This is a genomic window from Afipia dichlorophenoxyacetatis, from assembly GCF_055386385.1.
On sequence record NZ_AP029250.1, the window covers coordinates 2,095,697 to 2,553,805 of the forward strand.

The 458,109-nt window shown below is 59.7% G+C and carries 404 protein-coding genes and 7 pseudogenes (2 of these 411 only partly in view); 246 read left to right on the plus strand and 165 right to left on the minus strand.

The window, feature by feature from the left end; genetic code table 11:
• A protein-coding gene (locus ACZ5C3_RS09795) for an RlpA-like double-psi beta-barrel domain-containing protein (RefSeq protein WP_464037255.1) crosses the window boundary here: on the plus strand, positions 1-266 show its 3' portion. It extends 226 nt beyond the left edge of the window; the window shows 266 of its 492 coding nt (coding positions 227-492); its start codon lies beyond the left edge, outside the window; its stop codon occupies positions 264-266.
• 29 nt (positions 267-295) lie between these two features.
• On the opposite strand, the gene ACZ5C3_RS09800 is transcribed toward ACZ5C3_RS09795, so the two are convergent.
• Positions 296-1,006 carry an SDR family NAD(P)-dependent oxidoreductase gene (locus tag ACZ5C3_RS09800; protein WP_464037257.1) on the minus strand — a complete coding sequence of 237 codons (711 nt, stop codon included), beginning with the start codon at positions 1,004-1,006 and terminating at the stop codon, positions 296-298.
• A 281-nt stretch (positions 1,007-1,287) separates the two neighbouring features.
• Here ACZ5C3_RS09800 and ACZ5C3_RS09805 point away from each other — a divergent pair, with 281 nt between their 5' ends.
• On the plus strand, positions 1,288-1,872 hold the full coding sequence (locus ACZ5C3_RS09805) for a L,D-transpeptidase (RefSeq protein WP_464037259.1): 585 nt from the start codon (positions 1,288-1,290) through the stop codon (positions 1,870-1,872).
• 542 nt (positions 1,873-2,414) lie between these two features.
• Here the strand turns inward: ACZ5C3_RS09805 and ACZ5C3_RS09810 are convergent.
• Both ACZ5C3_RS09810 and ACZ5C3_RS09815 read right to left on the minus strand, forming a co-directional pair.
• The gene (locus ACZ5C3_RS09810) at positions 2,415-2,780 is read right to left on the minus strand and encodes a hypothetical protein (RefSeq protein ID WP_464037261.1); all 366 of its coding nucleotides are present in this window, start codon (positions 2,778-2,780) and stop codon (positions 2,415-2,417) included.
• 163 nt (positions 2,781-2,943) lie between these two features.
• A pseudogene (locus tag ACZ5C3_RS09815) lies at positions 2,944-3,051 on the minus strand (translation initiation factor 2); the annotation flags it as partial.
• 122 nt (positions 3,052-3,173) lie between these two features.
• On the opposite strand from ACZ5C3_RS09815, the gene ACZ5C3_RS09820 reads away from it, so the two are divergent.
• Together ACZ5C3_RS09820 and ACZ5C3_RS09825 are read left to right on the plus strand one after the other, a co-directional pair.
• A complete protein-coding gene (locus ACZ5C3_RS09820; RefSeq protein ID WP_464044683.1) occupies positions 3,174-3,833 on the plus strand; it encodes a hypothetical protein in 660 nt (219 codons plus the stop codon).
• Positions 3,834-3,939: 106 nt separating this feature from the next.
• Positions 3,940-4,149 (plus strand): hypothetical protein, encoded by a 210-nt coding sequence (locus tag ACZ5C3_RS09825; RefSeq protein WP_464037265.1) that lies wholly within the window; start codon positions 3,940-3,942, stop codon positions 4,147-4,149.
• Between the two features lie 224 nt (positions 4,150-4,373).
• Here the strand turns inward: ACZ5C3_RS09825 and ACZ5C3_RS09830 are convergent, their stop codons facing one another.
• Positions 4,374-4,886 (minus strand): cupin domain-containing protein, encoded by a 513-nt coding sequence (locus ACZ5C3_RS09830; protein WP_464037267.1) that lies wholly within the window; start codon positions 4,884-4,886, stop codon positions 4,374-4,376.
• Between the two features lie 246 nt (positions 4,887-5,132).
• Here ACZ5C3_RS09830 and ACZ5C3_RS09835 point away from each other — a divergent pair, with 246 nt between their 5' ends.
• The 7 genes from ACZ5C3_RS09835 (at position 5,133) to ACZ5C3_RS09865 (ending at position 10,663) form a co-directional block, all read left to right on the plus strand.
• The gene (locus ACZ5C3_RS09835; RefSeq protein ID WP_464037268.1) at positions 5,133-5,840 is read left to right on the plus strand and encodes an HXXEE domain-containing protein; all 708 of its coding nucleotides are present in this window, start codon (positions 5,133-5,135) and stop codon (positions 5,838-5,840) included.
• Positions 5,841-6,014: 174 nt separating this feature from the next.
• A complete protein-coding gene (locus ACZ5C3_RS09840; protein ID WP_464037269.1) occupies positions 6,015-6,371 on the plus strand; it encodes an ArsR/SmtB family transcription factor in 357 nt (118 codons plus the stop codon).
• Positions 6,368-6,892 carry an SRPBCC family protein gene (locus ACZ5C3_RS09845; protein ID WP_464037271.1) on the plus strand — a complete coding sequence of 175 codons (525 nt, stop codon included), beginning with the start codon at positions 6,368-6,370 and terminating at the stop codon, positions 6,890-6,892. Before ACZ5C3_RS09840 ends, ACZ5C3_RS09845 begins: the two co-directional genes overlap by 4 nt.
• Positions 6,893-7,223: 331 nt before the next feature.
• On the plus strand, positions 7,224-7,625 hold the full coding sequence (locus ACZ5C3_RS09850; protein WP_464037273.1) for a cupin domain-containing protein: 402 nt from the start codon (positions 7,224-7,226) through the stop codon (positions 7,623-7,625).
• 814 nt (positions 7,626-8,439) lie between these two features.
• Positions 8,440-9,153, plus strand: a complete 714-nt coding sequence (locus ACZ5C3_RS09855; protein ID WP_464037275.1) for a potassium channel family protein — start codon at positions 8,440-8,442, stop codon at positions 9,151-9,153.
• Positions 9,154-9,237: 84 nt separating this feature from the next.
• Positions 9,238-10,218, plus strand: a complete 981-nt coding sequence (locus tag ACZ5C3_RS09860) for a DUF808 domain-containing protein (protein ID WP_464037277.1) — start codon at positions 9,238-9,240, stop codon at positions 10,216-10,218.
• A gap of 178 nt (positions 10,219-10,396) precedes the next feature.
• A complete protein-coding gene (locus ACZ5C3_RS09865) occupies positions 10,397-10,663 on the plus strand; it encodes a GlsB/YeaQ/YmgE family stress response membrane protein (protein WP_464037278.1) in 267 nt (88 codons plus the stop codon).
• Between the two features lie 84 nt (positions 10,664-10,747).
• Here the strand turns inward: ACZ5C3_RS09865 and ACZ5C3_RS09870 are convergent, their stop codons facing one another.
• On the minus strand, positions 10,748-10,984 hold the full coding sequence (locus tag ACZ5C3_RS09870) for a hypothetical protein (RefSeq protein ID WP_464037279.1): 237 nt from the start codon (positions 10,982-10,984) through the stop codon (positions 10,748-10,750).
• 433 nt (positions 10,985-11,417) lie between these two features.
• Between ACZ5C3_RS09870 and ACZ5C3_RS09875 the strand changes: the two genes are divergently transcribed.
• Complete coding sequence (locus ACZ5C3_RS09875) at positions 11,418-12,479, plus strand: class I SAM-dependent methyltransferase (RefSeq protein WP_464037281.1); 1,062 nt, start codon at positions 11,418-11,420, stop codon at positions 12,477-12,479.
• Between the two features lie 33 nt (positions 12,480-12,512).
• On the opposite strand, the gene ACZ5C3_RS09880 is transcribed toward ACZ5C3_RS09875, so the two are convergent.
• Positions 12,513-13,265 (minus strand): alpha/beta fold hydrolase, encoded by a 753-nt coding sequence (locus ACZ5C3_RS09880; protein WP_464037283.1) that lies wholly within the window; start codon positions 13,263-13,265, stop codon positions 12,513-12,515.
• A 24-nt stretch (positions 13,266-13,289) separates the two neighbouring features.
• Positions 13,290-13,529 (minus strand): putative quinol monooxygenase, encoded by a 240-nt coding sequence (locus ACZ5C3_RS09885; RefSeq protein WP_464037285.1) that lies wholly within the window; start codon positions 13,527-13,529, stop codon positions 13,290-13,292.
• Between the two features lie 243 nt (positions 13,530-13,772).
• Here ACZ5C3_RS09885 and ACZ5C3_RS09890 point away from each other — a divergent pair, with 243 nt between their 5' ends.
• Positions 13,773-14,921: a DUF2652 domain-containing protein gene (locus ACZ5C3_RS09890; protein WP_464037287.1), complete on the plus strand. Its 1,149-nt coding sequence runs from the start codon at positions 13,773-13,775 to the stop codon at positions 14,919-14,921.
• 102 nt (positions 14,922-15,023) lie between these two features.
• Here the strand turns inward: ACZ5C3_RS09890 and ACZ5C3_RS09895 are convergent, their stop codons facing one another.
• A complete protein-coding gene (locus ACZ5C3_RS09895; RefSeq protein WP_464037289.1) occupies positions 15,024-16,172 on the minus strand; it encodes a hypothetical protein in 1,149 nt (382 codons plus the stop codon).
• A gap of 206 nt (positions 16,173-16,378) precedes the next feature.
• Here ACZ5C3_RS09895 and ACZ5C3_RS09900 point away from each other — a divergent pair, with 206 nt between their 5' ends.
• Together ACZ5C3_RS09900 and ftsZ are read left to right on the plus strand one after the other, a co-directional pair.
• Positions 16,379-16,837 carry a hypothetical protein gene (locus tag ACZ5C3_RS09900; RefSeq protein ID WP_464037291.1) on the plus strand — a complete coding sequence of 153 codons (459 nt, stop codon included), beginning with the start codon at positions 16,379-16,381 and terminating at the stop codon, positions 16,835-16,837.
• Between the two features lie 18 nt (positions 16,838-16,855).
• Positions 16,856-18,163 carry a cell division protein FtsZ gene (gene ftsZ, locus ACZ5C3_RS09905; protein ID WP_464044684.1) on the plus strand — a complete coding sequence of 436 codons (1,308 nt, stop codon included), beginning with the start codon at positions 16,856-16,858 and terminating at the stop codon, positions 18,161-18,163.
• A 524-nt stretch (positions 18,164-18,687) separates the two neighbouring features.
• Here the strand turns inward: ftsZ and ACZ5C3_RS09910 are convergent.
• From ACZ5C3_RS09910 to ACZ5C3_RS09920, 3 genes are all read right to left on the minus strand, one after another.
• A complete protein-coding gene (locus ACZ5C3_RS09910) occupies positions 18,688-19,080 on the minus strand; it encodes a type II toxin-antitoxin system HicB family antitoxin (protein ID WP_464037293.1) in 393 nt (130 codons plus the stop codon).
• 53 nt (positions 19,081-19,133) lie between these two features.
• Positions 19,134-19,322, minus strand: coding sequence for a type II toxin-antitoxin system HicA family toxin (locus ACZ5C3_RS09915; protein ID WP_464037295.1), 189 nt, complete (start codon positions 19,320-19,322; stop codon positions 19,134-19,136).
• A 74-nt stretch (positions 19,323-19,396) separates the two neighbouring features.
• Entirely contained in the window at positions 19,397-20,053 is a 657-nt protein-coding gene (locus ACZ5C3_RS09920) for a S24 family peptidase (protein ID WP_464037296.1), read from the minus strand.
• A gap of 95 nt (positions 20,054-20,148) precedes the next feature.
• On the opposite strand from ACZ5C3_RS09920, the gene ACZ5C3_RS09925 reads away from it, so the two are divergent.
• The 16 genes from ACZ5C3_RS09925 to ACZ5C3_RS10000 all read left to right on the plus strand — a co-directional run bounded on the left by ACZ5C3_RS09925 (position 20,149) and on the right by ACZ5C3_RS10000 (position 32,547).
• Positions 20,149-20,430 (plus strand): hypothetical protein, encoded by a 282-nt coding sequence (locus ACZ5C3_RS09925; RefSeq protein ID WP_464037297.1) that lies wholly within the window; start codon positions 20,149-20,151, stop codon positions 20,428-20,430.
• Entirely contained in the window at positions 20,427-20,735 is a 309-nt protein-coding gene (locus ACZ5C3_RS09930; protein WP_464037299.1) for a hypothetical protein, read from the plus strand. Before ACZ5C3_RS09925 ends, ACZ5C3_RS09930 begins: the two co-directional genes overlap by 4 nt.
• Positions 20,736-20,794: 59 nt before the next feature.
• Entirely contained in the window at positions 20,795-21,412 is a 618-nt protein-coding gene (locus ACZ5C3_RS09935) for a helix-turn-helix domain-containing protein (RefSeq protein WP_464037301.1), read from the plus strand.
• Positions 21,409-22,314, plus strand: coding sequence for a hypothetical protein (locus ACZ5C3_RS09940; RefSeq protein WP_464037303.1), 906 nt, complete (start codon positions 21,409-21,411; stop codon positions 22,312-22,314). The genes ACZ5C3_RS09935 and ACZ5C3_RS09940 overlap by 4 nt, the downstream gene beginning before the upstream one ends.
• Positions 22,298-22,534: a hypothetical protein gene (locus ACZ5C3_RS09945; protein WP_464037305.1), complete on the plus strand. Its 237-nt coding sequence runs from the start codon at positions 22,298-22,300 to the stop codon at positions 22,532-22,534. Before ACZ5C3_RS09940 ends, ACZ5C3_RS09945 begins: the two co-directional genes overlap by 17 nt.
• Positions 22,535-22,694: 160 nt before the next feature.
• A complete protein-coding gene (locus ACZ5C3_RS09950; protein WP_464037307.1) occupies positions 22,695-23,288 on the plus strand; it encodes a hypothetical protein in 594 nt (197 codons plus the stop codon).
• A gap of 155 nt (positions 23,289-23,443) precedes the next feature.
• Entirely contained in the window at positions 23,444-24,505 is a 1,062-nt protein-coding gene (locus tag ACZ5C3_RS09955) for a DNA cytosine methyltransferase (RefSeq protein ID WP_464037308.1), read from the plus strand.
• Positions 24,506-24,544: 39 nt separating this feature from the next.
• Positions 24,545-27,484 carry an ATP-binding protein gene (locus tag ACZ5C3_RS09960; RefSeq protein ID WP_464037310.1) on the plus strand — a complete coding sequence of 980 codons (2,940 nt, stop codon included), beginning with the start codon at positions 24,545-24,547 and terminating at the stop codon, positions 27,482-27,484.
• 15 nt (positions 27,485-27,499) lie between these two features.
• On the plus strand, positions 27,500-29,146 hold the full coding sequence (locus ACZ5C3_RS09965; RefSeq protein WP_464037312.1) for a response regulator receiver domain: 1,647 nt from the start codon (positions 27,500-27,502) through the stop codon (positions 29,144-29,146).
• Positions 29,121-29,555: a very short patch repair endonuclease gene (locus tag ACZ5C3_RS09970; RefSeq protein WP_464037313.1), complete on the plus strand. Its 435-nt coding sequence runs from the start codon at positions 29,121-29,123 to the stop codon at positions 29,553-29,555. Before ACZ5C3_RS09965 ends, ACZ5C3_RS09970 begins: the two co-directional genes overlap by 26 nt.
• A gap of 178 nt (positions 29,556-29,733) precedes the next feature.
• On the plus strand, positions 29,734-30,003 hold the full coding sequence (locus ACZ5C3_RS09975; protein WP_464037315.1) for a DUF3551 domain-containing protein: 270 nt from the start codon (positions 29,734-29,736) through the stop codon (positions 30,001-30,003).
• 360 nt (positions 30,004-30,363) lie between these two features.
• On the plus strand, positions 30,364-30,624 hold the full coding sequence (locus ACZ5C3_RS09980; protein WP_464037317.1) for a DUF3551 domain-containing protein: 261 nt from the start codon (positions 30,364-30,366) through the stop codon (positions 30,622-30,624).
• Positions 30,625-30,769: 145 nt separating this feature from the next.
• Entirely contained in the window at positions 30,770-31,030 is a 261-nt protein-coding gene (locus ACZ5C3_RS09985) for a DUF3551 domain-containing protein (RefSeq protein ID WP_464037318.1), read from the plus strand.
• A 125-nt stretch (positions 31,031-31,155) separates the two neighbouring features.
• Positions 31,156-31,407 (plus strand): DUF3551 domain-containing protein, encoded by a 252-nt coding sequence (locus tag ACZ5C3_RS09990; RefSeq protein ID WP_464037320.1) that lies wholly within the window; start codon positions 31,156-31,158, stop codon positions 31,405-31,407.
• Between the two features lie 181 nt (positions 31,408-31,588).
• Positions 31,589-32,062: a nucleoside 2-deoxyribosyltransferase gene (locus ACZ5C3_RS09995; RefSeq protein ID WP_464037322.1), complete on the plus strand. Its 474-nt coding sequence runs from the start codon at positions 31,589-31,591 to the stop codon at positions 32,060-32,062.
• Positions 32,063-32,142: 80 nt separating this feature from the next.
• Entirely contained in the window at positions 32,143-32,547 is a 405-nt protein-coding gene (locus ACZ5C3_RS10000; RefSeq protein ID WP_464037324.1) for an LIC_13387 family protein, read from the plus strand.
• On the opposite strand, the gene ACZ5C3_RS10005 is transcribed toward ACZ5C3_RS10000, so the two are convergent.
• The 3 genes from ACZ5C3_RS10005 to ACZ5C3_RS10015 all read right to left on the minus strand — a co-directional run bounded on the left by ACZ5C3_RS10005 (position 32,544) and on the right by ACZ5C3_RS10015 (position 34,749).
• Positions 32,544-33,032, minus strand: a complete 489-nt coding sequence (locus ACZ5C3_RS10005) for a hypothetical protein (protein ID WP_464037326.1) — start codon at positions 33,030-33,032, stop codon at positions 32,544-32,546. The two genes, ACZ5C3_RS10000 and ACZ5C3_RS10005, sit on opposite strands and share 4 nt — an antisense overlap.
• A gap of 149 nt (positions 33,033-33,181) precedes the next feature.
• Positions 33,182-33,769, minus strand: a complete 588-nt coding sequence (locus ACZ5C3_RS10010; protein WP_464044685.1) for a hypothetical protein — start codon at positions 33,767-33,769, stop codon at positions 33,182-33,184.
• A 197-nt stretch (positions 33,770-33,966) separates the two neighbouring features.
• Positions 33,967-34,749 carry a hypothetical protein gene (locus ACZ5C3_RS10015; protein WP_464044686.1) on the minus strand — a complete coding sequence of 261 codons (783 nt, stop codon included), beginning with the start codon at positions 34,747-34,749 and terminating at the stop codon, positions 33,967-33,969.
• 214 nt (positions 34,750-34,963) lie between these two features.
• Between ACZ5C3_RS10015 and ACZ5C3_RS10020 the strand changes: the two genes are divergently transcribed.
• Positions 34,964-35,461 carry a hypothetical protein gene (locus tag ACZ5C3_RS10020; protein WP_464037332.1) on the plus strand — a complete coding sequence of 166 codons (498 nt, stop codon included), beginning with the start codon at positions 34,964-34,966 and terminating at the stop codon, positions 35,459-35,461.
• 24 nt (positions 35,462-35,485) lie between these two features.
• Here ACZ5C3_RS10020 and ACZ5C3_RS10025 read toward each other — a convergent pair whose 3' ends face one another.
• On the minus strand, positions 35,486-36,421 hold the full coding sequence (locus ACZ5C3_RS10025) for an antibiotic biosynthesis monooxygenase family protein (protein WP_464037334.1): 936 nt from the start codon (positions 36,419-36,421) through the stop codon (positions 35,486-35,488).
• 276 nt (positions 36,422-36,697) lie between these two features.
• Positions 36,698-37,306 (minus strand): TetR/AcrR family transcriptional regulator, encoded by a 609-nt coding sequence (locus ACZ5C3_RS10030; protein WP_464037335.1) that lies wholly within the window; start codon positions 37,304-37,306, stop codon positions 36,698-36,700.
• A gap of 174 nt (positions 37,307-37,480) precedes the next feature.
• Between ACZ5C3_RS10030 and ACZ5C3_RS10035 the strand changes: the two genes are divergently transcribed.
• Together ACZ5C3_RS10035 and ACZ5C3_RS10040 are read left to right on the plus strand one after the other, a co-directional pair.
• Positions 37,481-38,218, plus strand: a complete 738-nt coding sequence (locus ACZ5C3_RS10035; protein ID WP_464037337.1) for a hypothetical protein — start codon at positions 37,481-37,483, stop codon at positions 38,216-38,218.
• Positions 38,219-38,302: 84 nt separating this feature from the next.
• A complete protein-coding gene (locus tag ACZ5C3_RS10040; RefSeq protein WP_464037339.1) occupies positions 38,303-39,316 on the plus strand; it encodes an alpha/beta fold hydrolase in 1,014 nt (337 codons plus the stop codon).
• 267 nt (positions 39,317-39,583) lie between these two features.
• Here ACZ5C3_RS10040 and ACZ5C3_RS10045 read toward each other — a convergent pair whose 3' ends face one another.
• The 6 genes from ACZ5C3_RS10045 to ACZ5C3_RS10070 all read right to left on the minus strand — a co-directional run bounded on the left by ACZ5C3_RS10045 (position 39,584) and on the right by ACZ5C3_RS10070 (position 45,596).
• Entirely contained in the window at positions 39,584-39,976 is a 393-nt protein-coding gene (locus tag ACZ5C3_RS10045) for a RidA family protein (protein ID WP_464037341.1), read from the minus strand.
• Between the two features lie 110 nt (positions 39,977-40,086).
• A complete protein-coding gene (poxB, locus tag ACZ5C3_RS10050; RefSeq protein ID WP_464037343.1) occupies positions 40,087-41,823 on the minus strand; it encodes a ubiquinone-dependent pyruvate dehydrogenase in 1,737 nt (578 codons plus the stop codon).
• Positions 41,824-41,932: 109 nt separating this feature from the next.
• Positions 41,933-42,844 carry an efflux RND transporter periplasmic adaptor subunit gene (locus tag ACZ5C3_RS10055; protein ID WP_464037345.1) on the minus strand — a complete coding sequence of 304 codons (912 nt, stop codon included), beginning with the start codon at positions 42,842-42,844 and terminating at the stop codon, positions 41,933-41,935.
• Complete coding sequence (locus ACZ5C3_RS10060; RefSeq protein WP_464037347.1) at positions 42,841-43,050, minus strand: DUF1656 domain-containing protein; 210 nt, start codon at positions 43,048-43,050, stop codon at positions 42,841-42,843. The genes ACZ5C3_RS10055 and ACZ5C3_RS10060 overlap by 4 nt, the downstream gene beginning before the upstream one ends.
• A complete protein-coding gene (locus tag ACZ5C3_RS10065; protein ID WP_464037349.1) occupies positions 43,047-45,089 on the minus strand; it encodes an FUSC family protein in 2,043 nt (680 codons plus the stop codon). Before ACZ5C3_RS10065 ends, ACZ5C3_RS10060 begins: the two co-directional genes overlap by 4 nt.
• A gap of 39 nt (positions 45,090-45,128) precedes the next feature.
• The gene (locus tag ACZ5C3_RS10070; protein WP_464037351.1) at positions 45,129-45,596 is read right to left on the minus strand and encodes a hypothetical protein; all 468 of its coding nucleotides are present in this window, start codon (positions 45,594-45,596) and stop codon (positions 45,129-45,131) included.
• Positions 45,597-45,803: 207 nt separating this feature from the next.
• Between ACZ5C3_RS10070 and ACZ5C3_RS10075 the strand changes: the two genes are divergently transcribed.
• Entirely contained in the window at positions 45,804-46,736 is a 933-nt protein-coding gene (locus tag ACZ5C3_RS10075) for a LysR family transcriptional regulator (protein ID WP_464037353.1), read from the plus strand.
• A gap of 25 nt (positions 46,737-46,761) precedes the next feature.
• On the opposite strand, the gene ACZ5C3_RS10080 is transcribed toward ACZ5C3_RS10075, so the two are convergent.
• Positions 46,762-47,520, minus strand: a complete 759-nt coding sequence (locus ACZ5C3_RS10080) for a sulfite exporter TauE/SafE family protein (RefSeq protein WP_464037355.1) — start codon at positions 47,518-47,520, stop codon at positions 46,762-46,764.
• Between the two features lie 200 nt (positions 47,521-47,720).
• Here ACZ5C3_RS10080 and ACZ5C3_RS10085 point away from each other — a divergent pair, with 200 nt between their 5' ends.
• From ACZ5C3_RS10085 to ACZ5C3_RS10105, 5 genes are all read left to right on the plus strand, one after another.
• The gene (locus ACZ5C3_RS10085) at positions 47,721-49,061 is read left to right on the plus strand and encodes an aminotransferase-like domain-containing protein (RefSeq protein ID WP_464037357.1); all 1,341 of its coding nucleotides are present in this window, start codon (positions 47,721-47,723) and stop codon (positions 49,059-49,061) included.
• A 420-nt stretch (positions 49,062-49,481) separates the two neighbouring features.
• Entirely contained in the window at positions 49,482-51,116 is a 1,635-nt protein-coding gene (locus tag ACZ5C3_RS10090) for an OprO/OprP family phosphate-selective porin (RefSeq protein ID WP_464037359.1), read from the plus strand.
• Between the two features lie 420 nt (positions 51,117-51,536).
• Positions 51,537-53,849 (plus strand): arylsulfatase, encoded by a 2,313-nt coding sequence (locus ACZ5C3_RS10095; RefSeq protein WP_464037361.1) that lies wholly within the window; start codon positions 51,537-51,539, stop codon positions 53,847-53,849.
• 158 nt (positions 53,850-54,007) lie between these two features.
• Positions 54,008-54,562, plus strand: a complete 555-nt coding sequence (locus tag ACZ5C3_RS10100) for a hypothetical protein (RefSeq protein ID WP_464037362.1) — start codon at positions 54,008-54,010, stop codon at positions 54,560-54,562.
• Positions 54,559-55,266: a hypothetical protein gene (locus ACZ5C3_RS10105; protein WP_464037364.1), complete on the plus strand. Its 708-nt coding sequence runs from the start codon at positions 54,559-54,561 to the stop codon at positions 55,264-55,266. Before ACZ5C3_RS10100 ends, ACZ5C3_RS10105 begins: the two co-directional genes overlap by 4 nt.
• A 105-nt stretch (positions 55,267-55,371) precedes the next feature.
• On the opposite strand, the gene ACZ5C3_RS10110 is transcribed toward ACZ5C3_RS10105, so the two are convergent.
• Positions 55,372-56,295, minus strand: a complete 924-nt coding sequence (locus ACZ5C3_RS10110) for a dienelactone hydrolase family protein (RefSeq protein WP_464037366.1) — start codon at positions 56,293-56,295, stop codon at positions 55,372-55,374.
• A 128-nt stretch (positions 56,296-56,423) separates the two neighbouring features.
• Between ACZ5C3_RS10110 and ACZ5C3_RS10115 the strand changes: the two genes are divergently transcribed.
• The 9 genes from ACZ5C3_RS10115 (at position 56,424) to ACZ5C3_RS10155 (ending at position 64,731) form a co-directional block, all read left to right on the plus strand.
• On the plus strand, positions 56,424-59,828 hold the full coding sequence (locus tag ACZ5C3_RS10115; protein WP_464037368.1) for a CHAT domain-containing protein: 3,405 nt from the start codon (positions 56,424-56,426) through the stop codon (positions 59,826-59,828).
• A 33-nt stretch (positions 59,829-59,861) separates the two neighbouring features.
• On the plus strand, positions 59,862-60,317 hold the full coding sequence (locus ACZ5C3_RS10120) for a hypothetical protein (protein WP_464037369.1): 456 nt from the start codon (positions 59,862-59,864) through the stop codon (positions 60,315-60,317).
• Between the two features lie 175 nt (positions 60,318-60,492).
• A complete protein-coding gene (locus ACZ5C3_RS10125; protein ID WP_464037371.1) occupies positions 60,493-60,696 on the plus strand; it encodes a hypothetical protein in 204 nt (67 codons plus the stop codon).
• 11 nt (positions 60,697-60,707) lie between these two features.
• Complete coding sequence (locus ACZ5C3_RS10130) at positions 60,708-61,472, plus strand: hypothetical protein (protein WP_464037373.1); 765 nt, start codon at positions 60,708-60,710, stop codon at positions 61,470-61,472.
• A gap of 275 nt (positions 61,473-61,747) precedes the next feature.
• Positions 61,748-62,479: an HXXEE domain-containing protein gene (locus ACZ5C3_RS10135; RefSeq protein WP_464037375.1), complete on the plus strand. Its 732-nt coding sequence runs from the start codon at positions 61,748-61,750 to the stop codon at positions 62,477-62,479.
• A 390-nt stretch (positions 62,480-62,869) separates the two neighbouring features.
• Complete coding sequence (locus ACZ5C3_RS10140; protein ID WP_464037377.1) at positions 62,870-62,995, plus strand: hypothetical protein; 126 nt, start codon at positions 62,870-62,872, stop codon at positions 62,993-62,995.
• Between the two features lie 59 nt (positions 62,996-63,054).
• Positions 63,055-63,264 carry a hypothetical protein gene (locus ACZ5C3_RS10145; RefSeq protein WP_464037379.1) on the plus strand — a complete coding sequence of 70 codons (210 nt, stop codon included), beginning with the start codon at positions 63,055-63,057 and terminating at the stop codon, positions 63,262-63,264.
• A 499-nt stretch (positions 63,265-63,763) separates the two neighbouring features.
• Positions 63,764-64,162 carry a hypothetical protein gene (locus ACZ5C3_RS10150; RefSeq protein ID WP_464037381.1) on the plus strand — a complete coding sequence of 133 codons (399 nt, stop codon included), beginning with the start codon at positions 63,764-63,766 and terminating at the stop codon, positions 64,160-64,162.
• A gap of 236 nt (positions 64,163-64,398) precedes the next feature.
• On the plus strand, positions 64,399-64,731 hold the full coding sequence (locus tag ACZ5C3_RS10155) for a hypothetical protein (RefSeq protein ID WP_464037382.1): 333 nt from the start codon (positions 64,399-64,401) through the stop codon (positions 64,729-64,731).
• A 3-nt stretch (positions 64,732-64,734) separates the two neighbouring features.
• Here ACZ5C3_RS10155 and ACZ5C3_RS10160 read toward each other — a convergent pair whose 3' ends face one another.
• The gene (locus tag ACZ5C3_RS10160; RefSeq protein ID WP_464037384.1) at positions 64,735-64,908 is read right to left on the minus strand and encodes a hypothetical protein; all 174 of its coding nucleotides are present in this window, start codon (positions 64,906-64,908) and stop codon (positions 64,735-64,737) included.
• Positions 64,909-65,716: 808 nt separating this feature from the next.
• Between ACZ5C3_RS10160 and ACZ5C3_RS10165 the strand changes: the two genes are divergently transcribed.
• Both ACZ5C3_RS10165 and ACZ5C3_RS10170 read left to right on the plus strand, forming a co-directional pair.
• Positions 65,717-66,190, plus strand: coding sequence for a helix-turn-helix domain-containing protein (locus tag ACZ5C3_RS10165; protein ID WP_464037385.1), 474 nt, complete (start codon positions 65,717-65,719; stop codon positions 66,188-66,190).
• A 387-nt stretch (positions 66,191-66,577) separates the two neighbouring features.
• Entirely contained in the window at positions 66,578-67,324 is a 747-nt protein-coding gene (locus tag ACZ5C3_RS10170) for an outer membrane protein (RefSeq protein WP_464037387.1), read from the plus strand.
• A 97-nt stretch (positions 67,325-67,421) separates the two neighbouring features.
• On the opposite strand, the gene ACZ5C3_RS10175 is transcribed toward ACZ5C3_RS10170, so the two are convergent.
• The 9 genes from ACZ5C3_RS10175 to ACZ5C3_RS10215 form a co-directional block, all read right to left on the minus strand.
• On the minus strand, positions 67,422-68,768 hold the full coding sequence (locus ACZ5C3_RS10175) for a c-type cytochrome (protein ID WP_464037388.1): 1,347 nt from the start codon (positions 68,766-68,768) through the stop codon (positions 67,422-67,424).
• A gap of 12 nt (positions 68,769-68,780) precedes the next feature.
• Positions 68,781-70,559, minus strand: a complete 1,779-nt coding sequence (locus tag ACZ5C3_RS10180) for a GMC family oxidoreductase (protein WP_464037389.1) — start codon at positions 70,557-70,559, stop codon at positions 68,781-68,783.
• 2 nt (positions 70,560-70,561) lie between these two features.
• Positions 70,562-71,266 carry a gluconate 2-dehydrogenase subunit 3 family protein gene (locus tag ACZ5C3_RS10185; RefSeq protein WP_464037390.1) on the minus strand — a complete coding sequence of 235 codons (705 nt, stop codon included), beginning with the start codon at positions 71,264-71,266 and terminating at the stop codon, positions 70,562-70,564.
• 2,280 nt (positions 71,267-73,546) lie between these two features.
• Entirely contained in the window at positions 73,547-74,794 is a 1,248-nt protein-coding gene (locus ACZ5C3_RS10190; RefSeq protein ID WP_464037391.1) for an MFS transporter, read from the minus strand.
• 213 nt (positions 74,795-75,007) lie between these two features.
• A complete protein-coding gene (locus ACZ5C3_RS10195) occupies positions 75,008-76,066 on the minus strand; it encodes an HAD family hydrolase (RefSeq protein WP_464044687.1) in 1,059 nt (352 codons plus the stop codon).
• 68 nt (positions 76,067-76,134) lie between these two features.
• Positions 76,135-76,995 (minus strand): SDR family oxidoreductase, encoded by an 861-nt coding sequence (locus ACZ5C3_RS10200; RefSeq protein WP_464037394.1) that lies wholly within the window; start codon positions 76,993-76,995, stop codon positions 76,135-76,137.
• A 150-nt stretch (positions 76,996-77,145) separates the two neighbouring features.
• Positions 77,146-77,619 carry a PaaI family thioesterase gene (locus ACZ5C3_RS10205; protein ID WP_464037395.1) on the minus strand — a complete coding sequence of 158 codons (474 nt, stop codon included), beginning with the start codon at positions 77,617-77,619 and terminating at the stop codon, positions 77,146-77,148.
• Positions 77,620-77,815: 196 nt separating this feature from the next.
• Positions 77,816-78,142, minus strand: a complete 327-nt coding sequence (locus ACZ5C3_RS10210) for a hypothetical protein (protein WP_464037396.1) — start codon at positions 78,140-78,142, stop codon at positions 77,816-77,818.
• A gap of 66 nt (positions 78,143-78,208) precedes the next feature.
• Positions 78,209-78,946 carry a 3-oxoacyl-ACP reductase family protein gene (locus tag ACZ5C3_RS10215; RefSeq protein ID WP_464037397.1) on the minus strand — a complete coding sequence of 246 codons (738 nt, stop codon included), beginning with the start codon at positions 78,944-78,946 and terminating at the stop codon, positions 78,209-78,211.
• Positions 78,947-79,370: 424 nt separating this feature from the next.
• Between ACZ5C3_RS10215 and ACZ5C3_RS10220 the strand changes: the two genes are divergently transcribed.
• Positions 79,371-80,411: a helix-turn-helix domain-containing protein gene (locus tag ACZ5C3_RS10220; RefSeq protein ID WP_464044688.1), complete on the plus strand. Its 1,041-nt coding sequence runs from the start codon at positions 79,371-79,373 to the stop codon at positions 80,409-80,411.
• A gap of 42 nt (positions 80,412-80,453) precedes the next feature.
• On the opposite strand, the gene ACZ5C3_RS10225 is transcribed toward ACZ5C3_RS10220, so the two are convergent.
• The gene (locus tag ACZ5C3_RS10225) at positions 80,454-80,876 is read right to left on the minus strand and encodes a tautomerase family protein (RefSeq protein WP_464037399.1); all 423 of its coding nucleotides are present in this window, start codon (positions 80,874-80,876) and stop codon (positions 80,454-80,456) included.
• Positions 80,877-81,457: 581 nt separating this feature from the next.
• Between ACZ5C3_RS10225 and ACZ5C3_RS10230 the strand changes: the two genes are divergently transcribed.
• The 3 genes from ACZ5C3_RS10230 to ACZ5C3_RS10240 all read left to right on the plus strand — a co-directional run bounded on the left by ACZ5C3_RS10230 (position 81,458) and on the right by ACZ5C3_RS10240 (position 85,563).
• Positions 81,458-81,604, plus strand: a complete 147-nt coding sequence (locus tag ACZ5C3_RS10230; RefSeq protein WP_464037400.1) for a hypothetical protein — start codon at positions 81,458-81,460, stop codon at positions 81,602-81,604.
• Between the two features lie 335 nt (positions 81,605-81,939).
• On the plus strand, positions 81,940-83,331 hold the full coding sequence (locus ACZ5C3_RS10235; protein ID WP_464037401.1) for a cytochrome c peroxidase: 1,392 nt from the start codon (positions 81,940-81,942) through the stop codon (positions 83,329-83,331).
• 543 nt (positions 83,332-83,874) lie between these two features.
• Entirely contained in the window at positions 83,875-85,563 is a 1,689-nt protein-coding gene (locus ACZ5C3_RS10240; RefSeq protein WP_464037403.1) for an alkaline phosphatase family protein, read from the plus strand.
• Between the two features lie 184 nt (positions 85,564-85,747).
• On the opposite strand, the gene ACZ5C3_RS10245 is transcribed toward ACZ5C3_RS10240, so the two are convergent.
• Positions 85,748-87,124 (minus strand): tetratricopeptide repeat protein, encoded by a 1,377-nt coding sequence (locus ACZ5C3_RS10245; RefSeq protein ID WP_464037404.1) that lies wholly within the window; start codon positions 87,122-87,124, stop codon positions 85,748-85,750.
• Positions 87,125-87,142: 18 nt separating this feature from the next.
• Here ACZ5C3_RS10245 and ACZ5C3_RS10250 point away from each other — a divergent pair, with 18 nt between their 5' ends.
• The 5 genes from ACZ5C3_RS10250 to ACZ5C3_RS10270 all read left to right on the plus strand — a co-directional run bounded on the left by ACZ5C3_RS10250 (position 87,143) and on the right by ACZ5C3_RS10270 (position 91,337).
• Positions 87,143-87,433 carry a hypothetical protein gene (locus ACZ5C3_RS10250; RefSeq protein WP_464037405.1) on the plus strand — a complete coding sequence of 97 codons (291 nt, stop codon included), beginning with the start codon at positions 87,143-87,145 and terminating at the stop codon, positions 87,431-87,433.
• 469 nt (positions 87,434-87,902) lie between these two features.
• Positions 87,903-88,790 (plus strand): haloalkane dehalogenase, encoded by an 888-nt coding sequence (locus ACZ5C3_RS10255; RefSeq protein WP_464037406.1) that lies wholly within the window; start codon positions 87,903-87,905, stop codon positions 88,788-88,790.
• A gap of 254 nt (positions 88,791-89,044) precedes the next feature.
• Positions 89,045-89,743: an alpha/beta fold hydrolase gene (locus tag ACZ5C3_RS10260; RefSeq protein ID WP_464037407.1), complete on the plus strand. Its 699-nt coding sequence runs from the start codon at positions 89,045-89,047 to the stop codon at positions 89,741-89,743.
• A gap of 59 nt (positions 89,744-89,802) precedes the next feature.
• Positions 89,803-90,675: a DUF427 domain-containing protein gene (locus ACZ5C3_RS10265; RefSeq protein WP_464037409.1), complete on the plus strand. Its 873-nt coding sequence runs from the start codon at positions 89,803-89,805 to the stop codon at positions 90,673-90,675.
• Between the two features lie 206 nt (positions 90,676-90,881).
• Positions 90,882-91,337: a VOC family protein gene (locus tag ACZ5C3_RS10270; protein WP_464037410.1), complete on the plus strand. Its 456-nt coding sequence runs from the start codon at positions 90,882-90,884 to the stop codon at positions 91,335-91,337.
• A 115-nt stretch (positions 91,338-91,452) separates the two neighbouring features.
• Here the strand turns inward: ACZ5C3_RS10270 and ACZ5C3_RS10275 are convergent, their stop codons facing one another.
• Positions 91,453-92,352, minus strand: coding sequence for a LysR family transcriptional regulator (locus ACZ5C3_RS10275; RefSeq protein WP_464037411.1), 900 nt, complete (start codon positions 92,350-92,352; stop codon positions 91,453-91,455).
• 87 nt (positions 92,353-92,439) lie between these two features.
• On the opposite strand from ACZ5C3_RS10275, the gene ACZ5C3_RS10280 reads away from it, so the two are divergent.
• Genes ACZ5C3_RS10280 through ACZ5C3_RS10290 form a run of 3 tightly spaced genes read left to right on the plus strand, consistent with a single transcriptional unit; the run spans position 92,440 to position 97,353 of the window.
• A complete protein-coding gene (locus tag ACZ5C3_RS10280; protein ID WP_464037413.1) occupies positions 92,440-93,045 on the plus strand; it encodes a hypothetical protein in 606 nt (201 codons plus the stop codon).
• The gene (locus tag ACZ5C3_RS10285) at positions 93,038-94,246 is read left to right on the plus strand and encodes an efflux RND transporter periplasmic adaptor subunit (RefSeq protein WP_464037414.1); all 1,209 of its coding nucleotides are present in this window, start codon (positions 93,038-93,040) and stop codon (positions 94,244-94,246) included. Before ACZ5C3_RS10280 ends, ACZ5C3_RS10285 begins: the two co-directional genes overlap by 8 nt.
• Entirely contained in the window at positions 94,243-97,353 is a 3,111-nt protein-coding gene (locus tag ACZ5C3_RS10290) for a multidrug efflux RND transporter permease subunit (RefSeq protein ID WP_464037415.1), read from the plus strand. Before ACZ5C3_RS10285 ends, ACZ5C3_RS10290 begins: the two co-directional genes overlap by 4 nt.
• A 50-nt stretch (positions 97,354-97,403) precedes the next feature.
• Here the strand turns inward: ACZ5C3_RS10290 and ACZ5C3_RS10295 are convergent, their stop codons facing one another.
• On the minus strand, positions 97,404-98,177 hold the full coding sequence (locus ACZ5C3_RS10295; RefSeq protein ID WP_464038310.1) for a COG4705 family protein: 774 nt from the start codon (positions 98,175-98,177) through the stop codon (positions 97,404-97,406).
• A gap of 701 nt (positions 98,178-98,878) precedes the next feature.
• Here ACZ5C3_RS10295 and ACZ5C3_RS10300 point away from each other — a divergent pair.
• A complete protein-coding gene (locus tag ACZ5C3_RS10300; protein ID WP_464037416.1) occupies positions 98,879-99,715 on the plus strand; it encodes an outer membrane protein in 837 nt (278 codons plus the stop codon).
• Between the two features lie 101 nt (positions 99,716-99,816).
• On the opposite strand, the gene ACZ5C3_RS10305 is transcribed toward ACZ5C3_RS10300, so the two are convergent.
• Positions 99,817-99,978, minus strand: coding sequence for a hypothetical protein (locus tag ACZ5C3_RS10305; RefSeq protein ID WP_464037417.1), 162 nt, complete (start codon positions 99,976-99,978; stop codon positions 99,817-99,819).
• A 14-nt stretch (positions 99,979-99,992) separates the two neighbouring features.
• Positions 99,993-100,139 carry a hypothetical protein gene (locus ACZ5C3_RS10310; RefSeq protein ID WP_464037418.1) on the minus strand — a complete coding sequence of 49 codons (147 nt, stop codon included), beginning with the start codon at positions 100,137-100,139 and terminating at the stop codon, positions 99,993-99,995.
• Between the two features lie 570 nt (positions 100,140-100,709).
• On the opposite strand from ACZ5C3_RS10310, the gene ACZ5C3_RS10315 reads away from it, so the two are divergent.
• Positions 100,710-100,940, plus strand: a complete 231-nt coding sequence (locus ACZ5C3_RS10315; RefSeq protein ID WP_464037419.1) for a hypothetical protein — start codon at positions 100,710-100,712, stop codon at positions 100,938-100,940.
• A 780-nt stretch (positions 100,941-101,720) separates the two neighbouring features.
• Here the strand turns inward: ACZ5C3_RS10315 and ACZ5C3_RS10320 are convergent.
• Positions 101,721-102,821 (minus strand): HPP family protein, encoded by a 1,101-nt coding sequence (locus ACZ5C3_RS10320; RefSeq protein WP_464037420.1) that lies wholly within the window; start codon positions 102,819-102,821, stop codon positions 101,721-101,723.
• A 322-nt stretch (positions 102,822-103,143) separates the two neighbouring features.
• Between ACZ5C3_RS10320 and ACZ5C3_RS10325 the strand changes: the two genes are divergently transcribed.
• Positions 103,144-103,392, plus strand: coding sequence for a hypothetical protein (locus tag ACZ5C3_RS10325; protein ID WP_464037421.1), 249 nt, complete (start codon positions 103,144-103,146; stop codon positions 103,390-103,392).
• 296 nt (positions 103,393-103,688) lie between these two features.
• Complete coding sequence (locus ACZ5C3_RS10330; RefSeq protein WP_464037422.1) at positions 103,689-105,017, plus strand: MFS transporter; 1,329 nt, start codon at positions 103,689-103,691, stop codon at positions 105,015-105,017.
• Positions 105,018-105,131: 114 nt separating this feature from the next.
• Here ACZ5C3_RS10330 and ACZ5C3_RS10335 read toward each other — a convergent pair whose 3' ends face one another.
• The 3 genes from ACZ5C3_RS10335 to ACZ5C3_RS10345 form a co-directional block, all read right to left on the minus strand.
• Complete coding sequence (locus tag ACZ5C3_RS10335; RefSeq protein WP_464037423.1) at positions 105,132-105,680, minus strand: GAD-like domain-containing protein; 549 nt, start codon at positions 105,678-105,680, stop codon at positions 105,132-105,134.
• A 98-nt stretch (positions 105,681-105,778) separates the two neighbouring features.
• A complete protein-coding gene (locus tag ACZ5C3_RS10340) occupies positions 105,779-107,035 on the minus strand; it encodes an ABC transporter substrate-binding protein (protein WP_464037424.1) in 1,257 nt (418 codons plus the stop codon).
• A gap of 206 nt (positions 107,036-107,241) precedes the next feature.
• Positions 107,242-108,123: an AraC family transcriptional regulator gene (locus ACZ5C3_RS10345; protein ID WP_464037425.1), complete on the minus strand. Its 882-nt coding sequence runs from the start codon at positions 108,121-108,123 to the stop codon at positions 107,242-107,244.
• A 407-nt stretch (positions 108,124-108,530) separates the two neighbouring features.
• Between ACZ5C3_RS10345 and ACZ5C3_RS10350 the strand changes: the two genes are divergently transcribed.
• Positions 108,531-111,356 (plus strand): ATP-binding protein, encoded by a 2,826-nt coding sequence (locus tag ACZ5C3_RS10350; RefSeq protein ID WP_464037426.1) that lies wholly within the window; start codon positions 108,531-108,533, stop codon positions 111,354-111,356.
• Here ACZ5C3_RS10350 and ACZ5C3_RS10355 read toward each other — a convergent pair.
• Positions 111,322-112,335, minus strand: a complete 1,014-nt coding sequence (locus ACZ5C3_RS10355) for an aldo/keto reductase (RefSeq protein ID WP_464037427.1) — start codon at positions 112,333-112,335, stop codon at positions 111,322-111,324. The genes ACZ5C3_RS10350 and ACZ5C3_RS10355 overlap by 35 nt on opposite strands.
• Positions 112,336-112,917: 582 nt before the next feature.
• On the opposite strand from ACZ5C3_RS10355, the gene ACZ5C3_RS10360 reads away from it, so the two are divergent.
• Genes ACZ5C3_RS10360 through ACZ5C3_RS10370 form a run of 3 tightly spaced genes read left to right on the plus strand, consistent with a single transcriptional unit; the run spans position 112,918 to position 116,278 of the window.
• Positions 112,918-113,379 (plus strand): (2Fe-2S)-binding protein, encoded by a 462-nt coding sequence (locus ACZ5C3_RS10360; RefSeq protein WP_464037428.1) that lies wholly within the window; start codon positions 112,918-112,920, stop codon positions 113,377-113,379.
• 1 nt (position 113,380) lies between these two features.
• A complete protein-coding gene (locus tag ACZ5C3_RS10365; RefSeq protein ID WP_464037429.1) occupies positions 113,381-115,636 on the plus strand; it encodes a xanthine dehydrogenase family protein molybdopterin-binding subunit in 2,256 nt (751 codons plus the stop codon).
• Positions 115,637-115,645: 9 nt separating this feature from the next.
• Positions 115,646-116,278 carry a hypothetical protein gene (locus ACZ5C3_RS10370; RefSeq protein ID WP_464037430.1) on the plus strand — a complete coding sequence of 211 codons (633 nt, stop codon included), beginning with the start codon at positions 115,646-115,648 and terminating at the stop codon, positions 116,276-116,278.
• Between the two features lie 53 nt (positions 116,279-116,331).
• On the opposite strand, the gene ACZ5C3_RS10375 is transcribed toward ACZ5C3_RS10370, so the two are convergent.
• Entirely contained in the window at positions 116,332-117,126 is a 795-nt protein-coding gene (locus ACZ5C3_RS10375; RefSeq protein ID WP_464037431.1) for a hypothetical protein, read from the minus strand.
• A 351-nt stretch (positions 117,127-117,477) separates the two neighbouring features.
• Entirely contained in the window at positions 117,478-117,711 is a 234-nt protein-coding gene (locus tag ACZ5C3_RS10380; protein WP_464037432.1) for a hypothetical protein, read from the minus strand.
• Between ACZ5C3_RS10380 and kaiC the strand changes: the two genes are divergently transcribed.
• From kaiC to ACZ5C3_RS10405, 5 genes are all read left to right on the plus strand, one after another.
• Entirely contained in the window at positions 117,711-119,426 is a 1,716-nt protein-coding gene (gene kaiC, locus ACZ5C3_RS10385) for a circadian clock protein KaiC (RefSeq protein WP_464037433.1), read from the plus strand. The two genes, ACZ5C3_RS10380 and kaiC, sit on opposite strands and share 1 nt — an antisense overlap.
• Positions 119,416-119,736, plus strand: a complete 321-nt coding sequence (locus ACZ5C3_RS10390) for a circadian clock KaiB family protein (RefSeq protein WP_464037434.1) — start codon at positions 119,416-119,418, stop codon at positions 119,734-119,736. The genes kaiC and ACZ5C3_RS10390 overlap by 11 nt, the downstream gene beginning before the upstream one ends.
• Positions 119,733-120,047 (plus strand): circadian clock KaiB family protein, encoded by a 315-nt coding sequence (locus tag ACZ5C3_RS10395; protein WP_464037435.1) that lies wholly within the window; start codon positions 119,733-119,735, stop codon positions 120,045-120,047. Before ACZ5C3_RS10390 ends, ACZ5C3_RS10395 begins: the two co-directional genes overlap by 4 nt.
• A gap of 7 nt (positions 120,048-120,054) precedes the next feature.
• Entirely contained in the window at positions 120,055-122,172 is a 2,118-nt protein-coding gene (locus ACZ5C3_RS10400; RefSeq protein ID WP_464037436.1) for an ATP-binding protein, read from the plus strand.
• Between the two features lie 275 nt (positions 122,173-122,447).
• Positions 122,448-124,232: a Spy/CpxP family protein refolding chaperone gene (locus ACZ5C3_RS10405; RefSeq protein WP_464044689.1), complete on the plus strand. Its 1,785-nt coding sequence runs from the start codon at positions 122,448-122,450 to the stop codon at positions 124,230-124,232.
• 195 nt (positions 124,233-124,427) lie between these two features.
• Here the strand turns inward: ACZ5C3_RS10405 and ACZ5C3_RS10410 are convergent, their stop codons facing one another.
• Entirely contained in the window at positions 124,428-126,041 is a 1,614-nt protein-coding gene (locus tag ACZ5C3_RS10410; RefSeq protein ID WP_464037440.1) for a winged helix-turn-helix domain-containing protein, read from the minus strand.
• Between the two features lie 226 nt (positions 126,042-126,267).
• Between ACZ5C3_RS10410 and ACZ5C3_RS10415 the strand changes: the two genes are divergently transcribed.
• From ACZ5C3_RS10415 to ACZ5C3_RS10435, 5 genes and pseudogenes are all read left to right on the plus strand, one after another.
• Positions 126,268-127,014, plus strand: coding sequence for an SDR family NAD(P)-dependent oxidoreductase (locus ACZ5C3_RS10415; RefSeq protein WP_464037441.1), 747 nt, complete (start codon positions 126,268-126,270; stop codon positions 127,012-127,014).
• Between the two features lie 29 nt (positions 127,015-127,043).
• The gene (locus ACZ5C3_RS10420; RefSeq protein WP_464037442.1) at positions 127,044-127,787 is read left to right on the plus strand and encodes an SDR family NAD(P)-dependent oxidoreductase; all 744 of its coding nucleotides are present in this window, start codon (positions 127,044-127,046) and stop codon (positions 127,785-127,787) included.
• A 240-nt stretch (positions 127,788-128,027) separates the two neighbouring features.
• Entirely contained in the window at positions 128,028-128,387 is a 360-nt protein-coding gene (locus ACZ5C3_RS10425) for a hypothetical protein (RefSeq protein WP_464038311.1), read from the plus strand.
• A gap of 406 nt (positions 128,388-128,793) precedes the next feature.
• A complete protein-coding gene (locus ACZ5C3_RS10430) occupies positions 128,794-129,390 on the plus strand; it encodes a hypothetical protein (protein WP_464044690.1) in 597 nt (198 codons plus the stop codon).
• A 117-nt stretch (positions 129,391-129,507) separates the two neighbouring features.
• Positions 129,508-129,648, plus strand: a pseudogene (locus ACZ5C3_RS10435) (F0F1 ATP synthase subunit A); the annotation flags it as partial.
• A gap of 50 nt (positions 129,649-129,698) precedes the next feature.
• On the opposite strand, the gene ACZ5C3_RS10440 reads toward ACZ5C3_RS10435, so the two are convergent.
• The 5 genes from ACZ5C3_RS10440 to ACZ5C3_RS10460 all read right to left on the minus strand — a co-directional run bounded on the left by ACZ5C3_RS10440 (position 129,699) and on the right by ACZ5C3_RS10460 (position 133,688).
• Complete coding sequence (locus ACZ5C3_RS10440; protein WP_464037446.1) at positions 129,699-130,454, minus strand: outer membrane protein; 756 nt, start codon at positions 130,452-130,454, stop codon at positions 129,699-129,701.
• 692 nt (positions 130,455-131,146) lie between these two features.
• Entirely contained in the window at positions 131,147-131,485 is a 339-nt protein-coding gene (locus ACZ5C3_RS10445; RefSeq protein ID WP_464037448.1) for a hypothetical protein, read from the minus strand.
• Positions 131,486-131,729: 244 nt separating this feature from the next.
• Positions 131,730-131,876 (minus strand): ion channel, encoded by a 147-nt coding sequence (locus ACZ5C3_RS10450; RefSeq protein WP_464038312.1) that lies wholly within the window; start codon positions 131,874-131,876, stop codon positions 131,730-131,732.
• Positions 131,873-132,145 (minus strand): hypothetical protein, encoded by a 273-nt coding sequence (locus ACZ5C3_RS10455; protein ID WP_464038482.1) that lies wholly within the window; start codon positions 132,143-132,145, stop codon positions 131,873-131,875. The genes ACZ5C3_RS10450 and ACZ5C3_RS10455 overlap by 4 nt, the downstream gene beginning before the upstream one ends.
• 580 nt (positions 132,146-132,725) lie before the next feature.
• On the minus strand, positions 132,726-133,688 hold the full coding sequence (locus ACZ5C3_RS10460; protein ID WP_464037450.1) for a cupin domain-containing protein: 963 nt from the start codon (positions 133,686-133,688) through the stop codon (positions 132,726-132,728).
• Positions 133,689-133,903: 215 nt separating this feature from the next.
• Here ACZ5C3_RS10460 and ACZ5C3_RS10465 point away from each other — a divergent pair, with 215 nt between their 5' ends.
• The 5 genes from ACZ5C3_RS10465 to ACZ5C3_RS10485 all read left to right on the plus strand — a co-directional run bounded on the left by ACZ5C3_RS10465 (position 133,904) and on the right by ACZ5C3_RS10485 (position 137,676).
• The gene (locus ACZ5C3_RS10465; protein WP_464037452.1) at positions 133,904-134,674 is read left to right on the plus strand and encodes an alpha/beta hydrolase; all 771 of its coding nucleotides are present in this window, start codon (positions 133,904-133,906) and stop codon (positions 134,672-134,674) included.
• A 191-nt stretch (positions 134,675-134,865) separates the two neighbouring features.
• Positions 134,866-135,738 (plus strand): alpha/beta fold hydrolase, encoded by an 873-nt coding sequence (locus ACZ5C3_RS10470; RefSeq protein ID WP_464037454.1) that lies wholly within the window; start codon positions 134,866-134,868, stop codon positions 135,736-135,738.
• Between the two features lie 61 nt (positions 135,739-135,799).
• The gene (locus ACZ5C3_RS10475) at positions 135,800-136,294 is read left to right on the plus strand and encodes a DUF302 domain-containing protein (RefSeq protein ID WP_464037456.1); all 495 of its coding nucleotides are present in this window, start codon (positions 135,800-135,802) and stop codon (positions 136,292-136,294) included.
• Positions 136,295-136,420: 126 nt separating this feature from the next.
• Entirely contained in the window at positions 136,421-136,963 is a 543-nt protein-coding gene (locus ACZ5C3_RS10480; RefSeq protein ID WP_464037458.1) for a hypothetical protein, read from the plus strand.
• A 149-nt stretch (positions 136,964-137,112) separates the two neighbouring features.
• On the plus strand, positions 137,113-137,676 hold the full coding sequence (locus tag ACZ5C3_RS10485) for a CAP domain-containing protein (RefSeq protein ID WP_464037460.1): 564 nt from the start codon (positions 137,113-137,115) through the stop codon (positions 137,674-137,676).
• A gap of 126 nt (positions 137,677-137,802) precedes the next feature.
• On the opposite strand, the gene ACZ5C3_RS10490 is transcribed toward ACZ5C3_RS10485, so the two are convergent.
• From ACZ5C3_RS10490 to ACZ5C3_RS10515, 6 genes are all read right to left on the minus strand, one after another.
• A complete protein-coding gene (locus ACZ5C3_RS10490) occupies positions 137,803-138,531 on the minus strand; it encodes an ABC transporter ATP-binding protein (protein WP_464037462.1) in 729 nt (242 codons plus the stop codon).
• Positions 138,528-139,334 (minus strand): ABC transporter ATP-binding protein, encoded by an 807-nt coding sequence (locus tag ACZ5C3_RS10495; protein ID WP_464037464.1) that lies wholly within the window; start codon positions 139,332-139,334, stop codon positions 138,528-138,530. Before ACZ5C3_RS10495 ends, ACZ5C3_RS10490 begins: the two co-directional genes overlap by 4 nt.
• Positions 139,331-140,494, minus strand: coding sequence for a branched-chain amino acid ABC transporter permease (locus ACZ5C3_RS10500; protein WP_464037465.1), 1,164 nt, complete (start codon positions 140,492-140,494; stop codon positions 139,331-139,333). The genes ACZ5C3_RS10495 and ACZ5C3_RS10500 overlap by 4 nt, the downstream gene beginning before the upstream one ends.
• A 44-nt stretch (positions 140,495-140,538) precedes the next feature.
• The gene (locus ACZ5C3_RS10505) at positions 140,539-141,462 is read right to left on the minus strand and encodes a branched-chain amino acid ABC transporter permease (RefSeq protein WP_464037467.1); all 924 of its coding nucleotides are present in this window, start codon (positions 141,460-141,462) and stop codon (positions 140,539-140,541) included.
• Between the two features lie 96 nt (positions 141,463-141,558).
• A complete protein-coding gene (locus ACZ5C3_RS10510) occupies positions 141,559-142,743 on the minus strand; it encodes a branched-chain amino acid ABC transporter substrate-binding protein (RefSeq protein WP_464037468.1) in 1,185 nt (394 codons plus the stop codon).
• A 58-nt stretch (positions 142,744-142,801) separates the two neighbouring features.
• Positions 142,802-143,491, minus strand: a complete 690-nt coding sequence (locus ACZ5C3_RS10515; protein ID WP_464037469.1) for a GntR family transcriptional regulator — start codon at positions 143,489-143,491, stop codon at positions 142,802-142,804.
• 471 nt (positions 143,492-143,962) lie between these two features.
• On the opposite strand from ACZ5C3_RS10515, the gene ACZ5C3_RS10520 reads away from it, so the two are divergent.
• Positions 143,963-145,144, plus strand: a complete 1,182-nt coding sequence (locus ACZ5C3_RS10520) for a serine hydrolase domain-containing protein (protein ID WP_464044783.1) — start codon at positions 143,963-143,965, stop codon at positions 145,142-145,144.
• A 28-nt stretch (positions 145,145-145,172) separates the two neighbouring features.
• On the opposite strand, the gene ACZ5C3_RS10525 is transcribed toward ACZ5C3_RS10520, so the two are convergent.
• From ACZ5C3_RS10525 to ACZ5C3_RS10550, 6 genes are all read right to left on the minus strand, one after another.
• Positions 145,173-145,949, minus strand: a complete 777-nt coding sequence (locus ACZ5C3_RS10525) for a bestrophin-like domain (RefSeq protein WP_464037470.1) — start codon at positions 145,947-145,949, stop codon at positions 145,173-145,175.
• A 330-nt stretch (positions 145,950-146,279) separates the two neighbouring features.
• Positions 146,280-147,275, minus strand: a complete 996-nt coding sequence (locus ACZ5C3_RS10530) for a Bug family tripartite tricarboxylate transporter substrate binding protein (RefSeq protein ID WP_464037471.1) — start codon at positions 147,273-147,275, stop codon at positions 146,280-146,282.
• A 198-nt stretch (positions 147,276-147,473) separates the two neighbouring features.
• Positions 147,474-148,097 (minus strand): hypothetical protein, encoded by a 624-nt coding sequence (locus ACZ5C3_RS10535; RefSeq protein ID WP_464037472.1) that lies wholly within the window; start codon positions 148,095-148,097, stop codon positions 147,474-147,476.
• A 315-nt stretch (positions 148,098-148,412) separates the two neighbouring features.
• A complete protein-coding gene (locus ACZ5C3_RS10540; RefSeq protein ID WP_464037473.1) occupies positions 148,413-151,637 on the minus strand; it encodes a beta strand repeat-containing protein in 3,225 nt (1,074 codons plus the stop codon).
• A 362-nt stretch (positions 151,638-151,999) separates the two neighbouring features.
• A complete protein-coding gene (locus tag ACZ5C3_RS10545) occupies positions 152,000-152,794 on the minus strand; it encodes a class II aldolase/adducin family protein (RefSeq protein WP_464037474.1) in 795 nt (264 codons plus the stop codon).
• 81 nt (positions 152,795-152,875) lie between these two features.
• Positions 152,876-153,871: a Bug family tripartite tricarboxylate transporter substrate binding protein gene (locus tag ACZ5C3_RS10550; RefSeq protein WP_464037475.1), complete on the minus strand. Its 996-nt coding sequence runs from the start codon at positions 153,869-153,871 to the stop codon at positions 152,876-152,878.
• Between the two features lie 308 nt (positions 153,872-154,179).
• On the opposite strand from ACZ5C3_RS10550, the gene ACZ5C3_RS10555 reads away from it, so the two are divergent.
• Positions 154,180-154,863, plus strand: coding sequence for an alpha/beta fold hydrolase (locus ACZ5C3_RS10555; protein ID WP_464037476.1), 684 nt, complete (start codon positions 154,180-154,182; stop codon positions 154,861-154,863).
• Between the two features lie 333 nt (positions 154,864-155,196).
• Positions 155,197-155,982, plus strand: coding sequence for a methanethiol S-methyltransferase (gene mddA, locus ACZ5C3_RS10560; protein WP_464037477.1), 786 nt, complete (start codon positions 155,197-155,199; stop codon positions 155,980-155,982).
• 102 nt (positions 155,983-156,084) lie between these two features.
• Here the strand turns inward: mddA and ACZ5C3_RS10565 are convergent, their stop codons facing one another.
• From ACZ5C3_RS10565 to ACZ5C3_RS10590, 6 genes are all read right to left on the minus strand, one after another.
• Positions 156,085-156,585 carry an ion channel gene (locus ACZ5C3_RS10565; protein ID WP_464037478.1) on the minus strand — a complete coding sequence of 167 codons (501 nt, stop codon included), beginning with the start codon at positions 156,583-156,585 and terminating at the stop codon, positions 156,085-156,087.
• A 46-nt stretch (positions 156,586-156,631) separates the two neighbouring features.
• Positions 156,632-157,441 (minus strand): MIP/aquaporin family protein, encoded by an 810-nt coding sequence (locus tag ACZ5C3_RS10570; RefSeq protein ID WP_464037479.1) that lies wholly within the window; start codon positions 157,439-157,441, stop codon positions 156,632-156,634.
• A gap of 112 nt (positions 157,442-157,553) precedes the next feature.
• Positions 157,554-158,177 (minus strand): ParB-like protein, encoded by a 624-nt coding sequence (locus tag ACZ5C3_RS10575; protein WP_464037480.1) that lies wholly within the window; start codon positions 158,175-158,177, stop codon positions 157,554-157,556.
• Positions 158,178-158,421: 244 nt separating this feature from the next.
• The gene (locus ACZ5C3_RS10580; protein ID WP_464038313.1) at positions 158,422-159,795 is read right to left on the minus strand and encodes a SagB/ThcOx family dehydrogenase; all 1,374 of its coding nucleotides are present in this window, start codon (positions 159,793-159,795) and stop codon (positions 158,422-158,424) included.
• 124 nt (positions 159,796-159,919) lie between these two features.
• A complete protein-coding gene (locus tag ACZ5C3_RS10585; protein ID WP_464037482.1) occupies positions 159,920-162,193 on the minus strand; it encodes a TOMM precursor leader peptide-binding protein in 2,274 nt (757 codons plus the stop codon).
• Between the two features lie 443 nt (positions 162,194-162,636).
• The gene (locus tag ACZ5C3_RS10590) at positions 162,637-162,780 is read right to left on the minus strand and encodes a hypothetical protein (RefSeq protein ID WP_464037484.1); all 144 of its coding nucleotides are present in this window, start codon (positions 162,778-162,780) and stop codon (positions 162,637-162,639) included.
• Between the two features lie 527 nt (positions 162,781-163,307).
• Here ACZ5C3_RS10590 and ACZ5C3_RS10595 point away from each other — a divergent pair.
• The 3 genes from ACZ5C3_RS10595 (at position 163,308) to ACZ5C3_RS10605 (ending at position 166,155) form a co-directional block, all read left to right on the plus strand.
• The gene (locus ACZ5C3_RS10595) at positions 163,308-164,174 is read left to right on the plus strand and encodes a VOC family protein (protein WP_464037486.1); all 867 of its coding nucleotides are present in this window, start codon (positions 163,308-163,310) and stop codon (positions 164,172-164,174) included.
• Positions 164,175-164,428: 254 nt separating this feature from the next.
• Positions 164,429-164,974, plus strand: coding sequence for a hypothetical protein (locus tag ACZ5C3_RS10600; RefSeq protein WP_464037488.1), 546 nt, complete (start codon positions 164,429-164,431; stop codon positions 164,972-164,974).
• Positions 164,975-165,171: 197 nt separating this feature from the next.
• Positions 165,172-166,155 carry a phosphotransferase enzyme family protein gene (locus tag ACZ5C3_RS10605; protein ID WP_464037490.1) on the plus strand — a complete coding sequence of 328 codons (984 nt, stop codon included), beginning with the start codon at positions 165,172-165,174 and terminating at the stop codon, positions 166,153-166,155.
• A 133-nt stretch (positions 166,156-166,288) separates the two neighbouring features.
• Here ACZ5C3_RS10605 and ACZ5C3_RS10610 read toward each other — a convergent pair whose 3' ends face one another.
• The gene (locus ACZ5C3_RS10610) at positions 166,289-166,576 is read right to left on the minus strand and encodes a DUF1330 domain-containing protein (RefSeq protein WP_464037491.1); all 288 of its coding nucleotides are present in this window, start codon (positions 166,574-166,576) and stop codon (positions 166,289-166,291) included.
• Positions 166,577-166,747: 171 nt separating this feature from the next.
• Positions 166,748-167,497 (minus strand): SDR family NAD(P)-dependent oxidoreductase, encoded by a 750-nt coding sequence (locus ACZ5C3_RS10615; protein ID WP_464044691.1) that lies wholly within the window; start codon positions 167,495-167,497, stop codon positions 166,748-166,750.
• A gap of 164 nt (positions 167,498-167,661) precedes the next feature.
• Here ACZ5C3_RS10615 and ACZ5C3_RS10620 point away from each other — a divergent pair, with 164 nt between their 5' ends.
• Positions 167,662-168,555, plus strand: coding sequence for a LysR family transcriptional regulator (locus ACZ5C3_RS10620; protein WP_464037493.1), 894 nt, complete (start codon positions 167,662-167,664; stop codon positions 168,553-168,555).
• 216 nt (positions 168,556-168,771) lie between these two features.
• Positions 168,772-169,638 carry an outer membrane protein gene (locus tag ACZ5C3_RS10625; protein ID WP_464037495.1) on the plus strand — a complete coding sequence of 289 codons (867 nt, stop codon included), beginning with the start codon at positions 168,772-168,774 and terminating at the stop codon, positions 169,636-169,638.
• 8 nt (positions 169,639-169,646) lie between these two features.
• Here the strand turns inward: ACZ5C3_RS10625 and ACZ5C3_RS10630 are convergent, their stop codons facing one another.
• The 5 genes from ACZ5C3_RS10630 to ACZ5C3_RS10650 all read right to left on the minus strand — a co-directional run bounded on the left by ACZ5C3_RS10630 (position 169,647) and on the right by ACZ5C3_RS10650 (position 176,736).
• Positions 169,647-171,614 carry a hypothetical protein gene (locus ACZ5C3_RS10630; protein ID WP_464037497.1) on the minus strand — a complete coding sequence of 656 codons (1,968 nt, stop codon included), beginning with the start codon at positions 171,612-171,614 and terminating at the stop codon, positions 169,647-169,649.
• Positions 171,615-171,882: 268 nt separating this feature from the next.
• Complete coding sequence (locus tag ACZ5C3_RS10635; RefSeq protein ID WP_464037499.1) at positions 171,883-173,466, minus strand: L,D-transpeptidase family protein; 1,584 nt, start codon at positions 173,464-173,466, stop codon at positions 171,883-171,885.
• Between the two features lie 225 nt (positions 173,467-173,691).
• Positions 173,692-174,624, minus strand: a complete 933-nt coding sequence (locus tag ACZ5C3_RS10640; protein ID WP_464037501.1) for a phage major tropism determinant — start codon at positions 174,622-174,624, stop codon at positions 173,692-173,694.
• A gap of 159 nt (positions 174,625-174,783) precedes the next feature.
• Positions 174,784-175,134: a hypothetical protein gene (locus tag ACZ5C3_RS10645; RefSeq protein ID WP_464037503.1), complete on the minus strand. Its 351-nt coding sequence runs from the start codon at positions 175,132-175,134 to the stop codon at positions 174,784-174,786.
• Between the two features lie 228 nt (positions 175,135-175,362).
• Positions 175,363-176,736, minus strand: a complete 1,374-nt coding sequence (locus ACZ5C3_RS10650; protein WP_464037505.1) for an outer membrane protein — start codon at positions 176,734-176,736, stop codon at positions 175,363-175,365.
• Between the two features lie 750 nt (positions 176,737-177,486).
• Between ACZ5C3_RS10650 and ACZ5C3_RS10655 the strand changes: the two genes are divergently transcribed.
• Together ACZ5C3_RS10655 and ACZ5C3_RS10660 are read left to right on the plus strand one after the other, a co-directional pair.
• Positions 177,487-178,956, plus strand: a complete 1,470-nt coding sequence (locus ACZ5C3_RS10655; protein ID WP_464044692.1) for a peptidase M15 — start codon at positions 177,487-177,489, stop codon at positions 178,954-178,956.
• 258 nt (positions 178,957-179,214) lie between these two features.
• Complete coding sequence (locus ACZ5C3_RS10660; RefSeq protein ID WP_464037508.1) at positions 179,215-179,511, plus strand: HU family DNA-binding protein; 297 nt, start codon at positions 179,215-179,217, stop codon at positions 179,509-179,511.
• Positions 179,512-179,698: 187 nt separating this feature from the next.
• On the opposite strand, the gene ACZ5C3_RS10665 is transcribed toward ACZ5C3_RS10660, so the two are convergent.
• From ACZ5C3_RS10665 to ACZ5C3_RS10680, 4 genes are all read right to left on the minus strand, one after another.
• The gene (locus tag ACZ5C3_RS10665) at positions 179,699-180,073 is read right to left on the minus strand and encodes a hypothetical protein (RefSeq protein ID WP_464037510.1); all 375 of its coding nucleotides are present in this window, start codon (positions 180,071-180,073) and stop codon (positions 179,699-179,701) included.
• Between the two features lie 132 nt (positions 180,074-180,205).
• Positions 180,206-180,625 (minus strand): arsenate reductase (glutaredoxin), encoded by a 420-nt coding sequence (gene arsC / locus ACZ5C3_RS10670; protein WP_464037511.1) that lies wholly within the window; start codon positions 180,623-180,625, stop codon positions 180,206-180,208.
• Complete coding sequence (locus ACZ5C3_RS10675; protein WP_464037512.1) at positions 180,622-181,302, minus strand: aquaporin; 681 nt, start codon at positions 181,300-181,302, stop codon at positions 180,622-180,624. The genes arsC and ACZ5C3_RS10675 overlap by 4 nt, the downstream gene beginning before the upstream one ends.
• Positions 181,299-181,655, minus strand: coding sequence for an ArsR/SmtB family transcription factor (locus tag ACZ5C3_RS10680; RefSeq protein WP_464037514.1), 357 nt, complete (start codon positions 181,653-181,655; stop codon positions 181,299-181,301). The genes ACZ5C3_RS10675 and ACZ5C3_RS10680 overlap by 4 nt, the downstream gene beginning before the upstream one ends.
• A 42-nt stretch (positions 181,656-181,697) precedes the next feature.
• Between ACZ5C3_RS10680 and ACZ5C3_RS10685 the strand changes: the two genes are divergently transcribed.
• From ACZ5C3_RS10685 to ACZ5C3_RS10695, 3 genes are all read left to right on the plus strand, one after another.
• Complete coding sequence (locus ACZ5C3_RS10685) at positions 181,698-182,222, plus strand: DUF6428 family protein (RefSeq protein ID WP_464037516.1); 525 nt, start codon at positions 181,698-181,700, stop codon at positions 182,220-182,222.
• A complete protein-coding gene (locus tag ACZ5C3_RS10690) occupies positions 182,183-183,397 on the plus strand; it encodes an MFS transporter (RefSeq protein ID WP_464044693.1) in 1,215 nt (404 codons plus the stop codon). Before ACZ5C3_RS10685 ends, ACZ5C3_RS10690 begins: the two co-directional genes overlap by 40 nt.
• Positions 183,398-183,489: 92 nt before the next feature.
• A complete protein-coding gene (locus ACZ5C3_RS10695; protein WP_464037518.1) occupies positions 183,490-183,915 on the plus strand; it encodes a hypothetical protein in 426 nt (141 codons plus the stop codon).
• 52 nt (positions 183,916-183,967) lie between these two features.
• Here ACZ5C3_RS10695 and ACZ5C3_RS10700 read toward each other — a convergent pair whose 3' ends face one another.
• Positions 183,968-184,375: a hypothetical protein gene (locus ACZ5C3_RS10700; protein WP_464037520.1), complete on the minus strand. Its 408-nt coding sequence runs from the start codon at positions 184,373-184,375 to the stop codon at positions 183,968-183,970.
• Positions 184,376-184,930: 555 nt separating this feature from the next.
• On the opposite strand from ACZ5C3_RS10700, the gene ACZ5C3_RS10705 reads away from it, so the two are divergent.
• From ACZ5C3_RS10705 to ACZ5C3_RS10730, 6 genes are all read left to right on the plus strand, one after another.
• Complete coding sequence (locus ACZ5C3_RS10705; protein ID WP_464037522.1) at positions 184,931-185,755, plus strand: outer membrane protein; 825 nt, start codon at positions 184,931-184,933, stop codon at positions 185,753-185,755.
• A 279-nt stretch (positions 185,756-186,034) separates the two neighbouring features.
• On the plus strand, positions 186,035-188,152 hold the full coding sequence (locus ACZ5C3_RS10710) for a PA5441 family protein (RefSeq protein ID WP_464037523.1): 2,118 nt from the start codon (positions 186,035-186,037) through the stop codon (positions 188,150-188,152).
• Positions 188,153-188,457: 305 nt separating this feature from the next.
• Positions 188,458-190,563, plus strand: coding sequence for a PA5441 family protein (locus ACZ5C3_RS10715; RefSeq protein WP_464044694.1), 2,106 nt, complete (start codon positions 188,458-188,460; stop codon positions 190,561-190,563).
• A complete protein-coding gene (locus ACZ5C3_RS10720) occupies positions 190,557-191,318 on the plus strand; it encodes a DUF3142 domain-containing protein (RefSeq protein ID WP_464044695.1) in 762 nt (253 codons plus the stop codon). Before ACZ5C3_RS10715 ends, ACZ5C3_RS10720 begins: the two co-directional genes overlap by 7 nt.
• Positions 191,319-191,454: 136 nt before the next feature.
• A complete protein-coding gene (locus ACZ5C3_RS10725) occupies positions 191,455-191,955 on the plus strand; it encodes a sugar O-acetyltransferase (RefSeq protein WP_464037526.1) in 501 nt (166 codons plus the stop codon).
• A 215-nt stretch (positions 191,956-192,170) separates the two neighbouring features.
• The gene (locus tag ACZ5C3_RS10730; RefSeq protein WP_464037528.1) at positions 192,171-192,665 is read left to right on the plus strand and encodes a GDSL-type esterase/lipase family protein; all 495 of its coding nucleotides are present in this window, start codon (positions 192,171-192,173) and stop codon (positions 192,663-192,665) included.
• A 133-nt stretch (positions 192,666-192,798) separates the two neighbouring features.
• Here ACZ5C3_RS10730 and ACZ5C3_RS10735 read toward each other — a convergent pair whose 3' ends face one another.
• Both ACZ5C3_RS10735 and ACZ5C3_RS10740 read right to left on the minus strand, forming a co-directional pair.
• Positions 192,799-194,088, minus strand: coding sequence for a hypothetical protein (locus ACZ5C3_RS10735; RefSeq protein WP_464037530.1), 1,290 nt, complete (start codon positions 194,086-194,088; stop codon positions 192,799-192,801).
• A 110-nt stretch (positions 194,089-194,198) separates the two neighbouring features.
• A complete protein-coding gene (locus ACZ5C3_RS10740) occupies positions 194,199-195,128 on the minus strand; it encodes a LysR family transcriptional regulator (protein WP_464037532.1) in 930 nt (309 codons plus the stop codon).
• Positions 195,129-195,259: 131 nt separating this feature from the next.
• On the opposite strand from ACZ5C3_RS10740, the gene ACZ5C3_RS10745 reads away from it, so the two are divergent.
• The 3 genes from ACZ5C3_RS10745 (at position 195,260) to ACZ5C3_RS10755 (ending at position 200,375) form a co-directional block, all read left to right on the plus strand.
• The gene (locus tag ACZ5C3_RS10745) at positions 195,260-196,564 is read left to right on the plus strand and encodes a CitMHS family transporter (RefSeq protein WP_464037534.1); all 1,305 of its coding nucleotides are present in this window, start codon (positions 195,260-195,262) and stop codon (positions 196,562-196,564) included.
• 85 nt (positions 196,565-196,649) lie between these two features.
• Entirely contained in the window at positions 196,650-198,302 is a 1,653-nt protein-coding gene (locus ACZ5C3_RS10750) for a tannase/feruloyl esterase family alpha/beta hydrolase (protein ID WP_464044696.1), read from the plus strand.
• Between the two features lie 69 nt (positions 198,303-198,371).
• Complete coding sequence (locus tag ACZ5C3_RS10755) at positions 198,372-200,375, plus strand: 3-hydroxybutyrate oligomer hydrolase family protein (protein ID WP_464044697.1); 2,004 nt, start codon at positions 198,372-198,374, stop codon at positions 200,373-200,375.
• Positions 200,376-200,406: 31 nt separating this feature from the next.
• On the opposite strand, the gene ACZ5C3_RS10760 is transcribed toward ACZ5C3_RS10755, so the two are convergent.
• Both ACZ5C3_RS10760 and ACZ5C3_RS10765 read right to left on the minus strand, forming a co-directional pair.
• Positions 200,407-200,775, minus strand: coding sequence for a hypothetical protein (locus tag ACZ5C3_RS10760; RefSeq protein ID WP_464037539.1), 369 nt, complete (start codon positions 200,773-200,775; stop codon positions 200,407-200,409).
• A gap of 77 nt (positions 200,776-200,852) precedes the next feature.
• Positions 200,853-202,598: a tetratricopeptide repeat protein gene (locus ACZ5C3_RS10765; protein ID WP_464037541.1), complete on the minus strand. Its 1,746-nt coding sequence runs from the start codon at positions 202,596-202,598 to the stop codon at positions 200,853-200,855.
• A gap of 296 nt (positions 202,599-202,894) precedes the next feature.
• Here ACZ5C3_RS10765 and ACZ5C3_RS10770 point away from each other — a divergent pair, with 296 nt between their 5' ends.
• The 3 genes from ACZ5C3_RS10770 (at position 202,895) to ACZ5C3_RS10780 (ending at position 205,409) form a co-directional block, all read left to right on the plus strand.
• Complete coding sequence (locus ACZ5C3_RS10770) at positions 202,895-203,698, plus strand: hypothetical protein (RefSeq protein ID WP_464037543.1); 804 nt, start codon at positions 202,895-202,897, stop codon at positions 203,696-203,698.
• Positions 203,699-203,728: 30 nt separating this feature from the next.
• Complete coding sequence (gene lepB, locus ACZ5C3_RS10775; protein ID WP_464037545.1) at positions 203,729-204,904, plus strand: signal peptidase I; 1,176 nt, start codon at positions 203,729-203,731, stop codon at positions 204,902-204,904.
• A 166-nt stretch (positions 204,905-205,070) separates the two neighbouring features.
• Complete coding sequence (locus tag ACZ5C3_RS10780) at positions 205,071-205,409, plus strand: hypothetical protein (protein ID WP_464037547.1); 339 nt, start codon at positions 205,071-205,073, stop codon at positions 205,407-205,409.
• A gap of 80 nt (positions 205,410-205,489) precedes the next feature.
• On the opposite strand, the gene ACZ5C3_RS10785 is transcribed toward ACZ5C3_RS10780, so the two are convergent.
• The 4 genes from ACZ5C3_RS10785 to ACZ5C3_RS10800 form a co-directional block, all read right to left on the minus strand.
• Positions 205,490-205,882: a hypothetical protein gene (locus tag ACZ5C3_RS10785; RefSeq protein ID WP_464044698.1), complete on the minus strand. Its 393-nt coding sequence runs from the start codon at positions 205,880-205,882 to the stop codon at positions 205,490-205,492.
• Positions 205,883-205,999: 117 nt separating this feature from the next.
• Complete coding sequence (locus tag ACZ5C3_RS10790) at positions 206,000-206,257, minus strand: hypothetical protein (protein WP_464037550.1); 258 nt, start codon at positions 206,255-206,257, stop codon at positions 206,000-206,002.
• A 106-nt stretch (positions 206,258-206,363) separates the two neighbouring features.
• Positions 206,364-207,014, minus strand: coding sequence for a hypothetical protein (locus ACZ5C3_RS10795; protein ID WP_464037552.1), 651 nt, complete (start codon positions 207,012-207,014; stop codon positions 206,364-206,366).
• Between the two features lie 325 nt (positions 207,015-207,339).
• Positions 207,340-208,518 (minus strand): alkene reductase, encoded by a 1,179-nt coding sequence (locus ACZ5C3_RS10800; protein WP_464037554.1) that lies wholly within the window; start codon positions 208,516-208,518, stop codon positions 207,340-207,342.
• A gap of 84 nt (positions 208,519-208,602) precedes the next feature.
• Between ACZ5C3_RS10800 and ACZ5C3_RS10805 the strand changes: the two genes are divergently transcribed.
• The 7 genes from ACZ5C3_RS10805 (at position 208,603) to ACZ5C3_RS10835 (ending at position 214,134) form a co-directional block, all read left to right on the plus strand.
• Positions 208,603-209,049 (plus strand): winged helix-turn-helix transcriptional regulator, encoded by a 447-nt coding sequence (locus ACZ5C3_RS10805; RefSeq protein ID WP_464037556.1) that lies wholly within the window; start codon positions 208,603-208,605, stop codon positions 209,047-209,049.
• 128 nt (positions 209,050-209,177) lie between these two features.
• Positions 209,178-210,311, plus strand: a complete 1,134-nt coding sequence (locus ACZ5C3_RS10810) for a helix-turn-helix transcriptional regulator (RefSeq protein WP_464037558.1) — start codon at positions 209,178-209,180, stop codon at positions 210,309-210,311.
• A 601-nt stretch (positions 210,312-210,912) separates the two neighbouring features.
• Positions 210,913-211,071 (plus strand): hypothetical protein, encoded by a 159-nt coding sequence (locus ACZ5C3_RS10815; protein WP_464044699.1) that lies wholly within the window; start codon positions 210,913-210,915, stop codon positions 211,069-211,071.
• 13 nt (positions 211,072-211,084) lie between these two features.
• The gene (locus ACZ5C3_RS10820; RefSeq protein WP_464037560.1) at positions 211,085-211,381 is read left to right on the plus strand and encodes a hypothetical protein; all 297 of its coding nucleotides are present in this window, start codon (positions 211,085-211,087) and stop codon (positions 211,379-211,381) included.
• 886 nt (positions 211,382-212,267) lie between these two features.
• Entirely contained in the window at positions 212,268-212,555 is a 288-nt protein-coding gene (locus tag ACZ5C3_RS10825; RefSeq protein WP_464037562.1) for a hypothetical protein, read from the plus strand.
• 89 nt (positions 212,556-212,644) lie between these two features.
• Positions 212,645-213,190, plus strand: a complete 546-nt coding sequence (locus tag ACZ5C3_RS10830; RefSeq protein WP_464044700.1) for a peptidylprolyl isomerase — start codon at positions 212,645-212,647, stop codon at positions 213,188-213,190.
• Positions 213,191-213,306: 116 nt separating this feature from the next.
• Positions 213,307-214,134, plus strand: a complete 828-nt coding sequence (locus ACZ5C3_RS10835; protein ID WP_464037566.1) for a tetratricopeptide repeat protein — start codon at positions 213,307-213,309, stop codon at positions 214,132-214,134.
• An 11-nt stretch (positions 214,135-214,145) separates the two neighbouring features.
• Here the strand turns inward: ACZ5C3_RS10835 and ACZ5C3_RS10840 are convergent, their stop codons facing one another.
• Positions 214,146-214,985, minus strand: coding sequence for a transglutaminase-like domain-containing protein (locus ACZ5C3_RS10840; RefSeq protein ID WP_464037568.1), 840 nt, complete (start codon positions 214,983-214,985; stop codon positions 214,146-214,148).
• Between the two features lie 213 nt (positions 214,986-215,198).
• Here ACZ5C3_RS10840 and ACZ5C3_RS10845 point away from each other — a divergent pair, with 213 nt between their 5' ends.
• A complete protein-coding gene (locus ACZ5C3_RS10845) occupies positions 215,199-215,639 on the plus strand; it encodes a GNAT family N-acetyltransferase (RefSeq protein ID WP_464037570.1) in 441 nt (146 codons plus the stop codon).
• A 5-nt stretch (positions 215,640-215,644) separates the two neighbouring features.
• Here the strand turns inward: ACZ5C3_RS10845 and ACZ5C3_RS10850 are convergent, their stop codons facing one another.
• Together ACZ5C3_RS10850 and ACZ5C3_RS10855 are read right to left on the minus strand one after the other, a co-directional pair.
• Positions 215,645-217,516, minus strand: coding sequence for an acyltransferase family protein (locus ACZ5C3_RS10850; RefSeq protein ID WP_464037572.1), 1,872 nt, complete (start codon positions 217,514-217,516; stop codon positions 215,645-215,647).
• An 80-nt stretch (positions 217,517-217,596) separates the two neighbouring features.
• Complete coding sequence (locus ACZ5C3_RS10855; protein ID WP_464037574.1) at positions 217,597-217,908, minus strand: hypothetical protein; 312 nt, start codon at positions 217,906-217,908, stop codon at positions 217,597-217,599.
• Positions 217,909-218,280: 372 nt separating this feature from the next.
• Between ACZ5C3_RS10855 and ACZ5C3_RS10860 the strand changes: the two genes are divergently transcribed.
• From ACZ5C3_RS10860 to ACZ5C3_RS10875, 4 genes are all read left to right on the plus strand, one after another.
• On the plus strand, positions 218,281-222,273 hold the full coding sequence (locus ACZ5C3_RS10860; protein WP_464044701.1) for an autotransporter outer membrane beta-barrel domain-containing protein: 3,993 nt from the start codon (positions 218,281-218,283) through the stop codon (positions 222,271-222,273).
• Positions 222,274-222,282: 9 nt separating this feature from the next.
• Positions 222,283-225,855, plus strand: coding sequence for an autotransporter domain-containing protein (locus ACZ5C3_RS10865; RefSeq protein WP_464037578.1), 3,573 nt, complete (start codon positions 222,283-222,285; stop codon positions 225,853-225,855).
• Positions 225,856-226,106: 251 nt separating this feature from the next.
• Positions 226,107-229,646, plus strand: a complete 3,540-nt coding sequence (locus tag ACZ5C3_RS10870; RefSeq protein WP_464044702.1) for an autotransporter domain-containing protein — start codon at positions 226,107-226,109, stop codon at positions 229,644-229,646.
• A gap of 221 nt (positions 229,647-229,867) precedes the next feature.
• Positions 229,868-234,358, plus strand: a complete 4,491-nt coding sequence (locus ACZ5C3_RS10875; RefSeq protein ID WP_464037584.1) for an autotransporter domain-containing protein — start codon at positions 229,868-229,870, stop codon at positions 234,356-234,358.
• A gap of 46 nt (positions 234,359-234,404) precedes the next feature.
• Here the strand turns inward: ACZ5C3_RS10875 and ACZ5C3_RS10880 are convergent, their stop codons facing one another.
• Entirely contained in the window at positions 234,405-235,070 is a 666-nt protein-coding gene (locus ACZ5C3_RS10880; protein ID WP_464037586.1) for a TVP38/TMEM64 family protein, read from the minus strand.
• A gap of 453 nt (positions 235,071-235,523) precedes the next feature.
• Here ACZ5C3_RS10880 and ACZ5C3_RS10885 point away from each other — a divergent pair, with 453 nt between their 5' ends.
• On the plus strand, positions 235,524-236,084 hold the full coding sequence (locus tag ACZ5C3_RS10885) for a hypothetical protein (RefSeq protein ID WP_464044703.1): 561 nt from the start codon (positions 235,524-235,526) through the stop codon (positions 236,082-236,084).
• A gap of 1,036 nt (positions 236,085-237,120) precedes the next feature.
• Here the strand turns inward: ACZ5C3_RS10885 and ACZ5C3_RS10890 are convergent.
• Positions 237,121-237,354 (minus strand): hypothetical protein, encoded by a 234-nt coding sequence (locus ACZ5C3_RS10890; RefSeq protein WP_464037590.1) that lies wholly within the window; start codon positions 237,352-237,354, stop codon positions 237,121-237,123.
• Positions 237,355-238,189: 835 nt separating this feature from the next.
• On the opposite strand from ACZ5C3_RS10890, the gene ACZ5C3_RS10895 reads away from it, so the two are divergent.
• Positions 238,190-239,833, plus strand: coding sequence for a phospholipase C (locus tag ACZ5C3_RS10895; RefSeq protein WP_464037592.1), 1,644 nt, complete (start codon positions 238,190-238,192; stop codon positions 239,831-239,833).
• Between the two features lie 24 nt (positions 239,834-239,857).
• A complete protein-coding gene (locus ACZ5C3_RS10900) occupies positions 239,858-241,207 on the plus strand; it encodes a cytochrome-c peroxidase (protein WP_464037593.1) in 1,350 nt (449 codons plus the stop codon).
• Between the two features lie 140 nt (positions 241,208-241,347).
• On the opposite strand, the gene ACZ5C3_RS10905 is transcribed toward ACZ5C3_RS10900, so the two are convergent.
• Entirely contained in the window at positions 241,348-241,869 is a 522-nt protein-coding gene (locus ACZ5C3_RS10905) for a hypothetical protein (protein ID WP_464037594.1), read from the minus strand.
• A 146-nt stretch (positions 241,870-242,015) separates the two neighbouring features.
• Entirely contained in the window at positions 242,016-242,861 is an 846-nt protein-coding gene (locus tag ACZ5C3_RS10910; protein ID WP_464037596.1) for a universal stress protein, read from the minus strand.
• Between the two features lie 205 nt (positions 242,862-243,066).
• On the opposite strand from ACZ5C3_RS10910, the gene ACZ5C3_RS10915 reads away from it, so the two are divergent.
• The 5 genes from ACZ5C3_RS10915 (at position 243,067) to ACZ5C3_RS10935 (ending at position 245,998) form a co-directional block, all read left to right on the plus strand.
• Complete coding sequence (locus tag ACZ5C3_RS10915; RefSeq protein ID WP_464044704.1) at positions 243,067-243,909, plus strand: universal stress protein; 843 nt, start codon at positions 243,067-243,069, stop codon at positions 243,907-243,909.
• Between the two features lie 155 nt (positions 243,910-244,064).
• Positions 244,065-244,889 (plus strand): universal stress protein, encoded by an 825-nt coding sequence (locus tag ACZ5C3_RS10920; protein ID WP_464037600.1) that lies wholly within the window; start codon positions 244,065-244,067, stop codon positions 244,887-244,889.
• An 88-nt stretch (positions 244,890-244,977) separates the two neighbouring features.
• On the plus strand, positions 244,978-245,409 hold the full coding sequence (locus ACZ5C3_RS10925) for a CBS domain-containing protein (RefSeq protein WP_464037602.1): 432 nt from the start codon (positions 244,978-244,980) through the stop codon (positions 245,407-245,409).
• 20 nt (positions 245,410-245,429) lie between these two features.
• Positions 245,430-245,660 (plus strand): hypothetical protein, encoded by a 231-nt coding sequence (locus tag ACZ5C3_RS10930; RefSeq protein WP_464037604.1) that lies wholly within the window; start codon positions 245,430-245,432, stop codon positions 245,658-245,660.
• Positions 245,661-245,680: 20 nt separating this feature from the next.
• Complete coding sequence (locus ACZ5C3_RS10935; RefSeq protein ID WP_464037606.1) at positions 245,681-245,998, plus strand: c-type cytochrome; 318 nt, start codon at positions 245,681-245,683, stop codon at positions 245,996-245,998.
• 14 nt (positions 245,999-246,012) lie between these two features.
• Here ACZ5C3_RS10935 and ACZ5C3_RS10940 read toward each other — a convergent pair whose 3' ends face one another.
• The 6 genes from ACZ5C3_RS10940 to ACZ5C3_RS10965 form a co-directional block, all read right to left on the minus strand.
• Positions 246,013-246,231 (minus strand): hypothetical protein, encoded by a 219-nt coding sequence (locus ACZ5C3_RS10940; RefSeq protein WP_464044705.1) that lies wholly within the window; start codon positions 246,229-246,231, stop codon positions 246,013-246,015.
• A 333-nt stretch (positions 246,232-246,564) separates the two neighbouring features.
• Positions 246,565-247,461: an MBL fold metallo-hydrolase gene (locus ACZ5C3_RS10945; protein WP_464038316.1), complete on the minus strand. Its 897-nt coding sequence runs from the start codon at positions 247,459-247,461 to the stop codon at positions 246,565-246,567.
• A 103-nt stretch (positions 247,462-247,564) separates the two neighbouring features.
• Positions 247,565-247,954, minus strand: a complete 390-nt coding sequence (locus ACZ5C3_RS10950) for a cupin domain-containing protein (protein WP_464037609.1) — start codon at positions 247,952-247,954, stop codon at positions 247,565-247,567.
• A gap of 46 nt (positions 247,955-248,000) precedes the next feature.
• Complete coding sequence (locus ACZ5C3_RS10955) at positions 248,001-248,753, minus strand: SDR family oxidoreductase (RefSeq protein ID WP_464037611.1); 753 nt, start codon at positions 248,751-248,753, stop codon at positions 248,001-248,003.
• A gap of 408 nt (positions 248,754-249,161) precedes the next feature.
• Positions 249,162-249,335, minus strand: a complete 174-nt coding sequence (locus ACZ5C3_RS10960) for a hypothetical protein (RefSeq protein WP_464037613.1) — start codon at positions 249,333-249,335, stop codon at positions 249,162-249,164.
• Between the two features lie 181 nt (positions 249,336-249,516).
• On the minus strand, positions 249,517-250,473 hold the full coding sequence (locus tag ACZ5C3_RS10965) for a helix-turn-helix domain-containing protein (RefSeq protein WP_464037614.1): 957 nt from the start codon (positions 250,471-250,473) through the stop codon (positions 249,517-249,519).
• 287 nt (positions 250,474-250,760) lie between these two features.
• Here ACZ5C3_RS10965 and ACZ5C3_RS10970 point away from each other — a divergent pair, with 287 nt between their 5' ends.
• Together ACZ5C3_RS10970 and ACZ5C3_RS10975 are read left to right on the plus strand one after the other, a co-directional pair.
• Entirely contained in the window at positions 250,761-251,363 is a 603-nt protein-coding gene (locus ACZ5C3_RS10970) for a cupin domain-containing protein (RefSeq protein ID WP_464037616.1), read from the plus strand.
• 269 nt (positions 251,364-251,632) lie between these two features.
• Complete coding sequence (locus ACZ5C3_RS10975) at positions 251,633-252,151, plus strand: class I SAM-dependent methyltransferase (protein WP_464037618.1); 519 nt, start codon at positions 251,633-251,635, stop codon at positions 252,149-252,151.
• 41 nt (positions 252,152-252,192) lie between these two features.
• Here the strand turns inward: ACZ5C3_RS10975 and ACZ5C3_RS10980 are convergent, their stop codons facing one another.
• Positions 252,193-252,396, minus strand: a complete 204-nt coding sequence (locus ACZ5C3_RS10980) for a hypothetical protein (protein WP_464037620.1) — start codon at positions 252,394-252,396, stop codon at positions 252,193-252,195.
• A 509-nt stretch (positions 252,397-252,905) separates the two neighbouring features.
• Between ACZ5C3_RS10980 and ACZ5C3_RS10985 the strand changes: the two genes are divergently transcribed.
• Positions 252,906-254,000 (plus strand): DNA topoisomerase IB, encoded by a 1,095-nt coding sequence (locus ACZ5C3_RS10985; RefSeq protein ID WP_464037622.1) that lies wholly within the window; start codon positions 252,906-252,908, stop codon positions 253,998-254,000.
• Between the two features lie 94 nt (positions 254,001-254,094).
• Here the strand turns inward: ACZ5C3_RS10985 and ACZ5C3_RS10990 are convergent, their stop codons facing one another.
• Together ACZ5C3_RS10990 and ACZ5C3_RS10995 are read right to left on the minus strand one after the other, a co-directional pair.
• Positions 254,095-255,060 (minus strand): helix-turn-helix transcriptional regulator, encoded by a 966-nt coding sequence (locus ACZ5C3_RS10990; RefSeq protein WP_464044706.1) that lies wholly within the window; start codon positions 255,058-255,060, stop codon positions 254,095-254,097.
• 53 nt (positions 255,061-255,113) lie between these two features.
• Entirely contained in the window at positions 255,114-256,151 is a 1,038-nt protein-coding gene (locus ACZ5C3_RS10995) for a helix-turn-helix domain-containing protein (RefSeq protein ID WP_464037626.1), read from the minus strand.
• Positions 256,152-256,409: 258 nt separating this feature from the next.
• Between ACZ5C3_RS10995 and ACZ5C3_RS11000 the strand changes: the two genes are divergently transcribed.
• The 9 genes and pseudogenes from ACZ5C3_RS11000 to ACZ5C3_RS11040 all read left to right on the plus strand — a co-directional run bounded on the left by ACZ5C3_RS11000 (position 256,410) and on the right by ACZ5C3_RS11040 (position 273,234).
• Complete coding sequence (locus ACZ5C3_RS11000) at positions 256,410-257,711, plus strand: YadA family autotransporter adhesin (RefSeq protein ID WP_464044707.1); 1,302 nt, start codon at positions 256,410-256,412, stop codon at positions 257,709-257,711.
• A 347-nt stretch (positions 257,712-258,058) separates the two neighbouring features.
• The gene (locus ACZ5C3_RS11005) at positions 258,059-258,694 is read left to right on the plus strand and encodes a hypothetical protein (protein ID WP_464037630.1); all 636 of its coding nucleotides are present in this window, start codon (positions 258,059-258,061) and stop codon (positions 258,692-258,694) included.
• A gap of 140 nt (positions 258,695-258,834) precedes the next feature.
• On the plus strand, positions 258,835-259,332 hold the full coding sequence (locus ACZ5C3_RS11010) for a YciE/YciF ferroxidase family protein (RefSeq protein WP_464037632.1): 498 nt from the start codon (positions 258,835-258,837) through the stop codon (positions 259,330-259,332).
• 207 nt (positions 259,333-259,539) lie between these two features.
• On the plus strand, positions 259,540-261,585 hold the full coding sequence (locus ACZ5C3_RS11015; protein ID WP_464037634.1) for an HWE histidine kinase domain-containing protein: 2,046 nt from the start codon (positions 259,540-259,542) through the stop codon (positions 261,583-261,585).
• 20 nt (positions 261,586-261,605) lie between these two features.
• On the plus strand, positions 261,606-261,980 hold the full coding sequence (locus ACZ5C3_RS11020) for a response regulator (protein ID WP_464037635.1): 375 nt from the start codon (positions 261,606-261,608) through the stop codon (positions 261,978-261,980).
• Positions 261,981-261,990: 10 nt separating this feature from the next.
• Positions 261,991-262,140, plus strand: a pseudogene (locus tag ACZ5C3_RS11025) (autotransporter outer membrane beta-barrel domain-containing protein); the annotation flags it as partial.
• A gap of 245 nt (positions 262,141-262,385) precedes the next feature.
• Entirely contained in the window at positions 262,386-266,126 is a 3,741-nt protein-coding gene (locus ACZ5C3_RS11030) for an autotransporter domain-containing protein (RefSeq protein ID WP_464037637.1), read from the plus strand.
• Positions 266,127-266,632: 506 nt separating this feature from the next.
• On the plus strand, positions 266,633-270,061 hold the full coding sequence (locus tag ACZ5C3_RS11035) for an autotransporter outer membrane beta-barrel domain-containing protein (protein ID WP_464044708.1): 3,429 nt from the start codon (positions 266,633-266,635) through the stop codon (positions 270,059-270,061).
• A gap of 8 nt (positions 270,062-270,069) precedes the next feature.
• Positions 270,070-273,234, plus strand: a complete 3,165-nt coding sequence (locus ACZ5C3_RS11040; RefSeq protein WP_464037641.1) for an autotransporter outer membrane beta-barrel domain-containing protein — start codon at positions 270,070-270,072, stop codon at positions 273,232-273,234.
• A 56-nt stretch (positions 273,235-273,290) separates the two neighbouring features.
• Here ACZ5C3_RS11040 and ACZ5C3_RS11045 read toward each other — a convergent pair whose 3' ends face one another.
• Entirely contained in the window at positions 273,291-273,812 is a 522-nt protein-coding gene (locus ACZ5C3_RS11045; protein ID WP_464037643.1) for a MarR family winged helix-turn-helix transcriptional regulator, read from the minus strand.
• Between the two features lie 108 nt (positions 273,813-273,920).
• Between ACZ5C3_RS11045 and ACZ5C3_RS11050 the strand changes: the two genes are divergently transcribed.
• Positions 273,921-274,718, plus strand: a complete 798-nt coding sequence (locus ACZ5C3_RS11050) for an SDR family NAD(P)-dependent oxidoreductase (protein ID WP_464044709.1) — start codon at positions 273,921-273,923, stop codon at positions 274,716-274,718.
• 297 nt (positions 274,719-275,015) lie between these two features.
• Complete coding sequence (locus ACZ5C3_RS11055) at positions 275,016-276,122, plus strand: helix-turn-helix transcriptional regulator (RefSeq protein WP_464044710.1); 1,107 nt, start codon at positions 275,016-275,018, stop codon at positions 276,120-276,122.
• Between the two features lie 7 nt (positions 276,123-276,129).
• Here ACZ5C3_RS11055 and ACZ5C3_RS11060 read toward each other — a convergent pair whose 3' ends face one another.
• Positions 276,130-277,278, minus strand: coding sequence for a YihY/virulence factor BrkB family protein (locus tag ACZ5C3_RS11060; protein WP_464037649.1), 1,149 nt, complete (start codon positions 277,276-277,278; stop codon positions 276,130-276,132).
• Positions 277,278-277,793, minus strand: coding sequence for a hypothetical protein (locus ACZ5C3_RS11065; protein WP_464037651.1), 516 nt, complete (start codon positions 277,791-277,793; stop codon positions 277,278-277,280). Before ACZ5C3_RS11065 ends, ACZ5C3_RS11060 begins: the two co-directional genes overlap by 1 nt.
• Positions 277,794-277,940: 147 nt before the next feature.
• Here ACZ5C3_RS11065 and ACZ5C3_RS11070 point away from each other — a divergent pair, with 147 nt between their 5' ends.
• Complete coding sequence (locus ACZ5C3_RS11070) at positions 277,941-278,222, plus strand: DUF3606 domain-containing protein (protein ID WP_464044711.1); 282 nt, start codon at positions 277,941-277,943, stop codon at positions 278,220-278,222.
• 182 nt (positions 278,223-278,404) lie between these two features.
• Here ACZ5C3_RS11070 and ACZ5C3_RS11075 read toward each other — a convergent pair whose 3' ends face one another.
• Complete coding sequence (locus ACZ5C3_RS11075) at positions 278,405-279,508, minus strand: NADH:flavin oxidoreductase (RefSeq protein ID WP_464037655.1); 1,104 nt, start codon at positions 279,506-279,508, stop codon at positions 278,405-278,407.
• A gap of 142 nt (positions 279,509-279,650) precedes the next feature.
• Here ACZ5C3_RS11075 and ACZ5C3_RS11080 point away from each other — a divergent pair, with 142 nt between their 5' ends.
• From ACZ5C3_RS11080 to ACZ5C3_RS11100, 5 genes are all read left to right on the plus strand, one after another.
• Positions 279,651-280,547: a LysR family transcriptional regulator gene (locus tag ACZ5C3_RS11080; protein ID WP_464044712.1), complete on the plus strand. Its 897-nt coding sequence runs from the start codon at positions 279,651-279,653 to the stop codon at positions 280,545-280,547.
• Positions 280,548-280,638: 91 nt separating this feature from the next.
• Positions 280,639-280,899, plus strand: a complete 261-nt coding sequence (locus tag ACZ5C3_RS11085; protein ID WP_464038317.1) for a hypothetical protein — start codon at positions 280,639-280,641, stop codon at positions 280,897-280,899.
• A 19-nt stretch (positions 280,900-280,918) separates the two neighbouring features.
• Positions 280,919-281,377, plus strand: a complete 459-nt coding sequence (locus ACZ5C3_RS11090; RefSeq protein ID WP_464037659.1) for an ion channel — start codon at positions 280,919-280,921, stop codon at positions 281,375-281,377.
• 114 nt (positions 281,378-281,491) lie between these two features.
• On the plus strand, positions 281,492-281,896 hold the full coding sequence (locus ACZ5C3_RS11095) for an EF-hand domain-containing protein (RefSeq protein WP_464037660.1): 405 nt from the start codon (positions 281,492-281,494) through the stop codon (positions 281,894-281,896).
• Positions 281,897-281,975: 79 nt separating this feature from the next.
• Positions 281,976-282,284 (plus strand): hypothetical protein, encoded by a 309-nt coding sequence (locus ACZ5C3_RS11100; RefSeq protein WP_464037662.1) that lies wholly within the window; start codon positions 281,976-281,978, stop codon positions 282,282-282,284.
• A 60-nt stretch (positions 282,285-282,344) separates the two neighbouring features.
• On the opposite strand, the gene ACZ5C3_RS11105 is transcribed toward ACZ5C3_RS11100, so the two are convergent.
• The 7 genes and pseudogenes from ACZ5C3_RS11105 to ACZ5C3_RS11135 all read right to left on the minus strand — a co-directional run bounded on the left by ACZ5C3_RS11105 (position 282,345) and on the right by ACZ5C3_RS11135 (position 290,545).
• Entirely contained in the window at positions 282,345-282,614 is a 270-nt protein-coding gene (locus ACZ5C3_RS11105; protein WP_464037663.1) for a hypothetical protein, read from the minus strand.
• Between the two features lie 529 nt (positions 282,615-283,143).
• Positions 283,144-284,400, minus strand: coding sequence for a low temperature requirement protein A (locus tag ACZ5C3_RS11110; RefSeq protein ID WP_464037665.1), 1,257 nt, complete (start codon positions 284,398-284,400; stop codon positions 283,144-283,146).
• 36 nt (positions 284,401-284,436) lie between these two features.
• A pseudogene (locus ACZ5C3_RS11115) lies at positions 284,437-285,915 on the minus strand (autotransporter family protein); the annotation flags it as partial.
• Between the two features lie 366 nt (positions 285,916-286,281).
• Positions 286,282-287,454: pseudogene (locus ACZ5C3_RS11120) on the minus strand (hypothetical protein); the annotation flags it as partial.
• A 241-nt stretch (positions 287,455-287,695) separates the two neighbouring features.
• Entirely contained in the window at positions 287,696-288,079 is a 384-nt protein-coding gene (locus ACZ5C3_RS11125) for a cupin domain-containing protein (RefSeq protein ID WP_464037667.1), read from the minus strand.
• A 237-nt stretch (positions 288,080-288,316) separates the two neighbouring features.
• Positions 288,317-289,546 carry an acyl-CoA dehydrogenase family protein gene (locus ACZ5C3_RS11130; protein ID WP_464044713.1) on the minus strand — a complete coding sequence of 410 codons (1,230 nt, stop codon included), beginning with the start codon at positions 289,544-289,546 and terminating at the stop codon, positions 288,317-288,319.
• Between the two features lie 339 nt (positions 289,547-289,885).
• The gene (locus ACZ5C3_RS11135) at positions 289,886-290,545 is read right to left on the minus strand and encodes a VOC family protein (protein WP_464037670.1); all 660 of its coding nucleotides are present in this window, start codon (positions 290,543-290,545) and stop codon (positions 289,886-289,888) included.
• A gap of 489 nt (positions 290,546-291,034) precedes the next feature.
• Here ACZ5C3_RS11135 and ACZ5C3_RS11140 point away from each other — a divergent pair, with 489 nt between their 5' ends.
• On the plus strand, positions 291,035-291,463 hold the full coding sequence (locus ACZ5C3_RS11140; RefSeq protein ID WP_464037671.1) for a CBS domain-containing protein: 429 nt from the start codon (positions 291,035-291,037) through the stop codon (positions 291,461-291,463).
• 35 nt (positions 291,464-291,498) lie between these two features.
• On the plus strand, positions 291,499-291,993 hold the full coding sequence (locus ACZ5C3_RS11145) for a YciE/YciF ferroxidase family protein (RefSeq protein WP_464044714.1): 495 nt from the start codon (positions 291,499-291,501) through the stop codon (positions 291,991-291,993).
• A gap of 63 nt (positions 291,994-292,056) precedes the next feature.
• Here ACZ5C3_RS11145 and ACZ5C3_RS11150 read toward each other — a convergent pair whose 3' ends face one another.
• Positions 292,057-293,154 (minus strand): hypothetical protein, encoded by a 1,098-nt coding sequence (locus ACZ5C3_RS11150; RefSeq protein WP_464037675.1) that lies wholly within the window; start codon positions 293,152-293,154, stop codon positions 292,057-292,059.
• Positions 293,155-293,306: 152 nt separating this feature from the next.
• Between ACZ5C3_RS11150 and ACZ5C3_RS11155 the strand changes: the two genes are divergently transcribed.
• Entirely contained in the window at positions 293,307-294,407 is a 1,101-nt protein-coding gene (locus ACZ5C3_RS11155; protein WP_464037677.1) for a helix-turn-helix transcriptional regulator, read from the plus strand.
• A gap of 80 nt (positions 294,408-294,487) precedes the next feature.
• Complete coding sequence (locus ACZ5C3_RS11160; protein ID WP_464037679.1) at positions 294,488-296,260, plus strand: trypsin-like serine protease; 1,773 nt, start codon at positions 294,488-294,490, stop codon at positions 296,258-296,260.
• Between the two features lie 413 nt (positions 296,261-296,673).
• Here the strand turns inward: ACZ5C3_RS11160 and ACZ5C3_RS11165 are convergent, their stop codons facing one another.
• Positions 296,674-297,771: a hypothetical protein gene (locus tag ACZ5C3_RS11165; protein WP_464044715.1), complete on the minus strand. Its 1,098-nt coding sequence runs from the start codon at positions 297,769-297,771 to the stop codon at positions 296,674-296,676.
• Positions 297,772-297,972: 201 nt separating this feature from the next.
• On the opposite strand from ACZ5C3_RS11165, the gene ACZ5C3_RS11170 reads away from it, so the two are divergent.
• A complete protein-coding gene (locus ACZ5C3_RS11170) occupies positions 297,973-298,512 on the plus strand; it encodes a hypothetical protein (RefSeq protein ID WP_464037684.1) in 540 nt (179 codons plus the stop codon).
• A 738-nt stretch (positions 298,513-299,250) separates the two neighbouring features.
• Positions 299,251-300,630 carry an FAD-dependent oxidoreductase gene (locus tag ACZ5C3_RS11175; protein WP_464037686.1) on the plus strand — a complete coding sequence of 460 codons (1,380 nt, stop codon included), beginning with the start codon at positions 299,251-299,253 and terminating at the stop codon, positions 300,628-300,630.
• A gap of 7 nt (positions 300,631-300,637) precedes the next feature.
• Here the strand turns inward: ACZ5C3_RS11175 and ACZ5C3_RS11180 are convergent, their stop codons facing one another.
• The gene (locus ACZ5C3_RS11180) at positions 300,638-301,420 is read right to left on the minus strand and encodes an IclR family transcriptional regulator (protein ID WP_464037688.1); all 783 of its coding nucleotides are present in this window, start codon (positions 301,418-301,420) and stop codon (positions 300,638-300,640) included.
• A gap of 173 nt (positions 301,421-301,593) precedes the next feature.
• Between ACZ5C3_RS11180 and ACZ5C3_RS11185 the strand changes: the two genes are divergently transcribed.
• Positions 301,594-302,733: an alpha/beta hydrolase gene (locus ACZ5C3_RS11185; protein WP_464037690.1), complete on the plus strand. Its 1,140-nt coding sequence runs from the start codon at positions 301,594-301,596 to the stop codon at positions 302,731-302,733.
• Between the two features lie 87 nt (positions 302,734-302,820).
• A complete protein-coding gene (locus ACZ5C3_RS11190) occupies positions 302,821-304,236 on the plus strand; it encodes a sodium:solute symporter family protein (protein ID WP_464037692.1) in 1,416 nt (471 codons plus the stop codon).
• A 70-nt stretch (positions 304,237-304,306) separates the two neighbouring features.
• Here the strand turns inward: ACZ5C3_RS11190 and ACZ5C3_RS11195 are convergent, their stop codons facing one another.
• The gene (locus ACZ5C3_RS11195; protein ID WP_464044716.1) at positions 304,307-305,500 is read right to left on the minus strand and encodes a serine hydrolase domain-containing protein; all 1,194 of its coding nucleotides are present in this window, start codon (positions 305,498-305,500) and stop codon (positions 304,307-304,309) included.
• 296 nt (positions 305,501-305,796) lie between these two features.
• Positions 305,797-306,444, minus strand: a complete 648-nt coding sequence (locus ACZ5C3_RS11200) for a TetR/AcrR family transcriptional regulator C-terminal domain-containing protein (RefSeq protein WP_464037696.1) — start codon at positions 306,442-306,444, stop codon at positions 305,797-305,799.
• A gap of 67 nt (positions 306,445-306,511) precedes the next feature.
• Between ACZ5C3_RS11200 and ACZ5C3_RS11205 the strand changes: the two genes are divergently transcribed.
• Positions 306,512-307,984, plus strand: coding sequence for an FAD-dependent oxidoreductase (locus ACZ5C3_RS11205; protein ID WP_464044717.1), 1,473 nt, complete (start codon positions 306,512-306,514; stop codon positions 307,982-307,984).
• Between the two features lie 106 nt (positions 307,985-308,090).
• Here ACZ5C3_RS11205 and ACZ5C3_RS11210 read toward each other — a convergent pair whose 3' ends face one another.
• Positions 308,091-309,515, minus strand: coding sequence for an NAD-dependent succinate-semialdehyde dehydrogenase (locus ACZ5C3_RS11210; protein ID WP_464037702.1), 1,425 nt, complete (start codon positions 309,513-309,515; stop codon positions 308,091-308,093).
• 177 nt (positions 309,516-309,692) lie between these two features.
• Between ACZ5C3_RS11210 and ACZ5C3_RS11215 the strand changes: the two genes are divergently transcribed.
• The 9 genes from ACZ5C3_RS11215 (at position 309,693) to ACZ5C3_RS11255 (ending at position 318,871) form a co-directional block, all read left to right on the plus strand.
• Entirely contained in the window at positions 309,693-310,670 is a 978-nt protein-coding gene (locus ACZ5C3_RS11215) for a Bug family tripartite tricarboxylate transporter substrate binding protein (RefSeq protein WP_464037704.1), read from the plus strand.
• Positions 310,667-311,065, plus strand: a complete 399-nt coding sequence (locus ACZ5C3_RS11220) for a hypothetical protein (protein WP_464037705.1) — start codon at positions 310,667-310,669, stop codon at positions 311,063-311,065. The genes ACZ5C3_RS11215 and ACZ5C3_RS11220 overlap by 4 nt, the downstream gene beginning before the upstream one ends.
• Complete coding sequence (locus tag ACZ5C3_RS11225) at positions 311,062-311,913, plus strand: alpha/beta fold hydrolase (protein ID WP_464037707.1); 852 nt, start codon at positions 311,062-311,064, stop codon at positions 311,911-311,913. Before ACZ5C3_RS11220 ends, ACZ5C3_RS11225 begins: the two co-directional genes overlap by 4 nt.
• A gap of 17 nt (positions 311,914-311,930) precedes the next feature.
• Complete coding sequence (locus ACZ5C3_RS11230) at positions 311,931-313,142, plus strand: ABC transporter substrate-binding protein (protein ID WP_464037708.1); 1,212 nt, start codon at positions 311,931-311,933, stop codon at positions 313,140-313,142.
• A 95-nt stretch (positions 313,143-313,237) separates the two neighbouring features.
• Entirely contained in the window at positions 313,238-314,125 is an 888-nt protein-coding gene (locus tag ACZ5C3_RS11235) for an NAD(P)-dependent oxidoreductase (protein ID WP_464037710.1), read from the plus strand.
• 21 nt (positions 314,126-314,146) lie between these two features.
• On the plus strand, positions 314,147-314,926 hold the full coding sequence (locus ACZ5C3_RS11240) for an IclR family transcriptional regulator (RefSeq protein WP_464037712.1): 780 nt from the start codon (positions 314,147-314,149) through the stop codon (positions 314,924-314,926).
• Between the two features lie 30 nt (positions 314,927-314,956).
• Positions 314,957-316,387 carry an FAD-dependent tricarballylate dehydrogenase TcuA gene (gene tcuA / locus ACZ5C3_RS11245; protein WP_464037714.1) on the plus strand — a complete coding sequence of 477 codons (1,431 nt, stop codon included), beginning with the start codon at positions 314,957-314,959 and terminating at the stop codon, positions 316,385-316,387.
• Positions 316,371-317,567, plus strand: a complete 1,197-nt coding sequence (tcuB, locus tag ACZ5C3_RS11250) for a tricarballylate utilization 4Fe-4S protein TcuB (protein WP_464037715.1) — start codon at positions 316,371-316,373, stop codon at positions 317,565-317,567. The genes tcuA and tcuB overlap by 17 nt, the downstream gene beginning before the upstream one ends.
• A gap of 86 nt (positions 317,568-317,653) precedes the next feature.
• Positions 317,654-318,871 (plus strand): winged helix-turn-helix domain-containing protein, encoded by a 1,218-nt coding sequence (locus ACZ5C3_RS11255; RefSeq protein ID WP_464044718.1) that lies wholly within the window; start codon positions 317,654-317,656, stop codon positions 318,869-318,871.
• A 40-nt stretch (positions 318,872-318,911) separates the two neighbouring features.
• On the opposite strand, the pseudogene ACZ5C3_RS11260 reads toward ACZ5C3_RS11255, so the two are convergent.
• Positions 318,912-319,433, minus strand: a pseudogene (locus ACZ5C3_RS11260) (LabA-like NYN domain-containing protein); the annotation flags it as partial.
• A gap of 212 nt (positions 319,434-319,645) precedes the next feature.
• On the opposite strand from ACZ5C3_RS11260, the gene ACZ5C3_RS11265 reads away from it, so the two are divergent.
• The 3 genes from ACZ5C3_RS11265 (at position 319,646) to ACZ5C3_RS11275 (ending at position 322,480) form a co-directional block, all read left to right on the plus strand.
• On the plus strand, positions 319,646-320,629 hold the full coding sequence (locus ACZ5C3_RS11265; protein ID WP_464044719.1) for an AraC family transcriptional regulator: 984 nt from the start codon (positions 319,646-319,648) through the stop codon (positions 320,627-320,629).
• Between the two features lie 99 nt (positions 320,630-320,728).
• Positions 320,729-321,754, plus strand: a complete 1,026-nt coding sequence (locus tag ACZ5C3_RS11270; RefSeq protein WP_464037719.1) for a c-type cytochrome — start codon at positions 320,729-320,731, stop codon at positions 321,752-321,754.
• 129 nt (positions 321,755-321,883) lie between these two features.
• On the plus strand, positions 321,884-322,480 hold the full coding sequence (locus tag ACZ5C3_RS11275) for a peptide deformylase (RefSeq protein ID WP_464037720.1): 597 nt from the start codon (positions 321,884-321,886) through the stop codon (positions 322,478-322,480).
• On the opposite strand, the gene ACZ5C3_RS11280 is transcribed toward ACZ5C3_RS11275, so the two are convergent.
• The gene (locus ACZ5C3_RS11280; RefSeq protein ID WP_464037721.1) at positions 322,477-323,232 is read right to left on the minus strand and encodes a F0F1 ATP synthase subunit A; all 756 of its coding nucleotides are present in this window, start codon (positions 323,230-323,232) and stop codon (positions 322,477-322,479) included. The two genes, ACZ5C3_RS11275 and ACZ5C3_RS11280, sit on opposite strands and share 4 nt — an antisense overlap.
• 388 nt (positions 323,233-323,620) lie before the next feature.
• On the opposite strand from ACZ5C3_RS11280, the gene ACZ5C3_RS11285 reads away from it, so the two are divergent.
• Complete coding sequence (locus ACZ5C3_RS11285; protein WP_464037722.1) at positions 323,621-325,135, plus strand: flavin monoamine oxidase family protein; 1,515 nt, start codon at positions 323,621-323,623, stop codon at positions 325,133-325,135.
• A 127-nt stretch (positions 325,136-325,262) separates the two neighbouring features.
• Positions 325,263-325,520 carry a hypothetical protein gene (locus tag ACZ5C3_RS11290; RefSeq protein WP_464037723.1) on the plus strand — a complete coding sequence of 86 codons (258 nt, stop codon included), beginning with the start codon at positions 325,263-325,265 and terminating at the stop codon, positions 325,518-325,520.
• Positions 325,521-326,268: 748 nt separating this feature from the next.
• Here the strand turns inward: ACZ5C3_RS11290 and ACZ5C3_RS11295 are convergent.
• Positions 326,269-328,113, minus strand: a complete 1,845-nt coding sequence (locus tag ACZ5C3_RS11295; protein WP_464037725.1) for a CHASE3 domain-containing protein — start codon at positions 328,111-328,113, stop codon at positions 326,269-326,271.
• A 246-nt stretch (positions 328,114-328,359) separates the two neighbouring features.
• Here ACZ5C3_RS11295 and ACZ5C3_RS11300 point away from each other — a divergent pair, with 246 nt between their 5' ends.
• Positions 328,360-329,097 carry an MBL fold metallo-hydrolase gene (locus ACZ5C3_RS11300; protein ID WP_464037727.1) on the plus strand — a complete coding sequence of 246 codons (738 nt, stop codon included), beginning with the start codon at positions 328,360-328,362 and terminating at the stop codon, positions 329,095-329,097.
• A 15-nt stretch (positions 329,098-329,112) separates the two neighbouring features.
• On the opposite strand, the gene ACZ5C3_RS11305 is transcribed toward ACZ5C3_RS11300, so the two are convergent.
• From ACZ5C3_RS11305 to ACZ5C3_RS11315, 3 genes are read right to left on the minus strand one after another with little or no spacing between them, the layout of a single operon-like run.
• The gene (locus ACZ5C3_RS11305; protein WP_464038318.1) at positions 329,113-329,655 is read right to left on the minus strand and encodes an NADPH-dependent FMN reductase; all 543 of its coding nucleotides are present in this window, start codon (positions 329,653-329,655) and stop codon (positions 329,113-329,115) included.
• Between the two features lie 2 nt (positions 329,656-329,657).
• Positions 329,658-330,095 carry a DUF1330 domain-containing protein gene (locus tag ACZ5C3_RS11310; protein WP_464037729.1) on the minus strand — a complete coding sequence of 146 codons (438 nt, stop codon included), beginning with the start codon at positions 330,093-330,095 and terminating at the stop codon, positions 329,658-329,660.
• Positions 330,096-330,148: 53 nt separating this feature from the next.
• On the minus strand, positions 330,149-330,766 hold the full coding sequence (locus ACZ5C3_RS11315; protein ID WP_464037730.1) for a DUF2239 family protein: 618 nt from the start codon (positions 330,764-330,766) through the stop codon (positions 330,149-330,151).
• Between the two features lie 126 nt (positions 330,767-330,892).
• Between ACZ5C3_RS11315 and ACZ5C3_RS11320 the strand changes: the two genes are divergently transcribed.
• Positions 330,893-331,228 (plus strand): GIY-YIG nuclease family protein, encoded by a 336-nt coding sequence (locus tag ACZ5C3_RS11320; RefSeq protein WP_464037732.1) that lies wholly within the window; start codon positions 330,893-330,895, stop codon positions 331,226-331,228.
• A 410-nt stretch (positions 331,229-331,638) separates the two neighbouring features.
• Positions 331,639-332,613 (plus strand): acyl-CoA desaturase, encoded by a 975-nt coding sequence (locus tag ACZ5C3_RS11325; protein WP_464037734.1) that lies wholly within the window; start codon positions 331,639-331,641, stop codon positions 332,611-332,613.
• A gap of 473 nt (positions 332,614-333,086) precedes the next feature.
• Here ACZ5C3_RS11325 and ACZ5C3_RS11330 read toward each other — a convergent pair whose 3' ends face one another.
• Together ACZ5C3_RS11330 and ACZ5C3_RS11335 are read right to left on the minus strand one after the other, a co-directional pair.
• On the minus strand, positions 333,087-334,145 hold the full coding sequence (locus tag ACZ5C3_RS11330) for a ketopantoate reductase family protein (RefSeq protein ID WP_464037736.1): 1,059 nt from the start codon (positions 334,143-334,145) through the stop codon (positions 333,087-333,089).
• A gap of 361 nt (positions 334,146-334,506) precedes the next feature.
• Entirely contained in the window at positions 334,507-336,108 is a 1,602-nt protein-coding gene (locus ACZ5C3_RS11335) for a hypothetical protein (protein WP_464037738.1), read from the minus strand.
• Positions 336,109-337,275: 1,167 nt separating this feature from the next.
• Here ACZ5C3_RS11335 and ACZ5C3_RS11340 point away from each other — a divergent pair.
• The 3 genes from ACZ5C3_RS11340 to ACZ5C3_RS11350 all read left to right on the plus strand — a co-directional run bounded on the left by ACZ5C3_RS11340 (position 337,276) and on the right by ACZ5C3_RS11350 (position 339,124).
• Complete coding sequence (locus ACZ5C3_RS11340) at positions 337,276-337,758, plus strand: DUF992 domain-containing protein (protein ID WP_464037739.1); 483 nt, start codon at positions 337,276-337,278, stop codon at positions 337,756-337,758.
• A gap of 104 nt (positions 337,759-337,862) precedes the next feature.
• Positions 337,863-338,465 carry a DUF1269 domain-containing protein gene (locus ACZ5C3_RS11345; RefSeq protein ID WP_464037741.1) on the plus strand — a complete coding sequence of 201 codons (603 nt, stop codon included), beginning with the start codon at positions 337,863-337,865 and terminating at the stop codon, positions 338,463-338,465.
• Between the two features lie 134 nt (positions 338,466-338,599).
• On the plus strand, positions 338,600-339,124 hold the full coding sequence (locus ACZ5C3_RS11350; protein ID WP_464037743.1) for a hypothetical protein: 525 nt from the start codon (positions 338,600-338,602) through the stop codon (positions 339,122-339,124).
• A gap of 39 nt (positions 339,125-339,163) precedes the next feature.
• Here the strand turns inward: ACZ5C3_RS11350 and ACZ5C3_RS11355 are convergent, their stop codons facing one another.
• Positions 339,164-340,813 (minus strand): MFS transporter, encoded by a 1,650-nt coding sequence (locus tag ACZ5C3_RS11355; RefSeq protein WP_464044720.1) that lies wholly within the window; start codon positions 340,811-340,813, stop codon positions 339,164-339,166.
• Between the two features lie 81 nt (positions 340,814-340,894).
• Positions 340,895-341,887, minus strand: coding sequence for a glutaminase A (gene glsA / locus ACZ5C3_RS11360; protein ID WP_464037748.1), 993 nt, complete (start codon positions 341,885-341,887; stop codon positions 340,895-340,897).
• 385 nt (positions 341,888-342,272) lie between these two features.
• Between glsA and ACZ5C3_RS11365 the strand changes: the two genes are divergently transcribed.
• Positions 342,273-344,063: a metallophosphoesterase family protein gene (locus tag ACZ5C3_RS11365; RefSeq protein ID WP_464037749.1), complete on the plus strand. Its 1,791-nt coding sequence runs from the start codon at positions 342,273-342,275 to the stop codon at positions 344,061-344,063.
• 8 nt (positions 344,064-344,071) lie between these two features.
• Here ACZ5C3_RS11365 and ACZ5C3_RS11370 read toward each other — a convergent pair whose 3' ends face one another.
• Entirely contained in the window at positions 344,072-345,169 is a 1,098-nt protein-coding gene (locus ACZ5C3_RS11370; RefSeq protein ID WP_464037750.1) for an AI-2E family transporter, read from the minus strand.
• Between the two features lie 342 nt (positions 345,170-345,511).
• Between ACZ5C3_RS11370 and ACZ5C3_RS11375 the strand changes: the two genes are divergently transcribed.
• Positions 345,512-345,760 carry a hypothetical protein gene (locus ACZ5C3_RS11375; RefSeq protein WP_464037751.1) on the plus strand — a complete coding sequence of 83 codons (249 nt, stop codon included), beginning with the start codon at positions 345,512-345,514 and terminating at the stop codon, positions 345,758-345,760.
• A gap of 470 nt (positions 345,761-346,230) precedes the next feature.
• Positions 346,231-348,534 carry a BACON domain-containing protein gene (locus ACZ5C3_RS11380; protein WP_464037752.1) on the plus strand — a complete coding sequence of 768 codons (2,304 nt, stop codon included), beginning with the start codon at positions 346,231-346,233 and terminating at the stop codon, positions 348,532-348,534.
• 10 nt (positions 348,535-348,544) lie between these two features.
• Here ACZ5C3_RS11380 and ACZ5C3_RS11385 read toward each other — a convergent pair whose 3' ends face one another.
• A complete protein-coding gene (locus ACZ5C3_RS11385) occupies positions 348,545-349,513 on the minus strand; it encodes an aliphatic sulfonate ABC transporter substrate-binding protein (protein WP_464037754.1) in 969 nt (322 codons plus the stop codon).
• A gap of 400 nt (positions 349,514-349,913) precedes the next feature.
• On the opposite strand from ACZ5C3_RS11385, the gene ACZ5C3_RS11390 reads away from it, so the two are divergent.
• The 6 genes from ACZ5C3_RS11390 to ACZ5C3_RS11415 are packed head-to-tail and all read left to right on the plus strand — an operon-like array spanning position 349,914 to position 355,303.
• Entirely contained in the window at positions 349,914-350,864 is a 951-nt protein-coding gene (locus ACZ5C3_RS11390; protein WP_464037756.1) for a sulfonate ABC transporter substrate-binding protein, read from the plus strand.
• 37 nt (positions 350,865-350,901) lie between these two features.
• The gene (locus tag ACZ5C3_RS11395; RefSeq protein ID WP_464037758.1) at positions 350,902-351,852 is read left to right on the plus strand and encodes a sulfonate ABC transporter substrate-binding protein; all 951 of its coding nucleotides are present in this window, start codon (positions 350,902-350,904) and stop codon (positions 351,850-351,852) included.
• Between the two features lie 3 nt (positions 351,853-351,855).
• A complete protein-coding gene (gene ssuD, locus ACZ5C3_RS11400; RefSeq protein WP_464037760.1) occupies positions 351,856-353,028 on the plus strand; it encodes an FMNH2-dependent alkanesulfonate monooxygenase in 1,173 nt (390 codons plus the stop codon).
• Positions 353,025-353,840 carry an aliphatic sulfonate ABC transporter permease SsuC gene (gene ssuC, locus ACZ5C3_RS11405; RefSeq protein WP_464037762.1) on the plus strand — a complete coding sequence of 272 codons (816 nt, stop codon included), beginning with the start codon at positions 353,025-353,027 and terminating at the stop codon, positions 353,838-353,840. Before ssuD ends, ssuC begins: the two co-directional genes overlap by 4 nt.
• Before the next feature lie 8 nt (positions 353,841-353,848).
• Positions 353,849-354,697 (plus strand): ATP-binding cassette domain-containing protein, encoded by an 849-nt coding sequence (locus ACZ5C3_RS11410; protein ID WP_464037763.1) that lies wholly within the window; start codon positions 353,849-353,851, stop codon positions 354,695-354,697.
• A 21-nt stretch (positions 354,698-354,718) separates the two neighbouring features.
• Positions 354,719-355,303, plus strand: a complete 585-nt coding sequence (locus ACZ5C3_RS11415) for a flavin reductase family protein (RefSeq protein ID WP_464037765.1) — start codon at positions 354,719-354,721, stop codon at positions 355,301-355,303.
• Positions 355,304-355,305: 2 nt separating this feature from the next.
• On the opposite strand, the gene ACZ5C3_RS11420 is transcribed toward ACZ5C3_RS11415, so the two are convergent.
• Positions 355,306-356,235, minus strand: a complete 930-nt coding sequence (locus ACZ5C3_RS11420) for a LysR substrate-binding domain-containing protein (RefSeq protein WP_464037767.1) — start codon at positions 356,233-356,235, stop codon at positions 355,306-355,308.
• Between the two features lie 340 nt (positions 356,236-356,575).
• On the opposite strand from ACZ5C3_RS11420, the gene ACZ5C3_RS11425 reads away from it, so the two are divergent.
• The 9 genes from ACZ5C3_RS11425 (at position 356,576) to ACZ5C3_RS11465 (ending at position 367,358) form a co-directional block, all read left to right on the plus strand.
• Positions 356,576-357,397 carry a class II aldolase/adducin family protein gene (locus ACZ5C3_RS11425; RefSeq protein WP_464044721.1) on the plus strand — a complete coding sequence of 274 codons (822 nt, stop codon included), beginning with the start codon at positions 356,576-356,578 and terminating at the stop codon, positions 357,395-357,397.
• A 77-nt stretch (positions 357,398-357,474) separates the two neighbouring features.
• Complete coding sequence (locus tag ACZ5C3_RS11430) at positions 357,475-358,263, plus strand: class II aldolase/adducin family protein (RefSeq protein ID WP_464037773.1); 789 nt, start codon at positions 357,475-357,477, stop codon at positions 358,261-358,263.
• A gap of 164 nt (positions 358,264-358,427) precedes the next feature.
• Positions 358,428-359,762 carry an MFS transporter gene (locus ACZ5C3_RS11435; protein ID WP_464037775.1) on the plus strand — a complete coding sequence of 445 codons (1,335 nt, stop codon included), beginning with the start codon at positions 358,428-358,430 and terminating at the stop codon, positions 359,760-359,762.
• A gap of 129 nt (positions 359,763-359,891) precedes the next feature.
• Entirely contained in the window at positions 359,892-360,371 is a 480-nt protein-coding gene (locus ACZ5C3_RS11440; RefSeq protein ID WP_464037777.1) for a VOC family protein, read from the plus strand.
• A 69-nt stretch (positions 360,372-360,440) separates the two neighbouring features.
• Complete coding sequence (locus ACZ5C3_RS11445; protein ID WP_464037778.1) at positions 360,441-360,812, plus strand: hypothetical protein; 372 nt, start codon at positions 360,441-360,443, stop codon at positions 360,810-360,812.
• Positions 360,813-360,826: 14 nt separating this feature from the next.
• On the plus strand, positions 360,827-361,231 hold the full coding sequence (locus ACZ5C3_RS11450; protein WP_464037779.1) for a VOC family protein: 405 nt from the start codon (positions 360,827-360,829) through the stop codon (positions 361,229-361,231).
• Positions 361,232-361,458: 227 nt separating this feature from the next.
• Positions 361,459-361,893, plus strand: a complete 435-nt coding sequence (locus tag ACZ5C3_RS11455; protein WP_464037780.1) for a hypothetical protein — start codon at positions 361,459-361,461, stop codon at positions 361,891-361,893.
• A 35-nt stretch (positions 361,894-361,928) separates the two neighbouring features.
• On the plus strand, positions 361,929-362,291 hold the full coding sequence (locus ACZ5C3_RS11460) for an HdeA/HdeB family chaperone (protein WP_464037781.1): 363 nt from the start codon (positions 361,929-361,931) through the stop codon (positions 362,289-362,291).
• Between the two features lie 486 nt (positions 362,292-362,777).
• On the plus strand, positions 362,778-367,358 hold the full coding sequence (locus tag ACZ5C3_RS11465; RefSeq protein ID WP_464037782.1) for an autotransporter domain-containing protein: 4,581 nt from the start codon (positions 362,778-362,780) through the stop codon (positions 367,356-367,358).
• Positions 367,359-367,394: 36 nt separating this feature from the next.
• On the opposite strand, the gene ACZ5C3_RS11470 is transcribed toward ACZ5C3_RS11465, so the two are convergent.
• Complete coding sequence (locus ACZ5C3_RS11470; RefSeq protein WP_464037783.1) at positions 367,395-368,198, minus strand: IclR family transcriptional regulator domain-containing protein; 804 nt, start codon at positions 368,196-368,198, stop codon at positions 367,395-367,397.
• Positions 368,199-368,284: 86 nt separating this feature from the next.
• Between ACZ5C3_RS11470 and ACZ5C3_RS11475 the strand changes: the two genes are divergently transcribed.
• The 5 genes from ACZ5C3_RS11475 (at position 368,285) to ACZ5C3_RS11495 (ending at position 373,478) form a co-directional block, all read left to right on the plus strand.
• The gene (locus tag ACZ5C3_RS11475) at positions 368,285-369,541 is read left to right on the plus strand and encodes a Rieske 2Fe-2S domain-containing protein (RefSeq protein ID WP_464044722.1); all 1,257 of its coding nucleotides are present in this window, start codon (positions 368,285-368,287) and stop codon (positions 369,539-369,541) included.
• Positions 369,542-369,550: 9 nt separating this feature from the next.
• On the plus strand, positions 369,551-370,021 hold the full coding sequence (locus tag ACZ5C3_RS11480) for an aromatic-ring-hydroxylating dioxygenase subunit beta (RefSeq protein ID WP_464037786.1): 471 nt from the start codon (positions 369,551-369,553) through the stop codon (positions 370,019-370,021).
• Positions 370,018-371,007: a PdxA family dehydrogenase gene (locus ACZ5C3_RS11485; protein ID WP_464037787.1), complete on the plus strand. Its 990-nt coding sequence runs from the start codon at positions 370,018-370,020 to the stop codon at positions 371,005-371,007. Before ACZ5C3_RS11480 ends, ACZ5C3_RS11485 begins: the two co-directional genes overlap by 4 nt.
• Entirely contained in the window at positions 371,004-372,038 is a 1,035-nt protein-coding gene (locus tag ACZ5C3_RS11490) for a 2Fe-2S iron-sulfur cluster-binding protein (protein WP_464037788.1), read from the plus strand. Before ACZ5C3_RS11485 ends, ACZ5C3_RS11490 begins: the two co-directional genes overlap by 4 nt.
• A 105-nt stretch (positions 372,039-372,143) precedes the next feature.
• Positions 372,144-373,478 carry an MFS transporter gene (locus ACZ5C3_RS11495; RefSeq protein ID WP_464037789.1) on the plus strand — a complete coding sequence of 445 codons (1,335 nt, stop codon included), beginning with the start codon at positions 372,144-372,146 and terminating at the stop codon, positions 373,476-373,478.
• 363 nt (positions 373,479-373,841) lie between these two features.
• On the opposite strand, the gene ACZ5C3_RS11500 is transcribed toward ACZ5C3_RS11495, so the two are convergent.
• The gene (locus ACZ5C3_RS11500) at positions 373,842-375,074 is read right to left on the minus strand and encodes an ArsB/NhaD family transporter (protein WP_464037790.1); all 1,233 of its coding nucleotides are present in this window, start codon (positions 375,072-375,074) and stop codon (positions 373,842-373,844) included.
• Positions 375,075-375,628: 554 nt separating this feature from the next.
• On the opposite strand from ACZ5C3_RS11500, the gene ACZ5C3_RS11505 reads away from it, so the two are divergent.
• On the plus strand, positions 375,629-376,111 hold the full coding sequence (locus tag ACZ5C3_RS11505; protein WP_464037791.1) for a phasin: 483 nt from the start codon (positions 375,629-375,631) through the stop codon (positions 376,109-376,111).
• 370 nt (positions 376,112-376,481) lie between these two features.
• Here ACZ5C3_RS11505 and ACZ5C3_RS11510 read toward each other — a convergent pair whose 3' ends face one another.
• Positions 376,482-377,321, minus strand: coding sequence for a Crp/Fnr family transcriptional regulator (locus ACZ5C3_RS11510; RefSeq protein WP_464037792.1), 840 nt, complete (start codon positions 377,319-377,321; stop codon positions 376,482-376,484).
• A gap of 412 nt (positions 377,322-377,733) precedes the next feature.
• Here ACZ5C3_RS11510 and ACZ5C3_RS11515 point away from each other — a divergent pair, with 412 nt between their 5' ends.
• The 3 genes from ACZ5C3_RS11515 (at position 377,734) to ACZ5C3_RS11525 (ending at position 378,832) form a co-directional block, all read left to right on the plus strand.
• Positions 377,734-378,018 (plus strand): hypothetical protein, encoded by a 285-nt coding sequence (locus ACZ5C3_RS11515; RefSeq protein ID WP_464037793.1) that lies wholly within the window; start codon positions 377,734-377,736, stop codon positions 378,016-378,018.
• 12 nt (positions 378,019-378,030) lie between these two features.
• Complete coding sequence (locus ACZ5C3_RS11520) at positions 378,031-378,360, plus strand: GCG_CRPN prefix-to-repeats domain-containing protein (RefSeq protein ID WP_464037794.1); 330 nt, start codon at positions 378,031-378,033, stop codon at positions 378,358-378,360.
• A 127-nt stretch (positions 378,361-378,487) separates the two neighbouring features.
• On the plus strand, positions 378,488-378,832 hold the full coding sequence (locus ACZ5C3_RS11525; RefSeq protein ID WP_464037795.1) for an MliC family protein: 345 nt from the start codon (positions 378,488-378,490) through the stop codon (positions 378,830-378,832).
• A 23-nt stretch (positions 378,833-378,855) separates the two neighbouring features.
• Here ACZ5C3_RS11525 and ACZ5C3_RS11530 read toward each other — a convergent pair whose 3' ends face one another.
• Entirely contained in the window at positions 378,856-379,044 is a 189-nt protein-coding gene (locus ACZ5C3_RS11530; protein ID WP_464037796.1) for a hypothetical protein, read from the minus strand.
• A 258-nt stretch (positions 379,045-379,302) separates the two neighbouring features.
• On the opposite strand from ACZ5C3_RS11530, the gene ACZ5C3_RS11535 reads away from it, so the two are divergent.
• Together ACZ5C3_RS11535 and ACZ5C3_RS11540 are read left to right on the plus strand one after the other, a co-directional pair.
• Entirely contained in the window at positions 379,303-380,124 is an 822-nt protein-coding gene (locus ACZ5C3_RS11535; RefSeq protein ID WP_464037797.1) for a sugar phosphate isomerase/epimerase family protein, read from the plus strand.
• Positions 380,125-380,206: 82 nt separating this feature from the next.
• Positions 380,207-380,398 carry a hypothetical protein gene (locus ACZ5C3_RS11540; protein WP_464037798.1) on the plus strand — a complete coding sequence of 64 codons (192 nt, stop codon included), beginning with the start codon at positions 380,207-380,209 and terminating at the stop codon, positions 380,396-380,398.
• Between the two features lie 64 nt (positions 380,399-380,462).
• Here the strand turns inward: ACZ5C3_RS11540 and ACZ5C3_RS11545 are convergent, their stop codons facing one another.
• The gene (locus tag ACZ5C3_RS11545) at positions 380,463-381,182 is read right to left on the minus strand and encodes an SDR family oxidoreductase (RefSeq protein ID WP_464037799.1); all 720 of its coding nucleotides are present in this window, start codon (positions 381,180-381,182) and stop codon (positions 380,463-380,465) included.
• A gap of 165 nt (positions 381,183-381,347) precedes the next feature.
• Between ACZ5C3_RS11545 and ACZ5C3_RS11550 the strand changes: the two genes are divergently transcribed.
• Together ACZ5C3_RS11550 and ACZ5C3_RS11555 are read left to right on the plus strand one after the other, a co-directional pair.
• Positions 381,348-381,965, plus strand: coding sequence for a TetR/AcrR family transcriptional regulator (locus ACZ5C3_RS11550; RefSeq protein ID WP_464037800.1), 618 nt, complete (start codon positions 381,348-381,350; stop codon positions 381,963-381,965).
• Positions 381,966-382,044: 79 nt separating this feature from the next.
• Entirely contained in the window at positions 382,045-382,929 is an 885-nt protein-coding gene (locus ACZ5C3_RS11555) for a haloalkane dehalogenase (RefSeq protein WP_464037801.1), read from the plus strand.
• Between the two features lie 39 nt (positions 382,930-382,968).
• On the opposite strand, the gene ACZ5C3_RS11560 is transcribed toward ACZ5C3_RS11555, so the two are convergent.
• Complete coding sequence (locus ACZ5C3_RS11560) at positions 382,969-384,714, minus strand: winged helix-turn-helix domain-containing protein (protein ID WP_464037802.1); 1,746 nt, start codon at positions 384,712-384,714, stop codon at positions 382,969-382,971.
• Positions 384,715-385,122: 408 nt separating this feature from the next.
• On the opposite strand from ACZ5C3_RS11560, the gene ACZ5C3_RS11565 reads away from it, so the two are divergent.
• From ACZ5C3_RS11565 to ACZ5C3_RS11585, 5 genes are all read left to right on the plus strand, one after another.
• Positions 385,123-390,180 carry an autotransporter domain-containing protein gene (locus ACZ5C3_RS11565; protein ID WP_464037803.1) on the plus strand — a complete coding sequence of 1,686 codons (5,058 nt, stop codon included), beginning with the start codon at positions 385,123-385,125 and terminating at the stop codon, positions 390,178-390,180.
• A gap of 513 nt (positions 390,181-390,693) precedes the next feature.
• Positions 390,694-391,407: a response regulator gene (locus ACZ5C3_RS11570; RefSeq protein WP_464037804.1), complete on the plus strand. Its 714-nt coding sequence runs from the start codon at positions 390,694-390,696 to the stop codon at positions 391,405-391,407.
• A gap of 148 nt (positions 391,408-391,555) precedes the next feature.
• The gene (locus tag ACZ5C3_RS11575) at positions 391,556-391,981 is read left to right on the plus strand and encodes a hypothetical protein (protein ID WP_464037805.1); all 426 of its coding nucleotides are present in this window, start codon (positions 391,556-391,558) and stop codon (positions 391,979-391,981) included.
• 284 nt (positions 391,982-392,265) lie between these two features.
• Positions 392,266-393,294, plus strand: coding sequence for a putative zinc-binding metallopeptidase (locus ACZ5C3_RS11580; RefSeq protein ID WP_464037806.1), 1,029 nt, complete (start codon positions 392,266-392,268; stop codon positions 393,292-393,294).
• Positions 393,291-394,319 carry a D-alanine--D-alanine ligase family protein gene (locus ACZ5C3_RS11585; protein ID WP_464037807.1) on the plus strand — a complete coding sequence of 343 codons (1,029 nt, stop codon included), beginning with the start codon at positions 393,291-393,293 and terminating at the stop codon, positions 394,317-394,319. Before ACZ5C3_RS11580 ends, ACZ5C3_RS11585 begins: the two co-directional genes overlap by 4 nt.
• Positions 394,320-394,725: 406 nt before the next feature.
• Here the strand turns inward: ACZ5C3_RS11585 and ACZ5C3_RS11590 are convergent, their stop codons facing one another.
• Positions 394,726-395,097, minus strand: a complete 372-nt coding sequence (locus ACZ5C3_RS11590; protein WP_464037808.1) for a hypothetical protein — start codon at positions 395,095-395,097, stop codon at positions 394,726-394,728.
• Between the two features lie 208 nt (positions 395,098-395,305).
• A complete protein-coding gene (locus ACZ5C3_RS11595; protein ID WP_464044723.1) occupies positions 395,306-396,607 on the minus strand; it encodes a PQQ-dependent sugar dehydrogenase in 1,302 nt (433 codons plus the stop codon).
• Between the two features lie 267 nt (positions 396,608-396,874).
• Between ACZ5C3_RS11595 and ACZ5C3_RS11600 the strand changes: the two genes are divergently transcribed.
• Together ACZ5C3_RS11600 and ACZ5C3_RS11605 are read left to right on the plus strand one after the other, a co-directional pair.
• Positions 396,875-398,089, plus strand: a complete 1,215-nt coding sequence (locus tag ACZ5C3_RS11600; protein ID WP_464037809.1) for an ABC transporter substrate-binding protein — start codon at positions 396,875-396,877, stop codon at positions 398,087-398,089.
• A 107-nt stretch (positions 398,090-398,196) separates the two neighbouring features.
• Positions 398,197-399,204 carry a Bug family tripartite tricarboxylate transporter substrate binding protein gene (locus ACZ5C3_RS11605; protein ID WP_464037810.1) on the plus strand — a complete coding sequence of 336 codons (1,008 nt, stop codon included), beginning with the start codon at positions 398,197-398,199 and terminating at the stop codon, positions 399,202-399,204.
• Positions 399,205-399,287: 83 nt separating this feature from the next.
• Here ACZ5C3_RS11605 and ACZ5C3_RS11610 read toward each other — a convergent pair whose 3' ends face one another.
• The 4 genes from ACZ5C3_RS11610 to ACZ5C3_RS11625 all read right to left on the minus strand — a co-directional run bounded on the left by ACZ5C3_RS11610 (position 399,288) and on the right by ACZ5C3_RS11625 (position 405,385).
• Positions 399,288-399,929 (minus strand): glutathione S-transferase family protein, encoded by a 642-nt coding sequence (locus tag ACZ5C3_RS11610; RefSeq protein WP_464037811.1) that lies wholly within the window; start codon positions 399,927-399,929, stop codon positions 399,288-399,290.
• Between the two features lie 204 nt (positions 399,930-400,133).
• Complete coding sequence (locus ACZ5C3_RS11615; RefSeq protein ID WP_464037812.1) at positions 400,134-403,313, minus strand: efflux RND transporter permease subunit; 3,180 nt, start codon at positions 403,311-403,313, stop codon at positions 400,134-400,136.
• Entirely contained in the window at positions 403,310-404,527 is a 1,218-nt protein-coding gene (locus ACZ5C3_RS11620) for an efflux RND transporter periplasmic adaptor subunit (protein WP_464037813.1), read from the minus strand. Before ACZ5C3_RS11620 ends, ACZ5C3_RS11615 begins: the two co-directional genes overlap by 4 nt.
• A 108-nt stretch (positions 404,528-404,635) precedes the next feature.
• On the minus strand, positions 404,636-405,385 hold the full coding sequence (locus tag ACZ5C3_RS11625) for a gamma-glutamylcyclotransferase (protein ID WP_464037814.1): 750 nt from the start codon (positions 405,383-405,385) through the stop codon (positions 404,636-404,638).
• Between the two features lie 247 nt (positions 405,386-405,632).
• Between ACZ5C3_RS11625 and ACZ5C3_RS11630 the strand changes: the two genes are divergently transcribed.
• Positions 405,633-406,532 (plus strand): LysR family transcriptional regulator, encoded by a 900-nt coding sequence (locus ACZ5C3_RS11630; protein ID WP_464037815.1) that lies wholly within the window; start codon positions 405,633-405,635, stop codon positions 406,530-406,532.
• 24 nt (positions 406,533-406,556) lie between these two features.
• Entirely contained in the window at positions 406,557-407,366 is an 810-nt protein-coding gene (locus ACZ5C3_RS11635; RefSeq protein ID WP_464037816.1) for a class I SAM-dependent methyltransferase, read from the plus strand.
• 68 nt (positions 407,367-407,434) lie between these two features.
• Here ACZ5C3_RS11635 and ACZ5C3_RS11640 read toward each other — a convergent pair whose 3' ends face one another.
• Entirely contained in the window at positions 407,435-408,271 is an 837-nt protein-coding gene (locus ACZ5C3_RS11640) for an outer membrane protein (protein ID WP_464044724.1), read from the minus strand.
• Positions 408,272-408,506: 235 nt separating this feature from the next.
• Entirely contained in the window at positions 408,507-409,346 is an 840-nt protein-coding gene (locus ACZ5C3_RS11645; protein WP_464037818.1) for a DeoR/GlpR family DNA-binding transcription regulator, read from the minus strand.
• 936 nt (positions 409,347-410,282) lie between these two features.
• Between ACZ5C3_RS11645 and ACZ5C3_RS11650 the strand changes: the two genes are divergently transcribed.
• From ACZ5C3_RS11650 to ACZ5C3_RS11665, 4 genes are all read left to right on the plus strand, one after another.
• On the plus strand, positions 410,283-417,755 hold the full coding sequence (locus ACZ5C3_RS11650) for an Ig-like domain-containing protein (RefSeq protein ID WP_464037819.1): 7,473 nt from the start codon (positions 410,283-410,285) through the stop codon (positions 417,753-417,755).
• A gap of 252 nt (positions 417,756-418,007) precedes the next feature.
• Positions 418,008-418,559, plus strand: coding sequence for a flavin reductase family protein (locus ACZ5C3_RS11655; protein ID WP_464037820.1), 552 nt, complete (start codon positions 418,008-418,010; stop codon positions 418,557-418,559).
• A 168-nt stretch (positions 418,560-418,727) separates the two neighbouring features.
• Positions 418,728-419,819 (plus strand): mandelate racemase/muconate lactonizing enzyme family protein, encoded by a 1,092-nt coding sequence (locus tag ACZ5C3_RS11660; protein WP_464037821.1) that lies wholly within the window; start codon positions 418,728-418,730, stop codon positions 419,817-419,819.
• Between the two features lie 18 nt (positions 419,820-419,837).
• Positions 419,838-420,650, plus strand: a complete 813-nt coding sequence (locus ACZ5C3_RS11665; RefSeq protein ID WP_464037822.1) for an IclR family transcriptional regulator — start codon at positions 419,838-419,840, stop codon at positions 420,648-420,650.
• 162 nt (positions 420,651-420,812) lie between these two features.
• Here the strand turns inward: ACZ5C3_RS11665 and ACZ5C3_RS11670 are convergent, their stop codons facing one another.
• Positions 420,813-422,213 (minus strand): MFS transporter, encoded by a 1,401-nt coding sequence (locus tag ACZ5C3_RS11670; protein ID WP_464044725.1) that lies wholly within the window; start codon positions 422,211-422,213, stop codon positions 420,813-420,815.
• Positions 422,214-422,461: 248 nt separating this feature from the next.
• Positions 422,462-423,106 carry a Crp/Fnr family transcriptional regulator gene (locus ACZ5C3_RS11675; protein ID WP_464037823.1) on the minus strand — a complete coding sequence of 215 codons (645 nt, stop codon included), beginning with the start codon at positions 423,104-423,106 and terminating at the stop codon, positions 422,462-422,464.
• 308 nt (positions 423,107-423,414) lie between these two features.
• Here ACZ5C3_RS11675 and ACZ5C3_RS11680 point away from each other — a divergent pair, with 308 nt between their 5' ends.
• From ACZ5C3_RS11680 to ACZ5C3_RS11705, 6 genes are all read left to right on the plus strand, one after another.
• On the plus strand, positions 423,415-424,374 hold the full coding sequence (locus ACZ5C3_RS11680; protein WP_464037824.1) for an LLM class flavin-dependent oxidoreductase: 960 nt from the start codon (positions 423,415-423,417) through the stop codon (positions 424,372-424,374).
• 128 nt (positions 424,375-424,502) lie between these two features.
• Entirely contained in the window at positions 424,503-425,825 is a 1,323-nt protein-coding gene (locus tag ACZ5C3_RS11685) for an MFS transporter (RefSeq protein WP_464037825.1), read from the plus strand.
• A gap of 164 nt (positions 425,826-425,989) precedes the next feature.
• On the plus strand, positions 425,990-426,310 hold the full coding sequence (locus ACZ5C3_RS11690) for a hypothetical protein (protein ID WP_464037826.1): 321 nt from the start codon (positions 425,990-425,992) through the stop codon (positions 426,308-426,310).
• A gap of 461 nt (positions 426,311-426,771) precedes the next feature.
• The gene (locus ACZ5C3_RS11695) at positions 426,772-427,269 is read left to right on the plus strand and encodes a (2Fe-2S)-binding protein (protein WP_464037827.1); all 498 of its coding nucleotides are present in this window, start codon (positions 426,772-426,774) and stop codon (positions 427,267-427,269) included.
• A complete protein-coding gene (locus ACZ5C3_RS11700; protein ID WP_464037828.1) occupies positions 427,266-428,324 on the plus strand; it encodes an FAD binding domain-containing protein in 1,059 nt (352 codons plus the stop codon). Before ACZ5C3_RS11695 ends, ACZ5C3_RS11700 begins: the two co-directional genes overlap by 4 nt.
• Positions 428,314-430,575, plus strand: a complete 2,262-nt coding sequence (locus tag ACZ5C3_RS11705) for a xanthine dehydrogenase family protein molybdopterin-binding subunit (RefSeq protein WP_464037829.1) — start codon at positions 428,314-428,316, stop codon at positions 430,573-430,575. Before ACZ5C3_RS11700 ends, ACZ5C3_RS11705 begins: the two co-directional genes overlap by 11 nt.
• A gap of 116 nt (positions 430,576-430,691) precedes the next feature.
• Here ACZ5C3_RS11705 and ACZ5C3_RS11710 read toward each other — a convergent pair whose 3' ends face one another.
• Both ACZ5C3_RS11710 and ACZ5C3_RS11715 read right to left on the minus strand, forming a co-directional pair.
• Positions 430,692-431,558 (minus strand): outer membrane protein, encoded by an 867-nt coding sequence (locus tag ACZ5C3_RS11710; RefSeq protein WP_464037830.1) that lies wholly within the window; start codon positions 431,556-431,558, stop codon positions 430,692-430,694.
• A gap of 363 nt (positions 431,559-431,921) precedes the next feature.
• Positions 431,922-433,373, minus strand: coding sequence for an outer membrane protein (locus tag ACZ5C3_RS11715; RefSeq protein ID WP_464037831.1), 1,452 nt, complete (start codon positions 433,371-433,373; stop codon positions 431,922-431,924).
• A 377-nt stretch (positions 433,374-433,750) separates the two neighbouring features.
• On the opposite strand from ACZ5C3_RS11715, the gene ACZ5C3_RS11720 reads away from it, so the two are divergent.
• Positions 433,751-434,632, plus strand: coding sequence for an AraC family transcriptional regulator (locus ACZ5C3_RS11720; protein WP_464037832.1), 882 nt, complete (start codon positions 433,751-433,753; stop codon positions 434,630-434,632).
• A gap of 17 nt (positions 434,633-434,649) precedes the next feature.
• Here the strand turns inward: ACZ5C3_RS11720 and ACZ5C3_RS11725 are convergent, their stop codons facing one another.
• Positions 434,650-435,549 (minus strand): DMT family transporter, encoded by a 900-nt coding sequence (locus tag ACZ5C3_RS11725; protein ID WP_464037833.1) that lies wholly within the window; start codon positions 435,547-435,549, stop codon positions 434,650-434,652.
• Positions 435,550-435,645: 96 nt separating this feature from the next.
• Here ACZ5C3_RS11725 and ACZ5C3_RS11730 point away from each other — a divergent pair, with 96 nt between their 5' ends.
• Complete coding sequence (locus ACZ5C3_RS11730) at positions 435,646-436,425, plus strand: AraC family transcriptional regulator (protein ID WP_464037834.1); 780 nt, start codon at positions 435,646-435,648, stop codon at positions 436,423-436,425.
• Between the two features lie 243 nt (positions 436,426-436,668).
• The gene (locus tag ACZ5C3_RS11735) at positions 436,669-437,112 is read left to right on the plus strand and encodes a c-type cytochrome (RefSeq protein ID WP_464038320.1); all 444 of its coding nucleotides are present in this window, start codon (positions 436,669-436,671) and stop codon (positions 437,110-437,112) included.
• A 66-nt stretch (positions 437,113-437,178) separates the two neighbouring features.
• Here ACZ5C3_RS11735 and ACZ5C3_RS11740 read toward each other — a convergent pair whose 3' ends face one another.
• The 7 genes and pseudogenes from ACZ5C3_RS11740 to exaC form a co-directional block, all read right to left on the minus strand.
• Entirely contained in the window at positions 437,179-437,556 is a 378-nt protein-coding gene (locus ACZ5C3_RS11740; RefSeq protein ID WP_464037835.1) for an antibiotic biosynthesis monooxygenase family protein, read from the minus strand.
• Positions 437,557-437,597: 41 nt separating this feature from the next.
• Positions 437,598-438,386, minus strand: a complete 789-nt coding sequence (locus tag ACZ5C3_RS11745) for a crotonase/enoyl-CoA hydratase family protein (protein WP_464037836.1) — start codon at positions 438,384-438,386, stop codon at positions 437,598-437,600.
• Between the two features lie 224 nt (positions 438,387-438,610).
• Positions 438,611-439,603, minus strand: a complete 993-nt coding sequence (locus ACZ5C3_RS11750; protein WP_464037837.1) for a Bug family tripartite tricarboxylate transporter substrate binding protein — start codon at positions 439,601-439,603, stop codon at positions 438,611-438,613.
• A gap of 481 nt (positions 439,604-440,084) precedes the next feature.
• A complete protein-coding gene (locus tag ACZ5C3_RS11755; RefSeq protein ID WP_464044726.1) occupies positions 440,085-441,773 on the minus strand; it encodes a hypothetical protein in 1,689 nt (562 codons plus the stop codon).
• Positions 441,774-442,307: 534 nt separating this feature from the next.
• Positions 442,308-442,676 carry a hypothetical protein gene (locus ACZ5C3_RS11760; RefSeq protein ID WP_464044727.1) on the minus strand — a complete coding sequence of 123 codons (369 nt, stop codon included), beginning with the start codon at positions 442,674-442,676 and terminating at the stop codon, positions 442,308-442,310.
• Between the two features lie 107 nt (positions 442,677-442,783).
• A pseudogene (locus ACZ5C3_RS11765) lies at positions 442,784-443,069 on the minus strand (hypothetical protein); the annotation flags it as partial.
• 62 nt (positions 443,070-443,131) lie between these two features.
• Positions 443,132-444,652 (minus strand): acetaldehyde dehydrogenase ExaC, encoded by a 1,521-nt coding sequence (gene exaC / locus ACZ5C3_RS11770; RefSeq protein WP_464037840.1) that lies wholly within the window; start codon positions 444,650-444,652, stop codon positions 443,132-443,134.
• Between the two features lie 430 nt (positions 444,653-445,082).
• Between exaC and ACZ5C3_RS11775 the strand changes: the two genes are divergently transcribed.
• The 3 genes from ACZ5C3_RS11775 (at position 445,083) to ACZ5C3_RS11785 (ending at position 447,640) form a co-directional block, all read left to right on the plus strand.
• Positions 445,083-445,862, plus strand: a complete 780-nt coding sequence (locus ACZ5C3_RS11775; protein WP_464037841.1) for a transporter substrate-binding domain-containing protein — start codon at positions 445,083-445,085, stop codon at positions 445,860-445,862.
• A 102-nt stretch (positions 445,863-445,964) separates the two neighbouring features.
• Positions 445,965-446,780, plus strand: a complete 816-nt coding sequence (locus ACZ5C3_RS11780) for an NAD-dependent protein deacetylase (protein ID WP_464037842.1) — start codon at positions 445,965-445,967, stop codon at positions 446,778-446,780.
• A gap of 647 nt (positions 446,781-447,427) precedes the next feature.
• The gene (locus ACZ5C3_RS11785; RefSeq protein ID WP_464038321.1) at positions 447,428-447,640 is read left to right on the plus strand and encodes a DUF1488 family protein; all 213 of its coding nucleotides are present in this window, start codon (positions 447,428-447,430) and stop codon (positions 447,638-447,640) included.
• 65 nt (positions 447,641-447,705) lie between these two features.
• Here ACZ5C3_RS11785 and ACZ5C3_RS11790 read toward each other — a convergent pair whose 3' ends face one another.
• Positions 447,706-448,557, minus strand: coding sequence for a LysR family transcriptional regulator (locus ACZ5C3_RS11790; RefSeq protein WP_464037843.1), 852 nt, complete (start codon positions 448,555-448,557; stop codon positions 447,706-447,708).
• A 95-nt stretch (positions 448,558-448,652) separates the two neighbouring features.
• On the opposite strand from ACZ5C3_RS11790, the gene ACZ5C3_RS11795 reads away from it, so the two are divergent.
• A complete protein-coding gene (locus tag ACZ5C3_RS11795) occupies positions 448,653-449,291 on the plus strand; it encodes a DUF4865 family protein (protein WP_464044728.1) in 639 nt (212 codons plus the stop codon).
• Positions 449,288-449,467, plus strand: a complete 180-nt coding sequence (locus tag ACZ5C3_RS11800) for a hypothetical protein (RefSeq protein ID WP_464037844.1) — start codon at positions 449,288-449,290, stop codon at positions 449,465-449,467. The genes ACZ5C3_RS11795 and ACZ5C3_RS11800 overlap by 4 nt, the downstream gene beginning before the upstream one ends.
• An 11-nt stretch (positions 449,468-449,478) precedes the next feature.
• On the opposite strand, the gene ACZ5C3_RS11805 is transcribed toward ACZ5C3_RS11800, so the two are convergent.
• Positions 449,479-450,459 carry an AraC family transcriptional regulator gene (locus tag ACZ5C3_RS11805; protein WP_464037845.1) on the minus strand — a complete coding sequence of 327 codons (981 nt, stop codon included), beginning with the start codon at positions 450,457-450,459 and terminating at the stop codon, positions 449,479-449,481.
• 138 nt (positions 450,460-450,597) lie between these two features.
• Here ACZ5C3_RS11805 and ACZ5C3_RS11810 point away from each other — a divergent pair, with 138 nt between their 5' ends.
• The 8 genes from ACZ5C3_RS11810 to ACZ5C3_RS11845 all read left to right on the plus strand — a co-directional run.
• Positions 450,598-451,563: an MBL fold metallo-hydrolase gene (locus ACZ5C3_RS11810; protein ID WP_464037846.1), complete on the plus strand. Its 966-nt coding sequence runs from the start codon at positions 450,598-450,600 to the stop codon at positions 451,561-451,563.
• Between the two features lie 43 nt (positions 451,564-451,606).
• Positions 451,607-452,884 (plus strand): sulfite dehydrogenase, encoded by a 1,278-nt coding sequence (soxC, locus tag ACZ5C3_RS11815; RefSeq protein WP_464044729.1) that lies wholly within the window; start codon positions 451,607-451,609, stop codon positions 452,882-452,884.
• Positions 452,871-453,416, plus strand: coding sequence for a c-type cytochrome (locus ACZ5C3_RS11820; RefSeq protein WP_464037847.1), 546 nt, complete (start codon positions 452,871-452,873; stop codon positions 453,414-453,416). The genes soxC and ACZ5C3_RS11820 overlap by 14 nt, the downstream gene beginning before the upstream one ends.
• A 1-nt stretch (position 453,417) precedes the next feature.
• On the plus strand, positions 453,418-453,885 hold the full coding sequence (locus ACZ5C3_RS11825) for a DUF302 domain-containing protein (protein ID WP_464037848.1): 468 nt from the start codon (positions 453,418-453,420) through the stop codon (positions 453,883-453,885).
• A gap of 289 nt (positions 453,886-454,174) precedes the next feature.
• The gene (locus ACZ5C3_RS11830; RefSeq protein WP_464037849.1) at positions 454,175-454,780 is read left to right on the plus strand and encodes a sulfite oxidase-like oxidoreductase; all 606 of its coding nucleotides are present in this window, start codon (positions 454,175-454,177) and stop codon (positions 454,778-454,780) included.
• A gap of 8 nt (positions 454,781-454,788) precedes the next feature.
• Positions 454,789-455,535 carry an FAD-binding oxidoreductase gene (locus ACZ5C3_RS11835; protein WP_464037850.1) on the plus strand — a complete coding sequence of 249 codons (747 nt, stop codon included), beginning with the start codon at positions 454,789-454,791 and terminating at the stop codon, positions 455,533-455,535.
• Between the two features lie 27 nt (positions 455,536-455,562).
• Complete coding sequence (locus ACZ5C3_RS11840) at positions 455,563-456,873, plus strand: MFS transporter (RefSeq protein WP_464037851.1); 1,311 nt, start codon at positions 455,563-455,565, stop codon at positions 456,871-456,873.
• 288 nt (positions 456,874-457,161) lie between these two features.
• On the plus strand, positions 457,162-458,109 hold the 5' portion of the coding sequence (locus tag ACZ5C3_RS11845) for a zinc-binding alcohol dehydrogenase family protein (RefSeq protein ID WP_464037852.1). It continues 27 nt past the right edge of the window; the window shows 948 of its 975 coding nt (coding positions 1-948); its start codon is at positions 457,162-457,164; its stop codon lies off the right edge, out of view.

A 458,109-nucleotide genomic window follows, 5' to 3' on the forward strand; every position in this document is an offset into this window, starting at 1 on the left:
GGGCGGCTGCCATCAAGACGAGTCTGCGCCGGAAATTTGGTGGCGTGCTATTTGGCGCGCGGCCGAAATATGCGCTCGTTGAAGCCGCAGGCAAGAAGGCCATCGTCAAGATCAATGACGTGGGGCCACTCACGCCCGGCCGCATCATTGATCTGAATGAGCGGGCGATGCGCTATTTCGATCCAAGCCTGCAGCTCGGCGTCATTGGTGACGTCATCGTCAGGCCGCTGTTAGGGGACTATTGGATTCCCGGACCGGTTGGCTGATCATCGCGCGAAAGAGGGGAGCATGATCCTCACCATTTTTCGCGCGACGTCCGAACGTCGAGTTCAAACGACCAACCCCGGGGTGGCTGGCTATAGAGAAACGCGAAGGCGCTGACGATCGCCTCGATCTGGACCAGGCTTTCTTCCCGGCTGGCCGCGTCGGGAAATTTTTTGAAGATCTTGTCTCCAGCGATCGCGCCGTCGACGACAACGTGTCCAACATGAATTCCGTCCTCGGCGTATTCCTTCGCCATCGCCTGCGCCAGCGCGCGAAGTCCCGCCTTCGCCGAATTGAATGCGCCATAGTTCGGTCTGCCTCGCAGCGAAGCACTGGCGCCTGTGAACAGAAGCGTACCTGTCTTCTTCGGCAGCATCCGGCGCACGGCCTCCCGGCCGAACAAAAAGCCGCCGAAGCAGGCGACCCGCCAGCTCTGCTCGAAATAATCCGCCTCCATATCGACGATCTTTCCCGGCGTGTTGTTGCCCGCGTTGTAGATCGCGAGGTCCAGATCGGGACCAGCGGCATCGAACAGCTTTGCGATATCGCTTTCACTGGTCGCATCGGCGACCAGTGGGATGGCCTGACCACCCGCGCGCACAATGCGCTCAGTAACAGCTTCGAGCTTTGCCTGCGTCCGGCCAGCGATGACAACCCTCAATCCATCGTCCGCAAACCTTTGACAGAGTTGCGCTCCAAGCCCGCGCTCGGGCCCCACTCCAATCACGATCGCTGTTTTCATCGTCGCCTCTGCTGACCATTGGTGGCCTGTCAAAGTCTAACAGGCGCCCGATCGCAATCCAGCCTGATGCACGTCTCAGAACAAGTCGTTGAGACGTCCATATCCATGCCCGGCCCAGAATATTGCGGAGCTGCCTTGATTTGCGCACACTTCGAGCCGCAGATTGTACCGTCAAACGCATTTGGGGGCCGACAATGCACAGGTCCGGGGTGGCGTGGTTGCGCTTGGGCGCACGCTCTATAGCGTTCTTGGGGTTATTCAGCCTCATACTTGGCGGTTGCATGCAGTCGACGCTCGCGCCGTCGTCGAGCGCCAATTTGACACCGAGGGACCGGCAGTTGCTGGCGCATCCACCTTATGCGCAGGCGACCATTCCCGAGACCTACCGCCGCCACATCGTCGACTATACGCGCCGGGAAGCGCCGGGCACGATCCTGGTCGATACCGATGCGCGCTATCTCTATTACGTGCTGCCGGAACGCAAGGCGATCCGCTACGGCGTGACGGTGGGCGAAGAGGCGATGGCCTGGTCCGGCGTTGCGGCCGTTGGCAAAATGGCGGAGTGGCCGGATTGGGTTCCGACGCGGGAGATTCAGGAGCGGCTCGGCCCTTATCCGGCGCGCGTGAAAGGAGGTCCGGCGAATCCGCTGGGCGCACGCGCGCTCTACCTTTACGAAGGCAACAAGGACACCCTGTACCGAATCCACGGCACCAATCAGCCGGAATACATCGGCCAGGCCATATCGTCCGGCTGCATCCGGATGACCAACGAGGACGTCATCGATCTCTCCACGCGAGTGAGTCTAGGCGCGCCCGTCGTCGTGCTGCCGCCGAGCCAAGGTGCATTGACGCGTCTTCGCAGCTGATCTCGGTCGCTGATCTTTTGCATTTCACTGATGCATGAACCGCGCTCCGAACCGCGCTGAAGAAGAGGTGAGTGACAAAGTCTCGGACATGGAAGATACCATCGAGCTGATCGATTCTTGAGATCGATGCCGATCAAGTATCTTGGGCAAAGCTGATGAGTTTAAATGGGGCGGCCTGGATATGGTTAGCCGGGAATGTCATTCTGTTTGTCTGCGAGGGATGCCTGGTCTGGCAGATGCACAATAACCTCGCTCCAGGGATAAACCTTGGCTCCTCTCAGGGTTTGCAATTCTCGCTCCAGCGATATCCCAGCTCGTACACGGAACGCGGTCAGAGTTTTTGGCGTAAGTCCGTTCTCGTTGAATTGCTTTTGCTCATCTGGGGTCTCGGCGGTGCGATCCTGCTGGGCCTTGTTTTCGGGTAGTCCAAATAGGTCCGCGGTGAGCCATGTGAGGGCACGCCCACGCAAGTGTTCAGTTTTCAAATTGAAGCGGCGTGAGGAAAGTGAACGTGACCGGCAAGCAGTCGGTCCGGTCCAAATCTAATCGCATTCATGCCAGCGCGACCTGTCGTAATGGATGCTATCGAGGCAAGCGTCGTAGACCACGACGCTGTACAGAGCCCACGCCACAAAGGCGATCATTAAACAGATCGCGAGTGTTATCCGTGTCCAACCGCGGCGTGTGATCGATCGTCCCGACGAGGTCGCATCACGCGCGGCCGCGTTGTGCGGGTCCATCCTCCGTTGGCGGATCGCCAGGCCGATGACCACCATCAAGACAACAAGGAGGAGCAGTCCTTCCCACGTGTGACTTTCTCCGATCATGACGCGGGTGGAGGCGAAGCACATCAGCGCGAGGATCGCGCTGATGGCAAACACGGCTATCACCCACCTCACGGCGCGCATGGCTTGCTCCCTTGAAGGCCGCTTCAAGAGCGTCCTCGTTGTCAGGGTTCATCATCCGCTGACGGATGATGCCGAACCGCAAACGCGAAAACCGTTGGCTCACTGTTCACCCGGCTCACGTTTGAGGCGGCGCGGAAAGCCGGAGGGGGTTGCGCGGCTTCACGGCGCGCGGCGGCGTGGATGCGCCGCCGATGGTTTCAGTGGTGCCGCGCGATACAGACGCGCAGCCGCCCAGTGCGACGCTCAACGCCGCAACGCCCAAAATTTGCATTGGAAGTCTCCCCAGACTCGCACGTATACAAGCGCAGCTTAAGCGCGAGCGCAAGCCTTGCTTTAGCCTAGGGTTGTGGGGTAGGTCGGGCCGCTGTCTCTTGTTTTGCTTGGATTTCGAAAATGCAAAAATTTGACCCGGGGTTTGGCGCGGCGGGAGTACTTGTTCTTTCGACCGTACTTGCGGTCCTCCTCGCCATAGGAATTCCTATTGGTCTTGCGCCAGACCCAATCAAAATTTCAGATTGGCTGGGTTTCGCTGGAAACGTACTTACTGGAGGTATCGCCGCAATTGCAATTTACTTTGCTTGGCGCGGCATCACGCATCAACAGCGGATACTCCTTCTAAGCAGAGAGGAAGACAGGATCGAAGAAGAGCTTCCAGGTCTCAATGATGCTGAAATGCTTTTGGATTTTATGCATACGTCCTTACTTCTGCGTCTCAAGAAACCTGATTTTGTTGAGCAGGTATTCGAATCTTTGGAAAACGTGGGATTTCGCAGCGTGCTCAGCGACGGAATCCAGGAAATCCAGACGGCCTTGCCGTACACGGATATCAGGACGCGAGGACTGTGTAGAAATGCAGTGGGTCTTATCCTTGCGACAGCCGAGCTCGCGCGAAGGAAAGTCGAATCTAGAGGAGACGTCGAAGCAGAGCGAAGAACGTTAGAGAGGGCGGTTGCCAAGTTAAAGCCGCTCATTCTGCGAATTCAGCGGAGAATCGCCACTTTGGAAAAGCGATTACCGTCTCTCAGGTCTGAAATAGAAATGCATCTTTCATGAATGCGCAATTCTGCGATCACTTCCCACCGCCTTCTTGATCTCCATCCGCACCGCTGCTTTCCTCTCCCTGCACAACGTTCACGACGCGAAGTCAGGGAGAGGTCACATGTCCACATCAGCCATCGCAGAGCGTCATTTCAAAGCGGCCATCGCTGAAGCGGGCGAGGGTGTGGCTGACGCCATGTGCCGCGCACTCATGGGGCTCATCGTCGCGCAATATCTGCAGACGCGCAGCGTTGAAGACGTGCAGTCGGAGCTGCGTTTCGCGGCGGACAACTGCGATCCCGACGCCGACTTCGCGTTTATGCGCCCTTAAAGATTTGCATGCGCCTGTAAGGCTCGATGCGCCATAGGTGAAGGCGGAGAGGGACGAGACGCGCGAGCGATGTCGGCCCAGAGCAGACATCGCGCGTGATTGCTGTGTCGGTGATGCGCAGGCTGTCATCGCGCAAGGCGTGACGGATTTTGCCTCCGGCGTGTCGGTGGTGAACCGTTACGCGGTCAGATAGAGAGGCATTTCGGCGCCGATCTGGTCAGGCGTTAGAAATTGTACGCCGATCTCCGCAATAGCTTGATCGTTTCCGTGAGGTCGATCTCCGCATAGGTCTCATCGGAATCGTTTGCCACATCCATCCGCTTGGCTGGCGCGTTCATCTTATTGACGATTTCATTGAAGCCACCGGGCGTAATGAAGACGAGGCAATGGACTTCCTCAGACGCGACCCGAAATGCATGGGGCTTGAGCCGGGGAAGAAACATGAATTCTCCGGCGGTCACCAGAAAGACCTCGCCGTCGACATAAAACTTCATGTCACCCGAGAGCACGTAGAAGAACTCATCCTCTCGCGCGTGAACGTGAGGCGGCGGCTCGGTACCCCGCGTCAGCTTGCCAATCGTGACATCAAACGCTCCGTTATTATCGGCAGTTCCCGCCATCTCGCTCATAAGAATGCCTTTATACGACCGCGAGTTACTCAACGCGGGCGATCTCTTGTAAGCCCGCACTGCGCTTGACTGTTGTCGTCCGACTGCATCTTTTACGACGGTACTCATTTCAATCTCCGGTTAGCAGACGACAGCGATAGGGGGCAGGCTGTTACAGAGGCATTTCAGGCGCCCGAGACTGTGTTACGTCGGTAATGTGACAGTTTACCTGGACGGTTTGAGTGGTTGAACGCGACTTCGCGTTCATGCGCCCTTAAAGATTTGCATGCGCCTGTTAAGCGCTTTCATCGTAAAACGATGGAGGAACGCGCGGGCTTGTGCGGGCATGGCAGCGACAGGGGCAAAGTGCAGCCGATGACGTTCGGATGGTTCGATATCAACTGGCCATGGATTGGTTTGGCTATCTCGGCGTTGCTGATGTTGCTCCTGACGACGGACATATTCCGCGGCGACCGCAGCGTGTCGCGCTGGCGCGATCCGGTCTGGCTCGCGTGGCTGGCGCCTGCGGCCTATATGCTTCATCAGACCGAGGAATACGGCATCACCCTGTTCGGCCAGTCGTTCGCATTTCCGGATGTGCTCTGTACGACGCTGGGGCAGCCGCCTTATCCCGGCTGTATCATCCCGCCGCCGCTTTTCGTGGCGGTGAATGTGCCGCTGATCTGGATCGCGGGCGCAATCTGCGCGCTGCTCAGCCGGCGTCATCCTCTCATCGGGCTCGGGCTCTACGGCGTCTTTCCCGCGAACGCGATCTCTCATATCGGCTCGTTTGTGAAGACGGGCCACTACAATCCGGGCCTGCTCACGGCTTTTCTCATTCAGGTGCCGTTTGCGATCTGGGTCGCTTACGCCATGGCCGGTGATCGCCGCGTCGGCAAGTCAGGCATCGCGGTGCTGTTCGCTGCGGGGATCGGCCTGCACGCCGTGCTGCTTGGATCGCTGCTTGCGTTTACGCGCGGCCTGATCCGAGCGGGCACCGTGGTCGCGATCCAGGTGGTCAATCCGCTCTGGTGCTTCGTTCTTCCGTATCTCAAGGAACGATACAACGCTCAGAGAAAATGACGCGAACGTCTGAAGCGCCACACGAGGCCCAGGGCTCATAACATTCGGCTCATAACATTCGGATCGTCCACGCCGCGCGCGGGCAGGGGACCCCGCAAGAAGTTCGCCCCTTAAAAGTTTGCCATCTGGAAAACTAATCTTGACTCCAAGCCGCGTCTCATATTAGTTCGCCGTATGGAAAACTATTCAAGTCGCCTGGACCTTGCGTTCGCGGCCCTGGCCGATCCGACCCGGCGCGCGATCGTCGCGCGCTTGTGCAGCGGAGACGCCACCGTCGGCGAACTCGCCGAGCCTTTTGAGATCGGGCTGCCGACCCTCCTGAAGCACATTCGCGTGCTCGAACGCGGCGGGCTCGTCAGTTCAGAAAAATCCGGGCGCGTCCGAACATGTTCTCTCACCCCGGGCGCACTTCGGGGCACCGACGATTGGCTTCGCACCCACATTGCGACATGGGAAAGCCGGCTCGATCGGCTGGAAGCTCACTTAGCGCGCAAAAAGCAGGCCCGCGAAAAGAAGGACACGACGAAATGACTGACTCATCCCCGAAGACAACCTCCACACAGACGGACTCGGCTTGGGCCGCGTGGCCGCTCGATCGTGAAGTCGTCATTTCCCGCGTGATCGATGCGCCCCGTGAGGACGTCTTCGACGCGTGGACCGACCCCGAGCAAATCGTCGAGTGGTTCGGCCCCAAAGGCCTGACCATCGAGACGCACGAGATCGACATTCGCGTGGGCGGTGTGTGGCGGTTCGACATGGTCGGTCCAGACGTTCGCTACGGCAATCGCATGACGTTTCAGCGCATCGAGCGGCCGCGTCTGATCGAGGTCGATCACGGCTCCGACAAGGATGATGACCAGGGCAAGTTTCGCATGCTGGTCACGTTCGATGAGCAAACCGACGGAAAGACGGTTCTCACCTTGCGTCAGATGCATCCAACGCGCGCGCAACGCGATCACGTGATCGGCTTCGGCGCTGTCGAATACGGCGGCCAGACGCTCGACAAGCTCGCTGCGCACGTGGCTGCCCGCTTGGCTGCGCGCAAATCGTAAGGCGGCGATTGCTCTGGAGAGCCTGAGACATCGTCCATACGATCATGAACTGGTGTAGCCAGTGATTGGCTGCTGCCGCTGATCCATTCTTTCTCCCGGGAGAGCGGCGGCAATTGCGCCTGCAAGACCGGGCAGGGGATCATATCTTCCTATTACAAATTCTCGCCGCCCTGAAACAATTCCGTAGCTTGGCTCCGGGATTGTTGCGGGTTCGAAGCAGTTGTCGAGACAGCGAGTGCAGGGGTCGTTTGCTGCGCGAACTGCTGGCAAGTGTGGCAGTTCGAGAGGATTGACGCTGCCTGGTTCGAGAGCGTGTCAGGAGGAGATTAACTTGAGCAACTTTACGACCAAAACGCTTGGCTCGAAGCACGACGCTATAGCGCCTGATGGATCGGAAGTCCGGCTGCTGTCGGAGATGACACGAGGCAGCATGGCGCACTTCGCGCTAGGCCCTCGTCATGTCTCGAAAGCGGTTGCACATAAGACGATCGAGGAGATTTGGTACTTCGTACGCGGAAGAGGTCAGATGTGGCGTCGCCTCGGCAGCAGCGAAGGTCCAGCGGAGACTGTGGATGTCTTCCCCGGAGTGTCGATCACGATTCCGTCGGGCACACAATTTCAGTTCAGAAACGACGGGGATGAACCCCTCGAAGCCATCGGCGTCACCATGCCGCCTTGGCCCGGCCCAGACGAAGCGTTTCTGGTCAAAGGAATTTGGGAGCCCACCGTATGAACCCGCTCTGTGCGATCGACGGATAGGGACACGCACGCTCTGACCCGAAGGGGTGCTTCTTGTCCTTCGCCGACATGGCGATCTTGGCCGCCCACCTGGGGGACAATGCGCCGGGGGGCCACGTCAGGCGTTCGTCGCTATTGCTCTGCGGCGCGCAGCACCGTGTCGAGTGGGCTGCCCTCGAAAGCGCATACGCACTCGGCGTCTTGAGTGATCGCGCGTGCTTGATCGACATCAACGGCGATTGCTCGCGGAGCCCAACGAGGGTTTCCGCGAGCAAAGCGGCTTGCGCTGTCCTGACTTCAGCTTCGCCACATCGCGTTCAGTTTCCTTGGCTCACGTCTGCTTGCGACCCTTAACGGATCTTGACCGTCGCCTTTGCCATGTCGCCATGGCCCAACGCTGGGAGACGACGATCACAACGCGATGAACGTTGCTTCATTGATTCACGTCAAGGACCGCCCCTGTCAAAGGCCCACTAGAGTCGATCGGATCGATCCTGCCGAAGTTTCAGATCACTCCGACCAGGATATACAACCTCTAAAGCGTGTCACAGGAGGCGAAAATGAGCCGTGGTATGACTGCGCTCCTTGGAATGCTCGCCCTTGCGGGATACCAGAGCCGGGCGGGGTGCCTCGTCCAAGACCGGCGGCGGACAGGCACAAGCCAACAAGCGTCGAGCTGTTTGATCTGATCGGTCATGGCGCTTCCTCACCACCCGGATAAACATGGGTTGCTTGACGCAGTCGCCAGCCCATTTGACTCCCTGAAGGGTGAAATTCGACAACTATATAAGGGTGAATCTCCGGGCGGCGTGCGGTTCAGGTACGCCTTGCTCACGCTCGATTTCGTTACGGTCCTGTTTATCATCGTGACTTCGTTCCTGCCGCGCAGCAGGGCCGTCGAATCGCTCGACCTGGTGTTCGGTGTTCTGATCCTCGCGGATTTCTCCGCGCGGTTGATCATAAGTCGAAAGCCACTGCGGGAATTCACCCGTCTGTCGACGTGGGCGGACATCGTCGTGATCATTTCATTTCTTGCGCCGTTCGCTGGAGAAGCCGGCGGTTTCCTGCGTACCATGCGAACCTTACGGCTGCTGCGCGACGTTCAAATGGCAGCGCGGCTTCGCACTGATGTCTCTTTCTTTCGGAAAAACGAGGAAGTCATCTTTGCTGTCGCAAACCTCGCCGTGTTCATTTTCGTGATGACCGGAGTTGTCTACGAGACTCAGAAATCCCACAACAATCAGATCGCCAATTATGCTGATGCGCTCTACTTCACAGTCACGGCGCTGACCACGACCGGTTTCGGTGACATCACCTTGCCCGGGACGATTGGTCGCCTGATAACCGTTGTTATCATGATCTTCGGAGTGACACTTTTCCTGAATCTCGCCAAAACCTTGTTGGCACCGGCCAAGGTTCGCTTCCCATGTCCAATCTGTGGCCTGCAGCGGCATGATACCGACGCGGTGCATTGCAAGGCGTGTGGCACAGTGCTCAACATTCCTGACGAAGGGGCGAACTAGTCACATGCCGGCGTTGACACAGTCGGCTTACCTGCAGTGCGGGCTCCGGGTCGCTCCCCTCCCGCGAGCCGCGGATGGACTGCGATGAGTATCGGGCTTCTCGGACTGCTCGACGACATTGCGGCGATCGCAAAGGTGGCAGCTGCGTCTCTGGACGATGTTGCGGCTCAAGCTACCAAAGCGGGGGCCAAAGCTGCCGCTGTCGTGATCGATGATACAGCTGTTACGCCGCGATATGTGTTCGGATTCTCGGCCAAACGGGAATTGCCGATCGTAGCCAGGATTGCGGCCGGCTCGCTTCGCAACAAGCTTTTCGTCCTGCTTCCTGCGACCCTGGCCATCAGCCATTTCCTTCCGCAGATGCTCACACCGCTTCTCATGCTGGGTGGTGTCTATCTCTGCTACGAAGGAACCGAAAAGGTTTTGGAAGCCATCGCTCCTCACAAGGCGCACGATCATGAATCTCGTGTGGGGACGGTTGCGATGAGCACACGGTCACTCGAGGACGAGAAGGTCGCTAGTGCTGTCAAGACCGATTTCATCCTCTCGGCGGAGATCATGGCAATTACGTTGGCGGCCGTTTCCGATGCAAGTTTCTGGATGCAGGCCATGGTGTTGGCGGTTGTCGGAATTGGTATCACCATCGCAGTCTACGGCGTCGTCGCCTTGATCGTGAAAGCCGATGACGTGGGCGTGGCTCTTGCAAGACACGATGGAAGTTCAATTGCTGGTGTCATGAGCCGCGCATTCGGACGCGCACTCGTCCTCGGTATGCCGGGGTTTCTGAAATTTCTCGGTGCGGTCGGCACTGCGGCCATGGTCTGGGTTGGCGGTAGTATTATTATCCATGGCCTCGAGGCCTACGACGTACATTTCCTCGGTCACGCCATCGGTCGCGCTGCCCAAGGTGCAGCTGACGCGCTGCCGCCTGTTGCCGAGGTCGTGAAATGGACTGTTGAAACATTCCTTTCGGGGATCACCGGGCTGTTGGTTGGTGGCATATCGATTCCGGCTGTCGGGTTTACTGTCGCGCCCGCGTGGAAATTGTTGAAACGTACTTGGTAGACGTTGCCGGGCATGCGCAATCGCATCAAGCGCGCGCGTCACGGATATGAATTGGACTCGCCGTTTTTGCCCGGCGCTTTTGCGTGATCGCGCGTGCTTGATCTACATCAACGGCGGTTGTGCGAGCCGTTGCAGGGTGATGACGGGAAATGTGCCTGTTCGGGACGGGAGCCCTGAGATGAGCATCATCTGGACAATTATCATTGGCTTTATCGTTGGCGTCGTCGCCAAGTTCATTATGCCCGGCGACAAAACGGAGCCGCAGGGCTTCATCCTGACGGCCATTTTGGGGATCGTCGGCGCGTTCGTCGCGACTTACCTGGGTCAGGCCGTCGGGTGGTACAAGGCCGGTGAGACTGCCGGTTTCCTTGGGGGCGTGGTGGGCGCAGTCATCTTGCTCTTTATCTATGGCCTGATCGCTGGCCGCCAAAGCCGCGTGACTTGAAATCAAAAAAGCCCCGCGTGTTAAAGCGGGGCTTTGTTGTCACTGCAGCTCTGCAAACCGCAGCGCTGCAAAAGCGCGGCTTGCTCAGCTCGCCATGCACTTCTTGACGGAGCTGGTCTTGGCTGCACCGGAGAGCGGCTTGCCCTCGGCGCTCTTGGCGTTGTCTTCACAGCACTTCTTCATATAGCTCTTCTTGGCCGCGCCGGAGAGCGGCTTTCCATCATTGCTCACGGCTTTGCAGGCGCTTTGCGCCATGACTGGCGTGATGGTCGGCGCGGCGGCGAAAAGGCTTAACGTGAGGACGACAAAAAGGCGTTTCATGGTGTGCTCCCAATGGGTGGACGCTCAGCGTACCTGAACACCTCATTCTGGCAACGGCTCGATGAACGGAAGATGACTGGACTCGGGGTCCGGACTTGTTGTCCAGACTTGTCGACCAGATTTGGCGGCCAGACTGGCGCGATGCCGGCCATGGCTGTCGACGGTCTTCTCCGGGCATCGTCGCGTCAGCATGCCTGCCCAAATCGGGTGCAGCCGATCAACAGGCAACGCCCTGGCCGTGCCGCTAATGCTCTGAATTGACGTCCGCTTTCGTCCCGCCCGGTCGCGAATGCCCAGATCCGGCATCGCGTAGTACGTCGTCGAAACGTGAACGCGTTCACAGTTACGTTCCGCACACTTGCGTTCGGCTGGTGGTCCGCCACTTATTTCAGCCAGCGATGGGGCAGTTCTCTCAAGCGTGGAGGAAGCCGCAATGCGTGAACCAAACCCTGAAAAGTTGAACGCGCTGGTCGGAAAGCTGGTCGGCGACCTTGGCATCTCGCTTGGCGGCGCCAGCATCCTGCTCGGCGATCGCCTCGGGCTCTACAAGGCGATGGCGGATGGTGCGGTGGTTACGCCATCCGAGCTTGCGAAAAAGACCGGGCTGCACGAGCGTTATGTGCGCGAATGGCTGTCCGCCCAGGCGGCCTCAGGATACATCGACTACCACCCCGAAAAAAATGCGTTCTCGCTCTCGCCGGAGCAAGCCATGGCGTTTGCGGAGGAGGGATCACCGGCGTTCTTTGCCGGTGCATTCGATGTGGTGCAGTCCACCTATCTCGATGAACCGAAAATCGAGGACGCGTTTCGCACCGGCAAAGGCGTTGGCTGGCACGAGCATTCGAAGTGTCTTTTCTCCGGCACCGAACGCTTCTTCAGGCCGGGCTATAACGCCAATCTCGTTGCGAACTGGATTCCCACGTTAGAGGGCGTCGAAGCGAAACTGAAAGCCGGCGCTAAAGTGGCCGATGTCGGATGCGGCCACGGCGCATCGACCATTGTGATGGCGCAGGCCTATCCCAAGTCCGAGTTCTTCGGGTTCGATTATCACAAGCCGTCGCTCGAACGCGCGAAGGCCGCGGCGAAAGAAGCGGGCGTTGGAGACCGCATCACGTTCGCGCAGGCCAGCGCCAAGGATTTTCCGGCGAAGGACTATGATCTGGTGGCGTTCTTCGATTGCCTGCATGACATGGGCGACCCCGTGGGCGCAGGCAAGCATGTGAAGGAAACGCTGGCCAAGGATGGGTCGTGGATGATCGTGGAGCCGTTCGCGCACGATAATCTCAAGGACAATCTCAATCCGATTGGAAGCATCTTCTATCACGCCTCGACATTCATCTGCACGCCGGCGTCACTGTCTCAGGAAGTCGGCCTGGGGCTTGGTGCGCAGGCGGGTGAAGGCAGATTGCGTCAGGTGGCGACGGAAGCGGGTTTCAAGCACTTCCGCCGCGCGACGGAGACGCCGTTCAACATGATCTTCGATGTGCGTGCGTGACCGATTGGAGCAACGGCGCGCGTCAGACCACACCTAATCCGATGCGGCGGATTTAATGAAGGATGCAACCTCCGTCGGGTGCGAGAGCATGACAGCATGGCTGCTGTCGATCGTCTGGGTTTTCGCGCGAGATCGCTCCGCGAAGTGTTTTTGGAACGAGGGAGGTATCATCCGGTCTTTGGTCGTCATCAGGTAATAAGTCGGTTTGACCTTCCATGCGACCTTCGTGATCTTGGTCTGTCTGGCTTCTCCGCCCCACGGCACTTGTGATGCCGCCATGAATCGCGTCACGGAGGTATCGACATCGGCCGCAAACGATGCCGGAAATGTTTCCGGATCGACCCTCAGATAGCCGTCCTGAGGTGGAAGCAGCGACGCTCTCGTCTCACCTGGAGCCGTCGGTTGCTGGCCGATCAACGCGACCGACTCTCCGGCGTCCGGCGCGTAAGCTGCGAGATAGACCAAACGCTGCACCTTGGGATTGTCACCAGCCTGTGTGATGACCATTCCCCCGTAGGAATGACCAACAAGGATGACCGGGTTCTTCGCCGTCGCGATTACCCGTTCGGTCGCAGCCACATCTCCATCCAGTGTGATTGTTGGATTTTGTACGACCAGAACTTCATACCCATCGTTCGACAGGATGTTAAAGACGGCCTGCCATCCTGATGCGTCGACGAAAGCGCCATGAACCAGCACGATAGAGAAGGGCTTTTGGGCGGGCTGCGCCGAAGCGATTGGAGCAGCGATTGCAGCTAATAAAAGTGATAAAGCAATTCGGATCATCGGTTTGGCCCCATTGTCATTCAGTCAGCTGACGTCCACTCCCTCCAGCACCCAAGCCGTTCGATCAGCTAACTCGGGCACACGGGCAAGGTAATTCTGGTCGTGCGTCGTCTTGTGATGCGCGTCGACGGCCGCTGCGTCCCGATACAACTCATCGAGCACATAGCGCCGCTCGGCGGTTAATCCACGCCAGCGTCTTCCGGCCGACGACATGAGAACGCCGCCGCCGCTGTACCGTTCGGAGTCGTGGCGTGACACCCGCATAGAAAGCATTCCCGCGGCCAGCGAACCGCAGTGGGCTCAACTCCGACACAAAATGGCGTACGGAACCGTAGTCGCATTTGTCTCGGCTGACCAAGCCACACGTGTTCCCGGTGCGCGCGTCAATACGTCGCATCCTTGTATATGACGGGCAGTTGACGGCCGATAACTCATTCGCAATCGCGGAAGCCGATCTATGATCAGCCGCACGGGGCGCGCCTTCTCTGAACGAGGAAGGAACAGCCGATGCTTGCGAAACCCGAACCCGCCTGTTTCGTGATCGCGGATATCTCCGGCTACACCGGCTTTCTCGCCGGGGTCGAGCTGGAGCACGCGCAGGACATCATTGCGGACGTGATGGACACCATGGTGAGGCGGCTGCGGCCGCCGTTCCGGCTGGCCAAGTTCGAAGGCGACGCGGCTTTCTTCTACGCGTGCGGCGACAAGGCTGATGGCTCGGTGCTGCAGGACGCAGTGGAGGCGGCGTATATCGCGTTCCGCAAGCGCCTGCGCAACATCAGCCAGGCGACGTCGTGTGCGTGCAACGCCTGCAGCCGCATGAAGGATCTCGATCTCAAATTCGTCTGTCACCATGGCGAGTTCATCAAGCAGAAAATGTCCGGCCGCGACGAGCTCGCCGGGCGCGATGTGATACTGGTGCATCGCCTGCTGAAGAACGGCGTCAATGAACGCCTCGGCGGCAACGCCTATGCGCTGTATTCCGACGGCTGCATCCAGGCGATGGGCATCGACCCGGTTGCGCAGGGCCTGATCGAGCACCGCGAGGACATCGACATCATCGGCGAGGTGACGTGCTGGGTGCGCGATCTCGAGGCGGCATGGCAGCAGGACAACAACAACTGCGTGAATCTGGTGACGCGCGAGAACGCGGCCGCTGTGATCGCGTTCGACATCGCAGCGCCACGCCCGGTGGTGTGGGAGCATTTCACCCAGCCGGGGTTGCGGCCGAAATGGCGCGCGGCGACCGAGGTGCGTGAGACATCGCAGAGCGGGCGGCGCGGCGTCGGCACCGTCAATCACTGCATGCACGGTCCCCACGCTATCATCGAGGAGGTGCTGGACTGGCGGCCGTTCGATTATTTGACGATTTCAACGCTGCTGCCGATGCCCGATGCGCCCAAGGTGATCATGTCCTACGCCTTCATCGAGGACACGCGCGACACGACGCATATTGAAATCCGGCTGGCGAAACCGAAGCCGAAGGACCAGGCGTTTCTCGATCACGTCGGCGGCGAATTCAAAAAGACCATCACCGCGGAAATTGAGGTGCTGCGGCAGATGCTGGAAGGGCAGGGCGCGCCGCCCGCGGTGGAAGAGCCGCTGCTGCCGATGCCGGCCGAGCGCTTCCGCACCGAGGCGGTGCAGATGCGGTGATGTGAGCAGTGCTGGTGGACTTTTTGCGGCGATCTATTTGCGCAGGAATGGCGTTGCAGACGCAGCTGCTTCGTCTTCCGCTATCGGCTGAAGCAAGCTTTGCTATTCGCGTTGAGCTGCGAAAAATTTTCGGTAGCGCGCGAATTGCGGAAATCTGAGGATAAGCACCGGCCAAGACAGCGTAACGCTGCCGTCTATCCAACCCGGTTGATAGGGCGTCGCCGACACGATGAAATCGTTCACAAGAGCGCGGTATGTCAGTTTCAGACCGGATGACACGATCTCGAAGGACATCGTGACTTCCAGGATGGTTTGGTTGGGATGTGGCTCGTGGTCCCCATAGAAAGTGTAATGCTGCTGTAAATCGCCGAACTGACCGTTGCTAAAGGTCAATGTCGCAGGGGACTTTGCGCGCATTGCAGATGCAGCAAGATCGAGGTCAATTCCACGGAGCCGGATGCCCGGCCAAAGGTAGAAATTTCTGAAATTCTCCGAAAATCCGAGCGTCGACCGTTTCAATGAATTTATTGGGGTGAGGGAAAGCGCGTGAGGGCTCGTATAGAGTTCAACCCACTCTCCGGCGTTGTCGATGCCGAATTGGTGGCGTGTTCCAACGGGGGCCTGCTCAAGGACTAAAAAATTGACCGATGTCGATTGTACCTCCGCGGTCGTTGCGATCTTCTCGTCGGGCAGCGACTTGATGTAGGCGCCATAACAAGCAACCCGTGTGATAGGATCAACATGAAAGGCGATCTCCACGCGACAGGGCGGCCCTTCGGCGGACCAATAGTTATTTCGCGACGTCCTCGAAGCCTCACTCGGAAATGTCGATCGCAGGGCTGCCGACAATCTGATGTGTATGGTCCCGTCAATGTCTTGAATGTCCAAGCGCCAATCCGAAAGTGGTTGGTCCCATGTTTCTCCTGCAGGAGCGGAACGGAATATTCCATCCTGGGCTTGAAGAGACATTTCGATCCGGCTCTCGGTGCCGGACTGCAGAGCGCGCGTTATGACGAGTTTCAGGGCTTCTGGAATGCTCAATTGCGGCCCGAAGGCTTTGCTATCGAGAAACCCGGAAGCTGTATCTCTCTCTGCATGGCAGGGCGACACCGCGTAGCCACGGGTGCGCATGATGCAGAGTTTATCGGTGTGCAAGATCGGAAAGTGGCCGAGCTCATCTTGGGGGTAAACCATGGAGCCGGGCACAATTATGTTGCCGTCTAAATCCACCGAAGCATCTCGTAAATGCATCAAGATCCTCACTTGCCACGCGGGTTAGTCTACGGTCGCACCACGGTGCGCGGGAAGACGCCGGGGCCGCATCGCGCCGAGCTGGCGCGCGCGTTCTTAATAATCCATTCACCATTAACCTCCCATTAACCATCACGGCCTAGCGTCCTGTCATCGCCCGGTCATTTCAGCCGATTCCCGCCCGGTTCGTTCGAGGAGAACAGCCGATGTCCGTTGAAGCGCTGACATATGCCGCTTTAGGTGCCCGCCTGAACATCTCGCCCATGGCTGCGCGTTCGCTGGCCAGGCGGCTGCAGTTGCCGCGCGCGCGCTCAGACGGTGGCAAGGCGTTGGTGAGCATCGATCTCGCCGACATTCGATACACGCCGCGGTCAACAGCTGGCCGCGGGGCAGGCAGCATCGCCGCGTTCGCAGCCAGCATCGCGACTATGCAGGCGGAGATCGCGCGGCTCGAGGCAATCGCCGCCGAGCATCAGGCCGATGTCGCGCGCGAGCGCGAGCGCGCGGATCGGCTGAATGCTGAACTGCTGCAGGCGGCTGCCGAGCTGCGTGCAGCCCATGAAGTGACCGCACGTCTTGAAGGCGACAGCCGCGGACACGTTGCGCGACGGTTAGGACATCTGGCTGCGACCATTGTGGAAGCAGACCGCAAAGCTTGTAAGTAACAAAAGGCGTAAAGCACCATGACGAAGCTCAGCGACATCCGCGAAATGAAGGCGCGCATCACCGTGTTCGGGGTCGGTGGCGCCGGCGGCAATGCCGTCAACAACATGATCGCGGCCGGGCTGGAGGGGGTCGACTTCGTCGTCGCCAACACCGATGCACAGGCGCTCACCATGTCGAACGCCAAGTCCGTCATCCACATGGGCGCGAAGGTGACCAAAGGTCTTGGCGCCGGTTCGCAGCCGGAAGTGGGGCGCGCCGCAGCCGAAGAGACCATCGATGCGATCCGCGATCATCTGGCCGGCACGCACATGGTGTTCGTCACCGCCGGCATGGGCGGTGGCACCGGCACCGGCGCCGCGCCGGTGATCGCGCAAGCTGCGCGCGAGCTTGGCATTCTCACCATCGCTGTCGTCACCAAGCCGTTCCACTTCGAGGGCCAGCGCCGCATGCGCTCTGCCGAAGCCGGCATCGCGGAATTGCTGAAGGTGGTGGACACGGCGCTGATCATCCCGAACCAGAACCTGTTCCGCGTGGCCAATGAGAAGACTACGTTCGCCGATGCCTTCGCGCTGGCCGATCAGGTGCTTTATTCCGGCGTGGCCTGCATCAGCGACCTCATCGTCAAGGAAGGCCTGATCAATCTCGACTTCGCCGACGTTCTCGCCGTCATGCGCGAGAAGGGCAAGGCCATGATGGGCAGGGCCGAGGCGTCCGGCGAGGGGCGCGTGCTGACCGCTGCAGTCGCCGCGATGTCCAATCCGTTGATCGAGGATCCTTCGATCAAGCGCGCCAGCGGCCTCATCATCTCCATCACCGGCGGCAAAGACATGAGCCTGTACGAGGTGGACGAAGCCGTCACGCGCATTCGCGAGGAGGCCGATCCGGACGCCAACATCATCGTCGGTGCGTCGTTCGACGACACCATGGAAGGAATGGTTCGCGTCGCAGTGGTGGCCACCGGCATTGATAACGTCAACGCCGCGCGCACGGCGCAAATGGGCGAGACGCTGACGGCGCTCGCCAGCAGGCTTCATCACGACGCGCCCCGCCATGACGAACTCGCCGACGACAGATTCGGTTACGCACCTCAGGCCGCACAGCGTGCACCGTTGCCGCGGGTCGATAGTCCGCCGCTGCGGCCGGCTCCTCGCGCACACGAAGGGCGGCCGGCAAGACCCATCGCGGACAATGCGCGCCATGCGACGCCACAGGGGCTTGAGGCCTATCGCCCACGCGCGAACATGCGCAGTGCGACGCACGTGCCCAGCGCGATCGAGGACGACGTTCTCGAAACGCCGGCCTTTCTGCGCCGCCCGGCCAGCTGAGTCAGATCAGCTCTGACGTTTTTACTGGATTGGCGTGATCCTTGCCGCGCGGTTCGGCACGAGCACGATGCGGTACCGCGCGTCGCTGCATGTTAGCACCCAGTCGGCGTGGTCGCGCCGCTAGTGTTCCGATTCCGAAGTTCGCATGATCCCGCTGCACCGTTGTTTGCGAACTTCGGAATCGAAGGACACTAGCAAGTTATTATTCCAGTGTGGCTTTGGTTCAGAAGTCCGCATTCCGGACTCGCGGCACAAGTGGTGCGGACTTCTGAACCGCCACACTGGCGGTGCCGGTCTTTCCTTGCGATCAGCGGCGTTTCGCAGGCGTGACCTCGCGCGCGGACCTGCGCCGCCAGCGATTGCTTCGGCGTCAGGCGCGCGCCGCGCTGCGCGTGCGCCAGCGGGGAGAAGAGGGCAACAACGAAAGCCAACGACAATGACAGGCATAAGAGCTTGAGTGTCTTGTGCATGGCTTTTGTCGTATGCATCGCTTCACCGCTTCACATGCTGATCTGACCGATGCTTTACGCCGCCATCACTTTCTTCGCGGCTTGAACAAGAAAGCCCGAGCGTGTGAAGCCTTCGCGCTCGGCATATTTGTCGATCTCGCTCAGCACATCGGCAGGCAAGGTGACGTTGACGCGAACGGTCTTCACGTCGGGCGAGGGCGCTGCGATCAAGACCGCGACGCCGTCTCTGTTCTCGGCATCGGACATAATGTCTTCGAGCGATGAAGGCTCCGGCACGGCTTCACCGTCCTCGACGAGACCTTCGAGGTGCAAGGCGAGCGCTTCCACCGCCATATCGCGCGCTTCGTCCAACGTGCTTCCGGCGGTGATCACACCGGGAAGGTCGGGAAACGAAACGCCGTAATCGCTGTTGGCATCTTTATGGATCAGGGCGATGTACTGTCTCATCTCATAGTCTCCTCTTCAGCAGAGGTTGGGGCGCATTGCCCCGATTTCGAATTTCATCTCAGCTTGAGACCGGCCTGCTTTTCGATGCTTCTGAGTGTCCCAAGTGGAATGTCTTTCTTCGGATGCGGGACGGTCACGCGGCCTGGCTTCGTCGGATGTTTGAACTGAACATGGCTGCCCTTTTGGGCGACCTGTTCCCAGCCGTCTGATTTCAGGGCAGATATAATGTCCTGCGATTTCATGTGTATTTATACACACCAATATGGTTTTGCAAGATGTATAAACACACACTCTGGGAGGGTGTTCAAACCGCCTCTCACCTCCGCCCCTTATACATCCCCACCACCTGATGGCAGATGGGCCAGTCGGCGCGGTGTTCGGAGAACGTCTTCGCGGGGTTGTATTGTTCGAGCTTCCATGAGCGATCGTTGAAGCCGACGAGGCGCTTGATCATCGATTTCGCTTCGCCCGTGCGGTGGTCCTGATCGTAGAGCACCACATCGGTGTCGCGCTCGGGCGGGCGGCGCGGATGGATCAGCGCGATGTCGCCCTCGCGATAGGCCGGCACCATGCTCTCGCCGACGATGAGAATGCCGTAGCTTTCGGGCACGCCCTCCAGCACCACCGGCCGCTTCGCATACTCCATCACGTCGGTGTGCATGATCATGTGGCCGTTGCCGCCTTGGGCCGCCGCATAGATCGGGAAGTCGCGCGCGCCGACCAGCAAATTGCCCGCAACGATCGACGGCGGGGAGGCGGCGGACGCGCCTTCGTTCATCAGCTCATCGACGCTCCAGTCCAGCGCCTGCGCCACCAGCGCGCGCTTGTCGAGGCGGATGGAATCCTTCCGCCCGTTGACGAAGTCGCGAATATACGTGCGCTCCAGCCCAACGCCGACCGCCGCCGTGATCGGCGAACGCCCAAGCTCGCTGAGCCGGTTCTGGATGCGGGTGCGTAAGTCGTTGTCGCTCATGTGGAATATTTTCCACGATGTGCCTGTGGAAATCCAATGGAAAATCTTCCACTATCCTATTGCGTAGTGGGAAAATTTCTATCATGGTTACCCACATGGAGCACGACCTGAAACAACATCTGATGAGCTGCGCCACGGCCTTTGCGGAACGGCGCAACATGAAACTCACCACTTTGGGCAGAAAGGCGGCGAACTTCTCGCCGTTCTTCACGCGGCTGATGGAGAGCCGCACGTCGTTCACCGCGCGCAAATATGACGAGATCATCCAGTGGTTTTCGGACCACTGGCCGGCGGATCTGGAATGGCCGCAGGCGGTGGTGCGGCCGGTCCGCGAAAAGATGCGGCGGGCGGTCTCGCGGAAGGCGGCCACGCCATGAGCGCCAGGGACAAAGCGAGGGAGCGGGATGCTGGCGGGGACGCGCGGCGCGGAGAAGTGTCAGCGCGCGTTTTCCCTTCAAACCAAGCGATTTCCGAGCATCAGCGTGTTTATCCGCTGCTGATGATCGGCGGGGTCTATCGCATGTCGTTTGCGATGGGCTTGGCGGTCTACGCGCTGCCGCAGCTTCCACCATCCACCTCCCGCCACCGGGCGCGCGTGAAAGTTCGCCGAGCCCGGCGCGCGTTCGCGAAGACTTTCATCGAACACGGCGCGGACGTTGGCCCGCGCGAGCAAGAACCATGAGCCAAGAACCATGCATCGCCGGCATCCGGCAGCACCGGCAAGAGACGAGGGAGGCCAGAATGACACCCGAACAGCAGCGGCTGCACGCGCAGCACAAGGCGCGGCTTGCGCGCATTCAGAACAGCGCCTACCAGCCACCGGAGCCGCCGAAACCGGCCTCAACCCAGAGGGATAAATTCCACCCTCTGAGTGCCGGATTCCCCAAAGTAGGAAACATCCGGGCCGGAGTAGGACGCGGAATCGCGTCGCTCAACAGCGTGACCGCGCCTCTTGAGGCCAACCACACGCCTCCCGAAGTCGGCAGCGAACACGCGTCGCCAACTCCACGCACCTCTAAAAGGCTGTCACAAGCGAGCTTGTCGGGCGCGCATCTCACTGTGCGCGACATTCAGGACGCGGTGATTGCGTATTTCCGCATGCCGCGGGTGGAGCTGTTCGCCAAGCGCCGCTCGAAGGCCACGGTGCGCCGCCGCCACATCGCGATCTATTTGAGCAAGATCCTCACCGTGCAGTCGCTGCCGGAAATCGGCATGCGCTTCGGCGGGCTGGACCACACCACCATTCTCTATGCCTCGCGCAAGGTCGAACGCGAGCTGCCGCTGGATGCGGAGCTGGCGCGCGATGTGGCGGAGATCGAGCGCACGCTCGCAGCGCTGAACGAGGCGCGCGCATCATGAGCCGCTGGTTTCGCCTGTATGATGATGCGATCAACGATCCGAAGGTGCTGCGCCTGCCCGAAGTGGCGCGCTGGCAGTGGGTGGCCATGCTGTGCGTGGCCTCAAAACACGACGGCGTGCTGCCGCAGTTGGCCGACATCGCGCTGCTGCTGCGCATGCCGATGCGCAAGGCCGCTGCCACACTGGCGCGGCTGCGCGAGGCCGGCCTTGTGGATGAAACGGACGCCGGCCTCGTGCCGCATAACTGGGACGGGCGGCAATATAAATCCGACACCTCCACCGAGCGGGTGCGGAAGCATCGGGCCGCGCGACGCAACGTTTCGCCCGACACGCGGGAAACGATTCAAACGAACAGCGCGCCCCATGCCGCAACGGCCCCAGAGTCAGACACAGAGTCAGAACCAGATTCATTTTCGCTGACGCGCAAGGAAACACGCGAGTATGGCGATGCTGACGATTGCGACGACGTTGTGTGCGATCCGTCCATCGCCGAGCGGGATTATTTCACGCGCGGGAAATCGCTGTTGGGCAAGACCGCGGGCGGCCTGCTCGCGAAGCTGAAGGCGGCGAAGGGCGGCAATGTCGCGCTGGCGCGTGCGGCGCTGGAGACCGCGAGCACCAAGGAAAATCCGCACGAATATATCGGCGCCATCGTGCGCGGGCCGCGCGAGGCGCAAGGAGCGGCACAAGTCAGCAAACCTCTCACCGAATTCCAGCGCAAACAGGCGGAAACCAACGATGTCCGAGCCAACCTCAAGAGCCTTGCAGACGGCTGCGGCGGCAGCGGAGCGGCTGATCGGCTTTTATCCGGCGATCCAGGCGAGCGATCCGAAGGTCTATGCGGCGGGCCTGGTGAAGATGTTTGCGAGCTACCCGGAGGCGCTGGTGAGCGCGGCGGTTGATCCCGTGCACGGCCTGCCGGCGCAATGCGAATTCCTGCCCACGCTGGCGAAGGTGAAGGCGTTTCTCGAGCCGCGCTTTCGCGAGCATCAGGCGCATCTGGAGCGCGTGGCGCGCAGCAAGCGCAAACGTTTAGCCCCGCCGGAGCGCGATGACGCCGCTAAGGCGCGGGTGATCGAAGGCTTTCAACAATTGCGGATGCGGCTCAAAGCCGGCGCGTGAGCACGCGGCGCGTCGCGCGGAGAAGCAAGCGCGTCGATCCGCAGAGCTGTGAACGAGAGGGCTGTGAACAGCGGTGTTTCACGTGAATCACGCGATGCGCAACAGAAAATCACGACAGCAAGCCGCGTCGACTATTTTTCAAACAACAAGGAGAACCATCATGGTGCAGGTCATCATCAACAAGCGCACGGGCCGCAAGCGCAAGACCAATGTGGTGCGCGATGCATCGGGCAAATCGCGCGGCGAGATCGTGGATCTCAGCGTCATTTACAATCAGCCGCATCGGCGTGGGCAGAAGAACCCGAAGTCGGAATTGCTGGGCTATCCGCTCGGCCGGCTGCGGCAGGAAGGGCTGATCGACGAGGCGCAGCTCAACGCCGGCAACGCGTGGGCGTCGATGGTGCGCGCCTATAGCCGGATGATCGGCCTGCGCATCGGCTCGCCGAAATCAGGCAGCCTGACGGAGGCTGTCGCCACCGGCTTTTATGTGTGGGAGGGCGATGGTGCAGGAGACGGTGGAAGCGTCGAGCCGGAAGAGCAGGAGCGGCGACGCAAGCGGCTGCGCGCGAAATATGATCTCTGCCACGACCGCGTGAACGAAGTGGGCCGCACGCTCGGCGCGGGGATAGGTCAAAGCACCGCGCTGCTCAAAGCGCTGCGCAAAGTGTGCATCGAAGAGCGCTACCCGGAGGACGCGGAGCTGGGCAACTTACGCGTGGCGCTGAACACGGTGGGTCGGGTGTTGAGGGGGTAGGGGGTGGACCTTAGCAGGGGAATATGTATCCATCGGGGAGTTAGACGTTGAAATTATTGAACTTTTTGTGCGGCCGGTATCTAGTCAGATGTTCCTGCATTTCTGGACAGTTAACATGTCTAGCTTAATATTCCCCGACGGGGGACAGTTGAGACATGAAGCTTGAGTTCTACGATTTTTTTAGTGGGTGCGGCGGTACCAGCTTGGGAATGCAGAAGGCCGGTCTGAACGTCCGATTGGGCATCGACGTTGATGATCAAGCTGAGGCAACCTACAAGGCGAACTTTAAGGGCGCAGATTTTATCAGGACTGACATCAGAGAATTGCAGGTTGATGCTCTGCAAGGTTTTGTAAGGAAGCGGAAGCGGAAGATTCCGGTGGTTTTCGGTGCATGTGCGCCATGCCAACCGTTTTCGAAACAAAATAGAGCTGACAAGCAGGCAGACAATCGTCGGGATCTTCTCCGCGAGTTTCATCGATTTGTTAGAGCGTATAAGCCGGAGTATTTGTTTATCGAAAACGTGCCCGGTTTGCAGTCAGTGAAAGAATCCGATGCGCCGTTCTCGGAATTTCTGGCATTGCTGAAAGAGTTGAAATATTGGCACTCGCATAAAGTTGTAATGGCATACCAGTATGGAGTGCCGCAGCGTCGTCAACGGCTGGTTCTTATCGCTAGCCGACTAAGTCCTATTAACTTTCCCGCGCCAACGCACGGTCCGGGAACAAGAAGTCCGAAGCTACCGACAGTGTGGGAAAGAATTTCTCACCTTCCACCCATAGCGGCCGGAGAAGCGCACCCCGAAATCGCAAACCATCAAGCGGCAAATCTTTCGCCAAAAAATTTGCAGCGTATTGCCGCAACGCCTCCAGGAGGGGGACGCGCTGATTGGCCTAAGTCACTTTGGTTGGATTGCCATCGAGATTTCTCGGGACACACTGATGTATACGGAAGGCTACCGAAGGATCAACCTGCGGCTGCCCTCACCACGAAGTGCCATAGCCTCTCTAATGGTCGTTTTGGCCATCCGACGCAAAATCGCGCAATTAGCATTCGTGAGGCTGCTTGTATTCAGACTTTTCCGATGAGCTTTAAATTTCTGGGTACGCTGAGCGCTATGGCCGGACAAATCGGTAATGCTGTTCCGGTGGAAATGGCGCAGGTGTTTGGCAAAGCGATAATGAATCATCACAAGCGATACCTCGCGACGAGTTCTTAAATAATGGCGAGATTTAGAGTCCGCGCAAGAACGGTTGATATGTTGGGCCGCCAGCAGATTGCCGGCATCCCAACAGCGATTAGTGAGCTGTTTAAGAATGCTCACGATGCATATGCAAGGAATGTGGAAGTTGACTATTTCCGAGACGAAAATTTATTCGTTCTAAGAGACGATGGCCTTGGGATGACCAAGGAGGATTTCGAACGTCGATGGCTTACACTCGGTACGGAGAGTAAGATTGGGTCGGCGCAATTAGACCTTCCGCCGCGCGATCCAGATCAAAAGATTAGACCAACGCTCGGCGAAAAAGGAATTGGGCGACTCGCTATCGCTATCATTGGTCCACAGGTTCTTATTCTGTCGCGGGCGCGACGAGAAAAAATACCGAGTGACAAACTAATTGCCGCCTATCTCCATTGGGGGATATTCGAATTGCCTGGCGTAGATCTGGATGACGTCGTGATTCCGGTCCGGGAATTTAAGGGCGGAACGTTGCCAACTAATCACGATGTTCAGGCAATGATCGAAGAAGCAATCGAAGGACTGAAACTCGTTTCGGATAAGAAAAATGCCAAGTTGGCACAGTTTCTTGCCAAGCAAATGAAAGAATTTAGTGTGGACCCGCGCCAGTGGTCCGAAGTGCTCGGGCACCCTACATTGCGCGGAGATGGCACCGGTACACATTTTTTCATTCAGCCGACCGATCCTATCATTCAAGACGACATAGATGCTCGTCAGGCCGACAATAAAGCTACGCGCTTTGAACGCAGCTTAATCGGCTTCACAAACACAATGACGCCGGAACACGAATCTCCGCAAATTATCGCGCGCTTCCGAGATCACCGACATGAAGGAGAACCGGAAGAGCTTATAGGCGACCGCGCTTTTTTTACGCCGGGCGAATTCAAAGAGGTGGATCACCACTTCATTGGACGCTTTGACAAGTTTGGCCAGTTCCGGGGGCAGGTGGGCATCTACCAGATGAAGCCCGAGAACTATGTTCTTTCTTGGAATGAAGCCGATGGCAAGGAAACCGAATGCGGACCGTTCAGCCTTGCATTCGCTTACATGCAAGGTGTAGCGAAAGACTCCCTTGTTACTCCAGAGGAGCATGCTCGGCTCAGGAAAAAGCTGGATCGTCACGGCGGACTTTATATTTACCGAGACGGAATTCGCATTCAGCCCTACGGCGACTCTGACTATGACTGGCTCGACATTGAGCGAAACAGAACTTTGGGTGCGTCTTATTATTTTTACTCGTATCGCCGTATGTTCGGAGTAATAAACCTAACGCAGGAAGAAAACGGGAGCTTAACCGAGAAGGCCGGGCGCGAAGGTTTTCGCGAAAATCGCGCTTATCGGCAGATGCGCTCGATTCTCATGAATTTTTTCTTGCAGACGGCAGGAGACTTTTTTCGAGAGGACGGAAGGTATGCAGATGTCCATGCAGAAAAAAGAGCCGAACTAAATCGAAATGAGGAAATTCGCCGGCAGCAGGCGAGTAAAGTTCGCAAGAAACGTTCTGATTTCCAAGGAGCTCTCACGCAAGTTTTCAGTGCGATAGACGATCGCAGGCCTGAGCAACTGGTTACTGAAAGTATTGCGGAGACGAAGCGGAAAGCGGAATCCGTAATGGCTCAGCGAATTCCTACTCAGCAGAAGGCCATTGCCCTTATGCGGGTAGAGAAAGAGGGGCGCGATATTCTGCGTCAGCTGGAGAAATCGTGGACAGTAATTAAACCTCGCGGTGTCGGATTGTCACGTGAACTGTCGAATGAATGGCAGACGTATGTTTCTCAAAGCGAAAGACTGAGTTCTCAGCTCGTCGAGCCAGCTGAAACTGAAATAGAGCAGTTCGTCTCAAATCTGGCTAAACGGTCAAAAATTCCCTTGGATGATGCTGCGAGATTGACGGCGTCGATCTCAGAATACGGAAACGATGCAAATCGTGCCATAAGGCAACTCAGGGCTGACATTATCGCTTTGCTTGGCGACGTTGCGAATAATGTTCGAGAAACCACACGGGAGAGTTTTTCAAGAGTCACGCATACCATCGATGAGGTAATGGTTCAGCTTCAAGGTCTCCAGAGATCCTCAGTGGATATTGGATCGCTCGCCACCGTTCGAGAGAATCTCGTTGCACAAATTACTTCCGTTCATGAAGAAGAGCGTAGTCGCCTTGAACGGTTGCGGGATCAATTGTCGGAGGTTAAGCGGCTTTGGGAGGAGGGGGCCTACGACACTGCAGAGCTGACGGAAGCTCTTGAAGAAGAAATCGACGAACTTCGTGCTCGACGCGATGCCGATCTTGAGCTTGCGCAGGTCGGTCTTGCGTTGAATACGGTCAGCCACGAGTTTGAGAAGACGGTGGGGATGCTGCGGGATGGGTTGCGGCGGCTGAAGGCGTGGGCTGACACAAATCCTGACTTGCGTAGATTGTATCGAGATATCCGAGACAGCTTCGATCATCTTGATGAGTATCTCACGCTGTTTACGCCGCTAGATCGGCGAGTTCACCGATCAAAAATTGACATTTCTGGTAAGCAAATTTTCGAATTCTTGGAAAAACTTTTCGGCCCTCGACTTGCCAGGCACGGCGTTAAGCTAGCTAGCACAAATAGGTTTTTGCAGTCGTCGGTCCACAGTTATCCATCGTCAATTTTACCGGCCTTTGTAAATCTCGTTGATAATTCAATTTTCTGGCTTCAGCGAAAGGGCGGCAGCCGCGAGATCAAGCTTGATGCAGTTGGAAAAGATCTATTAGTGAAGGACAATGGCCCGGGTGTGAATACGCGGGATCGGGAAAATATATTCTTGCTAAATTTCTCAAGAAAGCCTGGGGGGCGCGGAATGGGGTTGCATATATCGCGGGGGAGCCTGGAGAAAGTTGGCTTGCGTCTCACCTTAGATGAAAAGGAAGACGCTAGCGATGGCGCTACATTTCGCATTTCAGCTGTCAATGCTGCCGCGAGTAAGTAAATGCGCGGGAGTGAGATGACGTTTCCTGACTATAGGCTTTTAGCGGCACGCTCTTTTGCCCAAACAATGATCGTCATTGACGACGAGGCGAGCCAGTATGCCGAAACGCAAGTCGCGGAGCCAAAAACTACGCGTCTTACCAAGCCGAGCCGTTTTCAGCGTCCTTCTTCGTTGGTCGAATTGAACGAGGAGCGTTCCGATTTAGGTAAGCATGCTTTGAACGCTAAACTTCTTATCGAAAACGCAATGGATCTTGGTCTGATTTGTTCGGTCCTTCGCCCTCGGAAAGGGGAGCTCATTAAAGATCGAGTTAAAAAGGCTGCGGAGCGAGCGGATATCGTATGTCTGGATTGGGAGATTCACGGGGACGCAGGTCGGTCCGCCGTAGGCATTATTAAAGAGATAGCCGAATCAGACGCTAGAAAAAATGGGCGTCTTAGGTTGATCGCTATCTATACCGGCGATACTACGAATAATCGCATTTTGGAAAAAGTGTTTGATGCGTTCTCGACACGATTCAAGCGAAAGCACAATCTTAAGCGAGAGTCCCTTCTTATCCAGAGTAATGGAGGGCTTAAAATTGTGTGCCTATTTAAGGCTCACGGGATTCAGTTGGCAGATGCAAGAAGCACCAACCAAGTAACTGAGGATCTCCTACCAAAGCGCCTCCAAGTCGAGTTTTCGGCCTTGGCTGATGGGTTGCTTTCCAGTGTAGCCATAGCAACCATCGCGTCCATTCGAGATGCGACGCACCATGTTTTGGCTAAGATAACTGGCTCCATGGACGGCCCCTATTTTCATCACCGTGCAATCATTGCCAATGTCAGTGACGCTGAAGAGTATGCTATCAATGTTATATTGAGCGAATTGAAGAATGCCATCGATAAGCAGAACGTCGGAGAGGTGTTTGCTGGTCCGAAGGCGATTGCGGCTCGCATACGTGAAATAGCGAACGGTTCTGGAACCTTGCCGCTTAGGTATGATCAGAACGGCCCCAAGCAATTCGATGTCCCTGTTGAAGATGCAATTAAGATTGTAAATTTGGGCATAGCATCGGCACAAAGTTCGTTGGCAAATGCACCGAACAAGAAGATTATTCAAAAAGAGATTTCAACGCTTTTCAGTAAGGATCGTCAAACAGCGCATTCTGAAATGCGTCAGTTTGCGGCGGTTACCGGAACGCGCGCTCACCCTGGGAGCCATCTCTTTCGCGATGGGGAGCGTCACCCGCACTTAGGTCTAGGTACAATCGTGCAGAGTGTGAGTGGCGAATATCTGCTCTGTCTGCAGGCTAGTTGCGACTCGGTTCGGGTAAGAAAGCCGTCTAATTTCCTATTCGCCCGGCTAGAAGAGAGGGCTGACGATCCAGATCATGTGATACAGATCTTGCGTAAAGGAAAGCCAGATTGGATCGGCCTTGGAATGAAGAGAAGTTCCTACGCGGAAACGGTCTCGATTTTGTTTAACCCGACCGAAAATAAAGATGTAGTGACCGCAGGAACTTTGCCGCGCCGACGTGGATTGTTTTTTTCTGATGCTGATGGTGCGATTTATCGCTGGATAGCTGATCTAAAACACCGAAGAGCCTTACGCACTGTGCAGAAACTAGGGCAAGAAATGAGTCGACTTGGGTTTGATGAATTCGAGCCTTTCAGAAAGTAGAAGTGGCGACGTGAGTTGTGAAAAACGCAGCGCAAATATGCGAGCGGTTCGAGGGAAAAACACCGGGCCCGAACTAATCGCGCGACGAGCTGCTCACAGCCTAGGTCTGCGGTTTCGGCTTTTTCGAAATGATTTGCCAGGTAAGCCAGATCTAACGTTTCCTCGATTTCAGACTGTCTTGTTTGTAAATGGCTGCTTTTGGCATCAGCACGCCAATTGTCCTAAAAGCCGATTGCCAAAAAGCAATTCGTTCTTCTGGGCGAAAAAGCTCTCGCGTAATGTTGAACGAGATGAAGAAAATTACGATTTGTTGCGAAGGTCGGGGTGGCGGGTTCTCACGGTGTGGGAGTGTGAGATTCCAAATGTCCAAGCGGCCAAGGACAAGATTTCTACCTGCTTTTTTGAGTGATGCTTCTGCGATTTGCTTGAGCTCAGAGTACTCTGCGTCCGCCGATCACAGGTAAGCCCTCAAGCCACCCCCATCCCCCTTATTCCCCCATCACTCCTTCTTGTTTGGGCTTCCTTAAACACCCGCCCCACATATATCTCCCAGCGGAACCGAAGTCTGATTGCATTTGGAGATTGCCATGCGAACCATACTTTTCATCCTTGCGACGCTGGCTGTGGCCACGGCGTTCCACATTGGCAGTGCGCGCGCCCAGGGTTATCCATTCTGCCTGATCAGCGGCCCCGGGCCGGGCGACTGCAAATACGTCAGCTATGATCAGTGCATGGCGACCGCGTCCGGCACCGGAAAATACTGCCAGCCGAACTACTGGCTGCCGGAGTTTCGCGGCGCGCCGGGCGCCGGCTACGGCTACTCGCCGCGGCCCCGCGGTTACGGGCCGCAGTACTGAGGCGGCGCTCAAGCGCGATGAGATCGGGATCAATCGTCATCGCGCTTACATCTTGTTAGCGCATGATCTTATCGGAAAACCGCTTCACACTTTTCCGGATCATGCTGTTATTCGCGCATGATCTTGTCGGACAAACGCTGCACATTTTTCCGGATCATGCTGTTATTCGCGTATCATCTTTTCGAACAACCGCTGCACGCTTTTCCGCCTCATGCGTGAGGGCGAACTGAGCGCTTCACGCTTCTCTGACCGCACGCCGCGCGACACATCTGCGGCACTTCTACTCACGGCCTTCTCTAAATCCATCAACGCGTCCATATCCTCCAACAGAACCAAAGCTTATTGCCTCTGGAAATTGTGATGCGAACTCTTCTTTTCACTGTCGCGGCGGTGGCGGCGAGCGTGACGTTCAATGCCGGCGCGGCGGAGGCCGAGACTTACCCGTTCTGCCTGAACAACGGCGGCGCAGGGCCGGGAGACTGCAAGTACGTGAGTTATGACCAGTGTCTGATGGCCATATCGGGCACCGGCGGTTTCTGCCAGCCGAACTATTCGATTCAGCGACCCAACGCGCCACATGTTGGGCATTTGTTGCGGAACGGCCGTCTTTACGGTTCGTAATCCTGACGCGATCGCGATCGGTCAACGCGACCCTCGCATCGGCCTCCGTCCCCCCACCACGATCGCTCGCCCCGGCCTTCCTCCCGGCAACTCGCCACCTATATCCAAAGGGTGGGATCGACGCCTGTACCTTCAGGAGGTTGCCATGCAAACCATTCTTTTCGCGACTGCGGCGGTGGCCGCGACCTTGGTGTTGAACGCCGGCCCGACGCACGCTCAGCAATATCCATTCTGCCTGATCAGCGGCCCCGGGCCGGGCGATTGCAAATACACCAGCTATGCGCAGTGTATGGCGACCGCATCCGGCACCATTAGATACTGCCAGCCGAATTACGCGATGCTGCCGGCAGGCTATGGTCCGGCATCTCCCGCGCCGCGGGGATACCGCTATTACCCGCAATACTAATGCGGTCGCGATCGGTCAACGATGCGGACGCATCGTCCGCGGCCGTGTAACACTTTCGCGGATCTTCTCTGAGGAACAGGCTTGCCTATATCCCGTTGATGTATCCGTTGCATCAGGAGATGGCCATGCGAACCATTCTTTTCGCCGCCGCAGCCGTGGCGGCCGCATCCGTTCTCGACGTCGGCGCGGCGCAAGCCCAGAATTATCCCTACTGCCTGAAGATGGGCCCCGGGCCGGGCAACTGCGCGTACTCAACCTATCGGCAGTGTCAGGCGAGTGCGTCAGGCACCGGATATTACTGCCAGCGGAACTACGCGCTTCGCGGCGCTTATGCGCGCTACGGGCGTCCGCGATACAATCGCAATTACGCATACTGACGTCCGCAAGTTTGACTTTCGCAAGATTGAATTGGCGCGTGAGCGGCGTTGGCCGCGCCAGCCGCGTCGCGCCCTGATGTGCCGCGCCTATTCATAAAGGCTCACACGTCCAGCGATTTGATCTCGACGGCGTGCGCCGCGCGCGTGTATCGTGCCGCCTGCACGGGGCAGGTGATCTTCCATGAAAATCTATACAGCAGGGCCGCTCGGCTTCTCGGAAGCGGGGCGCGCGTTTCACGCAATGATGGTTTCGCAGCTGAAGGAGCTGCAGCACGAGGTGCTCGACCCGTGGACCTATTCGCCGAAGGCCGTCATGAAAGTGTTGGCGATGCCTTACGGCGAAGCGCGGCGCAAGGCATGGGCGAAGCTCAATCCGAAAATCGGCGCATCGAACCAGGCGATGATCGACAAGGCCGATGCCATCGTCGCCGTGCTCGACGGTGTGGACGTGGATAGCGGCACCGCCGCCGAGATCGGCTATGGCTTCGCGAAGGGCAAAACAATCATCGGCTATCGCGGCGACTTCCGCATCGCCGCCGAGAACGAAGGCTGCACTGTGAACCTGCAGGTGGAATATTTCATCCGCGCCAGCGGCGGCACCATCATTGCGGCCATCGCCGATTTGCCGAAGGCGCTGAAGAAGGTGAAAAAGTAGCAAGGGCCCGATGACGCTCGATGCGCGGAGCTTGCTGAACATCATCGCCGATTACCGGGGAATATTGGGGGAGGGAATTCATGAGCGCGTCGTTGCTTTACAGAATATCGTCGGTGCTGATCGTGCTGTTCGCGGCCGGCCATACGCTCGGATTCCGCAAAAACGATCCGGCATGGAAGGTGGACGCGCTGTTGTCCTCCATGAAGTCGCTTTCGTTCGAAACCCAGGGCTTCACCCGGACCTATTGGGATTTCTACACCGGCTTCGGCCTGTTCGTGACCGTGTTCCTGCTGCTGGCGGCGCTGCTCGCCTGGCAATTGGGAAATCCGGAGGTGGCGAAGCTCGCGCCGCTGCGTCTCCTGGGCTGGGGGCTCGTGCTGGCCTTCGCGGTGACGACGGTCCTGAGCTGGCAATATTTCTTCACCGCGCCGCTGGTGTTCTCGTCGGTCATCACGGTGGTGCTGATCGCGGCGGCGGTGGTCTAGGGCGCTGACCGCGCCGCATCGTCCGCGTCTTCGCCGCTGCGATCAGGCCGCGCGATCATCCAGAAGCACCAGGCGGCGAACATGCCGCAAATGATCGCGAGCAAGAGAAGGGGCGCGTTCTCAATGATGTTGTTAAGCGCGGCCGGAAAGCTCGCTCCGTTGAAGAGAACGAACTCTTTCAGAAACAGGAGGCTGCCGAGCAGGGCGCCGGCACCGAGGTAAGCCAGCCATCCATTGAAGCCGCGCCGTTGCAGCAACAGATACAGCGGCACGCCGCCGAACAGCGCCACGGGATAACCGAAATACGCCGCGACCTTCACGGCAAGTCCGCCGCCACCGTTGAGATGCCCGCCGAGCAGCATCAACACGCCGCCGATCACCACGCCCGGCATGATCGGGGCGATGAAGAAGCCGAGGATCGGCCGCAGCAGCGGCCCAAGCCGGGACCAGAGGCGCGTTGGAAAGATGGTTCGCAGCGATGGCACGGTGATGTTCCGCAAGCAGCCGATGGGAAAGGGGTGGCGGCGCGCCTGTCTTGGAATAGCACGCGCGTGTGACACTTGCCGCTGAAAATGATCGTCACCCGCTATCCTTCGTCGCGCGCGGGGGCCGATGCGTTCATGGCGCGCTTGTCTTATGCGGAAGGCGCGAGCTCGGAGTGTTTGACGCTGCGGTCCGGCCGGGCGATCATCCAGAAGCACCAGGCAGCGAACATGCTGCAAACGATCGAGAGCAAGAGAAGTGGCACGTTCTCAATGAATTTGCCGGGCGGCGCCAAGAAGCCCGCCTCGCGGAACATAACGGCCCCTTTCAGAAACAGAAGGCTGCCGAGCAGGGCGCCGCCACCGACGTAAGCCAGCCATCCATTGAAGCCGCGCCAGCGCAGCAGCAGATACAACGGCACGCCGCCGAGCAGAGCCACGGGATAACCAAAATACGCAGAGAGCGTTAAGGCAAGTGCGCCGCTGCCGGTGACAGGCCCGCTGAACAGCTCCGCCACGCCGCCGATCACCACGCCCGGCATGATCGGGGCGATGAGGAAGCCGAGGATGAGCCGAAGCAGCGGGCGGAGCTTCGTCGGAAAGAGTGTTCGCAGCGATGGCACGGTGATGTCCCGCAAGCAGCCGATGGGAAAGGGTTGGCGGCGCGCCTGTCTTGAAAGTGCGCGCGCGTGAGACACTGCCGCTGAGATGATCGTCACCCGGCGTGTGTCACCCGCCATGTTTCGTCGCGCGCGGGAGCCGATGCGTTCATTCGTGGATTTTCTGGATTTCAAGGCCCGCGCTGAGTGCGGTGTATCGTATTTTTACGATGGAAACTGATGATGGCGAAGCTGCCCCAGAAGCAGATAGTCCTGGGTGGGTCGTCGATAGCAGCTATGGGCCATGAGCGGGCTCGATCCTCGAAGGGGCAAAGCTGCTAACCTCGTTGCCGCTGCTGGTTGTCAATTCCCGCCTTCGTTATGCAAACGTCGCGAAGTTTAGGAATTTCTCGGGTAAGGCTTTGGCGATCCCGCAGACCGAGCCGGCGGCCTTCGTAGAGAACGCAAACATCGATGAGCGTTTCGGCGTTGATGTCCGAACCAGTGATTCCGAATGAATTGAGCAGTGCGCCGACAAGGCAACCCTCGAACTTCTCCGACAGCAAAACGACCGTACCAACAATGTCATTATTTCCATCCGTGTTAGTCATCGTGAGACACTTGGGAGTATCGGACGTCACCTGCTTTTCCAACGTCTCTATTCCGTAATCCGAAAAGCCCAAAGACTTGAAAGCAGACTTGTCACTCTTTAGCCGCGCGAAAACCTGCGTGTCATGAACGATCGCAACGGTAGAATACTTCGCAGGCGTGTGGTCTATTGTCAGGCCGGCTGCAGCGGCGAGGCGGCGAAGATCCTGCTCGACCAAATACTGGCTGTAGTAAGAGAGATCGCCGACATCAAAAAAATTAAAGGAGGTGTCACTTCGAGAAGCGGCAAGCTCGTTCCCGGTAGACACGTCCTTCTTCCATGCGAAGTCGTTAAGGGTACGCTCAACCTGAGCGTTCGGACCTTGTGTGCCCCCGTCCTGCGCACGCGATGGGACGAAACAGCACAGCACCAAAGTCAGCGCCGTAAAGGCGAAAACAGGCTTGCGAGGCAGTCGCTCTGGCTTAAGCGCAGCGATCAAGAGCGCTGCAAAAACGATCGATAGGGGGGGCATATGAGAAAGGCCGCCGAACAGGGGGAAGTCGACTCGTGCGAACGAGCTTTACCATACGGTGGTGACAAATGGACCTCGAGTCCCGGCCACGCGGCTTCGATTGTTGATTCTCAAACCCGCCCGGCTCGCGCCCTCACGCCCACGCGTTCGCCGCTGGTGGCGCTTCCCTAAATCTCGAAGCGATGTCAGGATCTCTTTCGGCCGCCAATATCCAATGCCCACAGGTCTCATGGTCAGGTTCTTCAGCTCCCGTGCCGTCGCACCAGCAATCGCGGTCATCATCCTGATCGCTACGGCCTGCTTGCTCGCCTATGACATCGCGCTATGGAATAAAGCGTGCGGCGCCGAAATACGCACCTACGACCTTTGGAAGGAATTGCGCGGCTTTGAGGGATTGTCCTATCTGCTGGGTGCGTTCCTGGCCTTGGTTCTCCCAGCTTTGCTCGCGCGGTCGCGCTTGGCGCGCATAGCAACGACGACTCTGCTGTTGGCTCTGTTGGCATGGGTTGTCTATCACCTGCCTGAGGCCATGCGATTGAACTACGTCGACAATTGCACCACCGCCGGCCAAGACAACGAACCCGGCAAAGCCGTAACTTTCTTATTGGTGTATCCCGGTGTGCTCGTCGTGATTCTCAACATCGTTATTTTCGCGATCGACCGGATCGTTTGGATTTTTCAGCAAGTGATCGATCGGCGAGAGGCCCCATAAATATCGGTGCAGGGCGGGGGGCGCTCACACCCGCCCGGTTCTTGTTGTCACGCCCACGCGTTCACCGCTTTCGGTGCTTTCGTGAATCTCAAGGCCCTGATTGAGCACGCAGCGCGGGTCGGCGTCTTCGCGGTCGATCTCCTCGGCGCAAAAGCCGTGGATCTTGGCAAAATCCCATAGCTTGTCTTCACTGTCGAAGATATCGCTGACACGGCACTTGTCCTCGATCGAGTAGAGATAGCAGTACAGTGGCTCGGTGACCGTTGGCTTCGTGGTGTCCGTCATCGGCTTCCCCCTCGCGACATCGGGATAATACTGTGGCGCCTCGCGCCGGTCGAACTGGCCGTAATCGCGCACGATGCGGACGCGCCGCCGCCGTGCGCCGTCAGGCAACGCGATGCGCGCCTCGAAGGCTTCGGCATCTTCCTTGGTGCGCCAGGACATCAGGAGAATGACATCCCCCGGCGTCAGCACCGCCTCGAACACATCCCAGGCCACGAGACCATCAACGTTGATCTCAAGCCCGAGTGCGGTGGCGATCTCGATGGCGCTCGTTTGCTTCACCCATTCGGGTGAACGTGCGGCGTCGATCAGCGTCACGGTGGTGGCGTCGCCCACCTGTGTCTCATCAAGGCGCTGCTCCTGCACGGTGTAACCTTGAGGAGGGCGGGTGTCGGCGGTGATCTCGCCGATGCGCAGATGGTAATCGCTGAACACATCGGTGCGGCCCTTGTCTTGCACCGCGTGGTGGCGCGCATGCACGCGCCAGCGCACCATGGCCTTCTCGTCGCGCCAGCCGGACATTGCCAGCAGCCAACCGTCGCGCGTGAGACTGCGATAGCGCACATTGTCGATGAAGCCGTCGAGCGTCTCCAGCTCCGGCCGCAGCACCTTGGCATAGTGGAGATAGGTGTCCGTTTTGCCGGGCTTCGGTTGCACCTCGAACAGCACTGCGAACATGCGTTTTCTCCGGGGTCTTTCGCTTCGGGCGGTTAGATGGCAGCTTATGTCCTTGCACCTGAATTGAAAACGACGAAGGGTGCCATTGGTTCACACCGGATGTTTCAGGCTGTGGGCATCATTTAGACGCGGAGGGTGGCCGTGGCAATTTCCACGAAAATATGAAATCAGAGAACAGTAACGAGAAGCGCGACGCGATTACGGCACGGATGAGTGCCATCTTTCAAGATCAGAGGCATTAAGCCTCAGTTGTAACGACGCGTTCGCCACGGCCTCTTAGTGCCTGGAACGCGCCGTCGGCTTGCGGCGCGTTGCCTGGCTGGCCTTCTCCAAAATCCCGGCAGCGACGGTCTTCGCGGACAGAAAGGGTGATGTATCGCCCAGGACGTTCGAGAGAACCAAAGCACCCTGAAACACAACGTTCAGTTCTTTTGCCACGCGTGTCGCCTCCGGAAATTCCGCGCGCCTGCAAAGCTCGGTGAATTTCACTTGCGCCTGTGACGCGGCGATTTTCCCAAGCTCGACAATTCCGTCATGCTTCCCGGCGAATTCCTGTGCCGCCTTCATCCCCAGACAGCCGCGTGTGAGCATCCGGCCGGGTGTCTTGCGCACATCGAAGAAGGCGAGGATCTGTTCGCGCGGATCGTGAATGTTTTCGACCGGACCGAACAGCTCTTGCGTGACGTGCTCGCTGTACAGCCGCAACACGGCTTCGATCAGATCCTCCTTCGACGGAAAATATTTGTAGATCGTCCGTTTGGATATGCCGCTGCCGGCCAGTGCCGCTTCCATGCCCGTCGCGTGGAATCCGCCTTTGTAGAACTGATCGAAGGCATATTTCACGATTTCAAGTTTTTTACCTTCCATTTCAACGTCTTCGCCCATCGCATCATCCTCACGCGTGCCATTTGAAAATTTATAGCAAAGCCTGTTGACCAAGTAAACGATTCCGTTTACTTGTACACCAAAGGTAAACGATATCGTTTACTTACGTGGTGCGCGCACCGGGGATGCCCGGTCGCGATGGCTTTTCCGTCAACTTCGAGGATTGAGCACTCAATGACTGATCTTCTGGACAAAGTCCTCGACGTCCATGGCGGACTTGACAACTGGCGCCGCGTGACCGCGGTCGATTTCCGCCTAACGTTTCGCGGCAGCGCCCTTGCGATCAAACAGCAGCCCCATGGTCTGCGGGATGTCCTCGTCAAGATCGACACACGCCGCCGGCGGACATTGATCACGCCTTTTCCGGCCCCTGGTCATCGCGGCATCTTCGGCGACGGCCGCGTCACCATCGAGACCGACGCAGGAGTGACAACCTCGGAGCTCAATGCGCCGCGCAAGTCCTTTGAAGGCCACACGCGTCAATCGCCGTGGACAGAACAGCAGTTTCTCTACTTCGTCGGTTACGCACTTCAAAACTACATGACCATGCCGTTCCTGCTCACGGAGGAGGGCGTGCGTTGCGAGGAGATCGCGCCGCACGAAGAACACGGCGAAAGCTGGAGGGTGCTTCAAGTGACCTTCCCATCGCGCATTCATGTGCACTGCCCGGAACAGAAGTTCTATTTCAATGATGCGGGCTATCTCGTCCGCAACGATTACGCCCCCGAGGTCACCCGCGGCACGGCGGCGCACTACACCTTCGATCACAGGAATTTCGACGGCTTCATCTTCCCGACCCATCGGCGCGTGGTCTTCCGCGATGCGGACAATCGCACGCTTCTGACTGCTCCCTCGATCTTCAGGCTCGATCTCGAGTCCGTGGTTCTCTCTCGCGACCAGGTCGCCGAATGATGTTTCGTAGCAAGTCAACAGACACTCAGCAGCGAACACGACCCACAACTAACTACCATCCAACCTTTGCAGGATCATCCCGTCATGCTCACGCGTCGTTTCTTGACAACCAGCTTTCTCGCCGGCTCTGCAGTCTTGGCCGTATCCCAAGTAACGTCGGCCAAAGCCAAGAGCGAAACCAGGACCGAAACCAAGACCGCGCCACCGGCTAAAAAAACATCGCTCAACAGGAATTCGGTTGTCCCGACCCACTACCGAACTGTCGATATCGACGGAGTCTCTATCGCGTACCGTGAAGCCGGCGCACCGGGTGCACCGGTCGTGCTTCTGCTGCACGGCTGGCCGTCGTCATCCGCGATGTTTCGTGATCTCATCCGCGAACTGTCCGGCCGTTACCATGTTTTCGCGCCGGATTATCCCGGCTTCGGCAACAGCGATGCGCCCGATCACGCGCACTTCCACTATACGTTCGACGCCCTCGGCGAGGTCGTTGGCAAGTTCGTCGACAAGGTCGGCATCAAGAACTTCGCTTTATACGCGACGGATTTCGGAGGCCTTGTCGGATATCGCGTGATGCTGAAAGCGCCCGGCCGAATGAAAGCGCTGGTCGCGCAGAACAATCCGCTGTTCCTGAGCGCAAGCCCATGGTTCGGGCCGCTTGTGCCATATTGGAAGGATGGTTCGGCCGAGAGCCGCGAGAAGGCGAGAGATCACTATCTCACCCGCGACGTCGTTCGCGATCTCTACGTCACTGGTGCGCGCGATTCATCCCTGATCGATCCGGAGCAGTGGCAGGCAGAGTATGCCTTGTTGCAACGTCCGGGCGCGGGCGACATCTCGCTCGATCTGCTCTACGATATCCGCACCAACGGTCCCACACTCAAGAATGCTCAGGACTATCTGCTCGCACAAAAACCGCCGGCGCTGGTTGTCAGCGGGAAGAACGATATTTTGTTCAACGGTGAAAATCAGGCGAAGTATCGGGAGGTTTTGCCGAACGCCGAGATCCATTTGACGGACAGCGGGCATTGCGCCTTGGCCGACAAGGGAGAAGAGATCGCCAGCCGGGTGCACGATTTCCTCGGGCGTGTCCTGTAGCTAGGACCGTCGATTTGAAGTCCCTGTATCAGTTGCGGCGATCTCGTCCAGGGACTTCAAATCGAACGCGGTACTAGAATTATAGGGTTACTAATACCCTTTGCTTTCCGAAATTCGCAAAGCGGGTGCTGCGACGTGTTCCGAACTTCGGAAAGCGGGTACCAGACGACGTTCGTGGCGGTGCAAGTTTTCCCAGCGCTTGCCGGGCTTCGGCTGCACCTCGAACAGCACTGCGAACATGCATCTCCTCCGGAGTCTTTATTTTATCTAGATGGCCGCAACGCAGTCGATCTCAATATCGAAATGCCCGGGCCAGGCGGGCACGCAGACGAAGATACGCGCCGGCGGATTGTTGGGGAAGTAGCGCGCGTAGACGGCGTTCACGGCGGCGAACTTTTCGACCGAAGTGCAGTAGATATTGCACTTCAGCACGTTGTCGAGCGACGAGCCCGCCGTCTCCACGCACAGCTTGAGTTGCTCCAGCACCAGTTCGGTCTGCCGCTCGATGGGCGCATCCACCACTTCGCCGGTCTCGGGATCGAACGGCGGAAAGCCAGATACATAAATGGTGTCACCGTGGCGGGTGACGGCGGAGGTCGGTGCTTTCCAACGCTCGAGCCAAGTGGACAGCGGCTCGACGCGAATGACTTCCCGTTTCATCAGATTGTCCTCTCAAGCGGGCAGTGGGCTTCTTTTCGACGTGGCACCATAACAAAAACGAGGAACGGTGCGGATGGTTCACACCGTTCCTCGTTTTGATTTATCGCCTTTCAGCGCCAGAGATTGGTCTTCGCGAGGTCGATGACCTCGTCGACGCGGCCGTTCATGATCGCCTTCACCATATAGAGCGAAAACCCCTTGGCCATCTCGACCGTGATGGACGGCGGCATCGCGAGCTCGGTGCGGTTGACCACAGCATCGATCAACACCGGTCCGTTATGCGCGAGCGCCTCGGTAATCCCTTCGTCGACTTTCGACGGATCTTCCAGGCGGATTCCGCGCACGCCAGCGGCCTCTGCCATGGCTGCGAAGTTCGGATTCTTCAACTCGGTGCCGAAGTTGATGAAGCCTGTCGACTTCTGCTCCAGCTCGATGAAGCCGAGCGCGCCATTGTTGAAGACCACAACCTTCACCGGTAATCCAAGCTGCGCGAGGCTCAGGAAATCACCCATCAGCATGGTGAAACCGCCGTCGCCCGACAGCGAGATCACTTGCCTTCCGGGATATGCGGCCTGTGCACCGATGCCCTGAGCCATGGCGTTGGCCATCGAGCCGTGCCAGAACGAACCAAGGAGCCGGCGTTTGCCGTTCATGGCGAGGTAGCGCGCGGCCCACACCGTTGGCAAACCGACGTCGCAGGTGAAAATGGCATCCTGCGCAGCATGATCGTTGAGCGATTTGGCGATCTGTTGAGGGTGGATGAGCTTGCTGCCGGCCTTGGTCTCAGCGAGCTCATCGAGCTGCCGGCGCGATTTGGCGTAGTGGTCCTGGGCCTGCTTGAGATGGCCGTCTGACGACTTCTGATCGAGACGCGGCAGCAACGCCTGCAGGGTTGCGCGGACATCGCCGACGATTCCGAGATCGACCGCGGCCCGGCGGCCGATATTCTCAGGCCGTAGATCCACCTGTGCGATCCTGACCTCTTTTCCTTTCGGGTAAAACTGTTGGTAGGGAAAATCCGTGCCGAGCATCAGCAGAACATCGCAATCGAGCATCGCGTAGTAACCGGACGAGAAGCCGATCAGGCCGGTCATGCCGACATCGTAGGGATTGTCCCACTCGATATGCTCCTTACCGCGCATGGCGTGAACGATGGGCGCCTTCAACCGCTCGGCGACAGCCAGCAATTCATCATGCGCCCCGGCGCACCCGGAGCCGCCTAAGATCGTGACGCGGGCGTCACCGTTCAGAAGGGCTGCCAGATGGTCGAGATCGGAATCCGCCGGCACGGTCAGCGGACGCGGCGGAAGCAGCCCGGCAACGCGAGGCGCCGGCGCGTCGGTGGCAGGGCGTAGTGCGACGTCACCAGGAATGACCACGACCGAGACGCCGCGTTTTCCGACCGCTTCGCGAATTGCAATTTCGAGGGTGCGCGGCATTTGATTGGCGCCCGAGATCAGCTCGCAATAATGGCTGCACTCCTTGAAGAGATTCTCGGGGTGCGTTTCCTGAAAGTAGGAAGCTCCGATTTCAACCGAGGGAATGTGGGCCGCGATTGCCAGCACGGGCACGCGCGAGCGATGGCAATCGAACAGGCCGTTGATGAGATGCAGGTTACCCGGTCCGCAGCTTCCGGCGCAGACGGCGAGGTCGCCGGTCAAGTGCGCTTCTGCACCTGCCGCAAAAGCTGCGACCTCCTCATGCCGGACGTGAAGCCACTCGATCTTCCCCTGACTGCGGATTGCGTCGGTGAGGCCATTCAGGCTGTCACCGACGATTCCGTAGATGCGCTTGACGCCTGCTGCGGCAAGGGTCTCGGCGAACTGATCTGCAACTGTGCGTGCCATAACTTGTTTCCTGAGCGGCTTGTTTCCTGAGCAAATAGCGTCCGATACTTGCCCATGAGACCTATCATGCCAAGCATGATGTGCGCGTTTCATGTCTTCGATGTGATGCTCAGGGTGTGGATTTTGCGATAACCTGCGCGTGCGTGTGGCTGCCCGTCGGGAGCACTTCGACGGTCGCGGTCGCTCCCGCGACGAGTTCGTTTCGCTCAGCAGGATCGAGCGCAATCCGGACCGGAACGCGCTGGGCCAATCGTACCCAATTGAACGTCGGGTTGACGTTGGCAAGCAGGGTTGTCCCGGCGCTGCGATCGCGATCTTCAATACCTGCCGCGACGCTCTCTACCTTGCCAAGCAGCATGTGGTTGCTGCCCATCAGCCGCACGTAGACGGCGTCTCCAAGATGGATGCGAGGCAGCTTGGTTTCCTCGAAATAGCCTTCGACGTGCAGCGTGTCTGAATCGAGCAACGCCATCACGCCCTTGCCGGGGGTGAGGTAAGCCCCCGGACGCAACTCCATGTTGGTGACGATGCCATCGACGGAGGCGCGCACCTCGCTGCGGTCGAGATTGAGCCTGGCGAGACTAAGGTCCGCAGTGGCTTGATCGAAGGCGGACTGGGCCGAGCCCTGGGTGGCGGTGATCTGATCCAGCTTCTGCTTGGAGACCACGACGCCGGGTGTCAGCGCGCCGTAGCGCGTCTGGTCGGCGTTGGCTTCGTCGAGCGCCGCGCGTTTGCCGAGCAGCACCGCTTCGGCTTGCTTCAGCGCGATCTCATATCGCGCGCGGTCGATCCGGAATAGCACGTCCCCGGTTCGGACCTGCTGGTTGTCCTTGACGAGCACTTCGGTGACGAAGCCGGAGACGTCGGGAGCGACCGGCACCACGTCGGCCCGGACATGGCCATCGCGAGTCCACGGCTCGTCCATGTAGTAATCCCACAGCTTGTAGCCGGTCCACAGCGCGGCCAGAACCACGAGACCGGTGAGCGAGAAGCGACGTAACGCATTCAGAACGGTTTTCATGACGCAAGATCCTTTGAAATAAAGATAAGTCCAGCGAGCACGGAGACGTAGAGAGCAAAATCGAACAGGGCCTTGTGCCAAACATGGCCGTAGAGGCCGGCGCGTGCGATGGCCTTGCTCACAACGTAGGTGAGGACGCAGGCAACGACGCTCCAAAACAGGAAGCTCGGAACGATCACACCAAACAGATCAATCTCGTATTTCATGCCGCTGCTCTCCTTTCCTCATGTGGCTCATAAGGGCCGGCCTCCGGGAAAAGCCCGGCGCGAAGTCCGGCAAGGCCGACAAGGGCATCATTGCGGTTCTTGCTAGGTGCTTCATGGGCCGTCGATGCGATGGTGCCGTCGAGCTGTTCGAGCAGTTCGTCCGGAAGCGCGCCGGCGGCGCGGAAAGCTGTGGCGAGGTGTTCGAGCAACTTGTCGATCTCCGCCGTTGCGAGGTGGGACAGGCCGGCCGTCGCCTGCTGGAGATTGATGATGCTCAGGGCCGTTCGAAGTTGGCGAAGTTGGGCGGCGTCGCGCTTTGCCTCGGCAGGGACCACCGCGATGCGCGCGGCGAGCAAGGCGAGGCGATGCTGCATGAGGCTCGCGACCTCGACGCGATCCTGCCGCGCGGTGTGCCCGGCAACCGTAGCGAGGGTTTTCCAATTATCGCGGAGCAGGCGGCTTGCGATCCAGTCGGCGCCGAACGCGCGCACGATGCCGAAGACCACGGCTGTCAATCCGACGCCAACCATCAGCGATACGCTGGAGTTGGCGTAAGCCGCGAAATCGCCCTCGTAGGAGGAATTCAGCGCCAATTGCACCGAGGTGAAGATGGCGAGCAACGAGCCGGCGCGGGCGGTCGCGGGCCGCGCGGCCATCCAGCCGAACAGCACGAAGGCGGGCATGAGTGCGGCAATCAACATCTCGAACGTCGTGATGCGTGGCAACACTCCGAACGTGTAGACGCCGTGGATCGCGATGACGGCAAGAAACACCACGGCGAAGTTACGGAAGGCCGGAAGGGGATCATCTACTGCCGCGACGAAGGAGCCGACGACGGCGGCGAATATCGCGGCGGTTGCACCGTCGGTCCAGCCCGTGGCGATCCAGAACGCACAGCAGACGAGGACTGAAAGCGTGGTCGCGGCCGCGGCCCACAGCGTCAGCCCGTAGTCACGGTGCAGAACGGGAGGGCTCACCGCATCGGGCGTGAAGGCGAGCGGAACGGTGTCCGGATCGCGGCCGTCGGCGATCGCCTCGCGCAACGATCGGCAGTCGGACATGACGTCCATGAGCTGGCGCAACTGGATCACATATCTAGCGATGACGATCTCGTTCCAGCCGGCGTCAACGCCAAGCGCGGGTTGAGCATGATCGAATGCAGCGTGCAGGTCATCTGCTTCCGGTCCATTCTGGCCGCCATCGGCGAGCCAGCGTGCGGCTCTTGCACTGACCTGTGCAATCCTTGCCGGTGCGCTCTCGTGAGAAGCGAGCGCGATTCTCTGGTCCTCGATCGATGCAAGCAGCGGAAGCAGCGAGAGCATGTGTTGCCGCAACCGCCGCAAAGCTCGTGCGGTGTTTGCCGACGTGGCGGTCTCGTAGTCGAGATGCCGGCAGAGCTGGTCGATCTCCGACGTTGCGGACGCAAGCCGCACGCGTTCGCTGTCCCGATCGGTGTCGCTGCCGGTGCCGGTCAGGATATCCATGCCAAGGCGGCGCGCACCGGCGAGCCACGCGTCCGTTTGCGCCGCGATGGTCGAAGCCACGGTCCGTGGCAGCACCAGCATCGACACCACGCCCGCGCACACGATGCCGAGCATGATTTCCTGAACGCGGGCGACGACGAGGTCGAAGGTCGATCCCGGCATTGAGAGCACGGGCAAGCCAAGCAGGGCGACGGTGTAGCCGGACAACATGAACACGTAGCTGCGGGGTGTGCCGTCGATCAGAGAGAAGTAGAGAAAAAGTCCGACCCAGAGTGCGATGGCGAGGCTGAGGAGTTCGGGTGCATTCACAAGGTTGGGCACCAGCACGATCGTCCCGGCCGCGCCGATCAGCGTTCCCAGCAGACGATAGGCCGCTTTCGACCATGTCGCTCCGACCAGTTGGTTGGAGGTGATGTAAACCGAAGCCATCGCCCAGTAGGGACGCGGCATGTCGAGCCGCAACGCGATGGCAAACGCCAGCATCGCCGCTGCGAAAGTCCTCAACGCGAAGACGAGGGCCGCGTGCCGGTTGAAGAATGACGAAGCTTTGCTCATGGCGATCTCGGCTTTCACGTCTCACTGGCTGCCCGAGGGCTATGCGGCGATCCGATGGTGGTGGCCCAAGCTTCGGGCCTCGATCGCGTCGACGGAATTGTTGAATGCTTTTTTCAGCACACTCTTGCCGATGGTCCCGAGCACAAGACCAAGAATCCGGCCTTTGAGATTCTTGCCCTTGCGTACAACGGTCACATCAATGTTGGTCGCACCGTCAATGCGTTGCGTAAATGTGTACGTGTGCCCCGACGCGCCGCCCCACACGTTGGAGTCGGTCGTCCTCAGCACGACATGATTGGGATTCGACCAGTCATAGTGCAGGCGTTCCCAGATGCCGCTTGAGCCCTCTGTCACGTCAGCGAAAGAGTCGCCAAGATGATGTACTTTCAGATAGGCGTCGGCGCTGTTGCCAAAAAGTTTAGAGCGCCCTGGTTCGAAATCGGTGAGACCGGCGATGTATTGCTCCGGTGTCAGTGTGGTCGTTCGATGAAGATGAATCGTAGACATTTGCAGCTCCTGCACGCGCTTGACGAAAAGTTGCATCGAGACTGGTCAACTTGGGTCCGGCTGGATCGTGGCCGGGCGGGAGCTTGCGCTCGGGCGTAAGGCTGTCGGTCCGCATCGGGAGGGCCGCACCGTGAGCGACGGTTCGTCTGCTCCCTTGCCGGATAAGATGCGCCAGCTATGATATTGATCAAATGGATGGGGTGGATAATGGGTATCGATGCCGTCAATTTGGCTCGTATCGACCTGAATTTGCTGACTCATCTTGATGCGCTGCTCACCGAAAAAAGCGTGACGCGCGCGGCGGTCCGCGTCGGGATCAGCCAATCCGCTATGAGCCACAATCTGGCGCGTCTGCGGGAACTGTTCAGTGACAGCCTTCTCACGCGTTGCGGCGATGGCATGCTGCTCACTCCACGCGCGGTCACCTTGCTTGAGCCGGTGCGGCTGACGCTGATGCAAGTCGAGGCGCTGGTTTTGCGCGATCAGGTCTTCGATCCGGCGACGGCGGTGCGGACGTTCAGATTCGGAATGCCGGGCAGCATGGAAGTCTTGATCATGCCTATGCTCCTGGCGCGCTTGCGCGACATCGCGCCCGGCATTCACCTTCAACTCCGCAGCATCGACCCATCGCGATTGCTTCATGATCTCGACGTCGACAAATTGGACCTCGCCATCGGTCATGAGCCGTTCGGGCAAGGACAATTCCACCACAAGCAGCGGAAGTTGCTCGTCGAGAGCTTCCTCTGCCTGTTCAATGCCGAGAAGACGGGCGTCACGCCACCGATCTCGCTCGATGACTACGTCAGGATTCCTCATGTGCTGACCAGTCTGAAGCCCGAGGAGCGCCCGCACGGCGTGGTGGACCAGGCGCTGGAAAAGCTCGGGTTGCGCCGTTCCGTCGTCGTGACCACGCAGCGTTTCCTCACGGTCCCGTTCCTGGTTGCGCAGGCGCCGCTCATCGTGACCGTGGGCGCGCGACTGGCCCGGCGTTTCGCTCCTGCTCTCGGCCTCAGCATCAGCCCGCCTCCGGTGGATTTGGGTGCGGTAACGGTATCGCTGGTGTGGCACGCGTCTTACGATCGCGATCCTGCACATGCCTGGTTACGGGAGCAGGTGGCTCAACTGGCCGCTGAACTGTGAAATGGTGTGCAGGACGATGCATCTCTCACACCAGATACCCGGACGCGCCATCCCACAGCAGTTTCAATGCCGTAACAACCAGTAGTCCGTAGCAGATGCGATAGATCTGACGCTGGTCCAGCGCGCCGTGAAGCCGCCAACCCAGCGAAACCCCGGCGGGCACGGCGAACAGACAAATCGCCATCAATGTCCACACGCCGACATCGAGCTTCACCAGCAGCAACCACGGCACCGCCTTGGTCATGTTGCCGACGGTGAAGAACAGGCTCGTCGTTCCCGCGTAGATGTCCTTGCTGAGGCCGAGCGGCAGCAGATACATCGCAAGAGGCGGGCCGCCCGAGTGCGCCACCATGGTGGTTATGCCCGAGGCGAACCCGGCGGTGATCGCCTTCGGTGTTGAACGCGGACCGATCGCCACCTCCGCGCCTGCGACGAGCCACAGGCCTACGAACATCAGGGTGATCGCCGCCATCGTGATGGCGATGGCGCGGTGGTCGAGGAAACGAAACAGCAGACAACCAAACGCGATGCCGGCGATGAGCCCGGGCACGAGCAGCACCAGATCCGGCTTCGACCATGTCGACGGCTTCCAGTAACGCAACGCGTACAGATCCTGCACGATGAACAAGGGCGCGAGCAGGGCGCCCGCAACGACAGGGTCCATTACGATCGACAGCAGCGGAATGCCGACAATGGCAAAGCCGCCGCCGAATGCGCCTTTCATGAAGCTGATCAGGAACACGCCGGTCAAGGCGATCAGGATTGTACCGAGCGTCAGTTCCATGGGATGTCTCTCGCTAAGCCTGCTTCAGGGCAATGCGAGGCCGCCGGCGAAAGTGCGCGTCGATAACGCCGCACATCTTTCACCGCTGAAACCTTCGCACACCGCTACAATCGAGTTGATGGCGCTAGAATGTTTCGGTAATCATCTCGGTGCAAGTGGAGCATTGATCTCGGTGCAATGAATATTGACCTCGGTGCAATGTGCCCCAGTCCGAATACCTGAAATTGGCGGACGTCATCGCCGCAGAAATAGCCGGCGGCGTCCTCAAGCCCGGCGACCGGTTGCCTCCCCAGCGCAGCTTTGCCTTCGAGCGCAAGATCGCCGTCTCGACGGCGGGACGCGTCTACGCTGAATTATTGCGCCGCGGACTTGTCGTCGGCGAAGTGGGGCGGGGCACGTTCATTTCAGGTGAAGCGAAGCGGGGCGTGACCGCGCCGAGCGAGCCGCGCGGCATCCGCATCGACCTCGAATTCAATTATCCGCTGCTGCCCGATCAAACCGCCCTCGTCGCGAAAAGTCTAAGGGGGTTGGACAATCCCGCGATGCTCGACGTTGCCTTGCGTCAGGCGACCAGTGTCGGAACGCCGTCAGCGCGAAGCGTTGCGGCCGCGTATCTGTCGCAGGCTGGATGGTCAGCGTCTCCCGAGCAGATCGTATTCACCGGCAACGGACGGCAGAGCATCGCCGCAGCCGTCGCCGCGATCGTTCCCAAAGGTGGCCGCTGCGGCGTGGAGACTTTGACTTACCCGTTCATCAAGGGCATCGCCGCCCGGCTTGGCATTTCGCTGGTGCCGTTGGCGATGGACGAAGGAGGTGTGCGGCCCGATGCCGTACAGAAGGCGCATCGTGAGGGGCATCTCTCGGCGATCTACATCCAGCCGGCAATTCACAATCCGCTGGGCGTGACGATGAACGCGGCGCGCCGGGCCGATATTCTGCGCGTCGCTGAAAAGCTCGGCCTTCCAATCATCGAGGACAATGTCTACGGCTTCCTTGACGATGAGCCGCCGCTCGCCGCTCTGGCTCCGGAGTCTTGCATCGTCATCGACAGTCTCTCCAAGAAGGTCGCACCGGGCCTGACGCTGGGCTTCATCGTGCCGCCGCTTCGCTTGCGTGAAAGCGTGATGGCCGCGGTGCGTTCGGGTGGATGGACCGCGTCGGGATTTGCGTTTGCCGCTGCACAGCGCATGATCGGCGACGGCACTGTCGCGGAGCTCGCAAGGCTCAAGCGCCTCGATGCTCGCACGCGACAGAAACTGGCGCGCGATCGTCTTTCTGGTTTTGAAATCCAGGCCAACGAGAAATGTTATCATCTCTGGCTGACGCTGCCGCCGCAATGGCGCTCGCAGACGTTCGTCGCGGCCGCAGCCCGGCGCGACATTGCGTTGACACCATCGACGACGTTCGCCGTTACGGCCGGCCACGCACCAAACGCCGTCAGGCTTGCGCTGGCAGGTCCGGCAATTGATCAACTCGATGCTGGCCTGCGTACATTGGCTGCAATGCTGGCCTCGGAGGAAGATTTTGATTCAACCGAATGAACGGTCGAGGCTTTGCGCTATCCGCAACGCTCAGCGTGTTGTCGATGATGGCGTTGTGCAGCCGCTCGACCGCAGCCGCTCGACGGCGGGCGCGCGCGACAGAGCGAATCACGAGACCTTGCTGTGAGTCATGCCACGGGCGTGTTGCGCTGCAATTGGCGTGAGCGAAAGTCGCGCACATGACAACCTGCAGAACGTAGCGCGCATGTACCGCGGCCGTTGAAGGCCGGGCCAGTGGTCTCAGGATGCCTCACCAGCGGTCTTTCGATACCGCTGCGCACAACGGTGCGCGCTGTTCTGTTGCCTGAACAGCACGCTCAGCCGACAAAGTGATTTTCGTCAAGCTCACGTCACCGGCGCATGTTTGCCTGAACGCGCAAAAGTGATTGCCTGAGCAGGTAAACTTGTTGGGAGCTTGACATGCCGATCAGTCGTTTCCCTTCCATTGCAGTACTCGCGGTCACCACTGTTGCCGCGCTCACCATCCAGCAAGCCCACGCAGAACCCGCCAGCGGCAGTGAGGCGGAGATCGCGCTCTTGAAGCAGCAGTTGCGCATGCTCGAGCAGAAGCTCGACAACCTGCAGAAACAGACCACGGCGAATGCGGCCGCCACTGCGAAGACCAAAGCTGAAGCCAAGGCCGAGGCCAAAGCCGCAGCCAAGGCTGAAGCGAAAGCCGAAGCGCAGGTTGCGGTTGCTAACGCCAACGCCGCCATTCCGACCAAAGCTCCGGTGCCGTATACCGGCGCGGTGGTGTCGATGCCGAACAACCGGCCGACCATCTGCACCGCGGACGGGCAGAGTTGCGTCTCGATCTCCGGCCGTCTGCACTACGACGTCGGCGGTTATGACTATCATCCCAACACGGCATCGACGTCGCCGCAGCGGCTCGACTCTGGCCAGAACGTGCGCCGCGCCCGCATCGGCATTCAGGGCAAATTCTTCGAGGACTGGAATTTCGCGCTGGTCTACGACTTCGGCGGCTCGTCCGACGGCTTCGGCGGCAGTGCGCCCGGATCGCTTCCGGGCGGCGGCACGTCAGGCGTCGAAAACGCGTACATCAGCTATACGGGCCTCAAGCCGTTCGGCGGCAAGATGGCGATCGAAGGCGGCATTATGGATCTGCCATGGACGCTGGAAGAAGCCACCAGCTCCAACGACATCACCTTCATGGAGCGCCCTTCGTCCAACGTGATCGCCACCAGCATCGCGGCGGGCGATTTCCGCTCCACCGCCGGCACGCGCTGGTGGAACGACTGGTTCTGGGCGGGTGGCTATGTCACCGGTCCGACCACGGGCCAGATCCACTCCGCGTCCAGCATCACGCCGCCCGGGTCGACCGAACAGCTCGGCGCCGTGGTCCGCGCCGCGGGCCAGCTGCTGAGCGGTCCGGGTTATTCGCTGCATCTGGGCGGCAACGCCGAATGGCTGATCACGCCGCCGCGCAATCTCGTCAGCAATCAGCAAACGCTGACACTGAGCGATCGTCCGGAGCTGCGCATCGATCCGACCTCGCTGATCACCACCAACGCCATGGCCAACGTCTCGAGCGCGCAGGTCTACGGTGTCGAAGCCGCGGGCAATTATGGTCCGCTGTACTTCCAGGGTGAGTACTACTGGTACAATGTCGATCGCGATGCTTCGACCGGCCTCGCGCCGATCGGTGCGCCGAGCCTGCACTTCCAGGGCGGCTATGCGCAGGCGAGCTGGGTGATCACCGGCGAGAGCCGCGCGTATAACGCGGCCAACGCGGCGTATGCCGGCGTCAAACCGCGCGATCCGTTCTCGCTGACCGGCGGCGGCTGGGGCGCGTGGGAAATCGCGGGCCGCATCTCCACCGTCGATCTCAACGATCGGGTCGGCACGGCGCTCGGCGTCGCAGGCGGCCGGCAGACCGTCTACACCGCGGGCCTCAACTGGTACGTCAACAATAACATCCGCTTCATGCTGAACTATCTGCATGGCGATGTGGCGCGGCAGTTCTCTCCGACCTCGACGGTGGATGCCGGCTCCACGTTCGATGCGGTGGCGATGCGCACGCAGTTCGCGTTCTGACGAAGGGGAGCGACGTTGCCCGGGTCGGATGCGGTGCATCTGTCCCGGGGGGCGGCGTCTTTCAATGCGCGTTGCGTTGAGGCAAAGCGCCGGAATTCACGCAGGTGGACGCGATGGCGAGCGGTACGGATGCTTTGCGTAACCTGATGTACGGCAATGACATCATATCCGGGATGGTTCGATTCCTCGCAGCCATCGCAGTGTATATTCTGCTCTTCGGAACTCTCTTTTGGTGGGTCGGAAGAGCGTAGGCTCACCGCCATCCTGATCACGCCCGCGATCTGCACGCGGCCGCGAACACGGCGACGCTTCGCGATCTTATGTCAAAAGCACTGTCGTATCTCGCCTTCGGAAACTGTGTTTTCCTGACACAGCTAAACGGAGAGACATCATCGCATTGTGCATAAAAAGGAGTGCGTTATGGGTGGTGAGAGGCCTAACCCCAAGCGAACGTCTTCTGAACGCGGCACACCTGAAATTTTACCCCGTCCTGATTTTCATTTCCCCGGCGAGATTGGCCGCACCTACCTCGACTCCGATCCGGCGCAATTCCCGAAGATGGTTTCGGCTCCCGATGGCGCGCCGAACATTCTGCTCATTCTGATCGACGATTGCGGCTTCGGTCAGTACAGCACCTTCGGCGGCGGGATTCCTTCGCCGACCATGGACAAGCTTGCGGCTGAGGGCCTTCGCTACAATCGTTTCCACACAACGGCGTTGTGCAGTCCCACGCGGGCCGCGCTGATCACGGGCCGCAATCATCATTCCGCAGCGTTCGCCGGCATCACCGAAGTGGCGACCGGCTACGATGGCTATACCTGCATCCTGCCGAAAAGCTGCGGCACCGTCGGCGAGGTGCTGCGCCAAAACGGCTACATGACTGCGTGGATCGGCAAGAACCACAACACGCCCACGTGGGAAACGAGCGCGGCGGGTCCGTTCGATCGCTGGGCCAACGGATTGGGCTTCGATTATTTTTACGGGTTCAACGGCGGTGACATGAACCACTGGAATCCGATTCTGTTCGAGAACAGAAATCTCGTCCCGGCATCGGATGATCCGAATTATCATCTCACGACCGATATCGCGGACAAATCCATCGCCTGGGTGCGGCAGGCCAAGAGCATCGCGCCGGACAAACCATACTTCCTGTATGTCGCGACCGGCGCGACCCACGCACCGCATCACACGCCGAAGGACTGGATCGAGAAGTTCGAGGGCAAGTTCGACGGCGGATGGGATGCGTATCGGGCAGAGACGCTTGCGTGCCAGAAGAAGCTGGGCGTCGTACCAATGGACACCAAGCTGACGATGCGCTCAAAAGGACTGCCGGCCTGGAGCTCATTGAATGCGGATCAGAAACGGCTCTACGCGCGCATGATGGAAGTGTTCGCGGGATACGGGGCCCATTGCGACCACGAACTCGGCCGGATCGTGGACGCCTGCAAAGAGCTTCCCGGCGCCGATAACACGCTGATCATCTATATCGCTGGTGATAATGGAGCGAGTGCGGAGGGCGGTCTGGAAGGCTCGCTCTGCGAGAACATGTTCTTCAACGGCTTCTCGGAGAAGTGGCAGGACAACATCAAGGCGATCGATGACCTCGGCGGTCCTAAACATTTCAATCACTTTCCATCCGCCTGGGCCCACGCGATGAACACGCCGTTTCAGTGGACAAAGCAGGTGGCGAGCCATTTCGGCGGCACGCGCAATCCCATGATCATTTCCTGGCCGGCACGGATCAAGGACAAGGGCGGATTGCGCGACCAGTTTTTGCACACCATCGATCTCGTGCCGACGATCTATGATCTGTGCGGCATCACCGCGCCGACGGATCTCAATGGTGTGAAGCAGAAGCCGATCGAAGGCAGAAGCTTCGCCGCGACGCTGGACGACGCCATGGCGGACGCGCCGCGCAACACGCAGTACTTCGAGTTGGGGTGCAACCGTGGCCTTTATCACGATGGCTGGATGGCATCGTGCCCATCGTTTGTGCCGTGGGATCCGAACCGCGACGAATGGGACCCGGACAAGGCGCCGTGGGAGCTCTACAACATTGAAGACGATTTTTCGCAGGCGAACGATCTCGCTGCCAAACATCCGGAGAAGCTGAAGCAGCTGCAGGAGCTTTGGTGGATCGAGGCCGCGAAATACAACGTGTTGCCGCTGGACTGGCGTGCGACTATTCGCATGAACGCGGAAGCGATGGGGCGGCCAAGCCTTGTCGGGCACCGCAAGTCGATGACGTATTATCCCGGGACGATCGGTCTTCCGGACGGCGCGTCGCCGCCGATGTGCAACAAGTCGTGGACCATCACGGCTGAGATCGACCTTCCTGATGCGAAGGCCGACGGAATGGTCGTCACCCACGGTGGCCTTGAAGGGGGATACGGATTGTATCTGCGCGATAGCAAGCCGGTGTTCGTCTACAACTTCCTCGGCGCCGAGCGCATCACCTTTGCGGCTAAGGAGGCGTTGCCCAAGGGCAAGTCCACGCTTGTTGTCGATTTCGCCTATGACGGCGGAGGCATGGGCAAGGGCGGAACGATCAAGCTGTCATGCAACGGCAAGTCGCTGGCCGAGGGACGGCTGGAACGGACGATCCCGATTCAGTTCTCGTTGGGTGAGGGGCTCGATGTCGGGATGGATGTCGGCTCGCCGGTGGATTTCACCTACAAGCTGCCGTTCGCATTCACCGGTAGAATCGAGAAAGTCACGATCGACTTGAAATAGCGGCGGCGAACGCTTGCCCGCGTGGCGTTGTCGTCACGCAGGCGGCGTAGTTCAACGCATGCAGCGAACGACTTCGCTTGGCCGTTTTCTTGAATAATTTGACAGGAGTGGCGGTTTCATGATCCACTGTCCTTAGTCCTAGGACAGAGGACATGGGAATGAAAAGCCAAGATATTGTCGTTTTACTCAAGCTCATAAGTCTGGAACAGGAGGAGCGGGCGCCTATCAGACCGGGGGGGCATCTCGAGGACCCCTATTCAGTTCGCAGCTTGGAAGCTGCTCTTGGGATCAGCAAGACAGAGATCAACGCCTCGATCAACCGGAGCGTTTCTTCGGGACTTGCGATCAAAGACCGCGAATCTGGCCGAGCAAAGCCTCATCGCCGCAACCTCTCCAATTTCATCGCGCACGGACTGAAGTTCGTTTTTCCGGTCAAGCCCGGCGCCATGGCGCGCGGCATCCCAACCGCCTTTGCGGCTGCCCCGCTTAAAAAACTACTGATCAGCGGGGGGCAGTACATTTACGTTTGGCCTTACGCCAAAGGCAAGGAAATGGGGCAATCAGTGGAGCCGCTGTTCAAAAGCGTGCCCGAAGCCGTTCAGCACGATGATCACCTGTACGAATATCTGGCCCTTGTTGATGCCATCAGACTTGGACATCAGAGGGAAGTCGGATTTGCAACCGATCGTCTTTTGGGGCTTTTGAAAAAATGACCACTGTAAAAGGCCAATTGCTTCATATGTTGAAAACGGTCGCGGAGGCGTTGGGACCTGAACTGCGCGAGCGGTTGGTTTTTGTGGGCGGCTGTACGACAGCTCTTTTCATTACCGATGCGGTCGTACTGGAAAGCGTTCGATCGACCGATGATGTTGATCTCATCGTTGATCTCGTCGGGCGCGCGCAATGGACCGAACTCCAGGAACAGTTGCGGCGAAGGGGATTTACGGAATCTCCGGAAGACGATGTGATTTGTCGCATGCGGCTCAATGGCCTCAAAGTCGATTTTATGCCCGACGATGAAAACATTCTTGGCTTTAGCAATCGCTGGTACGCAAAAGGCATTCAAACAGCAGTTACTTGCTCCCTGACTGAGGGACTGAATATCAAGCGCCTCACGCCAGAATTATTCGTAGCAACGAAGCTGGAAGCGTATCTCGGCCGCGGTAACGGTGATCTCCTGGGAAGTCGTGACATGGAGGATATTCTTCTTGTCATCGATGGCCGCGAGGAGGTCGTTGCTGAAATTCAAAGCGCGGACGCCGATGTTCGTCGTTATATTGCCGAGCAGTTCAAAGCGGTGCTGAATCATCCCGAGTTTGACTATTTTCTCGAAGGTAACATTCAAGGGCCCCAAGGCCGCGTCGATATTGTGAGGGAGCGCTTTGTTGCCATAAGTCAGAGCGGGACCGACTCTTAAGACTGGAATGATAAATTGGTTCAGTGAGCAGGAAAAAGAACCAACGATAAGTGGGATGGGCGCCACACGCGGCTTCAGCGCAGTTGGAGTAGATTTCGAACGCGCTCACCCCTTCGGCATCGCGCGCTGTAAAAACTCAAACAACCGCTGTCGTCCATCTTTCGTGGCCTCAGGCGAGAAGCGGTATTCGACGCGATTGCCGCGCACGTCGGTCTTGGCGCGTCCGTCGAGTGCGCGGCAATCCCAGCAGTGCGTCGTGTTCGGATAGAGATGCCACTCCACCGGCGCGCCGGTTTGCTTCACGGCCTCCAACTTCGTGATGCATTCGCCCGCGGGCGTCTCGGTGTCGTCCTCGCCCATCAAGACGAGCAGGGGATGCTTGATGTCCGAATTGAGAACGTCGAATGGCGGGCTGCCGTTCTTTGGCGTGATGTGGAAACAGCCCGGATAGAAACTCGCGACCGCCGCGAAGCCGCCAGCGTTCGCCAGCGCGCCCGATGCGTAATGCTGGCTCGACGCCATCAGGCCGATCATCGCGCCCCACGAGAAGCCGACCATGGCGATGCGTGTTTTGTCGACATAAGGCAGGGCGCGCAGATGTTCGGCGGCCTGCAACGCATCGCGCACGCCGCGAAAGAAGTTCACACCGTTCTTCGGGCCGTAACACACGCTGGTCACGTCGCGCGGACCAAAGCTGTCGATCATCAGCACCACGTAGCTCTGCGCCACCGCCTCGCGGGCGTTGGCCATGACGGCCTGATTGAGCCCCGCGCATTGATGCACCATGACGATGGCGGGGAAGGGCCCGTCGCCCTCGGGCTTCATCAGCGTCATGTGCCGCTGCAAATCGGCGGCGCCTGTCTGCGCTTTGTCGGGAAAGGTCAGGTCTGGCGCGAGTGTCGCGCCACGCGCGATTGCCGCCGCAGGCCACATGTCGTCCGCTTTCGCCGTGGCGGCGAAGCAGGCTGCAAACACGCCAATCAACGCAGACGCAATCGCGGCTCGGGCTATCCCAGCTCTTGTCGTCATAAGAGGTCTCAATAACGCTTTTGGTGGAGGGAAAGGCGTGGTTCATCACCCACTTGGGTCTTGTTCTCGCGCAATGTGCCGGTAGTATCGCACTATTGCGAGAATTAATTTTTGACGGAGATTTTAAGATGTCTGTGCTCGGGCTCCTCAAGGCGGCATGCCAGCGCTCCATCTTTTTCTCCGGCGGGCTCGCGGTCCTTGTGCCCGCTGTTTTAGTCGCGCAGCCGGCCTTCGCCGAACTCTCGAAGGAAGCGGCCATCGAGCAATGCCGCATGAGCGTCGGCCGGCCCATCGTCATGGCGTGCATGCACAGCGGCGGCGGCAGTCTTGAAGCCTGCCGCGCCCAGGCCACGCCGAAGGTGCGCGCCTGTGTGATGGCGAAGCTGACCGCCGCGAATGGCCGTGCCAATGTCGCTGTTGCTGTTCCGACTGAAGCTGCGCCGAAGGTTTCGCCGGGCACCAAGCTGCCCGCAGGCTTCGTCGCGCCGCCGCGTACGATTTCCGACATCACCGCCATTCTCGACAGCGAGAAGCCGGACCTGAAGAAGATCGAGCAGACCAAGGCCGACGCCGACGATCAGCCGACCGGCAAGGAATCGAAGGCGGATCTCGCGCAGTTCTATTTCGACCGCAGCAATGCGCGCGCCGAACTTGGCCGCGTGACGGATGCGATCGCCGATTCCAACAAGGCGCTCGAGGTCGGCCAGGGTGCGGTCACCGCCAACTTCAAGGGCCGCATCATTGTGTTGGCGGGGCTGAACTATATTGCCGCGGGCGATCCGAAGAAGGCGCTCGAGCTTTACATGCGCCAGTTGCGCGAGGTTGCGGGCCAGCAGGGCGCGAAGGGCTATCTGTTCGGCGCCAACCGCCAGATCGCGGGTCTGTTGATCCAGATGGGCGATCTTGCCCAGGCCGATGCTTATGTGCGCAAGAACGCCACCGCGATCCAGGAAGCGCGCACCAGCGGCCACCCCGGCTGGCGCAATTCCTACGCCAAGTTCGGCCAGAACTGGGAATCCGAGATCGAGTTCGGCCGCGCCATGATCGCGGAGGCGCGCGGGCAGTTCGCCGAGTCTGAGGCCGCTTATCGCCTCACCGAACAGCGCCGCCGCGCCGCCATGAAGGCGCTGCTGGATGCGGACAATCCGCCATCGGAATCCGTGCTGCTGCAGGGCATCGATTTCACCGTGCTCAAGCAGGCGCGGATGAAGGCGCGGCAGGGACGGCTTGCGGAAGCGGAAGTCGATGCGCGGCGCGCGCTGCTCTCGCGCCTCAAGGACAACGGCAAGTATCATCCGCAGACGCCGCGCTATGTGGCGGGGCTCGCCTCCATCCTTGTGGAGCAAGGCCGCTACGATGAAGCGGAAAAGCTGATGCGCGTGGCGCTCGAGGTCAACGAGACACTCGGCATCGCGCCGGACGCACAGTCCACCGTCGATCTGCTTGGCCAGCTTGCGGGTGTCTTGAACCTGCAGCGCAAGGGCAAGGAGGCCGCGGCCACATTCGACCGTATCGACAAGGCCACTGCGAAATGGGAGCCTGCGCGCCGCCAGGTGTATGAACTCAATCCGGCGCGCATTCTCTCGCTCTATGGTTCAGGTCAGGTCGAGGCCGGGCTCGCCGCCGCCGAGGCGCTGGTGAAGAAGCAGGTGGCGCGCGTCGGCGACGGCCATTTCGACACAGCGTCTGCGCGCGGCGTGCTGGCTGTCGGCCTGATGCGGGCCGGCCGCAACGCGGACGCAGCGCGCGAGTTCAAGGCCGCGATCCCGATCTTGCTGACGGCCGCGCGCGAGAACGCGGACGACGAGAACACCACGGTGGTGGCCGCGCGCACGCAGCGCCTGCAGAACACGGTGGAGAATTACTTCCTGCTGCTGACGCGCGATGCGGCTGCCGCGGGTGATGTCGGCGAGGAGACGTTTGCATTGGCGGACGCCGTGCGCGGCCAGTCCGTGCAACAGGCTTTGGCTGCATCGAGCGCGCGTGCCGCCGCGAAGGACCCGAAGCTCGCGGAGCTGGTGCGCAAGGAGCAGGACCTCGCCAAGCAGGTCAACGCGCAACTCGGCACGCTGAACAACGTGTTGTCGCTGCCCTCCGGCGAGCGCGACGAGAAGGGCGTGCAGGCGATCAATGCCTCGATCAATACGCTGCGCACCGAGCGCAGCAAGGCGCGGGTGGAGATCAACCAAAAATTCCCGGCCTATGCCGATCTGGTGTCGCCGAAGCCGCCGTCGGTCGCGGAGATCCGCGCGCTGCTGGCGGACGGCGAGGCGATGCTCTCGTTCTATTTCGGCCAGAGCGGCAGCTTCGTGTGGGCTGTGCCGAAAACTGGTCCCGTCGCGTTTGCGCAGATCAAGGCGCAAAGCGGCGACATCGAGAGCAAGGTGCGCAAGTTGCGCGAGGCGCTGGAGCCGCAGGCGGCGATGATCTCGGACATTCCGCCGTTCGATCTCGCGTTGGCGTATGACCTCTATTCGCTGTTGCTGCAGCCGGTGGAGAGCGGCTGGAAGGGGTCGAAGAACCTCGTCGTGGTCACCAACGGCGCGCTTGGCTTGTTGCCGCTGTCGCTGTTGCCGACCGCGCCCGCCAGTGTGAAGCCCGACGACGATCCGTTGTTCGCGGACTATCGCAATGTGCCGTGGCTGGCGCGCACCCACGCGGTGACCACGGTGCCGTCGGCGGCGGCGCTGCGCACGCTGCGGCAATTGCCGCCGGGCAAACCGAGCCGTGGCGAGCTGGTGGCGTTCGGCGATCCGTTGTTCAGCACCGAGCAGCAGGCGGAAGCGCAGGACAAAGCCGAGAAGGTGCAAGTCGCTGCCACGGACAACGTGATGCGTGGCGTGCCGCTCAAGCGTCGCAGCAGTCCCAAACTTGAGGGCGTGGACAGCGCCGAGATCGCACAGTTGCCGCGTCTTCCCGACACCTCGGAGGAGCTGAAATCCATCGCGCTCGCGCTGCAGGCGGACCCCTCGAAAGTGCTACATCTCGGCAAGGACGCGACTGAAGGCAACGTGAAGACCATGAACCTCTCCGGCTTCAAGGTGCTGGCCTTCGCCACCCACGGTCTGGTGCCGGGCGAACTCAATGGCCTGACGCAGCCCGCGCTCGCGTTGTCATCGCCCACGGTGACGGGTGAAGAGGGTGACGGTCTTCTGACGATGGAAGAGATCCTCGGTCTCAAGCTCGATGCCGACTGGGTCGTGCTCTCGGCGTGCAACACCGGCACGGGCGCAGGTGCGGGCGCGGAAGCCGCGTCCGGTCTTGGCCGCGCGTTCTTCTATGCCGGCACGCGTGCGCTGCTGGTGACGAATTGGTCGGTGCATTCGCAATCCGCCCGCGAACTGGTCACCGATCTGTTCAAGCGGCAGGCGGCGGATGCCAAGCTGCCGCGCAGCGAAGCGTTGCGGCAGGCGATGATGGCGCTGGTGGATGGACCCGGCTATCTCAACGCCGAGGGCAAGACCGAATTCGCCTATGCGCATCCGCTGTTCTGGGCGCCGTACACCATCATCGGTGACGGCGGTGTGCGTTGATCTTTGTGTGACGAGAGAGGAAGAGGACTGACCGTGATCAAACAGATGTTGAATGGATGTGCCGCCTTGGCCGTCACCATGTTGCTCGCCACGCCATTGCAGGCCGCCGCCGGGCAAAAGCTGATCACGGATGAGGAAGCCAAGCTGCCGCCGCCGAAGGGCGCGGTGGCGACAGAGCGGCGCGGCATCCTGCGCGGGCCCAAGGTCTTGTTCACCGGGCCGAGCGATCCGACGCGCTCGCCGATCCGCCTTGTGCTCAAGTTTGAATCCTTCGGCGATGCCAAGATCGATCCTGAGTCCGTCAAGGTGACGTATTTGCGCACGCCGAATGTGGATCTGACCTCGCGGGTGAAGCAATATGTGCAGGCAGGCGGCATCGATATGCCGGATGCGGAATTGCCGCCGGGCGAGTATATGGTGCGCGTGGATTTGAAGGACAGCGACGGCCGTCCCGCCAGCACCAGTTTCACGCTGAAGATTGCGCCCTAGTGCGGTGGATCTGACGTTCGTATCATTGCTAGCTGCGGGTTCATCATACGAACGTCAGATCCAAAACCGCACTAGGATTATATTGTTGCTAGTGTCCCTCAGGTTCTGACATTCGTAACCGAGGGTGCCGCAAAACCAATACGAATGTCAGAACCGGGACACTAGAGCTTTTCGGATGATTTGCCCGTACTGCCTGAAAGAAAATGCGGATGAGGTGCTGGTGTGCGTCACCTGCTCGCGCGACATCGCGGTGCCTGCGACGCTGATCGCCGAGCGCGATGATCTCCTCGAGAAGCGCGACGCCGCGCGTGAGGAATTGCAGAGGGCGATGGCGGAGCTTGCGATGTTCAAGACCAAAGACCGTAAAAGGTCTGCCTGAAAGAACTGCTGATGGAATGTCCGTTCTGCGCCGAGACCATCCGGGACGAGGCGATCGCCTGTAAGCATTGCTCGCGCGATCTGCGCGTGGTGCGTCCGGTCCTGCTTGAAATCCAGGACCTGGTCGGCGATCTGGAGCGCATCCGCAGCGCGCTCGACCGCACCAACGCCAAGCTGGAGCGTTATCACCATCCGGTGCGCTATGTCGCAACGCATGTGGCGCTCTATGTGCTGATCCCGGTGTTGCTGCTGCTGGTCGCGCACAGCGTCATCACCATCGTGCTCGATGTCTCGCAGCTTTACTTGCGCATCGCCTCGCTCGTCATCCCGCTGCTGTTCGGCTTCCTGAGTTTTCCGTTGCACAAGGTGCGCATCGGCGGCGCGGCGCTGCTGGCGTTGCTCACGGCTTTGCTCAGTGTCGGCGGCATGCTCACGGTCACCGGCCTGCACGATCACGTGCCGATATTGCCGGGGCCATGGATCGAATGGCGCGAGGTGCTGGAATATTCCTCCAGCATTTTCCTCGCCTTCATCTGCGGCAACACCATTGGCCTCATCATCTTCGACGTGCTGCCGAAGACGCTGGGGCAGGGCGGGAAGCCCAATGCAGCTGCGTTTCGCGTCGCGCGTCTGCTCGGTGAGCATGTCGGCGAGGAAACGCTGCGCCGCCGCGCGCGGCTGATCCAGGATCTGATGCAAACGGCCGGCCCGATGATCGGCGTCGCCGCCACTGCGATCGGCTCGGCCTATACAGGGCTGAAGGGGATCGTGGGGTAGGGGCCGGCCGGGTTGGTGGTGGCGGCTTCTGCCTGTAAGCAGCAGAAGGCCGGAGCGACGGCTGTTCGCTTCGCGATATTCAGCCGTTCCGGTGAATTCTGGCTTTGACCCAAAGCGGACATTTTGACGAAGTCCGCTTATGACCCGAAGCGGAATCGGTCCAACGACCGACCTGTTCCCAAACAATGTTGATCTGCGTCAACGCCGCTGACTACCGGGCGGGAAGTGTACGACGTCTATTAGGTGCGTTCAGCAATTCGGTATCAGAAGCAACGATGCAAACACATTGGTTCTACACCGTTTGGCCGTTCATAGGGTTCGGTGGGGCAGTCGTGATGGTCGCCATCCTGCTCATGACAGACGCATTCCGTGGCAACACCACCGTATCGCGCTGGCGAGACCTTGTCTGGCTGGCGTGGTTAGCCGTGCCACTCTATTGGCTGCATCAACTTGAGGAATATAGCCTGCCGGTGATCGGCCTGAACTACTCACTCCCGGATATGGTTTGTAAGAACTTCGGCTTTGAGCCGTATCCGGCTTGCCCGATCCCGCTGCCGTTCTACCCGCTGGTGAACATTGCTCTCATGTGGTTCGGTGCGCCACTCGCAGCGTACCTCAGCAGGCGAAATATACTCATCGGCCTCAGCTACTGGGGATTACTTTTAGCAAACGGACTACTGCACACGGCAGGCGGCATCGCGCAGGGTGCTTACAACACTGGCCTATGGACTGCGGCAATCTTGTTCGTTCCGTTGTCACTCTGGGTCATTTATGCCTGCGCGATCCGTGGGCCGTACAAAGGAAAGGTCGTGGGCGTGGCGTTCGCCGCCGGAGCGCTCACGCATGTCTTGCTTTTTATCGGCTACGGGCTTTTCAAGTCCGAGGTGATCGGAGGTAATGGCTTGCTGGTCTATGCCGCTGTGATCGGTTTCACGCCGATAATCTTGGCAGCCCTTGGCAGCCGGTTCTTCAAGCCGCAGTTGCTGCGGCCCGTTCCGATCCAATAGGACGAGCCCGCTTTTGGCCCTTTTCTGACTTGGTGTTCGTGCTGCGCGATGTCCGGTTGTTAGGACAAAGCGGACTTCGTCGGGGCCTAAGTTCACTTCCGCTCATGACCCATTGCGAACGCGGTCGGCTTTAAGGGCGAGCACCATAAACCTTCGTATTATTCCGTCACATCTTTAGATGCCGGACGATGACCTACGTTCAATGGAACTGGTGATCGCGATCGTCTTAGGCTGCACCGGTTGAAAAAGCGCTCCGGCCAGTCACAAGTATTTTATTCCTTCGTGACCGCCTGCAGAGCTTCAAAGTTGAGAGTGGGATACTAAATCGGGATGGTATGATGTGTATCATATAATAGCCATCTCGTCCCCTCATCATCGTTTGGAGTGAATATGGGAGAAGTAGTTCAATTTATCCCGAAGGCTGAGCGCGAGCGAATCCGCCTCATTCGGGAAGCCCGCGCGCTCTACGACAGCGTATTCCCGCAGGCTGAGCCAGCCCGCGAGAAGCAGGACTAGACACGGATAGATCATACGGTCTGCGGCGCCAATGCCCATCTCAACAAGGGGGTTCTTCTTTGATCTCGATCATCGCCGTGCTCTGCAGTCTCGCCTCTCCGACAAATTGCCACGAGCAGACCGTCACCACCTCGGACTTCGCTGACATCTCAATGCAGTCCTGCATGATGGGCGTGCCGCAGCTCGCCGAGTGGATGAAGCAGCATCCGGCCGAGCGCCTCGCAGCATGGCGTTGCGTGATTGGCAAACAGGATCGCAGGGGAGCTTAGGGTGAAGAGGTGCTTCACCTGATGCTTTCAACCGTTTCATCACAATGGCCGCGCTGACTGATCGGGACCGTTCGATAGCCACCAGGGCTTGTTGATCGCGTAAGTCCCTTTGCGTGCATGAGCCCGCATCTGGCACATCAACGACTTGCGCACTCGCTGAATTTTCGCTTTACGCCTCAAGCCGATTTTGCGAGACGAGGTTGGTGATGGCACGTCCTTCCATCAATCAGTCAGACGGGCCGGGACGCTGAGGGCACGGTGGGCCGTCCGGACACGGCCAGGCTCCCGAGAGCGCATTGACTTGAAGCGTTGACCTGGATCAACGAACGCTCCGCTCACGCGCCGCATGCATACCGCATAAGAGTGATGCGACGCACCGCTTTGAAGGGCTAGTATTGGGTGCACCGCTCGTCTGCATCGAAGAGACTGATTGAGCGGCAATTCCGCGTCCGGTCGAACGGGCTCCTGTCGCCTGTCGACCAGTTCATCGGAGGGTCTCATGAAAACCTTTCATCCGTTGCTGCTGTTCGCACTGCTCATGACACAACCGGCCCTGGCCCAGGTTGCAGATTTGAACGGAGCCTGGACGGTCGACGCCACGGCGTGCGCTGCCGTGTTTACCGATCAGGACAACAGGCTTGCTTTCAAGCCGGATGCTGATCTTCACGCGGGCGGTTTGATCGTTCAGGGAAAGCGAGTCACCGGCACATTTCAAAAATGCACCATCACATCGTTTCGCGATGACGGGACGACGATGCGCGTGGTTGCCGCGTGCTCGGATGGTGTCGCGGTTTCGAATGTCCCGTTCGACGTGAAAATCACCGGGCAGAACAAGATGACACTCAGCTCCAAGGAGCCGGTGCCGGTGGAAATGCTGTATTCGCGCTGCGCGATGTGACGTCCGCGCAGCGACGCGAAGTTCGCGCAGCGATGCTAAGCCTCTTCCTGACGAGTGTGGCGGTTCAGAAGTCCGCATCATTCGTGCGGCGAGTCCGGAATGCGGACTTCAGAACCAAAGCCACACTCGAATAATAACTTACGAGAGCCCTTCGATTCCGAAGTTCGCAGATGAACGAGCAGCGAGATGATGCGAACTTCGGAAGCGGGACTCTCGTCGAACGAGGAGAGACACTTATGACACGTCTCACATGGGTGATCGGACTACTGGCCGCGGCTGCAGTTAGCGATGCATCGGCGCAAGTCGCCAACCTGACCGGCGTCTTTACATGCGTTGAGAAGTGCCGGGGAGGCCAGCCCGCCCAGATCACGCAGAACGGAGCTCAACTCAATATCGTGACCGAGGCCGGCACGGCTTCACGCGCCTGGCCGGACTGGTTTTCGCCGACGAGCCGGATCTGGGTCGATGCCTTGAACGAAGGCGCGGTCTATTCTCCGGACGGCATGCGCGTTCAGTTCGACAATGGCACCATCTGGCTGCGAGGCTTGCCGCCGTTTCGGCGCAGGTGATCTTTACTGAGAGCTGATCTGTCCTGAAAGGTGATCTGCCCTGATCAAGTGGCCGGGGAGCGCTGAAGGCGGTTGGTCGACGCGCGCGCCGTGCGTCAGCTCGGTCAGGTCGCGCGTCAGTTCGGTCAGGATGTTGGCGAGGAGCACCTTCGCCGCCGGTCGGGGTTGATCCAGCATCTGATGCAAACCGTTGGTCCCATGATTGGCCGTCGCCGCGGCGGTGGTCGGTTTGGCCTATACGGGGCTGAAGGGAGGTGGGGGTGAGTCTCAAAATTCCGGGTTGGTTTGTCTTTGTGGGGTCAAGTAGTACTGGCCTCTCTTATCCCTTGGTGGCCGGTTTTGACTTTCGCAGCGGCCTAATTTGATGGTGTCCTGCACTGGCGCATGGGGGCCAGATTGAGGCGCCCGCGTTGAACATTAAAGGAAGCGCCGGCAGAGCGGCGGCGCGGGTTCCAGGCGATCCAATGCGGCTGACAATAGCGTGCCATGCAAATCACATTGCCGCGAATTAACCAGGCCCAGGAACCATTCTGTCAACCTTTTGTTGACAAGTGCTGGACCTATAATATTTATAGGTCATGACCGAACCCGATAAGCCAAAGTCAAGACGAAAAGAGGCGGGGGGACCGCCTCATTCGGCGAAAGTTGTGCAGCTGAAAAGGCCATTCCCACCGGCCCAACAGCCTGACCAGCTATCGGCAGCGGATGCGCTCAAAATCATCCGTATGCTGGCTGCGGATACCGGGAAAATAGTTGTGATCCCCTATGGGAAGAAGAGGGCAAATGAGCGAAGAGTGACGCGCCGGCAAATCGAACTGTGCGTCCAAAAGGGTACGATATCAGAAGGGCCGTTCATCAACGGCCATGGAAATTGGCAAGTGAACCTTTGGCGGCACGCTGCCGGAGAGCAGATCACATGCGTCGTAGCCATCGATTGGATTACGCACGTTCTCGTTATCAACACGTTTTGAAAGAGGAGCAATCCATGTCTTATCACTACACGGAAAGCGGCCTCGATAACATCTATCTCGAGGACGGCTTTCAGATACACGATACGCCATACGGAAAAGGCGTATCCATCCAAGATAGCGAAGGCCTACACAAGGTTATCGGCAAATGGCTCATCTCTCAGCCGAAGCCCATAAACGGTGCGGAGCTTCGTTTTCTTCGCCTAGAAATGGAATCCACTCAACGCGATCTCGCGGGTATCATAGGAGCAACGGAGCAAACCTTTCGCCTATGGGAAAAGAATAGGAAGAAGAAAATACCCGGAACGGCAGATCGGCTAATCCGCGCTCTTTATGCTGAATACATAGGAGGCGATGGAAAAATCCGCGGAATGTTGGAAAAACTTGCGGAGCTCGATCAACTCTCAAATACTACCGGGTGTTTTGGAAAGGCACGCAACAATCACTGGAAGCGTCGTGCCGCGCCTGACCTTGAAGAAAAAAGGGCGTAATCAGTGCCGAACAAAAGCCCGCCCTAAATCGGCGGGCTTTTTGTTGCCAAGCTTAGGGGCCCATTTTCAAACCCCGAGTGACCTTAATTCAGTCAGTACCGAGTCAAGTGGATAAAAGCGTCGCAGCGCGGACCGGCCTTATGCGCGAGATGCCCGCTCAGGGACCTGCTTGTGAAGTACATCAGCATCGTCGGAGCTCGCGATGATTCGATGCGCGGAACGCCGTCCGTGATCCGGATCACGTTGCGATGACGCAACACATCGCCGGTAAACGCGTGCATGGCCGAATACGCATATAAGCATGACGGAATTGTCCAAGACGACGTGGTGGTCTGTCCTTAAAGCTTGCGGAACTGGCACACCCGCACGGAATCAAAGGCCTCCACAATGACATCCCGGACCAATGCATTTATCGCATCTTTCCTGCTCGTCGGATCGACGATCGGTGTCCAGGCTGCTGATCTTCCGGCCCGCGTTTATACCAAGGCCGCCAGCGTACAGGTCTATGACTGGAGCGGAATTTACATCGGAGCCAATGGTGGCTGGGGTTCGAGCCACAGTTGCTGGTTTTTAACGAATGATGTCGGCACCCCTCGTCCAAACGATCCTGAAGGTTGTCATAATGCATCCGGCGGCACCGCAGGCGGCCAAATCGGATATCGGTGGCAACGATCGAGCTGGGTTTTCGGCCTGGAGGCTCAAGGCAACTGGGCCGACTTCAACGGCTCCAATCTCAGCCCGATTGGTGGCTTGATCAACCGATCGAAGCTTGACACTTACGGTCTCTTCACGGGGCAGGTCGGGTACGCGTGGGACAGCGTGCTTCTTTACGCAAAGGGCGGCGCCGCGGTGGCCCGTAACAGGTACGCCGGCTTTGAACTGCAGGACGGCGTCGACATCGACAGAGGCTCGGAGACCCGCTGGGGCGGCACCGTCGGAATCGGCGGTGAGTACGCCATTTCACGCAGCGTGTCGTTCGGGCTCGAATACGATCATTTGTTCATGGGAAACCGTGACACCACTCTGATTGCAACGGGGCTGTCGATGGGGGCCGCGGGCACGAACACGCGCGGAGAACGCATCAGCCAGGACGTCGATACCGTGACGGCGCGTCTTAACTTCCATTTCAATTGAGGCGATCGGACTGATCCAACCGATGGCGCTGATGTGGAGTTCGCATCATTCCGCGGTTCAGCCACTCCATCACGCGAGCTTCCTCGCGTGCATGTCCTTAATTCGGACTCGCGTCCGCTTTCGTCGCTGATAATTCCTTCCGGATCGACGTCACCTGAGCCGCATCGACCTTGCCGGCACGGTTGCCGAAGCTGTTGCGGGCAAACGTTGCGAGTTGGGCGACTTCGTCATCCGACAGCCGCTGAGCGAAGCCGGGCATGCCGAGCGCAGACGGTGCGCTCGCCGTCGGAGGCAGCGAGCTGCCGCCTAGGATCAGGCGGATCAGCGACGCCGGGTTGTCCGCAAGCACGCTCGGGTTGCCCGCAATTGCGGGAAACACATGCGCGTATCCCGTTCCGTCAGTGCGGTGACAGGCCGCGCAGTTGTCCACGTAAAGCTCGGCGCCACGGCTGTCATTCTTGCCGGCTTGCAAGGCGCGCGCAGTTGAAGGGTCGTTCTTGAAACCGGCTTTGTCGCCGGGCGCAGCGGGCAATGTTTTCAAATAGGCCGCAATGGCCTCGAGGTCATTGTCGGTGAGATGCTGCGTGCTGTGGACGACGACATCGCTCATCGCAGCACCAATCACCGCCGCATGAACATTCCGTGCGCTCTTGAGCGTATCGACGATATCCTGCACGGACCACTTGCCAAGACCATCGGCAGTGTTGCCGCGCAAGTTCACGGCATACCAGCCATCGATGATCTGCCCGCCCGCGAGATAGGCGTTGCTGCGCTCATCCAGCGCTTGCTCTTGCAGGGTCACTTCGCGCGGCGTGTGGCAGCTGCCGCAATGACCCAGCCCCTGCACGAGGTAAGCGCCACGGGCAACACGTGGATCGGAATAATGCTTGGGGTCGAACGCGACGCTGTCTGGTGAAGGCGCGAACGTCTTGCGCCAGATCGCCAGCGGCCAGCGCATCGACAGCGGCCAGGGAATGTCGGCAGGGCTATTGTTGGCTTTCACCGGCGCAACGCCATGCATGAAGTAGGCGTAAAGCGCGCGCACGTCATCGTCGCTGATCCGCGCATAGGATGGATAAGGCATCGCCGGATAAAGGCTGCCGCCCTTGCGGGAGATGCCGTGACGCACGGCGCGGTCGAAATCGTTCAGCGTATAAGCGCCGATGCCGGTGTCACGGTCAGGCGTGATGTTGGTGCTGTAAATGGCGCCGAGCGGCGAGGCCAGCGCGAGGCCTCCGGCAAAGTCCTTACCCGTCGCAGTGGTGTGGCACGCAGCGCAGTCGCCAGCGGCCGCAAGATAGCGGCCCCGCTCGACGAGTGCCGCGTCGTCTCCGCTCGAGGTCGCGGTAATCTCACGGGTCGAGGTTGGAACAAATGCGTAAAGCAGCACTGCCACTGCTGCCAGCACAGCAAGTGAGAGCACGCCGATCAGAAATTTCTTCATCGGTCGATCTCCTTACGTGCGCACAAGCGGACCCGGATTTTTGATGTACTGGTCCACAATCGCTTCCGCGGCCCAGTACGCCAATCCGCCAACGAGACCGGTCGGGTTGTAACCATTGTTCTGAGGGAAGGCGTTCGCGCCGATCGCGAACACGTTCGGCACGTCCCAGCTTTGCAGATAGCGATTGAGCGCCGAGGTCTTGGGATCGCTGCCCATGATGGCGCCGCCGCAGGTGTGCGTGCTTTGGTATTGCGTGATGTTGTAGTGCGTGCCGGGTTTTTTACTCTCGGAGGACGAGGCTTTCGGGTTGAGCACCTTGACCATTTCCTCCGCCTTGCCGACGAGGAATTGTGCCGCGCGAATTTCGTTGTCGTGCCAGTCAAACGTCAGTTGCAGCATCGGCCGCCCGAAGACATCGCGATACGTCGGATCAAGGCCGAGGTAACTCTGCCGATACGACATGCACGCGCCTTGCACCTCGAAATAGAAGCTGTGGCGGAAGTAATCCGCAGCCGCGCGTTTCCACGCGGTGCCCCAGGCGGGCGTGCCCGGGGGCACAGGAATGCCGCGCACCGGTCCCGCGCCAGGCTGTCGTGCCCAGATGATGCCGCCGCCGACAAAGCCGGCTTTGGCATTGTCCAGTTGTTTGCCGTTGAGGTCGTCGAATGTCGCGCCGCCGCCGCCGATGCCCATGAAGGCGTTGGCCTGCACGTCCTTGTCAAAGAACAGCGAGACGCGGTTGAGGTTCTGGTAGGAATAGTTGCGGCCGACTGTGCCTTCGTTGGCGACGGGGTCATAGGCCTTGCCGATCCCCGAGAGCAACATCAGGTGCACATTAAAGAGGGAGAACGCGCAGAGCAGCACGAGGTCTGCGGGTTGTTCGAATTCACGCCCTTGCGCATCGAGATAGGTCACGCCGGTCGCGCGCTTGCCGGTGTTGTCGAGATTCACTTTAAGAACCTGCGCCAGCACACGCAGCTCGAACAAATCCTTGCGCCGGCGAAGCACCGGAAGAATGCAGACGTTCGGCGTGCCTTTTGAATAGTTGATGCAGCCATAGTCGCTGCAGAAGCCGCAGAAGTTGCACGGACCCATCTGGCAGCCATATGGATTCACATACGGCTGCGACGCGTTTGATGCCGGAATCGGATAGGCGTGATAGCCGAGCTCGCCGGCCGCTCTCTTGAAGTATTCGGCGCCGAGATAATCGGGGTTCGGCGGCAAGGCATAATCGCGCGACCGCGATCCTTCAAAAGGGTTGCCGCCTTGCTGGACCTGGCCGTTGATCACGCCCGCTTTGCCGGAGGTGCCGCAGACGTATTCGAACTCGTCGAAATGCTTCTCCAGCTCGTCGTAGGTGACAGGGAAGTCCTGGATCGTCATGTCTTCGGGAATAAAGTCGCGGCCGTAACGCTCTTCCGTGGTGCTGCGGAGAGTCATGTCCTCGGGCAACGGCCTGAAATGGCAGCCCGACCAATGGCTGCCCGCGCCGCCAACGCCGGTCCCCGGCTTGAAGGAGCCGATCTGCCGGTAGGGCACCGCTGTATCCTTGATGCCATGACGCGCGGTGAGCGTTTCCTGCGCGAGACTTTGCAGGTAATGGCGATGGACGGAGCCTTCCAGTTCATCCACGGTTTTGGGATAGGCAAAGTCCGGTTGCGTATCGCGATCCGGACCGCGCTCAAGCGCAACCACGCGCAGGCCGGCGTCGGTCAACTTCTTGGCCAGGATCGCCCCGGTCCATCCCATGCCGACGATGACGGCATCGACCTTTGGTTTGACGGTTGCCATGGTCAGCCCCGCTTTCCGGCCTGATCAACAGGCGGCAGCGGATACGGCTTGTCACGCACGGTCACCCAGTCGATGTAGTCGGCGCGCGCACCGGGATAGCCGATCATCTTCCACGCGCCCATGTTCTTGTTGCCGCCGTACTTCGGGTCAGCGAAATAGCCGTTGCGGACTTCGCCCAGCAGATAAGCGAAGAAGGTCTTCGAGGAGATTCCGTCGAGCTCAAGCTTGCCGCTCTGAGCGTCTTTCAGGAGAGTTTCCCGCTGCGCGTGATCCAGATCCTTGAACGCCTTGCCGCCGAAGGCTTGCTTGCAATGGGCATCCATTGCGTCGAGACCAACACTTAAAATTTCGCGCAGCGTCAGCTTGCCCTGATAGCCAAAATCAGCGGAGGCCTCGATATACGGTCCCTGCGTGTACCAGATTGCGCCGCTGGCATAAGGTGTCTGCATATGACGGTCGAGGAATTCAGGGACGCCGGACTCAACCGCGCCGGGGCCCACCTCGTCAGCGGGAATCAAATGATCGCAGATGGCTGTGAGCGTTGCATACTGCGCCGGGTTGAAAACCGTCGGCGTATAGGTGCTGACTGCGTTATCTGCGGACGCAGCGCCCGGTATGGCCGCTGCTAACGGGACAAAGCCTAAGCTTTTGACAAGATGACGACGTGATAACAACGTCTGCAAAGTATTTGGCTTTTTGTCATTCATAAGCTGGTTCCCGTGATGAATGGATCGGTACAGCTACGAGTCAGCCCAATGCAATTCACCGTTGCGCGAGCACGGGGCGGGGAGACGACGACGCGAACTTAGCAGACGTCCAACGCCGCCGGAATTCCGAATCATCGACACTCAGCCTGCGCCTGCGACCTGTGCGTGATCTGCGACCTGGGGTTTCACCATTTGCCTTAGTCCCCTCGATCAGGCGCCTCCGGCAGTTCATGCAGCCGTCCGGCATGATCGTGATCGAATGAGTGATACTGAAGATCATCGGCACTTACAGACATTCATCTCCAGATAGCCGCTGGCCGCCAAAGCCCACTGGCCGAAACGTCGCTTTTGCGCCAAAAACTCATAGGCAGTTGCCGCCGAGGATAGCGCTTAGTCTGAGATAGAGTGGTCCAGGCTCGGCCCTCTTTCCCAACCTCATTCTCCGGCCGTCGATGCACGATGCGCTGCGCTCGGTAACGGTACGGACTTATTCGTTGAGGTTTATCTCGAGGACTCCCGGCTCTGGCGATCTGAAACAATAAAAACGCAAGGCGCCGCCATCTGACGTTGAACGGAATATGACCGGGGCATCACCATCCCACTGAGCCAATTCCGTGACCAAGTCCTGCACCGTCAACAGCTTGTCCACGTTGGGCGCGGTCCTTATCGGTGGCACACCGCCTCGGCTTACCTCATCACTGTGCTTCATGATCATCCTCGGGCCGCTCAACGATTGAGCGCTCAACTTGTGTTCAGCTCCGCTCGATCTTGTGCCGCTTCATTCTCCGCCAGCGGAGGAGACATGACAGGCAGATGATCAAACAGCCCCCAGCGAATGCGAGGATGGGATGATCCGAGATATTGACGCTATAGAACTTGCCAAAGAAAAATAGCCCAACGGCAAAAGTCGCGGCCGAGACAACGGCATATGTGCCGAAGCTGTCTCCAGGATACGGGTGATGTTCCTTTGCAACCGCGGGCGGAGCATCCTTGCGCCGATCAAGCGTCATAAAAGGAATGCCATACCCACAACGATCAAGCCGCAGAACAGGGGAATGATAATCGGCGGAACCAGCCAATCTCGGATGCGGAATGGCGCTTCATTTGACATAGCTAAATCTCCCGAGCCCCGCATTTGCCAAGCTCTTCATTGTCCACCGCGGCAAGTTATGCAGGCTGCTCGGCGCCGACTGGAATGCCTGAATTGTCTTGAAGGACGAGCGTAGCTTCGCTCGGGCAGCGGCCCTTGGACTTCATTTGGTTGCCGCAAAATCGCACCGGCATTTCCTTTTAGGAAATGGACACGCGCACTGTGTAGGTGTGGATCCGTGAGCCCAATTACAATGGCAGAATGCTGCTTTAAGAAATAAGCTCGGAACCAGTGCCAGCCACGATCGTCACGAAATAAGGCATCTCGCACTATGCGCGTTCGCTTTTGACCGCACCCCGCGACAATAAGCCCAATGCCCGTGGATCACTCTACCGGCACCGCGGCGATTAATGACTCGCTATGTGTAGGTCAACGAGCGCACAGTGAATCCATCACCCGCGTGCCCTCGGCAGTTACAGGTGACTGAGAGTTTTGTGCTCCCGCCTGACTACGGAGAGCAACATGACAACAGTCCATCCGACGCCGCATTGCGTCTTGTGCCACAAGCCTATGAAATTCATGCTCGTCAAAGGCGGCGGTCGCAAATTCCAATGCGAAACATGTGGCCAGCCTGATCCTCTCCATTCCGACGAAGCACTCGGCTGGCTGAAAGGCGAGCTTGGAAAGCGGAACACCGAGGCATAAATCCGTCTTAGCGGTAGCCGGTGGATAGTTCTTTCACCACCTTTGTTCAACACCAGCCAAGCACTCGTCGGAGGAACTGATGGCCTCACGGGAAAGAGAGATAGCTCATCGGTACACCAAAAAGACACTGGCCCACGTCAGGTGGCTTAGTACTCTGCCGCCACTACGATCCCTCGCGATCCGAAGAAGCGATATCTTGCGACATTGCCTCCTGCTGCGTGGACTGATGAAGGATGGATATCGTTCGCCAGACCTTCCTGCCGATGAATTCCTGCTGCGTGCGCAAGAGTGTCTGGTTCTACTTCGCAAGGCCCGTACTCTTGCGAAGCGAGCCATGCACTAAATGAAAAAGCCGCGCCCGGTGAAGGAGCGCGGCTAACGTCATGAAATAGGCAACAGGTAAACAACGACTATGCGCCTCTGATTGAGACCGCGTCCCGCGACATAGTGTTGCATGCACGAGCCACAATTTTGGTTCACGCGCCTCACACGCGCGATGCCGGCTCAGGGACCTGCTTGTGAAGGAAATACATCAGTGCCACTGACACCATCGCAATCGAGACGACGATGTAGCCCAGCCAATTGAAATGCTGCAAAGCGCCGCTCGGCAGCTGGACGATGACGAGACCAGCAATAGCGGCTGAAACACCTCCCGCAAATTGTTGCAACGAGGCGCTGACGGCGTTGAATGCCCCTCGCTTGGTGGGATCGGGGATAGCCGAGATCAGAGCCTGCGACGGGATGATGCGCGAGAAGATCCCCGCAAACAGAACCACATTGATGACAATCACCCAGGCGAGCGGGACGTGGCCGATATTCGTCCAGAGCGGGACCATCACCAGCGTCACCGCGCTTCCAAAACAGAATGTTCGAAACTTGCCGAAACGGTCACTGGCCTTGCCGACCAACGGTCCGACAAAGATCGTGCAAAGCCCGGTGATCAGATAAATCAGAGGCAAGACCTCAAACGTCAATCCGACATTGTTAACGGTGTAGGCCGTGCCAAACGGCATCAGCATATAGCCGCCTGTCGGCATCAACATGACCAGGACGAAAGCCAGCCAATAGCGCGGCTCCGAGATGGTGTGAAACAGATGCATCAGCGGATTGCGTTCCTGCTTCAGCGCGAGGTGATCCGCCACTGGCTTCATGAAGATCAGGATGACGAGCCCTGCCGGTACCGCGACGGCGAGAATGGCGAAGAACGGCGCGTGCCAATCCCAATGATTTGCAAAGAACAGTCCTGCCGGCAGACCCAGCACCTGGCTTGCAGCGAATGCCGTCGAAATGATCCCCATCACCCGGCCACGCATTTCGAGTGGAAAGAGATCGGTCGCAATCGCAAGCACGATCGAGCCGATGACCCCGCCGAACAAGCCCGTGACGATGCGGGCAACCAACAGCATGTGATAGTTGGTGGCCAACGCACACAGCAATGTGCCCAGCATGAAGCCGCAATAGAAAAACAACAGCAGCCGCTTGCGGTCGAACCGATCAGCGAAACCAGCCGCCAGGAAACCCGATACACCCGCGCTGAAGGCATAGGACGAAACCGCCCAACCGAATTGCTGCGGGGTGATATTGAGCGTCGGCATCATCATCGCACCCAGCGGTGAGATGATCATGAAGTCCAGGATGAGCGTGAACTGCAAAAAGGCCAGGATACCGAGGACAAATGTCTGGTACCCGGTGAAAGCCAGGCGCGGTTTTTCGATCGGTGTTGCATCGTTCATGGCCCTGTCTCGCCCAATCCGAGTGGTGCAGTCAAGGCACCACCCAGGCGAATAGTCCGGGCCGTCGCCGGTTGATGGCGGTTCTCTATCGGTTCTTGCTCACGTTCTCGGGAGGCTGTCCCGGTGAATGGGTTTTGTCCGGCGCAGGAGGAGGGGCAGGAACAGGAACAGCAAAGCGAAATAATTGCCGCTGAGTGTTCCGCTTAGGGCGAGCTAGTCGAACGAAAAGATCTTCTTCCAGTCATTCTTCATGCTGATGACGGTCCAGTTTTTCGCCTTTGCCTCGGCATCGAGAGCGGGGGTGAGGGCGCCAATTTTGGTATCGGGCAGCCCCTGCGCCGGACCGTAGGCGTACTCACGTTTTGCATCGTCATGCAGGACGAGCATCGATAGACGCGCGCCGTCTCCGGCACCCGTATATTCCAGCATCTGCTGGTCTCCCGTCGAGTTACCAAATGATGCGTTCGGACGCCGGCCAATGATCAGGTGAATGCCCTCCACTTTCCCGGCAGCGTTGTCATTCAACAAGACCTTGGCCTCCGGGATGAGGATCGGCTTGCCGTCCTTGTCATAGTCATATTCGACGGAAAGAGCCGACCCGATCACCTGCTCCGGTGGAATGCCGTAGATCTGCTGCGAATACAGGCGCACAAAATCCTGACCGAAGCCCGTCACAATGAAAGTCTTGAAGCCATGCGCCCGCAGATAGGTCATCACCTCCAGCATCGGTTGGTAGACGAGGTCGGTGTAGGGCCGCTTCCAGCGTGGGTCCTTCGCGGAGGCAAGCCATTTCTTTGCATCGGCATCAAGCTCGTCAGTTGTCCTGCCGGAGAGCGTGGCAACGACGATCTTTTCGAGATCCTGCATCGTGAGCTTGGCTATCGCTTCCCGGTTTCCGGAGAGCACCGTCTTGAATGGCTCAACGTCCTTGAGCGCCGGCTTTTCCGCGGCCACCACCGGCACCCGGTCGAGGCAATACTTCATCTGGGTATAAATCGGGTGCTCCACCCAAAGCGTGCCATCCTGATCAAAAGTGGCAATGCGCTCCTCGGGAGGCACGAACTTCGGACTTGCTGGGTCTGTCGTGTCTCGCACGAAGTTGAGGATCGCTTGTTTGGCGGATCCCTCATTCCACGAGGGCAATGTGCCGCTCGAAGCAGTCTCTGCCGACGCGGAGATGGGCAAGGACAGCGCGGACAGGGCTGGAAGTAACGCGAACGTCGAGAGCAAGGTGCGACGGTCGATCCCCGGACGCAGAATGGTTTTTTTCATGTTCGGCTATTCCTCATTCAAATGGATCGCGTGGACCGCGCCGGCGGCGATGCCACTCGTCCGCTCCATCACGCGAGTTTTTCGAGATGCCCGAGGCCCAGACCGTCGACGACGGCCTTCTGGATGGGCGCGATGTCGGCATTGATCTTGTCAGCACCGAACGCTGTGCCCACCACCGTCCGAACCGCGCGACCGCCTTTCGCCTGGCCGACGAGCTTGGCGATGGCCTCGGCAACGTCATGATTCTTCGGAGCGTCCTTACCCTGCAACATTAACGAGAAGGTCTTGTGAATGGTGTTGGGTATCTCACCGAGTTCGCCGTAGGACTTCGTGATGTCGTCGTTGGCAGGTCTCTGGATGCTCGCGTACAGGCTTGTCGGGTAAGCGCCAGGCTGAACTTCCACCACCTCTATGCCGAGTTGGGAGACCTCCAGCCGCATGCTGTCGGTCAAAGCTTCGATCGCCGTCTTGCTCGCGCAGTAGATGCCGACGAAGGGGAACGTCACCCGGCCGAGGGCCGAGCCCATGTTGATAATGAGGCCATCGCGCTCGCGACGCATCGAAGGCAGCACGGCCCGCGTCACGCGGAGGAGCCCAATGACGTTGGTGTCGAAGATCGCCTTCGCCTGATCGCTCGTGAAGGCTTCGGTCACGCCGACCGACGCCATGCCGGCGTTGTTGACCAGCACGTCGATCTTGCCGGTTTCGGCGAGGATAGAAGCAACGGCGCGATCGGCCGAGCCGTCATCGGTCACGTCGAGTTCTACGACGTCTATTTTCTGGCTTCGCAGCGCATCGGCGTGGCTGCGATTGCGGTTGGCGATGTCGCGCATCGCGGCGAACACGCGATAGCCGTCGCGCGCCAGCCTTTCCGCGGTTTCGCGGCCGAAGCCGCTCGATGTGCCGGTGATGAGAATAGTCTTGGTCATGGTGTGCCTTCCGGTGATGAGGGTTGCGGGTCAATGCGAGATGATCAGCCGGTATGGCTGGTCAAGAAGGTGCCGCGACGGGGATATCCGAGAGCGAGCTTGAACAGACGTCGGGAGCGGCGCGTTGGGGGATGAAGTGTTGGACGCGCGTCAGAAGGCGAATTCCAGACTGGCGTGTGCAACCAACTTACCCGTCGACGCAAACGTAACGCGGGTTTCCGTGAAGGCCGACGTTTTGCCGAAGCGCAAGACTTCCGCTCTGACCTGATAGTCATCGTTGAAGGCTGGACGCAGGAAGTGCGTGTGCTGATACACGGTGCCTTTCGTGACGCGCCCCGTCGTGCCCACAGACAGTGCTGCAACCGAGTCAATGGCTGCCATGATTGCCTGGCCACATACCGCACCGCTTGAAAATTTGAGCGCATCACTTTGCGGAAGCATCGCGGACACGATGCCCGGGTAGACCTTGAAATCACGAAGGCCGAGCATTTTCACCCAAGGCGCCAAAACATATTCGTACAACTCAATGACTGTGGCATCTGTCACTGGTAAACAATGGAGCGGAGGAGGCCGCCCGACTCCGAAGGCCGGATCGGCCCCGTTTTGCGTTGCCTGCTCGGTCACAAGAGCCCGGTTTCCCGTTAGCGTCATTGTATTCTCAACTGCTGTCATCATTGTTCTCTCCGAATTCTCGTCAACGCGTGACTATCAGAACCGCCACACTAGGCGGCTGAACCTCTGGAGTCGTGAGGCGAGCGCGCCCAGTCGTGCGCACCAGTGCGCACTCTGTGGCGGTGAGAAGGCGCTAATTGGCCGGACATTAGTTCGAGATCGATTTCACCTTGCGGACGAGCACGCTGTCGCCGTTCCGGCTGATTTCGAGCGCACCTGACTGGTGCGCTGTTGAGAAAGCCACACTCTGACCCGGTGCAAGAACAGACACGACACGGATCGGTGTTCCTTCCTTGCCCTGTGCAAGGGTCGCGACGACGTGGAATCCGTCGGGCTCGACGGTGTAGTAGGCGACACCAGATACGTCACCGAGGTCGATGCTCATGCCATCTATCGGACGCGGGCCGTTGGCGTTGGCGGCGTCCAAAGAGACCAGGGCGAATGCTGCGGCAACAAGCATGTTGCGGATCGACATAGCGATCTCCTTTGGGTTGTGACCTAAGACCTGTAATGCGTAGAGGCTGAAGAGCATGTTCGGCACCTAGGCGGTCGCGCCGCCGTCGACGGTCAGCGTCGAGCCGGTGATGTATTGAGCCTTCGCGCTCGCCAGGAACGCGACCATGTTGGCGATGTCCTCCGGCACGCCAAACCGGCCCAGTGCCGAGACTTGATTGGCCATTCCCGCGTGCGGGCCGTTTGCCGGGAACATCTCTGTGTCGATAGAGCCTGGCTGCACGAGGTTGGCGGTGATCTCCCTCGGCCCGAGCTCCCGCGCCAGCGCTTTCGTGAACGCGGCCAGCGCCGACTTGCTTGCCGCATAGGCACCGAGGATCGGCGTAGGGACGCGCTCTGCGACACAACTGCCGATGGTGATAATGCGACCGCCGTTGGCGATGTGCGCCAAGGCGGCTTTGCTCGCGATCAATGGCGCGCGAACGTTGATGTTCAGGAGTGCGTCGATATCGGCGAGCGACATGTCCTTGAGCGCACCCACGCGAAGAATTCCTGCATTGTTGACGAGGATATCAAGCCCACCCAGTTCGGCGACCGCCTTGTCGACCGAGGCCTGAACGGCATCGCCGTCCGCGTTGTCGGCCTGTATCGCCACGCCTTTGCGCCACTTCGCTTCTATGGCGCTGACGACCTCCGCGGCACTCTCCGCGGATTTCTCGTAAGTGATCGCGACATCTGCACCTTCAGAGGCGAGTTCCTTTGCAATCGCCGCGCCGATACCTCTGCTTGCTCCCGTTACGAGAGCTCGTTTTCCCTCTAGCGTCATGTGTCTCCACGTCTGCAATGATTGATACAGAATTATCTAAGACCTTGAACGACGCGCTCGAAGACTCACACTCTCTGTCTTCGCTCTCTGCAACGTGTGATTGTCAGGATTGGAATCGAGAGTCCCGATTCAGAAGATCGCATCATTGCGCTGCTTGTTCGTCTGCGGACTTTAGAACCGCCACACTAAGCAGCTGTGATCTCAGGTGTCGTGAGGCGATCGCGCCCAGTCGTGCGTATCAGCGCGCACTGCCTGGCGCGCCGTGGGGCTGACACCATCTCGGAGGCGTGATCTGGCGTGAGGCAGAGTTGAGCGGGACCTGTCTCGGGGTCACGCTAGGTTCATGAATGTCTGCCTGTAGCTTCGGCGCGGGCCGTTACAAACCATACGACTAGGCTTTCAGGATTATTTCCACGTGGAGTCGATGATGCACCTGAACGACGATTTCAGTGCTCCAGAATTGAACTATGACGGTTTCCGAGCTGCAATGCGCGAGGATTGGGGATGGTTTACTCCTGCTCGCGAAAACAAGCTCTTCGCCAGCAAGGTGCGCACGCGGCGTGTCTGCGGATTCGCTGCAGTGGATCTCACCTGCAACGCCGCCAGCCTTGAGCGGACGAAACTGGACATTCGCCGTGATAGTATGGAGTACTATTACGTCACAGTTCGGGATGTCGGCGAATCGATCATCATTCACAACGACCGAGTCGTGAATATCGCTGCTGGCGATGTCATCCTGCTCGATTCCACAAGACCCGTGACATTCGTCTCGACGGGCCAACCCGGGTGCCCACAATGGCTTGGTTTGCAAGTGCCGCGCCAGAACCTGGTGTCGCATCTCGGCTTCGCGCCGCAAGGCGGCGCGTGCGGCCGGCGGCAGGCGCAAGCGGCACGTCTGCTCTATCAACTCGCTCTTGACCCCGTCGGCAATGCAGAACCGGCGTCCGCAGCGGCTGATGAATTTATGCGTCTGGCGGTCTATGATCTCATCGGTGCACTGTTTGCGCCGCCCGTCCCACTTGGCTCATGCCACACCGACAAGCTGTTCTCGCGCGCCTGCGGCATCATCAAGGATCGCTTTGCCGATCCGGATATCTCTCCGTGCGAAGTGGCTGCCGAGATGGGAATTTCACTGCGCTATTTGCAGAAGCTGTTCACGATCCGCGGGTCGACATGTGGTGACTACATAGCTTCGCTCCGTCTGGATCACGCGGCACATCTGATCGAACGCCGCGCGTTGATGAAGACAGGTCAACCTCTCAGCGATATTTCCTATGCCTGCGGGTTTCGTGACTACACACATTTTGCGCGCAGATTCCGCCAGCGTTTCGGCACCACGCCGGGCGCCGTCGGAGCAGGCGCCACCGGTAACGACAACGCAGAGTGCGCGTCGACATTGGCGGATCAGCTGCCCCGTTGCGCTGCTCCTTGCTGCCAAAGGCTGCATAGAAACTTGGCGGGTTGATAGCCATCGCCGCGATCAGCTCGCTGAAGGTTGCGCTCACACTCAGGTATATGCCGACGGACGGTCCTCTTTGACCCAGTGCTTTTCAGCCTCAGAATCGGGGGCCGGCGGCTTCATCCCTTGGATGGTCCAGAAATCGAATGGCGTTTCGTCAATGTGGACCTCCCAGCGATAACCACGCTCGCTTACGAAGGGATTGAGCGTGGTGTTGATGCGTTCAAGCCACCACGCTCGCAGCTCGGGAGCAGTTGCGCGAGCAATCTGATCAATCCAAATCCTGACAAAATCGTTCGTTGCCTTTCCGCCGACAAAGAACGAGTCCTTCGGCAACTCGTGAAAGACAACGCTGACATAGAACCGGGGCAAGCCGACATCCGCGTAGAGGTCCGTGATACGCGTTGCAAGCGTGCACTTGTCCTCGGCGGAGTACGCATTTTCCGGACCGTAAATATGCCACAGAGGCATTCGAGTTATCCTTGTTTAGCTTTGGTGATATTCGCCGAATCTAGTCGGCTGTGACCTCAGGTGTCGTGAGATGATCGCGCCCAGTCGTGCGTACCTGCGCGCACTGCGTGGCGCGCTGTCGTGCTGACACCATCTCGGCTGCGTCGCGCCAAGGTCCGATCCAAGCCCGATCCAAAGTCCGGTTATCTCATCTGCCCCTATCGCCTCAGCGTCTCGTCGCGCGCCACGAGCCTCGGTGGTGGCCAAGGATTGCAGTCAAAGATTGCGGCCCAGGGTGGCTATGTGAGGGGAGTGCGGCATGAGAGCGCACGGACGCGCGCTCTGGTTGCGGCTATCATCCCGCATGAGGCACCTGCAAAAGCAAGCGCTGTCACGTGGCAAGCGCTTCACTGCAGAGACATCCAGTGTGGCGGTTCAGAAGTCCGCATTATTCGTGGGGCGAGTCCGGAATGCGGACTTCTGAACCAAAGCCACACGAGAACAACAACTTGCTAGTGTCCTTCGATTCCGAAGTTCGCAAACGAAGGTGCCGCGGATTGATGCGAACTTCGGAATCGGGGCACGAGACATGAGAGGAATCCATGGTCCCGATTGATGAGCGGCCCGATGATCTGGAAGCGGTGTTACTTTTGTCTGCGCTTGGCGTCGTGCTGTCGCTGGCCGTGATCACCATGGTGCCCGAGGAGGCACTGCACTGGATGACGGCGCTGGGAGCGGCGCGGCATTGATCTCGCGCATTGGTTGAGCATCAATCATTGTGCACATCAGGGTGTATCGCGTCACGATCAAACGTGTACGCAACACATCAACCTGTCACAAAACAGCAATCGGTACATTGATAGAAGACCCCAGCTCAATGACGGCGGGGTGGCCTGCTTGCATCGCCTGATTTCGATCAAGACCGGTACGGCCTTGCCGAAATTCCAGGCGCAGCAGGAATCACCGATCGGCTTGGATCGATCAGCTTGCATCGATTGGCTTGCGTTGAGCGGCTGGCATCGCGCAGCTGGCGAGATCGGATTTTCGCTCGCTTCAATATGTCGTTTCGGATTGGGGCGAGTGGATGAACGTTCGAGTGTTTCTGTCAGCGGCGGCTGGTCTTGCAACGGTGCTGGCTCTTCAGCATGCGTTGGCCTTTCCGGTCGAGGGCGTGAACACGTCGCTTCCCGTCGGAACGGAGCTCGATGACGATGCGCTTTGGCAGCCGCGCGAGCAGTTCCATTCTGAAGCGATCGAAGGCCAGAAATCATATCTGGTGAAGCTCGGAAACATGGCATTCAACACGCCTGCGATTCTCGGCGGCACCGCGCTGAAGGGCGACGTCAGTTGCGGCACATGCCACCTCAACGGCGCCAATAATCCGAAGCTGTTCATCCCGGGATTGTCGATCCGGCATGGCGGTTTTGATACGACGAGCGCTCTGTTCAATCCGAAAGCCGAGAATTCCGTGCTCGATCCGGTTCGGGTGCCGAGCCTGCGTGGCGTGCGTTTTCTCGGGCCCTACGGCAACGACGGCAGAAAGTCATCGCTTCGCGATTTCGTCCGCACCGTGATCGTCGATGAATTCTCCGGTCCTGATCCCGCGCCCGCGGTGCTCGATGCGCTGGTCGCTTATATCGAAGATATCGATTTTCTGCCCAACCCCCGCATCAGCATCGGCGGCAAACTGGCGGCGGGCGCCAGCGAAGCTGAAAAGCGCGGTGAAGCGCTGTTCAGAAAGCCGTTTCCGCAAGACGCTGAGCTCAGCTGCGCGGGCTGTCACATTCCATCTGCCGCGTTCGTTGATAACAAGCGGCACGATGTGGGCTCAGGCGGTCTCTACAAGACACCGACGCTGCTGAACGCCAATTTCAATGGGCCTTACTTCCACGACGTGCGTTTCGAGACGATCGATCAGGTCGTCGACTATTTTGATCGTTCATTCACGCTCGGCTATTCGGCCCAGGATCGGACCGACATGGTGGCCTATCTGAAGGCGATCGGCGATGCCACGCAGCCTTATGAACGCATCACCATGGCGATCCTGCTGCAGGATATTTTCGATTTTGCCAGCTCGCTCGGCCCCGCCATTCAGGCGCATGACAATGGCATCATCACGCTCACGGTCGCAGCCGTGGGTGGCAATCTGGGTGATGTGATGGACCGCATTCCGGAGCAGGGCGCCCCCGGCGTATCAGGCGGCGAGAAAGAACGCGAGGCTGCACGCAATGCGCTGAAAGAAGCCGTCGCGATTCTGGAGCGGGTCGGCAGCAATGCTGCTGCGGGCAAATATGACGACGCGGCGCGCGAATATCAAAACTACAATCACTTTATAAGTGTCGAGGTGCAGCCCGCTGTCAGTCGCGCCGAACCATTTTCGCTGCTGAATAAAGACGTTCATGACGCTTATTATGCAGCTCTGCGAGAGCAGCTCGGATCTCACAAGAATCAAGCGCTCGAGTCGTACAACAGGTAAATGGGCACGTGACCGGATAGGTCATTGACCGCGTCGCTGGCCAAATCATCGGTCAGTACAGAATAAGTCGCCGCACAAGTCACTGGTTGGATGTGGGCATTCTGGATTCGCGCGCGTGATGCGCCGCGCATTCCTGCTTTCGTTCAATGCAGTACCCGTGATTCCGTAACCTGCGCTTGCATTCGCTGTTTATGACGCACGTAGCACGTGTCGCAACATCGTCGTGTCGCGGATTCTCTTGCGAATGAAGCCGCAAGCACGATGAAAAACATCACATTGAAAAGCATCGCACTTCGATATTTGAAGAATTGTATCGCTATTCGCGACGAACATCGCTGCGATCTTGCGTTTACGCGTGAACATTCGAACGCATTCGCCAAAATGTCGCACCCCTGAAATACGCGTCATCTAAATACCGGCTCGTCTTTTCTTGCTGTCTCTCGCTTCGAGAGTCTCGTCTTCCTTATCTGGGGGTTTTTAATGTTATCGCCGACACCTCGTCGTCCTCTTCGTCAAATGCTTCTTTTATCGGCAGCGTCGCTGATGCTGTGCTCGTCCGCCGGTCTCGCCAAGGACAAGGCCCAGCAGACTGCTGCTGACGATACGCAAACGCCAATCAAGCACATCGTCGTCATCATTCCTGAGAACCAGACGTTCGATCACTATTTCGGAACTTATCCGTACGCCGCGAACATTGCCGGCGAGCAGAGCTGGATCGGCGTGCCTGCGCCGAAGTTCGTCGCGCGCAAGGGCACTCCGACCGCCAATACGCTGGCGGCGAATCCTTCCCTGCTGACCAACAATCCGAACCGCAACATCTTCGGAGCTCAGGCCAATCCCCATCGCGCGAGCGGGAACGACGCCGTGACTTGCGACATGGGCCACGACTACGAGCCCGAGCAGAAGGCGCTCAACGGCGGCAAGGCTGATCAATTCCCTGAGACCACTGCCGGCAAGGGCACGGCTTGCCAGCCGGACGGCACAACCGTCATGAGCTATTACGACGGCAACACCGTCACCGCGATGTGGAACTACGCTCAGTACTACTCCATGAGCGACAACTCCTTCTCCACGACCTACGGCCCGACCGTGCCTGGCCACGCCAACCTCATCGCCGGCACCACGCACGGCATCATCGTGCATGACCCTTCCAACCCGTCGAACCCGAACATGTCCGGTTTCTACGTCAATCCGAAGGACAACTCGGTTACGCTCGTTGACGCAAACCTGCCTGGCTATCTCGACGATTGCGGCCCAGGCCGCACGTTCGAATTCACCGGCAAGAACGTCGGCGATCTGTTGAACGCGAAGAACGTGACCTGGGGCTATTTCCAGGGTGGCTTCCTGCCGAGCGCGCCCGCGACGTTCGATGCGAACGGCAATGTGCTGACGCCTGCGGCTTGCAACACCGCGCACCAAGCTCACCAGATGGACATCAACGGTCAGACCTACCTGGTGCAGAACCCGAGCGTCAACAACCCGGGCGTGGACATTCACGCTCTGGCCAAGGACTACTCCACCGGCGTGACCCCGTTCATGAAGTTCGCGAGCACGCGCAACGTGCACCATCTGCGGCCGACCTCGGCGGACATGATCGGCAAGACCGACCAGGCCAACCACATGTACGATATCTCGGACTTCTTCACGTCGCTGAACGCCGGCTCATTGCCGTCGGTGAGCTACGTCAAGGCGCCGGTCTATCAGTACGGCCACCCATCCAGCTCCAACCCGCTCGTGGAGCAGGCCTTCATCGTGCAGACCATCAACGCGATCCAGCAGTCGCCTTTCTGGAAGGAAACCGCGGTCGTTATCGTGTGGGATGACTCTGACGGCTGGTACGATCACGTGATGCCTCCGGTTCTGACCCCGTCGGCGACCAACGTCGACTTCCTGTTCGGAGTTGGAAATTGCGGTACGCCGGATCCGAACGCTGAGCAGGCACGCTGCGGCCTCGGCCCACGCCAGCCTCTGCTCGTGATCTCGCCTTATGCGAAGTCGAACTTCGTCGATCACACCCTGACCCATCAGGCTTCGGTGCTTCGCTTCATCGAAGACAACTGGAACCTCGGCTTCATCGATGGTCCGGTTGCTCCGCCGAAGGGACAGGGCTCGGTTGACCGCTACGCAAACTCGCTCACCAACATGTTCGACTTCAAGGGCAAGCCGAACGTGACGCCTCTGATCCTCGATCCGGTGACCGGAACGGTCGTCTCGGGTGGCGATAACAAGTAAGGCGATCGCCCAACGCGATTGAGTGACGCTCATCAGCCCGCCGCAGGCATTGCCTGCGGCGGGTTTTTTATCGCGCATGCTGATCGACAGACACGCGATGCGCTCCGTGGCGAACGCCCCGCCTTGCGTCAGCTATTCGGGTGAAGTCTGTTTTTGATCCGAGCCGGATGTTCGCTCCGCCTTTTTATTGAGGCATTTGCATCGCCGTTGCCGCCTTTTGATAGATGCGCCTCAAATCTTCCACCAAATGAAATGCAGCTTCGAATTGTCTGAAACAGTAGTCGGGTTGCAAATGTCGAAGGCGCGTCCATTCAGCGTTGGCTTCATCCATGCGTCCTACCGTCGCGAGCGTTAGGATTGCGATCGCTCGCGCGTGGATGTGAGCGTTCGGTTGCTCGGCGCCGCGAATGGCAAATGCAGCGGCTTCCTCTATTTTTCCTTGTCGCAGCAACGCGAAGGTCCGTGCGCCAAAGATCGCAAACAGCATCGGATCCAATGGACTGAGAAGGGCTGCGGTGTCGGCGGCTTCGACAGCGCGCACAGGATCGCCGATCTGACAATGGACCATCGCAAGGGAGTAATGGGCCGAAGCATAGCTCGGGCTTAAACGGGTGGCTTGGTCAAGCGCCGTAATTGCGCTCTCCTGGTCTCTTCGAAGCCATAGTGCTCGACCCATCGCCCAGTGTGCGGCTGGATCGCTCGGGTCCACCTCTAGTCCCCGTCCAGCCGTATTTAGAGCTAAAGTGATCTCCTGTTCACGGTCACGCGTTCTTAGCAGGAATGCATTCTGATAGTGCGTGAAGGACAAGCCGGCGTAACTTCGCGAGAAAGTCGGGTCAAGAGCGATGGCTCTCTTGAAGAACGTCTGAGCCTCGCGATTATCCTCGTCAGTAAAACGGTACATATTGGCGACGCCACGATGGTACGCCTGCCATGCATCGAGCGAGGCAGGCGGCATGAGGAGCGCTCGATTGCGTTCTATGATGTGAATCTCCGCATCGAGACCTGCCACGATCTGCGAAGCTAACGGGTTCGCCGCAGAGAACGCATCGCCGATCTTGCAGGAAAATTCGGCGACCCAGAAGATACGGCCGCTCACGGGCTCGATGAGCTCAATTGATGCAAGATAATCCGCGCCATGGCGCTGCAAGCGGCCGCTCGCGACATATTGCGCGTTCACACGGGCGGCCGCCGCGACCGGCGATTGACCAACCAATGAGGATACTGTGCTTTGGGCAATAGTGCTCACGCCGCGCAGCTTGGCGATGCCAAAAATAATGTCGCTCGTAACATTGCCGGCATCTGCGGCGTCCTCGGCCGTCGCCGTGGCAAACGGCATCACCAGGAGTGTAGGCCTGCGCGTCTGCGCCACCTGCTGATGGCCCGCGGTATCGAAGCTGGAGCTTTGGGGCTGGAAGGCTTTGGCAGGTTTGTCACGCTGTTGTTGCACGCTCGCAAAAGCCGACCTTAGCGATGCCGGGTCGATGCCTTCATTTTGAAAACGCATGATGGACGCTTCAATCTGGAGCCTCGCTTCGGCATAGAGCGCGCTGTTGATCAACGCGCGAACCAGCGCGACGTGAGCTATTTCATCGAACGGCGCGACTTCGATGAGCTCCCGCAACACTTCAATACGCTCCTCAGGCGGCAATATCGTGCTAAGGCGCTCAAGGAGCTGTTGGCGCAATTGACCAAAACGGTGCCGCTGGCCCGCGAGCCAGCTTTCGAACGATGGAGCCCTTTCAACCGAAAGACCTTCGAGAAAGTCGCCGCGGAAGTGAGCCAGCAGGGACCGAAGGTCGCTCGACGATCCACTGCGCAGCGTCGTTTGGGTATGGTGCGCAACCCAAAGCGCATCGACGTCGAGTGAATTGGCTTCAATCTGAACCTGCTTGCGATCAGCGATCAGTCGTATTGCTGTGGGACTGTCGACTAACGGCCGCAGCTTGGAAAGGCACCAGCGCAACTCGCTTCGCGGATCGTCGGCGACATCCCAGAGCAGCTCGCACAGTTTTTCGCGGGAAATGGGCCGCGCCACCATCGCGAGGTAGGCAAGGAGAGCGCGAACCTTGCGCGAGGGCGGCTGGGGCAGGGGGCTCCCATTCCGCATGACCTGCAGCGGTCCCAACAAAAGCACGCGGTCCGCCGATAGGCTTGCCATTTCCATGATCGCTCCAACGCTCACTCCAACGATGGCGGCCTAAAGCAGGAAGCCTCGGACATCGTGTGGCAACTCGGGTTAGCATACTTCGAGTTTTCGGCGGAAGAGAAAAGTCCAAATTAATCAATCGTTTAGCAACGGCTTTGGTGAGGCCGCGTCTGCCTCAAAAGGAGCAATCATGACATCCGCGGAATTTCCTTACAAAAAACAGCGGTGCAAGATCCTTGGCCGTGAGATGGCGTATGTGGAGGTGGGAAAAGGGGATCCCATCGTCCTGCTCCACGGCAATCCAACCTCGTCATACTTGTGGCGCAACGTCTTGCCGTATCTGGAACCGCTGGGCCGCTGCATTGCGCCCGATCTGATCGGTATGGGCGACTCCGACAAGTTGCCCGATAGCGGGCCCGACTCCTATCGCTTCGTTGAGCACCGCCGTTACCTCGGCGCGCTGCTTGAGGCGCTGAATGTGCGCGAGCGCGTGACCTTGGTCATTCACGACTGGGGTTCGACACTCGGCTTCGACTGGGCCAACCATCACCGCGATGCCGTGAGGGGTATCGCATATATGGAGGCGATGGTGGGCCGGCAGTATTGGGATCACTGGGACAAATTCGGAATGCGGCCAGTGCTGGAGGCGCTACGCTCCGAGGCCGGCGAGCAGATGGTTCTGCAAGACAACTTCTTCATCGAGAAGATCTTGCCAGGGGCAATCCTGCGCAAGTTGTCGGACGCGGAGATGGCGGAGTATCGCCGACCGTTCAAAGAACCCGGCGAGGGCCGCAGGCCAACACTGACATTTCCCCGGCAAATCCCGATCGAAGGCGATCCCGCCGACGTGACGGCGGCCGTTGACGCTTACGCGGACTGGCTGAAGAGCAGCAATGTGCCGAAGCTTTTCCTGAAGGCCGAGCCCGGTGGAATCCTCGCGGAGGGCAAGGTTCTTGAATTCGCCCGAAGCTTGCCAGCGCAGACCGAAGTGACTGTCAACGGAATCCATTTCGTCCAGGAAGATTCGCCGAACGAGATTGGCAGTGCCATCGCGGCGTGGATGAAGACGCTGGCCTGACCGGCAAATCGACAGCCGGCTTTCTTTACAGTGCTGACGGCGCGCGGTGACGACGAGCGAAGAGACAGTGACGCCCAATAGGAGGAACGCCTTCTCCGATGGCGTGTTCGTCGCCGCGGGCCTCGTCGCACTTCGTTACCCGATCAGTGGCATGGCGATGATCTGCCTTTGCCTCATCGTTTACCTGAGCCCGGGGGCACCGAGCGCCGCACGTCAACACAACTAGCTTGAGTCATCTGAAGAGGAACGTTTCTATGGCAGAATTGAAGACAGCTCCGACTTTCGTAGTCGTTCACGGAGCCTGGGCGGACGGATCGAGCTGGCAGAAGGTGATCGAAGCACTTCAGGCCAGCGGCGCAAACGCAATAGCGGCCCCCATTCCACTCACGAGCGTTTCGGACGACGTTCGAGCCTTGGATCGCTGCCTGGCAAGGATCGAGGGGCCGGTCGTGCTGGTCGCGCACGCCTATGCCGGCGTTGTCATCGCGAGCACGCAGAACGAAAGCATCAAGGGCCTGGTCTTCGTCGCAGCGTTGGCGCCCGACGAGGGCGAAACCATCGGCGAAGTGTTTGGCCGAGGGAAGCCGCATCCAAATGCACCTCAGCTGGCTCCCGACAGTGACGGCTTCATCTGGATGCCGCACAGCGCATTCGCTACGGCCTTCGCACAGAACGCCAGCCCGAAGGAGAACGCACTGTTCGCCGCCGTGCAGCGGCCGATCCATGTCGCCTGTCTGCAGGAAAAGGTTCGAAAGCCGCGCTGGAAGACCCTGCCGTCCTGGTACCTCATGGCCGAGCAGGATCGCATGATCAACCCCGAGACGCAGGAGTTCATGGCGCAGCGGATGAAAGCCAAACTTCGGCGGTTGGATGTCGATCATACGCCAATCGTGACGGCACCAGAGCGTGTCGTCGAATTGCTGCTCGAGGTCCGCGAATCCGTCTCGGTCTGATTTTGTGTCATTGATCGAGGTCTCAGGGCCTCGATCATCCAACCAGATAGGAGAAAGCCGTGGGATTGTCCTGGCAACAAGGTCCGCTCTCAACGGGACCAGTCGGCAAGTTCCTGGTACCCGAGCCACTGCCGAAGAAACTCCTATACGTCGAGCGTTTGCGCAGGCGCATGCGTGTGCGCTTGGGAGGTCGTTGGATCGCGGAAAGCGAGAATGTCCTCGTTCTATTCGAACCGGGCCGCTATCCGGTAGCCTACTTTCCGGAGGGTGATGTATCTCCACTTGTGTTGGAGCGCACCGACTACACGACCCAACACTCGGATCTCGGACTCACGTCCTGGTTTAGCGTCCGAGCCGACGAGCAGCACGTCGCGGCGCGAGGAGCGTGGCAGCACACTGGGCTGCCCGCGTACGCCAATGAATTGCAGGGACGCGTCGCGTTCGCTTGGCGCGCGATGGATGCTTTCTACGAAGAAGACGAGCGTATCCTCGGCCATGCCGCGGATCCGTATCATCGCATCGACATTCGTCAGACTTCCCGCAACCTGGTCGTCCGCCAAGGCGAGCGGATCATCGCCGATACCAAGCGGCCGCTGGTTCTCTACGAGTCCGGTTTCGCGCCACGCTGGTATGTTCTACGCGACGACGTCGACACATCAGCTCTCACGCCTGTGAAACTCCAGACGTTCTGCCCGTACAAGGGGCTCTGCAGCTATTACTCGATTGGCGACGCGCGTCAGGCAGCGTGGTCATATCCCGACGCCTATCCCGAGGTTCGCCGCATCTCGAACCTGGTGTCGTTCGAACCTGATATCGTCACGGTGCATCTCGATGGCATCCAGCTCCGTCTTGAGCCTGGTCAGTCGGTGGTTCCGCACGGTCCCGATCGCAACCTCGACCTCGCCGAGTTGGATCGCGCTACGAGCAGCTAGGCGGCATCCGGCCCCACGTCTCAAGACGAAGCAGCGTCTGCCTCGACTGCGATCGGTGAACTCGGCCATCCGTGCGACATTGTATGGGAGAAGGCGAGTGCGCACCGCGATCTGGATAGATCGTATCCAAGGCAGCCGGCTGAATTTGGAAGCCTGATCGGCGTGGTGAGTTTCCAGAACGGCGGATTGGTCGAAAGGAAGACGCGATGAATACAGCCGAAGCATCAGTCATAACGTTCTCTATCGAGGTCATCTCGTTACCGGTGAGTGATGTCGATCGCGCGCTGCGGTTCTATGTCGATCAGGTTGGCTTCACGCTCGATGTCGACTATGCGCCGAGTGACACATTCCGCGTGGTGCAGCTCACACCGCCTGGCTCCGGCTGCTCGATCCAGATCGGCAAAGGACTGACCGACGCGCTCCCCGGATCACTCCGCAACACTTATCTGGTGGTGACCGATCTGGAGGCGGCACGGAATCGCCTGCTCGAACACGGCGTTGAGGTCAGTGTGATCCGTCACAAGGTCCCCATCGATGCCTGGGACGGACGTTTCGCTGCAGGACTGGACCCTGCGCGCAGGGACTATGCGAGCTTTGCCGATTTTATGGACCCCGATGGTAATCGTTGGGTGCTTCAGGAACGGGGATACCGAAATCCATAACCAGTTGTGCCAACGTCTCTCGCCCCTGGGGTTCCTCGCGCGCGCGGGCAATTGCAGAGAAAGCCGTCGCAGGCGTTGCCTGCGGCAGTTTTTTGCGTCGTCGGCAAATAGCGATTCAGATCGACTTGGCTGTCGCAGCTATTGTGTCGCGCAGCCAGCGATGTGCAGGCTGATCATCGAACCGGCGATGCCACAGCATGATGCTTTGCAGATGGTCTGCATCAAACGGCAACTCCCGAATCTCGATCGGATAGGTGCGACGGAATTCCTGCGCGAGCTTGCGGCCGAGAACTGCAACCATATTTGATTGGACAAGGACGGCGCCCGCCGACAGATAAGGGGCTTCCAGCGCAATCGATCGCGTCATTCCATGTGCAGCCAGGGTCTGGTCAACGAAACTCAGGTTCTCACCGCTGGATGATATCGACAGATGCTGAAGCTCGGCGAACGCCGCGAGTGTGAGCTTGCGCCGCAATGCCGGATGGCCCTTTCGAAACACCGCCACATAGTGATCCTGAACCAGCGGGCGTGACGCGAAACGCTCTGCCGGCTCGTCGCGTGCGGAGATGGCAAGATCGAGCTGGCCCCGTTCCAGCAGTTCGGCAAGATCAAGCGTTCCGCTTGGACGCAGCGACAGACGCACCTTCGGCGCCTGGGCCTGGCATGCAGCGACGATCGAACCGGCCAGCGTAACGGCGGCATAGTTGTTGACGGCGATGACAAAGCGCCGTTCCGCGGTCGCCGGGGAGAACGTTTCCATCTCCAGCGCGAGCTGGAGGTCGTTCAGGACCTTGCGGACGGGGAGGGCGAGTTGCTCCGCGCGCGGCGTCGGCATCATTCCCGCCGGCGTCCGGATGAAAAGGCGATCCTTGAGCAGATCCCGGAGCCGGTTGAGAGCATGGCTCAGCGCAGGCTGGCTCAGGGCCAACGCGTCGGCAGCCCGCATCACGCTGCGTTCGCGCAGCAGGGCGTCAAACACCAGCAGCAGGTTCAGATCGAAGTTGCGAAGATTCATGGCCCGTCTCCGGCAATATTCATTTCATGAATTGGGATGTGAAATCAATGCATTTGATTAATTCGAGGCGAGGCCGATATTGCGGACATGATCAAATCACCCCACAGGATTTCCGGTCTCGATGCGCAGCCGCAGGCCCTCGTCGCGTTCGTGCGGAACGCCGCGGAACCCGATGCCGACGCGGTCAACCATCGAGCGCTGCGCGAGCAGGTGGCGCCGCTTGCGGACTGGGTCGAAGTCGACATCAGCACTGCGCCCACGTCGCAACGCCAGAGCTGGCTTCGGCGCGAACTCTCCAGCGCGCTCGGCCGCAAGCACATGCACCTTGGCCAACTCGTCATGCTGGGTTGGCACGATACGGCGCGCATCGCGCTCGATCTGATCCTCAAGGGCGCGATCACATGCGCGGGCATCGTGGCCGTGGATGTTCCCTGCACATTGCCGCGCGATCCGATCGCTGCGACAGCCGCAAGCATCCGCATCGTTCGGCATGACAGCGAGATGGGCGGGCTGGAGGCCGGCCTGATCGATGCGCTGCGTCAACAGGATGCGGACATCCGCCTGATGAATCTTCCGGCGGGTGGAACTCACGCTCGTGATGTCACGACCCGCGCCGCCGCAACCTTCCTCTCCGAACTCACCGCCAAAGCGTGCCGTCAATCCTCAGCAAGCAAGGGATCGAGCCATGTCTAAAGTTCTTCTGATCGGCGCGACTTGTCTTTCCGCAAGTGTCGTGATCGCAGCCTGGACCGGATATGCGGCGATGGCCCAACCGGCCAAAGCCACACCGAAGATATCAGCTCCGGATATTACTGAAACTCATCCCGGCAAGCCCGCCGTTCCCGTGACGGCAACAACAGTCCTGCAACAGGATGTGCCGATCGTGCTGGAGGGACTGGGAACGGTCCAGCCGCTCAACACAGCGACGATGCATTCCCAGGTGCAGGGCACGCTCACAAGCGTCGATTTCATTGAAGGGCAGGAGGTCAAGAAGGGCGAGGGATTGGCGCGGATCGATCCTCGGGTCTTTCAGGCCCAGGTCGATCAGGCCGAGGCCGCGCTTGGCCGCGACCAGGCCTTGCTCGCAAACGCGGAGACGGAACTCAATCGCTCGCTTCCGCTGCTCAGCCGCGGGTTTGCCACGCCGCAAACGGTCGACACGCAAAAGGCGCAGGTCGGGCAACTGCACAACACCGTCAAGCTGGACGAAGCTGCGCTGGAAGGCGCCCGCACGCAGTTAAGCTTCACGACGATCACCGCGCCTTTCAACGGCGTCACCGGAATCCGGAAGATCGATCCGGGCAATGTCGTTCATCCCAACGATGTGAATGGTCTGGTCACGCTGACGCAGATCCAGCCGATCTCGGTCATCTTCACCCTGCCATCCGCCGACATTGCGAAAGCACAGCAGGCGCAGGCGAAAGGTCCCGTCGTTGTGGAAGCCTACGACGCTGCCAACAAGATCAAGCTGGACGAAGGCAAATTGCTGCTCATCGACAATCAGGTCGACGCGGCCACCGGCACGGTGCGCCTCAAGGCCATCTTTCCGAATGAAAAGCGAGCGCTTTGGCCCGGTATCTTCGTCAATGCTCACCTTGTCATCGCCGTCGAACATAATGCGCTGGCGTTGCCTTTGCCCGCCGTTCTGCAGGGTCCGGCCGGACCCTTCGTCTATGCGATCTCGCCGTCGCAACAGGTCAGCATTCACGCGGTGACGACCGGCCAGTCGCGTAACGGTCAGATCATCGTCACCAGTGGGCTGAGCGCGGGCGAGAACGTCGTGCTTGCCGGACAATATCGACTGTCCGAAGGCGCCCGCGTCGAGGTCGTGCCGCCGGATCGGCGGAATGACGTGCAGAATGCATCAACAGCAAGCGCAGGGATGTTGCCATGAATATTTCCGCAGGATTCATCCGCAAGCCCATCGCCACCGCGCTGCTGATGGTCGGCGTCACACTGGTGGGCCTGCTTGCCTTTCGGCAATTGCCGATCTCGGCGCTGCCGAATGTGGACACGCCAACCATCCTCGTCACGGCGCAACTGCCGGGCGCCGATCCGCAAACCATGGGCGCGTCGGTGGCAACACCGCTTGAACGGCAGTTCGGACAGATTGCCGGACTGACTCAGATGACATCAAGCAGCGGCCTCGGCAACACGCAAATCACGCTGCAATTTGCATTGAACCGAAGCGTGGATGCGGCGGCGCAGGATGTGCAGACCGCGATCAATGCGGCGGCGGGGCAGCTTCCGAAGACGATGCCGTCGCCTCCCACCTATCGCAAGGTGAACCCGGCGGACGTGCCAGTGCTGCTCATCGCGCTGACCTCTGACACCATCCCGCTGACCAAGGTCGACGACTATGCCGACAGCATCCTGGCACAGAAGCTGTCGCAAATGCCGGGCGTTGCGCTTGTTACCATCGGTGGCGCGCAGAAGCCTGCCATTCGTGTTCAGGTGAATCCCGCCAAGCTTGCCTCGGCGGGACTGGATCTTGAACAGCTTCGCACAGGCCTTGCGGCCGCCACCGTCGATCAGCCCAAGGGCGTACTCTACGGGCAGCGGCAAGCCTACACGCTTGCGGCGAACGATCAGCTGCTCGCCGCGCATGACTACGACAACCTGATCATCGCGTATCGTGATGGCGCTCCGTTGCGGCTTCGCGATGTCGGTCAGGCCATTCCCGGCGCTGAGGACATCACGCTTCACGGCTGGTACAATGACAAGCCGGCCATTGTGCTGGCTGTTCAACGCCAGCCCGGCGCCAACGTCATCGGCACCGTGGACGCCATCAAGGCCGCACTGCCGCAGCTTGTGAAAGCGCTGCCGTCCGACATCAAGGTCGAGATCGCATCCGACAGGACGCAAACCATCCGCGCCAGTGTCGACGACGTGAAGTTCACCCTCGTTCTCACGATCGGGCTCGTGGTCGGTGTCATCTTTCTGTTCCTGCGAAAGTTCTGGGCCACCGTGATCCCCGCTGTCTCCGTTCCGATCTCGCTGATCGGCACGTTCGGCGTGATGTATCTGCTCGGCTATAGCCTCGACAATCTGTCGCTGATGGGCCTGTCGATCGCCGTAGGATTCGTGGTGGACGACGCCATCGTGATGATTGAGAACATCGAGCGCCACATCGAAGAGGGGCTGTCTCCGTTCGAGGCAGCGCTCAAGGGCGCGGGCGAGATCGGCTTTACCATCGTGTCCATGTCGGCCTCGCTGGTGGCGGTGTTCATTCCGCTCCTGATGATGGGCGGCGTGGTGGGCCGCATGTTTCAGGAATTTGGGGTCACCGTTTGTGTCGCGATCGCAGCTTCCATGCTGGTATCGCTGACGCTGACGCCGATGATGTGCGCCTATCTACTCTGGTCGTCGCATGAGGTCAGCCAGAATCGTGTGTCGTGTGCGCTGGAGAAGGGCTTCACTGCGCTGCAATCGGCTTATGAAGCCGCGTTGCGCGTGGCGCTGCGCTTCAAGGCCATCACGCTCGGAATCATGCTCGCTACGGTTGCCTTCACGGGCGTGCTGTTCGTGATCATCCCCAAGGGCTTCTTTCCGCAGCAGGACACGGGACTGATCACCGGCATCACCGAGGCCGCCGCCGATGTCTCGCCGGATCAGATGGCCAGCCTGCAGCGCGCGGTCATCGATGTGATCTCGAAAGACCCGGCGGTCTCGAACGCAACCGGCTATATCGGGCCGGGCGGACCGACCGTGACGGAAAACAACGGCCGTTTGTTCATTCTGCTGAAGCCGCGCGACCAGCGTGACGCCAACGCCGATGCGATCATCCGGCGGCTCGACCAGAAGCTTCAGAAACTGCAGGGCGTCGAGGTGTTCATGCAGGCGACGCAGGATATCAATCTGGCGAGCCGTCTCTCCAAGACCCAGTACCAGTACACGCTCACCGACGTGAACAGCGACGAGCTGGATCAATGGGCCACACGGCTCTATCAGAAACTTCGCAACATGCCCGAGCTTGCCGACGTTGCGACCGATCAGGCCAATGCCGGACGTCAACTCAAGCTGCAGATCGATCGCGACGCGGCTTCTCGCCTCGGCATCGATCCGTCCACCATCGACAACACGCTGTACGATGCGTTCGGGCAGCGCCATGTCGCGCAGCTGTTTACGACCCTCAACAGCTACTACGTTATTCTGGAAGTCGATCCGTCGTTTCAGCTCGGCCCCTATGCGCTGAACCGGATCTATGTCCGCTCGTCCAGCGGAGCGATGGTACCGCTTGGCCAGTTCACCAAGGTGGAGGCGGGGACCGCGCCTCTCGCGGTCAATCACCAGAGCCAGTTTCCATCGGTCACGCTCAGCTTCAATCTGGCTCCCGGCGTCGCCGTAGGCAACGCGATCTCGGCCATTCAGGCCACCACCGCCGCGCTTCACATGCCTGACACCATCACTGCGAACTTCCAGGGCAACGCCCAGGCATTCCAGTCATCCTTGAAGAGCACGCCGATCCTGATCGTTGCCGCACTCATCGCGGTGTATCTGATCCTCGGCATGCTTTATGAAAGCATCATTCATCCCATCACGATCCTGTCGACATTGCCGTCCGCCGGTATCGGCGCGCTGCTGACGCTCATGGCATTCGGATTTGGCCTCGACGTCATCGGCCTGATCGGCATCATCCTGCTGATCGGCATCGTGAAGAAGAACGGCATCATGCTGATCGATTTTGCCCTGCAGGCTGAACGGTCTCGCGGTCTGAGTGCGGAGCAATCCGTGTTCGAAGCCTGCAAGACCCGCTTCCGGCCCATTCTCATGACGACCATGTGCGCCGTGCTCGGCGGCATTCCGCTGATGATCGGAACGGGCACGGGGTCGGAGCTACGGCAACCGCTCGGCTTCGCGATGGTCGGCGGGCTTCTTCTGTCGCAGTTGCTGACGCTGTTCACCACACCGGTGGTCTACATCTATCTGGATCGCATCAATCACTGGGTGACGCATCTCAGGCAAGGAGGTGGCACTGCGACGCAACGTGCGGGTGTGTAATGCGAAGGCATGCCGAGTCGTCGCCGCCTTTGGACTTGCCTGAGATTGCCCTACGCGGGTTTGTTCGCTGCGCGTTGAGGCAGCAACGCAACCAGCCCGACGATCAGAACGGCCAGCACTCCCGATGCCGCGTAGCGGCTGAGCGCCAATCCGCCGTGATCGAGAGGCTTGTCGAGAAAGTCACCAATCGTGGCGCCGAGCGGACGGGTGAGCACAAAGGCGATCCAGAATAGGACGGTGCGCGAAACGTTGGTCCAGAAGTAAGAAGCAGCGACGATCGCGAGGCCAACGGCGAAGACGGCTGCACCGCCTCCATAGCCAAGGCCGGTCGAGTCCGCCATCCAGTCGCCGAGCGCGGTCCCGAGCGTCTGCGAGAACATGATCGTCATCCAGTAGAAGGCCTCGGCCTTTCGGGTATGGATCGAGGCGATGGAAATGGTGCCCGTCGAGCGATACCAGACGAACAGTGACAGAACGAGAAGCACGATCAAAAGGGACGAGCCCCCGAGGTAGCCGATCCCGAGCGAGCGATCGACGAAGTCGGCAAGCGTTGTTCCGACCGTCGTCGTCGCGACGATGACCGTCCAATACAGAAACGGATGAAAACGCTTCGCCGCTATCTGCGCTGCAACGGCGATCGCGAAGATCGTGGCGAAGATGGCGGTGCCGATCAAGTAACCCAGATTCATCGACATCGTTACGGCGTCGCCGCCGGTTTCGCCCAATGTCGTCGCGAGGATCTTGATAATCCAGAATCCGGCTGTGACTTCCGGAACCTTGCGAACGATGTCTTCCACGACGAAATTGTTACGCACCTGATCCATGCCAAATCCAATTCGGTTTGTGCTTGCATCGGACGCACCCGGCGGTGTCCGATGTCCAGCATCAGGAGAAATGCAAGTGATGGCGACGCTGTCAAAGCAACTTGGCGCGAGACTGCTTGCATTTCGCGGCATCCGGCGTTCCGGCACGAAGTGTGTAGAGGGTCCGGTCAATCGCTCTGTCGACCGTGTGCCAATCCGAAGCCGCGTGTGGAGGTTGGATCCCAGTTCAGGCTCTTCGGTCGCGAGATCGCCGGCGGCAGTTCCAAGCGCGAACGTGAAGAGGATCGCGCTCCAGTAAAACAGTTCGCGCCGCGTTGTGACGATCGTATGAACGGAGAGGGTCTTCTGGACGCGGTATCGCAGGGCGTAGGTCACCGGCAACGCACCGGTGCTGGCATAGAGGCTGATCTCCAGTTTGTTCGACAACGCGGAACGGTCGTCTCGGGTGGTGACAACCACTAACGCGACCACCGAGACGAATTGAGCACGACAATTCGCTCGCGCGCAGCATTGCCTGCGGCAGTTTTTTGCGTCGTCGGTGGTGGGTTCGCACGTTGTGTCTCGCTGGTCACACACTGTCTGATTTGATGGAGAGTACGGAATAGTTAAAGTTCGAGGGCCGTCAAATCCAATCGCCAGCCTTTGGAAAACACTACCTTCGCGCCTCGGAATCGATCGTTCGATCGGGCAGGGGATGGGCAGTGAAGAGCTTGAGGATTTTGGGGCTGGCCGTGGTTGCCATTCTGGGCGTCACGCCGATCGCTTCGGCCGCCGACACAGGAGGCGCATCGGGCTGGAGTGGTTGGTACGCTGGCGTGAATGCCGGCGGAGGCTGGGGACGTTCCAATTCGGATGTCGTCTTCGATCCAAAATCCCACTTCCTGGATACGGCCGCGGGTGACTCGGCCTCCAAATCAATCAGCGGCGCGCTGGGGGGCCTTCAGGCGGGATACAACGCGCAAACGGGGGTCTTCGTTTTTGGTTTCGAAACGGACCTCCAGATCACCGGCGAGAGGAGTGACGCGTCATCGACTGTTATGCTCACCCACCAAAACGGATGTTTCGGGCCCTGCGGGCCGACGCCGCTGCCGCCAATGGTGACGAAGGCGCCTTTCGACTCCACGCAGAAGCTGCCGTGGTTCGGGACGCTTCGCGGACGGCTCGGTGTGACGCCGTCGGCCGGTTGGCTGGTCTATGCAACCGGCGGGCTTGCCTATGGTGAGATCAAGACCAACGCGACCCTGACTGTGCCGCCAGGTCTGCCGTGTATAAATAGTGGATGCACCGCTCCGCCGGGCGGAGTTGCCGTCGGCAATTTCAGTCAAACCAGAGCCGGGTGGGTCGTGGGCGCGGGTGTGGAAACAGCGCTCGGTGGACATTGGACCGGCAAGCTCGAATATCTCCACGTCGATTTCGGCGACATCAGCAACACGTTCGCACCCGTCGCACTATATGCCTTTAACGGGACTTTGAGAACGAATACCCGTCTGACAGACGAGATCGTGCGCGTCGGTGTGAACTATCGTTTCGGCGGGTAAGTCCCGCGACATACGACATGCGACGATCACGATCGTCACCGTGAACGCATGCCGCTTCATTGTCTCGGATCGTGAATCGCACGTAAGCCGCTCTGATTTCTTTAATGCGTATTGGTGCGTTGCCAGCGTTCGAGGTCTTCAGGCGAGAGCTCTCCCGGATCCTGCTCCTTCTCGACCGGTTGCTTCCACGGCGTGTCGGTCTGCTTGAAAGTCTCCTTGTCGGTCCGCTGTCGCGGATCGTCGTTCGGCTTCTCACGCTGCATGTCGCACTCCTGCGTCATTTCGATTGAACATTTGAATTCAAGGAAACGCTTTCGGCTGTTGCCAGGTTTATCTCTTTCGAAGCGTTGAGCGAGGCGACGGCCTGCAACACCAGAAGCAGAATGGCCAAGATCCCACCCATTAAAAGGAAATGGTCTTTCATCGATCTCCTCGGCCGTAGCAGCAGTGTTACCTTGAGATCGGCCGCTCGTTCGCACCGTGCGGAATGTTTTCGCTGATCGCCTTATTTGTATCCTTGGAGGCGGTCAACGAAAGTGTCACTGCGAGTAACACCGCTAAAGCCGCAACAACTCCCGCCATGAGATAAAAGTGTCTTTGCATACGCACACCTCAGATTGCCAATAGGCAACTTCTGCGCAGGTTCCTACGGCTGACAGTGATTCAAGCAAATAAAAGTATCATTTGATGCGTTGCTCATCCGAAACGGGTGTAGCCTTTCTTCATTGCCGGCACGAATTTTCGGCCGCCGGCGACTGAGAGACCACTCGCGCTCCCGGCTGTCCAACAGCGGAGTGGTCTATGACCCGAATACAATCCGCCTATCAATCGCAGTTGCGCGACCAAGCTAATCTGCTTCGGCAAAGAGCAGACATCCTCCCGCACGGACGTGCCCGCGATGCGCTCCTGTTGCAAGCGCAACGGCTCGAACGCGCGGCCATCGTGGAAGGCTGGGTCGCCTGTTCAGAACTCCAACCACCGAAGGGACGAGCGAATGACACATGTGACGAACCGAACGTGGATGCCGGCGCAAGTCGAAGAACTTAGAAGGCTGGTTGAAGCTGGCGCATCTCCCGTGAAGGCAGCCGCGCGCCTGAAGCGGTCCACGGTCTCGGTCCAGATCAAAGCCAAGGACTTGGGCACTCCATTCGCCGACAAGCGGGTGTTGAAGCGGCGGCGGCTGATGCGCGAATCTGAGGTCCGGAGAAAATTGGGACTAACGTGAGTCGTGCGGAACGCGCAGACAAGATTTCACTTCTATTGGCGTGACAACGGACTCCCGAAGCAAAGTCGGTCTGTCACTTCCTGTTGGCCGGCTGGCCGTGTGTACTGCAAACCCCACTGACCAGCCGGCTCGCAACATCGCCGATTGACGATCACTTTCAAGGCATGCTGGTCGAGCCGCTGCCGTTAGTTATTTGGACAGGAGATCCCGCCAACGCGCTTCAAATGTATAAAGCGTCTCGCTCACCGCGCCACAACATGCATCCTGATCAGGGGCACTGCTTGGCCGCTCCGTGATCGTTCGCATTGCTTCCTTGACGGGAGGCGCTGCTTCCGTTTCGCGACGCGGCGATGCCTTGTCACGTGGAGAGGTTTTCACGGACCAGGCCAACAATGATTTCGAAAGATTGTTCTGGCCTTCGTACCAGCATTTTCGTCCGTCGATGAGCCGATAAGACCAATGTGTCTTCGGTTTCGATGGCATTGCAACGTTGCATTGCTTCGCCGTCGCGCTCTCGGTCCCCATCAAAAAGGACAGTGGCAAAAGGCAAACAACGACTGACGCCAACACACTCAGCTTCGTCATTGGTGTCCCTCATTTCATACCGAGGTCCCCAAGCCAACGTCTTAGCGTGATTTGCAAATCTGCTCAGAGTGGGTCAGAAATCTGGCGAAAGTCCGCCCGGTTGTAGAGGGGGCACTCAGCACGCTGTCATCTTTGAGGCTGGTGCAGGTCTCGGACGCTTCGCGAGGGCGGATACAGACCGCGAGCGCGAAAAAACTAAGCCGCTTGTGGAAGCAGCTTGGCGACAGCCGCGAGCAGGTCCGTCTGCGTGACGATGCCGAGGATCGCTTTATCTGAATCGACGACGATCACGGCGTGCGTACTTCCGTCTGTCAGCGTTCTCACAAGCGCGACCGCCGGCGTCTCCGCGAAACTCGTTGCGGCGGTAGACATGCACGAACCGACATCGCCGGACGCGCCTGCGATTTCTCTCAAGCCGATGGTCCCGACCAGATGATTATCGGCGTCGACAACCGGCAACACGCGGATATTGAAGTCGAGCAGCAACTGTCGTGCCCGATCGAGACTATCGCGCAGTTGCACTTTGACGACGTCCCTCGACATCACGTCGGCGCAGACGATCACGCCATGTGATCGCAGGGCTGCCTGATACTCGACTTCACGAAGCAGCTTATCCAGATCATCCGTGCTGATATCGAACGTCTCGTGAAACGTCTCCAACGCGCGGTCGATGTCTTCCTGCCGGAAACCTCCGCGCAACTCCGGACGAGGATCCGCTGTCGGGCGCGGCGACGGCAATGGCTGCGTGTGCGGATAGGCTCGGCCGGATATTCTGTGAAACACGAGACCGAGCAGCACGAGCAAGATGCAATTCAAAGCCACCGGCACGAACGGGAAAAGAAACCCTAAGCTCGTCACCGCCGGGCCGCCGATGATCGACGTCAACGCAGCAGCACCACCCGGCGGATGGAGGCTCCTGGTGAATGACATGGCGAGAATGGCCAGCGATACGCCAAAGCCAATCGCCAGGATCTGATCTTTCACGAGATGCGCGACCACAACGCCGACCAGCGCGGAGATGGTATTGCCGCCGATGATCGACCAGGGTTGAGCGAGGGGACTCGCTGGGACTGCAAACAGCAGCACAGCCGAAGCGCCGATCGGCGCAACAATGAGCGGAAAGCTCGAGCCGTTTCCGAGCACAGCCTTACAGATCAGCGCGGTACACGCGATCCCTGCAAGAGCGCCAATGCACGCGATCAAACGATCACGTATCGTTGCTCCGGCGAGGATTGGGGAAAAGAACAGGTGCCCGCGTTTGCGGGGAGGCTTCTTTCCGGAATTGGAACCGGGCATGAACGTTTTGTCGCGACTAAAAGGAATGTGACACGGCCATAACGGGGTATCGCGGCCCCCACAAGGACCTTTGAAGCAAGGGCTTTGATTGGGGTCGAATAGCCTGTTTGCCGGCTCACAGAGAGATGAATCTCCTCAAGATCGGGCCGCGAATGGCGGTTCGATCTCATGCGCCCGACAGCCATCGGTGGCGTTATCCGCGCGGCACCTAGCCACAAAAAACGCCATGCGTTCAATGCATTGTTGCATTGCAGCAAAAATCATCGCGACGCAGCAATTCGCACCTTAAATAGATCCGAGACTTTTTCTCGGAGTGACATCAATGAATACGAAGACTTTGACGTTCGCCGCCGCCATCACAGCGATTGCGCTCAGCACGACCGCTTTCGCCGGCGAACTGCCGACCTACGAGGCCAACGGTTTTCCGACAACACCAGTGCAGGTGAGTGTGCTCGGTGCCGCCAACGTTGAGCAGCAAGCGGCGGCGCCTGCCGCGACGCTCACGCCCGTCCAGGCGAGCGTGCTGACGCCGCGCAAGGTGAAGACCGCGACCGTCGGCGAGAGCCGCTAAGCTTGAGTCATGTCAGTCGGTTGACGGACTGCATTCAACTGCTGTCTCAGATGAAGAATGGCGCGCATGAATCTGCGCGCCATTTCTTTTTCAACCTGAACCTTCGCTTTGCCGAGACGCCGCTTGAGCAACCGGATTGCGTCAACTTGTTGATGCCGATGGGCAGCATTGCGTTGAGGCGAGGCGCGGGGTTGACCTCACCTGACGAAGGACTAAGAACAAAAAAACTCTAAAAAAAATCTGCAAGGGTGGTGACGTTCGCAGGGGATCTGGTTGACGCCACCCATGCAGGACACATGACCACCACGCCTCACGCGCACGCGACCGCCACCTCAAAACCCCTTCATTTCGGCATCGTCCTGTTGTCTCTCGCAATGGGCGGATTTGCGATCGGAACCACCGAATTCGCGTCCATGAGCTTGTTGCCATTTTTTGCCGCCGACTTTCGTGTCGACGAGCCGGCCGCGGGGCATGCGATCAGTGCCTACGCCTTGGGCGTGGTGCTGGGTGCGCCACTCATCGCTGTCATTGGTGCGCGGTTCGCACGCCGCACGCAATTGCTGGCGCTGATGGCTGTCTTCGCGCTCGGTAATGCGCTGACCGCGCTTGCCCCCAGCTTTGGCTGGATGATCGCGGCGCGCTTTCTGGCGGGATTGCCGCATGGCGCCTATTTCGGCATCGCCGCGCTGGTCGCAGCGTCGCTCGTTCCTCAAGATCGCCGCTCGCGAGCGATCGGCCAGGTGATGCTCGGCCTGACTAGCGCGACCATCATCGGTGTGCCGCTGGCCAATCTGCTGGGGCAGGCGGTGGGTTGGCGCGCGAGCTTCGGCCTCGTGTCGATACTGGCGCTGCTCACGATCCTGCTTTGCGCGCTATTTGTGCCGCGGGATCAAGCGGGCAGGTCGGATCCGCTGAAAGAACTCGGAGCGCTGAAGAGTGGACGCGTCTGGATGACGCTTGCGATCGGCGCCATCGGCTTCGGCGGCATGTTCGCCGTCTACACTTATCTCGCGACAACGTTGATCGAGGTTACCAAGGTCAGCGCCGCCGCCATTCCGTTTTTCTTCGCCGTCTTCGGGATCGGCGCCACGCTCGGCAATCTGATCGTGCCGCGTTTTGCGGACCGCGCGCTGATGCCGACGGCGGGTTGCATCCTGCTGTTTTCAGCGCTCGCGCTCCTGATCTTTCCGTTGACCGCCAGCAATCCGTGGCTGCTCGCTGTAAACATCTTCGCCATTGGCGCCGGCGTCTCGCTCGGGGCGGTGCTCCAGACACGGCTGATGGATGTGGCCGGAGACGCGCAGGCGCTGGCTGCAGCGCTGAATCATTCGGCATTCAACACCGCGAATGCGCTCGGCCCGTTCCTGGGCGGCATTGCCATTCGCGCAGGGATGGGCTGGACGTCCACCGGCCCCGTCGGCGCTGCACTCGCGCTCGCAGGTTTTCTGATCTGGATCGTCGCGTACCGCGATGCCGGGAGCGCTCCCAAGAACATGACCGAGGACAGGCGCAAGAACTCTTCAAAGAGTCCCGCCACACCACTCGCGTCGGATGATCACGTTCACTCGCACCCGCGCGAGACTTCGGTGTCCAAGACTCCAGCGTCCAAGACACCGGTGGCGTGAAGTGTCCTGATGACACCGCGCGCTATGTTTGCGCCTCACGCGTCGCCGCTTGCTTTGCCGCAAGCGCATCGCAGAGTTCGTGATGCATGTCCATCGCGTCGCGCTTGACGGATTTCAGCATGTGCATCTCGAGAAGCAGGCGATCGACCTGATAGACCTCGTGGGCCTCGAGTTCGCCGCAACGCTCGCGCGCGTCTTCAGCCATCCCGGCTCGATGAAATCGTCACGCTCCTTGCGCTTGGTCATGAAGCCGTTGAAGAACTCATCCGCGCTGCCGCCGAGCACACGCCCCGTGGAAAACGTCGCGTTGATCGCGAAGACGACGCCGTCGTTCTCGTCCACCTTGGCATTGAAAACGAGGTCACCGAACGGAGTCAGCGCGATCGGGATTCGAATCCACGGGCGCTGTGAGTTGGGAAATTTGAGAGCGACCCAGCGGTCGAGGATCGGCTGCCAGGGCTCGGGATCAATGAGGCGCAGCGCGGCAGGGCCGTAGACGCCAAGCCCGTGTGTACACCAAAGCTCGATCAGGGACGCAGGCAGCCGCCCGTCATAGCGGCTGGCCCATTCGGCGGACACCGGCGTGTTGCCTGTATGAGGCGGGTTGGCATTGACGAATTTCTTGAGCTGAATGCCGCCGCCACCGCCAAACCAACCGAACATCGTTACTGATCCCGTTTGCAAAATGGCGCGCCCGAAAGAACAGGCGCGCCATTGTTTTTAATCGCCAGACTTGAACTCAGTGCGACAGAGCGCCCCGATCAGTTCGTCGGGCGCGCAAAGGCCGGGTACTTCATTTTGCCTTGGGCGATTTTGGCCGGCCACACCGCGACCTGCTTGCCGTCCTGCCATTGGAAGATCATGCCGCTGACGGCCTCGGGTCCGTAGACCAGACCATGGGTGAACTGATCGTCTTTGCCGTAGAACTTCACGCGGCCGATGGTGCCGACATAATCGGTCTTCTCCAGCTCTTCGACCATCTTGTCCGGATCGGTCGAGCCGGCGCGCTGGATCGCGTCCGCAATGATGTAGACCTCGTCATAGGCGGTGTAGCCGGTATAGGCCGGATCCGTGCCGAACTTCGCCTTGAAGGCGGCTGCGAAGGGCATGGTCTTTGGCGTCACAGCGGCGGTGGCGGTGGCAACGGCCAGCGATGGAATGCCGTCCGCAGCGCCATTGGTGTCGCCCCAGAACGACGGGCTCAGCGCCTGCGCGCTGACGCCGAACATCGGGATCGGCACCTGCTGGTTCTTCCACTGAACCGTCGGCTGCACGCCGACATGTGAGATGCCGGTGATGATGACGTCCGGCTTCTTGCCTTCGAGCCCATTGAAGATCGGCGTGAAGTCGGTGGTGTCAGGCGAGAAGCGAACGTGATCGACCACTTTGAGACCGGCCTTCGGCAGGCACGCCTCATAGCCTTCATCGAGCGACTTGGTCCACGCCGCGTCCTCGCTCATGATGGCCGCGGTCTTCATCTTCATCCCGTCCACCAGCAAATCCTTAGCGGCGTCGCACACGGCTTGCGATTGCGCCGCCGACGTCAGGTAGCCGTGGAAGGTGTATTTATTCTTCGCATAATCGGTGTGAACCGGCTTGGTGATCTCATTGGAAGCGGCGCCGGGCGTGATCAGCGGCATCTTCAGGCGCGCGGACCATGGCTCCAGCGCAAGCACGACCTCGCTGATATAGCTCGCGATCACGGCGCTGACTTTGTCATCGGAGACGGCGCGCTGGAAGGCACGGACGGAATCCGCCGACGAACTCTTGTTGTCGTAGGAGACGATCTCGATCTTGCGGCCGTTGATGCCGCCCTTGGCGTTGATTTCGTCGGCCGCGATCTGCGCACCACCCGGCGTTGCCGCGCCGGCAATCGACTGGATTTCTGCGATCACGCCGATCTTGATCGGAGCGTTTGATTGCGCGAAGGCAGGCAATGTGGACGCTGCGGTCAAAGCGGCGAGGGCGGTGGTCGCTTTCAGAAAGTATGAGAATTTGACGTTGATCTGATGACCCATTGGACTTGTTTCTCCCGTTTATTATCCGTCTTTATGACGGCTTGGGAGAAGTCGAGCACAGGCAAAAATGTAAAGCAAGATATGTCGGATCACGATGTTCCATGCATCGAAAGTCTAACGACAGCGCGGACCAGCCCCGCGCAAGCCTCACCGTTCACTTGCGATCGTCGGACGCGGGGCCAAGAATAACAACATCAGTCGACGCGCTACTTCAGCGGCAAAAACAATTCCGCGACAGTCTCATGCTCCGACACCTCCGGGAAGAAACTCAGCCGCTGGCAATAGAGCGGGAAGTCGCGGGCTTCCTCGCCGCTGACGGGTAGCCAATCGCGATAAAGGAAGAGCGCGGCGGGCTCCAGATTGTCGGTGTAGCCGACGACGCGCAGCACCGCGCAGCGTCCGCCGGGGATCTCGCCGGCTTTGATCTCTTCGCCGTTCGCCTCGATCGGTTGCTCGGTCGCGACACAGAGGTCCTGGCTATAATCGGCAGGCGAGGCAGGACGCCGCTCGGAACGCCAGACATTGAAGGTCGGATTTGTCTTGGGGTGCAGGCCAGCGGCCTTGCGCCACGCGATGAACCGCTGGATGGTGGCGCCGAGCGTCGCCGGGTCGCCCCGATGCTCCATGATCGCCACCGGCGTGGGAGGCACATCGCGGATCGTCACGTCGTCCGTGGTAAAAGTCTTCTGCATGAGTTTGCTCCTGGCGTTATCGAGAGGCCCGAAGGCCGCAAGCCACGGCTCCCAGTCGGGAGACTTCCGGAACGACGAAGGCGATTGCCCGAACCTTTCCCGAAAGACGCGGGCAAAGGCGTCCGGTGCATCGTAACCGGCATCCATCGCGATATCCGTGATGCAGTCGGCATCCCTGTAGGCAAGCTGATATGAAGCGCGCTTCATGCGGGCGAGCTGGATATAACGATGCACGGACAGCCCGAAAGTCGCCGTGAACTGCCGGTGGAAATGAAACTTCGAGTAGGCTGCGACGCTGCTCACCGCGTCCACGTCCAGATCGTCGTCCAGATGCCGGTCGATGTGATCCAGCACCCGTTGCATCCGGGCATGGTAGTTGCGAAGCGCCGCCTTCATCGTTCTGTTCTCCGTGGCAGCGCCAGATAAGCGCACGCAGACATGACGCGCTCGACCGATCTTGCGGTTTTGTCGCGGGAGTTGACGGCCTGGTTCTTCACCCGTCAGCAACCGCAGGGCGAACTGGCCGCATGTCTCGTTTCGCGACAGAAACGGATATTCCGTGCGCCTGCGCCTTGAGGCGATACGGTAATTCCGGTACGACGCATATGCGAGCCTGAATATGCGGACCGCCGAGGCGTTGATGGCCTCGCCGATATTATAAGAACGACCCTATATTTTTTGACGTTCACGCTCGATTTGACCCGGCTGCGACCGAGGGTCCAATGGATTGGCACGACTCTAGGAATAACGAACTCGTTTTCTCGTTCGGCCCGTTTCGCCTGATTCCGAGGCGTCATTTGCTGATGCGTGATGGATGTGCGGTCAAGCTCGGCGGCCGCTCATTCGAATTGCTGCATCTGCTGGTCCAGCGCAACGGTCAGTTGGTGGGCAAGGACGAACTGATTGCGGCGGCATGGCCGGATACGTTCGTTCATGACGGCAATCTCAAGGTCAACATTTCCAGCCTGCGCCGCGCGCTGGGCGACACACAGGCGCAGCCGTCTTTTGTGGCGACGATCGCGGGCAGGGGATATCGATTTGTCGCGCCGGTGCAGGTCAGCATCGCGGATGTCTCCGATCCAGCCGTTGCTGCGAAGTCATCGGATTTGTCCGGCCTTCCTCATCATCGCGACATGGTCGGCCGCGAAACGGACATCGTCCATATCCTGGCCGACCTGCGCGACAAGCGGCACGTCACGCTGGTCGGCGCAGGTGGCATCGGCAAGACCACATTGGCCGTCGCCGTGGCGCGTGCCTTTGAACCGAACTGTCCGGATGGTGTCTGCTTTGTCGATCTGTCGACGATCAACGATCCGGCGCTCGTCCCGGTCGCATTGGCGGCGGCGCTGGGCATCCGCGGCAACCCCAACGATGCGCTCGTGGCCGTCCTTGATTATCTCCGGCAGCGCCGCACGCTTGTTGTGCTGGACAATTGCGAGCACGTGCTTTCTGCGGCCGCGATGTTTGCGAACGGCATTGTTGTCGAGAACGGCAAATCGACACTGCTCGCCACCAGCCGCGAGCCGCTGGAAACAGCTGCGGAGCATATCGTCTGGATCGACCCGCTCGCATGTCCCGAGACGAGCGACAATCTGACCGCGTCTCAGGCCATGGAGTTTCCAGCCATCGAGCTGTTTGCGCGCCGCGCGTCGGAATGGGCGGACTATGAGCTTGCGGATTTAGACTGCGCGCCTGTTGCACGGATCTGCCGCGCCCTGGATGGACTGCCGCTGGCGATCGAGCTGGTCGCAGCCAAGATGACACACCACAGCGCGCAGGATCTGCTTGCGATGCTGGACCAACATCTGAGCTACCGCAATCCGTTCGCGCAGGATGCGTCACCCCGTCATGAGACGCTGATGGCGACGATCGATTGGAGCTTCCAGCGTTTGTCGCACAACGAAGCGACGATTTTCCGGCTTGCCTCGGTGTTTGCCGATGCCTTTGAACTGGACGATGTCGCGGCTATCGCCGGTGCAGCCGCGCTGAAGCCGGCGCATGTCGCCTCCGGCCTCGGTGGTCTGGTGGGGAAATCGCTGGTCACGGCGCAGATGAGCGAAACGGGGCTCAGTTATCGGTTGCTTGACAGCACGCGGCGCTATGCTATCGCGCGGCGGCAGGCCGACCCGATCGACGCGCTTGCATTGGAATGTCACGCGCGCCGCATTCTCGCGCTGCTGAAGCGGTCTGAAGAAGAATACGACGGGCGCGAGGCTCGCGATTGGCTGGAGCGATATCGGGGCCGGCTCGCCGATCTGCGCGCGGCGTTGTCGTGGGCATTCGGTGCGGGACACGCGCCCGAGCTTGGCATCGCACTGACCGCGGCTGCCATTCCGCTGTGGTCGGAGAGTTCGCTCTTGTCAGAGTCTCAGCGGTGGGTGTCGCTGGCGCTCACAACAGCGGATGCGATGCCGTGCGATGACCTGTTGAAGGCGAAGCTCGCGTGCTCCCGGGGGTGGGGCCTGTTTTACGCGCGCAAGCAGCAGAACGAAAATGAGGACATCTGGCTCGCCGCGATCGCATACGCGAAGAGCGCCGGCAATCCCGACTATCACATGCGCGCGCTGCTGGGGCTGTCCTATTACCTGCTCCAGATCGGACACATTGCCAGGGCGATCGAACGCCTTGAGGAATTGGGCGAGCTCTCGCGCGATCATCAGGATTGGCCGGGTGCGCCTGATGGTGATCGTGCCTTGGCGTGGGCCAAGGCACATGCGGGAGATCTGCAGCAAAGCTGGCACGAGTTGTCGCGACAGGCGGCGGTCTATCCGCGGCCCAAAAAGCGCACACGCATGGCCGAGCTCGATGTCGATCGCTATATCTCGACGCGCTTTTATCTTCCCATCGTCGCGTGGCTCAACGGCCATATGGATTACGCAGCCGCAGCCGCGCACGAAGCGGTCGAAGCCTCGGCAAGCGCCGGACATCTGGTCTCGCAGTCCAACGCGCTCGGACTGGCAGCGCTGCCGGTCGCGCTCTACAATAGCGATCTCGATGGACTTGCGCGTTACACCGCGCAACTGCAATTTATTCTGGAGCGTGAAGATATCGCGCGCTGGGTCCCCGTTCAGAAATATTTCGCGGCGACGCTGAGGGATTTGAACGGAGATCGGGGGGCTGTGCGCGACATGCGCGCGTCCGTCGACGAATTAATCGAATGCCGCTATCTCATGCGGATTGGAATGTATCTCGGTCATCTCGCCGATGTCCTGGCCCGGCAAGGGCAAATGACTGAGGCCGACGAGATCATTGCCGTTGCGTTCAATTATCAGGAGCAGAACCAGGAGCGCTGGTGCCGATCCGAGTTGCTGCGGGTCAAAGCCTCGATCCTGCAGCGCGCCGGCCGGCATGCCGATGCTGTGCGGTTTCTCGTCAGCGCAAAGCAGGAGGCCCATGCAATCGGCGCGATGTCTTTTGAGTTGCGTATCGCCAATGATCTGGCCGCGTACTACATCGACTGCAATCGCAACGATGATGCCATCCGGGTGCTGCAACCACTTTACCAGAGCTTCAGCGAAGGCTTCTCGACGGGAAGCCTCGTCATGGCGTCGCAACTGCTGCGCCGGGCAACAACTGCGACGCTTTCGAGGTCATTTAGTCCGCCGTGGGAAGGGGAGCATCGGGATTGACGAGACCTCCCGAGCGGAGTTCGCGCCAGAAATCGGCGGGAATGGATTCCTTCAGCGCCGCGCGATCCTCAGCAATGCGGCTCGGACGGCTCGCTCCGGGGATGACGGCGGCGACAACGGGATTTGCGAGCGCAAACTGCAAGCCCGCAGCCTTCATGCTGATGCCATAGCGATCCGCGATCGCCTTGATGCGTGCCACCTTGTTGAGGATGTCCGGCGTCGCCGGCGCATACTCGAAATTCGGGCCGCCAACGAGCGCACCTGAACTGTAGGGCCCGCCCACAACAAGTGCGAGGTCGCGCTCCGCAACCATCGGCACCACCCGCTGCAGTGCGCGATCATGATCGAGAAGCGTGTAACGCCCCGCGAGCAAGAAGCCGTCAGGGCGCGGACCTTCCAGCGCAAGCAGCAGTTCGATCGGCTCCACGCGATTGACGCCGAGACCCCATGCCTTGATCACGCCCTCGTCGCGCAGGCGATCAAGCGTCTTGAATGCGCCGTTGCGCGCAGCTTCGAAGATCGCCAGCCATTCGTCGCCATAGAAATCCTGCGCCACGTCATGCACGAACGCGATATCGATATGGTCAGTGCCCAGCCGCTTCAGGCTGCCCTCGATCGAGCGCAACGTTCCGTCGCTCGAATAATCGTTGACGATCTTGTTCGGGCGCCCATGTTTGAAGACATCGCCTTTCTCGCCGAGATCGCGCGCGCTGACATCCTCGATCTCATCCAGGATCACGCGACCGACCTTGGTACTGATGACATAATCGGCCCGCGGCCTGTCGGCGAGCGCGGCGCCCATGCGGATTTCTGCGAGACCCGCGCCATAGAAGGGGGCATTGTCGAAATAGCGAATGCCGTCTTCCCACGCTGCATTCACCGTTTCGAGCGCCTCTCGCTCGGGAATGTCGCGGAACATGTTGCCGAGCGGCGCCGAACCGAAGCCTAGCTTGCCGGGCAGAATATTCTTAAGCGCCATATTTCATTCCTTCCTTGATGGTCGGCAGTGCCGTCTGTCCGCAAAGGATTTGTTGCTGACGTGCTCGACATCAACTGCAACGCTTGCGTTGCCGATGAGGTGTCACGACCTCGGCGGCAAACTTCGCCATGGCGTCGCAACTGCGTCTCCCGGTTGTGAGCTTCTATCCAAGGCGATCAGAGTGAGGAGTAAAATGAAGTAAAATTGTCGAGGAACGAGTCCAGCCTGTCGTGCGTATTTGATCTGTCAGAAAACGACATCTCGGTCTCGTGACAGTTCGTTGTGATGCTGCGACACGGCGCCGCAGTGTCTGAATTATGTTCTACGCAATCAGATGGTACTGCGGCGTGTGCCCGGTGATGAGTTCGCGATCTTTGATCGTTCGGCTCGAAGCCGGGAGTAATGATCAGAAGCGATGATCACCGATTGCTTTTTTACCTCTTTTAACCGAACCGTCTCTGGACTTTGCTGCGAGTGCAAACAACACTTTCGTTAAGGAATTCCGCGCCGGTGCCTCGGCTATATGAGCCGTTCCGGTGAGGACAACAATGACAACAATCATGTGCTAAAGGATATGCCGCCATGATCGAGCTCACGGTCAACGGAACCAAGCATCACATCGACGTCGTTCCTGAAATGCCTTTGCTTTGGGCACTGCGCGACGAACTCGGCATCACAAGTCCCAAATACGGCTGCGGAGTCGCGCAATGCGGCGCCTGCACGGTGCAGATCGACGGAGCGGCAGTGCGCTCCTGTCAGTCGCGTGTCGGCGATGTTGTCGGCAAGTCGATCGTCACGATCGAAGGGCTGGAGAATAAAGACACGCATCCGGTTCTGCAGGCCTGGATCCAACATCAGGTGCCGCAGTGTGGCTATTGCCAGACCGGCCAGATCATGCAGGCCATTTCGCTCCTTGAACTTGCTCCCCAGCCGACCGACGAGCAGATCGATCAGGTGATGTCCGGCAATCTCTGCCGTTGCGGCACCTATCCGCGTATTCGTGCTGCGATCCATGCGGCCTCGGCAAAGATGGCGGAGAAGTGAGATGGGCACCATGCAGAACATCTCCCGTCGCGCGTTCATCGTGGGCTCGACGGCTGTCGCCGGCGGCATCGCGTTCGGTTCCTACAGCTATGCTGAAGCACCTGTTGGTACGGACGCCACTAATCCGTTAGCCAGGGGCCTTGCGCCGAATTCCGCGAGCTTCAATGCCTGGGTCGAGATCAGCCCGGAAAAAATCACACTCATTGCCCAACACGCGGACATCGGGCAGGGCGTTGGCTCCGCGCAGGTCGCGTTGATCGCCGAGGAAATGGACCTCGATCCCGGCCAGTTCGAAATCCGCTTCGCGGGGCCCAGTCCCGCTTACTTCAACACCGGCTTCGCGGATGAATTCGCGCCGTTCGTGGCTGCGGACCAAAGCCCGGCAGCCGAGAAAGCGCGCGAGGCCACACTCGAATGGCTTCGGAAGTCCGGCCTGCAGATGACGGGCGGATCGAGCACGATCCCGGATACGTACGAAAAATTGCGGGTGGCCGGTGCGGTCGCGCGCGAGACGCTGAAGGCCACGGCGGCCAAGCGCGCAGGTGTTGCGGTGGCCGAGCTGCGCACGCAGAGCGGCAACGTGATCCTGCCCAATGGAACGAAGATTGCTTACGTCGAACTCGCAAGTGACGCCGCCAAGATTCCGCCGGTACTCGATGTGAAGCCGCGCGATCCATCCACGTGGCGCCTGGTCGGCAAGCCGATGATGCGCCTCGATGTGAAGTCGAAGGTGATGGGCGAATTGAAATTCGGCATCGACATGAAAATGGACGGCATGCTGTATGCCGCCGTCAAGCTGAACCCCAACAAGGGACAGCCGATCAAGTCGTTCGACGCCGGCAAGGCGCAGTCGATGCCGGGGGTGAAGAAAGTCCTTCAACTCAAAACCGGTGTTGCCGTCGTTGCCACCAACAGCTGGTACGCGATGCAGGCCGTCGACACGATCGAATGTCAGTGGGCGCCGTCGATTTATCCCGCCGAGCAAGCCGAGCATTGGAAGGTTCTGGAAAATTCGTTCAAGCCGGAATTCCTCGGCAAGGAATGGAAGAAGACCGGCGATATCGAAGCGGGCTTGAAGACCGGCACGCGCGTCGAGGCCGAGTATCGCGCGCCGTATGTCGCGCATCAGCCGCTGGAGCCGCTCAACGGCGTTGCCATTCTCACCGATAAGGGAATGGATATCTGGGTCGGGCATCAAAGCCCTCAGGCTGTGCAGGCTATCGCGGCGGGTGCGGCCGGCCTGAAGCCGGAGCAGGTGACGTTCCACAATCAATGGACCGGCGGAAGCTTCGGACATCGTCTCGAATTCGAGAACGTCCGCGTACTGGGTGAAATCGTTGCCCAAATGCGCGACACGCCGATCAAGCTGGTGTTTTCGCGCGAGGAGGATTTCCTCCAGGACATTCCGCGACAGATCGCCATCGCCCGGCACCGAGGCAGCGTCGACAAAGGCAAGATCGTTGCGGCCGATCTGCAACTGGCATCGACCGCGCCGCTCAACGGATTGCTCGAGCGGATGGGCACGCCGTCAAAGGATCCCGACGGGCAATTGGCCGCGGGTCTGTGGAATGTCTATTATGACATTCCGAATTTCAGGGGCACGAGCTACGAGGCGAGGGGACTCTCGCCCTGCACCACGTGGCGATCGGTCGGCGCCTCCAGTGCCGGCTTCTTCACGGAAAGCTTTATCGACGAACTGATCCACGCGGCCGGTCTCGACCCGATGAAGGCACGCATCGACATGTGCACGGTGCCGCACTATCGCAAAGTGCTGGAGACGGTCGCGCAGATGTCGGACTGGAAGGGACCGCTCGGCAACGGGAGAGGGCGGGGCGTTGCGTTCGTCGAGTCGTTCGGCACACCAACAGCCGAAGTCATTGAAGTCACGATGACGGACCGGGGCATCAGGATCGACAAGGTCTGGATCGCAGCCGATGTCGGCAAGGTCGTCGATCCCGTCAATTTCGAGAACCAGGTCCAAGGCGGCGTCGTCTGGGGCCTCGGCCACGCGATCAACTGCGAGCTCACCTACAAAGGCGGCGCCGTGCAGCAGACCAACTACAATCACCACGAAGCGATGCGGATCTACCAATGTCCGGTGATCGAAGTGCGCGGGCTTGAGAACGATCCCAAGGTGAGAGGTGTCGGAGAGCCGCCTGTGCCTCCTGCCGCACCTGCGCTCGCAAACGCCATCTTCGCGGCGACCGGAAAGCGCATCCGCGAAATGCCATTCAACAAATTCATTGATTTCGTGTGAGGGCGAGCCATGAAGACAACTCTGATCGCGGCCGTCTTCGCGGTGTCATCGATTGCTGCCCTCACGGGAATTGTCGCGGCCAAAGACGAGGCCAACAAGGATGCACTGCCGCCGGGCAGCGTCAGCCGCGACGAGGGTCTGAAAGCCTGGAAGCGGATCGAGGCGGTGGTGACACATCCACGGTGTGCCAACTGCCACGTCGACGCCAAGGCTGTTCCGATCTGGACGCCGGCAGGCGAAACCAAGCCGCGCGTGCACGGCATGAACATCCATGGCGGCGAGAGCCGCATCGGGGCTGAGACGGTCCCGTGCTCGACCTGTCACATGACCTCGACGCTGCCGAACGATCCCGCACCGGCGCCGTTGCGCGCGGGCATCGACTGGCAGCTTGCGCCTGTCGAGTTCATCTGGTTCGGCAAGAGCGGCGCCGAGATCTGTACGCAACTCAAGGATCCCAAACGCAATGGCGGCCGCGATGCCGTTGCTCTGCTCGAACATTTGCGGCACGACGCGTCGCTCAACGGTTTCATCCCGCGTGGGTGGGCACCTGGTGCCGGCCGCTCGACGCCGCCGGGGACTTTTGAGGATCACGTGAAAGACATGGCCCTGTGGGGCGCCGCCGGGCAACCCTGTCCGAATTGATTGGCGTGTCGCTCTTGCGCGAATGATCGCGGACTCCGCAAGAGTCGGCACACTCAAGCAAACGACCAGTTCTTGAGCTTTTCCCGGGCGGTTCCAAAGTTGCCGAGATGGAAAACGGATAATCCTGTCGGGGAGAACGTAAACTCGTCAAACTTTTCCTTGAGCAGTTTTTTGAGAAAGTCTTGCGACGCGACGCCGATGGTCACGTGAGGATTGAATTTGGCGCCGCTGTCATCCGGGACGTACCGTGCCACGTAGTCGATCGTCGGTTTGTTGATCTCGGGATCGTCCTTAGGTCTGACGAACGCAGAGGCCGTTCCCGTTTTGGCGGTGAACGGCCCGATGGCGTCAATCAGCTTCTGCTGAAATCTCCTGAGATCATCCGTCGGCTTGATGACGATGCCCGCGAGGCCGATCTCTTTCCAGGGAATGAAATAGTATTTGTATGCGGTCAGCTTCCAGGCCGCTGGGTGCTCGTCGGCCAAGACTTTACCGACCGCGTCGTAGACTCTATCCAGGTCTGACGTTCTGACGTATCGCTGCAGCATTGAGATATGCGGTTGATGCGTTTCGCCCAGCACGAACCCTTTGGGAAAGCTTTGGAGCAACCGTGCATTTGCTGCCATGGCTCTCTGAACCATCGTTTGATCGGGGTCCAGCAGTGTGTCGATGGCCGTGAGTGGCTCGGGCGATGCGTTCCGTGTCTGGGAGATTACACTCCGCGGCCACGTGGTAGCGAGCACCATTGACGCGGCGATGGTTGATGCCGAGCCAAGCAGACGGCGACGGTTGATGCGGCCCGCCAGAGAAGATGCATCCGACGTTTTGCCGGATCGATGGGCGACCATTGTTGTTCTCCTTACGTGGAAAACGGTCTGCTGCGCCGGGGCACGTGATCGAGGCGTGATTCAAGGGCGCGTGCCCACGTACGCTGAAATCGACCAAAAGTATTCGACCAAGGCTTTATTCGGCTAAGGCTTCCGCTCAAGCCCCCAGATCAGCGGTTACCCGATTGGATGATGGGAACACCTTGTCTCGTGTGTGGAGTTATCAATTCCAAAGTTCATGCTCACGTTATTCCGCTGCTCGTTCGTGTGCGAACTGTCCGGATTGCGACATAGCGATGTTTGGAATTGCTGCGTTTGTTCCATGGCTTCCCAAAAACTTATCGCTTTGCGCCTGTATTGCTGGGGCATTACCTAAGCAATACATTTTCTTGCGGTGGCGCTCATGAAACAGCCAATCACGATTCGACTTGATCCTGAGTTGCTTGCCACCGCGCGTATGAAAGCGAAGGAAGAAAATCGGACATTGACGAATTTTCTCGAAACAGCGCTGAAGGAGCGCTTTGACGGATCCCGGATTTCGCGGGCATCGGGCCAGTCATCAAACAGCAGGAAGCCTGCAAAACGTAATTCAAAGAGGTCGCTCATTGCCAAATCGTAGGGACCCTGCCACAGCGCCTGCAGTCTCCGTACATCTCCCCAAAACCCGGACTGGAATCGGCGGATTGGATGATCTGACGCTCGGCGGTTTGCCGACGGGGCGTCCTACACTGCTGTGCGGCGCCGCAGGATGCGGAAAAACGCTGTTCGGAATGACGTTCCTCGTGAACGGGATTGAGAAGTTCGGCGAACCCGGCGTCTTCATGAGTTTCGAGGAGCGGGAAGGTGATCTGGCAGCCAACGTTCATTCATTGGGGTTCGACGTTAGGGAGCTCATCGCCGAGAAGAAGCTCTTCATCGATTACGTTCGCATCGAGCGGGCGGAGATTGAAGAGAGCGGCGAATATGACCTGGAGGGCCTGTTTGTCCGACTGGACCATGCGATTAAATCGGTTGGTGCGAAGCGCGTGGTGCTCGACACGATCGAGGCCCTGTTCTCGGGCTTGGCCGACACGGCTATTCTGAGAGCCGAACTTCGGCGCCTGTTCGGTTGGCTTAAAGATAAGGGTGTTACCGCGATCATTACCGCCGAACGGGGCGAAGGCCAGCTCACGCGCTTTGGCATCGAGGAATACGTTTCCGACTGCGTCATTCTGCTCGACAACCGCTCCCAGGATCAGGTCGTGACGCGCCGCCTTCGCGTTATCAAATATCGTGGCTCCGCGCACGGCACCAACGAATATCCATTCCTCATCGACGATGAGGGCATCAGTGTTTTGCCCATCACGTCTGCCGGGCTCGCCCATGCCATCTCGGATGAAGTCGTTCCCACCGGGGTGAAAGACCTTGACGCCATGTTAGGTCGAGGCGGGTATTTCAAAGGCTCAAGTATTTTGATTTCCGGGCTTGCCGGAACGGGAAAATCGACGTTTGGCGCCGCGTTTGTTGACGCCGCCTGTTTGAGGGGCGAGCGCAGTCTGTTTTTCGCGTTTGAAGAGTCACCCGACCAGATCATCCGGAATATGCGGTCGGTCGGCATAGACCTCGGCAAACATGTGAAGTCAGGACAGCTTCGGTTCGAAGCGGCGCGGCCAAGTCTCTTCGGTTTCGAAATGCACCTGGCCCGCATGAACCGTGATATCGAACAGTTCAAGCCGGAAACAATCGTTGTCGATCCGATCTCAGCTTTTCGCGGGCCCTCAACAGAAATTCATGCGACGCTCATCCGGCTCGCGGACATCTGCAAAACACGGGGGATTACGGCTTTATTCACCAGCCTGTCGTCAGTGGCCGAGAGAATGAACGAAAGCGAGCGAAGTGTTTCATCGCTGATGGATACATGGATCTCTTTGCATGATGTCGAGGCCGATGGTGAACGCAACCGCGTTCTGCATGTTCTGAAATCGCGCGGCATGAGCCATTCGAAGCAGATAAGGGAATACGAACTGCGCGACGACGGTATTCACTTGATCGTTCCGTATCTCGGTCCCGATGGTGTGTTGACCGGGGCTGCGCGATTGGCCCAGGAGGCGCGTGAACGGGAAGCCGCGCGTGAGCGGAACGAGTCGACCGAGCTACGCAAACGTCAGATATCGCGGAAACGCGGCGCGCTCGAACGCCAGATTGCAGAGATGCGAGCCGCACTCGACGCGGAGGAGGACGAGGTTTCAGAGCTTGTCGACTATCAAAACACCCGAAGCGCCTCGGCGACGTCCGACCGCGCCGCAATGGCGAGGAAACGCGGAGTCACCGATGGACAATGAAAATGCCGAAGTCGACGAATCCACAGAATATAACCTGCGCCTCTATATCGCGGGTCAAACGCCGAAGTCGCTCGCCGCAATCGCAAATCTGAAAAAGATTTGTGAAGACAACCTGGCCGGCAGGTACAAGCTCGAAGTGATCGATCTCGTCGTGACACCTCAGCTCGCGGCAGGCGACCAGATTGTCGCGATACCCACACTGGTGCGCCGGCTTCCGCCGCCGCTCAAGAGAATGATCGGAGATCTGTCAAACACGGAGAAAGTTATCGTCGGGCTCGACTTGCGACCCGTCGGAAAGAGCGCGGCATGACAGGCGAACCAGGTGAGAGGCCATCAGGCCATTACAAGTTGCGCCTGTTCATCACCGGTTCGACACCGCGCTCCACGCGCGCCATCGCGAATATGCGCAAGATCTGCGAGGAAAATCTGCACGGCCGCTACGATCTCGAGGTTGTCGACGTTTACGAAAACCCGGACGCGACCAAGGAATTGCAGGTGATCGCGACGCCTACGTTGATCAAGATATTGCCGGAACCGTTGCGCCGGATTATCGGCGATTTGTCAGATCGGGAGAAGGTTTTAGCCGGCCTGGACTTGAGACCCTTGAAATCCAGCGATTGAAAATCCGATGAAGGATGATCGACCTGCACGCGAGAACTCCGACGGCTATGACTCCCTCAGCGGCGAGCAACTGATCGCCCGTCTGCGCGAGGCTGAGGAGACGCTTGAGGCCATCCGGATCGGTGAAGTCGATGCGGTGGTCGTTGCTGGCGCCAATGGTCAGCAAGTCTACGCCCTGGAAAATGCGGACCGGCCGTATCGCGTTCTGGTCGAGCAGATGCGGGAAGGCGCCGTCACACTGTCCGAGGACGGGTTGATTCTCTACTGCAACAATCGCTTCGCAACGCTGGTCGGCGAAGTTCACGACAGCCTCATCGGAGAGTCCGTCGTCAAATTCTTCGACGTGACGCAGCGTGCAAATCTTCTGGACCTGATCGGGGCAGTTCTCCGGCCAAGTGCGGCCGGAGAATTCACGATCGTCGACAAATCCGGCTCGGACATTCCAGTCAACATCTCCCTCATCGATCTGAAGGTCGACAGCGGGATGCCGAGAATGGTCTGCGCCATCGTCACGGATTTGACTTACAGCCGCATGCGATCGCGCGAACTCGGGGTGGCCAATGAACGTCTGGCCACTGAGATCGTGGAGCGGCGCAAGACCGAAGAAAACCTGCAGCTGACACTCGACGCTGCCGAGATGGGAATTTGGGAGCTCGATCTGGCGAGCAATCAAATCAGGTGTTCCTCGCGCCACGACCTGATTTTTGGAAACGAGACGCACTTCGCATACTTTGACCTTGACTTGCTGACGCACTGTTTCGTTCCCGAAGATCGCGCCAAAGTCACTGACGCATTCGTGCGCGCAAAATCAATCGGGATGATTGAGTTCGAGCATCGGATCCGCAGAGCAAATGACGGATCGGTTCGCTGGGTCAACGTCAAAGGGCGAACATTTTACGATGGCCGAACTCCGGTGCGTGTCACAGGCGTCACCGCCGATATCACGAAGCGGCGCGAGGTCGATGAACAGTTGCGGCAAGCCCAAAAGATGGAGGCGGTCGGACAGTTGACCGGCGGTATCGCGCACGACTTCAATAATCTGCTGATGATTGTCGGCGGCAGCCTCGACATGGTGGGCCGGCGCGTAACGGACAATCCAAAGGTTTCAAGGCTTCTCGATGCGGCACGGCAGGCTGTCGGCCGAGGAGCCAAATTGAACCAGCAGCTTCTGGCATTCTCGCGCCGGCAAGACCTGCGAATGGAAGTCGTTCAAGTCAACGATCTGATCTCGACGTTCGAGCATCTGCTCGACCGGGCGGTCGGCGAGACTGTGAAGTTGGAATTCATCAGAGCTCCTGAACTCTGGGAATGCCGGACCGACCCTCATCAACTCGAAACAGCGATCCTCAATCTGGTCATCAACGCGCGCGATGCGATGCCTCAGGGAGGGCGGTTGATCATCAAGACGTCGAATTGCGAAGCCGAACAGGCGCTCGCCTCTCAATGGGGCGCATCAGCTGGCGATTATGTCGTCGTATCCGTTGAAGACTCCGGGATAGGAATGTCACCGGACGTGCTCAATCATATCTTCGAGCCGTTTTTTACGACAAAGGACGTTGGAAAGGGGACAGGTCTCGGTTTGAGCCAGGTCTACGGATTCGCCAAGCAGTCGGGAGGGTTTGTCACCGTCGCGAGCACCCCAGGCAAAGGAACGCTTATCGAAGTGTTTCTCAAGCGGTCGCTGGAGGCGCGTTCTGCAATCAGTCACATCTCGGCGACGAGCCCGGAAGCCGGTACAGGCCTTGTGCTCGTTGTCGAGGACGATGCCGCCGTGCGGGCGACGACCAGCGGCATGCTGGACGATCTGGGATATCTGGTCGTATCCGCGGATACGGGAAATGCCGCCCTCCAGATCGTTCAGGACAACAATGCGATCGATCTGGTCTTCAGTGATGTCGTCATGCCGGACGGGATGAGCGGCGTTGAACTCGCTCGCAGGATAACGTCGTTGCGGCCGGGACTACCGGTGCTCTTGACCTCTGGATACACAGCGCAGCGCGCCATTCCTGATATGCCCGCAGGAGGCGGATTAGCACTTTTGAAAAAGCCCTTCACGCAGGCCGAATTGTCAATCGCCATCCGCGATATCATGGCCGCTTCGTCTGTCTGCGGATCGGCCAACTAAAGCGATCAGCAAGCGGTCAAGAAAGCAGTCACCCGACTGGATGACCGGAACAACTTGTCGCATGCCGGAGTTATAAGTTCTAGAGTTCCGATTCCGAAGTTCGCATCATTCCGCTGCTCATTCGTCTGCGAACTTCGGAATCGAAGAACTCTAGCAAATTATAGTTCTAGTGTGGCTTTGGTTCTGAAGTCCGCATTCCGGACTCGCCGCACGAATGATGCGGACTTCAGAACGCCACACTAGTGAGGCCCCTTGGTTGCATGGGAGGAGGTGTCATGATGACACCCATGTTCGGATTCAAATCGAAATTCATCGGATATGCTGCCGTGCTGGCTTGCGCGATGGTCCTTTCAATTGGAGCCTATGCAAGACCCGGCGGCGGCGGCGGCCATGGCGGCGGCGGCGGTGGCTTTCGTGGTGGTGGAGGCGGAGGCTTCCACGGCGGTGGCGGAGGCTTTCGCGGTGGTGGAGGAGGTTTCCACGGCGGCGGTGGCGGTTTTCGCGGCGGTGGTTTCCATGGCGGCGGCATGCGTATGGGTGGCTTCCGTGGCGGCGGCATGCATCTCGGCGGAGCGCGCTTCGGCGGTGGCCGCTCGTTTGCGGCGAGACCTCATTTTGGTGGCCGTTCATTTGCAGGCCGTTCATTCGGCGGCCGTTCATTTGCGAACCGCTCGTTTGCGCGGCCGGGCTTCCGTAGTGCCCGTTCACTCAACATGCGATCATATGCGGGACGCAATCCCACGCGCTTCAGCGGCGTTGGGCGTGCTGCTGCGATCGGTGCAGGCGCGGGCGTCGGGGCAGGCGCGCTGGCGGCACGCAACGGCAACGTGAATCGTAACATCGCGAATCGTAACATCACCCGCAACGCCAACGCGGTGCAACGCTCATTAAGCGGGCGCCAGGTCAACCGTGCGTTCGCCAACCGTGGCGCGCTGCGCGATCCGCGCACCCGTGCGCTCCTCACCGCGGGCGTGGCGACTGCGGCATGGCATGGCGGCAACTGGCGTGGTGGTAACTGGCGCGGCGGAAATTGGTGGTGGCGCCATCGCAATGGCGGCTTCGGTTGGGTCGGCCCGGTGTTCTGGCCGTTCGCCTATAACGATTTCTATGACTACGCTTTCTGGGGCGCACCGTATGACGACGCGTTCTGGGGCTACGGCTATCCGGATCTCTATGCCGGCATCTTCGGGCCTTATGGCTATGATGACCTGATGGGCTATGCGGGCTATCTGCCGCGCACGGCCGCGAGGGGAGGAGGCAACCTCGACGCCAATGCCTATGCACCATCGAGAGGCGGGCGGTCGACAGATTCGGCAAACCGCGCGCAGACCAACCTCGCGCAAATGTGCGGCGACGACAGCCGCGTGATCGGAGGACTGCCGATCGATGCTTTCCAGAACGCGATCCAGCCGAATGAAGAGCAGCGCGCCGCGCTCGATGCTCTCGGCAACGCGTCGGTGAAGGCGGCTGCAGACCTCAAGAACTCCTGTCCTACCGACGTTGCACTCACGGCGCCGGGCCGGTTAGCCGCGATGCAGCAGCGCATCGAGGCGATGATCGTCGCGGTGCAGACGGTGCAGGGGCCGCTGGATAAGTTCTACAGCCTCTTGAGCGATGAGCAGAAGGCGAAGATCAATGCGCTGGCTACCACGGGCCAGCGTCCGGTGCGGAGCGCGCGCGCGGATTCAACCGGCGCTGCAACGACCGGCGCAGTCTGTGACGCGGCCCAACCACAGATGACCGCGTGGCCGACGGATGCCATCGCGCAGTCTGTGAAGCCAACCGAGCAGCAGCGCAAATCTCTCGACGCCCTTCAGGCGGCCGCAGCACAAGCCGCGGATAATCTGAAAGCGTCGTGTCAGAACCAGGCGCAGGATGTGCAGACGCCGCCGGCGCGGCTTGCACTCGTCGCCCAGCGGCTCGACGCCATGCTGCAATCGGTGAAGAGTGTGCGCGCGGCGATGGACACCTTCTACGGATCGTTGACCGACGAGCAGAAGGCAGCCTTTGACGCGATCGGTCCACAGCAGGCCGGCGGGCGCCGCAATGCCCGCGGATAATAAGCGGATATAAATTCGCGGAGGAATGCGTCCCGACACCCCAGCCGCATCGCCCGGCTGGGGTGTTTGTCTTTGCAAGAATTTTGCCTCGGCAGTGCTTTCGACTTTTTCAACACCATTTGTCAAAAGCTGACGTGGATCGACGGCCGGGCAAAGTCTGCTCTGTGCCAGAAACGGCAGTCCTAAGGGCAAGACTCAGCTCGCAATAGGTAGCCCCGCAATCACCAGCGCTTCGCACATCCTCTCGCGATAAGACGGTGCGAAGCACCACATTTTGTAATAAGCGTCGGCTTCGCGGATTGAAAATCCCGGACGCATCTTCAGCAACGTTGTTACATGCGCTTTTGCTTCCGTTGTCCGGTCGAGGAACGGCAGCGTGTAGGCCATGTGGAGATGGCTGATCCATAGCTGCTCAACGTAGGAGCGGCGGAAGGCGTCGAAAGCTCCCGCATAGTCTTCCAACGCAAACCCTCGCTTCGCAAGCGCCCACCACCACCAGCGTGGAGTGCTGGGGGCCGTCAACGCGATCCCCTTTTCGGCCAACGCCACGCCTTCATCCCAAAAGCCGGCATAGGCCATCAGGTTGCCAAGCGGCCCAAGGTTTTGCGGATCATTCGGGTTGAGTTCGATCGCACGTAGGGTCTCGATGCGCAGCAGATCGGGTTGGCAAGCCATCCAGGCGGCACGGGCCACGAGGCCCCGCACGAACGCATCATTCGGTGCAATCTCGACGGCGCGGTTGGCGGCTTCAACCGCAAGGTCGGCCAGATAAAGCCGCTCCTCGACGCTGCCGACCTCTCCGGTCGGCGAAGGAAAGCCCCAGGTTCGCTGGCTATTGAACACGAGAACCAGCGCGGCCCAGGCAGCCGCGTTTCGCGGCTCATCGCGCGTCAGACGCTCGAGGCCCTCGCGCGCCTTGAAGACAGGCTCCAGAACGGTGGCGTCGGTTGGGACGCCGATCACGCCCTGAACGATGCATTCGTAGGGCGTCAGCTCCGCGCTCGACTTGTTCTGGATGCGTCGATATTCGGCGGCCCCGATCGCGCCCCAATAGCTGCCGATCATGGCGCTGGCCTGGCCGGAGATATCGTCCTGAATGGTGAGCAGGTTGGAGGCGGTGACGTCGACCTTGAAGGATTTACTCCAGACCTGTGCGCCCGTGCGCGCATCGGAAAGATGCAGATCGATACGAGCCAGCTTGCCGTCTTGCCGCAAGCTGCCTTCGACGAGGTAATCCACCCCGAGTTCGCGGCTGATATTCTCCGTGCTTTGAAAACGCTCCTTGTGAGATTTGGTCACGTTGCGCGAGAGAACCCGTAACTCACCGAAGCGTCCCAGTGCGGAGACCATCTCCTGCGTCAACCCATCGGCAAGCACGTTCAGATGAACGCTGGAGTCGGACTCGAAGGGCCAAACCGCCACCGTGGGTCCCGCCGAAATGTCCCGAATGGCTTGGGCGGGACGTTCCGGCAGAACGACCATATAGCCGCGGCGCGCGACGGTACGAAGGACATCGCGGCCGGATACGCCGAGCAGGCGGCGAATGTCCGAGATGCACTGGGTCAGAGAATCCTCTGACACGGTCAGGCCGGGCCAGTTGGCGGCCAGCAATTCGTCCTTGGAAACAACTCGCCCCGCATTCCTGACGAGGTGCCGGAGAACATCGAACGATCGATTTCGCAATTCGACGCGCGTACCGGTTCCGTCGCGCAATTCCTCGCGCCGAAGATCCAGGGTCAGATCGGCAATCTGGACCAGATCGGGAGCGCTCAGGCCGCCTGATCCAACGTCTTGAGGGCGAATATTCACTTTCTTTGATCCGGCATCGGCAGCTTGTTTGAAAGGTATAGCAACACTGCACCCCGCCGATTGCCGTTGCAAGACGAGAACCGCGGCGGAAAATTTCAGAACTATTTCGGAATGTTTCAGCGCGGTTTCAGGACCGGCGGTGGCGGGCCGCATATCAATTGCTGTGAAAGCGGGGCCGGGGGAAGCCACTCGAGGCGAGGCCCCGCAAATCATCAGCGAGTTTATCATGATTGGCTATGTCGTGTTGATTACCGGTGCACTTTCCGGCATCGGGCGCGCCGCCGCCCTGACGTTCGCCAGGGAAGGCGCGATCGTGGTCGTCGCTGGCCGTCGCGAGGAAGCTGGCGTTAAACTGGTCAAGGAACTTCGCGCCTTCGGTCCGGAGGCCGAATTCATCAAGGCCGACGTCAGCAAGGAAGATGACGTTCGCGCGATGGTCGAGAAGACCATCGCACGCTTTGGCCGCCTCGACGTAGCCGTGAACAACGCCGGCACTGAGGGCGCGCTCGGCCCTGTTACCGAGCAGACATTGGAAGCCTACGCCGCGACCTTCGACACCAACGTACTCGGCGTACTTCTTTGCATGAAGCATGAGCTGCGCGTGATGCAGTCCCAGGGCTTTGGCAACATCGTCAATATCTCCTCGACGATGGGCAGTCGGGGTGCTGCCAACGCGTCGCTTTACGTCGCAAGCAAACATGCGGTCGAAGGCCTCACCAAATCCGGCGCGCTCGAGGCGGCCGCCTTCGGCGTTCGCGTCAACGCCGTCGCACCCGGGCCGGTCGAGACCGCGATGCTCGACCGCTTCACCGGATCCGACGACCGCAAGGCGGGATTGGTCGCGGGTATTCCGCTTCGTCGAGTAGGTAAACCCGAAGAGCTGGCTGACGCGATCGCGTTCCTGGCCTCGGACAAAGCCGCGTTCATCACCGGCCAGATCATCCCCGTCAACGGCGGCAAGACCGCCAGTTGATTCCAGAAACGCCAGCAAGGACAAACGGCATGTCAAAAAGACTTCAAGGAAAGACCGCACTCGTCACCGGCGCTTCTCGCGGAATCGGCGCTGCCATTGCAAAACGTTTGGCTGCCGACGGCGCCAAGGTCGCTATCACCTATGCAAGGGGCGCGGACGCAGCTTCTGCCGTCGTGAAGGAGATCGAACGTGCCGGTGGCACCGCGATTGCGATCCAGGCTGACGCTACCGACCCCAAGGCCGTACACGCCGCGGTCGAAAAGACTGTTGGCGCGCTCGGCAAGCTCGACGTGCTCGTCAACAATGCCGGCACCGCAATCCCTAAGAAGTTCGAAGAGACCACGCTGGAAGAATTCGATCAGGTGATCAACCTCAATATCCGCAGTGTGTTTGTCACCACGCAGGCAGCGTTGAAACAGATGAACAATAATGGCCGCATCATCTCGATCGGCTCCTGCGTGGGCGAACGCATGATGACCCCGGGGCTGGTGCCGTATTCGGCAACGAAGAGCGCGATCCGCATGTTTACGCAAGGGCTTTCTCGAGAAGTCGGCGATCGCGGCATCACCGTCAACAACGTGCAGCCCGGTCCGATCGACACCGATCTGAACCCGGCATCCGGCGATTGGGCGGCGCCGCAAAAGGCTGTGACGGCGCTGAATCGTTACGGCAAGGCCGAAGAAGTTGCCGCGCTCGTCGCGTTTGTCGCCAGCCCGGAGGCATCTTACATCACTGGCGCGAACCTGACCGTGGATGGCGGCACCAACGCCTGATCGCTCGATTGACGTCGGGCGATCAATGAGGCCATGTCCGCTAAAGGCGTCATGAGCGGACTTCGGCAGGCGTCCGCTTGCGCCAAAGGCGGACATTCCCTGGAAGTCTATTTTTTGACCTGCAACGCATGCCCATATCTGTCTTGGCTGCGTTAAGTCTGTCGTGGCCGCGTTAAACTGCGCGTGCTGAGCACTCGGATGTGAATGGCCATCCCACAGTCGAATCTCTATCGTGAGCGAATGTCCCGCCTCATGTGCCTATTCATCGCGATCGTTCTGTCACTGCCGTCGGTCATCGCGCTGGCTGCTCCAGTTCACAAGCGGCCCGCGACACGCTGGCATGGCTACGGCTTCCTGCCGGGCTATCATCAGCCGCTGAGCAACAGCATTCCGCTCTACGCCCAAAAAGATGCGAGGCAGCGTCTGGCGCTCCGCCACCGACGCCCTTGGTATATCGACCCGGTCCCTCGCTATTACGGGTACGATGGCGAATGGCACTATTTCGGCCGGCCCGGCTTTTACGGTGGTCGCTACAATGGCGGCACCTTTGGTCCTTGCTATACGCGCACTCCCATTGGGCCGATCTGGAATTGCGGCTGATCATGCTCGTCTGTCCGAAAGCGTTCGTCAGCACGGCGCGGTCAGAAAAATTCACGAGTTTTCGAAGCGTCCGCTTCGGGCCAATTCCAGATGTGAACGCATCCTTGACGTTCAGTAATGGCGGAGGAGATTGCGTATACTGATCAGCCGTTCCTGATAGCCGGCCCGCTCATAGAACGCGACAACGGCGGAGTTGGATTCGACCGCCTGTAGATTGACTTTGACGCAGTCTAGTGTCGCAAGGTGCTCTTCTACGGCAGAGGCGATAAATCGAGGAATCTTTGATCTAGCGCAACGCTTTCCTTGACACGATGTCGCATCGTTGAGTGGGGCGGAAAACCCTGGAGTCAGATCCATGCAGATGAACCTGAGGAATATTGCATTAGCAACCTCGACCGTCGCTGGAATGGCACTCCTCTCCTTCGACTGGTCTGAGCAAAGCGGCCTCTCCCTGTCGATCGAAAGTGCTCAGGCGCGTATCGGTCGTCCCGCAACCCCAATGAGCGTGGCTGGTGTCGCACGCCGACAAAACAGGAGGGCGTATGGCTACGGCGCAGGTGTCGTCGGCGCCGGCGTTGGCGCTGCCGCGGTCGGCACGGCCGCCGCCGTCGCTGCCACCTCACCGTGGAACTTGGGTGATACCAGATACGATAATCAGGGATACTATAATCAGGGATACTATAACCGGGGATACTATCGTGGCAGGCCTTACGGCGCTGGAGTACTCGGCGCCCGGGCCTACTATGGTGGTCCTGTGGGTGATACCGGATTCGATAATCGAGGTTACTATGGCGCCAGGCCTTATGGCCGCGCGATGGCGGCCCAAGCCTCCATCGGTGGTGCCATCGAAACGGCTCCCTTCTATATCCCCAGGGCGTACTACGGAAATGGCCCCTGGTATTTTTACAGCGGATGGGCCGACTACAAGGCGCGAAACGGCATTGCCTGTGATCCCGGCACCACATTCAAAGGCTCTGACGGGCTGATGCAGGTCTGCCAATAGAGCTTCAGTGCAGACGAAAGGCAGCTCTGAGAGCCGCCTCTCTCCTTTAACTGACCACATCGCTTTTGCGAGCGGAGCGGCGCGCGCGCGGCGATCCCGACATGTTTCGCCCGGATCGGCTGGCTCGGCGGCGTGCTGCCCCTGGCCATGACGGTTGCGCTCACTGCGCTCGAGTTGTTGGTCGCTTTCCTGCAGGCCTATGTGTTTGCGATCCTGACCTGCATCTACCTCAACGATGCCCTTCATCCGGGGCATTAAGTAAAAGCCCCGGCACGCCGGGGCTTAAACTGCTACGTACGGATAATTGATCAGTATCGCGCCGCCACTGGTGGGGAGTAACCACCGAAGCGGTAGTTGATGCGCAGCGTGACCATATCGATGTCCTGGTCGATTCGATTGCCGGTGAACCCTATCAGACGCGGATCGACGACTGAGAAAGAGTTGTTGGCGTCGCCCATCCAGAGATGGTTGTACTCGGCGCCGATCGACCAGTTCGGTGCAAAACCATATTCAAAGCCAACACCAAGCGTGCCGCCCCAGCGGGTATTGCTCGCCGAGACGAGGCCTATGCCGCTGGCTGTATCAAGGATCTCCAACTTGTTGCCGGCCACTGCCGCGCCGCCCTTGACGTAAAGCAGCGCTGCGTTCCACGCCCAACCGATCTGACCTGTGAAAAGGCCGATACCGTCAGTTTTCACGCGTGTCGATAGCGTCGGGTCCAACAGACTCACGCGGGTGTTGCTGAGATCAGCCCAATCGCCTTGCGCTTCCAGACCGAATACAAATTGATTGCTTTGCCAGCGGTAGCCGATTTGGCCGCCGACAAGGCCTCCCGAGCGATTCCGGCAGCCGTCGTCGAATACTGGCCCGGCGACACGTTCGAAATTCCAGCAGTTGTGGCTGTTGCCCCATCCGCCGTTGGCGCCGATATAGAAGCCGCTCCAATTGTACATCATTGGAAGCGGAGGCGGCGGCGGTGCCTTTACTGCCATGTCGGCGGCTAATGACGGGACAATCCCGCCACTCGCGAACAACAGGGCAGCAGTCACTAGAAACTTCTTCATGAGTTGTCCCCTTGGTCACGTTGATCAAACGCGGATCGATTGCAGACGCGTCTTTGTCGCTAGTGCTCCGAATCCAAAGTTCGCTTCATCGTGCAGTGCGCTCGGTCGCGAACTTTGGATTCGAGAGGACATCAGTCAATCCAATCCATGCGTCAGTGTGGTTCAGGTTCGGAAGTTCGCTGGGAGCGACCGGGCGAATTTCTGAATCACCACACTGGTATCGAACGCTAATGAGACGACTCAAAGAACCATGTACCAAAATGGCAACACTCACGAACGATCCTTCGGCCGAGGCAATGTTTCGATACTTTGAGATGTGTGGTTGGGGTCGCCAAGCTCTTCATCCCTTTCGGCTCTCCCGGTATCGAGCCACCTCTCGATAATGCTTGGCGGAATAATCTGCTTGGGCGAGAAGGGATTGAGGGTGCCCGCCGTCACCACCAGACCTCGATGGAATTTCTCGCGGGCGAAATTCCTGGCTTCCGTTTCAGTTTCGAATGTCTTGGTCAGGCGAGGGTGTCGTGCCTTTGGCAGCGTTCCTCGCTTTTGCACTTGAAAGGTCACGTACCAAGTGTGCCCCATTGGTTCACCCGTCTATCGAGGCTTCCGCAGACGTCGGAAGTCTTGTGAGCGGCGATCATCACGTGAGCAGTTCTGGACAGATGACGTTGAGATAAGGCTTAGCTAGTCAACTAATCGCATGCGGTAATGCGCTTGACGGCCTTCATGTATTTCAGGTGAAGGAAGTTGCCGGGAGAATCCGAAAGACTGTTTGGACCCAGAACGCGATCTGACTCCAGGCACGTCTGTAGGTCAAGCTTGATGTGTGAACAGGATCCTAAGGCGTTCTGCTCTGCAATCTCCTGCGATGCTCCAAACCCAACGAAGGTCTGCACATGCCCGGCCTCGGTGTCGGCCGGTGATACGAGGGTGATTTCCGCAATGTAATAGGACGAGCACGGTATGGCTTGCACCTCGACGCAGGTCCCAAGCACAGCAAACAAAGGCATGACTTGTAGGGCGCACCTCATTTTCTCTCCGATCAGCTTCGATCGTTCGCGAGCGTATAAGCCGACAGTGTCTTCGCTGTCGGCAATGCGAACGCACTCACTAGTCATCGCCGTATTGCCACTCATGCTCTATGGCAATTGCCCAACATTGGATCAAACGTACCGACGGCGACAACCACATCCCACAACGGCCGCAGCCACCGCGAACAAGGCGAGATTAAACCCGCCAATCAGAATCATTGACCCGTACCAAGCGGCATCAATTTCAGTTTTGCCTTTTCCGGCCCGCGAGCCCGGCGAAAATCGAAAAGAAGAGAACGTTGTAAAAGAAACAAAACAGAATTGGTATGCATACGAAAAATTTCGCCAATCCCAACTTGGGCGATATGTCCCCGTAACCCGTCGTGGTCATTGTAACAACACTGAAATCAGGGCGTCGCCAAGCGTAAGACTTGTCGAGAAGGCTTCTGCGTTTCGGCGGGATATGTAGACGTACAAGACCGCGAAGCAGAATGCCGCAATTGCATAAGGTGCCGTCACATCCAGCAAAATCCTCCAAATCGGACTTTCCTCGAGGTAATGGGCGCTATCCGATCCGTAGATACCGCGAATGGCATTGACGATGCGCCAAATCAGATAGAACCAAACGACAAATGCACCGACCCTTGCGGCATCTGCCATGCGAGCCGTTTATCGCCTTGTCCGGAAGGAGATTCCGGACGACTGCCTCAACCAACAAGCTGGAAATGCAATCAACGATCACGATCGGTCCAATAGATCGTGACAACGTTACACGTCCGATCCATGCGGACATGATCTACTGGTACGAGAGGCAAGCTCCGCCCTGCCATCTCGCACACCTGCGGACGGCGCGTCGTGTTTGCCGCACGGTTGTTCGTGCGACGCAAACACCATTCACTTTTGTCCTGCCGGGACCGCAACCGACCGCGACTTGCGTGATTAGCTCAGTCGGTTGAAGAGCAGCTGGCGCATTCATCCCATGGGCGGAACTGCCGACCAACAAGGCCAAGCCAGCGAGCACAACTAGCCTATATCTGGTCATATCACTTCCCTCCAATTTACCTCGGGAAGCTCCCACTATGAACATCGAGGATTTTGAGATAGATCAAAGATTATGCCTAGCCGGCACGACAGTTACACGACTTAGCGAATAACATTTTCTCGGTAACCTGACAGGTTTGGCAATGTCCGCTGTGAGTCATGAGCGGACCTCGGGAAACGTCCGCTTTGCGCCAGGACCTCAATCGGCGACTTCTGCTTCCGAAACGTCCCCGTGCCTTTGGCCGCCGTTAGAGCGTCGCGTTGCTCGGTAGCGACCAGGCGATAGGCCGTGATGTCGATGGAAGAGCTTCGAAAACGCTGCAGCGGTCTCATAGCCAACAGACGTCGCGATCCGTGCGATCCCTTCGTCGCTGGTTTCGAGCAAAAACGCGGCCTCCGACATCCGGCGCGCGATCAGATAGCGGTACATGGACTGGCCGACGAGCTTGGTGAAGCGAGCCGAAAACGCTGAACGACCTAGCCCAACGCGTTGCCCGAGGTCATCAAGGGTCCAGGGCTGAGCCGGTCTTTCGTGGATCAACCGAAGTGCTGGTCCGATGTGTGGATCCGCCATCGCTCCAAGCCACCCGCCTTCTCCGGGACCAAGAGACTTCATCCAGTTTCGCAGAACCTCAACGAAGAGGACTTCTGTCAGTCGCGAAAGTGCGACGCCCTGGCCGGGACGCTCGCACGCCGACTCGATAACCATGCGTCGCAGAATCGCCTCAAGCCACTCACCGTCCTCAGTGGGCTTGAGGAGAAACATGGGCGGAAGTAATTCCAACACGCTGCCGCTTGAGGGCCGCGCCACAGTGAACTTGCCGCAGATCATCGTGGTATGCGGCTGCGCGTTGCCGCCGTGACGAACGACGCCACGATCCGCCGACGGTCGATCGAAGTCGAGAACCGAAAATGGTGTCATCCCGCGATCTGAATAAATATTATGTGGCTCGCCGCGTGAGATGACAACACAGTCGCCCGCGGTCATGCGGAATTCTCGTCCCTGTTCGAGTGCGAGAGTTGCTGAGCCACGACTGAGATAATGAAACATGGCGTAGGGCCGTTGTGGCAACGCCAGACTCCAGGGATGACCGAGCTCGAAGTGGTACAGCAAAGTGCCGCCGAGGCGAACGCGGTCGAGTACTTCAGCGAGGATGTCCATGGCGGTGATGTAATCCCGCGGACGATCCGACGCAATACTTGGACGATAGGGCTCTACCGTCCGTGATTTCTTCGTATTAGGTCATGTCGCGGCGGGCCGCCGTCACGTGCGGCAACCATTGCGCCAACGGCAGAATGGAAGAACCGCGCCATTGCTGGAAACGCCTGTCCATTCCCCCGGACTGTGTTCGTCCGACATGCCAACAGGAACAATGAATGCGAAATCTCCTCCTCTCAGCCGCAACTGCACTCCTGGCCGGAACGACATTGCTCGGGTCCGCCCATTCCGCCGAACTGCCCAAGGGAGCTGCCCATAACATTGTGCTCGTGCACGGCGCTTTCGTGGACCAGACGAGCTGGCAACCCGTTGCCGACATCCTGACGAAGAAGGGCTACAACGTTACGCTCGTCGAAAATCCGCTCACGTCCCTTGCTGCTGACGTCGATGCCACCAAACAGGCACTGGCAAAGCAGGACGGCAAGACCGTTCTCGTCGGTCACTCTTGGGGCGGTGTGGTCATCACGCAAGCCGGTAACGATCCCAAAGTGTCTGCGCTTGTCTACGTCTCCGCTTTCGCGCCAGACGTCGGACAATCTCTGGCGGCCCTCGCCAAGAGTGGTCCTGCGACCGAAGGTGGTGCGGCGATTCATCCTGACGACAAAGGCAACCTCACTATCGATCCCAAGGTGTTTCCTTCGGCGGTCGCGGCTGATCTTCCCCCGCAGATCGCCGAATCCCTGGCGAACCATCAGCTTCCGTTGAACCACACAGCGTTCGAGGCACCGGTCGATACGGCCGCTTGGAAAGACAAACCGACGTTCTACGTGATCAGCACCAAGGACAAGGTCATCGCACCCGAGGCCCAGAAGTTTTTTGCCGGCAAGATGAAGGCTCATACGACGGAAGTCGCCGGTAGCCATGCTTCGCTCGTTGTTCACGCGAAGGAAGTCGCCGCGGTGATTGAAAAGGCCGCGCTCGCGAAGTGACAAGACTGCTCTCGGCACTTCGTGCCGAGAGCGCTTCGCACCTGCCCAATGGAATGCGGAACGCACCAAACCGCGACCGGCGCAAACGTAGCAAATCTGCGGACGCAGCGACGACCTTCTTGAGGAAAGTCCGAACGCTGCACCGCCGGTTCGTCCCACTCAATGATCGTACCAAATATCCGGAGGATGACATGACTGACCTCGACATCCCGAGCAAGGACGCCGCCACGCTTGAATCGGCACCGACCCTTTACATCGAAGGCAACGGAATCCGCTTCGCCTATCGTCGCCTCGGCCCCGCAACCGGAACGCCGCTGGTTCTCTTGCAGCACTTCTCGGGCAACATGGATGCATGGGATCCCGCCGTCGTTAACGCGCTCGCTACCGATCGCCCAGTCATCGTATTCGACAACGCCGGGGTCGGTCGCTCGACCGGTCAAACGCCCGACAATGTCGAGGCGATGGCACGCGACGCGGTCGCTTTCATCAGCGCGCTTGGCCTCTCCGAAGTCGACCTGCTGGGCTTTTCCCTCGGCGGCTGCATCGCCCAGGTGATCGCTGCAGAGCAGGGGCGGCTGGTCCGCAAGCTCATCCTCGTCGGCACCGCGCCGAAAGGCGGAGAGGAACATCTGTTAGCGGTTCTGCAGCAAGCGTTCTCTCAAACCGATGCGCCGGACCCGCGCCTGCCGCTGTTCTTCACACCGTCGTCCGCCAGCCAGTCATCCGGCCTTGCGTTCCTGAAGCGGGCGAAGGTTCGTCAGGACGATCGGGACACTGATAACGGCAGCGCGGTGACCGATCCGCAGGCCAAGGCGCTGATCACCTGGTGCGCCACACCTGATCCCGGGCACGCCATTCTGCGCGCCATCCACCAACCCACTCTTGTGGTCAGCGGTAGCCACGACACCATGCTGCCCGCGAACAACGCCTACGCGATGTTCAAGGAACTCAGCAACGCTCAACTGGCCCTCTATCCGGACTCAGGGCATGGCGCCTTGTTTCAGCACCACGAGATGTTCGTCAGCCACGTCCGAACTTTCCTAGCGCAACAGGCGGCTGAATGATCCTCGCGCGTTTCGACGCGATCGGACGCACTTTACCCATGAGAGTTGTTACGGAGGACAAATGACAATCGCCAAAGTCGAAGTGGAGCGTTTCAGCCTCACGAGCTCAAAACCATTCGACACTGTTGTGGCCGCGCTCAAGTCCGCGGTCGGACAGCCCAACATGGTCGAATATTTTAAGGCGTCGAAGGCGGCAACTTCCTTCCCAGATTTGGAGCGCGTTGTGCAAGGCGCGCTCGGTGGCGCGGGTTTTATGCTCTTCGCGGAATTCAACTTGGGCGACATTCTGAGTCGCGAAGCCGGATCCAAGACGCCTAAGATCATACGGCTTGTCGTCGGCAATCCGCTCATCATGAAAGAAATGGTCAAGCACGTGCCCGATGCTGGATCTTACGCTCCAGTCACAGTGCTCATCGATGAACGTGCCGATGGCGTGCACGTCTCTTATGACAAGATGGAGAGTTATCTGCTGCCTTATGGCAATCCGGAAGCGCTTGCCGTCGCACGAGATCTCGATGCGAAAATCACAGCCTTGCTACGCGAATGTGCAAGCTAAAAAATTCCTGAGGACGTTTTGGCCGTTGGATGTGAGCGTCTCGAAACGTCAATCGCGTAACGCGAGAACGCAACTTCGTAACGCGAGCGAGCCGACCGGCCATTCAACCTGAAAGTGGATTCTGACATGTCCAAGAAGCTTCGTGCTGCCTTCACAGCCATCGCTCTTTCTATCATGGCTCTTTCCACCGTGGCTGTCGCGGCTGCTCCCGCCGTCAGTGCTGAGCCGCTGGATGCCGCGACCCATAACGCGATCAAATCGCAGTTCAGTAAGCTGATGGAATTGGCCAACAAGCACGATTTCAAGGCTCTGCATGACATGTTCTGGCAATCGCCATCGGCCCTTTTGGTCGCGAAGAGCGCGATCCCGTCCGAAGGGAATTGGGCTGGCTTTTGGGGCAACGAAGCAATCGATCAGAAACTGCATGACATCGGCAGCTCCGGTCCGGTCGTGCTCGAGCCAGATTATTCGAAGCTCAAGGTCGTCAGCCTGACCGGCGACGTAGCGGAATCTTACGTGCCGATGAACATCACGGTCTCATATGCGGGGCAGGATGGAACAGCCAAGCCGTTTCTGATGATCATCAACTGGCTTCGCGTCGGGGAGGACTGGAAGATCGCGTCTGAAATTATTCTGCCGGTGCCGCCGGCACCCGCTGTGAAGGGCTAGGAGCGCCAGGCGCCTGCTTGGCGACTTTGCGCCGAGACCAGAACACACGGCCTGTGCCTTGAAGGGTCCACATTCCTGACGGAGAAGCGACCAAATCTAGCGATGATTTGGGGAGCAAGGGACACTTGAGGGCAGGGCACTTGGGGACAATGACACGTCGTGCCGTTGGCGGAGTGATCGCAGGCTTTCTGCTGCTGGCCGCGCCTGCGATGGCCGCCGAGTCGCCAGCCGAACTTATTTCTAGTTTCCGCCTCAAGCATGGCGAGGTTCGCGTCGTGCGTGATGCAACCCTCGACCGCATTGCGCTGGAGCAGGCGCGCGCGATGGCGGCGAAGGATGATCTCAGTCATGAGGTGCTCGGTTCGTTCACCACGCGGGTCGCGCCGGCGCGTGCGGGGCGCGCGGCCGAGAACATTGCCTACGGCTACGACAGTTTCGAGAAAACGCTCGGGCAGTGGATTAACTCCTCCGGGCACCGCGAAAACCTGCTGTTGCGCAATGCCTCCCGCGTCGGGATTGCGAGCGCCAAGGATGCAAGCGGCAAGCGCACCTACTGGGCCATGGTGATCGCCGGCGATTACGAGCCGAAGCCGGGCAAGGGCAAGGGCAAGAAAGACAAGGAGCCTCTTGTTGCGGTGAAACGTGACGCCGCTCCCTCGACCCGGCCCAAATCCAGCGAGTGCCGCATCAAGGTGCTCAGCCTTTGTCTTTAAGGCCGAGCGCGTAGGGCCGTTTGCTGGTTGGAGAATAGGGCGCGGTCTTTCCGCGCGATCACTGTCGGCGGCCGCTCGAAATTTTCGGGTTCTTTAAGGAAATCGTCGAGTAGATAGTCCGTCAGGTCACGTCGTACCGGCAGACGATCCAAAATAAGCACCTGCCACTTCTGAGCTATTGGCCAACTCTCGCGGCGATCCCGATCGCACGACGCGACCTTTTGAAAGGACGTAGCCGTAATTTGCGACTGCCAAGGTCTGACGCAGATTTTGCTCAACCAGAAATACGGTGATCTTTCGATCGCAGATCCGCTGAATGACACTGAAGCACTCTTTGACGAAACGCGGCGAGAGGCCAAGCGAAGGCTCGTCAATCATAAGCAGGCGTGGCGATCCCATCATGCCCCGCCCAATCGACACCATTGCCTGTTCACCGCCAGACAACGTGCCCGCCGCCTGCGATCTTCGCTCAAGCAAACGAGGGAATATCTCGTAGACTTCCGAAAGTCGCCGGCCGATCAACTTTTGGCTTTGCTCGACGTATGCGCCGATCCGCAGATTTTCTTCGACCGTGAGCTTTGGAAATACCTTTCGGCCTTCCGGGATACAAGCTATCCCGCGTGCAATAAGCCGGTGGGTTTCTATGCCGGTGATATCTTCCCCTTCAAATACGATCTTCCCGCGGCGCGGCGAGGTCAGCGACAGGATAGATCGTATCAACGTCGTCTTGCCGGCTCCGTTTGATCCCAACAGGCAGGTGATGCCGCCAGGTTCAATAGATAGAGAAACGTTCTCCAGAACATCGGCGCTATCGTACCCCGCATAGAGTCCGTCAATGACCAACTGACCGCTCATGACGCAGCACTCTCAACAGCATCGCCCAGATAGGCGTCCTGTACTTCGGCGTTCCCAACGACTTCCGCATAACTCCCTTCGCATAGTTTCCGGCCAAAATTCAGCACGACGCAGCGATCCGATATGCGCTCGATGACGTTCATCTCATGCTCAATGAGAGCAATCGTTAAGCCTCCAAATGTGCCCTTGGCTTCCAGGATGTTATCCATCAACCGCTCGGTTTCGAGCTCGGTCATTCCGGCAGATGGCTCGTCCAGCAAGAGGAGCTGAGGTTCGCTAATCAAGGCCCGGCAAACCTCAATGCGCCGGCGATCGATCATTGGCTGGTTTCCAGCGAGATCATGAATGCGTTCGGCAAGCGCAGGATCGAACAACCGGAGCAACGCTCTGCATTTTTCTTCTTGTTGCTCCACCTGCGCCCGTAAATTCTGACGCTTGAAGAGATTGAATCCCAAGCCATGCGAAAGATGTGCGAGATTGCCAATCATGAGATTGTCGAAAACTGACAGCTCTAAATAAAGTCGCGACCTCTGAAACGTTCGCGCGATTCCAGCTCGATGCAATTGTTGAGGGGTCCATGATGTCGCATTCTCCCCGTTATATCGAATCCAGCCACTGGTTGCTGGAAAGATGCCGGTGATCACGTTGAAGAAGGTGGTTTTACCGGACCCGTTGGGACCAAGAATACCAAGGACTTCGTCGCGACGAATATCAAGCATCAGCCGATCCAGCGCGACAACACCGCCGAACCGCTTGGTCAGGTTATGGCAACTTAACAATGGCGGTGCACCAGGCTCGATCATCGCAGGCGCCGCCCCGCGAAGTACACGCGCACTGCCCGAGGAAGGAGACCATGCGGCATAAAACGAAGCACGACGAGCACGAGTATCGAATAGATCAGCAGCCGATACTCTTGAATCGCCTGCAGTCTTTCGGGGAGGATTTGTACAATGGCAGTTGTGACGACGATCCCCCAGAGACTTCCGATTCCGCCCAACAGGATGACCGTGATGAGAATTAATGAATCGCCAAACGTAAAGTTGCTGGGCGCGATGTATCCGAGCATGAGCGCATAGACCGCCCCGATCATGCCGAGGATGAAGTTGCCCGCTGTGAACGCGAATATTTTTGCCGCCGCGATGTCGATTCCAAAACAACTGGATGCGGTCTCATCGATCCGAACCGCATCCAAGCGCAGCCCAATCCATGAGCGTTCAACGCGCCTCGCCAGGAGGCCGACACCCACCGCCAGAACGAGGGCCAGGAGAAGAAAGTTCATATAGAACGCGAATTTGAACGGCCCGACTTGAATGCTGTCGCCGAAGCTCCAACCAAATAGAGTCATCGTTCTAACGGGCAGCCCCTGGGATCCTCCAACAGCCGCGAAGGAGTCGAGGAAGGATGTGAACAGCAGCGCAAATGCAACCGTTATGACCGCGCTGTAATGCCCTTTTGTCCGAAGCATCGGCGGAAGCAACACCAAACCGATGAGCGCCGCGGCCGCGCCGCCAAGTGGCAGCAGGGCCACGCCCGGCACGCTATCGATCTGACCAATGAGCGCAGCAGTATAAGCCCCAATGCCAAACATGGCGGCGCCGGCAAAATTCAACATCCCGACATAGCCAAACTGGATGTTGAGACCAAAGCATGCGGTCATATTCAGTAATATTGTTGACAGCAGCAACAACACGAACGAATTGTCGTGAAATAACGCTGATAAAGCCAGAACGCCGACAACAGATAAAGTGGCTGCGAGGGGTTCGTGATCGGCAAACGACCGCCCGATCCTTGATGACCAACGAAAACGCCGGCTCAGCCACACCGCGCCGGCTCCAGCGACAATCAACGCGAGAACGACCGCCTGTGTAGTGGCTATCAGCACGAGCGTGAAATACGCAAAAACCGCAAGAAAGAGCAGATATATCGGAAGGGGAGAGGACCGGCCGGATTGCGCCAGCGGCAAGTTATTCGCGAGGTCCTCGTGACCCGTTACATGCGCTGAAGATGTCATACGCGGTCACTCGTACGCTCGGGGATCAGTCCTGTTGGCCGCCAGGTGATCAGCGCAATCACAACGGAAAACATGAACACATCTTTGTACGAACTGGAGAACGGCATTGCGACCGCGCCAAACGTCTGCAGGAACGCGATAATCAAGCCACCGAGAATTGCGCCGTAGAAATTTCCCAATCCGCCGATGATCGCGGCGCTGAATCCGATTGCGCCGGCCAACAGCCCCATCGAGAAGCTGACCTCATGATAGTATAGCCCGATCATGACGGCCGCGATGGCTGCCAAGGAAGAGCCGAGCGCAAAGGTAACAATCACAATAAGAGTGCGATTGATGCCCATCGTGCGGGCTGTTTCTTCGTCCTGCGCGACGGAGCGGATGGCAAGTCCGAGCCGAGTGCGGTTAATCAAAAAGCTAACGGCAACGATCACAGCGCTTCCAATTGCAAACATAATGCAATTATCGGTACGCAGGGCAAAACTGCCTATCATGAATTTCCCGGTGGGCAACAACGCCGGAAACGCCTGCGGATTTGCGCCTTGCGGATAGAACAGTCGAACAGCCTCGCGAAGTGCCGTGCCGAACATCATCGTTGCGAGCAGGACGTTGAGTGGTGGGGCTCCCCGAAGTGGCAGGATCAGGCCCGTCGCCGTGACCGCCCCAACTGCCGACAACGATGCGATTGAGACGACGATCATCACGACGAGTTCTAAATAGGGATTTCCGATCCCCAGCATTCGGGCGAGAGCGTAGCCGATGAGGGCGGAAAACGCCCCAAACATGTAAACGTCACCGTGGGCGAAGTTCACCACGTCCAGCACGCCAAAGAAGAGAGTGAATCCCAGGGCGAGCAAAGCGTAGAACATGCCCAGCATGAGCCCGTTGACGACATACTGCGCGAATATACTAGGGTCGATCACAACTTTGCTCCGGCGACATGCAGGACTGACAACCAGATCGAGCAACACAGATATCCGCAGGACTCCAATGTGCCCATAAAATCGAAACCATGGCGCTCATTCGCCTAGCCTCTTGAGATGACGCTTGCCCGTGGCGTACTCGCTCTTTTCCCAATCGATCCACTTGCCGTCTTGCACGACAACAATGCCGGCCATTACGCCACTTACGTTTTGGCCGTTCTCATTGAACGTCACAGGTCCAAGCAGTGTCGGATGAGCTTTAAGGTCGTGCAAACCCGCGGTGATTGCCTCTCGCTTTGGACCAACCTTTTCGATCACATCGAGCAACAGAGTCATTTCAGCATAGGCATAGTGGCCCCAAACATCCGGGGACTGATCGTACTTCGCAGCCGCATATTGCGCGAGAAAGTCTTTGCCGCCAGGAATTTCCGTAATGGGCTCGCCGTTTCTGCGGCTCAGCGCGCCTTCCGCGAGCGGTCCAGCGGTCTTGATGAACTCATCGGAGAATATTCCGGATACGGAATCAAATTGAGCGTTGATACCGAGCTTGTCCATTTGAAGCAGGACTCGCGCACCAACCGGCGCCAAGGTCTCAACGTAAACAACTTGCGGCTTTAGCTCGGCAATCTTGGTCAGCTCTGCGGTAAAGTCCTGTTGATCGGGTGATACTCCGAACTTTGCGAGGGTGCGTCCTCCCGCCTCATCAAGAAACTTAGTGAAATATTTGTCGTTGGAAGTGCCATATGCCGTGGTGTCGTAGATGATTGCCCAAGTCTTGTAGCCCAGCTTTTTCATGAAGTCGGGACCGATCCGATTCTGATCCAGCGCGCTTGGGCCCACGCGGTTAATCTCGGGAAATTTTTGTGCGTCTGTGATCTCAGGTGCAACCGCAGTATAAACCAGCATGGGCATTTGGAATCGGTGAAACACGCCGACCGTTGCCATCGCGACCGCTGAGCAGTAGTGCGCAATCGAAGCGGAGACGGAGTTATCACTTGCGACCCGGGTGGCGACCTGGACCCCGACGTTCGGCTTGCATTCGTCGTCATAGGAATTGAGTTCGTAGTGATACTTCGCATTCGGATCGGCGTTGCGCTGCCTGACGGCTAGATCAGCTGAATTGCGTCCGCCCAATCCGATGCTGGCTGCGCCCCCGCTCAGATTGGCGATGAAAGCGAGCTTGACGGTATCCTTCGCCTGAACGTGAGATGGGGTGACAAAGGAAGAAGCGCAGAACAGCAAAGATGCCGTCACGAGGACACTCGGTTTAGAAATAATCATACGTCGTCTCCAGTCGAATGCGTCGAAGAGAATTCCACCAATGTGCGGCACCATGGACCTAGCGCTCTTTCCCCGGCTGGTCCGTTATGCGGCGTGGCGGTTTGATTGTCCGGAATTCGAGAAAATTCTCGATGTGCGTTCGCATCGCTGCAGATGCGGCCTCTTCATTTCGCGCCTCGATCGCGTCAAGAACGAGCCTGATCTCGGCATAGGCCTCGCGAAAACGTTTGAGATTTCTGGCGCTCCCACGTCGAATCCAGCGCACCTTGTCGATCAGGTTGAATAGGAAGTCGGCAACGATGCTGCTCGCGGCTGCTTTGTAAATTGCGACGTGAAAGAGCTGATCAAGTTCCAGATACTCGTCGATCCGTCCGCTTCCAAACTGATTTCCGAAATTGGTGAAGGCGAGCCTAAGTTCGGCGATATCCGCGTCGTCCATGGTTCGCGCCGCACGACCCGCGAGATAGGATTCCAGCATAATGCGGGTCTCAAGTATCTCGACGATCTCTGCGTCAGAGAGCCCACGAACGAACGTCCCGCTTTGCGGCAGGACTTCGATCCAGCCTTCGTGCTGTAAACGCGCGAGAGCAGTTCGGACTGGCGAGCGTCCAATGCCAAATTCGGCAGCAAGCTTGACTTCCGAAAGTTTATCGCCGGGCTTGTAGACCCGCTCCGTAATGCGCTGCTTTATCTCGCGATACACAACGCCCACTGTCCCCGTATCGGTGTTGGCAGGAGGAACTATCACGTTCTGCTCCTGAGGATCGGATAGGCGATCCTCGCGCAGCGCCAGGGCGCGCTTGATATCGACGAGCCTTCAGGAACACGTGTCACGCAGAGAAACAGCGACCCTGCATCGACTGACGTCAGGCACCAGGATTTCGCCATTGAAATTCCTCACCAAGCGTTCGATGAGAAAGCGTAACCGTCGACTAGTTGACTGCGATGCCCAAATGTCCCGCAAGGCTGCTCCTTTCCTCGCCACTCGTGAGTTCTGAAGATCAGTTCTCCAGCATATTCAACGCGATCGGCCTGCCTAAAATTCCCTCCCACCGTTAACTAGTTAACTCGCGACGGGATTGATATTGAATCTCCATCACACGGGGTTTGGTCGTGCTTTGATTTGGTGCGCAGATCGTTTCTGCGGCCGATTAATGCGAAGGGCGACAACGGCAGTAAATAACTGGGATCTTGATTGAATTATTGGGGCAGCAACCAGATGACGAGACTTCCGGCCGACATAAACCACCTTTTGGATCAAGCAATCGAGAATAGAAATATCCCGGGTGCGGTCGCCATGGCTGCGAGTGGAGGAGAGGTCTTCTATGAGCACACAGCCGGCAAGCGCGCGGTATCAAGCGATCGCGAGATGACGCTCGACAGCGTGTTCTGGATTGCCTCAATGACCAAAGCCATCACCGCCGCCGCGGCGATGCAGATGGTGGAGCAAGGCAAACTATCACTCGATGCCCCCATCGCAGGCGTGCTGCCGGATTTGAGCGAACCGCAGGTGCTCGAAGGATTTTCTGTCGATGGCGCGCCAAAGCTAAGGCCGGCTCGCCGTCCGATAACGTTACGCCATCTCCTGACGCATACCGCAGGCTTTTGCTACGATATGTGGAACGAGGACATGGTGCGATACCTTCAGGTTAGCGGCCTGCCGCGCATTTCGAGCGGCAAAAACGATGCGTTGAAAACACCCATCGCAACAGATCCCGGGACGCGTTGGGAGTATGGCACCAATATCGATTTCGCCGGTAAGGCCGTTGAAGCTGTCAGCGGGCTCAGACTGGACGCCTATCTGCGCGATCATATCCTTGGGCCGCTTGGGATGCGCGACACCGGATTCAAGCTCACCCCGGAATTGCGCGAGCGCCGCGTAGGCATGCATACGCGAAATAGTGACGGATCACTTGCAGTCATACCTCACGAAGTAGAACAGAATCCTGAATTTCATGTGGGGGGGTCTGGTTTGTATGGCACTGCACCGGACTACATCAAGTTCGCCCAGATGATCCTGAACGAAGGCCGAGGCCCTGCAGGAACAATTTTACAGCCGCAAACAGTTGCACTCATGCGGCAAAATCATATCGGCGAACTCAACATGCTGCCGATGAAGTCTTCACTTCCTGCTCTGACCAACGATATCGAATTTTATCCCGGTACGGACAAGAAATGGGGGCTCAGCTTCATGATCAACACGGCGCCAAGTCCGGAGGGACGCAGCGCCGGCAGCCTCTCCTGGGCGGGTCTAGCTAACACCTATTATTGGATCGATCCTGTTCGGGATGTGACCGGCGTCATGATGATGCAAGTCCTTCCCTTCGGGGATGAGCACTGTCTGGCGGCGTTTTCAGATTTCGAGCAAGCCATTTACGAATTGGTTGCGAGCGGTGAATAGGAGATGCGGCCTCCGTTCCCGAAGGAAGTCACTCCACAGCAACCTCGCGAAACGTTGTCGGTGCCATGGTCACGCCGCCGAAGGCAAAAGGCCGGTCGAAGGCCATGAGAAGGACGAGGCACAGCGCGACGGCCGTTGAAAAGATCAACATGGTCGCCGCCATCGCCGTTCGATTATCGATATGGATCATTGCGATCGTTATGAGGATCAGCATCGTCAGGAGAATGATGACGGCCCACTGGATTGGCGCGATCTGAAGCTGGCTGAGCCGGATTCTGTCGCGCCGCGTTTCAAGCGCCTGTTCGATCGCTGCCAAAGCGCGCTCCTGGGCCAACTGCTGAGCGGGCTGCGCGGGTGTGAAGGACAGGATCGCCGCCATCGCGTCAGTTAATCCAGCCGGGATAAGCTGCAGGTTGGCTTCGCCTTTGCCCATCGCGGGCCAATCCTGCGTTTCGATGAAATGGAGGTGGCGCTTGATGCTCTCGCGCAGCTTGGTGCGAACATCCGTCGGCAAAGCCTCCGCGAGGAGTACGGCTTGCCGCAGCGCACTGGCTTCCTGACCGACATATCCTCCGGCGCGATCGACATTTGTCCATACGCGCGAGGACAGGAAGGCGAGGAGGAGGGCCAGGATCACCGCGAGAGGCGTCAACGTCACAGGCGACGTCGCCTTCAAGTCCTTCGCCACTGCGCGCTTGGACAGGATTGTGGCTGCGCCGAAAATCGCCATCGTCAACACGTAACAGAAGGCGAAAACAAGAAGCGTGATGACGAGGATCGATTGGGATTCTACCCAATGCAACATGGGTCCTCCTGATCTGGCTACGTCTGCCTTATCTCATCGCGATTTAGAGTGCGCCGAACGCTCTTGAAGAGAACCGCCATTTTGGGTGGCGTGCAGCCAATAGGCAACGCAGAACTCCTGAAATCAAGACTCTCATGACTGCCCAATCGAGGTAATCGCTCGGCTGCTTCCTGCATGTGTGGGAGGTTCATGTTGAGATCGTGCGATGATGCCGAAGCCGTTAACTGCTGCGCTGCGGCAATTGTTGCGTCATCTCGACATGACAGAGCCCGCGAGGCGACCCGCGGGCTCTGTCGTTTAGCGTCTCATCGTCGCTGATGCGGCAGTGGTTCAATCCACTTTCAGGTTTGCGGCCTTGACCACTTTCTCCCACTTCGCGGTCTCGTCCTCGATCATCTTGCCGAAGGCTTCCGGCGGCCCAATCAGCGGTTCACCGCCGAGATCGATCAGCCTCGCCTTGATCGCCGGTTCGGCCAGCACTTCGTTCACAGCCGTATTGAGCTTGGCGATGATCTCCGGCGGCGTCTTCTTCGGCGCGCCCATGCCGAACAGTGCGCTGGCCTCATAGCCGGGCACCGTCTCGGCGATGGTCGGGACATCCGGCAGCAATGGCGAGCGCTGGGCGGTGGTCACGGCCAATGCGCGCAGATTGCCCGAGCGGATGTGCTGGATGATCGACGGCATATTGTCGAAGATCACCTGGACCTGGTTGCCCGTCATGTCGGTGATCGCAAGCGCAGCGCCGCGATAAGGCACGTGCTGCATCTTGGCGCCCGTCATCATCATGAACATCTCGCCGGACAGATGCACTGACGTGCCATTGCCCGACGACGCCATGTTGATCTTGTCGGGATTGGCTTTCACATCGGCGATAAATTCGGCGACGTTCTTCGCGGTGACCTGCTTGTTGACGGTCATCACATTGGCGGTGCGGTGGAAGGCGGCGACCGGCGCGATATCACGCAAGAAGTTGAAGTTCAGCTTCGCATACAGCGTCGCATTGATGTAATTCGCCGGATTGACCAGCAGCACCGTGTAGCCGTCGGGCTCCGCATTCGCCACGGTCTCGGTGCCGATATTGTTTCCGGCGCCCGGCTTGTTCTCGATGACGAATTGCTGGCCCATCTTCTCCGACAGGCGTTGCCCGATCAGGCGTGCCAGAATGTCGGTGGCGCCGCCCGGCGGGTAACCGACGACAAAGCGGACGGGCCTGTTTGGATAGTTTTGCGCTTGTGCCAGCGCCGGCGTGACAGATGTGAGAGCAGATGCAGCAAATGCAGAAAAACCAAACGCGATCAGACCGATCGCGGCACGACGTGACACCATATTTAATTTCCTTTTCGTTCCCTCCGGCTGCCGCGACTTGGCGCGCGGTCAACGTGTGTTGAGTTGACAACACCCGACTGTGGCAATCAACCCTACTATCGACCATTGCGACACACCTGCGGCATCCGCCCAAAGAAGCGCCAAGAAACCGGGCAAGAGACCGGGCAAGGCGCGGCGGCGACAAGTCCCTCCGGTGCATTACGACCGCGCAGTTTCCCTTTTTGGAAAGCCGCCGATGAACCGTCCAGCGATCCAGCCGATCAAACCCAGGAACGGTATCGGTGCGAGCGGCGCAAAGACAAGAAGAGCAATGCCCGAGTCGGGATCAAGAGGGTATGGACCGAACCAGAGCGGCATGCCGATCACGGCCTGAACAATGCCGATGCCTTGCCCCGCATCGCGGACGTTGGAAACCATTTCGGGGGCCAGGAAAAACAGCGGCACGTTGAGAAGAGACATCGCGGTTGCGGAAAGCCACATCGCAGTCCGGGCCGATGCAGAGTTCGGTGACAGCCGGCAAATCACGTACAAAACAACAAATCCCCAGTTCATGATCGCGAAATCAAGGGGCAGCTGAAAAATGAATGTTGAAAATTGATATCCGGATGGTCCGGCCTGCAACAGGCCGGATTTGTAGCCAAGATAAAGAAGTGTGGCGATGACGCTTGGGCCGATAGAAACGGTCAAGAACGCAATCAGAGGAATTTGTGTCCAGGCGAGCGAGCGACCGTTTGCAGAGACCGCGTGTCGTCCCTTGAAGTATGCGAGCAATATCGCCAGCAGCATCACTGCGAGGACTGAGTGTTTAAATAGGTCGGACATCAGAAGCATTGTGGCACACCTCGCTTGAGCTGGATCGACCCGTTCGGGACCTGTATGCGGCTGCACCCGGAAATCATTGGTGGTTGCTTCGTCGAGCGAGGTTCAACCAGTCGACAGTCTCAGCTCATTCAGTCTGGGGCGCAAGCAGACCGAGACTGTCACTATCGAAGTGATGGCGACAGACTCTTCATCGAAACCGCTCGGGGGCCGAGCATCATCTCTCCAGGCAAGTGCCTTCGCCATGTCATGTGACAGATCTTAACGAAACAGCCGCGCATCGCGCGGCTGTTTCCGTTTTCAGCTTAAGTGCAAGTATCAGAACGGTACCGAGGCGCGGGCGCGGTAGATCCAGATACTGGCGTTGCCGCCGATGCCGCTGAACTCGGTGCCGAGGGCGAGCTGTCCGCCACCGGCGAATTTGGCGGTTACCCCGCCGATGGCACGTGCGGAGAAGCCGTCGAGCACGACCGCGCCCGGAAGTCCGGACACCGCTGCCGCCGCGAGTGCATTGTCGGAATTGAAGTAATAATCGCCGTACAATCCGAGATAAGGCGCGATCGCGATCGTCGATGACCATGCGACGGGATAGGCGACCTTAACACCACCGCTCGCGCGCCCGGTCGAGAAGTTGCGTTCAGTCTGCAACGTGCCGAGCGAGTCCGTATAGGCGTTCTCGCGCTCCCATAGCGCATAGACGCGTGCGGAAGGCTCGATCTGCAGGCCGAAGCCCTGATAGGCGCCGGTCAAGCCGCCGGACACCATCAGGCGTTTGCCGTTGAAGTTGCCGGATGCGGTGTTGGCGCTGCCGTCATAGCCGATGCCGGAATAGGCCACCGCCGCATCGAAGCGAACGGTCTCGGTCAACTTCCAGCCGAGATAGGAGCCTACGGTCCAGCCGTTGCCCGTCAGATGACCCTGCAAGGCGTCGGACCGGTAGTCGAATGTTTCATAGCCGCCGAGCACGCCGACGAGGAAGTCCGGCGTCACCCGTCGCGTCAATCCGGCGATCATGTTGACCTGACTGCCGTAGAGCACGGACGCACCAGCGACAGTGCCGCCCGCGCCGCTACCGGTGCCCCAATGGTCGAGCACGGAGAAGCGCACGTCCGCCCAACCCAGCCAGTCGCGTTGCTGGACGTAACGCGGCGGCGCCTTGGTGGGCGCGGCATACGCCAGCGCGCCAAAGGCATCGTCGACGCGCGAATTCGAAGTGTTGGTGTTGCTCGTTGATGATTGCGCGGCAAAGCCACGCCCGGTCGATGCGAACGATCCGTTGGCGCTCGAGAATGGGTCGCTGGAATGTGGAGCACTGCCGTCCGCCGGCTGGCCGTCGGAATCAGCAGCGAAGTTGAAGCGCACGCCGCCGCCACTCGGCGTCACCAGTGCGCCGCCGCCACCACTAAAACCTTCGGAGATGGCAGCATCGACCGCACCGGAAATCGCAGCACCGGAATTCTGCGCCACCACCGGCGCCGCCAGCGCCTGCATCGCGCGCAGCTTCAGACTGTCTCCAGGCGCACCGACCGTCTGGTTCAGTGCCGCGGAGGTGCTGGTGTTGAACGATGCACTGCCGCCATAGACTGCAGTGATGGAATGCGAGCCGGTCGTCAGCGACGAGATCGTGAACGTCGCCACACCGCCTCCGGCCAATGCCACACTGCCGATCGCGACACCACCGTCCTTGAATGTCACCGTGCCCGTGGGCGTGCCGCCGCCGCTGGTCACCGTCGCGGTAAAGGTCACGGCTTCACCGATCTTGCTCGGATTGGCCGAGGAGGAGAGGGCCGTGGTGGTCGCCAACAGGTTGACGGTCTGCGTCAGCGCTGTCGATGTCGATGTCGCGTTGTTGCCGTCGCCGCCATAGACCGCAGTGATGCTGTGGCCGCCTGACGTCAACGCCGAGGTGGTGAAAGTCGCGGTCCCGCCGGCAAGCGTGACCGCTGCGCCCAGATTGGACGCGCCATCCTTGAATTGCACCGTGCCTGTCGGCGATGCGCCGGTCACCGTTGCGGTGAAGGTCACCGATTGTCCCGGCGCGCTGGGATTGACTGACGACACAACGGCGGTGGTGGTCCCCGCCGCATTGACGGTCTGCGTCAGCGGCGCCGAGGTCGACGTCACGTTGTTGCCGTCGCCGCTATAGACCGCAGTGATGCTGTGGCTGGTTGTTGTCAGCGCTGAGGTCGTGAACGTTGCAACGCCGCCGGCAAGCGTCACCGCTGCGCCGAGATTGGACGCGCCATCCTTGAATTGCACCGTTCCGGTCGGCGAAATGCCGGTCACCGTTGCGGTAAAGGTCACCGATTGGCCAAATGTGCTGGGATTGTGCGACGACGTCAGGCCGGTGCTGCTTCCCGCCGCATTGACGGTCTGTGTCAGTGCCGGCGTCGAGGTTGACGTCGCGTTGTTGGTGTCGCCGCTATAGACCGCGGTGATGCTGTGGCCGCCTGATGTCAGCGCTGAAGTGGTCAAGGTTGCGACGCCGGCGGCAAGGTTCACCGCTGCACCGAGGTTTGAGGCGCCGTCCTTAAATTGCACTGTCCCGGTCGGCGAAGCGCCGGTCACCGTTGCGGTAAAGGTCACCGATTGACCGAGCGTGCTCGGATTGGGCGAGGACCCAACGGTGGTGGTCGTCGTCGCCTTATTGACGGTCTGTGTGAGTGCCGGCGTCGAGGTCGACGTCGCGTTGTTGGTGTCGCCACTATAGACCGCGGTGATGTTGTGGCTGGTTGTTGTCAGCGCTGACGTCGTGAAAGTCGCGCTGCTCACGGTAGCGTTGATGGCGGTAAGCGTAACTGCACTGAGATTGCCTGCGCCATCCTTGAATTGCACCGTGCCGGTGGGGGAGGAGCCGGTCACCGTTACGGTGAAGGTCACCGATTGTCCGAACGTGCTGGGATTAAGCGAAGACCCAACGGTGGTGGTCGTCGTCGCGACACTGACGTTCTGTGTCACTGCCGCCGAGGTTGACGATCCGTTGTTGGTGTCGCCGCTATAGACCGCGGTGATCGAGTGGCTGCCTGGGGCGAACGATGGGACGACAAGGCTCGCTTGGCCGCCGCTGACAGTACCTGTGCCGAGGGAGGTGCCTCCATCAAAGAACTCCACCGTTCCTAACGGCGCGACACCGGTCAGCGTCGCGGTCAACGTCACCGGTTGGTTCGGCGCGCTGGGATTGGGCGAGGACACAAGGCTAGTGGTGGTCGCAGACAGAACGACTTGTGTCACCGTGTTCGAGGTCAATCCCGGGTTGTTAGGATAAAACGCTGTGATGTGATGAGTGCCCGCGGTGAAGTTTGTGACGGTAATGGCCGTCTGGCCGAGAGCGACAAAAGCTGAGCCCAGGATGGTGGTTCCATTATCAAGGAACTGTAACTGGTCGCCTATCTGGACGGCGCCGCCCGCGTCCGTTGCGATTAACTCCACCGAATCGCCAACCACGCTGGGATTTTTGACCGATGAAACCACGAAGTCCTGCGCGAAACCCGCGCCTGTCCCGCCGACAAGACCAAGCAAGACCGTGGCGAATATAAAAGCCACGCGAGCGGAAAAAATCCGCTCCCGAAGCGCCGATAAAACCCTAAACAACTGCCGTCCCCTGCCGTGGCCGGAACGCTGCCGTTGCAATGGCTTGAGCAATTCCTATTCCCGGTTGAGGGGGAGCATTCCCATACCTCACAACCGTTGACTATGGCCGTCGTGGGCCGGGTTCCTGTTTCTCGTTCAGGGTGTGTTTTTGATGCAACGAAAGGGCGTGATTCATGCGCTCCGCAAGCCGAAATGAGCAGTCACGGATTGTTGATGGAGGAGTAACTCTGCGCTGAATGAGAATCCCAACACCAGCCGCGTCGCGCGGCGGGTGTGTTCTTATGTGATGAAGAACAGCTTCGCTGTCGCGTCCATCAATTCCGATAGGACGGATCAGCGCGGTCGAGCTTGCGGAGAAGGGCGGGCCACGCCAGTTCACCACTGAGGCCCGGCACGTTGTCGCGCGGCTTCATGCGATCGTAAGTCTGCTGCAAGACCTCTTGCGGAGGCGTGATCAGTTTAGTGTTGCAGGACAGGGCCGCGACCTGCACCTGGCAAGCGCGCTCCATCCGAAACAGAACGTTGAAGGCCGCGGCAATCGTCTTGCCGACCACGAGCAGTCCGTGATTGCGCAGCACCATGGCTTCATGATCGCCGAGATGAGCGACGAGTCGCTGGCGCTCTTCGGGATTGTCCGCGATGCCCTCGAAGTCGTGGTAGGCGACGTGGAGGAAACGCATGCAGGTCTGCGCGACCGGCAGCAATCCGCATTCCATTGCCGAGACCGCCATCCCGGCCACGGTGTGGGTATGCGCAACGCAATCGACATCATGGCGCGCCATGTGGATCGCACTGTGAATGACGAAACCGGCGGCGTTCACGCCGTAGTCGGATGCGTTGAACAGGACGTTGCCGTCGACATCGATCTTGACGAGGCTCGACGCGTCGATCTCCTCATAGAGCAAACCATAGGGATTGATGAGAAATTCGTTGTCCGTGCCCGGCACGCGGCATGAGATATGGTTGGCGATCATCTCGGTCATGCCGTACATCGCGGTGAGACGATAACAGGCCGCCAGATTGACGCGCGACTGCCATTCCTCCGGGCTGACCTGTTCCTGGACCGATCGAACGACCTTCACGGCCGGTGCACTGACAGCAGCGTTCATCAATTTCACCCTTGATTATTTGAGTGCAGGCTAGTGACCGCCCGTCCTATGGGCAAGGGGGCGACGATGCGCCTCAGCCATTCATTCCACGGTGATGTTCGCATCGCGAATGAGCTTGCCCAGGCGTTCCCGTTCACTCACCACATGGGCGCCGAGTTCGGCCGGTGTCATCGCCCATGGCACGTTGCCGATCGCTTCCATGCGTTTGCCGAAATCGGGCGTGTTCACGATGCGCGTGATTGAACCAGAGAGCTTGTCCAGCACGGGCTGAGGCGTGCCGGCCGGCGCGAACACCGCGAACCACGTTTCACCGACAATGCTGGGATAGCCCAGCTCCTTGAATGTCGGCACGTCCGGCAACTGCGGCAGGCGCTGTTCCGACAACACGGCCAGCGCACGATAGAGGCCTGCCTTGTGGTTTGGCACTGTATTCGTCAGCGCCTCCACATTGCTGTCGACGATTCCCCCGAGCATATCGTTCATCGCAGGCGCAGCGCCGCGATAATGCACATGCTGGAGCTTGACCCCGAGCCCGCGCGCCACGATTTCGCCCATCAGATGCACCGTGCTGCCCGGTCCGTTCGTGGCGTTATTGACCTTGCCCGGATTGGCCAACGCATAGGCCCGAAATGCCGCGATGTCGGCGGCGGGAAAGTCCTTTCTGACGACGAAGGCGAACGGCACCTTCACGACCATCGCGACCGGCGCGAAATCCTCAAGCTTGTATTTGATAGATGGAAGCAGGTGAGGGTTCGTCGTAAACGTCGTCGCGCTGGCGAGCAGCAACGTATAGCCGTCCTTGTCTGCGGCGGCGACCGCCTGTGCGCCGAGCGACGTACTGGCGCCGCCGCGATTTTCAATGATGATCTGTTTGCCGAAGTCCGCGCTGAGTTGCTCGACCAGGATGCGCCCGACGATGTCGGTTGTTCCGCCTGGCGGAAATGGCACGACGAGCGTGATGTTGTGATCGGGATAGGTTTGCGCTTGCGCTTGACTGCCGGCGAAGACTTGGGTGCCGGCGAAGATCAGCAGCGCCACCATGCCTCCGAGCACTCGAGAAAAACCGAGCGTGAGCATCCAGTTTCCTTCCCCGATATCTCGCGCCATTCGGCGTCGTCGTCTTGCAATCGGAAGACTGGCACACAACATCGCCTCCGCAAAGATGCAGCCACTCTGCAGGGCTGCATGCAGGCCCGCTCAAATCAACATTGCTGCGATGGGTTGACGTCGCGTGCTGCTAAGGCGTGGTGACGCGAAGGCTTGTCTTTTTTTACCTCATTTAACCGCACGAGCGATCGCTCCTGTTCGATAATACCGTTGCGCACGGTCGCTTCACTGCGACGAGCCGGGACATCCTGGCCAAGATCAACGAAGGGAGCAGCGTCATGGCAATCGATAAGGTCGTTCTCGTACATGGAGCTTTTGCGGATGGCTCTTGCTGGGCAAAGGTCATCCCTCTGCTGACGAAGCGAGGGCTGAAGGCCGTCGCAGTTCAAAATCCCCTGAGTTCGCTGGCTGACGATGTGACGGCCGCCCATCGCGTGATCGGCATGCAGGAAGGTCCGGTTCTTCTGGTCGGCCACTCCTGGGGCCGGGCCGTCATCACCGAGGCCGGCAACCATCCGCAGGTGAAGGGTCTTGTCTATATTGCGGCCGGTGCGCCAGACAGCGGGCAGTCGTTCGACGATTGGTGGAAGCCTTATCCTCCGGCGCCGGGCGCGGCCGAAATCAGGCCTTATGGCGATGGGTACGTTGCGCTGACTCAGAACGGTGTTCGCAAACACTTCATACAAGACGTTCCTCAGGATGAGGCGGATCTCGTGTTCGCCACGCAGGGACCGCTGGCCGTGAAATGCTTCGGCGCCAAGATCACCGAGGCGGCGTGGCGCTCCAAGCCGACATGGTACATCGTCGCGGCTCACGACGAGACCATCCCTCCCGCCGTCGAGCGCGATTCCGCAAAGCGGATGGGCGCCCAGACGCTCGTGCTTGAAAGCTCGCATGTGCCGATGCTCTCTCAGCCCGATGTTGTCGCGGACTTCATCGCAAAGGCGGCGGCTTCTCTCTGAGAACGAGACGGAGCGGGGCCGCCACACCAAGGCGCGGCTCAACACCACGCTGCGGGCGCCGCAACGTGCGTGGGTGATCATGGCGGACGAATCCGCTCCGATGAATGAGTCCCGACACACCAGTCGCTTCGTGCGGCTGGTGTGTCGTCATGTGGGCGAACGCCTCACATTGGCGTGGTGCGCGCTCGTACGGACGATTGGGCGCGATCGCCTCGCGACACCTAAGGCCCAGCCGCACAGAGTCCGTTGGCAGTAGGTCAGCGGCGACTCACCGCGCCAGCGGGGTCGACTTTGGCAACGGCGATTTCGTACCTCAAATCATGAGAATTAAATATGTCCACATCCCTGGAAAATGGGCCAGCACATCGGCCGGCCTCCGCCCTCGGCTCGCTCGTCGCGCGGAGCTTCATACTCGGCTATGGGACGCTCGCCTATCTCATCTTTCTCGTCGCGTTCCTATACGCGATCGGCTTCGTGTCGCAGTTCCTGGTCCCGAAGACAATCGATAGTGGCACGGCGAACTCGCCTCTGCATGCCTTGATTGTCAACCTTGCGCTGATGTCGCTCTTCGCCGTCCAGCACAGCGGCATGGCGCGACAAGGCTTCAAGAAGCTGTTTGCGAGATTCGCCTCGCCTGCGCTCGAACGCAGCACCTATGTGTTGCTGGCGAGCTTGACGCTTCTGCTGCTGTTCTGGCAGTGGCAGCCAATCACGACGGTCGTTTGGCAAATCGAGACGCCTACGCTTGTCTCTGTCGCGATTGCCGGAGGCTTTCTCGGCTGGCTGATCGTGCTTTACAGCACTTTCCTGATCAACCATTTCGAGCTGTTCGGCTTGACTCAGGTGGTCAGTCATTTCACGGGTCGGCTCGCCGAGCCGATCAAGTTCAAGATGCCCGGCCTCTATCGGGTGATCCGGCATCCTATCTATCTCGGCTTTATCATCGCATTCTGGTCGGCGCCGACGATGACGCTGGGCCATCTGTTATTCGCGGCAGTGACGACGACTTACATCTTTGTCGGTATCTGGCTCGAAGAGCGCGATCTGGTCGCGTTGTTCGGTGAGGAATATCGCCACTACAAGCAAAAGGTCGCCATGTTGCTGCCCGGCGTGTTCTGAACATATTTGGCGCCATCCTCGCACATTCATTGAACGTGCAGCGCGCGCTGTAGGCCAGCGCGTGGCTGCCCGCCGTAGCGGTTCTGCGGGCGGAGCGCAGATTTAGCTCCGTTCGCGTTTGTCCTCTAGTCGATCGATGAGTCGCCTCTGCGATGACACCAAATCGATGAGTGCGCTGGTGGTCCAGGCGAAGGTGAACAATCCCGAAATTCCGATGATAGGACTGATAAGCCGCCAATGCGGTTCGAGGTCGACACTTCCGTAACCGAGCGTGGTGTAGGCGTTCGCACAAAAGTAGATCGCGTCGTAGCCGCGCGCAATCAAGCCCAGATATGTGAGGGTGTATGCCCACATCATAAACTCAACGATATGCAGTGTGAGCAGAAGGAAGATGGACCAACCGAACAAGAGAAATGCCGCGACGAGGTGGGGCCGGTCCAGACGAAGCCGTCGTTCACGCCGCCTACGCAACACGAGAATAAGGTGGAGACCGGCACCATGGAACATCACGAGAAAAACCAGCATGACTGCGCCGACGCCGAGCGCGGCCAAAGGTTTTAAATCATCCGGAATTCTGGCAAGGAATGACGAAAGATCGGGCATGCGCTTACTTAGTCCTTACGGCAGGACAACCTGTTTTTCCGACGCTTCAAGCCTTATCGGGGTGCTCGATCTCGGTGTAGAGATCGCCCTGTGCCGCACCTGAGCCTGCGCGGCCGCCGCCGGCACCGCGGAGCACCCATGCTCCACCCACTGCGAGAACCGCACCCACGAGTGGGCCTGCGACATACACCCAGTAGCTCGTGAAGTCGGTTGCAACCAGGTTCGGACCGAACGTGCGCGCGGGGTTCATCGATGCTCCCGAGATAGGGCTCCCCCACAGTCCGGCGAGCGCAATGTACCCGCCGACGCCGATCGCGCCGAGCATCCCGATGTTCTGGGCGCCGGACGCGGTGCCGAGAATGACACTGACGAGACCGAGCGTCAGCACGGCCTCCATGAGGAACGCAGCGGACGCGGAGTATCCCGGCGCAGGATAGTTCGACCCGTAGCTGGCCGACACGTCGATCACCGCGTGCAGGAACAGTGCCGCGAGCGTTGCACCGATCAACTGCACGACGATGTATCCCGGCACGCGCCCCCATGGGAAATCGCCACGCAACGAAAACGCGATACTGACCGCAGGATTGAGATGAGCGCCAGACACCTTGCCCATGAAGAGGATGATCGCCATCACCATCAGACCGGGTGCGACAACCGCAGCGGCACGGCTGATCGTACCGGGAAAGGCCTGTCCCATCATGCCGCCACCGGCGGCCACAAGGACGAGGAAGAACGTTCCGAGCAACTCCGAGAAGAGGCGGCGCCACTCTTGGCTCGGATCGCGGAAGTTGTTCAGCGCCGCGACGAGCTCGTGATCCGCATGGCTCAGTATTATTTCGGCCTCTGCATGCGCCATGAACTGTTCTTCCCTCTCATCGATGCCGCCGTCCGTTAGCCTCTCAGCGGGCCAGCACGGCTCGTCTGGTCCTCGGCGCGCTTGCGCGTTTCTCGCGCTGATGGGCATGTCTTCAATCGTCGTCCAAGACGGGACCACACCAGCCGGGCAAGTAGTTCGCCTCATCGTTTTTCGCTAATTCCAGAGCTTGCTCGAGGGCGTACTCGAAGTGGGTCTCAACGGTTTTGCGCTTGACCCGTCGACGCAAAAAATCGGCCCACAGGAATTCGCTGAACGGCTCCGTGTCCTTGGCGTATCCGCCGGCGCGTCGCAGCTCGCCCGCCAACGAGCGGTACGGATCGTCAACAAGCTTGGCAACGCTCTTCGGCAAATCCTTGTAAGGACGCAGGCGGCCCTCGTCGTCGTAAGGATGCATCAAACTGAGATTGTCCAGGACGAACCAGAACGACTCGGGCTCCAGCGTCCTGAGGTTTTTCACCACGGTCACCAATACATTTTCGACGCCTTCGTCGAGCAGCGCCCGCGCCAGGTGGTGATGATCGATGACGTAGTGGCGGTCCTCCGGGCCAAGCACGACCGGGATCATATGCTTGCCTAGAAACTCGGCTCCTTTGCTTTTGCTCTCGTCATGCCAGCGCTTGCGCTTCTCCTTGACCTCACGAAAGCCGACCGTCATCTGGGTCGGGCGCAGGTCTGCAATCGCAACGGGCTTGAGAATGGGTTCGCGAACCGACATCGTGCGACCTCCTTGATCATTAATCCAGGAATGTCCGCTTTCAGAAGAAGACGCCGTCGCCTCATCAGCAAACGAACAGGCTTCGCCGCCCGGACGCCTCCCTTCCTCAGACCCGACAATGAAGCGCCCGCATTCCAAAGTAGCAGGTTTTCACGGCTTCGGGTTGGTCAGGGATGCTGACTGAGTTCACGCCATTGTATCGTGCCCGAGTCTATGCCCAAGCGGGGTCAAACAGCGACGTGCGCTAGTTTGGGCTCGCCTGTTTCCTGCCGCGTCCGAGCGCGAATTGACCGACCGGACCTTCGACGTGGAATTCGAGCTCCGTCATTTTTGCAAACCGATCGATGTTATTGGTGCCGATGGCGCAGCCACCGAGGCCCATATCGGTCGCGGTCAGATAGAATGTCTGGATCAGGCTGCCGACATCCTTCAGGATCAGCGAATAAGCGATTGACGAGTACTTCCATGAGATCCGCCCGAAGCGCGCGGCGATCGTGATCAGGATCTGCGGCGGACCGGATGCGTCCATGGCAAACTCGGCTGCGGCTGAGAGCGCCTGAAGTTGCTGAGCAGAGACTTCGATCGCGACCAGCGCGTGGCCGCCTGCGTCGTAGTGGTAGAGTCCGCGTGCAAGCCCCTCGCAGTTCGAGACCGCCAGATACAATTCCAGTTCGTACGCGCTGCCCGCCGACGGATAGGGTCTTGCGCTGTAAGTCATCTCAGGATCGCCTTCGGAATTCTCGCCGCTTGTCCATTCCGACAGCACACGGGCTGCGGTGTTGAGAAACTGCGCGAGCTCGGCGAGCGTGATGGGATGCTGGTCGTCGAAATCCCGGATTGAATGCCGTTCGCGCAACAGCTTCGCGAAGGGCGAAATCTGATCTGACGTGGAGAATTTGCGCACGTCGATTGTTGGGCCGGGCCAGGGTGGACGCACCGCGGGCAGGGGTGGAACGATATCCGCATAGGTATAGGCGCCGCCGACGGGATTGGAATGCCGGCCCTCGGTGCTGCGCGTGTGAAACACCAGATCGTGGAAATCCCAAAGCACGAGATGGCCGTCGCCTTCATTTACCCGAAGGCCGTCGCCGTCCTGCGCAGTGAGCTTGAGCAGGATCTGGCTGTCCAGCAGCAGCTCAAGCAGTTCAAGATTGAAGGAGGCCGCCTGTCGGAGTTTGCTGATCTTGTGAGGCAGTGACAGTGTCGCGAGGGTCGCGGCGATGGCGGGATCGCTGATCCGAAACAGCGCACCGGCGCGCGGCGATTCCAGCACCATCTCATTGCCACGCCGGCGCAGATAGGCGAAGCGCGACAGCACGACGGTATCAGCGTTGCCGAGCTTTGCGCGTTGCGGCCAATACTCTGACATCTGCGGCTCGATGACCACGAGATCCCGCTCGTCACGCACGGAGAAGAGCCGGTATTCGAGAAGTCCATGCTGTGCCAGTCGATGCACCAGCGCGTCGACGTCCTTCGCGACGGCGCTCTTGCCGGCAAAGGACGCGAGCGGCAGGCCGCTGGTCAGGTGTCGCGCGCGCTCCATCGCATCAGTGCTGAATCGTCCAAGACTGATCGAATAGTTGCCCGAGGAGGCGGCGATATGTCCGTCTGCCTGCATCTGCAGCGAGAAATAACGGTTCAATCGGGCGGCGATGACTGGCGCGATTGTCCCGATCGGCTTTTTCTTGGTCGTTTTCTTCTTCTTCGGCTTTTTTCGAGGACTGCGCACGAAAGACCGGCCTTCAGGTGTGCGGAAGGAATGGCGTGAGTTCGCTTTCCAGCCGCGGGCGATCCAACAATCCAAGCTTTACCGGGACATCATAAAGCCGGCCCGGCGCAAAGCGGCGATAGAAATGCCGCAAGCCAGGTACGAGCACACGGACGACGGGGACCTCGACGTCGGGCCGCGTCTGGTCGAGCACGAGGAAATCATACCCCGCTTGGGCAGCGATCTCGACACAGGCATTCACCTGGTCGCGCGTATTGCCGTGAACCTTAAGGCCAGGCGCCGGCGGAACGATCGGGTTATCGCTTGGAAGCAGGAACGGATAATCCTCCAGGCGCAGCGGCGTGACACCGTCAAGGGACGGCTTCTCGCCACTGGCGCCGCCCATCATGCCGATCGACATGAACTGTGTCAGCTCGGTGAGCGAACGGAGCAGGGCGATGCGACGATCGAAATGCGCGCCGGAGCCGAACTCGATATTCTCGTGTCCATTCTGCATCCAGTGCACGATCGCGACGTAGGTGGGAATGCCGAGATCGCTGGTGATGTCGAGCACCCAGAGCTTGCGTCCGCTTTCAGTAAACTGGGCTCGCAGATCCTGCACATAGGAATCGTTGAATTGTGTGAGGTCGACTTCCGCACGCTCCAGCCGGTTGTACCACCAGATCGCATAGGCATCGCGCTCGACGAGTTCGAGGAAGCCTTGAACGATAGCTTCCTCGCGGGTGTTGCCGGCCGCGCAGCCGTTTGAATCCGTGGGAGCGTTGCCATAGAAGAAATAGAGCAGGCCGGTTGGGAGGTATTTGAAACGCTTGTCGCGTAACGACCAGACCGGCGACCACTCGATCTTGGCTGAGGGATCGAGCGGCTCGGGAACCGGATGTGAATCGTCTTCTTGCCGGCTATTCCTGTTTTGAAACTGTGTTTCGCTGAAAAGCTGAACGTCATTGGCGAGCAGGGCGTCGCCGGGCGCGAAATCGGTAAAGCGGCGCTCCATCCTGATCTCGTCACCCTGGAAAATGCCGGAGTAACGTTCGATCGATTCCATCAGCGCGCTGGCCTCGCCCTGTTCGGCGGTGGAGCCCTTGCCGAAGCTGCCGCCGCTGAGGCCAGACCTGAGCTGATCGAGGCTCAAGGCCGGTGCAGAGAAATTGTGATGCGCAAAGAAACTGGTGTTCATCGGCAGATCGACCTCGATCCGCTCAAGCCGCGAGACCACGCCGGTTAACGGGCTGACATGTTTGCGGAAGCGCGCGACCGTGTCTCGCGACGTCACGGTGCGGTACCCGCCGCTGGTCATGATGAGTTCTTTGCCCTCAGCAATCTCGATCGGCGTTGCCGCCCGGCGCGGACTCTGCAGCTTCTTGCTGCCGCAGGTGGGACATTGCGGGCGCTTCGCGACGGTATGCTTGGCGATAACCGCACCGGTCAGGTCGAAGCTTGCAATGTGATCGCACAGATCGGTGCGAAAACCGGTGGCAATCGCCTTGGCGATCTCGATGGCCGCGAAGTGGATGGCGGTTTGTCCGACGGTGTCGTTGACCAGGGGCGATACTGCGACGGCCTGCGCCGATCCGCGATTGAGAAATCCCTTGATCTCCCGATTGCGGATCATGCGATCGAACAGACACGTCCAGCAGGCGCTCTCGCCCGGTTTAAAAATAGGTCCCACCAGCGGAAACACGCCGGACGGCTGCACCAGCAGCCATGGAGTTTTATCTGGCGTCTTATCGGCCACGCGCTTCTGGTTTATCTCAGCCAGCCGCCGGTCGAGATAATCGTTGACCAGCGTGATCGTGAGTTTGGGTGACCGCTTGGCGATGTGAACGCCGAGTTTGCTCAGGGCCGCGGTGAGTTCATTGGCGCCTTTGACATCGATCGATTCCACCTGCACGGGCCAATCGCGGAGATTTTGTTCGGCGACATCGGGAGGCAGGCCGAGGCTCGCCCAATATCCGGCCACAGTGCTCGCCGATGCGTGCGATGCACTTGGCACGACATAGCGGCGATCGAGCAGCCGCTTGATCGCTTCCTCGATCTTGTCGGCCGGAAAATGCTTCGAAAGCTGGCGAACGATGTCTTGCGCAGCCTTGCCATTTTTTCCGATTGCGGCAGTCACCGCGCAATAGAGCGTGCCATGCAGGAAGAACTTGCGATCCTCCGAATAGAGGCAGACCACATCGGGAGGCAGCACATAGGCGGTGAAGTTCGGCGCAAACCGCAAAATCTCCTTGCGGGTCTGCTTTGCAACGCGGGTCTTGCCATTGCGGGTCTTGCGCTTCGTTGTCATCGGGTCAGCACGCGGATCCTGTTGGTCATTTCAAATCGCAAGCGGCATTGCAAACCGTCGGCGTCGCGCTGCGCGACCAGTAGGCAGGCAAGCAGCCAGCGCGGGCGAGGCGAACGTTGTCATGGAAACAAGAAACTAGTGGAGCGGATTTGACGTTCGCGACCATGCCTCCGCGACTTCGTGATGCGAACGTCAAATCCCAAAGCTCCACTAGAATTTTATATTTGCCATTGGTCTTTCGATTCTAACGTTCGCAAGAGTGCCTGCCGAGAAGGGATGCGAACGTTAGAATCAAACCAATGGCCGGGTCGATCGCGCGCCCGGCCAATGAAATCGTGGCTTTTCGATACACGCTATGAGGCGAACGTCGGATTCAGGACACTAGCACCAGCGGCAGCTGCCCCACGATGCACAGCAGCCTGCGCACCCGACGACGCCCCATCCTAAACCCAAGCCAACGCCACATCCGCCGCATCCGATACCGATGCCACATCGGCAAGATCTGCAGCCACGGCAACCACCACAGCCACGGCAACCACCGCAGCCGCGGAAGCCACCACCACAGCCGCGGGCGCCGCCGCATCCACGGCAACCGCCGCATCCGCGCTGGGCTATTTGCACGAAGTCACCGACATCTTCGTTGTCGACGAGATGGAAGGTGGCGAGACTGACGTCGGAAAGCTCTTCTTCACCGAGCGTGACCATCATGCCGGGCACGAAATTCGGTACGAAATTCGGTCTTTGTTGAACGTCGCCTGTTGGCACAGCTGATGCCAACGCGCTTCCCGCCATTGAAAAAGTCAAACCGGCAGCGCCTAACGCCGGTATGGCGGTTCTCGTCACTCGCTTCTTTTTCGAAGCCTGCTTCACCCGCGGCATGGTCACATCCTCCGACATTGCAAGAAGGATCGTGGGAGGTATCCTACGCTGACTAAATAAAGTGGGCAAGAATTTCGCATACACGAAAATGTGGTGCCGCGCACACTCCGATCGCGTTCATCTTCATGAACGATATCAGCACCACATCTTCGCACAATGACCCGGCGCGTGCATTGCAACGGGCGGCATAAATGGTCTTCAGGATTGGGTCTGCAGGATTGAACGGAGAATTCGCGTGGTCGATCAAACTGGACAGTTCGCTTGGTATGAACTCCTGACCACGGACCTCGCGGCAGCACGCGCCTTTTATGGCAAGGTCGTCGGCTGGGATGTGAAGGACGCGTCGACGCCGGAACTGGCCTACACGGTGCTCACTGCCGGCGACGTTCAGGTCGGCGGGCTGATGGAAATCCCGGAAGAAGGGCGGCGATTGGGGGCAACGCCGCGATGGGTCGGCTACGTCGCCGTCGATGACATGGATGTGACGGCCGCACAGATCAGGCGTCTCGGTGGAGCGGTCTTGCTGCCGCCAACGGACACCAATATCGGCCGCGTTTCAGTGGTCGCCGATCCGCAAAAGGCGACTTTTGCGCTGGTCAATGGTCTGACGTATGGCCAACGGCAACCCGGCGGGTTGGATAAGCCTGCGCGTGTGGGCTGGCACGAGTTGCTGGCTGAAGACCGCAACACAGTCTTTGATTTTTACGGCGAGCTCTTTGGCTGGCAGAAGGCCAACAGTGAAACCGATCCGGCAGATTTATATCAATTGTTCTCAGTGGCCGGTCAGACCATCGGCGGCATGCTCACCAAGCTTCCGAGCGTCTATCAGCCGTGTTGGCTTTATTACTTCAATGTCGACGATATCGGCGTAGCCGCCAAGCGCGTCACTGCTGGCGGAGGCCATATCCTCCAGGGTCCAATCGAATTGCCCGATGGTTGCTGGATCGTGCGATGTGCCGATCCTCAGGGCGCGTTGTTTGCGCTGCAAGGTGCTGGGCGGAAAGGCATGGAGCGTCCCTCGACCTCGGAAGTCGGTTGGTCCGCCAAGTGGGGTGACATTGCCTCACGGGGCAGGATGGTGCTTCCCGAGCCGGAGCGATAGAGCATGATCCGGAAAAGTGTGCAGCGGTTTTCCGAAAAGATCATGCTCCAACAATAGCCTCACGCGCGGGGACCAGCTCGATCAGTTCATCACGCGCCGAAGATGCGCTTCCTGCATCGATCATCGCCGCCTTGCGATGGATCCCGGCTCGCTGATCGCTATATCGTGATCCGACATGATTGGCCGCACTCTCGTTATGGCTAGCATTCTGTTAATGGACCTGCGGCATACTGTCTCAGCTAAAAGGAGAGTGTATGACGTCAATTGCATCATCATCGAACATCTCGCCTCGTCAGCTGCTTCAGAACGAACTGTTGTCCGAAGTGTCGTCCGGGACCGTTTCGTCCACGGACCAATCCGCTCTGTCCTCCGCGCTCGACGACATCGATCAGTCGCTCAGCGCCGACAGCTCGGGCCAGTCTTCCGGCTCCAAGCCGGGCGACATGAAGTCGAAGATCGACGACCTGATCTCGAACGAAGTCAGCAGCGGAAAGCTGACCAGCGATCAGGCGAGCGAACTTCAAAACCTGTTCAAGAATGCCTTCGCCAATGGTACCGGCGGCGCAGGCCACGCCCATCATGGTGGGCATCATCACGGTGGTCCGCCACCGAGCGGCGACAGCTCGTCGTCGGACGCCACTGACACCACGGGCTCTTCCAGCAGCAGCGATAACACGTCGCAGCTTCTGCAGGATCTTATTAAGTCAGTGCAAGACTCTCAGTCGTCGAGCTATTCGGCGGATGCCACGACAGCTTCCACCTCGTCGTCGACAGCTTCGCTTCTCGACTACACGGCCTGATACCCTAACCCTGATACAAAGTCGGCTTCTAGAACAGAAGCCGGTTGGTCCGCCAAGTGAGGCGACATTGCTTCACGGGGCAGGATAGTGCTTCCAAGCCAGAGCGCTAAGCAGGAGCGCAGATCGCTGCCCTGTCTTCCATCCATGCATCACCGATATTAGGATCAGTGCTCCTCTCCGTGTGCCGGGACACTGCTTTGGTTGATTTCGAACCGCTATACGCGACGTGTCGGGCGGATGCGATTGCGCGTTTTGTCACCGAACACTACGCGCTTCCGCTTCCGCTCAATTGCCGCATGCTCAATCGCGGCTTCAACGACATTTATCTGATCGTGACAGAGACGGGCGAGCGTTACGTGTTTCGCCTCTCGCATCACCGCGCGCGGGGCGTTGCCGATGTCAGGTCTGAGACGGATTTCATATCGCATCTTGCCCGATCGGGGGTGCCGGTCGCCGAGCCGGTGCAGGCGCGCGATGGGGCGCTTTTCGTGCGTGGTTCGTCGCCGGAGGGCGTGCGTGAAGGTGTGCTCTTTCGCGCGCTCAAGGGGCGGGTGCCCGATATGGGATCGATCGCAGATGCGCGCGCGAACGGGGCGACCCTTGCCATGTTGCACAATGCCGCGGAGACGCATCGCGCTGTCGCGCCGCTGTATAAACTCGATCTCGATCATTTGTTGCGCCGGCCGATGGCGCGCGTGCAGGCGTTTCAAAGCACGATCGGCGCTGAGGCAAATGCCGAGCTTGAAAGCATCGCCGCCCGAACCGCCGAAAGAATCGAAACATCAGATCATCTCACCTGGACGCATTGTCACGGCGACTGTCACGGCTTTAACGCGCGCATCAGCGATGCCGGTCAGGCGGCGTTCTTCGACTTCGACGACGGTGGTCCCGGCTATCTCGCCTATGACCTGTCGGTGTTTTTGTGGGCCAAGGTTTCCTTCGGCCGAACGCTCCACGCCATGTGGGATGCTTTCGTCGATGGGTATCGAACGGTGCGGCCCATCACACCTGAGGATTTCGAAGCCGCACACGCCTTCGTTATCGTTCGGCACATCTGGCTGATGGGCGAATATGCGAGCCGGGCGCGGGAGTGGGGGAGCGAACCGATCGAGTGGATCGGGCGCGGACTCGAGTTCCTGACAAGCTGGGAAGCCGAGCGGCTGAACGGCCGACTCTTTTGAAGGGCGGAAATTGCTCAATGGCTTATCTCATCGCCGCACGCGTGGCTGGAGCCAATCCTGCCACGCCAGTGAGCGCAATTTTTAGCGGACGTAAGGGTGCGTCTCTGTCTTTGTGCAAGCGAGATGGGCGAGCTTACACGCCTTCGATGAAGAAGGCTTTGGATGATGAACCCGCGTGACGAAACTTGACCGCAGTCTGATACGAGGGACTGTTGTACCAAGCGTGCGCTGCTGCCATGTCGGGAAACTCGATGATCACCGCGCCTTCGACCGCATCTCCTTCGAGTTGGTCCATTGCACCGTAGATAGCGAGAGGCTTGAGCGGGTGACCCTGAGCAGCCAGCGCGGCTTTTGGTCCATACTCAGCCAACGCTGCCGCATCGGTGGTCTTTTCGCGGATCATGACAAAAAAAGTCGACATATCAGGGACTCCATCTTGAGAAGGATTGAAGGTCGCGTTTCCGCGTATGCGGCTCGCAGAAAGAACCTGCGGTGAGGTGCGAGGCGCCTCTGATCCTCGCGGTTTGTGAGACGAATGGGCCTTCCTTGACTGACGTTTTCGCAGATCGTGGAAGGCCCCGGATCGATGGCCTCAGACTTGAGCCAGACCGCCATCAACTGGCAGGTCGATACCTGTGACGTAGCTCGACTCGTTGGAAGCGAGAAAGTAGGCGCCGGCAGCCAGCTCATTCGGGAGGCCAAGGCGGCCGAGAGGTGTCATTGATGCAAACACCTTCTTGGCCGCGTTCGACGCTTCGTCGTTGTCAAATTGACCGCGGATGATCGGGGTCTCTGTTGCACCAGGGCTCAACGAGTTGACGCGAATGCCCTTACCCTTGAGCTCCTGAGCCCAGACGCGCACTAACGCGCGCACGCCAGCTTTTGCTGCCGTGTAGATACCGTGAGCCGGTATGCCCTTCACATTGACGATGGAGGACACGACGATGATCGACCCGCCGCGAGTCATCAGCGGCAACGCTTTCTGGACCGTGAAAACCACCCCTTTCACGTTGATGTCCATGGTCTTGTCATAGTGGGCTTCGGACAGATCGGAAATCTGGGCGTGCTCGATGAAGCCGGCATTCGCGACGACAATGTCCACGACTCCCTTCTGCGCCTTGACCGTTGCATAGAGCCGTTCAAGGTCGGCAAGGCTCGTCACGTCACCCTGAATTGGGGTGACGTTCTTGCCGATTTCGGCCGCCGCCTGATCCAACTCCGATTTGCGCCGGCCGGTGATGAATACATGGGCGCCTTCGCGGACAAAGCGCTTGGCGGTCGCCAAACCGATGCCGCTCGATCCACCCGTAATGACAGCCACTTTTCCTTCAAGATGAGACATATCCCGCTCCATTGTGCCGCCCCTGCTAGGACGGTGTCGGTTGACGCGTGGCCGGGTCGGACTGGGAAGATCTGAGCCGCCGCCGCTGAATGGGACTATTGCTATTCCTGTACGATGATGTCAGACGTGTCGAAGCGATATTTGCCATTCCTGTTAGGAATAATATGGATCGATTGCAGGCGATGGCTGTCTTCGTGCGCGTAGTGGAGGCGGGTTCCTTCTCGGGTGCAGCGAGACAGCTCGGCATTGGTCAACCTGCCGTATCCAAAACGATTTCGCAGTTGGAAGACCGGCTGCAGGTCAGGCTTCTCATCCGCTCGACACATGCCCTCACTCCAACCGAGGCGGGGCTGCGTTTCTATGAGCGCGCCCGTCTCGCAATCGGAGAGGTCGATGAGGCGGAACTGGAGGCCCGGGGCGCAGGTGCAGGCCTTTCGGGACGCCTGAGGATCTCTTCAGCGACAACATTTGCGCGTTTGATGATTGTGCCGCGTCTCCCGGAATTTCTAGCGCGCCATCCCTCGCTCGATGTTGATGTGATCCTTGATGACCGTGTGATCGACCTTGTCTCCGAAGGTATCGATCTCGCGCTTCGGCTTGGGACGCTGACGGACTCGACCGCGGTGGCGAGAAAGATCGCGACTGGTGGTCGATCCGTTGTTGCAACGCCTGCCTACCTGGCCCGCACAGGAATGCCCAGAGTGCCGACTGACCTCGCTCACCACCACGCTCTGATTTATAGCCAGCTCACGGACAACTGGTCCTTCCGGCAAGGAAGCAGGGAAGAGACCGTCACCGTGCGCGGCCGTGTTCGGCTCAGTGCCGCTGAAGGAATCCGTGCCGCCGTGCTTGCCGATATGGGACTGGCAGTGGCATCAGACTGGATGTTCGCGCCCGAACTCGCGAGCGGTGCGGTCGTCCGTGTACTGCCGGACTGGACTCTTCCATCCATCGATCTATGGGCCGTTTTTCCGACCGGGCGATTGACGAGTGCAAAGGCGCGTGCTTTTGCCGACTTTGTTGAAAGCGGGTTGAGTGCAGCAAGCGCTTCGGCGTGATGCGCGCGAAGCCGACATGGCCATGGCCCGCTTTACGGCAAGCGGACGTTAAGCGAGAGGCGGGTGCGCGGTTTGTGTCTTGCAAGCCACAGATCGGCTGATTTTGCGGTGAGTATCATCCAGTCCTAGCTGAGTGTCGACCAGACCAAGCCGCGCCTTTGAGAACACACTACGGTCACGCCTCAGAATCGATTGTTTGGCTGAGGGTTAAAGGCGATGCGGACTCCTGTTAAAAATCTACTCGGTGCAATCGCTTTCAGCCTGGTGGGTATACCTGTTGCCCTTGCCGCCGATATGCCGGTCAAGGCACCTGTCAATGCACCTGTCGCTGCTGTTTATAATTGGACGGGGTTCTATGTCGGTGGCGCGATCGGAGCGCGGCGGACGGACAGCGACCTGTCCATTGGTTCAATCGACGAACTCTCTTTCAACAACACATTTACGCAGCACGATCTTCCGACTTGCGCGCAACAGCCTCTTCGTCCCTGCCGCACCGGTGCGTCGAGCGGGGGCACCGCGTTCAGGGTCGGCTCGTATGTCGGCTTCAACTGGCAATTCGGAGAGCGCTGGGTCGCTGGCATTGAAGGCGATTGGGCGTGGGCCGACAACACAACAACAAATGACGGTTTCAAATTCTTTCTCGGAAATCCTCCCCCTGACAGCTCCTTCTCGGTCAGGACAACTTGGGACGCTAGCGCACGCGGCCGTCTCGGCTATCTCGTGGCTCCGACCGTGCTCCTTTACGGGACCGGTGGTGCAGCGTGGTTGAAGACGGACCTGACATCCAATTGCGGCGCGCTGAGTTGTTTCCCAGGCACGTACACTCCCACCGTGCTTAATCAGTCCTCGATCCGAAGCGGCTGGACCGTCGGCGCCGGCGTGGAAAGCATGCTCGCGGCCAACTGGATTGTGCGCGCGGAATATCGCTACTCCGATTATGGGAACGCAAGCTACACGGACGTTCGTCCCTGCACACAGCAGCCAGGATGTAACGCGGGCAGTTCTTTGAACGTCGGGTACGATCTTGCTTTGAAGTCGCATACGGCGACAGTCGGGATCGCATACAAGTTCGGCACACCTTAGCGGAGCCCTTACAGCCCCGACGAGGCCTCGATCCGGAATTGCGCCAGCGCCTGCGGCGGTTCGGTTCTCAGGAGCTGGAGGGCCGGGGCCTTGGCGCGTGGCGTGAGCTTGATGACGAGCGTCTGCCCCGGCGTTTCGACAAAGTTCACCAGCGCGTCCACGGCGGGTTTGAGCGCGTCGTCTGTGTTGGCGTTCCTGATGGTTTCGACGATCGCTTGCCGCGCGGCCTCGCGGCTGAGGTTATGGCTGCGGGCAAATTGAGCAACGGCGAGATCGACGCCGCCCTGGTCGCGCAGTGTGAGCTCGATCGAGCCCATCTCGATTTGCGTTGCCGCGCCCATCGCCTGCATCGGGGTGGCCGAAAAAACCTCGCGGGGAACATTGGCGAGCGAGAGACGCGCGGTCGCATTGAAGAGGCCGCCAAGGTCGAGCTTCACCGGCTCAACCGCAATTGTGCGTGACGCCTCGGTCCATGCAGCGCCGAGGTCGGCATCGATTGCGATCTTGTCGATTCCGCCTGTGATGAACAGTCGCTGATTGGGGTCGGCCGGGTTGAACGGCCCCGACATCTTCGCGATCAGATGCAGTTTGCTCGGGATCGGTCCGACGAACTGGCCCCAGTCCAGGCTGAAGGTGTCGATGTTACTCTGTTTACCCGTGGCCTTGTCGGGCGCTGTCAGAGCCTTGATCTCGATGCCCTCGATCAGTGGCAACAGCCCAACCATTTGCTCGACCGAAGGCTTTCCTGCGGTAAACTGCGCCGTCGTCCGCATGAGGTTGGCGATGTCGAGGGATTTCAGCGCGAAGCGTCCGAGCCTGAAGGGGCCCTTTGGCGCACGGCCTTCCACGCCCTCGACGGCCATCTCGCCGAGCTTGCCGTTTGCAAAATTGCCCCGCATCACCTGGAGCTTGAACGGGCCTTGCGGTGTCTCGGCAGAGAATCCGCGCATCTCGGTGTTTCCGATGTGGATGCCCTCGTAGAAGTTGGCCACGGTCTCCATCATCTCGCGCGCCTGCGCAGACCCTGGCGCCGGCTGCGCTGCTCCGGCCAGTGACATCATGGCTATCAACTTCGGGAGTTGTAGCCGCGATGGGGTGAGACCGATGTCATCGGCGGTCACGCTGTCGATCCGCATGTTCAGACCTTCCGGCGACGTGATCACGTAGGGACCGGCTGAGACGTGCTCGTAAATGCGGCGATACTTGTCGTCGTTGGCGTTGCTCGGATCGAGTGCGGCAGCCATCGCGCCGACATCGATGTTGTTCGTGACCATATTGGCGAGATCGCCAGTCATCTGCGCAGGTTTTCCGCCCGGCTGATTGAAGCTGAAATGGAAGGCGTCGGTCTTCGCGGACGCGATCTTTCCGTCCTTGATCCCCTCGATGGCAACGCCCGAATAGCTGTAATCGCCACTGCCGACGCTGCCCTGCGGTGCGGCCTTGAACATCATTGTCCCGGTCGCGTTCGGGATTGTGATCGATGTCGCAGTGATGCTCGCCAGTTGCGCCAATCCAAACCGGTAAAGCTCGATCAGCGACGATGAAACCGCCGGCCGCTGGATGGCAGCGGGCCCGGAATAGTCTTTGACCACAATGCGCGGCACCTTGTAGGTGACACCGGCGAGTGCCTTGCTCCCTATCGGGGCGCCGACTTCGAGGTCTGCGACGTCGATGCTGTCGGCGGAGAACCGTGCGGGATCAGGCTGGCTGACGCCCGACGCCGTAAAGCTCGCGATCTTGACGCTGAACGGCGGCTCCGACGTCGTTTCGGTGGCGATGTCGGCGATCGTGACGGTGCGGCTGCTTCGGTCGAATGAGATCTTGCCGTGGCTCGCCTTGGCGCCGGTCGCGCGGATTTGCGCGAAGGCCGCGTCGACCTCACTCTCGACTTTGTGCTGCAGATAAAAGTCGAAGCCGAAGAAGCCGGCGGCCGCGACGACAACGACGGCACCTACGCCGAGCAGGATCTTCTTCATTCGGTCAACTCCGGATCGCGCAGAGAATAAGAGAGAATAAAACTGTCACATCCGGGCGGCCGCGCTGGATGTGCGCAATATTGCGAGCGGATCCAATCGCAACTGTTGCGCGAGGGCAAGCGCAAGTCAGCTCAAAAGATGTTGGCTACTTAAAGATGTGATTGGCGCGCGTCATCACTGACCGACAGACCGCGGAGGCATCGGTTCGCCACGGCGATGCCCAACGGGCATTATCAGATCAGAGTGAGGCGGGGCAGCGCGCCGCGTCTTACCAAAAGCCGCGTTGCGGAGGAGGGGCGTACTGAGCGCCACCGCCGCGACGGCGCGGATTGACGGGTTGGGGCTGCGGAGCCGGATTGCTCCCGAAGAACATGCCGAAGATGTTGTCGTTCCGGCTGTTGTAGCCGCCGTCATCCGCAACGAGGACGCTGTCCGTCGGCGGCGTCGGCTTCCGCGTGATGAAGCCGCCCTGCGGCTGGTCGCTCAGCACCGTGACAAACTCGGTGCGATAGTTGGTCTCCTCGCTCAGCGGCTCGTCCGAGATGACGATCGAGGAGCGCGGCAATGCAGTTGGTCCGATGCGATCGAGCACGGCCTTCGGGATGGTGATGCGGTCGAGCGCGTCTTTGGCGTTATCGCCATTGTCGATGGTGACGCTGGTCCAGCGCAGGCCCGCATCGTTGCGCGCCATCGCTGTGAAAATATGCGTGCCGAGCGGCTTGCCGGGATCGCGGATCTCGACCGGGGATTCAATGCTCGTATCGAACACCTCGCCGCCGCCATCCGGCGCGGGCTTATGGGTGTTGCGGCGGACGTAAAGCGTCCGCGTCGCGCGGCTGATGTAGACGGAGACCGGCTCGCCCGCGAGCTTGGCGTCGAGCGCCGCACCGGCGGTCTCAGATTTCTTTGCCTGTGCCGTCTTGGCCGCTTCCTTTGCAGCAGTCGCGGCGTCGAGCTTCGCTGCCGCATCAGCTTTGGCCGTGTCGAGCTGGGTGCCCAGCTCTGTTGCCTTGGCGGCAGCCTTTTGCTTGCGGTCTTCGGCCTTCGCCTTGAGTTGATCGGTCTTCGCGTTGGTCAGCGCCTTCTCGGCGGATGCGAGCTCGGCATCGGCGCGGGTTTTGGCCAGCTGCAACTTCTTCAGCGCCGCGGCAACCGGTGCTGCCTCGCGGGCGGTTGTTGCAGCGGTCTTCTTGGCTTCGTCGGCGGCTGCGGCAGCTGCGGCTGCGTCGCGCGCAAGCGTCTCGGCCTTGGCCGGGACAGCCGCGATGGCCTCCGCATTCGGCTCGAAGAGAGAAGGGTGGGTGATGTCGACCGGTTCTGCATCCTCAGGCGAGACGATCACCCGCATGCCGATCCGCGTCTTGTCGAACAGCTTCTCCGCAAAGCCGAAAGGCATGCGCACGCAGCCGTGCGAGGCCGCATAGCCGGGCAGCGGCCCGCCGTGCAACGCAAGCCCATTCCAGGTGATGCGCTGCATGTTTGGCATCCAGGCATCGTCATACATCGTCGAGTGGTGATCCTTGTCCTTCTCGACGATGGCAAACACACCGGCCGGCGTCTCACGTTCCTTGATGCCGGTCGAGACCGGCGCGCGATAGATCCAGCCCTCGGAATCGTACCATGTGACCTTCTGGCTCTTGATCGACACGATCGCCATGATCGGCTCGCCTGCAACGCGATCCGCCGTTGCCTCGGCGGGTTGGGCAGGACGGCGCGCTTTCGCGGCAGTTGCGTCGGTGTTCAGCGCCGCCAGCGCAGCCATCGCCAGCATCGCTGAGAACGTCGTCATGGCGGGGCGCGACCGGCGGCGCATCGTTACCGTGGATTTAGCCGACATCAATCGATTCACCATTTCATTCCCCGTTGGGGCAAAAGCCGCCGCCACCGATTCATCTCTCACTCGCGAACCAGCCCGTCATATACGACTCGTGAGGCAAAAGCATGCTCGCTGACGGTATCCTAGGGCGTGCCCCCGTAAATTTGGAAGCGAACAACGTCCGCTTTCGAGCGCAAAACGGGTTTAAGCGGGGCATAGCCCCAATGTCCGGAAAGTGTCATTCGAACGTCAGACACCGGCTCAAGGGACCTGCAGGTGGTCACTGCGGCCACGCGCGCCGATATCTTCGTCCGACTCCTCGCGCCAGTAGCGGCCGACGTCCCCGTAACGCGAGCCGGCGTGGCCGTTGTGGTGCCAGGAACCGCCGAAGAGGGACTCGCGCGGCTCGTCCGGGTCGCCGTCGTGACCCCAGACCCAGAGATTGCCGGTGGCCTGCATGATGCCGAAGCGGCTGGTGTGCGGCGCATCGAGCTTCGTCACAATGGGATCGTCATCGCACGCGGTTTTCTCGGTGACGCCGGTCATCGCTGCGACGAACTCATCGTACGACAACAACTGTTTTCCATGATGCGCCATCACGGTCACAGCATGCTGATATTCAAAGCGCTTGAACGCCCATTCAAAGCGCTTGGACGCTCCGCTGCTCACTGGGTCGATCGGTGGATCGCCGCCATCCGCGATCCGGACCCCGAGCTTGCTGGTCCCATCGGTCGTATGCTTCACGCCCAGCAGGTAAATGTCGCACCAGAATCGATGACCGAGCGGGCTGGTCACCAGTGCCATGCCGCGCGGATCGGGGCATGCCGGGCGGAAATTGCGGTCCCACAGCGAATGACTATTGATGGTTGGGATATCGCTGCCACCGGCACGGGCCGTTGCGCAGCCGCCAGGCGCGTAATGGAAGCCGCCGAGCACGCGCGGGCCATCCGGAATGCCGGTGCACTGACGGATTTCCGGAACTCCGTTATCGACGATGACGATGTAGTCTGAGCCGACTGAGAATTCTGCATCGTGCGGCACAATTGTATCGTCGGCGAACGTGTGACCATTAAAGATGGTGCCGGCCCTGATCGTGATCGCACCTTCGTCGTCAACGAAGAGCGCCCGCGTCGTCGGGTCCGCCTTCACCAGGACCGGTGTCGTCTCTGTCTCGGTCTCAGGCTTTATATTCATGGGTTATGAGCTCTGTGTGCGAAAATGCGAAAAAGGGTCATTTTCGGAGCGCATGCGCCTGGGGCGGCGGCAGCGCGACGAAAACCCCGTCGTTCTTGGCCTCAACTTTCAATTCCAACGAGACCCTCATAAATGATGTCTGCAGGTGCGAAGGGTTGCTTATTCGCCGGATAGGAACGAACACACCGCAGCCGGAATTGCGCCGACAAGCACAGCCATGACGACTGGCCAGAGCTCCCTGAAGCCATCCCACATGAAGTGCGCGGTAGTGGTCGTCATCAGGGCTGCAGTTCCCGCTGTTCCTAAAATCCGGAAATAGAACGGCTTTGCCAAAAGGAGCCAGTCCACAACGGCCAACAACCAGGCGGGCAGCAAGGCAACCGTATAGCCAAGCAATAAGCCGCCCCAGAAATACGACGGTATCGCTCGATGCGAGAGCGTTTCAGGGGCGACGAACACGATGAGCGCAAGCGGCGGAAGGAGTGCCGAAAATATAACAAGCCGCTTCATGTCGCTCTCGTCAATTCATGTATCTGCGCTTCGTCTGTCCGAGATTGCCCTATCAGGTTCACAAACCTGTGTCGCAGAGAGGCCTCTTCACATTCACAGCGGTGGCCTAGATTAGGCTACCGCTCATAATGGTCTGATTGCACAGTCCAGCTGCGCTGCGTGTCTGGTCACATAAGCCCGATAACGAGCGCGGCGTTGGTCTACTCCATAATGACTAGCCGCCCTCGGTCACCCGCCGAAGTGATAGTTCAAGCCGGCACGAACCACGTGATTGCGCAGGTCGGTGTTCAGGATCGTTGAGAATGGCGCCGAATACACGTAGCCGTTAGATATGCTGCCGAGATCCGTGTAGAGGTATTCGAGCTTGGTGCTCCAGTTCGGCGCGATCATGGTTTCGATGCCGCCGCCCAGCACCCAACCGTTGCGGACGTTGTTAAAGCTCGCGGATGTCACCACGCCCGAATTTGTCGTCTGAAGATTAGTCTTGACATCGGCCACGGCATAGCCGCCGGTCGCGAACAATAGCGATGAACCTGCCGCGTACCCGATGCGGCCGCGAACGCTTGCGAACCACGACTGGCGCTGGATGATGTTTACGCGGAAAGGGTCCTGGCAGCCTTCTAGGCAGGCGGAATCCTTCTGTCCGCTCCCTTGGAAATCAGTTTCAACACCGGTGACGATGTGTCCCGCTTGCCAGTTGTAGCCCGCCTGCGCGCCACCGATGATGCCGCCCGGCGACATGGTGAATTTCTCAGGGACAAAAACCGTAGGGTCATTGGTCTGGGAGAGCTCGCTTCGATTCAGCCCGATCCCATAGCCGATATTGCCGCCGACATAGGCGCCGGCCCAGCTCACGGGCACGGCCTGTAGTGCCTGCCATGGCGCCATGGCTGCCGTGCCCGGAGCGATCGGATTGCCGAAGCGATAGTTGATCCCGGCCCGGACGATATGTTCGTGCAGAGCACTCGTGGCGACTGTCGTTACGGGGAGGAAACCACCACCAGGCACCGTGAAGAGCGACTCGCTGACATTGCCGAAATCCGCGTAGAGATATTCGACCTTTGCTGTCCAGTTACCACCGATGGCTGTTTCGATGCCGCCGCCAGCCGTCCAGCCCGAAGTGGTATGCCGGAAGCTGGAGATGTTCGCAACATTGCCGAACCCGCCGGTCAATCCGACGTCGGTCGTAACATTAGCCACTGCCCAGCCCGCGGTGGCGTAAAGCAGTGAACTGCCAGTGCTGACGCCAAGACGTCCGCGCAAAGTCCCGAACGACTGCAGCCGCTGATTGAAGGTGACGGCCGTTTCGTCACTACAGCTTATCAAACAAGAATCAACGCCGTGCGCAGACCACTGCCAATCACCTTCGATGCCGAACACCATCAGCCCCGATTGCAGGTTGTAGCCCGCCTGGAAGCCTCCCACCGCACCGGACGGAGTCTGCGTGAGAGATTCCAGAGCATCAGAATTGGTGAAGCCGGCAGTGCTTGGATTGCGACCGATGCCATACCCGACGTTGGCACCGAGATAGAATCCCGTCCAGTTCGGTGCCGAGGCAATCGGCGCCTTGGTCGGAGTCGGCAGCGCGACGTCGGCGGCCAACGCAGGTCCTGCCCCGGCCACGGAAATGTAAAAAGAGCCGGCACTAATTAAACCAGCCCAGAACTTCCGACGCATGGGACCCCCAAAAATCTCGGTGTGAATCGTGTTGCAACCGAAAATAAAGATCCCGCATTCCCTGTCTTGGACTCTCGCGCCGAGCTGATTGTCGAGTCACGTCATGCTCTCTCATAAGCATCGACTGATGCAGAACGAGCACATTGGCCGCGGCCTGTGCGCGAGTTCACGGGATCACTGGACCGACACCCTCGCCGTCAGCCGAGGCGGGCGCTAAGCATTGCGGGCAACCGCTGACCGCCTGAAAGGCGGGTTGCTTCGTCTGTCGCCCCCTTCGTTAGCGAAAGCTCGCCGCTGAAAAAGATCGCGACCTTTATCGCTGAACACGTGGCCTTGGCCGATGAAGGCCGCGGCGAATGCGGGATTGAGCCGGAGCTCCTCATCGTAGTCGGCGCTTGCGCGGTCCAAATCTCCGACCCGCGCGGCTCATGCAACGTCCTCGCATAAATTTTGGTATCCCCAATAAGTCTCAGTATTTGGTGTTCCGGTTCACATGCAACCGGGCGTCACATTTTCCGCGCCATTGGGCCTACTTGCCCGCCGTTGCCCACAGGCAACACTCCCGGGAAAAGGACACGACCCATCCTTTTGCGCCATTGCTTGGACATTTCATTGTCACAACACTCAACGGCGTTCGCGTGCGTGGCAATGTAATCCGCTTCCAAGGAGGCTGGAATGATCAACCTGCGGCGACTTTCGGCATTGCCGATTTCAAAGATGCCTACGCCAGTGTTGCGATCGGTTGTTCTCGCGACCGGGGTTGTCGGCCTGCTCGCGACCGGGCCGGAAGGGCTCCAGAACATGGTTGGTGCGGAACCACGCACGGACATCAGCGCGGCCTCTGACTCGATCACGCAGGAGCTTGATAGGGGGCCGCAGCTCGCCTCGATATCCAGTGACGATCTCGCTCAAAGCCTTGCGCAAACCCAGGCGCGAATCCAGCTGATGACCCAAGCGCAAACCCAACTGGCGATGGCGGAACCATCGCTTGCGGGAGCAGGGGCCGGCGCATCGATCGCCTTGAATATGCAGAAGAGTATGCCGGAGCCGGTGGTTGAAACGGGGCCGATCCATTCGCCGCAAGCGCCGCAGGCCGAACATTCGCCGCCAGCAGGACAAACGCCGCTGGCAGAAAATGTACCGCCAGCCAAACAAGTGCCGCCAACGGAACCAGCGCCTGTGCAAATCGCAGCCGTGAATCCGTCGGATATCGACCTTTCGGATATTCAACCTGCTGACGCCGGCAAGACCGCGAAGTCCATCGATCTCCCGGACGATTGCCTGCTCGTGCAGATATGTGTCGATCGCTACCTATGGGCGCTTTATGAGCGCACGCCGAAGGAAGACTCCATCAAGCAGGTTGAATGGAGGAATGTCACCGTTGAGCGCAAGATCAAGGTGAAGGGAAAAACCAAGACTAAAATGGTGACTATCTCCAAGGCCTTCACCAAACTTGTCGATCAGGATTTCACGTGGAAGGACCCCAAGGCGGCGGAGCGCGTCCGCATGCCGATGATGGACTACGTGATCGGTGGCATGGATCGCAGCTTCAAGTTGAAATTGTTTCGCATGCTTCGTGCGGCGGAGGCGGCGGGCCTTTCGCCCGGCATCACCAGCGCATTCCGTGATGACTATCGCCAATCGATCGCAAGCGGCCTCAAGGCTGCGAGCAATCGGTCTTATCATGGCGGCAGCTTGCGCGGTGGCTATGGGTATGGGGTTGCGGCCGATGTCGTGAGCGTCGAGGGTGGGACGCGCAATCAGCGGTGGGCGTCCTCCGACAGGCTCTGGAAGTGGGTCGATGCGCATGGGAAGGAGTTCGGAATCGGGCGCCCGTATCTCGGCAGGGACCCGCCGCATGTCGCTCCTCTCGACGGTCAGGAATATGCCAAGCACAGCCGCGGCACCAAACAGGCGGCATCGAACGCAAAGAAGGGGGACGCGAAGAAGACGAGTCTCAAACAGGCAGGATCCAACGCGAAGCAGACAGGCGTGAAGAAGCCGAATCTCGTGATCATGCGCGACTCCTCGCGTCCCGCGAAACGCGTCGCCGCACGGGACGTATCGCGTCTTTCGAAGCGCGTGGCGAAACGCGATCCCCCGCGCTCCGCCAAGCGCTCGACAACTGCAACAGCCTCAAGATGAAAGCGAGTTGAAGTCGTCGCGACTAAGGAGGCCTACAGCCTTGGTCTGTGATCGAATGCTTTCAGCTTCGCCGATAAAGCATCCTTCCCAGAGGGAGACGCGATCAAACGAAGCGAGCGCTGCTCATCTTTGTTGATGAAAATCCACAGCTTACGACCGGGTCTGACGCAAAGCAGAGAGCAGTGGGTTGCTGAATCGCCTTCTGGACATGCCGATTCAATCCGAGTAGACGGGCTCCTCAATTCAAAAGGAGCATTCATGGCCAAAATGACAAAGACCCAGTTGATCGACGCTATTGCTGAAGCCACCCAGATTTCCAAGGGTGACGTCAAGTCTGTGATCGAGCAAATGGCGACAGTCGGCTATAAGGAACTGAATGAATCTGGTGAGTTCGTTGTTCCTGGATTTGTCAAAATGACTGTTGTGAACAAGCCCGCGACGGAAGCCCGCGAGGGCATCAATCCGTTCACGAAAGAACCGATGATGTTCGCGGCCAAGCCTGCCAGCAAGTCCGTTAAGGCGTCACCGCTGAAGGTGGCCAAGGACTCCGTCTAAGCCTGATTGATTCCGGTCAGTCCCACCAGGGCCGTTCGTGGAGAATGCGGCGTCATCGATGACCATGTGTGATCATCGGTGACATCGCGCCGCGCATTATTCGAGACCCGCTACTCGATAAAAGTTTCTGTTTTTTCTTCCAGATTGTTCGAGAGATCGCCTTTCAGGTCTCATACGATCCGAATATTTATCGTCCTATAAAATCGCGGCGCCTGCGCATATACAGGCGGGCTGGATAGCTCGACCAAAGCGTTCCGAGCGATGTGCCGAGAACGGCAGCGAGAAACCGTGCAGAGTTGAACGACTTGAAGTCGCCGTGACGTGTGTACATCACGAAGAGAACCTCGATCGCGAATACCGCAACGAATATTCCCGGCACGATAAGCACGCACCACCATCGCGGCACCCAGCGTGTCAGTACATATGCGAGGACGACGAACGCGGCGAAATACGCGATAACAAATTCCGGCTCTTGACCACGCAAATACCCAGTGTCGGCTGCGTAGGCATAAATCGCCAATGGTGCAAGAAGTAACGCCGTCGCCACAATGCGCAATGTCATGCCCTAAACCGTTCGCGCCGCTTGGCGCTGGGATAAGCTTAGCAGCAAGGAGTCGCGATACAAATATGCCGGCCTGGCCGCGCGAGGCTGAAAGGTATTACGGGGTGGGGCGGGGAGCGCCGCCGGCAAAGGCTAGTGACCAGCGCGCGCCGATGTATTGATGACTTCGCCGTCTTCCTTCACGAACTCGCCGATGTCCGGATTGGGAAGGATGTCGAGCACAGCCTCCGACGGGCGGCAGAGCTTGACGCCTTTCGATGTCACAACGATGGGCCGATTGATCAGGATCGGATGGGCGAGCATCGCCTCTAACAGTTGATCGTCCGAGAGCGAAGCGTCACCGAGCTTCAACTCCGCATAAGGCGTGCCTTTCTCGCGCAGCAGTGCGCGTACCGAAATGCCCATCGCTGCAGTCAACTCTTTCAATCGCTCGCGGGACGGCGGGGTCTTGAGATATTCGATGATGACCGGCTCGACGCCGCTCTGGCGGATTATCGCCAGCGTATTGCGCGAGGTGCCGCAGTCGGGATTGTGATAGATCGTGACGGTCATACGCTTGCCTCTTTGGCTTTAGGATTAGTGAACAGCCACGACGCTACGGCGAGCGCCAACAAGGCGCCGGCGAACTCGGCTGAGATAAATCCGGGCAGATCGATGGGGCGAATGCCGGAGAACGTGTTGGTGAGGGATCGCGCAATCGCGACCGCAGGATTGGCGAACGAGGTGGACGCCGTGAACCAATAGGCGGCGGTGATATAAAGCCCGACCAACCATGGTATTGCATCGGCCTTGAAGCGGATTCCGCCAAGGATGGTTGCGATGAGGCCGAAGGTGGCGACCGCTTCCGCGATCCACTGCGCGCCGCCCGTGCGCATTTTCAAGGACAGATCGACAACAGGCAGCGCGAACATCAGATGGGCGATAATCGTTCCGGCAATACCGCCAGCAACCTGCGCTGCGATGTAGAGCAGGGCGTCGCGCCAGGCTAGCTCACGCTTGAGCGCAAACACCAGCGACACCGCCGGATTGAAGTGCGCGCCCGAAAGCGGACCAAGGATGCTGATGAGCACCACGAGGATTGCGCCGGTCGGCAGCGTATTGCCGAGCAGCGCAAGGGCCGTATCTCGCGTCAGCGATTCCGCCATGATGCCCGAGCCGACGACGGTGGCGACCAGCAGCCCCGTGCCGAGAGCTTCCGCCACGAGGCGGCGAGGGAGATCGCCAGTCATTGACGCACTCGCTTTTTCGCGGGCGATGGTTTGCACGATGGCGCAAGGGCAGGCGCGCAAATCTCCGGGCGGCCCGCGCAACAATCCTTCATCAGGAAGTCGATCAATCCGCTTAGCGCATCGTAATTGGCGGCATAGATGATGGATCGCGACTCCCGCCGTTGCAGCAGAAGGCCGGATCGCTCCAGTTCCTTGAGATGAAAGGACACATTGGAGGCGGAGACGCCAACCTCATCGGCCACCGCGCCGGCGGCGACACCATCTTCGCCCGCCTTGACCAGAAGCCGCACGATGCTGAGCCGTGTCTCCTGCGAGAGCGCGGCGAAACAATCCAATGCTTGACTCTGATCCATATTTCAATATTCCTTGAAATGTCAAAATGAGGTATAGCCGCAATGCTGAACTCTGCCAAGCCCATTCCTCTTTCGCTGCCGCCCGCCGGAGAAATCTCAACGCGTACCTTGTTGTCCGAGCTTGCTGCGCACGCCTCAAAACAACTGATCTTTTCCTATGACGGGCAGGACGTGCTGCCGGGTTACCACGTCACCGAGGTGAAGGACGGCCACTTCGAGGCATTGGACTGCGGCGCCAATCCGGAAGCGTGGCGCGAGACTTTCATTCAGTTGTGGGACGTGCCCGCCGAAGACGACCGGACGCATATGGTTGCGGCAAAATTCTCCGCGATCATGAACAAGGTTCGTGATCGGATCGCCTATGATTCAGATGCGAAGCTGACCTTTGAGGTCAGTGACGGCCTGGGTGCCATTAAGCTGTACAGGGCAGACACCATTGCGGTCGACGCAAGCCGCGTCACCGTCACCTTGTCGCGCCGGCCCGCGAGCTGCAAGCCACGCGACCGCTGGCTCGAGGAGCAGGACAAGTGCTGCGGCTCTTCGAAAGCGCAATCGTGCTGCACTTGAGAGAGTCGAAGCAGCTTCCCGTCATCCTTGCACTGGGCACGACACAAACGCTGGCATGGGCATCGAGTTACTATCTTCCGGCCATCCTCGCAGATCCGATCGCTCATGAGCTTGGAATCTCGGTCAACTGGTTCTTCGCGTTTTTCTCCGCAGCTCTGGTGATTTCGGGGTTGCTCGGCCCGCGCGTCGGACGCCAGATCGATCTGGTCGGCGGGCGTCAGGTTTTGTCGATCTCAAATCTTGTGTTTGCGGCGGGGCTGGCAACGCTTGGAAGCGCGCACTCGCTACTCGTGCTCTCTGCCGCGTGGCTCATGCTGGGGGTCGGCATGGGCCTCGGGCTCTATGACGCAGCCTTCGGTGCGCTTGGCCGCATCTACGGTGACAAGGCGAGATCGGCGATCACCGGGATCACGTTGCTCGCTGGATTTGCCAGCACGATCGGCTGGCCGCTCTCCGCATGGGGATTTGAGACCATTGGTTGGCGCAACGTCTGCTTTGCATGGGCGGTCGCGCATATTGCGATCGGCCTGCCACTCAATCTTTTCTTTCTGCCGCAGGTCGCGCGCAGCGCAACTCCTGAAATCAATCGGCCCAAGCCGCATATCCCGATTGATCGCACAATGATCCTGTTGGGCTTTACCTTCGCGGCTGGATGGACGGTGGCCGGCGCAATGGCCGCCCACCTTCCGCGCATCCTTGAAGCCGCTGGCGCGACGAGCGTGCAGGCGGTGGCGGCGGGAGCCTTTATCGGTCCGGCCCAGGTGCTCGCGCGTATCGTGGAAGCCAGCTTTCTCAATCGATACCATCCGCTGATCTCCGCCCGTCTCGCTTGTCTGACGCATCCGATTGGCGCTGCTATTCTTGCGATGTCTGGCGGTGTCGGGGCCATCGCCTTCGCGATCTTTCACGGCAGCGGCAACGGCATTCTCACCATTGCACGGGGCACGTTGCCGCTCGCGATCTTCGGTCCGGACAACTATGGATATCGGCTCGGTATCCTCGGTGCGCCGTCGCGGGTTTTGCAGGCCATGGCACCCCTGGCATTCAGTGTTCTGATCGACTGGATGGGCGCAGGCGTGCTGATGGTGACCTCCGTGCTGAGCCTGTCGGCATTCGCCGCGATGTGTCTGGTCAGGGCGAAGGCGCCTGCGGCCGCGAGTGTCGCTGTGAACTGATACAGAGAGCGGCGGCGATAATCGGCGTCGCCGCCGCCACGGCGATCGGTTCGGCCGATACGGGCTTAAGGGCATTGTAGCCGGAAAGTCTGGTGATCGCGTTTGCCGAGCGGGTCTCAGGTGGGGAGATGATCTCCGTCGACGCTTTGCCCGATTTTATCAAACAGTTTTTTGTGCTGGCCGTTCTGTTCTTTTTCATCTCGTTGCTGATCGTGACGCTGCAGGCGAGGGCTCACGCCTTCTACGCCGATCCCTTACAACAGCCGACGGCGACGCTTTGGAAGTGCTTGCTCTCCATGGAGTGTATGCGCATTTTCGTGATCTACATCCTGCTTTTGAATGAAGCGACGGTCGGGCTGCGCTCCCCCAGGGCGTTAGGCACATACATACTTCTTCACGCGACGGCTCCTGCGACGCTGATTTTTTTCACCAGCCTCATTGGTTTGGTGATGTGGCCACTGGTCTTCAAAGCTTGCCATCGCTTTGGTGTGCTGGGAGAGGGGCGCGGAGGCGAGTAGGCTTTGAGGAAAACGAGATCGCATAGCGGTCTTCCGCAATGTTGCGACACGTTCAGGTCAGCACCTCGTATGGCGAGGTCAATGTGCTGAACGTCTTGAAGATTTCCGACGATAAGAGGGCTTCAGAGTCCTCGCGAAGGCAGTAGTGGTCTTCCGTGCCGCCATCGCTGCGATATATCCCGAGCGTGTAACAGAGCGCACCCGTCGCGCTGTCTCGGGTCACAGTATTAGCTCTGTCGGAAAAGTCGCTCCACAGCCCTTCCGATAAACACTCGTTCGGGTACTCACGCCTGATGCGCGAGACTTCGGCGAATAGGCGAGCGATAACGTCCGCTTCAAGGTCGAACGAGTAGCTCCGCATGACATTTCGCCGCCACGGCATTCCTTTGACGGGATAGGTTAGCGTCGCCCCACAATTGGCGATCTCTTCGTCGCAACCGAACTGGCAGCGAGCGAGCATTCTCGGTTCCCACCCCGGTCGGAAATAGTAGAGAAGTCGCTTCATAGAACCATCATACCGTACGTGCCGATGTCCGCTATAGGATGCTGCGAAGCAATTCTCCAAAGACCTCAAATGGGGCGATCTTTGCTAGGCGGCAACCTCCGGCGCGCATCCCTACGCCACCAATAGAGCAGAACATTTTCTCCGATGAGCCAGCTCGCCGCGAACATCCCGGTCCAAAGCAGGTAAACCCAGTTTTCTACGCTGATCCAATCGAGAACGTATGTGCCGATAGGCGTCCTATGGAATGTCCGCTCGTGGGGCGGCTGCCGACGGGCAGCTAACGAAGGCTCTAACCGTTAAGTTAGCGCCTATGGGGCTACGCTCCCCCGAAGCCGGTCCGGTTGTCAGCTTCGAACCGTTAGCCGCCTGTCGCTCAAAGGCCACACTGGGTGCAACTTGTTCGCCGGTGCCGCCAAGCCCAAGACGAGTATCGCTGAGTCCAAGACGGGGTTTCGTCTGGTCCATATTCCTCAAAGCTTGTGGATTCATCATTCGCGCGAGGAATGGGCCGTGAAGAGCTTGAAAATCTTTGGTTTGGCAGTGCTTGCCATTCTCGGCGTCACGTCGATCGCTTCGGCCGCGGACACAGGGGGCGCACCTGGCTGGAGCGGTTGGTACGTTGGCGTGAATGCTGGCGGAGGCTGGGGACATTCCAACTCGGGTGCCGTCTTCGCTCCAAGGTCAAGCCTCGATACGGCTGCGGTTGACTCGACTTCCAACGCGCTCAACGGCGCGCTGGGGGGCCTTCAGGCGGGATACAATGTGCAGACGGGTGCCTTCCTCTTTGGTTTCGAAACCGACATCCAGGCCACCGGCCAGCAAGGTGACGCGCAATCGACTGTCACGCAAACTTCCCCAACGGTATGTCAGCCGTCCTGCACGCCGCCGCGGCCGCCAACTGTGACGAAGGCGCCCTTCGACACCGCACAAAAGCTACCGTGGTTCGGTACGCTTCGCGGACGGATCGGTGTGACCCCGTCGGCGGGTTGGTTGGTCTATGCAACGGGCGGGCTTGCCTATGGTGAAATAAAGACCAACTCGACCTTGACTGTCCCGCCAGTGGTCTGTGCCTTTCCATGTACCGGTACGCCGGGCGGGTCTGTCGCTGGCAATTTCAGTCAAACCAGAGCCGGGTGGGTCGTGGGCGCGGGTGTGGAAACAGCGCTCGCTGGAAACTGGACCGGCAAGCTCGAATATCTTCACGTGGACTTCGGCGACGTCAGTAACACTCTCCCACCCATCCATATCATTCCCTTCACTGGGACCTTGAGAACGAGTGCCCGACTGACGGACGAGATCGTGCGCGTCGGTGTGAACTATCATTTCGGTGGGTAAGTCCCGCCAAACACCAAACGCGGCACGCGCGAACGTCGGTCCCTTGCTGCTTCACCCCATTATCGGGCGAAGTTAAGCTCATTTCCCATGTGCGCGGGAGCGGGGCGATGTCTCCGCTTTGCGCCAGCCACAAACATTTCAGGACCGAAAAGCTGGCGTACCTCTGCTTATTAGCTGAGGTCGCTGGACTGCTTTGTGCAGAAAACTTATGAGTTGCGAACTGGATCAATTTCTCGTCGAACGATAATTCTTTGGGTCCAGAGATGGCCGGGGGAAGTGATGGGCAGGCGTTTCGGTTTGTGGATGTCCGGGTTGGCGTCGCTGCTGGTGATGTCGCTGTTGTTGATGTCGCTGTTGTTGATGTCTCCGGCATCCGCGAGCTGGGATGGCGGCTGTTCGGCCACGTGGAAGCTCGTGACCCCCGCACTGACCGATTGCAATAATCTGCCGGCACTGGGGCCAGGCAACGACACGCGCGTCAATCTTCTGCTGCTGCTTTTCGATCGGGACGGGACGCCGCCTGAGAGACTATCCACGGATCTCCCCGCCACCGATCCCTTCGCCGGTCGCTGGAGTGATTTTCGTGGTCGCTTTTTCGCTATTCCGGCCGAGGAATCGACAGGCTACCCCGATGGGGAAGGCTCACGCTGCCGCAGCAACGCCAGCGGTGCGAGCGGATACGACGCGGCGCTCGATGCCGCATCGGACCTGCCGCCGGACGAGCGCACGATCCTGCACACCGCAAGAAAAGCGCTCGCGCCGACGTGTGGTGACAAATCGCCAGCTGCGACGGTCAACGATGCCGTCCAGCATCTGCGGTCCACATCAGGTCAGGCATTTGCTACTTATCTGAACGGCGCGACGGCCTTTTACAACGGGCAGTTCGGCGAGGCCGCAACTGCGTTCTCCTCGCTCAAGGAGAGCGCGCAGCCGTGGATTGCCGAGACCGCCGCTTACATGGCTGCCCGTGTCGAGGTGAATCTCATGCAAGCCGGTGCCTTCGACGAATTTGGAAATTTCCAGGACGTCAGCAAAGTCGACCAGCAGGCCGCAGCCCGTGCGGAGGCGAGCCTCAACGCCTATCTTCACGACCATCCGCAAGGGCAATACGCGGCCTCCGCGCGCGGCTTGCTCCGTCGGGTCAGTTGGCTCGCCGGGAGGAACGACAAGCTCGCCGCGCAGTATGCCGAACTTCTCGCAATGCCCCCGGCAACGCGGGGCATCAGTGACGATCTCCTGGCGAGCGAAATTGATAACAAGCTGCTGCCGCAACTCACGCTGCAGATGACCAGCGATCCAATCTTGCTCGCCGTCATTGACCTGCAGCGGATGCGGGCGACCGATCCTGCTGAGAAGAAGGCCTCCATCGGGCTTGATGAGCTGGAGGCGCAGCGCGCTGCCTTCGGAGCCGCATCGCCGCTGTTCGACTATCTCCTTGCCGTTCATGCGTTCTATATCGATCACGATAACGCCGCTGTGCTCAAGTTGCTTCCGGACGCCACAAAAAGACGTGACGGCGATCATCTGTGGTTCAGCCGCCAACTCTTGCGGGGCTTGGCGCTGGAGGCGGCAGGCGATCGCAATGCGCGTGGCTTCTGGATCGAATTGTATCCCGGTGCGACGAAGCCCTTGGAACGGTCTGCCATCGAACTGGCTCTGGCGATGCATGACGAGCGACACGGCAGGCTGCAGGACGTGTTCGCGACTGGTTCGCTGGTCAACAGCCCAACAATTCGCGAGACGCTTCTCACCAACGTGGCTCACGCCGCATTGCTGCGGCAACAATCGCGCGATCCCGCCGTGCCTGAACGCGAGCGAAAGCTGGCATTGTTTACATTGCTCTATAAGGAAGTAACGCGGGGCTACTACAACGACTTCCTTGCCGATCTTGCCGGGGTGTCTTCGGATGCTTCCGCCGACAGCTCTGTTGTTGCTGGGGGAGGCGGACATCCGTCACTCAGTGTGTTCACTCGGGCGAAGCTAGCCGGCGACTTCGATTGCCCCGCGTTACGCCCCACTGCGGAGGCACTCGCACGCAATCCGAACTCACTGCATGATCGTCTCTGCCTCGCCGAATTCGTGCGTATCAACGGCATGGACAGTGAGTCGGTCGATACACAACCTCCCAAAGACCAGCTCGGGGGGACGACCTCGCTGTTTCCCGGCAAGCCCTATGCACGTGCCGCAACCTATCAAGCGATCATCGCCGACACGCGTGCACCCGCTGCGGATCGTGCGTACGCTTTGTTCCGCGCCATCAATTGCTATGCGCCGTCAGGCACCAATCAGTGTGGCGGGACTGCCGTTCCGAAAGCGCAGCGCAATGCCTGGTACAATCGCCTGAAGCAGGACTATTCGTCGTCACCTTGGGCCAAGGAGTTGCGCTACTGGTGGTGAAAACGATGCGCTGCTGATCTGTGTGGTTGGTCACCGGCATCGTGAGGTGAGGGGCGCCGCGTTCGGTTGTCAGCTTCGAACCGTTAGCAGCCGAGAGTCGACCAAACGGTATGTCCGCTTTTGCGCCAGTTACGAACATGTCAGACCCGAAAAGCTATTGTGCCTTTGCCGATCAGCTCAGGTCGCTCGACAGCTTTGTTCAGAAAACCTGGACTGCTTTGTGCGGAAAACTTATGAGTTGAAAACTTGATCGATTTCTCGTTGCAGGATTAATTCGTTAGGTCCAGATGGCTGGGGGAAGAGTGATGGGCAGGCGTTTCCGATTGTTGATGTCTGGGCTGGCGTCGCTGCTGTTGATGTCACCATTGTTGATGTCTCCCGCATCTGCGACCGGTGATGGCGGCTGTACGGTCGAGTGGAAGCTCAATACCCCCGCAATGACAGGATGCAGCAATCTGCCAGCATTGGGGCCGGGCAACGATACGCGCGTCAACCTTCTGTTGCTGCTGTTCGACCGGCACGGGACGCCGCCTGAGAGACCATCCACGCAGCTCCCCCTCATCGATCCCTTCGCCGATGGCTGGCGCGGTTTTCGCGAGCGCTTTTTCCCTGTTCCGACCGAGGACACCACAGGCTACGCCGATGGGGAAGGCTCGCGCTGCCGCAGCAACGCGACTGGTGCGAGCGGATTCGACGCAGCTCTCGATGCTGCATCAGACTTGCCGCCGGACGAGCGCACGATCCTGCGCTCCGCACGAAAAGCGCTCGCGCCGATGTGTACGGACAATGCTGCGGCTAAGAGGCCCGACGATGCTGTGCAGCACCTGAGTTCACCCTCAGGTCAGGCATTCGCCACCTATCTTCGCGGCACGATGGCCTTTTACGATGGGCGGTTCGACGAAGCCGCAACCGCATTCAATTCGCTCAAGGGAAGCGCGCAGACCTGGCTTGCCGATACCGCCGCTTACATGGTTGCCCGTGTCGAGGTGAATCGCCTGCAAGCCGGTGCCTTTGACCAATACGGAGATTTTCAGGCCGGCGGCGCCAAGGTCGACCAGCAGGTCGCTACCCGTGCGGAGGAGAGCCTCAACGCCTATCTTCACGATCATCCGCAAGGGCAGTATGCGGCTTCCGCGCGCGGCTTGCTGCGCCGTGTCAGCTGGCTCGCCGGGAAAACCGACAAGCTTGCCGCGCAGTATGCCGAACTTCTCGCGATACCGCCGGCAACGCGCGGCATCAGCGATGATCTCCTGGCGCAGGAGATCGATAGCAAGCTGCTGCCGCAACTCACGCCGCAGATGACCCGCGATCCAATCTTGCTCGCCGTCGTCGACCTGATGCGGATGCGAAAAACCGATCCTGACGAGAAGAAAGCCCCCCTCGGACGTGACGAGCTGGAAGCGCAGCGCGCTGCCTTCGGAGCCGCATCGCCGCTGTTCGACTATCTCCTTGCGGTTCATGCTTTCTATATCGCTCACGATAACGCCGCTGTGCTCAAACTGCTTCCCGACGCCGCAAAACGACGGGACGGCGATTATGTGTGGTTCAGCCGGCAAGTCTTGCGTGGCATGGCTTTGGAGGCGACAGGCGACCGCAATGCGCGCGATTTCTGGACCGAATTGCATCCCGGCGCGACCAAGCCCCTGGAACGACCTGTGATCGAACTGGCTCTCGCGATGCACGACGAGCGACATGGCAAGCTCTCGGGCGTCTTCGCTGCCGGCTCGCTGGTCAACAGCCAGACCATTCGCGAGACTCTTCTCGCCCACGTGGCAAACGCCGCGTTGTTGCGTCAACAATCGCGTGATCCTGCCGTGCCTGACCACGAGCGGGAGTTGGCATTGTTTACGCTGCTCTACAAGGAAGTGACGCGGGGCTACTACAACGACTTCCTTGCCGATATTGCCAAGGTTCCCTCCGATGCTGTCGTCGAGGGCGGGATCGTCCCCGGAGGAGACGGACGCGCGCCGCTCGGCAGTTTCACCCAAGCCAAGATGGACGACGACTACGATTGCCCCGCACTCCGGACCGTTGTGGAGACGCTGGCACGCGATGCGCGTTCTCCGCATGCGCGCCTGTGCCTTGCCGAATTCATGCGGGTGAACGGGGAGGGGTTTGACTCGGTCGACACCCAGCTTCCCAAAGACCAGCTCGGGGGCTCGGCCTCGCTGTTTCCCGGCAAGCCCTATGCACGTGCGGCGACCTATCAAGCGATCATCGCCGACACGCGTGCACCCGCCGCCGATAAAGCTTACGCCTTGTTCCGCGCCGTCAATTGCTATGCGCCATCGGGCACCAATGACTGTGGCGGAGCCACCGTTCCGCGCGCGCAACGAAAGGCTTGGTACAATCGCCTGAGGCAGGACTATCCGTCGTCAAGCTGGGCCAAGGAGCTGCGCTACTGGTGGTAAGAACACTGCGGCTGCTGATCTGTGCGGTCATCCTGCTCGGGGTAGGTCCACCGCTGCGCTCCCAAGAATCGCGCGTTGAAGAACCGCGCGTTGACGCGTCAAATCAAGCGTCGCGCGGTATTGATGCGCGAGATTATGATTCCTTTTGGCTGTGGGCTGGTGTCCGGTCGCAACCGGTGCTCGCCAACGCCAAGCGCATCTATTTGCTGCACGGAGAGGTCAAGGCAGCCCCGCCGATCCATCTCGTCAACTTGCGGCCAGCGTTGCCGCATGTCCAGGGCTCGCAAGTTTGGCTCGTGGTTCGGGTCGAAACGCTCGCGTGGCCGCCCGAGTTGTACGAACAGCTCCTGCAAGGACTCGCCAGATGGCGTGCCGCCGGCAACAATGTCGTTGGCGTGCAGATCGATTTCGATGCGCGTACGCGCCATCTCGATCGATACGCTCAGTTTCTCGCAGACCTACGCCAGCGTTTGCCCTCCGATTGCGGGCTCAGCATTACCGGACTTCTCGACTGGAGTGCGAATGGAGATCCAGCTGGTCTCGACGCCCTGAAGGGAATTGTCGACGAGGTTGTGCTGCAGATCTACCAGGGCAGACACGTCATTCCGGGATATGCCACGTATCTTGCCAAATTGGGACGGATGACGGTGCCGTTTCGCATCGGATTGCTGCAGGGTGGGGAATGGGAGCCACCATCTACGCTGCAGCTCAATCCTCTCTTTCGCGGCTATGTGGTGTTTCTGCATAATCGGTAACGTGTGTTCGCTTCTGATTTTTACTGATTGTGCCAATGTGCCGGACACATGCTCGACCTCGCTCGCAGGATAATAACGAATGGCGAATGATGATCGCTCCATAATAATTCCGAGACGGACGCCGGAATCCGCGGCCATGTCGGCCAACGTCAAACGCGCGATGGCGATGACCGCTAAACTCAATCGTTTGACGTACGACGATGCGGATGAAGTCCGGGCTGTGTTCAGCGATCTCATCGGCAAGACGGTGGACGACAGCTTTATATTGATCCCGCCATTCTACACAGCCGGCGGGGTCGATATCCGTGTCGGACGCAATGTCTTCGTCAATCAGAACTGCACGTTCTATGACCTTGGCGGGCTCGACATTGCCGACGATGTGATGATCGGGCCGAACGTGAGCCTTATCACGACCGGCCATCCCCTTGAACCGTCCCAGCGGCGCGCGGCCGTGATCGCAAAGCCCATCGTGATTGAGAAAAACGTATGGATCGCAGCCAATGCCACGATCATTGGCGGCGTGAGGGTGGGCGAAAACTCTGTTGTTGCGGCAGGCGCCGTCGTTACCAAGGACATTCCCCCGAATACCCTGGTCGGAGGAAATCCGGCGAGGGTCATTCGTTCGATAGCGGACTAGAGAAACATCTTCCGTCGAATATGCGAGATAAGGAAGATCCCGTAGTCCAAACGGGGCATGCGATGATCAACCGGCCATGTTAAACGATCAATATCAGCCAATGGTGATTGCAGGGCTGGTTGAAAGCTGATCCCGCCGTTCAACGCCGTTGCCTCGGCAAGGACCCGCCGTCACCACCCTTGCGGAGCTGCCACCACTTTTTTGAGGATTTGAAAATGTCGATGAAACGTTTCCTCGTCGCTCTCGCCGCATTCGGAATGCTTGTCCAGGTTGGCGCGGCTCACGCCGCCACCGTTGTCGCGCTGGGCGCGAGCAACACCGCGGGGAAGGGTGTATCGCAAAGCGAGGCATTTCCAGCTCAGCTTCAGGGCATGCTTCGCGCGCGGGGGCTCGACGTGACCGTCATCAATGAGGGGATCAGCGGCGACACCACAGGCGGAATGCTGGCGCGGCTCGATAGTGCCGTTCCGAAGGGCACCCGAGTCGTTATCCTTCAACCCGGCGGCAACGACATGCGAAAAGGCCAGACCAACGTCACCGGCGAAATCCAAAGCCGTCTCCACGCCATGGGCGTGAGGGTTGTCATGGTGCCGAACGGGATGTTCCGCGGCAAGCCGCACCAGGTCGACGGCCAGCACCTCACCCCAGAGGGCTATCGCATGCTGGCGCAGCAACTGGTGGGCCCGGTCGCGAGCGCACTGCGCAAGTAGCCGCCTCGTGCAGGGTCTTCGGTGCGCTTCGATGTGAAGCGCACATGAAAGCGCCTCAGAGGGGCGGCGATGGTTCTGACCGCAATGGTTGAGTGACCAGCGTGCTCCGATGCGTTCACAAACTCGCGGCTCATCACGCGGATGATCCGGTGCGTTCAGTCGCCAGCCTGACCGCCTGCATGCGCTGTCGCACGAGGATGTCGATCGATATTCCAAGCATCAAAATAAATGAAATCGTCATCGGGAATCGATAGCCGATGTCCCAGTGGAAAAGGGCGGCCTGTCCAAGAAAGAAGCAGACAAAGAGGCCGCTGACGACGAAGACAGCGTCGATATTGCCAAGGTTCTGGCTCCGCATGGCGCGCCGCAGGTGTATGGCGGGGATCGCCGAGAGGACGATCATGAGCCAGACTCTATCTCTCGTGATGGCGTACGTGAGTTTCTCGATGTAGATGCGGGCGACCGTGAGCGGATGCTGCGCGACGATGTCGAAATACGCGTCCCGCAGAACATCGTAGTAGTGCTTGCTGATGTATTTTACATTGGGGTCGATGGCTCTGGCGTGCTCAAATCCATTGGTATCGTCCCAGATGATTCCGAAGGGATTACCGACAACGCCCAGACCGATATAGAGATTGTGCCAGATGCCGTGGGTTTCCATCTGTCCGGATGGCGCCAGACCATAGGCAAGGTTTCTGAGCGTGAATACTAACAGCGGCGCTTGATACGATGCGAGCAGTACGCCCAAAACGACGGCGTAAAAGCCAAGATGACGAAGCGTTCGCGGGACGGAGAGGACTTTGTACGCCAGCGCGCAATCAGCGGCCACGAGCCCCATGAGGCCAATCGCTTGACGGAGCAGGCTGGCGAGCGCGAGCGCGGCGACCGCAGCAACAAGCCATCCGATCGCTGATTTTCGCTTATCGAAAGGCGACGTCGTCAAGATAACAAGCGCCGGCATCATCGCGAGACACGCACCGCCAAATTGGGCGGTGTGCTGGCTGAAAAGCAAATAGTGACCTGAGGCGATAGGCGCCAAAGCGAGAAGCGTGATGGCGACGAGCGGCAGTCTCAGCCACACCAGGAGCCCGGCGAGGGCAAAAATGCCGAGGGCGTTGATCAACGCGTTCAGGACAGTGACGTCGGTGTAATCAATCAAATTTCCGCTCAACGCGGAATAAAGGTCGAGAAAAAGCGCGTGGCCCGGATCATCGGCTGCGTTGATCTCGGCGATGGGGCGAATCTGCGCGCCGTCGCAGATGACAAGGATCTTGCCTGTTGTTCGCGCGCATTCGGCGGACCGCAGATAGGCTTTTACGTTCCCATAAGAAGGTTTTGAGAGGGCTTCAGTTTTCGCAGCTTTCCAGCCTTGTGCGACGACGGATAGGACCAGCAACCCGAAAACGAGCCATTTCCACTTCAATTGAGCCTCCCCCAGTCCCCGGCTCAGGTTTACATGCTCATATGACCACCGCAACCCCGGGGGCCTATGGAATGATTGGGCTCAACGGCATTATGCGGGGTGAGATCAGCTCACGTCCGGTGTGACGCGTGGGACGCGTAACCGGCCAGCGCGGTGTTGAGATTTTCCGCGAGAAAATCCGAGAACGCCTGCGCGATCGGCGGCAGCGTGCGGTTGGCTTTCTTGATCAGATTGATCGGGCGCGAGAAGTTGGCGTCGTTGATCTTGCGGCTGCGCAAGGTGCGCTCCGCCGCGATTTCACGTGCGGATATTGGAAGGATGGCCAGCCCAATGCCGGCCTTCACCATGCCGATGGCCGTCATCATATAGGTTGCTTCCGACGCCGGATTCGGCGCTGCGCCTGCTTTCCGGAATGCCGCGTCCGTCACCGCGCGCACGCTTGTACCCTGATACATCAGAATGAGCGGATGCTCGGCGAGGGTTGCCGCGGTCACCTTGGCTGCGTTGGCGATGGCGTGGTTCTTCGGATAGACCACCACCATCTCGTCGCGCGCGGCAAACAGATTGGTGACATCGGGAAACTTCGTATCGCCTGCGGTCAGTCCAAGATCGACATCCTCGGAGCGGACGAGTGTGAGCACATCGCGCGCGATGACATCTTTCAGCACGAAGGTGACGCCGGGATAGTCCTCGCGAAACTGCTTGATGACATCGGGCAAAACGCCCGCCGCAAACGAGGGCAGGGCCGCGATGCGCACGACGCCGCGCCGCTCGGAGGCGATGTCCTGCACATTGAGCAGAACGGAATCGAGATCCTGCAAGGCGCGCTCCAGCGCGGGGAGCAATTGCTGGCCGATGCGTGTGAGATCCACGGAGCGCGGGTTGCGATCGAACAGCCGCAGGCCCAGCGCTTCTTCGAGCCGCTTGATCTGAACCGTCAGCGTGGGTTGGGAGATATGCAGGGCGGAGGCGGCCTGCGTGAAGCTCCGCAACTTCGCAACCGCAACAAAAGACCGCAACTGTCTGACGCTGACATCCATAGAGGTTCTCTATCGCTGCGATTGAATCATTTCAATTGCATAATACATCGGCAGGCCCTCAAGCTTTTTTGAAAACGCGATCGGCGCCGCCCCTTGGGCCGCGGTGCAAGAAGACTGTGGGGAAGCTTTCGATGCTGGCTTTGTTGGGTGTTGCGACCATTGTGCTGTTGCTCGTGGTCATCATGACGAAGCGGATGTCGCCCCTCATCGCTCTGATCCTGATCCCGCTGATTGCGTGCCTGATCGGCGGCTTCGGCTGGAACACCAGCAAGTTCATCGTTTCGGGCCTGCAGAGCCTCGCGCCCGTCGTCGGCATGTTTGTGTTCGCCATCCTGTTCTTCGGTGTGGTGACGGACGCGGGCATGCTCGATCCGATCATCGACCGCATCCTGCGCACCGTCGGCACCCGGCCGACGCGGATCGTCATGGGCACCACGCTGCTGGCGCTGTTGATTCATCTCGACGGCTCCGGCGCGGTGACGTTCCTGATCACCATTCCCGCGATGCTGCCGCTCTACGATCGCCTGGGTATCGACCGCAGAATTCTGGCGTGTGCGGCGTCGCTCGCGGCGGGCGTCAACTTCCTGCCGTGGACCGGGCCGATGATCCGCGCCTCCGCGTCACTTAAGCTGCCCATTCCTGAGATCTTCAATCCGCTGGTGCCGGTGCAGATCGTCGGCATCATCTTCATCTTCGCGGTGTCGTATTGGCTCGGGCGGCGGGAAGAGAAGCGGCTCGGCCTGACGGGTGGAGCGTCCATCGACGTGATCGCGCAGCGCAAGTTGACCGATGCGGAGCAAGCGCTGCGTCGCCCGCAGAATTTCTGGATCAACATCGTGCTCACCGTGATCGTGCTCGGCACCATGGTGGCGCTCGGCGACAAGCTGGCTCCCGCCATCGTGTTCATGGTCGGCACGTGCCTGGCGCTTCTGATCAACTATCGCAGCGTCGATGATCAGCGTCAGCGCATCGATGCCCATGCCAAGGCGGCGCTCTTGATGGCGTCCATCCTGCTGGCGGCGGGTGTGTTCACCGGCATCATGCAGGGCTCGGGCATGCTGAAGGCGATGGCGCAGACGGCGGTGGGTTTCGTGCCGGTGGAGGCTGCGCGGTTCATGCCGGTGGCGCTCGGCGTGGTCTCGATGCCTCTTAGTCTCTTATTCGATCCGGACTCGTTCTATTTCGGCGTGCTGCCGGTGATCGCCGAAGTCGGTGGCCAGCTTGGCGTCTCCAAGGTGCAACTGGCGCAGGGCGCATTGCTCGGCCAGATGACGACCGGGTTCCCGGTCAGCCCGCTGACGCCGGCGACTTTTCTTGTGGTAGGCCTCACCGGCATCGATCTCGCCGATCACCAGAAATTCTCGATTCCATTTCTTTTCGGCGCGTCGCTCATCATGACGATTGCGTGCGTGGTGTTCGGCGTGTTCACTTTCTAGTCTATAAGTGCGGCGGCTTCAGTCGCCGTATCAAAAATCGAGACATGAAGCTCGATGCAAAAATGTTCAATAGGGTGGAAATAGCATGAACCGTCATTTGACCCGGCACCTTGCGGTCACAGCGCTTTGCAGCGCGGTGGTTGGCATCGCCGTGCCATTCGCGGCCGCGCCCGGGATGGCTGCGACCCACTGCGCCCAGCTTAAAGAGTTCAAGCCAGCGAACGTGCAGATCGATACGGCAGAGCCGGAGCAGGCCGGACATTTCAAGATGCCGGACGGCGTCGAGTTAAAGGACGCGCCCGCGTTCTGCCGTGTGCACGGCACGGTCTCGCCAGTGGCGGATTCCAAAATCGGTTTCGAAGTCTGGCTACCGACGACCGACTGGAACGGCAAGATCGAGATGTTCGGCAACGGCGGCTACAGCTCGAAGATCGCCTATGCCGCACTCGGCGAACAACTCAAGCGCGGCTATGTGGTGGTCGGCACCGATACCGGCCACACTGGAGACGATCCCGATTTCGCTGTGGGCCATCCAGAGTCGATCGTCGATTGGGGCCATCGCGCAGTGCATGAATCCATCGTCGCAGCAAAAACGGTGGTGAACGAGTTCTACGGCGCGCATCCGAAGTATTCCTATTTCTCGGGCTGCTCCACTGGCGGCCATCAGGCGTTCATGGAAGCGCAGCGGTATCCAACGGATTTCAACGGCATCATCGCGGGCGATCCGGGTCACAACCGCACGCATCTCAATGCCGGCTTCCTCTGGCAGTTCGTCGCCAACCGGACAAAGGCGCCGGACGCGACGCCGATCATTCCGCCGGCAAAGCTCGCGGCAGTGTCCGCTGCGGTCCTGAAAGCTTGCCGCGGCCGCGATGGCGGTCTTGCGACCGACAAATATCTCACCGCGCCGGAGGAGTGCGGCTTCCAGCCGAAGGACATCGTCTGCAAGGGGGGGGATGCGCCGGATTGCCTGACGCAACCCGAGGCCGATGCATTGACCGCGATGTATCAAGGGGCGCGCAATCCGCGCAACGGTGAGGCGATCTATTATGCATGGCCGAAGGGCAGCGAGAATTCCGGACAGGTGGTGAAGGCGCTGCCGGGCTGGAGTCTTTATTGGGCCGACCCGAAGGATGCGACCAAGCCCGCGCGCGCCAGCTTCTGGAAGGTGTGGGCGTTCAACGATCCGGAGTGGGACTGGCGCTCGTTCGATTTCGACGCGGGCATGACAGCGGTGGACGACAAACTCGCGGGGACCATCAACGCGATGAATCCGGATCTGTCGGCCTTCCGCGCGCAGGGCGGCAAGATGATCCAGTATCACGGGCTCGCCGACCCTGTGGTGCCGCCGCGCGACTCGATCGATTACTTTGAATCCGTTCAGCGCTTCCAGGCGAAGTCGGACACTGCGCCTGCGGACGTCACCGCCGATTACTATCGGCTGTTTCTCGTGCCGGGCATGGAGCATTGCCGCGGCGGCGAGGGTGCCAATGTGCTGGAGACGCAGATTGCGCTGGAGCAGTGGGTCGAGCACGGCAACGCGCCGGCGCAGATCGCCGCGACCAAGTTCGTCAACAACAAGCGCGACGACGGTGTCGAATTCACGCGGCCGCTGTGCCCGTATCCGCAGGAGGCGCGCTTCTCAGGCAATGGCGACAACAAGGTTGGCGCCAACTTCACCTGCGCCGACGGCCATCGCTATCCGAAGCCGCTGACCGCCGAAACCTATCGGCGCTGACAACAACTCACCTTCGCAGCGAACATTCATGTTCGCTGCCTCTCGCTTCTTGCAAAACGGAATGCATCCATGATCCAGCGCCTTGCTCTCGCTTCACTGCTTGTCGCCACATCGATTGTCGCTGCCCATGCGCAGGACAAGCCGTCGTGGCTGCATGAAGGCGACACGCTCCACACCGACGGACAGTCGAACGATCTGGTGACTGCGGGCCTCGGCGCGGACGCCATGGGCAAGACGCCGCCGCCTTACGCGGACCCGGAGCATCCGACCGCTGCCGAGCTGCGCCGCGCATCGATTTTCTTCCGCGCGAGTAGCGGGCAGGGCTATGGACGGCTGTTCGGGCCTGCGGTCGATCACGCGAGCGGCAAGGTTTTGGACGACAACGGCAAGATCGCAGGCGATGAAATTCTCGCTTACGAGGACGATGGCAGCGGCAAGCAGAACGTCGCCATGCTGCTGCAGATCCCGCAAAACCTGAGCACTGAGCGCCGCTGCATCGTCGCTATTCCTGTCGCGGGCTCCGCAAGCCTTTATCGCGACATCGTCGACTTCGGCTATTGGGGCCTGCGGCATCGTTGCGCCGTGGTCTACACCGACAAGGGCCACGGCAACGGCTTTCATCTGCTCGAGACCAACACGGTGGACGTGCTCGATGGCCGCATGATGCCAGCGGGCGAGGCGGGCAAGTCCGCGCATTTCCGCGCCGATCTCGATGACAGTGCGCGTCAGGAATTTCTCGCCAAGTGGCCGCATCGCGTGGCGTTCAAGGCGGCGCATTCGAAGCAGAATCCGGAGAAGGACTGGGGTGTGAACGTGCTCCACGCCGTGCAGTTCGCATTCTTTGAACTTGCCAAGCGCGATCCGTCCTTTACCCGCGACAAGACCATTGTCATTGCCACCGGCAGTTCAAACGGCGGCGGCGCGGTGCTCTATGCCGCGGAGAAAGACACATCGCATCTGCTCGACGGCGTCGTGGCGCGCGAGCCGCAGGTGCAGTTGAAGCCGGACGATCGTGCGGTGGTGAAAGTTGGCACCATCGAGCGGCGCGGCACCGGCCGCACGCTGCTCGACTATTTCTCCTTCGGCAATCTCTATCAGCCGTGCGCGGTGCTGGCGGTGGCTGACATTCCGCTGAAGGATCGCGTGCCGTATGCCGCAAACCGCTGTCAGTCGTTGCACGACAAAGGCCTGCTCAAGGCCGACACGCTTGAAGGGCAGGCGAAGGAAGCGCTGGAGCGGATGCACGCTTACGGCTGGGACAAAGAGACCGACATCGGCCATGCGTTCGGTTACTTCGTCGCGCCCGATGCCACGGCGACGAAGTATGTCAACGACCATGGCCGCTTTGACCTGCGCGATCGCATCTGCGGGTACAGCTACGCCGCGACCAATCCGGAAGGGCGGCCCATCGCGGTGCCGTCTGCACAGGCGGCGCAGAACTTCGCCATTGCGCCCGGTGGTGCACCGGCAGGCCTCATCGATGTGGTGAACGACAACGATCCGACCGGGCCGCGCCGCAGCTGGCTGTCGGCATCACCCAGCACGGGGCGGCAGGACTTCAATCTCGACGGCGCGATCTGCATCCGCGATCTGGTGGTTGGTAAATCGCCGGAGGCGCAGCGGGTGCAGGCGGGCGTGAACGAGTTCGTCGGATCGGCCAAACTCAACAATCTGCCGACGATCATCGTTCACGGCCGCAGCGATGACCGTGTGCCGGTGAGCTTCTCTTCGCGTCCGTTTGTGGCGCTGAACAATCTCACCGACGGCGCCGCGTCGCAGTTGCGCTACATCGAGGTGACCAACGCCGAGCACTTCGGCACGGATCTGCCGGGCTTTGACACGCGCATGGTGCCGCTGGTGCTTTATCACCTGCGCGCGCTCGATCTGATGTGGGCGCATTTGACGGAGAAGGGCAACCTGCCGCCGAGCCAGGTGGTGCGCACCACGCCGCGCGGCGGTGAGGCGGGCAAGGCGCCGCCGCTGACGCTCTCCAACGTGCCGCCGATTTCCATGACGCCTGCGGAAGGCGACGTGATCAATGTCAAGAACGGCACGGTGACCATTCCGGATTGAGCTGACTTGCGGCGCCCGGCGCTTTCAGCGTTCAGGCGCCGCATCGTTGCGGTGCGTCAAAACTCATCCATTGGCGGCGAAGCCGCGGGAAACCCATTGCGCCACCCGGTTTTTCGTTCCACACTTGAGATAGCGGCTTTTTCGGCCGTAGCCTGATGTTTTTATTGTCGTATTTTTTGTGAGAGTCATTTTTATGGATTACGAAGACCGTCCCGGTGACGATCGTCGTCACATAGCCAAACGAATTGCAGAGTTGGAAAAAATGCTCCGCTCGTTGCAATGCACGAAGCGAAGCACGAAGCGCCTCCACAACATCGCCTTGTCCGCTGAGGTTTCGGCGGTTGCCGGAATGCTCTTGTCGCAACGTGAGGACGCGATCGGCGATCGATAACCAATCCAATCGGCAGCTTCAAAAAGGTATTTGCGAACGGCACTTGCAAAGACCGCCGGCCGCGCGGGGAGACCGCGCGCACTTGCTCATGGAGTGACGCCGAGCGCCTTCAGTTCGGCATTGGCAGCATCCCACTCGTCGAAACTGTGCGGGCAATCGTTTGCCGCCAGACGGAAGAGGCGCGTTGCTTCATCTTTCGCCCCCTTCGCCAACGAAAGCTCGCCGCTGTAGAAGTTAGCCTCGCAGACCTGGCCCTTTGTCTTGGTGGCATCCGGATCGTCGGCGGCTGCAAGCACGGCAGCAGGCGTCATCTGGTCCATGAACATTTTGACGACAGGCGCCGGCCAGGCAGTCATGTCGAGCTTTGAGCTCGCCTGCGCGAGATGGCTCGGGAGATTGTTGCGCCGGCTGGCGATATCCGCCCACAGCGCGATATACGCGCTGCTTGGTGCATTCGCATTGGCCTCATTGAAATCAGCCAGCGCCTTTTCGGCTGAGCCGGTGAACAGATACAAACGCCCGCGCACAAAGTAGCCCAGGGAGAGTTTCGGATCGAGCCGGATCGCCTCACTGTAGTCGGCGATCGCGTGTTCGAAGTCGCCTTTGGTCCTGAAGGCAAGGCCTCTGCCGATGAAGGCCTTGCGGGATTTCGGATTAAGCCGGATCCCCTCGCTGAAGTCGGCGATGGCGTGGTCGGTGTCGCCCTTGTCGATGGAGTTACTGCCGCGATTGATGAAGGCCGAGGCGGATGTGGGATCGAGCCGGATCGCCTCGCTGAAGTCGGCGATGGCGCGGTCGGTGTCGCCCTTGTCGCTATAGGCCATCCCCCGGCCGACATAGGTTCTGGCGTGTGCGGGATCGAGCCGGATCGCCTCGTTGTAGTCAGAAATGGCGTGATCGTTGTCGCCCTTGTCGTGGTAGGCGCTGCCGCGGTTCTGGAACGCCATGGCGAGTTTGGGACTGAGCCGGATCGCCGCATCGTAGTCGGCGATGGCGCGATCATTGTCGTCCTTGTCGTTGAAGGCGTTGCCGCGATTGACCAAGGCCTTGGCGCTTTTGGGATCGAGCCGGATCGCCTCATTGTAGTCTGCGATGGCACGGTCAGTGTCGCCCATGTTGCTGAAAGCGTTGCCGCGATTGTCGAAGGCCACGGCGGATGTGGGATCGAGCCGGATCGCCGCGTTGAAGTCGGCAATGGCGCGGTCGGTGTCGCCCTTGTCGCTGAGGGCTATCCCTCGACCAATGAAGGCCATGGCGTGGGTGGGATCGAGCCGGATCGCCGCGTTGAAGTCGGCGATGGCGTGGTCGTTGTCGCCCTTGTCGTTGTAGGCGCTGCCGCGATTCTGGAACGCCATGGCGAATTTCGGATCGAGGCGGATCGCCTCGCTATAGTCGGCGATGGCGCGATCTTTATTGCCCATGTCGCTGTAGGCGTTGCCGCGATTCTGGAAGGCCATGGCAAGTTTGGGATCGAGCCGGATCGCCGCATTGTAGTCGGCAATGGCGCGATCGTTGTCGCCTTGTTCGTTATAGGCCGCGCCGCGATTGTTGAAAGCCATGGCCAATGTGGGATCGAGCCGGATTGCCTCATTCAAGTCAGCCATCGCGTGGCTGTTGTCGCCTGTGGCGCGATAAGCGGCAGCTCGATTGTTATAGAACGCCGCCAGCTGGGGGCCCTTGAATTTCCCCGACTTGATGCTCTGGGTGCAGTCAACGATCGCAGCCGCGGGATCTTCCGGACTATCGCACGCTTCACCGGCGGCGGCTGGAGAACTCAAGGCCACCAAGGCAGCAAAAAGCGCGCTCCGAAATCTCCAATCCGTGGGGCTCATTGAATCTCCTCGAGGGAATTTTTGCTATCCCGAATATGTATCAGTATGTGGTGTACCGGTTCACATTCAACTGGAATGCGCTGTCATAAGGCAGCGGGACCGATGATTGATGATCGATGTCGCTGCCGTCCGCATGGTTTGTCGCGATCGTCCGTATAAAGCCGATTGATCTCACCGGCCCGGCGCCTCACATGTGAAGGTGCTTCGCGCATGAACCTGGTGGCATCGGCCCTCGACCAACAAGCCGGAGATCGGCTGTTTACTCCGTTCCGGCTCGTCCGAGCCGTGAGATCGTCATGACCATATCCCGCAGAGAACTGCTGATCGCGATGGGAGTTTTGTCAATGGATGCCACGCACGCCGCTGAACCGACCGTAAAGCCTCGCCATGTGCTGTGCTTCCTCGGCGGGAAAGGCGATCTCGCGCGATTGTCGGACGCGGCGTCGCGCGTAATCGAGGAGTTCGCTGCGGGCTTCAGTGTCGACACCACCTATTCGCAGGACGAACCGGACCCTCACATGACCCGCTCGTTCGGTGTCTGTTGGGACCGCGTCGCGCCCCATGCATGGACGGAGGCGGACGAGGCCGCGGTCGCGAACCACAAATCGGTGCTCTACATTCTGGGGCCACGTATGACCGCGGATACTGCCGGGACGTGCTCGATCGGCGCGCTGTTTCTGGTGGATGCCGTCATCAAGGCAGGGGCCGTCGCTGCGAAGGGGGAGAGTGCAGGCGTTGCGCACGGCCTTGCGCGTTGGGGCGAACTCACCAGCGAGGGCGCAGCGGCGCTGCGCGCTGACGATCATGTCGCGTCGCTCCGTGCATGCCGGCTGGCTTTTGCCAAGCGGCCGTTGGCGAGCCCCGTCTATACGGAAACTGTTGGCTTTCACCTTGTCGGCCTGCCCGAAGTCTATGTGGCCAAGACTTACGGCAGCGAGCGCGAGGTGGCCGCGCTGATGGATGACGTCGGCGATGAACTCGCCACGCGCGGACTGCAGTCCGTGCTCGCGGGTCGCAAGGCGCGGCTGTCCCATGACTCGTCCTATCAGCCCGATGACTTCAAGTTCAACCCCTATGGGATTGTCACCATCGACCGCTGACGTCTCCAGCGATTTAATCAGAAGAGTGAAATGACGCGAGATCCGGCCGCGAGCCGCTTGTCACCATGGCTTTCAGTGTGGTTCAGGCCGCGCAAGACCATCGAGCACGTTCCTGCCAATGGATCCGGCTGGCACATCCCGGTTCTGGCTGCGCTGGGCGGCTTTGCAGGGGTCGCCAGCTTCATGATCCAAGTCGGCGTCATTGCGGAGCTAAAGGACTGGCGCGTGTTGTTGGGCGCGGTGCTGCTCGGCGCCGTCAGCAACATTATCCAGCTCTACGCGACGGCTTTCCTCATCGCCTGGGTTGGGCGCAGATTGGGAAGTCGCGCGTCAACATCCGATGTGCGCGCGGCTCTTGCCTGGGGCACGATGCCCGTCATCCTTGCCGGCGTGCTTATGGTCGTACTCGTGCTGAGCTGGAATACGGCCGGGAGTGTGCCGGCCGCGCGATCGTTATCCAATACGCTTCAGGTGATCCTGGGCGCGGGCGGCGTTTGGTTGATGATCATCACGGCGGTGATGCTTTTACAAATTCTGAAACTGGGACGCTGGCGGACGATCTCGGTTTACGTGGTCTGCGGGCTTCTCTCTCCCTTTTTGGTGGCGTTGCTCATCAGGATATTCCTGTTTGAGCCTTTGAGCGTCGCGGCTAGTTCGATGGCGCCGACGCTGCTGGAAGGCGACTACGTCTTTGTCACCAAGGTCAGCTTTGCATCTGAACCGAGGCGGGGTGATGTCGTTGCGTTTGCGGCGCCTAAAGACAAGTCGACCTATCTCAAGCGCGTGGTTGGTCTCCCTGGTGACCGCATTCAGATGAAGAATGGCGAGCTCTATCTCAACGGCAATGCCGTGCCGCGGGAGCGTCTGCCGGATGACAGCGGTCGCGATCGGCCTTGTGGGGAAACGTACGCTGTCATCAAGCGCTGGCGCGAAACGCTTCCGAACGGCGTGAGCTATGAGACGATCGACTGCGTGGACAACTCATACTACGACAACACCCCCGAAGTTGTTGTGCCGCCCGGACAGATGTTCGTGATGGGAGACAATCGCGACAATTCGGTTGATAGCCGCGTGCAATCGGCCTTTGGCACCATTCCCTTGGGAAAGGTCTTCGGCCGTGTGGGCATGATTTTCTTTTCGCGCGTGCCTAAGCCCGACGGCGCGCGCTCGCTTCGTTTCGAACGCATGGGGATGATTATTCACTGAATCTGCGGGGCCATCTCGACATGGCGCTATGGCCCAAAGAGGACACGAGCGACCTCATTCATGTCCGATTTTTCATCAGGCCTTGTTGAACCGGGCCCCCATTTTGCTCGACACATGATGAGTAAGCGGCGTCTGTGAACGATGTCGTCAGGATGGAGGACACCATATGAAGCCTATCAGGAAGCAGGCCGTTATCGCTGCAATGTTGCTCATCGCAGGCGTGGTGAATGCCCATGCCGACAATGACGTCTACAACCCCACCACAAAATACCCGCGCAGCGACGCCGAGCTTCACGCCGCTTCAGCCGATTGCGCGCAGAAATTCGGTGCGCCTGACAACGGCACCGAGACGTCGCGGCAGTTCAAGCGATGTATGCTTGGGCACGGCTGGAGATTCAGCCACACCGTGCGCGAACGCACCTGGATCGATCCCGAGACCGGACTGAACTGCCGGCACAACACGTTTATGGGCGTTCCCGGTTCATATTGTTCCAATGTGGACTGACGCGAGATGGAATCCGTACGAGTTCTTGCGTGCGCGATGACACTGCCGGCGGCGGCGAACCGGGTAAGGCGCCGCCGCTGCTAGACCGGACTCATGGTTTCGCTGAAGCACCAGTGCCCGGGCTCCACCCGCGTGCGTTCGCCAATCCGTCCGCCCTCGATCGGAAATACGACCATCGTTTGCGATGGGTGCCCCGCGACGTCGGCGGTTGTTGCCGAGGCGCACGCTTCCCAATGATTTCCGTTCAGGCGCGGCTTGCTCAATCGGGTGTTTTGCGGTGTCCCGACAAAAAGCGAGTTGGGATTGTCCTTCACGATTTGATGAAGATCGGGTTCTCGTTCCGTCGGCGTCTCGTACGCCTTGCGATGGGGAATCCAGTCGGGAGCGACTGTATTGCCCGCATCGACGGCATAGCTGCAGCCCGCGAGAAGAGGGCAGATCACTACGGCGACCAGGACTTGTCTTGTCAGCATTGACGCACACTTGAACTTCACAAACGAGCCGGCCTTTTCGACCGGCTGCCCCGTGCATATCAAGTAGTTTTTTTGAGAGGTGCGACTTGATCAAATCGTGATCAGGCCGGCGAACGCTCAGGTGCTTGGGTGAAACCACCCAAATATCGCAAGAATGACGCATGTCACCAAGGCCAATATCCGGAAGCCGATTTGTATCCAGTACTGGACCGGCTTGGCATCCTGATGAACATCCGTGTTCGACCAGTCCAGCAAACTGGAACTCCAGAGCCTGATTTTTCTCTCGGCAAGGGCAGACTGCAGTTTGCGGCTGCCACTGACGAGCAAGTAGATCGCGACGATGCGAGCAACGATTTCACACAGGAAGAACTTCATGCCAACGTCCGTTCATCGAGTCCGCATGCGATGACTGGGGCCGGACCTTAAAAGTCACGTCCCAGCGCATCAATATCGGACGCGAGCTCGCGATCGTTCTCAAATATCAGGATTGGTGCGGTACTTCGCGCGACGCGTGATCCCAGAACGCCTGGACGGCGAAAAGCATCTCGCCATGAAGCCGCTCATAACGCTGCTCGGCGTCCGAAGAGAAGGCGGCACGTCCTTTGTCGTCGCGAGGAACGGGCTCTCCCAGAGCATCGGCCATGTCGATGTAAAAGTATGTCATGTCGCCATAGGGGCGCTTGAAATCCATCAATTCGACATAACCGTCATAGGTGCGGGTGTTGACGTTGCGCATGAGAGTCACATGCTCCGGTGCGACGGCGAATGTAAACTTGTCCTCCGGCGGCACTTTGATTGGAGGTGAATCCCACTGATTGAGCTGGAGTTCGCCGTCCTGCGCGAGCGCGCGGTGATAATTGTCGAGTTCATACCGGCCCGGAGCCAGATGATAGGTTTGAAGAAACTGATGAGCGGTTTTGCAGAGTTCTTCAGCCAATCTTTCCCACTTGCCGTCTTCGTTGTTGTCTTCATCCGGAAACAGCGCGAGGACCTTCTGAAGGACCGTTCGATTGGCTTCTTCATCGTTCACATCTCCCATGAGAACGATGCCGCCGGCCTCTGCCGGAACCCAACAGGGGCGTAATGACGTGCGCATCGCGGCGATCAGAGTGACCATATCAAGATCGTTCATGTCGAATTCCGTGCGGATAAGGAAGGGACATGCGTTTGACGTCAGGACCGCGGAAATCGTTCAAAACGTTTCGAGCGAAGTGGGTACCTAGCGGTCCGATTTGAATGTTCGCACCCCGTCTCAGCGAGTAATGTTGCGAACGTCAAACTCTACTCATTCGCGTGAAGAAAACGCGTCAAATAATTGAGAGACACGGGCCGCGCAGCCGCGCCGCAAATTTATCGCTCATGCTGCGCTCACGGCAAAGTCCCGACCTAATTGTCGGGACTTTTTTGTCAGAGGGATTTAGACTCAGACCGCCATGGTCTTCTGAGGCACGCCGCGCTCAGCTTGCTGCCGCGTCCAGCGCGACCGGTCGATAGGCAGGGAAGTCCGTGTAACCTGCCTCACCATTTCGTGTGTAATAGGTTGATCGGTCCGCGACCGCCAACGGCCAGCCGTGCTTGAGACGATCAACGAGATCCGGGTTTGCGATGTACGGTCTGCCGAAGGCGATGAGGTCCACCAAGCCGGTGTCGAGCGCCGCCTCGGCGCGCGCGCGATCGTTGAAGCCGCCACACCAGATGAAGGCGCCGGGAAACAATGCCCGAGCTTTGGCAAGCAGTGCGTGGTCGAGGTATCGAGGCTTGAACACGCCCGTCTCCATGTTTCCTTCGGGCAGCAGTTCGTAGAGCAGATGGATATAGGCCACGCCGCGGCGCCCCAGTTGCTCGACAACATACAGGAATGTTTCCTCGACAAGCGGGTCCGTGGGCATGGAGCCGTACTTGCCGAACGGAGACAGGCGGACACCCACGCGCCCCGGACCGAATTCAGCCACCACCGCATCGACGACCTCCATCAGGAAGCGCGTACGATTGTCCATGCTGCTCCCGCCGTAGCGGTCGGTGCGCGTATTGAGCACCGAGTTCATGAACTGCTCGATCAGGTAGCCGTTGGCCGCATGGAGTTCGACACCATCGAACCCGACCTTTCGTGCATTGACGGCAGCTTTGGCGAAGGTGCCGACCATGGCCGACACTTCATCGGTGCTCAGAGGCCTCGGCGTGTCCACAGCCATAAACCGCAATCGTCCGTCCGGGCCGTGGGCAAACACCTCCGAGCCCTCAGCCCGTTGCGCGGTCACGCCGACCGGGGCTTGGCCGTGCGGCAGAATCGAAGAGTGGGCCAGCCTGCCGACGTGCCACAACTGCATAAACATCGTGCCGCCGTGACGGTGGACCTCATCGGTCACCAGACGCCAGCCACGCATTTGGGCTTCCGAATGGATGCCGGGTATCCGCGCGTAACCGTGGCTGGACTGATCCACGTCGTTGACCTCGGAAATGATCAGGCCGGCACTGGCGCGCTGGCCGTAATAGGTGGCGATCGTCGCGTTCGGCAGATCACCATCGGTGGGGAGGGCGCCCTCGGACGTTCGCGTGCGAGTCATGGGCGGCATGACGATGCGGTTCTTCAGCGGAACAGTGCCACCGAGCAGGTGAGATTGGAACAGGTCGGCCATCGCTTTTCCTCCGGTCGGTTTCGATCGAAGGTTTACTTTTCGGCCGCCGTGCCCATCTACACACCGTTTGGTCAGTGGTGGCGAATGAAGATCAACAAGAGACTGCCGGGCTTGCCGGCCGAGCGCGCGCTCCGCGTCATTTCGGGACGCTGGAAGGCGGTCATCCTTCACACGCTGCTGGATGGCCCGCAGCGTACATGCGAGCTGGAGAACCGCATTTCCGGCATATCGCAGAAGGTGTTGATCGAGCAACTGCGCGCGCTTGAAGAACACGGAATGGTGACCCGGCAGCCCAGCGGCGAGCATCGTCAGGGGATCGAATACCTGCTCACTCCACTCGGCGAAAGCCTGCGGCCTATCCTGGAGGCGGTCATCGCATGGGGAGTCCATCACGCCGAGGCGCTCGATGACGCCGATCGGCTTCTGCCATGCCATGCTGTCGTTCGAGATCGTCCGGTGCGGAACGATGACCGCCGCATCGCCTCGACGCGCGGCGTCAAGACTCGCGCCGTGACAAGACGCGCACCGTGACCAAGACACGGACTTAAGCCGCAGCCACACCCTGATTGAGAGTTGTTCGTCGCGCCATTCTGCGCCGCCGTTGTACGGTGGTCGATCTCATGGTAACCGAATAAGGTTCGCCCCAATCAGTCGAGCCCATGCCCGCTGACGCAGACCATTTTCTTGCCGCCGTCGAGGCCATCTACGACGCAGCTCCCGATCCGTCATTGTGGCCGGACGCTCTCGGCAAAGTGGCGAACTGCTTCGATGACGCCGGCGCAATCCTTGAGTGGCGAAAGGAGGATGCGACGTTCGGCGTCATCGTCTCCGAAAGCCTGATTGCGGCGAATCGCGAGTTTGTGGAGCGGCAGTGGACGCATCACAACTTCAAGGGCGAGCGGGCGATGCGGGCCGGCCTCTACTTCGGAGGCGAACCGATCACCGATCGGCACATCGGTCCGGTCGACGATGCTTACCTTAATCATCCCTTCAACAAGGAATTCCTCGCGAAGTACGGCTTGGGCTGGTTCGGCGCAGTGTCGGTGTCGCCGGATCCGAGGATAGGCGTGCTGGTGAGCGTGCAGCGAGCTTTTGAAAAGCCGCAATATTCCGATGCCGAACTGAAGGTTGTCAGCGCCCTGGGACGCCGCATCGAGAAATCCTTACGGCTGTCGGTGCGGCTTCTCGATGCCGAACTGACAAATTTGGGACTTGGCGAGGCCTTGGCCCGCATCGGCGCAGGCGTGTTTGCGCTCGATTGGTCGGCGCGCGTGCTGTTCGCTAATCCTGTCGGCGAGAGCCTGATTGGCGAGGTGTTCGACGTTGTTGACGGCCATCTGAATGTCAGGATGCCCCCCAGCCGTGCTCAGTTCGAATCCGCGGTTTCGCAAACGCTTCGCGCCGAGGCGCAGGACTTGCTGGCTGAGCCAAGACCCTTTCTCGTCGAGACCGCGTCGGGAAGGCGTTTCGTATTCTACCTGCTGCCGATCTCGGCGCGCGCTGCTTCAAATCGTAATTTTCTGAACCGTACCCGCGCGATCGTGCTCGCGATTGAGCAGAAGACTGCTGAGCCTCCCGATCCGGCGGTCGTGCGCGACATCCTCGGGTTGACGCTTGGCGAAGCAAGGGTCGCGTCCCTGGTCGGCTCGGGCGTTGCTCCAAAACTGGCTGCGGACCGCCTTGGGATCGCCGAGGACACGGCGCGCAACGCGCTGAAACGGGTTTTTGAGAAGCTCGATATATCCCGGCAAAGCGAACTCGCGGCGCTGCTCGGACGGCTCGTATTACGATAACAACTTGTCGTCGAGGTGGCTGCCGATGCACCACCGGCCCGGGTCGCTCGCAGCAGACTGCCCCCTATCCTGCTGGTTTTCCCGCCAATGCCCCTGTTTTGAAAAAAAACACGCAATTGTCCTGACCTAGACCCATTTGGGTCAGGCGACCGGAAATGGCGGGCCGTATCTTGATGGCTTGTGGAAGGCCCGGATCGATAAGAGCGGTCGTTCGATCGGACTGAAGGCCGACTTGTCCGCTTCAAATCGCGTGCGCAAAGGATTCAAGTCTGTGTCTCGGGGGACGATCGCGCGCAGAGCGCTGGTGCTCATTATGCTGACCGCATCGTATTTTTCGTTGCCGTCCGGTGCACTGATGGCGGCCGGCCCGAAGCGGGGGACTGTTCGGGTGATGATATGCGATCCCGGTTTCCACCCGGGTTCACAAAACAGTTGCATCCGAAACGGCAGTTCGGATTGCGGTGATGGAACGAGCTGCCGAGCAGGTTTTTACTGTGCCGGGCACGGTTGCGTCCCAAACGGCGGAATAGCATGCGCAGATGGAGAGCACTTCTGTCCGGGAAACACAAAGTGCTCCAATGACGGGCGACAGAAGTGCATCATGTCGAGTTCGGCACCAAGTCCAACAGCATGTGGTCCCGGCTACCACCTGTTCTTCCCCGGCGGAAACACCGTGCAATGTCAGATCAATCAGCCCGGCGGTCCCGAAGGCGGTCCGGGGGGCGACCAAAGCACCATTACCGGCATAGGCCAACATTGAATGGAAAACCTGAATGTTGATATTTTTCAATACTGCTGTCTCCCTTGTCATTTCCTTCCTTGTGCTGCGCAAGTCTGCAACGCCAAAGCGACATGCGCTTGCGTTTCTCATAACCGCCGTCCTGAGCGGGATCATTTCTTTCGTCTCATTCGAAGTCGCCCATCCATACGGGGGCGTCAGCACCGGTGCACGATACAGCGTTGCGCTTGACAGCCAGTTTGCGTGGGTGATTGGGCTGATCGTTGGTTTCGCGTTGGGCGCTGTGGCCGCGAAGATATTTCGTCCGAAGACAAACGCGACGTCGGCCTGACCTGCAACAAAGGGGACGGAAAATGCCGCTCCTGAATGCAACATTAGGAGTGCTGACGTCCTCGATCGTAGCCGCTGCGTTTCTTGTTTCTTACTCTGCCGTCAACGAGGCTATTCCGTCCAAAGAGGCGCGACGTGCGTCGCAGGATGCCGCTTCAACGATCCGGAAAGAAGATCGGCTTCAGGCCAAGAAGGGGATGGAAAACGTACAGAGTTCACCTCAAACCACCGCCGTGGCGGACTCCCGCTTGATGAGGCTCTGTTCAACAGCGGACGGTCAGATGTTTGGGTGGCAATGGCCTAATGTCCCTTTTGCGGCGATGGCTTGTGACAATTCGCAGGCACCTCAGCGTGGCCGGTCGGTTCGGCAAGCCCCGCCAGCATCCAACTTGATTAATAGACGATGCGGGGCGATGTGCATGGTTCACAGTCACATTGGTCGAGACGAGCTGTAAACGGAGTGAGAAACGATGCCGCTCGCTGTCGTCGGAGATACCCGCCGGGTTGAACTGCAATTGAACGCTGTGCCGAAAGATCTCCAATGTTGAGACGTCTTGCGTTTGCCATGATGATTTTAGGTTCGACGTCCGTCTCGGCGTCTGAAGCAAGAACCAGCAAATTCTCCGACGCCGATCAGTCATGTCTCGACGCGATGAAGCAAGTCCAAGACAGCTACTCAAGCAGCACGTCTAAGCCGCTTTCGCCCTTGGCTGCTGCTTTGGTTCGGACATGCGACAGTCATCCGGTCAAAGGTGTCTGTGAAGCAGCATCACAGGTTGTCTTTGAGAAATTCGCAAGCACACCGTTCAACTGCGGAAGCAATGCAGCAGCTTCGGTGCCGCTGATTTTGCCGCAGACGTCAGACAAGTGAGAGTATGGGAGCTGTTATGATCAGATTTTTATTGATGCCGTTGCTGGTGGGTGCTTTTTTTGTCGGTCCCGTGTGGGGCACGGATGATGGTGCCGTGGACCGAGCGACAGCGCTTCGAAATAACTCGTGTGCTAAATTTGCTCTGTGGATCGCGTACGGCGTGCATGATGACGATGATCTGCCGGTACCTGAACTGATGAGGTACTGCAATGACGCGACCCCGTCGGTCTGCCGGGCGACAACCGATATAATCCGGGAAAATGGCAAGCAGTCGCCGCTGACGTGCAAAAAATCGGAATATTAGAGGAGAGCGAGAATGAACTCTCCGATCACGACATCGATTGCGCTGCCGGCATGCGCATGCTCCGCACGTTCTTCAGACAGGATCAATCCATGATTCGAATCGTCGCATTTGTTGCCGCAGTCCTCTTTCTCGTTCCCGCGCTGGGGCAGTCGCTGCCCGCTGGTCTTGACAAGGCAAATTCAATTGTCATCGACACCAATAAGGGCCGCATCGTCATCAGGCTACGTCCCGACATTGCGCCAAAACATGCCGAGCAAATCAAGCAGCTCGCGCGCGATGGCTATTACAACAACGTGCCGTTCCATCGCGTCATCGACGGCTTCATGGCGCAGACCGGCGACGGCCAAAAATTCGACGGCTCAGGCAGGTCCAAATATCCAGATCTGAAGCAGGAATTTTCCAAGGTTTCTTTTAAACGTGGCGTTGTCGGCATGGCCCACAACCAGCTATCCGTCGACAGTGCGAATGCTCAGTTCTTCATCATGTTGGCCGATATCCCGCAACTGAACGGACAATATACCGTGGTCGGCGAAGTGGTATCCGGAATGGACGTGGTCGATAAAATCAAGCGCGGCGAACCGGCTGTAGATCCCGACAAGATGGTGAAGGTTCAGGTCGCATCAGACATAAAGTAAATCTCGCTCCCAGTTGGATTTATCCATGACCGCGAGATTCTCTCGGGGAGGATAGACCCTCAAGCGCCAGAAGTTGTCGCTGACGTGCAAAAAGTCGGAATATTAGGAAAGCGAGAATGAACTCTCCGATCACGACACCGATTGCTGTTTCAATGAAAATGATGGGCATTGTCTTTTTGATTGGGGCTGCTTCGATACCCGTCGCCGCATTGGCTGAGCCGTCTCCTCAGGGCCTCCATGCAGCAATGACCAAGTTTGCAGCCTCCAAACCGAGTAAGCAGTTGGAGTTGGCACCAGCTCCGGCCAGCGCCTGTTACGAAGACGTGACAGAGGGAGCGATCGCAGACTGCACGGCGGAAATTAAACGCACGGCCGCAAAAGATTTGGATAGGCCCTATAACGCCCGCGGATGGGTCTATTACAATACAGGTGACTTCGACCACGCGCTGGCAGATTACAATGAGGCGATCAGGCGGAACGCGAGAACACCGGACGCGTGGGGTAATCGCGCCATGATCGAGCTGTATCGGGACGATCTGGCAAAAGCCCTGGCGGACATCAGCCAAGCAGCTGAGATTTCTCCTGAAGATCCCACGACTGCTTTGTGGCTCGACATTATTGGTGACCGCAACGGCATTCGAAGCAGTCTTGCGCGAAGATCAGAAAAATTCGATATGACAAAGTGGCCTGGACCCATCGTCAAACTCTATATGGGAGATTTGACTCCAGCAGCGGTTTTGGCCGCGGCAGACCAATCGGATGTCAACGTGAGAACGCTCCATACTTGCCAAGCTAACTTCTATATCGGGATGCTGAAGCTTCGTGCCGGTGCGAAGACAGACGCTGCAAGATACCTTCACGAAGCCGCTTCCAAATGCAGACCTGCCGACATCGAACATCATGCGTCCGTGCTGGAACTGCAAAGGATTGAACGGAAACGCTGATCAGGTGCGCATCACGATGACGCGAAAGCATCCTTCGGCGGTGCCGCCCACGGAAATTGCGCGAGGATCGTTTGTGCAGCGTGTCTGTCGGACGGGGCGGGATCGAGCACTTGGGCCAGCGCATCGATGTCGCGTGCTTGCTCGTCCGTCACGCTGCGCGTCGCGCGAAAAGCTATCGCAGGACCCCAGTCATCCCACGGCAGGCATTCCGTGCCCGCAAGCGAAGCCGCATCGCGGATCACGCTCGACGCAATCCACCATTCGCCGACGATATCTGCATAGGTCAGGCCGCAGGTTGCGGCATCGATCTCGCCCTTGCGCACCGCGCGCCACATCGATGCCGCGGATCGAAAGCCGGTTGAAGGCACGTTGGCGATGTCGAACGTGATGCGCATGCCTTCGCGCGCCCGCCGGCCGAGCTGCGCATCGAGCATGACCCACTGTCCGTCGCGTTGATATTCGCAGACGTAGTGATCTTCCCATTGGCCTTTGCTGAAGTAGCTCGCGAAGCCCGCGCGCAGCCGCGCCGGAATGCTGTGTGCACGCAGCGCGCTGATCGCGAGCAGGGCGAAGTCGCGGCAGGTGACGTAGAGATAGTCGGGAAGGTCGCGATGGATGGTGAGCGGGCGCGGGTCCGGTTGAATGAGCGTCTCAAGCAGCAATGACGAGCGGCGCAGGCTGCGATCGCTTTCCGCGTAGTCCGGCACCGGAAAGCCGATCTGCCGCGCTACGGCATGATGGATCACGAACTCTTCGATCGCGTCCGCAAGCGCCACAGGCTCGGACGGCAATTCCTTCAACTGCGCCAGATACGCGCCGGGATCGGTCCACTGTGTCTGCTGGCTGTCCATCGTGTCAGAGTCCTTACTCACGCAGCCAACTATGTTGCGCGGATTGCGCCCGCGTCAATCCTCATCCGGCCGAGTGTCGCCTCAATATCTGGTCACGATACAATGGCGGGAAAGAAGAGGGTGCCTATTGTTCCGGTGTTGGCTCAATGCCAAAATCGGCGGATGCAAATACGAGATGCTTCGCCAGAGGATGCGCCGGCTGCTTGTATCGTCTTGAAACGATCGATAGCCGAGCTTTGCGTTGCCGACCATCGAAACGACTCCGCCATCCTGGCGCAATGGTTGGGCAACAAGACCCACGAGAATTTCCGCGCCTGGGTCAACCAACCCGATAATTCAATACTTGTGGCTGTCGCAAATCAGACCATTCTGGCGGTCGGATCAGTCACCGATGCAGGCATGATCGGGCTTAACTACGTGTCGCCGGATGCGCGTTTTCAGGGCGTGAGCCGTGCCTTGCTGCGAGCCCTCGAAGTACGAGCCGCCGCACGCGGCAATCATCGGTGTCATTTAACGAGCACCGAGACCGCGCGCCGATTTTACTTATCGAACGGCTACGTCGAAAACGGAGCGCCGGTCGGCGGGTTTGGAACGAGCTCCGGTTATCCAATGACCAAGGCGCTCGCAATGTCCGCACACCATGGAGGTGAGTGAGGACATCACTCAGGTACAGCTGACGCCGAATTAACACCCAAAGCTTGCGCGAGGCGCTGAGAGACAAATTCTGCGCTGGCAGTCGTCAGATGACCATAGTCCCAGGTCGTTAGCTCTCCAGGCTTTCCCGGAACGGAAACAAGGCAACCTTCGTCGTTGCACAAAGCATCGTTGACCGAGAAGAACTCGGCCCCCTGGCGTTTCGCGATAGCCTTGATTCGCTGGTCAATGGTGCTGACGAAAGGCGCAACAGTTTTGTCACGCGGCGGGACATGTCCTGAGTTTATCTTGAGGTCATATGCGACGATAGGAAGTGTAGGTTGCCAGATCGGGGCAGGGCCGAGCACAATAACGCGAGCGCCCGTGCGGCTGAATTTTTCGATGGCCGATGAAAGCGCCTTGCTCTCCTGCGTCGTTTCACTCCAGTCCTTTGTGTAGTTCGGCCACGCCGCGAACAAGATCACGTACTGCGGCGCCTGTTCCGCCGCGATCTTGAAAGCGTAATCTGCGGTCGCCACACAGTCCGGCGCTTGAGCTGCAGGCATGCAACTTGACATCGTAATTTGCCAAATTGGCTTGTCGCCGAAGGCCGACTTGAGGCCCGAATAAAGCCGACCTGCATGGGAATCGCCGACCAATAGAATAGCTCCCGGCTGGTTCGGGGCCGAGCATTCGAGCGGAAAATCCGAAGAGTCTTTTGCAGGTTCTCGCCAGCATGTGTGCAGCCTGGCGCCCTGGCCGTAGTCGTATTGCGCCATTTTTAGAATAGCGTTCACGTCGTCCGGGTAGCGACTAGAAAGCCCGTCACTCGTCATGATAGCGAGAGAAGCCGCGGAAATGGCTGCCATGGAAGCCCAAAGGGGTTTCCAGATCGCGAGCGGCTTGAGGCGCTGGACTCGTTTTTCAACAAGTTCATAAGTTGCCGCCGCGAGGATAACGCTCAACAGCAGTGAGATAACCGGCGGGACATCCAATCGGGCAATCTTCGCAAACGTCAGGATCGGCCAATGCCACAAATACAGCGGGTAGCTGATCAGGCCGATGTAGACGACGGGTCTCAGAGAGAGCGTCCATTGTGCGATGGGCGTCCTGTATCCCGTGCAAATGATCGCTGCAGCTCCCAACGTTGGAAGCGCGGCCTGATATCCCGGAAAGCGGCCTCTTGGGTCGAACGCAAAGACAGCGTAGCCGATTGCGACAAGGCCAATGACAAATATCGCCGAGCGTATCTGCGCGGGCATCGTCCGCAGCCCAACGATGGCGATGGAGCCACCGAGAGATAATTCCCAAAATCTCGTCAGGGGAGAATAAAACGCCGCTGTTGGGGCAACCTTGGTGAGGTAAATGCAAAGCAGGAACGATGCCGCGCTCGTGATCGCTAAAAAGGTAAGCAGCACGCGGCGGTGCCGAGCCAATTGAACAACGACAATTGGCCACACGAAGTAGAACTGCTCTTCGATTCCGAGGGACCACAAATGCAAGAGCGGCTTTGTGTCTGCGGAGACGTCGAAATAACCTGCCTCTTTCCAGAACAGAAAATTCGGGACGAACAATGTGCCGGCAATCGCCTGCTTGGCTAGCTCGTAATAATCGATAGGCCAGAGCAAAAACCAGCCGGCGACGAGTGTTGCAATGAGAACGATAGCGAGCGCGGGCAGGAGGCGTCTGGCGCGCCTGGCGTAGAAGTTCAAAAAGGTGAAACGATTGTCCTCGATGTCGCGGAGGATCGTTTGCGTTATCACAAAGCCGCTAATGACGAAGAACACGTCGACGCCGACGAAGCCGCCTTTGAACGTCTGGAATTTGGCGTGAAACAACAAGACACTGGTGACAGCAATTGCCCTGAGACCGTCAATGTCTGCTCTGCGACTGATCAATTTTTCGCCCCGCCAAGAATGGCGGCAACTTAGGTCAGGTCAGCGATTATTCGCAATCGTCAATTGAGTGGAGACTGCGTTCACACCGCATCATAGTCAGCGCACGAACTTACCTTCCACACGAGGAAGAAGATCGCCTTCGTCAGGAACGGGAGCACAATAAACAACCACAACGGAATGAGCCCCTGATTGTGGGCTTCGGAAGCGAGGATACCAACCGTAAAAAAGCTGCCGATGTCGATGAATTGCAAGGCCGTGCACAGAATGGGGCGGTCCGGCAGACGGCCCTTTCTCTCAGCAATCGCCAGTCCGGCCACCGAGATGATGGCGGCGCCAACCCAGCTCAGAACGAGATACGGGATCAAAGGCGTGATGTTCAGCGACAGCGTCATGGTCATGCCTTAAGCGGGAAGGGGCAGGCATTTGACGCGGATGGCGCGGAAGCGGTTCAAGAAGAGCGTTCTTCACGCACTTATACAGAGTATCCCCGCATTCCACCGCCCCATCCCGGGACACGTTATCCAGTTGTCATAAATCCGGCTGCAATTTCTTGTTGCGCGGGGACCACACGGCCCGGCAATCTGTTCCTCCCGGCCCAAATAACGCCCCACGGGGCGGCATGGCGGTGGTTCGATGTCCCTCAAATGGGGTACGAAATCGGACATAGTTTTGGAATCGCCGGGAAGTCGTCGCAAATGACGTTTGGAAGTGAAAAGACCGGGCAGGTCCAAGCCCGGTGGTCCGTATTTTCAAGGCAATCGCTGTTGAGCAGCACCGCGCTGATGCGAGCAGGTCGCGTCGCGCTTCTGAGCCTCGCTGTCTCCGGCGTAATGGTTGCCACACCCGCGTTCGCCGCTGGTGCCCCCGGCGCCAATGGAGCAAATTCAGGCACCGACACCGTTGACGGAGGCGGCGGAGGCCCTGGCGGTGATGACTCGGTCGGCAACGTTCCGGGTGCGGCGGCCCTCGGCGGCAAGGGCGGTGACGGCGGCAACAGTACCGCGAACAATCAGAGCAATGGCGGCGGCGGTGGGGCTGGTGGCTCCGGTGCGGTTATCACCAACGCGGCGGGCTGGACGGGGTCCTTGTCTGTCGATGCCACCGGCGGCGACGGCGGCAAGGGCGGCAGCACGTCAGCCGACAATTCCTCGGGTGGCAATGGCGGGTCCGGCGGCGTGGGGCTGAATGCGTTCACCACCCCCGCGAATTTGACGATCGATTCGAATGCGAATGTGAAGGGCGGCCGCGGCGGTGATGGTGGTGCGGCCACTGGATCCGCTTCGTCGGGCGGCAACGGTGGAAATGGTGGCGCGGGCATTGTGATGACTGGCGGCGGCACCGTTGAGGTGGATGGCTCGGTGAAGGGCGGTGATGGTGGTGTCGGCGGTGCCGGCTCCACTCCCGGAGCCTCAGGGGCGGGCGGCGCGGGCATCACCGGCGCGAGCATGACGGTCGTCAACGGAGGCAGCATCGCCGGCGGATTGAATGGCGACGGCACGCAAGCCAACGCCATCACTTTTACGGGCGGATTCAACACGCTGCGCTTCCTCGGCGGCACATCCGGATTGAGCGGCAACATTGACGTCACGGGTACGCTGACCTTTGACCAAACCGGCAACGATACGACCGTCGCCAACGCGATCACCGGCACCGGCGCAGTGATCAAGGACAGTAGCTCGACAATCACGCTGTCCGGCAACAACACCTATGCGGGCGGCACGTCGCTCAACGCCGGCGGTCTCGTGGTCGGCAACAACACGGCGCTCGGCACGGGCACGCTGACGGTCGGTGGCGCCGCGACGCTGGACAGCAGCACTTCAACGACGCTGGCCAACAATATCGTGCTGAACGCGAACCTCACGGTGGCGGGCTCGAACGATCTTACACTGAACGGTTCGATGTCCGGCACCGGTGGCGTGACGAAAGACGGTCTGGCGACGCTGACACTGAACGGCACCAACACCTACACCGGCGGTACGAACATCAACGCGGGCACGCTCGCACTCGGAGCCGGGGCAAGCCTTTATGTGAATGGCACCGTCAATGTCGCGACCGGCGCAACCTTCGATCTGTCGGCGGGCAACGGCACGCAGACCTTCGGCACGCTGACAGGCAGCGGCAGGGTCTACATGGGCACCAATACGCTGACGTTCGATGGGAACGCGCCGGGCACATTCGGCGGCGACATCGCGGGCAGCGGCGGAATCATCAAGAACGGCCCCAACACCCAGACATTCACCGGCGCGAACTCCTTCACAGGCGCCGTGACAATCAATGTCGGCACACTCGAGCTCTCCGGGGCAGGCAAGTTTGCGCCGACCGTCGCTGTGAGCCTCAACAACGGTGGTGCCGGTTTCGATATCAGCGGCAGCACATTGACGAACCAGACGATCGGCGCTCTCTCTGGTGTCGCAGGCACAACTGTGTCGCTCGGCGCTAATACGTTGACCTTCGGGGACGGGACCAACCAGGCATTCGCAGGCACGGTCTCGGGCTCGGGTCACCTCGTGAAGCAGGGCGCGGGCATCGAGACACTGTCCGGCGCGAACACATTCGGCGGTGGCATATCGCTCAACGGCGGCGGACTGCTCCTTGCCAACGCCGGGGCGCTCGGGATCGGTGCGCTGACGGTCAACAATGCTGCGACGCTCGACACCACCACCGCGGCGACCCTTTCCAACAACATCACTCTGAATTCGACCCTGACGCTGCTCGGCTCCCAAAACCTGACGCTGGGTGGCGGGCTCACCGGCGCGGGCGGCCTGACCAAGAACGGCGCGGGATTGTTGACGCTTGCGGGCAATAATACCTATTCCGGCGCCACGACCATCGAAGCGGGCGTGCTGACCAGAGCACCGGGAACGGGCTTGTCCCCTAACAGCGCGTTCACCGTTGCAACAGGTGCGTTTCTTGAATTGAATAATTCCGATGGCACCATCGGCTCGCTGGCCGGCGCGGGCCAGGTGGATATGGGCATCGGGACGCTGACCGCGGGCGGCGACAACACATCGACCACATTCTCCGGCGTGATCACCGGCAGCGGTGGCTTCACCAAGACCGGCACCGGCCGTCTCAACCTGACCGGCACCAGCACTTACACCGGCGCAACCATCGTCGATGGCGGCACGCTTGCGGTGAACGGCGATATCACATCATCCAGCGGCGTCACCGTGAACGCGGGCGGCACGCTGGGCGGCAACGGCTTTGTCGGCAACACCAGTATCAATGGCGGTACACTTGCGCCGGGTAACTCGATCGGCTTGCTGACGGTCAACGGCAATCTGTCGTTCACGGCGGCAGCGAGCTACATGGTCGAGGTGTCGCCATCCAATGCCGACCGCGTCAACGTCACCGGCACCGCGACGCTCAATGGCGCGACCGTGCAGACGTCCTACGCGCCGGGTAGCTATCTGGCGAAGCAATACACCATCCTCACCGCCGGCAACCCGCTCACCGACACGTTCAACGGGCCGGTCAGCAACAATCTGCCGTCGACCATTACGCAAAGCCTGAGCTACGACCAGAACAATGTCTATCTCAACACCCAGATCGCCTTCGCTGTGCCTGGTGGCCTCACGCAAAATCAGCAGGGCGTCGGCAACGCATTGACGAACTTCTTCAATACGACGGGCGGCATCCCGCTGAGCTTTGCCACGCTGACGCCGCAGGGCTTGACGCAAGTCTCCGGCGAACTCGGCACCGGCACGCAGCAGACGACGTATCAGGCGATGAACCTGTTCATGGGCCTGATCACCGATCCGTTCTCGGCGGGGCGGGGCGTGCCGAACAATGGGCCGACAGCGTTCGCGGATGAGAGCGAGAGCATGGCGTATGCAGGCCGCGCGAAGTCGAAGAATCCGAACGACGCGTTTGCGGCGTACACGAAAGCTCCGCCTGCTGCATTCGCTCAACGCTGGAATGTGTGGGCCGCGGGTTATGGCGGTTCGCAGACCACCGACGGCAATGCTGTCACTGGTTCGAACAATACGACCAGCGCTGTCTATGGTGGCGCGGCCGGCGCGGATTACTGGTTCTCGCCTGACACAGTCGCAGGCTTCGCACTTGCGGGCGGTGGTTCGAACTTCAGCGTTGCGAATGGTGGTTCGGGCCGTTCGGACATGTTCCAGGCCGGTGCGTTCGTGCGGCACAACTTCGATGCAACGTATCTCACCGCTGCTGTCGCTTACGGCTGGCAGGATGTCACCACCGACCGTTACGTTAGCGTTGCGGGTGTCGATCATCTGCGCGCGAACTTCAACGCGAACGCTTATTCAGGCCGTCTTGAGTTGGGTCATCGTTTCCTGACGCCATGGTTCGGCGGGCTCGGTGTCTCGCCATACGCAGCGGCACAGATCACGGCGTTCGAGCTGCCGTCGTATGCCGAGCGCGCGATCTCGGGCGCGAGCACGTTCGCGCTGAACTACGGCGCCGACACTGCAACGTCATCACGCACAGAGTTGGGTCTGCGGACAGACAAGTCCTATGCGCTCGATGGCGCAGTTCTCACACTACGCGGCCGCGCCGCGTGGGCGCATGACTTCAATCCGGATCGCACGATCGGGGCGACATTCCAGACGCTGCCCGGCGCTTCATTCATCGTGAATGGCGCGGCGCTCGCATCGGATTCTGCACTCACGACGGCGTCTGCCGAAGTGCGCTGGCTCAATGGCTGGTCGGTGGCCGCGACGTTCGAAGGCGAATTTTCTGACGTGACGCGCAGCTACGCCGGAAAGGGCGTCGTGCGCTACAACTGGTGAGGCTCGCAAATGAGCACTGCTGATCAAGCTTTCAAAACTGTTGTCCACCGTCGCGTCTCTTCAACACAATCGCGGCTCAGCAGCACCGCGCTCTTGCGCTTGTGCTGCGCTGGTGTGCTTGGCCTCGCGCTGACAAGCGCCTTGCTCGCAACGCCCGCGTTGGCCGACGGCGGTGTCGGCGGTGAGGTCAGCGGTCAGGTTGGTCCGGGTGGCACAGATAACCCCACGGGCCCGGCTAGTGACCCCGGCTCAACGGCTCCCGGCGGCGGTGGCGGTGGTGGTGCAGGCTCGACCGGCGGCCCCGGCGGCGCGAGTGGCGGCGGTGGCGGGGCCGGAGGTACCCCGAGTCCCGTGCCCGTCGATGCAGTCGACGGAGGCGCAGCTCTGGGGAGCAGCCTCAGCGCAGGCGGCGGCGGCGGTGGCGCCCATGGCGGTGTCTTCACCAGCATTCCAGGTGTTGGAGTCTATACCGGCGGCAACGGCGGCAACGGCGGTAATGGTTTCGCTGGTGGGTTCGACTCAGCGGGCGGCGGTGGTGGCGCCGGTGGCTATGGTCTCGTCCTCAATGGCTCCGATAATAACCTTTTGACCGCGCTGGATCCCACCGGCGGCAATGGCGGCAAGGGCGGCGACACGACCGCCACCAATTCCGGCGGCGGCTGGGGCGGGTCCGGGGGCATCGGATTTTATGCGACCGGCAATTCGACACTGGAGTTCAACTCGAACGCGACCGGTGGACGCGGCGGTGACGGCGGCAACGGAGTGATCAGCGGCGGCGGTGGCGGCAACGGTGGTGATGCCATCTTCATGAACAGCGGTGGCGGCCTCACCTTGCACTTCGCGGTCACGGGCGGGGACGGCGGGAAGGGCGGTGACGGCACCGGTCTCGGCTTTGGTGGTGCCGGCGGAGCGGGCGTCGTCATGAACGCGGACGGCACCGTTGTCTTTGATGGCCTCATGCTCAAAGGCGGTAACGGCGGCGACGGCGGGGATACAGCGGCTGTCGGCACCGCTGGTAGCGGCGGTGCCGGTGGCATCGGCATTGCGATGAACGCGGGTGGCGCTGTTACGGTGGCGAGCGGCAACACTATCGTGGGCGGCAGCGGCGGCGACGGTGGGTTGGGCGGGACGGGCGGCGCGGGCGGCGCCGGCATCTTCATGGCCCACAGCGGCACCGTAACGGTGAACGGCGCGGTGAACGGTGGCGCCGGTGGCGTGAGCGGTTCTGGCAGTGCGGGGGCCTTCGGCGGCAGCGGCGGAATAGCCATTGAAATGATTGGCGGCGGCGATCTCATCGTGAACAATGCGACGGGTGGCGCCGGTGGCGCGACGACCGACGGCCGCGCCGGCAATGGCGAGCGGGGCATTGTCATGGGCGCCAGCGGCACTGTGACGGTGAATGGCACGGTGACGGGCGGTGCTGGCGGCGCTGCGCTAGGTGTTGGCTTCAACGGTCAAGGCGCAGCCGGCATCTTTGTGGCCACCGGCGGCACTGTTACCGTCAACAGCGGCGCGGCGGTGATTGGTGGCGATGCCGGTGCAAGTGGCTCTGGATTTGTTGCGGCCGGCGGCGATGGCATGTTCGGCGCGGACCTCACCATCGTCAACAAAGGCCACATCAGCGGCGGTGCCTATGCCGGCGTGTCGCAAACGGCCAACGCCGTGACGTTCACCAGCGGCACCAACGTCTATGAAATGTGGGCCGGCGCAAGCGTGACCGGCACCGTGCTCGATCGGACCGGCAACGGCACATTCCGGCTGGGTGGTACGACCAATGGCAGCTTCGATGCATCGAGCCTCGCCTCAAGCACCGGCGGCAGCGAGACCTATCAGGGCTTCGCGCATTTTGAGAAGACCGGCACCTCGACCTGGAGCGTGACCGGCACCAGCAACTATGCAGGCGACATCACAATAAATGGCGGCGCTCTGGCCGTGAACGGCTCGCTTGCCTCCGCGACGCTGACCACGGTGAGTGGCGGCGCGTCGTTGTTTGGCGCCGGTACGCTTGGCGCCGTTCAGATCAATGCGGGCGGTGTCTTCTCCCCCGGCAATTTCACGCCGGGCTCGTCAATGACAGTCGCAAGTCTCGCGCTCGCATCAGGTGCGCTCTATGTCGTAAATCTCGATCCAACCACATCGAGCTTCGCCAACGTCACCGGCAATGCGTCGCTGGGCGGCGCGACAATGGGGACAACCTTTGCGACTGTCGGCGGCTATATTCAGAAGCGATACACGATCCTGACTGCAGGCAGCATCACCGGCACGTTCAACCCTGTGGTGGACAACCTCAATCTGCCGTCCGGCTTCAAGACCTCGCTCAGCTACGATCCAACCAACACCAAGGTCTTCCTCGATCTGGCGCTCAACATTCTTCCGCCGTCGGCGCCGTCGCAGAACGGCGTGAACACCAATCAGCGCAATGTCGCCAACGCCGCGATCAATTTCTTCAACAGCACGGGCAACATCCCGATGGCGTTCGGCGCGTTGACGCCAAACGGTTTGACGCAAGCCTCCGGCGAGCTCGGTACGAGTACGCAGCAGACGACGTATCAGGCGATGAATCTGTTCATGGGCCTGATCACCGATCCGTTCTCGGCGGGACGGGGTGTGCCGAACAACGGTCCGACGGCATTCGCCGATGAAGAGAGCATGGCTTATGCAGGCCGGGCGAAGGCGAAGAATCCGAACGATGCGTTTGCGGCCTTCACCAAGGCACCGCCTGCCGTATTCGCACAACGCTGGAATGTGTGGGCGGCAGGCTACGGTGGTTCGCAGACCACCGATGGTAATGCCGCCGTTGGTTCAAATAACACGACCAGCAGTGTCTATGGCGGCGTGGCCGGTGCGGACTACTGGTTCTCGCCCGACACCGTCGCTGGCTTTGCACTTGCAGGCGGCGGCAGCAACTTCAGCGTTGCGAACGGAGGTTCGGGCCGCTCGGATATGTTCCAGGCCGGTGCGTTCGTGCGTCACAATTTCGATGCGACGTATGTGACTGCATCCGTCGCTTACGGCTGGCAGGATGTCACCACCGATCGCTATGTCTCGGTCGCGGGTGTCGATCATCTGCGCGCCAACTTCAACGCCAATGCCTATTCAGGCCGCCTTGAGTTGGGCCATCGTTTCCTGACGCCGTGGTTCGGCGGACTTGGCGTCTCGCCATACGCCGCCGCACAGATCACGGCGTTCGAGCTTCCGTCCTATGCCGAGCGCGCGCTCTCCGGGGCGAGTACGTTTGCACTCAACTACGGTGGAGACACCACCACGTCATCACGCACCGAACTTGGTCTGCGTTCAGACAAATCCTACGCACTCGATGGTGCCGTGTTGACGCTGCGCGGCCGTGCGGCGTGGGCGCACGATTTCAATCCGGATCGTACGATCGGGGCGACATTCCAGACGCTGCCCGGCGCATCGTTCGTGGTGAATGGTGCTGCGCTCGCATCCGACTCCGCGCTGACAACAGCATCCGCCGAAGTACGCTGGATGAACGGCTGGTCCGTTGCCGGCACGTTCGAGGGCGAGTTCTCGAATGTGACCCGCAGTTATGCCGGCAAGGGCGTCGTGCGTTACAACTGGTGAGGCCCCCCCCGGCGGGCCGGCCTAATGCCTTTTGCTGCGCGCGAGGTGCTCGGCATTTGAATGCCGTCAATCCCGGCGTTGGCCGGTTGTTAACCCTCGCGGTTCAATCGATTGTTGCACCACAGGCACACGTGTCCGCAATCTCGCTGATCTGTCCAAAATAACGCCACACGAGGCCCTCCGGCCGTGGTTCCGTCTGCTCCAAATGGGGTACGAAAACACCTGCAAGTTGTGAATCGCCGGGGGGCACGGTGACGTTTGGAAGTGGTAAGACCGGGCAGGTTCGAGCCCGGCGGTTTGGATTTTCGGTTCAATCCCTTTTAGGCCGCACCGCGGTGGTGCGTCTCTGCGCCGGGACGTTCGGCCTCGCGCTGTCCGGTGTGTTGTTTGCGGCGCCGGCGTGGGCCGATTGCACGCCCGCTGCCGCCAACGGCGTGACGGCGACCTGTACGGGCGTCACCATCGATCAGGGCGGCGGCGGCGGTATTATCGCGGGCTACGGCGCTGGAGTTGAAACCGGCGTGACCGTCAACGTCGCCAGCGGCGCCACCAATACGGTCACAGGAAGTGATGTTGGCATCTATCTTGGCGACGCGACGGTGATCAACAATGCCGGCGGCACCGTCGCGGGCGGCGCCATCGGAATTTCCGCCGTCACTGGCTTTGCCGATGTCTTCAATTCCGGCTCGATCGCAGGCAGTGCCCAGTTCGGCATTTTCGCCGGCACCAATGCGACGGTGATCAACACTGCCGGCGGCGCCATCACGGGCGGCACTGGCGGTATCTTGGCCGTTACCGGCTTTGCCGATGTCACCAACTCCGGCACCATCGCGGGCGGCGACACCGGAATCGTTGCCAACACTGGCTTTGCCAATGTCACTAACTCCGGAAGCATCGTCGGCGGCTTCGCCTACGGCATTTCCGCCGGAACCAACGCGACGGTGACCAACACCGCGGGCGGCATCATCACGGGCGGCGACACCGGAATCATCGCCAACAACGGCTTTGCCAATATCACTAACTCCGGCCGCATCACCGGCACCAACAACTCCGGCATTTCCGCCGGCACCAACGCAACGGTGACCAACAAGGCCGGTGGCACCATTGTGGGGGGGCAGAACGGAATTTACGGTATCAGTGGCTTCGCCGACGTCACCAATTCCGGCACCATCACCGGCACCAGCGACTACGGCATTATCGCTCTAACCAATGCGACAGTGACCAACAACGCCGGTGGCACCATCGCGGGGGGGCAGACCGGAATTTACGGTGTCAATGGCTTTGCCAATGTCACCAATTCGGGCAGCATTACCGGCACCGCCGACACCGGCATTTCCGCCAACACCGACGCGACGGTGATCAACGCTGCCGGCGCCAGCATCACGGGGGGACAATACGGAATCGTCGCCAACACTGGCTCTGCCAACGTCACCAATTCCGGCAGCGTCTCCGGCGGCACCAACGGCATTTATGCCAACACCAACGCGACGGTGACCAACACTGCCGGCGGCAGCATCACTGGCGGCAATAACGGCATTATCGCCAACTCTGTCAATGTCACCAATTCCGGCACCATCACCAGCACGGCCATAGCCTCCGCCGCCATTTCCGCCGGCGCCGATGCGACGGTGATCAATAATGCCCATGCCATCATCACGGGCGATAACTACGGAATCGTTGCCAACGCAGGCTCTGCCAATGTCACCAATTTCGGCAGCATTACCGCCGCCGGCTTCGGCATTAAGGCCGCCAGTGCGATGGTGACCAACAATGCCGGCGCCAGCATCACGGGCTTTGTGGGAATTTTCGCCCTCGGCGGTGGGTCTTCGATCTTCAATGCCGGCACCATCAACGGCGGCTCCCCGAGCAGCGGTGGCTCCGCGATCAAGTTCAGCGGCACCGGCAATACGCTGACGCTGGCGCAGGGCTCGGTCATCAACGGCAACGTGCTCGGCACCGGCAGCGATACGTTCCAGCTCGGCGGCACTGGCGCTGCGGCGTTCGATGTCAGCACGCTCGGCGACACCGTGCAGTATCGCGGCTTCGGTACTTTCAACAAGATCGACAGCTCGGTGTGGACGCTGACCGGCACCACCACCTTTACCGGCGATGTAAACGTCAATGGCGGCACTCTGGTGGTGAATGGCGATCTGTCGTCGGCCAGCCTGATGCTCGTCAATCCCGGTGGCACGTTGTCAGGCACCGGCGTTGTGCCGTTCACGCTGCTTGACACTGGCGCGACGCTGGCGCCGGGCCCGCTCAACGGCACCGGTACGCTGACCATCATGGATCGCGTTGTGTTCTGCGACTGCGCCACTTACGCCGTGAAGGTGTCAGGCACGAGCAGCGACCGCGTCAACGTCGTCGCCGGCGGCTTGGGCAGCGGTGAAGCCGATCTGACCGGTTTGGTGCGGGTCACGTCACCGACCGGCAGCTACCGCTTCAACTCGCCCTATACGATCCTGTCCGCGCAGGGCGGATTGAACGGCTCGACCTTCGACACACTGGTGATGCCGACCGGCATTGGCGGCGCGCTCAGCTATACCAGCAATGACGTGTTGCTGACGCTGACATCGCAGCTCGGGCAGATCGCCGAGCTGAACGGCAATCAGCAGCGGGTTGCGCACACGCTCGACACCGCCTTCAATTCCGGCGCCAACATCAACGGGCTCGGCGCAATTTTCGGCGGCAACATTCCGCAGAATCTCTCGCAAGCCTCCGGCGAACTCGGTACCGGTGCGCAGCAGACGACATTCCAAGCGATGAATCTTTTCATGGGCCTGATCACCGATCCGTTCTCGGCGGGACGTGGCGTGCCGAACAATGGTCCAACCGCGTTCGCCGATGAGAGCGAGAGCATGGCGTATGCGGGCCGCGCCAAGTCGAAGAATCCGAACGATGCATTTGCGGCCTTCACCAAGGCGCCGCCTGCCGCGTTCGCGCAACGCTGGAACGTGTGGGCCGCAGGTTATGGCGGTTCGCAGACGACGGATGGCAATGCAGTTGTTGGTTCGAACAACACGACCAGCAGCGTCTACGGTGGCGTGGCTGGTGCGGATTACTGGTTCTCGCCGGACACCGTCGCAGGCTTCGCGCTCGCAGGTGGCGGCAGCAACTTCAGCGTTGCGAACGGTGGCTCGGGCCGCTCGGATATGTTCCAGGCCGGTGCGTTCGTGCGGCACAATTTCGATGCGACGTATGTAACCGCATCGGTCGCTTACGGCTGGCAGGATGTCACCACCGATCGCTACGTCAGCATCGCGGGCGTCGATCATCTGCGTGCCAACTTCAATGCCAATGCTTACTCAGGCCGTCTTGAGTTGGGTCATCGCTTCTTGACGCCGTGGTTCGGTGGGCTTGGTGTGTCGCCATACGCAGCCGCACAGATCACTGCGTTCGAGCTTCCATCGTACGCTGAACGCGCGATCTCCGGCGCGAGCACGTTTGCACTGAACTACGGTGGAGACACCACGACAGCATCGCGCACTGAACTCGGTCTACGTACGGATAAATCCTACGCGCTCGATGGCGCGGTGCTGACACTGCGGGGCCGTGCGGCATGGGCGCATGACTTCAATCCGAACAGTGCAGTGACGGCGACGTTCCAGACGCTGCCCGGCGCATCGTTCGTGGTGAACGGCGCAGCACTCGCGTCCGACACTGCACTCACAACTGCATCCGCCGAAGTGCGTTGGATGAACGGCTGGTCAGTGGCTGCAACGTTCGAAGGCGAGTTCTCCGACGTGACGCGCAGCTACGCCGGCAAGGGCGTGGTGCGTTACAACTGGTGAGGCGCGGACGGGCCGCCCCTCACTCCCTTGAACTGGCGACCGCCCAGCCGGCATGACGCAAATGGGTTATGCAGCGTCGCCACACTCTATCGGAATTCGATATAAGTCAGCCATTTCAGGCCACTGTAATGCGGCAGCCAGTGGTTGCTGCTTGTGCGCTCCGCTACAATCCGTTTCCAGAAAAATTGGATTCGGGCTGAGATTTTCTTGGGGCACGTGCGGTGACGTTTGGAAGTGAGAAGGCCGGGCAAGTTCAAGCCCGGCGGACTGCGGTTTCAATTCAATCCCTGTTGAGCAGCACGGCGTTGCTTCGGGTCTGCCGCGTCAGTGCGCTCGGCCTCGTGCTCAGCGGTGCACTGCTTGCGACGCCTGTCTTTGCCGACGGCGGTGCAGGCGCCGGCGTCACTTTTAACAACGGCGGCTCGGGCGGCTTGGATGCCATCCCTAATGGCAACACCAACAATAGCGGTCAGCCGGGCACCGGAGGCGGTGGTGGTGGCGGCGGTGCGGGCATCACGGGCGGAGACGGCGGCAATAACCCTGGGTCAGGCGGGGTCGGGGCGGGCGCCGCTGGCGGCGCAGGAGCTGACTCAAACACCACCTTTGTTGGCGGTACCGGCGGTGGTGGCGGCGCGCATGGCTTTGCGGGGGCGACCCTTCCGACAGGGCCGGTCACCGGCGGTGATGGCGGCAACGGCGGAAATGGTTTGGCTTCCAACACCGCAGGCGGTGGTGGCGGCGCTGGCGGATGGGGTGCGCTGCTCGACGGTGCACCGGCCGGCTGGACCGGAACGTTGTCGGGTAATGTCAACGGCGGCAACGGCGGAAATGGTGGTAATGGCCAGGGAGCAGGCGGCGGCTGGGGTGGTTCTGGCGGTGTTGGATTTTACACGGCCGATCAGGGAATGCTCACTATTCAATCCGCTGTGAAGGGCGGCAATGGCGGGAACGGCGGAGCCGAAACAGGGGGCTCCTTTGGTGCAGGAGGTGGAGGAGTCGGCGGCTACGGAGTCACGTGGAACGGTGGTGGCACCCTCACGGTGAAGGGCAGTGCGACGGGCGGTGACGGTGGCAACGGCGGCGCCACCGATTCAACTTTCGGCGGCAACGCTGGCACCGGCGGCGGAGGCCTCCTAATCAACGGTGGCACCGTTTTTATAGACGGCGGGACGGTGACGGGCGGGAAGGCCGGCACCGCCGGCTCTGGTGGCGCCGGCATGTCTGGCGGTTTTGGCATCACTGGCGGGGATGCCACCATCATCAACAATGGCAGCATCAGCGGTGGATTGGCCTCCGATAACGTGACGCGTGCCACCGCCGTCAGCCTCCTCGGCAACAGCGTCTACGAAATGTGGAACGGCGCGACCGTCACCGGCACTGTAGTGGTCTCTTCCAACACCGGCACGTTCATCCTCGGTGGCTCGGCGTCCGGCGGAACGTTCGATACCTCGCAGATCTCGGGGCTTGGCGGAGGGGGACAATATCAGGGCTTCACGACCTTTCAGAAAACCGGGACCAGCACGTGGACGCTGACCGGGACGCCGACGCAAGCGATCACAAACTGGACGCTCAAGAGCGGCACGCTCGCGATCTCGGCGAGCGCTCAACCAAACACCGCAAGCCTCGGCAACTCACAGAGCACGCTGACATTCGACGGCGGCACGCTGCAAGTGAATGCCCCTGGAAGCAACATCGGGCTGAGTCAAAAAATCGGCTGGGGCCCGAACGGCGGCGGATTCGACATCACCTCCGGCACCACCCTTATCGTAGGATCGATCCCCTCTCAGAACCTCAACAATACAGGATCGCTCACCAAGACCGGCGCTGGCACGCTGGTCCTACAAGGTAACAACGGCTATTCGGGCGCGACCATCGTCAATGACGGCACCCTGCAAGCCGAGAGCGCAACGGCTTTATCCATCAATAGCGCCTACACAGTGAATTCAGGCGGCGTCCTTGAGTTGTTGAATGTGGACGGCAATATCGGCTCGCTGTCGGGCGCCGGGGCTGTCCACCTTGGCACAAACACGCTGACAACGTGGCCAGTCAACAGCTCGACAACATTTTCCGGAGTCATCAGCAGCACCGGAGCGGGTAACGGTCTGATCAAGCAAGGCGCCGGCACGCTGACTCTCACCGGCGTGAATACCTACACCGGAACAACCACGGTCAATAACGGCACATTGTTCGTGAACGGCGCGGGCTCAATCGCCGCGTCGTCGCTGACAACCGTCAATCCAAACGGCACGCTCGGAGGCACGGGCACTGTCGGAAACATGACGATCAATGGCGGCATACTTACGCCCGGCGCTGCCGCAGGCTCCATTGGAACGCTTGCCGTCAACGGCGATCTGGATATTCAAGCAGGCTCTAAGGTCGTTTTCGATTTCGGAGCCCCCGGCGCTAATTCCACCACGCCCGGCGCAAGCGACAAGGTCGCGGTCAACGGCAATCTCGCCATCAATCAAGCCCAACTGACCGTCAACGATACCGGGAGCATGGGGCCGGGCCTCTATACGCTGTTCACCTGGACCGGCTCGCTCAACTTCGGCACGAATGCGTTAGTCCCACCCACTGGCGACACGCTCCAGGTCGACATGACGGGGAAGGCGATCAACCTCATCAACGCGCAGCAGCTCACGCTCGACATCTGGAATCCCAACGGGACGGCCACAGGCGGCGGCGACGGCACGTGGAGCATCGCGTCTTCCACGTGGAGCGATGTCAACGGCGTCCATATCGGGCCGATGGCGCCGCAGCCGGGCTTTGCGATTTTCGGCGGCGACAAGGGCACGGTTCAGGTTGATAACTCCCTTGGCACAGTCAGCGCCACGGGCATGCAATTCAGGACGGATGGCTATCGGCTGTTCGGGAGCGCCATCACACTGGTGGGATCGGGCGGTGCCGCGCCGGTCATCAACGTCGATGGCGGAGTCGGCGCGACGATAGACAACGTGCTCGATGGCACCGACGGTCTCAACAAGATGGGCGGCGGCACGCTGGTCCTGAACGGCACGAGCACGTACACCGGCCAGACCACGGTCAGTAACGGCACGCTGATGGTCAACGGTTCGATCGCGTCGTCATCCCTGACAACCGTGAATGCGGGCGCCACGCTCGGCGGCAACGGCATTGTCGGAGCGACAACGATCAACGGCGGCACACTTGCGCCGGGCGCTGACAACGCTCACCTGACTGTCAACGGCGATCTCACGTTCACGACGGCGGCGGCCTATCTCGTGCAGGTGTCGCCATCGAGCGCAGGGCTTGTCACTGTCAACGGCACCGCTCATCTTGCCGACGCAAAGGTGAACGCGAACTTCGCAACAGGTACGGCGAACCCGTATGTCGCCAAGCAATACACGATCCTGACTGCGAACTCCCTTGACGGCAGTTTTTCAGGACCGGTGCCCACCAATCTGCCGACGAACTTCAAAACGTCGCTCAGTCAGGATGCCAACAACGTCTACCTGAACCTGGCGTTGGATTTTACGCCGCCTGCATCGGGGCCATCGTTCGGCAACGCGTTGAGCGGCAATCAGCAGGGCGTGGCTAACGCGCTGGTGAACTACTTCAAAACCCACGGCAGCATCCCGATGGCGTTCGGCGCGCTGACGCAGCAAGGCCTTACGCAGGTGTCGGGTGAAGTCGGCACCAGCGCGCAGGGCACGAGCTTCCAGGCAGCGACGCAGTTCATGAACATCATGAGCGATCCAACCGCTGCGGGACGCGGCGGTGCTGGCGGCGCGGGTGGGGCAACCGGCTACGCCGATGAAGCGACGGCCTATGCGGGCAAGGCCAAATCAAAGAACCCACGCGATGCATTCGCGTCATTCACCAAGGCGCCACCGGTTGCATTTGTGCAGCGCTGGAGCACGTGGGCCATGGGCTACGGCGGGTCGCAGACAACGGACGGCAACGCAGTTGCGGGGACCAGCACCTCATCGAGCAACATCTACGGTGTTGCGGTCGGTGCGGATTACAGCTTCTCGCCGGATACGGTCGCGGGCTTCGCGCTGTCGGGTGGTGGCACCAACTACAGCGTCGTCAATGGCGGCACGGGGCGTTCGGACATGTTCCAGCTCGGTGCGTTCGTGCGCCAGAATTTCGGCGCGACGTATCTCACTGCGTCCGCCGCTTATGGCTGGCAGGATGTCACCACCGATCGTTACGTCACGGCTGCGGGTGTCGATCATCTGCGCGCCGAGTTCAATACCAACTCATACTCAGGCCGTCTTGAGCTGGGTCATCGTTTCCTCGCGCCGTGGTTCGGCGGACTTGGCGTGTCGCCTTATGCTGCTGTGCAAGTGACGGCATTCGAGCTTCCTGCTTACGCTGAACGCGCGATCAGTGGCGCGAGCACGTTTGCGCTGAACTACAACGGGGACACGTCCACTGCGACACGCAGCGAGCTCGGCGTCCGCACCGATAAGTCCTACGCGCTCGATGGTGCCGTGCTGACATTGCGTGGGCGTGCAGCGTGGGCGCACGACTTCAATCCCGACAGCGCGGTGCAGGCGACATTCCAGACGCTGCCCGGCGCATCGTTCGTCGTGAACGGCGCGCGGCTGGCCCCGGATTCTGCGCTCACCACCGCATCCGCTGAACTGAGCTGGATCAACGGCTGGTCGATCGCCGGAACGTTCGAAGGCGAGTTCTCGAATGTCACCCGCAGCTACGCGGGCAAGGGCGTGTTGCGCTATAACTGGTGAGAGGGCGCGATGCGGCAGCGAGGTGAGAGGCGGCGGGAACGCCGCCTTACTCGGCGGGACCGGAGAGTTTTCGTTGGGACAAACGTTGCCAGAGTTGCGGGAGCATCGAAAGCAGAAGGATCGCCAAACCGGTCAACGTCGGTTGAACCCAGTCAAATTTTCCCATCGCAAGACGAGCGCCCGCAGCGCCGAATTGTACGAATGCGGCTGTCATCGGCAACTGTCCGATCAACGACCCCAGTGAGAAATCGACGACACTGATGGCCGTGAATCCAAGAAGGTAATTCGTCAGGGAATGCGGGATGGCGGGTATGAGCCGCACCATCGCGACAGCTCTCCAGCCTCCTTGTTCGACACGTCGCACAACAGAACCAAACCGCGACCATTCCGATGGCTTCACGAGGTCGCTTGCGAAGTAGCGCGTCAAGACGAAGCCAGCGAGCGCACCGGCAACACTCCCAATCGACGCCCAGACCAGGCCATACCAAAAGCCGAACACCAGACCGGCAGTGATTGCCATGATCGTGCGAGGCAAAAACAACAAGCTGAAAACGACGTGCAGTGCCAGAAAGATGATCGGCGCAAAGCTGTTATTCTGGAGCAGTTCGTGCAGGCGAAGAAAGCTCGCCCCGCTGTCACGAGCCAGCAGACTTCCCGCAGCTATGAGCAACACGATAATCGATGCTTTGATGAATTTGGATGCGCCGCTCACTTGCACCGGTAACCCTCTGACAGCGTAAGACCTGCGTATAGCATCATCCGCTGCCATCAATGTTGCATCGAAACAACACCATCGAAATTCTTGACTGAGACGCTCAGCACATTGCGCCGATCTTCGACCTCCTACGGCTTGTCCAGATTCTCCCGGGGACGACGCAGGGGCTGGAATTCAGGGGCAAGTGCAGATGCAATTCAATTCACTTCGCACGATGCTGTTCGCAACCACGGCGCTGATGCGCCGCTTGCGGCTGACAGGACGTCACCATGGTCTCCGCTGAAGTGAGCTGGACGAACGGATGGTCCATCGCCGCCACCTTCGAAGGTGAGTTCTCGGACGTCACGCGCAGCTACGCCGGCAAGGGCGTGGTTCGTTACAGCTGGTGAGGGGGTGGGCAGGCCTTCCTCAAGAATCGATTAACAGCTCGTATCGCTGCCACATTCTTCGATGTGTCGAGTCGACGGCGAGCGACGGCCGGATGATGGCTCGCTGTCTCCCGAAGTCGACTGTGCAAATGCGCCAATTTCCGTCGGTGCGGCAGGGCGCGTATTCGATCTCAACCGAGACGACCTGACCGCATCCTTCCTCACTCCTCATTTCAGCGAGGGCCAGGCGCTCGAGGGCGGTCCTGCTAACGCGGATCTTGGCCATGATTGCTCCGGTTCAAGCCGGCTGCCTCTGTGGCTGATGCCCCGGCCAATCGTGGCCGGGGCGCCAGGATCGTTAGTGCGACTAGCGCTGCTTTTCGTTTTCGTTCTGTTGTGCGCCTTGCTGGCCGCCTTGGCCTGGTTTCTGCTGTTGCTGCTGACCAGGCTTTTGGTTTTGGCCGCCCTGCTGACCCTGCTGACCCTGCTGACCCTGCTGACCCTGCTGACCCTGCTGGTTCTGTTGTCCGCCTTGCTTGTTCTCGTTTTCGCTTGTCATTTTAGTTTTCCTTTTGAGATCGTCTGTTTGGTAGCTAGGCCCAATCGACTTTTTGTGTGTTCGTTCCAGCCCGGTCCCAACTGATACCTCGATCGTTGAACACCTTCAGTTCATCCACGGAACATCACAACGAGCGCCGAAGCACTTGCAAGCCAAGCTCCGCGCGAATTTTATCTTCCTTCTGCCGCTGTGCTCTTCTCGCGTCCTGGTCCGTGGGAAAGGGGAATCCAGATCGTGCGGCGCGCTGCCGAACAGAAGCTGTCGTCCTATTGAAAAGTACGGATGCTCTGACAGGGCTCACGCCGTCCTGAACGAGTTTTCGCAAGCGCTCGGTTTGTTCGGTGGTCCATCCAGGTTTGCTCATTGAGCGTGCACCGGCATCAGCACAATTTTTTGCCTGCCGCGACATGCGCGCTTCAACAGGCGGTCGTCGTGATTCCAGGCGCGGTTCGTGATGTGTTTGGGCATGGTTTTCCCTGGGGCGTCGGAGCTCGATGGCGTTCACCCATTCGACAGTTACATACAATTCGAACCGAGTGATCCTTTGGAGCGCGCTTGTGTGGACGCCTGGCCACGCCCTGCGCACTCATGCGGTTTCAAGGAGGAGGTTTGATCTGTGTGTCGATTGACTTGTGGACCGCCCCGCTGTTTCGAAAAATAGGCAGGAGCGCGACTGGTCTCTCAGTCACCGCACGCCGTTCATTCGCGGTGATGACGCAAGTGTGCTCCTCACGCGTGCGTGCAGCAAGTCGAATATTTGCGACGGACAGCGGAACGTTTGAAAGACAACGAAGGTGGCCGGCTGGCCACGAGCAAGTTGGAGAGAAGGATGGCCAGCCGGTCCTGAGCCGTCAGCGGCGATCAGTGTCTGGACACCTGACCGCCACATCAGGCGAGGGATCCAACAGAAATCTTTCGCGCGCGTTCCTGCAAAAAAAAATCCCGGTCAGTCTGCCTGACTGGCCGGGCTTTAGTTTCCCGTCGCGTGTCATGTTTCCCGCGCGACGGATCCATACTCGAACAATCAAACAGTCGAGAAGATCAAACGTTCCGCGGCATTTTGCCCACCGCACGCGCGTGCGCCGCGATGTTCGCTATCAACGGCGCAAGATGGTTCCGCTTACTCCAGGCCCAGCTCGCGGCGAGCGTCGGCCTCGCGCTCCAGCTGTTGTCGCTTTGCCACCCGCTTATCGAGAAATGGAAAGCCTGCCTCCTTGGCTTTGATTTGCACAGACACCGTCGTCCGCTTCAGACGGACCGCCGCGCGCAAGGGAGATGCTCCGGCCTCGACAAGCTGTCTTAGCTCTTCAAGGTGTTCGGGCATCCAGCTTCGACTGGTGACATGGCGTCTCATTCAACTGTTCCCTGGGAGACTGAAGGTCTGACGAGCTGATCCAGCCCTCCACGGTGGCTGAACTTTCGAGCTTCTCGGCTTGCCGCAACAAACCATCCCGCGCGCGTCCATGCGGAATCGTATCTGCTTCGTGTCGCAGCTGCGCAGCCAGGCTGCGTAACTGGGCTTGATAGGTTGATTGGATCCGGGCCATTGGGACTGCTCCGCTGTTCGAGACAGACGGGGAGCGCAATCGGTCTCTCTGTCGCCAGCGGCCTTTGTCATGCCGGCGATACTGGATATTGCGCCTTTAGGCTTACAATTACGAGTCGAAAGAGGGAGGGGCGGGTTGGAACAAAGTGCCGCAACCATTCGTGCGGGATGAACGAGGCCGGAGAAAATAACCGGCCTCGTCGTCGCCGCGGCCGAGCGAGGCAGATCTGTTGCGCTGACATTCGCAAGGGCGCCTGTGAAATTCCACAGAACAATCGTAGTCCGATAGGTCGGTATTTTTTCTGAAATAAAACTTTCGCAATTCGCAGCGAAAAGAGTGAGACGTTGTCTCGCGCTCAAACAGTTGCGCAGAAATATCGTGAAGCGAGATGATGCCGGGGAATCATAAGGTCCGATGCCTCGTCTTCCTTGCCGATTCCAGTGGGTGAGGTGAGTGGTTTCATCGTTTCGTCTTGCAAACGTCAAAGAGCGATCGCCGTTTTCTGTGCGACGCGCGTGTCATTCAAAAAAAAATTGCACGTGCGGTGATGAGATTGTCGGGCTGCGTCAAATTGACACATGACCGTCATTCCCGCCGATTAGAAACGCGCGGCGCTAAGCCATCTCTTTTTTTGGGGCCAAGATGAAAAAGTTTTTATTGTCGACTGCTACGATGTTTGCCGTCGTAGCTGGTGTCAGCGGATCGGTTTCGGCTGATTCCACAAGCCCGCAGAACGCGGTCCGTACCGCGACTCCGATCAAGCATCTCGTCGTGATCTTTAACGAAAACCGTTCGTATGATCACTACTTCGGCACTTATCCGAATGCGGCGAACCCTGCGGGCGAGCCGGTGTTCACGGCTAAGGCGAACACGCCGAAGTCGAACAACTTCATTTCGAATCCGACACTGCTCTCCATGAACGGCAACGCTTCGGTCGCGTTGAACGGCACCGACGCCGCCAATCCTTTCCGCCTCGATCGCTCGCAGGCGAACACTCAGTCGCAGAACCATGCCTATACGGCCGAGCAAAAGGCCTATGACAACGGCAAGGCGGATCTCTTCCCGGTGAACACCGGTAAGGGCACCACCGGCGGCGCCGGCGCGTTCGGCACCAAGGGCCAGGTGATGGGCTACTTCGACGGCAACACCGTGACCGCGTTTTGGAATTACGCCCAGAATTTCGCGATGAACGACAACGCCTACACCGACAGCTACGGTCCATCGACCAACGGTGCGATCAACGTGATCTCCGGCCAGACCAACGGCGTGCAGATGACCGCGGGCACTGCGCCGAACGGCAACGTGATCAATGACGGGGCGGGCGCCCTGACGCTGATCGGCGACGTCGATCCCGGCTTCGACGTCTGCTCGAGCACCTCGAGCGCAGCGATCCTGACGGGTCCGAACATCGGCGATATGCTGAACGCTGCGAACCTCACCTGGGGCTCGTTCATGGGCGGCTTCAGCCTTGCAGCTAAGAACGCGAACGGTAGCACGGGCTGCCAGCGCTCAACATTCAGCGCTGTCCTTAACGGCACCAAGACAGACTATGTTCCGCACCACGCATGGTTCCAGTACTACGTGTCGACCGCCAATCCGACGCATGCTCGACCAAGCTCGATCGCGGCTGTCGGTTACACCAATGTCAACGGCGCGAAAGATCCGGCCAACCACGGCTACGATCTGCAGGACTTCTATGATGCAGTGAGCTCCGGCAACTATCCGTCGGTCTCCTACATCAAGATGTCGGCTTATCAGGATGGCCACGCAGGCAACTCCGACCCGCTCGACGAGCAGGCCGGCAACGTCGCGCTGATCAACTTCCTGCAGCAGCAGCCTGATTGGAACAGCACCGCCGTCATCATCACCTACGATGACTCCGACGGATTCTACGATCACGCTTACGCCACGCCGACCACGGCATCCTACGATGCGACCGTCGACCAGGTGAACGGTCCCGGCCAGTGCGGTCGCGGCGTGAACATTCAGCGTCAGCCGCTGGGCCTTAAGGGCCTGCCGGTGAACGGTCGCTGCGGTCCGGGCACCCGCGTGCCCTTCATCGTGGTCTCGCCCTTCGCGAAGCAGAACTTCATCAGCCACACGGCGATCTCGCAGGCTTCTGTCGTCCGCTTCATCCAGGACAACTGGCTGAACGGTCGTCGCCTCGGCGGCGGTTCGGTTGACGCGACCGCTGGCTCGATCATCGACATGTTCGACTTCACCAAGGCTGCCCGGACCGACAAGCTGAACCTTGATCCGTCGACCGGAACCGTGACGACGAACTAAGGACATCTACGGTCACTTACGCACATGATACGCATTCGCGCATTGTGGCTTCTCGGCGCCGGCCTTAGTTTGGCCGGCGCCGTTTTCGCCGCCGAACCGCAAGATTCGATCGGCGAGAACCCGCACCCGATCCAACTTATCCGTCCGCAAACCGCGCCGTTGTCGGCGATGGCGCAGCTCGGCCGCGAGGTCTTTTACGACACGCGCCTGTCGTCGTCAGGCAAGCTGTCTTGCGCGTCGTGTCACAGTCCGGAGCATGCCTACGGTCCGCCGAACGATGGCCCGGTCATGCTAGGCGGACCCACACTGTCGCGCCCGGGCGCACGCGCCGTTCCGTCGCTCACTTATCTTGAGCGGCAACCGGGCTTCAGCATCGGTCCCGAACAAGAAGAAAACGACGAGCCGCCCAGCCTGGCGCAGCAAGCCGCAGTCGCCCAGCAGTCCACGCGCACGTCAAAAACCGCGACGCAAAATGCGCAATCGGCGGCCAACATCGTGCCGCAAGGTGGCCAGTTCTGGGACGGCCGCGCCGATACGCTCCAGGACCAGGCCCTCATCCCGCTGCTCGATCCGCGCGAGATGGACGCCGGCAGTGTCGAGATCGTGGCGGCGAAGCTGCGCGATGCAGCTTACGTGAAACGCTTCACGCAACTGTTCGGCGAGAGTGTTCTCACGAGTGAGAAGCTTCTGGTCTCCGAGGCGATGTTCGCCGTCGCGCGCTACCAGATCGAAGAGCCGAGCTTTCATTCCTACACAAGCAAGTACGATTACTGGCTGGAAGGAAAAGCGCGTCTCAGCGCCAGCGAAATGCGCGGCTACGACCTGTTCAATAATCCAGACAAGGCCAATTGCGCGGGCTGCCATGTGAGTCAGCCCGGCAAAGACGGTTTGCCGCCGCTGTTCACGGACCATCAGTTCGAGGCGCTCGGCGCGCCGCGTAATACGGCACTCGCCGACACCAAGGATCCGAACTATTTCGATCTCGGCGTTTGCGGGCCCACGCGCAAAGATATCGCGGATCAGACGCAGTATTGCGGCATGTTTCTGACGCCGACCTTGCGCAACACCGCAACGCGCCACGCTTTCTTCCACAACGGCGTGTTCCACACGCTGCAGGAGGTGCTCGACTTCTATAACTTCCGCGATACCAATCCGGAGAAGGTCTACCCGCGCGCGGCCGACGGCTCGGTGCAGAAGCTCAACGATATCCCTGCGCAATATCACGCCAATGTCGATGTGAACGATCCGCCGTTCGATCGTCACCTCGGCGACACGCCGGCGATGACATCGCAGGAAGAGACCGACATTATCGCATTTCTGCAGACGCTCACGGACGGGTATAAACCTGGCACTGGAGATAAAGCGGAGAAGTGACGCCCGGCGGCGTCACTGCGGTATCTGGCCCGCGCGGAAGCCACATCCCGCTATGAGTTTGGCACCAGTGTGAAATCCATGCGCCGGTCTCGATCAAAAGAGGCCAGCGTTGGGTTTTCCGAGGCGGCGTGCAGATATCGTCATCTGTCGAGCCGAGACAGAGCCGATCTGTAGCTATCGTCCAGGATCTCGAAAATTTCACCGGCCAGTGTCAGCGCAAGTCGATCCTTAAATTCGGGAGCGGCGTAGTATATTTGTCCAGCAACCTGTCTTTCGGCCATCGTGTTCCAAAGGCGAAAGCGGACTTCCAGCCGTCCGTCTGACGCTTCACGGACATTGGCGACAACAAGAAGCCCGACACCACGGGTTTTCCAATACGCAAAGTCTGGCGGGGAATCTATTTCGACAGTTTCGGCATTGAGAGCATCGGAGCGCTTGAAGGGATATGGACCGCTGTGCGCGAGAATATCGCGCACCGATCGCGTCATCTCAGCCGCAGTTTCTTCAAGCCCCGGTGCCGCGGTGAAATTGGTAACCGCCACCGAATACCACGAAACATGGGTTACTTTCGGGAGGATCCGCCTCACGTGGAAATCTTTTGCGTGAGATGCCTGGCTTATGAGGGCAACGCCGAAAAGCACAGCCAGCGCGACGTATTTCATCACCGAACCTCTGCAGCGCCGATCTGAAAAGGCGCGCCCCGAATCATTCCCATCAGGCTAGGGCTAAATCTTGCGTTGAAATCTACAAAATTGCGAACGTTGATTGAAGTTCGCTCGACCCGCGAAGTCTCATTCCGGAGCTGACGTCAGTGCGAGAGCAGCAGGGGAATCGGCGGGTTCGCCAGCATTGATCGCGTGGCGCCGCCCAAGACAAATTCGCGCAGGCGTGAATGACCATAGGCGCCCATCACCAGCAGATCGATACGATCCTGATCGATGAACTGGTGGAGAACGTCTTCGATGGGGCGTCCCGCGGCATCGATCTGGTACGTCAACGCGGTGATGTCGTGCCGTGCCAGGTAGGCTCCGATGTCGTGCGTTTTGCGCCTGACGTCGAAAGATTTCTCATGCAGCACAGTGACCACATGCACGGTCTTCGCGCGTTGTAGGACCGGAATTGCATCAGAGATGGCACGGGCCGCGGCGCGGCTGTAATCCCATGCGACTGCGACAGCATTGAGCGCTGCTGTCTTTGGGACGCGGCCCTCGGGTATCAAAAGGGTCGGGCGTCCGGATTTAAAGATAACGGCTTCCGCATCCCATCGATTGACGAAGTCGTCGAAATTGACAGGCAGAATCGTCAGGTCTCTGAACCTTGCATACTCGGCGGCAAGGGTAGGGAGCTCCGCCACCAGTCCATGCTCATGCACGATCTCATGACGAACGCCGAGCTTGTCTGCCTCGGTCTCGAACACCTTCAGCAACGAATGCACATTGTCCTCGCTCTTTTTCATTTCGCGAGCGGCCATCGCGGGGACATTGATGAGCGATGCGCCAAACAGGGTGCTTGGAACCTTGATCTGAATTTTGGGTGCGAAACATGAGATGCGGCTCTCCATGAGCTTAGCGAAGCTGACGGCGTAGCCGATGACGTCCGTCGTTGTCGGCGTTGGATAAGTGGTCAGGACCAGCATCGTATCCCTGATCGTCATGCCCATCTCCCTCTCCAGATACCGGAGCTGATCCTCGCCATTCTGGCCGGGCATAGTCTCTGAGGCTTTGATTTATCTCATCCACCTGATTGTCTCCGGGGCGGGACAGTTGAGGCAGATCAAATCTCAATTCCTTTCCCGATCGAGAATGCTCTGCAGCGGGGTCGAAGCCCCGCCGCCCCGTGTGGCAGGAGACAGGACGCATATGTCGGAGGGGATGATGATCAAGGACATTCTCGTCAGGCTTGAGCGCGATGCCCGCCGCGACGCGGTCAACGAAGTCGCGGTCTCGCTGGCGGAGCTGTTTGATGCGCATCTGACAGGTGTGTCATTCACGGATGAGCGAGTCTTGGAGGTGTCGCTCGCGCAACTGCCATTGGATGTCGTTCAAAGGATCTCCTCGGAGGCAGAGGAGGCGGCTCAGGCGTCGATCGATCGGTTCGCGCGACTATCGGAGCCGAGACTCTCATCGGTGGCGCACCGGCTGATAGGTGAAAGCGATCTAAGTCCTGCAAAGGCGTTCGCACACATGGCCAGGTGTTTCGATGTGAGCGTGGTGATGCAGCCAGATCCGGACGCATCGGTTGACGATGCGCAGGTCATAGAGGCGGCACTATTTGAATCGGGGCGGCCGATCATAGCGGTGCCTTACATCCAGCGGCAAGGAGTCGTGCTTGATCAGGTCGTTTGTTGTTGGGATGGAGGCCGGGCAGCCGCGCGCGCCATCGGCGACGCGCTTCCTCTGCTCAAAAAGGCGCGGAACGTGCGGGTCCTCACAATTGCCAACGACTCTTCCGACCTGAACGAATGTCGCGGGTTGGAGATTGGCGCGCATCTCGCGCGGCACGGTGTCAAGATCGATGTCGAGGTCACATCGGCGCCTGACGTGGATGTCGCGGACACGATCTTGAATTGGGTCGCAGACCAATCCGCCTCGATGCTTGTGATGGGCGGCTATGGACATTCCCGGCTTCGAGAGTTTGTGCTCGGCGGCGTCACCCGCACAATGCTGTCGTCCATGACGGTTCCTGTGTTTCTCTCGCATTGAGCTGGACCCTCCCGATACGATCGAAAAACGACAAGCAGAGTACGGCATCGCACCGACGCCCGTTGTCTTGATCTATCTCATCCAGCCTTGGTCATTTCGTCCTATCGACATGCAATCGCGGGCGATCAAAATCCATGTGTGGCATGGAGGGTGGCATGAATTGCAAGACGGTGATGGTCAATTTAGCAATCGGAAGCATCAACAAGCCGCGCATTGCGGTTGCGAAGCAACTCGCCGAACGCTTCGACGCCCGGCTCATCGGAGTGGCTGCATCCGAGATCACCCCGCCGCTCTATTTTGCGGACGGAGACGCTGGTCAAAGAATGATCGAGGCGAGCATGACAGCGATTGAGGTGGCGTTTTCTACTCTCGAGGCGGAATTTGATGCGGAGGTTGATAGTGATCGGTCTGAGTGGCGCTGCTCGCGGCAGATCCCGACACTGTACGTTGCGCAGGAGGCACGGGCCGCCGATGTCATCGTCACCGGCCAAAGCCAGGACATCATGATGTCCAACGCCTTCGCGTCAGCGGATGCAAGCGATCTCCTGATGGGCGCAGGCCGCCCCTTGCTCATCGTTCCGGATTCAGTCAGCTGGATAGACTTCCGGCACTGTGTGGTTGCCTGGAAGGAGGCTGTGGAATCGAGGCGCGCGATCGCCGACGCAATTCCCTTGCTGCGGCTGGTGAACGACGTCAGCGTCGTGGAAATTATCGAAGGAGGTGTGTCTTCACGAGCTGCGCAGCGGCACGTTGAAGATGTCGTCGCGTGGCTGGAGTGTCATGGTGTTTCAGCGGCGCCGTTAGTGGTCGAAAAGAAAGGGGACGTCGGCGAGCAATTGGAACGCATCGCAGCCGACGCCGGTGCAGGGCTCGTCGTCGCGGGGGCCTACGGAAACTCGCGGTTGCGGCAATGGGTGTTCGGCGGGGTGACGAGGCATTTCCTGCAAGAATCGGAACGGTGTGCGCTGCTCTCAAGATAGCCGGCCGCTGTTGATCTCGATCAAACTAGCGGCGCAGATTGGACCGAATTTAACGCAGGGGGCTGGAAAACTTCTGCAGGAGGGTCTCTTGCTCCGCTTTCTTGAAGAGACGGTCGCTGATCACATGACGACGTCTGTCAAGACGGTGACGCGCAAAGTCTCCATGGAGCAATTAAAGAAACGCTTCGATGCCGATGACTTCAATGCATATGCGGTCGTCGAACACGGCCATATGCTCGGTCTCATGACCAAGTTTGATTTCCTGAAGGTGTTTGCGCTTGAGCCGTCTCACTTGGTTCCGCATTACAATGAGCTCATGAAGCGAACGGTCGGCGACGCCATGACCAAGGACTTCATCAGTGTCAGTCCGGCGGCCAAGCTCTCACACGTCCTTCAGTTGATGGTCTCGCATCGCGTCCGGAGCGTTCCCGTCATCCGGGGGGAGAGGGAGCTCGTCGGAATCATATCGCGGCAGGACGTTATCAAGGCTCTTTGGCTGTGCACGGACCCGACGAGTTAATGTTGCAATTGGAGATCGCGATGCCTGAGTACCGCGTAAATTTCTACAAGACGCTTCTGAGTTCTCAGGGACACAACTTCAAATGCTTGCAGCGGGAGATCGATGTCAGATCGGATAGTCCCTCAGCGGCTCTCCGGCTCGCCCAAAGTCAGGTCGATCCGGGCCTGGCGCCGGATTGCATCGAGATCGTGCATACCCATCGCGTTCCCGGCTTCTACGAGAGGCTCGATGAGTCTCGGCATAGATCCTGACGCAGGGGAGGAGCGACGCGATGTTGAAACGAGCACTTCTTCCGATCGCGCTCGTTGTCTTTGGCGCGACGCCATCTTGTGCGGAGACGCCCGCCGAGATCAGGGGACGTACCTTCGCAAGGGTCAATTGTGCGAAATGTCACTCGATTGATCGCGTGACGCCCAGTCCACTAAAGATCGCGCCCCCGTTTCGAACGCTTCACGAGCGGTATCCGGTCGAAACGCTGGCGGAGGCTTTGGCAGAAGGCATTTCGACCGGCCATCCGACCATGCCGGAATTTCAGCTTGAACCGGATCAGATCAACGATTTCATTTCGTATTTAAAAAGTTTGGAGTGACTGTGCGCGGACAGTCAACGTTTCGACGCGTACGGCTTATGGCATCCGTCACCTCGCGATCGATTCACGTCATCGACTTTCGCAACGTGATAGCCCGCCGGATCGATGCGGTCTTCGTCATTTGGAATGGGAACATCGACAACGAGTCCATCGATGAGAGCGGCTTCCCAGACTTCCTTTTCGGTCGGGAAGGGGCTTCCGATCTGCTTGTGGTCTTTGAAGAGGGCGTACATGCGAGCCTCCTCAAGCTTCTATGTTTTTACGCGTTTTCTTCTCGCGAACCGGAAACCACTTCGCTTGAAAACGCTATGTTTATGTTCGACGCGTTTTCTTCACGCGACTTCGCTTGAGAGCGCCGCTTAAAAAAGGAAAAGGGTATGAATCAAAACCCCGCCAGTACCCGAAGGTGCTGACGGGGCTTTCGCTGACATTTTGTTGGATTTCTCCTCCATCCTATCAGCTGAAAAACCAACGGCCTTGCCGGTCCTTCGTTCCGGAGATTTTTCTTCTTTTTTTTGATCGAGCCAAAATCCGCGCACCCTCATTCGGCTTAACCCAACAAGCGATCAGTACTCCCAGGGGCCCGGTACCCAACGAAAGGCGTTGCCGTCGACCGCCACATGGCAGACGGACGGGAACGACAGGTGAGTGGCTATCAGCGACTCGCGGTTCGTCGCCAGCTCCCGCAAAAGACGCACCCGGACGCGTGCCGCCTCCTCGGGGTCATGTTCGAAGCCGTTGAACCAGTCGGGATGCTCAAACCCGACCTGGAACACGGCGTCGCCGGCAAACGTCAGCCGGTCGCCGCCGGACGCGAGGCGGACCACGCTGTGCCCGGGGGTGTGGCCGCCGGTACGTGTGACGAGCACGCCCGGCGCCACCTCATACTTCTCGTCAAACGTCCGAAACTGGTTCTGGTACTCTTTCATGAACCGCTTGGCCGTCCGGCGAAGCGCGTCGGGGAAGCCCGGCGGCATGGAGACGTGGGAGAAATCAGGCGCCTCCCAGAATGTGGTTTCAGCGGCTGCCACATGGATGCGCAGGTCTTTGCGCAACCGCTCCCGCACGCCGTCGATGAGCAGCCCGCCAACATGATCCATGTGCATGTGGGTCAGCACCACGTCGGTGACGGACGAAAGATCGATGCCGGCGTCCTCCAGTCGCTCGACCGTATGACCGGCCCGCGGCAAGTCCGGGAACTCCGCTCCCATCCCAGCGTCGATGAGGATGGTTTTGCCACCGCTCCGCACCACGACCACGTTCAACGCCCACTCCAGCACGTCCGGCGGCAGAAACTGTTCGTTCAGCCAGGCCGCGCGGACGGCCGGGTCAACGTTGTGGCCCAACATCGCGCCCGGCAGCGATAGCACTCCATCGCTGACCACCATGACATCAATGTCGCCGATCTTCAGCGCGTAGCGCGACGGAACCAACTCGTGCTCCGGCCGACCGTGGATGAACATCGCGTTGATCGTGTCGGCACAGGATTTGACCGAGGGCTGTGAGACGTTTGCCATGCTTGCCCCCTGCTGACTGCCTTACCCACACCTTGTCATTGCATAAGAGTCACTGCGCGGGCATGAGCGCCGAAGCGCCCTTGTCCTTGATCAAGAGCACCATGAATTTCGCTGGCTGAGTGCTGCTCGCGTTCCGATCGACGACATGAACATCAGCAGGGCCTTCATAGAAGGTCTGTCCTGGTGTCAGTGTCACCGGTTGTCCACCTTTCAGCTGCATCACGACCGAGCCCTCCAGCACGTAAACAAACGCATGTGCATTGTGCCGGTGGATAGCGCTCGAGCCGCCGGGCGCATGCTCGACCATGATCATCAGAGCTTCCTTGCCGGGATTCTCCGGCAGATCCTTAGTCATGAGTGGCGTGACCTTAGGCTCCTGAGCCATCGCCGTGCCGCTCATGACGCACAGAAGAACCAACGCAACGAGTTTCATCGTCATCATCGCCTCTTTCGTTACAGGGGACGTGCTCGTCCTCCGATGCGGATCAGGCTGCAGCCTGTGAGCGGCGGAGCCATTCCTCCAGACCGATGCGGCCGAGGCGCGCTTCGCCAAGCGGCACCAGCGATTTCTCGTCGACCCGGCCGCCGAAGTATCGCGCTTCGGGGTCTCTCACGACCTCTCGCGGATCGCCAATCGCCTTCAGATAGCGGGCGACGATTTCGTTGAACGGTGCTCGTTCCGGGCCGGCAATCTCGACGATGCCGTTTTGCGGCGGCGCGAGCGCGACAGCGGCGACGTTGGCAGCAACATCGTCCGACGCGATGGGCTGGAAGAGGCCGGGCGAAAGCCGGACCACATTTCCATCCGCACCTGCAGCGGCGATGCCGCTGAGGAATTCCATGAACTGGGTGGAGCGGATGATGGTGTAGGGGATGCCGGAGGCCTCGATCAGTTTTTCCTGGGCGACCTTGGCGCGGAAATAGCCATTGTCGCTCCGGTCAGTTCCGACGATGGACAGCGCGACATGGTGCCGGACGTTCGCTGCGGTCTCCGCTGCAAGAAGGTTGCGGCCGGAGGTCTCGAAAAATTCCAGCACCGCCTTGTCTTCCCATAAGGGCGCGTTGGCGAGGTCGATCACGACCTGCGCGTTGGCCATGGCCTCGTTGAGTCCTTCGCCGGTGATGGCGTTGACGCCTGTATTTGGCGAGGCGGCGACGACCTCATGGCCGCCCTGGCGTAGAATGGCGACGGTCTTCGAGCCGATCAGGCCGGTGCCGCCGATCACGACAATCTTCATGTTGATCCTCCGTTGTCGTCAGACACGCTTGGCTTCTGGGTTGGTTATCGCAATCGTCATCAGCGCGCTGGTCCATTGCGTTTCAACCGTGACTGCGCTGAGTGAAAGGCGTGACGAAACTCGCCGCTTCGCGCTCAACAGCAACATACGGCGCGACGATGTTGCTCGCCGGCCGTGGTTATGACGCGGTGGATCGGAGCCCTTCACCGGCTAGCAATTTGGTCGAACGGCTTTTCAAAAAGATCAAACCAAAAAAATCAAACAGTGTGTGACAACGCGCTGCGACAAGCTCGCGGCCAAGTATCCGCACGAACGGCGATCCCGGTGATCGGTTCCAAAGATTTTTCATTATTTTTTGTGAGGATCAAAATCAGCGCGCCTTGGATGAGCGCCGCTACAACAGTACCGCTACACCAACACCAGATGCGGGCGGAGTTTGTCTTCGGCCTGTTTGGCGCGCCGGTAATCTTCGAGGAATTCGACGTTCGCGTACGCGCTCTGCTTCGCCAGCAGGTGATAGATGCTTCCGATATGGCGCAGCCAGAACTTCGCAGGGCCGGGTTTGAGCCTGCGGGCCTCCATGATGGTCCGTCTCGCGTGCGCCATTAGATAGTCGGTTGAGTCTGACATACAGAGCCAACGGACAGGCTCCACGCGCGTTCCGCGTGTTCCGCGCGGAACTGTTTTCTCCGAAGCAGCGCCCGTTGTGTCGTGACCGCAATACCGCTTGCGTCAAGTCGTGCACTTGAGCGACGCGGCGTGTTCAGTACCCGACGAACGTGGGGTCGGCCGGCCGGCCAATCGGCGGGTTTTGCCAGCTGACATCAAGAGCGCTTGTGCGGAAGAACTGCTGGGGCGTCTCTCCGACAAGGGCGTCGAAATCGTTGATCATATGGGCCTGGTCGGCAAAGCCGCAGGCATAGGCGATGTCGGCCCAGGCGGATCCTGCTTGCCGCATCGCCATGATCTTTTCGATACGTGCGACGCGTGCAAAATGCTTCGGGCTGGCCCCGAACATCGCCCGGAAGCCACGCGACAAATGCCGTTCACAGACGTCCAATTTTGCTGCAAGCCCCCGCACACGCAGCGAGGGATTTCGTCGCAAATATTGCGCAGCCTTGCATACGGCGGAGTCCGTTCGGCATTGACGCAGATTTCGCAGCAAGAAATTTTCGACGCGCGCGAAGCGCGAGGAGGCGTCGGGTGCTTCCATCAGCACTTCTTCGAGCAACGATACGTCCCCCGCTTTGAAGACATCGCACAGATTGATCTTTTCATTGACGAATTCATGCATCCCGCAGCCAACGAGACGGGTGGCGGCCTCCGGCTTGAGGCGAACGATGAGAACGCCGAGAGGGCCGCTTGGCCGTACCGTTACGACGCCGGTCCCGACCACGGTCATCACGTGCTGGAACTGCCGATGCTGATAACCGCTGGAACCGAAATGCCGGTCCGACCGCATCGGCGCGCGATATTGCGCGATGAGATAAGGCGTGGTGCTCGGTAATGTTTTGGGCGTGATAGTTCGCGCTACGTTGTCGTCGGGAACGTCCCAATCCATGATCTGCTCGACAATATCCGCCAACAAGGGATGGATGTGGACGAGCTTGTTTGGTCTCGGTCTCTCCGGGCTTTCAATGAGCGCGCCGGATTTCTCCACGTGTTGCCGATAATCCATTCGTCGCGGTTCAGACTGCTGCTGCCGCGCTGACAATGCCATGCATCTCTCCTGATCTGCTGCCGGCGAGGATGTTCTGACCAGCGACGATGTTACGAGAAAGACTGCCCAGCCCAACTCAGCCTCGGGCAAGGCTGTTACGCGATAGCTACCGAGCGAGGGGATCCGGTTACAGGTGAAATAGGAGTCCGGTTCTTTCAATCCATCCTTTTTTGGGATCCGTAAAACCTCGCACACGACGTAGCTGGATGCGACCGGTGCAAGTGCGGCGTCATATCGCCGCGACTGACGCCATCACACCCATTCATCGCGTCGCGGGAGTGGCACTCATGATCCAGTCATTGGAAATCAACATCAAAAGCGAGTACGACGAAGGCGATATGCCAGCGTTTGACACGAACGCCAGCCGCCTGCCGGTGCGGCGGAGCGCGAGATCGTTCGCTGCCATCATCGTTCGAACTCTGCTTGCCTCGGCCGTGTTGATGCTCAGCGCGACCAGGGTTTCGTATGGGTCCGACGCCAACATCATGTCCGGCATGCATGGCGGACACTTGGCCACCATCATCTCAGAGCTGCCTCCGGATCATCCTGTGGGGACAAACGCAACTGTCGCTGTTCTGTCGTTCAAACCGGCGATTCACCTGCATGAACCATGTCTTTCGATGTTCCTTGTCGACTACCTCCCGGGTGGTTCGGCACTTCTGCATCGATCACCGACCGCGGGATATGTTCTGGTCCATGTGCTGTCGGGCGAGATTCGCGCGCAGGCCTGGGAAGCGGGGATGGGCACGTATCGTTCCGGTCAGACATGGGTTGAGCCGGCGGTTGCTACCGACATCATCACCAAGAACGCCAGCGCCGTCGAACCGGCGCGTGCGCTTGTCGTGCTGATGACGAATGAGACAAGCGCGCTGCAGTCGGAGGATCGTTAGCCGATGCAGAACAGCGCAGCGCGTCATCGGCTCAATGACAGCGTTCGGATAAATGACTGCGCTTCACTGGCTTGCGGCTTCGAGTCTGATTTTTTCAATCCATCCATAATCCCGCTCTCTAGAGTCAAGGATGGCGGCTTTGACGTCGCTGCCAGCGCCGATGAATTTTCGCGCGATGCGCTGGGCAGAACGAAAGGGGGCAAGCGCACGCCGCTCCACAGATCCGAGATTGCAGACGGCCAGATCCACTCCAACCGAATGAGAAACCAATGCGTAAACTCTTCGTAAAGCCTGATATGCAGGTCGCAACAGTAAACGCTGCTTCGCCCAGGTGTGTTTCCGAAATCAAGAGTTCTTCTGGAATCGAACCGACGCCACCGGGACTTCGCGTCGTTTCCGTGCTGGACATCAGCGAAGGCATCTTGAAGCAGTGCGGCATCGAGCGCGGCATGCATGTTGTCGAACTCGCATGCGGTGCTGGCGACGCATCTCTCTCGATCGCGAAGGTGGTTGGCCCCACGGGCCTGGTCGTCGGGATTGACGAGTCTGCGGAAGCCATCGATGCGGCTGCGCGGCGCGCGACGGTCGCTGGTCAATGTTACTGGACGCGATTTGTCACTGCGGATCTCGACACCTTCGCTCCGTCTGAACGGTTTGATGCTCTCATTGTTCGGCAGAGCCTTTTTCGCAGGGGTGAACGCTTCACCTTCTTGCGGCTCTCCAGCTATATCCGTCCGCACGGCATCATTGTGATCGCTTGCGGCAACCTGGCCGGACGTCGTCGCTAGTAGTTCGATTCTATCCACTAGCGAGTGGCACTATGTCGCAATCAGCGCCGCCCTTTCGGTCCCAGCAAATCGTGCGCATTCAGCCATCCCTTGATCCGCCTGATCGGCGCGGGAGTCATCGGCGCCGGATTCAATGTTGGCTCCGGCTTCTTTGTCTTGAGGCGGGTGAGGGACGACTTCTCGCGAAAGGACAGTGCGAATTCGCGTAGCCTTGAACGAAGCGGCGATTGAAGCTGACTTTTCATCGAGCACCTCCGCTGTCTGAGGCGGGCACGGCTGACAGCCCGCCGGACGGGCAAATTCTTGCAGGGGCTGATTTTGAAGTCGACCGGAATATTTCTGATGCGCGCGGGAACAATCGGAACCCTTGGATTGCGCGAAGTGTCATCTTACGTCTGGCGTCATCTCATCGGCAGAGGGAGCTGAAAGCTCCTGTCGGTGCTGTTCTGAGAGCTGTTCGACCTGTGCACCGCAAATCAGGACAAGACTCGCCAGCACGGCAAGACAAAACTCAAGCATCGCCGACACTCCCCCAACTCATTCCGCGCGGGAAACTAGGTCCCGGGCTAACCGCGCGCAAGATTCGATGCGGAGATTTCCCGTCCCAAGTTGGTACTGCTTTCAAAACATCGAAAACTTGAATGAACTTTTGCGTCACGAAATGATCGCTTCACCGCTTTGAAAACTCATCGAATATCTCGCCAGGGAACCAAGATGGCTTCACTTTGCTTGTCACCGGCAGAGGTAAAACACCATGGATGCCCAATCATTCCGCGCGCAAACGCCGGAAATTTCAGCGAGCGAAGTGCGTGAGGTTGTATACCCGGCGAGTGTCATCAAGCTCGCGAAGAAACTCGGCCTCACGCTTTGTCATCAAAGCGCGCTTTCCATCCGGCGCGTCAAACGCGGGACAGGATTCTCGTTCGTGATGCCTGACGGGCGAACGATCCGGAAGAAGATCGTCATCGCGCGCCTCAATGCGCTCGCGGTGCCGCCAGCCTATGTTGAGGTGCGTTATTCGAGCGACGCGATGACGCATCTGCAGGCAATTGGCCGCGATGCCGCGGGCCGACTGCAATACCGCTATCATGCCGATTGGGAGAAGGTGCGTGAGGCACGCAAGGCGCGGCGGCTTGCGAAACTCGTCGATGCCTTGCCGCGCATCCGGCGGGCTGTCGCACGCCATCTCTCGGGCAAAGAGCCGGTCAAAGAATTCGCGCTCTCTGCTGTCATCGAGTTGATAGCGCGCACGGCCATCCGGCCGGGAGGCGAGTCCTACACAAGGCTCAACGGCACGCGCGGCGCAACCACCTTGCTCAAGTCCAACGTAGCGATCGAGGGCGATTGCATCGTGCTGTCGTTCCGGGCGAAGGGTAACAAATCGGTGCGCAAGGAATGCGATGCTGCGCGTCTCGTCCGTGCCATCGAAATCCTGCACGCACTGCCGGGGCGGCGGATGTTTCAATACCGCGATGACGAGGGACAAGTTCGTCTCGTGAATGCATCGCAGGTCAATCTGTTCCTGCGCGAGCTTGCCGGGATCAAGATCTCGCTGAAGGATTTCCGCACGCTGATGGCGTCAGCCGCCGTGCTTGAATCGCTATCGCGCGTAGTGCCTGCGGAGAGCGCGCGCGGGCGGCGGCGTCAGGTGCTGGACGCCGTGCGCGCTGCGGCGGATGAACTCGCCAATACGCCTGCGATCTGCCGGAAGAGCTACGTCCACGAGACCATCGTCACGGCTTTTGAAGACGGCATCCTTGAACGCTTCTCCTCGACACTCAAGGGCTGCCGCTCCCCCGCGCGTCGGGAACAGGTGCTGGCCAAGGTCGTGGCGACGGCCGCGATCTAGCTGCTGCAACTGGTAAGAGGCGGTCAGGCTTCACACACACTCTCTCTTGAAGTCGAGAGCGGTCTCGCAAGCTTCCCCTTGGTTATCGCGTCGTTCAGAGCCCCGTGCCGTTTTCGCGTCTTGCCAGCGCACGCGCGTCTGACGGCGTCATGCCGAAGCGGCGGCGAAACGAGCGTGTGAAATAGGACAGATCGCCGAAGCCGGCATGGCCCGCGACTTCGCTGATGGTGCGCTCGGAAAAACGCGAATCGCTGAACATCCGTCTGGCCTCGACCAGTCGCCGTTCCAGGACATATTCCGTGAACGTCGCGCCTTCCATCTCGAACAGCTTCTGGATGTAGCGCGGGGTCACACCATGGCGTCGCGCAAGCGCGCGGATCGACAGTTCGCTACTGCCGAGATGTTCGCCGATGTCCTCCATGATGGCGCGCAGCCGTGCCGCAGGCAGGCCGCGCCCGCGCGCGATCTCCACGCCATCGCGGGTGGCGCCAATCGCCAACGCGATCAGATCCTGCAGATGCGTTGCGAAGGCTCGGGCGGCGTCAGGAGACTCAAGGCTCAGTGGGTCGGTGGATTGCACGTAGGCGGTGATCAGGGGCCATACCTCCGTTGGTGGTAATGGCCGGCAGACGGCGGATTCGGGATTCCTGACCAGCGGGACGATGCTCGCGCGTGGAACAGTGATCACCAACTGTTGTGTCGCGTGCGGGAAAAGGTAAACGCCTTCATTCGCGGCCGACAGCAAGATGCCCCCTTGGGAGGCGATCTCGCTTTCGCGGTTGATCTGGCGATATTGCCCATTGCCCGCCATCAGGAGGTTCACGACAAGGTCGTCCTTGCCGTCGCCAATGGTTCGTGCCACGCGGAATCCAACGCTGACGTCCATCGACGCCAGCGACAATCCGGGCAGGTTTCGCAATGTGGCGGTCGCCGAAAGCGCGTCACGTTGGACGGGGTCCATCTGAACCGTCAGGATGCGGCGGCCGAACTCCTCGCAAAAGATCGCAAGACGATCGCGCTCCGGCAGGGCGTCGGTCGAGAATCTCAGGAGCTGCTGCATGGGCGGTCGGTCTCCGCGTTGGTCGCGAGCTTGGCCGTCGGCCATAGCGCTGTTCAAGGCGCCGTATCGTTTTCGCGTCTTGCCAGCTCGCGCGCTTCCGATGGCGTCATGCCGAAACGCTGGCGAAACGAGCGCGTGAAATAGGACAGATCGCCGAAGCCGACATGGCCCGCGACTTCGCTGATGGTGCGCTCTGCAAAGCGCAGATCGCTCAACATTCGGTAGGCCTCGGCCAGTCGCCGTTCCTTGACATATTCAGTAAACGTCGCGTCTTCCATCTCGAACAGCTTCTGGATATAGCGCGGGGATACACCATGACGCCGCGCGAGCGCCTTGGTCGAGAGTTCACTGCTGCCGAGATGTTCGCCGATGTCTTTCATGACGGCGCGCAGCCGCGCCGCAGCGACGCCATGTCCCGCGGCCTCGGACTTGAGTCCCGAGTCATTCATGCTCGCGCCGATCAGATCGGCAAGATGGTCGGCCGCCAGGCGTCCGATTGTCGCGCCGCCGATCCGGGTCTCGTTGAGGAGCACCTCCGCGTAACTGCGCACCAATGCCATAGCCACCGACGAAGCAGGGAGCGGGCGCATGTAGTGATCGTCGAGTCTCATGACGCGGGCGTGGACGCGCCGCCGTGGCGCTTGCAGCGCCAGCAGGTGGCACTCGGTTCCGGCGCGCACCCAGGACGGCTCGCACTGCTCGATCATCACGGCCGCGCCGGTGGCGAGATCGGCGTTCTGCCCTTTTTGCTCGATACGGATCGGAGCTGTGCCCGCGTTGCACAGCACGACCAGATTGTCGGTGTTGTGGATCGCGATGTCGTTGGCGGTGCGCGCGATGGTCTTCACCGTGCCGCGCACGGTGCCGACCGAGATGTCGCCCACAAGTACGGTGCGCAGCTCGCCGCGGAAGGGCCGGTCGGTAACAGGATCGGCGTTCAGCCGCGCATAGCTTGCCGACAGGGAGGCGATCCACTGGTCCTTGCGCGCAGCATTGTCGCCGGCGAGCTTGGCGGCATCGAATATGATCCTCTGCACGTCTTTCCCCCAAACCTCTCCGCGCCGGAGCTTGCCCCACGTCGTCGTGCCCACGACGCCGCATTTCTTTTGTGCCTCGCGCTGGCAATAGGTTCAAGTGCTGGGATTGTTGCGGGATTGCATCGCGCTGCCGAAAATGATGGCGAGTTCGCTCCAGTGCAAAGGCCCTTCGCATCAGCCCAAGAGCTTCCCGAGCGAAGCAGCTACGAAGGCAGAGGCAGCAAAGGGGAGCGGCTTTTGTTTTCGGATCACTTTGGCTCGGTTCAATGTATTGAGCGGCACATTTTGCGCCGGACCGCGCATGGCCTTCCGATGGAGCGGACGTCAGTATTGCCATCCGCATGCCGTCATCGGCTCCGGTTCCTCGCCAATAGCGCGATTGCAACTGGCGCGTTGCGCGGACTAGCGCTCGCTGCCGGTCTCTCGATCGGCGCTGCTCTTCTCGGGACGATGCCGGCGGTGGCGCAGCAGTCGTTGAATGGCGGCACGGCCACCGGCACAAACGCGTATGCCTCCGGCACCGGCGCGATCGCCACCGGCGATTTCGCCACCGCGACGGGACAGAGCAGCTCCGCTCAAGGCGACACCGCCACCGCGACAGGCGTGAACAGCACCGCCAATGGCACGAACGCCACAGCGACGGGCTCGGACAGTATTGCAAATGGCGAGCGCGCCACGGCGACGGGGCAGAGCAGCTTCGCTGGAGGCGATTTCGCCACCGCGACGGGGCAGAGCAGCTCTGCCCAAGGCACCAACGCCACAGCGACAGGTCAGCACAGCGTCGCCGCTGGAGAATTCGCCACTGCAACGGGCCAGAACAGCAGCGCCAGCGGCACCAACGCCACCGCAACAGGTCAAGCCAGCAGCGCCACCGGCGCTGCCGCCACCGCGATCGGGAGCCACAGCATCGCCAACGGCCTCGCCGCGACCGCGATAGGCGAGGCCAGTGTCGCCAACGGCCCCGCCGCCACCGCGACAGGGCAGTTCAGCCGAGCCACCGGCGACCGCGCCACTGCGGTGGGTGCGGGCAGCATCGCCAATGGCGTGACTGCAAGCGCATTCGGCCAAAACGCCGATGCCACGGGTGTCGGCACCACCGCGATCGGCCAGGCAAGCGTTGCCTCCGCCACCGGCGCGACCGCGCTCGGCGCTGGTGCGCAGGCGATTGGAGCCAATTCGGTGGCGATCGGCGCGGGCTCGGTGGCCACCGCCGCCAACACCGCTTCGTTCGGCACCCCCGGCAACGAGCGGCGGTTGACCAACGTGGCAGCGGGCGTGAACCCGACCGATGCGGTGAACGTCAGTCAGCTCTCAGGTCTTACCTCCGGCTTCCAGTCCCAGCTAGGCTCGCTTCAATCGCAGATCACCGACAACCGTGCCGAGGCGCGGCGCGGTGTCGCAGCTGCGGTGGCGACCGCGAGCGCGCCGATGCCCTCGGCGCCGGGCAAGGTCAGTTGGCAAATCCGTGGCTCAACATTCAATGGCGAGTACGGCATGGGCGTCGGTGTCGCATACCGTCTCCACACTTCCGCGCCGCTCAATATCGTCGGCGGTTACGGCAATGGCGGCGGGCGCGAGCATGTCGGCTATGTCGGCCTCGGCGGCGAATTCTGACGCTATGGTCCGATTCTAACGTTCGCATCCCATCTCGGCAGGCACTCTTGCGAACGTTAGAATCGAAAGACCACTAGCAGATATGAGATTCTCGTGGAGCTTTTGGATTTGACGTTCGCATCACGAATTCGCGGCAAGCAGGGGTGCGAACGTCAAATCCGCTCCACGAGTGTCCCGAATCCGAAGTTCGCCTCGTTATGCAGCGCGCTCCGTTGCGAACTTTGGATTCGAAAGGACACTCGCAAATCTATGATTCCCGTGTGGTTAGGTTCAGAAGTTCGCTTAAAGGACGCGCCGAGAAAATGAAGCGAACTTCTGAACCACCACACTAACGAGGTGCCCATCAGGTGTTAGGTCTCGCATCGCGCGGCTGGCGAACGCTTGCACTGCTGGCCGGTGTCGCGGCCGCCGCGTCGGTGGGGGCAACCGGCGCTGAGGCGCAGCAGGCAAAGCCCGCGCAGATCGATCGCAACGGCGTCATCATGCTGGTTCGATCGACGCTGCTCGCGCTCGACCACGGCAACAAGACCGGTAATTACACCGTGTTGCGCGACCTCGGCGCGCCGGGCTTCCAGAACAATACGGCGGCTAAGCTCGCGGAGATTTTCGCCAAGCAACGCAACGACAATCTCGATCTCGCAGGCGTGGCCGTGATCGAGCCGCAGCTCAGCCTTTTGCCGCAGATCGAGGCCAACGGGATGATGCATATGGTGGGCTTTTTTCCGTCGGCGCCGTCGCAGGTGAATTTCGATTTGTCCTTTGCGCCTGTGAACGGACAGTGGCGTCTGTTCGCCATCTCGGTGGGGATCGGCTCCGCTTCGCCCGCGGCGCCGCAACCGCCCGTCGCGGACGCGAAGCCGGCGACGCCCGCGCGCGCAACTGATCCTAAATCATCCGCAGCGCCGAAGCCGCCATCCGGCGCGCCGAGCTGGTTCACTCCATTCGAGAGTGGCCATCCGGCCGCGACCAAACCGCCGTCGTGATCCTGCTGCAGCGGCACATATGCTCCCCGATGACAGCTGAGATCTAAGCAATCGAAAGAAGGCTGCGACCAGCGTCCAGTCGGTGGAACACCATCGCATCTTTGTGATTGAGCGGGTGTCCCTTCCAACAGGAGCTTTCTATGACCAAGACAAAGACTTTGCACGACCTCTTTCATGACACGCTGAAGGACATCTACTTCGCCGAGAAGAAGATCATGAGCGCGCTGCCCAAGATGGCGAAGGCGGCACACAATCCGGACCTTCGCGCAGCTTTCGAAAAGCACCTCGATGAAACGGAAGGGCAGGTGGAGCGGTTGGAGGCCGTGTTCGAGGAGATCGAAGCCCGTCCGCAGGGCAAGACCTGCGATGCGATTATGGGCATTCTCGACGAGGGCAAGGAAATCATGTCCGAGTACAAGGGCGCGCCAGCTCTCGATGCCGGGTTGCTTGCGGCGGCGCAGGCGGTCGAGCACTACGAAATCTCGCGCTACGGCACGCTCATCACCTGGGCCGACGAACTGGGCCTCACCAACGCCAGCAAGCTGCTCAAAGAGACGCTGGCCGAGGAAAAGAACACCGATCAAGCGCTGACAAAGCTTGCGAAGACGGCTGTCAACGCCGAAGCGGAAGCCGCGTAAACGACGGAGCCCGCTGCCTTTTGGCGAGGCGGCGGGTCTCATCATTGATGCGCCATCATTCAACATCAGTCTCCATGCCAGACATGCGCGAAGCCGTCACCCGGTTCGCGCAATGGAATACCAACCTCTTAGTTGGCGGTGTGAGTGGCGAAATGGAACTTTCAACGCGAAACCACGTTGGAAGCCGTTCATTTGTCTGATTCATCCATGGCCATTCTTCCGCTGGAAATTGTTCGAGATCCAAAACGGCTTGCGACGCTGGAGGATTACGGCATCGTCGGAACACCGTCCGAGCCGGTGTTCGATGATCTTGTGCGGATCGCCAGGGAGGTGTGTCACACCCCCGTCGCACTGATCAGTTTCGTCGGCGCGGACCGGCAGTGGATCAAGGCGGCCGCCGGATTTGAGGCCTGCGAGACGCCGCTCGATCAGTCGATCTGCGCCCACGCGCTCAACGAAGAGTCGGCCCTTGTCATTCCCGATCTGTCGACAGATCCGCGGACGATGGACAATCCATTGGTCGTGGACGAACCGCGCATCCGTTTTTATGCCGGTGCCTTGTTGAGGGCGCCCAACGGCGAACCGCTCGGCACGCTCAGCGTCATCGACAACAAGCCGCGTCCGGAAGGTTTGAGCGAGGTGCAGCTCTCGTCCTTGCAGGCGCTGGCGCGGCAGGTCTGCCTGATCATGGATCAGCGCAAGGCGATCGAAACACGAGACGCGGCCCTCAAGTCGTCACGTACCGAAGCTCAGCTTGGTCACAACCGCGTTCTGATCGGCGAGGCGGCGACGGAACTGTTGCGCAGCGGCCCAGCGCGGATGCGCGCAGCTTTGGAGGCCGGGCAGGTCGGCACCTTCGATGTCGATATCGCGGCTGATGTTCTTTACTGCTCGGCGGAGATGTGCCGCATCTTCGGGCTGCCGGATGCGGAATCCTATCCGACATCGGCTTTCACCGATCTCGTGCTGGCGGAAGATCGCGATATTGCCTCGACCGTCGCTTCCCGCCGCCATGGCATCGCGAGTTCCTATGCCGAATACAGAATCCAGCGTGCCTCCGACAAGAACGTGCGGTGGCTGTCGCGGCGCGGCGAGTTCATCCGCGAGCCGACCGGAGAGCCGGTCCGCTTCACCGGCACGGTTCAGGACATCACCGTCAGAAAAGCGAACGAGATAAAGCAATCCGAGTTGCTGCGGCTCGCCGATCAACTGCGAGAAGTGAACACGGCGGAGAGTGCCATCACCGCCGCCGCGCGGGCGCTGGGTGAAAATCTCGCGGTCAGCAGTGCCGGATATGCCGTGATCGATATCGATGCCAGCATCTTCAGGGTGGAAGGCGGCTGGGCGAAACCGGGCGCCGAACGGATCACAGGTGTTTTTACGCCGTCGTCGTTTCACGTCACCATCGATCACCTCAAGCGCGGCGCGGCGCTCGTCACCGCCAATGTCTCGGCCGTGAGCTGGTTGGGGGCGGATCTTGCGGCCTATGAAAGGTTCGGTGTCCGCTCGCTGATCGCCATTCCCTTCGTGCATCATGGCAAGCTGAGCAGCGTCTCTTTCGTGTTCGATGATGTGCCGCGCAATTGGCGCAAGGAAGAGATTGACTTCACCGAGGCGGTCGCGGACATCACTTACGCCACCGTCGCGCGGCTGAAGGCCGAAGAAGATCAGCGTTTCCTCAATATCGAATTGAGCCATCGTCTGAAGAATTCGCTCGCGGTGGTGCAAGCCATCGCCTCTCAGACGCTGCGCAATGCCAATGACCAGGATGCAGTGGACGCATTCCGCAAGCGGCTCGCGGCGCTGTCCACCGCGCACGATATCCTGCTGCGGCAAAGCTGGACCAGCGCGCGGATCAAGCCGCTGATCGAAGGGTTGGTCGGCTTGCATGTCGACCTTGTGCGCGTGAACCTCAGCGGCCCCAATGTCAATATCGGGCCCAAGGCGGTTCTTTCTCTCTCGCTTCTCATCAATGAACTCGGCACCAATGCCGTGAAGCATGGTTCTCTTTCGATACCCGATGGTCAGGTCGCAATCGACTGGCGCATCGAGCGCGATCCGCAGCAGCCGATGTTCGTGATGACGTGGACGGAGAGCGGCGGCCCGCTTGTCGGTGAGCCGCAGACGCAGGGGCTCGGAATGCGGCTGATAAAAGCCGGGATATCAGGAACAGGCCACAGTGTGCTTCGTTACAATCCATCGGGTTTTTTTGCCGAGTTCCGCGCGCCGTTCGCGCTCATTGCCGACAATTAAGATCGGCCTGAAAGGTGCCATTGGCCCAGTCGCACCCCTATAACGAAAACAAAGTTGTCCTGATTGTCGAAGATGAGCCGATCCTGATGATGTACGCATCGGATATTGTCGGTGAAGCGGAGTTTGATGTGGTCGAAGCCGCCAATGCCGATGAGGCCATCAAAGTCCTGAAGTCGCGCGCTGACATTTCCATCGTGTTGACTGATATCGACATGCCGGGATCGATGGACGGTCTCAAGCTGGCGGCGGCCATTCGCGATCGTTGGCCTCCTGTTGAAATCGTCGTCATGTCGGGCTTCATCGAGCCGAAGCCGGAAGCACTGCCGATGCGCGGCGTGTTCCTGTCGAAGCCTTATGGCCCCGAACAGTTGCTGTCGGCGTTGCGCTCGTTCTGATGACGCGCGGCGTGGGCGCGCCGCATGGGCGCATGACTTCAATCCGAACAGTGCGGTAAGTGCGACCTTCCAGACGCTGCCCGGCGCGTCGTTCGTCGTGAACGGTGCCGCGCTCGCGCCTGACGCGGCTCTCACCACTGCATCAGCCGAAGTGAACTGGCCGGGTCGCTATCTCCATGATGTGTCGCGCGGTTATATCTGATCGCGACATAGAGGGTCCCATCCCGGAGCGCGTCACCCGGTTGTCGTCTTTTGCTGTGCAGTCGATTGTTGCGCCGTTATCACATGATTTATCTTTCTGTGCCGCCCGCCCCAAATGACCCTTTATCAGGCGCTCCGGCAGTGGTTCCGCCCTCCTCAACGGGCTACCACACGCGTGCGAGTTGTGACTCGTTGGGGGCGCGCTTGGGAACGACGTTCAAGAGTGGACAGGCCGGGCAGGCTGAAGCCCGCCATCGCGCGTTTTCAATGCAATCGCTGTTGGGCAGCACAGCGCTTGGGCGGGTGTGCCGCGCCGGTGCGCTGGGCCTCGCGCTTTCCGGTGCGCTGCTCGCGACGCCTGCGTTTGCCGGCGGCGGTGCGGGTGGCTCCGGTGGTGCCAGCCACGTCGGCACCGGCGGCATTGCTGGCACGGCTGGTTCTCCAAACGGGGGAACGGGAGGCTCGCCGCTGACTCCGGGAGCGGGTGCTGATGGTGGTGGCGGCGCCGCGGCGGGGGGCAGTGGCGGCAACGGCGGCATCGCCCACAGTGGCGGAGGAAACGGCGGCGCGGGCGGCAGTGCTGGCGCGGGCGGCGCCGATGGCAGTGCAGGCACGCAAGGTGCTGGCACCGACACCGGCGGCGGTGGTGGTGGCGGCGGTGGCGAGGGGGCTCAGGGTAGTTCCGGATCGGCTGGCGCTTTCGGAGACCCCGGGGCGTCGGGCGTCAATGCCGGTGATGATGGCGGTGCTGGCAATGCCGGTGATCCCGGCGGAATTGGCAGTAGCGGCCAAACCGGTGGCAGTGGTGGCAATGGCGGTGCCGGCATCCGGTTCACCACGGGTACCACGTTTACGAACTCGCAAATGATCGGCGGCGGCAATGGCGGTGGCGGCGGCAGCGGTGGCGCCGGCGGCTTGGGCGGCCCGGGCGGCGCGGGTGGCGCCGGTGGTTTCGGCGCTGATGGTAATTTCGTTGCCGGCGCCGGCGGCGCGGGCGGTAATGGCGGCGCCGGCGGAAGCGGCGGCAGTGGCTTCGTGGGCGCCAACGGTGGGAATGGCGGCGCCGGCATACTGATCACGAATAGCACCACGTTCATCAATTCTGGAACTGCCATTGGCGGTGCCGGTGGAGCCGGCGGCACGGGCGGCACAGGAGGGGCTGGTGGTATCGGCTCCCGCGGTGGCTTCGGCGGTGCGGGTGGGATTGCCAACGGTGGTCCGGGTGCCGGCAGCGGCGGCGCGGGCGGTGATGGTGGCGCCGGCGGATCCGGTGGTGTCGGAGCAGCCGGGGGGAATGGTGGCAATGGCGGCGCCGGCGTGGAACTCACAAGCGCTGCCACGGTCACGAATTCGGGGACGATCGCCGGCGGCGGCGGTGGTGTCGGTGGTGCTGGCGGAACGGGTGGCGCTGGCGGCCCCGGCGGCGACGGTGGTGTCGGTGGTGCTGGCGGAACGGATGGCGCTGGCGGCCCCGGCGGCAGCGGTGGCACCGGCGGTGTCGGCGGCAGCGGCGGCAGCGGTGGCAGCGGCGGGGCGGGTGGCGCTGGGGGCAATGGCGGTATCGGCATTGCTTTCGGTAACGGCGGCGTCCTGACCAATCACGGAACGATCAGCGGCGGCAATGGCGGCGGCGGCGGCATCGGCGGTCTCGCCGGCAATGGGAGTGTCGGCGGGACCGGAGGTCGTGGCGGGGATGGAGGCACAGGCAGCCCCAGCGGTGATGGCGGCGCGGGTGGCGCTGGGGGCAATGGCGGCAACGGCGCTACTCCCGGCAACGGTGGCGTTGGCGGCTTCGGCGGTCGGGCCGGGGGAGGCACGGGGAGCGATGGCGGCAATGGCCAAGCCGGCAGCGGCGGCTTCGGCGGGACGACGGGTTCAACCGGCTTCGGCAACCCTGGCGGGATTGGCGTCACGGGCGCCAACCTGACGATCGTGAATGACGGCACGATTTCCGGCGGCCTCGCCGGCGACAACGTCACGCGGGCCAATGCCATCGTGTTCACAGGCGGCACGAACGTTTACGAAATGTGGGCCGGCGCAATCGTCACCGGCAGTGTGGTCGATAACACCGGCAACGGTACATTCCGGCTCGGCGGCACGACCGATAGCAGCTTCAATCTCTCGGAGCTTGCAACCAGCCAGTATCAGGGCTTCACGCACCTGGCGAAGAGCGGTTCTTCGACCTGGACACTGACCAACAGCAGCGGCTGGACGAGCGACGTCGTCATCAATGGCGGCGTGCTGTTCGTACAGGATTCACTGGCGAATGCGTCGATCATCACCGTGAACGCGACCGGCACGCTGGCCGGCACCGGCCCTGCAAGCACGGTGCAGGTCAATGCAGGCGGCGCCTTCAGGCCAGGCGACACCACGCCGGGTTCATCGATGACGGTGGCAAGCCTCGCGATGCAGTCCGGCGCGCAGTATGTGGTTTCGCTCAATCCCACCACATCGAGCTTCGCCAACGTCACCGGCAACGCGTCGCTCGGCGGCGCCACTGTCGCGGCGAACTTCGCCACCGCCAGCGGCTATGTCGAAAAGCAATACACCATCCTGAATGCAGGCAGCATCAGCGGCACGTTCGCGTCGACCGTGGCAAATACCAATCTGCCGTCGGGCTTCAAGACATCGCTGAGCTACAATCCGACCAATACCAAGGTCTTTCTCGATCTGGCGCTGGACTTCACGCCGCCGGGTGGCGGAGGAGGTGGTGGTGCTGGCCCCACGTCGCCGGCAACGCCCTTGAGTGGCAATCAGTCGAACGCCGGCAACGCCATCATCAACTTCTTCAACACCACGGGCCACATTCCGATGGCGTTCGGCAATCTGACGCCACAAGGGCTGACGCAAGTGTCCGGCGAAATCGGCGGCAGCGCGCAGAGCACCAACTTCCAGGCTTCGACACAGTTCATGAATATTATGAGCGATCCAACCACTGCGGGACGCGGTGGAGCGGGAAGTGCTGGCGGCGCGGGTGGTGGTGCTGGCGCGAGCGGCTACGCGGATGACGCGATGGCCTATGCGGGTAAGAAATCGAACAATCCACGCGATGCATTCGCGTCGTTCACGAAAGCACCTGTGCAACCGTCATTCGTGCAGCGCTGGAGCACGTGGGCGATGGGCTATGGCGGATCGCAGACCACGGATGGCAACGTCGCGGCTGGCACCAACACCTCGTCGAGCAACATCTACGGTGTCGCGGTGGGCGCGGATTACAGCTTATCGCCGGATACCGTCGCAGGCTTCGCGTTGTCGGGTGGCGGCACGAACTACTCTGTCGTCAACGGCGGCACTGGTCGCTCGGACATGTTCCAGCTCGGTGCATTTGTACGTCACAACATCGGCGCGACATATCTAACGGCGTCTGCCGCTTATGGCTGGCAGGATGTGACAACCGATCGATATGTCACGGTGGCGGGCGTCGATCATCTCAAGGCGGAGTTCAATACGAATTCGTATTCCGGCCGGTTAGAGTTGGGTCACCGCTTCTTGCAGCCGTGGTTCGGCGGGCTCGGTGTCTCGCCATACGCAGCTGTTCAAGTCACCGCATTCGAACTGCCTGCCTATGCCGAACAAGCCGTCACGGGTAACAACACATTCGCACTGGCCTATGGCGCCAACACCTCGACGGCAACGCGCAGCGAGTTGGGTATCCGCACTGACAAGTCTTATGCCCTCGATGGTGCAGTGCTCACCCTGCGAGGCCGCGCGGCATGGGCACATGACTTCAACCCGAACAGCAATGTCACCGCGACATTCCAGACGTTGCCCGGCGCATCGTTCATCGTGAACGGCGCAGCGCTGGCGCCCGACGCGGCGCTCACCACGGCATCCGCTGAGCTGAGTTGGATCAACGGCTGGTCGGTGGCCGGGACGTTCGAAGGCGAGTTCTCGAACGTCACCCGCAGCTACGCCGGCAAGGGCGTGGTCCGGTACAATTGGTGAGGCACGCCCGGCGCGCGACGCCGGGTTGCTCCGCCACGCGGACGCGGCTTAGGCGTGTGCCACGTGACTCGCATCCTGCCGTCATTGGCAGGGCGGCATGCGCGGCCAAAGTTCTTCCACGAATCTGTCCCTATGCCCGTGTCTCAACCTGCGCACGCGAGGCCAAAAAGGTCGCGCGCACGTTGCGTTGGAGACGGCAAAAGCAGGCCGATTTGCCGATGATATCTTCTGATATTTTCTGAAATCAGGTCGCGAACACTTCCTTTCAACGCGGGTGAAAATCCTTTTCAGCGCAAGGTGTTGGAGTCGTTTTCTGACATCTTGATAGGCGCTACCGACCGCCAGGATGCCGCCAACAAAAGTGCGCCTGCCATGGCCTGCCGTTGGCTCCTCGGCTACCACATCGTTCAATGGGATTTTTGTGGATGGGCTCGAATTGAGTGAGCCCATGACGGATGGAGCAACGGGTCGAAAGACCCGTTGGTGAGGCGGTTCGGGGCAGTGCGGTGACGTTTGGAAGTCGAAAGGTCGGGACGTTGCAAGCCCGGCAGCATGCATTTTCTGTTTCATCCCTGATGAACACCACGGCGCTGCGCGCGGGTGTGCTCGGTGTTGCGCTCGCCGGTGCGTTCATTGCGACGCCCGCCTGGGCCGATTGCACGCCCGCGGCGGCCGACGGCGTGACGGCGACCTGTACCGGCACCACCAACGGCTACGGCACTGGAACTGAGACCGGCGTCACCGTCACTGTCGAGAACGGCGCGACGGTCACCGGAAGCATCTTAATCGGCGACGGGACGGTCACCAACAATGTCGGCGGCACCATCAGCGGCGATCCGGGAATCCTTGCCTTCATGGGCTCTGTCGAAGTCACCAATTCCGGCAGTATTACCGGCACCTCAAACCTCGGCATTTACGGCGCCACCAACGCGACGGTGACCAACAATGTGGGCGGCCGCATCTGGAGCATGGGAAGCGGAATTTACGCCTACACGGGCTCTGCCAATGTCACGAACTCCGGCAGTATAACCGGCGTCATCGACTACGGCATTTACGCCGGCACCGATGCGACGGTGATCAACAATACGGACGGCCGCATCTCGGGCGAAGATAGCGGAATTTTCGCCAACGGGGGCTCTGCCAATGTCACCAACTCCGGCAATGTTAACGGCAGCTTTAACTACGGCATACACGCCGCCACCGACGCGACGGTGACCAACAATGCGGGCGGCAGCATCACGGGCGGCGATAGCGGAATTCTCGCCAACGCGGGCTCTGCCAATGTCACCAATTCCGGCAGTATTACCGGCAGCATTAACTACGGCATTTACGCCGGCACCAACGCGACGGTGACCAACAATGCGGGCAGCAGCATCTTCGGCGGTAGCTACGGGATTTACGCCGGTGGTGGCGGATCGTCGGTCTTCAATGCCGGCAGCATCAGCGGCGGCAACGCGGCGATCCGGTTCGGCGGCACCGGCAACACGCTGACGTTGGCGCCGGGCTCGGTCATCACGGGCAACGTGCTCGGCACCGGCAGCGATACGTTCCAACTCGGCGGCACCGGTGCGGATACGTTCGATGTCAGCGCGCTTGGCAATGCGGCGCAGTATCAAGGCTTCAGCACCTTCAACAAGATCGGCAGCTCGGTGTGGACGCTCACCGGAACGCAATCTGGCTCCGCAAACTGGTCGCTGCTTGACGGCACGCTCTCGATCTCGAATGTCAACGCTATCGGCATCTTCAGCTCGCTCAACTTCAATGGCGGCACGCTGCGATTCACCGGCGCATCGGCAGCCAGTCTCTCGAACTTCACCTGGGGCGACCACGGCGGCGGCTTCGACGTCAGCGATGCGGCGGGAACGCTCATCGTCTCGGGCTCGATGAGCGGCACCGGCGGACTCACCAAGCTTGGCGCAGGCGCCCTGACGCTCGAGGGAATCTCGGATTACACCGGCGCGACGTCCGTCAACGCAGGCACGCTCGCCGCCGGTGGCGCCGGCGCGTTCTCGCCCAACTCGGCTTATACAGTGGCGTCCGGCGCGAGACTGGACCTGAACGGTCACGACCAGACTATCGGCTCATTGGCCGGAGCAGGCTCCGTCGAGCTTGCTGGGACGCTGACCACAGGCGGCGACAACACATCGACGCTGTTCTCCGGCGTGATCGACGGCAACGGCGGTTTGACCAAGACCGGCACCGGCACGATGATGCTCTCGGGCACGAACAGTTACACCGGCGCGACGATCGTCAACGACGGCGCACTGGTGGTGAACGGCTCGATCGCGTCGTCCAGCGGCGTCACCGTGAACAACGGCGGAATCCTCGGCGGCACCGGTCAGTTGCCGACAGCCGTCATCAACAGCGGTGGTACGCTGGCGCCGGGCAACTCCATCGGCACCATCACGGTCAATGGCAACCTCGCGTTCAACACCGGCAGCTTCTACAAGATCGAAGTCTCGCCGAGCGCGGCCGATCGCACCAATGTGCTCGGTACCGCGACGCTTACCGGCGCGACGGTGCAGGCGGTGGCGCTGCCGGGCAGTTTCCGTGCCCAGACTTACACAATCCTCAACGCCACCGGCGGCTTCGGCGGAACGCAGTTCGACGGTCTCACCGGCGATACGTTCGCGCCCACGCGCAATCCGCATCTGACGTATGACGCGAACAACGTCTTCCTCGTGCTCGATCCCAGCACGCTCGTGCTGCCGCAAGGCGCGAGCGGCAATCAGTCCAGTATCGCGGGCGCGATCAACAAAGCAGTCGAGAGTGGTTTCACGCCGCCGGCCGGTTTCGACGCGCTGCTCAACATGAGCGGTGCGCAACTGACGAACGCGCTCAAGCAAGTCTCCGGTGAAATCGGCGGCAGCGCGCAGAGCACCAGCTTCCAGGCATCGACGCAGTTCATGAATATCATGAGCGACCCGACCGCTGCGGGCCGCGGCGGCGTGGGTGGGGGTGCCGGTGCGGCAGGTTACTCCGATGAAGCCACCAATGAGAGCATGGCTTACGTAGCCAAGCCGAAGTCGAAGGACCCCCGCGATGCGTTCGCGTCGTTCACCAAGGCGCCACCGGTTGCGTTCGTACAACGCTGGAGCACATGGGCGATGGGCTACGGCGGATCGCAGACCACAGACGGCAACGTCGCAGCAGGAACGAATACCTCGTCGAGCAACATTTATGGTGTTGCCGTTGGTGCGGACTATCGTTTCTCGTGGGACACCGTCGCAGGCTTCGCGCTGTCGGGCGGCGGCACCAATTACTCTGTGGTGAATGGCGGCACCGGCCGCTCGGACATGTTCCAGCTCGGCGCCTTCGTGCGTCAGAACTTCGGCGCGACGTATCTCACCGCGTCGGCCGCCTATGGCTGGCAGGACGTCAAGACCGATCGCTACGTCACGGTCGCTGGCGTCGATCACCTCAAGGCTGAGTTCAACACGAACTCATACTCAGGCCGTCTCGAACTCGGTCACCGCTTCTTGCAGCCATGGTTCGGCGGGCTCGGCGTGTCGCCTTATGCCGCTGTGCAGGTGACAGCATTCGAACTGCCTGCCTATGCCGAACAGGCGGTCACGGGTAACAACACCTTCGCGTTGGCCTATGGCGCGAACACTTCGACCGCGACCCGCAGTGAACTCGGCCTTCGCACCGACAAGTCCTATGCGCTTGAGGGTGCCGTGCTGACGTTGCGCGGCCGCGCCGCGTGGGCGCACGACTTCAATCCGAACAGCAATGTGACCGCGACATTCCAGACGCTGCCCGGTGCATCGTTTGTGATGAACGGCGCAGCGCTCGCGTCTGACGCGGCGCTCACAACGGCTTCGGCTGAGGTGAGCTGGATGAACGGCTGGTCGGTGGCCGGAACGTTGGAAGGCGAGTTCTCCAACGTCACCCGCAGCTACGCCGGCAAGGGCGTGGTGCGGTACAATTGGTAAGACGTGACATGACTGCCGTTGAAAACACCCGCTCACCTTCATTCCATCCGCCTGCGGCTTTGCGCACGTCTTTGCTGAATACCACGGCGCTGGTGCGCGTATGTGTGCTCGGCGTTGCGCTCTCCGGTGCATTCCTTGCGACGCCCGCCTGGGCCGATTGCTCGCCCCAGGCGGCCAACGGCGTGACGGCGATTTGTACCGGCACCACCAACAATCAGGGCGGCGGCGCGCCCGGCACCAGCGGGGACCAATTCGGCTACGGCACTGGAAATGAGACCGGCGTCACCGTCACCGTCGTCGGCGGCGCCGCGGTCGTGGGCGACCTATTGGGCATCTATATCGGCGACGGGACGGTGATCAACGGAGCTGGTGCCAGCATCAATGGAATTGCGGCTGGCCACGGCTCTGCCAATGTCACCAACTCCGGTAGTATTACCGGCTCGACCTACGGCATTTACGCCGTCACCGACGCAACGGTGACCAACAATGTGGGCGGCAGCATCGCGGGCGACTACGGAATTTTCGCCGTCACGGGCTCTGCCAATGTGACCAACTCAGGGAGTATTGCGGGCAACTTTCTTGGCTATGGCATTTTCGCCGGCACGGATGCGATGGTGACCAACAATGCGGGCGGCAGCATCACGGGCGGTAGCGGAATTTACGCCGCGAATGGCTTTGCCAACGTCACCAATTCCGGCAGTGTTACCGGCAACTCGGACTACGGCATCTACGCCGGCACCGATGCGACGGTGACCAACTATGCGGGCGGCCACATCACGGGCGACTTTAGCGGAATTTACGCCACGGGCTCTGCCAATGTCACCAATTCCGGCACTATCACCGACAACGGTGGATTCTACGGCATTTATGCCGGCACCAATGCGACAGTGACCAACAATACGGGTGGCAGCGTCACGGGCAGCCAATACGGCATCTCGGCCGGTGGTGGCGTGGCTTCGGTGGTCAATGCCGGCATCATCAGCGGCGGTAACTTCGGAATTACCGCCTTGACCAATGCGACCGTGACCAACAATGCGGGCGGCAGCATCACGGGCGGCGATAGCGGAATTTTTGCGAGCTCTGCCAATGTAACCAATTCCGGCATTATCACCGGCGGAGGCTCCTTCGGATTCTACAACTCCGGCATTTACGCCTCGACCAGCGCGACGGTGACCAACAATGCGGGTGGCAGCATCGCCGGCGATTACTACGGAATCCGCGCCGATGGCGGCGGTTCCTCAGTGGTCAATGCCGGCAGCATCAGCGGCGGCGTCGCGGCGATCAAGTTCGGCGGCACCGGCAACACGCTGACGCTGGCGCCGGGCTCGGTCATCACGGGCAACGTGCTCGGCACCGGCAGCGATACGTTCCAGCTTGGCGGCACCGGTGCGGCGACATTCGACATCAGCGCGTTGAGTGATGCCGCGCAGTATCAGGGTTTCAGCACCTTCAACAAGGTCGATAGCTCGATTTGGACGCTGACCGGCACCAGCACGTTCGCCGGTCCGGTGAACGTCAATGGCGGCACGCTGGCGGTGGACGGCGACATCACGTCAATGAGCCGCGTCATCGTGAACAACACCGGTACGCTTGCGGGCAGCGGCACGGCCGGCGCGGTGCAGGTCAACGCAGGTGGCACGTTTGCCCCGGGTAGCGGCACGCCGGGTTCGACGATGACGGTGGCAAGCCTCGCAATGCAGTCCGGCGCGTTCTACGCGGTGAATCTGAACCCGACCACATCGAGCTTTGCCACCGTCACCGGCGTGGCGACGCTCGGCGGCGCGAAGGTCAATGCGAACTTCGCCAGCGGCGGCTATGTCGTCAAGCAATACACCATTCTGAATGCAGGCAGAATCAGCGGTGCGTTCGACGCCAAGGTGATCAACACCAATCTGCCGTCGGGCTTCAAGACCTCGCTCAGCTACGACACGGCCATGACCAAAGCCTATCTCGATCTGGCCCTCGCGTTCACTCCGCCGTCCGGCGGCTCGTTCAGCGGCAACCAGTCGAATGTCGGAAATGCCATCGTCAACTTCTTCAACACCAACGTCGGCATTCCGCTGGCGTTCGGTGGCCTGACGCCGCAAGGCCTCACGCAAGTCTCCGGCGAAATCGGCGGCAGTGCGCAGGGCACCAGCTTCCAGGCTTCGACGCAGTTCATGAATATCATGAGCGATCCGACCGCTGCGGGACGTGGCGGAGCGGGAAGTGCTGGCGGCGCTACAGGTTATGCCGATGAAGCCATGGCCTATGCGGCTAAGCGTTCCAACAATCCGCGCGACGCATTCGCGTCGTTCACCAAGGCGCCGCCGGTTCCGTTCGCGGCGCGCTGGAGCACATGGGCGATGGGCTATGGCGGATCGCAGACCACGGACGGCAACGTCGCAGCGGGAACGAATACCTCGTCGAGCAACATCTATGGCGTTGCGGTCGGTGCGGACTACAGCTTCTCGCCAGATACGGTCGCAGGCTTCGCGTTGTCGGGCGGTGGCACCAATTACTCTGTCGTGAATGGCGGCACCGGACGCTCCGACATGTTCCAGCTTGGCGCCTTCGTGCGTCAGAACTTCGGCGCGACGTATCTCACCGCATCCGCTGCGTATGGCTGGCAGGATGTGACAACCGATCGTTACGTCACGGTGGCAGGCGTCGATCATCTCAAGGCCGAGTTCAACACCAACTCATACTCAGGCCGTCTCGAACTCGGTCATCGCTACCTCGCACCATGGTTCGGCGGGCTCGGCGTGTCGCCTTACGCCGCGGTGCAGATCACCGCGTTCGAACTGCCTGCCTATGCCGAACAGGCGGTCAGCGGCAACAACACATTCGCGTTGGCCTATGGCGCCAACACGTCCACCGCGACACGCAGCGAACTCGGTGTTCGCACCGACAAGTCCTACGCCCTCGATGGTGCTGTTCTCACCCTACGCGGCCGCGCCGCATGGGCGCACGACTTCAATCCGAACAGCGCGGTGAGCGCGACATTCCAGACGTTGCCTGGCGCATCGTTCATCGTGAACGGCGCCGCGCTCGCGCCCGACGCGGCTCTCACAACAGCGTCTGCTGAACTGAGCTGGATGAACGGCTGGTCGGTGGCCGGCACGTTCGAAGGCGAGTTCTCGAATGTCACCCGCAGCTACGCCGGCAAGGGCGTGGTGCGTTACAACTGGTAAGTCGCGCTCGGCATCGCTTCTTCGTCTTCCCGAGGAAGAAGAAGCCGGGTGAAAACTCAGCCCAACCGTTTGTTCGCTTTGTAGGACTGGAGAAACGCATCCGACGAAACGCTATCGGCGAGAGCACGGAGCGTTTGCGCCGAACCCGGCCCCAGCACGGCTTCGACCCGGTTGTTCACCCCAGCCCACAGGCGAAGGGCCTCCTTGAGCCGCGCCTTGCCGGACGCCGTGAGGATCGCATGCTTGGTGCGTTTGTCCTCGTCATCCTGCCGGACTTTGATGAGGCCGTCGCGAAGCAGCGGTTTCATGGCATGCGTTAAAGCCGAGATCTGAATCCCCAAGCGCTCCGCCAGCATCTGCAGTGTTGGATCTTCGTTCGGCGTATTCGCCGAAAATTCCTCAATCTTTGAAAGCATCGCGGCCTGCGTGGCCTTGAGACCGGCAGGGCCCATCGCGTCGTCGTACAGCTGCCCAAGCCGACGGGCCGCGCGGCGCAGGGCCGTGTTGGTGCACGCCAGATCGGCGACCATGGTGATGTCGATGGGTTCCGGGTGGCTCGGGTTCCTGGCTTTGCTCATCCCCCTAAAATAGTTGAGCACTCACCCATTGCAAAGGGGCGAGGGCATCATAGATAGTTGAGCACTCAACTAATATACTTGAGTGCTCAATTAATAGGGATAATGGACATGACCACATCCGACCAAAAGAAAATCGCCGTTGTAACAGGGGCTTCCTCAGGCATCGGCGCGGTTTACGCCGACCGTCTGGCCGGGCGGGGATACGATCTGATCCTCGTTGCCCGGCGGGCCGATCGCCTCGAAGCGCTCGCCAAATCGATCACGGACAAACATGGCGCGAAAGTCGAGGTTGTCGCCGCCGATCTGGAGAAGGACGCTGATCTCGCGCGGGTCGAAAAGATCCTTGCGACGAATGCCGCCGTCCGCGTGCTGGTCAACAACGCCGGACTGGCGCGGCTTAGTCCGCTGGCTACCTCGGCGGTGCAGAATTCACTCTCTCAAATTGACCTGAACATCACGGCCCTGACGCGCCTGACCCACGCTGTGCTTCCGGGGTTCGTGTCGCGAAACGATGGCGTCATTATCAACATCGCCTCGGTGCTCGCCGTTCACGCTATGCCCGTCAGTTCGGTCTACAGCGGCACCAAGGCTTATGTCCTGAATTTCAGCCGCGGACTTCAGCAGGAACTGGCGCAGACCAACGTGAAGGTTCAGGTGGTGTTGCCTGCGTCGACAGCGACGGAAATCTGGGATTTGTCCGGTATCCCGCTGTCGGCCTTGAACCAGGAGACAGTGATGCCGACTGAAACCCTCGTGGATGCAGCCTTGGCCGGATTCGACAAGGGCGAAGCAGTCACCTGGCCGTCCGTCGCGGACGCCGGTCTCTGGGACAAGTTCGACCAGGCGAGATCGACGCTCTTTGCCGCAACACAAACCAGCAGGCCCGCGCCGCGCTACCAGTCCTGATCGCTCGTGCGATGGAGATCGCAGATCGAAAGGTCTGCGATTTTCAATTCTGATCTGTGAAAGTGCAGACCCGGCCGTGTCCGCAGAAGGGGTTCTGACGAAACAGACGCGTTTTTTTCATCAACCTATGTTAGCTCTTTAGGTTGATGGCCGCGTGTGGTTCTTAAGCCTTGAGACGTCATGAAGATCGCCTTGATGGATCCGGAATGCATGAGCCATTTGGGCTGCGCGCCAGCTTCGAGAACTTCGTTTTTCGATCCTGCCGCCTCATGACAGAACAGCGCCGGGACGCACGCGATGGGTGACTTTAAGTCTGACAAGATGGCCGAGGCCTGCCTTGCCCTTGGTGAAACCATCATTGATCCGTCGCTTTGGCCGCAGGTGATGGAGCGCATCTGCGAGGCCGTCGGGTCGACTGGCTCTCTTCTCCTGCAAGCCGACGTTCGGACGCCGGACGTGCCGCGGACGGACTCGTTGGGCGATCTGGTGAGCGTCTATTTCCGCGACGGGTGGCAAAATCGCGATCCGCGGGCTCACCGGGCCGTGCCGCTTCTGCTGTCGGGTACGCGCGTCTTTACCGATCAGGATATTCTGACGCGGGACGAAATCCGCTCCATGCAGTATTTCAACGAGTGCACTCTTCCCATGGGCTTTCAATGGGCGGCGGGGGTGGCATTCTCGGCCGGCGAGGCGCTTTGGGCCCTTTGCCTGCACAGGGCGAGCAGGGAGCAGCCGTTCGATACGGAAGACGCTCGCATTCTCTCCACCTTGCCTGACAGGCTGACGGAGGTTGCGACACTCTCTACCGCAGTCGGCCGGATCGCACTGGAGAGCGCGACCAACGCGCTCGACCTGATCCATCAACCCGCGATCGCGTTGGACAGGTTTGGCATCGTTCTTGGTGTGAATAGTGGTGCTCATGGTCTCTTGAACGGCGATCTTGGTGTCAGAAATCGCCGCCTGACCACGACCGATCGCAACGCTGCGGCATCCTTGCAGAACCTCATGGACCGGCTGCTTGTGACGCCCGAAACGGCACCCTTTGCGGCACAGCCGATCGTCGTTCGTAGGACAGACAACGACCCGATTATCCTTCGTGTGCTTCCTGTTCATCCGGTTGCGCGAAATCCATTTCTAGGGGCGCGCGTTATCCTCACCCTTTCGGAGACTCAGGCGCGGCCTCGCCTCGATCAAGGTCTGCTCAGGCATTTGTTTTCGCTGACACCGGCTGAAGCGAAGTTGGCCAATCTCCTGGCGCAGGGACTTTCTCCCGACGAAGCAGGCGAAAAACTCGGTGTGAAGCGCGCGACGGCACGCAACCAACTCAAAGCGATATTCGCCAAGACGGATACCCATCGGCAGGGTCAGCTTGTTGCGCTCCTCGCGTCTCTCTCGTCGCGGTGAGAGACGCTTACGACGCAGGCGCGGGTGCCACGGTGTCCGCAGCGACAGCGCCGCGTGCACCTAGTGGTTTCTCGCGACCTTCGGTGGTGTCGGCGGCGGTCTGATGCTCGATCTCTGAATTCAGCTCCGCGCCGCACAGCACGATGATGGCCGACATCCACATCCACATCATCAGGCCAATGACTGCGCCGAGCGATCCGTAGGTCGCGTTGTAATTGCCGAAGTGCGACAGATACCATGACAACAGGGCGGAGCCCGCCAGCCACAGCAATGCTGCCACAGTTGCGCCCGGGCTAAGCCATTCCCATTGCGCGGCGGTGCGGCTCGGCCCGAACCGGTAAAGCACCGCGAGGGCTGCGAGCAGAAGCACAATAATGACCGGCCAGCGGCCCCATGCGACGATGGCCTCAAGCTCCGCGGCAAGACCCAGCCGTTCGAGCGCAAGCGGCATTGCGATCACCGCGCTCACCATGATGAGCAGCGACACGATCGCGCCGATCGTGAACAGCAGCGAGACGGCGTTCAGCATGAAGAAGCCGCGTTTCTCGCGTTCGTCATATACCACATTCAACGCTTCGATCACCGCCTTCATGCCGGCGTTCGCACTCCACAGCGCAACGGCGAGGCCGAACGCGAAAGACAATCCAAGTGTCGATGGAGGCTGCGCGGTCACACGGGTGATCTGGTCCTGCACGATGCTGAACGAGCCTTCGGGGAGCATTACCGCGAGGCTTTGCAGATTGTTGGAAATCGTCGCGGGATCCGCGAACAAGCCGTAGCTCGACACCAGTGCGGTGATGGCCGGGAAGATCGCGAGCAATCCGTAGAACACCACGCCTGCGGCGGTCGCCAGCAGGCGGTCTTCGTCGATCTGCTGGTATGTGCGAACAAAGATGTCGCGCCAGCCGCGCAAGGGAATTTGCCACGGACGTGTGGCGTGGCGTCCGCGACCGGATTCAGATGACACGGGTGGGGCTGACACCCGCCCGGCATGGAGCTGCGCGGCATCGGGCAGTCGCGTCGCAGCGATGGCCTTTGCCGGAATTTCGATGACGGAAGATCCCGCCAGGAAATGACGGTAAGCCGCAGTCACCGCGAGGAGGGACGAGGCTGCGACGGCCAGATATCTGGGAAGATGCAAGCGCCGCGTGGCCATCAGTCTTCATCCATCCGTGACGATCTCCGCCTTGCGTTGAACAGCCAGCCGGCAAGAACGGCGGCGGCTGATCCTGCGAGCAGCGTCGTGACGGCGTCCGGGCGGTTTGAGACCCGCGCGGAGACCGTGCTTGCGGCGCGATGTGCGGTGGCGTTGACTGTGCTTGTAATCGCGTTGATCTGCCGTTCGCCTCTGGGGAAGGCAGGCGCGCGGCGCTTCAAAACAACGAAGCCCACCATCATGGCGATGATGCCGACGCCGAACAGCAAGCCAAAGAGAGCGGCGTAAGCTTCGACCTCGCCGTAATTGAGTTCGATCCATCGGAACAGCGCCGCCAAAGCGACAGCGAGTGCGCTAAGGATGCAAATCGCCCCAGCGATCACAAAGGAAAACGCGAGAGCGTACTTCGTCGAGAGGCGGCCGAGCCAGCCGCTCACATCCGACTGATAAGATCCCACGAGCGCCGCGACGAGGCCGAGCGGCCGGCGTGGTGGAAGGAGGGAGGGTGTTGCCATGGATTGTCTCTCACGCAGCCGGTTTTTCCTGGAAGCATGATGCAAACCCGCCTGAGGCAACGACGTTCCGTCGCTGCCCACCGGCAGCACGTGCGCTAGAGGTGCGACCGCAATGATATGCGCGCGACTGAGACAAGCGAGGAACGTATGCACCTCATCGCCGTTCTGAATGCAGAGGATGCACGCGCGAATGCGGCGGACGGAGAACAAACGAGTGCCGTTTCAACACAGCGTGGAGGGACATCGAACGTGGCCAACCAGGACAACAAGGGGCGGCCGGACCGCAGCCGGATCAATCTCAGCGAAATGAAATACTGGACCAAGCATCTCGGCGTCAGTCGCGAGACGCTGGAAAAGACGGTGGCGAAGGTGGGAAATTCCGCCGCAGCCGTCCGCAAGGAACTCGGTCAGATGGGAGCCACCCAGTGAGGGAGGTTCAGGGGTGCGCCGCTGCGGGCGACTGAAGCAGCAGCTGCGCGCTGCCTTCTTTATTGTCGCGGCGGATCCCGCTGTCACTCACCCCATAGCTTTCTCACCTCTTCGGACTGCGTCGGCATTCGGGCCCCTGCGTTGCGACACGCAAGGGCAGGGACCCGATCATCAGGACGCGATCACATCGCCAGTTCAATATCCTTGACGTTGGCGATCGGGCCGAGGATCGCGGGATCAAACTCGTTGAGAGTATGGCGATTGGAGAGACGCTTGGGCAAATCGGGATTCGCCAGCGCACCCCGGCCTATGGTGACGATATCCGCGCCATCATCGAGCGCGGCCACGGCACGATCGATGTTGTGCAGGCTGCCGTTGGCGAAAATCTTCGCTCCGGGCGCATAGCGCTTGGCGAGACTCACCAAGGACGGACCTTGTTCGGCGAAAGCAGGCTTCCATGCTTCGAACTCGGTCACGTGGATAAAGTTGGCCCCCGCATCAGCGAGGCTACCGAAGATGATTTCGGCGTCGCGCTCCGCACCCGCCCACTTGTGATGGTAGTCGTTCACCTTGCCTTGCGAGATACGGACGCCGACCGGCACCGCTGCGCCAACCTTGGCCCGCACCTGCTTGAAGGTTTCCACGATCAATCGCACGCGGTTCTCTGTGGTGCCGCCCCAGCGATCCGCTCGATCGTTGGCGTAGTCGGTCAAGAACTGGTCGAGCAGGTAACCGTTCGCGCCGTGAATCTCGATGGCGTCGAACCCTGCGGTCTCGATCGCGCGTCCAGCCGCGTTCGCGAAGCCTGTAATCGCATCCGCGATCTGTTCTTCCGTTATTGCAGCGGGTAATCCATAGCGATCCTTGCCGTGATAGAAGGTCATCTGCAGCCCCTTGGGTTGAATCGCAGAGGGGCCCACCGTGCCGGTGCGGAAGCGGTTGCCTTGGCTGATCGCGCCGGCGTGCATCATCTGAGCAATGGCGAGCGCGCCGTGTGCCTTGATGCCGTTGACGACGGGCTTCCAGGCGCTGGCCTGAACGTCGTCGCTCATGCCCGGCTGATGGATGTAGCCCTGCGAGAACGCCTGATCCGTGTAGATGCCTTCGGTGATCACCGCCCCGAAGCCGCCGCGGGCGAAACGCTCGTAATAGCGGGTCATGGTCTCGGTCGCCCGGCCGTCCTCGGTCGCCGTAATGCGCGTCATCGGCGCGACCGACAGGCGGTTTTGGACGGTCCGGCCAATTATATCGATTTGTGAGAAAAGTGAGCTGGTGTCGGTGGTCATCGGCTTGGTCTCCAGGGCTGCGAGATGAGGTGTTTTCCTCAAAATCCGAGGGTGGCTCGCTTCTGGAGACGGATTTAGCCTTTGCCGCGGAGGGGCAGTAGCCGGCCTGGACGGTAAGTACTTTATCATTTATCGTTATAAAATGGATCTCGCGGACGTCGCCCTGTTTCGAACGATCATCTCCGTCGGCAGCCTGTCGGCCGCAGCACGCCAGCTGCGCACGACGCCGATGCTGGTCAGCCGGAGACTGGCGGCCCTCGAAGAAGAACTGGGCGCGCGCCTTTTCCATCGCACCACACGATCCTTGTCTCTGACGCCAGAGGGCGAAGCCTTCTTGCCGCACGCCGTCGCTCTTATCGAAGCGCGGGACTCGGCATTCGAGTCCGTGTCCTCCCGCAGCTCTGGCTTGTCGGGGGTGCTTAGAGTGACAGCGCCGAACGTCATTGGTCACGCCGTTATTGTGCCTGTTGTCGCAGAACTGATCGCCGACAACCCGGCGCTGCGTGTCGATCTGACCTTGAGCGACAGCGTGATCGACATTGCATCGTCTGCGCTGGACGTTGCCGTGCGCGTGTCTCCGATGAAGCCGTCGGACATGATCGCGACAAAGCTCGCCGACAATCCCTATGTCCTTTGCGCGTCTCCCGCCTATATCGCTCGCTTCGGGGCGCCTGCAACGATAAGCGATCTCGTCGCTCACCCTTGCATCAAACTTCATGCGATGGACACCTGGCCGTTCAGGCGTGGCGAAGAACTGGAGAGGGTCCGCATCAACGGTCCGTTGTCGGCCAGCACGGTCGATGCAGTTCGGGCAGCCTGCATCGCAGGGGTCGGCGTCGCCGTGATGACCTATTGGGACGTACGGGAGCACATTGCGCGCGGGGAATTAGTGCGGATTGTCCTCACCGATGCCGAGCCGAGTGAGCTTGGCATCTGGGCGGTTTTCCTGACCCGTACGCATATGCCCTCCCGCGTGAGAGCTTTCATCGATGCTTTACGGAAACGGCTCCTTGCGGATACGCTTGTGTCGGACGCTTAAAAGTCTCTGATGCCGGCTGTTGCGCCCATAAGCGCTCAGCGGCCGATCGCGATAATTGCGCCAATCGAAACGAGAGGATGCCGTGTCCAGGTTGTCCATTCTGTTGTTGGCCACTTTGATTTTCCTTTGCGACATCCGCGATGGCAACGCGGTGCCGCTGACGACGTTTCGCTATGAGGCCCAGGCGCAACGCCATTGTCCGACCGATACAGTGGTGTGGCTCGATTTCCGAACGAGGCGCTACTATCAGAAGGGACAGAAGCGCTACGCGCTTGGTCAGACTGGCAGCTTTGTGTGCAGGAATGAAGCGCGCGGCAGCGGCTTTCGCCGCTCGGTGTTAGGATTGAGATAGCGTTGCCGGAGATAGTCGCATGTTGCGTCAATTTCTCGTGGGCGGAGCCGCCAGTGTTTGCAACATCATGATCCACGCCCTGGTCATGGCCGCGGTGATCAAGGCGGTGCGCTTCGCCGACGCGCGCGTGACGGCCCATCGATCGTTTCGATTGATCACTGTGATGATCGCGACTGTGACTGTTCTGATGATGGCGCACCTCGCTGAGGTCATCGTCTGGTCCGTGATTTACGCAATCGTCGACATCGCACCCGCTGGCACCAATCTCATCGATTTTGCTTTCGTCAATTACACAACGCTGGGATACGGCGACGTGACGCCGGTCAAGCGCTGGTATTTGCTCGGGCCGATGACCGCGATGAACGGCGTTCTGTTGTTCGGCTGGTCTACTGCCGTCATTTTTGAGGTGCTGCGAGTGAGCCTGACGGCTAATGGCAAGGACATGGACGCACGAGAAAGGCGATGGTGGCCTGAATAGGCGAGGACACGAGAGAACCATCTGGCGGAATGTGAAAGCCGCGATCGCGGATCAATAACGCTCGTCGGGAATTAACGGGACAGAACGGGGGCCACGCTTTTCAAGGAGGCTCACATGCGCAGGCGCGTTCTGGAACTCACGATATCCACCCTCATTTTGGCGTACGGTGCCGGTGGCGCGACGGCACAGGATCGAATGCCGCCTCAACCGGATCTCCAGCAGATGCAACCTGACCCCATGGGTGAGGGCGGCCCACGCATGATGGGACCAGGCGGGATGATGGGCCGCGGTATGATGGGAGGGCAAATGATGGGGCACGGCATGATGCATGGCAGTCCGATGGGAACGCCTTTTACGATGCGTATGATGTTCGCTCTGATGGACGCCGACGGCGATGGGACCATTTCGCTGCAGGAATTTCAGGCGGCTCACGAACGGATTTTCAAGGCAATGGATGCCAATAGAGATGGCAAACTGACCCCGGAGGAGATGAAAGCGTTCATCCACGGGAGCAGGTGATCGTACGGAGCAAGTGATCGGCATCGCGGCATAACAAGATGCCCTGGCGATCCGGCCTGTGTCATGCAAAGCAGCGCCCTTGACCAGTTACTTCAGCGGAATTGACCTGCGAGTTGATGTGGAGTTGCCGAAGGGGCTTCGCCAAGCTCGTCGCGCAATCGTTCCGGTTTCGCCGCGAAAAATTGTCATGGAACACTCCGGTCCGTTTTCGCTTGGCTTTAAAAGAGGAGAACGCATGAACCACCAGAGAGTAACAATAGTGGGCTTCATCGCCGTTCTGGCCGTCGTCCTGATCACGTTGTTTACGATGACGACGTCGAAGGATACGCAGCGAACCATCGGCGAGAGCATTCCGCACGGCGCCAGCGAAAAGCCCGTGAGCAAATAAACCCGCAAATAAAAAACCCCGGCGAACCGGGGTTTTGTTGTCAGGCCTGCGGGAGCGCCATCATTTCTTTTTTGCTTTTGCTTTCTTCCGTTTGGGCGCTTTCTTCGCAGCCTTTTTCTTCATCGTCTTTTTCGAAGCTTTCTTGGCAGCCTTCTTCGCTGATTTCTTTCCTGCCTTCTTCGTCTTCTTTGCGGAGGCCTTCTTCGCGGGCATTGCCGACTTGGCGGCCTTCTTCGCCCGCTTTGGAGCGCGCTTGGCCACTTTCTTGGTGGTCTCTGCAGCGCCCGACACCACGTCCGTCACCTGTTCCACGATCGGTTGGTCGTCCATGTCACCCTCCAGTTTCCCAGCGGTTTCAGGCTAGCCGATTCGCGAAGGCCGCAAAGAAGATTCAACAGTTTTGCAACGGCGTTCACCGCAAGCGTGTCTTTTTCACATCGTGATTGGTAGGTGAGGAATTAAAAAGCCCGGCCGGCGCAATGCAGAATACCGGCCGGGCTCAAGTTTCCGCCGCCGGTTCCACTAGCAGCAGCGGGTCCCAAAGACACCAAACCAAAAATTTCAAAATATCGACTGGTCCCGCTGTAGCCGGGCGGGCTTACGCGATGCGAAGGACAAGACCTGTTGGAATGCGACACAACGTCGAGGTAAGCCCGGTGAGACCGGGCTTCGTTCATTGCCAAAGATCGTGCGTGATGGCGAGTAACACAAACGGGTTATAAAGGTCCGGTATCCGACACATCGCTCGCGAGAGTTGCGGCGCTCGTGATGAGGAGTCTTTTATCCGACCAGTCGGACGCCCTGTCTGCGTCACGGCACGCACGAGGCACATACTTCAAGGTCAACAAATCAATGAGGATCAGGCGGTATCTTTGGCGCTTGCATTGACCTGAGTGCGATGCTCAGCGGCTTCGTGGCCGACGACTGTGACGGCCGGCGCAAGCATGAGGATGACGAGGCCGATCGACATCTCAACGCCGCGGCTCACAGCGATGATTGCGCAAGCCACGATGGCGGCGATCACGGCTAACAGCCAACTGTGCAAGGCATTTGACTGCCTGACGAGATAGCCGTGGAGCGCGTAGACGGAGACGAGGAACACGGACACCGGAATGGCCGTGCAGAACAGCGTCGCAAGAGCGCCGGCATGGGATTTGTGCTCGATGTAATACGCCGCGACATGGAGGCCGGCACCGGTCGCGACGATGGAAGCGATGCTGACGATCTGGCCGTAGCCCCAGATGAAGGCCCGATCCCGATGATCGTGAAGGATGGCGGCCGACGGCAACAGGTCATAAACCCACCACATGCTGAATGTGAGTCCGATGCCGGCAATGCAGACGAGGGCGGCGTCGATATTCCAGCCCCGCGCCTCGACCACGGCGGAGACAGCCGCAGCCGTGCCGACGATGCCCTCGCCAAGCGCGATAAGAGCGAAAAGGCTGTAGCGTTCGGCGATATGATGCGCATGCCAAGGCGTGCCGCCGTCCTTTCCTTCCGCGACCAACGGGCCGGCAAACTCGATGGCTGCGAGAACGGCCGCGCACAGGAGTGTTGCGGAGATTGATGCGTCGATAAAGATCTGAGCGATCCAGCCGACCTGTGCGATCGAGATTGCGATGGCATAAGTCAGGCACGTGCGTCTGCGCTTGGGATCTTGGCTTGCCGCGCGCAGCCACTGGAACACCATGGGGATGCGCATCACCACATAGCCGAGCACGATGACTTTATTGTCGAGATGTTCGCCGTGCTCGATGGAGGTGAACATCTGCGGCAGGCCGATCGCCACGATGACCACGCCGATCATCTGAATCATTGTGAGGAGGCGGAAGCCCCAGTCGTCCGTGTCGTAAGCGGAGGAGAACCAGGAGAAGTTGATCCACGCCCAGCAGATGGCGAAGCTCGAAAAGCCGAAGCCGATTAATGCTGCGGCGTAGTGTGCCTCTGCGAGCATGTGGGAGAACTGGGCGGCGGCGAGGCCGAAGCAGCTTGCGAAGGTCAGGTCGAACAACGCTTCGAGCGGAGTTGCCGCTCGATTCTGCTCATGGGGATCGCGCCCGCTCATCGGCCGTCCGTGGCGGTGGTGTGTTTCTTCAGAGGCGGTCGTGGCACTCATTCCGTTACCTGCATCATGGTTGTTCGACGCCTGCGCTCAGAATTGCGCGCGCAGACCGATGTTGGCTTTGACGATATAGCTGTTGCCGAAATCACGGAGCGGCGTGTTGCCGGAGAGTTCGCCATAGACGGTGAGGTCCTTGCGCCACGTCACGCTCGCGCCGAGGCCGAGTTCGCCCCACAGCCGTTGGTCGGCATTGATGATGGGCGTGCCCGCGACCAGGGTGCGCGCGCCATCCAGCCACTCATAGCTGACATTGGCGATGCCGTAGATGCGGCTGCGGCCGCCTTGCCACATGCCTTGATGATCGAGCGCGACGCCCCACCGCGTCTTGAAGCTGTCGCTCTTGTCATCTGTCACGTCGGCACCCATCGGATCAATGAAGCGATCGAACCGGACGTTGGAATAGACCATCTGAAACTGCGGCGTGATGCCGAGCTTGTCACTGAGCGCGATCCGCTTGCCGGTCTCGATGCTGAGCGCTTCGCCGCTGCCGCCATTGTCATGCGTGAGCGAGCCGCGAAGTTCGGACATGAGATCGCTGCTATAGCGGTTGATCTGCGCTTGACCGTCAACATAGAAGCCGGTGACGTCATACCAGGTCAATGCCGCGCCGAGGCCGTAGCCGTTGGTCTTCAGCTCGCCGTTGCCGAACACCGAGTTGATGCGGCTATTGGCTTCGGCATAGGAGACGTTGACGCCCGCCACCAGACGCCCGCTTGTGTTGTCGACAAACACCCGATCCGCGCCCGCCTGCATCTTCCAGGTGTCGATGCTTTGATCGAGGCCACTCGTCGAGACTGCACTATTGAAGCGACCATGCGTGCCTTCCGTCCGGCCCCAAATTCCGTTGCCGTCGCCATTGGCGCCGGGGCCCCAGATGCGATTGCCGACACGTTGCTGCAGCGTCGGCAGGGCGTTGAGCGACTGCAGGTTGGAGGCATAAGCCTCGTAGACCGGCACGCCGGGCTGATAGAGCGGCGTCGCGGCGGGACCGCTCGGCTCTCCCGGCCCACTCGGCGTGCCCGGATCGTTCAGGGCGGAGCGCAGATACCAATCACCATCCGTCGGCGTGGAGACGCCACCTTTATAAAGACGATAGGCATAGGCGCCGGCGATCACCGCCGGTGCGCCTTGGAAAATATAGTTGCCGTTGAGCACGAACGTGCCGTTGGACGCACCCACCACATCGACGATCTTGATGCCGTTCACCGTTTGCGCGCCAAGGCCGCCCTGGTTGACGATGTTGACCAGTGTGGAGCCCGATGTCGTGCCGTTGACCAAGAGGCGGCTGGTCTGCGAACTGTCGTCGCCCAGAACGGTCGCGATCTCGAGGCGGCCGCCGTTGCTGGCATAGTTGCCCTGGACGGTGAGGGTGCCCATGGCAGCGTTGTAACCCGGCGCGACGACGCCGGTATTGAGGACATTACCCACGCTGCCCGTGCCCGCGAGCCGTCCGGCGGTGTCGACCAGCATGTTGCCGCCCAGCACGCCGTTCACAGCGAGCGTGCCGGCCGTGACTGTCGACGCGCCGGTGAAGCCGGAGCTGTCGCCGGTCAGTGTCAGTTGTCCAAGGCCGAGCTTGTTGAAGCTCGACGTGCCGGAAAAGTCGGTGGCGATGCCGATGTCATGTGCGTTGGTATCGAACCACGCGCCCCCGGTATTCACCGTCAGGGCCGTGAAGCCGCTCAGGAAATCGGCTTCATCGCGGTTCGCACGCAGAATGCCGCCGTTGAGATCGAGGATCGTGGTGGTGCCGACCCCCTGGATCACCGAGCCGGTTTCGAGAACGCCACGCCCGCTGGCATCGCCGTTGAGATGGAGCGTTCCACTGCTCCCGCCGAAGCGGCCGATATAGACATCAGTGCCGGCACTCACGAAGCCGCCTTTGTCGACGGTCATCGTGCCAGTGCCCTGGCTGCCAACATCAATGTAGTCGATCGCGGTCAAGCTGGAGACATTGCCGGTGGTGCTGGAGACATTGACCGTGCCCGTGCTGCCTCCATTGTAGCCGATATAGACAGCGGCATTGCCGCCCGGGCCCGTTCCCGTCGTGGAGACCACAGCACCGTCGGCCACAGTGAGCGTGCCAGTGCCTGAAGCCCCCACGTAGATATTGTCGTTAGCCTTCCAGGTCGAAGCATTGCCGTTGGCGTTGCGACCCGAGACAAGGACATCGCCCTGGCTGCCGGCCCCAAAGGCAATATTGCCCTGGTTACTGTGCACCACCCCACCATCCAGGACGTTGAGCGTGCCTGTGCCGAAACCGCTCAAAGAACCTTCGCCAATATTGATCTGTTGGGTGATATTCCAGGTCGAGGCATTGCCGTTGATGTCGTTGCCCGTGACAGTGACCGTGCCAGTGTGTGCGCCGGTGATGTCGCTACCGAGGCCGATATTGGCCACCGATGTGCTGTTCACCGTCCCGCCGTCCTGGATGGTGAGCGTGCCTGTGCCGTTGTCGCCAATGTTGAACTGACCGCTACTGGTCCAGGTCGAGCCGTGGCCCGAGACAGTGACATCGCCTTGACTGCCGCTATCCGCGCCGACCCAAACCCCAACATTGCTCACCACCCCGCCGTTCTGGATGATGAGCATGCCCTTGCCGCTTTGAGCGACAACGAGGTCACCGTTATTGGTCCAGGTCGAGGCACCGACGACAGCGTCGCTGCCCGAGACAGTGACCTTTCCCTCGTCGGAGCCGCCGTGGCCGATGAAGGCAGTGTTATTAGTGACCTTGCCGCCGTTCAGGATGTCCAGCGTGCCGACGACGCCAGGACTCGGACTATTAATGTCGAGGTCGCTACCGATTGACCAAGTCGGCGACGTAGCGGGTCCCGGGTTTGCGCCGCCATTGTCTGTGACCGTTTGCGCGGACGCCGCCTGCATGCCGGCCATCGCAGTGACGAGTGTGACGATCGCCGTCGTCAAAAACAAGGACCGGCGATAACCGACGGCATTGGCGCCGTTCCCTGTCTCGAATCTCACCTGCGCGGCTCCCCAACCAAGCATGCGTCGATTGGGGAAGGGCAGTGACCCGCCTGACTCCGCCATAGAGATGCGACGCGCATCCGGCAAAGCCTGAGTCAATGGAGTGCCTGACTCGGGCCATTGCGATGAGCCAAATGATTAACGAGCAGGGTTAATCTTTGGTTGCCGACTTGGTTGTTTTCGACCTGGGCGGGCATGGGCCGCTATCGATCGCAGTAACAAAAAGCCGCCGTCGTCGGCGGGCTTTTCGATTGCTGACACGATGCGGTTGTCAAAGCCGCATCGTGTCATGCGTCCGCGCGTCTCACTTCGCGAGTGTGACCAGCGGTTTTCCTTTTTCGACGACGTAGGTGGCAAGCTCGGCCGCGGGCACAGTGCCGTTGTTCTTCGCCGCATGGACAGTGCCGGCGGGGATGAAGAGCACATCGCCGGCCTTCAGCGTCACCGGCGGCTTGCCTTCGATCTCGTATTCCAGCGTGCCTTCGAGCACGTAGATGATTTCTTCGCCGAAGTGCGTGTGCTTGGGGAACGCCTTGCCCGGATCGATATCGACGCGCACCTGGATCGCCTCGCGCCCCGGCACGCTGAGATCATGCCGCTGCAGATCGGTGCGTCTGATGCCGTCCTGCTGGGCCCGTGCCGCAGGCATCGCGATGATGACTGCGCCGATAAGCACGGCGAGCGCCATGCCGTGTCTCGTTGTTGTCCGCGCATTGTTCATGTCGAACTCCTCAAAGTGAGTATCACTGAACTCGCGTGAAGTGTGTCCTCGCCATATGGCGGCGTTATGTCGGCAGCTCCTCGCCGGACTGTTCGCGGACCATGTCCTCGGCGTACCAGTCCGCCAGAGTCCAAGCTCTGACATCGTTCTCCGACGCGTTTTCTTCACGCAAACCGATGCCGTGTCGACTTCGCTCGAAGCGCTTTAGTGGCCCGATATCGGATCGACCGGCGGAAAGCCCAGCGCGTTTTTGCCGGCGGCGCCGTAGTGTCGCTCTTGCGCGAAGAAGTGCTGTCTGGCCGCGTGGATATCGCGCAGGCGTCGCTGCAGCGGTGAAGTGTTCAGGACGGAGCTCGCGCCGCCCAGCGTGTAGCAGCCGCTGACGATATCGGTGCAGGCCGCGTGGACCCAGGCACTGCCCTGAAGGCCTTCGGCAAGGTCTGCCTTGCTGTCGAGCGTACCCTCGATCGCTCGGCGCCAGTGCTTTTCAACCTGCGTCTGTGTGAGCGCGCGGGCCGCACGCAGTTGGGCGTTGAGCCGCCCGAACTCGTGCTGGAAGACTGGCGAATCCCTCAGGTCGGTGGCTGCAAAAAGCTGGCGGCGGCCGGCGCTGGCCAGGTCAGCGAGGTCCGCCATTGCGCCCGCCGCGATGCCGATGGCGACAGCTGCATGGAAGCTGGCATTGAACGGAATGACCGTGCTTTCGAGCGGCCCCGGCACGGACGACTTTCCATGAAACAGATCGAATGCTTCCTCTTCGGGGACTTCTGCATTGTTCAGCGTCACATGGTGACTGCCGGTGCCTGTCAATCCGGAGGCCTGCCACGTCTCCTCGATCTGCCAACGGTCGGCGGGAAGAAGGACGAATCTGGTTTGCGGCCCTTGCTCTGACATCAGGGGCTGGCCGTCCTTGCAGATCACGACATGTCCGGCGATCCACTGCGCGTTCTGGCAGCCGCTGGCAAATGGCCAGCGTCCCGAAATCCGGTAGCCTCCTTTGACCTTTTCGGCCTGTCCGGCCGGGGTACCCACCCCGACCACGAGCGCGTCGGGGTCTTGAAGATAGACCCGTTCGAGAGCCGCTTTCGACGCCCTGGTGCAGAATATCTGTGACGCCACACCGATCATCGTCACCCAGCCGACGGAGTTGTCAGCCGTAGCCGCTGTTTCGATCATCGGCACCACATCGGCAGCGGTCAGTTCAAGGCCGCCAAGGCTGCGCGGCAACATCGTCCGAAACAGGCCGAGGCGCCGCAGCTTGACGGCAATATCGTTTGGCACCCGGCGGCCGTCTTCGATCTCCTTCGAGCGTGCGGCAAATTCCGGCGCGAGATCGCGAAGGGCTGCAAGGATCCTTGCGGCCTCGCCCATAGGCGGCTCTCGCGAAGCAGATGTCTCGATGCGGTTGCGTGCCGTCTGGGTATTGCTTGTCACCAAGAGTGCCTCCTTGAAGATGTGCTGGCAACTTGCCCGCACGGTGCAGACAACGAGGTTCGTACAAAGCAACTGTTTCCTGACGGTGGCGAAGGTTGGACGATCGGTTACAGATGAAATGCAGGCGGACGAGCGCGATCAAATGGCCGTGACACGGCGGTCGCTGAGTCACGATGTTTTTTGGCGATGTGGCTAACGGATGCCGCTCGTCTTTACTTTCAAAAAAATGGATGAAAACGGCCATCGCGAGGGATCATCGCGGATGTCTCGTGCCGCGTTTCAAGCTGCCAATACCCTCACAAGATATCGTCCAGCTCATTTCGCCAAATTTGCTTGACCTTACGTCGGCAACTGCTCGCCGGATTGTTCGCGGACCATGTACTCGGCGTACCAGTCCGCCCAGTTGTCGTCGTGCTTGCCAAGTTTCTTCTCGTGCTCGCCATGGGCCGTTGCCGCACGCCGCAACGCAGCCGCAAGGTCGGGGGCGGACGTGAAGGTCGTGTCGGCGTCCACGCGTCCGGGCAGCCGCGCAGTGATTTCCTGAAACAGCCAGCCATTGCCGTCCGGATCGCTGAACGAGGCGAAGGAGCGATAGCTGCCACGCTGCGGATCGCGCCCGCTCACGCGCTGGGTGCCGAACAAATAATGCGCGTCCTTGCCGATGTGGCCATCGCCCGCATGAAAGGTCTCGCTCACCGTGACGCCGCGTTCAATCAGTTCCTTGCGCGCGGCTTCAATGTCGGAGACGATAAGATAAAGTCCCTTCGCGGAGCCCGGCGCAGCTCCAGTGACATTCCTGCCGAAGATGATCGAACAGCCGGAGCCCGGCGGCGTGAACTGGATCACGCGGTAATCATCAGGTCCTGCGAAATCTGCATCCAGCCGCCAGCCGAGAGAGTTGTAGAAAGTCTTCGCACGATCGACATCCGATACCGGGATGACAACGATCTCCAGTTTCATATCGCTTGAGGCTTTCGGAGTCTTGGTCGCAGGGGCCATGGTTCTCTCCCAGTGTAGCAATGATGCGAACTTCGGAATCGGGACACTAGATGGTGCTGAAAAGCGGACGCACGATGCGCCGTATTTTTCTCAAAATCGATGGACGCAAAGCCCGAGCACGGCCTCGCGCGGAAGGCGGCAGTATCGGCGGCATCACCTTACTATGACAGAGCAGCCGTGCGCCTGCAAAGTGGGTGATGCGTGGCCGGGCATCTCGCTCGCTCAAAACCAGATGGTTGCTTCCATCATCAACGAACTGTCCGAGCAGCTCGATCATGCCTGACGAACCTGCCGCATGTTCCGCCACGGGTGAGTTGAGACGGCGGAGCCGATGACGAAATTCCCTCATTTCGCTTCGGAACGTCCGCGCGTGGCTCCGGTTATCTTGCGCACGTCGCAGGGACGCACGCGTGGCTGCGCCGGTGTCATTTGAACGTTTGCGCGAGGGCATGTTGTAAACGTAATCCGAACATCTTGAGGGAGGCTCACATGAAGGTTGGGAACTCAATGACGTCGGACGTGAAGCTGATGAGCCCTGACGATACGATCCGGGCAGCAGCGGAAATCATGGCCGCGATGGATATCGGCCTTCTGCCGGTCAGTGAGAACGACAGGCTGGTCGGCATGATCTCCGACCGCGATATCGCGGTGCGCGGTGTGGCGGCAGGCAAGGGGCCGAACACGCGGATCGGCGAAGTCATGACCTACGATGTGAAATATTGCTTCGACGATCAGGACATCGACGAGGTGCTTGAGACCATGGCCGATCTTCAGGTCCGCCGTTTACCGGTGCTCGATCGCTCGAAGCGACTGATCGGTATCGTCTCACTGGGAGACCTCGCGCGCCGCGGCAGTATGACGGCCATGGCGCTAGCCGGTATCTCGCGGCCGGGCGGCGACCACACGCAGTCGATGTAACGGACACATGCTGTCATAATAAAAGTGAGTTCGACATGACCGTCGACCATTTCAAGGAGATGTATATCGCCGAGCTGCAGGAGTTGCGCTCGGTTGAGGATCAGTTGACGCGTGCATTACCGAAGATGGCCGATGAAGCGCATCATCCGGCGCTAAAGGAAGCGTTCAGGAAACATCTCAGTGAAACCTGCGCGCAGCTGGATCGCCTCGATCGCATCCTAGCCAAGGAAGGCGTCGAGCCGCGCGAACACGAAGATGAATCGATGTGGAGCATCATCCACGAGGCCGATCGCTGGGCGAAGATGGTCGGTGACGCGGATTTGCGCGATGCCGCCATGATCGCCTCGGCGCAACGCGTCGAGCATTACGAGATCGCGGTCTATGGTACGCTCGCGACATGGTCGAAGGGGCTTGGTCGCGAGGATGACCTGAAGGACCTGCTGGAGAGTCTACAGCAGGAAAAGCATTCGGACGAAGTGCTGAGCGCGCTTGCGAAGCAGGTGGTCAATCCCGAAGCGTTCAGGGTGTGAGCACCTGAACGCGACGCGTACAGCGCGTGTGAAACCCCGGCGAAAACGCCGGGGTTTTTGTTTTTAGGCCAGACGAGTGCCGCCGAAAAAATGCCGATAGGCGTGACTGAGAAAACCAATGGTGATCGGCAGCATCAGCAAGTAGTAGGACATGGACAACGTGCCGAAGGCGGCGAATTCCGTTGCAAACGCAGGATTCGCGAACCGCATGGGGGTTGGTATTCTGATAAACACGAGGAATATGACTTGCATCAATACCATTGGCGGTCCGCTGCAAGCGGATAAGCCCCAGAACAGGCGCCAGGTATTTCCGCGCGTGGCTCGCCAGGCTTCTTTCAGCTTGAGGCCAACATCGCCCACGGCGTGAGCAGGCAATAACAGGCTCAGGCGGAGCAGCGCGCCAGCCACGACAAAATAAAGAACGGCCAAGAGGGGCAGCAGGACGAAGCCTTTTGCAGAGGGGGCGTTGCCAATGAAACCAAGCAAGTAAGCCGTCGACACGACAACGAGAAAAGCGGGAAGCGCCGACACCGACAGAATGATGATGCCGGCCAGGATGTAGCTCCAGAAGCTGCGGGTCGCGATGTTGCTTCCGCTGATGCCAGGGTGTTCACCGAGGATAAGCCTTCGGTGCCATGCGACCGCAATCCCGACACCGCAGAATAATAGCAGCAGCGTCGAGGCGTTCGAGGCCACGGTCAGCGCGATCGGCTGCGCTGGAAGATTCAGCCGCTCGCCGGGCTGCAAATGCACATGAGACATCTGAGTCATCATTTGGCCCAACCACGATACTTGCAGCCAGCTTGCGACGGCTGTGACAGGGATGACCAGCAAGGCCCAGACCCAGACGATCCGCAAAACGTCGATAAAATTCTCGAAGTATGTCGAATAAGAAAGTTTGATGACTTCCCACAGAGGAAGCTTCGGGACGGCAGCGCCACTCCCGGCAATTGGATATTCCATGATATTCCCAGCCCAAGGTCGTGGAGTTCGCCCCACTTGTGGTGGCGGTTTTAACTTTCCACAACTGTTGTGCCAAGCCGCATAGCGCCGGTCCGTTATCTCGTGATGCGAGATATTTGCGGGGCGGGGGCTTTCATCTTCGATCAGCTTCTGTCGCGCATAGCCTAAATGGGTCATGCGGGTGGTGCCGCGCGTCACGTATTTCTTGAGAAGCCGGGTTGGCGAGGTCAGTGCTGGTCAAGCTCTGAGGGGAAACGCTCAAGTTCGTTCGGAAGTCTCGGAGGGTGTCAGATTGACCGGCTTACAAAGGTACAATAATACTTTCGTGCTTTCCCGATCCGAGCTCCCGCATGTCTCGAGCGGACGTCATCAAGCTTCAGAAAACCATTGCCCGGCTTGGCGAGGTCGTCATCGACCCCAGCCAATGGAAGAGCATCATCGAAGATATCTCGCATTCGGTCGCGTCTACGGGCGCCATCCTTCTGAGCGGCGACAATCGCACGCGCGACGTGCCGATGTCGGATGGCATCGCCGATCTCATGAACGCCTATTTCGATGGAAGTTTTCATACGCGCGACATCCGCGCGGAGCGCTCCGTGCCGTTGATCTTGCGCGGACGGCTAGTGATCGATGATGCGGATATCGTCACGCCCGGGGAGATGGCGCGCGACCCGATGTACAAACTCATCGGGCATCTCGGTTACCGTTGGTTCGCCGCCGTAGGATTTCGGGCCGGGAATACGGTTTGGGGATTGACCATTCATCGAAAGATCAAGGAAGGCATGTTTACGCCGGAGGACAAGCAATTGCTGTTGCCGCTGTCGCAAAAACTCTCCGAGGTTTCTGCGCTTTCAGCGGCCATCGGGCAGGCTGCGTTGGAAGGTGCTGTCAACGCGCTCGAAATGATCAAGCATGCAGCGATCGCCATCGATCGCTTCGGCAACGTGCTTGAGGTCAATGCCGCCGCGGCAACGATATTTGACGACGAATTTTATATGAAGGGCCGGCGGCTGATCGTCAAAGACAGTGCCGCCGAACAACGCATCGATGCATTGGTGGATCAACTCGCGATTGCACCGGACCTGCGCGAGGTTTCGTGCGAGCCGATCGTCATCCGGAAGAAGGCCGGTCCGCCGCTCGTCATTCGGGTGCTGCCGGTGCATCCCGCCGCGAAGATTCCGTTCCTTGGCGCGCGGGCTCTGCTGGTGATCGCGCCGCCGGAGAAGGTGCGGTCGTTGCGGCAGTCATCCTTGATGGAGGCTTACAGGCTGACGCGCGCGGAGGCGAAGATCGCGGGCGAGATCGCATCCGGCGAGAGTGTGGACAATATCGCAACGAAGTTCGGCGTCTCGCGCGACACCATCCGCAACCAGTTGAAATCGGTCTTTGCAAAGACAGGCACCAGCAGGCAGATCGATCTGGTACTTCTGCTGAATCAATTCAGAGATTGAGTGAGGGGCGTGCGCCAAAGGTTTTGCGGCGATGAAGCGAGACTCTTTTCATTAGATTTTTAAATTGGGACTCTGCGACGATGTTGAAATTCATGTTCCGTGCGATCTGCGCCGTGATCGCAATTTTCACTCTGATCCATTCGGCCTCCGCGCTTGTGGGAGTTGTCGATCACCAGGATGAATTTCCTTATGTCGTCAAGCTCAGTACCGAGTTTCGGGGAAATCATCGCTCTTCATGTTCTGGCGTTGTTCATGGTTACATCCTGAGCACCGCAGCGCACTGTCTTTACGATTCCAGCGGTACCGCTCTGAGGGTCACGGTGAGCTATGTGGATACATTGGGGGTGCAACAGACGGCGTCCTCTAAGGCGATCTATGTGCCTCGGAAGTATATCGAAGACGACCCCAAATATCACAATAGCTATGAGGGCGCTCCGCACGACATCGGTTATGTCGTACTGGATAAGGACGTCGTTGTTGCCGGCTATCTGCATTGGGGATTGGAGCTGCTTCGCGACGACTCCTTCGGGCCAGGTGCTTGCAATTACAAGTCAGACTGCTCGAACTGGTGGAACGGCGACATCCACAACAACAAAGTCTTCTCCGACAATTTGAGGAAGGTGCTGGGCGCTGACCTGAGCAAAGTCAAGGTGCGTGTGGTTGGCTATGGCAACTACAGGTGCGATGACTATAACGCGAGGGAGGAAAACTGCGTCTCAGACGGTCAGCGGAGATATACAGAGCTGACACTGAAGCCCAATCTCGCGCAGCCGGGGGCTCCATGGATATGGTGTACCGGGCAAAATGCGATGGGCGTCAATCCTGTTCAGCATGGAGACAGCGGCGGCCCGGTCTTTATCCAGGCACTCGATGGACGCTGGCTCTATGTCGGATACACGTCGCGCGGAAATAACGACGATGGCTGCGCCTCCAGCATGTTCAACGACCTGCAGCTTTGGCGCCAAGCCATGGAAGCCAACGGTGGGTGGTCGGCGCGAAAGACGAGTGAAAGCGACGTGTATGACGATGTCAACGCGTGGGAGGTCACCGTTGCTCGCCAGGCCCTAGACGAATGGGTGCGCGTCCAGAGCGCGCCGGCTGATGTTGCGATCAACAGCCAGGCGCTTTTATACGTGATGCCAGACATCGCAGATGAGGATCAAAAGATAGCCTTTTACAGAACGAAGACCGGATTTCCAAACATTGTCGCGAGCCGTAAGGCGTTCTTCGATCGGTGGCCGGTCAGAAAATTTTGGCTGTCGGATATTTCGACGCAATGCGTCAACACTGACACGATGGACTATTGTTGGGACAGGGCGGTCGTGCGCTCGCACTTTGAGAACGCGAATGGTGAGGGGGTAGATGGACAATTCCGGTTATCTCTTCACGTCGTCATGCCGATGTTTTCGACCAATTCCATCGTGACGTTGAGCTTTCTTCCAACCATAGACGATGAGCACTGTGGGCCGTTAGTGGGAGATCAAGTGCCGCCAGGATTGGACTGCCAGGAGCCTCGCCCGTACTGGGACTATAAGGGGTCCAACGTCCGGCTGGCGGCGAGCGGTACGAAGCGGGAGTTCTTTTTCCAGGTGCCGGATGACAGTGAAGCGCAACTGGGCGTCAGGGCAGGGACGCTGCTGTTCTCGGGGCGGAGGTCTGGTAAGACTTATTCTGGAACGGCCTATGCTTTCAAGAAAGGCTGCACTCCCGCGCCCTACGCGGTTTCTGGTACTGTTTCGGACGACGATCGATGGGTGCGGCTGCAGGGGCAGAAGCCGGTTTTTGACGCGAGGTGCAACTCCACGGCGACCGAGCCGGAATGGCTGGATCTCATGTATGAGGCAGACGAGTGATCGTGGTGTCAGGGCTCCAGTGCCGGCTTCTGCAACTGAAGAGAAGCTTGACGCGTCGCATCGGAAGAACGTCAACGAACGCGCGTCTAATAAAAGTAACGGCACGCCCTGCGGTCGAGATACGTGGTGCCCAGCGGCGGGCGGCAAATGAAATACCACCAGCCGAGCAGGCAGGAGCAGAGTGCGATGGTGGTTGTCATGAGTCCGATTCACGATTTCTTCGCGCTGATACATGCTGCGACGCATCTTCAAACACAAGTTGCATCCGCGCTCTGACTTAAGAGAGAGCAAAACGGATACTTAAAATTTGAAGGATGCGCCTCGCGTGGTCATCCTGATACCGAGCAGGGCGAAAGCGCGAAGCGTGACTGTTATATAGTTGCTCGCTCTCGGGGTTTGACCCGATGCTGTTTCTATTGGCGCGGCGCCAGATCGATTATTCCCCAGTTTTTCGGATCGAACACCGAGGGGGGCGGGGTCATATCGGCAAGTGACAGTGGCGTTCGGTCAATGCGCGTCGCCGTCAAGGCGAGCGTCATTTTTCCGTGCTCTTCGATCACCTCTTTCAAAGTCAGTCCGTCTTTTGTATTGCACTCGGTATGCCGCATGTATTCCGGTCCCGATTGGACGGTAAACCAGCTGCAGGCTTCGCCCAGAACCGTTTCCTTAGGCCGCGATCTGAGCGGCACGAGCGGGATGGGCTGGCGCCCGGTTGAGCCTTCTCTCATTTTCCAGGCCCACAATCTGACATGCTTGCCGGCGGGATTTGTGTCGACGCGAAGGGCCACCCCGGTTGTCTTGTTGTTGATCAGGAGCCTCCGCCTGACCTCACCCGCAAAACTCTCGGAATAGCTCCAGTGATGGTGACGCCGCTTGATGTCGCGCGTGATCCATTGGGCGGGGTTCTCACCGGTCGCTTCCATGGTGACGGTCGCGTCGGCCTTTGTGCCCGAGGCGGAATCCGATGCAGGACCTGACCATGTTGTCCAATTGAAGATCTCAGCCGGCGGCAGCACATCACTCTCGGCAACGGCGCGGCGTTCCAGCGCAACAGCCTTTGTCGCGGCTTTCGGGTCGTCGGGCGCTTTCCAGAGTTCGATGCCGTCCGCCGTGACGCAACTACGCAAGAAGTCTCCAACCTCCCAAACGTCGCAGGGCTCGCCCAGGACAGTATCGTGCTGACGCAATTTGGATGGATGTTCGTGCAAGCCAAGCATTGGCCGTGCCGCCTCGATGCTCAGCCTCGGGTACTCGCTGCTGGCGGGATTCATGGTGATCAAGAGTGGCAGGGCGGCGTTGTGATAGATGGTGGTGTGGTCGTCACCTTGCGTCAGCTCAACCCGGGTCCATGCCCCATGATGATGGACGATCCTGTGCTCGGGAATCGCTTTGGCCGAGATGAAGGTCGCGACGTAATCAGGCACGTCGGGCGAGGGGGAAAACGGGGCTTCCGACGCAGTAGCGGTCCACGGAAGCAGCAAAAACGAACCAATCAAAATTGACCTGCGCACAGGCAAATCCTCACTGCAAATTTCGATGTGCAAGAGAAGGATCAATTGAGCCGTTCTTATGGCTTTACCAAACGGCGCGGGTCTTCGATGTCCCAAATTCTCGTTAGTAAAAAGCGAATTTCAAGGAGCAGACGGCAACTCTGCTGGCCGAATGATCTATCGCATGATTAGGATGTCCGGCAGTCATTGAGAAAATTGATAATGCCTGCCAAGTATCGATTGCTGATTTCTTTATTGAGTGTCGCTCTTTCTTGCGGATTGTTTTATCTGCTCGGGCTGTATCGGATGCCCATGAGAGTGTTAGGCGCATATTATCAAGACGTAGCGCTGGCGTTCTTGTTGATCTTTGTCGTCCTCGCGGGCGCTTTCTATGTGATCTCAACGTGGTTGATCCAAGGGCGGATGAGGCAAACTCAAGATACACGCCCGTCCGAGATATCCGATCAGCCTGAGAACGGTCAAAGCGCCGGCTTCAAACCCCAAGCATATGGAATAGAATATGAAGGCTGGCGCGATGTGCATGTCGGCTTTGGAGGAGATGGCCTCACAATCGGTGGCGTGAAAATTTGGGGCGAGAGATGGCGCCCCACGGGGCACAAAGTCATTCAGTTGCCTCATCCCGCCTATCCCGATCAAAGGCACTATTTCGACATCTACGAGGTGGGCGATACTAAAAAGCCGGTGCTGTTCGCAGCCGGCGAGCTCTCGCCGGGCGTCTGGGGATTCTACGTCCTTATCTGAGTATCATGTCGAACATGGCCTGATCGCAAAGTCGTTCCTGCAACGCTAGTCCAAACAACGGAACAAAATTGCCACATCCGCGTTGATAAGCATGACAAATGTATCTCAGAAAGCACCCTTAACACCCGAACAACGGCAACAACGCGACCGTCAACGAGCAGAAGAGGCGGCACGCGCGATGCAGGAGCACCGTGAAGCGGAGAAGGCATTTTACGCCAATCGGGATCGTTTAAGAGCTTTGCGTCTTTCGCGAGAGGCTGAAGCGAACAACTAGAGCTAGCAACTAGATCTGAAGAGATTCGCAGATCGGCCGCGTCCTATAGGCGCGGCCGATTTTTCTTTCTAGCCTCTTGGATTCGGTCCGAGCGGAAGTCAGTCGATCGGCCGTGCTCTGGTGCGCACAACGGACACAAGTCGCGCATTGCATAGCGTTGGCGCCGATTGATGATCGCCGCGTCCGAGATAACTAGGTGCTCACGGCTTCCTTGATCGCGCCGGCGCGAGCGATCTGACTCACTTCAAAAAGCGAAAGCCATCTTTCTCTCCTTCGTTGGGAGCATCGCGCTGTTGCGATGCGAAAGCGACGGAGCCTCCCAAAAAATCGCGCGCCTTATCTGTGACTCGTGCATAGCCGAAGGGCGGTTGCTCAATTGACCGAAGGGCGGGGCCCTGTTACCTCTTTTCTTAAATTGAAACGTTGTTTCATATATGAAGCAAGAGAAAATGGAGGAAGCTTCGATGCGGACAATCCAAGAGCCGGCGCGCGACATCCCGGTGCTGATGGAGGTCGATATCGTCGTTGTCGGAGGCGGTACGACGGGTCCGATCGCGGCAGCTGCGGCAGCGCGACGAAATAAAAAGGTCGTCCTCATCGAGCGTTTCGGATCGCTCGGCGGCAATCTAACTCTGGGTCTCAACACCAAGCCGTCAGGCGCTCTCGTCGGCGGTCTTCCGAAAGAGCTGTGGAGCATCGCCCGTTCCAACGGCGCTGCGGGTGGCGACTATTTTGCCGGAACAAAGACCGGCAAGGTGAAGATCGCGTCGCCCTGCGACCCCGAGATCATGAAGATGTTGCTGACGCGGTTCTGTGCGGACGCCGGTGTTCAGATCCTGTTCGAGACAGTGGTGTCGCGCCCGGTGCTCGACGGCAACACGGTGACTGGCGTCATCATCGAGAACAAGGCGGGGCGCAGCTTCATCGGAGCCAAGGTGGTCATCGACTGTTCGGCCGACGGCGATATCGCCGCTGGGGCCGGTGCACCTTTCACGATGGGCTCGGGCGACGACCACGAAGATGTGCAGATGCAGCCGGTCGGTATGTATTTCACGATGTCCGATGTTGACACCATCGAATTGGCGCGTTGGGCGCGTCAGACCGACGACGTTCCGGCTCAGGCTATTCCCGATAACGACAAGGATCTCGACTTCGGGCTGTGGCTGACGGGATTCAATCAGACGATCCGAGCTTACCGTGCGGAGACCGGCATCGATCTGCCGCGCGAGAATATCACGCTCAAGACAGCCAACGGCCTCATGTACGTCAACGCCACGCGCGTGCTTGGCGTCAACGTGTTCTCGCCGATCGAGTTCAGCGCCGCCGTCGTTGAATGCTACCGTCAGATCGACGAATATGCGCGATTCCTCGTGAGCAAAGTGCCCGGCTTCGCCAAGGCGAAGATCGCGCAGATTGCCCCGGTCCTCGGCGTGCGCGAAACCCGGCACATCCAGGGCGAGTACACCTTGACAGCCGACGACGTGCGCGGCGGCAGCACGTTCGCGGACAGCATCGGCGCCGACGTCTCCGCTTTCGACGTGCACGATGCCAAAGGCGCGGATGTCGATTTTCAGGGCCTGAGCCCGTACGAGTTGCCGTATCGCAGCATGGTGCCGCTCGGGGTCGAGCAGTTGCTGGTCGCCGGTCGCTGCATCTCGGCCGACCATGTCGCGCACGGCAGAAGCCGCAATGTTCCGGCCTGCATGGCGACGGGGCAGGCCGCCGGCATCGCCGCTGCGATCGCGGTCGAGGGCAATTCGACGGTGCGAAATGTCCCGATCGAGCGCGTTCAATCCGCACTTCGCGACATCGGCATGCCGCTGCATGCGGACGAGTTGCAGTGAGGGGATGCTAAGCGCGCCAGCCGAGCTGCGCGGAGACTTGAGACGCCGCGCGCAGCACTTCGTCGCGCACGGCGTCGACATCCTTGAGCACGGTTTCGGAGTCCGACACGTTGATCGCGGCAACGATCGCGCCACTTGCATCACGCACAGGCGCGGACAGGCTCACGATTCCGCTCACGAAACCGGATTTATTCGAAGCGACGCCGTTCGCCCGCTCCTTCTTGAGGAGGGCCCAGAGCGCTTTGACCGTCGTCGGCGTCTGATCGGAATAAGCCTGCATCTTGACGTCGCGGTAGAGTGCAGCGAGTTCAGCTTCGCTCATATCGAACAGCAGGGCGCGTCCCGAAGCGACGGCATGGCAGGGATAACGGGTGCCCACCGGAATCTCGCCGCGCATGCGGTGATGCGACGAGGCATTGAGGACATAGACAATATCGGTCGCGTCCCGAACGCACATGTGCGCGGAGAAGCCTGTGCGATCGCGCAGGGCATGGACCGGATCACGTCCGCAGGTCACGACTTCAGTGGTGGCCAGGTAATCGAAGCCGAGAAGCAGCACCTTCGGCCCCAGCCGAAACGCGTGCGAGTTCGGGATGCGCTGCAAGTAACCGTCGCGCTCGAGGGTGTAGGCCAAGCGGAAGGCGGTCGCTCGCGGCAAGTCGAGGGCCGCCGACATTTCCGGGAGAGTCACGACGCGCCGGTCGCGGCGGAAAAGATGCAGAATTTCGAGACCGCGCCGCAAGGCTGTGACGATATAGCGAGCCTGCTCAGGTTCGTCCTGCTGTACCACGTCTCAACCAATCCTGCTGTTGCCTCGCACCGCCGTTCGGTCGTCGGGCGCACCGCCCGAATTGTCAAGAGCCCGCGCAATTCGCGAGGCCAAGCTCGAAGCTATCGTGGCTGCATCATGCCTCAAGGTGCAGGACGCTGTCGAGAGTCCGCAGACGTTTCCGGAGCACCTGTATGACCGCGATTGACCCTGCTCCAATCTCGGTGCTGCCGAAGGGCGTCCGTGCCCGGATGGTCGAAGGCGTGAACGGCCTCACGATGCACGTGCTGGAAGCGGGCTACGAGCAGCCCGGCCGGCCCGTCATCCTGCTCCTCCATGGATTTCCGGAACTGGCTTATTCCTGGCGGCACATCATGGGACCGCTCGCGCAGGCCGGATTCCATGTCGTCGCGCCGGACCAGCGCGGCTACGGCCGAACTTGCCGGGCGCCTGTCAGTTATGACGACAATCTCGTGCCGTTTCGCATCCTCAATCTTGTTCGGGATATGGTGGCGTTGACGACGATCCTCGGCGTGAACAGTGTGCCGTGTGTAGTGGGCCACGACTACGGCGCCTCTATTGCCGCAGCCTGTGCTCTCGTGCGTCCGGATCTGTTTCGCTCTGTCGTCATCATGAGCTCACCCTTCGCGGGGCCATCGTCCTGGCCGCTGGCGGCGCCACCGGCGGGGGATGTGATTCATCAGCACCTTGCAGCGCTCGATCCGCCGCGCAAACATTACCATGCGTACTTCGCGACGCGGGCTGCGAACGAGGACATGTGGGGCCCGCAGCACAATGTCCACGATTTCTTGCGCGCTTATTTTCACGTCAAGAGCGGCGACTGGGCTGGAAACAGACCGCATGCCCTGCGTTCCTGGTCGGCTTCAGAGCTGGCCAAGATGCCGAACTACTACGTCATGCCGCTCGCGCTCGGCATGTCTCAGTCCGTCGCTCCCGAGATGCCGAACGCGACCACGATCGCTTCCTGCCGATGGCTGCCCGAGCATGAGTTGTCCTTTTACAGCGCCGAATACGCGCGAACCGGTTTTCAGGGCGGCTTGCAATGGTATCGCGGCCGGATGAATGGCGCGTTGGCCGAAGACCTCGCTTTATTCTCCGCGCGGAAGATCGATTGTCCGGCTCTCTTCATTGCCGGCGATAAGGATTGGGGCGCGCATCAGGTCCCCGGTGGCCTCGAGAGAATGAGGGAAACAGTTTTCACCGATATGACCGCTCCCTGCTTCATCGAGGGGGCAGGGCACTGGGTTCAACAGGAGCAGCCGCAAGCCGTGTGCGCAAAGCTCATTGAGTTCGTGAGGCTGCACACACTTTGAATCACAGACAGCTCTCCAAGCAAGAAAGAAGAGTTCGACACCGATAACACCGGGCGCTAGGTCCGATCCAACGGAGGAAACAAAACAATGAAGGGCTTCGAGTCTGAAAGCACCGCTCTCATCGCCGCCATGGTGGTGATCTACATGGTGATTGTGTCCTGGCTGACGTACCGCTTCCGGGCAAAAACGTCTTCGGACTTCCTGGTGGCTGCGCGCTCGGTCCCGGCCTTGGTGATCGGCGTGCTGATGATGTCCGAATTCATCGCTCCGAAGTCGACTATCGGGGTCGCCCAGGCCGCATTTGAGTCAGGCATGGCGGCGATCTGGGCCGTGGTGAGCGTCTCGCTGGGCTTCGCGCTGTTCGGGTGGGTGCTCGCACGAAGGCTCTATACGTCCGGCGAGTACACGATCTCCGCCGCGATCGCCAAGAAGTACGGCCGCTCGACGCAGCTCACCATTTCATTGATCATGATCTATGCGCTGCTGCTGGTGAACCTCGCGTTCTACATCAGCGGGGCGGCGGCGCTCTCGTCAGTGTTCCATATGTCGCTCACATCCGCGTCGATCCTGATCGCGGCCGTCAGCACCCTGTACTGTATCATCGGCGGTCAGAAGAGCGCGGCTTACGTGTCACTCCTGCACACAGGAATGAAGTATATCGGGATCATGATCGTGATGGGCACAGCCCTGTACATGACCGGCGGCGTCAAGCCGATGATGGAAAAGCTGCCGGCCGTTTATTTCACGTGGGATGGAAAAGTCGGGCTCACGACAATCATCGCCTGGACGATCGCCAGCGTTGGCTCGATCTTCTCCACGCAGTACATCATGCAGGCGATCTCGTCGCTCAAAGGTCCTCAAGACGTCCGCAAGGCTTGCCTAACTGCGGCGCTGCTGATCTTGCCAGTGAGCGTCGCTCTCGGCCTCATCGGGGTCGGAGCGAAGGTCCTGTTTCCTGATTTGAAGAGCCTTTACGCCTTTCCGGTGTTTCTCAATCACATGCCACCGTTCCTCGCGGGAATCGTGACGGTCTCGGTCGTTGCGTCGGTCCTGGTCGGTGTAAGCAGTGTCGGGTTGGCGACATCTGCGCTGATCGTGCGGGACTTCTACGTCCCCGCCAGGAACCCGACACCGGAAGCCGAATTCCGGATGTCGCGGCTGCTCTCGATCCCGATCGGCTTCATTCCGCTGCTGTTCGTCTTCTACGTCCCCGGGGTGTTGCACCTCTCGTTCTTCACGAGAGCGTTGCGCTTGTCGATTTCCGTGGTTGCGGTCGTCGCGTTTTATCTGCCGGGTTTCGGAAGCAATCGCGGCGCGACGCTCGGCTTGATTGCGGCGACCCTGACCACGACGGCATGGTATGTGGCGGGTGATCCGTTTGGCATTGACGACATCTATATCGCACTCGTCACCCCGCTGGTGGTGATGCTACTCGAACGCGCGGTGACGCACATGTTCGGTGAAACACGAGCCTTGTCGCCTGTCGAGCCCGACGCACGATAGGGCCATGCGCTCTGCGCGGAAGAGGACAACAAACAGCCGCCGCGAGATCACTCTCGCGGCGGCTGTTTCGTTATTTCAGTGCATCTGACACGGCGTCAAAGAATGCCTGTGTCGGAATGAGCTGGAGATTTTGCGGCTTCGATGCCGCACTTGTCATGGCGATGATCACGCGCTCTTTGGGATTGATGTAGATGAACTGGCCGAAGATGCCGCGGGCCATGAAGGCTTTGTCGGCCCGCGCTTTATCGGATGTCGCAATCCACCACATGTAGCCGTAGTCCAGATTCGTGCCGCCCTTCAGGACTTTGGGTGTACTCGCTTCCTGCATCCAGCCGTCGGGCAGGATTGATTGGCCGTTCACCTTGCCGCCGTCGAGATAGAACTGGCCAAATCGGGCAAAGTCGCGCAGCGTTGCGGACAGGCCGCTGCCGGCGATTTCCAGACCGTTCGGAGAGTCCAGCCACCACTTGGCTTCGGCCTCCATACCGTAGGGTTTCCAGATCTTGTCGGTGAGATAGTCAGCCAGCGGCCGCTTAATTGCGCCGTACAGGATTTCTCCGGCGACCTGGGTTTCGCCGGTGCTGTAGTTGAACTTGGTCCCGGGTTCGACTGCCCGCGAGAGACCGGCCATGACATCCATGGCCGCCTCCCGCTTTTGCGATTCCTGCGCCTTGAGCAAATGGCGGCGATCGGAGTTGGGGTTCGTGTAAGTCTCGTCCCATTTGGTGCCGGACGACATCATGAGCACGTCGCGGATAGTCACACCCTCATAGGCGCTGTTTTTCAGCCGAGGTACGTACTTCGTGACGTCCTCGTCCAGACTCTTGATGTACCCGTCCTTGAGAGCGGCCCCGATCAATGTCGATGTGATAGATTTCGCAACCGACATCGATGTCCATCGCGTGCGCGCCGTGTTGCCGAGCTGATAGGTCTCGTAGGCAACCTTACCATCCTTGAGAATGATGAGCCCGGACACCCGGTTGACCGCCAGGAAGTCGAACAGGTCGTAAGTGCGGTCGTTGACGGAGAACTTAACCTGAGTGAGCGGCTTTTCTGACGGCTGGAAAGCCCGCGGCTGGCTCGATGGCTTCACCGTTCGTGTTGGAAAGAGCCGATCGACGTTGCGAAGCGTGTTTGCGGTCAACTCAGGAGTCAGAACTCCGTCGTAGAGTTGCTGGCCTGTGCCGATCTGCTCCTTGGCGTGAGGATAAGCGCCGTTGTCTTTCGCATGCGCGGGGACTGTGAAAGCCAATGCGAGGGCCAAGATAGCGCTTTTTGATTGAAGAGACTTTTTAATTGGTGCGATGCACGCTGAACGCGGCGAGGCTGAAAGCGACGCTGAGCCTGGCGTTGCGCGAGAGTTGGACATTTCGTTCTCCCAAGAACTTCACTTTGTCTGATGCCCCACGACGTTTTCGGCAGCGAAAGAGATCCGAAATACTATGGGCATCCCTGATATAACAGAGGAGTCTCCCCGTAAGATCAAACATAATCAACTGTTGACACATCAAGGCGCTATTGGCGGCGCTTCAAGAGTGCTGCTTGTCCGCGAGAAGTGAACTACGGCCCGATCCGCGCTTTGAGCCCACGGATCAGCAAGTCGAGTCCTTGTTCGAAGCGATCGTCGAAATCGTTACTGAACATGTGCTTCAATGCGACGCGGATGTTTGGATAACTCTTCGCTGCAAGGCTCGCGAACTCCGCTTGCCGGCTCGTGAGATCGAGCGGGCCGCCTGTTCGCGGATCCAGTCCTTGTTCCTCCGTCGTGAAACCCAGCACGTAATAGACAAGGGTGAAGGCGGTGTCGGTTGAAAGCTTGGGCGAGGCGCCGGCTTCCCGCATCAGTGCCATCATGGCTTCCACGACGCGGAGCACGTTGTCGGTGGGGACATAGGTGCCGGCGAAGACGCGAGCGCCATCGCGGTGAGCCAGGAAAGCCTGCCGGATGGCACGGACAACAGCTTTCAGCCGCTTGTCCCAGGCTTTGCCCGTTACATGTCGCGGCAGTGACACGGCGCCAAAAATGGCATCCGCCATGCCGTCCAATAGCGCCTGCTTGTTGGGGAAATGCCAATAGAGCGAAGGCGCCTGAATCTTCAAGGCGTTGGCGAGTCCTCGCATCGTGAGGCCCTCCAGCCCGACCTCATCGAGCAACGTCAGAGCCGTTTGTACGATCAACTCTTGTTTAACGCCCGCGCCAGCAGCCATCTGCCTTTTTCTCTCCCTAACATTGTTAGATCCTATCTAACGATGTAAGATACGTGGAGAATTGATCATGAGCAACGAATTCGACGTCGTCGTCATTGGCGGCGGCCCGGTAGGCCTGTGGCTTGCCTGCGAACTGGCGCTCGCAAAAGTCAAAGTTATCGTGCTGGAACGGCGCACCGAGCGCGTCACCCAATCCCGCGCATTGACCGTCCATGGCCGAACGCTGGAGGTGTTCGCTCTGCGTGGAATAGCAGAGCGCTTCCTCTCACAAGGGCGTCCGATCGCGGGCTTCCACTTCGGCGGGCTGGACACCTTGTTCGATTTCTCGAAGTTGGATTCGCGTTTTGCTTTCACGCTGTTTCTGCCACAGGCGACAACTGAAGGAGTCATCGAAGAGCGCGCACGCGAATTGGGCGTGGACATCAGACGCGGCCACACTGTGGAAAAGGTGGAACAGGGGACAGATGGCGTCTCTATACGGGGCCGTAACGGCGAAACACCATTCAGCTTTGCTGCGCGTTACACCGTTGGCGCCGACGGTGCGCGCAGCCTTGTCAGGCAGGCCGTAGATATCGATTTTGTCGGTCATCCGCCACGGCATACAATGACCTTGGCAGACGTTGTGCTCGATGCGCCTCCAGAGAAGCCAGTTCTGACCCTCGTCAACGCGGCTGGTGGTCTGGTCCTCGCGCCGCGTGGCGATGGCGTCCATCACAGAATTGGCGTCATTGATGCTTCGTCAAGCACTATCGCGCCATCCGAACCGGTATCGCTCGCTGAAATCGCAGCTTCCGCGGCGCGCATCTTCGGCAGGGATCTCCGCCCACGTGATCCCGTTTGGATTTCGCGTTTCACGGATGAATCGCGTCTCGCGGAGTTCTATCAGAAAGGACGCGTTTTCCTCGCCGGCGATGCCGCTCACATCAATCCGCCGATGGGCGGTCAGGGCATGAATGTCGGCATCCAGGACGCGATGAATCTCGGTTGGAAACTGGCAAGCGTACTCAACGGCACCGCGACTGATGAATTGCTCGATAGCTATCAGTCAGAGCGTTGGCCGGTCGGTGAGGCGCTTCGACAGGACTCGCTTGCACAGTTCGCACTGTTTTCCGCATTCGATCCGCCGGCGTTGGCTTTGCGGGGCATGCTCAGCGGATTTCTTCGCGTGCCCGAAATCAATCGCCAGCTCTCGGATCAGCTCTCCGGCTTTGGTGTCGCTTATCCGGAGCCGCTGTTTCAGGCGGAACGAGATTGGCAACATTGGACAGGCGTGAGTGGGCACCGTCTTCCCGATCGGAATCTCGTGCTGAGGGACGGTTCACGCACGACGCTTTATCAATGCCTTGAAGGAGGCCACTGGGTCCAGTTGCAAGTTGCAGCTGAGAGCGTCCCGACGCCGGTCATGGGTGCAATCAACGTCGTCCATCTGGCATCCGACGGCAACGATGGCTTGCTCGGCAAATTTGCCGCAATGCTTGTCCGTCCGGATGGCTACGTTGCCCACGTGCGCGCCGCGGAAGGCGTGCGCAGCATCGCCTGATTGGCCAGCTTCTGCGCTGCCGTTGTGGAGGTATTCACGCGCGTGATGAAGCATTGATGCCCGGCGAGAACGTACGTCATGTTCTCGCCGGGTCGATGCCTTCGCCTCAGTTGAACTTGTGCGAGACGTTCTTGGCTACTGTGTAGCAGGAGAGGCCTTCGGTGCCGCCCTCGCGGCCATAGCCTGAGTCCTTCACGCCGCCGAATGGTGTCTCCGCTGTTGATGCCACAAAGTGGTTGATCGAGAGGTTGCCGGTCTCCACGCCGTTCGACAGTCGCTGCACATTGTCCGCCGAGTTGGTGAAGGCATAAGCGGCAAGACCAAACGGCAGAGCATTGGCTTTGCTGATGGCTTCATCGAGACTGCGCACGGGATTGACCAGCGCCAGCGGGCCGAACGGCTCTTCGTTCATCGCAAGCGCATCCTCCGGCACGTCGGCGAGCACGGTGAGGGGATAGAAGTAGCCGCGATTGCCGATGCGCTGTCCGCCCGCGAGTAGGCGCACGCCGCGCGATGTGGCGTCCGCCACCAGCCGCTCCATCGCTTCGATGCGCCGTGGATTGGCCAGCGGACCTAATTGCGTTGAGGGGTCCATGCCGTTGCCGATTTTCAATTGCGCGGCGCGCTCGGCGAAAGTGCTGGCGAATTTGTCGAAGCTCGACTCCTGCACGAAGAAGCGCGTCGGCGCGACGCAGACTTGTCCGGCGTTGCGTGACTTGGATACGACGGACGCTGCGGCGGTGGCAACAGGATCGACATCATCGCACACGATGACGGGGCCGTGGCCGCCGAGCTCCATGATCGCAGGCTTCATGTGCGCGCCCGCCATGGCGGCAAGATGCTTGCCGACCGGCACCGAGCCCGTAAACGTGATCAGGCGAATGGACGGTTGCGGCACGAGATAGCTCGAGATTTCCGCCGGATCGCCGAACACGAGATTGAGCACGCCCGGGGGAAGGCCTGCATCGTGGAAGGCGCGCACGAGCTGCAGCGCGCCGGCCGGCGTTTCTTCCGAGGCCTTCAGAATGATCGAGCAGCCTGATGACAGCGCGCCCGCCACTTTACGCGCCGGCGAACTCATCGGGAAATTCCATGGCGAGAACGCAGCCACCGGGCCGATCGGCTGGCGATACACCGTGTGCTGCAGGCCGGGGCCCGCGGGAATGACGCGGCCATAGAGCCGCATGCCTTCCGTCGCATCCCATTCGATAATCTCGCAGCCGCGCAGGATTTCGAGCTTGGCCTGATCGAGCGGCTTGCCTTGCTCCAGCGTCATCGCCACGGCCATCTCGTTCACGCGTTCGCGGATGAGGGCTGCCGCACGCAGGATGATCTGCGCGCGCGCATTCGGCGGGGTGTTGCGCCACACGTTGAAGCCGCGCGTCGCTGCATCGAGCGCATCGTCGATATCGGCGCGGGAAGCGTGCGGCACCGTTCCCAGCACACTTTCGTCCGCAGGGTTGATGATCGGTGCGCCGTTCGCCTGGCGCCAGCGTCCGTCGATGTAAAGCTCGATGGTGGGGTAGGTCATGTCGAAGTCCAGTTCCTGTTCGCGGTGGGGCAGTTGCCTCTCTTGCGCGCCATCCAATCATATGTTGATATTACAGAACAAGTGTTCTGTCAGACGGAACGCGTAAACAAGGGATGACGGTGATGCGAGTGCGGCTCGCCGATCCGGACAATCAAGAAACAAAAAGCGGGAGGACGAATGAGAGGAACACGAGGAGCGGCGCTCACGCGTCGGGCAGTCGCGGCATTGCTGCTGGCGACAGCCGTTGTGCTCGCGCCGACCGCGCGCGCGGCGGACGGCTATCCGAACCGCTTGATCAAATTGCTGGTGCCGTTTCCGGCGGGCAGCGCCACCGACGTGGAAGCGCGCTTTCTGGCCGAAAAGGTTGGCACGGTGCTCAATCAGAAAATCATCGTCGAGAACAAGCCTGGCGCCAACGGCAATCTCGGTGCGAAAGAAGCGGCGCGCGCAGCGCCCGATGGTTACACGCTTTATCTTGCGACCAATTCGACGCACTCCGCCAACGTGCATCTCTACAACAAGCTGCCGTTCGACCCGGTGGCGGACTTCGTGCCGGTGGCGCGCTTGACGCGCAATCCGCTGGTGATGGTGGTGGCGAAGGATTTCCCCGCGAAGGACCTCGCGGAGTTCATCAGCTATGCGAAGGCCAATCCCGGCAAATTAAGCTATGGCACGGGCAACACCGGCAGCATGGCGGCGGCCCAGCTGGTGAAGTCGATGGCGGGCGTGGATGCTGTGCGCGTGTCCTATCCCGGCACGCCGCAGGCGATCACGGATCTTCTGGGCGGCCGCATCGAGTTCATCATCACTGACATTGCCGTGACGCGCGAATTCATACAGCAGGGCTCGTTGCGCGCGCTCGGCGTCACCACACCAGTGCGCGTTGCTTCACTGCCGAATGTGCCGACCATGGCCGAGGCAGGGTTGCCCGGCTACGACTTCGCGGCGTGGAGCGGGCTGTTCGTGCCCAAGGGCACACCCGATGATGTTGTCCAGACGCTGAACAAGGCGCTGACACAAGTCGTCACCTCGCCGGAAGCGCAGACGTTCTTCGCCGATATCGGACTTCAACATTTCAACGTCCGCAGGGCTTGCGGAGTATGTGACGCAGCAGACCGAATTGTGGGGCCGCATCATCAAGGAGTCCGGTCTTGAAAAAATCTGAGGCGAGCGTGACGCAGGCGTTCACGCAAATTCCTGATCTCTTGGCGTGCAATGAGCCGCTGATGCACCGCGGGCGCTTTCTCGATGTGGATTGCCTGCTCGGATCCACGGAGCAAGCATTTCATGTCTCCATTCGCGGCGGCCGCATCATCGACATGGCGCCGGCGCCGATCCTGATGCGCTCGTGGCGCTTTGCCTATCGCGCGACGCCGCAGGCCTGGACCGCGTATTGGGAGCATATGCCGAAAGCCGGCTGGCACGATCTGCTCTCGCTTACCAAGCGCGGCGAGGCGACGCTGGAAGGCGACATTCAGCCGTTCATGACTCATCTTCAGTATTTCAAGGATCTGCTGGCGCTGCCGCGATCGTCAGGAGGCGCAGCATGAGCGGCCGCATCGAGCCCATGGTGGGGCGCTACGTTCATGTCGACATCGACGACACGCCGCACCGGATTTATTTCGAGGAAGCGGGGCAGGGCATTCCGCTGGTGTGTCTCCACACCGCAGGCTCTGACGGACGGCAGTGGCGCTATCTGCTGGCGGATGAGGAGTTCGCTAAGCACTTCCGCATCATCGCGTTCGACGTGCCCTGGCACGGCAAGTCCAATCCGCCTGCGAACTGGGACGGCAGTGAATATCAGCTCACCACGGCGCGCTACACCAAAACCATCCGCGCGTTCTGCGCGGCGCTCGAACTCGACAAGCCCATCGTGATGGGTTGCTCGATCGGCGGGCGTATCGTGCTCAATCTTGCCATCGATCACGCCTCCGAATTTCGCGCGCTGGTCGGCCTGGAGGCCGCTGACTTCCAGGCGCCGTGGTACGACACCGAGTGGCTGAACCGGCCGGACATTCACGGCGGCGAAGTCTGCGCCGCACTGGTGTCGGGTCTCGTCGCGCCGCAAAGCCCGGCGGAAGCGCGCATGGAAACCCTGTGGGCCTACAAGCAGGGCGGCCCCGGCGTATTCAAGGGCGATCTCTATTTCTATCGCGTCGATGGCGACCTGCGCGGCCGCACGGACGCGATCGATACCCAAACGTGCCCGCTCTATCTGCTCACCGGCGAATACGATTTCTCGTGCATGCCGGAAGACACGCTGCGCACGGCAAACGGCATCAAGGGCGCGCAAGTCACGATCATGGAGCAGCTTGGGCATTTCCCGATGAGTGAGAACCCAACCCAGTTCCGGCGCTACATCGCGCCGGTGCTCAACGACATTTTGAAACAGCAGTAACGAGTGAAGAGGGACGTATGACTTTCAAGGCATTGACGAGAAGTTTGTATTTATCGGCGGCGCTGCTGGTCGCAGGGCAGGCGGCGCATGCCGCTGACACCATCAAGATCGGCGTGCTGAACGATCAATCCGGCGTGTTCGCGGACAATGGCGGCCTCGGTTCGGTGGCCGCGGCAAAGCTCGCAGCGGAAGATTTCGGCGGCGAGATTGCGGGTATGAAGATCGAGGTGGTCTCCGCCGATCACCAGAACAAGCCGGATGTTGCTGCTGCCATAGCGCGCAAATGGTTCGACACTGAAAACGTCGACATCCTTGCGGATGGTGCCGCGTCGTCGGCAGGCTTTGCAATGCTCGAAGTCGCCAAGCAGAAGAACAAGATCTTCGTCATCAGCGGTTCGGGTTCGTCGGACTTCACCGGCAAGTCGTGCTCGCCGGTCAGCTTCCACTTCGCGTACGACACGTATGCTCTCGCCAAGATGACGGGGCTGGCGGTCACCAAGGCCGGCGGCACCAGCTGGTATTTCGTCACGGCCGATTACGCGTTTGGCCATGCATTGCAGCGCGACTCCACCAAGTTCATCGAGGCGGCGGGCGGCAAGGTGGTGGGCTCGGCGGCGCATCCGCTCGGCTCCACCGACATGGCCTCGTTCCTGCTGCAGGCACAGGGCTCCAAGGCCAAGGTCGTCGGTCTCGCCACATCCGGCGCCGACGTGCAGACCGCGATCAAGCAGGCGGGCGAATTCGGCATCGTGGAAAGCGGCCAGCAGCTCGCGGGCCTTCTGGTCTTCATCACCGATGTCAATGCGCTTGGCCTCAAGGCCACGCAGGGACTGCAACTGACGACATCGTTCTACTGGGACTTGAACGACGAGACCCGCGCCTGGGCGAAGCGTTACTTTGCAGCCACCGGCGGCAAGGTGCCGAGCCTGGTGCAGGCCGGCGTCTACAGCGGCGTGCATCACTATCTCGCCGCGGTGAAGGCCGCAGGCACCAAGGACACGGCCGCCGTCGCCAAGAAGATGCACGAGATGAAGGTCAACGACATGTACAACAAGGACGTCACCATCCGTCCGGACGGCCGCGTGCTGCACACCATGTATCTGATGCAAGTGAAGAAGCCGGAAGAATCGAAGTACAAGTACGACTACTACAAGGTCATCAACACATCGCCCGGCGAAGAAGCGTTCCGTCCGATGAACGAGGGCGGCTGCCCGCTGGTGCAGAACTGAGTGTCAACACATCGCGGGCGCGGCTCTAGCATCTAACGAAGGTGCCGCGTCCGCTCTCTCTATCTTGAAGTGAACTGAAGTTGAAGGAGTCCGGCATGACAGGTGCCATTGGTTTCATCGGTCTTGGTGTGATGGGCGAGCCGATCTGCCGCAATCTCGCCCGTAAGACCGGCACGCCGGTGTTTGGTTTCGATCGTGCGGATGAACCGCTGCAGCGGCTGGAGGCTGTGGGCGTAAAGCGCGCGGCATCGCTGGCTGAGCTTGCTAAGCAATGCGATGTGATCTTCATGGCGCTGCCGAGCGGCAAACATGTCGCGGCCGTGTGCGATGGTGATGACGGCTTGCTCGCCCACGCCGAGGCGCGCCACACCATTGTGGATCTCGGCACCTCGCCGGTGGAAGCGAGCCGCGAGCTTGCCAAGCGTTTCAATGCAAAAGGCGCGAGCTATGCCGACGCGCCGATCGCGCGCACGCGTCAGGCGGCAGAAGAAGGCACGCTCAGCGTCATGGTCGGCGCGGACGAAGCCGTGTTCAACAAGCTGCAGCCGCTGATCGCGACGTTTGCCACCGACATCACCCATTGCGGCGCGGTCGGTGCTGGGCAGGTGGTGAAGATCCTCAATAACATGGTGTTGATGCAGACTGTGGTCGCGCTCGGCGAAGCGCTGGAAACGGCGAAGCGCGCCGGGCTCGACGGCAAGCTGGTGTTCGAGACGCTGGCCAAGGGATCGGCGGATAGCTTTGCATTGCGCAATCACGGCATGAAGGCGATGCTGCCGGATAACTTCCCGGAGCGCGCGTTCTCCACCGAATATGCCCGCAAGGATATCGCTTATGCGCTCGATCTCGCGCAGTCTGTCGATATCAAGCTGCGCGGTGCGGAGCTGGCCGACAAGATGCTGGGTAAGGCGATTGACGCCGGCTACGGCGATCTCTACTGGCCGGTGCTGGCGCGCATCATCAAGGCGTCGCACGCGAGCTGACCCGAGAACCTTGAAAGAGCCATGAAGAAGACGGCGACAAAATTGGCGAAAGCACCTGCTGCGGAAACTGCGGCAGCGGATACGCCTGCTCGCGAGGCTGGCGAGGGCGTCGCCGCCGTCGAGCGGGCGTTGTCGATCGTTGCAGCCCTCGAAGGCTCGGACCAGCCGGTGACGCTGGCCGAGCTTGCCGCGCGGACCGGCTTCTACAAGAGCACGATACTCCGCCTGCTCGGATCGCTGATCACCAACGGCTATGTGATGCGGCTACCCGACGGCAGCTACGATCTCGGGCCGACGGCTTTTCGTCTCGGTGTGGCGTTCAATCGCAAGAATGCCATCGGCCATCATGTGCTGCCCGCGCTGCAACAGTTGGTCGATGAAGGCACCGAGAGTGCGTCGTTCCATGTGCGGCAGGATGCGGACAATCGCCTGTGTCTGTTCCGGGTGAATTCGAACCATGCGACGCTCGATCGTGTGGAAGCGGGTGCCAGCTACGCGCTGCTGCACGGCGCGGCCGGACACATTATCCTGACCTATAACGATGGGCGTAGCGGTGCGCGTTACGATGCGATCCGTGCTCATGGTTTCGACGTCTCGCTCGGCGAGCGTGACCCGAGCTGCGCGGCGGTGGCGGCGCCCGTGTTCGGCCCGCGCGGCATGTTGATCGGCGTGATCTCGTTGTCCGGCCCGCGCGAGCGGTTCGGCAAGGCTGAAATTGCGGAGATGAAGCGCGTGCTCGGCCCGGTGGCGAAGGCGCTGACGCTTAATCTCGGTGGCGCCTGGCCTGCGTTCAAAAAGTGAGGCGGCGCGTGTGCTTCGAAGGTATGATTCATGATTGACGTTCTGGTCATCGGCGGCGGCAACGCAGCGCTGTGTTCGGCGCTGATGGCGCGCGAGGCGGGCGCATCGGTGCTGATGCTGGAATCCGCACCGCGCGAATGGCGCGGCGGCAACTCCATGCATGTGCGCAACCTGCGCTGCATGCACGACGCGCCGCAGGATGTGCTGGTCGAAGCCTATCCAGAAGAAGAATACTGGCAGGATCTGCTCAAGGTCACCGGTGGCCTCACCAACGAGCCGCTGGCGCGCATGGTAATCCGTCATTCGTCGCAATGCCGGCCCTGGATGCAAAGCCACGGCGTGCGCTTTCAGCCGCCGCTCTCCGGCGCGCTGCATGTGGCGCGCACGAACGCGTTTTTCATGGGTGGCGGCAAGGCGCTGGTGAATGCCTATTACCGCAGCGCGACCAATCTCGGTGTCGAGATCCGTTACGACACGCCGGTCAAAAGTCTTGAAATAAAGGACGGCCGCTTCATCGCCGCGATCACGGAAGGCGGCGAGCGGATTGAAGCGAAGACGTGCGTGCTGGCCTGCGGCGGCTTCGAATCCAATCTGGAATGGCAGCGCGAGGCGTGGGGCCAGAACGAGCGCGGCGAGTGGACCGCCGAAAACTTCCTAATCCGCGGCACGCGGTTCAATCAGGGTGTACTGCTGAAATTCATGATCGATCAGGGCGCGGAGTCCATCGGCGATCCGACCCAGGCGCATTGCGTCGCCATCGATGCCCGCGCGCCGCTTTACGATGGCGGCATCTGCACGCGCATCGATTGCGTCTCGCTCGGCGTGGTGGTGAACCGCGACGCGCAACGCTTCTACGACGAGGGCGAAGATTTCTGGCCCAAGCGTTATGCCATCTGGGGCCGCCTGGTGGCCCAGCAGCCGGGCCAGACCGCGTGGTCGATCATCGACCAGAAAGCCATTGGCCGCTTCATGCCGCCGGTGTTCGACGGCACCAAGGCCAACACGCTGGAAGAACTGGCTACTAAAATCGGTCTCGATCCCGCGACCTTCATGCAGACGCTCTCGGCCTATAATGCCGCGTGCCGGCCCGGCACGTTCGATCACACCGCGCTGGACGATTGCCGAACCGAAGGCCTGACGCCCGCGAAGACGCACTGGGCCCGCGTCATCGACACGCCGCCGTTTTATGCCTATCCGCTCAAGCCCGGCATCACCTTCACCTATCTCGGCATGAAGACGGATTTCACCGCAGCGGTGCGCTTTAACGATGCGCCGAGCGAGAACCTGTTCGCGGCGGGGGAGATGGTGGCGGGCAATGTGCTCGGCAAGGGCTACACCGCCGGCGTCGGTATGAGCATCGGCACTGCGTTCGGCCGCATCGCAGGCGTCAATGCCGCGCAGAGCGCGGGTTTCAAGCACCCGACATTCGAGAAGGAATTGGCCTATGCAGCGGCTCACTGATCTGGCCGTGCAGGATCCCAGCGATGTCAGCCTCGTCAGTGCGTTGAGCGCGGACGAAGCGGAGGTCGCGCGCGTCATGCAGATCTGCAACGCGTGCCGCTATTGCGAAGGCTTCTGCGCGGTGTTTCCGGCGATGACGCGGCGGCTGGAATTCAATCAGGCCGACACGCATTATCTCGCCAACCTCTGCCATAACTGCGGCTCGTGCCTGCATGCGTGCCAATACGCGCCGCCGCACGAGTTCGCCGTCAACGTGCCGCAGGCCATGGCGAAGGTGCGCGTGCGCACCTATCAGGAATATGCGTGGCCGGCCGCGTTCGGCCGCGCCTATCAGCGCGCGGGGCTGACGGTGGCGTGGGCGTTGGCTGGCGGGCTGTCGCTGTTTCTTGTGCTTGCGATTGCCATGAACGGGCGGCTGTTCCACGAACCGCTCAAGGGAAACTTCTACGCGATCTTCCCGCATAATTTCCTCGCGGTGCTGTTCAGCATCGTATTTCTCTACGCCATTCTGGCGCTTGGCATCGGCGTGATGCGGTTCTGGCGCGAAGTGTCGCCCGCGAACAGCGGCGATGCGCGCGATATCGCCGCCATTGCCAAGGCGCGCGTTCCCGCAGTGGCGGAGTCTGTCTCCGATGTCGCGCAATTGCGCTATCTCGGCGGCGGCCATGGGGAAGGGTGCAACGAGGAGGACGACCGCTTCACGCTGTGGCGGCGGCGCTTCCATCACTTCACGCTCTACGGCTTCCTGCTGTGCTTCGCGGCGACGTGTGTCGCGACGCTCTATCACTATCTGCTCAATCTCCACGCGCCATATGACTTCGCGAGCCTGCCGGTGACCTTGGGCTCGCTCGGCGGCATCGGCCTCGTCGTTGGTCCCATCGGTCTTCTCTGGCTGAACCTCAACCGTGACCCCAAGCACGGCGATCCCGCGCAGCACGGCATGGACCGTGGCTTCATCCTGCTGTTGCTGCTGGTCAGCGTCACCGGCCTCGCGCTGCTGCTGCTGCGCGATACATCGTTCATGGCGCTGTGGCTCGCCGTTCATCTCGGCACGGTGATGGCGCTGTTCCTCACATTGCCCTATGGGAAGTTCGCCCACGGCATCTTCCGCTCCGTTGCGCTGCTCAAGTTCAACATCGAAAAGCGCATGCCGAACCGGCTGGGGTTGGGCGGGGAGTAAGAGCCAAGATCGCTTTTTGATCCGCGATTGAATACCTATATGCCGGGATGTGGTCCGTTGAATGGGACGGCCGAAGGCACGCGGATATGGTGAGCAAGAACATTCACATCGACAATTTGAAGGCGAAGCAGATCTGGCTTCGTGCGCAAGGACTGCTAGAGCCGATCTTTTCGACTGAGGGCGCAAACGCAGTTGCGCGCACAGTCGAGCATCTCGGATACGTGCAAATCGATACGATCAATGTGATCGAGCGGTGCCACCATCATATCCTATGGACACGGCTTCCGGATTATCGGCGCGCGGACCTCCATGCCGCGCAGAGCGTGGAGAAAAGCGTGTTCGAATACTGGACGCACGCACTTTCCTATATTCCGACGCGAGATCTCCGTTTCTTCGTGAGAGCGATGAAGGAGCACCGGGCCAATCCGGGTGGTTGGTTCAAATCAGTATCGAAGGCCGATCTCAGGAAAGTCATGACGCTTGTCAAAAAGGGCGGTGCTTTGACGATTCGGGATATCGAGGACGATGTTCTTCAGGAGAAGGACCATCCATGGGCCAGCCGGAAGCCGTCGAAGCGGGCGCTCCAACTGGCTTTTTATTCTGGATTGCTCGCGATCAGCGAGCGCAACGGAATGCTGAAAAGCTACGATTTGATCGGTCGCCACTTCGGTTGGGAAAGGGCGCCGAAAGCGGCGAGTACGGCTGAAGTTGCGGAGTACTTGCTGGACAGAGCGTTGCGCTCGCAAGGGCTGGTTAGTCTTGACTCGATTTGTCACCTGGACGCGCCGAGTAAAGCGGCGGTGAGAAAAGTGATCGAGCGACGAACGCGGCGCAAAGAGCTGGTCGCCGTTCAGTTAAATGACGCTGGAAAACAGGTGCATTGGGCTTCGCCAGAGACTTTGGACGCAGCACATGACGATCTGGGCGGCCACGTCCACATTCTATCGCCGTTCGATCCGCTGGTGATCCAGCGAAAGCGCCTGAAACTCTTTTTCGGATATGAGCACCGATTTGAGGCGTACCTTCCGAAAGAGCGTCGCGTCTACGGCTACTTTGCGCTGCCTGTCCTGGTTGACGGAGAGATCGTCGCCGCAATCGATTTTAAGACCGATCGCGAGGCAAAAGCGCTCCTGATCCAGAAATGGACCTGGATTGCGCGATCTGGTCGGAAAGACCTCAAGCGTCGCATCGAAGAGAAGATCGGCCAGTTCGAGACATTCCAGGTCAACACCTCGGGTGCCGAAGCTGGAGAACCCAATAACCTCCAGAGTTTGGAAGATAATTCACTTTCGCTTGGAACGTAACGCGCGTAACGCTTGAGCCAAGGCGGGCCTATCAAGCACCGCGGCCAACGCTGAGCTTAAGCGAAGCAAGGTCGATGAACACGTCGGCCTGCCGCCGCAATTCGTCGGCCAGCATTGGCGGTTGGGTTGATGTCGTCGAGACGACCGTCACCCGCACGCCGCGCCGCTGCACGGCTTCGACCATGGCGCGGAAGTCGCCATCACCGGAGAACAACACCATCTGATCGAATTGTCCCGCAAGCGCCATGGCATCCACGGCGAGCTCGATATTCGTGTTGGCCTTTGTCCTGCGCTGGCCATTGTCGTCGACGAAGTCTTTGGCTCGCTTGGCGATGACTGTGTAGCCGTTGTAGTCGAGCCAATCGACCAGCGGACGAAACGAACGTTGCCTCTCGTCTTCGGAAATAGCGGTGTAGTAGTAGGCGCGCCATATTGATCCGAGGCACTCGAATTGCGCCAGAAGGCGTTTGAAGTCGATATCGAAGCCGAGGGCTTTGGACGTCGCATGGAGATTGGGGCCGTCAATAAAAAGCCCGACCCGGGCCGATGGCGACATTGCCATTTATTTCCCTTGCAAATTTAAAGGTGATGAAGACCCGATGAGATCGGCTGCGTTGATGGCAACTTTTTGGGAGGTGCCCTGTCGTGCCTTGCTATCTCGGGCCAATTGTTTGACTTTTGGCGCCTGGTGCACGACAGGGCGGTATTGGCATGGGTATTCCCGGGAAGTCGCCGCTATCAGCAGTTCCAAGCGCGGCCGGAGCGGCCACGCGAATGGCATGCGCCAAGCTGCGCGCGGCCGGCCTGCCGCTGGCGCCCTTGCTGGAGAAGGCAGGTCTGACGGCCGATGACGTCGACGACGCCAGCCGCTGGATCGAGGTCTCAGCCCAGGTCAAGTTCTTGAAGATTGCAGCCGAAGCGCTGCAAGACGATCTTCTTGGCTTTCACCTTTCGCAAGGCTTTGATCTGCGCGAGATAGGCTTGCTCTACTATATCATGTCGTCGTCCGACAGCTTCGCGGATGCCATGAGCAATGGTCAGCGCTACACGCGGATCGTCAACGAGGGCATCGGGATCAATTTTGACGCCGACCGCGCGGCCATCACACTCGACTGTGCCGGCGTCGAGCGTCTATCGGACCGGCATCAATTTGAATTCTGGATGTTTTCGATTGTCCGGGTGTGCCGGCAAATCACCGGATCGCGGATCGCGCCACGACAGTTTCGCGTCAGGCATGTCCGCGAAGCGACGCCGCCGGAGTGCCGCGCGTTCTTGGGTTGCGAGATGACATACGGCGCGGACGTGGATGAAATTGCTTTCCCCGCGCTGGTGAATACGCTTCCGATGATCGGCAATGACAAATACCTGCACGAGATGCTCGTGCAGTACGCAGACGAGGCCCTGGCGAACCGGACGCCGGAACGAACCAGCGTCCGCTCAAAAGTGGAGCATGTGATTGGTCCTTTGCTTCCGCATGGAAAAGCCAAGGCATCAACCATCGCCAAGGAGCTCGGCGTCAGCCATCGCACCCTTGCGCGCCTGTTGGCATCGGAAGGCCAAACTTTCTCGGGGATCCTGGATCAAAACAAGGCCGACCTTGCGAAGTCGTATTTGACCCATGGCGATCTGTCGATTTCACAGATTGCTTGGCTGCTGGGGTATCGGGAGGTGAGCACATTCACGCACGCGTTCAAGCGTTGGTATGGCATCACGCCGTCTGAACTGCGTGCGGGTGCGGACACGGCAAAAACCGGTTGATCGGGTCCGTTGCCGCACTCATTCGGGCATCGGATTCTGCTTTGCTTAAGTCTTTGCCGTAGAAATAGATCGTGCTGCCACTCAAACGCGAGGGCCGAGATGTTATTTCAGAAACATTGTTTTTCTTACTTTGGTGTCTCTCTATTTCGCGAAAGCTTCATTCTAGCCGCCGTGACATTCGGGCTCGCTGCTTACGGTCCGGCCCGTGCACAGACGCCGCCAATGCCAGCGTCCACCATCTGGACAGTGCCGGAGGTCGGCGCATTGCCGAACGATGCCTTCGGTGCGCAGGTGCGGCGCGGGCGCGATCTCATCACCGCGACCTATGCCCATATCGGGCCCGAAGTGTCCGATCCCGCCAAACGGTTTGCGGGCAATAATCTCGCGTGCACCAACTGTCATCTTGAAGCCGGAACGAAGAAGTTCGGATTGCCGATCTTCGGCCTGTTCGAATTATTTCCGCAATACAGCGCCCGGCTCGGTGCCGAGATCACCATCGAGGATCGGGTGAATTCCTGCATGATGCGCAGCATGAATGGCCGCGAGCTGCCGATCGACAGTGCCGAGATGCAGGCGATCGTCGCTTACATTAAATTTCTCTCGTCGGGCGTTGCGCCCGGCCAGATTCTGCCCGGCCTCGGTGCCGGCACCATGGCCGAACTCAAGCGTGCGGCCGATCCCGTTCGCGGCAAGGCGATCTACGTTAACTCTTGTCAGGCCTGTCACAACACCGACGGCTCGGGTATTCGCCGCAGCCTGCCGACGACCGATCTCGGCTATATGATGCCGCCGCTATGGGGTTCGGATAGTTTCAACGACGGTGCAGGCATGGCGTGCTTGATCACCGCGGCGAACTTCTTGCATTTCAACATGCCGCATGGCGCGGATTATCTGAACCCGCAGCTCTCGGTGGAGCAGGCGTGGGATGTCGCGGCCTTTGTTGTCTCAATGCCCCGTCCCAAGAAGGCCGGGCTGGACAAGGATTTTCCCGATCTCTTGAAAAAGCCGGTCGATGCGCCATACGGCCCCTATGCCGATGGATACAGTGAGCGGCAGCACAAGTATGGACCGTTCGCACCGATCCGGGCTGCCATTGCGAAGTTGAAAGCAAAGAAGGGGCCGTGAGCAGTCGAGCCGTCGTCTCGGCGTGGATTGCCACTGTCCGCAAATCGGTTATCTATGGGGGGACTTGGATAATCGGGCACCCGTGACCCATTTCACCTTCGAGTGAGAGTAAATCTGGATCACATGACAATGAACAGCGCACTGCACCCGGCGGAAATCGTCAAGATCGGTCATCCCGTGCTTCGCGAGGGCACGCGATTGGTGGCACCCGAGCTGTTCGGATCACCGGCTCTCAATGAGTTGATCGACGTCATGCGCATGACGCTGAACGGCAAGGGGGTTGGTCTTGCTGCGCCACAGATCGCTGTGCCGCTCCGTCTCTTCGTCATCGAAGACACTGAAGACCGCATGCAGCATCTCAGCGCGGAACAGCGGCGTGACCGTCATCGCCATCCGTTTCCGTTCGAAGCGGTGATCAATCCCACATGGCGCGCCACATCGCCGCGCATCGCGATCGAGCCGGAAGGCTGCTTGAGTATCCCAGGTTTCAGGGCCGACATCCCGCGTTTCTGGGCGATCGAGGCGGAGGGCTACACAGCAAAGGGCGAGCGCAAGCGATGGTCGCTCGAAGGCTGGCCGGCCCGCATCTTCCAGCATGAGATCGATCATCTCGACGGTCTGCTGCTGACCGATCGGATGTTGCCGCACACGCTCGCATCAACTGAGCCGTTCGGGGACGGGGTCGATGCCGAGCTTCTCGCAAAGCTTGGTGTGAGCGGGCGTTAATGCCCCGGATGAATCGCATCGCTGAGATAAATGCAGGTCAGGATCGCAAACACGTAGGCCTGCAGGAAGGCCACCAGTAATTCGAGCGCGGTCAGCCCAACGGTCATTGCCAGCGGCAGCACGCCGCCGATCCAGCCGATTGCACCGAGCGAAGCACCGAGCATGGCAACGAATCCCGCGAACACCTTCAGCGCGACATGGCCGGCCAGCATGTTGGCGAACAGACGTACGCTATGGGACACCGGCCGTGACAGGAAGGAAATGATCTCGATGGTGACGACGAGCGGCAGGATATAGAACGGCATGCCCTGCGGAACGAACAGCTTAAAGAACTTCAGCCCGTTCTTGTAGAAGCCATAGATCAGCACCGTCGAGAACACGAGCAGCGCGAACGCCGCTGTGACGACGATATGGCTTGCAACCGTGAAGGCGTAGGGAAAAATGCCGATCACGTTCGACACCAGAATGAACATGAAGATCGAATAGACCAGCGCGAAGAACTTCATGCCGTCTTCGCCGGCGGTCGAGCGGATCATGTCGGCTACGAACACATAGCTTAATTCCGCCGCTGACTGGAAACGGCCGGGAACCAGTTGCTGGCCTTTCAAGCCCCAAACCGCCAGCAGGGAAATCACGGCAACCGTGAGCAGCATGTAGGCCGAGGAATTGGTGAAGGCGATCGTGTGACCGCCGATCTGGCCGATCGTGAAGATATTGTTGATGTTGAACTGGTGGATCGGATCAAGGGTCATGCACGCGGCTCCTCGTTCATGGGCCGGTATACTCGCGCCATCCTGGTCAACTCTCGCGACCTGTCAGAGTTGCATTGGACTCGCGTGTCGTATGTTGATCTATGTCAGTCGGGTTCCCATGGTGCCGACATGCAGTGTCGTTCTCCTCGCGCGAAATACGACGCTCAACACGGGTAACCTCACCAATGAGCAGACAGCGGCAACGCTTTGACCGGATTGGACGTTCGTCCAACGCGGCCATGCGGTGCTACAGCCGTAACCGAGTTTCGAAGCTTCGAAATATTGTCGTCATGACGGAGGAGGACTTCCTTCATTCCTGATCGTTCGCTCACTCTTTCTCAGGGGGTGGTGCGGCGGCGTCATCGTTCGGCTTCGAGGAGTGCCCCCCATGCACGGCGATAATCCACGTCGATCCACCGGTGACTCCTTGGATACAGCTATCGTCGGTGCCGGCATTGGTGGTCTCTACACCGCGTGGCGCCTGCTCGATTGCGGCGAGCCTCCCGGCGGAATTTCGGTGTTCGAAGCCTCCGCGCGTGTCGGCGGTCGTCTCTTCAGCATGAATATGCCGGGGACCATAGGGATCGCCGCGGAGTTTGGCGGGATGCGATTTCTCTCCAGCCACGCGCTCATCACCTCCGTCGCGGCAAAACTCGGTCTCAAGGTTCGCGAGTTTCCGGCGGGTGGCATGGAGAACATCTTCTATTCTCGCGGCAAGCGGTGGCGTGCCGGCGACATGGCGAGGAAGCAATCCATCCCCTACGGGCTGCGCGCGGATGAGCTTGATCTCGATCCGTTCGAGTTGATTGCCAAAGCCGTCCAGCAGGTCATGCCCGTCGTGAAACATTTGGAGCCCGATGAGTGGGCGAAGACCAAAGAACAGCTCACTCTCGACGGCCTTCCATTGATCAACTGGGGCTTCGCCAATCTGCTTAGCCGCTTCCTCTCGGACGAGGCGCTGCAGTTCATCGAAATGGGGATTGGCTATAGTTCGGTCGTGCGCAACTGGAATGCCGCCGACGCATTGTCGCTGGTTGTCGAGTATATCAACAGCCCGATGGAGAAAACTCTGGGAGACGGCATGCAGGCCTTGCCGGACGCTCTTGCGATGGCCGTCTTGCGCGGCGGCAGCACAGTTCATCGTCGGCATCGGTTGGTGTCATTGCGCGGCCCGGCCCAGACAAGCGATGGCCTGCAAGAACTCGTCTTCGTAACGCCTGATGGACCGCGTACCGTTCGTGCGCGTCGTGTTGTCCTTGCGCTGCCGCCACGCTCAATCGAACTCATCGACGACTGTGCACCGTTGAAAGAACCTCGCATCGCCGCTCTGCTCGCCAACGTGACACCACGCCCGTTTGGCAAGGTCTTTCTCGCCCACGAGCAGCCCTGGTGGCGTCCGCTCGGTCTGACCGGCGGAAAGGCGACGACGGACCTGCCGATCCGGCAGATCTATTATTTCGGCACCGAGCCTGACCGGCGGACAGATGCGACAGGTTACCTGACCATGGGTTATTTCGATCGTCCGCAGCTCGATTACTGGGTTGGCTTGCGGCGCCTGGAGCAGCCGGGCGCCAGCGGATTCGGCCTGCTCGATCCTGAAGGCCCCGTGGCGACAGAAGTCCGCCGCCAGATCGCTATCGTGCACGGGCTCGATCAGCCCATGCCGGCGCCGCTGTCAGTCGGCTTCATGAACTGGGAAGACGATCCATACGGTGGCGCCTGGCATACCTGGAAGCAGGGCGTGAAAAGCTGGGACGTCATGAAGACCATCGCGGCGCCGGTACCCGGAACAGCACTGCACATCGTCGGCGAGGCGTGGTCGACCAATCAGGGATGGGTGGAGGGAGCGCTGGAGACTGCGGAGGCCGTGGTCGGCGCGATGACACGCGTCCCCGCAAGCTGACCCGCTGCTTGGCATCGCCAGGATGGTCTCGATCACTCAGATTTTTTTGGTGGAGAGGCCGTGACCGGATGTGATGGCGCGGACCAAGCACCATGTAGGGACGGGGCGAACTGATGGGAGACATGCAATGCGTTTCGCCTTGGCACTTTGTCTTTTGATTGCTTTCTGTGCCTTTGCCGACGCTGCTACAAGAGCACGTCAAGGCAAATCCCGGCATGTCATCGTTCGTCCCAGCCAGGCAGTGATGCCAGGCTACGCCAGTCCAGCCTACGTCTCTCCAGGCGGTGTGCGTGTCTACCGCGACGACTCCGCTCCTGGTGGTTTTCGGACCGACCACGACCCGCCTGTTTCCTATGACGATCCATCCAAGTATGGCGGTCCATAATGGGCACTGCGGCGCCGATCAGTTAAGCGCGCAAGTTGAGGCGCGCGCGCTCCACGTTCAATGCCTTATCGCCGGCAGGTGGACTCAGGATGCGTGGTGCATCCGCATCTAGTACCGCCGATTTGAAGTCCCTGTATCAGTTGCGGCGATCTCGTCCAGGGACTTCAAATCGATAGCGGTACTAGAATCATAGGTTGCTAGTACCCTTTGCTTTCCGAAGTTCGCAAAGCGGGTGCTGCGACGTGTTACGAACTTCGGAAAGCGGGTACTAGCGCGTTGCTTTGTAGCAGTGCCCGCCGCCGCGATGCCTGACGCGGGCGCGACACGCATCCAGTGTCGAGAACGAGCAGTCAGGCTGTGCCATAGCTGATGTCCCTCTTAACTTCGCGCAATACTTGGCAGCATCCGCCGAGTCTTGAGGGTAAAAAACAAAGCCCATCGCGAGGAGCATCATCAGAGCGATAGGCGTCAGCTTTGAACGCAACATATCAAGCCTCCTTGTGCGATTTTGCCTTTGCGATTCTGCCTGAGCGATTTCGCTAAAGAGATGTTGCCCCGCTTTGAGGCTTCCCCGGACGTGCCTGATGCTTGACTGTAGCACGGAAACGCAACCTCGCGATATGGCGGCAGCAGTGCGGAACCAATCGCAATTTCAACCACAGCGTTTTTCTGGCTGCGCCTCTTTCCGCTGCTAGCACACAGTTGCATTCGGCGAGGTGGGCAATGGTTGATCCCCCCTAGCAAACCCTCAACTATCCAGCACCTGCCGGACCTTCAGCGCGAGCTGCTCGATCGTGAATGGCTTCGGCAGGAAGAATGTGCCCGGATCGATCACGCCGTTATGGACGACGGCATTGCGCGTATACCCCGTGGTGTAGAGCACCTTGATGTGCGGTTGCGCTTCAAGAATTTTGTCCGCGAGCTGCCGGCCGCTCATCTCGGGCATCACGATGTCGGTGAACAACAGCTTGATGTCGGGATGATCCTTCTGCTGTTGCAATGCCTCCGATGGAGAGGCGGCTTGCAGAACGGAATATCCCAGCTCACGGAGCGCGTCGACTGACACCTGGCGGACACGCGCCTCGTCCTCGACCACGAGGATGATGTCCTCGATTTGTCCGATCGGCAATTCAGCTGCTTTCTTCGTGGTTTCGATGTCGGCTGCTTGATCGCCGCTATAGCGCGGAAGATAGAGTTTGACGGTGGTGCCGTGGCCGACTTCTGAATAGATTTTAACATGGCCGGCGGACTGCTTGACGAAACCGAACACCTGGCTCAGCCCAAGACCCGTTCCCTTACCAACCTGCTTTGTGGTGTAGAACGGATCGAACGCGCGTTCGATCACGTCCAGCGGCATGCCTTCGCCAGTGTCTGTCACGGAGATCATCACATATTGGCCGGGCACCACCTCGGTGTGGGAGGCCGCGTAGCGATCATCGAGGTCCGTATTCGCTGTCTCTATCGTCAAACGACCGCCGTTCGCCATGGCGTCGCGCGAATTGACGGCAAGATTGACGAGGGCGCTTTCAACTTGCGCCGGATCGGCATGGGTGCGCCATAGACCGCCCGCCAGCACCGTCTCGACATTGATTGTTTCGCCGAGCGTGCGACGAAGCAGCTCCGACATGCCACTGACGAGTTTATTCGCATCCACCACGCGTGGTTCGAGAGGCTGCTGGCGTGAGAACGCGAGCAACCGTGCGGTGAGCACCGCAGCGCGGGCCGCGCCTTCGCTGGCATTGTCGATACACTTCAAGATATTCGGATGCTCGGCCCCAGTTAAACGGCGGCGCGCTACGTCGAGGGAGCCAATGACCACGGCAAGCATGTTGTTGAAGTCATGGGCAATGCCGCCGGTAAGCTGGCCGACGGCTTCCATCTTCTGCAATTGGCGCACCTGGCTTTGCGCGGCGGAGCGCTCTTGTATTTCACCCTGCAGGCGGGCGTTCGCAGTTTCGAGCGACAAGAGCCGTCGCCGTGCGTCGCGCAGCGCGACGAACGCGACGCCGACGAGCAGCAGCGCCGTGCCAACAAGGCCACCCAGCGCAAGCTCGTTGAGTGTGTCGGCACGGGCCGAGCGGTCACGCAGCGCTCTTTGATTTTCCAGCCGCATCTCGGCGATGATGGCGCGCATATGATCCATGATCGCCTTACCGCTGTCGCCGTTGACCAGCGCAAGCGCTTCGTCGCCATGGCCCGTAGCGCGCAATGTGATAGCCCGTTCAAGCTCGGCGAGTTTCGATCCAGCCAGCGGCTTGAGCTGCTTCGCCCGCGCTTGCTGCGTGGGGCTGTCCGCGGTCTGTTCTCTGAGAACGTCGACCTGGCTAAGCAGCTGGGCCTTCGCGGTCTCGTAAGGTTCGAGGTAGGTGTCCTTGGCCGTCAGCAGAAAGCCGCGCTGGCCGGTCTCGGCGTCGGTCGCAAGGCTGAGCACCTGATTGAGCTTGTTTTCGACCTCAAGCGTATGGCGGACCAGTTCCGCCGTGGTGCGCTGCTGAACCGAGAGCCAGATGACGCTTGCTGCGGTGACCAGGAGCAGGAAAAATCCGGCAAACAGCGGCAGCAACGACCGGTGCAGCCCTTCTGATTTCAGCATTTGCGCCATCAAGCGTTCGGCAGCCGACCGTCGGCTCACCGGGAGGGAAGGCTTAAGTACCGTAAATCCGGCGTTCGGCCAATAAGACGAGAGACTAGCCGGCGCTGGGCGGCTCGATCGGCGCGGACGTGGGGCAGGGAACCGCCTTGGGCTACGGGTCGAGTGGGGATAAAAAGGACCGACCGTTTGTCTTACCAGCCTTCGCGGAACGAACTAAAGAATACTCAGCCCCAAGGACCAGTTCGTATGAAATTCAAGTTTCTCGGCAGCGGTGATGCGTTCGGCTCCGGTGGACGTTTCAACACCTGCTTCCATATCGCGCGAGCATCAGGCGGTTTGTTGATCGATTGCGGCGCGTCGAGCCTCGTGGCCATGGGGCATTTTGGTATTCATCCGAATTCGATCGATACCGTCATCATCTCGCATGGTCATGGCGATCACTTCGGCGGGCTGGCGTTCATGCTGCGCGCACTACGCCTCGTACATCAGCGGGATCGCCTGCTGACCATTGCAGGGCCGGTCGGTATCGGCAAACGGATCGATGAATCCCTGGAGGCTGCCTTTCCCGGCGCGGTTGCCCACGGCACCAAATTTCCGGTGACGATCGTCGAGCTTGAGGTCGGCGTTGCGACGAGGCTTGATGACGGGCTTTCAGTCACGGCGTTCGAGGCTGTGCATCCGAGCGGCACGCCGACGCTGTCGTTGCGTGTGACCTGCGATGGCCGCGTCATCAGCTATACGGGGGACACCGAGTGGACGGACGCGCTGATCGATGTCGGCAACGAGGCCGATCTATTCATTTGTGAATGCTTCTGGCCGAGCCCGCGCCATCGCTATCATCTCGATCTGCAGACGCTGCGCGAGAAGCTGCCGCGCATCTCCGCAAAGCAAGTGGTGCTCACGCACATGTCCGAGGAGATGCTGAAGATCTCGGACGATATTCCCGAGACCACCGCGTTCGACGGTATGGAGATCGAGCTGTAGCGCGGATTGTCCGCGCTAGATCAGGCGAGGGCACCGGCGGCAAAATTCAGCGAACGCAAGTAAATAGTCTTCTACCTGCTGGCGATGATCTGCAAGCTCCACGACCGCAGCGATCGAATCCGGAGCTTCTTTCATCACCGGAAGCCGCAAGAAAATATCGGCATTGAAGTTCGCGGTGATGGTCGACAAAACCGTTCGCAGCGTTGCCAGCATATCATCTCCACGGTGGGACGCGTGCGTAAGGACGATCGGCTTGGCAACAATGGCCTCTCGGGAGACAAGCCAATCGATCGCGTTCTTCAGGCCACCTGGCACGGTCCTGACATATTCGGGGCTCGAAATGATCAGGCCATCGCTCTCGTCGATAGCTTCGATGAACTCCAGAACCTTGGGTGGGGTGAGTTCACCTTCAAGGTCGGGAGAAAACACCGGCAGATCGCCGATCTGATCTAAAACCCGGAAATCAATGCCGGTGGGCGCCACTCGGCTCATCGCGTGAAGCAAGTGCGTATTCGTTGAAAGGCGGCGGGCGCTGCCGGATATCCCTAAGAATCTCATCTTCACACCGCTTCCGACGATGGCACCAACGGCAGCAGTCGTGAATCCTCAATTGCAGCTTCACGATGGCCGAGCCCGGCGAGGTACGCTGCGCTGCTCGCAAACGCCATGAAGGACGATACGCTGCTTTGGCGCACGAGCATCGCGCGGTCCCAGTGCTCACTCTCCGGACCGATCAGAAACGAACCGCCATCGCCCATGAACATCAGCTCGCCGCCGCTCTCGCGCAGATAAGGCAGCGAGTGTGCGATGTAGCGGTCAAACGCCTCAGCGCCGCTGATCGGTTTGTCAGGCTTCAACGAGGGATGCGCTGAATAATCCGCAACGTTGCGAAAGCGAAGCAGGTTGAGCATCACGACTTCGCCTGTGATCGCGCGCCGGATGAGGGCGTGGCCGCTGGCTTCAGTTGGCTGCAGATAAGCGATTGGCTCTTTTATCATGGATGTGAACTCGGCTCTTTTATCACGGATGTGAACTTTCGATGCTGTGATGCTTAAGTGTCATAAGCGAGGCGAATGGCGTGCGCGGCGATGTCGCTCGGCCAGTCGGCGATGTGTTGTTCAAGGCGCGTGCGATCGTTGGCAAAGAGGGCGCGTGTTGCTTCCTCATAGCCGGGTAGGTTGCCGCCGATGGCCAGCATGAAGTGATAGGCGCGCTCCTGCGCCGCGCGCGTTTTCTGAACCGCGCCGCCGGTGCGTCTTGCTTCATCAATCAGCTTGCGAAGCGCGACCGACGCGCCGCCCGGCTGCGCCGCGAGCCATTCCCATTGCCGCGGCAACAGCGTGACTTCGCGGCCGATCACACCGAGCTTCGGGCGGCCACGCCCCCGCGCTTCTTTCGGCTCGGTTGCATCGTCGGCTGCGTCGGTCTGCGGGGATGACGATGGCGCGGCGTGTGGAGTCTCAGACAGCCGCGCGATGATCTCGGCTTTCGAGCCGCGCAGATCGAGATCGATGACGCGGCCAGTTGCGTCGTCGAAGGTGAGGATCGGATCGGCCGCCTCCCACGCCATCGCGGCTTTGACGGCGAGGGCGACCTCGACGAGAGGACCGGACAGCAAAAGCCGGCTGCCTTCAAAGGCGGTGCACGGCCGGGAGAGGACTTCACTCATTATAATACCGGAGCAGGATTGGATTGGGTGATTTATACCCTGATAAAAATCATTGCGTCAATAATACCCGGATAATATTGTGCCGCGTAGCACCGGGCGTTTCCCGGAATCCCAGGCGAGGCAGCCATGAAGAGTGAAGCGAGAAAGGCTGCGATCGCGGCTTACAAGGAACGCAAGAGCGCCGCCGGAATCTACACGGTCCGCTGCACGGCGACGGGTGAGATCTGGGTCGGGCAAAGCCCCAATCTCGACACGGTGCAAAACCGCGTGTGGTTCACGCTGCGCGTCGCAGGCAATCTGAACCGTGCGCTACAGAAAGCGTGGGACGATCACGGCGCCGAGCACTTCACGTTCGATGTGGTCGAGCGACTGGAAGATGATGATCTTGCTTACTGCCGCGATGCGCTGCTCAAAGAACGCCTCGCGCATTGGCGCGCGGAGTTTGGCGCGGCGGTGATCTGAATCACTTCGGAAAATGCTCCACGTGAATCCACGCTCCCGTCATAGGCGGAATTCAGGCATCGCTCAGCAATGGCTCTGCGTTGCGTGTCCATCCGCGCTCTCCGTTTGGCGACGTCGTGTGTCGCCCCATGCTTCATAAGACTATCGCATAGGCTTCATACAATTCGATTGCGACATCCCGCAGCAACGATTTTGCTTGAGGGCGCCGGATATAATGCGTCCCTTAGCGCATCCACAAATCATTGAATCGCATAACGATAATTCCGCGCGCCGACAGGCGAGACGCTTCCCTCTGACCGCGTCTTTTTAGGTCCCGGCTCTGCGCCCGGCGGAGGGGCGGGTCCTTGCTCGAAATAACCCGCGTCTGTACGGTGCGTCGCAGTTAATTTTCCATGAATGGATCATCTCAAATGACCGTAGTTCAAAACTCGGTGCCGGAGGAAAGCGTTGGGGGACTGCCGCCTGGCGTCCTCGTGGAAGGTCCATTGGTCGACGCCAAGCTTCGCGAATCCTATGCCGTATTCGGCATTTTGATCGCAGGTTCGATCGCAGCGTTGGTCTGGGCATTCACGCAAGGCATCGGCTGGGTGGAAATTTCGGTATTCCTCGGCATGTTTACGCTGTCCACGGTCGGCATCGGCTTCATGCATCGCTACTTTGTCCACCGCAGTTTCCGCTGCGGTCCGGTCATGCGGACGTTATTCGCCGCGATCGCCACGATGGCGGTGCAGGGCTCGATACTCAAGTGGGTCTCCAATCATCGCCGGCACCATCTTCACGCCGACCAGCCCGGCGATGTTCACAGCCCTTACTATGACGGCGTCGGCAACCGCTTTGTCAGTTTCGCCAAGGGGATGTTGCATGCGCAAGGCGGTTGGGTGTGGGACCACGCGACCACCGATGGCGCATACTACGCCAAGGATATTCTGGCCGACCCGATTGCCATGTTCTTCACCAGAACGCGCTGGTTCTGGTACGCGATGTCGGCGGTGTTGATTCCAGGCGCCATCGGCTACGCGTTTGGCGGCGTGCACGCGATGATCGGCTGCGTATTATTCTCCGGCCTGTTCCGCAGCTACGTCATGACCATGGCCACCTCGCTGGTGAACTCGGTCTGTCACAGCGACGGTCGCTACGGTTACCGCCGTTTCGAGACCAACGACGGCACGACCAACGAGTTGGTGACCACGATCCTCACCTTCGGTGAAGGGCTGCACAACAATCATCATCGGTTTCCGCGAGACGCCTACCTTTCGCACGCCTGGTACGAGATCGACATCAATGGCCTGATTATTCTTGGGCTTGGGAAGCTCGGGCTCGTGCACGACATTTTCGCGGGCGGCGCGCGTCAACAGTCTCGACCGGACGGACTTCGCGAGCCGTAAGCCTTCGAAAGGGCGTTTTAGTGGGGGGGAGGTCGCTTTCCAAGAAGGCGCAACGGTCACTGATTTTCGGTCAATGGTGGGAGGGGCAAACCCGTGCCTTGGTCCCGGTAGTTGAACTTACATTTCAAGTGAGGGAGAGCGAGATGAAAACACAATATATATTGGTTGTGGGATTGATGACCGTTCTTGGCAATGTTCCGGCGCTGTCACGAGACAATTCGGTAAGCCGGTTCGCACAAGCAACGTCGACAGACATGTGCTCGCAAGTGATATCGTGCGGAACAAAGGACGGAGTGCGGAAGGAATATCCAACGCCATGCGCTGCTGAAAAGGATGGCGCTACCGATATCAAACCGAAAACCGGCCCAACGTGTGAAGCGCTAAAATAAACGCATAACCTGGCGCTGACGCCAAGAATGAAAAACCCCGCCGAAGCGGGGTTTTTGTTTCGCCGGTCTGAGACCGACAGCACCTCAATCCGAGCCGCCGCCGCCTTCGGCGACGTGCAATTTGTTATCCACGGTATCGACCGTGCGGTCGATCTCGGCATTGGGCATGCCGAGCTGATGCGAGATCAGTTTCACCAACAGGTCGACGCGCTCGATGAAGGGCGCACCGCTGGCCACCGCACGTGCGGCTGACGATGGCTTGAGCAGGCTTTCGGCGGCCTTGGCATATTTTTCGAACGGCACTTGGTCTGCCGGATCGGCGCCAAGCTTCTGCGCCACTGCGTCGACGTGATTGTAGATCGACTGCGAGAGCTTGATGTCCTTGTGCACGGCGTCGCGGATCGACACCGGATCTTCCGGTGTAATGCAGCGGTAGTTGCCGGTGAGCAGCATCGACCACTTTGCCAGCGGCACGAACAGGGAGTCGAACACTTTCAGCTTCACCGGCACGTCCTGGCCGTCGAGCTTCACGGCATCGATGTCCGCTTCGAGTTCGCGCAGCACTTTATTGTGCGCTTCATCGGCGAAGGCGGCAGCCTTGAAATTCGTTGGCAGGCCGACATGAAGCACGTTCGCGCCTTCCTCCGGCGGACGGAAAGCCTGCGGATCGGGCGAGCAGAGTGTCACGAGTCCCGGCTTGAAGCGCTCCCACACCGAAGCGTTGGTGTAGGCCTCTTCGAGGTCCATGCCCTCAAGCTTGCCGATGCGCTTGAGATAGGGCAGGGGCGGCATGTTCATGATCGACAGGCACGGCAGGTTGGCCGCGGCAATCTTGATCATCAGCGTGCGGATGGTGTGGTTGGTGTATTGCGGCTCCTGCATCGCAAGGCCGACCATGTCGTAACGCGACACGTTGATACTCTGCGGCGGCGCTGCGTCGAGTTTACCGGGCAGGTCGCGCGAGAAGATGGAGCGGTGGTTCGGCTCGTCGCGCAGCTTGATGCGCACCTCGGTGCCGTCACGGTTGATCAGATCGGCGGTCTTCTGCCGGCAAACCAAGGTCACGTTGTGACCGGCCATCAGCAGCTTCGTTGCCAGCAAAGAACCGTATGAGGCTCCAAGAATGAGAATGTTGCGCGCCATGCTCCCTCGTCTCCAGATCGCGCTTTGATGCGCTCAGTTGATTGTGTCGCCCTTGCGGGCACGATCTAACGTGCCACGCGGCCATGAGTTTCAAAAAGTTTCAGGATTCAAAACGGTGTCAATATGTCCCGGATTTCCAGATGCCTTAAGTCCCCGGGCGCATCAGCCAGTTTTGACGGCGGCGAGCAAGAGTTTTCTTGGCCGTTCAATCACTTGCGTTTCGCTTGGCGGAATTGTTGCGGCGATTTGTGAGCGATGAGGGGACTTCAGGACGCGCGCAGCGGATGGGGCAAATGGCGGAAGCGTCTGTGATGTCACCGCTGCAGCGGGCGTGGTCGCTGCAGCGGTGAGCGGTCGCGCGTTACGTTGCTCGCGAGAATCCGAAATCGTCGGGGATGACCGTGAGCGGACCGATCGGGACCTGCCCCGGGTTCGATCCGTTGAGCTTGTGGAACGTGATCTTGTCCTGCCAGACCTTGCGCAGGAAATCCTCGAAAACACTGATCGTGAGTTGCTCGCCTGGGCATCTGCGATAGCCGAAGCCGAACGGAGAGAAGCCGGCGTGATCGCAGACCGGATGCTTGACGCCATCCACAACCCCGAAAACGGTGCCGAAGCCACTGTTCGTGATCTCCACCTTGCGTCCATCCTTCACGCTGAAATTCGTGGCTTCGAATGGGCAACGCGCGAGTCCGATCTTCTGGACGTGCTCATCAGTGATGTCCGCACTGGTCGGTACCTTCAGGTATCGCTCAGGAGTGAACGACTGCGGATCATTCCATTGGACCGGATCCACGCTCGTCGATGTGTGAGGCGTGGCGATGTAGCTGTGCCACTCGAGCCGCGGGTTGAACGACTTCTGCGGATCCGCACCGTAGAAGCTCGCCCGGCTGCCTTGGATTGCGGAAATGCTGCCGGTGTTCGGCATGATGGTTCGGAACAATTCCATCACGAACATCTGCAATGGTGTATAGGGCGCGCCATTGGCGTGGTCGTAAGTGCCGCTGCTCATCACCTTTTGGAAGGCGGTACGAACTGCAGAGTCGCCGGCATTTTCGGATAGGCGGGACATGATCCCGAATATCGTATTGCCCCATTGGCTCAGCGCGACGAAATTGTGGAAGCATTCGAAGACGACGTCTGCCTTGCTGAAATGCGCACCATCGCCGGCATTCTTCAGCCAGTAGTAGGCGATCGTCTTCTCCGGCTGAGCCATCCGGCCGTTTTGTATCTCGCCGAGTCGATCATCGATCCACGTCTTCAGGAAGTCGAGCCGTTCGCGGACTTTCATGTAATTGTCGTGGGTGATCGGAAGCAACGGGTTGCGATAGGCCAGAACCGTGTTGAAGGCTTCTCCGATCTCCCGCACCTTTGCCGGGATGGCGTCTCCCTTGACCCCGAGATGGAGGTCCCAATACAGGTCGAAATAGTAGTCCAGGTAGTGCCGCATGAACGGCTTGTTGGCGAACTGACCGTCAAGCAATTTGTCGAAAAACGATTTGACTTTTTGAGCGTACATTGGCGCGTAAAGGTCGGGCGTCATCCCGGCGAAATAAATTCGCTTACGGAGATTGTTCTCGCCACGTTTCTCGAGCCCCTGCAGGAAGACTGTCACGCCTTCTTTGGGCGTCGGTTGCCAGTCCTTATAAATGAGGCCCCAGAAATCAAAGGGGAGAGCATTCTCCTTGGTGAGATTGACGTCGATCATCGGCAGCGTCGGTCGCTCGCCTTCGTAGAAGCTCGTCAAGAAGAAGGGAATGACGGCGTGGCGAACGTACTCCGGATCGAAAGTCTTCGGGATGGTGGTGAGAAAGCGCTGGAGTGCGCCGGCAATATATTCGGGGAGCTTGGTCGTATCGATATCGGCGAATGCCGTTTCGCTATTCGATAGAACGCTGGCAGTCGTTCCTCCGCCCAGTGCGATCGCAGCTGCGCCGCCTTTTAGTAAAGTTCGACGTTCCATGAGTCCTCCTTTGGCTTCGCTGGAGTGAAAGCCTCTTTGAGATCCGTAGGTGCTCATGCGCGAGAGCAAGTCGTGCAAATCTGACACGAACTATGTGCCGCTGATGTAACATCGCGGTGACTGCTTTCAGAAAGTGGGGAGCGTTGGTTCGTTGATCTGTTTCGCAATGCACATACAACTGTGCGTCTGGAGCGGTCTGCAAAACAATGAATCTTGTTCGTGCGGCAGAATATCAAACGGTGGTTTGATTCAAGTTCGAGATGACGCGTGTCACGCCAACTTATCGTCGCGCATTCACCCCTCGGATTTGTGAACGCACGCGGCGCGCCTCGGGCCTTGTCGTCGGCATATAGTTCGTGACGGAGGCCGCATTTCTCAGCTATGATCCCGCTGCTGTGATGTGTCGTCGTGGCGATTGTTCCTGACACACGTTTGTCGGAGAGATGCTCTAGTGTGGTGGTTCAGAAGGTCGCTCCATTTTTGCAGCGCTTCCTTCCAGCGAACTTCTGAACCTAAACCACACTAGAAATCATGAATTGCTAGTGTCCTTTCGAATCCAAAGTTCGTTAAGGAGCGCGCTGCACGATGAGGCGAACTTTGGATTCGGGACACTAGACCTAAAAAAGAAAACTGTGATCAGGAGGCTACGTATGCATCGAGTCCTGAGCTCTTGTCTTTTTTCTATCGCTCTCGTTTATCCCCTCAATCTCGCTCTGCAGACATCGCCCGCGCAAGCGAGTGCTTCGGCAGTGATTTCGCCAATGGCGGTCTCTGAAACAATTTCAGATTTCAGTGCACAGCGTGGACAAGGCAACCGTCGTCCGGGTGCGGGGCGCCCAGGGGGGCGGCCACCAGCAGCACATCGTCCGGGGCGACGTCCCGGCGCACATCGTCCGGGCGTGCGTCCGCGTCCGCCTGTAGCGCATCGTTCCTGGGCTCGTCCGCGACGTTATTCCTGGCGTCCGGGAGGTGCGATAGCTGCTGGTGCTGCGATCGGGTTTGTTGCTGCTGCCACGGCCGCAAGTTGGGCCGGAAGGCCCCCATCACCAGGTCTCTGCTGGTACTATACGGATTGGACTCGCAGACAGGGATTCTGGGACTTCTGCCCGTAAGCGCTAAACACGCTCAAACTGCTTCAAACTGATTAAGTGAAGCGTGGAGGTGGGAATGCGCGGAACGAGTCTGCTTGCCGCTTTGGGTGTGGTGACATTTGGATGTGTCACCACGTCTCCGGCTGATGCGCAATTGCTGCGGGCAGGACGGTTGCTGTGTTTTTCCAGCGCGCGCGTCGGACTGGTCGTCGGCTCAACTCAGTCGTTGCGTTGTGAATTCCACGCGACCACGGGTCATCGATACATCTACGAGGGACGGATCAGGCGTGTCGGGCTCGACATCGGCGCCACGTCAGCGGGCGTTTTGTCGTGGCTTGTCCTTGCAAGGAGTTCACGGGTTGGCCCCGGAACCTTGCGCGGAACGTATGTCGGCGCTAGCGGGAGCGTGTCTCTCGGACCGGGGCTTGGAGCCAATGTTCTTATTGGAGGATCGAGACGAAGCATTGCTCTGCAACCGATCTCCATTGAGCGTAAAGTCGGCATCAATCTGGCCGCAGGCGTTACGAGCTTGACGCTCGGGCCAAGAGGCAGGCGCTAAAGGGGAAAGGCGCTGAGCAAAGTTGAAATGGAAGGATCGTAAGGCGAGTACCGGAAGATCAACTTCGATTGTGGGGCGAAATCGTTCAACAAGGAGACTGTCCTATGTCTGATCTCGTCATCGTTGGTTTCGACAATCAAACGGATGCCGATCGGGTTTTGACCGATCTGACTCGATTGCAGAAGGAGTATCTGATCGATCTTGAGGATGCCGTCGTTGCCATTCGCAATGCGGACGGCACCGTTCGGATCAAGCAGTCCGTCAATCTCGTTCAGGTTGGCGCGACGGCGGGTGGTTTGAACGGAGCATTGCTGGGAAGCCTGATTGGGCTGCTGTTTCTCAATCCGCTCGCGGGCTTTGCCATGGGCGGCCTGATCGGAGCAGGATCCGGGGCTTTGTCGGGCAGCTTGATGGATTTCGGAATTAATGACGATTTCATCAAGCAGATCGGCGAGACCATCAAGCCGGATTCATCTGCGTTGTTTCTCCTGATCCGCAAAGCGCAGCCGGAGAAGGTCCTCAAGGAGCTGCACCAATACAAGGGGCATCTCATTCGTTCGTCGTTGTCTCCGGAGCAGGAAAACAAATTGAAGGAGGCGCTCGAACGCGCGCAAGCACCGAGTCCAAGTGCTGGCGTTGAGGGGGCGGCCGCGGCTGCACGTCAGGGCGGTGTTGACGTCGGTAACGGGGCGCCTGCAAGGGCTTGATGAATGCCTGATCGTTAGCGCCGGTCCGGTCGAGAATGGTCGGACCGGGACGCTGGTTTCAAAAACACGGCTGAGCAACGTCCGGCGCGAATTTGGCACGTCTCGCCGGCTGCTCGCTCAACGAGGAGACGCGCATGGCTATATCCTGCAAAGGCGAGCGTAGTTTGGTGAGTCACGAGGAGTATGATGTGATCCGGACGTCACATCATCCCGAAATCTACGATCTCAATCTTCCGGAACTGGAGAAACTCCGCGGTCGCCTCAAACAGATGCGCGACAAGGAGCGGACTCTGGCGAGACAGAAGCAACGCGAGCGGCGAGGCAAGGCTGAGCCGCGCGGCAGTAGCTTTCCGGGAACGACCGAGCAGCCGATGAAGCGCCAGCAGGTCTTTGCACACGCCCTCAGGCGCCTGAACAAGGAAATCAAGCGCACCCGCTATCTGGAAGCGCGTGCGGCCAATATTGATGCTGCGCATCGGGCGCTAGCGATGCGGCGCGCTGCTAATTTCTCAATTCGCCCGGCGGCAGGCGATACGGCGAATGAGGGAATGAATCCGCGCCCCAGCCGCCGCCGTATGACGAGAGTTTCGGGAAAACGGATTGGCAGCATCTCGCAAGCGACGAAAGTCACGCAGGCCACGCGCGATTCCAGAGGCTGATGCTGACCGGATCTTGCGTTCCGGTAAGTTGCGTCTCGGTCAGTTGCGCCGTTGTGCAGATCCAGCGACGTCCTCGTCGGCGGGGATTTCGCCCGGCCGATAATTCGGCAGTCGGCTGGCCGGAAAGATCGCGAGCATCGCCAGTCCCGCCATGATCAGGAGGCCGATCTTCAGCGCGCGCAGCCGCGCTTCGGTGTTGATCTGCACCGCTTCGTCCACCTGCTGCGGTGTGGCGGTGGTGCCTTCAAGGGTCGTGCGCAGGCGGTCGTTGCTGATGAAGGTAATGTTATCGAGATTGACCTGGCTTTGAAGGTCTTTTGTCAGGATCGGATTGGACGTGATCCGGCTGAGCGCGATGGTGCTGAGAAGGCCGACGAGCAGTGCGCCCGCCAGCGCCGTGCCGACAGCGGCGGCGAGATTTTGCGTGGTGCCGCGCAGCGAGCCGACATCGCCCGCCAATTCCTTGGGCGAGGATGTCACCAGCACGTTGAATAACAACGTCACCAGTGAGCCTTGGCCGATGCCGAACAGGACGAGGCCGAACAGAACCGGGACTTCGCTCCAGTCATTGCGCACCACGAAGGCGAGCCACACCAGCCCGATGGTGCACAGTGCGAAGCCGAATTGCGCGATGCGGCGTGGCGTCAATTTGTCGTAGAGGTTGACGATCAGCATCGCCGCGAAGAACACCGTCAGGTTGAAAGGCATCATGGCAATGGCAGTGGCGAGCGGCGATCGGCCTTGCACGATCTGGATATAGAGCGGGATCGAGAAATTCAGTGCTGCCTCCAGCGCGACCACGGCAAACAGCGCATAGACCGCGTGGCGCTCCTCGGGCGAATCGATCACTTCAAGGGCGAGCAGGGGTGTGCGGCCTGCGGCCTGGGCGCGATGGGTCCAGGCCAGAAACGCCTGGCCCAGCACAGCGCCGATCACGATCAGTATGGGGGCTGGTGAAAGGCCAAGCACATTGAACGGTGCGTTGGCCGTCGCCACCATAACGCCCCATCCGTTGAGGTTGTTGAAGCCGAACACCATCATAATGATGGCAGCGGCCGCCAGAATGACGCCGATAAAATCGATCTTCACGTCCGGCCGCCCATGGTCGGGCTTCAGACGGAAGCTCAGGACGAAAGCGAGAGCAGAGGCGGCGATGAGGACACCGAATGCGGGCCGCCAGCCGATATAGGTGCCGAGCACGCCGCCGATCACGAACGCCATTACACCGGCTGCGGCACGCGCGGAGCCGAGTGCGCCGACAGCAGTCGCTTGCTGCTTGCCAGTGTAGTTTTCGGCAATGAGCGCCACCAGCGATGGCACGATCACCGCACCGGCAGCGCCGCAAAGCGCCTGCGCTGAGATCATAGTGGAGGCTGACGGGCTGAAGGTCATGATGATCTGCGAGACGCAGAACAGGATGACGGCGGCGCGGAAGACCTTCAACGCGCCAAATCGCTGCGCGAGCTTGGCGCCGAGCATAACAAAACCGGCCACCAGCATGGAGTAGGCCACGATGCCCGTGGCAACGGTGGTCGGCGGAACGCCGAAGCTCTTCACCATGCCGCCCATCGCCACCGGCAGCGACGCGACGTTGAAGGACATGATCATCTGGCCGAGCGCGATGGCGACCATCGGCAGCCACGATGTCCGCGTTTCCTCGTGATAGGCGCCGGCTGTCATCGTTGTCATCATGTCCTCCGATTGGCCGAGTTCTTTGATGCGTGTCTTCGAATAGTCGAGGCAGCGGCAGGGCTGACGTTCGTTGTTCGCTCACTCTTCAGGTCGCGAGACGAACAGATCCATTCCCAAACGCTGAGACAGGAATTTTGCCGCGAGTTGACCCTTCACGCTGTTGCCTGCCGCATCGAGCGGCGGCGCGAATGTGCCGAAACCTCCCTTGCCGGGAGAGACAGCGACGATGCCGCCGCCAATGCCGCTCTTGCCGGGCAGCCCGATGTCGTAGAGCCAATCGCCGGATGTCTCGTACAGTCCTGCAGTGATCATCACGGCAAGCGCATAGTGGCACACGCCGGCATCGACGACCCGCTCTCGCGTCACGGGATTGACGCCGCCGTCTGCCAGCGTTGCGCCCATCACTGCCAGATCGCGTGCGCTCACGTTCAACGAGCATTGCCGGGTGTAGAGATCGGTGGCTTCCTTGGCATCGCAGTAAATACGATCGTAGCTTTCCAGGAGGCGCGCGATGCTGCGATTGCGGAAGTTGGTGTCCGAGGCGGACGCATAAACTTCTTTATTCAGCGGCAGCCTCCGGCCGGCAAAGCGCGACAGTCCGTCATAGAGAAAATCCCAACGCTCTTCGGCGGTCTTTCCAGGGGCGAGGCTCGTGGTCGCAATGGCGCCCGCATTCACCATCGGATTAGTGCGGCCATCGCCGCGTTCGATGGCGGTGAGGGAATTGAATGGAAAGCCGGTGGCGTTGGCGCCGAGTTTTGCGCGCGCCTCCTCAGGACCGATGGTTTCGCAGATCAGCGCGAACACGAACGGCTTCGACACGCTCATGATGGAGAATTCGTGGTCGATGTCGCCTGCGCCATAGACGCGCCCATTGGTGTTGACGATGCAGACGCCGAACAGGTCCTTGGGCACGCGTGCGAGCGCGGGGTAGACTTGCGAGTTTTCGCCGTCCTGGTTTGATTTGAAGAGTTTGTGTGCATCGTCAACGAGCCGTTGCACGTGCTCATGCGCGGGAAGATGTCCCGTTGAAACGAAAGGCCTTTCGTCTGCGACCGGCGGCAAGTCCATTGGACCCCCCTCAAGCTGACGATCGTCTTGTGGATCGTCTTAGGACTTCGGCAACACAGCAGTTCGCTTAAGCGAAGGGATAGGCACGTCTCTCATATCATTTCATCGAGTAGAGCCTCGTGAATGCAGGGAGTCAATTGCGTCGTGTTCCGAGAGGCGGAATCGCAAGGCTTCGTGATCGGGTGCGCGGCGAGATGCTTCATTGGTGCGGCTGCAGCAAACATTCCGCGCGCCGCAAAGAGTTTCCAATCCACCCGACCAACGTTAAGATGACGCATGACCGCGCCATGACATTCGCAGACAACTTGAGTTACATCTTTCCCTATCGACGTTTTTCTTTTGCGATCAGAGGCCTGCCGCCGTTGCAGAATGTGGGAGCCATCCGATGATGCAATCCGACATGGCTGCGGCCAAGGAGGCACAGGTGCGTAAGGCCGTGCTGGTCGATCCACGCCAAGGCGATGCTGAAGACGATCGATCTGCGACCAAGCAGCGCTCGCTGTTTGCGATCGCAGGCAGTCTGCTCGTCGAAATCAGTTTGCCGAAGCTGCTGCTGGCCTGGACAGTGTCGCTGGCATTGCCTGCGATCTTGCTTGGCCTTGCACCTCTGGTGGCGACCGGTTGGGCTGCCACGGCGACCGCGCAGGTGCGGTATCTCACCGGGATCGGTGCCGCGTTCATCATGGTCTTCGTGCTTGCGCTGGGCTGGTTTGCATGGCGGCCGCTGTTTCGGATGGCAGAAGCCAACTTCTGGTCGCTGAACGCGCTGGCGGTCCAACCCGGCTATGTGTTTTGCCGCGAAGCGATCCGGCATCTGATGGAGCGCTGGTTCGGTGCAAGACACTCGGCGACGCAACGTGCGCGGCTCCGCGCGGCGAGTTCTGCCGCCGCAGGGACGGTAGTCTGCATCGCCGCAGTGCTCGTCGCTCTCGCGGTCTGGCCAAGCACGCGCTGGCTCGGCAGCGTCGGCGATCTCATGGCCCCGTACCGTCTGATCCTTCCGACCATTGCCAACGCGGTTGCTCTGACATCGCTTTATCTTGCTGCCGCGGCACTGGTGTGGGGCTTTGCGGATGCGAGCATGGATCAGCCGCTCGATTTTACGGAATTCGATACCGCGTCCCCGACAAGCCGGACCTGGCGCGTGGCGCATCTGTCGGATATTCACGTGGTCGGTGAGCGCTATGGCTTCCGCATGGAGAGCGGACGCGGCGGCCCGCAGGGCAACCATCGGCTGGAGCGGCTGCTCGCGCGTCTTGCGGCCATTCATGCCAGCGATCCGTTGGATGTCGTGCTCGTCTCCGGCGACATGACCGATGCCGGGCTCTCAACGGAGTGGGCCGAGTTCTTCGATGTCGTGGCGAAGCATCCAGACCTTGTCGCGCGGATGATCCTGCTGCCGGGCAATCACGACGTGAATATCGTCGATCGGGCCAATCCGGCGCGGCTCGATCTGTCGTTCAGTCCGGGTAAACGTTTTCGCCAGATGCGGACGCTGTCAGCCATGGCGGCCGTGCAGGGCGCGCGCGTGCGGGTTCTCGAGGATGGGCCGGCGCACGCGGCGCGGACGCTCGCTCAAAAGCTGAATGCACTTGGTGATGACATCGCGACGTTTGCGAAGGATGGCGGCTTTTGGCGCGCCGCAAAGCTGAGGGACGTGTTCGACGAGCAGTTTCCAATGCTGCTGCCGCCTGACAGCGAGGATGGACTGGGAATGGTCATTCTCAATTCGAATGCGCAGACGCATTTCTCGTTCACGAACGCGCTTGGTCTGGTGTCGGTAGAGCAGGCGCACCGTCTGGTCGCGGTGATGAACGGGTATCCCAGGGCCCGGTGGATCGTCGCGCTGCATCATCACCTGATGGAATACCCGATGCCGGGCGTGAAGTTCTCGGAGCGGGTGGGGACGGCGCTGGTGAATGGAAGCTGGTTCGTCCGAAAACTGAAGCCGTTCGCGAGCCGCATCGTTATCATGCATGGCCATCGTCATATCGACTGGATCGGCACTTGTGGCGAGATGAAAATCATCTCTGCGCCTTCACCGGTGATGAATGCGACAGATGCGCAGACCACGCATTTTCACATCCATACGTTGGCGAGCGGGTCCGATGGCAGGTTGTGTCTGCTTGCGCCTGAAAAGGTAGAGATCGCCGGTGTTGCGAAGGCAGATGCTTGACGGGTTTTTCAGCTCGGTTTGTCGCCGAGACAATCTTCGACATAGAGCCGCAGCACCGCAATACGGCCGATGGCCAGCAACGGCATGGCAAGCGCGATGCCCATGACGCCGAACAGTGAGCCGAACAGCACGATGGCAACCAATGTCCAGGCGGGCGGCACTTCGACGGCGTGGCGCTGAATGAGCGGACCGATGATGTAGCCTTCGATGGACTGGATGATCGTATAAAGCCCGACGGCCCACATCAGCTTCGACGGGCCGAGCGGCATGGCGACCAGTCCGATCGGGAAAGCTGCAACGATGGGCCCGAGGTAGGGGACGAAGTTGGATATTCCCGCCTGCAGGCCGAGCAGAAACGCGCCGGGCACACCGAGACAATAAAGCATCAGCCAGACGCAGAGCGTCATCAGCACAATGCGGAACACCTGGCCAACGAACCAGTAGCGCAGTACGCCGCCCATCTCGTCCATCACCTGCCGGACACGGGCGCGATAAGGGATCTTGACGAAGGTGACGAGGCCGTCGCGATACATGCCGGGGTTGAAAGCGAACAGCACGCCGAGAAACAGGATGATAAGCGCGTTGGCGAGGAAGCCGGATGCGGTTCCAACCGCGGTCTGCGCGTGACCGAACAGTTTGCCGGGGGCCGGGAGCCATTGCGAGAAATCGCGGCCGCCGTCCGGCCCGAACAGATCGACGCCGACCGACTGAAGGCGTTGTTGCAGAACGTCGAGCTGCGAGTTGATGACCTGATAGAGAAGCCGGGTTTGCTCAGGAAGTTTGCCTGCGCCCCAGACCAGGCCCAGGCCAAGCAGGCCGGTTAGGATGAGAACGATCAGCGTGAGCCGCCATGAATGTCCGGCAGGGACGACAGGTTTCAGCGCCCGCGCGCAGGCATCGAGAAAAGCCGCGAACAGAACGCCCGCGAAGATGAGCAGCAGGCTCGACGACATCTGCCAAACAAGGAACAGGCCGGCAGCGGCCGCCAGCAAAGCGATGCCTGTTTGCAGCCCGTTCAGCCGCCATCGCGTACCGATTGTGTCACCGCGATCGAGATGGGGGGAGGCTTCGCGAATGTTCTCAGCGCCGACCTTCAAATCATCCACGCCCGACCTCGCGCGTTGTTACTGCTCATCAAGACTCCGATAATCGTAGCTCAGGTACGGCAAATGTCGAGGCGATGTCTTCTCGCGAGACGTCACCTCGCGATGCGGCATGAGAGCTTCCTCAATTTATTGACTAAAATACCGGTGGTCGCGTGATCGTGAGCGGGGGTCCGGCTTTATGACGTTCGGCAACGAATGAACTCTTTGCGGATGTCGCACTGAGGGGATAACCTGACAGTCAAAAGGACAGCGGGCTTGGCTGCCGGCGCTTGAATGCAAGAACTTTAAACAGGAGTGAAATCCGGACAGTCCGTTCGCGTGACGTGAAAAGGAGTGATTGCTATGGCGACAGGTGATCCGTCTCTTCTCGGCAAAAAGCTTGGCGGTCTTTTCTTGGTTATCCTCGGCCTGGTGTTGATCGCCATTGGCGTCAGTACGGACTCAACAGGTCTTATAGTGTTCGGGACGCTGGTTCTCGCGGCGGGTCTGATCCTCATGGTTCTGAAGATCATGCGACGCAACGAAGGCGCACAGGTCAGTTCACCTGGCCATGCGTCGAGAACGCCACTGCACCACAGTGACATCGAATAGCGTCTGGCTAACGACCAAGGCAGACGTGCAATAGGCTCGTCTGCGGTCACGTGAGTGCGCCTCTATTTTGGGGCGTGGCTTGAATGAGCTCGGGTATCATCCGGGCTTTGCCGCTTGGCTGCATCCCAAAGAGCGGCAGCTCTCGAAGCAGACTCCGCACAACGAGCTAAAGTCCATTGTCCCGAAGATCAGGACCAGCCGGCAGGGTGGGGATTTTTCAGCCCTCGTTCCGAAGACGTGATTTTTGCGGGATGGCCCATTTGGGTCATGCGACAGCCGGCCAACCAGCCACCATTCGCGAAGCTGTCACACCGCCGCGATGACCACGACAATTCAGGTGATATCGCCTGAGCGGCTGGCGGGATTGACCCAAATGGGTTATGCGAATCCCTTTCAACTGCGGCAGATATGCGCTGCCGAGCAAACTGAATTTGTAGCCGATCATTTGGTGGGGCGATCGTCTAGTGGGCGTGACTGTTAGAGAGGACGAAAGCAAGCAGGGCGGCTTTGCGCTGATCGATCTTGGCCGGAAGATCGAAGCTCCTGTCTTTTTCGCGGTGCGCCGACTGGACGTCGAGCCACGTCATCTCGGCCTCTCAGGCTGGCAGCCGGAAGCCGTTTGGCTCAGTGCAGACGATATCGATAATTCCGGCCCAGCCACCGTGTTTCGCGTGGGCCCATCGGTTGTCGATGAGATCAGCGAACTTGTCCCGATCGAGATTTCCATCAAGGACGTCGGCGTCGTTGGCATAGTCCACTGGCCTTTCGTCACGCCAGCTCCACGTACGTCACTCGCGCGAATTCGAGCGCCTATCCCGGTGCAGCCGATTTCTGTTTCTGCTCCAGACAAGCAGGATGCGGTCGGAACGCGTCGTATAGATCCCATTCGCACTGTCGCGCCGGAGCGAGCGGTCAAATCGACCACGCCTCGTCATGATGACACTGAAGGGGGCGAAGGTCCGGCACCATCTGACGCGCGTCGTTCACGAGATCAACGCATCCTCAAACTGATAGCAGCCTGTTTGGTTGTCATATTGGCTCTGTGCGCGCTCATCTTGCCCTCCATCTATCAGTCCGATCGCGCGCCCGTCGCTCCTCAAGTCACCCAGGCAATAGTCCCGCAAATTGCACCGATGACGACCAAGGTTCCTGTCTTCGAAGGTGTGAAGGGAGGGCGCATCGATCCGGAGCAAATTTCCATCGCCTTCAACACGAACGTCACGCGGGTCGAGTGGCGGATAGAGTTGCCCGATTGGTTGTCGGCCAATTCACGCGAAGGCGTGCTCGATGGGGACAAGGCGTTGCTTCTCACGTTCAGGCCGGCTCGCGACGCGTTGAACAAATCGCCGGGCGAGTATCTTTCGGACATTCGTGTGATTGCGAAGGGCGGCGGCGAGTATGTCCAGAAGATCAAACTCGTCATTCGCGCACCGGCGCCGGTGCCGAAGCTTTCCGCGCAGGTGTCCGATGTGCTGATCTTTCAGGGTCCACATCTCGGGACGATCGAGCCGCAAACGCTGACGATTCCGCTCAGCGCGAATGAAACCGCGGTCAACTGGAGGCTGACTGGTCAGCCGGACTGGTTGTCCGTAGACACGACATCCGGAACGATCAATGCCAATTCTTACGTAAACTTGCGTGTCAATGCCACGGCTGCGGCATCGACCTTCCAGCCCGGCGAATATCCATCTGAACTTCGTTTGGCTGTGGCCGGCGGAAGCGACGTCATTATAAAGACCAAACTCATTGTTCGTGTGCCCGGACCGAAGCTGTCCATCTCGGGGCCGCCGATGCTGGTGTTCGAGGGTGTGCAGGGCGGCAAGGTCGAGCCGCAGTCCGCAAACATTCTGGTGCTTTCGAACGATGACATCGTCCGTTGGACTGTCGCGAGCACGCCTATCTGGCTTGCCGTCGATAAGACCTCCGGCACACTTTACCCCCATCTTCAGGAGGCTTTAACCGCGCGTATCACCGATTTCGCAGCGGGGCTGGCGCCGCGTGAATATGAGACAGAACTTCGCCTCGCGGCGAGCACCGGCGAACAGGCCGTCCAGAAAATTAAACTCATCATCCGCGCGCCGGCATCGGGGCCAACGCCGAACCTTTCGGTCCAGGCATCGGATCTGCTGACCTTTGAGGGGCTATATCGCGGGACGATCGAGCCGCAAACGTTGACGATTCCGCTCATTGCGAACGAGACGACGGTCAATTGGAGGCTGACTGGAAAGCCCGACTGGTTGTCCGTGGAAGCGGAATCCGGAACGATCAATGCCAATTCTTACGTCAATCTGCGTTTTAATATCGCGCCAGCTGCATCGGCTTTGCAGCCCGGCGAATATCCGTCCGAGATCCGCTTGATGGCGGTCGGCGGCAATGAGGTGATCCGGAAGGTCAAGCTCACCGTCAATCCAGACGCGCCAACGCCGAAGGGCACGCCAGATCTGACTGTCACATCGCGGCCCATGTTGACTTTCCGGATTCAGGAAGGGGGATTTCTTTCGAAGCCTGTTTTGTTGCCAATGGCGTCTAATGAAGCCGGCGTGTCTTGGAAACTGGTCAGCTATCCTGACTGGCTCGACATAAGCTCTAAGTCCGGTACCATCCCACCAAATTCGAGCAGCAGCGTCACTGTTACAATGTCAGCAAGCGCGAGTAACTGGGCGCCAGGTGAATATCAGTCAAGGCTGCAATTTGAAGCCGCGGGAGGAAACACCGTTCTGATCGGGGCGAAACTCATAATCAGCCGCCGCCCAACCAGCGGAAGCTTTGACTAAAAACACAGCGTCACGGCGCATTCGGCGTCCAGATCTTGACTGCAGCGGTGTCGATTTTCTTTGGGATCAGCTTTTCGTCAACAAAAGCGTCCGCAATCTTCTGCTGCTCGGCGAGGCCTGCGGGCGTCACGGCACCAATGCCATAGCTGCGGTGGCTGTTGGCTTCTTCCACCGTCTCGGCATCGATACCCCAGAGATTGGCGAGCAGCTTCGCCGCGTCCTTCGGATGCGCCTTCACCCAGTCTCCGGTCTCCCGCAGTTTGGCGAATACGATGTTGAGCACGTCGCTGCGCTTCTCGGCGAAAGGCTCCGACGCAAGGTAGTAACGCTTGTAGCTCGCGAGCCCATTGCTGCCATCGGCGAGGATGGTCGCGTTCGACTGCCGCTGCGCGCTGGTAAGGAATGGGTCCCACGCCACCCAGGCATCGACATTGTTGCTGACGAACGCCGCGCGGCCATCGGCGGGCGCGAGATAGGCGGGCGTGATGTCTTTAAACGTCAGGCCTGATTTGGCGAGCGCGGCGAGCAATAGATAATGACTGCCAGCGCCCTTGGTGACGGCGACCTTCTTGCCCTTCAGATCGGCGACGGTTTTGATCGGGGAGCCTGGATGAACGAGAATAGCCTGCGCGCCGGGCGAGGGGCTTTCCTCCGCCACATAAGCGAGCTTCGATCCCGCGGCTTGGGCAAAGATCGGGACGGTGTCGGCAACGTCCGCGCCGAAGTCGAGATTGCCGACGCCGAGCGACTCCAGCAACGGCAGACCGCTGGAGAATTCATGCCAAGACACCTTCACGCCGAGCGGCGCCAGTGCTTTCTCAAGCTCTCCATTGGCACGCAATACCGCGATCAGGGTCGATGATTTCTGCAAGCCGATACGGATCTGGCCCTTGTCTTCCGCAAGCGAAGCTGACGCCGACAAGAGAAGTGAAGCCGCAGCGAGGACGGCAGCTATCGGCTTAATAAATCGATTGGTCATTTGAATCGTCTCCGGCGCGGTAGTTATCCGCGTAATGCGATTGATCTAGACTAGAAAAAGCGCCGGAGATTGAGTTGCCAAATAGCAGGTGGATCGCGAGAAACGTTTTCTACGTTTGCTGCTTGTTTTGAAATGATTGAGCGATGCGCATTTCTTGTGCAGCTCTGCGTCGAATCCATCGAAAGCGAAATCTCACAAAGCCGTGCGATTTAACCAATCATCAACTGAGTAAAATTGCTCTGCAACAGCAGCGGTTTCGACAATGTTTCCGTCGCGAGATCAGCGTGGGGCAGTGCAGGCATCGCTATTTTCGCAGAGCACTCGACAGCCCATGATTGCGTGACCATCATCCCTCATCACGAATGCGGCGTGTGCTGTGTTCATGATGCAGGAGTGAAGTATGGATCGCCGGACCTTTCTTAAGCTGACTTCGCTGGCGCCATCAGCATTCGCGCTGGCGCCGACGATGTTGCGCGCGCAGGCGACCGGTGAAGTCAGGATCGGTTACCAGAAGACCGGCGTTCTGGTGATCGCGCGGCAGCAGGGAAGCGTCGAGAAGCGCTTTGCCTCTGAAGGCGTGCAGGTGAAGTGGGTCGAATTCACTTCCGGCCCGCCGATGATGGAAGCGATCAGCAACGGCGCTGTGGACTTCGGCGCGGTGGGCGACTCGCCGCCGATTTTCGCCCAGGCTGCAAACGCCAACATTGTTTACGCGGCGGCGTCGCCGATCAGCAACGGGCAGGGCATCCTTGTCCCGCAAAATTCCTCGATCAAAACGATCGCAGATCTCAAAGGTAAGCGCGTCGGCTTCACCAAGGGATCGAGCGCGCATAACGTGGTACTTCTCACGCTTGAGAAAGCGGGTCTGACGTATGCCGACATCACGCCGGTGTATCTGACGCCGCCGGATGCAGGACCTGCGTTCGCAAACGGCAGCATTGATGCATGGGCGGTGTGGGACCCTTATTTCGCCATCGGCGAGAAGAAGCAGAATGCGCGTATTCTGATCAACGCCCATGAAGTCGGAAAGACCAACGCATTCTTCATTGCCAATCGCGATTTCGCCAACAAGCGCCGTGGCCAGTTGAGCAATATCATCGCCGGGCTCGCCACTGCCGCCGAGTGGGCGGGAGGCCATCGCGATGAAGTGGCGAAGTCGCTGCACGAGATCACTGGCGTTCCACTTGATATCCAGACGGTGGCGGCGAACCGCGCCACCTTTGCGATCGGCCCGGTCACCGATGACGTGATCGAAACCCAGCAGCGCGTGGCCGATGGCTTCGCCAGGCTAGGTCTCATTCCGCGCCCCATCAAGGTGCGGGACATCGTCTGGCGCGCGCCGCAAACCTGATCACTTCATTTATTTCCTTTCATCACGGGGATTGTTCATGTCCACACGTCGTTCATTGCTGAAAACTGTGCTCGCAGCTACGGCTGCTGTCGCGCTGTCCTCAAGCTTCCTCTTCGCGCAGGAGAAGACGGTTCGCATCGGCTTCCAGAAATACGGCAAGCTGGTGTTGCTGAAGGGCAGGGGTACCCTTGAGGAAAAGCTCAAGCCGCTCGGCTATAAGGTTGTATGGACGGAATTTCCATCCGGGCCGCCGCTGCTGGAAGCACTCAATGTCGGCGCGATTGATTTCGGCGTGGCGGGTGAAACGCCGCCGATCTTCGCCCAGGCTGCGAGCGCGCCATTGGTCTATCTGGCCTACGATCCGCCGGCGCCGCAGGGCGAGGCGATCCTCGTTCCAAAAGACAGCAAGCTGACGTCGATCGCGGAGCTGAAGGGCAAGAAGGTCGCGCTCAACAAAGGCTCGAACGTGCACTATCTGCTGGTGCGTGCGCTTGAGAAGGCGGGTCTGAAATACACCGACATTCAACCTGTGTTCCTCCCACCGTCCGATGCGCTTGCGGCCTTCACGCGCGGCTCCGTCGATGCCTGGGTGATCTGGGATCCCTATGAAGCGGCTGCTGAAGCCTCGACCGGCGCACGCATTCTCGCCGACGGAACGGATCTCGTCGCGAACCATCAGTTCTACTTCTCCTCGAAAGCGTTTCTCGCAACCGACAGCAAAGCCGCCGATGTTGTTCTCGAAGCGCTCAACGAGGCCGACGAATGGGCCAAGAACAACATCGAGGCCGTTGCGGAGCAACTCAGCCCGTCCGTTGGCCTCCCTGCATCGGTGCTCGCGGTCTCCTTGAGGCGAGAGTCTTACGGCCTCAAGCCGATCTCCGACGAAGTCATCGCCAGCCAGCAGCGCATTGCCGACACCTTTCACGGACTTGGCCTGCTGCCGAAGGCCATCAAAGTTTCCGACGTTCAGCGCAAGCCAGGATCTTAAATCATGACAAGCCATGCTTCTTCACCCGCCAACGTTCTCTGGTTTCTCCCGACCCACGGTGACAGCCGCTATCTCGGCACCACCACGGGCGGCCGCGAGGTGAACTTCAACTACCTGCGGCAAATCGCGCAGGCTGCCGATCAGCTCGGCTATTACGGCGTGCTGCTGCCGACAGGGCGCAGCTGCGAGGATTCATGGGTGGTCGCCTCAAGCGTTGCGCCATGGACGGAGCGGTTGCGCTACCTTGTCGCCGTGCGCCCGGGCCTGCAATCGCCGGCCGTTGCTGCGCGTATGACCGCGACGCTCGATCGCGTCACCAATGGACGCCTGCTGATCAACGTGGTGACCGGGGGCGATCCCGTCGAGAACAAGGGCGACGGCATCTTCCTCAATCACGACGAGCGTTATGAAGTCACGCGTGAGTTCCTGAACGTCTACAGCGATCTGCTCGCGGGCAAGACCGTGAACATGAAGGGCAAGCACATCACCATCGAGGATGGCCGTCTGCTGTTCCAGCCGATCCAGTCGCCGCGTCCGCCGCTCTATTTCGGCGGCTCGTCGGATGCCGGCATCGATGTCGCGGTGGACACGGTTGATAAGTATCTGACCTGGGGCGAGCCGCCGGCCGCGGTTGCCGAAAAGGTCGCGCGCGTGAGGGCCGCAGCCGAGAAGAAAGGCCGCAAGCTGTCGTTCGGCGTTCGTTTGCACGTCATTGTGCGCGAGACCAATGAAGAGGCGTGGCGCGCGGCGGACGAACTCATTCAATACGTCACCGACGACACCATCGCGCAGGCGCAAAAGATCTTCTCGCGCATGGATTCCGTCGGGCAGCAGCGTATGGCGCAGCTTCACGGTGGACGCCGCGACAAGCTCGAAATCAGCCCGAACCTCTGGGCCGGTGTCGGTCTGGTGCGCGGTGGCGCAGGCACGGCGCTGGTAGGTGATCCGCAGACGGTGGCAGCGCGTATCAAGGAATATCAGGATGTCGGCATCGATACGTTCATCATGTCCGGTTATCCGCACCTCGAAGAAGCTTATCGCTTCGCCGAACTGGTGTTCCCGCTGCTGACGCTGAACCAGTCGAGCAACGTCACGCCGCTGCGCGTCAATACCGGCCCGTTCGGCGAGACCATCGGCAACGACTATCGTCCGCAGAAACAGGCGTCGAGTTCATGAGTGCAACAGAGTCTCTTCCGGTCTCCACGCGCACAACGCGCTTCAGAATTTCCGGCGCGGACGGCTTGACCCAGTGGATCGTGCCCCTGGTGATCCTGGTGGTGTGGCAGGTCACGTGCGAGACCGGCTACGTTCCGGCGCGCGTGCTGCCGGCGCCGAGCGATGTGGCGCTCGCGGGTTGGAAACTGGCGCAGTCCGGTGAGCTGGCGCAGAACATCTGGGTCAGCTTCTGGCGCGCGGGCGTCGGCTTTCTGATCGGCGGCGGCATCGGCTTCGCCTTCGGTCTCGCCAACGGCCTGTCGCAACTCTCCAGCAAGCTGACTGACACGACACTTCAGATGGTGCGCAACGTGCCGCATCTGGCGCTGATCCCGCTGGTGATCCTGTGGTTCGGCATCGACGAGTCCGCGAAGATCTTCCTCGTCGCGCTCGGTGTGTTCTTCCCGATCTACATCAACACGCTGCACGGTATCCGAACCGTCGATCCGCAGCTCATCGAGATGGGCCGCATCTACGGCATGACCAACGGCGAACTGTTTCGCCGCGTGATCTTCCCCGGTGCCTTGCCGTCGATCTTCGTGGGTCTTCGCTTTGCCCTCGGCATCATGTGGTTGACGCTGATCGTCGCTGAGACGATCGCGGCGTCCTCCGGCCTCGGCTACATGGCGATGCAGGCGCGCGAGTTCATGCTGATCGACGTCGTCGTTCTCAGCATCCTGATTTACGCCTTGCTCGGCAAACTCGCCGACAGCACTGCGCGCGTGCTCGAGCGGCTCACGCTGTCCTGGCATCCGGCCTTCCAGAAACATTGAGAATGAACATGAATCAGGCGCTTCGATTTGCTCCCGTGACCACTGAGGTCGCGGATACTGCAGCGGATCTGATCCGCGAGGCGAGGGTGGCGCGGGGCGTGCGCGATCCGTCGCGCGCGCTGTCGCTCACCATTCGCGGGCTTCGCAAGTCGTTCGGCAACAATGAAGTGCTGCGCGGCATCGATCTCCACATTCCGGCGGGGCAATCCGTCGCCATCGTCGGCAAGTCCGGCTGCGGCAAGAGCACGCTACTGAGGTTGATTGCGGGCCTTGAGCAGCCGAGCGCAGGCAGCATCGAGTTCGGCGACCATGAAGGCGATGCGCGCGATCATGTCCGCGTGATGTTTCAGGAGCCGCGGCTCTTGCCGTGGGCGCGGGTGCTGTCGAATGTCGAGGTCGGGCTCGGCCGCGACAGGAAGTCAGCCGATGCGAAAATCCGCGCGGACGAGGCATTGAAAGAAGTCGGTCTCGACGACAAACGTGGCCAGTGGCCGTCTGTGCTCTCGGGCGGGCAGAAGCAGCGCGTGGCGCTGGCGCGGGCGCTGGTCAGCCATCCGCGCGTGCTGGCGTTCGACGAGCCGCTCGGCGCGCTCGACGCACTCACGCGTATTTCGATGCAGCGGCTGCTGGAGCGGGTCTGGCGCGACCAGGGCTTCACCGCCATTCTGGTGACCCATGACGTCTCGGAAGCCGTGGCGTTGGCCGACCGGGTGCTGGTCATTGAAGATGGCCACGTGGCACACGATATAAATGTCGATCTGGCGCGCCCGCGCCAGCGCGGCTCGGCGGAATTGGCCGCCCTGGAAGGAAACATCCTTCGCGAGTTGCTGAAAGAGACCGGCGATCTAGTGATCTAAGTGGTCGGGCGTGAGGCTGTGATGAATTCGATGGTTCGGAATATTGAGAAGGCGGATATTGTTCCTGCGGTTTCGGCTGAGAGCTTTCGCAACGCCATGCGGCATCTCGCCGGTGGCGTTAGCGTCATCACGGCGGGACAGGGAGCTGACATCACCGGCATGACAGTGACGTCGGTAACATCGCTGGCGGTGGAGCCGGCGACGCTCGTGGTCAGCGTCAATCGTCAGTCATCGTCGTGGCCACGTATCAGCAAGGTCGGTGCATTTGGCGTGAACATCCTCGGCGCCGATCATGCCGAGATCGCGAAGCGCTTCGCGGGTGTCGGCGGATTGAGGGGCGCGGAAAGGTTTTCCGGCGCGGAGTGGACCACGCTTGTCTCGGGTGTTCCGCTGCTGGCTGGTGCGCCCGTCGCGCTCGATTGCGAGGTCGAGCATGTGGTGGAGCGGCATTCCCATATGCTCGTCATCGGGCGTGTGCTCGATGTGCTGACGACGGAAGACAAGGGCGCACTGTCGTATTGGCAAGGGCAGTACATTCCGCTCGACCCTAACAAAGATGTATCGGAAGCCGATGTTCCGACCGCCCGCGCGCTGTGGGGCGTATGACGTTACAAGTCGCTGGTATCGGGGCGGTGCTCCAGTTCGGCGACGATCTCCTTCAGCCATCGCCGCACGGCCTTGATCTTCGGCGTGCTGGCATCTTCCTTCCGGTAGAGCAGATGAAAGTCGGGGGCTTCAAGTAACACGCGGGGTGGAAGAAGCGCGTTAAGGCGTCCGGAAGCCACAACTGACGACACCAGAGGAAAGGGCGCCAGCACTGCGCCCACACCGGACTCCGCCATCTGAATGGCGGCCAGCAGACTGTCGCTCGACAGGCTCAGCTCATTGAGCTTGATCTTGCGATCGATCTTCGCGAACCATCGATCCCACAAACCTGGAATGTTGTTCAGTTCGATCAGCGGCAGCCGCGCGAGATCCTTCGCGGATTTGACTGGGCCGTGCTTCCTGCACAAATCGGGATGCGCCAGCGGCGCCAGCTTCGAGCGAAACAGCCGGTGCGCGATCAGGCCGTGGCACGGCGGCGTGCACACCTGAATGGCGGCATCGATGCTCTCGGTCTCGAAATCGACAGAGTTGTTACGCGCCTCTAACCGAACATCGAGTGCGGAGTTGATGGTCTTGAACCGGACGAGATGAGGCAGCGCGGCGAGCGCTGCAAAACTTGGCGAGGCGCTCACCCTCACGATCTCACGTCCAGCCTTGTTCAGCAGTCCTTCACCGGCGCGCGACATTTCCGCGAATGCTTTCAGGATCGCCGCGCCATAGGCTTGGCCGTCTTTCGTCAGCACGACTTTGTTGCCCTGGCGCACGAACAGCTTGCGGTGAAAGTGCGCCTCCAGCGCGTTGATCTGATGACTGATCGCCGATTGCGTCAGGCTTAAATCTTCCGCCGCCGACTTGAAGCTTCCCAATCTCACAGCCGCTTCGAACGCGCGAAGCGTCGAGAGTGGCGGCAGCGAAGACTTTGAGCGTTGCATGTGAATTCCATTCATCTGGCCGCAATGGAATTCATTTGCGGGCGCGTGGTGACCTCATCATGCTCGCACCAACGATCGGGGCAGGCAACGCGAGGGCCAGAGAATGGCAGCCATGCGGGGCGCTCCGGCAACGCACCTGCAACATAATGCGGGGCGGGAGGATGCGAGGGAGACATCAAGTTGGCCAGTGCAACGCGGCTGTTGCCGCCGGGAGTTGGCGCTTACGCGTTGCCGCGGGCGTTGCAACAAGAACCCACGATCACCATCGCTGCTTCACGATGCGACTGTCCCTTCACGGTCGGCCGTCTGGCATGCGCGTTTTTCATCAAAGGAGAGAGCAATGAACGCCCCACAGACATTCAATGAACCGACGGCTGCTTCGCAGAAGATGTACTCATCGCTGCCGCAGCCGCCGGTGTTTGCCACCGTCGCGGAAGAGCGGCAGCACCGCAAGCAGCGACTGGCGGCGAGCTTTCGACTATTCTCGAAGTTCGGCTTTGATGAAGGCGTTGTCGGGCACATCACCGCCCGCGATCCGGAATTTACCGACACCTTCTGGGTCAATCCATTCGGGATGCACTTCAGCCTGATCAAGGCCTCCGATCTCATTCGCGTTGGCCACGACGGCAAGGTGGTGGAGGGCAACCGGCCGGTGAACGCCGCCGCATTCGCCATTCACTCCCGCGTGCATGCCGCGCGACCTGACTCAGTGGGCGCAGCTCATTCGCATTCGACCTATGGCCGGGCGTTCGCTGCGCTCGGCCGCAAGCTCGATCCGATTTCTCAGGATGTCTGTGCCTTCTACGGCGATCACGGTCTCTATGACGACTACGGCGGGGTGGCCGTCGATCTCGATGAAGGCCAGCAGATCGCCAAAGCGCTCGGCGACTACAAAGCGGTGATCCTCAAAAATCACGGCCTGCTGACCGTCGGCCAGACCGTGGACGAAGCCGCATGGTGGTTCATCACCATGGATCGTTCCTGTCAGGTTCAGTTGCTCGCGGAAGCTGCCGCCGCGCATTCCGGGCAAAAGCTGTCGTTGGTTTCGAAAGAGTCTGCAGTGCAGGCGCGGCAGATCGTAGGTTCGCCATTTAGCGGCTGGTTCCAGTTCCAGTCGCTCTATGCCCGCATCCTGAAAGAGCAACCGGATTTCCTCGACTGATGCGCTGCGCCGCGCGGAGGCCTGGCATTCCGCGCGGCGTCTTTCATCACAACAAAAAACGACACAGGGAGGCAATCATGAATCAACACGTCAAATCCGCAACGGCGGTGAAGCAGGAAGTCGCCGGAGAACGGCACGAGCGGGAGCAACTGGCAGCGTTCTACCGCATCTGCGACCGGTATGGCTGGACGGAAATTATCTACAATCACATCACGGCGCGTGTGCCGGGGCCGGAGCGTCACTTCCTGATCAATCAGTTCGGTCTGATGTATCACGAGGTCACTGCATCGAATCTCGTGAAGATTGACATTGACGGCAATGTGGTGGACGGCAGCGACGCCAAGGTCAACGCGCCGGGCTTCACCATTCACTCCGCGATCCACATGGCGCGCGAAGATGCGCACTACATCGTCCACACCCATACGACCGAGGGCGTCACCGTCGCCTGCTCCGATGGCGGGCTTTCGCCGCATAATTTTTACGGCGCACAGTTGAATGGACTGGTGGCCTATCATGACTTCGAGGGCATCTCGGTCGATCTCAGCGAGCGTGAGCGTCTGGTCAGCTCGCTCGGCAACAAGAACTACATGATCCTGCGCCATCACGGCCTGCTGACATGTGGTGAGACTGCGGCTGCCGCGTTCTTCAGGATATATCAGTTGCAGCGGGCGTGCGAGGTGCAGGTCCATACTTTGCAGATGGGCAAGGAGCTGCGACCGTTGTCGCAAGCCGTTCTCGATCGCACGGTGCAGCAGACGCAGACGGCGGTCGCCAAGGGCTTCGACGCGAAGAGTGCCTTTGGCCAGGACACATATCAAGCTCTCGTTCGGCAGCTCGACGCCGAGGGCTCGACCTTCCGGCAATAAGCCGGACGGTCATTTCTTAAGACGATCTCAGATCATCCGAAATCGATTCTCGGGCGGGGCGCATGATTGCTCCGCCCGGCTGCGAACGCGCGCCTTCATCAAAGGACACGCGAAGAGGCGAGGCACACTCGCCCAATCAAACATCAACATCACGGGGAAGAAACATGAGTCAGAGAGCTGTCGAGTCCATGCCCGATCTTGCCGCCAGCGACGTCGAGAACTCGACCATGCGCGCAGTGTCGTGGCGACTGTTGCCGTTTCTCATCGTCGCTTATTTCACCTGCGTGCTCGACCGGGTGAATGTGAGCTTCGCCGCCTTGACGATGAATGCCGATCTCGGCTTCACGCCGCTGGTTTATGCTTGGGGCGCGGGCATCTTCTTCATTGGCTACTTTCTGCTCGAAGTGCCGAGCAACATTGCGCTACATCGCTTCGGCGCACGGCGCTGGATCGCGCGGATCATGATCACGTGGGGTTTGATTTCAGCCGCAACGGCGTTCGTGACCGGGCCTACCAGTTTCTATGCCGTTCGCTTTCTGCTCGGCGTTGCGGAAGCGGGCTTTTTTCCCGGCATCATTCTTTATCTGACGTACTGGTATCCGGAGAAATACCGCGCACGCGTCATGTCCGCGTTCATCGTCGGCGCGCCGCTATCCGCCGTGCTGGGCGGCCCTCTCTGCGGCGCTCTGCTTGAGATGCACCACATCGGCGGTTTCAAAGGCTGGCAGTGGTTGTTCATCGTCGAAGGCATCATGCCGGTGCTGCTCGGCTTCGTGGCTTTCTTTTATCTGACGGACAAACCCCCAGGCGCACGCTGGCTGACTCCCGAACAGAAAACCTGGCTCGAGACGGAGCTTGCCAACGAACAGAGGAAGAAGCACGGCGTGAACGCCATGACCCTGCGCGAGGCACTGAGTTCGCCCAAGGTGCTGGCGCTCGGCTTCGTCTATTTCGGATTGCTCGCAGGGCTTTACGGAATTCAGTTCTGGCTACCGCAGATCGTCAAAGGCTTCGGGCTGACGAATATGCAGATCGGCTTCGTCAGCGCGGTGCCGTTTGCGTTCGGGACGATTGCGATGCTGTTGTGGGGGCAGCGCTCCGACAAGGCGAAGGAGCGCGTCTGGCACGTGGTGCTGCCGCTGTTTCTCACTGCTGCGTCACTCGTGGCTTCAGCCTACGCGGGCAATCTCGTGCTGACGATGACAGCCCTCGTCCTCGCCAGCATCGGCGGCTTCGCAGCCTTCGGATTGTTCTGGACGTTGCCGACCGCTTATCTTAGCGGCGTAGCTGCTGCGGGTGGAATTGCCCTGATCAATTCGATCGGCAGCCTTTCGGGATTTGGTGGGCCGTATCTGATTGGCTGGATCAAGGAAACGACGGGCAGCACTGTGATGGGCCTTCTCGTGCTCGGAATTCTGCCCGCGGCCGCAGCTCTCACGGTTCTCATGCTTGAGAAAGGCACTCAGACCGCGCGCAGCGCGGAGCGAGTTACTGCGTGACAAAAGAACGACGGCCGGTTCCAGCGAGGGACCGGCCGTCGTCACGAAACGGCCACTTCTGAGCAAACGAAAAGCGGGTTAGGTTGCGCGTCCAAAAACAAGCCAGTCGCTTGAAGGGAAGGACACGCAATGACTAAGCCGAAAAACACGCTCTGCCTCTGGTTCGATAAAGACGCCGAAGCTGCGGCGCATTTTTATGCCGAGACCTTTCCCGACAGTTCAGTGAAATCCGTCCATCGCGCACCGAGCGACTTTCCGGGCGGCAAAGCGGGCGATGTGCTGACAGTTGAATTCACGGTCGTGGGAATTCCTTGCGTGGGCCTCAACGGTGGTCCGGTGTTCAAACACAGTGAAGCGTTCTCATTCCAGATCGCAACCGACAATCAGGAAGAGACCGATCGCTATTGGAACGCCATCGTCGGCAACAGCGGGCAGGAGAGTGCGTGCGGATGGTGCAAGGACAAATGGGGACTGTCGTGGCAGATCACGCCGCGCGTGCTGTTGGATGCGATGGCGGCCGGCGGTGCTGAAGCCAAGCGCGCATTCGAAGCGATGATGACGATGAAGAAGATCGACGTCGCCAAGATCGAGGCCGCGCGGAAGGGCTGAGGTGTCCTTGTTGGCTCGCGTGATGAATGCGCGAGCCACCAACGGTCTTGCAGTCAGCGAAAATCCATCATGCTCAAATCGATCTCAATAGCTTGCCTGTTACTCGCAGCGATGGCTTCGTCAGCATCGGCGCAGACGGAGCAAGACGAGAAACTGAAGCAAGTCCTTTCCAAGCTGAGGGCTTGTGTTCGAACCAATGCGCCGGCAGCTCAGGAAGCCGGGATCAAGACAGCCAGCGAGGCCGCCGATTTCTTTCAGAAAAGGTGCTTTCCTCCGCTCGTGTTTGTTCTTGGGCAGAACACGGATGCTGGCAAGAACACTAGCCCAGGTCAGTTCAGGGAGCTCGATCTGAAAGGTGTAGGAGCAGTGCCTCCTGGTATATTTCGGAGGGTCACCACTGAGGAGTGGACCGCCGTGATCGAAGAGATGCGCCCTCGCTAGGGCCATGGATGAACATGTTCGACCACATTGGAATTGTCGCCAAGGACTTGAAAGCCAGTGCGAGGCTTTACGCGCACATGCTCGCGCCGCTTGGTATCCGTATCGTTGAGAAGCACCGACTCGCGGTTGATTCTGGCTGGGTCGTTTTTTCGACCGGGAAACCGCAGTCACCATTCCTGGTCATTGGTGAGGGAAGGCCAACCTTCTGGTCTGCGACGGCAACGGTTGCATCCAGCCCTCTCCATCTTTGCTTCTCGGCTCCGTCACGCGAGGCAGTCGACCGTTTTCATGAAGCGGGCCTGCAGCATGGCGCGCGTGACAATGGTGCTCCCGGCATTCGGCGAGCACCTTTCTACTGCGCGTTCCTGATCGACCTAGACGGCAATAATGTCGAGGCTGGTTGCTATCTCAACGATTGAACGTTCGCTTCCGATTTCGAAGATCGGCGACAAGAAAATGTCCGGCGTCACAATCTCCACGCCCCATCGAACGCTCTGCAACAGGGTGGTGTCTCTTCTCGCTTTGTTGATCTCTGTCAAAGGTTCTTGCAGCCAGCCCGGGCACTGCTATGGGCGAGGCTTCGCATTGAACCCCTAAGCACCACGCCGCTTGTCGGCTTTTGGTGCGTAACCGATGGAGATTTCTGATGAAAACCCCTTTTCTGTATGCAATTGCGCTGGCGGCGGTGGCACTCACGCAGGGCAGTCTTGATCGCGCTTACGCCGATACGGGTTCTGTCGCCGTCGTCTTCACCAAGGGAGGATTTATCGTCGGCGTGGGAGGCGGCGAGGGTGTTCTGACGCTTCACGGGAAGCGATATCCCTTCACCGTATCAGGAATGAGTTTAGGCGCCACCATCGGGGCATCGACGACCAAGCTGATGGGGCGTGCGTACAATGTAAAGACTCCCAGGTCGATCGAGGGCAGCTATGCCGTTGCAGGTGCTGGCGGTGCAGTTGTCGCCGGGGCCGGAGGCGTTCAGCTCCAGAACCAGAACGGCGTCATCCTGCAACTGAGCGGCCCTAAAGTCGGAGCAGAGCTCTCTGCCGCTTTGGGCGGTGTTACGATCCGACTGAAGTAGCCGAATGATTCCTTTGTCAGAAAGGCAGGCCGCCGATGAAATTTCTTTTAGCTTGCGCAGCACTCGCGATCGCATTTGCGACGCCTTCCAAGGCTCAGGTTGAATTGAAGACCTACGCAAATCGTGACGGCTACATTGATGTGCAGGCTCTCACGTGTGCCCAGCTCGCCAACACATATCAGGAGGATGCCGATCATCTGACGGCTTGGTACAGCGGCTGGTACAACGGACTCGCGAAGAAGCACATGATGAACGTGGAGCGTGCCAAGGAATTAGAAAACAAGATCATTGAGTATTGCCAGGCAAACAAAGGCAAGAAGATCATTCAAGCCATTGATGTTGTCTTCAACGAGCACAAAGCTCAAAAAGGCATCAAGGCGAAAAAATCAGAAAAGTAGGCTGCGTCATTTTTGGCTGGCTCGACAGACGGCGGACATCTTCGTCCGCCTTTCTAGCCGTTCTTCAAGGTCGGGGACTGCGCGATCTGTTTTGCACAATGCAGCAACACGGGAGTCCGGGATGTTTGCTCTTGAGATGGAAGCGCCGTTCAAGAGGGCCATTCATCTTAACTACGGCCGCATCAACTCAGCCAAGTTTTTGCGTCAGTCGTCAGTAACGACCGACCGGCAGAGTGCCGATCACAACCCAAAGTAGGCATCAGCAGTCTGACGACGCATGCCTGCGCGCAGTCACCACGGCTCCATCATCGATGCGCCATGTGTCCGCATAACAACATTGTCATTGTTTTCGCCGGTCTTGACCTCCTAAGACCTAGCGAGCCTGGGGAACTTCGGCAAAGAACCGTGTAAGCGTTATGGCCGACCTACGCGGGCGTGCGAGGCTGTGACCTTGCGACGAAAGCAAAGTGGGCGGGGGATCAGGTGATGGCGTTTCTTCGGTCAACGCGTGGGCGCAAATCGCGATTGCTCGCCAGCGTCGCTGCGCTCGCGGTGCTTGTTCCGATCGCCATGTCGTCAGCATTGATTGTAAGCGCGGGGCCGGCGCTCGCTGATGGTGGCCACGGCGGCGGACTTCCCTCTGACCAAAACCCTGGTCTTGGCGGCCAAGGCGGTGCAGGCGGGACTGGGACTGCGGGTCAGCCGGGGAGTCCCGGTGTTGACGGCACCTTCCCGGGGGACGGCGGCGGCGGCGGCGGTGGTGGTGGCGCAGGAGGTGGCATTGGCGGCACCGGGGGAGCCTCCGGTGAAGGTAACGCCGGTGGCACGGCGGGCAATCCCGGAACCGCCGGCAGCTCGGGCGAGGCTAGTGGCGGCGGAGGTGGCGGTAATGGCGGCGCCAACGGGCAGACGACAGCGGGCCCCGTAACCAACGGATCGTCAATCAACGGCGGCAATGGCAGCAATGGCGGCGCTGGCCCCGATGGAATCGGCGGTGTCTTTGGTGGCGGCGGTGGCGGCGGCGGCGCGGGCGGTTACGGTCTTGTCGTGACCGGAGCGACTGGCATTACCAACAACTCGTCCATTACGGCGGGCAATGGTGGCAATGGTGGCCAAGGCGGCACGTCGCTCGACATCCAGGGCATGGGCGGCGGCAATGGTGGCGACGGCGGAATCGGTGCCCAATTCACTACCCCCGGCGCCACGCTGATCAATAACGGCACCATCAAGGGCGGCAATGGCGGCACTGGTGGCCAAGGCGGCACGGGGTTTACCGGCGGCCCTGGCAATGACGGCCCCAATGGCACCAATGGCCTTGGTGGCGTCGGAGTTACTGGCGCAAGCATGACCATCACCAACAGCGGCACGATCGCGGGCGGCACCGGTAGCAACGGGCAGGCCAATGCCATCACCTTCACCGGCGGCGTCAACACCCTGCAGCTTCAGGCAGGCTCGACGATCACCGGCAACGTGGTGGCATTCAGCACGGCCGATACGTTTCAGCTTGGCGGCACAGCCAACGGCACGTTCAATGCTTCGCAACTCGGCAGCCAGTATTCCGGCTTCGGCGTGTTCGACAAGGTCGGCACCAGCACCTGGACGCTGACCGGCACCCCCGGCACCGCGATCCCATGGGTCATTTCCGGCGGCACCCTTGCGGCAGGGGCCTCCTCCAATGTGTTCGGGTCCACCAGTGCCATCACGGTGACGTCGCCCGGCACGCTTGATCTTGCCGGGTTCAACCAGACCATCGGTTCGTTCACCGGCTCAGGCACGGTGAAGAACAGCAGCGCGACGGCGGCGACGTTGACGGCCGGCGGCACCAACGCATCGACGGCGTTTTCGGGCAGTCTCATCGACGGGACGGGTGCGCTCGGCCTGACGAAGACCGGCACGGGCACGCTCACCCTATCGGGTAACGATACTTATTCGGGAGCGACGCTGGTCTCTGGCGGCACGCTGGCAGCTGGATCGACGACGGCCTTCTCGGCGACATCGGCCTTTACAGTCAATGCGACGCTCGATCTCGGCGGCTTCTCGAGCGCGATCGGCTCTCTCGCCGGCTCTGGCACGGTGAAGAACAGCAGCGCGACGGCGGTGACGTTGACCGCGGGTGACAATAACACCTCGACCGCGTTCTCGGGTGGCCTCATCGACGGGACGGGCGTGCTCAGCTTGACGAAGACCGGCACAGGCACGTTGACCTTGTCGGGTAACGACACCTACTCGGGGGCGACGCTGGTGTCCGGCGGCACACTGGCGGCGGGATCGACGACGGCGTTCTCGGCGACCTCGACCTTTATCGTGAATGCGACGCTCGATCTCGGTGGTTTCTCGAACACGGTCGGATCTCTCACCGGTTCAGGGACGGTGACCAACAGCAGCGCGACGGCGGCGACGTTGACGGCCGGCGGCGGCAACACATCGACGGCGTTTTTGGGCAATCTCATCGACGGGACCGGTGCGCTCGGTTTGACGAAGGCCGGCACGGGCACCTTCACTTTATCGGGTAACGATACTTATTCAGGCGCGACGCTGGTCTCCGGTGGAACGCTGGCGGCGGGATCAGCGACGGCGTTTTCGGCGACCTCGGCTTTCACGGTCAATACGACGCTGGATCTTGCCGGTTTCTCGAACGCGATCGGCTCGCTGGCTGGCTCAGGCACAGTGAAGAACAGCCGCGCGGCGGCGGTGACGTTGACGGCCGGCGGTGACAATACGTCGACGGCGTTTTCGGGCGGTCTCATCGACGGGATAGGCGCGCTCAGCTTGACGAAGACCGGCACCGGCACGTTGACCTTGTCGGGTAGCAATATTTATTCGGGAGCGACGCTGGTGTCCGGCGGAACGCTGGCGGCGGGATCGACGACGGCGTTCTCGGCGACCTCGGCCTTCACGGTCAATGCGACGCTCGATCTCGGCGGCTTCTCGAGCTCGATCGGCTCGCTCGCCGGCAGCGGCGCTGTGAGCAACAGCAGCGCGACGGCGGCGACGTTGACGTCCGGCGGCAACAACACCTCGACGGTGTTTTCGGGAGGTCTCACTGACGGGACGGGCGTGCTCGGCTTGACGAAGACTGGCACGGGCATACTTACCTTGTCGGGTAGCAATACTTATTCGGGGACGACGCTGATCTCCGGCGGAACGCTGGCGTTGACCGGCACGGGAAGCCTCTCCAATTCGAGCCAGGTCAACGTGGCCGATACGTTCGATATTTCGGCGACGACCGCGGGCGCGACGATCAAGACGCTTACGGGAAGCGGCAACGTCAGTCTGGGCAGCCAGACGCTGACCATCTCGAATGGTTCGACGACTTTCTCGGGCGACATAAGCGGCAGCGGTGGACTGACCCTGACGTCCGGGACGCAAATTCTCTCGGGATCGAACGGTTACACCGGCGCGACCAATGTCAACGGCGGTACCCTTCAAGTGGACGGCTCGATCGCAGGCTCCACGAGCGTCAACGTCGCCTCCGGTGCAACGCTGACCGGCACCGGCCTTGTCGATCCGGTGCTGGCGACGACGACCATCATGAGCGGCGGCACGTTCATGCCCGGCACCGCCAATACGCCGGGCACATCGCTGACGGTGGGCGGCAATCTCGCTTTGCAATCGGGCGCGCTCTATGTCGTCTCGCTCAATCCGGCGACATCGAGCTTCGCCAACGTGACCGGATCGGCCACGCTTGGTGGTGCGAGGGTCAGTGCGCTGTTTGCCAATGGCAGCTACGTTGCCAAGCAGTACATGATTTTGAGCGCGGGCAGCGTCAGCGGCACCTTCGGTTCGGTCGTGAACACCAATCTGCCGTCGGGCCTCCACACCACACTGAGCTACGATACAACCCATGCCTACCTGAACCTCTCGCTCAATTTCGCCCCGCCGCCCGGACAGGGCCTTGGTGGCAACCAGCAGGGGTCCGGTGATTCCATCATCAATTACTTCAACACCAACGGCAGCATTCCGTTGGTGTTCAGTGGTCTCACGCCGGCGGGGCTGACGCAGGTCTCCGGCGAGACCGCGACCGGTTCGCAGCAAACGACCTTCGACGCCATGAGCCAGTTCATGGGCGTGATGACCGATCCCTTCATGAATCGGGGAGGTGGTTTCAATTCTGCGCCGGGTGCAGCCGGATATGCCGATGAGGCGAGCGCCTATGCGCCCACTAAGAAGACCGATGCCTTTGCGAGGTTCACCAAGGCGCCATCGGTGATCGTCGCACAACGCTGGAGCGTGTGGGCTGCGGGCTTTGGCGGCTGGCAATCCACCGATGGCAATGCAACCGCCGGCACGAACACCAGCACGAGCAGCATTTACGGCACCGCCGTCGGCGCTGATTACCTGTTCTCGCCGAATACGATCGCAGGCTTTGCGCTCGCCGGCGCTGGCACGGGCTTTTCGGTCGCCAATGGCGGGACTGGCCGCTCGGATTTATTCCAGGCCGGCGCCTATGTCCGCCACACCGACGGCCCGGTCTATATCTCGGCCGCGCTGGCCTACGGCTGGCAGGACATCACCACCAACCGCACCGTGACAGTCGCGGGCGTCGATCAATTACGCGCCGAGTTCAACGCGAACGCGTGGTCGGGACGGCTGGAGGGCGGCTATCGCTTCGTCTCGCCCTGGAGCGGCGGCGTCGGCATCACGCCTTATGCTGCCGCGCAGTTCGTGACCTTCGATCTGCCGGCCTATGCCGAACAGGCGACTAGCGGCACCAACAACTTTGCGCTGAGCTACGGCGCGCACGATGCGACTGACGTTCGCAGCGAGCTTGGTATCCGCACCGACCGGTCCTTTGTGATGCCTGACGGCATTCTCACGCTGCGCGGCCGCGCCGCCTGGGCGCATGACTACGATCCGCATCGTTCGATCGCCGCGACGTTCCAGACGCTGCCGGGCGCATCCTTCGTGGTCAACGGCGCGGCGCAGGCGGCTGATTCCGCACTCACCACCGCCTCCGTCGAGATGAAATGGACGAACAACTGGTCGGTTGCCGCGACCTTCGAAGACGAGTTGTCCAGGGTCACCAACTCCTACACAGGCAAGGGCGTGTTGCACTACGTCTGGTAGTTTCGCGACGCCCGCTGATGGGGCGAGCCATGCGCCTCAGCGCAATTCCTTTAATGGTCGCGAGATCTGCTCAGCGCAGTTGAGCAACACCGGCAGCAGACGCTTGCGCAGATCACTGACTTTGACACGCGCCGAGGCCGCACTCACGCTGACGGTAGCAACGATGTTGCCGTTGGCGCCAAATACCGGCACGGCCATCGCTCTGATGCCGGGGGCCAGCTCCTCGTCGATAATGGCATAGCCGTTCTTCTCGGCGCTTCTGATGGCAGACAAGATGTCTGGAAGCTCGGTCAGAGTTCGCGGCGCGCGTGCGATCATCGGATACCGGCTCAGCCGTCGCGCGATGTCGTCATAGGCATGGTGGCCGAGCAGGATGCGGCCTGTCGCGGAGCAATAGAGCGGCAGGTGAGCGCCGACGCGAACGCCGGTTTGCACATAGTGCTGGGCTTCGGCGCGCGCGATGAAGAGCGATTGATCATCGTCCAGCACCGCAAGCGAAACCGACTCGGAGACTTCGTCGCGGGCGCGCTCCAGCAGTGGCTGTGCGATCTGCGCGAGTTTATCGCGCTCGGACATCACGCCGCCCAACTGGCGCAGACGCGGAAGAGGGCGGAAGTCCCGTCCCGACAACTCCAGGTAATTCAACTCGACCAACGTCAGAAGACATCTGCGTGCTGCTGCGCGTGTCGCGCCGGACGCGCGCGCGGCGTCCGCGACACTCATCACTGGGTGGACCGAGAACGCCTCGATGATCGCGAGGCCCTTCGCGAGCCCGGCCATTCCTTCGCGTTTCTCTTTGGGTTGTGCGGTCGCCATAGCCGACGTCGCCTTGACAGCCATTTTAGAACAGCTCAAAGTGTTCGAAATTCAAATATATGTTCGATATTCGAACAAATCGAATGCGAAGTCAAGCGTAGGGAGCGCAGATGAATAAGATCGTTTTGCCACCGGAAGCCGCGAATCCAGCCCCTTGGCCGGAAGGCCTCACCCGCGTGCCGTATTGGGTGTTTCAGGATCAGTCGGTCTACGCGGAGGAGCAGCGCAAAATCTTCCAGGGGCCGAATTGGCATTATCTCGCGCTGGAAGTTGAACTGGCCGAGGCGGGCGATTTTTTGACGACGAACGTCGGCGACACGCCGGTGATCGTCACCCGCGACACCGACAATGAAATCTACGCGTTTGAAAATCGCTGCGCCCATCGCGGCGCGCTGATCTGTCTGGAAAACCGCGGCAAGCATCGCAAGGATTTCAGTTGCGTGTACCACGCTTGGAACTACGACCCGCAGGGCAACCTGACCGGCGTCGCGTTCAAGGACGGCATCAAGGGCAAGGGCGGCATGCCGGACAGCTTCAAGATGGAGCAGCATGGTCCGCGCAAGCTCCGCATCGCCATCGTTCATGGCTTGATCTTCGGCTCATTCTCCGAGGACGTGCCGCCGATCGAGGAATATCTCGGCGAAGAGATTTTGAACCGCATCGAGCGCGTGCTCGGCGGGCGCACGCCGGTGGTGCTCGGGCGTTTCACCCAGGTGCTTCCGAACAACTGGAAGCTCTATATGGAGAACGTCAAGGACTCCTATCACGCCAGCATCCTGCATCTCTTTTTCACGACGTTTGAATTGAACAAGCTGTCGATGAAGGGCGGCATCATTGTTGACGAGAGCGGCGGACATCACGTCAGCTATTCGGCGATTGATCGCGAGGCGGAGAAGGATGTCGATTACGCCAAGCAGCAGATTCGCTCCGAGAGCGAATACAAGCTTGCTGATCCGACGTTGCTCGAAAGCTTCGACGAGTATCACGATGGCTGCACGTTGCAGATCCTGTCGGTGTTCCCGACCTTCGTGCTGCAGCAGATCCAGAACGCCATTGCCGTCCGCCAGATCGTGCCGCGCGCGGTCGACAAGACCGATCTGAACTGGACTTATCTCGGTTTCGCTGACGACACGCCGGAGCAGCGTCTCACACGCCTCAAGCAGGCGAACCTCGTTGGCCCCGCCGGATACATCTCGATGGAAGACGGCTGTGTCGGCGGCTTCGTGCAGCGCGGCATTGCCGGCGCAGGCGATGATCAAGCAGTGCTGGAAATGGGTGGAGCTGACGCTCAGAGCAGTGAGAGCCGGGTCACCGAGTCGTCGGTCCGCGGCTTCTGGAAGGCGTATCGCGCCAATATGGGGATCTAAGGGTACGCCATGACCAGCAACGTTTTGCAATACATCACCCAGGCACAGGCGAATTACGCGCGCTGCATCGATGACGATCGTCTCGAGGAATGGCCCAGCCTGTTTCACGGCCCGTGCCTCTACAAGATCACGACCGCATCGAACTATCGCGAAGGGCTCGAAGCCGGCATCGTGTTCGCCAATTCACGCGGCATGCTGACCGATCGCGTCTCGGCCCTGCGCGAAGCCAATATTTACGAGCGGCAGACTTATCGTCACATCCTTGGCCAGCCGTCGATCCTGTCGGAAGAGGGCAAGACGGTGCGTAGCGAGACGTCCTTCATGGTCGCGCGCATCCTGCAGGATGGCGACACGTCGATTTACGCCACCGGCCGTTATTTCGACACCTATGAGATCGCGGACGGCGCGGCGCAACTGCAAGAGCGGACTGTCGTGTGTGACAGTTCGCGGATCGACACACTGCTGGCGCTGCCGCTATGACCTCGAAAACTGTCGCTCTGACCATCGGTGATCCCAATGGCATCGGCCCTGAAATTGCGGTGAAAGCTGCAGTGCTGTGCGCGGAAGTGCAGCCCGGCTCGGCGCCAATTCTGGTGGGTGATGAACACGTCATCCGCTTTTACGCCGACAAATTCGCTCCCGGCCGTCCGTTGACGCTGGCTGGGACATCCGCCGGAAAAGACACGCTGCTCTATCATCCTGTTCCTGCGCTGGAGACCGCTGCTTTCAAGCCAGGGCAAGGCAATGCGGAGGGCGGCCTTGCGACTGTCGCCTATGTTGAGGAAGCGCTCGGCCTGATGGCGAAAGCGCAGGCCCACAGCATCGTGGCGTGTCCGCACTCCGAGACCAACGTGAACGCCGCCGGCATCAAGTTCTCTGGGTATCCAAGCCTGCTGGCGCGGCTGAAGAAGGTGCCGGAGGATGAGGTGTTCCTCATGCTGGTCGGTGCGGGCTTGCGCATCGTTCACGTGACGTTGCACGAGCGGCTGTTCGACGCCCTCAATCGCATCACGCCAGCGCTGATCGAACGCGCGATCCGAACGACGATCGATGCCTTGCGCAACCTCGGCATTCCGCGTCCGCGGCTCGGCGTGTTCGGCATCAATCCTCATGCTGGCGAGGGCGGTTTGTTTGGCGATGATGACGACCGCATCGTCAAGCCGCTGGTGGAGCGGCTGAAGGCAGAAGGCATCGACATCGAAGGTCCGGTGGGCGCCGATCTGATGCTCGGCCAGCAAGGCTTCGATGCGTTCGTGGCGATGTATCACGATCAGGGACACATCCCGATCAAACTGCTCGCGGGGCGGAATTCCGCAGCGATGTCGATCGGTGCCGGCCTGATGTTTTCAAGTGTCGGCCATGGCAGCGCCTTCGACATTGCCGGCAAAGGCATCGCCGATCCCACGCCTGTCCTGCGCTGCATCCAGCTCGTCGCAGGCGCCAATCAATTCGAGGAAACCGCATGACGCACACAATCGCGGTCGAAGAAACCGACATCAGCTTCCCATGCAACGACGGCGAGAGCATTCTGGTCGCAGCGGAGCGTGCGGGTTACACGATGCCGTATTCCTGCAGAAAGGGCGTCTGCGCCTCCTGTGAAGGATTCTTAAGCAAAGGCGACGCGAAACAGCGCTCGAAGGAAATGACGGGGCCGACAGGCAAGGTCTTGTTCTGCACGGCCACCGCCAAGAGCGATCTCACCATTCGTCCGCGGCGCATCTCGCGTCATGATCCATTGGCGCGGAAGAAAATCAAAGCACGGGTGTTTCGCCTCTCGCGCCCGGCTGACGATGTGGCCATCCTGCAGTTGCGCTTTCCGGCCAGCATTCGCGCCAAGTTCAAGGCCGGGCAGTATCTGCGCATCCGGACCCCGGATGGTGACGAGCGCAGCTTCTCCATGGCCAATGCACCGCAGGAGAGTGACGGCGTGCAGTTGCACATCCGGCATGTGCCCGGCGGCGCGTTCTCCGAAAAAGTGCTGGCCTCGCTGCAACTCGACGACAAGCTGGAAGTCGAGGTGCCGTTCGGCGATTTCCATCTGCGCGAGGAGAACCAGGCGCGTTACGTGTTCGTCGCGACCGGAACCGGCTTCGCGCCGTTAAAGTCGATGCTCGATGACATGATCCGGCGGCGGCTCAACCGCGAGGTGCGCTTCTATTGGGGCGGACGCAGCAAGGCCGATCTTTATCTCGCGGAAACCTGCCAGAAGTGGGCGAAGCGCTATCCGTGGTTCACGTTCATTCCGGTGTTGTCTGAAGCGGACGATGACTGGAACGGGCGTCGCGGGCTGGTTCACATCGCGGTGCTCGAGGATTGTCCGGATCTATCGGCGCGGCATGTCTATGCCTGCGGCAATCCCATGATGATCGAAGCGGCACGCCGTGACTTCACGACGCGTGGTGGATTATCGGCTGAGCACTTCTTCGCCGATGCGTTCGTGCCGAGCGGGTTGAACGACACACAACCTGCGCAACCGTCTTTGCAAGCCGTGGGTTGACGAATACTGCACGTTCTCGTGCCTGCAGCGCGACGCGATCGCCGCGCTGTATTGAAATCAAAAAAACAAATTGGACCAAATCATTTGGCCATTAGAGGTGAGGAAATGAGTACTGAGGTTGCCTTTGACGTCCCTTCTTTCATTAATTCCCGCCGCACCGGCATCACGCAGTATGGCATCGTGGTGTTGTGCGCCCTCGTGATGTTCCTCGATGGCTTCGACACGCAGGCCATCAGCTATATGGCGCCGTCGATCGCTAAAGAGTGGGGGCTCTCCAGAGAGCTGCTCGGGCCGATCTTTTCATCGGCGCTGGTCGGCTTGATGGTCGGTTATCTTCTGGTCTCGCCATTTTCGGATCGCTTCGGCCACCGCAAGCTCGTGATCATCTCGACGTTTGCTTTCGCCTTGCTGACATTCGCGACGATTTTCGCAACGAACGTCACCGAATTGATCGCGCTGCGTTTCGTCACGGGCATCGCGCTTGGGTCAGTGGTGCCGAGCGCCATTGCATTGACGACCGAATTCAGCCCGGCGCGTCTGCGCGCGACGTTCGTTCTGGCGATCTATTGCGGCTTCTCGCTGGGCTTTGTCGCGGCCGGCGCCGTTGCCGCCTGGGCGATACCTGAATTTGGCTGGCGCTCGATGCTGTGGATCGGCGGAGCGGCGCCCATGATTGTCGCGTTCCTGGCGCTGATGTTCCTGCCCGAGTCGATGGACTTCCTGATCCGCACCAAAGCAAAGCCGGATGCGGTCTGGCGCGTGGTGCGTCGCGTGGACGGCGCATTGCCGGTGCAGGGGCCGACGCAGTTCACAACGGAGGCTGCCGAGAAGCGCAGTGCGGTGGGAAGCCTGTTCTCATCGGGGCGTGCGGCGGGAACTCTCGTGATCTGGGTCGTGTTCATGCTCAACCTCGCTGAGTTCTACGCACTGCAAAGCTGGCTGCCGTCGATGCTGACGACTGCTGGTCACTCCCTTAATATGGTCGCGCTTGCCACCTCTATGACGACCACCGGCGGCATTGTCGCTGCGTTCGCGATCGGACCGGCGATGGATCGTATCGGGCCTTATGGTTCGCTTGCCGTCGTCTATCTGGCAGGCGTCCTGTTTGTGCTCTTGTTCGGCTATTCGATCGACAAGCCGAGCTGGATCATGATCACGGCTGCATTCTGCGCCGGCTTTTGCATCAGCGGCGGGCAGAAGAGTGTGATTGCGCTCGCGGCGATTTATTATCCGACAGCGATCAGGTCCACCGGTGTGGGCTGGGCGCTCGGCATCGGCAGACTTGGCGGCATTGCCGGCCCGCTGCTGATCGGCGCGTTGCTCGCGTATCATCTCAGCGCGCAGAATATTCTCTACGTCGCCGGCATCCCCATGCTGATTGCCGGATTGCTCATCCTCTTGCTTGGGTATTGGTACGGCGGAAAGGCTTCTGCTGACTGACGGATGAAGGAGGGGCGGAACTCATGCGAGGTCCGTCCTCATCCGGGATGCGGCGAGTTAGTCATTGCCATGTGATCTTGTTGTCAAAGGCCCCACACGCGTATAGCGCACCAAATTGCGACAACGACCGCGCAACAAAGAATGGCTGCGGACCCTGTGCGGCTGAAGGAGGCAATTGCAATTCCCACGACAGCAACTAACGCGAGGAGGTCAATAGCTTTCAAATAATCGCTTATAAATTGCACGTGCTGCTCCCTTGATGAAATCCTTTGCTTTTTGCTTCGCCGTGTCTTGTGTCTTTGTATCATAGGAGGCGATCGGCGCAGCTTACAAGGCCGCGTCTCCCCAGCGCTCTGTTCGTTCCTACCCGAGCATGGCCACCCAAGCCGCGGCCATCAGCATGCATGCCAGCGTCACGGGTACGCCTGCGCGACAGAACTCGCTGAACGAGATCTTTACCCCATGAGCTGCGGCCTGTTCGACGACGATGATGCCGGCCAAGCTGCCAAAGATGATCAGGTTGCTGGAAAAGCCGGTGCCGAGCGCCAGTGCCGCGCCAAGCGCGTCACGATTGACGTCGGGATTCAAGAACGGCACCAGCAGCATCACCGCCGGATTGTTGCCCACGATGTTGCTGAGGACGCTTCCCACCAGAAACAGTGTAAGGGGGTGGTTCAAGTCGAGCCCGGCTGCGCGGAATTGCGCCAGCAGCTGTTGCGGAAGCCCGGTCGAGGCCAGTGCCGCGTTCACCACGAACAATCCCATGATGAGCAGCAAAAGATTGCCGTCGACGTTCTTGAGCATGTCGCCTGAAGCGATCCGGCGATCGATCAGCAGGAAAGCTGCTGCACAGAGTGCGATCAACTCGCGCGAGGCCTGCGAAAATACAAACGCCGCCACTACGATCAATGTCACGACCGCGGCCTTTCCGGTCTCCAATCGGTTGAACGCGACAGGCGACGCCGAGGCGGGAGTGGATGTGCCGGTGGTGACCGCTTGCCAGCGTCCGCGGTAGACCAAAGCGACGATTCCCCACACGATCGGCAGAGAGACAAGCGCGGGCAGGGCGGCAACGCGCAGGAAGCCGTTGAACGAAAGGCCGAGGCCCTGGGCGGCGATCATGTTCTGTGGGCTGCCGATTAAAGTGCCTGCCGAACCGGTATTCGCCGCGAAGCAAAAGGCGAGTAAGAAAGGCACGGGGTTCAGTCCGCGGCTGAGCGTGATCGATACAAGCAACGGTGTCATCGCCACCACGACCACATCATTGGTCAGCAGCGCCGAGAGGAGGCCGCCGGCTGCCACAAGAACGGCAAGCAATGCGGGCGGGCTCACCTTGAGCGTCGTGATGCTTCGCGCAGCCCATGCATAGAAGCCCGAAACCACAAAGGCGGCTGAGACCACCATCAGCCCGAACAGCATGCCTACGGTGCGATAGTCGATCGCGTCCCAAGCTGCCTTGGGACTGATGCTGCCGGCGATCATCATCGCAAGCGCGCCAACAATCGCCGCGCCGGTACGGTCCACCATGAAGCCCGGCAGCTTTCCGAAGCCCATGGCCACATAGACCAGTAGGAAGATGAGTACCGTCAGCTCCATCGAACCCCGCCGGTCTGAACGCGTGCGCTGGAATGCATCGCGAAGTTTGGTCGCTTCTTCTTGCCACGCCGACCGTTATCTTTACCAGCCTTTGCCGCGATCAAGCGCTGTTAAAGCTCCCGGCGAAGGCAAATGGCTTGAGGTAGAAGTGTGAGGGCGAAAGTGGGCGCGCCTCACCGCTTGCACGTCTTCGCCTAAGAAAAATGACGTCCGCCAGACGCACAGGAGACTGGATCGACTGATCTTTGCTGATCGGTCGATCAATGTTCTCATGAAAAGCTCAATGCCAACAAGCGCGGTGGCGGCCACACGTATCGCGAAGCGTGAATCACGCTCGTTCTCAAACAGAACTTCACAAAAAATTTAGCGAGCGTCAGAAAGCGAACGGAAGCTGGCGCGCTCATCAGTCATAGTTCGATCAAGCGAATGCGAAGCAATGATCTGCGACGCACTCACCACGGACCTCGGGAAAAGATTCTCGGCTCCGTTTCCGCAGCCTCCGATGCCCCGGAGTGCCAATCGGATTGCTGTTGATGAGAGAAGGATGAAAAGCCGTGAATGATGCCAACGTGAAAGTCGACGTGAATACCATTCCGCTGAATGCAGGAGTCCGCGCCAACGCGCAAGGCTTCGACATGACCATTTTTCCCATACCTGGAATCTTCCGCGGGCTCGCCGAGCAGAGTGTCGGACGCGTCAAGGAAAACTGCGAGAAGATGAAGGTGACGTCCGGTGAAGTGACCGACAACCTCCGGGAAGCGTATGCCTGTAACGCAAAGGGCGCCGCGGATTACGGCGCCAAGGTGATCGAGATCTCGAGCATCAACACGCAGTCCGCTCTCGATTTTCTCTCCGGTCTCATGGCGACCAAGTCGCTGTCTGACATTATGAATCTTTCAGCCACGCAAAGCCGCAAGAACTTTGAGGCTGTATCCGCACAGAACAAGGAGCTTTGGGAGCTCGCTCAGAAGGTCGCGACAGAGACAGCCGAGCCGATCAAGAAGAGCTTTGCAAAAGTCCTGCAACCAGTCTCCTGAACCAAACATCTTCAGTTTCCAAGAGCGGCTGGACAGCGCCTCCGGAAGAAGAGGTGTGTCCAGCCGGGTGCGGCGAACGGAAACGGCGCTGCGGCACTGAAACAGAACAGGGAGAAATATGATGGGCGTCGTCATGATCAAATGTCCCCGAACGGGACGTGCAATCTCGACAGGTATTACGGCGGACCGGCAAAAATTTCGGAGCAGTGCGGTGTTCTTCTCAAGCACCTATTGCCCGAGCTGCCGCACTCAGCACGAATGGTTCGCCAGGGAAGCCTGGGTCGATGAACCGCAGCGCAACGAATTCGATGCGCTGATGGCCGCACGCTATTCGTGCGGAGCCATCGAGAAGGGGAGAACGCGACCCGCGTCAATGGCCTCGTGGCCGGTGGACGGTCGTGCTGTGAGGACGCGGATTTCGTCCAGGTCCTTGCGCTTTGGGTAGCAGAGCGTCTTGTGCACGGGGGACCGCGTGCGCAGACGGTGTGTGCGTGGGAAGGACTTTGACGTCAGGGGACACGATCTGGTCGATCCTGCGGCGCATCATCACATAACACTCGCAGGTCGCGGCTTCGAGCCGCGGCCTGTCGATCTCGATCATGCCGCGCTGCGTGGAGCGGATCGCGCCGGACTCGCGGAGCTTGTGCACGACATGCGTCACAGTGGGCCGTCGCACCCCGATCAGATCGGAAAGCACCTCCTGCGTCAGCGGAAGCAAGTCGACCCGGGCGCGATCATGGATGTGAAGCAACCACCTGGCTAGTCGTGCCTCCACTGTATGAAGGGCATTGCAGGCAGCCACGAGTTGAAATTGCGCCAGCAGCGATATCGTATGGATTTGGACCGCTTGTTTGAGGGCGCTGCTGTGGTTGAACGCCGCTAAAAATCGCGCCGGAGAAATCTGCAGTGCGGTTCCGGGCACGTGCACGACGGCGGTGACCGGAGAGCGGGAAGGGCCGAGCACCGATAGCATCCCGACCGCGCCCTCGTTTCCGACCACTGCCGTTGCGACGGTCTGTCCATTCGGCATGTCCTGCATAAACGAGATGGCCCCGGTACGGGGAAAATAGATGTGCTCAATTTTATCTCCTGAGCGCGCCAATACCATCTCGCGTTCAAGCGACACTTTACGCAGGTGTGGAACGATCAAGTCAAAATCCGCTGGCGGTAACGCAGCCAACAGGCGATTGCCAAGCTTGTGCTCCATCATGGGAATGCTCCTCCCTCGACGGACGCGCGGCCCTGTGCAGCATTTGCGCCGGCGCAACTTAGACCACGCCTCGACGGTATAACTTGCCCTATTTCATATGGTTCCCCCCAATGGATCCGGAATCCAGAGCGTGCCCGCGGTCGAAGCTGCCATTCAGCAGGCCAGCGAAGGCATTCACAAGCACCTCGAATCCTGATCGCCAAACCTCGGGGCATACAATGGACATGGCAGCGTGGCGTCGCCATGTCCCGTCGTCCCTCAGCGTTCAGCTATAAGCGTCCACGATAGCGGGATATCGAACGCATATTTGTTCTTGATTGGATTATCGACGAGGGTCCCGCGCACTTCAGCGGCTCAGCGCCGCGCGGATTTCAACGAACAAACCTCAAGCACAAATGGAAAGGACGATAAAATGACCAATGACAATTCGCATGCTACCACACGCCGTAACCTGCTCTCTCTAGCTGCCGCCGGCGCCGGTGCCGCGACGTTGCTCGCAGCATCCACCGGAGGCGCGCTCGCGTTTCAGGGCAACATGGAACGCGCGCTGTCCGAGCTTCAAGACGCGCTGGGCTCACTGCACGAAGCAACTTCGGACAAAGGCGGCCACAAGGCGCGCGCTGTACGCCTCATCCAGCAGGCGATGAGCGAGGTGCAGGCTGGAATCGATTTCGCCGCTCAACGCTTCGGCGACTGAGAGGACATGTCCATGTTGAAAAAATTTGCTTTGGTTCTAACGACCGTGACCGCAACATACGGCGCGGCCATTGCTCCCTCTGTAGCGCTGCCGATTTTGCCACCGAACGACGCATCATCCATGGTGATCCAGGTCGCCAATGGATGCGGAGCTAACAGATATCGCGGGCCGTATGGATCTTGTCACAGGTACGGCACTGGCCCCTATCCCGGCGGTTATTCTGGTCCTTTTCGCACGGCTGCGCGCTGGAATGGCTGCCCTCCGGGTTACTGGCGCGGACCATGGGGCCATTGCCGCGACACGCCATATCACGGCCGGTTGCCCGGCGGCGGCTGGAAATAAGTCGCGCTTACGACGGGCTCACCCCTTGGCGGATTCTTGGTCTGCCAAGGGTCAGTCGCTATGTTAATGTAGCAGTCCATTAACGTTAGCGAATGGTGTGCGCCTGACGCGCGGAAGGAATAAGCCAATGACTGAAATTCCTAATTCGCCTCGGTTTTGTCGTTCCAAATCTGGCGTGGCTTTCGCCGCAGCAACGATCGCCGCTATGGCGACAAGCGGCTCAGCCTATGCCGCCGAGGCCAATTACAATTGCGGCCGTGGTACCAAATTGCATGCACAATTCTCCGAGCCCGGCGTGACGCCCGGCCACGCGGTGCTGACCTTTGGCGGATCGCAACGGCGCCTCGCCCTGCCGCAAGTGATGTCGGCAGATGGCGGCCGCTATGCCAACGGCAAGGTCGAATTCTGGATCAAGGGACAAGGCGCCACACTCACCCGCAATGGCAAGAGCCAAGCCTGTACCTCGCAATAATTCAGTAAGCGTCAGCCGAAGCCTTACGCCGCCTGCACGTAAGCGGTGCAGGTGAAGTAATCTTCAAGCTCCGAGATTGCACGGCTTTCCCATTCCTTGGCCTGTCCCAGCAAGGACCAGCTTTGGCTCGGGCGAAACGTGGCCGTACGCCGATAGAGCGACGCGATCGCTTGATATCGGCGCACGTTCGCCAGAATGGTTTCTGCTTTCATAATCCGCACTCCCAAATGCCTTGTTGTTTGTAAGCAATTTGAGCGAGAAGAATTTTGGATTCGTTACCGCGCGGTGCGGAGCCGTGGTCGTGTTGCGAGATGGTTTGCGAAGTGTTGTCGAAGGCGTTTGCAGAGGAACGCCAAGCATTCGTTGTGTTTAATCGTTCGTGAAGGTGATATTTTCAGCCGCGATCAACTCGGAGAGTAAGGCCGTATCACCGGCGTCAAGAAGAGCCGCTTCAGACCGAAGAGGTGGTGATGATCACGGATCGACGGGAATTCCTCACGCTGTTGTCCGCACTGGTCGCATCGTTGACGAGTCCGGTTTTGGGCAAGAGCCTCCGCAGTTTTGGATTGCAGCTCTACACCGTGCGGGATCTGCTCACGAGCGATTTCGAAGGGACGTTGGCAGAGGTCGCTCGCATCGGATACCGGCAAGTCGAGTTTGCAGGGATAAGCGGCCCGTCGCCCGAGCAGACGTTGAATCTCCTGAAACGTTATGGCTTGATCGCGCCGGCAGCCCACGTGAGCTATCAGCAGCTCGAACATGAACTATCAAAACATCTGCAGATGGCGCGAACGATGGGCCAGCAGTTTATCGTGTGTCCGTCTGTGGATGCGAGTAGGCTACAAACAATCGATGACTGGAAGCGCGTCTGTCAAAGATTCAATGCGATCGGCGCGCAAGCGAAAGAAGCTGGTCTGAGCTTCGCGTACCACAATCACGATTTTGAATTCGTACCCATCGATAGGCAAATCCCTTACGATGTCATCCTTGCGGAGACCGACCCCGATCTCGTTAAGATGGAGGCGGATCTCTATTGGATGACAAGGGCAGGCCGCGATCCCGTAACGTGCTTCCAGCGATATCCGGGGCGTTTTCCTCTTCTCCATCTGAAAGACATGACGCCGGATGGTGCGATCACCGAGGTGGGGCAGGGCGTTGTCGATTTCAAGCGTGTGCTGGGTCACTCAACGCTGGCCGGTGTCGCTTACTGCTTTGTCGAGCATGATCATCCCGCTCACCCGCTGCAGAGCATTGAGGCAAGTTTGAGATATCTTCAGCAGTTGGGGTTTTGAGTGGCCGGGGGTGAGATTACGTCAGACGGTTTCTGGAACATAACGCCTCCTCGCACGTTCCTTGCGAAAGTGGAGGAACGTCATGCTCAAGGACGAAGAGGTCGCTGTTCTGTGCGATATCGCCCAATCGATTGCCTTTGCTGACGACAGACAAGGCGAGATCGATCGGTTGATTAAAGAGGGATACGTCTCGAAAGACGGCGATCTCTATGAACTGACGCCAAAGGCGGAGAAGATTCTCTCCGACAGAGGCGTCGGCGCAAACGAAGCCTGATGCGAACAAAGCCCCGATCAGGGGCTTTGTTTTTAGGATGGGGACTGATGGAGCAATAGGCGGCTTACCCGCCGACCTGCATCGCAGCTTCCAACTGGCGGCCGTTGTTCGCCCAAAGATGCTCAACTTGTAGCGCCATCGGATCGGGGAAGATGTAGGCCTGTCCCCGTTCGATGCCGCGCACGATATTCACGGCGGCGTATTCAGGCGTCACCTTCTCAAGCGGGATGGGTTTGGCGAGGTCTGTATCGACCGGGCCGGGATAGATGCCGAGCACGGTGATGCCCGATTTTTCGAGAGTGCCGCGCAGGGACTGGGTGAGCGATTGCAGGGCAGCCTTCGATGCGGAATATCCGGCGAGCAGCGGCACGGCGGCGAGGCCAACGACGCTGACCACGTTGACGATCGTGCCAGAACCGCGGCTAACGAAACGGGGTGTAAAGGCGCGAATGACGCGGAGCGTGCCGTAGTAGTTGGTTTGCATGTCCGCCTCGATCGTCTCCTGCGAGCTGGCGATCGCATCGCCGAACCCCATGGTTCCCGCATTATTCACCAGCACATCGATATCGGTCGCGGCATTGGCCGCTGCGTTCACGGACGCATCGCTGGTGACGTCGAGCTGCAGCGGCACGACGCGCGCGTCACCGAAATCCGGCAACGCGTTCACATCGCGTGCGCCAGCGTAGACTTTGGCGACGTCAGCCTTCAGCAGTTCCCGGACGGTCGCTGCACCGATGCCGCGATTGGCGCCAGATACCAGAATAACTTTATTCGACAGGGACATTGTCTTCCTCACGATTGACCATTCGTGGCCACGGAACAGTTGGTAAACCGAATTGTTTACCTATTGCCACGAAGTAAACCGATCTGTTTACTTCGTCAACCGGATTTGCTAGCTTCGGGGAAGAGGGCGCGAGGTCAGTCGCAGGTCAGTCCCGAGGTGAGTGAGATGGCTCAAGACGCACAGGCCGAAGGCAAGAAGCTTGAAATCGTGAAATGGGCGTTCGACCGATTTTACGAAGGCGGCTTTCACGCCACCGGCGTCGATACCGTGATGGCCGACAGCGGCATCTCGAAACGCACGCTCTATAAATACTTTCCGTCAAAGGAAGAACTGATCGAGGCCGTGCTGGATTATTACGGCGCGGGCATCGTGCATGAGCTGTTCGATCCCGTGATTGCTGCGAGCGACAATCCTCGACAGCAGATCCTGGCATTTTTCGACATTCGCAAGGCGATGATCGATGAGACCCCCACGCGCGGATGCTTGGGCGTCAAAGCCTCTCAGGAATATGTCGGCAAGCATGAGGGCATTGCGACGCTGGGCAAGAGCGCGCCTCTTCGTGTCGAACGGCGATTTATCGCAATATGTGAGCAGGCGAATTTTGCGGAGCCTTCGAGCCTCGGCAAGCAGCTCAACGTGCTGTTTCAGGGCGCTTTGCTGCTTTCTCAGGTGTTCGGCGACAGTTCGCCGTTCGTCTCGGCAAAAGCGGCGGTTGTCACTCTTCTGGATGCAGCGGCCGTTACCGAACCCCACCGGCCACGAAAGACAAGCGCGAAGACGTAAAGCACGAGGGAGCTGTCGAACTCGCGCAGCAGCGTGACGCGCTTTCTCAAATCATTTCATTTTCAACAGACGGCGTGACATGAGCGAACAGCCCCTTCCGAAGAAAAAGTTGAACGTCCTTGGCAAGCAGATGGCCTTCTACGATCACGGGCAGGGCACACCGATCGTCTTTCTTCATGGCAATCCGACGTCGTCCTATTTGTGGCGGCACACCGTCGCCGAACTCGACGGCGTCGGCCGCCTGATAGCGCCGGATCTCATCGGCATGGGAGATTCCGAGAAGCTGCCGAACCCCGGTCCGGACACCTATACGTTCGAGAACCATCGAAAGCATCTCTGGGCTCTGCTTCATGAGCTCGTTGGGTTGTCCGAGAAGATCGTGCTGGTGGTTCATGACTGGGGATCGGCGCTCGGATTCGATTGGGCGTATGAGCATCCCGATCGCGTGCTCGGCATCGCCTATATGGAGGGCATCGTCCGGCCCTACGCGGAGTGGAGCGAATGGAGCGAACGAGCCACGCCAATTTTCCAAGGCTTCCGCTCGGAGGCGGGTGAGGAGATGATCCTGGACAAGAACCTGTTCGTCGAGCGGGTGCTGCTCGGATCGATCATCCGTCAAATGTCCGAGGCTGAAAAGACGGAATACCGAAGGCCGTTTCTCCAGCGCGAGGACCGCTGGCCGACGCTGTCATGGCCGCGGCAATTGCCCATTGAGGGCGAGCCTCCTCACATCGTGCAATTGGTGGAAACCTATTCGAAGTGGATGGCGGAAAACGACATTCCGAAGCTGTTCATCAATGCCGATCCCGGCGCCATTCTCACCGGCGCGCCGCGCGAGTTCTGTCGCACGTGGAGGAACCAGACCGAGGCGACCGTGAGCGGCCTTCATTTCATTCAGGAAGATTCCGGCGCCGAGATCGGGCAACATGTGAAGGCGTGGATTGAGAAGCACCGGCTTGCGTGAAAAAGCCTGAAGAAGGACGCGAACAGCTACCTACCGGATTTACTTTTCCGGCAGGCCCGCATCGACCATGAGCTGAACGACCTTGTCGGTCGCTGCGAGATAAACCGGACTGGTGTTCTTTGACGGCGGCGCGACGTTGAGCTTCGTCGTGCCGGGCACCATCTTCAAGCCTTCCTGCATCGCCGCCCTGGCTTCATCGAACCGTCCCGCTTGCTGATAGGCGGCGGCGAGCATCATCTGTGTGCGCCCGGACGCCGTGGTGATGGCGATCGAACGTTGCAGCCACGGCACTGCGTCGGCGCCGCGACCCATCAACTGGTTCGCCCATCCCGCGCCGAGCAACCAGGTCCAGCGCGACACGGCCGGCGTGTCGAAGCGGTCGGCTTGCTGGAATGTCGCGAGCGCATCGTCAAAGCGGCCAAGGAAGATCTGCCCAAGGCCGACAAGGTAGAGCGCGCCGCCGTTCCACGGGTCGAAGCTCAAGACCCTCGCGCAGGTGACGAGGCTTTCCGCGAAATGGTTGGTCGCGCTGAGAAAGCGGCAATAGGTTTCCAGCACCGCGATGGAATTGGGCTTCGCGCGCGAGGCGCGCTCAAGCGTCGCGCTGGCCTGCGCTTCCACAGCCTTGGCCTCGTCCGGGCCATACCAGCGCATCTGGAAGCCGCGGAGCTGAAGCGATGACAGTGCGACAGCGATGTCGACATTGCCGGGTTCGTCGGCGAGAGCTTTTTGCAGCATGGTCTGCGCCACGCCAAAACGCTCGCGCGTGGTTTGATTGATCGATGCGGTCGCCTGATCGATAACGACCTTGGCGCGGCCTGCGGACGCGTCCTGGTTGGTTGGTGAAGATGCGCTGGCCTCTAAAAGTTCGTTCAAGCGACGCGCGAGCGGATGGCCCACGCCCGCCGCAAGCCGGGACTGCTGAAGTTGCGCGTCCGCCTCGTTGACGTCGACCGACACCATCGCCACCGATTGAACCTCGCCGGTGGCGGTCTTGATGATGCGCGCGCGCAAGGTCCACGCTTGCTCACTGCGCTGCAATTCGCCCCGGACTTCGAAATCGGCTGGGGTGACAGCAACGTTTTCGGTAGGTGCCGACGGTGATGACTGTGGCGCGACCGTTCTGATGTTGTCGATCCTGGCGAAACCATCCGCGAGGCGGCTGGTGACTTCGCCTGCCATCGCCGCACCACGCGGATCGTTGCTCGCATCGACAATCGGCATCACGGCGATGACCGGCGGCGTTCGCTTGATAATAAAGTCCGGCTTCAGCACCGCTGCCACGGCCGCAAGCCCGATCACCACACAGAGGACAGCGGCAATGGCTGCCACACGTCCACGCAAACCGAAGATGGACCACTGAGATTTTCCCGATCCGGTTGCAATGTCGGCCGGTGTCGCGGGGGCGGCATCTGAAGGCAGGATAGGGGAGGCCGCATCCGGGACCGGGGTCGAGGGTGGCGCGACCGGCTCGACGATTTGCTCGACAATGACTTGGGCCGTTAGCACGTAGCCGCCGCCGGCTGCGAGCTTGATCAATTGTCGGCGGTCGTCGCCCAGAGCGGTCCGAAGCTCGCGGATTCCCTGGAACAGGCTGTCCTCGCCGACATGAACATTCGGCCAGACCGCTTCCATCAATTCCTGCTTGCTGAGCACCCGGGCCGGGTTGGCCGCGAACAGGCGCAACATCTCGAAGGTCTTCGGCCGGAGCTTGACGGCAACGCCATCAGGCCCGCGCAGCTCATCACGCTGCTGGTCCAGCTCGAAACCGGCGAAACGAAACACAGATAACCCCCAACCACCCATAGGCGGCGCTTAGCCGCCTCAACTTTCGAGAGACCTCTTGGCCGCCTCCATCTCAGAAGCCGGCGCTCGGACTTCCTCATAGCCCAAACGCGGCTTCTGAGCCGCTTAAATTCTAACGCCGGAGCATGAACCGGCTCTTGTCCCAAAGGCGGTTCGCGAGGCGCCTAAATACAACAAAACATATCGAAAATGACGTTGAATCGAAAATTTCAGAAATTTTCAGAACGCCACCCACAGCCGTTTCAGGACTTCGCTCCCCCTCCGATGCGATGAAGCTGACGCAGACTCAGGAGTTAGAGGCTGTGGGGACAGCTGCGCGCATTTTTGGTGGCGTGTTGGGCCGGCTGGGAGGCTGGTCCACGCCGTGCGCGGGGGGAGATCGTAGCAATGGTAACGGATCGATTTGGCACGCGCCGGTTGCGCGCCGCATTGCTTGCATCAACGGCCCTGGTCTTGGCCTCATTGTTGCTGCCCGCAGCGCCCGCGCAGGCGCAGACATGGCTCGGCTCTCCGGCCAATGGCGACTTCAACAACGGCGCCAACTGGGACTCCGGCACGGTGCCGACCAATACCGCCATCTTCGGCGCCTCGACCGTCACCAACCTGTCATTTTCGGCCGACACCACGCTCGGCAGTATGCTTTTCTTGAGTGGGGCACCGAATTACAACTTCAGCAACAGTCATGCGGTGGCGATCAACAACAGCGGCATCTTCGCCCCGTTCGGAATTAACGTCAGCTTCGCAAACAGCGGCAGCGGCAGTCTGACGTTTTCCGGTTTTAACCAGCTCGATGGCGCCTACACCTTTATGAACGACGGCACCATCACCTTCAACGACAGCACCGACGGCGGCGACAGGACAACCTACGTCAACAACGGCGTCGTGAACTTCAATGATCGCAGCTATGCAAACGCAGCGACCATTACCAACAATCTGGCTCTGAATTTCTCAGGGCAAAGCGATGCTGGCCAGGCCACGATCATTAACGGCAGCGCCGGCGTTGTCCGTTTCGGAGACAGCAGCTCACTCGATCAGGCTCATATCACCAACAATGGCGGCGAGGTGGATTTCCACGACGCCAGCACAGCGGGCAGCAGCTTCTCCACCACCACGATCACGAACAACAGCGGCAACATCGGGTTCTTCGACACCGCCACCGCCGGCAGCGCCACCATCTCCAACAGCGGCAGCCTATCTTTCAACGACACGAGTACAGCCAGCAGCGCGACGATCATCAACAATGCCGGCGGCAGCGTGAATTTCTACAACACCAGCACGGCGGCCAGCGCCGTGATCGGCAACAATGCCGGCGGCAGCCTGAATTTCTACAACACCAGCACAGCGGCCCACGCCCAGATCGTAAACAACGGCAATTTCACTTTCAATGATGGCAGCACCGCCGGCTTCGCTCTCATTAACAACAACGGGGGCGATATAGCCTTCCGCAATACCAGCACAGCCGGTAGCGCATTCATCTTCAACAACAGCGGCAACGTCGGGTTCTTCGACACGGCTACCGCCGGTAGCGCCGGCTTCGACAACAGCAGCAGCCTGTCTTTCAACGATGCCAGCACGGCCGACCACGCGGGGATCGGCAACAATGCCGGCGGCATTGTGAATTTTTACAACACCAGCACAGCGGCCGATGCCCAGATCACCAACAACTCTGGCGGCAGCCTGAATTTCTACAATACCAGCACAGCGGCCAACGCCCAGATCACAAACAACGGCAATCTCACATTCAATGATGGCAGCACCGCCGGGTCCGCTGTCATCGGCAACAACGGCGGCGGCGTAGCCTTCCACAACGCCAGCACAGCCGGTAGCGCAACCGTCACCAACAACAGCGGCAACCTCGATTTCTTTGACACGGCCACTGCCGGCGCCTCCATCATCACCAACAGCGGCAATGGCAACATTGCATTTCACGATTCCAGCACAGCGGGCACTGCCGCCATCACGAATAACGACACCGGCCGGGTCTATTTTCAGGACAGCAGCACCGCGGGTAGCGCGACGATCATCAATAATTACGGGCTCTACTTCCAGAACGGCAGTTCAGCCGGCAGCGCCAGCATCACCAACAACGAGTACACTGAGTTTTTCGACACCAGCACGGCCGGCGACGCCGTCATCACCAACAACCGGGAGATGCACTTCTCCGACCAGAGCACGGCCGGCAACGCCAAAATTACCAACACGGATTCTCTCTACTTCGGTCAAACGGCCAATGCCGGCAACGCGCAGCTCATCAACAACGCAGCCGCCGCGCAGATCGATTTTTCCGGCACCGTCGGTGCGAACAGCGACCACAAACTCACCGCTGGCTCGATCGCGGGCAACGGAATGTTCTATCTCGGTGGCAATGAACTGACCGTCGGCTCCAACAATTTGTCGACCACTGTCTCCGGCGTGATCGCCGATGGCGGAATGTGGGGCGGCGCCGGCGGCTCGCTGGTCAAGATCGGCACCGGCACACTGACGTTGTCGGGGGCCAATACCTATACTGGTGGCACCACCATCAACGGCGGAACATTGCAGCTTGGTGATGTCAGCGGCGTCGGCTCCATTTTGGGTGCCGTCACTATCGGCGGCGCGGGCACGTTCGATGTCGTCAACGCCGACACCAGCGGCATCGCCACGATCACGAACAACGGAACGACGAATTTTCGCAACAGCACCAGCGCCGGCAACGCGAACATCGCCAATAACGCTGCCGGTCAGATTAATTTCAGGGACAGCAGCACGGCAGGTAGCGCAGCCATCGGTAACGACGGCGCTGTGAGCTTCAACAACACGAGCACAGCCGGCATTGCGACGATCACGAATAACGCCACCGGCCAGGTCAATTTCAGGGACAGCAGCACGGCAGGCAGCGCGGCCATCGGTAACGACGGCGCTGTGAATTTCAACAGTACCAGCACCGCCGGCACCGCGACCATCACCAACAACAGCAGTGGCCAGCTCAGTTTCAATAACACCAGCACCGCTGGCAGCGCCACGGTCACAAACAACGGTACGACGTCATTCGGCGACACCAGCACGGCAGGCAGCGCAACCATCACGAACAACAGCGGTGCCCAGCTCAATTTCAATAACACCAGCACCGCCGGCGCCGCGACCATCACCAACAACAACATCCTCAATTTCCGGGACACCAGCACCGCCGGCAACGCAACGATTTCCAATAGCCATGGCCTGATGTTCTTCGATGCGAGCACCGCTGGCAGCGCCACCTTCACCAACGATGCCGGCGGTGAGATCATTTTCATGAACACCAGCACGGCGGGCAGTGCCAGCATCACCAATAACGGCACCGCCGTCTCGTTCCTCGATACCAGCACGGCCGACAGCGCCACCATCGTCAACAATACCATCCTGCAGTTTGCCGACAGCAGCTCGGCCGGAAATGCCACCATCACCAATAGCGGCACTCTTGGATTCTTCGTCAATGCGACGGGAGGCAATGCCAGCATTCTCAACAACGCTGGCGGCATCGTTGATGTCTCGCACAGCACCGGCCCTGCCGGTGACGGCAAGCTCAGCGTCGGCTCGATCGCGGGAGCCGGCGATGTTTATCTGGGCGCAAGGGAGCTCACCGTCGGCGGCAACAACCTAAGCACAACGGTCAGCGGCGTGATCAGCGACTGCGGCGCGAGCGGCACGGCGTGCTACGCGGACCTCTTCGGCCTGAGCGCCACCGGCGGCTCGTTGGTCAAGACCGGCACCGGCACGCTGACGCTGTCGGGCGTCAACACCTATACCGGTGCCACCACCGTCGATAGCGGCACGCTCGCGGTGAACGGCTCGATCACGTCGTCGAGCGGTGTCACTGTCAACAACGGCGGCACGCTCGGCGGCAATGGTCAGTTGCCGACGGCTGTCATCAATAGCGGCGGCACACTGGCGCCGGGCAACTCTATCGGCACTATTACGGTCAATGGCAACCTGACGTTCAACACCGGCAGCTTCTACAAGATCGAAGCGTCGCCAACCTCAGCCGATCGCACCAATGTGCTGGGCACCGCGACGCTCACCGGTGCGACCGTACAGGCGGTGCAATTGCCGGGCAGCTTCCGAGCCCAGACCTACACCATCCTCAATGCCACCGGCGGCTTTGGGGGCACGCAATTCGCCGGTCTCACCGGTGACACGTTCGCGCCGACGCGCAATCCGCATCTGACCTATGACGCGAACAACGTCTTCCTCGTGCTCGATGCCGGCACGCTGGTGCTGCCGAACGGCGCGAGCGGCAATCAGGCCAGTGTCGCGAGTGCGATCAACAAAGCCGTCGAGAATGGCTTCACGCCGCCGGCCGGGTTCGACGCGCTGCTCAACGTGAGCGGTACGAAGCTGACCAATGCGCTCAACCAAGTCTCCGGCCAGCCCGGCGCCACCACCACGCAGGGTTCGTTCAGCGCCATGCAGCAGTTCGTGACCATGATCAATCCGTTCTCCGGCAATGCGGGGAGTGGGCAAGGCGGCGTGATGTCCTTCGCCGGCGACGCGCTCGGCTATGCTGCAGCCAATTCGCCTGACGCCAAGATGCGGGCGGCCTATGCCGCAGTGATGCCGCCGTCGGCGCCAGCATCGCTGGACCAACGCTGGGGCGTGTGGGCCTCGGGCTACGGCGGATCGAGCACGATCACTGGAAATTCTGCGAGTGGGGCGAGCAGCACCACCAGCCGTATCTACGGATCTGTTGCGGGCGCTGACTATCGCGTCTCGCCGGATGCGGTTGTCGGCTTCGCGCTCGGCGGCGCGGGCTTCAACTTTGCAGTGTCCGATGGGCTCGGCAGTGGCCGCGCTGATCTGTTCCAGGCCGGCGTCTATGGCCGTCATGCCATGGGAGCGGCGTACATCTCCGGAACGTTCGCCTACGGATTGCAGGATGTTACCACGGACCGCACCGTCACGGTGTCGGGCTCCGACAAACTGCAAGCCAACTTCAAGGCCAACACGTTCACCGGACGCGTCGAGAGTGGCTATCGCTTCGCGCCATGGCCCGCATTCGGCGCAACGCCTTACGCCGCGGTGCAGGTCTCGAGCTTCGACCTGCCGGGCTATCGCGAGCGCGTAGTCTCCGGCAGCGATCAGTTCGCACTCTCTTATAACGCGCAGACCACCACCAATGTCCGCACCGAACTCGGTGCCCGCGCCGACAAGCTATTTCTGATGGACAATGGGTTGTTCACGCTCAGTGGACGTCTTGCCTGGGCGCATGACTCCAACACCGATCGGCCGGTGACGGCAGCGTTCCAATCGTTGCCCGGCTCTGCCTTCACGGTGAACGGCGCGCGGCCTGCAGCAGACTCCGCGCTGGTGACAGCCGGCGCCGAGGTGAAATGGCTGAACGGCTTCTCGCTGGGTGGAAGTTTCGAGGGCGAGTTCTCCAGCACCACGCAAACCTACGCGGGAAAGAGCACGCTGCGCTACGCGTGGTAGGGGCGCGAGCTGCTTTTTCTTCAACTTCGCGCGAGGAGTTCCTGAACCGCTTTCGCGCGAATGTTCACTTACGTCCAACTGAAAGGGCGTCTTTGTCTCACGACATCAGCAAGCCGGATCGCTAGCTTCTTGGAGTGTAACGTTACAAGGATGCGAAGCAATGCGACCAGACCTGTCAGTGATGTCAAGCGCCAGCGACCAATTCGATGCTTCCGTGATCTCAGGAGCGCGCTGTACCCAGCACCGCTGATGTGCGTGGTGAGGTCAGCTGCGTCGCGACGTTAGCCAATTATTGCACCTTCAGAGCGTCGCCGAACGTTGCGGCCAACGGTCCTAAAGATTCGGCGACATCATTTCAGATAAGCGGCAATTAATTTTACGTCTCATGCCCAGGTGACGCCAATGTCACAAATGCGCTCAAGCATAGGAGAGGTCAACTCCTGGGTCCGGCAGCGTTGCTCAACCGGTTGACGTCAATGAGTGCTGCGAGAGTGTTGGAAACACGAGCGGGATATGAGCCATATCGTTGTTGTGGATGACGACCAAGTCGAGCGGCAAATGTTGGCCGATTATCTTGTAGATCAGAATATTCCTGCACGATCTGCATCTAATAGAGCCGAGCTAAATCGACAGCTAAAGGATATGCAGCCGAGCATGATTCTCCTGGATCTGGAGCTGGGTCAGGAGGACGGTTTGGATGTATTGCGAGAGATCCGCTCGCGTTCGGATGTGCCGATCATTATCATGGCCGGTCATCGCTCCGACGAAATTGATCGCGTCGTCGGACTTGAGCTCGGGGCGGATGACTACATGATCAAACCATTCGGCCTCAGGGAACTGCTTGCTCGCGTGCGTGCAGTCTTGCGTCGACAAGAGATCGGAAGAGTCGCACGGACGCGCAGTTCCGGGGGAGGCGGCTACAGATTCGCGGGGTGGCAATTCGAACGCCGCCATAGAAGGCTCGTTGATCCCAGCGGCGCGAATGTCCGATTGAGCAAGGTGGAGTGCACTTTGCTCTTGGCCTTTCTTGAGGCGCCTCAGCGTCCCTTGACGCGTGAGCATTTACTTCAGGCGACACGGGTGCATGACGATATTTATGACCGGGCGATTGACGTTCAGGTTCTGCGGCTACGACGAAAGCTGGATTTCGATCCGCGCGCCCCACGCATCATCCAGACCGAGCGTGGCGTGGGTTATACGTTCGCTCTCTCAGTTGAGCCATTTTAAAAAAGACAAGCGATGGGCGACCGTCACATCGTGTTCTTAATTCGGAGTAGGGTACGTTCGCAGCGCCGATCTTTCTGGCGCACCGTGCTCGCGGCCATCGATCGCGGCCAAGGCTCGTGATCACTCTCTTCACTCGGAAAGCACTCAAATGGATGCGATTAACTTCTTGCTCTGGATTCATATCGTGGCCCTCGTTGCAGGCGGCTCCAACACCGTCGTGATGCCGATCATCGGCGCAACGCTTCCCAAAGTTGACGAGAAAACCCGTGCGACGTTGTTTGGGATTGGCTTCCAGATGGCGACCGTAGGAAAGGTGGCCGGGGTGACTTTGCTCGTGAGCGGGCCTCTTTTGCTTTGGCTCAAATATGGCGGCCTGCAAGGGGCAACACCGTGGTTCTGGGTGAAGATGGTGTTGATGGTGGTCATGATCGCGGCAATCATTTTCGAGGAGGCGAACTTCAAGAAATCAGCCTCGGGCGATGCGGTTGCAGCCAGAAATGCGAAACTCGGCGGCATCATCGCGGCCGTGGCATTTCTCGGCGTTCTTCTTGCGGCCGTGCTCGCCTTCAATTGATGCTGGGTACGCATACCGATGGTCCACTCGCCAGCATCATTGGCGGTGGCTGCTCAATGGCGCGAGGGGCGTACGAATACGGGTCGGGTGAGGGGGCATCGGGCTGACGATTTCTGAGCCAGTCGATCTATAACGCGTGTAAGTCCAATGCTCCGAGGCGCGGCTCTTGCAATGCCGATGAGCGTTGCCCGAACAGCGGCGCGCCTCGAAAACCCCAACGGTTGTTGCGGGCGATATCCTGTGACACACTCCGATGGTCGATGTTTCATGGCCTTCGGAGTTCTATGTCACGCCGGACATTTGCCTGGGAAAAGCTATCGGACGAGGAATTGCTGACGCGCCGCCTCAGCAGTTTGAAGGTTGGAGTCAAAGGCACCTGGCTCGAGGATTGCCTCGCAACACTGCATGAAGAGCTCGAAGAACGGGCGATCCGGCTGCGGCCGCACGCATGGATTTCGAGCGAATGGTTCAGTCCGGCAAATACGCCAGGCATCGCCGTTCCTTTCTATCTCACTCATCCCCGCCTGATGAAGCTCGAGAAGAAGATGATGCTCGAGGTCGAGGGCGGCACTTGGTCCGAGTGCATGGCCATTCTCCGTCATGAGGCCGGCCATACTGTGCAGCACGCCTACCAACTGCAACGCCGCCGGCGTTGGCAACAGCTGTTCGGCCCGTCCTCGAAACACTATCCGCGCTACTACCGGCCCAATCCGGCCAGCCGGCATTATGTCCAGCATCTTCGGCTCTGGTACGCGCAGAGCCATCCGGACGAAGACTTCGCCGAAACCTTCGCGGTGTGGCTGCGTCCGCGTTCGAATTGGCGAACCCGCTATGCGGGCTGGCCCGCGCTGAAGAAGCTCGAATATGTCGACGAGCTGATGGGCGAGATCGCCGGCAAGCGGCCGCTGCTCACGACGCGGGAGCGTGTCGATCCCTTGAATGAACTCAGTCAGACGCTTGCCGAGCACTACCGGAAAAAGCAGGCGTTTTATGCCTTCACACCGCCGAAGACATATGACCGCGATCTCTCCCGGCTGTTTTCCGCCGACCCCAAGCACCGCCGGTCGCAACCGGCGTCGAACTTTATCCGGCGGCACCGCGCCCGTATCCGGGAGTTGGTTGCGCGGTGGACCGGCGAGAACCAACTCACACTGGACGCCGTGCTGGACGATATGATCTCTCGCTGCCGCGAGCTCGATCTGCGTGCCGTCGGCCCCGAACAGAAGCTTGTGATGGACTTCACGGTGCTGTTGACGGCCAAGACGATGCACGCGCTTTTTGGTCCGTCGCGACGCAAATGGATCGCGCTATGAGGCGCCTGCGTATCCTTGTTCTGATGCATCCGGACTGTATGCCGCCGGAGTCGAGCGAAGGATACAGCGCGGAAGAAATCAACAAGTGGAAAACGGAATACGATGTCGTCAGCACCTTGCGTGCGGCCGGCCATGATGTTCATCCGCTCGGCGTGCAGGAGGACATCAAGCCCGTGCGCGACGAGATTGAAGGTTTCAAGCCGCATGTGGTGTTCACGCTGCTGGAAGAGTTTCACTATCAGACAGCGTATGATCAGCACATCGCGGGCTTTCTCGAATTGATGAAGGTCCCTTATACGGGTTGCAATCCCCGCGGCCTGGTGCTGGCCCGTGGCAAGGATCTGTCGAAGATGCTCGTGCATCATCGCCGCGTCGCTGTTCCGGCCTTTGCGGTGTTTCCGATGCGACAGAAGGTCAAGCGGCCGCCGCGTCTGGCGCTGCCGCTGATCGTCAAGAGCCTGAACGAGGACGGGTCACACGGCATCTCGCAGGCGTCGATCGTCGATACGGACGAGAAGCTTGCTGAGCGCGTCGCCTTCATTCATGAGCGGATCGAAACCGCCGCCATCGCCGAGCAATTCATCGAGGGACGTGAGCTGTATGTCGGCGTGCTCGGCAACAATCGGCTGAAGGCTTTGCCGGTGTGGGAATTGCAGTTCGGCACCATGGGCGGTGCGCATCAGATCGCGACCGAGAAGGTCAAGCACGATACCCGTTACCAGGAGCGTGTCGGCATCGTGGACGGACCGGCCAAGGATCTCACGCCGGAATTATCCGAGCGCATTCAACGCACGGCGAAACGCATCTACCGGACGCTGGGGCTCGATGGCTACGCGCGTATCGACTTTCGTCTCGCGCCCGACGGGACGCCGTATTTCATTGAAGCCAATCCCAATCCCGAAATCGCCAAGAGCCAGGAATTCGCCACCGCCGCACTGCATGACGGCCTCGATTACACCGAGCTCCTCCATCGCATTGTCGCGCTTGGCATTAGGCGGGCGAAGGCGGGGGTGTCGGTGGGGTGAGGGGAGGGAGTGCGAGACGGGCAGGAGGCGAGAGGGCCCGCGCGTTAGGGCTGGAGAGGTTTGACAGGCCGTTCCTGTAGATAGTTACAGGGCCAGATCCCGTCCTTGGTCTTAAAGCAGGCAGGATGACAAATGTCTGTTCCCTGCGAGATTTGGCTCATGAAAAGATCGACTTCTTCTCGAAGCATGCGGCTGCTCGGCGGGGATTCCGCGTTCTCTTCTTCACCGTCGTGGTTCAGCGTTAAATTGGGGCACAGTTTAGTCAGAGCCAGCGAATCCACGAGAGCACAATTCGTCTTGCAGCCTTTAGCGTAGGCAGGGCAAGCAACGGCCAAAGTGAACGTCAAGATGAGTGCAAATTTCTTCAATTTTTCTCTTCCACTGCTGCGAATGGATCCAGATACAGCTATCGCTTCTTTATTTTTTTGACCCACATGATTTTGTCGCCTTCGAAGATGCACACATCATCACATTCACCCTCCGCGGCGGATTTCTGAAGGCGCTGGGTATCTACCTCGACTTCCATTGAGCAATCAGCGTTCAAATTGCAGACAGAAAGTATCCGCTTTGCGTTCTCACTTGATGCATTTTTAACTGAGCACTGATGAATTCCATGGCCCATTTCTAACCAAGAGACACCGGCTGGATCAGTATGAATGCTCCAAAGTTTACCGGAGCAGGTAAATGTTTTGGTTTCGGCTGCCGGACTGTTCGTGCAGTTGAGGAAGGTACAGGCGGTTATAACGCAGCAAGCTTTGAGAATATCCCCCCACGTCATTCAACGTCCTTTCGTTACAGAGATCGCAACTTCCTTGACTTTCGTAAGATAGCCGTCGCCGAATGTATGGGGAGGAGGGAAACTTTGAGGTTTTGGAGCAGGCCGAGAAAGTCGGCTACGCAAATATCTGATTCTAGTGTGAAAGGGGACGTTTACCGGGGAGAGGATTTCGCGCTGACAGCGTCGTCCGGCGCCTGCAACTTTCCCCTCACGCCGCCGTCACGCGCCAGATGCAGTCGCCGACATCGTCCGCAACGAGCAGCGATCCATCCGGGCCAAGCGTGACGCCGACGGGACGGCCGTACGAGTCTTTCTCGTCGTCTGAGAGGAAGCCCGAGAGAATGTCGCGCGCGGGGCCGGAGGGGCGGCCGTTCTCGAACGGGATGAACACCACCTTGTAGCCGGAGAGCTTGCTGCGATTCCACGAGCCGTGCTGGCCGATGACCATGCCGTCGGGAAAGCCGGGCAGGGTGCCGGCCGGCATCCAGCACAGGCCGAGCGACGCGGTATGGCCGCCGAGCGCGTAGTCCGGCTGGATTGCTTTTGCCACCATCGCTGCATCCTGCGGCACGCGATCGTCGACGATCTTGCCCCAGTAGCAATACGGCCAGCCGTAGAAGCCGCCGTCGCGCACAGAGGTGAGATAGTCGGGCGGCGTCTCGTCGCCGAGGCCGTCGCGCTCGTTGACCACGGTCCACAGCACATCGGTTGTCGGCTCCCACGCCATGCCGACCGCGTTGCGCAGTCCGCCGGCGAAGATGCGGTTGGTGCCTGTCTCGAGATCGAGTTCGTAGATCGCGGCGCGGCCTTCCTCGGTCTCAAAGCCGTAGTCGGCGATGTTGGTGAGCGAGCCGACGCCTGCATAAAGCTTGGTGCCGTCCTTGCTCGGCAACAGGCTGCGCGTCCAGTGACCGGCGGGCTTGAACGTGGTCAGCCGCTTGCCCGGCGCAGTGATGCGGTCCGCGTTCGGCGTGTAGGGGAAGGCCATCACGCCATCGGTGTTGCCGACATAGAAGGTGTCGCCGAGCAGCGCCATGCCGAACGGCTGGTTCAGGTTTTCCATGAACACCTGCTGTGTCTCGGCGACGCCGTCGCCGTTCTTGTCGCGCAACAGCGTGATGCGGTTGGCGCTGACGCCGAGCGCCGCCGCGCGGCGCATGGTGGCCTGCATCGCGTAGCTGAACAGGCTCTTCGCGGTGGTGGCAACCTGCGAGGCTTCAGCGACAAGCACGTCGCCATTGGGCAGCACGTCGATCCAGCGCGGATGCTTCAGCCCGCCTGCGAACATGTTGACCTTCAGGCCTTGCGCGACCGTAGGCTTGTGGCCTTCGCGCCAGCCGCGTGCGGTCGGCATCTTCAGGGTGGGAATGGCCCCTTGCGGTTTCGCCTCGGGGAAATTCGGCTTATCGCCCCAGGCCGGGGGAGGCGTGGGGCCCTGCTGCCGACGCCACAGAACCGCGGACGCACCGATCAACGCGACGATGCGGGCAAAAAAAGCCGAAAAATTCATGGGAATTCCTTTGTTGAAACGCGGCGGCACCATGCAATGCAACGCAGCATGAAACAAGCGCGGCGGGCGCGCCCGTGGTCTGCAGTGGACGCGAAACGGGAGACCAATATTTTGCGCGGAATGCGGATCAGTCGTGCAAGGGGGACCTGTACGAACGGAAAACCAGAGCTGCACCTATCCCGGGTTGCGCGGGAAGCGTTTTGCCGTAACATCCCGCGCACGGAGGGTTCGCTCCGCTCATCAAAAAAACTTTGCGGAGGAAACGTTATGAAGCGGCTCTCTCTGGCGCTTGTTATCGCCATGTCATGCGGGCTTTTGGCCCAGCCTGCGGACGCTCAAAAGCACTACGACGCGGGCGCGAGCGACACCGAGATCAAGGTTGGCCAGACGGTGCCGTTTAGCGGGCCGGTGTCGGCCTATGCGACCATCGGCAAAACCCAGGCGGCCTACATCCACATGATCAACGATCTGGGCGGGGTGAACGGGCGCAAGATCAACCTCATTCAATATGACGATGCTTACAGCCCTCCCAAGGCGGTCGAGCAGGTGCGCAGGCTGGTCGAGAGTGATGAAGTGCTGCTGACGTTCCAGATCACCGGAACGCCGTCAAACGCCGCCGTACAGAAATATCTCAATCTGAAGAAAGTGCCGCAGCTCTTTGCCGCGACGGGTGTTGCGAAGTTCTCTGATCCCAAAGGCTTTCCGTGGACCATGGGTTTCAATCCGTCCTATCTCACGGAAGGCCGGATCTACGCGCAGTACATTTTGAAGGAGCACCCCAACGCGAAGATCGGTGTGCTCTACCAGAACGACGATCTCGGCAAGGACTATCTCAGGGGTCTCAAGGCAGGGCTCGGCGACAAGGCCGCATCGATGATCGTGGCCGAGGCCTCGTATGAGGTGGCCGATCCGACCATCGACTCGCAAATCCTGAAGATCAAGGACGCCGGAGCCGATCTCTTCTACAGTGCTTCGACGCCGAAGCAGGCAGCGCAAGCAATCAAGAAAATTTCGGAGATCGGCTGGCACCCTGTGCAGATCGTCGACATCAATGCGAATTCGATGAGCGCCACGCTGAGGCCGGCCGGGCTTGAGGCCGCGAAGGGCTTGATCAGCGTGAACTACGTGAAGGACGCAGCTGATGCAGCGTGGGCGAACGATCCCGGCATGCAGCGCTATCTCGCGTTCATGGCGAAGTATTATCCCGACGGCGACAAGAACTCGAACCTCAATGTCTATGGCTACATCACCGCGCAGCTTCTGGTGCACACGCTCAAGATGTGCGGCGACGAGCTGACGCATGAAAACGTCATGCAACAGGCTTCGCACCTCACCAATGTCGATCTCGATCTGCTGCTCCCCGGCATTTCCGTCAACACCACGCCGACCGACTATCGCGTCAACAAGCAGTTTCAGATGATCCGGTTTGATGGCGAGCGATGGGCGCCGTTCGGCTCCGTCATCACGGATACCAACGAATAGCGCTGTGTTGCGAGGCGCGCGGCCATAGCGAATAGGGCTTGGCAGCTTGGAGGAGATAAGTCAGGCTCCCGTTTAAACAGAGCACAACTGTTGCACGGGAGAGACGCATGACCTCTAAGGTCGCCATCATAAATGGTGCTGTATCGCGGCGGCGAGTTTTGATCGGTGGCGGTGGTGCAGCGATGTTCGCGCTGTCCGGTGGCTTTGCCCGTGCTGCGGGCGAGTGGCCGTCGCGTGTGGTCAAGGTGATCTCGCCTTATGGCGCGGGCGGCTCCAACGACATCTCGCTGCGGATATTGAGTGAGTATGTCGGCCAGCGGGTTGATCAGCAGTTCGTGGTCGAGAACAAGCCTGGCGCGGGCACGCGCATCGCCAATGAATTCGTCGCGCATGCGGTGCCCGATGGCTACACGTTTCTCTATGCGGCCGCGCCTTACATCACAGCGGAAGCGTTGTTCGGCAAGCTCAACTACGAGCGCAAGGAGCTGCGTCCCGTTGCCATGGCGGTGCTTGCGCCACTGTTTCTGATCGTGAATGCGGACACGCCCATCAAGACGGTGCAGGACCTGATCGCCTACGGCAAATCGAAGAAGGACGGACTGACTTTTGGGTCTCCAGGACCGGGCTCGCAGCCGCATCTCGCCGCTGAACTGTTATTTAAGGAAGCAGGCGTGAAAGGTCTCAACGTGCCGTTCCGCGGTGACAACCCGGCCTACACTGAATTGCTTGCAGGTCGTGTCGATGCAACGCTGACGGCGATCAGCGCCGCACTACCGCATATCGAGAGCGGCAAGCTGCGCGTGCTGGGCACGGCATCAGAAGAGCGCAGTGCGATCTATCCTTCGGCACCGACGCTGCGCGAGCAGGGATTGAGCAAAGTGATCGCAGCAGGCTGGTTCGGCTTCATGGCGCCAACCGCAACGCCGGAGCCGATCGTCGAGCGCTTGCAAGCAGAAGTGATGCGCGCGCTCGCCGATGACAACGTGAAACAGAAGCTCTTGGCGCAGGGCTTAGAAGCCTATCCGAAGTCGGGTGCGGACTTCGGCGCGTATATCGATCGCGAAACGGAGAAGTGGGGCGACTTGATCCGCGAAGCGGGCCTTAAGGGGGAATAAGCGAGACGCGCGTCGCGGAGCGCGCCATATCCGGCAGCCTTGCGCAATTGCAACGCTGCCGGATCTAGAATGCCGCATTCCACTCACGCGGCGAGACGCTCTTCATGCTGCTGCACCGTCTCGGCTTCATCCTTCAACGCTTTCTGAGCCGACGGCCGTGCAGCGACGCGCGCAACATACTTCATCAAGTTTGTCAGGTGACCGATCGCGGCGCCCGAGCGCTCGTGCCACATGGTGCCCCAGATGTAGGCGTCCGCAACGGTGAAGTCTTCGCCGGTGATGTAGGTGCGGCCATCGGCGAGGATGTTGTCGAGCACTGTGTAGGCGGTGACCAGCTTGGCGCGGGTCCACGCGGTGCCGTCTTCGGTCAGCAGCTTGCGCATGAGCGGAATGTGCTTCTGCGCAATCTCGGTCGCGACGAAGACGAGGAGCTGGTCGAAGTGCGCGCGCTCCAGCGTGCCGCGCTTCGGTGCGAGACGCGTCTCCGGATACTGATCGGCTAGGTAGGAATTGACGACGATGGTCTCGGTGATGGTGTCGCGCGTCGCGTTGTCGATCTGCAGGACCGGCACGTAACCCAGCGGATTGACGTCGGCGAAGGTCTCGCCGTTCGACGTCGTCTTGTTGAAGACATCGTAATGGACCAGCTCCGGCGCGAGGCCGAGTTCGTTGGCGACCATCATGGCGGCGAGGGAGCAGGTGGCTTTAGCGATGTAGAGCTTCATGGGAGGACCCTTTCGGTTGATCAGTGTCCTTTGGTGTAATCTCATCCCTTGGAGCGATAAACGACGATGGGGGCGCCTAAGTGTATCCTTAAAGGAGACAATAGGAGGAAAAATGGCCGGGGCCGAAGCCAATAGCCCTCAAACGCCGAAGGGCCCGCCCACGATCATGGACGGACCCTTCCTGGCGGATGTCACGGTTGGAGATCAGGCCGTGACGGCCTCCGCCGGGTGATCGGTATGGCCGTGCGATCGCTTCGCACCGGAGAGTTGCCGCACGACGAAGTAGAACACCGGCGTGAACATCAATCCGAACAGCGTCACGCCGAGCATGCCGAAGAACACCGCGATGCCCATGGCCTGCCGCATCTCGGCGCCGGGTCCGGTGGACGTCACCAGCGGCAACACGCCGAGGATGAAGGCGAAGGAGGTCATCAGGATCGGACGCAGGCGAAGCCGCGCAGCTTTCACGACCGCCTGAACGACGCCATTGCCTTCGTCTTCAAGCTGACGGGCAACTTCGACGATCAGAATGGCGTTCTTTGCGGCGAGACCGACCAGAACGATGAAGCCGATTTGCGTGAGGATGTTGATGTCCTGGCCGAGCATGCGCACACCGGCAGAACCCGCGAGCAGGCACATCGGCACGATCATCAGGATCGAGACCGGCAGGCTCCAGCTCGCATACTGCGCGGCCAGCACGAGATAAACGAACAGCACGCACAGCGGGAAGATGAGAAGACCCGTGTTGCCCGTCGTCGTCTGCTGGTAGCTCAAATCGGTCCACTCATAGCTGATGCCTTGCGGAAGGATTTGTTTTGCGAGCTCCTCCATCTTGGCGACGCCGAAGGCCGCGCCGACTTCGGGTAGCGTGTCGCCGTTGATTTCCGTAGCCGGAAACAGGTTGTAGCGCGGCACGCGGTCGGCGCCGAACGCGTTCTCAAGGTTGGTCACGTTGCCGAGCGGCACCATGTCGCCCGACGCATTGCGGACCTTGATGCGAGCGAGATCCTCGGCACGTTTGCGGAACGGCAGATCGGCCTGCGCGGTGACGTGATAGGTGCGCCCATACATGTTGAAGTCGTTGATGTAGCTCGAGCCGAAATAGGTCTCGATGGCCGCATTCACGTCTGCGCTCTGCACCCCGAGCATTTCAGCACGGTCACGATCCAGGTTGACTTTCACCTGCGGCGTATCGGCCGCGAACGTGGTGTAGACGCCGACCAGTCCCGGTGTTGCATTCGCAGCAGCCACGAGATCGTTGGTGGCTTTGGCAAGCGCCGCCGTGCCGAGCCCGCCGCGATCTTCCAGCCGGAGCGAGAAGCCGCCCGCGCTGCCAAGGCCAGAGACCGGCGGTGGCTGGACGATCAGGATATTCGCGCCGGTGATGTTCGCGACACGCTTGGTCAATTCCTGCTGGATCGACACCGCGGTCTGACCATGCTTCATGCGCTCCTCGAACGGCTTGAGTACGACATAAGCCGCCGCCGAACTGGACGAGATGGTTTGTGTCGCGCCGGAGAAACCCGCGAAGGTCGGCAGGTGTGACACACCGGGGATTTGGAGCGCGATGCGTCCGACTTCCTTGGCAATCTCGGTGGTGCGTTCCAGTGACGATCCCGCAGGCAACTGCGGAATGGCGATGATGTAGCCACGATCCTGACCGGGGATGTAGCCCTTCGGGCTCTCGATCAGGAGATACCCGGTCGCCGCGAGCAAGACTGCATATAGCACCAGCATGATCTTCGAATACCGGATCAAGCCGACAACGGATTTGCCGTACAGCCGCGAGAGCTTGTCGAACGCAACATTGAAACGATCCGCCGCAGTTGAAGCGAGCCGCATCACGATGTTCTTCGACGTGTTGTGATCGTGGTTCTTGCCGTGCTGCTTCAGCATCAGTGACGCCAGGGCAGGCGACAGCGTGAACGAGTTGAACAGCGAAATCACCGTCGCCACCGCAATGGTAATGCCGAACTGCCGGAAGAATTGTCCCGACAGGCCGGGGATAAACGCGGTCGGCACGAACACCGAGGCCAGCACCAGGGCAATCGCCACCAGCGCGCCGCCGACTTCGCGCATTGTCAACAATGTGGCTTCGCGAGCGGTCTTGCCTTCGGCCAGATGCCGCTCGACATTTTCGACAACGACGATGGCGTCGTCGACCACCACGCCCACTGCGAGCACGAGTCCGAACAGGCTGAGGTTGTTGATGGAGAAGCCGAAGGCGGCCATGACGGCCATGGTGCCGACGAGGGAGACGGGGATTGCTAGGATCGGAATGATCGACGGCCGCCATCCCTGCAGGAACACCACCACCACGATGACGACGAGCACCATCGCCTCATAGATCGTCTTGACCAGCTCATGGATGCTGTCGGCGATGAAGCCGGTGGGGTTGTAACCGATCTCGTAGGCGATGCCCTTGGGGAAGTCCTTCTTCAACTCTTCCATGGTCTTCGCGATCTGTGCTTGGGTTGCGAGCGCATTGGCACCGGGACGCTGCAGCACGGCGAGTGCCACCGCAGGCTTGTCGCCGAGATAGCCGCCGGTGGAATAGGTCAGTGCGCCCATCTCGATTCGAGCGATATCCCTCAAGCGTACAAGACGTCCGCCTTCGCCGCTCTTGACGATGATGTTGCCGAACTCTGTGGGATGCTTGAGGCGGCCTTCGAAGATCAACGTTGACTGGAACGCTTGATCGGATATCGGCGGCTCAGCGACAAGACCGCCTGCGACCTGCGTGCTTTGCGCATTGATCGCCTTGGTGATGTCGGACGGGGTTACGCCGAACGACGATGCGCGATCAGGATCAAGCCAGATCCGCATGGAATATTCACGCACGCCGAACAATTGGATATCGCCGACGCCATCGACCCGCTTGAGCACGTCAACGACAGCGCGCAGCGCGTAGTTCGAAACGAACAGCTGGTCGTAAGTACCGTCGGGCGAGAACAGGAACACGCCGCTCAGAATGGTGGGCGAGGATTTTTTCACCGAGATGCCGTTGCGCTGCACAGGTTGTGGCAGGCGCGGCACCGCAAGCGCAACGCGGTTTTGCACCAGCACCTGCGCCTTGTCGAGATTGGTGCCGGGCTTGAAGGTGATGGTGAGCGTCAAGCCGCCGTCGGAGGTGGCCTGGCTGTACATGTAAAGCATGTCCTCGACGCCATTGACCTCCTGTTCAATCGGCGTCGCCATGGTGTCGGCCACCGTTTGCGCGGACGCACCGGGATAGGTCGTGCTCACGACGACGGTGGGAGGCACCACGTCAGGATATTCAGTGACGGGCAGGGTAAAATAGGCGATGCCGCCGATGATGATCGTGACAATCGACAGAACGATGGCAAAGATCGGTTGGCGGACTGACAGCTGGCCGAGATTCATAACACGTCTCCTTTTGACGCGAATTGTTCGGGCTTGATGGGCTCATTGCGGACGGTGACTTTAGCGCCGGACTGGACGCGCTGGATGCCGGAGACGATCACGCGATCGCTGGCATCCAAGCCTTGCGTGATCTCGCGCATCCTGCCGAAGACGCGGCCGACCTCGACCGGCCGGGTGGCGACATGGTCATCGGGGCCGACGACGTAAAGCACCTGCTGGGAGGAATCGCTGGCGATGGACGCAGCAGGCACCAGCACGGCCTGATGCGCAGGCTCAGCAGCGAGTGCAACGCGCACGAATTGGCCGGGCACCAGCACACGATCGGGGTTCGCGATTCTGGCGCGCAGCCGCAGCGTGCCGGTGGATGCATCGAGGCGGTTTTCAGCGAAGTTCAGCGTGCCGGTGAAGCTCGGTGACTTGTCACCGGGCAGGGTGATCTGGACCTTGCCGTCGGCCTTAAAGGCCGTCCGCATGTCGCCGTTCTTTTCAGTGCGCTCGTAGCGGAGGTAGCTTTGCTCATCGATATCGAAATAGGCGTCGATAGTGTCGAGCGAGACAATGGTCGTCAGCAGCGTTGCATTGCCTTCGCCGCCCATCACGAGGTTACCTTCGCTCACCAGCTTGCGGCTGATGCGCCCGGCTATCGGCGAGCGGACCTGCGTGAAGCTGAGGTCGAGATGCGCGCGCGCCAGTGTCGCGGCTGCCACGGCGACGGCTGCTTCCGCCGCCTGCTGATTGGCCTGACGCTGATCGAGAACGTTGGTCGCGATCGCCTGCGTGGTGACAAGCGACTTGGCGCGTTCGAGATCCTTGGCAGCGAGCACGAGCTGCGCCTGCGCTTGGGCGAGTTGGCCTTCCGCCTGCTTGACGGTGGCCTCATACGGGCGCGGATCGATCACGAAGAGAAGATCGCCCTTCTTGACATAATCGCCGTCGCGAAAAGCCACGCGTTCGACGTAGCCGTTGACGCGCGGACGAACCTCGATGGTGTCCACCGCTTCAAGACGGCCGGTGAAATTGTCCCAGCCGGTGACTTCGGTGACCATGGGCGTGCTGACGGAAACCGTCGGCGTGGGGGCAGGAGCGGCGGCTTGCTGACCGCAGCCTGCGATCGCCAGTGCGAGAAGGCTGACGGCCGAGAGCTTGGCGAGTGTAGTGATGCGAAACATGATGGTGGCCTCGTGGATGCGCGACAGGTCGGCGGCCCGAGGCATGCGGCCCCGGTCCTCAGTCCGTTCGCGGCTGAAGTTTTTTGGAAAACTGGTTTGGGGTGTTACGGCGTGCGCGAGGCCGGATCGTTCATCCGGAGCGGCGCAGCGTTTTCAAAAGGGCGGCGCAATCGACGTGATGCTCCCCTGCGGTTTTGATGCGTCGGCGTCAGGTGATGAAGCCGATGCTTCATTGATGTGGAGTGCGATCACGTCGTCCCGGAGATGTTCGAGGTCAGCGTCGCGGATGCCGAAGGCGTGAAGGCCTTCGCACGTATTGAAGAGATAATCGGCCGAACTGCCGAGCGCGCCAGAGGCAGTGGCGAGTGCACGCACCACTTGTTCGCGCGGCATGCGTCCGGCGTAGCGTTCGTCGGCCGGATTGATGGTGAAGGCGAGGCCGCATGCGAAGCGGCGTCCGTTTTCGTCCAGAAGATCAAGCCACTTCGGCAGATAGGAATTCGACAGCATCTCGCGCTTCCAGAGCATCGTGAGTTCGGTCTCAGCTTCGTCGGCCGAAATGCGAAACGCGACACCGTCACAATGACCGCCTTCATCGAGGCCAAGCACGAGACCGGGATTGTCCATCGAACCACGACCCGCCGGTGTCACAAGGCAGAATGCGCGGTGCCAGCCGCGTACACGCGCCACGCGTTTTTCGACAAATCGCACGGTGGGATTCCAGATCAGCGAGCCGTAGCCGAACAGCCACACATCTTCTTTCGGCTTCGCGGCCAATGTGTTGTGCAGCGACACCTTCCGCTCGTCCTCGGAAAGGATGCGCATGGCCGGCGCATCGCGCGCGACGATGGCGTCGATTTCTCCGGCCTCGATCATGTCTCTGGTCAATGAAGGCGTTGGCATCGCCGTCTCCTGTGTTCCGAGATGCGATATGCCTCGCCGGGGTGGCGCGATAAACATGCTCAAAGGAGACGGTTTGTCGCCTTTGGCGATACAATGTGTAGGCGGATGATAGCGAAGCAATTGCAATGACTTAAGGCGAGTAAGGTCGTCACTGCACCGGTTGGGGCCACAAAAATCGATGGTATTGCCGCCCAAACGGGGATAATTCGCATTTCACTGCAGGTTTTGTCCCTCGGAGGGAAAGCGCATGTCGGGCGGCGAGTTACCGGTCCACGATATCGCGACGTTTGTCGCGGTCGCCCAGAATGCAAGCTTCACACGCGCGGCCGAGCGGCTCGGCACCAGCAAATCGAATGTCGGCAAGGCGGTGCAACGGCTCGAACAGCGGTTAGGGACGCGCTTGCTGCAGCGGACCACCCGCGCGGTGCGTCTCACCGAAGATGGCGAGATCTATCTCGAAGCCGCGCGCGCTGCACTCGATGGATTGAACGATGCCGAAACGGCGCTGTCGGCGCGGCGGGATGAACCGGTCGGCCGGGTGCGGCTCGATGTGCCCATCGGCTTTGGCCGTCTGCTCTTGCCGACATTCACAAGCATCCGCGAGCGCTATCCCAAGGTCACGGTCGAACTGAATTTGAGCGATCGTCAATCGGATCCTGTAAAAGATGGCTGGGACATCGTCATCCGCGCGGGTGTGCTGCCGGCGGAAGGCGAGATGACGGTTCGCAAGCTGTGCGACATGCGCCTTGGGCTGTTTGCGTCGCCCGATTATCTCGCGCGTCATGCGCCGATTAAAACAGTCGACGATCTTAGCGAGCATCAAGGGATCATCTTTCGTGCCGGCTCAGGCAAGACACGGCCCTGGACCATCACCGACGGCACGCGCGTGTTCGATACGATGCCGCAGGCCAGCATCATCACTGGTGACGGGCGTGCATTCATCGACGCGGCCATTGCAGGCATGGGCATAGCGCAGATCTTCGACGGCGTCGCGAAGCCGCATCTTGTCTCGGGCGAACTGCAGCATGTGCTGCCACAAGCCGATGTCGATGGACCGCCCATTCATGCGCTGATCCCGGCAGGGCGACGCATGCCACCCAAGACGCGCGTTGTGCTGGATAGGCTGGTAGAGTTCTTCAAGCGGTGAGGTGAAGACAGGGAGAACAGTGGCGTGCCAGACAAACAGAACCATTACGGAGTGAAGGACCTGCGCCGTGTGATCGAGCGCGGTCTTGCGGAGGCAGGTCTAGCCGCTGGGCAGGCGAGCTGGCGCGAATTGGCTGCGCTGGATCAGTTCCATGTGCGCGGACTCGCCGCCACGGAAGAACTCGCCGCGAACATGGCAATCGCCAAAGGCGACAAGATCCTTGATGTTGGGTGCGGGCTCGGCGGTCCGTCGCGGTATCTCGCGGCGTCCTATGCCTGTCATGTCACCGGCATAGATCTCAGTGAGCAGTTCGTCGATGTCGCGCGGCGTCTTGCAGCATTTGTCGGCCTGAGTGTGGCGGTCGATTACAAAGTGGCGAACGCGCTCGCGCTGCCGTTTGCGGACCGTAGTTTCAATCACGCGTGGACGCAGCATGTGGCGATGAACATCGCCGATAGAGCGGCGCTCTATGGCGAGATTTATCGCGTCACCAAACCGAACGGGCGTTTCGGCATCTATGATGTGGTACTGGGCGACGGCGGCGGCATCATCTATCCGGTGCCATGGGCGCCCAGCGCGGAAACCAGCCACCTTGTGACGCCAGAGGCCATGGCTGATGTTCTTGGCTCCGCTGGTTTCGAGAAAATCTCGTGGACGGATACCACGGCGCAGGGTCTCGCGTGGTTTGAGAAAGCGCGTCAGGCGCCGCCACCGCGCCTGAACCTGGGGCTTGCCATGGGCGAAGGCTTTGCCGCCATGTCCGCTAATCTTGCGCGAAATCTTCGCGAGGGGCGCGTGCGCTTGCTGCAGGCCGTGATGAGACGGCCGGGGTGATGAAGCGTCTCAAGTGACGTGATGCTTTATATCATCTCTTGGCTTAGCGTCCGGGCTGGCTCGATATTTCATTCAAAATGATAGTTCAGTCCGACGCGAACGACGTTGAACCTTGTGGCCATATCGACCGCGAATGAGGACGGCGCGAACCCGAGGCTATTTGTTGCTACGGCAGCGAGGCCTTTTGTACTACCCAAATCCACGTAAGTGTATTCGAACTTGGCAGTAAAGTGATCCGTCAGGGCGAATTCCGTGCCTGCGCCGGCGGTCCAACCTACAGAGATCCTAGACGAGGTCCCGATGAAGCAATTGGGCATGGACCTGTCACAAAAATATCCATAGCCGAAGCGCATAAAGCCTCCGTCCGCGGACATGGTTGCATTGGTGCTCACCCGCCCGAAGGCGAGACCACCGGTCCCGTAGATTAACAGCGAATTGTTGGGCAGGTAACCGATACGCCCTCTGACGCTGCCAAATGAGTCGACACTGATATTTGTTGTCGCGGTGGCAGGTCCGGCACTGTCGAGAAGAAATGTCGAGTTGCCGCTGCCGCGGAGGTTGCTGAAGTCATAGTCGGCCTCGATCCCGGCCAGCCATCTTTCATTGAACTGATAGTTATAGCCGACCTGTCCGCCTACCATGCCTCCCTTGAACGACAACGGCGAGGCGGGAACGCAGCCTTCGAATCCGCACGTTGATAAGGCCGCGTTTTGATCGTTGGCGGTATAGGCCGCCGCAGAGTTATCGCTGAAACCATAGCCGGCATTCGCGCCGATATAAAAGCCGGTCCAACTGGAGGAGCCTTGCGGCACAGCGTTGGAGGATCCCGGCATGTCTGCGGCGCTTGCGGACGTTGCGGATAAACCCGCGAGTAGCGCCAAGACAGTGAGACGATTGATCCGCATCCAAGACCCCAGGATTCCTCTGGTCTTGGGTACCGGGAGTCGGGGCGCAAGGCTTGGGCCAGGCGGCGCACCGGCTATGCTTAAACGATACTATGGCTAAGCCTGAGCGATACAATGGCTCTATTCGGGCGCCTGTTGCAATTCGGCATCAGCGCTCGCTCGCTGCCCAGCGCGATCAACGAAACATCGGTGAACGAAACGCCGAGGATCGCGTTGCGCTGTGCGATTCCCGGATTTAGGCCGCCTGAAACTGATCCTCGGTCACGATGATCGTGCGGTCGGTGTATTGGGTGATCAGCGGCTGATATTTCGCAGGCGGGGGCTGATCGATAAAGATGTGATGACACTCGCCGAAATGTCCGCCGCGCACGGTGGCGTTGCGGCCGAACTTGGTGGCGTCGACCACCAGCATCGCCGTCCGGCAATTCGCGGCAATCGCCTGCCGCGCCTGCACCTCGCCGACATAGAAATCGAGCAGGCTGCCGTCTTCATCGATGCCGCCGACGCCGAACACGCCGAAGTCGGCCTTGAAGCCGGAGAAGAACTGCGCGGCCGGGTCACCAATAATGTCGCGATCATGCGGCCGCAGCGTGCCGCCCGCCATGGTGATCTCGATATCCGGATTGATCGCGAGAGCCACCGCCGTGCTCAGGCTGTTGGTGATGACGCGCAGGCTGGAGCGCCCGGACAGCGCCAGCGCCACACACTCGGGCGTCGTGCCGAGTCCAATCATGACGGATGCGCCGTCGGGAATGAAGTTGGCGACGGCTTTCGCGATTTTCTGCTTGGCCTCCAAGTTCAGCTTCTGCCGGCTCTGATAGGCGAGATTCTGGGACGAGACGGGGAGGCCGACACCGCCATGAACCCGGCGCAACAGCCCTTGTTCGCAGAGGGGATTCACGATGCGGCGGATCGTCTGCTGGGTCACCGCGAAATGGGCGGCCAGCTGTTCGATCGACGCGGAGCCGACCTCGCGCACCATTTCCAGGATCTGGGCTTGTCGTGCGTCTGTCATCAATCCGTCTCGAAAGCCCGTGTGAGTGAACCGGCGCAAGGCGTCGCGCCCAATGTTCATTTGAACTTTGAATGCTTTAGCGTGGAAGAGATCGAAAACACGACAATTCGTCGATGTTGAGTTTGCGCGGCGGGCGCTGATTCTGAAAGTCAGAATCGCGGTCCTGACGTCGCAGTCACATGATGATCATGTAAACGATCTGCCATCCTTCCGTCATGTGACGAAGCGTCCAGACTGTAATTCCAGCCCGTCAGTGACAATCACGCCGTCCGAAGGAAGAGGGCGAAGCCTTCATATCAGCCTTTATTTGAAGGTTAAATGACATTGCCGTGTGCTGTCGCACGTGACGCGTGGCGCGAGGTGAGACCCTCATCACTTTATAAATGTGTGCGCGCAGCTTTCATTCGAATGCGTGGATGATCGTTTGATCCATGCTGACTGAACAGCAGCGCAATTCATCCACAGCGATTCAATCAGCGAGCCAATTTTTTCTCACACGTCATTTCCCTAAAGGTCGAGGTGTCGTTTGCACGTCATCTTAACCATGTAAACGAACATGGCGCGTGATCATATGAACGCGATTTTGTTGGTTTGGACTCTATAGAAGCTGATTTTGTGTTCATATGAACATTTGGCGACACAAAGAGCAGGAATATCACGCGGGGCGCTCGATAAGGGCAGGGCACCCCGTCCGTGTCTGCGGTGAATTCCATCGCCTGAGGCTTGCGCGTGTGCAGGCGATGTATCGCCTCCCGACGCAACGTTCTCAGGACAACATCGAAGTGACCGAGGCGCGCAGCAATGTCGCGCCTAGAGTCCCAATTCCGAAGTTCGCATCATCCCGCCGCACGAATGATGCGGACTTCAGAACCGCCGCACTAGTCCGTTCTCGTCATCCATTCACGAATTCTCATCACCGGACCAGCGCGGGCATTCATCCGTCGCCGGCCGATCCATCAACACCCTCATCTGCATCCTGAGAGCTGGAGAATAATCATGTCTGACATCACCCTTTACGGTCATCGTGGCGGCGGCGATCCTGCTCCGGATTCAACCGCGCAGTCCTACATCAATGGCATGAACGCAGGTGCGGATTTCGTCGAGCCGGATCTTTATCTGACCAAGGACGGCGTGCTCGTCGTCAGCCATGACAACATTGCCGCCGGCTTTGCCAATGTGACCTATGCGCAGGCGCTGGCGATGAACCCGTCGCTGCTGACCTTTGGTCAGGTCATCGATATGGTGAAAGACTACTCGCTCCAGACCGGCCGTAACATCGGCATCATTCCCGAGACCAAGAGCACCGATTTCGCAACCAGCGAGGCCGTTGTGCAGACGCTGATCGCGCATGATTTCACCGACCCGAGCCGGGTCATCATCCAGAGCTTCAGCGCAACGAACCTGCAAGAGCTGCACGACACCATCATGACGAAGTATGGTGTGGACTTTCAGCTGCTGCAGCTTTCGAGCGGCATCACCAATCCCAGCGACACGGCATCCTATGCCGACATCATCGCGCCTTCGGTGGGCTCGTTCACCAAGGCAGATGTCGACGCTGCTCATGCTGCCGGTCTTAAAGTGATCGCCTGGACGATCAACGGAGCGTCGCAGGCCGATATCCAAAATCTCGAAGACATGGGTGTCGATGGTGTGTTCGTCGACAACATGACGGCCGCCCGCCCGAACGAAGAAAACATCAACAACATCCATGTCATTTACGGCAAGACGGACTGGAACGTCATCAACGACACTGCCGGCGACGACATGGTCTATGCCATGCAGGGCGACGACATCATCCGCTCCACCACCGGCAACGACACCCTTTACGGTGACGGCGGCAACGATCTGCTGTTCGGCGGCACGGGCAACGACCATCTGGTCGGCGGCTCAGGCACCGACTATCTCTCGGGCGGCGCAGGCGCCAACGTGCTCGACGGCAGCTCGGGCAATGACGTGATCGTGGCGAGCGGCACTGGCGATCAGGTGCTGTTCAATACCGGCTCCGGCATCGATCTCGTTACGCTCAACGACACCACCACGATCAAGTTCGGCGACGCCAAGTCGACGGACGTGACTGTGACCGAAGACAATGGCAACCTGATCATCCGCATCAATGCCAACGACGCGCTGGTGATTCACGGCACCGATGCCTCGCATCTGCCAGCCTCCATCACATTCGCGGATGGCGTAACCTGGACTAGCTCTGACCTGCTGTCGCATGCGACGCAGGGTACCGATGCAGCGGTCGATGCCGCTCTCCCAGGTCTCCAGTATGTCGCGGACAACGCGCCCACACTCGCGACGCCTTCGACCATCGCGGTCGGTACCGATCTCGTTGCCAATGACGGCATCGGCAACAGCCATCTCTCCGAGCATGTCGAGAATGCCGAGAACGGCGCGATCTACCGCCTGAGCTTCTCGCTCAGCGATCTCGGCGGCGCGGACGACCACGGCGTCAAGGTGCTTTGGAACGGCCAGGTGATCTATGAAGGCACGCCGGACGGTGCTGCCAAGATGCACTTCGAAGTCACCGGCGGTTCTGGCGACGGCTCGAACCAGCTTGTGTTCGAAGGCGCGGGATCTGACTCGAGCGTTTTCGACGCGTCGCTCACCGACGTGCATCTGGTCAAGATCGCCGATCCAGGCGTGCCGGTGCCGAACAATGCGGCGCCGGATGCAGTCGATGCCAGCGCCCAGGTCAGCCAGGACATCGCGATCAGCGGCAAGGTCTCGGCAACCGATACCGATGGCGATCAACTGGTCTACAGCCTCGGTGATGGTCCGCAGCACGGCCACCTTACGTTCAAGGCGGACGGCTCTTACGTCTACACGCCGGATTCCGGCTACACCGGTTCGGACAGCTTCACCTATGTCGTGAACGACGGACACGGCGGCGCGGATGAGGCGACCCTGAACCTCACCGTCAAGCCGGGCGTCGTGATCGGCACTGATCTGATCGTCAATGGAAGCTTCGAAGACACCTCGCTCTCCACCGGCAACAACGGCGCGGGCGACTGGGGTTATCGCAACCCGAACGGCATCATCGCCGGCTGGACCGATGTCAACGGCAACCGCATCGAGCAGCACGCGGATTCGCCGAATGGCGTCGTGGCCAAGGATGGCAGCTACTTCATCGATATGGATGGTTTTGACACCAACACGGATATTGTTCAGACGATCTCTCACGTCGAGACCGGCGCAACGTACCGTCTCTCGTTCTCGGTGGCAGATGCCGATACGGCGGTAAGCGATGACGGCATCAAGGTGTATTTCGGCGGCCAGCTCGTCTACGAAGGCCTCGGGACCAACCCATGGCAGACCTTCAACTTCACGGTAGTCGGTGGATCGGGGGATGGCTCCAACAAGCTGGAGTTCGTCGCGACGGGTACGAACCTGAACACCTACGGCGCAGCGCTCGACGACGTGCATTTCGTCAAGATCGCTGATGCCGACGCGCCGCCGGCCAACCATGCGCCGGATGCCACGGACGGCACCGCTGAAGGCACCAACGACACGGTCCTCACCGGCAAGCTCACGGCAACCGACCCCGATGGCGATGCACCGCTGAGCTTCGTCCTCAAGGATGCCGCTGCTCACGGCACTGTCGTGGTCAACGCTGACGGCACCTATACGTACAAGGCGGCCAATGGCTTCACCGGCACCGACAGCTTCACCTTCACGGTGAGCGATGGGCACGGCGGCACAGATACCGCGACCGAACATGTGACCATCAAGGCGCCCGACACGACTCAGCCGACGGATGGCGTCAATCTGATCGTCAACGGTGGCTTCGAAGATCTCACCGGCGCCAATGACTCTGCGTCCTGGGGTTATCGCAATACGAAACCCGCAGGCGTCATCCCTGGTTGGGTTAATGAGGCCGATAACCGTGCCGAGGTCCACAAGGACACGGTTGGTGGCGTCCATTCCGAGGAAGGAACCTATTGGTTCGACATGGAAGGCGCTCCCAACAACGCCAAGCTGACGCAGACAGTTTCTGGTGTTGAACAGGGCCAACACTATCAGCTCAAGTTCTGGATCGCTGATACTGACACCGCGCAGACCAACGACAGCATCGAAGTTATCTGGGGCGGTCAGGTCATCTACTCGGGCACGCCCGGGACCGCATGGCAGGAAATCAGCCTTGATGTGGTCGGCGGTGCGGGCGATGGATCAAACAAGCTGACGTTCCAGAGCACCACACCGAACCCGAACGGTGCTGGCGTGGCGCTTGATAATGTCTCGATGGTCGCAGTCGAGAATCCCAACCTGATCGTCAACGGCAGCTTCGAAGACCTGAGCATGGTCAACGACTCTGCCACCTGGGGCTACCGGAATGACAAGCCCGCCGCGATCTTGGGCTGGACCGATACCAACACCACCAGCACCAAAAAAATCGAAATGCATGGCCCGCATTCCCAGGACAAGACAAACAATCCTGTCGATGCCCAGGACGGCAGCTATTACGTTGATACGGTCGGCAGCTCTAACGGCTCGAATATCAAGCTCACCCAGAACGTGCAGGGCGTGGAGGCCGGCAGGACCTACAAGCTGACTTTCTGGATCGCGGATGGCGACGCGTCGCATACCGACCAGGGCATGAACGTCTATTGGGGCGGCAAGCTTGTCTACAGCACGTCTCCGGGCTTTGATCCGGCAACCGGTACGATCGCTGCGGGCTCAGTGGCGGGTCAGGCGACACCTCCGTCCGGACAGACCTGGCAGGAGATCACCGTCTATGTGACGGGTGGTGATATCGCGAATGGCGGCACCGCCAACCAGCTCATCTTCCAGGGCACGGGCAATGCGAGCGGCAACAACGGCGCCGAGCTCGACAACGTCGCGCTTCGGCTGGTGAACAGCGCACCGGTTGCGGTCAACGATACGCTGCCGGACGTGACAGCGGATGGTCAGTCCATCACGATCTCGGCTGCAGATCTGATCGGCAACGACACCGATGCTGATCACGACCAGCTCACCATCACTGGCGTGGGTTCGGCTGTCGGCGGCACCGTGACGATGGACCAGAACGGCATCCACTTCACGCCGGCCACCGGTTTCACCGGCGAGGCATCGTTCCAGTACACGATCTCGGACGGTCAGGGCGGCACGAGCACAGCCGAAGTCAGCTTCGACGTGAAGCCCGCAAGTTCGGACATCACGATCGCGGCGGGTCAGATCCAGACGACCGCGATCTCCGTGACCGGCTCGACGCACATCACCGTAGGCGGCATGCTGCTGCCCACGGACGCGGACCGAGCCATCGACGCCTCGGGGACACTCGCTGACGGCACGACGGTGAAAATTGATGTTCTGACCACCGGCCAGATCATGAGCAGCGACGATGCGATCCGTATCAAGAATGACTTCGCCAACGGCCATGTCGCCATTGATAACGCGGGTCAAATCGCCTCGCAGGGCGGCCAGGCGATCGATCTCGCCAACGTCGTCTCGGCCAGCACCGAGATCGTGATCACCAACGAGAACACGGGCATCATCAAGGCGTTCGACGCGGATGCCATCCGAGGCGGTGCGAATACCCTGATCGAGAACTACGGTCAGATCATCACGACGCAGGACGTTGAAGGCAAGAACGACGCTATCGACTTCCAGGATGACGGCGCCGGTACGGTCAACAACCACGACGGCGCAACGATCAGCGGTGCCCATCACGCCATCACCGGCGCGCATGGCATCACCGTGAACAACGATGACGGCGGCCTGATCATCGGCAACAGCGGCAGCGCGGTGAACATCGACAACAGCTCTGATCCGGCTGAGACGGTGACAGTCGTCAACCACGGCACGATGATCGGTGCCGCTACGGAAGGCTACACCGACAGCGATGGCGATGCCATCGACGTCGATGGTCTGCTCCACCTCGACAACTACGGTCAAGTGAGCGGCACGGGCGCCTTCGGTTATCACAACGGCGAAGTCAACGTGTCGGAAGGCATTGCGGCTGGCGGTGGCACCATCCACAACTATGCGGATGGTACGATCTACGGCTACGGCCGTGCCATCCAGATCGATGACTCCTCGAATGGTCCGGCGGCAGGCGCCACCACGATCATCAACGAAGGTTTGATCCAGGGTGATGGTCACGGTCCGGCGAACGTCTCCGATGCCGATGCTGCTGCCATGCAGTCCCAGATCGATGGCCGCGAGGCGATCGATATCATCGGTTCGCAAGACGACACCATCGTCAACTCGGGCAGGATCGTCGGCGGCATCTTCACCGATGGCGGCAACGATACCCTCACCAATGCCGGTATCATCAACGGTCACATCGACATGGGCAGCGGCGACGACACCGTGACGCTCAACGATGGATCGCAGGTGAACGGGACGATTGCCCTCGGCGACGGCAACGACACCCTCACGGCTTCCGCGAACGCGGTCACCGTCGATGGTGGAGCAGGGGATGACCACATCACCGGCGGTGCGGGTAACGACACCATTCACGGCGGTACCGGCAACGATACGCTCGCGGGCGGTGACGGCTCCGACACCTACACCTATACCAGCGGCGACGGTAACGACGTCATCACCGAAGGTGCAGGCCAGACGGGCGATAGCGACAGCCTGATCTTCACTGACCACGGCGACGGCCCGATCACGCTCTACAAGCACGGCAACGACCTTGAGATCGTGATCGAGAACGATGGCAAGATCACCGTCACCGACCAGTTCGCTGGTGGTGGTGTTGAAAACATCGCCTTCGACAACGGCATCGAGTGGGATCATGACGCCATCGCGGCTCATCTGACCGATCGTGGACCGGTGGCTGACGATGTGACGTTGCCGACGGTGAGCGAGGATGCGCAGACCTTCCTGGTCTCGTTCGACAAGCTGCTGGCCGGCGCCAGCGACGCGGACCTCGACTCGCTGTTCGTCGACGGTGTCGCGGACTTCGTCGGTGGCAAGGCGGTGCTCACCGCCGATGGCGTGGAGTTCACTCTCGATGCCAACTTCAACGGCGAAGCATCCTTCAGCTTCACCGTGGATGACGGCCGCGGCGGCACGACAGTCGCTCATGCTTCGTTCGATGTGACCCCGGTCAACGACGCTCCGGTGGTGACGCAGGTTGCTCCGGTGACCACGGACGAAGATACTCCGGTGTCCGGCCAGGTGATCGCGACCGACGTGGATGGCGATCACTTGACCTACTCGATTAAGGATGGCGATGGTGCTGCCAACGGCGCCGTCACCATCGACGATCACGGCAACTGGATCTACACGCCGGGTGCGAACTATCACGGTGGCGACAGCTTCACCGTGACGGTGAGCGACGGCCACACCTCGGTGGACACTGTTGTCGATGTGACGGTCAACTCGGTGAATGACCTGCCGGTCACCGTCAACGACACCGGCGAAGTCCACGAGCACGACACCGCGACGTTCGATCTCGTGCACAACGATACCGACGTCGAGGATGGCCAGCCGCACCTGACGGGCTTCTCTGTCACCGGCGTGGATGGTGTCAACGTCAACCTCAACGACGCGACATCGGCCTTCCACATCGTCAATGGTCAGCTGGTGTACGATGGCAGCAGCGACATCTTCTCGTCACTCGACGACGGGCAGCATGCCACCGTGACCATCGACTACACGGCGACGGACAATGACGGCGGCCATTCGGACGGCCAGTTTGTTCTGACCATCGACGGCGTGACCGATCTTCATCCGATCACGGGCACCAGCGGTGCGGACGTCCTGTCCGACACCACCGGCGCGGACCACATCACCGCAGGTGACGGCAACGACATCATCTTCTCATCGTTCGGAGATGACACGATCGATGCCGGAGCCGGCAACGACACGATCATGCTCCAGGCCGGCGACAAGATCGTCAATGCCGGTGACGGCAACGACACCATCGTTGGCGGTACGGGTGACAGCACGCTGAACGGCGATGCCGGTAACGACTCCATCACCGGTGGCCTCGGCAACGAGACCATCAACGGTGGCGACGGCAACGACACGCTGATCAGCACCAGTGGTCACGATACCATCAACGGCGGCGACGGCAACGACAGCATCTTCGGCGGTGTTGCTGACAGCGTTCTCAATGGCGATGGCGGCAACGACACCATCAACGGTGGTCTCGGCAACGAGACGATCAATGGCGGTGCTGGCAACGACATGCTGTTGGGTGGTGCCGGTAACGACAGGATCTGGGGTGGCGCAGGCAACGACCAGATCTTCGGCGGCACCGGCAGCGACACCTTCGTCTTCAAGACTGGCGACGGTCAGGACACGGTGTTCGACTTCCAAGCGCAGGGAACGGGGCATGACGTGATCGAACTCGATCACAATGTCTTCGCCGACTTCAACGCGCTGATGGCCTCGGGTGCCGTGCACGACGCGGTTGGCGGCGTGCAGATCGCCTACGCCGATGGCTCGACGCTCACGCTGACCGGCGTGACCAAGAACAGCCTCACGGTCGACGACTTCCACTTCGCGTAAGACGAATTGGATTGATGGCGGGGGAGAAGGAGGCATCGCAAGATGCCTCCTTTTTCTTATCTGATCACCGCAACAATCGCGTGCAGTCGCGACCCAATTCCTCCGATTAGCGTGAAACGATCAGATTCATCTTCTGCGATTGTTGTCAGCAAGCTGACATCCGTGGCAGTCGAAATCGGGTAAGGCAAACGGAGAGAATCCTTTCCGATTTGGGGATTCAGATGCTTCCGAATGTTAACAAGGTGCGATCCGTTGGCAGCCAAGCCAATCCTGCCGGTCGTCGATGGTGCGGCCTTTAAGTCGGTGATGCGGTCTATCGCATCCACGGTCGCTGTTATTACAACCGGAAACGGGGTGGATGCCCACGGAATGACGGCAACTGCAGTTTGTGCTGTATCTGCAGAGCCGCCATCTGTTCTGGTTGTTGTCAATCGATCCGCTCACACGCACGATGCAATCGCAGAAAATAGGTGCTTTGCAATTAACGTTCTGGCTGCGGATCAAGAACACCTGGCGCAGGCCTTTGCGTCGAGTACGAAGCAAGCCTTGCTTTCAAACTGCAAGTTCGGGTTAACAGCCTCTCCTTTGATCGATTCCGCGGCGGCCAGTATGGAAGCTGATGTCGACGATCGCCTCGATTATGGGACGCATACAATTTTCATCGGACGAATTGTTTCGTCGATCGTAACGAACCGCAAGCCGCTGCTCTATCACCGTGGTCGCTACCATTCGTTCGGCATCCTTAAACAGGGTTTCCTGCAACCGACATCACGCGACAGACACGAGCTTGACCCGACCGTTTGATCGGAGCGCACGATCGACATGTCGCGATGCCAGGAGGAGGATTCGGACGCGCCAACAAAGTTGGGATCGCGCGTCTTATTCCGGCAGGTGGAACGGAACAGGAAGAATCGGCTTCTTCCACATTCAGTACTGTGGAACAATTTGTTCCGGAATGTCAGGAGATAGATCATGGCAATCACTGATCGGATCACGTTGAGATTGTTGCGCGTCGAGCTTGCCCAGCCATACAAGCTGTCGTTCGGCACCGTGACGGCGTTCGATACGTTGCTGGTAGAAGTCTTTCTCGATGATGGGCGGTATGGGGTGGGTGAAGCAACCATTCTGACCGGCTACACCGATGAGACGATTGACGAATGCTGGGCTGCTGCAAGAGAGATTGCTTCGCTATTGCGAGGCAAGGGAAGTAAGGAAGCCTCAGCTATCCTGGCAGCCTGGGCAGCGACCAATCCTTTTACCGCAACTGCATTTGGGACCGCTCTGGAAATGGCGGCGGGTTATTCCGTGCTTCGCAATTCCGGCGCAGTGCCAATACTCGGCGTCATCAACACGATTGATGAAAAGAAAGTCGGAAGCGAAATAGAGTCGCTGCTTTCAGCGGGCTACAAAACGCTAAAAGTTAAGGCTGGTTGGGACGTTCATCAAGATCTGGTTCGGGTAGCCGCGGTGCAGCGCATCATTGCCGGGACCGATGCGAAGATCCGCATCGATGCCAACCAAGGTTATTCCCCAGAAGACGGATTAACTTTCGCGAGATTACTCAAACCGGACAACGTTGAATTGTTTGAGCAGGCTTGCGACGCGGATAATTGGGATGCCGCAGTGGCGGTCAAGCGCGCAGCCAGCGTGCCTATCATGCTGGATGAGGCCATCTACGACATGTCCGATGTTGATAAGGCTGCATCTCTGGGCGCCGCAGACCTCGTAAAACTCAAATTGATGAAGTTGGGAAGCCTGGGGGCTTTGGAACGCGCTCTGGAGCGGACATCGCTGCTCGGTATGAAGACAATTCTGGGGAACGGCGTGGCCACTGACGTAGGGTGCTGGATGGAGGCATGCGTGGCGGTAAGCCGTCTGCGCGATGTGGCGGGTGAAATGAACGGCTTTCTGAAGCCAAGGATTTCGACATTGAAGAACCCAATGGTTATCGTCGGCGGGTCCATCGTCATCCCGGACGATTATGTGCCGGTGCTTGATATGGAGGCTTTGGAGAAGCTGCAGGTGGCGACGGAGATTTATCGTAAGCCATTTGTTGCAGCCTGAACGAAGGGACGCGCCGAGATGCCTGCCACGAAATTGAAAAGCAATGAGCTTGCGGTCCAACGCTATTCTACTGAACCCGAGGATTCCGCCAATACGTACCTCGAAAAGATTGTTGCTGCTCTCGAGGCGGTCTGCTCGTCGAACAAGCCTGTCAGTCTGAGCGAAATTACCGCGAAGCTGGGTATTCCCAAGCCATCCGTGCATCGTATCCTGGCTCAATTGGAGCAAACCAAACTGGTCCAGCGAGATTTAGTCGGCAAGAGATATATTTCGGGCGAGCGTACGACACGGTTGGCTTATTCCACACTTCAATCAGCTGCTCGTACTTCTAACGAGGTTATCCTTCGTGGCCTTGTGGACTCCATCGGTGAAACGTTCAATATCGGTGTGTTAGACGGTTCAGACGTGGTTTACGTTCATCGCGTTGAATGCGACTGGCCGCTCCGTAGCCACTTCACGGCAGGATCGCGCGTTCCGGTGCATTGTACGTCTTTGGGGAAGGTCATATTGGCATTCAGCTCAAAGGAGGTACGTAAGCAAGTCGTCGAGAATGCTGCACTGAAGCGGTTCACCTCCAGCACGATTGGCAGCCGGACGAAACTTATCCCGTTGCTGGATCGAATCCGGCAGGACGGCTTTGCCCAAAATGATCAAGAGTACATGGAGGGCGTCATTGGCGTTGCCGTGCCGATCCTCGCCGCAGATGGTCGAGTGCTGGCGGCTCTGTCCCTCCATGCGCCAATGGCAAGACTCACGCTGCGGCAGGCAAGAGACTACTTGCCAGCCATGAGACAAGCGGCTCGTAAGCTTGCGGCTCTCGTTTCACCCTGAGCGTAATCGGCGGAAGGGACGCGGAACTTCTGCCGTGGCGGCGCGAGCCAAATATTGATGAGGTCGGGAAAAAGGCGCGCGGTGGATGAGCATCGTGCGCCATCATCTTGTTTGGCGAGTCCGCAGCAGATCACAGATTTCTTCTGACCGGCTGCACGTGTTTTAGTGGGACTGGTCTGATTCCGTTAAGGGCTTGTCGGGATGCATGAAACGACAGGTCAACGCGCCAGCCAGGAGAATTCCGATTGCGGTGATGAACGGCAGGTCCCAGTTTCCGGTGCGGTCAATCATGTAGCCGAAAGCAATGGGTGAGATTGTTCCGGCAAGACCGACGCCAACATTCATTAAGCCGCTGAGAAGGCCCGAATGTTCTCGGGTGATATCCATCGGGACACACCAAAGTGGCGCCACGAGCAGCTCAAGGAAGAAGTAGCCAGTTGCGAGAAGCGGAATGACATATCTGATGTCATTCGCGAGCATTGCGAGGGTCGTGAATGCCGCGCAAGTCGCCAACGCAAAAGCTATAAGGCAGCTTCGTGCAACCCAGCGCTTTCCGGTGCGTTCGAGAAGCCTATCGGAAATGATCCCTCCCAATGTATCGCCGATAACTCCGCCGAACAGTAATAGCCCGGAAAGCGTGGCCGACCAGCCGAGTGTTTGTCCATACTTGTGCTGAAAATAGAGCGGCATCCAAGAGAGAAACATCCAAAGGATCCAGGCGTAGCAAAAGAAGACGGTTGTCAGAGGGATAACCCTGTAGAGGATCAGTCCGAACGGAGTTGGAGCATTGGCGTGGCGGGAAGGCGGTGGCAGTGTCGCCAACTCTTCGCGGCTGATTGACGAATGAGTGCGTGGATCGTCTCGAAAAAACGCCCACCAGATCAGCCCCCAAGCAATCGACACCACGCCAAATACAACGAAAGAAAACCGCCACGAATGCGCAACGATCAATGTTGCGACGATCGGTGGGGCGATCGCGCCGCCGAGCCTGGCAAAGCTGTGTGTGATTCCTTGAATCCAGCCAAATTGATTTTGAGGATACCAATTTCGCATGGCGTGCGTCGCCGTCGCGAAAGCCGGTCCTTCGCCGAGGCCGACCAGCAAACGCGCGGCGACCAGAGAACCGAAGCCTCCGACCAGCCCTGTCGCTATAGTGGCGATGCTGACACAAATGGCGCAGAAAGTAAGAACAGCTCTCGCACCATAACGGCGGGCGAACCAACCGCCGCCTGCTTGACCGATCATATAGGTCAAAGAAAATGCGCTGAAAGCAACGCCTAGTTGCGTGTTCGTTAAGTTGAATTCCGCCGCGATACTGCTTGCTGCTTGGGAAATGTTGACGCGATCAAGATAGAACAGGCAGTACATTGCGCAGAAAATGATGGTCAGCGTGCTGCGCCCGGTTAGGAGCCTTGGTAGGGCTCTGCTTTGGATGCCCGGTTCGTTCCGCTCGATTGATATCTCTCTTTCCACGTCGCTTCCTCCTGGCCCGGCCGATGTTTCGGCTCGTTGTTTCTGCAGAAGCTTAATCTTCACGTGATCGTGGCGCGGCCAGCCAATCATCGTTGACGGATCAGATAGCTGGCTGGCAAAGGCTGCGCAGCGTGTCTGAGCCTGAAAATACTATTGATGGTGGCGTGCCCACAAAGAACGCCCTGTTCCCGCGAGAAAACGGCTTCCAATTGTCATTAATCAATGAACGGGATTGATGCTGTCAGCAGCCTGACACTGCTTCGCAAAAATTTCAGGAGCTCGTTCGTCGACAAACCTCTTCCACCGCGACATACCGGTCCCGCGGTTTGTCGCCAGGTTCACGAAGCTAACAAGGCCATGTCAGGATTTGTTTCGAAGAGTCGCTGAAGTCCCGAAGGCGAAATGACGTCGATGGATCGGGCAGATCTCGCGATGAATCCCATCTGTGCAAAGCGTCGAAGCGCGCTCGTTACTGTTTGGCGACGCGTGTTAATCAATTGGGCTAGCTCCTCGTGGGTCAAGGAGATGCTGACGCGTTGATTGCCAATATCCTTGTTAGGGTCGCCTCTGCTCAACGACAACAGTGCATACGCTAAACGCTGTTCGACCGTCTGGGTCTGCAGTTCGCCAATGCGGAAATGCAGATCGCTGAGGCGATCGACCAGCAAGCGAACGAGCTTGATGCCGAGTGATGAATGCTCACTCAGCAATTTAAGAAAAGACGTCTTCGACAATTTCAGCAGACGGGATGGCTTCAGAGCGATCGAAGTTGCGTCCCAGTGGCCACGGGATGTGAGGCATGACAAGCCGATGATGCTGCCAGGCAGATGGATGCGTAAAACCGACTCTTGGCCGCTGGCGTGTGTCTGAAAGGTTTTAACAGTACCCGATAGTAAATAGTGAATGCAGTCGGCAGGATCGTCCTGTCGCAGAATGACGGTGTCGCTGTCGACGTACCGTTCCGTCCCGACGCTCGCCAGCAACTTCGCCTCGTCCTGCGACAGGCTCGAACCAAGATCGATTCCCATCCGCAGGGCGTATTCTCGCATTGCCGCATCCTTCCGAGTGTTGCTTTGGGCTCGGTAGCCTACATCGATTGTACGATGGCGCAAACAAAATGGAGGACTCTCCGAAGAGGTCCCTTATCGTACCGTGGTGCACAACGATATGTTCCATTTGGCGATATGGGGCGGATAAGAGTCGAAGATGCATTTGATTGTCAGTTGGCTGACTGAGCACCTTGTGTCCGCAAGTTAGTTTTCCCGCATATCGAGGTATCCGGGAGGACGTGATGGAATTTGGTGTGCGGCTAGCCGTTCAGGGCGAGATGGGGGCAAAAGGACAGGGGTGGGATTATACACGCAGTATGGCGTTGGAGGCTGAAGAGCTCGGCTTCGATTCAGTATGGTTGCCTGACCATGTGATCAATGCGCACATGAATAAAGAAGTCCCTATGCTCGAAAATTGGACGGTTCTATCTGCGCTTGCAGCCCTTACGAAGAAAGTGAAATTTGGCGGCCACACGTTCAATAACTCATTTCGAAATCCCGCACTGATGGCGAAGATGGCGGCGACCTTTGATGTGATGTTCGGTGGCCGCCTTTATTACTCTCTCGGATCCGCCTGGTTTAAAGACGAGACGTTAGGGTATGGCATGCCGTGGGATGATCATGATGATCGGGTGGCGCGGCTGCGCGAGGCTCTCATCATCGCAAAACGCATGTGGACGGAATCTCGCGTCACCTACAAGGGCAAATATTACGAAGTACAGGACGCGATTCTGGAGCCGAAGCCGATTCAAAAGCCGCACGTGCCAATTTGGGTGCCGGGCGACTCTGAGGCGACACGACAGTTGATGGCTGAGCTTGGTGACTGTTGGTTCATCTATTCCAAGCCGCCGGAAGTCATTCGTGCGTGGGCGAAAGATATGGAGCGCCGCGCTGGTCGGAAGGTGCCGATCGCTGTTTCGACTGTTTGTTTGGCTGGTCTTTCTCAAAAGGAAGTCACCAAGTGGAGCGAGTTGTACGCACTGGAGCGAAAGCATCGTTTCGCGGTACCTCCAACCCCTCAGGATGTTCTGAATGAAAATCTTTGGGGGGCGACCGAGGATTGCGCGCAACGCATTCGGGAGTGGAAGGATGCCGGGGTGACTCATCTCGTTATTCAACCCATTCCTCCGTTGGAAGGCATGAGGCATTTTGCCAAAGAAATCATGCCCGCGCTGAAAGAAGTCGCCAGCGTAGATGCGTGAGCCAACTGGCGCGCGCACTCCTGCTCACGGCGAGTAATAGCCTTTTTCGAGGTCAAGCTTGCGCGCCCGTTCTCTCATTGAGGACGCAAATCCGCAATGGATGAACCGCAGTCACCCTGAGGATGGATATGAATCCAAGAACAGGAATATCCGGCGGCGCCAAATTGTTGGTGACGCGCGTTGGGATTCCAGCGCGCTCGTGGCTAACCGGCATTCTATGTGCGATGTACGCGATATTTTATCTCGATCGCGTGAACATCTCGCAGTCCGCCAGTTTCATTCAGAAGGAGTTCTCTCTATCGAACACGGAATTGGGGCTGATCTTCAGCGCATTCTCGTGGAGTTATCTGGCCGGGCAACTCTCTGGTGGGTGGCTTGCTTACCGCTTCGGAGGGCGGCGAATTCTTCTTTTTTGCGCTCTTGTTGTTGGTCTTGGGACCATCGCAAGCGGACTTGTTGGTGGATTGGTGACGCTGTTCGCGGCACGTCTGGCTGTGGGTATAGGGGAGGGGCCCGCATTTCCTTCGGCGACCCACGCGATGCGGAGCTGGTATCCGGCTAGATTATTCGGCTGGATTCAGGGCGTCACACATAGTTTTGCTCGCTTGGGCGGCGCAATCGCTCCGCCGCTGGTTGCAGCGCTGATCCTTCTGGATGGCTGGCGATTATCCTTCTACGTCTGCGGTGCAATGTCCCTCATTTGGGGGCTTATCTGGTTATTGTTCTATCGCGATAATCCTTTCGAACACCCTCTGCTTACGGCTGCGGAAGCAGACGAGTTAGAGGCACCAAAACCCACAAATCGCGATGGCAAGACACCGTTCAAGGCGCTGATACGCCGCATCTGGCCGGCAACCGTGGTCGAGTTTTGCTATGGTTGGACATTGTGGGTCTTTAGTTCCTGGTTACCCCTGTATTTCATGAACCATCATAACCAGGATCTGAAGCGCTCGGCATTGTTCTCCGGCCTGCTCATCGGCGGAGGAATGATCGGAGACACGGTCGGAGGCCTTCTCACTGATCGGTTGGCGGTAAGGACCGGCAATCGACGCCTCGCGCGATGTGGTGTGATGTTTGTCGGAATGCTGGGTGGGGGATGCTTTATGCTTCCGACACTCTTTATGACGGATCTCTACTGGGTCGTATTGTTGTTGGCTCTTTCATTCTTCTGCGTCGAACTTGTTGTTGCGCCAATGTGGGCCGTCTGCATGGACATCACGCCGCTTTATGCCGGAATAGCAACGAGCATGATGACGCTCGGCTTCGGTTTGTCCGGAATTATCTCACCGATCGTCTTCGGATGGCTCATCGATCTCACCGGCAACTGGAACATACCGTTCATTACGGCAGTGGTGATTCTGTTCGTGGGCGCCGCGCTCGTATGGCTGATCCGGCCAGACATACCTCTGGCTGTTCCGGTCACGACGGAAAACCTCCGAGACAAATTGTAACCGTTGCCCCGCAGCCAAGGTAACTCCGGAGAATCGGAGGTGCTTTGGATCTACGATCGTCGCGCTGGAGGTTTTCTAATTCTATTGTGATGTTTCACGTTGAGCATCGCTCGTGAGCGTCATAGACCTGCACCGAGTCCGGTCAAGTGACGGTGGAGGAGCGAATGGTTGAACCTCAAGACCAGCCGCAACGTGATGATCATCGCGCGATACGCAAGCAACTCGACAATGCTTTGTTGAGCACATTTTGCCGGGCGCTGGATTCGTCTTACCTGACACCGATGATTGTTCTGAGTGCAATGGCGGAAGCGCTGGGATCGGTTTATCGTCAAGTCGCTGACAGTCATCATACGGGTGAATGCCGGTGCGGCTGGGAGCCGGAGATACTGCGGGATATCGCACGTCTGCAGTCAGCGCTTGATTCGACGGCAAAGCCTGCTCCGGACGATGTGCTCTCCACGTTGCAAACCCTCGGCTGCGCGTAGGGCGCGCGCTTTTGTCCCTCGGTGGCTTACGCTGGCTGAAAAAGAAAAGGAGGCATCGCAAGATGCCTCCTCTTTGTTTCTGGGCTTTCAACTTGTGAAGAGCCAAGAGATGAGCATGCAATTCCAACGTGAAGCCCGCGTTTCCAGCGCAGGTCTTCCCGGCACAGCAGCCGTAGGATGTGACAATAGTTCGACAGGCAGGTGACGAGTAAACGGCGCTGGGCAAGCGAGCGAACGTAACGCCGCGATCACGAACCATTGACGTGGGCCCGCATTCTTTCATCGCATTGAGTGAGAATAATCTTTTCCGAAGACGTCGCTGCCCCGCATCGCACTTTCTTCGCTTGACCCTCTTGAAAGCGGAGGGCACCTCCGTATATGGCGATAGCTAGCAGATCAGGGAAGGGCCGGCTGATCGACACGCCGACCCGGCTCGGATCACAGCATTGACTGGAGCTTATATGAATTTTTCCATCAGCCTCACCATTAACGGTGTGAGGCGGGACATCGAACTGGATGACCCCCGCGTGACGCTGCTCGATCTGCTGCGCGAGCGGCTCGATCTGACGGGCACTAAGAAAGGATGCGATCGGGGGCAGTGCGGCGCCTGCACGGTCTTGGTCAATGGGCGGCGAGTCAATTCGTGCATGACGTTGGCGGTCAGCCAGGACGGTGCCGATGTGCTCACCATCGAAGGTGTCTCACGCGGCGACCAGTTGCACCCGGTGCAGGCTGCATTCATTGCGCATGACGGATTTCAGTGCGGATTTTGCACGCCGGGCCAGATCATGAGTGCGATCGGCCTGATCAAGGAAGCGCAAACCGGCGATGACCCCGAAAGAATTCGCGAAGCCATGAGCGGAAATCTCTGCCGGTGCGGCGCCTATGCCGGCATCACCGAAGCCGTGCTGGAAGCCCAGCAAAGCCTCGCTCCCTCCAGCCAGAAGCGCTCCGCATGAATGATTTCGAATACATCAGGCCCGCGACCATTGCCGATGCTGTCGCTGCCGCAAGCCAACCGGGCGCTGCTTATCTCGCCTCCGGCACCAACCTGCTCGACTTGATGAAGGGCGGCATTGCGCGCCCAAGCCGTCTGGTGGATATCACGCATCTGCCGGGGCTCGACCGCGTTGAACGCCTCGCTGACGGCGATCTCCGTATCGGTGCGCTCGTCCGCAATGCCGATCTGGCGCACGATCCCGATTTTGCCACATCCTATCCGGCCATCACTGAGGCGCTGCTGTCGGGTGCTTCGGCACAGCTTCGCAACGCCGCGACTGTCGGCGGCAATCTGTTGCAGCGGACGCGGTGCGGATATTTTTACGACGCCGCCAGTGCTTGCAACAAGCGCAATCCCGGCTCGGGCTGCGACGCGCGCGATGGCGACAATCGGCTGCACGCCGTTCTCGGCTGGAGCGAGGCCTGCATCGCGACCCACCCGTCGGATTTTTGCGTGCCACTGGTTGCACTTGATGCCGTCGTGGAGATTGAGGGCAGGAACGGTCGGCGCGAAATTGCGCTGGAGAACCTGCATCGCTTGCCCGGCGATACGCCTGAGCAGGACAATGTGCTGGAGCCCGGCGATCTGATCGTGGCGCTGCGATTGCCGGCGACGGCACGCGCTTTCGCTCCACATGCACGCTACCTGAAGGTCCGTGAACGCACCTCATTCGCTTTTGCCGTTGTGTCGGCCGCCGCGGCGCTGCGGATCGAACAGGGCAAGATCAAGGACGCGCGCCTTGCGCTTGGTGGCGTCGCCAGCAAACCATGGCGCGCTCGTGCGGCAGAAGAGAGCCTGGCAGGCGCCGAACCAACTGCCGATGCCTTCCGTCGTGCGGCCGAGGTGGCGCTCGCCGATGCCAAGCCGTCCGGCGACAATCTTTTCAAGATCGAGCTGGCACAGCGGATTCTCGTTCGCACCCTGACGCTCGCAGCAGTTGGAACGCCGGACCGTATTCCGGCGCTGCCCGCTTCTCCTTTTTCCTCGGATTCCGGAGCGCTTCATGTCGCTTGACATCAGCTTGACGCAAACGCCGGCGCACGCCCGGCATGGTTCGAACATTGGCCAGCCGCACACCCGCCGCGAGGGGGTGCTGAAGGTGAAGGGACAAGCCCGCTATGCCGCGGACAATCATCCGGCCGGCATGCTGCATGCCGTGATGGCGGTGAGCAGCATCGCGCGGGGTCGCGTAACATTCCTTGACGTGCAGGCAGCGAAAAATCATCCGGGCGTCATTGAGGTCATGACGCCCGCAAATCGGCCGCTACTCGCGGAAGATCCGGACGCCAAGGTCCACCCGTTCATGTTCCGGCTCGATCTCCTGCAGAATGACGGCGTGCGTTACGCGAACCAACCGATCGCGGTCGTGATTGCGAAAACGCTGGAAGCCGCGACGGAAGGTGCCGCGCTGCTGGCGCCTCGCTATGAAGTGCTGCCACCCCGCGTCGGCCTCGATGCCGATGAAAGCTTCGTGCCGGCGGCCGTCGGCGTCGGCAATCCGTCGGAGACTCATCTGGGTGATGTGGAAGCGGGCCTGGCCGCGGCGTCGAAACGCATCGATGCGATCTATGAGACGCCCGCGCAGTATCATAACGCCATGGAGCCGCACGCGATCGTGGCGGCATGGGATGGCGATAGTCTGTCGATTGATACGCCGAGCCAGGGTCTCGTCATGGCGCAAGGGCGGATCGCGGGATTATTCGGCATCGCGCCGGACAAGATCCACATCCGCAGTCCTTATCTCGGCGGCGGCTTCGGCTCCAAGGGACTGATCTCCGGACCGCAGATCCTCGGCATCCTCGCGGCAAAGCTGGTCGGTCAACCGGTCAAGCTCGTGCTGCGCCGTGAACATCTGTACGGTCCGATCGGCCACCGCGCACCGACCCGTCAGACACTTCGGATCGGCGTCGATGGCGATGGCCAGTTGACCGCGATCGACCATCACGCCAAGACGGTCTCGAGCACTTTCGACGATTTCTTCGAACCGGCCGCTGACGCCTCGCATACGCTGTACGCCAGTCCTGCGATCTCGACCTCGCACGAGGCTGTCCGGGTCGACACCGGCACGCCGTTGTTCATGCGTGCACCCGGCGAGGCCACCGGATCGATCGCGCTCGAAAGCGCCATCGATGAAGCGGCCTGGGCCGCGGGCATCGATCCGCTTGCCTTCCGTCTCAAGAACTACGCCGATGTCGAGCCGATTTCCGGCAAGCCGTTCTCTTCGAAGGCGCTCCGCGAATGCTACACGCAAGGCGCGGCACGCTTCGGCTGGTCGAAGCGCCCGCTTGCGCCGCGACAAATGCGCGACGATGCCGGCCTCTTGGTCGGCTGGGGCGTGGGGACCGCGACATTTCCCGCGCTGATGTTCCAAGCCGAAGCACGCGCAGTGATCCGCAGCGATGGATCGGGCGTGATGGAGACCGGCGCTCACGACATGGGGCAAGGCGCGTGGACCGCGCTCGCGCAAATCGCAGCCGATGGGCTCGGCCTTGACGAGGTCGAGTTCAGGTCCGGCACTTCGGATCTGCCGGATGCAGGTATCGCCGGCGGCTCGGCGCACACAGCGACTGCCGGCAATGCGATCCACAACGCAGGTGCCGCTGTCATTGCCAAGCTCGCCGCTCTTGCAACTGGAGATGAGCGCTCGCCATTGTTCGGCGCAGGCAATGCCGGCGCCACCGCGCGCAATGGCCGCCTTGTCCGCAACGACGATGAAAACCGCAGCGAGAGCTACGCGGATATTCTCAGCCGCGCTGGCCTCAGCGAGATCGAGGCCCGCGGCAAGGGCGCCCCCGATCCCGCCGCGCAGTCAGCCTATGCCATGCATGCGCACGGCGCCGTTTTCGCAGAGGTCAAGGTCGATCCAGATCTCGGTCAAATCCGCGTCACCCGTCTTGTCGGCGCATTCGCGGCGGGCCGCGTGATCAATCCGCGGATGGTCCGCAGCCAAATCTATGGCGGGATGATCTGGGGCGTCTCGTTCGCACTTCACGAACAGGCCATCAGCGATCACCGTTCCGGCCGCATCATCAATGCGAACCTCGCCGAGTACCACATTCCGGTAAACGCCGACGTCCCAAACCTGGAAGCGCTGATGATCGAGGAACACGATCCGCACGTGAACGCACTTGGCATCAAGGGCGTCGGTGAAATCGGTGTCACGGGCTCGGCCGGCGCGGTCGCGAATGCCGTGTGGCACGCGACCGGCGTGCGCGTGCGACGGTTTCCGATCCGGATCGACGATCTCGTGATGCCTTCGACGTAACTCATCCAATGCGGATATTCAACGATCAGGAGGCATCGCGAGATGCCTCCTTTTTGTTGGCTCTTCAGAATAGCCGGGAATGAAACGAGCAGGGCCGCTGTTTCGACAGCTCTGACTCAATACCTGAAGTTCATTCCTGCGCGAACGATGTCGTAAGCGTTGCTGAACTTGGCATTGGCGAAGCCGTTGCCGGTCGCCGGGCTCTGCACCACCAGTTTCACGTTCTGGTCGCCAAGGTCGATGTGCAGATATTCGGTCTTGATGGTGACGTTCGGGAGCACTGCGTATTCAAGGCCGGCGCCGGCCGTCCAACCCACTGAGGTCTGCGATGAGGAGCCTGCGAGACAGGTCGTGAAGCCGCTGCAGGCGATCTGTGTCGTGTTTCCGACGCTCCAGCCTGTGAGGCCGATGATGGAGATCGAGGCCTGCGATTTCGTTCCGCCATAGGCGAGGCCGGCCGTACCGAATGCGAGGAAGCGGTCGCTTATCAAGTAGCCGATCCGGCCACGCAACGTACCGAACCAGTCGAGCTGATGGGAGGAGGCGGCTGAGAGGCGGACGCCGTTTGTATCGGGCGCGTTAAAAAGTTCGCTACCTTTATTGTTCGCATATTGCAGATCTGTCTCGAAACCGGCGACCCAGTTGCGATCGAGCTGCCAGTTGTAACCGAGCTGCCCGCCGCCGGTGAAGCCGGACGCGCGTTGAGATTGCCGATAGGCCGGGTGGTTATCGAACGCGTCGTCACCTGCTTGCAACGAATTTATCGCCAGCTCATCGGTAAGTGTGGTGCCTCCGCCGTCAGGGCCATCGCCGGTAAAAGCCGTCTTGCTGTCTTGCCAGGCATAACCGGCGTTCACGCCGCCATACCATCCGGTCCAGTTATAGACAGGGACCGGTTTTGCCTTCACGAGCATGTCGGCAGCCGACGCCGGCGACAGCATCGGAGTTACAAGGACAACTCCGGCTGCGATCAATTTTCTCATATTTGAAATGTCCCAATAAGCCCGTCGCTCGTGTCCTGAATCCGAAGCTCGCTGAGAGGACTCGCCGAAAAAATGAAGCGAACTGCTGAACCACCACCCTAGGAATGACTACTGACTCGCACTCCGTGGGTCTTGGACGCGACGGTACTGGGTTGGACAGAACGATACTCCGACAGGATTCAGAGCGAATGTGTTTTCCGTGCAACAGTTGTCACAGGTTCGCACGGAGAGCGGCGTGACGAAGGCGAGCCTGAAGGTCGACGACTTTCACTTCGCGTAAGCGGAATGGCAAAAAAGAGAGGGAGGCATCGCGAGATGCCTCCTTTGCGTAATCCGAGCTTTTCGCCTGCGGAGCTTCCAGCGTTAGTGGAAGCGATAGACCAGCGAGGTGGAGATCGTTTGTACCGTCGGTTTGAACGTCACGGATTCGCCGGTCGGTGCGCCCGATGGGCCAAGCAGCGTGATGTCCTCTCGGCGATAGCTGGCGAGCCGGTATTCGGTTTTCATAAACAAGCCCGGTGCGGTGATGCCGAACATGTTCAGCGAGTTTTCAACGCCGCCGCCGATGAACCAGCCGTCATGATGCTGCTCGAGCACCTTGTAATTGCCGCCTCCAAGCAGAGCCGTTCCGTCGCCGTTGGTCAACGTCGCTTGGGTGAAGTCGGCATGGCTGTAACCGCCGTTCACATAGGTCAGCACATTGGGCGCGACCAGATAGCCCAGGCGCGCGCCGACGGCATAGTTCAGGTTGTTCTTGGTGGAGCCGGGATAGTTCTGAAACACATCGATGATGCTACCGTTGAGGTCGCCAAACTGCGCATCGGCAAGAAGGCCCACGACCCATTTCGGCGCGAATTGCCAGTCGTAGCCGCCGCCCGCGGTGCCGAACCAGCCGCGTCCGCCGGTATGGTGTTGGTTCGGGTATAACGCACCGGCCACTGTCCTTTTTCCCACATCCGCGTCCCACAGTCCGTAACCGCCGCCGCCGGAAAGATAAAAGCCGCTCCAGTTGACCGGAGGGGCGATGGGCGCTTTCGTGTAAAGCGGAGCGGTTGAATATGCGGGGCCTGAGTTGAAGCGATAGACCAGCGAGGTCGACGCGGTCTGCACGTAAGGTTTGTACGATGTCGGAAGGTTCGTGCCGAAGATTGGAGCAACGAGCGTTTGCCGCTCGTATTCGGCAAGACGGTATTCCGTCTTCATGAACCAGCCCGGTGCCGTGATGCCGAACAGGTCGAGAGAATTCTCGACGCCGCCGCCGATGAACCAGCCGTCGAGATGCAGCTTCGGTGTTGTCCCGACGAAGAAAGCTGGATTTCCGACCATGCCGACGTCATAGAGGTCGGCGCCGGTGAAATTCGCATGGGTGTAGCCGGCGTTGACGTAGGACAGCGCATTCGGTGCGATCAGATAGCCAAGGCGCGCGCCAACCGCGTAGCTGCTGGTGTTCTTCATCGTGCCGGTGGCATAGCCTCCGAACCCATCGTAAGGTTGGATAACGCCTTTAATGTCGCCAAACTGTGCGTCGGCAAATACGCCTCCAACCCATTTCGGCGCGAATTGCCAATCATAGCCGCCGCCTACCGCGCCGAAATAACCGTGGCCGCCGGTGCGGTTGGTAACAGTGGACGCAGGCGTCGAGGTGAGCTGATCGGCGCTCGACAGGCCGTAGCCACCGCCGCCGAATATATAGAAGCCGGTCCAGCTCGGATAAGCGGCAGGCGCGGGCAGCGCCTTCACGGGCATGTCGGCGGCCAGCGCTGGCGACAGCATCGTGCTTGAAATGACGGCGCCGGCTACGATCAATTTTCTCATGCTCAAAATACCCCAATTAAGTCTGTCGCAAAGCATGACTACTGAGTCGCGCCCGGAGCGTCTTGTCTGGAAAGGAACTGGTTTTGATCGAAACGGCACGACAATAAAACCGAAGGAGAATGTGTTTTTGGCGCAACGGTCTGCGCCGCGATCTTTTGAACTGTGCGGTCTTTTCCTTGACTTATTAGGCACCGTGGCCCGCTTTTGCATCACTCCGATAGAGAGGTAGGTAGATGCCAACCGCGCGGTTGCCATGATACGAATGGGAACCGTTGCGCGGGGGTATGACGGATATGCCGAAGATAGAGTTTTCATCGGATCAGCTTCCATCTCATCTGAATGACAGGGCGCGATTCCGCCTGTGGCACGAGATATGGATGGAGCAACTCGGCAACGCGGAAATGAAGCACGCCGAAGACAAGCCATTTTATACTGCGTCCAGGAACGTCCTGCTTGGCGAGCTGAGCGTCAGCCGGTTCGAGACGACGACGGGGCACTACGTGCGCACGCGCAAACACGTGGCTCACGATCGGGACGACATTCTTCTCGGTTTCTATCGCAGCCCCCAGCCGCAACTCTGGTCCGCAGGAAATCAAGGGTTCGATATGAAGCAGGGAAGTGTCTTGGCCTTCAATATCGCCCAACCGGTCACGAGCTTTACGAATGGCGTCACGAAATGGAATTTGGCATCCATTCCTCGTGCGCAAATTCTCAAACTCGTCCCGCACGCCGACGACCGTTCGGCGATGTTGCTCGATCCGGCCAATCCGGCGGTGCGGCATCTCGAGCGCACCATCAAATTCCTTCTTGATGCCGATGAAATTCACGAATCTCCGGAATTGACGCAGCACGCGACAACGATGCTTGGCGACTTGATCACGTTGGCGCTTGGCGCGCGCGGCGAGGCGGCGGAGATCGCGGCGGCGCGCGGCCTGCGCGCTGCGCGGCAGCGCGAATTGATCGCGATGATCGAAAGGCGGTTCGCTGAGCCATCCCTGTCCGTCGGTGCGCTCGCCGATCAGCTTGGGTTGTCGCCGCGTTATCTCAGCAACCTTCTTCTCGAAACTGGCACAACGTTTTCCGAGCGCATCCTCGAACTGCGTCTGCAGAAGGCGCGGGCGATGCTCTCCGACGTGCGGTATGACCTGACGAAAGTGAACGATATCGCCTTCGCATGCGGGTTCAACGCCGTGTCCTATTTCAACCGCCGCTTCCGCGTGCGCTTCGGCTGTTCGCCGACGCAGTATCGCGGTGGGTAGAACATCGTCGTCGCCCTTTATGTCCGCTGCACGCGCCGGAGCGGTTGTCGCAGGAATTGCGCGCAGGCAACACCCACCAGCGTGATGCCTCCGCCGATGAGATGATAGGAGCGGATCGGCTCGCCCAGCATCGCGACGGCGCCGAGAGCGGTCAGCAGCGGCAGCAGGTTCATGAAGATCGCGCAGCGTGTTGGACCGAGATGCTCGATGCCGCGCAACCAGAAGAAAGGAAGAACGACGGAGGCAAGCCCACCGGCGTAGGCGATCAAGGGCAGCGTTGTTGAATCGATCTGCCGCAGCGGCGCAGGCGTTGCGAGGAAGGCAGGAAACATGATCACCAGCGCGCAGAGTGCCTGCATGTAAGTGGACTGCCAACTGCTCAACGCCAGACGCCAATGTTTGACGAGAACGCTGTAGAGCGCATAGACGGCGGCGGCGATCAGCATCAGGGCGTCGCCGAGATGCACGCCTTGTCTTAGCAGGGCTGCCGGATCGCCATTGCTGACGAGATAGACAAGCCCGGCCAGCGAGAGAACTCCGCCGCCGATCATGCCAACCGTCAGCTGCTCATCGAGCACGTAAGTGCTTAACGCGATGGTGAGCAGCGGGATGAGAGCCGTGAAGATCGCCATGTTGGTGGCCGTGGTCGTCTCAGCCGCTAAATAAGAGAGGCTTTGAAACAGGCACATCGCGAGAAATCCGAGGATGCCGAGCTTGCCGAGCAGAAGCCAGATCGTCGCGCGATTACGCCAGGCCGGTGCAAGCACGAAGCAACTCATCAGCGCCACAGCAAGCACCAGCCGATAGAACGTCATCGCCTGCGGTCCGATCACGTGCGCGGAGAGCCGCGATGCGATGACGTTGCCGGCCCAGAGCACGACAGCGAGGAGAGGATAGAGGAGAGCGAGATATGACATGGGTGCGCGACCGTGGTTCGAGAAACGACGGTTGCGTAGCTTTTGCTATCATGTTTTGTCTCACGACAAATGACCATTCATTGTCGAGTTTGGGACATGAGCGCTGCGGCGACTAAATATCTTGGCTATCACTCCACGGCGCGGCCCATGGCGGCCATGGATGTCGAGTTCTCTCACGGCATCACGACGGGACTGCATTCGCATCCCCGTGCGCAATTGCTCTACGCCATCGAGGGGGTGATGGTCGTACGCGCGGAGAGCGGATATTGGGTCGTGCCGCCCAATCGGGCAGTCTGGCTCGTCGCCAATGAAGCTCACGATGTCCGAATGTGCGGGCGTGTGAAGATCCGTACGCTCTATGTCGATGCGTCAGTCTCCGATGGGCTTCCCGGCGATAGTTGCGTCATGACGGTCAGCCCGTTGCTGCGGGAGTTGCTGGTCGCAGCAGCTCGGATTCCGCGCGATTACGATCCCGCCTCACGCGATGGACGTCTGCTGCGGCTTCTGCTGGACGAGATGAAAGAGCACGAGGTCGTGCCGCTTCATTTGCCGATGCCGGACAATGCAAAGCTGCGATCAGTCTGCGAGAGGATGATGGACAATCCCGACGACACCGCGACCGCACAGGAGTGGGGCGAGCGGATCGGCGTGACGGCGAAGACATTGCAACGCATGTTCATGCGCGAGACCGGTTGTTCGTTCGCGCAGTGGCGCCGGCAGGCGCGGTTGTTTCATTCGCTGGAAATGCTGGCGCGCGGCGAGAAGATCGTCAGCGTCGCTTATGAAAGCGGCTATGCCAGCCAAAGTGCGTTCACCGCGATGTTCCGCAAGAACTTCGGCATGACGCCGTCGAGCTTCTTCGCTGCGGGGGAATGAACAAGAGATTTCGCCGTCGTAGGCGAAAGAGAGAATGAGGCATGCCCACTACAGTTGTAACAATATCGCCAGGCCAGAACATGATGCCGTAATGAGCTGTCGCGAAAAGACCTCCCTTCGTCTTTTGGGGAGAATCTCATGCTATCGGTCTATAACAGCCGCCCTTTCCTCAATGCATGGTTTGTTGCTTGTCTTCTCGCAGCATTTGCGATTGTGATCTTATGCACAGCCTCGACAGCCGCTATGGATCAAGTCGAGCGCGGCAAATATCTTGTTTCGTTCGCCGGATGTAACGACTGTCACACTCCGGGCTACCTTCTTGGTAAACCCGACATGTCTCAGTTTCTTGGAGGATCGGACGTCGGATTCGACATCCCGGGTTTGGGCACATTCGTTGGGCGCAATCTCACGCCGGACAAGGAAACCGGACTCGGCAACTGGACGACGGAACAAATCGTCACCGCCTTTCAAACTGGGGTTCGGCCTGACGGCCGTGTGCTCGCCCCGATTATGCCGTGGCGTGCTTTCGCGACTCTGACGAAGAGTGATGCGCGAGCCATCGCCAGTTATCTCAAGACTTTGCCGCCAATTCACCATCAGGTTCCGGGACCATTCGGCGTCAGCGACAAGCCGACCGTTCCGCGGATGGCGATCGTGATGCCGGATACGGCCGGCTCGCATCAATGAGGAAGCGCGCTCAAAGTCGATAACGTCCGCGTCGAACGCGCAGTCCCTCAAGATAAAAATGCGGTCCTACGAGGTGCTCGACCGATCGAGATTTGGGTCAACCTCATGCGCTGAGGTGCTGTCTTCCGGTGCCTCAGTGCGATCATGCATGCTGTAGTCGCGAATAACATGGGCAATGCGAAGCCGGTAATCATTAAATACGGACCGGCGGCTACCATCTTGCACGCGCCGATGCTCGACGACGTTGCGCCATTTCGTTACGGCTTCTTCGTCACGCCAGAACGACAGCGCGACCATCTTGCCCGGCTGACTGACGCTTTCGAACCGTTCGACCGAGATGAAGCCATCGAAATCTTCGACCAGTGGCGCCAGCCTGGCGCCGAAATCGAGATAGGTCTCTTTCTTTCCCGGCTTTGGCCAGGATTCGAAAATGACAGCAATCATCAGAAACTCGCTTTCTAAAGTTGAGTCTATCGATGAGTAGATCAGGCAGGTGACGCGCTTGCGCGTCGCGACAACCATACATCAAGTGCTTCGCGGGTGTCTGTTGTTGCGGCCATGCGTGCGAATTGCTCGCTTTCGATCGCGAGCCCCTCGGCGATTGAAACGTTCAAGCCACGCGTTACAGCTGAAATGATGCGTGCGGATGCGAGCGACGAGTGTCTGAGAATACGCTCAGCCAGGCCGATCGATTCACTCAGCAGTTGATCATGTGGCACAACGCGGTTGACCAATCCCAGCTCGTAGGCCCTGTGAGGCGAGAAGGGGTCGCCGGTCAACAAATACTCGAGCGCTCGCTTCCGCCCGGCGAGGCGCGGCAAGCGCTGGGTGCCGCCGAAGGTTGGTGGAATACCGATATTGATCTCGGGCTTGGCGAAAGTGGCGCGCTCACTGGCCACCGCAAGATGGACAGCCTCGGTGATCTCGCAGCCGCCTCCGAAGGCGATGCCGTTGACGGCTGCTATGATTGGTTTAGGGAAGGCTTCCAGCCTGGCTGTCAGTGCTTGTCCGCGTCGGACGAACACTTTGACCGCGATGTCCGGGCCCTCCTTCACACTTTCAGAAAATTCGAAGATGTCGGCGCCGGCAGAGAATGCGCGATCGCCGGTACCGGTCAGAATAACGGCGCGAAGCGATTGATCATCCTCGATGGTGTCGAGGAGTTGCATGAGCTGATCGATAAGGCCGTAGCTCAATGCGTTGAGATTCTCAGGCCTGTTGAGTGTGAGAAGTGCGATCTCGCCGCGTGTTTCCTGAAGAACCAGGTCTTCCATCGTCGATGCTCCGCCGTTTTGCGGGCATCCTAATCTGCGTCTCTCGATGCCGTCCATTCACTCAACAGTATACATGGCGATATCCGAAGAGGCTGTGCGGGCGTTGGCGATATTCCGCGAAACCGATCACGACTCGCAAAAAAAGAAGGAGGCATCGAAAGATGCCTCCTTAAGTCTCAGAGAGAACTTGTGACAGCCAGGGCGTCTGCCCCGGCTGCAAATGGTCAGTTGATCTGCGCACCGGCGGAGTCCACGACCTTGCCCCAGCGGGCGTAGTCGGCACGGATAAGCTGCGCATATTCTTCCGGTGTGTTTGTCGTCACCGTCAGGCCCTGCGCCTCAAGGCGCTCCTTCACGTCCGGCAGATTGCCGATGCGCACAACTTCTGCATTCAGACGCTGCACGATATCGGCCGGCGTATTCGCTGGCACCACGAGGCCGAACCAGGACTCGACCGCAAAATCGGGCAGGCCGGCCTCGGCTGCGGTGGGGACGTTCGGAAGCAGCGGCGAGCGTTCACGGCTGCCGATGACGAGGCCCTTCACCTTGCCGTCGCGAATTTGCGGCGCAAGCACGGTCAGCGTGTCGAAGGCGAGGTTCACCTGATCGCCGATCAAAGCATTGATCGCCGGAGCGCTGCCCTTGAACGGGACGTGCAACAAGTCGGTGCCCGTCTGGCTTTTGAACATTTCGCCGCTCAGGTGGCACATCGTGCCGGGGCCGCATGACGAGTAGGTCAGTTTGCCCGGATCTTTATTCGCTGCGGCAATCAATTCCTTCACGTTCGCAATCGGCGTATTCGGGCTTGCCGCGATGACGTAAGGAACGGAGGCGAGCAGCGAGACCGGCGCGAAGCTCTTGAACGGGTCGAAGCGGATGTTGCTGTTGATGTGCGGCAGGATCGCGAGCTGCGCCGCTGGCGCAAGCGCAATGGTGTAGCCATCGGGCTCGGCCGTGGCGACGAATTCAGCAGCGATCCCCGTGCCGGCGCCGGGCTTGTTATCGACGACGACAGGCTGCTTGAACGCTTCGCTGAGCTTGTCGGCATAAACCCGCGCGATAGTGTCGGTGGCGCCGCCCGCCGGGAACGGCACGATGAACTTGATGGTGCGGGCCGGCCACGCCGCCCCCGCGAACGATGCGGTGCTGGCACTAACAAGCATGCCAGCCGCCACGAGAGACGCCGAAATCAACTTGGAGAGCCTGAAGGAACGCATCGCGATATTCCTTTGTTTGGGACAAGCCGTCCCGTTCGCGCGTCATGTGACCGCGCGTGAGAACGAAATTCTATTTTTGAAAGACGTGCTGGAGAGAGCCTGACGCCGTTTCGCCCGTTAAGTCCTGGTCCGTCAGCGCGAAAGATGCGCCGCTGCATACATCAGAAAATGGCCCTGAAACGTGTGCACCGCAATGAAATGCTATTACGAATGCATCCGGCAGCATGGAGCATCCGTCTCACGCCAATTTCCAGTGGAGAAAAATATTCTCTTTTGCGGGTTTGATGCGCGGAAGCCGCTGGTGCTGCCGCCGCAGCACCGGATTATCGCCTTTAATAATGTCAACGTCCCACCATTCGCCGCGATGCCGGTTTGTGGAAATTCCGAGAGCATCTGCCGCGGGGAGGGTTCGGGATCGCTGCCTCACTTGAGGATCAGGCAGCGAGAAACGCCGCCTGATCCTGAGGGGCTTTCGCAGGGATTACCGTTGAGCCGTCTGTGCAGGTTGAGCCGGAGGAGACTTCGGTTCTTTGGTCGCGTCCGGAATGCATGAATTCGCGGTGATCACGATATCCCGATAGCGCTCTTCAAAGATCATTTTATTGATAACGAGAGGATCGTTGTTCGAAGCCTCTTTGAATTTCAAATGGACGCCGAACAACGGTGTCTTGTTTTTATCGAGCGTCTCGTCTCTCGATGCTTTCGCCGCGATGACCATCACGGCCGAATCGATCTTTGAGTCATATATGGGAATTGTCGAGCCAGCGATTTGCTTCTTGGTTCGCTGAACACAGAGCCATCGATCGATGCCAGCCTTCCGCAGGGCGTCGAGCAGTCCGGGTCCATCAGTTGATTTGCCCGTTTGGTCGGTTATTTCGGGGAAAAGCAGAGACAGAGCCCTGTAGTTAGCCGTTTGATCTTGGGCGTCCACGGTGGGCGCAAAATAGTGAAGCAGATCGTCGCGTTGGCTCCCGCGCAGACCATTGCCCTGCAGATGGCGACTTAACAAATCCAGAAAATCGCTGACGTCGGATTCCAAGCTCGGCCGGTTGTGAGGCTGATCCGACGGATGAGGGGCGGGAATATTTTTAATGTCCGCAGGTGTCACTCTATACTTGGGGAGCATCGGAAGAATATCGGGCTTGGTTCTGAGCAACGAGAGAGCGGCATTTGCCACCTCCGTCCCCATGCAATAGGCGACGTCCTGACTTGACGTCGGTGACAGGAGGAGCCGGCGATACAGCAGGTACGCGATATCCCGGTTGTCGCGGATGCCTGCGGTCAAATACGGCTGAACCTCAGTGTCGCATTGATCTCGCATCGTTGCGGGATCTCCAGTCACCTTGAGCGCAGTTGTGGAAGCAAAGCTCTTATAGGCGTCCAGAAATTTGGAGTTGCCGTCGACAACAAGGCTGACGACAGGGCGAACGTTGAGCAGCACGGACGACATCACCCGTCCGTACTGGTCATAGGTCGTGACCCAGTTCCTTCCAACGCGAAGATCATTGCCGTCGAGCTGTCTTTCCTTGTCCTCAACTTGGAAAAGATCTGCGAATGCCTTGTAATCAGTCAGGATATCTTGCGCCTGCTGGACATTGTTGTCGAAGTCGACCGGCTTCGTAACTCTGAAGAGGGCATACATCGAGGTCGCCGCGGACTTTGCAAGCGTTGCTCCTCGCGAGAGCAGGTCCGCGAACGTATCTTTTGTATTAATTCCGATCGCGGCATCGATCCGGTAATTATCTTTCCCGTTGAGAAAAAATTGTCCGCTGCACGTGCCTCCATGCAGATCATTCGAAATGGCCCCATTGTAAGTGATCATCATCGCGTTGATGCGAAAGACCGTATTGTCGGTAGTTTGTGGCGAGGGAGCCGGAGGATTGGCGGCTGTCGCATCGGCGACAATGGGAGGTGTCGCGGCATTGGAGGACGTTATCGATACGCTCTCGTTGATTGCCCCGGACGACGTCAGTCCTTGGAGCAACCCCTTGGCGTTGGCAATGAAGTCCCCGACCTTTCCGTTTGCGTTGCAAGTATAGTCGACAGAGTAAAGTCTCGAGCCCTGAAGATTTCCGAGCGTGCCGGAGGTCACGGTAACAAGTTTGCTGGCGGCCATCGCCCCAGGGATATTCACTAAGCTAATCGTAAAAAGAACAGCCAGACGTTTCATGTATACTCCCCAATACTTATTCCAAAAGAATGACGCTCTGCGCTGCTTCGGCAACGCAGATGCATGCTAAAAATTTTTGATTGCGCAAAATTTCAAGAAAGATGGACGTCGATTGGCCGCCGCGATGTTTCGGAACGCGGGCCCCTGACGACGCTGATCGACGCGCCCATCATGGATTAAGCGGAATAGACCCGCAGGCCCTCCGCAACGATGGCAATCCCCCACAGCCTGCCCCCAAGACGATCAATCGCTGTCCGCTTCCCGCCCTCTGCGCCAGCGAGGCGGAGCTTATGCGTCGAAGCATCCGGCTTCAAGTATTCGTGCGATGCCGGCCTGACGAATTCCCGACAGGGTCTGTCGCAATACGAGGTTTCGGGATCGGCACGAATTTTGATTAAGCTGCGCCTTGGCGTTCGAAGGCGGACATGAAGTCCGCTCTGGCTTTCACCAGTTTGTCATGAACTTCGGGGGCTTTCGCTGCCGCGAAGAAGTCAATGCGATGATGGCCTTGCGAAGGAACGGGATTGGGTCGGATTATTGGCTCGGCCCCATGGTGCCTGTTTCTTTCAGGCGGGACGACTTCACCCAGCCGGTGACGCTGTCGCCGGTCCTGGGGTTCGAATACATCACGGACGTCCAGCCGTCATTGGTCTCGGCATACGCGATCAACGCATCCTTTGGGATGACGAACACGCCCGGCATTGGACAAGCGAGATTCGGCGCTGAATAAAACTGTAGGCGTACCTTGCCAATCACGACCTCACCAAGGGGCGGCGAGAATATCGGGGCGTTGTCCGCGCCGATCTCCGGCTCCTTGCAATCGGCGAGCGCGGGAGCGGAGAGCGACAACACCGCCGCAAAGGCGAGCAGGGCGGCTTTGGCGGTCACGGTGGTCATCATCATCTCTCCCAGAAAATTGCTTCAGAAAGTCCTCAATACGACTTTGTCGGCTTACGCCCGCGCCAGGTTCGATGTGCCTTTATAATGTGCTGGAGGATAGATGGCGCCCGCTATCCAAACGTGAAAGCGTAAGCCTGCACGCCGGGATCGAGGAAGCGGATCTCGAACGTGTGGTCCGCAATGGGGCCGTTCTGACGAGCTGACTGATAAAGCCGCATGCTCCTCATGCACCGTCCAGTTGCCGGTCAGTCCCCATTGGTTCAGCTCCGGTTTGCCGACATCGTAATCATGACCGGTGTCGCGCACCGCGCCGCTGGGCGAGATGAAGTTCTCGGCGCGGTCATAGCCGATGTAAGTCTCAGGTGATTTCACGCGGGTCAGATCGGCTGACGCTTCGTCTCAACAAGCGAGAAGAAGAGCGCGGGCGCGCCGTGCACGCGCACCCGCGAAGGTAAAGCTTAGAAGAAACCGAGCGCCTTGTTCGAATAGCTGACCAGCATGTTCTTGGTCTGCTGGTAGTGGTCGAGCATCATCCTGTGACACTCGCGCCCGGTGCCCGATTGTTTGTAACCGCCGAAGGCGGCGTGCGCGGGATAAACGTGATAGCAATTGGTCCAGACGCGGCCGGCCTGAATGGCGCGGCCGAGCCTGTAAGCACGCGTGCCGTTGCGGGTCCACACGCCGGCGCCGAGGCCATAGAGTGTGTCGTTGGCAATGGCGATCGCGTCTTCTTCGTTCTTGAATTTCGTCACCGACACCACGGGTCCGAAAATTTCCTCCTGGAAGATGCGCATCTTGTTGTGGCCCTCGAAGATGGTGGGTTCGACGTAATAGCCTTCCGCGATTTCACCTTCCATCTTGGCGCGCTTGCCACCGGTCAGCACCTTCGCGCCTTCCTGCTTGCCGATGTCGAAATAGGACAGGATCTTTTCTAATTGATCGTTGGTGACCTGTGCGCCGACCATGGTCGTTGCATCGAGCGGATGACCCTGCTTGATCTTCTTGGTGCGGGCGACGGCGCGCTCCATGAATTTGTCGTAGATCGCTTCCTGCACCAGTACGCGGCTCGGGCAGGTACAGAATTCGCCCTGGTTGAGGGCGAACATGGTGAAGCCTTCCAGCGCCTTGTCGAAGAAGTCGTCGTCGGCTTCGGCCACATCGGCGAAAAATATGTTGGGTGACTTTCCGCCGAGTTCGAGCGTGACCGGGATCAGGTTATCGGATGCGTACTGCATGATCATCCGGCCTGTGGTGGTCTCGCCAGTAAACGAGATCTTGGCAATGCGCTTGTTCTGGGCGAGTGGTTTGCCGGCCTCGATGCCGAAGCCGTTGACCACATTGACGACGCCCGGCGGCAAGATGTCGGCGATCAGCTCCATGACGACGAGAATGCTGAGCGGCGTCTGCTCCGCAGGTTTCAGCACCACGCAGTTACCCGCTGCAAGGGCAGGGGCCAGCTTCCAGGTGGCTGTCAGGATCGGGAAATTCCACGGGATGATCTGGCCAACCACGCCGAGCGGCTCATGGAAATGATACGCAACGGTGTCGTGATCGATCTCGGAGATGCCGCCCTCCTGCGCGCGTATAACGCTGGCGAAATAGCGCCAGTGATCAACCACCAGCGGCATGTCGGCATAGGTGGCCTCGCGGATCGGCTTGCCGTTGTCGAGTGTCTCGACGAGGGCGAGAAGATCAAGGTTGCTTTCGATTTTATCGGCGATCCTGTTGAGGATCAGCGAACGCTCCTGCACCGAGGTCTTCGACCAGGTTTCCTTCGCCTTGTGGGCGGCATCGAGCGCGAGCTCAATATCGGCCGCCGAGGAGCGCGGAACTTCGCAGAGCTTTTTACCGGTGATCGGGCTTGGATCATCGAAATACCGTCCTTCCACCGGTGGCACCCACTTGCCGCCGATGAAGTTATCGTAGCGATCGCGAATGAGAACCTGTTTGGAGACCTTCTCTAACGCTTGCTGAAACATGGCAATTTCTCTCCTGATGAACTGCACTGAGCGTTGTTGACTTGTCTTTGGCCCGGCTGGACGTTCCTTGTCTCCGCCATATAAAAGCGAGCCGGATGTCTCTGGTTCTGTGTATTGCGGCGTCGCATTCAGAAGAGAAGGCAGGCTCCTCTCCGTCAGGTTTAAATCTGCGTCTGGCGGCTCGAGCCGTCAACGTTATATTCATTCAAATATCACGCACGCGTTTGTGTTGCCGTTCCCGCTCAGGTGCGGGGATGCCTTCGTCGTTGTGGCAATGTTGACGGATCAGATTGGCGCGTTGTCTTGCGACTAAGTGAGCAGGCTACGCGTCCTCCGCGACGCCCGCTTTGCTGCGGTGACGGGCGCATGATAGTCGTTGACGGCCGCAGTTCGGTTTGCGTTACGTTTGCAACATAAAAGGGAATGAAACTTGAGATTGCCGCCATTCGCCGCTGCCTTTGCACTTATCGTCATGGGGGCAAACATGGCCGCCCACGGCCGTCCGCTCAGCGCCATTGAGTCCACCCGCACCTTGCGCGTTGGCCTGACGGGTGATTATGCGCCGTATTCGCGCCGCGCGCCGGATGGCTCATTTCACGGAGCTGATGTGACGATGGCGCACGCATTGGCGACGTCGCTCGGTGTGACGCTCGAGATCGTGCCGACGACATGGAAGGCCATGGCGGCGGATCTTCAGGCAGATCGCTTCGATGTGGCCATGGGCGGCGTCAGCGTCACGCCGGATCGCGCGGCCATCGGCGATTTCTCCATCACGGTGTTACAGGACGGCAAACGCCCGATCGTGCGTTGTTCGGACACGGAGCGCTACACGTCGATCGCGGCGATCGATCGTCCTGGCGTGCGTGTCGTGGTCAATATCGGCGGCACCAATGAGCGTTTCGCCAAGGCGAACTTCCCGCACGCCTCGCTGGAGGAGCGTGATGACAACCGTACGGTCTTCGGCGCGGTGGTGAGCAATCAAGCCGACGTCATGGTCACCGATGGCGCAGAGGTCGATTATCAGGCGCGGCAGCATCCGGGTGTTTTGTGTGCGGCAAAGGTGCCGGGACCATTCGATCACTTCGACAAGGCTTATTGGATGACGCGTGACGGCGCCCTGAAGCAGGCAATCGACAGATGGCTCACACAGTCCCTCAAGGCGGGGGACTATGACAAAGCCTTGGCGGACGCCGCGAACGAAAAGTTCTAGTTTCGCGCCTACTTTGCGCTCCCGGCGTTTCTCATTCTCGCGCCTTGCAGCAGAGCCTTGCACATCTGGAAATCAGGCGCGGGGTGCCCTAAATGAGGGACCATGTCGGACCGCCGCGCTCTCGAAGCTTTCATCCATCAATATCAGCGTCTTTTTGTGCTCAGCGGGGCAGGGTGCAGCACGAATTCCGGCATTCCCGATTATCGCGACAACCAGGGCAACTGGAAACGCACGCCGCCGATCACCTATCAATCCTTCATGGGCCCGGAAGCCAACCGGCAACGGTATTGGGCACGCAGCCTGATCGGCTGGCAACGTTTCGGCCGCGCCCAGCCGAATGGTGCGCATCGCGCGCTGGCTAATCTCGAATCCAGAGGCGGTTGCGAGATTCTTCTCACGCAGAATGTCGACCGGCTGCATCAGGTGGCGGGTCATCGTGATGTCATCGATCTGCACGGGCGGCTCGACAGGGTTCGCTGTATGGCATGCGGCGAAAAGAGCCCACGCGATGCGTTCCAGACAGAACTCGCGCGCTCGAACGGTGCGTGGCTTGAGCTGGGCGGACGCGATGCGCCGGATGGCGACGCCGATCTTGATCACGAGGATTTTTCGTCTTTCAGCGTGCCGCCATGCGCATCATGCGGCGGCATCCTGAAGCCGGATGTCGTGTTCTTTGGCGAGACTGTTCCGCGCGAGACGGTCGAGACGGCAAGGACACATATGGACAACGCCGACGGCATGCTGATCGTCGGCTCATCGCTGATGGTGTATTCCGGCTTTCGCTTCGTGCAGATGGCGGCTCAGCGCGGCATCCCGATTGCGGCGGTGAATCTTGGCCGCACGCGCGGCGACGATTTGCTGTCGCTGAAAGTCGAAGACCAATGCGAGGCCGCGCTTTCGTTTCTGCTGCGAGAGTGAGGCTTAGCGGGAGCGATATCGATTGTCGGAACGCGAACTAAATTGCTGTCCTTTACCAAGCTCGCCTCGAAGCCAGCCAAGAGTTACCGGTGAGGTCAGCGGATCTGCTTGGTTGCAATGCTCGCAGCGAAATTCACGGGCGCCCAGTGGAGCGAACATGAAACTCATCGGCTCTTTGCAAAGCGGACATGTTGGAGGAGGTGGTTTGGCTTCGCGCATGGCTCACCTCTCTTGAATGAGGCGGGAGCACAACACTCTCAGTCACCGCTGTTGCCGGATGACGAGCGGCGATACAAGACAGTGCGCCTTCGGTAATCAGATAGCCAGTTAATTCAGCAGGCGACGACCTCTTTCTTTGTGGCCTATTCGTCATTTAAGGCGCACAGTAATCCCTTTCCTGGTTCCTTATTTCATCACCTTGACCGCGTCGTTTCCTTCGGTAGGCGGCGCGGTTTTAATTGGCAGTGGCCTCATTTCACGAAGAGGCGTAGAATCTTGCCATCATAGACCGTCTGATGACCAATACCGGTGATTGAGAGTGTCGCGCTCCCGTCTGATGTTTCACCAAAGAAGGAGCTTATGCCATGACGCTCACGCGAGGAAGTTTTCAGCATTTTGACTATGACAGAATGATCGTTCTGTTCACGATGACGGATGCTGCGACCGAGGTGGCATGTGCAATCAGTTCCGCTGCCATGGACGGGCTGGAGGGAAAGACCGGAGTGAAACCTGCCCAGCGCGAAGAACAGTTTCTCCGGCTCCGCGATCGCATTGAAGAGCGTGCCTCGCATAAATTCGCCAATCATGAACTTGAGGGACATCCTCCGGGTGTCGTTCTCCGCAGCGTGGATTTTCGCTGAAAATATTGTCTCGTCGGTACGCCGTCGGGTGAATGCTATGTCAGCGCATCAGTGAAGGCCGCGATTCAAAGCGCTGTCGATCGGATCGCTGCGGCGAGTGTCCGCAGTGAATTGCGGGCAAGCCGGTCCGATGCGCTCGTATAGAGGACGATGTCGCGGGCGGGCAGGGGTGGAAGATTGAGACGCGCGGTGAGATCGACCGTGCCCATCGGTGCCACACGCCGGCCAAGCGCGGCAATCGCTAGCCCCGCCGAGATCGCTGCTCCGACTGTGCTGATGCCGTCGCCGACGAAAACTTCCGTCCATGCCACTCCCGCGCCATCGAGCGCATCGACGGCCATGCTGCGCACGCTGCAGGGCGCAGGCTGTGTCGCCAACCGCAAAGGTTCGCCGGCGTGGTGCTCGAAGTCGGGCAGGCCCATCCAAGCAAAATCTTCTTCCATGATGATCTCGCCCCCATCGCGGCGATTGTCGTGACGCAGGACCACGGCTGCATCAAGCTCGCCGCGATCATATGCAGCGACGAGATCGCGCGAGGTGGAAATCCGCATTTCCATCACCACGCCAGGCTCTGAGCTGTTGACCTGTTTCAGGAGGCGCGGCAGCTCGGCGCCGACAATGTGATGGTTGATGCCGACCACGAGACGGCGGCGCTCCGCCTCAAACGATCCGACCGCACCTTGATGCGCAGCCACGAGCGAACGCGCCGGCTCCAGAAAGGTCATGCCTTCGGCGGACAGGCGGACAAGGCGCGATGTGCGCTCAAGCAACCGCCGGCCGAGTCCGTCTTCTAGACGTTTGATCTTGAGACTGACCGCCGATTGGGTGGTGTCGAGCGCCTCCGCCGCACGGGTGAAACTCCTGAAATCCGCGACAAGGACGAAGGCCTGCACGGCTTCGATATCCAGCGCTTTCATAGGGCATCCATTTCAAATCGTAATCATTGAAATATTATTCCATATGATTTTCCAATGATCAACGTGGCTCTATGATCAAAACCAACGATTGAGGCTTGGGTGAAAGCAGGCGATTTGCCGATGCCGAGCCGGCCTGGAGAAAGGGTCTCATCATGATCATGGCGAACTACGCTCACCGTCTACCGGCAACGCTGGATATCAATCAGATCCGCACGCGGGCGAAGGAAAGAGGCCCGTTGTGGGACGCGACCCCCGAGTTGGTCTTCAAGGGATTCCTGTTGCGCGAAAGTGGGCGTTACGGCGCCATCGCTCACAACTATTCGTCGTTTTATCTCTGGCGACAGGATGACGCGTTCCGCAATTTCCTGGTGGCGGGTCACTACAAAACAGTCACGGATTCCTTCGGGCGCGCGGACATCGCGACACGCTTTGTGCTGGATGCGCGCAAGGGGAATGGCCGCGATGCTCGCTTTGCCTTCAAGGAAGAGGTGAGCATTCCTCTCGATGAGGAGCTGACGGCGGCGTGTGAACGGGCCATCGCACGCAACCGGGAGGGGGCGACGCAGCCGGGCACGGTTGCTGCTGCGGTCGGGGTCGATCCGCAGAACTGGACATTCACGCACTTCGTTCTGTCTGAAAACGCGCCGTCCGGGAGTGAGGCGGGGACGGGCTATGAAGTGCTTTATCTGGCGAAGCCTTTGCTGGACACGCTCGCGCGAGGAGACGCTGCGTGAGCAATCGTTTGCAAGCCGGTCGCGTTGATCGCAGGCCCGTTCGTTTCAACCAGGTGCCCGGTCTGCCGTCACAACGCGACGAAATGGCCGCTTACATGCTCGGCATCATCGCGACCTTCGCGGTGATCATCGGGATGACCTATGCCGCGATTGGAGTGTGGCGAATGCTGTTTTGATCTAGCGCGGCTTATGAGCGACTATTGGAGGAGCGTGCCTCAGTTCGTGCTTCACCGGGGCGCATGCCATACCGAAGCTGAAAAGCGCGGCTGAATGCGCTCTCGGACTGATAGCCCACGTCCGCGGCAATCCCGGCGAGGGGGCGGCTTGATCCCGATATCTTTCGGCGCGCGAGCTCAAGCCGCATCTCGGAAAGAAATGCGAGCGGCGACACCTGCGCCGTCTTGCGAAAAATTCTGACGAGGTTTGCCCGCGACGCATTTGCGAGAGCGGCCAGCTCATCAAGCGTCCAGGCGCGGCTTAGGTCGTTCAGCATCGCCGCGACAACGCGGCCTGCCTGCGGATGACCAAGCAAAGCCAAAACGCTCGCGGATGAAGTCTCGGATTCGATATGCGCACGAACCACCATAACAAGGAGCACGCTTGCCAGATCGGTCGCGATGGCTGCAGCGCCGGAACGAGCGCTTTCCAGCTCCATCTTGATGAAGGCGATAAGGCGCTCCATGTGCTGCGCGTCTTGTCCGACTGCGCCTGGAATGACGATGGCTTCCGGCAACGCCGCCATCACGAAGTTCTGTCCGGCATGTTCGAACTTGAGCCGGCCGCAGACGAGCTGGGTATCCGGTTCCGCGTCGGTGTTTGATTTAACAAGAATTGCGCGATTCGGTTGGCTTTGAATGCCGAACGGCCCGCGGTTCGTGGGCGACGTTGTTACACTGTGCACGACGTGAGCGCTTCCGTGCGGGAGAACGACGACATCTCCTGTTCCGAGTGGAATAGAGCGGTCGGCCGCTGTGAGGTGCAGCACACAGTTCCCGCCTGTCACAATGTGAAATGGCGCCCAAGAGTTACGTTCGCGCGGGTGGTCGGATGCCCACTGCGCTTCAAAACGGCAAATATATTGCAATTCCGGACGCACCCTCAGCAGCGGCGCCAAACCACTCAAGGCGTCGGATGCGGAGCCTTCCATCATTCGAAATGTCTCACCCATTGAATGATCCGTGCGGACACGAGCCTGAGCCTGGCAAGCATTTGCCCGGCGACCATCCGGAAATACCGTCCTTCTTATAGATCCAGCACCGTACACGACAAGCTTATCGCGGCTTTAGCTGAACGAGGAGACGTCACGATGTCTACACACGCACGTCACCAACTCTCACGACGCGGCTTCTGCTTGTGCTGTCTCGCCGCCACAACCGCGGCGGCTGCAGGTTGGCTCACGCCCCGAGAAGTCTTCGCCCAGGCAAGCGGCATTGTTGAGATGATGCGTAGCGAGGCTGCGAAGGCGAAGATCACCGTGCACAAGCTGCGCGGGAACGTCAGTGTACTGGAAGGGTCCGGCGGCAACATTGCGGTGCTGACCGGTCCAGATGGAAAACTTCTTGTCGATGCGGGGATTACGGCCACAAAGCCCCGCATCGTCGAGGCGCTGGATAGTCTCGATGCCAATCCAATCAAGCGCCTGATCAATACACATTGGCACTTCGACCACTGCGATGGAAACGAGTGGCTTCATGCGGCGGGCGCGGAAATTCTGGCCCACACGAATACGCGGAAGCATTTGGCCTCGACGCAACGTGTCGCGGATTGGAGCTTCGATTTTCCGCCATCACCGGCGGGAGCATTGCCGAGCGAGCTGATTACCGCCGACAAGACGCTTCATCACAATGGATCGACCATTTACTTGAAGGTGCACCAGCCTGCGCACACCGATAGTGATATCTCGGTGTACTTCACCGAAGCCGATATTCTGCACACCGGCGATATATGGTGGAATGGGATCTATCCGTTCATCGACTATTCCACGGGTGGCAGCATCGACGGCACGATCCGTGGGGCCAGCGAATGCATCGCGATGACGACCGGCCGGACAATTATTGTGCCGGGCCATGGTCCGATTGGTCACCGCGCTGAGCTCATCGAGTTCAGGGACATGCTGGTCGATATCCGGGGCAACGTTGCCGCCCTCAAGGCGAAGGGTCTCTCCCTGGACGACATTATCAAGGCCAAGCCGACGGCAGCCTTTGACGCGAAGTGGGGGCAGTTCGTGATCGATCCAGCGTTCTTTACCCGCATTGCGTGGGAAGGGGTTTGATCGTCGCAGGCTCCACTCAAACAGCAAACATTCGGAAACCGAGATGTCCATTCAAGAGAGCGATCTTCCCATTGGAAGCATCAACGCCAAGCGCGGTTTGTCACGCAGGAATTTCATCGCAGCGTCCACAAGCCTTGCGGGGAGCATCGTTGCGGGAAAGGCCGTTGCCGACACGCTGGCCGACGTGCCGCCGCGCGAGCCTGGTGCCGACCTCGGTGGAACAAGCGAGCGATCGAAGTATGTTAAAATCGCCCGCATTCCAGAATCCACACCGGGCAAGCGCAACATTGATCCGAGCGACGCGATCAACTCGAAGACGCCGCTTGACAAGCTCTTCGGCGCCATCACGCCGTCGGATCTGCACTACGAGCGAAGCCATTCCGGCGCGCCGGATCTCGATCCGGCCAAACATCGACTGCTTGTGCACGGTATGGTGAAGAAGCCATTGGTGTTTAACGTTGAGGATCTCAAGGCGATGCCGTCGATCTCGCGCACGGTCTTCATCGAATGCACCGGCAACGGCTGGGAAAATTGGAAGAAGGCTGACGAGAACGTCACCGTCCAGAACACGCACGGTCTTGTCAGCACCAACGAATGGACCGGAATTCCGCTCAAGTTTCTCGTCGATCTGGTCGGAAAGGATTCCGGTTCGAATTGGATGCTCGCCGAGGGGGGTGACGCGGCGGCGGTCGCCCGCAGCATTCCGCTCACCGATGAGATCCTGAACGAAGCGTTCGTCGCGTATGGCCAGAATGGCGAGCCGCTGCGGCCAGCACACGGCTTCCCCATGCGATTGGTCATGCCGGGCTTCGAGGGCAACCTCAACATCAAATGGCTGCGCCGCCTCGAATTCGGCGACCGGCCATGGATGACGCGCTGGGAAACGGCGCGCTACACGCAGCTTCAGGCCAACGGCAAGGCCATTCAATTCCAGCTTCGGATGGATACGAACTCTGTGATCACGTCGCCCTCCGGAACGATGGTGATCAAGCCCGGATATAATCGCATCACCGGGCTTGCATGGAGCGGCCACGGCAAGATCACCCGCGTGGAAATCTCCACCGACGGCGCGAAGACCTGGAAGCCCGCGCAACTCAATCTTCCGACGTTGCCGAAAGCACAGTCTCGATTCCAGATGGATTGGGTTTGGGACGGTAAACCGACCAAGATCGTCAGCCGCTCGATCGACGACAAGGGCAACGTCCAGCCGGACCGCAAGTCGTTCATCGCAGAGGTCGGGACCAATGCGCTGTTTCACTACAACGCACAGCAGACCTGGAGCATCGACGAGACGGGGAGGGTTCGCAATGTCCTCGACTAAGAAAGCCTTTCTCGCCGGAGCGATCGCGTTGGCTTTTGTCTCGCCCGTGCTCGCATATGATTTCGGCCGTCCGGCGACGCCCGATGAAATCGCATTGTGGGATATCGACGTCAGACCGGACGGCAAGGGATTGCCGCCGGGCAGCGGCACCGTTGCGCAGGGTAAGCAGATCTTCGCCGACAACTGCGCTGTGTGCCACGGCGACAACGGCGTCGGCGGCATCAAGGACCGACTGGCTGGCGGGCAGGGAACGCTGGCGTCGAACGCGCCGGTGAAAACCGTCGGCAGCTACTGGCCTTACGCTACGACATTGTACGACTACATGCACCGGGCGATGCCGTACCAGGCGCCGGGGTCGCTGAGCAACGACGATTACTACTCCCTCGCGGCCTACATCCTGAGCCTGAACGGCATTCTGACTGACGACGGCAAGCTTGATCGCGACAGCCTGCCGAAAATCAAAATGCCGAACCGCGATGGTTTCGTGCCGGATCCGAATTTCGATCCAGCCAAACTGTTCAGGAAGAAATGACATGAGACTCGCAAGGACACTCATCGTCGCGTTAGTCGCTCTAACCCTGTTTGGAGAGTATGCCATGTCTGCAGATGGATTGATCACGACACGCAGCAGCTTTGGACCGGAAGAGACCATGAAGCGGCTTGAGGCAGAAATCGGCGCCAAGGGCATGACGGTGTTTGCCCACATTGATCACGCTGCCGCTGCTGCTGCCGTAGACCTGCCGTTGCGGCCGACGGATCTCTTGATCTTCGGAGCGGCCAAGGGCGGGACGCCTCTGATGCAATCGGTCCAGACGATCGGCATTGATCTGCCGCTCAAGGCGCTGGTCTGGCAAGATGAGGCCGGAACGACGTATCTCTCCTACAACGATCCTGCCTATCTCGCGCATCGGCATGAACTCGGCGACGCCGCCAAGCCCGTTGTCGAAGGGATGTCGGGCGCGCTGAAGGCGATCGCTGCCAAGGCGACGACGGCTCCGTAAAGCGTACGTCGCACCTGAACAATCAGATGACACAATTCACGTAAGCGTCGCTAGTGTCCCGATTCCGAAGCTCGCACGGGCTTGCGGCTTGCTCAGATGCGAGCTTCGGAATCAAAGGGACACTAGCAAACCTATGATTGTAGTGCCGCTTTTGGATTTGAAGTTCTTCATCGAGCGTGCGGGTTCGTTTGGAAGAACTTCAAATCCGCGGCACTAGACTACTCAACATTCCCGCTTATCTTTGTGCAACACATTCAGTGTATTCGCACACGGAGAGCAGGAGACCAGCATGGCGACGACCCGAGGCTTTACCGGCCGCCCGCGGGCGACGGATCTGAGCAGCCGCATTCCACCGGGACAGCATCTTGAAAAGGGCTTTCCGGTGTTGAGCGCCGGGCCGACGCCGCGCATTCGCATCGCGGACTGGACTTTCACCCTCAAGGTCGGCCCGCGTCCGGTGAAGAGCTGGAGCTGGACTGAATTCAACGCGCTGCCGATGACGCAGATGACACGCGATATTCACTGCGTCACCACCTGGACCAAGCTCGACACCGCGTGGGAAGGCGTTCTCGTGGACGACATCCTGAAAGCGGCGGGCATCGAGGCGCCGACGCCCTATGTGCTGGCGCATTCATTCGACGGCTATTCCACTAACGTGCCGATGCAGGATCTCGCCGGCAAGGCGATGGTGGCACTGCGCTTTGACGGCGAGCCGCTGGATGGCGACCACGGCGGGCCGGCACGGCTGCTGGTGCCGCATCTCTATTTCTGGAAGTCGGCCAAATGGCTCAACGGCCTCCAGTTCACCGAGCGCGACGAAGCAGGTTTTTGGGAATTGCGCGGCTATCACATGTATGGTGATCCCTGGCGCGAGCAGCGCTACTCGGGAGATTGAGTTCACGCATGTCAGAAGGCTCTGTGCGCTGGCAGACCGCCACCGTCATCGATATCGTCGTGCGCACGCCGCGCATCAAAAGCTTCTTCCTGTCGCTCGATCATCCGTTTGAATTTCAGGCGGGGCAGCATGTCGATATCCGGCTGACCGCGCCGGACGGCTATCAGGCAATGCGCAGCTATTCCATCGCCTCCGCCCCGGAACATGGCACTAGTATTGAGCTCGCCGTCGAGCGCCTGGACGACGGTGAGGTGTCGATGTTCATGCACGATGTCATCGTGCAGGGCGACGAGATAGAGGTGCGTGGGCCGCTCGGCGGACATTTCATATGGAAAGTGACCGACGGCGGTCCGCTGCTGTTGCTTGGCGGCGGTTCGGGTGTCGTGCCGCTGGTGTCCATGGTGCGCCATTTGAAGGCCGCGAACCTTGCGGGCTCGACGGTTCCGGTGCTTCTGCTGCTGTCGGCGCGCACGTGGGACGAAGCGCTGTTTCGCGATGAGCTCTCGGAGTTCAACAAAGAGATGAGCGGCTTCACATTTGTGTTGAATCTCACCCGCGAAGCCAGTGTTCGCGGGCAGGATTTCGGCCGACGCATCGATGCTGCGATGGTTGCCGATGTGGTGAAACGATTGCCCGGGCCGCCCCTTCATGTCTTTGTCTGCGGTTCGAACGCGTTCGTCAATGCTGCGACGGACGGCGCGCAGGCCGCTGGAATTCCCGCGGATATGATCAAGACCGAGCGCTACGGCGGGTGAACATGTGGACGTGGGAGTTCGTAAATAATGTCTGAACAACTCGCTCCCACCATCGATCAAACCGCGCTGCCGTCGCCGGGCCGCGCCACGCTTGCCGTCACCATCGGCAACATGCTCGAGTTCTACGATTTCATCACCTACAGCTTTTTCGCCATTCAAATCGGCCGCACGTTTTTCCCGACGCAAGGTGAGTTCGGCAGCTTGATGCTGTCGCTGGCGACCTTTGGTGCGGGGTTCATCACCCGGCCGATCGGCGCGCTCGTGCTCGGTACTTATTCCGACCGTGTGGGCCGCAAGCCTGCGATGGTGCTGAGCTTCACCATGATGGGATGTGCCATCATCCTGCTGGCACTGACGCCATCCTATGAGAGCATTGGTATCGCCGCGCCGATCCTCGCCATCATCGCGCGCATGGTGCAGGGCTTCTCGCTCGGCGGTGAGGTGGGGCCGACGACGGCTTACTTGCTGGAAACGGCAGAGCCACACAGGCGAGGGCTGGCGGTTTCTTGGCAGCCGGCGAGCCAACAGATCGCGGCAACTATCGGCGCGTTGGTCGGCACGATCCTGTCCGAAACTATGAGCAGCGCGGCGCTCGATGCTTACGGTTGGCGCATCGCGTTTCTGCTCGGCGCGGTCTGTCTGCCGTTCGGTTTGTGGATGCGCAGGGGACTGCCGGAGTCGCTGCATCTGCCGGAGAATGAAGGGGACACGCCAGAAGCCGCGGCCAAGGCGGCCGGTGGTGTACGCAATCATCTGCGCCTTTTGATCCTCGGCCTGCTTGTGCTCGCCAGCGGCACGATCATCACTTACGTCACGCAATACATGACGACCTATGCCGAGAACACACTGCATGTGCGGCCGGGGCTCGCATTCGGCACCACGGTGGTCAGTAATGCGCTCGGTCTCGCGGGCGTTCTTTATGGCGGCTGGCTTGCAGATCGTTACGGGCGCTGGCCGATCATGGTGTGGCCGCAGCTTGCGGCGCTGCTGCTGACCTATCCGGTGTTCTTGTGGATCGTGAATACGCATAGCGCGTGGGCGTTGCTCGGCGGCTTCGGCGTGCTGTCGCTGATCGGCAGCATTCCCTATAGCGCGTTCTATGTGGCGCTCGCGGAAGGATTGCCGAAGCATATTCGCGGCGGATCGTTCGCCATCATTTATGCCGTCGCCATTGCTGCGTTTGGCGGCACGGCGCAATTGGTGGTGACGTGGCTCATTCACGTCACCGGCAATGCGCTGGCGCCTGCGTGGTATCTGCTGTTTGCGACTGCCGTTGGCCTCGCCGCCATGGCGCTGATTCGTGAATCTGCGCCGGGGAAGGCCGCTACGTCTGCTTGATCGCTGCCGGCAAGCGGCAAACGATCCTCACGAAAATGATTTGATCGGCCACCGGCCTTTTTCGGCTGGATACCCCCCGCAACCAGCAGTTGGACGTCGCGGGCTGGGATGGCGTGCAGATTCAAAGATATTACTAACCTCTCAAATTGATATTGACAGGTTACGCCGATGCAATGTAACCATATTAATGTCATTAAAGAGGTTATGTTAACTTGGCGGGCATCGGCCTTACCTGCCTCGTCAATCACCGATCGCCGTCGAGCGGCGACATGCTCAAGGAGAGCTCACATGCGCGCCATCGTTCTGGAGAAATTCGGCGGCCTCGACAGCCTGGTTTACAAGGACATTCCAAAGCCGGAGCCGAAGGCCGGCCATGTGGTGATCAAGATCAAGGCGTTCGGCATCAACCACGCCGAGATGCACATGCGTCGCGGGGAGTGGGCGGAAGCCGCGGAAGTGAGCGGGATCGAATGCGTAGGCATTGTCGAGTCCTGCCCCGGCGGTGAGTTTCCTGTCGGCGCAAAAGTAGCAGCCCTCATGGGCGGACTTGGGCGCACCATCAACGGCAGCTATGCGGAATTCACCCGCGCGCCTGTCTCGAATGTGGCGCTGATCGAGTCCGATTTGCCGTGGGCTGATCTCGCCGCCATTCCGGAGACATATGCGACAGCCTGGACCTGTTTGTTCCGCAACCTCGACATCCAAAAGGGACAAACACTTCTGATCCGTGGTGCAACGTCGTCTTTCGGCCAGGCTGCAGTGAATCTGGCGGTGAATGCAGGCGTGCGCGTCATTGCGACATCGCGAAATCCGGATCGTTTCGTCATGCTCGAGGCGTTGGGCGCCCACCGTGCCGAGCGCGAGAGTGCTGATCTGGTCCAACGCCTTCCTGAAACCAAGCAACTCGATGCCGTTCTCGATCTCGTCGGCAACAGCACGATCATGAGCTCGCTCGACATGCTCAAGCGCGGCGGCAAAGCGTGTCTGGCGGGATGGCTGGGTGGTCTTGCGCCGATCCCGGATTTCAATCCGCTGCTGCAAATGTCGAGCGGTGTGTATCTGACCTTCTTCGGCAGCTTCGTGTTCGGCACGCCGGGCTTTCCAGTATCCGACGTTCCGCTCGGTGACATCGCGCGCCAGATCGAGCAGGGCCGCTTCAATGCGAAGCCTTCACGCGTTTTCGATTTCGAAGACATCCGCGAGGCGCATCGCGTCATGGAGGCCAACGAAGCCGGC

What these genes read in the sequence shown, in the direction of transcription:
- ACZ5C3_RS10470 (WP_464037454.1), top strand. Translation starts at nt 134,866, where the DNA reads ATGACTGACCTCGACATCCCGAGCAAGGACGCCGCCACGCTTGAATCG.
- ACZ5C3_RS10255 (WP_464037406.1), top strand. Translation starts at nt 87,903, where the DNA reads ATGACATCCGCGGAATTTCCTTACAAAAAACAGCGGTGCAAGATCCTT.
- ACZ5C3_RS11625 (WP_464037814.1), bottom strand. Translation starts at nt 405,385, where the DNA reads ATGCCAACGCCTTCATTGACCAGAGACATGATCGAGGCCGGAGAAATC.
- ACZ5C3_RS11835 (WP_464037850.1), top strand. Translation starts at nt 454,789, where the DNA reads ATGTCAGAAGGCTCTGTGCGCTGGCAGACCGCCACCGTCATCGATATC.
- ACZ5C3_RS10390 (WP_464037434.1), top strand. Translation starts at nt 119,416, where the DNA reads ATGGACAATGAAAATGCCGAAGTCGACGAATCCACAGAATATAACCTG.
- ACZ5C3_RS09975 (WP_464037315.1), top strand. Translation starts at nt 29,734, where the DNA reads ATGCGAACCATACTTTTCATCCTTGCGACGCTGGCTGTGGCCACGGCG.
- ACZ5C3_RS09800 (WP_464037257.1), bottom strand. Translation starts at nt 1,006, where the DNA reads ATGAAAACAGCGATCGTGATTGGAGTGGGGCCCGAGCGCGGGCTTGGA.
- ACZ5C3_RS10815 (WP_464044699.1), top strand. Translation starts at nt 210,913, where the DNA reads ATGTCGAGTTCGGCACCAAGTCCAACAGCATGTGGTCCCGGCTACCAC.
- ACZ5C3_RS10895 (WP_464037592.1), top strand. Translation starts at nt 238,190, where the DNA reads ATGAAAAAGTTTTTATTGTCGACTGCTACGATGTTTGCCGTCGTAGCT.
- ACZ5C3_RS10810 (WP_464037558.1), top strand. Translation starts at nt 209,178, where the DNA reads ATGCCCGCTGACGCAGACCATTTTCTTGCCGCCGTCGAGGCCATCTAC.
- ACZ5C3_RS11135 (WP_464037670.1), bottom strand. Translation starts at nt 290,545, where the DNA reads ATGGCCCCTGCGACCAAGACTCCGAAAGCCTCAAGCGATATGAAACTG.
- ACZ5C3_RS10960 (WP_464037613.1), bottom strand. Translation starts at nt 249,335, where the DNA reads ATGGAGGCCCGCAGGCTCAAACCCGGCCCTGCGAAGTTCTGGCTGCGC.
- ACZ5C3_RS09820 (WP_464044683.1), top strand. Translation starts at nt 3,174, where the DNA reads ATGCAAAAATTTGACCCGGGGTTTGGCGCGGCGGGAGTACTTGTTCTT.
- ACZ5C3_RS10195 (WP_464044687.1), bottom strand. Translation starts at nt 76,066, where the DNA reads ATGAAAAAAACCATTCTGCGTCCGGGGATCGACCGTCGCACCTTGCTC.
- ACZ5C3_RS10030 (WP_464037335.1), bottom strand. Translation starts at nt 37,306, where the DNA reads ATGGGCGAAGACGTTGAAATGGAAGGTAAAAAACTTGAAATCGTGAAA.
- ACZ5C3_RS09805 (WP_464037259.1), top strand. Translation starts at nt 1,288, where the DNA reads ATGCAGTCGACGCTCGCGCCGTCGTCGAGCGCCAATTTGACACCGAGG.
- ACZ5C3_RS09915 (WP_464037295.1), bottom strand. Translation starts at nt 19,322, where the DNA reads ATGAAATCGCAGGACATTATATCTGCCCTGAAATCAGACGGCTGGGAA.
- ACZ5C3_RS10325 (WP_464037421.1), top strand. Translation starts at nt 103,144, where the DNA reads ATGAATACGAAGACTTTGACGTTCGCCGCCGCCATCACAGCGATTGCG.
- ACZ5C3_RS10795 (WP_464037552.1), bottom strand. Translation starts at nt 207,014, where the DNA reads ATGAACGATCTTGATATGGTCACTCTGATCGCCGCGATGCGCACGTCA.
- ACZ5C3_RS11565 (WP_464037803.1), top strand. Translation starts at nt 385,123, where the DNA reads ATGGTAACGGATCGATTTGGCACGCGCCGGTTGCGCGCCGCATTGCTT.
- ACZ5C3_RS10745 (WP_464037534.1), top strand. Translation starts at nt 195,260, where the DNA reads ATGCTGGCTTTGTTGGGTGTTGCGACCATTGTGCTGTTGCTCGTGGTC.
- ACZ5C3_RS10855 (WP_464037574.1), bottom strand. Translation starts at nt 217,908, where the DNA reads ATGACGCTGTCGCTGAACATCACGCCTTTGATCCCGTATCTCGTTCTG.
- ACZ5C3_RS11530 (WP_464037796.1), bottom strand. Translation starts at nt 379,044, where the DNA reads ATGAAAGCAGAAACCATTCTGGCGAACGTGCGCCGATATCAAGCGATC.
- ACZ5C3_RS11825 (WP_464037848.1), top strand. Translation starts at nt 453,418, where the DNA reads ATGAGACTCGCAAGGACACTCATCGTCGCGTTAGTCGCTCTAACCCTG.
- ACZ5C3_RS11610 (WP_464037811.1), bottom strand. Translation starts at nt 399,929, where the DNA reads ATGAAGCTCTACATCGCTAAAGCCACCTGCTCCCTCGCCGCCATGATG.
- ACZ5C3_RS10280 (WP_464037413.1), top strand. Translation starts at nt 92,440, where the DNA reads ATGATCAAATCACCCCACAGGATTTCCGGTCTCGATGCGCAGCCGCAG.
- ACZ5C3_RS10295 (WP_464038310.1), bottom strand. Translation starts at nt 98,177, where the DNA reads ATGGATCAGGTGCGTAACAATTTCGTCGTGGAAGACATCGTTCGCAAG.
- ACZ5C3_RS09940 (WP_464037303.1), top strand. Translation starts at nt 21,409, where the DNA reads ATGAGCCGCTGGTTTCGCCTGTATGATGATGCGATCAACGATCCGAAG.
- ACZ5C3_RS10035 (WP_464037337.1), top strand. Translation starts at nt 37,481, where the DNA reads ATGACTGATCTTCTGGACAAAGTCCTCGACGTCCATGGCGGACTTGAC.
- ACZ5C3_RS11185 (WP_464037690.1), top strand. Translation starts at nt 301,594, where the DNA reads ATGACCGCGATTGACCCTGCTCCAATCTCGGTGCTGCCGAAGGGCGTC.
- ACZ5C3_RS10790 (WP_464037550.1), bottom strand. Translation starts at nt 206,257, where the DNA reads ATGAAGTTCTTCCTGTGTGAAATCGTTGCTCGCATCGTCGCGATCTAC.
- ACZ5C3_RS10805 (WP_464037556.1), top strand. Translation starts at nt 208,603, where the DNA reads ATGAAGATCAACAAGAGACTGCCGGGCTTGCCGGCCGAGCGCGCGCTC.
- ACZ5C3_RS10525 (WP_464037470.1), bottom strand. Translation starts at nt 145,949, where the DNA reads ATGTTGCATTGGGTAGAATCCCAATCGATCCTCGTCATCACGCTTCTT.
- ACZ5C3_RS11050 (WP_464044709.1), top strand. Translation starts at nt 273,921, where the DNA reads ATGACCACATCCGACCAAAAGAAAATCGCCGTTGTAACAGGGGCTTCC.
- ACZ5C3_RS10570 (WP_464037479.1), bottom strand. Translation starts at nt 157,441, where the DNA reads ATGGCGCATGCAGAGGCCGAAATAATACTGAGCCATGCGGATCACGAG.
- ACZ5C3_RS10185 (WP_464037390.1), bottom strand. Translation starts at nt 71,266, where the DNA reads ATGAATGACAAAAAGCCAAATACTTTGCAGACGTTGTTATCACGTCGT.
- ACZ5C3_RS10700 (WP_464037520.1), bottom strand. Translation starts at nt 184,375, where the DNA reads ATGCTCGCTCGCTGCCAGTTCGGTTGCGACGAAGAGATCGCCAATTGT.
- ACZ5C3_RS10580 (WP_464038313.1), bottom strand. Translation starts at nt 159,795, where the DNA reads ATGCAGGCAGACGGACATATCGCCGCCTCCTCGGGCAACTATTCGATC.
- ACZ5C3_RS10770 (WP_464037543.1), top strand. Translation starts at nt 202,895, where the DNA reads ATGACCATATCCCGCAGAGAACTGCTGATCGCGATGGGAGTTTTGTCA.
- ACZ5C3_RS10365 (WP_464037429.1), top strand. Translation starts at nt 113,381, where the DNA reads ATGGGCACCATGCAGAACATCTCCCGTCGCGCGTTCATCGTGGGCTCG.
- ACZ5C3_RS11335 (WP_464037738.1), bottom strand. Translation starts at nt 336,108, where the DNA reads ATGGAACGTCGAACTTTACTAAAAGGCGGCGCAGCTGCGATCGCACTG.
- ACZ5C3_RS11500 (WP_464037790.1), bottom strand. Translation starts at nt 375,074, where the DNA reads ATGGAGCTGACGGTACTCATCTTCCTACTGGTCTATGTGGCCATGGGC.
- ACZ5C3_RS10730 (WP_464037528.1), top strand. Translation starts at nt 192,171, where the DNA reads ATGTCGATGAAACGTTTCCTCGTCGCTCTCGCCGCATTCGGAATGCTT.
- ACZ5C3_RS10355 (WP_464037427.1), bottom strand. Translation starts at nt 112,335, where the DNA reads ATGGCGCTTAAGAATATTCTGCCCGGCAAGCTAGGCTTCGGTTCGGCG.
- ACZ5C3_RS11660 (WP_464037821.1), top strand. Translation starts at nt 418,728, where the DNA reads ATGGCAATCACTGATCGGATCACGTTGAGATTGTTGCGCGTCGAGCTT.
- ACZ5C3_RS11805 (WP_464037845.1), bottom strand. Translation starts at nt 450,459, where the DNA reads ATGGGTGAGACATTTCGAATGATGGAAGGCTCCGCATCCGACGCCTTG.
- ACZ5C3_RS10000 (WP_464037324.1), top strand. Translation starts at nt 32,143, where the DNA reads ATGAGCGCGTCGTTGCTTTACAGAATATCGTCGGTGCTGATCGTGCTG.
- ACZ5C3_RS09870 (WP_464037279.1), bottom strand. Translation starts at nt 10,984, where the DNA reads ATGAAACGCCTTTTTGTCGTCCTCACGTTAAGCCTTTTCGCCGCCGCG.
- ACZ5C3_RS09985 (WP_464037318.1), top strand. Translation starts at nt 30,770, where the DNA reads ATGCAAACCATTCTTTTCGCGACTGCGGCGGTGGCCGCGACCTTGGTG.
- ACZ5C3_RS10070 (WP_464037351.1), bottom strand. Translation starts at nt 45,596, where the DNA reads ATGTCTACGATTCATCTTCATCGAACGACCACACTGACACCGGAGCAA.
- ACZ5C3_RS10110 (WP_464037366.1), bottom strand. Translation starts at nt 56,295, where the DNA reads ATGACGACAAGAGCTGGGATAGCCCGAGCCGCGATTGCGTCTGCGTTG.
- poxB (WP_464037343.1), bottom strand. Translation starts at nt 41,823, where the DNA reads ATGGCACGCACAGTTGCAGATCAGTTCGCCGAGACCCTTGCCGCAGCA.
- ACZ5C3_RS09825 (WP_464037265.1), top strand. Translation starts at nt 3,940, where the DNA reads ATGTCCACATCAGCCATCGCAGAGCGTCATTTCAAAGCGGCCATCGCT.
- ACZ5C3_RS10495 (WP_464037464.1), bottom strand. Translation starts at nt 139,334, where the DNA reads ATGATCGAGCCTGGTGCACCGCCATTGTTAAGTTGCCATAACCTGACC.
- ACZ5C3_RS11705 (WP_464037829.1), top strand. Translation starts at nt 428,314, where the DNA reads ATGTCGCTTGACATCAGCTTGACGCAAACGCCGGCGCACGCCCGGCAT.
- ACZ5C3_RS10115 (WP_464037368.1), top strand. Translation starts at nt 56,424, where the DNA reads ATGTCTGTGCTCGGGCTCCTCAAGGCGGCATGCCAGCGCTCCATCTTT.
- ACZ5C3_RS10885 (WP_464044703.1), top strand. Translation starts at nt 235,524, where the DNA reads ATGTGTCGAGTCGACGGCGAGCGACGGCCGGATGATGGCTCGCTGTCT.
- ACZ5C3_RS10565 (WP_464037478.1), bottom strand. Translation starts at nt 156,585, where the DNA reads ATGCCCGATCTTTCGTCATTCCTTGCCAGAATTCCGGATGATTTAAAA.
- ACZ5C3_RS11605 (WP_464037810.1), top strand. Translation starts at nt 398,197, where the DNA reads ATGACCTCTAAGGTCGCCATCATAAATGGTGCTGTATCGCGGCGGCGA.
- ACZ5C3_RS11670 (WP_464044725.1), bottom strand. Translation starts at nt 422,213, where the DNA reads ATGATTGGCTGGCCGCGCCACGATCACGTGAAGATTAAGCTTCTGCAG.
- ACZ5C3_RS11110 (WP_464037665.1), bottom strand. Translation starts at nt 284,400, where the DNA reads ATGAGTGCCACGACCGCCTCTGAAGAAACACACCACCGCCACGGACGG.
- ACZ5C3_RS10985 (WP_464037622.1), top strand. Translation starts at nt 252,906, where the DNA reads ATGGATGCCCAATCATTCCGCGCGCAAACGCCGGAAATTTCAGCGAGC.
- ACZ5C3_RS09875 (WP_464037281.1), top strand. Translation starts at nt 11,418, where the DNA reads ATGCGTGAACCAAACCCTGAAAAGTTGAACGCGCTGGTCGGAAAGCTG.
- ACZ5C3_RS11650 (WP_464037819.1), top strand. Translation starts at nt 410,283, where the DNA reads ATGTCTGACATCACCCTTTACGGTCATCGTGGCGGCGGCGATCCTGCT.
- ACZ5C3_RS11070 (WP_464044711.1), top strand. Translation starts at nt 277,941, where the DNA reads ATGCACCTCATCGCCGTTCTGAATGCAGAGGATGCACGCGCGAATGCG.
- ACZ5C3_RS11060 (WP_464037649.1), bottom strand. Translation starts at nt 277,278, where the DNA reads ATGGCCACGCGGCGCTTGCATCTTCCCAGATATCTGGCCGTCGCAGCC.
- ACZ5C3_RS10135 (WP_464037375.1), top strand. Translation starts at nt 61,748, where the DNA reads ATGCAAACACATTGGTTCTACACCGTTTGGCCGTTCATAGGGTTCGGT.
- tcuA (WP_464037714.1), top strand. Translation starts at nt 314,957, where the DNA reads ATGATTGACGTTCTGGTCATCGGCGGCGGCAACGCAGCGCTGTGTTCG.
- ACZ5C3_RS10710 (WP_464037523.1), top strand. Translation starts at nt 186,035, where the DNA reads ATGGGCAGGCGTTTCGGTTTGTGGATGTCCGGGTTGGCGTCGCTGCTG.
- ACZ5C3_RS11310 (WP_464037729.1), bottom strand. Translation starts at nt 330,095, where the DNA reads ATGATAAAAGAGCCAATCGCTTATCTGCAGCCAACTGAAGCCAGCGGC.
- ACZ5C3_RS11545 (WP_464037799.1), bottom strand. Translation starts at nt 381,182, where the DNA reads ATGTCCCTGTCGAATAAAGTTATTCTGGTATCTGGCGCCAATCGCGGC.
- ACZ5C3_RS11290 (WP_464037723.1), top strand. Translation starts at nt 325,263, where the DNA reads ATGCGTTTCGCCTTGGCACTTTGTCTTTTGATTGCTTTCTGTGCCTTT.
- ACZ5C3_RS10315 (WP_464037419.1), top strand. Translation starts at nt 100,710, where the DNA reads ATGACACATGTGACGAACCGAACGTGGATGCCGGCGCAAGTCGAAGAA.
- ACZ5C3_RS10825 (WP_464037562.1), top strand. Translation starts at nt 212,268, where the DNA reads ATGATCAGATTTTTATTGATGCCGTTGCTGGTGGGTGCTTTTTTTGTC.
- ACZ5C3_RS09925 (WP_464037297.1), top strand. Translation starts at nt 20,149, where the DNA reads ATGGAGCACGACCTGAAACAACATCTGATGAGCTGCGCCACGGCCTTT.
- arsC (WP_464037511.1), bottom strand. Translation starts at nt 180,625, where the DNA reads ATGACCGTCACGATCTATCACAATCCCGACTGCGGCACCTCGCGCAAT.
- ACZ5C3_RS10535 (WP_464037472.1), bottom strand. Translation starts at nt 148,097, where the DNA reads ATGTCCGACCTATTTAAACACTCAGTCCTCGCAGTGATGCTGCTGGCG.
- ACZ5C3_RS10330 (WP_464037422.1), top strand. Translation starts at nt 103,689, where the DNA reads ATGACCACCACGCCTCACGCGCACGCGACCGCCACCTCAAAACCCCTT.
- ACZ5C3_RS10360 (WP_464037428.1), top strand. Translation starts at nt 112,918, where the DNA reads ATGATCGAGCTCACGGTCAACGGAACCAAGCATCACATCGACGTCGTT.
- ACZ5C3_RS10380 (WP_464037432.1), bottom strand. Translation starts at nt 117,711, where the DNA reads ATGAGCGACCTCTTTGAATTACGTTTTGCAGGCTTCCTGCTGTTTGAT.
- ACZ5C3_RS09990 (WP_464037320.1), top strand. Translation starts at nt 31,156, where the DNA reads ATGCGAACCATTCTTTTCGCCGCCGCAGCCGTGGCGGCCGCATCCGTT.
- ACZ5C3_RS10310 (WP_464037418.1), bottom strand. Translation starts at nt 100,139, where the DNA reads ATGAAAGACCATTTCCTTTTAATGGGTGGGATCTTGGCCATTCTGCTT.
- ACZ5C3_RS11170 (WP_464037684.1), top strand. Translation starts at nt 297,973, where the DNA reads ATGCCTGCCAAGTATCGATTGCTGATTTCTTTATTGAGTGTCGCTCTT.
- ACZ5C3_RS10475 (WP_464037456.1), top strand. Translation starts at nt 135,800, where the DNA reads ATGACAATCGCCAAAGTCGAAGTGGAGCGTTTCAGCCTCACGAGCTCA.
- ssuD (WP_464037760.1), top strand. Translation starts at nt 351,856, where the DNA reads ATGACAAGCCATGCTTCTTCACCCGCCAACGTTCTCTGGTTTCTCCCG.
- ACZ5C3_RS11480 (WP_464037786.1), top strand. Translation starts at nt 369,551, where the DNA reads ATGACCAGCAACGTTTTGCAATACATCACCCAGGCACAGGCGAATTAC.
- ACZ5C3_RS10445 (WP_464037448.1), bottom strand. Translation starts at nt 131,485, where the DNA reads ATGAGGTGCGCCCTACAAGTCATGCCTTTGTTTGCTGTGCTTGGGACC.
- ACZ5C3_RS11830 (WP_464037849.1), top strand. Translation starts at nt 454,175, where the DNA reads ATGGCGACGACCCGAGGCTTTACCGGCCGCCCGCGGGCGACGGATCTG.
- ACZ5C3_RS10900 (WP_464037593.1), top strand. Translation starts at nt 239,858, where the DNA reads ATGATACGCATTCGCGCATTGTGGCTTCTCGGCGCCGGCCTTAGTTTG.
- ACZ5C3_RS11330 (WP_464037736.1), bottom strand. Translation starts at nt 334,145, where the DNA reads ATGGCGCGCAACATTCTCATTCTTGGAGCCTCATACGGTTCTTTGCTG.
- ACZ5C3_RS10105 (WP_464037364.1), top strand. Translation starts at nt 54,559, where the DNA reads ATGACCACTGTAAAAGGCCAATTGCTTCATATGTTGAAAACGGTCGCG.
- ACZ5C3_RS11350 (WP_464037743.1), top strand. Translation starts at nt 338,600, where the DNA reads ATGGCTATATCCTGCAAAGGCGAGCGTAGTTTGGTGAGTCACGAGGAG.
- ACZ5C3_RS11725 (WP_464037833.1), bottom strand. Translation starts at nt 435,549, where the DNA reads ATGTCATATCTCGCTCTCCTCTATCCTCTCCTCGCTGTCGTGCTCTGG.
- ACZ5C3_RS11040 (WP_464037641.1), top strand. Translation starts at nt 270,070, where the DNA reads ATGACTGCCGTTGAAAACACCCGCTCACCTTCATTCCATCCGCCTGCG.
- ACZ5C3_RS10530 (WP_464037471.1), bottom strand. Translation starts at nt 147,275, where the DNA reads ATGGTGTCACGTCGTGCCGCGATCGGTCTGATCGCGTTTGGTTTTTCT.
- ACZ5C3_RS11665 (WP_464037822.1), top strand. Translation starts at nt 419,838, where the DNA reads ATGCCTGCCACGAAATTGAAAAGCAATGAGCTTGCGGTCCAACGCTAT.
- ACZ5C3_RS10820 (WP_464037560.1), top strand. Translation starts at nt 211,085, where the DNA reads ATGTTGATATTTTTCAATACTGCTGTCTCCCTTGTCATTTCCTTCCTT.
- ACZ5C3_RS10440 (WP_464037446.1), bottom strand. Translation starts at nt 130,454, where the DNA reads ATGAAGAAGTTTCTAGTGACTGCTGCCCTGTTGTTCGCGAGTGGCGGG.
- ACZ5C3_RS09860 (WP_464037277.1), top strand. Translation starts at nt 9,238, where the DNA reads ATGAGTATCGGGCTTCTCGGACTGCTCGACGACATTGCGGCGATCGCA.
- ACZ5C3_RS10920 (WP_464037600.1), top strand. Translation starts at nt 244,065, where the DNA reads ATGAATTGCAAGACGGTGATGGTCAATTTAGCAATCGGAAGCATCAAC.
- ACZ5C3_RS09890 (WP_464037287.1), top strand. Translation starts at nt 13,773, where the DNA reads ATGCTTGCGAAACCCGAACCCGCCTGTTTCGTGATCGCGGATATCTCC.
- ACZ5C3_RS11680 (WP_464037824.1), top strand. Translation starts at nt 423,415, where the DNA reads ATGGAATTTGGTGTGCGGCTAGCCGTTCAGGGCGAGATGGGGGCAAAA.
- ACZ5C3_RS10940 (WP_464044705.1), bottom strand. Translation starts at nt 246,231, where the DNA reads ATGTACGCCCTCTTCAAAGACCACAAGCAGATCGGAAGCCCCTTCCCG.
- ACZ5C3_RS11700 (WP_464037828.1), top strand. Translation starts at nt 427,266, where the DNA reads ATGAATGATTTCGAATACATCAGGCCCGCGACCATTGCCGATGCTGTC.
- ACZ5C3_RS11620 (WP_464037813.1), bottom strand. Translation starts at nt 404,527, where the DNA reads ATGCCTCGGGCCGCCGACCTGTCGCGCATCCACGAGGCCACCATCATG.
- ACZ5C3_RS11515 (WP_464037793.1), top strand. Translation starts at nt 377,734, where the DNA reads ATGACCAATGACAATTCGCATGCTACCACACGCCGTAACCTGCTCTCT.
- ACZ5C3_RS09955 (WP_464037308.1), top strand. Translation starts at nt 23,444, where the DNA reads ATGAAGCTTGAGTTCTACGATTTTTTTAGTGGGTGCGGCGGTACCAGC.
- ACZ5C3_RS11315 (WP_464037730.1), bottom strand. Translation starts at nt 330,766, where the DNA reads ATGAGTGAAGTCCTCTCCCGGCCGTGCACCGCCTTTGAAGGCAGCCGG.
- ACZ5C3_RS11485 (WP_464037787.1), top strand. Translation starts at nt 370,018, where the DNA reads ATGACCTCGAAAACTGTCGCTCTGACCATCGGTGATCCCAATGGCATC.
- ACZ5C3_RS10520 (WP_464044783.1), top strand. Translation starts at nt 143,963, where the DNA reads ATGACGAGACTTCCGGCCGACATAAACCACCTTTTGGATCAAGCAATC.
- ACZ5C3_RS11615 (WP_464037812.1), bottom strand. Translation starts at nt 403,313, where the DNA reads ATGAATCTCGGCCAGCTGTCAGTCCGCCAACCGATCTTTGCCATCGTT.
- ACZ5C3_RS11055 (WP_464044710.1), top strand. Translation starts at nt 275,016, where the DNA reads ATGGGTGACTTTAAGTCTGACAAGATGGCCGAGGCCTGCCTTGCCCTT.
- ACZ5C3_RS10025 (WP_464037334.1), bottom strand. Translation starts at nt 36,421, where the DNA reads ATGTTCGCAGTGCTGTTCGAGGTGCAACCGAAGCCCGGCAAAACGGAC.
- ACZ5C3_RS11145 (WP_464044714.1), top strand. Translation starts at nt 291,499, where the DNA reads ATGACCGTCGACCATTTCAAGGAGATGTATATCGCCGAGCTGCAGGAG.
- ACZ5C3_RS10345 (WP_464037425.1), bottom strand. Translation starts at nt 108,123, where the DNA reads ATGAAGGCGGCGCTTCGCAACTACCATGCCCGGATGCAACGGGTGCTG.
- ACZ5C3_RS10425 (WP_464038311.1), top strand. Translation starts at nt 128,028, where the DNA reads ATGTCCCGCCTCATGTGCCTATTCATCGCGATCGTTCTGTCACTGCCG.
- ACZ5C3_RS11190 (WP_464037692.1), top strand. Translation starts at nt 302,821, where the DNA reads ATGAAGGGCTTCGAGTCTGAAAGCACCGCTCTCATCGCCGCCATGGTG.
- ACZ5C3_RS11510 (WP_464037792.1), bottom strand. Translation starts at nt 377,321, where the DNA reads ATGATGGAGCACAAGCTTGGCAATCGCCTGTTGGCTGCGTTACCGCCA.
- ACZ5C3_RS11295 (WP_464037725.1), bottom strand. Translation starts at nt 328,113, where the DNA reads ATGCTGAAATCAGAAGGGCTGCACCGGTCGTTGCTGCCGCTGTTTGCC.
- ACZ5C3_RS10055 (WP_464037345.1), bottom strand. Translation starts at nt 42,844, where the DNA reads ATGAAAACCGTTCTGAATGCGTTACGTCGCTTCTCGCTCACCGGTCTC.
- ACZ5C3_RS11495 (WP_464037789.1), top strand. Translation starts at nt 372,144, where the DNA reads ATGAGTACTGAGGTTGCCTTTGACGTCCCTTCTTTCATTAATTCCCGC.
- ACZ5C3_RS10290 (WP_464037415.1), top strand. Translation starts at nt 94,243, where the DNA reads ATGAATATTTCCGCAGGATTCATCCGCAAGCCCATCGCCACCGCGCTG.
- ACZ5C3_RS11255 (WP_464044718.1), top strand. Translation starts at nt 317,654, where the DNA reads ATGGTGAGCAAGAACATTCACATCGACAATTTGAAGGCGAAGCAGATC.
- soxC (WP_464044729.1), top strand. Translation starts at nt 451,607, where the DNA reads ATGTCCATTCAAGAGAGCGATCTTCCCATTGGAAGCATCAACGCCAAG.
- ACZ5C3_RS10785 (WP_464044698.1), bottom strand. Translation starts at nt 205,882, where the DNA reads ATGCTGACAAGACAAGTCCTGGTCGCCGTAGTGATCTGCCCTCTTCTC.
- ACZ5C3_RS09840 (WP_464037269.1), top strand. Translation starts at nt 6,015, where the DNA reads ATGGAAAACTATTCAAGTCGCCTGGACCTTGCGTTCGCGGCCCTGGCC.
- ACZ5C3_RS11075 (WP_464037655.1), bottom strand. Translation starts at nt 279,508, where the DNA reads ATGACCACCGACACCAGCTCACTTTTCTCACAAATCGATATAATTGGC.
- ACZ5C3_RS10375 (WP_464037431.1), bottom strand. Translation starts at nt 117,126, where the DNA reads ATGGTCGCCCATCGATCCGGCAAAACGTCGGATGCATCTTCTCTGGCG.
- ACZ5C3_RS11475 (WP_464044722.1), top strand. Translation starts at nt 368,285, where the DNA reads ATGAATAAGATCGTTTTGCCACCGGAAGCCGCGAATCCAGCCCCTTGG.
- ACZ5C3_RS09970 (WP_464037313.1), top strand. Translation starts at nt 29,121, where the DNA reads ATGAATTCGAGCCTTTCAGAAAGTAGAAGTGGCGACGTGAGTTGTGAA.
- ACZ5C3_RS11345 (WP_464037741.1), top strand. Translation starts at nt 337,863, where the DNA reads ATGTCTGATCTCGTCATCGTTGGTTTCGACAATCAAACGGATGCCGAT.
- ACZ5C3_RS11600 (WP_464037809.1), top strand. Translation starts at nt 396,875, where the DNA reads ATGAAGCGGCTCTCTCTGGCGCTTGTTATCGCCATGTCATGCGGGCTT.
- ACZ5C3_RS10625 (WP_464037495.1), top strand. Translation starts at nt 168,772, where the DNA reads ATGCGGACTCCTGTTAAAAATCTACTCGGTGCAATCGCTTTCAGCCTG.
- ACZ5C3_RS11155 (WP_464037677.1), top strand. Translation starts at nt 293,307, where the DNA reads ATGTCTCGAGCGGACGTCATCAAGCTTCAGAAAACCATTGCCCGGCTT.
- ACZ5C3_RS10545 (WP_464037474.1), bottom strand. Translation starts at nt 152,794, where the DNA reads ATGAACGCTGCTGTCAGTGCACCGGCCGTGAAGGTCGTTCGATCGGTC.
- ACZ5C3_RS10655 (WP_464044692.1), top strand. Translation starts at nt 177,487, where the DNA reads ATGATCAACCTGCGGCGACTTTCGGCATTGCCGATTTCAAAGATGCCT.
- ACZ5C3_RS09965 (WP_464037312.1), top strand. Translation starts at nt 27,500, where the DNA reads ATGACGTTTCCTGACTATAGGCTTTTAGCGGCACGCTCTTTTGCCCAA.
- ACZ5C3_RS10665 (WP_464037510.1), bottom strand. Translation starts at nt 180,073, where the DNA reads ATGACATTGCGCATTGTGGCGACGGCGTTACTTCTTGCACCATTGGCG.
- ACZ5C3_RS10415 (WP_464037441.1), top strand. Translation starts at nt 126,268, where the DNA reads ATGATTGGCTATGTCGTGTTGATTACCGGTGCACTTTCCGGCATCGGG.
- ACZ5C3_RS10400 (WP_464037436.1), top strand. Translation starts at nt 120,055, where the DNA reads ATGAAGGATGATCGACCTGCACGCGAGAACTCCGACGGCTATGACTCC.
- ACZ5C3_RS10980 (WP_464037620.1), bottom strand. Translation starts at nt 252,396, where the DNA reads ATGAAAAGTCAGCTTCAATCGCCGCTTCGTTCAAGGCTACGCGAATTC.
- ACZ5C3_RS10040 (WP_464037339.1), top strand. Translation starts at nt 38,303, where the DNA reads ATGCTCACGCGTCGTTTCTTGACAACCAGCTTTCTCGCCGGCTCTGCA.
- ACZ5C3_RS10155 (WP_464037382.1), top strand. Translation starts at nt 64,399, where the DNA reads ATGACACGTCTCACATGGGTGATCGGACTACTGGCCGCGGCTGCAGTT.
- ACZ5C3_RS11790 (WP_464037843.1), bottom strand. Translation starts at nt 448,557, where the DNA reads ATGAAAGCGCTGGATATCGAAGCCGTGCAGGCCTTCGTCCTTGTCGCG.
- ACZ5C3_RS11415 (WP_464037765.1), top strand. Translation starts at nt 354,719, where the DNA reads ATGAATTCGATGGTTCGGAATATTGAGAAGGCGGATATTGTTCCTGCG.
- ACZ5C3_RS11540 (WP_464037798.1), top strand. Translation starts at nt 380,207, where the DNA reads ATGCTCAAGGACGAAGAGGTCGCTGTTCTGTGCGATATCGCCCAATCG.
- ACZ5C3_RS10100 (WP_464037362.1), top strand. Translation starts at nt 54,008, where the DNA reads ATGAAAAGCCAAGATATTGTCGTTTTACTCAAGCTCATAAGTCTGGAA.
- ACZ5C3_RS10630 (WP_464037497.1), bottom strand. Translation starts at nt 171,614, where the DNA reads ATGAAGAAGATCCTGCTCGGCGTAGGTGCCGTCGTTGTCGTCGCGGCC.
- ACZ5C3_RS11575 (WP_464037805.1), top strand. Translation starts at nt 391,556, where the DNA reads ATGGATGCGATTAACTTCTTGCTCTGGATTCATATCGTGGCCCTCGTT.
- ACZ5C3_RS11445 (WP_464037778.1), top strand. Translation starts at nt 360,441, where the DNA reads ATGCTCAAATCGATCTCAATAGCTTGCCTGTTACTCGCAGCGATGGCT.
- ACZ5C3_RS11325 (WP_464037734.1), top strand. Translation starts at nt 331,639, where the DNA reads ATGACCGTAGTTCAAAACTCGGTGCCGGAGGAAAGCGTTGGGGGACTG.
- ACZ5C3_RS11385 (WP_464037754.1), bottom strand. Translation starts at nt 349,513, where the DNA reads ATGACCAATCGATTTATTAAGCCGATAGCTGCCGTCCTCGCTGCGGCT.
- ACZ5C3_RS10220 (WP_464044688.1), top strand. Translation starts at nt 79,371, where the DNA reads ATGATGCACCTGAACGACGATTTCAGTGCTCCAGAATTGAACTATGAC.
- ACZ5C3_RS11465 (WP_464037782.1), top strand. Translation starts at nt 362,778, where the DNA reads ATGGCGTTTCTTCGGTCAACGCGTGGGCGCAAATCGCGATTGCTCGCC.
- ACZ5C3_RS10140 (WP_464037377.1), top strand. Translation starts at nt 62,870, where the DNA reads ATGGGAGAAGTAGTTCAATTTATCCCGAAGGCTGAGCGCGAGCGAATC.
- ACZ5C3_RS11470 (WP_464037783.1), bottom strand. Translation starts at nt 368,198, where the DNA reads ATGGCTGTCAAGGCGACGTCGGCTATGGCGACCGCACAACCCAAAGAG.
- ACZ5C3_RS10015 (WP_464044686.1), bottom strand. Translation starts at nt 34,749, where the DNA reads ATGCCCCCCCTATCGATCGTTTTTGCAGCGCTCTTGATCGCTGCGCTT.
- ACZ5C3_RS10170 (WP_464037387.1), top strand. Translation starts at nt 66,578, where the DNA reads ATGACATCCCGGACCAATGCATTTATCGCATCTTTCCTGCTCGTCGGA.
- ACZ5C3_RS11715 (WP_464037831.1), bottom strand. Translation starts at nt 433,373, where the DNA reads ATGAGAAAATTGATCGTAGCCGGCGCCGTCATTTCAAGCACGATGCTG.
- ACZ5C3_RS10975 (WP_464037618.1), top strand. Translation starts at nt 251,633, where the DNA reads ATGCGTAAACTCTTCGTAAAGCCTGATATGCAGGTCGCAACAGTAAAC.
- ACZ5C3_RS10460 (WP_464037450.1), bottom strand. Translation starts at nt 133,688, where the DNA reads ATGGACATCCTCGCTGAAGTACTCGACCGCGTTCGCCTCGGCGGCACT.
- ACZ5C3_RS11810 (WP_464037846.1), top strand. Translation starts at nt 450,598, where the DNA reads ATGTCTACACACGCACGTCACCAACTCTCACGACGCGGCTTCTGCTTG.
- ACZ5C3_RS11590 (WP_464037808.1), bottom strand. Translation starts at nt 395,097, where the DNA reads ATGACGTGGGGGGATATTCTCAAAGCTTGCTGCGTTATAACCGCCTGT.
- ACZ5C3_RS11410 (WP_464037763.1), top strand. Translation starts at nt 353,849, where the DNA reads ATGAATCAGGCGCTTCGATTTGCTCCCGTGACCACTGAGGTCGCGGAT.
- ACZ5C3_RS11355 (WP_464044720.1), bottom strand. Translation starts at nt 340,813, where the DNA reads ATGACAACGATGACAGCCGGCGCCTATCACGAGGAAACGCGGACATCG.
- ACZ5C3_RS11435 (WP_464037775.1), top strand. Translation starts at nt 358,428, where the DNA reads ATGAGTCAGAGAGCTGTCGAGTCCATGCCCGATCTTGCCGCCAGCGAC.
- ACZ5C3_RS10780 (WP_464037547.1), top strand. Translation starts at nt 205,071, where the DNA reads ATGAAGCCTATCAGGAAGCAGGCCGTTATCGCTGCAATGTTGCTCATC.
- ACZ5C3_RS10240 (WP_464037403.1), top strand. Translation starts at nt 83,875, where the DNA reads ATGCTGTGCTCGTCCGCCGGTCTCGCCAAGGACAAGGCCCAGCAGACT.
- ACZ5C3_RS11740 (WP_464037835.1), bottom strand. Translation starts at nt 437,556, where the DNA reads ATGATTGCTGTCATTTTCGAATCCTGGCCAAAGCCGGGAAAGAAAGAG.
- ACZ5C3_RS09835 (WP_464037268.1), top strand. Translation starts at nt 5,133, where the DNA reads ATGACGTTCGGATGGTTCGATATCAACTGGCCATGGATTGGTTTGGCT.
- ACZ5C3_RS10395 (WP_464037435.1), top strand. Translation starts at nt 119,733, where the DNA reads ATGACAGGCGAACCAGGTGAGAGGCCATCAGGCCATTACAAGTTGCGC.
- ACZ5C3_RS10905 (WP_464037594.1), bottom strand. Translation starts at nt 241,869, where the DNA reads ATGAAATACGTCGCGCTGGCTGTGCTTTTCGGCGTTGCCCTCATAAGC.
- ACZ5C3_RS10060 (WP_464037347.1), bottom strand. Translation starts at nt 43,050, where the DNA reads ATGAAATACGAGATTGATCTGTTTGGTGTGATCGTTCCGAGCTTCCTG.
- ACZ5C3_RS11065 (WP_464037651.1), bottom strand. Translation starts at nt 277,793, where the DNA reads ATGGCAACACCCTCCCTCCTTCCACCACGCCGGCCGCTCGGCCTCGTC.
- ACZ5C3_RS09950 (WP_464037307.1), top strand. Translation starts at nt 22,695, where the DNA reads ATGGTGCAGGTCATCATCAACAAGCGCACGGGCCGCAAGCGCAAGACC.
- ACZ5C3_RS10285 (WP_464037414.1), top strand. Translation starts at nt 93,038, where the DNA reads ATGTCTAAAGTTCTTCTGATCGGCGCGACTTGTCTTTCCGCAAGTGTC.
- ACZ5C3_RS11735 (WP_464038320.1), top strand. Translation starts at nt 436,669, where the DNA reads ATGGATCAAGTCGAGCGCGGCAAATATCTTGTTTCGTTCGCCGGATGT.
- ACZ5C3_RS09920 (WP_464037296.1), bottom strand. Translation starts at nt 20,053, where the DNA reads ATGAGCGACAACGACTTACGCACCCGCATCCAGAACCGGCTCAGCGAG.
- ACZ5C3_RS09930 (WP_464037299.1), top strand. Translation starts at nt 20,427, where the DNA reads ATGAGCGCCAGGGACAAAGCGAGGGAGCGGGATGCTGGCGGGGACGCG.
- ACZ5C3_RS11300 (WP_464037727.1), top strand. Translation starts at nt 328,360, where the DNA reads ATGAAATTCAAGTTTCTCGGCAGCGGTGATGCGTTCGGCTCCGGTGGA.
- ACZ5C3_RS10840 (WP_464037568.1), bottom strand. Translation starts at nt 214,985, where the DNA reads ATGGACAGCCAGCAGACACAGTGGACCGATCCCGGCGCGTATCTGGCG.
- ACZ5C3_RS10320 (WP_464037420.1), bottom strand. Translation starts at nt 102,821, where the DNA reads ATGCCCGGTTCCAATTCCGGAAAGAAGCCTCCCCGCAAACGCGGGCAC.
- ACZ5C3_RS11840 (WP_464037851.1), top strand. Translation starts at nt 455,563, where the DNA reads ATGTCTGAACAACTCGCTCCCACCATCGATCAAACCGCGCTGCCGTCG.
- ACZ5C3_RS11570 (WP_464037804.1), top strand. Translation starts at nt 390,694, where the DNA reads ATGAGCCATATCGTTGTTGTGGATGACGACCAAGTCGAGCGGCAAATG.
- ACZ5C3_RS11730 (WP_464037834.1), top strand. Translation starts at nt 435,646, where the DNA reads ATGAGCGCTGCGGCGACTAAATATCTTGGCTATCACTCCACGGCGCGG.
- ACZ5C3_RS11095 (WP_464037660.1), top strand. Translation starts at nt 281,492, where the DNA reads ATGCGCAGGCGCGTTCTGGAACTCACGATATCCACCCTCATTTTGGCG.
- ACZ5C3_RS10835 (WP_464037566.1), top strand. Translation starts at nt 213,307, where the DNA reads ATGAACTCTCCGATCACGACACCGATTGCTGTTTCAATGAAAATGATG.
- ACZ5C3_RS10990 (WP_464044706.1), bottom strand. Translation starts at nt 255,060, where the DNA reads ATGCAGCAGCTCCTGAGATTCTCGACCGACGCCCTGCCGGAGCGCGAT.
- ACZ5C3_RS10305 (WP_464037417.1), bottom strand. Translation starts at nt 99,978, where the DNA reads ATGCAGCGTGAGAAGCCGAACGACGATCCGCGACAGCGGACCGACAAG.
- ACZ5C3_RS10865 (WP_464037578.1), top strand. Translation starts at nt 222,283, where the DNA reads ATGAGCACTGCTGATCAAGCTTTCAAAACTGTTGTCCACCGTCGCGTC.
- ACZ5C3_RS11450 (WP_464037779.1), top strand. Translation starts at nt 360,827, where the DNA reads ATGTTCGACCACATTGGAATTGTCGCCAAGGACTTGAAAGCCAGTGCG.
- ACZ5C3_RS10635 (WP_464037499.1), bottom strand. Translation starts at nt 173,466, where the DNA reads ATGGTGAATCGATTGATGTCGGCTAAATCCACGGTAACGATGCGCCGC.
- ACZ5C3_RS10010 (WP_464044685.1), bottom strand. Translation starts at nt 33,769, where the DNA reads ATGGCGGGTGACACACGCCGGGTGACGATCATCTCAGCGGCAGTGTCT.
- ACZ5C3_RS11755 (WP_464044726.1), bottom strand. Translation starts at nt 441,773, where the DNA reads ATGAAACGTCTGGCTGTTCTTTTTACGATTAGCTTAGTGAATATCCCT.
- ACZ5C3_RS10950 (WP_464037609.1), bottom strand. Translation starts at nt 247,954, where the DNA reads ATGACGATGAAACTCGTTGCGTTGGTTCTTCTGTGCGTCATGAGCGGC.
- ACZ5C3_RS09980 (WP_464037317.1), top strand. Translation starts at nt 30,364, where the DNA reads ATGCGAACTCTTCTTTTCACTGTCGCGGCGGTGGCGGCGAGCGTGACG.
- ACZ5C3_RS11080 (WP_464044712.1), top strand. Translation starts at nt 279,651, where the DNA reads ATGGATCTCGCGGACGTCGCCCTGTTTCGAACGATCATCTCCGTCGGC.
- ACZ5C3_RS10480 (WP_464037458.1), top strand. Translation starts at nt 136,421, where the DNA reads ATGTCCAAGAAGCTTCGTGCTGCCTTCACAGCCATCGCTCTTTCTATC.
- ACZ5C3_RS10755 (WP_464044697.1), top strand. Translation starts at nt 198,372, where the DNA reads ATGATCCAGCGCCTTGCTCTCGCTTCACTGCTTGTCGCCACATCGATT.
- ACZ5C3_RS11200 (WP_464037696.1), bottom strand. Translation starts at nt 306,444, where the DNA reads ATGGCTGCTGGCGCGGGCGTTAAACAAGAGTTGATCGTACAAACGGCT.
- tcuB (WP_464037715.1), top strand. Translation starts at nt 316,371, where the DNA reads ATGCAGCGGCTCACTGATCTGGCCGTGCAGGATCCCAGCGATGTCAGC.
- ACZ5C3_RS10675 (WP_464037512.1), bottom strand. Translation starts at nt 181,302, where the DNA reads ATGACTGGCGATCTCCCTCGCCGCCTCGTGGCGGAAGCTCTCGGCACG.
- ACZ5C3_RS11645 (WP_464037818.1), bottom strand. Translation starts at nt 409,346, where the DNA reads ATGAACATTGGGCGCGACGCCTTGCGCCGGTTCACTCACACGGGCTTT.
- ACZ5C3_RS10340 (WP_464037424.1), bottom strand. Translation starts at nt 107,035, where the DNA reads ATGGGTCATCAGATCAACGTCAAATTCTCATACTTTCTGAAAGCGACC.
- ACZ5C3_RS11720 (WP_464037832.1), top strand. Translation starts at nt 433,751, where the DNA reads ATGGAGCAACTCGGCAACGCGGAAATGAAGCACGCCGAAGACAAGCCA.
- ACZ5C3_RS11640 (WP_464044724.1), bottom strand. Translation starts at nt 408,271, where the DNA reads ATGCGGATCAATCGTCTCACTGTCTTGGCGCTACTCGCGGGTTTATCC.
- ACZ5C3_RS11760 (WP_464044727.1), bottom strand. Translation starts at nt 442,676, where the DNA reads ATGATGATGACCACCGTGACCGCCAAAGCCGCCCTGCTCGCCTTTGCG.
- ACZ5C3_RS11785 (WP_464038321.1), top strand. Translation starts at nt 447,428, where the DNA reads ATGACGGATGCTGCGACCGAGGTGGCATGTGCAATCAGTTCCGCTGCC.
- exaC (WP_464037840.1), bottom strand. Translation starts at nt 444,652, where the DNA reads ATGTTTCAGCAAGCGTTAGAGAAGGTCTCCAAACAGGTTCTCATTCGC.
- ACZ5C3_RS10510 (WP_464037468.1), bottom strand. Translation starts at nt 142,743, where the DNA reads ATGATTATTTCTAAACCGAGTGTCCTCGTGACGGCATCTTTGCTGTTC.
- ACZ5C3_RS11630 (WP_464037815.1), top strand. Translation starts at nt 405,633, where the DNA reads ATGTCGGGCGGCGAGTTACCGGTCCACGATATCGCGACGTTTGTCGCG.
- ACZ5C3_RS11160 (WP_464037679.1), top strand. Translation starts at nt 294,488, where the DNA reads ATGTTGAAATTCATGTTCCGTGCGATCTGCGCCGTGATCGCAATTTTC.
- ftsZ (WP_464044684.1), top strand. Translation starts at nt 16,856, where the DNA reads ATGACGAAGCTCAGCGACATCCGCGAAATGAAGGCGCGCATCACCGTG.
- ACZ5C3_RS09885 (WP_464037285.1), bottom strand. Translation starts at nt 13,529, where the DNA reads ATGCGGGTGTCACGCCACGACTCCGAACGGTACAGCGGCGGCGGCGTT.
- ACZ5C3_RS10175 (WP_464037388.1), bottom strand. Translation starts at nt 68,768, where the DNA reads ATGAAGAAATTTCTGATCGGCGTGCTCTCACTTGCTGTGCTGGCAGCA.
- ACZ5C3_RS11285 (WP_464037722.1), top strand. Translation starts at nt 323,621, where the DNA reads ATGCACGGCGATAATCCACGTCGATCCACCGGTGACTCCTTGGATACA.
- ACZ5C3_RS09900 (WP_464037291.1), top strand. Translation starts at nt 16,379, where the DNA reads ATGTCCGTTGAAGCGCTGACATATGCCGCTTTAGGTGCCCGCCTGAAC.
- ACZ5C3_RS11455 (WP_464037780.1), top strand. Translation starts at nt 361,459, where the DNA reads ATGAAAACCCCTTTTCTGTATGCAATTGCGCTGGCGGCGGTGGCACTC.
- ACZ5C3_RS10190 (WP_464037391.1), bottom strand. Translation starts at nt 74,794, where the DNA reads ATGAACGATGCAACACCGATCGAAAAACCGCGCCTGGCTTTCACCGGG.
- ACZ5C3_RS11460 (WP_464037781.1), top strand. Translation starts at nt 361,929, where the DNA reads ATGAAATTTCTTTTAGCTTGCGCAGCACTCGCGATCGCATTTGCGACG.
- ACZ5C3_RS11175 (WP_464037686.1), top strand. Translation starts at nt 299,251, where the DNA reads ATGCGGACAATCCAAGAGCCGGCGCGCGACATCCCGGTGCTGATGGAG.
- ACZ5C3_RS11320 (WP_464037732.1), top strand. Translation starts at nt 330,893, where the DNA reads ATGAAGAGTGAAGCGAGAAAGGCTGCGATCGCGGCTTACAAGGAACGC.
- ACZ5C3_RS10090 (WP_464037359.1), top strand. Translation starts at nt 49,482, where the DNA reads ATGCCGATCAGTCGTTTCCCTTCCATTGCAGTACTCGCGGTCACCACT.
- ACZ5C3_RS11685 (WP_464037825.1), top strand. Translation starts at nt 424,503, where the DNA reads ATGAATCCAAGAACAGGAATATCCGGCGGCGCCAAATTGTTGGTGACG.
- ACZ5C3_RS10465 (WP_464037452.1), top strand. Translation starts at nt 133,904, where the DNA reads ATGCGAAATCTCCTCCTCTCAGCCGCAACTGCACTCCTGGCCGGAACG.
- ACZ5C3_RS11525 (WP_464037795.1), top strand. Translation starts at nt 378,488, where the DNA reads ATGACTGAAATTCCTAATTCGCCTCGGTTTTGTCGTTCCAAATCTGGC.
- ACZ5C3_RS10150 (WP_464037381.1), top strand. Translation starts at nt 63,764, where the DNA reads ATGAAAACCTTTCATCCGTTGCTGCTGTTCGCACTGCTCATGACACAA.
- ACZ5C3_RS11490 (WP_464037788.1), top strand. Translation starts at nt 371,004, where the DNA reads ATGACGCACACAATCGCGGTCGAAGAAACCGACATCAGCTTCCCATGC.
- ACZ5C3_RS11240 (WP_464037712.1), top strand. Translation starts at nt 314,147, where the DNA reads ATGAAGAAGACGGCGACAAAATTGGCGAAAGCACCTGCTGCGGAAACT.
- lepB (WP_464037545.1), top strand. Translation starts at nt 203,729, where the DNA reads ATGACGCGAGATCCGGCCGCGAGCCGCTTGTCACCATGGCTTTCAGTG.
- ACZ5C3_RS10800 (WP_464037554.1), bottom strand. Translation starts at nt 208,518, where the DNA reads ATGGCCGACCTGTTCCAATCTCACCTGCTCGGTGGCACTGTTCCGCTG.
- ACZ5C3_RS10405 (WP_464044689.1), top strand. Translation starts at nt 122,448, where the DNA reads ATGATGACACCCATGTTCGGATTCAAATCGAAATTCATCGGATATGCT.
- ACZ5C3_RS10350 (WP_464037426.1), top strand. Translation starts at nt 108,531, where the DNA reads ATGCGTGATGGATGTGCGGTCAAGCTCGGCGGCCGCTCATTCGAATTG.
- ACZ5C3_RS10200 (WP_464037394.1), bottom strand. Translation starts at nt 76,995, where the DNA reads ATGACCAAGACTATTCTCATCACCGGCACATCGAGCGGCTTCGGCCGC.
- ACZ5C3_RS09995 (WP_464037322.1), top strand. Translation starts at nt 31,589, where the DNA reads ATGAAAATCTATACAGCAGGGCCGCTCGGCTTCTCGGAAGCGGGGCGC.
- ACZ5C3_RS11780 (WP_464037842.1), top strand. Translation starts at nt 445,965, where the DNA reads ATGTCGGACCGCCGCGCTCTCGAAGCTTTCATCCATCAATATCAGCGT.
- ACZ5C3_RS09865 (WP_464037278.1), top strand. Translation starts at nt 10,397, where the DNA reads ATGAGCATCATCTGGACAATTATCATTGGCTTTATCGTTGGCGTCGTC.
- ACZ5C3_RS11230 (WP_464037708.1), top strand. Translation starts at nt 311,931, where the DNA reads ATGACTTTCAAGGCATTGACGAGAAGTTTGTATTTATCGGCGGCGCTG.
- ACZ5C3_RS10970 (WP_464037616.1), top strand. Translation starts at nt 250,761, where the DNA reads ATGATCCAGTCATTGGAAATCAACATCAAAAGCGAGTACGACGAAGGC.
- ACZ5C3_RS11225 (WP_464037707.1), top strand. Translation starts at nt 311,062, where the DNA reads ATGAGCGGCCGCATCGAGCCCATGGTGGGGCGCTACGTTCATGTCGAC.
- ACZ5C3_RS10725 (WP_464037526.1), top strand. Translation starts at nt 191,455, where the DNA reads ATGTCGGCCAACGTCAAACGCGCGATGGCGATGACCGCTAAACTCAAT.
- ACZ5C3_RS10685 (WP_464037516.1), top strand. Translation starts at nt 181,698, where the DNA reads ATGCTGAACTCTGCCAAGCCCATTCCTCTTTCGCTGCCGCCCGCCGGA.
- ACZ5C3_RS11265 (WP_464044719.1), top strand. Translation starts at nt 319,646, where the DNA reads ATGGCATGCGCCAAGCTGCGCGCGGCCGGCCTGCCGCTGGCGCCCTTG.
- ACZ5C3_RS09880 (WP_464037283.1), bottom strand. Translation starts at nt 13,265, where the DNA reads ATGATCCGAATTGCTTTATCACTTTTATTAGCTGCAATCGCTGCTCCA.
- ACZ5C3_RS11440 (WP_464037777.1), top strand. Translation starts at nt 359,892, where the DNA reads ATGACTAAGCCGAAAAACACGCTCTGCCTCTGGTTCGATAAAGACGCC.
- ACZ5C3_RS11420 (WP_464037767.1), bottom strand. Translation starts at nt 356,235, where the DNA reads ATGCAACGCTCAAAGTCTTCGCTGCCGCCACTCTCGACGCTTCGCGCG.
- ACZ5C3_RS11580 (WP_464037806.1), top strand. Translation starts at nt 392,266, where the DNA reads ATGTCACGCCGGACATTTGCCTGGGAAAAGCTATCGGACGAGGAATTG.
- ACZ5C3_RS10065 (WP_464037349.1), bottom strand. Translation starts at nt 45,089, where the DNA reads ATGAGCAAAGCTTCGTCATTCTTCAACCGGCACGCGGCCCTCGTCTTC.
- ACZ5C3_RS11425 (WP_464044721.1), top strand. Translation starts at nt 356,576, where the DNA reads ATGAACGCCCCACAGACATTCAATGAACCGACGGCTGCTTCGCAGAAG.
- ACZ5C3_RS10915 (WP_464044704.1), top strand. Translation starts at nt 243,067, where the DNA reads ATGTCGGAGGGGATGATGATCAAGGACATTCTCGTCAGGCTTGAGCGC.
- mddA (WP_464037477.1), top strand. Translation starts at nt 155,197, where the DNA reads ATGTCCACATCCCTGGAAAATGGGCCAGCACATCGGCCGGCCTCCGCC.
- ACZ5C3_RS11750 (WP_464037837.1), bottom strand. Translation starts at nt 439,603, where the DNA reads ATGCGTTCCTTCAGGCTCTCCAAGTTGATTTCGGCGTCTCTCGTGGCG.
- ACZ5C3_RS11305 (WP_464038318.1), bottom strand. Translation starts at nt 329,655, where the DNA reads ATGAGATTCTTAGGGATATCCGGCAGCGCCCGCCGCCTTTCAACGAAT.
- ACZ5C3_RS10370 (WP_464037430.1), top strand. Translation starts at nt 115,646, where the DNA reads ATGAAGACAACTCTGATCGCGGCCGTCTTCGCGGTGTCATCGATTGCT.
- ACZ5C3_RS10550 (WP_464037475.1), bottom strand. Translation starts at nt 153,871, where the DNA reads ATGCTCACGCTCGGTTTTTCTCGAGTGCTCGGAGGCATGGTGGCGCTG.
- ACZ5C3_RS10615 (WP_464044691.1), bottom strand. Translation starts at nt 167,497, where the DNA reads ATGTCTCATCTTGAAGGAAAAGTGGCTGTCATTACGGGTGGATCGAGC.
- ACZ5C3_RS11000 (WP_464044707.1), top strand. Translation starts at nt 256,410, where the DNA reads ATGGAGCGGACGTCAGTATTGCCATCCGCATGCCGTCATCGGCTCCGG.
- ACZ5C3_RS10210 (WP_464037396.1), bottom strand. Translation starts at nt 78,142, where the DNA reads ATGTCGATCCGCAACATGCTTGTTGCCGCAGCATTCGCCCTGGTCTCT.
- ssuC (WP_464037762.1), top strand. Translation starts at nt 353,025, where the DNA reads ATGAGTGCAACAGAGTCTCTTCCGGTCTCCACGCGCACAACGCGCTTC.
- ACZ5C3_RS11535 (WP_464037797.1), top strand. Translation starts at nt 379,303, where the DNA reads ATGATCACGGATCGACGGGAATTCCTCACGCTGTTGTCCGCACTGGTC.
- ACZ5C3_RS10230 (WP_464037400.1), top strand. Translation starts at nt 81,458, where the DNA reads ATGGTCCCGATTGATGAGCGGCCCGATGATCTGGAAGCGGTGTTACTT.
- ACZ5C3_RS10740 (WP_464037532.1), bottom strand. Translation starts at nt 195,128, where the DNA reads ATGGATGTCAGCGTCAGACAGTTGCGGTCTTTTGTTGCGGTTGCGAAG.
- ACZ5C3_RS10930 (WP_464037604.1), top strand. Translation starts at nt 245,430, where the DNA reads ATGCCTGAGTACCGCGTAAATTTCTACAAGACGCTTCTGAGTTCTCAG.
- ACZ5C3_RS10130 (WP_464037373.1), top strand. Translation starts at nt 60,708, where the DNA reads ATGGAATGTCCGTTCTGCGCCGAGACCATCCGGGACGAGGCGATCGCC.
- ACZ5C3_RS10610 (WP_464037491.1), bottom strand. Translation starts at nt 166,576, where the DNA reads ATGTCGACTTTTTTTGTCATGATCCGCGAAAAGACCACCGATGCGGCA.
- ACZ5C3_RS10455 (WP_464038482.1), bottom strand. Translation starts at nt 132,145, where the DNA reads ATGGCAGATGCCGCAAGGGTCGGTGCATTTGTCGTTTGGTTCTATCTG.
- ACZ5C3_RS11550 (WP_464037800.1), top strand. Translation starts at nt 381,348, where the DNA reads ATGGCTCAAGACGCACAGGCCGAAGGCAAGAAGCTTGAAATCGTGAAA.
- ACZ5C3_RS10600 (WP_464037488.1), top strand. Translation starts at nt 164,429, where the DNA reads ATGACGTCAATTGCATCATCATCGAACATCTCGCCTCGTCAGCTGCTT.
- ACZ5C3_RS10045 (WP_464037341.1), bottom strand. Translation starts at nt 39,976, where the DNA reads ATGAAACGGGAAGTCATTCGCGTCGAGCCGCTGTCCACTTGGCTCGAG.
- ACZ5C3_RS11745 (WP_464037836.1), bottom strand. Translation starts at nt 438,386, where the DNA reads ATGGAAGACCTGGTTCTTCAGGAAACACGCGGCGAGATCGCACTTCTC.
- ACZ5C3_RS11695 (WP_464037827.1), top strand. Translation starts at nt 426,772, where the DNA reads ATGAATTTTTCCATCAGCCTCACCATTAACGGTGTGAGGCGGGACATC.
- ACZ5C3_RS10235 (WP_464037401.1), top strand. Translation starts at nt 81,940, where the DNA reads ATGAACGTTCGAGTGTTTCTGTCAGCGGCGGCTGGTCTTGCAACGGTG.
- ACZ5C3_RS10890 (WP_464037590.1), bottom strand. Translation starts at nt 237,354, where the DNA reads ATGAGACGCCATGTCACCAGTCGAAGCTGGATGCCCGAACACCTTGAA.
- ACZ5C3_RS11690 (WP_464037826.1), top strand. Translation starts at nt 425,990, where the DNA reads ATGGTTGAACCTCAAGACCAGCCGCAACGTGATGATCATCGCGCGATA.
- ACZ5C3_RS09830 (WP_464037267.1), bottom strand. Translation starts at nt 4,886, where the DNA reads ATGAGTACCGTCGTAAAAGATGCAGTCGGACGACAACAGTCAAGCGCA.
- ACZ5C3_RS10765 (WP_464037541.1), bottom strand. Translation starts at nt 202,598, where the DNA reads ATGAGCCCCACGGATTGGAGATTTCGGAGCGCGCTTTTTGCTGCCTTG.
- ACZ5C3_RS11045 (WP_464037643.1), bottom strand. Translation starts at nt 273,812, where the DNA reads ATGAGCAAAGCCAGGAACCCGAGCCACCCGGAACCCATCGACATCACC.
- ACZ5C3_RS10270 (WP_464037410.1), top strand. Translation starts at nt 90,882, where the DNA reads ATGAATACAGCCGAAGCATCAGTCATAACGTTCTCTATCGAGGTCATC.
- ACZ5C3_RS10420 (WP_464037442.1), top strand. Translation starts at nt 127,044, where the DNA reads ATGTCAAAAAGACTTCAAGGAAAGACCGCACTCGTCACCGGCGCTTCT.
- ACZ5C3_RS10640 (WP_464037501.1), bottom strand. Translation starts at nt 174,624, where the DNA reads ATGAATATAAAGCCTGAGACCGAGACAGAGACGACACCGGTCCTGGTG.
- ACZ5C3_RS10430 (WP_464044690.1), top strand. Translation starts at nt 128,794, where the DNA reads ATGGCACTCCTCTCCTTCGACTGGTCTGAGCAAAGCGGCCTCTCCCTG.
- ACZ5C3_RS09810 (WP_464037261.1), bottom strand. Translation starts at nt 2,780, where the DNA reads ATGCGCGCCGTGAGGTGGGTGATAGCCGTGTTTGCCATCAGCGCGATC.
- ACZ5C3_RS09960 (WP_464037310.1), top strand. Translation starts at nt 24,545, where the DNA reads ATGTTGGGCCGCCAGCAGATTGCCGGCATCCCAACAGCGATTAGTGAG.
- ACZ5C3_RS10645 (WP_464037503.1), bottom strand. Translation starts at nt 175,134, where the DNA reads ATGAAGCGGCTTGTTATATTTTCGGCACTCCTTCCGCCGCTTGCGCTC.
- ACZ5C3_RS10225 (WP_464037399.1), bottom strand. Translation starts at nt 80,876, where the DNA reads ATGCCTCTGTGGCATATTTACGGTCCGGAAAATGCGTACTCCGCCGAG.
- ACZ5C3_RS11210 (WP_464037702.1), bottom strand. Translation starts at nt 309,515, where the DNA reads ATGACCTACCCCACCATCGAGCTTTACATCGACGGACGCTGGCGCCAG.
- ACZ5C3_RS11430 (WP_464037773.1), top strand. Translation starts at nt 357,475, where the DNA reads ATGAATCAACACGTCAAATCCGCAACGGCGGTGAAGCAGGAAGTCGCC.
- ACZ5C3_RS11585 (WP_464037807.1), top strand. Translation starts at nt 393,291, where the DNA reads ATGAGGCGCCTGCGTATCCTTGTTCTGATGCATCCGGACTGTATGCCG.
- ACZ5C3_RS10485 (WP_464037460.1), top strand. Translation starts at nt 137,113, where the DNA reads ATGACACGTCGTGCCGTTGGCGGAGTGATCGCAGGCTTTCTGCTGCTG.
- ACZ5C3_RS11090 (WP_464037659.1), top strand. Translation starts at nt 280,919, where the DNA reads ATGTTGCGTCAATTTCTCGTGGGCGGAGCCGCCAGTGTTTGCAACATC.
- ACZ5C3_RS09895 (WP_464037289.1), bottom strand. Translation starts at nt 16,172, where the DNA reads ATGCATTTACGAGATGCTTCGGTGGATTTAGACGGCAACATAATTGTG.
- ACZ5C3_RS11205 (WP_464044717.1), top strand. Translation starts at nt 306,512, where the DNA reads ATGAGCAACGAATTCGACGTCGTCGTCATTGGCGGCGGCCCGGTAGGC.
- ACZ5C3_RS11010 (WP_464037632.1), top strand. Translation starts at nt 258,835, where the DNA reads ATGACCAAGACAAAGACTTTGCACGACCTCTTTCATGACACGCTGAAG.
- ACZ5C3_RS10275 (WP_464037411.1), bottom strand. Translation starts at nt 92,352, where the DNA reads ATGAATCTTCGCAACTTCGATCTGAACCTGCTGCTGGTGTTTGACGCC.
- ACZ5C3_RS10095 (WP_464037361.1), top strand. Translation starts at nt 51,537, where the DNA reads ATGGGTGGTGAGAGGCCTAACCCCAAGCGAACGTCTTCTGAACGCGGC.
- ACZ5C3_RS10575 (WP_464037480.1), bottom strand. Translation starts at nt 158,177, where the DNA reads ATGTCGGTTCGCGAACCCATTCTCAAGCCCGTTGCGATTGCAGACCTG.
- ACZ5C3_RS11395 (WP_464037758.1), top strand. Translation starts at nt 350,902, where the DNA reads ATGTCCACACGTCGTTCATTGCTGAAAACTGTGCTCGCAGCTACGGCT.
- ACZ5C3_RS10585 (WP_464037482.1), bottom strand. Translation starts at nt 162,193, where the DNA reads ATGACAACGAAGCGCAAGACCCGCAATGGCAAGACCCGCGTTGCAAAG.
- ACZ5C3_RS11280 (WP_464037721.1), bottom strand. Translation starts at nt 323,232, where the DNA reads ATGACCCTTGATCCGATCCACCAGTTCAACATCAACAATATCTTCACG.
- ACZ5C3_RS10680 (WP_464037514.1), bottom strand. Translation starts at nt 181,655, where the DNA reads ATGGATCAGAGTCAAGCATTGGATTGTTTCGCCGCGCTCTCGCAGGAG.
- ACZ5C3_RS11275 (WP_464037720.1), top strand. Translation starts at nt 321,884, where the DNA reads ATGAACAGCGCACTGCACCCGGCGGAAATCGTCAAGATCGGTCATCCC.
- ACZ5C3_RS10075 (WP_464037353.1), top strand. Translation starts at nt 45,804, where the DNA reads ATGGGTATCGATGCCGTCAATTTGGCTCGTATCGACCTGAATTTGCTG.
- ACZ5C3_RS09845 (WP_464037271.1), top strand. Translation starts at nt 6,368, where the DNA reads ATGACTGACTCATCCCCGAAGACAACCTCCACACAGACGGACTCGGCT.
- ACZ5C3_RS09910 (WP_464037293.1), bottom strand. Translation starts at nt 19,080, where the DNA reads ATGAGACAGTACATCGCCCTGATCCATAAAGATGCCAACAGCGATTAC.
- ACZ5C3_RS11820 (WP_464037847.1), top strand. Translation starts at nt 452,871, where the DNA reads ATGTCCTCGACTAAGAAAGCCTTTCTCGCCGGAGCGATCGCGTTGGCT.
- ACZ5C3_RS10955 (WP_464037611.1), bottom strand. Translation starts at nt 248,753, where the DNA reads ATGAAGATTGTCGTGATCGGCGGCACCGGCCTGATCGGCTCGAAGACC.
- ACZ5C3_RS10715 (WP_464044694.1), top strand. Translation starts at nt 188,458, where the DNA reads ATGGGCAGGCGTTTCCGATTGTTGATGTCTGGGCTGGCGTCGCTGCTG.
- ACZ5C3_RS10945 (WP_464038316.1), bottom strand. Translation starts at nt 247,461, where the DNA reads ATGTTCATCCACGGTCGGCCGGAGCACGAGTTGGTTCCGTCGCGCTAC.
- ACZ5C3_RS10490 (WP_464037462.1), bottom strand. Translation starts at nt 138,531, where the DNA reads ATGAGCGGTCAGTTGGTCATTGACGGACTCTATGCGGGGTACGATAGC.
- ACZ5C3_RS10260 (WP_464037407.1), top strand. Translation starts at nt 89,045, where the DNA reads ATGGCAGAATTGAAGACAGCTCCGACTTTCGTAGTCGTTCACGGAGCC.
- ACZ5C3_RS10215 (WP_464037397.1), bottom strand. Translation starts at nt 78,946, where the DNA reads ATGACGCTAGAGGGAAAACGAGCTCTCGTAACGGGAGCAAGCAGAGGT.
- ACZ5C3_RS11125 (WP_464037667.1), bottom strand. Translation starts at nt 288,079, where the DNA reads ATGGCGCTCGCCGTGCTTATCGGCGCAGTCATCATCGCGATGCCTGCG.
- ACZ5C3_RS10620 (WP_464037493.1), top strand. Translation starts at nt 167,662, where the DNA reads ATGGATCGATTGCAGGCGATGGCTGTCTTCGTGCGCGTAGTGGAGGCG.
- ACZ5C3_RS09935 (WP_464037301.1), top strand. Translation starts at nt 20,795, where the DNA reads ATGACACCCGAACAGCAGCGGCTGCACGCGCAGCACAAGGCGCGGCTT.
- ACZ5C3_RS11710 (WP_464037830.1), bottom strand. Translation starts at nt 431,558, where the DNA reads ATGAGAAAATTGATCGCAGCCGGAGTTGTCCTTGTAACTCCGATGCTG.
- ACZ5C3_RS11595 (WP_464044723.1), bottom strand. Translation starts at nt 396,607, where the DNA reads ATGAATTTTTCGGCTTTTTTTGCCCGCATCGTCGCGTTGATCGGTGCG.
- ACZ5C3_RS11015 (WP_464037634.1), top strand. Translation starts at nt 259,540, where the DNA reads ATGGCCATTCTTCCGCTGGAAATTGTTCGAGATCCAAAACGGCTTGCG.
- ACZ5C3_RS11555 (WP_464037801.1), top strand. Translation starts at nt 382,045, where the DNA reads ATGAGCGAACAGCCCCTTCCGAAGAAAAAGTTGAACGTCCTTGGCAAG.
- ACZ5C3_RS10935 (WP_464037606.1), top strand. Translation starts at nt 245,681, where the DNA reads ATGTTGAAACGAGCACTTCTTCCGATCGCGCTCGTTGTCTTTGGCGCG.
- ACZ5C3_RS11105 (WP_464037663.1), bottom strand. Translation starts at nt 282,614, where the DNA reads ATGGACGACCAACCGATCGTGGAACAGGTGACGGACGTGGTGTCGGGC.
- glsA (WP_464037748.1), bottom strand. Translation starts at nt 341,887, where the DNA reads ATGGACTTGCCGCCGGTCGCAGACGAAAGGCCTTTCGTTTCAACGGGA.
- ACZ5C3_RS10080 (WP_464037355.1), bottom strand. Translation starts at nt 47,520, where the DNA reads ATGGAACTGACGCTCGGTACAATCCTGATCGCCTTGACCGGCGTGTTC.
- ACZ5C3_RS11390 (WP_464037756.1), top strand. Translation starts at nt 349,914, where the DNA reads ATGGATCGCCGGACCTTTCTTAAGCTGACTTCGCTGGCGCCATCAGCA.
- ACZ5C3_RS10555 (WP_464037476.1), top strand. Translation starts at nt 154,180, where the DNA reads ATGGCAATCGATAAGGTCGTTCTCGTACATGGAGCTTTTGCGGATGGC.
- ACZ5C3_RS10335 (WP_464037423.1), bottom strand. Translation starts at nt 105,680, where the DNA reads ATGTTCGGTTGGTTTGGCGGTGGCGGCGGCATTCAGCTCAAGAAATTC.
- ACZ5C3_RS10965 (WP_464037614.1), bottom strand. Translation starts at nt 250,473, where the DNA reads ATGGCATTGTCAGCGCGGCAGCAGCAGTCTGAACCGCGACGAATGGAT.
- ACZ5C3_RS11140 (WP_464037671.1), top strand. Translation starts at nt 291,035, where the DNA reads ATGAAGGTTGGGAACTCAATGACGTCGGACGTGAAGCTGATGAGCCCT.
- ACZ5C3_RS10180 (WP_464037389.1), bottom strand. Translation starts at nt 70,559, where the DNA reads ATGGCAACCGTCAAACCAAAGGTCGATGCCGTCATCGTCGGCATGGGA.
- ACZ5C3_RS11235 (WP_464037710.1), top strand. Translation starts at nt 313,238, where the DNA reads ATGACAGGTGCCATTGGTTTCATCGGTCTTGGTGTGATGGGCGAGCCG.
- ACZ5C3_RS10165 (WP_464037385.1), top strand. Translation starts at nt 65,717, where the DNA reads ATGTCTTATCACTACACGGAAAGCGGCCTCGATAACATCTATCTCGAG.
- ACZ5C3_RS10910 (WP_464037596.1), bottom strand. Translation starts at nt 242,861, where the DNA reads ATGACGATCAGGGATACGATGCTGGTCCTGACCACTTATCCAACGCCG.
- ACZ5C3_RS11215 (WP_464037704.1), top strand. Translation starts at nt 309,693, where the DNA reads ATGAGAGGAACACGAGGAGCGGCGCTCACGCGTCGGGCAGTCGCGGCA.
- ACZ5C3_RS10020 (WP_464037332.1), top strand. Translation starts at nt 34,964, where the DNA reads ATGCCCACAGGTCTCATGGTCAGGTTCTTCAGCTCCCGTGCCGTCGCA.
- ACZ5C3_RS10830 (WP_464044700.1), top strand. Translation starts at nt 212,645, where the DNA reads ATGATTCGAATCGTCGCATTTGTTGCCGCAGTCCTCTTTCTCGTTCCC.
- ACZ5C3_RS11340 (WP_464037739.1), top strand. Translation starts at nt 337,276, where the DNA reads ATGCGCGGAACGAGTCTGCTTGCCGCTTTGGGTGTGGTGACATTTGGA.
- ACZ5C3_RS11270 (WP_464037719.1), top strand. Translation starts at nt 320,729, where the DNA reads ATGTTATTTCAGAAACATTGTTTTTCTTACTTTGGTGTCTCTCTATTT.
- ACZ5C3_RS11520 (WP_464037794.1), top strand. Translation starts at nt 378,031, where the DNA reads ATGTTGAAAAAATTTGCTTTGGTTCTAACGACCGTGACCGCAACATAC.
- ACZ5C3_RS10125 (WP_464037371.1), top strand. Translation starts at nt 60,493, where the DNA reads ATGATTTGCCCGTACTGCCTGAAAGAAAATGCGGATGAGGTGCTGGTG.
- ACZ5C3_RS10660 (WP_464037508.1), top strand. Translation starts at nt 179,215, where the DNA reads ATGGCCAAAATGACAAAGACCCAGTTGATCGACGCTATTGCTGAAGCC.
- ACZ5C3_RS10160 (WP_464037384.1), bottom strand. Translation starts at nt 64,908, where the DNA reads ATGCTGGATCAACCCCGACCGGCGGCGAAGGTGCTCCTCGCCAACATC.
- ACZ5C3_RS10750 (WP_464044696.1), top strand. Translation starts at nt 196,650, where the DNA reads ATGAACCGTCATTTGACCCGGCACCTTGCGGTCACAGCGCTTTGCAGC.
- ACZ5C3_RS10450 (WP_464038312.1), bottom strand. Translation starts at nt 131,876, where the DNA reads ATGACCACGACGGGTTACGGGGACATATCGCCCAAGTTGGGATTGGCG.
- ACZ5C3_RS11365 (WP_464037749.1), top strand. Translation starts at nt 342,273, where the DNA reads ATGATGCAATCCGACATGGCTGCGGCCAAGGAGGCACAGGTGCGTAAG.
- ACZ5C3_RS11375 (WP_464037751.1), top strand. Translation starts at nt 345,512, where the DNA reads ATGGCGACAGGTGATCCGTCTCTTCTCGGCAAAAAGCTTGGCGGTCTT.